This is a genomic window from Mucilaginibacter sp. P25 (genome assembly GCF_050859465.1).
Classification (GTDB): Bacteria; Bacteroidota; Bacteroidia; order Sphingobacteriales; family Sphingobacteriaceae; genus Mucilaginibacter; species Mucilaginibacter gossypii.
This window is the reverse complement of sequence record NZ_CP193937.1, coordinates 3848053-4309425: the sequence shown is the minus strand read 5'-3', so window position 1 is coordinate 4309425 and position 461373 is coordinate 3848053. Positions and strand designations below refer to the sequence as shown.

At 42.4% G+C, this 461373-nt stretch carries 428 protein-coding genes, 1 tRNA gene and 22 pseudogenes (1 of these 451 only partly in view); 201 read left to right on the top strand and 250 right to left on the bottom strand.

Annotation, left to right across the window (positions count from 1 at the left end):
- The 9 genes from ACRQ5D_RS21780 to ACRQ5D_RS21740 all read left to right on the top strand — a co-directional run.
- Positions 1–448 carry the end of a sugar phosphate isomerase/epimerase family protein gene (locus ACRQ5D_RS21780; RefSeq protein ID WP_091167685.1) on the top strand. It extends 509 nt beyond the left edge of the window, so only the last 448 of its 957 coding nucleotides appear in the window; its start codon lies beyond the left edge, outside the window; the stop codon is at positions 446–448.
- Positions 449–478: 30 nt separating this feature from the next.
- Positions 479–1309 carry a glycoside hydrolase family 5 protein gene (locus ACRQ5D_RS21775; RefSeq protein WP_431200389.1) on the top strand — a complete coding sequence of 277 codons (831 nt, stop codon included), beginning with the start codon at positions 479–481 and terminating at the stop codon, positions 1307–1309.
- A 35-nt stretch (positions 1310–1344) separates the two neighbouring features.
- On the top strand, positions 1345–1506 hold the full coding sequence (locus tag ACRQ5D_RS21770; RefSeq protein WP_431200388.1) for a hypothetical protein: 162 nt from the start codon (positions 1345–1347) through the stop codon (positions 1504–1506).
- Positions 1503–2099 carry a Gfo/Idh/MocA family protein gene (locus tag ACRQ5D_RS21765; protein ID WP_431200387.1) on the top strand — a complete coding sequence of 199 codons (597 nt, stop codon included), beginning with the start codon at positions 1503–1505 and terminating at the stop codon, positions 2097–2099. Before ACRQ5D_RS21770 ends, ACRQ5D_RS21765 begins: the two co-directional genes overlap by 4 nt.
- Positions 2072–2698 (top strand): hypothetical protein, encoded by a 627-nt coding sequence (locus tag ACRQ5D_RS21760; RefSeq protein WP_431200386.1) that lies wholly within the window; start codon positions 2072–2074, stop codon positions 2696–2698. Before ACRQ5D_RS21765 ends, ACRQ5D_RS21760 begins: the two co-directional genes overlap by 28 nt.
- 57 nt (positions 2699–2755) lie before the next feature.
- A complete protein-coding gene (locus tag ACRQ5D_RS21755) occupies positions 2756–4066 on the top strand; it encodes an MFS transporter (RefSeq protein WP_091167694.1) in 1311 nt (436 codons plus the stop codon).
- Positions 4067–4215: 149 nt separating this feature from the next.
- Positions 4216–5649 (top strand): family 16 glycoside hydrolase, encoded by a 1434-nt coding sequence (locus ACRQ5D_RS21750; protein WP_431200385.1) that lies wholly within the window; start codon positions 4216–4218, stop codon positions 5647–5649.
- A 263-nt stretch (positions 5650–5912) separates the two neighbouring features.
- Positions 5913–6365, top strand: coding sequence for a hypothetical protein (locus ACRQ5D_RS21745; protein ID WP_432326562.1), 453 nt, complete (start codon positions 5913–5915; stop codon positions 6363–6365).
- Positions 6366–6372: 7 nt separating this feature from the next.
- Entirely contained in the window at positions 6373–7278 is a 906-nt protein-coding gene (locus tag ACRQ5D_RS21740) for a hypothetical protein (RefSeq protein ID WP_143020751.1), read from the top strand.
- Between the two features lie 470 nt (positions 7279–7748).
- On the opposite strand, the gene ACRQ5D_RS21735 is transcribed toward ACRQ5D_RS21740, so the two are convergent.
- The 3 genes from ACRQ5D_RS21735 to ACRQ5D_RS21725 all read right to left on the bottom strand — a co-directional run bounded on the left by ACRQ5D_RS21735 (position 7749) and on the right by ACRQ5D_RS21725 (position 8617).
- Positions 7749–7828: transfer RNA gene (locus ACRQ5D_RS21735), tRNA-Leu, on the bottom strand.
- A 19-nt stretch (positions 7829–7847) separates the two neighbouring features.
- A complete protein-coding gene (hscB, locus tag ACRQ5D_RS21730) occupies positions 7848–8372 on the bottom strand; it encodes a Fe-S protein assembly co-chaperone HscB (protein ID WP_091167701.1) in 525 nt (174 codons plus the stop codon).
- Positions 8373–8422: 50 nt separating this feature from the next.
- Entirely contained in the window at positions 8423–8617 is a 195-nt protein-coding gene (locus ACRQ5D_RS21725; protein ID WP_091167703.1) for a hypothetical protein, read from the bottom strand.
- Positions 8618–8828: 211 nt separating this feature from the next.
- Here ACRQ5D_RS21725 and ACRQ5D_RS21720 point away from each other — a divergent pair, with 211 nt between their 5' ends.
- The gene (locus tag ACRQ5D_RS21720) at positions 8829–9119 is read left to right on the top strand and encodes a hypothetical protein (RefSeq protein WP_143020752.1); all 291 of its coding nucleotides are present in this window, start codon (positions 8829–8831) and stop codon (positions 9117–9119) included.
- Between the two features lie 80 nt (positions 9120–9199).
- Here the strand turns inward: ACRQ5D_RS21720 and ACRQ5D_RS21715 are convergent, their stop codons facing one another.
- Positions 9200–10252, bottom strand: a complete 1053-nt coding sequence (locus tag ACRQ5D_RS21715) for a carboxylesterase family protein (RefSeq protein WP_432326559.1) — start codon at positions 10250–10252, stop codon at positions 9200–9202.
- Positions 10253–10316: 64 nt separating this feature from the next.
- Positions 10317–10829 (bottom strand): carboxylesterase family protein, encoded by a 513-nt coding sequence (locus ACRQ5D_RS21710; protein ID WP_431200382.1) that lies wholly within the window; start codon positions 10827–10829, stop codon positions 10317–10319.
- A gap of 142 nt (positions 10830–10971) precedes the next feature.
- On the opposite strand from ACRQ5D_RS21710, the gene ACRQ5D_RS21705 reads away from it, so the two are divergent.
- The 13 genes from ACRQ5D_RS21705 to ACRQ5D_RS21645 all read left to right on the top strand — a co-directional run bounded on the left by ACRQ5D_RS21705 (position 10972) and on the right by ACRQ5D_RS21645 (position 24020).
- A complete protein-coding gene (locus tag ACRQ5D_RS21705) occupies positions 10972–11721 on the top strand; it encodes an NUDIX hydrolase (protein ID WP_091167709.1) in 750 nt (249 codons plus the stop codon).
- 166 nt (positions 11722–11887) lie between these two features.
- Entirely contained in the window at positions 11888–12322 is a 435-nt protein-coding gene (locus tag ACRQ5D_RS21700) for a VOC family protein (RefSeq protein ID WP_091167712.1), read from the top strand.
- A gap of 105 nt (positions 12323–12427) precedes the next feature.
- Positions 12428–12649 carry a hypothetical protein gene (locus ACRQ5D_RS21695; RefSeq protein WP_223266127.1) on the top strand — a complete coding sequence of 74 codons (222 nt, stop codon included), beginning with the start codon at positions 12428–12430 and terminating at the stop codon, positions 12647–12649.
- 64 nt (positions 12650–12713) lie between these two features.
- The gene (locus tag ACRQ5D_RS21690; RefSeq protein ID WP_091167714.1) at positions 12714–13097 is read left to right on the top strand and encodes a VOC family protein; all 384 of its coding nucleotides are present in this window, start codon (positions 12714–12716) and stop codon (positions 13095–13097) included.
- A 425-nt stretch (positions 13098–13522) separates the two neighbouring features.
- Entirely contained in the window at positions 13523–13909 is a 387-nt protein-coding gene (locus ACRQ5D_RS21685; protein WP_090525064.1) for a response regulator, read from the top strand.
- A complete protein-coding gene (locus ACRQ5D_RS21680) occupies positions 13890–14978 on the top strand; it encodes a sugar transferase (protein ID WP_091167718.1) in 1089 nt (362 codons plus the stop codon). The genes ACRQ5D_RS21685 and ACRQ5D_RS21680 overlap by 20 nt, the downstream gene beginning before the upstream one ends.
- Positions 14979–14982: 4 nt before the next feature.
- Positions 14983–15666, top strand: a complete 684-nt coding sequence (locus ACRQ5D_RS21675; protein WP_143020753.1) for a TolC family protein — start codon at positions 14983–14985, stop codon at positions 15664–15666.
- A 242-nt stretch (positions 15667–15908) separates the two neighbouring features.
- Positions 15909–17834: an exopolysaccharide transport family protein gene (locus tag ACRQ5D_RS21670; protein ID WP_431200381.1), complete on the top strand. Its 1926-nt coding sequence runs from the start codon at positions 15909–15911 to the stop codon at positions 17832–17834.
- A gap of 320 nt (positions 17835–18154) precedes the next feature.
- Complete coding sequence (locus ACRQ5D_RS21665) at positions 18155–19540, top strand: O-antigen ligase family protein (RefSeq protein ID WP_432326555.1); 1386 nt, start codon at positions 18155–18157, stop codon at positions 19538–19540.
- Positions 19541–19552: 12 nt separating this feature from the next.
- Complete coding sequence (locus tag ACRQ5D_RS21660) at positions 19553–20167, top strand: acyltransferase (RefSeq protein WP_091167725.1); 615 nt, start codon at positions 19553–19555, stop codon at positions 20165–20167.
- A gap of 10 nt (positions 20168–20177) precedes the next feature.
- Entirely contained in the window at positions 20178–21521 is a 1344-nt protein-coding gene (locus ACRQ5D_RS21655; RefSeq protein ID WP_091167727.1) for a lipopolysaccharide biosynthesis protein, read from the top strand.
- Between the two features lie 9 nt (positions 21522–21530).
- A complete protein-coding gene (locus ACRQ5D_RS21650) occupies positions 21531–22748 on the top strand; it encodes a glycosyltransferase family protein (RefSeq protein WP_091167730.1) in 1218 nt (405 codons plus the stop codon).
- 57 nt (positions 22749–22805) lie between these two features.
- Positions 22806–24020, top strand: coding sequence for a glycosyltransferase (locus ACRQ5D_RS21645; RefSeq protein ID WP_091167733.1), 1215 nt, complete (start codon positions 22806–22808; stop codon positions 24018–24020).
- Between the two features lie 140 nt (positions 24021–24160).
- Here the strand turns inward: ACRQ5D_RS21645 and ACRQ5D_RS21640 are convergent, their stop codons facing one another.
- Genes ACRQ5D_RS21640 through ACRQ5D_RS21625 form a run of 4 tightly spaced genes read right to left on the bottom strand, consistent with a single transcriptional unit; the run spans position 24161 to position 26713 of the window.
- On the bottom strand, positions 24161–24712 hold the full coding sequence (locus ACRQ5D_RS21640) for a sensor histidine kinase (protein ID WP_091167736.1): 552 nt from the start codon (positions 24710–24712) through the stop codon (positions 24161–24163).
- A 14-nt stretch (positions 24713–24726) separates the two neighbouring features.
- A complete protein-coding gene (locus ACRQ5D_RS21635; protein WP_091167740.1) occupies positions 24727–25062 on the bottom strand; it encodes an STAS domain-containing protein in 336 nt (111 codons plus the stop codon).
- On the bottom strand, positions 25063–26202 hold the full coding sequence (locus ACRQ5D_RS21630) for a SpoIIE family protein phosphatase (RefSeq protein WP_432326553.1): 1140 nt from the start codon (positions 26200–26202) through the stop codon (positions 25063–25065). It abuts the gene before it with no gap.
- A 10-nt stretch (positions 26203–26212) separates the two neighbouring features.
- Positions 26213–26713: a hypothetical protein gene (locus ACRQ5D_RS21625; protein ID WP_091167743.1), complete on the bottom strand. Its 501-nt coding sequence runs from the start codon at positions 26711–26713 to the stop codon at positions 26213–26215.
- Positions 26714–26790: 77 nt separating this feature from the next.
- On the opposite strand from ACRQ5D_RS21625, the gene ACRQ5D_RS21620 reads away from it, so the two are divergent.
- From ACRQ5D_RS21620 to ACRQ5D_RS21610, 3 genes are all read left to right on the top strand, one after another.
- Positions 26791–27393, top strand: coding sequence for a glycosyltransferase (locus ACRQ5D_RS21620; RefSeq protein ID WP_431200380.1), 603 nt, complete (start codon positions 26791–26793; stop codon positions 27391–27393).
- Between the two features lie 95 nt (positions 27394–27488).
- Positions 27489–27713, top strand: a complete 225-nt coding sequence (locus ACRQ5D_RS21615) for a hypothetical protein (protein ID WP_431200379.1) — start codon at positions 27489–27491, stop codon at positions 27711–27713.
- Positions 27710–28885 carry a glycosyltransferase family 2 protein gene (locus ACRQ5D_RS21610; RefSeq protein ID WP_091167748.1) on the top strand — a complete coding sequence of 392 codons (1176 nt, stop codon included), beginning with the start codon at positions 27710–27712 and terminating at the stop codon, positions 28883–28885. The genes ACRQ5D_RS21615 and ACRQ5D_RS21610 overlap by 4 nt, the downstream gene beginning before the upstream one ends.
- 226 nt (positions 28886–29111) lie before the next feature.
- Here the strand turns inward: ACRQ5D_RS21610 and ACRQ5D_RS21605 are convergent, their stop codons facing one another.
- Positions 29112–29837, bottom strand: coding sequence for a glycosyltransferase family 2 protein (locus tag ACRQ5D_RS21605; RefSeq protein WP_091167751.1), 726 nt, complete (start codon positions 29835–29837; stop codon positions 29112–29114).
- Between the two features lie 82 nt (positions 29838–29919).
- Here ACRQ5D_RS21605 and pbpC point away from each other — a divergent pair, with 82 nt between their 5' ends.
- The 13 genes and pseudogenes from pbpC (at position 29920) to ACRQ5D_RS21540 (ending at position 41659) form a co-directional block, all read left to right on the top strand.
- Complete coding sequence (gene pbpC, locus ACRQ5D_RS21600) at positions 29920–32124, top strand: penicillin-binding protein 1C (protein ID WP_431200377.1); 2205 nt, start codon at positions 29920–29922, stop codon at positions 32122–32124.
- Positions 32049–32309: a hypothetical protein gene (locus ACRQ5D_RS21595; protein ID WP_431200376.1), complete on the top strand. Its 261-nt coding sequence runs from the start codon at positions 32049–32051 to the stop codon at positions 32307–32309. Before pbpC ends, ACRQ5D_RS21595 begins: the two co-directional genes overlap by 76 nt.
- Before the next feature lie 99 nt (positions 32310–32408).
- Positions 32409–33116 carry a 3'-5' exonuclease gene (locus tag ACRQ5D_RS21590; protein ID WP_091167756.1) on the top strand — a complete coding sequence of 236 codons (708 nt, stop codon included), beginning with the start codon at positions 32409–32411 and terminating at the stop codon, positions 33114–33116.
- Between the two features lie 2 nt (positions 33117–33118).
- Complete coding sequence (locus tag ACRQ5D_RS21585; RefSeq protein ID WP_431200375.1) at positions 33119–34291, top strand: ATP-binding cassette domain-containing protein; 1173 nt, start codon at positions 33119–33121, stop codon at positions 34289–34291.
- Complete coding sequence (locus ACRQ5D_RS21580; RefSeq protein ID WP_432326549.1) at positions 34288–34815, top strand: ATP-binding cassette domain-containing protein; 528 nt, start codon at positions 34288–34290, stop codon at positions 34813–34815. Before ACRQ5D_RS21585 ends, ACRQ5D_RS21580 begins: the two co-directional genes overlap by 4 nt.
- Positions 34816–34888: 73 nt before the next feature.
- Positions 34889–35128, top strand: coding sequence for a hypothetical protein (locus ACRQ5D_RS21575; RefSeq protein WP_091167762.1), 240 nt, complete (start codon positions 34889–34891; stop codon positions 35126–35128).
- Positions 35110–35490, top strand: coding sequence for a type II toxin-antitoxin system VapC family toxin (locus tag ACRQ5D_RS21570; protein ID WP_176844451.1), 381 nt, complete (start codon positions 35110–35112; stop codon positions 35488–35490). Before ACRQ5D_RS21575 ends, ACRQ5D_RS21570 begins: the two co-directional genes overlap by 19 nt.
- Positions 35491–35573: 83 nt before the next feature.
- Positions 35574–37711 (top strand): annotated as a pseudogene (gene rnr / locus ACRQ5D_RS21565) (ribonuclease R).
- A gap of 89 nt (positions 37712–37800) precedes the next feature.
- A complete protein-coding gene (locus tag ACRQ5D_RS21560) occupies positions 37801–38775 on the top strand; it encodes a polyprenyl synthetase family protein (protein ID WP_091167769.1) in 975 nt (324 codons plus the stop codon).
- Positions 38776–38788: 13 nt separating this feature from the next.
- Positions 38789–39178 (top strand): TonB family protein, encoded by a 390-nt coding sequence (locus tag ACRQ5D_RS21555; protein WP_091167771.1) that lies wholly within the window; start codon positions 38789–38791, stop codon positions 39176–39178.
- 36 nt (positions 39179–39214) lie between these two features.
- The gene (locus ACRQ5D_RS21550) at positions 39215–39610 is read left to right on the top strand and encodes an energy transducer TonB (RefSeq protein WP_091167774.1); all 396 of its coding nucleotides are present in this window, start codon (positions 39215–39217) and stop codon (positions 39608–39610) included.
- Between the two features lie 6 nt (positions 39611–39616).
- Positions 39617–41209 carry a M1 family metallopeptidase gene (locus tag ACRQ5D_RS21545; protein ID WP_091167777.1) on the top strand — a complete coding sequence of 531 codons (1593 nt, stop codon included), beginning with the start codon at positions 39617–39619 and terminating at the stop codon, positions 41207–41209.
- Positions 41210–41230: 21 nt separating this feature from the next.
- On the top strand, positions 41231–41659 hold the full coding sequence (locus ACRQ5D_RS21540) for an energy transducer TonB (protein WP_091167780.1): 429 nt from the start codon (positions 41231–41233) through the stop codon (positions 41657–41659).
- A gap of 76 nt (positions 41660–41735) precedes the next feature.
- Here ACRQ5D_RS21540 and rpmA read toward each other — a convergent pair whose 3' ends face one another.
- The 4 genes from rpmA to ACRQ5D_RS21520 form a co-directional block, all read right to left on the bottom strand.
- The gene (gene rpmA, locus ACRQ5D_RS21535) at positions 41736–42158 is read right to left on the bottom strand and encodes a 50S ribosomal protein L27 (protein ID WP_091167783.1); all 423 of its coding nucleotides are present in this window, start codon (positions 42156–42158) and stop codon (positions 41736–41738) included.
- A gap of 49 nt (positions 42159–42207) precedes the next feature.
- Positions 42208–42516 carry a 50S ribosomal protein L21 gene (rplU, locus tag ACRQ5D_RS21530; protein ID WP_090467954.1) on the bottom strand — a complete coding sequence of 103 codons (309 nt, stop codon included), beginning with the start codon at positions 42514–42516 and terminating at the stop codon, positions 42208–42210.
- 104 nt (positions 42517–42620) lie between these two features.
- The gene (locus tag ACRQ5D_RS21525) at positions 42621–43097 is read right to left on the bottom strand and encodes a hypothetical protein (RefSeq protein ID WP_431200371.1); all 477 of its coding nucleotides are present in this window, start codon (positions 43095–43097) and stop codon (positions 42621–42623) included.
- Positions 43098–43504: 407 nt separating this feature from the next.
- Positions 43505–44869, bottom strand: a complete 1365-nt coding sequence (locus ACRQ5D_RS21520) for a dicarboxylate/amino acid:cation symporter (protein ID WP_432329830.1) — start codon at positions 44867–44869, stop codon at positions 43505–43507.
- 361 nt (positions 44870–45230) lie between these two features.
- Here ACRQ5D_RS21520 and ACRQ5D_RS21515 point away from each other — a divergent pair, with 361 nt between their 5' ends.
- The 4 genes and pseudogenes from ACRQ5D_RS21515 (at position 45231) to ACRQ5D_RS21500 (ending at position 47384) form a co-directional block, all read left to right on the top strand.
- Complete coding sequence (locus ACRQ5D_RS21515; protein WP_432326544.1) at positions 45231–45692, top strand: hypothetical protein; 462 nt, start codon at positions 45231–45233, stop codon at positions 45690–45692.
- 41 nt (positions 45693–45733) lie between these two features.
- Positions 45734–46231, top strand: a pseudogene (locus ACRQ5D_RS21510) (RNA polymerase sigma factor).
- On the top strand, positions 46218–46808 hold the full coding sequence (locus ACRQ5D_RS21505; protein ID WP_090525003.1) for a hypothetical protein: 591 nt from the start codon (positions 46218–46220) through the stop codon (positions 46806–46808). Before ACRQ5D_RS21510 ends, ACRQ5D_RS21505 begins: the two are co-directional and overlap by 14 nt.
- A gap of 144 nt (positions 46809–46952) precedes the next feature.
- Positions 46953–47384 (top strand): GNAT family N-acetyltransferase, encoded by a 432-nt coding sequence (locus ACRQ5D_RS21500; RefSeq protein ID WP_432326542.1) that lies wholly within the window; start codon positions 46953–46955, stop codon positions 47382–47384.
- Positions 47385–47437: 53 nt separating this feature from the next.
- Here ACRQ5D_RS21500 and ACRQ5D_RS21495 read toward each other — a convergent pair whose 3' ends face one another.
- The 11 genes and pseudogenes from ACRQ5D_RS21495 to ACRQ5D_RS21445 all read right to left on the bottom strand — a co-directional run bounded on the left by ACRQ5D_RS21495 (position 47438) and on the right by ACRQ5D_RS21445 (position 64312).
- Positions 47438–48352 (bottom strand): hypothetical protein, encoded by a 915-nt coding sequence (locus tag ACRQ5D_RS21495; protein WP_432326540.1) that lies wholly within the window; start codon positions 48350–48352, stop codon positions 47438–47440.
- Positions 48349–48753 (bottom strand): hypothetical protein, encoded by a 405-nt coding sequence (locus ACRQ5D_RS21490; protein ID WP_432326538.1) that lies wholly within the window; start codon positions 48751–48753, stop codon positions 48349–48351. The genes ACRQ5D_RS21495 and ACRQ5D_RS21490 overlap by 4 nt, the downstream gene beginning before the upstream one ends.
- On the bottom strand, positions 48750–49793 hold the full coding sequence (locus ACRQ5D_RS21485; protein ID WP_432326536.1) for a hypothetical protein: 1044 nt from the start codon (positions 49791–49793) through the stop codon (positions 48750–48752). Before ACRQ5D_RS21485 ends, ACRQ5D_RS21490 begins: the two co-directional genes overlap by 4 nt.
- A 22-nt stretch (positions 49794–49815) precedes the next feature.
- Positions 49816–53421 (bottom strand): BamA/TamA family outer membrane protein, encoded by a 3606-nt coding sequence (locus ACRQ5D_RS21480; RefSeq protein WP_091167802.1) that lies wholly within the window; start codon positions 53419–53421, stop codon positions 49816–49818.
- A gap of 51 nt (positions 53422–53472) precedes the next feature.
- Positions 53473–54369 carry an SdiA-regulated domain-containing protein gene (locus tag ACRQ5D_RS21475; RefSeq protein ID WP_256337417.1) on the bottom strand — a complete coding sequence of 299 codons (897 nt, stop codon included), beginning with the start codon at positions 54367–54369 and terminating at the stop codon, positions 53473–53475.
- On the bottom strand, positions 54356–55603 hold the full coding sequence (gene ppk1 / locus ACRQ5D_RS21470; RefSeq protein ID WP_432326535.1) for a polyphosphate kinase 1: 1248 nt from the start codon (positions 55601–55603) through the stop codon (positions 54356–54358). The genes ACRQ5D_RS21475 and ppk1 overlap by 14 nt, the downstream gene beginning before the upstream one ends.
- Positions 55528–56400 carry a hypothetical protein gene (locus ACRQ5D_RS21465; RefSeq protein WP_432326533.1) on the bottom strand — a complete coding sequence of 291 codons (873 nt, stop codon included), beginning with the start codon at positions 56398–56400 and terminating at the stop codon, positions 55528–55530. The genes ppk1 and ACRQ5D_RS21465 overlap by 76 nt, the downstream gene beginning before the upstream one ends.
- 36 nt (positions 56401–56436) lie before the next feature.
- Entirely contained in the window at positions 56437–57678 is a 1242-nt protein-coding gene (locus tag ACRQ5D_RS21460; protein WP_091167807.1) for a Pycsar system effector family protein, read from the bottom strand.
- Between the two features lie 277 nt (positions 57679–57955).
- Positions 57956–60517: a DUF3857 domain-containing protein gene (locus tag ACRQ5D_RS21455; protein WP_091167810.1), complete on the bottom strand. Its 2562-nt coding sequence runs from the start codon at positions 60515–60517 to the stop codon at positions 57956–57958.
- Between the two features lie 228 nt (positions 60518–60745).
- A pseudogene (locus tag ACRQ5D_RS21450) lies at positions 60746–61036 on the bottom strand (endonuclease domain-containing protein); the annotation flags it as partial.
- A gap of 252 nt (positions 61037–61288) precedes the next feature.
- Entirely contained in the window at positions 61289–64312 is a 3024-nt protein-coding gene (locus ACRQ5D_RS21445; protein WP_091167815.1) for a DUF2723 domain-containing protein, read from the bottom strand.
- Positions 64313–64670: 358 nt separating this feature from the next.
- Between ACRQ5D_RS21445 and ACRQ5D_RS21440 the strand changes: the two genes are divergently transcribed.
- Entirely contained in the window at positions 64671–66299 is a 1629-nt protein-coding gene (locus ACRQ5D_RS21440; protein WP_256337418.1) for a gliding motility protein RemB, read from the top strand.
- On the opposite strand, the gene ACRQ5D_RS21435 is transcribed toward ACRQ5D_RS21440, so the two are convergent.
- Entirely contained in the window at positions 66296–66514 is a 219-nt protein-coding gene (locus tag ACRQ5D_RS21435) for a hypothetical protein (RefSeq protein WP_432326530.1), read from the bottom strand. The two genes, ACRQ5D_RS21440 and ACRQ5D_RS21435, sit on opposite strands and share 4 nt — an antisense overlap.
- A gap of 8 nt (positions 66515–66522) precedes the next feature.
- Positions 66523–66825, bottom strand: a complete 303-nt coding sequence (locus ACRQ5D_RS21430) for a hypothetical protein (protein WP_091167818.1) — start codon at positions 66823–66825, stop codon at positions 66523–66525.
- 127 nt (positions 66826–66952) lie between these two features.
- On the opposite strand from ACRQ5D_RS21430, the gene ACRQ5D_RS21425 reads away from it, so the two are divergent.
- Genes ACRQ5D_RS21425 through ACRQ5D_RS21415 form a run of 3 tightly spaced genes read left to right on the top strand, consistent with a single transcriptional unit; the run spans position 66953 to position 68766 of the window.
- On the top strand, positions 66953–68008 hold the full coding sequence (locus ACRQ5D_RS21425; protein WP_091167821.1) for a winged helix DNA-binding domain-containing protein: 1056 nt from the start codon (positions 66953–66955) through the stop codon (positions 68006–68008).
- 45 nt (positions 68009–68053) lie between these two features.
- Positions 68054–68458: a DNA-formamidopyrimidine glycosylase family protein gene (locus ACRQ5D_RS21420; protein ID WP_432326528.1), complete on the top strand. Its 405-nt coding sequence runs from the start codon at positions 68054–68056 to the stop codon at positions 68456–68458.
- Complete coding sequence (locus ACRQ5D_RS21415; RefSeq protein ID WP_432326526.1) at positions 68455–68766, top strand: hypothetical protein; 312 nt, start codon at positions 68455–68457, stop codon at positions 68764–68766. The genes ACRQ5D_RS21420 and ACRQ5D_RS21415 overlap by 4 nt, the downstream gene beginning before the upstream one ends.
- Positions 68767–68925: 159 nt before the next feature.
- Here ACRQ5D_RS21415 and ACRQ5D_RS21410 read toward each other — a convergent pair whose 3' ends face one another.
- The 4 genes from ACRQ5D_RS21410 to ACRQ5D_RS21395 all read right to left on the bottom strand — a co-directional run bounded on the left by ACRQ5D_RS21410 (position 68926) and on the right by ACRQ5D_RS21395 (position 71979).
- Positions 68926–69507 (bottom strand): hypothetical protein, encoded by a 582-nt coding sequence (locus tag ACRQ5D_RS21410; protein WP_091167825.1) that lies wholly within the window; start codon positions 69505–69507, stop codon positions 68926–68928.
- Between the two features lie 129 nt (positions 69508–69636).
- Entirely contained in the window at positions 69637–70053 is a 417-nt protein-coding gene (locus ACRQ5D_RS21405; protein ID WP_432326524.1) for a hypothetical protein, read from the bottom strand.
- A complete protein-coding gene (locus tag ACRQ5D_RS21400) occupies positions 70044–71177 on the bottom strand; it encodes an MFS transporter (protein ID WP_432326522.1) in 1134 nt (377 codons plus the stop codon). The genes ACRQ5D_RS21405 and ACRQ5D_RS21400 overlap by 10 nt, the downstream gene beginning before the upstream one ends.
- 103 nt (positions 71178–71280) lie before the next feature.
- Positions 71281–71979 carry a hypothetical protein gene (locus ACRQ5D_RS21395; RefSeq protein ID WP_091167829.1) on the bottom strand — a complete coding sequence of 233 codons (699 nt, stop codon included), beginning with the start codon at positions 71977–71979 and terminating at the stop codon, positions 71281–71283.
- A gap of 175 nt (positions 71980–72154) precedes the next feature.
- On the opposite strand from ACRQ5D_RS21395, the gene ACRQ5D_RS21390 reads away from it, so the two are divergent.
- Entirely contained in the window at positions 72155–73387 is a 1233-nt protein-coding gene (locus tag ACRQ5D_RS21390; protein ID WP_091167831.1) for an alpha/beta hydrolase-fold protein, read from the top strand.
- Between the two features lie 14 nt (positions 73388–73401).
- On the opposite strand, the gene ACRQ5D_RS21385 is transcribed toward ACRQ5D_RS21390, so the two are convergent.
- From ACRQ5D_RS21385 to ACRQ5D_RS21375, 3 genes are all read right to left on the bottom strand, one after another.
- Positions 73402–73773: a DUF779 domain-containing protein gene (locus ACRQ5D_RS21385; RefSeq protein WP_090524975.1), complete on the bottom strand. Its 372-nt coding sequence runs from the start codon at positions 73771–73773 to the stop codon at positions 73402–73404.
- A 113-nt stretch (positions 73774–73886) separates the two neighbouring features.
- Positions 73887–74609, bottom strand: coding sequence for an aldehyde dehydrogenase family protein (locus ACRQ5D_RS21380; protein WP_432329828.1), 723 nt, complete (start codon positions 74607–74609; stop codon positions 73887–73889).
- The gene (locus ACRQ5D_RS21375) at positions 74582–75388 is read right to left on the bottom strand and encodes an aldehyde dehydrogenase family protein (RefSeq protein ID WP_431200356.1); all 807 of its coding nucleotides are present in this window, start codon (positions 75386–75388) and stop codon (positions 74582–74584) included. Before ACRQ5D_RS21375 ends, ACRQ5D_RS21380 begins: the two co-directional genes overlap by 28 nt.
- Positions 75389–75542: 154 nt before the next feature.
- Here ACRQ5D_RS21375 and ACRQ5D_RS21370 point away from each other — a divergent pair, with 154 nt between their 5' ends.
- Positions 75543–76475 (top strand): AraC family transcriptional regulator, encoded by a 933-nt coding sequence (locus tag ACRQ5D_RS21370; RefSeq protein ID WP_432326519.1) that lies wholly within the window; start codon positions 75543–75545, stop codon positions 76473–76475.
- A 105-nt stretch (positions 76476–76580) separates the two neighbouring features.
- Here ACRQ5D_RS21370 and ACRQ5D_RS21365 read toward each other — a convergent pair whose 3' ends face one another.
- Positions 76581–77228: a redoxin domain-containing protein gene (locus tag ACRQ5D_RS21365; RefSeq protein WP_091167836.1), complete on the bottom strand. Its 648-nt coding sequence runs from the start codon at positions 77226–77228 to the stop codon at positions 76581–76583.
- Positions 77229–77867: 639 nt separating this feature from the next.
- Between ACRQ5D_RS21365 and ACRQ5D_RS21360 the strand changes: the two genes are divergently transcribed.
- From ACRQ5D_RS21360 to ACRQ5D_RS21315, 10 genes are all read left to right on the top strand, one after another.
- On the top strand, positions 77868–78368 hold the full coding sequence (locus ACRQ5D_RS21360) for a hypothetical protein (protein WP_432326516.1): 501 nt from the start codon (positions 77868–77870) through the stop codon (positions 78366–78368).
- An 8-nt stretch (positions 78369–78376) separates the two neighbouring features.
- Positions 78377–79402, top strand: coding sequence for a L,D-transpeptidase family protein (locus ACRQ5D_RS21355; protein ID WP_431200354.1), 1026 nt, complete (start codon positions 78377–78379; stop codon positions 79400–79402).
- Positions 79403–79766: 364 nt separating this feature from the next.
- A complete protein-coding gene (locus ACRQ5D_RS21350; protein ID WP_432326514.1) occupies positions 79767–80216 on the top strand; it encodes a carboxypeptidase-like regulatory domain-containing protein in 450 nt (149 codons plus the stop codon).
- An 8-nt stretch (positions 80217–80224) separates the two neighbouring features.
- Positions 80225–80704, top strand: coding sequence for a TonB-dependent receptor plug domain-containing protein (locus ACRQ5D_RS21345; protein ID WP_432329826.1), 480 nt, complete (start codon positions 80225–80227; stop codon positions 80702–80704).
- Positions 80705–80796: 92 nt separating this feature from the next.
- A complete protein-coding gene (locus ACRQ5D_RS21340) occupies positions 80797–82932 on the top strand; it encodes a hypothetical protein (protein ID WP_431200352.1) in 2136 nt (711 codons plus the stop codon).
- A 5-nt stretch (positions 82933–82937) separates the two neighbouring features.
- Positions 82938–84554 carry a SusD/RagB family nutrient-binding outer membrane lipoprotein gene (locus tag ACRQ5D_RS21335; RefSeq protein ID WP_091167840.1) on the top strand — a complete coding sequence of 539 codons (1617 nt, stop codon included), beginning with the start codon at positions 82938–82940 and terminating at the stop codon, positions 84552–84554.
- Between the two features lie 327 nt (positions 84555–84881).
- The gene (locus ACRQ5D_RS21330; protein ID WP_432326512.1) at positions 84882–87779 is read left to right on the top strand and encodes a VCBS repeat-containing protein; all 2898 of its coding nucleotides are present in this window, start codon (positions 84882–84884) and stop codon (positions 87777–87779) included.
- Positions 87780–87837: 58 nt separating this feature from the next.
- Positions 87838–88032 (top strand): hypothetical protein, encoded by a 195-nt coding sequence (locus tag ACRQ5D_RS21325; protein ID WP_432326510.1) that lies wholly within the window; start codon positions 87838–87840, stop codon positions 88030–88032.
- Between the two features lie 179 nt (positions 88033–88211).
- Complete coding sequence (locus ACRQ5D_RS21320) at positions 88212–88928, top strand: hypothetical protein (RefSeq protein WP_432326508.1); 717 nt, start codon at positions 88212–88214, stop codon at positions 88926–88928.
- Positions 88925–89422, top strand: a complete 498-nt coding sequence (locus ACRQ5D_RS21315) for a vanadium-dependent haloperoxidase (RefSeq protein ID WP_432326506.1) — start codon at positions 88925–88927, stop codon at positions 89420–89422. The genes ACRQ5D_RS21320 and ACRQ5D_RS21315 overlap by 4 nt, the downstream gene beginning before the upstream one ends.
- Before the next feature lie 102 nt (positions 89423–89524).
- On the opposite strand, the gene ACRQ5D_RS21310 is transcribed toward ACRQ5D_RS21315, so the two are convergent.
- The 5 genes from ACRQ5D_RS21310 to ACRQ5D_RS21290 all read right to left on the bottom strand — a co-directional run bounded on the left by ACRQ5D_RS21310 (position 89525) and on the right by ACRQ5D_RS21290 (position 92865).
- Positions 89525–90106, bottom strand: coding sequence for a TMEM175 family protein (locus ACRQ5D_RS21310; protein ID WP_091167849.1), 582 nt, complete (start codon positions 90104–90106; stop codon positions 89525–89527).
- Positions 90107–90121: 15 nt separating this feature from the next.
- Positions 90122–91330 (bottom strand): glycoside hydrolase family 88 protein, encoded by a 1209-nt coding sequence (locus ACRQ5D_RS21305; RefSeq protein WP_091167851.1) that lies wholly within the window; start codon positions 91328–91330, stop codon positions 90122–90124.
- A 217-nt stretch (positions 91331–91547) separates the two neighbouring features.
- Entirely contained in the window at positions 91548–91943 is a 396-nt protein-coding gene (locus ACRQ5D_RS21300; RefSeq protein ID WP_091167854.1) for a hypothetical protein, read from the bottom strand.
- A 99-nt stretch (positions 91944–92042) separates the two neighbouring features.
- Entirely contained in the window at positions 92043–92195 is a 153-nt protein-coding gene (locus ACRQ5D_RS21295; RefSeq protein WP_176844454.1) for a hypothetical protein, read from the bottom strand.
- A gap of 19 nt (positions 92196–92214) precedes the next feature.
- Positions 92215–92865, bottom strand: coding sequence for a hypothetical protein (locus ACRQ5D_RS21290; protein ID WP_143020755.1), 651 nt, complete (start codon positions 92863–92865; stop codon positions 92215–92217).
- 133 nt (positions 92866–92998) lie between these two features.
- Between ACRQ5D_RS21290 and ACRQ5D_RS21285 the strand changes: the two genes are divergently transcribed.
- The gene (locus tag ACRQ5D_RS21285) at positions 92999–94279 is read left to right on the top strand and encodes a hypothetical protein (protein WP_091167859.1); all 1281 of its coding nucleotides are present in this window, start codon (positions 92999–93001) and stop codon (positions 94277–94279) included.
- A gap of 93 nt (positions 94280–94372) precedes the next feature.
- Here ACRQ5D_RS21285 and ACRQ5D_RS21280 read toward each other — a convergent pair whose 3' ends face one another.
- The 6 genes from ACRQ5D_RS21280 to ACRQ5D_RS21255 all read right to left on the bottom strand — a co-directional run bounded on the left by ACRQ5D_RS21280 (position 94373) and on the right by ACRQ5D_RS21255 (position 100606).
- Positions 94373–94819: a hypothetical protein gene (locus tag ACRQ5D_RS21280; protein WP_091167862.1), complete on the bottom strand. Its 447-nt coding sequence runs from the start codon at positions 94817–94819 to the stop codon at positions 94373–94375.
- A gap of 9 nt (positions 94820–94828) precedes the next feature.
- A complete protein-coding gene (locus ACRQ5D_RS21275) occupies positions 94829–97039 on the bottom strand; it encodes a PQQ-binding-like beta-propeller repeat protein (protein ID WP_091167866.1) in 2211 nt (736 codons plus the stop codon).
- Between the two features lie 223 nt (positions 97040–97262).
- Positions 97263–97832, bottom strand: a complete 570-nt coding sequence (locus ACRQ5D_RS21270; protein WP_431200348.1) for a hypothetical protein — start codon at positions 97830–97832, stop codon at positions 97263–97265.
- Between the two features lie 26 nt (positions 97833–97858).
- Positions 97859–98572: a hypothetical protein gene (locus ACRQ5D_RS21265; RefSeq protein WP_431200347.1), complete on the bottom strand. Its 714-nt coding sequence runs from the start codon at positions 98570–98572 to the stop codon at positions 97859–97861.
- A gap of 94 nt (positions 98573–98666) precedes the next feature.
- The gene (locus ACRQ5D_RS21260; RefSeq protein WP_091167872.1) at positions 98667–99962 is read right to left on the bottom strand and encodes a hypothetical protein; all 1296 of its coding nucleotides are present in this window, start codon (positions 99960–99962) and stop codon (positions 98667–98669) included.
- Positions 99959–100606, bottom strand: coding sequence for an RNA polymerase sigma factor (locus ACRQ5D_RS21255; RefSeq protein ID WP_091167875.1), 648 nt, complete (start codon positions 100604–100606; stop codon positions 99959–99961). Before ACRQ5D_RS21255 ends, ACRQ5D_RS21260 begins: the two co-directional genes overlap by 4 nt.
- Positions 100607–101192: 586 nt before the next feature.
- Between ACRQ5D_RS21255 and ACRQ5D_RS21250 the strand changes: the two genes are divergently transcribed.
- Positions 101193–101996 carry a glycosyltransferase family 2 protein gene (locus tag ACRQ5D_RS21250; protein WP_091167877.1) on the top strand — a complete coding sequence of 268 codons (804 nt, stop codon included), beginning with the start codon at positions 101193–101195 and terminating at the stop codon, positions 101994–101996.
- Positions 101997–102087: 91 nt separating this feature from the next.
- Here ACRQ5D_RS21250 and ACRQ5D_RS21245 read toward each other — a convergent pair whose 3' ends face one another.
- The 4 genes from ACRQ5D_RS21245 to ACRQ5D_RS21230 are packed head-to-tail and all read right to left on the bottom strand — an operon-like array spanning position 102088 to position 104658.
- Positions 102088–102549 (bottom strand): glycosyltransferase family 4 protein, encoded by a 462-nt coding sequence (locus ACRQ5D_RS21245; RefSeq protein ID WP_432329824.1) that lies wholly within the window; start codon positions 102547–102549, stop codon positions 102088–102090.
- Positions 102550–102569: 20 nt separating this feature from the next.
- Positions 102570–103292, bottom strand: a complete 723-nt coding sequence (locus tag ACRQ5D_RS21240; protein WP_432326501.1) for a glycosyltransferase — start codon at positions 103290–103292, stop codon at positions 102570–102572.
- Positions 103289–104392, bottom strand: coding sequence for a polysaccharide biosynthesis C-terminal domain-containing protein (locus ACRQ5D_RS21235; protein WP_432326499.1), 1104 nt, complete (start codon positions 104390–104392; stop codon positions 103289–103291). Before ACRQ5D_RS21235 ends, ACRQ5D_RS21240 begins: the two co-directional genes overlap by 4 nt.
- A gap of 32 nt (positions 104393–104424) precedes the next feature.
- Entirely contained in the window at positions 104425–104658 is a 234-nt protein-coding gene (locus ACRQ5D_RS21230) for a hypothetical protein (RefSeq protein WP_432326498.1), read from the bottom strand.
- 244 nt (positions 104659–104902) lie between these two features.
- On the opposite strand from ACRQ5D_RS21230, the gene ACRQ5D_RS21225 reads away from it, so the two are divergent.
- The 10 genes from ACRQ5D_RS21225 to ACRQ5D_RS21180 all read left to right on the top strand — a co-directional run bounded on the left by ACRQ5D_RS21225 (position 104903) and on the right by ACRQ5D_RS21180 (position 112120).
- On the top strand, positions 104903–105292 hold the full coding sequence (locus ACRQ5D_RS21225; protein WP_432326496.1) for a hypothetical protein: 390 nt from the start codon (positions 104903–104905) through the stop codon (positions 105290–105292).
- 35 nt (positions 105293–105327) lie between these two features.
- A complete protein-coding gene (locus ACRQ5D_RS21220; RefSeq protein ID WP_432326494.1) occupies positions 105328–106590 on the top strand; it encodes a hypothetical protein in 1263 nt (420 codons plus the stop codon).
- On the top strand, positions 106583–107602 hold the full coding sequence (locus ACRQ5D_RS21215) for a glycosyltransferase (RefSeq protein WP_091167888.1): 1020 nt from the start codon (positions 106583–106585) through the stop codon (positions 107600–107602). Before ACRQ5D_RS21220 ends, ACRQ5D_RS21215 begins: the two co-directional genes overlap by 8 nt.
- A complete protein-coding gene (locus ACRQ5D_RS21210; protein WP_432326492.1) occupies positions 107592–108170 on the top strand; it encodes a glycosyltransferase in 579 nt (192 codons plus the stop codon). Before ACRQ5D_RS21215 ends, ACRQ5D_RS21210 begins: the two co-directional genes overlap by 11 nt.
- A complete protein-coding gene (locus tag ACRQ5D_RS21205; RefSeq protein ID WP_432329822.1) occupies positions 108125–108793 on the top strand; it encodes a glycosyltransferase in 669 nt (222 codons plus the stop codon). The genes ACRQ5D_RS21210 and ACRQ5D_RS21205 overlap by 46 nt, the downstream gene beginning before the upstream one ends.
- A 180-nt stretch (positions 108794–108973) precedes the next feature.
- Entirely contained in the window at positions 108974–109447 is a 474-nt protein-coding gene (locus ACRQ5D_RS21200; protein ID WP_432326491.1) for a DUF1972 domain-containing protein, read from the top strand.
- Positions 109411–109854, top strand: a complete 444-nt coding sequence (locus ACRQ5D_RS21195) for a hypothetical protein (protein WP_432326489.1) — start codon at positions 109411–109413, stop codon at positions 109852–109854. The genes ACRQ5D_RS21200 and ACRQ5D_RS21195 overlap by 37 nt, the downstream gene beginning before the upstream one ends.
- A complete protein-coding gene (locus ACRQ5D_RS21190) occupies positions 109832–110044 on the top strand; it encodes a hypothetical protein (RefSeq protein WP_432326487.1) in 213 nt (70 codons plus the stop codon). The genes ACRQ5D_RS21195 and ACRQ5D_RS21190 overlap by 23 nt, the downstream gene beginning before the upstream one ends.
- 5 nt (positions 110045–110049) lie before the next feature.
- Complete coding sequence (locus tag ACRQ5D_RS21185; protein ID WP_432326485.1) at positions 110050–111096, top strand: O-antigen ligase family protein; 1047 nt, start codon at positions 110050–110052, stop codon at positions 111094–111096.
- A gap of 61 nt (positions 111097–111157) precedes the next feature.
- The gene (locus tag ACRQ5D_RS21180; RefSeq protein ID WP_143020756.1) at positions 111158–112120 is read left to right on the top strand and encodes a nucleotidyltransferase domain-containing protein; all 963 of its coding nucleotides are present in this window, start codon (positions 111158–111160) and stop codon (positions 112118–112120) included.
- 114 nt (positions 112121–112234) lie between these two features.
- Here ACRQ5D_RS21180 and ACRQ5D_RS21175 read toward each other — a convergent pair whose 3' ends face one another.
- From ACRQ5D_RS21175 to ACRQ5D_RS21150, 6 genes are all read right to left on the bottom strand, one after another.
- The gene (locus ACRQ5D_RS21175) at positions 112235–113056 is read right to left on the bottom strand and encodes a class I SAM-dependent methyltransferase (RefSeq protein ID WP_091167902.1); all 822 of its coding nucleotides are present in this window, start codon (positions 113054–113056) and stop codon (positions 112235–112237) included.
- The gene (locus ACRQ5D_RS21170; RefSeq protein WP_091167906.1) at positions 113053–114516 is read right to left on the bottom strand and encodes a B12-binding domain-containing radical SAM protein; all 1464 of its coding nucleotides are present in this window, start codon (positions 114514–114516) and stop codon (positions 113053–113055) included. Before ACRQ5D_RS21170 ends, ACRQ5D_RS21175 begins: the two co-directional genes overlap by 4 nt.
- Positions 114517–114609: 93 nt before the next feature.
- Positions 114610–115203, bottom strand: coding sequence for an SPASM domain-containing protein (locus ACRQ5D_RS21165; protein WP_432326483.1), 594 nt, complete (start codon positions 115201–115203; stop codon positions 114610–114612).
- A gap of 97 nt (positions 115204–115300) precedes the next feature.
- Complete coding sequence (locus tag ACRQ5D_RS21160) at positions 115301–115654, bottom strand: radical SAM protein (RefSeq protein WP_432326481.1); 354 nt, start codon at positions 115652–115654, stop codon at positions 115301–115303.
- 9 nt (positions 115655–115663) lie between these two features.
- The gene (locus ACRQ5D_RS21155; RefSeq protein WP_432326479.1) at positions 115664–116791 is read right to left on the bottom strand and encodes a B12-binding domain-containing radical SAM protein; all 1128 of its coding nucleotides are present in this window, start codon (positions 116789–116791) and stop codon (positions 115664–115666) included.
- Entirely contained in the window at positions 116788–117165 is a 378-nt protein-coding gene (locus ACRQ5D_RS21150) for a hypothetical protein (protein WP_432326477.1), read from the bottom strand. Before ACRQ5D_RS21150 ends, ACRQ5D_RS21155 begins: the two co-directional genes overlap by 4 nt.
- A gap of 311 nt (positions 117166–117476) precedes the next feature.
- Between ACRQ5D_RS21150 and ACRQ5D_RS21145 the strand changes: the two genes are divergently transcribed.
- The 4 genes from ACRQ5D_RS21145 (at position 117477) to ACRQ5D_RS21130 (ending at position 120617) form a co-directional block, all read left to right on the top strand.
- Complete coding sequence (locus tag ACRQ5D_RS21145) at positions 117477–118229, top strand: class I SAM-dependent methyltransferase (protein ID WP_091167915.1); 753 nt, start codon at positions 117477–117479, stop codon at positions 118227–118229.
- Complete coding sequence (locus ACRQ5D_RS21140) at positions 118216–118584, top strand: hypothetical protein (RefSeq protein WP_432326475.1); 369 nt, start codon at positions 118216–118218, stop codon at positions 118582–118584. Before ACRQ5D_RS21145 ends, ACRQ5D_RS21140 begins: the two co-directional genes overlap by 14 nt.
- A gap of 94 nt (positions 118585–118678) precedes the next feature.
- Complete coding sequence (locus tag ACRQ5D_RS21135) at positions 118679–119371, top strand: amidohydrolase family protein (protein ID WP_431200836.1); 693 nt, start codon at positions 118679–118681, stop codon at positions 119369–119371.
- Between the two features lie 145 nt (positions 119372–119516).
- Entirely contained in the window at positions 119517–120617 is a 1101-nt protein-coding gene (locus tag ACRQ5D_RS21130; protein ID WP_091167920.1) for a glycosyltransferase family 4 protein, read from the top strand.
- Positions 120618–120653: 36 nt separating this feature from the next.
- Here the strand turns inward: ACRQ5D_RS21130 and ACRQ5D_RS21125 are convergent, their stop codons facing one another.
- A complete protein-coding gene (locus tag ACRQ5D_RS21125; RefSeq protein ID WP_091167923.1) occupies positions 120654–121715 on the bottom strand; it encodes a glycosyltransferase family 1 protein in 1062 nt (353 codons plus the stop codon).
- Complete coding sequence (locus ACRQ5D_RS21120) at positions 121708–123072, bottom strand: ATP-binding cassette domain-containing protein (RefSeq protein ID WP_432326473.1); 1365 nt, start codon at positions 123070–123072, stop codon at positions 121708–121710. The genes ACRQ5D_RS21125 and ACRQ5D_RS21120 overlap by 8 nt, the downstream gene beginning before the upstream one ends.
- Before the next feature lie 522 nt (positions 123073–123594).
- Between ACRQ5D_RS21120 and ACRQ5D_RS21115 the strand changes: the two genes are divergently transcribed.
- The 3 genes from ACRQ5D_RS21115 (at position 123595) to ACRQ5D_RS21105 (ending at position 126469) form a co-directional block, all read left to right on the top strand.
- Complete coding sequence (locus ACRQ5D_RS21115) at positions 123595–124986, top strand: sensor histidine kinase (protein WP_091167929.1); 1392 nt, start codon at positions 123595–123597, stop codon at positions 124984–124986.
- Between the two features lie 62 nt (positions 124987–125048).
- Positions 125049–125426, top strand: coding sequence for a response regulator (locus tag ACRQ5D_RS21110; protein ID WP_091167932.1), 378 nt, complete (start codon positions 125049–125051; stop codon positions 125424–125426).
- The gene (locus ACRQ5D_RS21105) at positions 125426–126469 is read left to right on the top strand and encodes an adenylate/guanylate cyclase domain-containing protein (RefSeq protein WP_176844457.1); all 1044 of its coding nucleotides are present in this window, start codon (positions 125426–125428) and stop codon (positions 126467–126469) included. Before ACRQ5D_RS21110 ends, ACRQ5D_RS21105 begins: the two co-directional genes overlap by 1 nt.
- Positions 126470–126667: 198 nt before the next feature.
- Here the strand turns inward: ACRQ5D_RS21105 and ACRQ5D_RS21100 are convergent, their stop codons facing one another.
- The 4 genes from ACRQ5D_RS21100 to ACRQ5D_RS21085 all read right to left on the bottom strand — a co-directional run bounded on the left by ACRQ5D_RS21100 (position 126668) and on the right by ACRQ5D_RS21085 (position 128906).
- On the bottom strand, positions 126668–127231 hold the full coding sequence (locus ACRQ5D_RS21100; protein ID WP_432326470.1) for a hypothetical protein: 564 nt from the start codon (positions 127229–127231) through the stop codon (positions 126668–126670).
- A 207-nt stretch (positions 127232–127438) separates the two neighbouring features.
- A complete protein-coding gene (locus ACRQ5D_RS21095) occupies positions 127439–128317 on the bottom strand; it encodes a YitT family protein (protein ID WP_091167940.1) in 879 nt (292 codons plus the stop codon).
- 12 nt (positions 128318–128329) lie between these two features.
- Entirely contained in the window at positions 128330–128755 is a 426-nt protein-coding gene (locus ACRQ5D_RS21090) for an HD domain-containing protein (RefSeq protein ID WP_432326468.1), read from the bottom strand.
- Positions 128721–128906 (bottom strand): hypothetical protein, encoded by a 186-nt coding sequence (locus ACRQ5D_RS21085; RefSeq protein ID WP_432326466.1) that lies wholly within the window; start codon positions 128904–128906, stop codon positions 128721–128723. The genes ACRQ5D_RS21090 and ACRQ5D_RS21085 overlap by 35 nt, the downstream gene beginning before the upstream one ends.
- A gap of 169 nt (positions 128907–129075) precedes the next feature.
- Here ACRQ5D_RS21085 and ACRQ5D_RS21080 point away from each other — a divergent pair.
- Both ACRQ5D_RS21080 and ACRQ5D_RS21075 read left to right on the top strand, forming a co-directional pair.
- A pseudogene (locus tag ACRQ5D_RS21080) lies at positions 129076–130214 on the top strand (dicarboxylate/amino acid:cation symporter).
- Positions 130199–130978, top strand: a complete 780-nt coding sequence (locus ACRQ5D_RS21075) for a trimeric intracellular cation channel family protein (RefSeq protein WP_432326464.1) — start codon at positions 130199–130201, stop codon at positions 130976–130978. The pseudogene ACRQ5D_RS21080 and the gene ACRQ5D_RS21075 overlap by 16 nt, the downstream one beginning before the upstream one ends.
- A 191-nt stretch (positions 130979–131169) precedes the next feature.
- Here ACRQ5D_RS21075 and ACRQ5D_RS21070 read toward each other — a convergent pair whose 3' ends face one another.
- The 8 genes from ACRQ5D_RS21070 to ACRQ5D_RS21035 form a co-directional block, all read right to left on the bottom strand.
- Positions 131170–133452 (bottom strand): GH92 family glycosyl hydrolase, encoded by a 2283-nt coding sequence (locus ACRQ5D_RS21070; RefSeq protein WP_091168309.1) that lies wholly within the window; start codon positions 133450–133452, stop codon positions 131170–131172.
- Positions 133453–133554: 102 nt separating this feature from the next.
- Entirely contained in the window at positions 133555–135057 is a 1503-nt protein-coding gene (locus tag ACRQ5D_RS21065) for a RagB/SusD family nutrient uptake outer membrane protein (protein WP_091167949.1), read from the bottom strand.
- Between the two features lie 25 nt (positions 135058–135082).
- The gene (locus tag ACRQ5D_RS21060; RefSeq protein WP_432326462.1) at positions 135083–137779 is read right to left on the bottom strand and encodes a SusC/RagA family TonB-linked outer membrane protein; all 2697 of its coding nucleotides are present in this window, start codon (positions 137777–137779) and stop codon (positions 135083–135085) included.
- 20 nt (positions 137780–137799) lie between these two features.
- Positions 137800–138276, bottom strand: coding sequence for a carboxypeptidase-like regulatory domain-containing protein (locus ACRQ5D_RS21055; protein ID WP_432326460.1), 477 nt, complete (start codon positions 138274–138276; stop codon positions 137800–137802).
- Between the two features lie 477 nt (positions 138277–138753).
- Positions 138754–139590 carry a FecR family protein gene (locus ACRQ5D_RS21050; protein WP_431200324.1) on the bottom strand — a complete coding sequence of 279 codons (837 nt, stop codon included), beginning with the start codon at positions 139588–139590 and terminating at the stop codon, positions 138754–138756.
- Entirely contained in the window at positions 139559–139945 is a 387-nt protein-coding gene (locus ACRQ5D_RS21045; RefSeq protein WP_431200323.1) for a hypothetical protein, read from the bottom strand. Before ACRQ5D_RS21045 ends, ACRQ5D_RS21050 begins: the two co-directional genes overlap by 32 nt.
- A 92-nt stretch (positions 139946–140037) precedes the next feature.
- On the bottom strand, positions 140038–140640 hold the full coding sequence (locus tag ACRQ5D_RS21040) for an RNA polymerase sigma factor (protein WP_091167958.1): 603 nt from the start codon (positions 140638–140640) through the stop codon (positions 140038–140040).
- Positions 140641–140847: 207 nt separating this feature from the next.
- Entirely contained in the window at positions 140848–141861 is a 1014-nt protein-coding gene (locus tag ACRQ5D_RS21035; protein WP_176844458.1) for a threonine aldolase family protein, read from the bottom strand.
- A 49-nt stretch (positions 141862–141910) separates the two neighbouring features.
- Between ACRQ5D_RS21035 and ACRQ5D_RS21030 the strand changes: the two genes are divergently transcribed.
- The gene (locus tag ACRQ5D_RS21030; protein ID WP_432326458.1) at positions 141911–142627 is read left to right on the top strand and encodes a hypothetical protein; all 717 of its coding nucleotides are present in this window, start codon (positions 141911–141913) and stop codon (positions 142625–142627) included.
- 294 nt (positions 142628–142921) lie between these two features.
- Entirely contained in the window at positions 142922–143503 is a 582-nt protein-coding gene (locus ACRQ5D_RS21025) for a fasciclin domain-containing protein (RefSeq protein ID WP_176844459.1), read from the top strand.
- Between the two features lie 65 nt (positions 143504–143568).
- On the opposite strand, the gene ACRQ5D_RS21020 is transcribed toward ACRQ5D_RS21025, so the two are convergent.
- The 6 genes from ACRQ5D_RS21020 to ACRQ5D_RS20995 form a co-directional block, all read right to left on the bottom strand.
- Entirely contained in the window at positions 143569–144111 is a 543-nt protein-coding gene (locus ACRQ5D_RS21020; protein WP_176844460.1) for a GNAT family N-acetyltransferase, read from the bottom strand.
- Between the two features lie 7 nt (positions 144112–144118).
- Positions 144119–144604 (bottom strand): hypothetical protein, encoded by a 486-nt coding sequence (locus ACRQ5D_RS21015; RefSeq protein WP_091167969.1) that lies wholly within the window; start codon positions 144602–144604, stop codon positions 144119–144121.
- A 260-nt stretch (positions 144605–144864) separates the two neighbouring features.
- On the bottom strand, positions 144865–145773 hold the full coding sequence (locus ACRQ5D_RS21010; RefSeq protein ID WP_091167972.1) for an alpha/beta hydrolase: 909 nt from the start codon (positions 145771–145773) through the stop codon (positions 144865–144867).
- 47 nt (positions 145774–145820) lie between these two features.
- The gene (locus ACRQ5D_RS21005) at positions 145821–146273 is read right to left on the bottom strand and encodes a DoxX family protein (RefSeq protein ID WP_091167975.1); all 453 of its coding nucleotides are present in this window, start codon (positions 146271–146273) and stop codon (positions 145821–145823) included.
- A 28-nt stretch (positions 146274–146301) separates the two neighbouring features.
- Positions 146302–146784, bottom strand: a complete 483-nt coding sequence (locus ACRQ5D_RS21000) for an NADH-quinone oxidoreductase subunit B (RefSeq protein ID WP_091167978.1) — start codon at positions 146782–146784, stop codon at positions 146302–146304.
- Entirely contained in the window at positions 146777–147400 is a 624-nt protein-coding gene (locus tag ACRQ5D_RS20995) for an NADH-quinone oxidoreductase subunit A (protein ID WP_091167980.1), read from the bottom strand. The genes ACRQ5D_RS21000 and ACRQ5D_RS20995 overlap by 8 nt, the downstream gene beginning before the upstream one ends.
- Between ACRQ5D_RS20995 and ACRQ5D_RS20990 the strand changes: the two genes are divergently transcribed.
- Positions 147399–148613 carry an NAD(P)/FAD-dependent oxidoreductase gene (locus ACRQ5D_RS20990; RefSeq protein ID WP_091167983.1) on the top strand — a complete coding sequence of 405 codons (1215 nt, stop codon included), beginning with the start codon at positions 147399–147401 and terminating at the stop codon, positions 148611–148613. The genes ACRQ5D_RS20995 and ACRQ5D_RS20990 overlap by 2 nt on opposite strands.
- 489 nt (positions 148614–149102) lie before the next feature.
- Here ACRQ5D_RS20990 and ACRQ5D_RS20985 read toward each other — a convergent pair whose 3' ends face one another.
- Together ACRQ5D_RS20985 and ACRQ5D_RS20980 are read right to left on the bottom strand one after the other, a co-directional pair.
- Positions 149103–149336 carry a hypothetical protein gene (locus ACRQ5D_RS20985; protein ID WP_431200321.1) on the bottom strand — a complete coding sequence of 78 codons (234 nt, stop codon included), beginning with the start codon at positions 149334–149336 and terminating at the stop codon, positions 149103–149105.
- 4 nt (positions 149337–149340) lie between these two features.
- Positions 149341–149985 (bottom strand): glycosyltransferase family 2 protein, encoded by a 645-nt coding sequence (locus ACRQ5D_RS20980; protein WP_431200320.1) that lies wholly within the window; start codon positions 149983–149985, stop codon positions 149341–149343.
- A 194-nt stretch (positions 149986–150179) separates the two neighbouring features.
- Between ACRQ5D_RS20980 and ACRQ5D_RS20975 the strand changes: the two genes are divergently transcribed.
- The 3 genes and pseudogenes from ACRQ5D_RS20975 to purE all read left to right on the top strand — a co-directional run bounded on the left by ACRQ5D_RS20975 (position 150180) and on the right by purE (position 152386).
- Positions 150180–150569, top strand: coding sequence for a hypothetical protein (locus tag ACRQ5D_RS20975; protein WP_090524856.1), 390 nt, complete (start codon positions 150180–150182; stop codon positions 150567–150569).
- A gap of 65 nt (positions 150570–150634) precedes the next feature.
- Entirely contained in the window at positions 150635–151774 is a 1140-nt protein-coding gene (locus tag ACRQ5D_RS20970) for a 5-(carboxyamino)imidazole ribonucleotide synthase (protein ID WP_091167991.1), read from the top strand.
- Between the two features lie 113 nt (positions 151775–151887).
- Positions 151888–152386 (top strand): annotated as a pseudogene (gene purE / locus ACRQ5D_RS20965) (5-(carboxyamino)imidazole ribonucleotide mutase).
- Between the two features lie 133 nt (positions 152387–152519).
- Here purE and ACRQ5D_RS20960 read toward each other — a convergent pair.
- Positions 152520–153025: pseudogene (locus tag ACRQ5D_RS20960) on the bottom strand (YqgE/AlgH family protein).
- 165 nt (positions 153026–153190) lie between these two features.
- Here ACRQ5D_RS20960 and pdxH point away from each other — a divergent pair.
- From pdxH to ACRQ5D_RS20945, 3 genes are all read left to right on the top strand, one after another.
- Positions 153191–153838 carry a pyridoxamine 5'-phosphate oxidase gene (gene pdxH, locus ACRQ5D_RS20955; protein WP_091167996.1) on the top strand — a complete coding sequence of 216 codons (648 nt, stop codon included), beginning with the start codon at positions 153191–153193 and terminating at the stop codon, positions 153836–153838.
- The gene (locus ACRQ5D_RS20950; RefSeq protein ID WP_091167998.1) at positions 153835–154332 is read left to right on the top strand and encodes an NADH-quinone oxidoreductase subunit C; all 498 of its coding nucleotides are present in this window, start codon (positions 153835–153837) and stop codon (positions 154330–154332) included. The genes pdxH and ACRQ5D_RS20950 overlap by 4 nt, the downstream gene beginning before the upstream one ends.
- A 190-nt stretch (positions 154333–154522) precedes the next feature.
- Positions 154523–155719 (top strand): NADH-quinone oxidoreductase subunit D, encoded by a 1197-nt coding sequence (locus tag ACRQ5D_RS20945; protein ID WP_432329820.1) that lies wholly within the window; start codon positions 154523–154525, stop codon positions 155717–155719.
- A 169-nt stretch (positions 155720–155888) separates the two neighbouring features.
- On the opposite strand, the gene ACRQ5D_RS20940 is transcribed toward ACRQ5D_RS20945, so the two are convergent.
- Both ACRQ5D_RS20940 and ACRQ5D_RS20935 read right to left on the bottom strand, forming a co-directional pair.
- A complete protein-coding gene (locus ACRQ5D_RS20940) occupies positions 155889–156989 on the bottom strand; it encodes a S1C family serine protease (RefSeq protein WP_091168003.1) in 1101 nt (366 codons plus the stop codon).
- 12 nt (positions 156990–157001) lie between these two features.
- A complete protein-coding gene (locus ACRQ5D_RS20935; protein ID WP_091168005.1) occupies positions 157002–157571 on the bottom strand; it encodes an RNA polymerase sigma factor in 570 nt (189 codons plus the stop codon).
- A 328-nt stretch (positions 157572–157899) separates the two neighbouring features.
- Between ACRQ5D_RS20935 and ACRQ5D_RS20930 the strand changes: the two genes are divergently transcribed.
- The 3 genes from ACRQ5D_RS20930 to ACRQ5D_RS20920 all read left to right on the top strand — a co-directional run bounded on the left by ACRQ5D_RS20930 (position 157900) and on the right by ACRQ5D_RS20920 (position 159040).
- Entirely contained in the window at positions 157900–158103 is a 204-nt protein-coding gene (locus ACRQ5D_RS20930; protein ID WP_091168007.1) for a hypothetical protein, read from the top strand.
- 177 nt (positions 158104–158280) lie between these two features.
- On the top strand, positions 158281–158487 hold the full coding sequence (locus tag ACRQ5D_RS20925) for a hypothetical protein (protein ID WP_090526183.1): 207 nt from the start codon (positions 158281–158283) through the stop codon (positions 158485–158487).
- Positions 158488–158596: 109 nt separating this feature from the next.
- The gene (locus ACRQ5D_RS20920; protein ID WP_091168009.1) at positions 158597–159040 is read left to right on the top strand and encodes a hypothetical protein; all 444 of its coding nucleotides are present in this window, start codon (positions 158597–158599) and stop codon (positions 159038–159040) included.
- A 78-nt stretch (positions 159041–159118) separates the two neighbouring features.
- On the opposite strand, the gene ACRQ5D_RS20915 is transcribed toward ACRQ5D_RS20920, so the two are convergent.
- Together ACRQ5D_RS20915 and ACRQ5D_RS20910 are read right to left on the bottom strand one after the other, a co-directional pair.
- Positions 159119–159574: a PA2169 family four-helix-bundle protein gene (locus ACRQ5D_RS20915; RefSeq protein WP_091168011.1), complete on the bottom strand. Its 456-nt coding sequence runs from the start codon at positions 159572–159574 to the stop codon at positions 159119–159121.
- 82 nt (positions 159575–159656) lie between these two features.
- The gene (locus tag ACRQ5D_RS20910; protein WP_176844461.1) at positions 159657–159824 is read right to left on the bottom strand and encodes a hypothetical protein; all 168 of its coding nucleotides are present in this window, start codon (positions 159822–159824) and stop codon (positions 159657–159659) included.
- Positions 159825–160239: 415 nt separating this feature from the next.
- On the opposite strand from ACRQ5D_RS20910, the gene ACRQ5D_RS20905 reads away from it, so the two are divergent.
- The 6 genes and pseudogenes from ACRQ5D_RS20905 to ACRQ5D_RS20880 all read left to right on the top strand — a co-directional run bounded on the left by ACRQ5D_RS20905 (position 160240) and on the right by ACRQ5D_RS20880 (position 165488).
- Positions 160240–160464: a hypothetical protein gene (locus ACRQ5D_RS20905; RefSeq protein WP_090524834.1), complete on the top strand. Its 225-nt coding sequence runs from the start codon at positions 160240–160242 to the stop codon at positions 160462–160464.
- A gap of 97 nt (positions 160465–160561) precedes the next feature.
- On the top strand, positions 160562–162061 hold the full coding sequence (locus ACRQ5D_RS20900) for an ATP-binding cassette domain-containing protein (protein ID WP_432326451.1): 1500 nt from the start codon (positions 160562–160564) through the stop codon (positions 162059–162061).
- Between the two features lie 146 nt (positions 162062–162207).
- Complete coding sequence (gene mqnC / locus ACRQ5D_RS20895; RefSeq protein ID WP_176624050.1) at positions 162208–163332, top strand: cyclic dehypoxanthinyl futalosine synthase; 1125 nt, start codon at positions 162208–162210, stop codon at positions 163330–163332.
- A gap of 64 nt (positions 163333–163396) precedes the next feature.
- Positions 163397–163948, top strand: a complete 552-nt coding sequence (gene scpB / locus ACRQ5D_RS20890) for an SMC-Scp complex subunit ScpB (protein WP_176624048.1) — start codon at positions 163397–163399, stop codon at positions 163946–163948.
- A gap of 140 nt (positions 163949–164088) precedes the next feature.
- Positions 164089–164283, top strand: a complete 195-nt coding sequence (locus ACRQ5D_RS20885) for a hypothetical protein (RefSeq protein WP_090524826.1) — start codon at positions 164089–164091, stop codon at positions 164281–164283.
- An 84-nt stretch (positions 164284–164367) separates the two neighbouring features.
- Positions 164368–165488 (top strand): annotated as a pseudogene (locus ACRQ5D_RS20880) (GNAT family N-acetyltransferase).
- Between the two features lie 23 nt (positions 165489–165511).
- On the opposite strand, the gene ACRQ5D_RS20875 reads toward ACRQ5D_RS20880, so the two are convergent.
- Positions 165512–165832 carry a helix-turn-helix domain-containing protein gene (locus ACRQ5D_RS20875; RefSeq protein ID WP_431200834.1) on the bottom strand — a complete coding sequence of 107 codons (321 nt, stop codon included), beginning with the start codon at positions 165830–165832 and terminating at the stop codon, positions 165512–165514.
- Between the two features lie 330 nt (positions 165833–166162).
- Here ACRQ5D_RS20875 and ACRQ5D_RS20870 point away from each other — a divergent pair.
- Positions 166163–166569, top strand: a pseudogene (locus ACRQ5D_RS20870) (Rrf2 family transcriptional regulator).
- Positions 166570–166622: 53 nt separating this feature from the next.
- Complete coding sequence (locus ACRQ5D_RS20865; RefSeq protein WP_354482127.1) at positions 166623–167264, top strand: NAD(P)-dependent oxidoreductase; 642 nt, start codon at positions 166623–166625, stop codon at positions 167262–167264.
- Positions 167265–167349: 85 nt separating this feature from the next.
- On the opposite strand, the gene prmA is transcribed toward ACRQ5D_RS20865, so the two are convergent.
- From prmA to ACRQ5D_RS20840, 5 genes are all read right to left on the bottom strand, one after another.
- Positions 167350–168186, bottom strand: a complete 837-nt coding sequence (prmA, locus tag ACRQ5D_RS20860) for a 50S ribosomal protein L11 methyltransferase (protein ID WP_354482124.1) — start codon at positions 168184–168186, stop codon at positions 167350–167352.
- A gap of 55 nt (positions 168187–168241) precedes the next feature.
- Positions 168242–168712 (bottom strand): hypothetical protein, encoded by a 471-nt coding sequence (locus tag ACRQ5D_RS20855; RefSeq protein WP_090524816.1) that lies wholly within the window; start codon positions 168710–168712, stop codon positions 168242–168244.
- 120 nt (positions 168713–168832) lie between these two features.
- The gene (gene tpiA, locus ACRQ5D_RS20850; RefSeq protein WP_090524814.1) at positions 168833–169597 is read right to left on the bottom strand and encodes a triose-phosphate isomerase; all 765 of its coding nucleotides are present in this window, start codon (positions 169595–169597) and stop codon (positions 168833–168835) included.
- 116 nt (positions 169598–169713) lie between these two features.
- The gene (locus ACRQ5D_RS20845) at positions 169714–170898 is read right to left on the bottom strand and encodes a GlmU family protein (RefSeq protein WP_354482121.1); all 1185 of its coding nucleotides are present in this window, start codon (positions 170896–170898) and stop codon (positions 169714–169716) included.
- Between the two features lie 64 nt (positions 170899–170962).
- Entirely contained in the window at positions 170963–171211 is a 249-nt protein-coding gene (locus tag ACRQ5D_RS20840) for a type B 50S ribosomal protein L31 (protein ID WP_090524811.1), read from the bottom strand.
- Positions 171212–171453: 242 nt separating this feature from the next.
- Between ACRQ5D_RS20840 and ACRQ5D_RS20835 the strand changes: the two genes are divergently transcribed.
- The gene (locus ACRQ5D_RS20835) at positions 171454–172563 is read left to right on the top strand and encodes an NHL repeat-containing protein (protein ID WP_432326447.1); all 1110 of its coding nucleotides are present in this window, start codon (positions 171454–171456) and stop codon (positions 172561–172563) included.
- A 13-nt stretch (positions 172564–172576) separates the two neighbouring features.
- Here ACRQ5D_RS20835 and mce read toward each other — a convergent pair whose 3' ends face one another.
- A complete protein-coding gene (mce, locus tag ACRQ5D_RS20830; protein ID WP_432326445.1) occupies positions 172577–172975 on the bottom strand; it encodes a methylmalonyl-CoA epimerase in 399 nt (132 codons plus the stop codon).
- A gap of 110 nt (positions 172976–173085) precedes the next feature.
- Between mce and ACRQ5D_RS20825 the strand changes: the two genes are divergently transcribed.
- The 3 genes and pseudogenes from ACRQ5D_RS20825 to ACRQ5D_RS20815 all read left to right on the top strand — a co-directional run bounded on the left by ACRQ5D_RS20825 (position 173086) and on the right by ACRQ5D_RS20815 (position 175281).
- Positions 173086–174297 carry an IscS subfamily cysteine desulfurase gene (locus tag ACRQ5D_RS20825; protein WP_432326444.1) on the top strand — a complete coding sequence of 404 codons (1212 nt, stop codon included), beginning with the start codon at positions 173086–173088 and terminating at the stop codon, positions 174295–174297.
- A gap of 110 nt (positions 174298–174407) precedes the next feature.
- Entirely contained in the window at positions 174408–174821 is a 414-nt protein-coding gene (gene iscU, locus ACRQ5D_RS20820; RefSeq protein WP_076378185.1) for a Fe-S cluster assembly scaffold IscU, read from the top strand.
- Positions 174822–174955: 134 nt separating this feature from the next.
- A pseudogene (locus ACRQ5D_RS20815) lies at positions 174956–175281 on the top strand (HesB/IscA family protein).
- Between the two features lie 122 nt (positions 175282–175403).
- Here the strand turns inward: ACRQ5D_RS20815 and ACRQ5D_RS20810 are convergent.
- Both ACRQ5D_RS20810 and ACRQ5D_RS20805 read right to left on the bottom strand, forming a co-directional pair.
- Entirely contained in the window at positions 175404–176234 is an 831-nt protein-coding gene (locus ACRQ5D_RS20810; RefSeq protein ID WP_091168050.1) for a nuclear transport factor 2 family protein, read from the bottom strand.
- 270 nt (positions 176235–176504) lie between these two features.
- The gene (locus tag ACRQ5D_RS20805; protein ID WP_091168053.1) at positions 176505–177101 is read right to left on the bottom strand and encodes a short chain dehydrogenase; all 597 of its coding nucleotides are present in this window, start codon (positions 177099–177101) and stop codon (positions 176505–176507) included.
- A gap of 143 nt (positions 177102–177244) precedes the next feature.
- Between ACRQ5D_RS20805 and ACRQ5D_RS20800 the strand changes: the two genes are divergently transcribed.
- The 3 genes from ACRQ5D_RS20800 to ACRQ5D_RS20790 all read left to right on the top strand — a co-directional run bounded on the left by ACRQ5D_RS20800 (position 177245) and on the right by ACRQ5D_RS20790 (position 180555).
- Entirely contained in the window at positions 177245–179206 is a 1962-nt protein-coding gene (locus tag ACRQ5D_RS20800) for an AMP-dependent synthetase/ligase (protein ID WP_432326440.1), read from the top strand.
- Positions 179207–179351: 145 nt separating this feature from the next.
- Positions 179352–180377, top strand: coding sequence for a DUF763 domain-containing protein (locus ACRQ5D_RS20795; RefSeq protein WP_431200312.1), 1026 nt, complete (start codon positions 179352–179354; stop codon positions 180375–180377).
- Complete coding sequence (locus ACRQ5D_RS20790; RefSeq protein ID WP_431200311.1) at positions 180361–180555, top strand: hypothetical protein; 195 nt, start codon at positions 180361–180363, stop codon at positions 180553–180555. The genes ACRQ5D_RS20795 and ACRQ5D_RS20790 overlap by 17 nt, the downstream gene beginning before the upstream one ends.
- Here the strand turns inward: ACRQ5D_RS20790 and ACRQ5D_RS20785 are convergent.
- Positions 180547–181080, bottom strand: coding sequence for a DUF4142 domain-containing protein (locus tag ACRQ5D_RS20785; protein WP_091168061.1), 534 nt, complete (start codon positions 181078–181080; stop codon positions 180547–180549). The genes ACRQ5D_RS20790 and ACRQ5D_RS20785 overlap by 9 nt on opposite strands.
- Before the next feature lie 443 nt (positions 181081–181523).
- On the opposite strand from ACRQ5D_RS20785, the gene ACRQ5D_RS20780 reads away from it, so the two are divergent.
- From ACRQ5D_RS20780 to ACRQ5D_RS20755, 6 genes and pseudogenes are all read left to right on the top strand, one after another.
- Positions 181524–182168 (top strand): response regulator, encoded by a 645-nt coding sequence (locus ACRQ5D_RS20780; protein WP_091168066.1) that lies wholly within the window; start codon positions 181524–181526, stop codon positions 182166–182168.
- 95 nt (positions 182169–182263) lie between these two features.
- Positions 182264–184174, top strand: coding sequence for an AAA domain-containing protein (locus tag ACRQ5D_RS20775; protein WP_091168070.1), 1911 nt, complete (start codon positions 182264–182266; stop codon positions 184172–184174).
- Between the two features lie 87 nt (positions 184175–184261).
- Positions 184262–185608: pseudogene (locus ACRQ5D_RS20770) on the top strand (beta-N-acetylhexosaminidase); the annotation flags it as partial.
- A 28-nt stretch (positions 185609–185636) separates the two neighbouring features.
- Positions 185637–185735 (top strand): annotated as a pseudogene (locus ACRQ5D_RS20765) (hypothetical protein); the annotation flags it as partial.
- 15 nt (positions 185736–185750) lie between these two features.
- The gene (locus tag ACRQ5D_RS20760) at positions 185751–186590 is read left to right on the top strand and encodes a PA14 domain-containing protein (protein WP_431200832.1); all 840 of its coding nucleotides are present in this window, start codon (positions 185751–185753) and stop codon (positions 186588–186590) included.
- A 3-nt stretch (positions 186591–186593) separates the two neighbouring features.
- Positions 186594–187631: an Atu2307/SP_0267 family LLM class monooxygenase gene (locus ACRQ5D_RS20755; RefSeq protein ID WP_091168073.1), complete on the top strand. Its 1038-nt coding sequence runs from the start codon at positions 186594–186596 to the stop codon at positions 187629–187631.
- Here ACRQ5D_RS20755 and ACRQ5D_RS20750 read toward each other — a convergent pair.
- From ACRQ5D_RS20750 to ACRQ5D_RS20740, 3 genes are all read right to left on the bottom strand, one after another.
- A complete protein-coding gene (locus ACRQ5D_RS20750) occupies positions 187628–188413 on the bottom strand; it encodes an alpha/beta fold hydrolase (protein WP_256337420.1) in 786 nt (261 codons plus the stop codon). The genes ACRQ5D_RS20755 and ACRQ5D_RS20750 overlap by 4 nt on opposite strands.
- A 99-nt stretch (positions 188414–188512) precedes the next feature.
- Entirely contained in the window at positions 188513–189436 is a 924-nt protein-coding gene (locus ACRQ5D_RS20745; protein ID WP_431200310.1) for a glycoside hydrolase family 9 protein, read from the bottom strand.
- Positions 189415–190287 (bottom strand): cellulase N-terminal Ig-like domain-containing protein, encoded by an 873-nt coding sequence (locus ACRQ5D_RS20740; RefSeq protein WP_431200309.1) that lies wholly within the window; start codon positions 190285–190287, stop codon positions 189415–189417. The genes ACRQ5D_RS20745 and ACRQ5D_RS20740 overlap by 22 nt, the downstream gene beginning before the upstream one ends.
- 334 nt (positions 190288–190621) lie before the next feature.
- Here ACRQ5D_RS20740 and ACRQ5D_RS20735 point away from each other — a divergent pair, with 334 nt between their 5' ends.
- The gene (locus tag ACRQ5D_RS20735) at positions 190622–190963 is read left to right on the top strand and encodes a hypothetical protein (protein ID WP_091168082.1); all 342 of its coding nucleotides are present in this window, start codon (positions 190622–190624) and stop codon (positions 190961–190963) included.
- A 41-nt stretch (positions 190964–191004) separates the two neighbouring features.
- Here ACRQ5D_RS20735 and ACRQ5D_RS20730 read toward each other — a convergent pair whose 3' ends face one another.
- Together ACRQ5D_RS20730 and ACRQ5D_RS20725 are read right to left on the bottom strand one after the other, a co-directional pair.
- Positions 191005–192306 carry a beta-N-acetylhexosaminidase gene (locus tag ACRQ5D_RS20730; protein ID WP_431200308.1) on the bottom strand — a complete coding sequence of 434 codons (1302 nt, stop codon included), beginning with the start codon at positions 192304–192306 and terminating at the stop codon, positions 191005–191007.
- Positions 192293–192796 carry a glycoside hydrolase family 20 zincin-like fold domain-containing protein gene (locus ACRQ5D_RS20725; protein WP_432326436.1) on the bottom strand — a complete coding sequence of 168 codons (504 nt, stop codon included), beginning with the start codon at positions 192794–192796 and terminating at the stop codon, positions 192293–192295. Before ACRQ5D_RS20725 ends, ACRQ5D_RS20730 begins: the two co-directional genes overlap by 14 nt.
- A gap of 323 nt (positions 192797–193119) precedes the next feature.
- Here ACRQ5D_RS20725 and ACRQ5D_RS20720 point away from each other — a divergent pair, with 323 nt between their 5' ends.
- Positions 193120–194697 (top strand): hypothetical protein, encoded by a 1578-nt coding sequence (locus ACRQ5D_RS20720; RefSeq protein WP_091168089.1) that lies wholly within the window; start codon positions 193120–193122, stop codon positions 194695–194697.
- Between the two features lie 65 nt (positions 194698–194762).
- On the opposite strand, the gene ACRQ5D_RS20715 is transcribed toward ACRQ5D_RS20720, so the two are convergent.
- The 7 genes from ACRQ5D_RS20715 to ACRQ5D_RS20685 all read right to left on the bottom strand — a co-directional run bounded on the left by ACRQ5D_RS20715 (position 194763) and on the right by ACRQ5D_RS20685 (position 203789).
- The gene (locus ACRQ5D_RS20715; RefSeq protein ID WP_091168093.1) at positions 194763–196175 is read right to left on the bottom strand and encodes an efflux transporter outer membrane subunit; all 1413 of its coding nucleotides are present in this window, start codon (positions 196173–196175) and stop codon (positions 194763–194765) included.
- 68 nt (positions 196176–196243) lie between these two features.
- Positions 196244–199444, bottom strand: coding sequence for an efflux RND transporter permease subunit (locus ACRQ5D_RS20710; protein WP_091168095.1), 3201 nt, complete (start codon positions 199442–199444; stop codon positions 196244–196246).
- A gap of 24 nt (positions 199445–199468) precedes the next feature.
- Positions 199469–200614, bottom strand: coding sequence for an efflux RND transporter periplasmic adaptor subunit (locus ACRQ5D_RS20705; RefSeq protein ID WP_091168324.1), 1146 nt, complete (start codon positions 200612–200614; stop codon positions 199469–199471).
- 417 nt (positions 200615–201031) lie between these two features.
- The gene (locus ACRQ5D_RS20700; protein ID WP_091168098.1) at positions 201032–201634 is read right to left on the bottom strand and encodes a TetR/AcrR family transcriptional regulator; all 603 of its coding nucleotides are present in this window, start codon (positions 201632–201634) and stop codon (positions 201032–201034) included.
- A gap of 141 nt (positions 201635–201775) precedes the next feature.
- Positions 201776–202291, bottom strand: a complete 516-nt coding sequence (locus tag ACRQ5D_RS20695; RefSeq protein ID WP_091168101.1) for a DinB family protein — start codon at positions 202289–202291, stop codon at positions 201776–201778.
- Positions 202292–202386: 95 nt separating this feature from the next.
- Positions 202387–203547, bottom strand: coding sequence for an MFS transporter (locus tag ACRQ5D_RS20690; RefSeq protein ID WP_091168104.1), 1161 nt, complete (start codon positions 203545–203547; stop codon positions 202387–202389).
- A gap of 71 nt (positions 203548–203618) precedes the next feature.
- On the bottom strand, positions 203619–203789 hold the full coding sequence (locus tag ACRQ5D_RS20685; protein WP_167516166.1) for a hypothetical protein: 171 nt from the start codon (positions 203787–203789) through the stop codon (positions 203619–203621).
- 242 nt (positions 203790–204031) lie between these two features.
- On the opposite strand from ACRQ5D_RS20685, the gene ACRQ5D_RS20680 reads away from it, so the two are divergent.
- The gene (locus ACRQ5D_RS20680; RefSeq protein ID WP_091168108.1) at positions 204032–205198 is read left to right on the top strand and encodes a putative sensor domain DACNV-containing protein; all 1167 of its coding nucleotides are present in this window, start codon (positions 204032–204034) and stop codon (positions 205196–205198) included.
- 175 nt (positions 205199–205373) lie between these two features.
- Here ACRQ5D_RS20680 and ACRQ5D_RS20675 read toward each other — a convergent pair whose 3' ends face one another.
- From ACRQ5D_RS20675 to ACRQ5D_RS20630, 10 genes are all read right to left on the bottom strand, one after another.
- A complete protein-coding gene (locus ACRQ5D_RS20675; protein WP_091168111.1) occupies positions 205374–205646 on the bottom strand; it encodes a hypothetical protein in 273 nt (90 codons plus the stop codon).
- 155 nt (positions 205647–205801) lie between these two features.
- The gene (pnp, locus tag ACRQ5D_RS20670; RefSeq protein WP_091168327.1) at positions 205802–207934 is read right to left on the bottom strand and encodes a polyribonucleotide nucleotidyltransferase; all 2133 of its coding nucleotides are present in this window, start codon (positions 207932–207934) and stop codon (positions 205802–205804) included.
- 127 nt (positions 207935–208061) lie between these two features.
- Positions 208062–208340, bottom strand: coding sequence for a 30S ribosomal protein S15 (rpsO, locus tag ACRQ5D_RS20665; protein WP_090524765.1), 279 nt, complete (start codon positions 208338–208340; stop codon positions 208062–208064).
- A 300-nt stretch (positions 208341–208640) separates the two neighbouring features.
- Positions 208641–209597 carry an adenylyltransferase/cytidyltransferase family protein gene (locus ACRQ5D_RS20660; protein WP_091168116.1) on the bottom strand — a complete coding sequence of 319 codons (957 nt, stop codon included), beginning with the start codon at positions 209595–209597 and terminating at the stop codon, positions 208641–208643.
- 39 nt (positions 209598–209636) lie between these two features.
- Positions 209637–211142 carry a S41 family peptidase gene (locus tag ACRQ5D_RS20655; protein WP_431200305.1) on the bottom strand — a complete coding sequence of 502 codons (1506 nt, stop codon included), beginning with the start codon at positions 211140–211142 and terminating at the stop codon, positions 209637–209639.
- Entirely contained in the window at positions 211118–211870 is a 753-nt protein-coding gene (locus ACRQ5D_RS20650; protein ID WP_431200304.1) for a hypothetical protein, read from the bottom strand. Before ACRQ5D_RS20650 ends, ACRQ5D_RS20655 begins: the two co-directional genes overlap by 25 nt.
- A 118-nt stretch (positions 211871–211988) precedes the next feature.
- Complete coding sequence (locus tag ACRQ5D_RS20645; RefSeq protein WP_091168123.1) at positions 211989–213791, bottom strand: M61 family metallopeptidase; 1803 nt, start codon at positions 213789–213791, stop codon at positions 211989–211991.
- 164 nt (positions 213792–213955) lie between these two features.
- A complete protein-coding gene (locus ACRQ5D_RS20640; protein WP_091168126.1) occupies positions 213956–214240 on the bottom strand; it encodes a glycoside hydrolase family 2 protein in 285 nt (94 codons plus the stop codon).
- A gap of 63 nt (positions 214241–214303) precedes the next feature.
- Positions 214304–215158: an ROK family protein gene (locus tag ACRQ5D_RS20635; RefSeq protein ID WP_091168129.1), complete on the bottom strand. Its 855-nt coding sequence runs from the start codon at positions 215156–215158 to the stop codon at positions 214304–214306.
- A gap of 7 nt (positions 215159–215165) precedes the next feature.
- Positions 215166–215477: a sugar MFS transporter gene (locus tag ACRQ5D_RS20630; RefSeq protein ID WP_143020759.1), complete on the bottom strand. Its 312-nt coding sequence runs from the start codon at positions 215475–215477 to the stop codon at positions 215166–215168.
- A 230-nt stretch (positions 215478–215707) separates the two neighbouring features.
- Between ACRQ5D_RS20630 and ACRQ5D_RS20625 the strand changes: the two genes are divergently transcribed.
- The 4 genes from ACRQ5D_RS20625 to ACRQ5D_RS20610 are packed head-to-tail and all read left to right on the top strand — an operon-like array spanning position 215708 to position 218043.
- Positions 215708–216238 carry an AI-2E family transporter gene (locus ACRQ5D_RS20625; protein ID WP_432326431.1) on the top strand — a complete coding sequence of 177 codons (531 nt, stop codon included), beginning with the start codon at positions 215708–215710 and terminating at the stop codon, positions 216236–216238.
- 7 nt (positions 216239–216245) lie between these two features.
- Positions 216246–216746, top strand: a complete 501-nt coding sequence (locus tag ACRQ5D_RS20620; RefSeq protein ID WP_431200831.1) for an AI-2E family transporter — start codon at positions 216246–216248, stop codon at positions 216744–216746.
- Between the two features lie 5 nt (positions 216747–216751).
- The gene (locus ACRQ5D_RS20615; RefSeq protein ID WP_091168141.1) at positions 216752–217684 is read left to right on the top strand and encodes a cation diffusion facilitator family transporter; all 933 of its coding nucleotides are present in this window, start codon (positions 216752–216754) and stop codon (positions 217682–217684) included.
- A gap of 35 nt (positions 217685–217719) precedes the next feature.
- The gene (locus ACRQ5D_RS20610) at positions 217720–218043 is read left to right on the top strand and encodes a hypothetical protein (protein ID WP_091168146.1); all 324 of its coding nucleotides are present in this window, start codon (positions 217720–217722) and stop codon (positions 218041–218043) included.
- A 106-nt stretch (positions 218044–218149) separates the two neighbouring features.
- Here ACRQ5D_RS20610 and ACRQ5D_RS20605 read toward each other — a convergent pair whose 3' ends face one another.
- The 11 genes and pseudogenes from ACRQ5D_RS20605 to ACRQ5D_RS20555 form a co-directional block, all read right to left on the bottom strand.
- Complete coding sequence (locus ACRQ5D_RS20605) at positions 218150–219271, bottom strand: XrtY-associated glycosyltransferase XYAG1 (protein ID WP_091168149.1); 1122 nt, start codon at positions 219269–219271, stop codon at positions 218150–218152.
- A 247-nt stretch (positions 219272–219518) separates the two neighbouring features.
- Positions 219519–220079, bottom strand: a complete 561-nt coding sequence (locus ACRQ5D_RS20600) for an inorganic diphosphatase (RefSeq protein WP_091168153.1) — start codon at positions 220077–220079, stop codon at positions 219519–219521.
- Positions 220080–220395: 316 nt separating this feature from the next.
- A pseudogene (locus ACRQ5D_RS20595) lies at positions 220396–221741 on the bottom strand (glycoside hydrolase domain-containing protein).
- Complete coding sequence (locus tag ACRQ5D_RS20590) at positions 221719–223380, bottom strand: glycoside hydrolase domain-containing protein (protein ID WP_432326429.1); 1662 nt, start codon at positions 223378–223380, stop codon at positions 221719–221721. The pseudogene ACRQ5D_RS20595 and the gene ACRQ5D_RS20590 overlap by 23 nt, the downstream one beginning before the upstream one ends.
- Positions 223381–223568: 188 nt before the next feature.
- A complete protein-coding gene (locus ACRQ5D_RS20585) occupies positions 223569–224021 on the bottom strand; it encodes a c-type cytochrome (RefSeq protein ID WP_431200830.1) in 453 nt (150 codons plus the stop codon).
- Positions 223934–224584: a c-type cytochrome gene (locus ACRQ5D_RS20580; RefSeq protein ID WP_431200302.1), complete on the bottom strand. Its 651-nt coding sequence runs from the start codon at positions 224582–224584 to the stop codon at positions 223934–223936. The genes ACRQ5D_RS20585 and ACRQ5D_RS20580 overlap by 88 nt, the downstream gene beginning before the upstream one ends.
- 10 nt (positions 224585–224594) lie before the next feature.
- Complete coding sequence (locus tag ACRQ5D_RS20575) at positions 224595–226013, bottom strand: aryl-sulfate sulfotransferase (protein ID WP_091168160.1); 1419 nt, start codon at positions 226011–226013, stop codon at positions 224595–224597.
- Positions 226014–226083: 70 nt separating this feature from the next.
- On the bottom strand, positions 226084–227604 hold the full coding sequence (locus ACRQ5D_RS20570) for a RagB/SusD family nutrient uptake outer membrane protein (RefSeq protein WP_091168163.1): 1521 nt from the start codon (positions 227602–227604) through the stop codon (positions 226084–226086).
- A gap of 41 nt (positions 227605–227645) precedes the next feature.
- Complete coding sequence (locus tag ACRQ5D_RS20565) at positions 227646–230711, bottom strand: SusC/RagA family TonB-linked outer membrane protein (RefSeq protein WP_432326426.1); 3066 nt, start codon at positions 230709–230711, stop codon at positions 227646–227648.
- Positions 230712–231296: 585 nt separating this feature from the next.
- Entirely contained in the window at positions 231297–232646 is a 1350-nt protein-coding gene (locus ACRQ5D_RS20560; protein ID WP_091168170.1) for a Gfo/Idh/MocA family protein, read from the bottom strand.
- A 24-nt stretch (positions 232647–232670) separates the two neighbouring features.
- A complete protein-coding gene (locus ACRQ5D_RS20555) occupies positions 232671–233984 on the bottom strand; it encodes a DUF3472 domain-containing protein (RefSeq protein ID WP_176844463.1) in 1314 nt (437 codons plus the stop codon).
- A gap of 416 nt (positions 233985–234400) precedes the next feature.
- On the opposite strand from ACRQ5D_RS20555, the gene ACRQ5D_RS20550 reads away from it, so the two are divergent.
- The 5 genes from ACRQ5D_RS20550 (at position 234401) to ACRQ5D_RS20530 (ending at position 239342) form a co-directional block, all read left to right on the top strand.
- Positions 234401–234745, top strand: a complete 345-nt coding sequence (locus ACRQ5D_RS20550) for a LacI family DNA-binding transcriptional regulator (protein ID WP_432326424.1) — start codon at positions 234401–234403, stop codon at positions 234743–234745.
- A complete protein-coding gene (locus ACRQ5D_RS20545; RefSeq protein WP_432326423.1) occupies positions 234688–235425 on the top strand; it encodes a substrate-binding domain-containing protein in 738 nt (245 codons plus the stop codon). The genes ACRQ5D_RS20550 and ACRQ5D_RS20545 overlap by 58 nt, the downstream gene beginning before the upstream one ends.
- Positions 235426–235507: 82 nt before the next feature.
- Positions 235508–236593 carry a phosphotransferase enzyme family protein gene (locus ACRQ5D_RS20540; protein WP_091168178.1) on the top strand — a complete coding sequence of 362 codons (1086 nt, stop codon included), beginning with the start codon at positions 235508–235510 and terminating at the stop codon, positions 236591–236593.
- Between the two features lie 126 nt (positions 236594–236719).
- Positions 236720–238579, top strand: coding sequence for a DNA topoisomerase III (gene topB, locus ACRQ5D_RS20535; protein WP_091168181.1), 1860 nt, complete (start codon positions 236720–236722; stop codon positions 238577–238579).
- Between the two features lie 151 nt (positions 238580–238730).
- Positions 238731–239342 carry a hypothetical protein gene (locus ACRQ5D_RS20530; protein WP_091168183.1) on the top strand — a complete coding sequence of 204 codons (612 nt, stop codon included), beginning with the start codon at positions 238731–238733 and terminating at the stop codon, positions 239340–239342.
- A gap of 66 nt (positions 239343–239408) precedes the next feature.
- Here ACRQ5D_RS20530 and xth read toward each other — a convergent pair whose 3' ends face one another.
- Complete coding sequence (gene xth, locus ACRQ5D_RS20525) at positions 239409–240188, bottom strand: exodeoxyribonuclease III (RefSeq protein WP_091168186.1); 780 nt, start codon at positions 240186–240188, stop codon at positions 239409–239411.
- Positions 240189–240298: 110 nt separating this feature from the next.
- The gene (locus ACRQ5D_RS20520) at positions 240299–240490 is read right to left on the bottom strand and encodes a hypothetical protein (RefSeq protein ID WP_143020760.1); all 192 of its coding nucleotides are present in this window, start codon (positions 240488–240490) and stop codon (positions 240299–240301) included.
- Between the two features lie 123 nt (positions 240491–240613).
- Between ACRQ5D_RS20520 and ACRQ5D_RS20515 the strand changes: the two genes are divergently transcribed.
- The 9 genes from ACRQ5D_RS20515 (at position 240614) to ACRQ5D_RS20475 (ending at position 247927) form a co-directional block, all read left to right on the top strand.
- Positions 240614–241462, top strand: coding sequence for an ABC transporter ATP-binding protein (locus tag ACRQ5D_RS20515; RefSeq protein ID WP_091168190.1), 849 nt, complete (start codon positions 240614–240616; stop codon positions 241460–241462).
- Positions 241463–241588: 126 nt separating this feature from the next.
- Positions 241589–242224 carry a hypothetical protein gene (locus tag ACRQ5D_RS20510; protein WP_431200298.1) on the top strand — a complete coding sequence of 212 codons (636 nt, stop codon included), beginning with the start codon at positions 241589–241591 and terminating at the stop codon, positions 242222–242224.
- A gap of 11 nt (positions 242225–242235) precedes the next feature.
- On the top strand, positions 242236–242643 hold the full coding sequence (locus ACRQ5D_RS20505; RefSeq protein WP_091168198.1) for a GntR family transcriptional regulator: 408 nt from the start codon (positions 242236–242238) through the stop codon (positions 242641–242643).
- Positions 242627–243364 carry a hypothetical protein gene (locus ACRQ5D_RS20500; RefSeq protein ID WP_091168200.1) on the top strand — a complete coding sequence of 246 codons (738 nt, stop codon included), beginning with the start codon at positions 242627–242629 and terminating at the stop codon, positions 243362–243364. The genes ACRQ5D_RS20505 and ACRQ5D_RS20500 overlap by 17 nt, the downstream gene beginning before the upstream one ends.
- Positions 243365–243381: 17 nt before the next feature.
- The gene (locus ACRQ5D_RS20495; RefSeq protein ID WP_431200297.1) at positions 243382–243564 is read left to right on the top strand and encodes an ATP-binding cassette domain-containing protein; all 183 of its coding nucleotides are present in this window, start codon (positions 243382–243384) and stop codon (positions 243562–243564) included.
- A 14-nt stretch (positions 243565–243578) separates the two neighbouring features.
- Positions 243579–244268 (top strand): ATP-binding cassette domain-containing protein, encoded by a 690-nt coding sequence (locus ACRQ5D_RS20490; protein WP_432326419.1) that lies wholly within the window; start codon positions 243579–243581, stop codon positions 244266–244268.
- 91 nt (positions 244269–244359) lie between these two features.
- A complete protein-coding gene (locus ACRQ5D_RS20485; protein WP_431200294.1) occupies positions 244360–245931 on the top strand; it encodes an ABC transporter permease in 1572 nt (523 codons plus the stop codon).
- A gap of 29 nt (positions 245932–245960) precedes the next feature.
- Entirely contained in the window at positions 245961–246650 is a 690-nt protein-coding gene (locus ACRQ5D_RS20480; RefSeq protein ID WP_432326417.1) for a hypothetical protein, read from the top strand.
- 32 nt (positions 246651–246682) lie between these two features.
- Positions 246683–247927: a hypothetical protein gene (locus tag ACRQ5D_RS20475; protein ID WP_431200292.1), complete on the top strand. Its 1245-nt coding sequence runs from the start codon at positions 246683–246685 to the stop codon at positions 247925–247927.
- Positions 247928–248300: 373 nt separating this feature from the next.
- Here the strand turns inward: ACRQ5D_RS20475 and ACRQ5D_RS20470 are convergent, their stop codons facing one another.
- From ACRQ5D_RS20470 to ACRQ5D_RS20445, 6 genes are all read right to left on the bottom strand, one after another.
- Positions 248301–249902, bottom strand: a complete 1602-nt coding sequence (locus ACRQ5D_RS20470) for an alpha-L-fucosidase (protein WP_432326415.1) — start codon at positions 249900–249902, stop codon at positions 248301–248303.
- Positions 249903–250003: 101 nt separating this feature from the next.
- Entirely contained in the window at positions 250004–251536 is a 1533-nt protein-coding gene (locus tag ACRQ5D_RS20465; RefSeq protein ID WP_431200290.1) for a SusD/RagB family nutrient-binding outer membrane lipoprotein, read from the bottom strand.
- Positions 251537–251554: 18 nt separating this feature from the next.
- Entirely contained in the window at positions 251555–254275 is a 2721-nt protein-coding gene (locus ACRQ5D_RS20460; RefSeq protein ID WP_431200289.1) for a SusC/RagA family TonB-linked outer membrane protein, read from the bottom strand.
- Positions 254272–255003 carry a carboxypeptidase-like regulatory domain-containing protein gene (locus tag ACRQ5D_RS20455; protein WP_431200288.1) on the bottom strand — a complete coding sequence of 244 codons (732 nt, stop codon included), beginning with the start codon at positions 255001–255003 and terminating at the stop codon, positions 254272–254274. The genes ACRQ5D_RS20460 and ACRQ5D_RS20455 overlap by 4 nt, the downstream gene beginning before the upstream one ends.
- A gap of 11 nt (positions 255004–255014) precedes the next feature.
- Positions 255015–256049 carry a FecR family protein gene (locus ACRQ5D_RS20450; protein WP_091168214.1) on the bottom strand — a complete coding sequence of 345 codons (1035 nt, stop codon included), beginning with the start codon at positions 256047–256049 and terminating at the stop codon, positions 255015–255017.
- A gap of 78 nt (positions 256050–256127) precedes the next feature.
- A complete protein-coding gene (locus ACRQ5D_RS20445; protein ID WP_091168218.1) occupies positions 256128–256748 on the bottom strand; it encodes an RNA polymerase sigma factor in 621 nt (206 codons plus the stop codon).
- A 257-nt stretch (positions 256749–257005) separates the two neighbouring features.
- On the opposite strand from ACRQ5D_RS20445, the gene ACRQ5D_RS20440 reads away from it, so the two are divergent.
- Entirely contained in the window at positions 257006–258034 is a 1029-nt protein-coding gene (locus tag ACRQ5D_RS20440) for a LacI family DNA-binding transcriptional regulator (protein WP_091168222.1), read from the top strand.
- Positions 258035–258217: 183 nt separating this feature from the next.
- Here ACRQ5D_RS20440 and ACRQ5D_RS20435 read toward each other — a convergent pair whose 3' ends face one another.
- Together ACRQ5D_RS20435 and ACRQ5D_RS20430 are read right to left on the bottom strand one after the other, a co-directional pair.
- On the bottom strand, positions 258218–258688 hold the full coding sequence (locus ACRQ5D_RS20435) for a DeoR/GlpR family DNA-binding transcription regulator (protein ID WP_431200828.1): 471 nt from the start codon (positions 258686–258688) through the stop codon (positions 258218–258220).
- Positions 258689–258714: 26 nt separating this feature from the next.
- Positions 258715–258981 (bottom strand): DeoR family transcriptional regulator, encoded by a 267-nt coding sequence (locus ACRQ5D_RS20430; RefSeq protein ID WP_431200287.1) that lies wholly within the window; start codon positions 258979–258981, stop codon positions 258715–258717.
- A 152-nt stretch (positions 258982–259133) separates the two neighbouring features.
- Between ACRQ5D_RS20430 and ACRQ5D_RS20425 the strand changes: the two genes are divergently transcribed.
- The 3 genes from ACRQ5D_RS20425 to ACRQ5D_RS20415 are packed head-to-tail and all read left to right on the top strand — an operon-like array spanning position 259134 to position 263039.
- Positions 259134–260714 (top strand): glycerol-3-phosphate dehydrogenase/oxidase, encoded by a 1581-nt coding sequence (locus tag ACRQ5D_RS20425; protein WP_091168230.1) that lies wholly within the window; start codon positions 259134–259136, stop codon positions 260712–260714.
- A 54-nt stretch (positions 260715–260768) separates the two neighbouring features.
- Positions 260769–262283 carry a glycerol kinase GlpK gene (gene glpK, locus ACRQ5D_RS20420; RefSeq protein ID WP_091168233.1) on the top strand — a complete coding sequence of 505 codons (1515 nt, stop codon included), beginning with the start codon at positions 260769–260771 and terminating at the stop codon, positions 262281–262283.
- Between the two features lie 24 nt (positions 262284–262307).
- On the top strand, positions 262308–263039 hold the full coding sequence (locus ACRQ5D_RS20415) for an MIP/aquaporin family protein (protein WP_091168235.1): 732 nt from the start codon (positions 262308–262310) through the stop codon (positions 263037–263039).
- 92 nt (positions 263040–263131) lie between these two features.
- Here ACRQ5D_RS20415 and ACRQ5D_RS20410 read toward each other — a convergent pair whose 3' ends face one another.
- The 5 genes from ACRQ5D_RS20410 to ACRQ5D_RS20390 form a co-directional block, all read right to left on the bottom strand.
- Complete coding sequence (locus tag ACRQ5D_RS20410) at positions 263132–264931, bottom strand: alkaline phosphatase (protein WP_431200285.1); 1800 nt, start codon at positions 264929–264931, stop codon at positions 263132–263134.
- 93 nt (positions 264932–265024) lie between these two features.
- The gene (locus ACRQ5D_RS20405; protein ID WP_091168240.1) at positions 265025–266539 is read right to left on the bottom strand and encodes a RagB/SusD family nutrient uptake outer membrane protein; all 1515 of its coding nucleotides are present in this window, start codon (positions 266537–266539) and stop codon (positions 265025–265027) included.
- A gap of 33 nt (positions 266540–266572) precedes the next feature.
- Entirely contained in the window at positions 266573–269926 is a 3354-nt protein-coding gene (locus tag ACRQ5D_RS20400; RefSeq protein ID WP_091168243.1) for a SusC/RagA family TonB-linked outer membrane protein, read from the bottom strand.
- A 110-nt stretch (positions 269927–270036) separates the two neighbouring features.
- Complete coding sequence (locus ACRQ5D_RS20395) at positions 270037–270975, bottom strand: FecR family protein (RefSeq protein WP_129568816.1); 939 nt, start codon at positions 270973–270975, stop codon at positions 270037–270039.
- Positions 270972–271631, bottom strand: coding sequence for an RNA polymerase sigma factor (locus tag ACRQ5D_RS20390; RefSeq protein ID WP_431200284.1), 660 nt, complete (start codon positions 271629–271631; stop codon positions 270972–270974). The genes ACRQ5D_RS20395 and ACRQ5D_RS20390 overlap by 4 nt, the downstream gene beginning before the upstream one ends.
- 184 nt (positions 271632–271815) lie before the next feature.
- Between ACRQ5D_RS20390 and ACRQ5D_RS20385 the strand changes: the two genes are divergently transcribed.
- A complete protein-coding gene (locus tag ACRQ5D_RS20385) occupies positions 271816–272469 on the top strand; it encodes a FadR/GntR family transcriptional regulator (protein WP_091168256.1) in 654 nt (217 codons plus the stop codon).
- 56 nt (positions 272470–272525) lie between these two features.
- Positions 272526–273757, top strand: a pseudogene (locus ACRQ5D_RS20380) (MFS transporter).
- A gap of 126 nt (positions 273758–273883) precedes the next feature.
- Here ACRQ5D_RS20380 and ACRQ5D_RS20375 read toward each other — a convergent pair.
- The 10 genes from ACRQ5D_RS20375 to ACRQ5D_RS20330 all read right to left on the bottom strand — a co-directional run bounded on the left by ACRQ5D_RS20375 (position 273884) and on the right by ACRQ5D_RS20330 (position 289076).
- Positions 273884–274654 carry a 3-keto-disaccharide hydrolase gene (locus ACRQ5D_RS20375; RefSeq protein ID WP_091168262.1) on the bottom strand — a complete coding sequence of 257 codons (771 nt, stop codon included), beginning with the start codon at positions 274652–274654 and terminating at the stop codon, positions 273884–273886.
- 129 nt (positions 274655–274783) lie between these two features.
- A complete protein-coding gene (locus ACRQ5D_RS20370) occupies positions 274784–275026 on the bottom strand; it encodes a c-type cytochrome (protein WP_432326408.1) in 243 nt (80 codons plus the stop codon).
- A gap of 23 nt (positions 275027–275049) precedes the next feature.
- Positions 275050–276747, bottom strand: coding sequence for a hypothetical protein (locus tag ACRQ5D_RS20365; RefSeq protein WP_432326407.1), 1698 nt, complete (start codon positions 276745–276747; stop codon positions 275050–275052).
- A 12-nt stretch (positions 276748–276759) separates the two neighbouring features.
- Positions 276760–278595, bottom strand: coding sequence for a family 16 glycoside hydrolase (locus tag ACRQ5D_RS20360; RefSeq protein WP_091168264.1), 1836 nt, complete (start codon positions 278593–278595; stop codon positions 276760–276762).
- Positions 278596–278738: 143 nt separating this feature from the next.
- Positions 278739–282308 (bottom strand): VCBS repeat-containing protein, encoded by a 3570-nt coding sequence (locus ACRQ5D_RS20355; protein ID WP_091168267.1) that lies wholly within the window; start codon positions 282306–282308, stop codon positions 278739–278741.
- A gap of 97 nt (positions 282309–282405) precedes the next feature.
- Positions 282406–284145 carry a RagB/SusD family nutrient uptake outer membrane protein gene (locus tag ACRQ5D_RS20350; RefSeq protein WP_091168271.1) on the bottom strand — a complete coding sequence of 580 codons (1740 nt, stop codon included), beginning with the start codon at positions 284143–284145 and terminating at the stop codon, positions 282406–282408.
- Positions 284146–284171: 26 nt separating this feature from the next.
- Positions 284172–285587, bottom strand: coding sequence for a SusC/RagA family TonB-linked outer membrane protein (locus ACRQ5D_RS20345; protein WP_432326404.1), 1416 nt, complete (start codon positions 285585–285587; stop codon positions 284172–284174).
- Complete coding sequence (locus tag ACRQ5D_RS20340) at positions 285565–286836, bottom strand: TonB-dependent receptor plug domain-containing protein (RefSeq protein ID WP_432326402.1); 1272 nt, start codon at positions 286834–286836, stop codon at positions 285565–285567. The genes ACRQ5D_RS20345 and ACRQ5D_RS20340 overlap by 23 nt, the downstream gene beginning before the upstream one ends.
- A gap of 5 nt (positions 286837–286841) precedes the next feature.
- Complete coding sequence (locus tag ACRQ5D_RS20335) at positions 286842–287372, bottom strand: carboxypeptidase-like regulatory domain-containing protein (protein ID WP_431200281.1); 531 nt, start codon at positions 287370–287372, stop codon at positions 286842–286844.
- A 417-nt stretch (positions 287373–287789) separates the two neighbouring features.
- Complete coding sequence (locus tag ACRQ5D_RS20330; protein WP_432326400.1) at positions 287790–289076, bottom strand: esterase-like activity of phytase family protein; 1287 nt, start codon at positions 289074–289076, stop codon at positions 287790–287792.
- Between the two features lie 206 nt (positions 289077–289282).
- On the opposite strand from ACRQ5D_RS20330, the gene ACRQ5D_RS20325 reads away from it, so the two are divergent.
- Together ACRQ5D_RS20325 and ACRQ5D_RS20320 are read left to right on the top strand one after the other, a co-directional pair.
- Entirely contained in the window at positions 289283–290845 is a 1563-nt protein-coding gene (locus ACRQ5D_RS20325; protein WP_256337423.1) for a M20/M25/M40 family metallo-hydrolase, read from the top strand.
- A 7-nt stretch (positions 290846–290852) separates the two neighbouring features.
- The gene (locus ACRQ5D_RS20320) at positions 290853–291950 is read left to right on the top strand and encodes an alginate lyase family protein (RefSeq protein ID WP_091168276.1); all 1098 of its coding nucleotides are present in this window, start codon (positions 290853–290855) and stop codon (positions 291948–291950) included.
- A gap of 47 nt (positions 291951–291997) precedes the next feature.
- Here ACRQ5D_RS20320 and ACRQ5D_RS20315 read toward each other — a convergent pair whose 3' ends face one another.
- The 3 genes from ACRQ5D_RS20315 to msrA all read right to left on the bottom strand — a co-directional run bounded on the left by ACRQ5D_RS20315 (position 291998) and on the right by msrA (position 294300).
- Positions 291998–293029 (bottom strand): class I fructose-bisphosphate aldolase, encoded by a 1032-nt coding sequence (locus tag ACRQ5D_RS20315; RefSeq protein ID WP_091168277.1) that lies wholly within the window; start codon positions 293027–293029, stop codon positions 291998–292000.
- Between the two features lie 145 nt (positions 293030–293174).
- The gene (gene msrB, locus ACRQ5D_RS20310; protein WP_432326398.1) at positions 293175–293549 is read right to left on the bottom strand and encodes a peptide-methionine (R)-S-oxide reductase MsrB; all 375 of its coding nucleotides are present in this window, start codon (positions 293547–293549) and stop codon (positions 293175–293177) included.
- 142 nt (positions 293550–293691) lie between these two features.
- On the bottom strand, positions 293692–294300 hold the full coding sequence (msrA, locus tag ACRQ5D_RS20305; protein WP_090526174.1) for a peptide-methionine (S)-S-oxide reductase MsrA: 609 nt from the start codon (positions 294298–294300) through the stop codon (positions 293692–293694).
- A gap of 207 nt (positions 294301–294507) precedes the next feature.
- Between msrA and ACRQ5D_RS20300 the strand changes: the two genes are divergently transcribed.
- The 3 genes from ACRQ5D_RS20300 to ACRQ5D_RS20290 all read left to right on the top strand — a co-directional run bounded on the left by ACRQ5D_RS20300 (position 294508) and on the right by ACRQ5D_RS20290 (position 296501).
- Positions 294508–295014 carry a hypothetical protein gene (locus ACRQ5D_RS20300; RefSeq protein ID WP_091168283.1) on the top strand — a complete coding sequence of 169 codons (507 nt, stop codon included), beginning with the start codon at positions 294508–294510 and terminating at the stop codon, positions 295012–295014.
- A 288-nt stretch (positions 295015–295302) separates the two neighbouring features.
- On the top strand, positions 295303–295611 hold the full coding sequence (locus ACRQ5D_RS20295; RefSeq protein ID WP_143020740.1) for a transposase: 309 nt from the start codon (positions 295303–295305) through the stop codon (positions 295609–295611).
- Between the two features lie 5 nt (positions 295612–295616).
- Positions 295617–296501: an IS3 family transposase gene (locus tag ACRQ5D_RS20290; protein ID WP_431198369.1), complete on the top strand. Its 885-nt coding sequence runs from the start codon at positions 295617–295619 to the stop codon at positions 296499–296501.
- A gap of 270 nt (positions 296502–296771) precedes the next feature.
- On the opposite strand, the pseudogene ligD reads toward ACRQ5D_RS20290, so the two are convergent.
- The 4 genes and pseudogenes from ligD to ACRQ5D_RS20270 all read right to left on the bottom strand — a co-directional run bounded on the left by ligD (position 296772) and on the right by ACRQ5D_RS20270 (position 302147).
- Positions 296772–299495, bottom strand: a pseudogene (gene ligD, locus ACRQ5D_RS20285) (DNA ligase D).
- A 7-nt stretch (positions 299496–299502) separates the two neighbouring features.
- On the bottom strand, positions 299503–299679 hold the full coding sequence (locus tag ACRQ5D_RS20280; RefSeq protein WP_091175355.1) for a DUF3606 domain-containing protein: 177 nt from the start codon (positions 299677–299679) through the stop codon (positions 299503–299505).
- 496 nt (positions 299680–300175) lie between these two features.
- A complete protein-coding gene (locus ACRQ5D_RS20275) occupies positions 300176–301471 on the bottom strand; it encodes a sugar MFS transporter (protein ID WP_091175357.1) in 1296 nt (431 codons plus the stop codon).
- Between the two features lie 31 nt (positions 301472–301502).
- The gene (locus tag ACRQ5D_RS20270) at positions 301503–302147 is read right to left on the bottom strand and encodes a carbohydrate-binding family 9-like protein (RefSeq protein ID WP_176844579.1); all 645 of its coding nucleotides are present in this window, start codon (positions 302145–302147) and stop codon (positions 301503–301505) included.
- Positions 302148–302399: 252 nt separating this feature from the next.
- Between ACRQ5D_RS20270 and ACRQ5D_RS20265 the strand changes: the two genes are divergently transcribed.
- On the top strand, positions 302400–303743 hold the full coding sequence (locus tag ACRQ5D_RS20265; protein ID WP_091175361.1) for an FAD-binding protein: 1344 nt from the start codon (positions 302400–302402) through the stop codon (positions 303741–303743).
- Positions 303744–303831: 88 nt separating this feature from the next.
- Here the strand turns inward: ACRQ5D_RS20265 and ACRQ5D_RS20260 are convergent, their stop codons facing one another.
- From ACRQ5D_RS20260 to ACRQ5D_RS20230, 7 genes and pseudogenes are all read right to left on the bottom strand, one after another.
- Complete coding sequence (locus tag ACRQ5D_RS20260; protein ID WP_091175364.1) at positions 303832–304242, bottom strand: RNA recognition motif domain-containing protein; 411 nt, start codon at positions 304240–304242, stop codon at positions 303832–303834.
- A 465-nt stretch (positions 304243–304707) separates the two neighbouring features.
- Positions 304708–305532, bottom strand: a complete 825-nt coding sequence (locus ACRQ5D_RS20255) for a DUF4097 family beta strand repeat-containing protein (protein WP_091175366.1) — start codon at positions 305530–305532, stop codon at positions 304708–304710.
- Positions 305533–305543: 11 nt separating this feature from the next.
- Positions 305544–306008: a hypothetical protein gene (locus ACRQ5D_RS20250; RefSeq protein WP_432326393.1), complete on the bottom strand. Its 465-nt coding sequence runs from the start codon at positions 306006–306008 to the stop codon at positions 305544–305546.
- A 32-nt stretch (positions 306009–306040) separates the two neighbouring features.
- The gene (locus ACRQ5D_RS20245) at positions 306041–306406 is read right to left on the bottom strand and encodes a hypothetical protein (RefSeq protein ID WP_432326391.1); all 366 of its coding nucleotides are present in this window, start codon (positions 306404–306406) and stop codon (positions 306041–306043) included.
- A gap of 14 nt (positions 306407–306420) precedes the next feature.
- On the bottom strand, positions 306421–306708 hold the full coding sequence (locus ACRQ5D_RS20240) for a HEAT repeat domain-containing protein (RefSeq protein WP_431200274.1): 288 nt from the start codon (positions 306706–306708) through the stop codon (positions 306421–306423).
- 35 nt (positions 306709–306743) lie between these two features.
- A complete protein-coding gene (locus ACRQ5D_RS20235; protein ID WP_432326389.1) occupies positions 306744–307235 on the bottom strand; it encodes an anti-sigma factor family protein in 492 nt (163 codons plus the stop codon).
- A gap of 11 nt (positions 307236–307246) precedes the next feature.
- Positions 307247–307680, bottom strand: a pseudogene (locus tag ACRQ5D_RS20230) (RNA polymerase sigma factor).
- A 294-nt stretch (positions 307681–307974) separates the two neighbouring features.
- Here ACRQ5D_RS20230 and ACRQ5D_RS20225 point away from each other — a divergent pair.
- Positions 307975–308337 carry a nuclear transport factor 2 family protein gene (locus ACRQ5D_RS20225; RefSeq protein ID WP_091175378.1) on the top strand — a complete coding sequence of 121 codons (363 nt, stop codon included), beginning with the start codon at positions 307975–307977 and terminating at the stop codon, positions 308335–308337.
- A gap of 83 nt (positions 308338–308420) precedes the next feature.
- On the opposite strand, the gene uxuA is transcribed toward ACRQ5D_RS20225, so the two are convergent.
- The 34 genes and pseudogenes from uxuA to ACRQ5D_RS20055 form a co-directional block, all read right to left on the bottom strand.
- Entirely contained in the window at positions 308421–309614 is a 1194-nt protein-coding gene (uxuA, locus tag ACRQ5D_RS20220) for a mannonate dehydratase (RefSeq protein WP_256337561.1), read from the bottom strand.
- 873 nt (positions 309615–310487) lie between these two features.
- The gene (locus ACRQ5D_RS20215) at positions 310488–312158 is read right to left on the bottom strand and encodes a hypothetical protein (protein WP_091175383.1); all 1671 of its coding nucleotides are present in this window, start codon (positions 312156–312158) and stop codon (positions 310488–310490) included.
- Positions 312159–312526: 368 nt separating this feature from the next.
- A complete protein-coding gene (locus ACRQ5D_RS20210; RefSeq protein ID WP_432329817.1) occupies positions 312527–312694 on the bottom strand; it encodes an ATP-binding protein in 168 nt (55 codons plus the stop codon).
- Complete coding sequence (locus ACRQ5D_RS20205) at positions 312625–313824, bottom strand: sensor histidine kinase (protein ID WP_432326387.1); 1200 nt, start codon at positions 313822–313824, stop codon at positions 312625–312627. The genes ACRQ5D_RS20210 and ACRQ5D_RS20205 overlap by 70 nt, the downstream gene beginning before the upstream one ends.
- Entirely contained in the window at positions 313808–315181 is a 1374-nt protein-coding gene (locus ACRQ5D_RS20200; protein WP_091175388.1) for a sigma-54-dependent transcriptional regulator, read from the bottom strand. The genes ACRQ5D_RS20205 and ACRQ5D_RS20200 overlap by 17 nt, the downstream gene beginning before the upstream one ends.
- 21 nt (positions 315182–315202) lie before the next feature.
- A complete protein-coding gene (locus ACRQ5D_RS20195) occupies positions 315203–316387 on the bottom strand; it encodes an ABC transporter permease (RefSeq protein WP_091175390.1) in 1185 nt (394 codons plus the stop codon).
- A gap of 28 nt (positions 316388–316415) precedes the next feature.
- The gene (locus tag ACRQ5D_RS20190; RefSeq protein WP_091175392.1) at positions 316416–317639 is read right to left on the bottom strand and encodes an ABC transporter permease; all 1224 of its coding nucleotides are present in this window, start codon (positions 317637–317639) and stop codon (positions 316416–316418) included.
- A 24-nt stretch (positions 317640–317663) separates the two neighbouring features.
- Positions 317664–318329 (bottom strand): ABC transporter ATP-binding protein, encoded by a 666-nt coding sequence (locus ACRQ5D_RS20185; RefSeq protein ID WP_091175395.1) that lies wholly within the window; start codon positions 318327–318329, stop codon positions 317664–317666.
- A gap of 79 nt (positions 318330–318408) precedes the next feature.
- Positions 318409–319866, bottom strand: coding sequence for a TolC family protein (locus ACRQ5D_RS20180; protein ID WP_091175398.1), 1458 nt, complete (start codon positions 319864–319866; stop codon positions 318409–318411).
- Positions 319867–320152: 286 nt separating this feature from the next.
- Positions 320153–320791 (bottom strand): efflux RND transporter periplasmic adaptor subunit, encoded by a 639-nt coding sequence (locus ACRQ5D_RS20175; protein ID WP_431200264.1) that lies wholly within the window; start codon positions 320789–320791, stop codon positions 320153–320155.
- Positions 320761–321399 carry a hypothetical protein gene (locus ACRQ5D_RS20170; RefSeq protein ID WP_431200263.1) on the bottom strand — a complete coding sequence of 213 codons (639 nt, stop codon included), beginning with the start codon at positions 321397–321399 and terminating at the stop codon, positions 320761–320763. The genes ACRQ5D_RS20175 and ACRQ5D_RS20170 overlap by 31 nt, the downstream gene beginning before the upstream one ends.
- Positions 321400–321780: 381 nt before the next feature.
- On the bottom strand, positions 321781–322563 hold the full coding sequence (locus ACRQ5D_RS20165; RefSeq protein ID WP_143020893.1) for an NIPSNAP family protein: 783 nt from the start codon (positions 322561–322563) through the stop codon (positions 321781–321783).
- 32 nt (positions 322564–322595) lie between these two features.
- Positions 322596–324734, bottom strand: a complete 2139-nt coding sequence (locus ACRQ5D_RS20160; protein ID WP_431200262.1) for a response regulator — start codon at positions 324732–324734, stop codon at positions 322596–322598.
- 14 nt (positions 324735–324748) lie between these two features.
- A complete protein-coding gene (locus tag ACRQ5D_RS20155; protein WP_432326382.1) occupies positions 324749–326785 on the bottom strand; it encodes a ligand-binding sensor domain-containing protein in 2037 nt (678 codons plus the stop codon).
- Positions 326786–327097: 312 nt separating this feature from the next.
- Positions 327098–327868, bottom strand: coding sequence for a 3-keto-disaccharide hydrolase (locus ACRQ5D_RS20150; protein WP_091175406.1), 771 nt, complete (start codon positions 327866–327868; stop codon positions 327098–327100).
- A gap of 18 nt (positions 327869–327886) precedes the next feature.
- Positions 327887–328762, bottom strand: a complete 876-nt coding sequence (locus ACRQ5D_RS20145; protein ID WP_091175408.1) for a sugar phosphate isomerase/epimerase family protein — start codon at positions 328760–328762, stop codon at positions 327887–327889.
- 50 nt (positions 328763–328812) lie between these two features.
- The gene (locus ACRQ5D_RS20140; RefSeq protein WP_091175411.1) at positions 328813–329706 is read right to left on the bottom strand and encodes a hydroxypyruvate isomerase family protein; all 894 of its coding nucleotides are present in this window, start codon (positions 329704–329706) and stop codon (positions 328813–328815) included.
- 2 nt (positions 329707–329708) lie between these two features.
- A pseudogene (locus ACRQ5D_RS20135) lies at positions 329709–330466 on the bottom strand (MFS transporter).
- Entirely contained in the window at positions 330454–330957 is a 504-nt protein-coding gene (locus ACRQ5D_RS20130; RefSeq protein ID WP_432326379.1) for an MFS transporter, read from the bottom strand. The pseudogene ACRQ5D_RS20135 and the gene ACRQ5D_RS20130 overlap by 13 nt, the downstream one beginning before the upstream one ends.
- 37 nt (positions 330958–330994) lie before the next feature.
- A complete protein-coding gene (locus ACRQ5D_RS20125) occupies positions 330995–331438 on the bottom strand; it encodes a c-type cytochrome (RefSeq protein ID WP_091175416.1) in 444 nt (147 codons plus the stop codon).
- Between the two features lie 141 nt (positions 331439–331579).
- Positions 331580–332887 carry an MFS transporter gene (locus ACRQ5D_RS20120; protein WP_091175419.1) on the bottom strand — a complete coding sequence of 436 codons (1308 nt, stop codon included), beginning with the start codon at positions 332885–332887 and terminating at the stop codon, positions 331580–331582.
- 438 nt (positions 332888–333325) lie between these two features.
- Complete coding sequence (locus tag ACRQ5D_RS20115; RefSeq protein ID WP_091175421.1) at positions 333326–334378, bottom strand: sugar phosphate isomerase/epimerase family protein; 1053 nt, start codon at positions 334376–334378, stop codon at positions 333326–333328.
- Positions 334379–334404: 26 nt separating this feature from the next.
- Positions 334405–334557: a hypothetical protein gene (locus ACRQ5D_RS20110; RefSeq protein WP_431200261.1), complete on the bottom strand. Its 153-nt coding sequence runs from the start codon at positions 334555–334557 to the stop codon at positions 334405–334407.
- Positions 334554–335555 (bottom strand): Gfo/Idh/MocA family protein, encoded by a 1002-nt coding sequence (locus ACRQ5D_RS20105; protein WP_431200260.1) that lies wholly within the window; start codon positions 335553–335555, stop codon positions 334554–334556. Before ACRQ5D_RS20105 ends, ACRQ5D_RS20110 begins: the two co-directional genes overlap by 4 nt.
- Before the next feature lie 149 nt (positions 335556–335704).
- The gene (locus ACRQ5D_RS20100; RefSeq protein WP_091175423.1) at positions 335705–336271 is read right to left on the bottom strand and encodes a gluconate 2-dehydrogenase subunit 3 family protein; all 567 of its coding nucleotides are present in this window, start codon (positions 336269–336271) and stop codon (positions 335705–335707) included.
- A 111-nt stretch (positions 336272–336382) separates the two neighbouring features.
- Entirely contained in the window at positions 336383–337810 is a 1428-nt protein-coding gene (locus ACRQ5D_RS20095; protein ID WP_091175426.1) for a Gfo/Idh/MocA family protein, read from the bottom strand.
- 36 nt (positions 337811–337846) lie between these two features.
- Entirely contained in the window at positions 337847–339526 is a 1680-nt protein-coding gene (locus tag ACRQ5D_RS20090; protein WP_090524591.1) for a GMC oxidoreductase, read from the bottom strand.
- A 270-nt stretch (positions 339527–339796) separates the two neighbouring features.
- Positions 339797–341511 (bottom strand): annotated as a pseudogene (locus ACRQ5D_RS20085) (GMC oxidoreductase).
- Positions 341512–341514: 3 nt separating this feature from the next.
- A complete protein-coding gene (locus tag ACRQ5D_RS20080) occupies positions 341515–342126 on the bottom strand; it encodes a gluconate 2-dehydrogenase subunit 3 family protein (protein ID WP_091175430.1) in 612 nt (203 codons plus the stop codon).
- A gap of 180 nt (positions 342127–342306) precedes the next feature.
- On the bottom strand, positions 342307–343221 hold the full coding sequence (locus ACRQ5D_RS20075; RefSeq protein WP_091175478.1) for a TIM barrel protein: 915 nt from the start codon (positions 343219–343221) through the stop codon (positions 342307–342309).
- 16 nt (positions 343222–343237) lie between these two features.
- Complete coding sequence (locus tag ACRQ5D_RS20070; RefSeq protein WP_091175432.1) at positions 343238–344767, bottom strand: TolB family protein; 1530 nt, start codon at positions 344765–344767, stop codon at positions 343238–343240.
- Between the two features lie 570 nt (positions 344768–345337).
- On the bottom strand, positions 345338–346243 hold the full coding sequence (locus ACRQ5D_RS20065) for a fatty acid desaturase (protein WP_431200258.1): 906 nt from the start codon (positions 346241–346243) through the stop codon (positions 345338–345340).
- A gap of 422 nt (positions 346244–346665) precedes the next feature.
- Positions 346666–348570 carry a tetratricopeptide repeat-containing sensor histidine kinase gene (locus ACRQ5D_RS20060; RefSeq protein WP_091175438.1) on the bottom strand — a complete coding sequence of 635 codons (1905 nt, stop codon included), beginning with the start codon at positions 348568–348570 and terminating at the stop codon, positions 346666–346668.
- 52 nt (positions 348571–348622) lie between these two features.
- Positions 348623–349189 carry an acyl-CoA thioesterase gene (locus ACRQ5D_RS20055; RefSeq protein ID WP_090524579.1) on the bottom strand — a complete coding sequence of 189 codons (567 nt, stop codon included), beginning with the start codon at positions 349187–349189 and terminating at the stop codon, positions 348623–348625.
- Between the two features lie 115 nt (positions 349190–349304).
- On the opposite strand from ACRQ5D_RS20055, the gene ACRQ5D_RS20050 reads away from it, so the two are divergent.
- The 3 genes from ACRQ5D_RS20050 to ACRQ5D_RS20040 all read left to right on the top strand — a co-directional run bounded on the left by ACRQ5D_RS20050 (position 349305) and on the right by ACRQ5D_RS20040 (position 352912).
- Positions 349305–351776 (top strand): TonB-dependent receptor domain-containing protein, encoded by a 2472-nt coding sequence (locus ACRQ5D_RS20050; RefSeq protein WP_432326373.1) that lies wholly within the window; start codon positions 349305–349307, stop codon positions 351774–351776.
- A complete protein-coding gene (locus tag ACRQ5D_RS20045; RefSeq protein ID WP_432326371.1) occupies positions 351758–352105 on the top strand; it encodes a hypothetical protein in 348 nt (115 codons plus the stop codon). Before ACRQ5D_RS20050 ends, ACRQ5D_RS20045 begins: the two co-directional genes overlap by 19 nt.
- A 69-nt stretch (positions 352106–352174) precedes the next feature.
- Positions 352175–352912: a hypothetical protein gene (locus ACRQ5D_RS20040; RefSeq protein WP_432326369.1), complete on the top strand. Its 738-nt coding sequence runs from the start codon at positions 352175–352177 to the stop codon at positions 352910–352912.
- Positions 352913–353028: 116 nt separating this feature from the next.
- On the opposite strand, the gene ACRQ5D_RS20035 is transcribed toward ACRQ5D_RS20040, so the two are convergent.
- The 3 genes from ACRQ5D_RS20035 to ACRQ5D_RS20025 are packed head-to-tail and all read right to left on the bottom strand — an operon-like array spanning position 353029 to position 355565.
- Complete coding sequence (locus ACRQ5D_RS20035) at positions 353029–353532, bottom strand: FKBP-type peptidyl-prolyl cis-trans isomerase (RefSeq protein ID WP_091175447.1); 504 nt, start codon at positions 353530–353532, stop codon at positions 353029–353031.
- A 12-nt stretch (positions 353533–353544) separates the two neighbouring features.
- A complete protein-coding gene (locus ACRQ5D_RS20030; protein ID WP_432326367.1) occupies positions 353545–354783 on the bottom strand; it encodes a thioredoxin domain-containing protein in 1239 nt (412 codons plus the stop codon).
- The gene (locus tag ACRQ5D_RS20025) at positions 354666–355565 is read right to left on the bottom strand and encodes a thioredoxin domain-containing protein (RefSeq protein ID WP_432326366.1); all 900 of its coding nucleotides are present in this window, start codon (positions 355563–355565) and stop codon (positions 354666–354668) included. Before ACRQ5D_RS20025 ends, ACRQ5D_RS20030 begins: the two co-directional genes overlap by 118 nt.
- Before the next feature lie 268 nt (positions 355566–355833).
- Between ACRQ5D_RS20025 and ACRQ5D_RS20020 the strand changes: the two genes are divergently transcribed.
- Both ACRQ5D_RS20020 and ACRQ5D_RS20015 read left to right on the top strand, forming a co-directional pair.
- Positions 355834–357798 carry a M1 family metallopeptidase gene (locus ACRQ5D_RS20020; RefSeq protein WP_091175452.1) on the top strand — a complete coding sequence of 655 codons (1965 nt, stop codon included), beginning with the start codon at positions 355834–355836 and terminating at the stop codon, positions 357796–357798.
- Positions 357799–358164: 366 nt separating this feature from the next.
- Positions 358165–358524, top strand: a complete 360-nt coding sequence (locus tag ACRQ5D_RS20015; protein WP_167516173.1) for a response regulator — start codon at positions 358165–358167, stop codon at positions 358522–358524.
- 10 nt (positions 358525–358534) lie between these two features.
- Here ACRQ5D_RS20015 and ACRQ5D_RS20010 read toward each other — a convergent pair whose 3' ends face one another.
- Entirely contained in the window at positions 358535–359041 is a 507-nt protein-coding gene (locus tag ACRQ5D_RS20010) for a hypothetical protein (RefSeq protein ID WP_091175457.1), read from the bottom strand.
- 164 nt (positions 359042–359205) lie between these two features.
- Between ACRQ5D_RS20010 and ACRQ5D_RS20005 the strand changes: the two are divergent.
- From ACRQ5D_RS20005 to ACRQ5D_RS19995, 3 genes and pseudogenes are all read left to right on the top strand, one after another.
- Positions 359206–361490 (top strand): annotated as a pseudogene (locus tag ACRQ5D_RS20005) (ATP-dependent helicase).
- Positions 361491–361655: 165 nt separating this feature from the next.
- On the top strand, positions 361656–361934 hold the full coding sequence (locus ACRQ5D_RS20000) for a helix-turn-helix domain-containing protein (RefSeq protein WP_431200254.1): 279 nt from the start codon (positions 361656–361658) through the stop codon (positions 361932–361934).
- 309 nt (positions 361935–362243) lie between these two features.
- Entirely contained in the window at positions 362244–362543 is a 300-nt protein-coding gene (locus ACRQ5D_RS19995; RefSeq protein ID WP_143020896.1) for a hypothetical protein, read from the top strand.
- Positions 362544–362567: 24 nt separating this feature from the next.
- On the opposite strand, the gene ACRQ5D_RS19990 is transcribed toward ACRQ5D_RS19995, so the two are convergent.
- Positions 362568–363998, bottom strand: coding sequence for a tetratricopeptide repeat protein (locus ACRQ5D_RS19990; RefSeq protein ID WP_091175469.1), 1431 nt, complete (start codon positions 363996–363998; stop codon positions 362568–362570).
- A gap of 778 nt (positions 363999–364776) precedes the next feature.
- Between ACRQ5D_RS19990 and ACRQ5D_RS19985 the strand changes: the two genes are divergently transcribed.
- From ACRQ5D_RS19985 to ACRQ5D_RS19960, 6 genes are all read left to right on the top strand, one after another.
- Positions 364777–364920, top strand: a complete 144-nt coding sequence (locus ACRQ5D_RS19985) for a hypothetical protein (RefSeq protein ID WP_167516175.1) — start codon at positions 364777–364779, stop codon at positions 364918–364920.
- Between the two features lie 35 nt (positions 364921–364955).
- The gene (locus ACRQ5D_RS19980; protein ID WP_176844580.1) at positions 364956–365108 is read left to right on the top strand and encodes a hypothetical protein; all 153 of its coding nucleotides are present in this window, start codon (positions 364956–364958) and stop codon (positions 365106–365108) included.
- 70 nt (positions 365109–365178) lie between these two features.
- Positions 365179–366318: a hypothetical protein gene (locus ACRQ5D_RS19975; RefSeq protein ID WP_431200251.1), complete on the top strand. Its 1140-nt coding sequence runs from the start codon at positions 365179–365181 to the stop codon at positions 366316–366318.
- A 60-nt stretch (positions 366319–366378) separates the two neighbouring features.
- Positions 366379–366546 carry a hypothetical protein gene (locus ACRQ5D_RS19970; protein WP_167516178.1) on the top strand — a complete coding sequence of 56 codons (168 nt, stop codon included), beginning with the start codon at positions 366379–366381 and terminating at the stop codon, positions 366544–366546.
- A gap of 121 nt (positions 366547–366667) precedes the next feature.
- Positions 366668–368038, top strand: coding sequence for a dipeptidase (locus ACRQ5D_RS19965; RefSeq protein WP_091176368.1), 1371 nt, complete (start codon positions 366668–366670; stop codon positions 368036–368038).
- Positions 368039–368141: 103 nt separating this feature from the next.
- Positions 368142–368279 carry a hypothetical protein gene (locus tag ACRQ5D_RS19960; protein WP_167516179.1) on the top strand — a complete coding sequence of 46 codons (138 nt, stop codon included), beginning with the start codon at positions 368142–368144 and terminating at the stop codon, positions 368277–368279.
- 62 nt (positions 368280–368341) lie between these two features.
- Here the strand turns inward: ACRQ5D_RS19960 and ACRQ5D_RS19955 are convergent, their stop codons facing one another.
- The gene (locus tag ACRQ5D_RS19955) at positions 368342–368797 is read right to left on the bottom strand and encodes a GNAT family N-acetyltransferase (protein WP_091176371.1); all 456 of its coding nucleotides are present in this window, start codon (positions 368795–368797) and stop codon (positions 368342–368344) included.
- Positions 368798–368802: 5 nt separating this feature from the next.
- Positions 368803–369900, bottom strand: a complete 1098-nt coding sequence (locus tag ACRQ5D_RS19950; protein ID WP_091176411.1) for a mandelate racemase/muconate lactonizing enzyme family protein — start codon at positions 369898–369900, stop codon at positions 368803–368805.
- 206 nt (positions 369901–370106) lie between these two features.
- On the opposite strand from ACRQ5D_RS19950, the pseudogene ACRQ5D_RS19945 reads away from it, so the two are divergent.
- From ACRQ5D_RS19945 to ACRQ5D_RS19925, 5 genes and pseudogenes are all read left to right on the top strand, one after another.
- A pseudogene (locus ACRQ5D_RS19945) lies at positions 370107–370826 on the top strand (DUF4290 domain-containing protein); the annotation flags it as partial.
- 223 nt (positions 370827–371049) lie between these two features.
- Complete coding sequence (murA, locus tag ACRQ5D_RS19940) at positions 371050–372357, top strand: UDP-N-acetylglucosamine 1-carboxyvinyltransferase (RefSeq protein ID WP_090524545.1); 1308 nt, start codon at positions 371050–371052, stop codon at positions 372355–372357.
- Positions 372358–372528: 171 nt separating this feature from the next.
- Entirely contained in the window at positions 372529–373404 is an 876-nt protein-coding gene (locus ACRQ5D_RS19935; protein WP_432326359.1) for an ArnT family glycosyltransferase, read from the top strand.
- Positions 373391–374089: a hypothetical protein gene (locus tag ACRQ5D_RS19930; protein ID WP_431200248.1), complete on the top strand. Its 699-nt coding sequence runs from the start codon at positions 373391–373393 to the stop codon at positions 374087–374089. Before ACRQ5D_RS19935 ends, ACRQ5D_RS19930 begins: the two co-directional genes overlap by 14 nt.
- Before the next feature lie 108 nt (positions 374090–374197).
- A complete protein-coding gene (locus tag ACRQ5D_RS19925) occupies positions 374198–375319 on the top strand; it encodes a DUF6438 domain-containing protein (RefSeq protein WP_091176379.1) in 1122 nt (373 codons plus the stop codon).
- A gap of 68 nt (positions 375320–375387) precedes the next feature.
- On the opposite strand, the gene ACRQ5D_RS19920 is transcribed toward ACRQ5D_RS19925, so the two are convergent.
- Complete coding sequence (locus ACRQ5D_RS19920) at positions 375388–376749, bottom strand: cystathionine beta-synthase (protein ID WP_091176382.1); 1362 nt, start codon at positions 376747–376749, stop codon at positions 375388–375390.
- A gap of 170 nt (positions 376750–376919) precedes the next feature.
- On the opposite strand from ACRQ5D_RS19920, the gene ACRQ5D_RS19915 reads away from it, so the two are divergent.
- Positions 376920–382817, top strand: a complete 5898-nt coding sequence (locus tag ACRQ5D_RS19915; protein ID WP_091176384.1) for a carboxypeptidase-like regulatory domain-containing protein — start codon at positions 376920–376922, stop codon at positions 382815–382817.
- 90 nt (positions 382818–382907) lie between these two features.
- On the opposite strand, the gene ACRQ5D_RS19910 is transcribed toward ACRQ5D_RS19915, so the two are convergent.
- The 14 genes and pseudogenes from ACRQ5D_RS19910 to ACRQ5D_RS19845 form a co-directional block, all read right to left on the bottom strand.
- The gene (locus ACRQ5D_RS19910; RefSeq protein ID WP_091176387.1) at positions 382908–383765 is read right to left on the bottom strand and encodes an AMP nucleosidase; all 858 of its coding nucleotides are present in this window, start codon (positions 383763–383765) and stop codon (positions 382908–382910) included.
- A 91-nt stretch (positions 383766–383856) separates the two neighbouring features.
- A pseudogene (gene clpX, locus ACRQ5D_RS19905) lies at positions 383857–385094 on the bottom strand (ATP-dependent Clp protease ATP-binding subunit ClpX).
- Positions 385095–385263: 169 nt separating this feature from the next.
- Positions 385264–385992 (bottom strand): ATP-dependent Clp protease proteolytic subunit, encoded by a 729-nt coding sequence (locus ACRQ5D_RS19900; RefSeq protein ID WP_090524532.1) that lies wholly within the window; start codon positions 385990–385992, stop codon positions 385264–385266.
- A 346-nt stretch (positions 385993–386338) separates the two neighbouring features.
- On the bottom strand, positions 386339–387697 hold the full coding sequence (gene tig / locus ACRQ5D_RS19895; protein ID WP_091176391.1) for a trigger factor: 1359 nt from the start codon (positions 387695–387697) through the stop codon (positions 386339–386341).
- 470 nt (positions 387698–388167) lie between these two features.
- On the bottom strand, positions 388168–389151 hold the full coding sequence (locus tag ACRQ5D_RS19890; RefSeq protein WP_091176395.1) for a c-type cytochrome: 984 nt from the start codon (positions 389149–389151) through the stop codon (positions 388168–388170).
- An 89-nt stretch (positions 389152–389240) separates the two neighbouring features.
- Positions 389241–389963, bottom strand: coding sequence for a head GIN domain-containing protein (locus tag ACRQ5D_RS19885; protein WP_091176397.1), 723 nt, complete (start codon positions 389961–389963; stop codon positions 389241–389243).
- Between the two features lie 116 nt (positions 389964–390079).
- Positions 390080–390688 (bottom strand): GIN domain-containing protein, encoded by a 609-nt coding sequence (locus ACRQ5D_RS19880; RefSeq protein WP_091176400.1) that lies wholly within the window; start codon positions 390686–390688, stop codon positions 390080–390082.
- A 449-nt stretch (positions 390689–391137) separates the two neighbouring features.
- The gene (locus ACRQ5D_RS19875; RefSeq protein ID WP_432326355.1) at positions 391138–391494 is read right to left on the bottom strand and encodes an SRPBCC domain-containing protein; all 357 of its coding nucleotides are present in this window, start codon (positions 391492–391494) and stop codon (positions 391138–391140) included.
- Positions 391475–391816, bottom strand: coding sequence for an ArsR/SmtB family transcription factor (locus ACRQ5D_RS19870; protein ID WP_090524524.1), 342 nt, complete (start codon positions 391814–391816; stop codon positions 391475–391477). The genes ACRQ5D_RS19875 and ACRQ5D_RS19870 overlap by 20 nt, the downstream gene beginning before the upstream one ends.
- Positions 391817–391967: 151 nt before the next feature.
- Positions 391968–392687, bottom strand: coding sequence for an SDR family oxidoreductase (locus ACRQ5D_RS19865; RefSeq protein ID WP_432329815.1), 720 nt, complete (start codon positions 392685–392687; stop codon positions 391968–391970).
- 61 nt (positions 392688–392748) lie between these two features.
- Positions 392749–393603: an oxidoreductase gene (locus ACRQ5D_RS19860; RefSeq protein WP_091176405.1), complete on the bottom strand. Its 855-nt coding sequence runs from the start codon at positions 393601–393603 to the stop codon at positions 392749–392751.
- 141 nt (positions 393604–393744) lie between these two features.
- Positions 393745–394335: a TetR/AcrR family transcriptional regulator gene (locus ACRQ5D_RS19855; RefSeq protein WP_091176408.1), complete on the bottom strand. Its 591-nt coding sequence runs from the start codon at positions 394333–394335 to the stop codon at positions 393745–393747.
- Positions 394336–394563: 228 nt separating this feature from the next.
- Positions 394564–395862 carry an IS110 family transposase gene (locus tag ACRQ5D_RS19850; protein WP_431199432.1) on the bottom strand — a complete coding sequence of 433 codons (1299 nt, stop codon included), beginning with the start codon at positions 395860–395862 and terminating at the stop codon, positions 394564–394566.
- Between the two features lie 369 nt (positions 395863–396231).
- Entirely contained in the window at positions 396232–396831 is a 600-nt protein-coding gene (locus ACRQ5D_RS19845) for a GIN domain-containing protein (RefSeq protein WP_091176637.1), read from the bottom strand.
- A 267-nt stretch (positions 396832–397098) separates the two neighbouring features.
- Between ACRQ5D_RS19845 and ACRQ5D_RS19840 the strand changes: the two genes are divergently transcribed.
- Positions 397099–398355 carry an IS4 family transposase gene (locus ACRQ5D_RS19840; RefSeq protein ID WP_431199200.1) on the top strand — a complete coding sequence of 419 codons (1257 nt, stop codon included), beginning with the start codon at positions 397099–397101 and terminating at the stop codon, positions 398353–398355.
- Between the two features lie 185 nt (positions 398356–398540).
- Here the strand turns inward: ACRQ5D_RS19840 and ACRQ5D_RS19835 are convergent, their stop codons facing one another.
- Positions 398541–400436, bottom strand: coding sequence for a RecQ family ATP-dependent DNA helicase (locus ACRQ5D_RS19835; RefSeq protein WP_091171572.1), 1896 nt, complete (start codon positions 400434–400436; stop codon positions 398541–398543).
- Between the two features lie 253 nt (positions 400437–400689).
- On the bottom strand, positions 400690–401826 hold the full coding sequence (locus ACRQ5D_RS19830; RefSeq protein WP_176844521.1) for an alpha/beta hydrolase: 1137 nt from the start codon (positions 401824–401826) through the stop codon (positions 400690–400692).
- Positions 401827–402175: 349 nt separating this feature from the next.
- Between ACRQ5D_RS19830 and ACRQ5D_RS19825 the strand changes: the two genes are divergently transcribed.
- From ACRQ5D_RS19825 to ACRQ5D_RS19810, 4 genes are read left to right on the top strand one after another with little or no spacing between them, the layout of a single operon-like run.
- Positions 402176–405199 carry a SusC/RagA family TonB-linked outer membrane protein gene (locus ACRQ5D_RS19825; RefSeq protein WP_432326351.1) on the top strand — a complete coding sequence of 1008 codons (3024 nt, stop codon included), beginning with the start codon at positions 402176–402178 and terminating at the stop codon, positions 405197–405199.
- A 32-nt stretch (positions 405200–405231) separates the two neighbouring features.
- Positions 405232–405666, top strand: coding sequence for a hypothetical protein (locus ACRQ5D_RS19820; RefSeq protein ID WP_432326350.1), 435 nt, complete (start codon positions 405232–405234; stop codon positions 405664–405666).
- A 46-nt stretch (positions 405667–405712) separates the two neighbouring features.
- Complete coding sequence (locus ACRQ5D_RS19815; protein WP_432326348.1) at positions 405713–406822, top strand: RagB/SusD family nutrient uptake outer membrane protein; 1110 nt, start codon at positions 405713–405715, stop codon at positions 406820–406822.
- A gap of 58 nt (positions 406823–406880) precedes the next feature.
- On the top strand, positions 406881–407909 hold the full coding sequence (locus ACRQ5D_RS19810) for a SusE domain-containing protein (protein WP_176844520.1): 1029 nt from the start codon (positions 406881–406883) through the stop codon (positions 407907–407909).
- 344 nt (positions 407910–408253) lie between these two features.
- Here ACRQ5D_RS19810 and ACRQ5D_RS19805 read toward each other — a convergent pair.
- A pseudogene (locus ACRQ5D_RS19805) lies at positions 408254–409539 on the bottom strand (citrate synthase).
- A 387-nt stretch (positions 409540–409926) separates the two neighbouring features.
- Here ACRQ5D_RS19805 and ACRQ5D_RS19800 point away from each other — a divergent pair.
- Positions 409927–412125, top strand: a complete 2199-nt coding sequence (locus tag ACRQ5D_RS19800) for a PAS domain S-box protein (RefSeq protein WP_431200246.1) — start codon at positions 409927–409929, stop codon at positions 412123–412125.
- Between the two features lie 8 nt (positions 412126–412133).
- Complete coding sequence (locus ACRQ5D_RS19795) at positions 412134–412952, top strand: response regulator (protein ID WP_431200245.1); 819 nt, start codon at positions 412134–412136, stop codon at positions 412950–412952.
- Positions 412953–413394: 442 nt separating this feature from the next.
- Here ACRQ5D_RS19795 and ACRQ5D_RS19790 read toward each other — a convergent pair whose 3' ends face one another.
- Genes ACRQ5D_RS19790 through ACRQ5D_RS19780 form a run of 3 tightly spaced genes read right to left on the bottom strand, consistent with a single transcriptional unit; the run spans position 413395 to position 415122 of the window.
- Complete coding sequence (locus tag ACRQ5D_RS19790) at positions 413395–413868, bottom strand: DUF3347 domain-containing protein (RefSeq protein WP_431200244.1); 474 nt, start codon at positions 413866–413868, stop codon at positions 413395–413397.
- Between the two features lie 7 nt (positions 413869–413875).
- Complete coding sequence (locus ACRQ5D_RS19785; RefSeq protein ID WP_431200243.1) at positions 413876–414358, bottom strand: ABC transporter permease; 483 nt, start codon at positions 414356–414358, stop codon at positions 413876–413878.
- Positions 414337–415122, bottom strand: a complete 786-nt coding sequence (locus ACRQ5D_RS19780; protein ID WP_431200242.1) for an ABC transporter permease — start codon at positions 415120–415122, stop codon at positions 414337–414339. Before ACRQ5D_RS19780 ends, ACRQ5D_RS19785 begins: the two co-directional genes overlap by 22 nt.
- A 261-nt stretch (positions 415123–415383) precedes the next feature.
- Here ACRQ5D_RS19780 and queA point away from each other — a divergent pair, with 261 nt between their 5' ends.
- Positions 415384–416433, top strand: a complete 1050-nt coding sequence (queA, locus tag ACRQ5D_RS19775; RefSeq protein ID WP_090524496.1) for a tRNA preQ1(34) S-adenosylmethionine ribosyltransferase-isomerase QueA — start codon at positions 415384–415386, stop codon at positions 416431–416433.
- Between the two features lie 150 nt (positions 416434–416583).
- Positions 416584–417312, top strand: a complete 729-nt coding sequence (locus ACRQ5D_RS19770) for a 2-C-methyl-D-erythritol 4-phosphate cytidylyltransferase (protein WP_091171545.1) — start codon at positions 416584–416586, stop codon at positions 417310–417312.
- 41 nt (positions 417313–417353) lie between these two features.
- Here ACRQ5D_RS19770 and ACRQ5D_RS19765 read toward each other — a convergent pair whose 3' ends face one another.
- The 3 genes from ACRQ5D_RS19765 to ACRQ5D_RS19755 form a co-directional block, all read right to left on the bottom strand.
- The gene (locus ACRQ5D_RS19765; protein ID WP_110585189.1) at positions 417354–417503 is read right to left on the bottom strand and encodes a lmo0937 family membrane protein; all 150 of its coding nucleotides are present in this window, start codon (positions 417501–417503) and stop codon (positions 417354–417356) included.
- Positions 417504–417613: 110 nt separating this feature from the next.
- Entirely contained in the window at positions 417614–417835 is a 222-nt protein-coding gene (locus tag ACRQ5D_RS19760) for a DUF2795 domain-containing protein (protein WP_002996718.1), read from the bottom strand.
- A gap of 93 nt (positions 417836–417928) precedes the next feature.
- Positions 417929–418477 (bottom strand): cob(I)yrinic acid a,c-diamide adenosyltransferase, encoded by a 549-nt coding sequence (locus ACRQ5D_RS19755; protein ID WP_091171542.1) that lies wholly within the window; start codon positions 418475–418477, stop codon positions 417929–417931.
- A 241-nt stretch (positions 418478–418718) separates the two neighbouring features.
- Here ACRQ5D_RS19755 and ACRQ5D_RS19750 point away from each other — a divergent pair, with 241 nt between their 5' ends.
- From ACRQ5D_RS19750 to ACRQ5D_RS19735, 4 genes are all read left to right on the top strand, one after another.
- Positions 418719–418850 (top strand): hypothetical protein, encoded by a 132-nt coding sequence (locus ACRQ5D_RS19750; protein WP_431200241.1) that lies wholly within the window; start codon positions 418719–418721, stop codon positions 418848–418850.
- Between the two features lie 2 nt (positions 418851–418852).
- Positions 418853–419725, top strand: coding sequence for a chitinase (locus ACRQ5D_RS19745; RefSeq protein WP_431200240.1), 873 nt, complete (start codon positions 418853–418855; stop codon positions 419723–419725).
- Positions 419726–419797: 72 nt separating this feature from the next.
- A complete protein-coding gene (locus tag ACRQ5D_RS19740) occupies positions 419798–420421 on the top strand; it encodes a hypothetical protein (RefSeq protein ID WP_091171536.1) in 624 nt (207 codons plus the stop codon).
- Positions 420422–420468: 47 nt separating this feature from the next.
- Positions 420469–420876, top strand: a complete 408-nt coding sequence (locus ACRQ5D_RS19735) for a hypothetical protein (protein WP_432326338.1) — start codon at positions 420469–420471, stop codon at positions 420874–420876.
- A 92-nt stretch (positions 420877–420968) separates the two neighbouring features.
- Here ACRQ5D_RS19735 and ACRQ5D_RS19730 read toward each other — a convergent pair whose 3' ends face one another.
- The 5 genes from ACRQ5D_RS19730 to ACRQ5D_RS19710 all read right to left on the bottom strand — a co-directional run bounded on the left by ACRQ5D_RS19730 (position 420969) and on the right by ACRQ5D_RS19710 (position 425649).
- The gene (locus tag ACRQ5D_RS19730) at positions 420969–422618 is read right to left on the bottom strand and encodes a serine hydrolase domain-containing protein (RefSeq protein ID WP_432326336.1); all 1650 of its coding nucleotides are present in this window, start codon (positions 422616–422618) and stop codon (positions 420969–420971) included.
- Between the two features lie 58 nt (positions 422619–422676).
- On the bottom strand, positions 422677–423492 hold the full coding sequence (locus ACRQ5D_RS19725) for a helix-turn-helix domain-containing protein (protein ID WP_432326334.1): 816 nt from the start codon (positions 423490–423492) through the stop codon (positions 422677–422679).
- Positions 423493–423546: 54 nt separating this feature from the next.
- Entirely contained in the window at positions 423547–424287 is a 741-nt protein-coding gene (locus ACRQ5D_RS19720) for an ABC transporter ATP-binding protein (RefSeq protein WP_091171524.1), read from the bottom strand.
- Positions 424288–424466: 179 nt separating this feature from the next.
- The gene (gene gatC / locus ACRQ5D_RS19715; protein ID WP_311086267.1) at positions 424467–424853 is read right to left on the bottom strand and encodes an Asp-tRNA(Asn)/Glu-tRNA(Gln) amidotransferase subunit GatC; all 387 of its coding nucleotides are present in this window, start codon (positions 424851–424853) and stop codon (positions 424467–424469) included.
- A gap of 40 nt (positions 424854–424893) precedes the next feature.
- The gene (locus ACRQ5D_RS19710) at positions 424894–425649 is read right to left on the bottom strand and encodes a lysophospholipid acyltransferase family protein (protein WP_432326331.1); all 756 of its coding nucleotides are present in this window, start codon (positions 425647–425649) and stop codon (positions 424894–424896) included.
- Positions 425650–425686: 37 nt separating this feature from the next.
- Here ACRQ5D_RS19710 and trpS point away from each other — a divergent pair, with 37 nt between their 5' ends.
- From trpS to ACRQ5D_RS19685, 5 genes are all read left to right on the top strand, one after another.
- A complete protein-coding gene (gene trpS, locus ACRQ5D_RS19705) occupies positions 425687–426682 on the top strand; it encodes a tryptophan--tRNA ligase (protein ID WP_129567516.1) in 996 nt (331 codons plus the stop codon).
- Positions 426683–426789: 107 nt separating this feature from the next.
- Complete coding sequence (locus tag ACRQ5D_RS19700) at positions 426790–427404, top strand: deoxynucleoside kinase (RefSeq protein ID WP_091171513.1); 615 nt, start codon at positions 426790–426792, stop codon at positions 427402–427404.
- A gap of 14 nt (positions 427405–427418) precedes the next feature.
- On the top strand, positions 427419–428093 hold the full coding sequence (locus ACRQ5D_RS19695) for a hypothetical protein (RefSeq protein ID WP_091171510.1): 675 nt from the start codon (positions 427419–427421) through the stop codon (positions 428091–428093).
- Positions 428090–428824 (top strand): 3-deoxy-manno-octulosonate cytidylyltransferase, encoded by a 735-nt coding sequence (kdsB, locus tag ACRQ5D_RS19690; protein ID WP_432326329.1) that lies wholly within the window; start codon positions 428090–428092, stop codon positions 428822–428824. Before ACRQ5D_RS19695 ends, kdsB begins: the two co-directional genes overlap by 4 nt.
- 250 nt (positions 428825–429074) lie before the next feature.
- Positions 429075–429338 carry an FIST N-terminal domain-containing protein gene (locus tag ACRQ5D_RS19685; RefSeq protein ID WP_432326327.1) on the top strand — a complete coding sequence of 88 codons (264 nt, stop codon included), beginning with the start codon at positions 429075–429077 and terminating at the stop codon, positions 429336–429338.
- Positions 429339–429425: 87 nt separating this feature from the next.
- Here the strand turns inward: ACRQ5D_RS19685 and ACRQ5D_RS19680 are convergent, their stop codons facing one another.
- On the bottom strand, positions 429426–429569 hold the full coding sequence (locus tag ACRQ5D_RS19680; RefSeq protein WP_176844519.1) for a hypothetical protein: 144 nt from the start codon (positions 429567–429569) through the stop codon (positions 429426–429428).
- 154 nt (positions 429570–429723) lie between these two features.
- On the opposite strand from ACRQ5D_RS19680, the pseudogene ACRQ5D_RS19675 reads away from it, so the two are divergent.
- From ACRQ5D_RS19675 to ACRQ5D_RS19655, 5 genes and pseudogenes are all read left to right on the top strand, one after another.
- A pseudogene (locus ACRQ5D_RS19675) lies at positions 429724–431333 on the top strand (CTP synthase).
- 22 nt (positions 431334–431355) lie between these two features.
- Positions 431356–433206: a membrane protein insertase YidC gene (gene yidC, locus ACRQ5D_RS19670; protein ID WP_091171497.1), complete on the top strand. Its 1851-nt coding sequence runs from the start codon at positions 431356–431358 to the stop codon at positions 433204–433206.
- Between the two features lie 225 nt (positions 433207–433431).
- Positions 433432–434796 (top strand): exonuclease domain-containing protein, encoded by a 1365-nt coding sequence (locus ACRQ5D_RS19665; protein ID WP_091171493.1) that lies wholly within the window; start codon positions 433432–433434, stop codon positions 434794–434796.
- On the top strand, positions 434796–435404 hold the full coding sequence (locus ACRQ5D_RS19660; protein ID WP_091171489.1) for a transposase: 609 nt from the start codon (positions 434796–434798) through the stop codon (positions 435402–435404). The genes ACRQ5D_RS19665 and ACRQ5D_RS19660 overlap by 1 nt, the downstream gene beginning before the upstream one ends.
- 176 nt (positions 435405–435580) lie before the next feature.
- Positions 435581–436117 (top strand): pyridoxamine 5'-phosphate oxidase family protein, encoded by a 537-nt coding sequence (locus ACRQ5D_RS19655; RefSeq protein ID WP_091171485.1) that lies wholly within the window; start codon positions 435581–435583, stop codon positions 436115–436117.
- Between the two features lie 335 nt (positions 436118–436452).
- Here ACRQ5D_RS19655 and ACRQ5D_RS19650 read toward each other — a convergent pair whose 3' ends face one another.
- Entirely contained in the window at positions 436453–438345 is a 1893-nt protein-coding gene (locus tag ACRQ5D_RS19650; protein WP_218134479.1) for an alpha/beta hydrolase family protein, read from the bottom strand.
- A gap of 234 nt (positions 438346–438579) precedes the next feature.
- Here ACRQ5D_RS19650 and ACRQ5D_RS19645 point away from each other — a divergent pair, with 234 nt between their 5' ends.
- Entirely contained in the window at positions 438580–438951 is a 372-nt protein-coding gene (locus tag ACRQ5D_RS19645) for a hypothetical protein (RefSeq protein WP_091171479.1), read from the top strand.
- Positions 438952–438968: 17 nt separating this feature from the next.
- Here ACRQ5D_RS19645 and ACRQ5D_RS19640 read toward each other — a convergent pair whose 3' ends face one another.
- Complete coding sequence (locus ACRQ5D_RS19640) at positions 438969–440942, bottom strand: alpha/beta hydrolase family protein (protein ID WP_091171594.1); 1974 nt, start codon at positions 440940–440942, stop codon at positions 438969–438971.
- Positions 440943–441171: 229 nt separating this feature from the next.
- Here ACRQ5D_RS19640 and ACRQ5D_RS19635 point away from each other — a divergent pair, with 229 nt between their 5' ends.
- The 7 genes from ACRQ5D_RS19635 to ACRQ5D_RS19605 all read left to right on the top strand — a co-directional run bounded on the left by ACRQ5D_RS19635 (position 441172) and on the right by ACRQ5D_RS19605 (position 446362).
- Complete coding sequence (locus ACRQ5D_RS19635; protein WP_432326323.1) at positions 441172–442035, top strand: sialidase family protein; 864 nt, start codon at positions 441172–441174, stop codon at positions 442033–442035.
- A 5-nt stretch (positions 442036–442040) separates the two neighbouring features.
- Positions 442041–442325 (top strand): hypothetical protein, encoded by a 285-nt coding sequence (locus tag ACRQ5D_RS19630; protein ID WP_432326321.1) that lies wholly within the window; start codon positions 442041–442043, stop codon positions 442323–442325.
- A gap of 135 nt (positions 442326–442460) precedes the next feature.
- Positions 442461–443120, top strand: coding sequence for a hypothetical protein (locus ACRQ5D_RS19625; protein WP_091171475.1), 660 nt, complete (start codon positions 442461–442463; stop codon positions 443118–443120).
- A gap of 54 nt (positions 443121–443174) precedes the next feature.
- The gene (locus tag ACRQ5D_RS19620; protein ID WP_091171473.1) at positions 443175–444095 is read left to right on the top strand and encodes an ABC transporter ATP-binding protein; all 921 of its coding nucleotides are present in this window, start codon (positions 443175–443177) and stop codon (positions 444093–444095) included.
- Complete coding sequence (locus ACRQ5D_RS19615) at positions 444088–444480, top strand: ABC transporter permease (protein WP_432326319.1); 393 nt, start codon at positions 444088–444090, stop codon at positions 444478–444480. Before ACRQ5D_RS19620 ends, ACRQ5D_RS19615 begins: the two co-directional genes overlap by 8 nt.
- Complete coding sequence (locus tag ACRQ5D_RS19610) at positions 444453–445340, top strand: ABC transporter permease (protein ID WP_432326317.1); 888 nt, start codon at positions 444453–444455, stop codon at positions 445338–445340. The genes ACRQ5D_RS19615 and ACRQ5D_RS19610 overlap by 28 nt, the downstream gene beginning before the upstream one ends.
- A gap of 95 nt (positions 445341–445435) precedes the next feature.
- Complete coding sequence (locus ACRQ5D_RS19605; protein ID WP_091171468.1) at positions 445436–446362, top strand: hypothetical protein; 927 nt, start codon at positions 445436–445438, stop codon at positions 446360–446362.
- On the opposite strand, the gene ACRQ5D_RS19600 is transcribed toward ACRQ5D_RS19605, so the two are convergent.
- From ACRQ5D_RS19600 to ACRQ5D_RS19580, 5 genes are read right to left on the bottom strand one after another with little or no spacing between them, the layout of a single operon-like run.
- Entirely contained in the window at positions 446359–446622 is a 264-nt protein-coding gene (locus ACRQ5D_RS19600; protein ID WP_091171466.1) for a hypothetical protein, read from the bottom strand. The two genes, ACRQ5D_RS19605 and ACRQ5D_RS19600, sit on opposite strands and share 4 nt — an antisense overlap.
- 19 nt (positions 446623–446641) lie before the next feature.
- Positions 446642–446920, bottom strand: coding sequence for a hypothetical protein (locus ACRQ5D_RS19595; RefSeq protein WP_091171461.1), 279 nt, complete (start codon positions 446918–446920; stop codon positions 446642–446644).
- Complete coding sequence (locus ACRQ5D_RS19590) at positions 446917–448314, bottom strand: radical SAM protein (RefSeq protein ID WP_091171458.1); 1398 nt, start codon at positions 448312–448314, stop codon at positions 446917–446919. Before ACRQ5D_RS19590 ends, ACRQ5D_RS19595 begins: the two co-directional genes overlap by 4 nt.
- A complete protein-coding gene (locus tag ACRQ5D_RS19585; protein WP_091171455.1) occupies positions 448307–449059 on the bottom strand; it encodes a prolipoprotein diacylglyceryl transferase in 753 nt (250 codons plus the stop codon). The genes ACRQ5D_RS19590 and ACRQ5D_RS19585 overlap by 8 nt, the downstream gene beginning before the upstream one ends.
- 22 nt (positions 449060–449081) lie before the next feature.
- Positions 449082–449789: a carboxypeptidase-like regulatory domain-containing protein gene (locus ACRQ5D_RS19580; RefSeq protein ID WP_091171451.1), complete on the bottom strand. Its 708-nt coding sequence runs from the start codon at positions 449787–449789 to the stop codon at positions 449082–449084.
- Between the two features lie 160 nt (positions 449790–449949).
- Between ACRQ5D_RS19580 and ACRQ5D_RS19575 the strand changes: the two genes are divergently transcribed.
- The 3 genes from ACRQ5D_RS19575 to ACRQ5D_RS19565 all read left to right on the top strand — a co-directional run bounded on the left by ACRQ5D_RS19575 (position 449950) and on the right by ACRQ5D_RS19565 (position 457260).
- Positions 449950–451935, top strand: coding sequence for a M1 family metallopeptidase (locus ACRQ5D_RS19575; RefSeq protein ID WP_256337486.1), 1986 nt, complete (start codon positions 449950–449952; stop codon positions 451933–451935).
- Positions 451936–452617: 682 nt separating this feature from the next.
- Positions 452618–454741, top strand: a complete 2124-nt coding sequence (locus ACRQ5D_RS19570; protein ID WP_432326313.1) for a hypothetical protein — start codon at positions 452618–452620, stop codon at positions 454739–454741.
- Between the two features lie 233 nt (positions 454742–454974).
- A complete protein-coding gene (locus tag ACRQ5D_RS19565) occupies positions 454975–457260 on the top strand; it encodes a T9SS type A sorting domain-containing protein (protein WP_432326312.1) in 2286 nt (761 codons plus the stop codon).
- 264 nt (positions 457261–457524) lie between these two features.
- On the opposite strand, the gene ACRQ5D_RS19560 is transcribed toward ACRQ5D_RS19565, so the two are convergent.
- The 7 genes from ACRQ5D_RS19560 to ACRQ5D_RS19530 all read right to left on the bottom strand — a co-directional run bounded on the left by ACRQ5D_RS19560 (position 457525) and on the right by ACRQ5D_RS19530 (position 461321).
- Positions 457525–458190, bottom strand: a complete 666-nt coding sequence (locus ACRQ5D_RS19560) for a DUF4136 domain-containing protein (RefSeq protein WP_091171439.1) — start codon at positions 458188–458190, stop codon at positions 457525–457527.
- Between the two features lie 233 nt (positions 458191–458423).
- Entirely contained in the window at positions 458424–458822 is a 399-nt protein-coding gene (locus ACRQ5D_RS19555) for a Maf family protein (RefSeq protein WP_432326310.1), read from the bottom strand.
- Positions 458800–458997 (bottom strand): Maf family protein, encoded by a 198-nt coding sequence (locus ACRQ5D_RS19550; RefSeq protein ID WP_432326308.1) that lies wholly within the window; start codon positions 458995–458997, stop codon positions 458800–458802. The genes ACRQ5D_RS19555 and ACRQ5D_RS19550 overlap by 23 nt, the downstream gene beginning before the upstream one ends.
- Before the next feature lie 185 nt (positions 458998–459182).
- On the bottom strand, positions 459183–459704 hold the full coding sequence (locus tag ACRQ5D_RS19545; protein WP_090524424.1) for a KdsC family phosphatase: 522 nt from the start codon (positions 459702–459704) through the stop codon (positions 459183–459185).
- Between the two features lie 149 nt (positions 459705–459853).
- Positions 459854–460096, bottom strand: coding sequence for a Fe-S cluster assembly protein IscX (gene iscX, locus ACRQ5D_RS19540; RefSeq protein ID WP_091171429.1), 243 nt, complete (start codon positions 460094–460096; stop codon positions 459854–459856).
- A 90-nt stretch (positions 460097–460186) separates the two neighbouring features.
- Positions 460187–460519, bottom strand: coding sequence for a 2Fe-2S iron-sulfur cluster-binding protein (locus tag ACRQ5D_RS19535; protein ID WP_090524420.1), 333 nt, complete (start codon positions 460517–460519; stop codon positions 460187–460189).
- Between the two features lie 19 nt (positions 460520–460538).
- Positions 460539–461321 carry a Rossmann-like and DUF2520 domain-containing protein gene (locus ACRQ5D_RS19530; protein WP_091171426.1) on the bottom strand — a complete coding sequence of 261 codons (783 nt, stop codon included), beginning with the start codon at positions 461319–461321 and terminating at the stop codon, positions 460539–460541.
- Between the last annotated feature and the right edge of the window lie 52 nt (positions 461322–461373).

The window sequence follows — 461373 nt, the reverse complement described above, 5'->3', positions numbered from 1 at the left end:
ATGGGGAGAAGTTGCCGGATGGATGATAGATTGCTATAAACAATGCGCTACCTATGCCCAACGTTATGGTGTAAAAATTGGCATCCAAAATCACGGAGATATGTTGCAAACAGCCGATCAATGTCTTTACGTGTTAAAAGCTGTTGATTCTAAATGGGTAGGATTAATTGTGGATACAGGCAATTTTAAAACAGAAGATCCCTATGAAGATATTTCAAAGGTCGTGCCATTCGCTATTAACTGGCAGATAAAAGAAAGCCCGTTCGGTATAGGAGGCACAGTACCTACTGATTACTTAAAACTTATCAAAATCATCAAAGCTGGCGGCTACACCGGTTATCTTCCTGTCGAAACCTTATTAGTCCGGGGCAGACCCTACGACCCATTTGAATCTGTCCCAGAAATGCTAAACAAACTGCAAGCTGCAATTAAACAAGTTTACAATTAAATACGCTGGAACTTTGACCGAATACTTTAAATGAAAAAAATCAACAACCTAAGTCAGTTGCTGCTGGCATTACTGTTTATTGCCACTGGAAGCAAGACTATATATGCCCAGCAAACCGTAAATTATAGCGATGCATTTGCACAAAATGCAAAAATGGGCCGAGGCGTAAATATAATCGGATATGACCCCTTATGGAAAGATGCCACTAAAGCCCGAATGAAAGACAAACATTTCAAACAGATAAAAAATGCTGGATTTGATAATGTCAGGATAGTCATTAGCCCATTTAAATTTTCTCTGCACGATTCAACTTTTACCATTAACCCCGATTTCTTTAAAAAGTTGGATTGGGCTGTAAAAGAGTCTTTAAGAAACAATCTAATGACTATAGTTGATTTTCATGAGCACAATGCAATGGGAAAAGATCCATTGGGTACCAAATCAATGTTTTTATCCATGTGGAAACAAATTGCAGACCACTACAAAGATTATCCTCATGATGTCCTGTTTGAAATTGCTAACGAGCCGAACATGAAGCCCGAACTGTGGAATAAAATTTATAGTGAAGCCTACGATATTATACGTAAGTCTAATCCCTACAGAACGTTGCTTGTCGGAACGGTTTATGGTAACCAGATCAAATATCTAAATAATTTGACTTTACCTGAAAGAGATAGCAATATCATTGTTGCTATCCACTATTATAGTCCTATTCAATTCACTCATCAGGGTGCTCCATGGTCCTTAAAAAACAAAGACTTAAGCGGCATCACATGGACTGGAACCAACGAACAAAAACAAGCGGTGACGGATGATTTTGACATGGCAAATCAGTGGGCTAAAAAAATAACCGTCCAATAACGCTGGGCGAGTTTGGAGCTTATGAAAAAGCCGATATGGCTTCACGCGCGAAATGGACCAATTATGTAGCGAGACAAGCAGAAATCAGAAACTGGAGCTGGAGTTACTGGCAATTTGATTCCGACTTTATTCTTTATGATCTGGATAATGATGAATGGGTACAACCAATTAAAAATGCCCTGATACCTGCGAAATGATTGATCATAGCAATAAAATTGTCAAAGTTGGAATTGTAGGTTCCGGATTTGCGGCAGACTTTCATTACAACGTTATAAAACGAGTTTACTGCGCAAATTTGCAAATAGCAGGTGCGTTTTCCACAAACAGTTTAAGGCTGAAGGCATTTACAACGGCACGAGGGATTAAAAGCCTTCCTACACTGGACTCACTAATTGAAATCTGTGATGTATTACATATCTGCACGCCTCCTTCAACTCATGAAGAGTTGGTCATAAATGTTTTAAAGAAAGGCAAGCATGCAATTGTAGAGAAACCGTTTACCGGATATTTTGGAGACGGCTCTGACAACTTTAATGGAGATCTTTTTAGCCGTAATGATGGATTAACATTGGCCTTAAACAGCATTGAAAATATGCTATCGGCAGAGCAGGCGAGCAAGGGTAAAATTATGTACGCCGAAAATTGGATATATGCGCCTGCTATACAAAAGGAAAAAGAGCTCATCGAAAAAACAGGTGCACAAATACCGTGGATACAAGCACAACAATCCCACTCAGGATCACATTCTTTAGCTTACGGGAAGTGGAAATTATCGGGGGAGGCTCTTTAATAGGCAAGGGAAGCCATCCGTTGGCCGCATCGATTTATTTAAAAAAGATAGAAGGTATAAAAAGAAACGGAAGACCAATTCGCCCTAAAGAAGTTTCAGCCAGGACGCATGCCATTACCCGAATGCCCAGTTTTAAAAATGAAGGGTATTTGAAAGACATGTATGAAGATGTAGAAGATTACGCAATCGTTCACCTGGTATTTGACGACGGAACTATTGCCGATATAACTGCCTGTGAGTTGTTACACGGTGGTGTGAAAAACTATGTTGAAGTACATGCAAATAACCATCGTACGATATGCAATATTGCGCCTAATAATGCCATGCAAACCTATAACCCTTCAGATTCAAACTTCGCCGATATTTATGTGGTCGAAAAAACCAGAACAAAACAAGGCTGGTCTTTCATTTCGCCGGACGAAGCCTGGTTCAACGGATATCAACAGGAAATGGAAGCATTTTATCAAACTGTGATATCCGGAGAACCCATAGAAAGCGATAGCCAATTGGCCGCCGACGTAATTACGACTATTTATACTGCTTATTTATCCGCTGAGTTGCAAGGAAAATCGGTGCCTATTTCATTAACAAGGCGGTAGAACATGATTTAAAATAACACTACCTGACAGCATACATGCAGTGATCGCTAAATTGAAATGAAAAAAGAAGAATATCACACCGAGAAGTCAGTAAAACAATACCGATGGACCATCCTTTGCCTGGTGTTTTTTGCAACAACTATTAATTATCTTGACCGGCAGGTAATCAGCCTGCTAAAAGACGACTACTTAGAACCACTTTTCGGATGGAATGAATCAGACTATGCCAATATAGTAATTGCATTTCAAATCACCTATGCCCTGGGGATGTTGGGCTCTGGTTTTATTATTGATAAAATAGGTACAAAGCGAGGCTATGCATTAGCTCTTTTTATTTGGAGCATTGCTTCAATCGCACACGCTTTTGTCAAATCCACTTTCGGATTTTTAATAACCCGATCCGCGCTTGGGTTTAGTGAGGCGGGAAATTTCCCTGCTGCTATAAAAACGGTAGCAGAATGGTTCCCCAAGAAAGAAAGGGCATTAGCCACAGGTATTTTTAATTCCGGTACGAATGTAGGTGCAATATTTGCCCCTCTTTGTGTGCCATTTATTGCCATTAAATTTGGATGGGAATGGACGTTTATCCTAACGGGCGCCATTGGAATTATTTGGTTAATTTTTTGGTTCGTTTTTTACCAAACCCCTCAACAACACAAAAAAATATCCAAAGATGAATTCCAATATATTACTAACGATGAAAATATTAACATCGCCGAAACACAAAAAACCAAATGGATAAGCTTATTATTTTATAAACAAACCTGGGCATTCGCGGCGTTAAAGTTTTTTACCGACCCTGTCTGGTGGTTTATATTGTTCTGGCTTCCTTCTTTCCTAAACAGGCAATATGGAATGACCAAACTGAACCTGGCATTGCCAATTGCAGTGGTATATACCATGGCCATGTTTGGAAGCATCATAGGAGGCTGGTTGTCAGGCCACCTCATCAAGCTCGGCTGGCCGGTATACAAAGCACGTAGACTAGCTTTACTCATATTTGCACTTTGTGCCTTACCTATGTTGGCGGCGCAATGGCTAGGCACTTTCAATTATTGGAACGCTGTGGCAATTATTGGCCTGACGGCTTCAGCTCATCAGGCTTGGTCGGCCAATATTTTTACAACTGTATCTGATATGTTTCCCAAAAAAGCAATTGCATCAGTTGTGGGCATCGGCGGTACGGTTGGTGCCGTTGGAGGGGTACTAATTTCTAAACTTGCTGGATTTTTACTTACCTACTACAGTAACCTCGGGAAAATAGAAGTAGGCTACTACATCATGTTTATCATATGTTCAATGGCCTATATTATTGCTTGGATAATTTTTAGTTTGTTGGCTCCTAAGATGCCTAAAGCAGAGATATAGCTTAATTTAAAAGCAAACCTCGTAAACCAATAATAAATGAAAAAAATAAAGTTAACCCTATTTCTAATCGGTGGTTTTTTTATGATTTATGTTAATGCAGCCGCACAAGACAATCAAATCACAAAACAGGAAAAAAAGACGGCTGGAAATTGCTATTTGACGGGAAATCAACTAAGGGCTGGAAAGGAGCATTTCTTGATCAGTTTCCCAATAAGGGCTGGGTTATTGAAAATGGATTATTAGAAGTAGAAGCTACAAATGGCGCAGAATCCGCAAATGGTGGTGATATTGTAACGATTAAGGAGTATGATAATTTTGAATTGAAAATTGATTTTAAATTAACTAAGGGTGCCAACAGTGGGGTAAAATATTTTGTTGAGCCGCAACAGCCAATTCCCGGTACATCGAGATCTGCTATTGGCCTGGAGTATCAGTTATTGGATGATGCCACCCACCCGGACGCTAAACTAGGCAAAAACGGAAACAGAACTATTGCCTCATTATATGATTTAATTCCTGCAATTGATAACAAACCAGTCAAACCGATTGGCGAATGGAACACCTTAGAAATAATATCTAACGGAACTAATGTGCAGCATTGGTTAAACGGGGTGCTAGTGTTAAGTTACGATCGAACTAGCGATATGTTTAGATCTCTGATTGAAGAAAGCAAGTATAAAGATATACCTGATTTTGGGATCAATAAAAAAGGCCGCATACTTCTTCAGGATCATGGCTTCAAAACTTATTTTAAAAACATAAAAATAAAGGAGAAAAAGTACAACGAAACACCCATACAGGGAAAAACATTAAAAGAAACACCAGGAATAGTATCTTATACCTACCGTAATAGCTTCCAGAGAAATTTCGAAGCAACACTTGATACGATAAAAGCTTTAGGATTCACTAATATTGAGTTCTCCAACCTCTTCGGAAAAAGTCCTGCCGCTATTAAAAAAATGTTAGACGAAAGAGGTATGAGGTGTACATCGTTTGGCGTTAACTATGAAGATTTGACTAACAAAACAAGTGAGGTTGGACAAAATGCGGTAATATTAGGAGCTTCATTTGTACGGATGGCGTGGATTCCGCATGAAAAAACAAACCTGACAATAGATGTTGCCCAAAAAGCGGTACGTGATTTCAATATTGCAGGTAAAATACTGAAAGAAAAATTTGGATTAACTTTTTGCTATCACAACCATGGTTTTGATATGCAATGCTATGGAGCAAACACATATTTCGACTATTTTATGGCAAACACAAGACCAGAATTTGTCAGCTTTGAGTTAGATATATTATGGGCATTCCATGCCGGAAAAAACCCCATTGACTTATTAAAAAAATACGGAGAGAGGTTTAAGCTAATGCATGTTAAAGATTTAAGGAAAGGTGTTATAGGAAATCTTACAGGTACGACACCGGTAGCAAATGATGTCGCACTCGGCTCCGGTCAAATAAACATCGCAGAAATAATAAAGGCAGCACAAAAATCAGGAATAAAATATTTTTATATAGAAGATGAAAGTAATGTAGTAAAACAGCAGGTCCCTGTGAGTTTAGCGGTACTAAAGTCGTTGTAAAAATTAGACGCATAATTAAAATCGTGACCATCTAATAGACGGGTTTAAAATAAACTTTGTCAAAGCGTAAATAATTAACTTTAACCGTAATAGCATCTGACAATATATAAAATTATGTTGAACCGTTTTTAAACAGCCTCTAAGAAGAAAATCTGTTCTTAATTGAAAAGAAACCCAAAATCTAATAATACCAAAGCTTAACGTCAATATAAGTTTTTTTTACAACATAATTTATTTATATTTAATGACTTAAACTCGCAATTATGAAAAAAACCAGGTCTCTTTTAACTTTACTTTTGTTGGCCGGAACAGCTGCAGGCCAAACTTCGGCGGTATCGGTATTGCAAAATGAACTGGTCAAATCGTTGCAATCAGAGGGAATTCTGTTAAAGGACCAGCAAAAGAGCTGTACCGGTGATTGCAGACCTGCGTGTCCCTGGAAAAATGACCGTCAGCGTACCAAGGCGATCCAACAGGATTCACAATTAATGAACTATCTGGTCGGGCACTTTAACCCGCCGACATCTCGTCGACGGGCAAAATGTCCTGCCAAATTTCAGTTACTCGAACTAAAGCCTTACCCGTATAGGCAGATACCTGATCAGAAATGGAGACCTAAGCGTCATCAATACCCAAAACCCACAATTGGGAATTTGGAATATCAATCAGATCAGTATCCCATCACCCGTGGAAGGGGCAAGTACGTATCTGCTTAACTACAGTATGAACAACCTATTCACCAACAAGGGGACTGCCAGTATAAGCTCGAGCTTTCAGAGTTACATCAGCGGCAAACTGCAAGACGAAACCAATGTTTCCAGAGATCAGAAAATGTCATTGACTGTCGCCGCCGGCGTTTTTGAAAACCAATTAGCGACAATCTATCAGAACGCCCGCGACGGAAGCATCAATGGCGCACAGTTCGGATCATTGTATGATCTATGGCTCACATACGCAAACGGTAAAGCGCAGGCCGGTGACCAGATCATATCCAATTTTACAGGCATTTGCTTCTATTCAACACAGGGCCTGGATAATTCATCAGGCAATACCTTTACCGCGTCCGTCAACGGAAGCGGTACTTTCCCATTCCTGAGCTACGGTTTGATCGACAATACGAACTGGACAAAAACAGACGAGCTTAGCACATCTAGCCGAAACTATCACGTTTACTTTTTCAAGCAGCCCAACTTCATTAATATTCTGACAAAAGACGAGATATTAAAGGCATGGAGCCAGGTAACAACCCTTCCCGATCCTGTAACTATTAGTTCATCGACCATTCTTCCTAACAAAAAGCTTATCGTACAGATCAAGTTTGGCCCTGTTGCGAAAGGATCATTTTCGAATATCAAATTAGATACGGCTTACAGTTTCCTGCATTTGAAAAGTACAAGGTTCATCAAAAACATCGTGCTGGATAACGATCCCAAGGATGTGGTCAATAATGGTGACGGTTTTTATACATTTAATATAGAGGTTACAAGAAATGAGGACTTCATTGCAAGCAACAGCAGTTCCGTATCCAAAACGATCTCCAATACCTTTCCCATCAGGTTATACTTTGACAACCCGTTAAATAATAAGTACTTGGAAAACGTTTATACAAATATTCAGCTACAAACGTGATGTGACTATTGGCGATATGCAAAATTTTGAAATTGAGCGCAAACGACTGATTACCGAAATTTCCGATCAGAATAATACTTTAACTAAACTTAGAACAATGCTTTTATCTGAAGATATTGACTTACAAGATTATAAAATCATGAAGTCTCAGAGTGAAGAAAAAATTGTAAGACTCGAGGCAGAATTAAAAGAAGTTAAGGCAAAAAGTTTAGCACAAAATGATTTAAGTCCTATCGTTGACGAAGCATTGATTAGACTAAAATGCCTCGTAAATTTGTACAAGGGAGGCAGCGTGGAAGAAAAAAGGTTTATCATCGGTTCGATCTATCCCGAAAAAATGATAATTCTTGAAAATTCAGGTCGAACCGGAGAGGTGAACTTCGCGGCACAACTTATGTTCCAGATAAACAGCGGGTTACATAAGAAAAAAACCGGAGTTAGAACTAAAATTAGAACTAACTCCGGCTCGGTACCCAGCGCCGGAGTCGAACCGGCACGGTTTCCCACAGGTGTTTGAGACCAGCGCGTCTACCAATTCCGCCAGCTGGGCATGTTGTAAGTGTCTTTCCTTACAAGCGGGCTGCAAATGTAGATAAACTCTCCTTGATTCGCAACAGATATTTTTGTTTATAGTAAATATTTGCAATTTCTATCCGGCGGCTTTCCTTCGCAGTATCGTCCAACTGTTCATAATCTTTGGTCAGCTTCTCCAGCTCTTCATTCATATCCCCTTCAATAGCAAGTGTTTCTGCGGTTATGGCAGCCAGGTGCGTTGCATCATCAACTTCCATAAGCCGCTCATTGATATCCATCATTTCCATTAAAAAATCTGCAGGCAATTGTGGTTTTGCCCCTTCAGATACCAGGTCGTGCAGTTTTAAAATGTATTCTAAACGTTTTGCCGGGTCGCCAAGCGCGTGGTAAGCCTTGTTATTTAGGGTAGATAACTCCAGGATCTCCTGCTGCCTGGTTTCATCCTCATTGGCATAAAAATCGGGATGGTAAAGCTTGCTCAGCTCGTAAAACTTTTTCTTAAGTAGCGCCTGGTCAACCTTAAAAGATTCAGGGATACCGTAAAATTCAAAATAGTTCATAGGGCAAAGATAACTATTAACAAGTTATCCATGCCGATATCAACTTCATGTTAAAATAAGTTATCTGCTATGCATTGGTCGGTTTCGGCTTTTTCTACCAATTCTGTTTTGGAGTGCGTATCAACAAACAGCTTTCTGTCTTTAGTTAAAGTGGGCGCTACGCCCAATGAACCTATCCCGGCAGTGGCCAACATCATAAACAATAAAAGCCCGCAAAGCCTCGTGAACTTTTTAAGTTTTTTCATTTCGATTTCAGAAAATAAATTACAGGCATTACCCTCTTTGGGGTTTGTACCTAAATAATTAAAATGGAAATGATTACCACATCGGATAATCAGTAAGGAAGGATTATCCTATAAGGGACTATCGGCATCGCCTAAATCCGGCTTGAAAGCTTGGTTAAAAAGAGCGCGTTTAACGAGCCTGCCGGGTATAAACAATTTAGAAGTTTTTTTAATGCTGATATCGGCTTCCAGGCTATGCAAAAAGCTTAACGCGGGCAGACTAATATCCCCGGAAATTAAAGTTGAACAATTATTCCGCTTAGCCGTTTTAACAGCAGCTTTATATGATAATGATTTTGAGACCCTGTTTACAAAACCGGCAACCAAAGTTGTATCGGGAAGAGCTGCCTTATTTGTGGTTTGGATAGTAAGCCCCGAAAAAGTAAAAAAGCAAAGCATTACCATAGCTGTTAACAACCATTTGGATAACACGCTTTTTACCGGGCTAAATATCATTATATAAATGTAATGATATTGATCTACAAAAAAGCCCCTGCGCAAATTCGCAGGAGCCAGCCCATTTGTCTGAAAAAATCTTATTTCTTATTTCATGTAATCTTTATCCAAAAACAGGTAGCGCGCCCGGTTAACCTCCGGCATCTCCTCGCTTTTAACGTCAATATTCATAAATTTAACATGATTGTTATCCTTAATTGCCGACCATTTTGGCAAGCCTGCGCCGTTAGGGTTGGCAGTTTTTATAAAGTTGGCAAAGTAGTTTTCCATGGTTTCGGATACTTTGAAATCATCGGGTGTCCAGGCATAGGTTTTGTTCCCGGCCAGGTTCCCCATGGCATATTCAATTTCTGAAGCATGGGCAGCACCCACAGGTGGCGGCATTTTCGGGGCCGGTTTTGCGGCATCGCCCTTAACCACACCGCCGGCAAGCCCCGGGGTGGCATTCCCCATAGAAGCTACCATGGCCGGGCGAACCCGTGAAAACAGGTAACGATAAACCGGCTTCCCTCCGGTTTGTACCTGTAAGTCGGCCCATTTCCAGGTGCTGTATACGATAAACCGGTCGCTCGACAAGTCGGTTGCAACTTTGATCACTTCCCCGTCATTAGCAGCCGGGTATAGTTTCAATGCTTCCTCTGCCCTGTCACCATATAATTGTTTGAGCGTTTTGGTATAATTTTCAAGCGTTGGCGCATCGCCGCGCATCATGAACTGGAATGGTACTTCGGCCGAGTTCCAGCCCACTAACAAAGGAACTTTAGCCTGTTGGCCCGCCATAAAGATCTCAGGCAACGATTTTGGCAGCAAGTAATTATCAATAGTGGCCGACATTGGCGGCGTACCAGGTTTAAAAGCATCGTTCAACAATTGTTCGGCGGGTATAGCCCGGAGATCGGCCAGGGTATTGGCTTTCTCGTTAGCAGCAAACCTAAGGCCGTTTTGTTCAGCGTCAGCCAATGGTATAGGGAAAAGTGTTGGTTTGATACCCGCGCCACTCTCGCCGATAGCACCCGCGATCAGGTCTTTTGATAAAGGTGAAGCCATTTGTACCGATACGGAGATAGACCCTGCCGATTCACCCGCAATGGTAACACGTTTGGGATCGCCGCCAAAGGCAGCTATATTTTTTGTACCCACAGCAAGGCCAGGTGCTGATCAAGGTACCCATAGTTACCCGACGAATGGTTAGGTGATTCTTTAGTTAATTCGGGATGCGAAAAAAACCAAATACACCAAGCCTGTAATTTACGGTTAGCGCTACGATGCCTTTTTTAGCCATGCTTTCGCCATCATAGCGCGACTCAGAACCATCACCGGCCATTAAGCCCCCGCCGTAAAAATAAACCAATACAGGCAACTTCTCTTTGGCTGATTTTGCCGGCGTCCATACGTTTAGGTATAAACAATCTTCGTTCATACCTGATGAACGAAAGCCCATATCACCAAAAATGGGCTTCTGCATGGGGTTATGGCCAAAATGATCGGCCTTTAATGTACCCTCCCAGTTTTTGGCGGGCTGAGGCTCCTTCCAGCGCAAATCGCCCACGGGCGGCTGTGCAAACGGAATACCTTTAAAACTTAATACGTTTGATGCTTCGCGAGTACCCTCAAGCGCGCCGTTCTCAATGGCGGTTTTGTTTGCCGATAGCTGCGCCATTACCTTTACCGAGGCAACTTGTGCAAGCAACAGCATTACTAAAATTGGTTTCTTCATTACTGGTATTTGGTTAGTCTGGTTTAATTGATGGAGATTTTTTGAATTCGATCCTTATTGTATCAATTTGTTACAATAATAAATTATTTTTCGATAGCTATCAATTTTTTTATTTACTTGTGCCTTTGTTTTGTTACGATACATGAATAAAGAGTTTCACCAACTGGAAAATAACATCGCGGGCGAGGGTTTTCTACCAGGTCTTGCTGTAGATACAGTTATTTTTGGTTTTCATGACAACCAGTTAAAGGTATTGCTGCTGGCTTATAAAAATACCGGGCTATATGCGCTTCCCGGCGGCTTTATTCATGATAATGAGGATGTGAACGAAGCGGCGCGGCGGGTACTTCAAAGCCGAACAGCCTTAACCAACATTTACCTGGAACAGTTTTATGTTTTTGGCAATTACAGCCGGTATGATCCCGGACCGCTTAAGGCCATTATGCAGGCCCGTGGCTATAACCCGCCCGCTGATCACTGGTTATTAAAGCGTTTTATTTCGGTGGGATACTATGCGCTGGTTGATTTTACCAGGGCTATCCCAACACCCGATGAGATATCTGATAGCTGCGACTGGTACAGCCTGAATGAACTGCCTGCGCTGATGCAGGACCATCAGCAAATTATCAATAAAGCACTGGAAACCCTGCAGAACGAGCTTGACCAAAAGCTGATAGGTTTTAACCTCATGACCGAGGAATTTACCATGGGCGACCTGCAATCGCTCTACGAAACCATTCTTAACAAAAAGCTGATCCGCGCTGCTTTTCAGCGTAAAATGCTGGGGCTGGGTATTTTGGAGCGCGTGGCAAAAAAATGGACTGGCGGCGCGCATAAGGCACCATACCTGTATAAATTTGTTTCGAACAGGTTGCCGGCGGATAATAGCTAAAACCGGCAACACCTTCTTTATTGATCTATTTGTGTGTTTTTGTGATGAAACAATGTCGCAATTAACCCCTTAACATGTCTTGATACCCCCTCCTATGTTAGGGTACAAGACTTAATTTTACTTTCACAAAATCACTCAATTATAAATCTATAAAAACAATGACATCATGTTAGCTATTAATCCTTATTTAAACTTTAACGGTAATACCGAAGAAGCTTTTAATCACTACAAGTCAGTATTTGGCGGTGAGTTTGCAATGGTTATGCGTTTTAAAGACTCACCTGCGGCAGCCAATACGCCCGAAAAACACCAGGATAAGCTTATGCATATTGCACTACCCCTTGCTAATGGCAGCATGCTCATGGGTACGGATGCAATTGGTGAAGGAGGTATGCCATTCGTAACTATGGGTAATAACTTCTCGCTCACCATAAGTGCCGAATCAAGAGAGGAGGCAGACAAACTGTATAGTGGTTTAGCCGAAGGCGGTAATGCTGTTTCGCCTATGCATGATGAGTTTTGGGGCGATTATTTTGGCTGGCTTACCGACAGGTTTGGCATAAACTGGATGATCACACACAATCCTAACGCCACCAAATAATAATTTATTGATTTTTTAGGGTCGGATGAACCAATCACCGTCCCTAAAAAATCAAACATTTCTATTGTTCAACCAAAGGTTTTAGGTACACACCAAAACAGGCTTATGATAGTAGAAGTTTTTAAAACCAATGTAAATAAACGCCGCCAGGCTAATATGCTTTTGAATGCCATTCATAGCACGTTTGGCAACCATAAAGCCAATTTCGATCTTGATGATTGTGACCGGATTTTGCGGGTGCAGTGCGATAGCGGCACATTATGCGCTCACTCGCTCATCAATTTTTTAAATGAGTTAGGTTTCCGGGCCGAAGTTTTGGAAGGCTAAACTCACTTTTACAAAACAAATTATTAAAAAGCAAGGTAGTATCAATAACATAAAGTCAACTATCATGTTAAAAGACAGCAAAGCATTCAGCGGATTTTCGGTAGATGATACAGCTAAAGCGAGGGCGTTTTATGCTGATGTACTCGGGTTAGATGTAAGTGATGTACCCGCAATGCAAGGCTTACTTAACCTTAATATTACAGGGAGCACCCCCATATTAATATATACTAAACCCAACCATACCCCGGCTACCTTCACCATTTTAAATTTCCCGGTTGATGATGTGGAAAAAACAGTTGATGAACTCAGCGCGCGCGGCGTTAAGTTTGAGATTTATAACCAGGAGAATTTTAAGACAAACAAAAAAGGCCTTTTTCTTAATGGGGGTCCAAAAATAGCCTGGTTTAAAGACCCTGCCGGAAATTTTTTATCCGTGATAGAAAAGTAGCGCTATAAATACCTATACCCGGTATAAAATTAAATCCCATTTTGGGGAATTACAGCTACCCGCCGTGGGAATAAATTCCTCGACGGTTATTAACTTTCCGTTAATATCGCAATTTTTCACAACCATTTTATATATTAACCGTATAAAAGCCTACTAAGCCTTTAATTTCGGCTGTTTTTTTATTTGAGGAATGTTTTTTGCATGCAATTGCAGTGAAAAACAAAACGCGTTAATTGTAAGGCTATTTATTTTATACTTAGCTGTTAGTTAAAAACGGCTAATAAACCATTTTCTTTTCATTAATAACATTTATTAAATTTATATTTTTTTACATATCAGCATTTACAATAAATAATAATAACATACAACAAACTGATTAATAAAACATTTGCTTCTCTTTTATAAATAACCCCCATTAATTAAGTATGAAAAGAACGCTACTTATAGTTGATGATGACTTGAGTATCCTAAAACTACTCAACTTCATTCTGTCAAAAGAATATGATATTGTAGTTAAAAATAATGGCATCGAAGCTTTTAGCTGGCTCGAAGACGGCAATATGCCCGAATTGATTATATCCGACCTCCAAATGCCTTATTTTGACGGCCAGTCTTTTATTAAGAACGTAAAGATTAGTGGCTTTTATCGTGAAATACCTGTTATATTGCTATCGGCCGCCCATGATCTTGATGCCCAGGTAAGCAACATGCCCTTTAAGGTTGATGCTTACATTCACAAGCCGTTTAACCCAACTGCATTAAAAACAGCTATTAATCAAGTTTTACAAGTTTATGAATCACCAAACATCTGATTGGAACGAAAGTTCAGGTTCTAATATCAGGATAGCCTATGCCGGCACCGAGTTTAAGGAAATGATTTCGGCTGGACTAAATGAAGGCTTTAAAATTGCTTACAACAACTCTATTGACCAGTTGAATGATTATTTAGGCGAGCAATCTATTTTATCCGTTCCTGATATTATTTTGGTTGAAGTTGATACTGAGGGCAAATGGATTAAAATGGTTGAAGAAGTTAAACAAAGCTTTCTTCTTAGTGGTTTAATTATTGTACTTCTTTCATCACAAAATGATAAAACTCTAAGGCAAAAAGCCATTAAATTAAAGGTTCATGATTTTTATGGCGAACCGTTTGCCATAAGTGACCTGCGCGAAAGGCTTAACTTTTTGGTGCGCTTTAAACTGATAAAGCCCAAATTGCTTGAGCTTTCAAAAGTAGTTGATACGACTTATAAAATGCCGGCAGGTAAGCGCCTTATCGATCTGGTAATTTCGGGCGGTATGATGTTTGTATTATCGCCTGTTATGCTAATAGTTGCTATTTTAATTAAGCTGGATTCAAAAGGACCTGTATTTTACAAAAGCAAACGCGTAGGTACTGGCTATAAAGTATTTGATTTTTATAAATTCAGATCGATGCGTACCGATGCCGACCAACTGCTGGCAAAGTTATCTGCCGAAAACAATCAATATGCCGCCGAAGGGGGCGAAAATAAAGTTGCCTTTGTGAAAATCAAGAATGATCCGCGTATTACTAAGCTGGGCAATTTCTTACGCAATTCAAGTCTTGATGAATTACCGCAATTATTCAATATACTACGGGGCGATATGTCGGTAGTTGGTAACAGGCCATTGCCTTTATATGAGGCCGAGATGCTTACCTCTAACGAATGGTCGATGCGTTTTCTTGGTCCTGCCGGTTTAACGGGCCTATGGCAGATCAGCAAACGCGGAAAGGAAGACATGTCTGAACGTGAAAGGAAAAAATTAGATAATTTTTATGCCCAGAAATATTCTATTTGGTTAGATTTAAAAATTATTGCAGGTACAGTACCCGCATTATTCCAAAAAGAAAAAGTATAACTATATGCCCCTGAAACTGAAGCCCATTTATATTTTTATAATTGCTCTTTTATTTACCACCCGCGCACATGCGCAGCAAACTTCATTTGTAAGTGACATTAACTATCCTTTTCTTGAAAAACTTATAGCAACTGCTAAAAAAAACTACCCCGAAGTAAAATCCCGTCAAAGCCAGGTAAATGCAGCCAAAGCCGTTTATAACTCCGCCGTGTTTTCATGGCTCGATGGTTTAACTGCATCTTACATTTATAGTCCGCAAACATCTATCAACATTTCGCAGCCAACCATATTTAAAGGTTATCAAATAAGCCTTTCGCTAAATTTAGGACACCTGTTTTCGAGGCCGGGAGTTATCAGGCAAACGAAAGAAATCTACAAAGCGGCAGAATTTCAACAGGCCGAGTATATGTTAAGCCTTGAAGCCCAGGTAAAACGCTATTACTTTTCATATCTGGCAGCACAGGCCGAACTAAGGCTGAGGGCAAATGCCGTAATTGATGCCGAAAGTGCTGTTAAGCAATTAAAATACGCGTTTCAAAAAGGCGAAACAACTTTTCAGATCTATAATGAACAGCTTACCACCTTATACAGCCAAAACGCCTTTAAAGTACAAGCTGAATTATCGACATTTACAGCCAAGACCAATCTTGAAGAATTATTGGGTACTAAATTAGAAGACGTTAAGTAAAAGATGGAGATAGGCAATTTTTTCAATCTGCTAAAGAAATACAGAACTGTACTGATAATAATACCGCTTGTAGCAGTAATCACTTCTTTTTCCTGGTAAAAAACTTACCTGATAATTACCAGTCGCACGCGGAAATAGCCACCGGCATAGTTGACGCGTCCAGCCATCTTCTTGATCAAGATCCGACGACGAACGTACAAGAGCAACAAGTTTATCGCGAATTCAGTAACCTCATGGCGATCATGAAGCTAAAGAAACTTATTGACCAGGTTTCTTATTCGCTCATGATCCATGACTTGAGCGATCCCTATCCCTTTCGTAAACAAAGTAAGGAATTACTTGAATTGCGGCCTTATGAAAAGGATAACGTATTAGCGATTTTTAAAAAGAAATTTGCTACCCTCCAGCCGTTATCTGTTTATGATAAAAACGAGAACTCACTTATTGGGTTGCTCAGGTCAATGAAATACGATGAGCGTAACATAGTAAAAGACCTGCTAATTTACCGTGAAGAAAGCAGTGATTTTATTTCTGTAAGTTTTAATTCAGAAAACCCTCAGCTTTCGGCGTTTGTAGTAAATACATTATGCAAACAGTTTATAGACTATTATACCCAAAGCGTAAAGCAAAATGAATCAAATGCAGTAAACTTTTTATCAAATCTGTTAGATACCAAACGTAAGGCGCTGAGTGAAAAAACCAGCGAATTACAGCAATATAAAATTCAAAACGGTGTATTGAACCTGGATGAGCAGTCCAAAGCGATTTTTAGCCAGATCATGACTTACAGTGACAGAAAATTGCAGGCCGAAAAGGATGTAATATCCAATCAGGGCGCCATTGATGCTATCGTCCAAAAGTTCTCACCCGATGAAAGGAAATATGTTGAATCGATAACCAACAAATACAACCAGGCTATCATTTCCACTCAGGACCAATTGCATATACTGGAAGATCAATATGTACGCAGCGGGTTTAATAATAAGTATAAAGAATCTCTTGATTCGTTACAGCAACAGCTCTCAAATCAGATCAACTTAACATCTGATAAATACATTACCAATCCGCTTGTGAGCAAAGAGGATCAGGTTAAACAAAAGCTTGGTCTTGAGATTTCTCGCGATCTGGCTAAATACAGCGTTAAATCAATAAATGATGAGCTCACAAATCTTAATGCTAAATTCTCCCGCCTGGTTCCGTTTGATGCGAAAGTAAAAACCCTTTATTTTGATATTGATATTGCAGGTAAAGAATACCTGGATGTATTGAACAAATACAATGAAACTAACCTGCGTTCAAGCATTTCAATAAAACTGGTCCAGATTGAGATGGCCCAGCCTGATGTAGCCCAGCCTTCAAAAAAAATGCTGCTTATTATATTAAGCGGCATGGGCAGTTTATTTGCCTGTCTCTTTTGGCTGTTCGTATTATTTTACATCGATGATACCATTAAAAGCCCTACCGAACTGGTTAATAAAACCCAGCTACCGTTATTAGGCTATCTGAACAAGATCAGCGGTGAAAATCTCGATCTGCGCAAACTGTGGGATGTGGAGCACCGTGAAAAAATGAAGACCTTTAAAGAGTTGTTGCGCTCTATACGGTTTGAAATTGATCAGGAATTAAAAGGTGAAAAAATTTTAGCCATAACAAGCATCGAGCCTGGCGAAGGTAAAACACTGCTGGCGATAAGCCTGGCATACTCTTACTCCATGATCAATAAAAGAGTGCTGTTAATTGACGGTAACTTCAATAACGCCACGATAAGTAATACCGCTCAGCCGCAAGTATACCTTGAAGATTATTTTAAAAACAGCCAATTTGGCAAATCCGAACTCAGCAGCTCAAACACTACTGTTTTAGGCAACCGCGGAGGTGACGTAACCCTGCTTGAAATTGGCAGCGAAGCCTTTGTTAAGAGCAAATTTGACGAGCTGCGGACTAAATACGATATAGTAATCATTGATACTGCCCCGCTTACCGCGCTTAATAAATCCAAAGAATGGTTATTATTTGCAAATAAAACAATAGCTGTATTTGAAGCCAACAGGAAAATAAATAATATTCAGAAACAGCACATAACCTATTTGAAAGGGCTTGAAAACAAGTTTGCCGGCTGGGTACTCAATAAAACCGAATACGATCAGAAAAAAGAAAAACACTCTTAATTAAACGAAGCACGCAACCCTGGTTCATATACTTAATGTTACTTAAAATGAGAATTGACCCTCCCAAACCCCAAAAGGATCCATTTGAAGATTTAAGTCCGCTTCAAAAAAACACGCAAAGCGGCTATAGTATTTGCATTTATCAGTGTATTTGTGTGGGCTGTGAAGATCTTGTTCCTGTAAATTTATAAAAAGAGTTACTAATTCATGCGCAATGAACCAACAGGTAATACTGAAATTAAGCAAAACTTTTGGAAAGCGCTTTTGATTCAAAAGTTTTCGCATCCGTTTGCCCTGTTTTTTTGGTTATTACCTCACTTGTGATAAGTTTTTTAACCTATAAGCTTGGATTTATAGGCGTAGGTGCTGTTTTTGTGATGACAATGGGTTTACCCATTGTATTTGCCATTACCGTTTATCCCGAATTCGGCATTTGCGCGCTTATCACAGGTGCATTTTTCATCAGTTACATTGCTGAATTTTTACCAAGCGGAGTACCTATCGGTACGTTGATGGATGTAACCACCTATCTGCTTATCTTTGGTTTTTTTATAAAACAGCGCACTGAACAAAACTGGACCTATTTTAAAAATCCTATAAGCTACATGATACTGGTGTGGCTGGCCTACAATATGTTTGAATTTGTAAACCCTGCGGCCGCGTCACGGCTGGCCTGGATTTATACCGTTCGGACTGTGGGTTTCATTATGCTGATGTACTTTGTTTTTGTTTACCAGATCCGCACGGTAAAGTTCATAAAAACGCTTTTAAAACTTTGGATATTGCTGGATATACTGGCGGGAATCTCTGCTTTTCAACAAGAAAACATTGGCTTTTTTCCATTCGAGCGCCGATCCCTGTATTCCGATCCGCTCCGTGTAAGTTTGTTGTTCATCAACGGGCATATGCGTAAATTTGCCATCTTCTCGGACCCTGTAACATTTTCATACAACATGGTTATAGGCGCATTGCTCTGCATTGTACTCATTATGGGCAAATTACCTGTCAAACGCAAAGCATTACTGGGCTTTATCGCCGCTTTCTTTTTATATGTTATGCTTTATTCCGGTACAAGGGCCGCCTATGTATTGGTACCGGGAGCGCTTTCTATGCTGGCCGTTTTAAACTTCAACAAACGGGTTTTATTTTTCACGCTTGTGGCAGGAGGTATGCTCGGCATTTTGATAGTAATGCCAACCTCCAACCCATTGATCAAGCGGTTTCAAACAGCTTTTAACCCATCCGATGACGCATCTTACAACGTTCGTGCTGAAAATCAAAAGAGGATCAAGCCTTATATCCTTTCCCACCCTATTGGCGGCGGCTTAGGTTCTGTAGGCGTTTGGGGCCGTAAGTTTTCACCAAACTCCATGTTAGCCAAATTCCCTCCGGACAGCGGTTATGTGCGCGTAGCTGTTGAAATGGGCTGGATTGGGCTCATCCTATTTTGTACGCTGTTTTTTGTGGTGCTTAAAACGGGAATAAACTTTTACTTCAGTATCAAAAATCCCGAACTTAAAAACTACTGCCTGGCTATGTTGCTAATCTTGTTCGCGTTCAATATTGGTAACTTTCCGCAGCAGGCTATCGTTCAATACCCATCAAACATCCTGTTCTACCTGGCCATATCCATCCTTGTAGTATGCAAGCGCCTTGACAACCAGGAGCAGGAGCAATTAAAAAAAACAGTACAGGGACAATACTAATTAATTAAGCAGATGTCATTTGTATCATCCATAAAATCAAATCCCAAATTAAAAAAATTAGTCCACTGGATGCTTATTCCGCCCGGACAGTCGAGGCCAAGGCTTTGGGTTAGGCTGATACTTAACCGCTTTTTCCATCACCGGGGTAAAAACAGTGTAGTAAGGTTTAATGCACGGATGGACCTTTTTCCGTTCAACAAGTTTTCACTTGGCGCAAAAAGTATTGTGGAAGACTTCGCTGTGATCAATAACGGCGTTGGCGATGTATTTATCGGGGAAGGATCAGGCGTTGGCATCAGTACGGTAATAATTGGCCCGGTTAAAATAGGCAATTTCAGCATGACAGCGCAGCATGTTGTAATATCCGGCCTTAATCATGGCTATCAGGACGTAAGTATGCCGCCACGCCATCAAAAAGTAACCACCCAACAAATTACTATTGATGATAATGTTTGGATAGGTGCTAATTGTGTGGTAACCGCCGGTGTAACCATTGGTAAACATTCGGTTATTGGGGCTGGCAGTGTGGTTACGAGGGATATCCCGCCTTATTCGGTAGCAGTTGGCAACCCCGCCAAAGTAATAAAACAATATAATTTTACAACACAATTGTGGGAGAAAGCGTAAAACATGATACATGAGTTTATTTAAAAAATTAATAAACAAACACACGCTTTCACTGGCAACCAACGCCGTATTGCCGGTTTTGGGAATGGTGATACTATCACTGCTGGCCCGCCGCTTAAGTAAACCCGCCTTTGGCAACTATGTGTTTTTCCAGATTGTATTTACGCTGGCCGATACCTTTCGTACGGGTTTTCTGCAAACATCGGTCATAAAATTTTATTCAGGCTCTACACCCGAAAAAATGAAAAACATATCAGGCTCTGCCTGGTACCTGGGTTTTATGGTCACCTGCGCATTTGCCGTCGTAAATCTCCTGATCTATCTTATTTACACAAATCCGGATGCTGATATAGGTATTACGCTTAAATGGTTTAGCTTCATTTATTTCTGCACACTCCCCTCGGCAGTGAGCCTTTGGACGCTCCAGGCCGAAGAACGCTTTGATAAAATGTTCACGCTGCAATTAATGAACCAGGGAGGTTTTCTGGCGCTGGTGGTTGGCGTTGCCGTTGCAGGCAAATCAAATTTTGAAACAACTATATATTGTTACTTTACAGCTAACCTGTTAAGCAGCGTTATTTGCATTACTACAGGCTGGGCTAAGGTAAAAACCATAGCACACAAAAACTGGGCTACAATAAAACAAATGGCCCATTTTGGTAAATACAGTGTAGGCACATCTATAAGTTCATACCTGCTCAGGAGCTCTGATACATTTATCGTAAAGCCTATGTTCAGCCCCGATCTGTTGGCTGTTTATTACATTCCGCAACGGCTTATGGAGATTTTTGAAATCCCGCTAAGGGCTTTCATTTCTACTGCATTGCCGGTAATGTCGGCGGCTGTACAGCGGGGCGATCAAAAATATGTCACCTATATCATGAAAAAATATGCGGGCATGCTTACCATAGCGCTTACCCCTATCGCTGTTATCTGTTTCGTTGCTGCCGACCTTATTATCGGGCTGCTATTTGGCGCTAAATACCAGCATTCTGATGCAGGCAATATCTTTAGGATTTTTATGTGTTACGTAATGCTGCTGCCTATCGACAGGTTTTTCGGTATAACGCTTGATATCATCAACAAACCCCATCTTAACATGATCAAAGTGTTCCTGATGCTAACTGTTAACATAATAGGCGATTTTACGGGAATTCTCATTTTCCACAACTTGTATGCGGTAGCAGTTGCTTCTATCTTTACCTTTGCTACCGGTGCTATATTTGGTTACTGGGCATTAAAAAAACATCTTCAGTTTAAAATATCCGACATCTTTGTTTTAGGCTACATCGAATTAAAAGAGTTTATAGGTGTTGTGATGGGCAAAATAAAAGGAAAACGACTAACTGAATAAGCAATTTATATGGAGCTTAAAAACCGGCATATCGTAATATTTTCGCAAATGCAGTTTGATAGCCGCCTCGAATCAACAAACTATACTATGGCCAAACATTTGGCCATAGATAACTACGTGTATTATGTTGACAGGCCCTATACCTGGAAAGATTATATCCAGTTTAAAAATACGCCGGGCTATAAGGCACGCAAACCGCACTTCTTTTCTCCTCAAAATAGTTTTATCCAAACAGAGATCCCTAATTTAAAGATCATTATTACGCCTCCGGTACCGTCGATTAATTCGTTGCCCGAAGGAGCTGTCTATCGGCTGGCCGTGAAAGTGAACGAACGAATTGTAGCGGCCAGGCTCAATAAGATTATTAAGAGCCTTAAAATAAAGGACTACATCTTTATCAACTCCTATGCGTTTTACTATCCAAGCTTGCATCGGTTGTTAAAATTGAAACCGTTATTAAAAGTTTATCATTGCGTTGATCCACTTATTGAGGAATACCAAATTCGTCACGGCCTTATATCCGAAGATATATTGGTGAAAGATATGGATCTGGTGATCAGCACCAGTAAAGAGTTACGCAATGCAAAAGCAAAACTTAACCCTAACTCTTACTTCGTACCAAATGCAGCCGACATCGGCCATAGTCAAAAAGCGCTGGATCCGGCGTTGCCTGTAGCAGATATCCTTTCTGATATCCCTAAACCGATAATCGGCTATTTCGGCAATATTGAGCGGCGTATTGATTATAATTTGTTAACGCAGCTACTCGAACAAAATCCCGATAAAAACTTTGTATTTGTAGGGCCGGTTGGTAAAGATTATGAAAACAACCCCGCTTTTAATGCGCCTAATATTTTCAAAAAAGGAGCAGTACCCTATGAGCAGTTGCCTGCCGTGCTTAAGGGATTTGATGTTGCTATTATCCCCTTCAAAAAAGATGACGTAAGCAGTTCCATTTTTCCGCTTAAGTTATTTGAATACCTGGGCTCGGGCCGGCCGGTAGTGATCACCGATTTTAACGAAGATTTAGAAGAGTTTACCGGCGACAGCGTATATATCTGCAAAAATGTTGATGAATTTTCTGCTGCCCTTAATTTATCGTTAAACGACACTCCTTTTTTACAACAAAAAAGATTAAAAATAGCCGCACAAAATACATGGGAGCACCGTATAACAGAGATCAAAAGTTTGCTGGCAACAAATTTGAACAATAAACGGAAAAGTTAATTTTTAATAATACAACCTGCTGCTAATTAATACAAACAGGGTTTAGCAATAAAACACATGGAAATCATTAAATTCATAGCATCCCTAATCGCCATTTTGCTGTTTATATACCTTGGTGTATATAGCCTGTACCTGTTTGTATTTTCGGTACTCGGAAAATTAATCCCCATCAAACAGCCGGCCACAGCCACTGCGCTCAGTAAATTTATAGTTTATATCTGCGCTTATAAAGAAGATGAAATTATTCTAAACTCGGCGGCGGCGGCACTAACTATCGATTACCCTGAAGATATGTTCACGGTTTGTGTGATAGCCGACTCCATGAAACCTGAAACCATTGTTAAATTAAAGCAGATGCCTTTGCAGGTAGTAGAGGTGGTTTTTGAAACCAGCACCAAATCAAAAGCGCTGAACAAAGCCATTGAAAACACGGCGGTTGGATTTGATGCCGCGGTTGTTTTTGACATTGATAACATTGCCGCGCCCGATTACCTATACCAGATCAACAACTATTTACAAGCAGGTCACCGGGTGGTGCAGGGCCATAGGGTAGCAAAAAACTCAAACACGCAGGTAGCAATACTTGATGCTGTAAGCGAAGAAGTTAACAATCATATTTTCAGAAAATCGCAGCAGTTGTTTAATTTTTCGGCAGCCATTATAGGTTCGGGTATGGCCTTGGAGTACAACCTGTTTGTAAATGTAATGTCGCGTATTGATGCCGTAGGCGGGTTTGACAAGGAAATGGGCTTATTATTGACCCGTGATAAGATCCATGTTGCTTATGCAGAAAAAGCGTATATCTACGATGAAAAAGTGAGTAATCCCGCAGTGTTTGAAAAGCAGCGTAAGCGCTGGCTTTCGGCTCAGTTTAACTTGCTTAAAAAGTATGGAGCTACCGCGCCGGCCCAATTTTTCCGCGGCAATTTTGACTACGTGAATGAGATTTATCAGATGGCTATCCTGCCGCGCGTATTAATGCTTGGCCTGATGCCTTTTATGCTATTGATCTCTTTTTTCACTCCGGGCATAGGCCCGCACTGGCATTTGTGGCTCGGGGCAACAGTGGCTTGTTACCTTGGTATCGTAGTTGCCATACCAACATCGTTTTATAATAGAAAACTTTTAGAAGCCATGCTTAAACTGCCGCTTATATTTTTCACCATGTTTTTACTGCTGTTTAAGTTAAAAGGGGCAAACAAAAAGTTTATTCATACGCCGCACGATAATGCTCCTACAGAACCGGTAAACGAACAGACAGCTGTGAAATAGCGAAAACGAGAGTGATAATTAATTGCCCAATAATATAATTACTTTGCCGAAAGTTGTTTCCCTGGTGGTTGTAATTCGGCTACTTATATAACATCCCCTTGACCCATTAACAAAGGCCTTCAGAAATTATGCAATGATGCCTAACGCTGTTTAAGTTCAATTATCGAAGTAAATGTATTTACGCCTGTATCAGGTTTATGTTTGTAGTTAAACGCATCGCTGGCACGTGCGATGATCATCAGGCCATAATGTTCATTTAACCCCATAATGGTTTCCTTGTTAACATACCGTACATCAAGGTCTTCGGTAAAAAACTCTAATTGGTTACTGTTTTTCACCCGTCCTTTTAATGTACCGAAGTCATCACCATAGATGGCAATTTCATTTGGGGTAAATTTGCTGTGCGTTAACGGCCAGGTTAACAATGCCTGCCTGGTATTAATTTGCAGCGGCCTTCCCTTATCCTGTTTACTTATATATAATTTGTTATTTTTCAGATCAATCCCGATCCTGGTAACATCATCCCCCATGTGCTTGAGCGAGTTGGTAAGCAGTTCAATCAGGATGGTTTTTATCCTGAAGCCGGCGTCGTCATCAACTATATCTTTTGCCATGTTTTGGATATAGTTAATGATCTGGACAGTTAAAGGATAAATACCTTCGGTTTCATTGTTAAAAACAAATTTTTTCAAGGTAGTAAATTCGTTTATGCCCCGGTTAAAGCCTCCTGTGTATTTGTATAGATCCTGAACACCTTATCAAGCCGCACCAATTGAAACAATGACCTGATATCATTATTTAAGCCAACTACGGCAATGTCTCCCCCGCTGTTCATGGCCAGTTTAAGAGCCGATACCAATGCGCCCAAAAAAGAACTGTCAACATATATTACCTGTTCAAAGTTTACAATAACATACTTATTTCCTTTATTGATCAGGCTCATCAGTTCCGACTTAAATTGTTCAGCATTTCCCAAATTCGCCTCTTTAAGCAGGATATCCGCAATTAATGCATTATTAAGCAGATGTGTTTGTAATATCATTTAGCTGTTTTTTTGAATAAATATTAAACTGCAGTCATCAATTTGTTCTCTCGCTTTTTCGTTCAAAAAGCCATCGTGTTTTAAGGTTGCAAATGAATTGGTTTTACCAAGATATTTTTCAATCTCATCAATAAAACTGTTCAGATCGGTTTTCTTTCCTGCCGGTGTCTCTTTATCTATCAATCCATCTGTTATCATGATCAACTGATCACCAGGCTGCATGGTAAATAAATGTTCATCAAAGCCGCCCTCTTTACTAATCCCCAGCAACAAGCCTGATGAGTTAATCCTGTTAAGTTTATTTTCCCTGGAGCTAAAATACAACAGCGGCAAGTCGCCCGCGCCGGTATAACTTAGCGTTTCATTCTCCGGATCGATCCTGACAAGTGAAAGTGTCGACAGCACGTCGCTCACAACCGGGTCATGGTAAATTACCGAGTTGATTTTTTGCATGATACTTTTGGTTGATACGTCCCCTTCCGAAACACATATCCTTACAGCTGCCCTTATATAGCTCAGATAGCCGAATGAAAAAAACCATGCTCCCCATTTTTTGCCCATCACATCGCCCAGGATAATAAAAGTATACCTGTTATTTATAGTTAGCACATCAATAAAATCTCCGCCCGGGTAATTCTCAAACGATTTATGCCAGAAATCTATTTCAAAGCCATTAATACGGGGTATTTCCTGCGGAACGGAATACAAATTTAAGGCTATTGCGGCGCTGCTCAGCTCCCTGATCGTGTGTTCGTGGCGTTCGCGGATGCTGTTCAAAAAATTATTGATCTTTGAGATAATGACCACAATGGGTGTATCCTTATCAATGTAGTCAATAGCATCAAGACTGATCCCCGCTATCATGTGAGCGTGATCGGTAACCGATGTTAAAAACATAAAGGGGATATTTTTATACTCAGGTACAGTCATTAAATGCTGCCTGAATGCAAAACCATCTGTACCGGGCATTTGATAATCAGACAAAATCAAATCGGGGATCTCATTTTCAAGCACCGTCATAGCTTCCTTTACATTACCTGCCTTGCGGCTAATAAAACCCTCTTTTTCCAAAGCCTGGCCTATAACCATCAAAATCAGCGGGCTATCATCAACCAGGAGTATTTTTGGACGTTTCGGCATATTAGTGAGTTCAGGCGTTAATTTTTCGGAGTAGGGCATTTATAAACAAATATACACCCGATAATACTATTAACACCGATATAACATCCATTAAAGTTATACCGTCGTCCTTTGAAAAATAAAAAATGGTAAACATTTCAAAATATGGCGGTGCAGGCATGATGATCATGGCTAAACCAAGTATGATCATGGTAACCGCAATCGCTACCAAAACTATATGTTTTATTCTTTCATGCAGCAGGTATTTCTTCGATTCCCGGCTATCAACCTGGTGTTGGGTAAGTAAAAATTCCAGGTTTGTTACCATATCAAGCCGGCTTTGCTCCTGATCTAACCCGCTAAAGGCATCAAATTTTTGCTGGTTCGAATTACTTTCAATAGCATTATTAATTTTTTGCTGTATGGCTTTAACAAGTTCTTTATCAACATTCCCCTTTTTCAGCAATTGTATAAGCTCATCTGCTTTTATGGTAAGCAGTGACTCATCATTATTTGGTTGGTTATTATTCAAAGGAATATAGTGATATAATTGGTTAACTTTTACTAATATTAGCCGTAAAAAGCAATATCGATAATAACCCCTTTTAGATGAAAAAAGTTTCTGTTGTTACTGTAAGTTTTAATCAGCCATCCGTTACCGAGGAAATGTTATTATCAATTAAAAATACAAGTACTTATAGTAATATAGAAATAATTGTTGTTGATAATGCAAGTAAGATAGATCCGGTTCCAGGCTGGAGAATAAAATTCCCCGAAATAATATTTATCCGCTCAGATGTTAACCTTGGTTTTGCCGGTGGAAATAACCTCGGGCTTACGGTAGCAACCGGCGATTATATTTTTATGGTGAACAATGATACCGAGTTTACCCCGGGTTTAGTTGAAAAACTGGTTGAGGTAATGGATAGTAACACCGCCGTAGGAATGCTGTCGCCCAAGATCAAGTATTTCAGTGATAAACAATTAATACAATATGCGGGCTACACACCTATGAACTATTACACCTGCCGAAATAGCGTGATAGGCTTAAAGCAAAAGGACGAAGGTCAGTTTGATAATATAACTGCGCCTACAGCCTACTGCCACGGAGCAGCCATGATGATCAGGAAAGAAGCTATTGAAAAGGCGGGCATGATGAGCGAAAACTTTTTCTTTACTATGAAGAGGTTGACTGGTGCGAACACATCATAAGAGCAGGTTTTAAAGCCTGGGTTTGTACCGATGCGCTTATTTACCATAAAGAATCTGTTTCGGTAGGCAAAAAAAGCAAACTAAAAGAATACTTCATGAACCGGAACAGGATCCTTTTTATCCGCCGGAATGCCCCGCCGCTTAAAAAAGTATTATTTTATTTTTATTTTCTGCTGATTGTGGTACCCCGTAACCTGGTTAACTACGTCAAAGAAAAACAATACGACTTTATTCCGATGCTTTTTAAAGCAGTATGGTGGAATTTTACCCACTCAAAAAACAGCAGCAATTTAGGATACCCCATTAACACCATAACATGAAAATAATTTTAGCCATAAGCCTTTTTATTGTTTTTTACACTTTTGCCGGGTATGGGATTTTTCTGTACCTGATCATCAGGATCAAAAGGGCTTTTAAAGGCCGGAAAGCTCTTCCTTCAGAAAACCTGGATGAACTTCCTACCTGTACTTTGGTGATAGCCGCTTACAACGAAGAATATTTTATTGAGCAAAAGATCAGCAACAGCCTCCTGCTTAATTATCCCGAAGGAAAACTAAAACTGCTTTTCGTAACCGACGGGTCATCGGATAAAACACCCGCTATTGTTGCCAGGTACCCGCAGATACAATTGCTGCACCAGCCACAGCGCGCCGGCAAAATAGCCGCGGTACATCGTGCCATGAACTATGTTGATACAGACGCGGTTGTATTTACCGATGCCAATACATTTTTAAATAAAGATGCATTGATCAAGATCTGCAGGCATTACAGCGATGCAACAGTTGGCGCCGTTGCGGGCGAAAAACGGGTACATATTGATGAGAACGCAGATGCCAGTGCGGCTGGTGAAGGGTTCTACTGGAAATATGAATCGGCCCTGAAAAAATGGGATTCGGAACTATATTCGGTTGTGGGTGCGGCAGGCGAACTGTTTAGTGTGCGCCGCTCACTATATCAGCCTGTTGAAGCGGATACTGTGCTTGACGATTTTATGATCTCGATGCTGATAGCTGCTAAAGGCTACCGCATTGTTTATGAACCTGAAGCATACGCTACCGAAACGGCGTCGGAAAATGTGTCGGAAGAGTTAAAACGAAAAGTGAGGATAGCTGCCGGCGGAATGCAATCTATTTTAAGGCTAAAAAAATTATTCAATCCTTTCCCCTACCCAATTTTATCGTTTCAGTATATCAGTCACCGGGTTTTAAGATGGACCATTACACCGTTCCTGCTTATATTATCGTTTATTTTAAACGTTGTGCTGGCTCTTAAACCTGGAGAAACAGCTATGCAAGGATTATTATTGGCGCAGATATTGTTTTATTTGCTGGCCTTGCTTGGGCTGATAATGGAAAAGCGGCAGCTCCGTATAAAAGTTCTTTTCATTCCCTATTATTTTTGTGTTATGAACTATGCAGTGCTGGCGGGCATTATCCGCTATTTTAGTACCAAGCAAAGCGCGGTTTGGGAAAAAGTACAACGGAAGCAGTAAAACATTGATTTTAGTTTTGATGACAACTATTTTTTGAATGTCAAACATTTTAGAACCTGTTTAACACGTTGATTTGTATATTGAGACGCGTCACATTGCATCTACTGTGTGCAATTTAAAATGGATTGGGCCACTCTAAAAAACGGCTTTCGTCATTCAAGTTCTTGCTGATAATTTCAGTGAAGAAGAAATACGGTTTATGAAAGCTACTGCTATAGAAAAACTCTTACTTTGATTTAAACAATCCATATTTAAGGATGCAGTAAATAGCCCTAACCCCATCCTTCCATCCTATCTTTTTGCCTTCCTCATAAGTACGGCCATAATAGGAAATGCCTACCTCATAGATCCTGATGCGGTGTACCCTCGAGATTTTTTGGGTAACCTCGGGCTCAAAGCCAAAACGCTTTTCAGTGAGCTTTATGGATTGGATAACTTTGGTATTGAACAGTTTATAACATGTTTCCATATCAGTAAGGTTAAGATTGGAAAACATGTTTGAAGCAAAAGTAAGCCATCTGTTGCCAATGGTATGCCAAAAAAACAGGATACGGTGAGGGTTGCTTCCCATAAACCTGGAACCATAAACCACATCAGCAAAACCCGCTACTACGGGCTTTAACAGATCGTTGTATTCAGCCGGATCATATTCAAGGTCGGCATCCTGGATGATCAGGTAATCGCCTGTAGCTTTTGCTATACCTGTATGTAAAGCTGCTCCCTTACCTTTGTTTACTTCGTGCTTAAAGTATTGAATGTTAACTTCGGGGTTGGCAAGTTTATATTTATAAATAGCTGCTTCTGTATCATCCTTTGAGCAATCATTTACAATGATCACTTCTTTTTCAATATAGTTGATAAGGTTTACCTCTTTAATTTTATCCAAAATTAAATGGATGGTTTTACCTTCGTTGTAAGCCGGAATAATAATTGATAATTTTTGTATCGTCATTTATTGTATTATTGCCTGGTAGATTTTTGCCACAATTATAGTTGTATAAACCTGAACTGGCTTAATATTTTTATATTTAGTAATGCAATTTGCGCTAAAACGAGCTAAAAGTTATTTAAAAAAGCCTAAAGTTATAGTATCACTTTTCTTTTTGTTTGTTTTAACCCTGATATTTTGGTTTTGTTTGCCCAATCCTTTATTTAATAGTCCCACCTCCTACGTAATTGACGATGATCGGGGCCAGTTACTCGGTGCATCCATAGCAAATGATGGCCAATGGCGCTTTCCTTATAATCCCACAGTACCTGAAAAATTCAAACAATGTATTATCACTTTTGAGGATAAACGCTTTGAGCACCACCCCGGCTTTGATATTGTTGCTTTTAGCCGGGCCATCAAGCAAAACCTGAGCTCGAAAAAGGTAAGCAGCGGCGGCAGTACCCTTACTATGCAGGTGATCAGGCTGGCTACCAGGCATAAACGCAATATCTGGAATAAACTGAAAGAGATTTTCATGGCAATGCGCCTTGAAATATCCCATAGCAAAAGCGAAATTTTAGCGTTATATACCAGTAACGCCCCCTTCGGCACCAATGTCATTGGGTTGGATGCTGCCTCCTGGCGATATTTTGGCCGCAGCCCGGATAAACTTTCCTGGGGCGAAATGGCGGCTATGGCTGTTTTGCCTAACTCGCCATCCCTGGTACACCCTGGCAGGAACAGGGCCATACTGCTCCGCAAACGGAATTCATTATTGGATAAATTGCATAAGGCAGGTATCATTGATAGTACAACTACAGCCCTCGCCCGGCTCGAGCCTGTGCCCGACAGACCGGTGGCCCTTCCTCAACTTGCTCCACACCTGCTGCAACGTTTTAAAACCGATCATCAGGCTAAGCCAGAGGGAGATACCCGCATTACAAGCAGCATCAAGTCGTCGCTTCAGCAACAGGTAAACGATATCCTGGAGCAGCATCATAGTTTACTAAAGGCTAACGACATCAACAATATTGCCGCCATTGTACTTGATGTTGAAACAGGTGCAACACTTGCATATGCCGGTAACATATCCCACCGGGAGGACCCGCAAATGGAGAGCGATGTTGATGTGATAGATGCCCCGCGAAGCCCCGGAAGTACCCTGAAGCCGCTGTTATACGCGGCAATGTTGCACGACGGACTGATATTGCCCAATAGCCTGATGCCCGACGTACCTACCATGATCGCGGGTTACCATCCGGAAAACTTCGATCTGGGTTATGATGGTGCTGTCCCCGCATCACGCGCCTTATCCCGTTCGCTGAATGTACCGGCGGTTAAAATGCTGCAGCAATACAAATATGAGCGTTTTTATGATTTTTTGCATAAAGCAGGCATCACCACTTTAACCAAACCTGCCGATCACTATGGACTGTCGTTAATATTGGGCGGGGGTGAAAACACACTTTGGGAATTAAGCGGCGCTTATGCCGATATGGCGCGCGTACTTAATCATTACAACAAAAACAATGGCAAGTATGATCCTGCTGATTTTCATAATCCTGTTTATGAAAAGAAGGCTACAGCCAAACCTGAACTTGAAAAGTCTGGGTTATTGGATGCGGCTTCTGTTTATTACACTTTCCAAGCCATGGAGGAAGTGATGCGGCCGGGCGAGGAAATGCTATGGCAGCAATTTAGCTCGAGCCAGCGGGTGGCCTGGAAAACCGGTACAAGCTTTGGCTTTCGCGATGGATGGGCAATTGGGGTTACTCCTAAATATGTTGTTGGCGTTTGGGTTGGCAATACCGATGGCGAGGGCCGGCCGGGCTTAACGGGCATTAACACAGCTGCACCTGCCCTGTTTGAAATCTTCAGGCTATTGCCCGTATCGCGCGATTGGTTTGAAATGCCAATGGGCGAAATGGTGAAAATAAATGTGTGCAAACAAAGCGGCTACCGGGCCGGGCAATACTGCCAGGATGCAGATGAGCAATATGTACCCAAAAGCGGCCTGAAAGCCCCTGTTTGTCCTTACCATCAATTGGTGCATTTATCTGCCGATGCCAAATGGCAGGTAAACGGTAATTGTGAGCCGCCGGATAACATCCTCAATAAAAGCTGGTTTGTGTTGCCGCCATCTATGGAATATTATTACAAAGCCAGAAACTATCAATATCATGTACTCCTCCCTTTCGCCCGGATTGTATCCAGGCCGACAATGGAAATACAATGGAAGTCATCTACCCTAAAAACGGTGCTAAAATATACGTGCCCCTTGAAGCAGACGGCACCCGTGGCCGCATGATTTGCAACGCAGCACACCGCCAGCCAGGTATGAAGATTTTTTGGCACCTGGATGATCAGTACGTTGGCGAGACCAAAGATTTTCACCAGGTGGCTTTAAACCCACCTCCGGGCAGACATATTCTTACGTTGGTTGATGGCAACGGCAATACTATCAGCATAGCGTTTGAAGTATTGAAGAAATAAAAAACACAACTTATCGATTTTAATTTTTCTGTAAACTAAATGTCCGCAGCAACCATCTACTAACTTTATCATTATATTGGCTCAATAATTTTTAACCGGATGCTTGAACAGTACGATCTGCATAATTTATTGGTAATTGATATCGAAACGGTGCCGCAGTACAGCACCCACGAACAACTGCCCGAAAATCTGCAGGTTTTATGGGAACTAAAAACCCGGCATCAACGCAAAGATGAACCTGCTGACATTCATTATGAGCGCGCCGGCATCTGGGCCGAGTTTGGTAAAATAGTTTGCATTTCGGCCGGGATCTTTATTGCCGGGAAAAACATTGGCTTGAGGGTAAAATCTTTTGCATCACATGATGAAAAAGAATTGCTTACCAAATTCTGCAACCTGTTGGTCAGTCAACCGCCCAACCTTATTTTATGTGCTCATAATGGCAAGGAATTTGACTTCCCGTACCTCTGCCGCCGTTTACTGGTAAACGGCATATCAATTCCGCCGCAGCTGCAAATAGCGGGTAAAAAGCCCTGGGAGATTGTCCATTTAGATACCATGGAATTATGGAAGTTTGGCGATCACAAACATTACACTTCCTTAAACCTGCTTACCACAATTTTTAATATCCCAACCTCAAAAGACGATATAGATGGCAGCGATGTAGGCCGCGTATACTGGAATGAAAACCAGTTGGAGCGCATTTGCGCTTATTGCCAAAAAGATGTGATAGCTACAGCACAACTATTAAGACGTTACCGCGGCGAAGAACTGATAGCAGACGAATTTATAACCATTGTAGGCTAATAATGCTTAAAGTCAGTGATCTGTCGGTTAGTTTTAAGAATGGTAAAAACCAGTTCACAGCGGTAAAGGGAATTTCTTTTACACTTAACAAAGGTGAAACCATTGGCATTGTCGGCGAATCCGGCTCGGGCAAATCTGTTACCTCCCTTGCCCTGATGCGTTTGCTTAATGAAGATCAGGCCCTAATAGATGGCTCTGTGCTTTTAAATGGTGTATGCCTGTGTAAATTATCGGAAGATGAAATGCGGCGTGTGCGCGGCAACCAGGTAGCCATGATTTTCCAGGAGCCAATGACCTCGCTTAACCCGGTACTTACTTGTGGCTTTCAGCTTACGGAAGCTATCAGGTTGCATTTGGGATCAAGTAAAGCGGAGGCTAAACAAAAAACCATTGAGCTGTTTAAAGAAGTACAATTACCGCGGCCCGAAGCCATATTCAACAGCTATCCTCACCAGATTTCGGGCGGACAAAAACAACGGGTAATGATAGCGATGGCTTTGGCCTGCAACCCGGAGATTTTGATTGCCGATGAGCCCACCACTGCACTTGACGTTACCGTGCAAAAAACAATCATTGAGCTGCTGCACAAGCTTAAAGCTGAAAGGCATATGAGCCTGATCTTTATATCGCATGATTTGGGTGTGATCAAAGAGATTGCCGACCGGGTTTTGGTGATGTACAAAGGCGAAATTATAGAGGAAGCCGCGGTAAAAGATCTATTCGCAAATCCCCGGCACCCTTATACTAAAGGATTGCTGGCCTGCCGTCCTTCCCCGCAGCAGCATTTGAAAAAACTCCCTGTTGTGGCCGATTTTCTGGATGGGGCCAGGCCCGCAGTAACTATAGAAAGCATCAGGGAATTATATCATTACCCGGACACCGAAATCGCCGAAAGAAAGCGTAAACTATATGAACAGCAGCCTTTGTTAAGGGCAGATAAATTAAATACCTGGTTCCCTACAGATACGGGGCTTTTCAAACGAAAAGATCATGTTGTAAAAGCAGTGAACAATGTAAGCTTTGATGTATACCCAGGCGAAACCTTAGGCCTCGTCGGCGAATCAGGCTGTGGAAAAACCACTTTGGGGCGAAGTATTTTAAGGTTGATAGAACCTACTTCGGGGAAGGTCTCTTTTGATGGTACTGATCTTCGTGAACTTAAAAAAATGAGTTGAGGCAGATCAGAAAAGATATCCAGATCATTTTTCAGGATCCATACTCATCATTAAATCCTAAGCTTACCGTTGGCCAATCACTTATGGAGCCATTGCAGGTACATCAGTTTTACAGCAATGATACAACCCGCAAACGAAAAGTGCTGGAACTACTTGAACGGGTTAACCTGCTGCCCGCGCACTTTGACCGTTATCCGCATGAGTTTTCGGGTGGACAACGGCAGCGGATTGTTATTGCCCGGGCTTTGGCGCTCCAGCCTAGATTTATCATTTGCGATGAATCAGTTTCCGCGCTTGATGTATCGGTTCAGGCCCAAGTATTAAACCTCATTCGCGAACTTCAGGACGAACTTAAATTGACCTATATCTTTATTTCGCATGATTTGGCCGTGATTAAACATATCTCCGACCGGATGATGGTGATGAACAAAGGCGAGATAGTGGAAACCGGCTATCCCGACGATATTTATTATCGCCCAAAAGAAGAATACACCAAAAGGCTGATTGCTTCAATACCGGGTTGATCAGGCTGCATAAATATCCAATCTAAATGTTTAAATTTGTTAAAAGCACTTTTTTTATTTAACCATTAAAAAAATGATACGCACGAAAGTGACACCGGAACAACAGGATATTTCTATTCATATTCCACAGGACTATGTAGGGAAACAGATAGAAGTGCTTTTGTATGCTGTGGATGAGTTACAGGAAGAAAAACAGATAGAAGGCAAAAAGCCATCTGATTTTAGAGGCAAGCTAAAATTATCCGATGAACAATACATCGATTTCCAAAATCACGTAAAAAACATCAGAGACGAGTGGAAGAGGGATATTTAATTGACACAAACGCAATTATCGATTATCTCGAAAGCAAATTACCAGAAAAATCAAACCAGCTTTTAGATAATACAAATTTTCAGCTTTCCGTAATTTCGCGCATTGAACTTTTAGCCTGGCCCAAAGCTACTGATAGCCAATTAAAACTTTTAACCGATTTTATAAATATATCACACATATTTGATTTCAATGAGCCAGTGATTCTAAAATCAATTGAAATCAGAAAAAATTATCGTGTAAAACTCCCCGATGCAATAATTGCAGCGACAGCGATAGTCAACAAGCTGACTTTAATAACAAGGAACATCAGCGATTTTTCAAAAATTTCGGATTTAAAATTACTTGATCCATATCGCTCGTAGGCACTCTTGATGTCTATTTAAGCATTTGAATACCATCATTCCCACACCCCAAAATTCTGTATCTTTGATGCAAATACTATTCTATGTCTAAACGCAAGAAAAACAACTCTTCTATACACCAGGTACTTACCCAAATGGTACTTGATATATTTGAACAAAACGGCAATACGCCACTCAACTATAAACAGGTTTCTGCTAAATTAAACGTCCGTGACCCCGAATCGCGCGAGATCATCTACGACATCTTAAAAGACGAGGTTAAAAAATCGGTATTAAAAGAAATCGCTCCGGGCAAATTCCAGCTGCTTGAACTTAAAACCTTTATTGAAGGCGTAGTTGACCTCACCAACGATGGTTCGGCCTTTATCGTTACCGATGACGAGTTTGAAAGCGATATTTTCATCGCTCCGCGTAAGCTTCGCACCGCTCTTAACGGCGACCGTGTGAAAGTTTATGTATACGCCAAAAGTAAAGGCAAGCACAAAGAAGGCGAGGTTATCGAAATTCTGCAGCGTGCCAAAATGGAGTTTACGGGCATTGTTAAACTCTCAGAACGATACGCGTTTTTTATTCCTGATGATCGTAAGATGATGCACGATATTTTCATCCCCATTAGCGAGCTTAACGGGGCTAAAAATGGCATCAAAGCTGTAGCCGAAATCACCGACTGGCCAACAGAAGCTAAAAACCCTATCGGAAGGATCAAACATATCTTAGGAGCCCAAGGTGAAAACGATACGGAGATGAACGCCATCCTGGCCGAATATGGTTTTCCGCTATCATTTCCTGCCGAGGTTGAGCATGATGCTGAAGAAATTCCGGACGTGATCACGCCCGAAGAAATTGCCAAACGCCGTGATTTCCGAAACATCACAACCTTCACCATCGACCCATTTGACGCCAAAGACTTTGACGATGCCCTGTCCTATCGCGTGCTGGATAATGGCAACTACGAAGTTGGTGTTCACATTGCGGATGTATCGCATTACATTACCCCTGATTCAGCTTTGGATAAAGAGGCTTTAGACAGGGCTACCTCTGTTTACCTTGTGGACAGGGTTATCCCGATGCTGCCCGAAAGATTATCAAACGGTCTTTGCTCGCTCAGGCCAAAAGAAGAAAAGCTTTGTTTTTCTGCAGTGTTCGAAATGGATGAAAATGCCAATATCATTACCGAATGGTACGGTAAAACCATCATCTACTCCGACAGACGCTTTACCTATGAAGAAGTACAGGAAGTAATAGAGACGGGAAAAGGTGATTTTAAGGAAGAAATATTCAAGCTCAACGCACTGGCTTATAAGCTTCGCGACCGTAAATTTAAAAACGGCGCTATCAGTTTCGAAACTACCGAAGTTAAGTTTAAACTGGATGAAAACGGCAAACCAACAGGCGTTTATGTAAAAGAGCGCAAAGACGCCCATAAACTAATCGAAGATTTTATGTTGCTGGCTAATCGCAAAGTGGCCGAGCGGGTGAGCAAAATGGGCAAAGGCAAACACAAATACACTTTTGTTTATCGTGTGCATGATTCGCCCAAGCCCGATGCGCTGGCCAATTTTGCCCAGTTTGCAGCCAGGTTTGGTTATAAAATCAATACAAAATCTGACAAGGAAACAGCAAAATCCCTCAATTACCTGATGGAAGACGTAGAGGGAAAAAAGAACAGAACGTGCTAACCCATCTGGCTATCCGCTCCATGGCCAAAGCTATTTACACTACCAAAAGCAGTGCTCACTACGGTTTGGCTTTTGATCATTATACGCACTTCACCTCGCCAATTCGCCGTTATCCTGATGTCATGGTACACCGGTTGCTGTTTCATTATTTAAATGGCGGACAATCGGCCAATGCCGAGTTTTATGAAAAGCTCTGTTCGCACAGTTCTTTAATGGAGAAAAAAGCAGCCGATGCAGAGCGTTCTTCAGTAAAATACAAACAAGCTGAGTATCTTCGCGACCAGGTTGGTAATACCTTTATGGGCATCATATCGGGGGTTACCGAATGGGGTATGTATGTAGAAATCATTGAAAACAAATGCGAGGGTATGATCCGCCTGCGCGATATCTCGGACGATTTTTATACTTTGGACGAGAAAAATTACGCCATCATCGGTCAGCGTAAAAAGAAAATTTACCAACTGGGCGATGAAGTAAAGATTAAGGTAAAACAGGTTGATCTGACCAAAAAACAGATAGACTTTATATTGGTACAAGAATAATGAACCGTGATTCGCCTGATTTTAGGATTTCCTGATATTTATAATCAAGTCGATCCTAAAATCAAGAAAATCAGGGTTCCCGTAAACAAATGAAACAACTTACAGAGTTACAGTTACTAATAAATGATGCAGTAGGCAAACTAAGCTATCCCGCTTACCCGGCCGATCTGTATGAACCGATAAGCTATATTTTATCTATTGGCGGAAAACGTATGCGCCCTGCCCTGCTCCTGCTGGCCTGTGACCTTTTTGGCGGCGACGTTGACAAGGCTATTGAACCCGCACTGGCTATAGAGGTATTCCATAATTTCACGCTGATGCATGATGATATTATGGATAAAGCCCCGCTCCGCCGTGGCAAAGCAACTGTGCATGAAAAATGGAACGCCAATGTCGCTATCCTCTCCGGCGATGCCATGATGGTAGAAGCCAACCGCCTGATGATGAAGGTTGATGACAGCATTTTGCGTAATGTACTTGACGTTTTTAACGATACTGCGACCGGCGTGTGCGAAGGCCAGCAAATTGATATGAGCTTTGAACAGCGTAACAATGTAAGTATTGAAGAATATATCAACATGATCCGTCTTAAAACGGCGGTGCTGTTAGGTGGTACATTAAAAATCGGCTCCATCATTGGCGGTGCAGCTTTAACCGACGCAGACCTGATCGATGCTTTTGGCGTAAACCTGGGCATAGCGTTTCAGCTACAGGACGACATACTGGATGTTTATGGCGATCCTGAAAAGTTTGGCAAGCAGGTTGGCGGCGATATCATCTCCAATAAAAAAACATTTTTGCTAATCAGGGCCCTTGAACTGACAAAAGGCAGCCAGGCACAAACGCTAAACCAATGGCTAAGTGCAGCTGAATTTGACACTGCAGAAAAGGTTAAAGCTATAACCAACATTTACAACGAACTTGATATCAGGCAGCATGCTGAAAAAGCGATGCAAACCTATGCCGATAGAGCTTTCGTAGCCCTCGACGCTATTAATCTGCCCGAAGATCATAAACAATACCTGCGAGATTTTGCAGACGGCTTGCTGGTGAGGGAGAATTGATTTATATTTAAGGATGAAGAAATTTTCACCCATCCTTATCATTTTAATGGTTTCATTAAGCGCTAAGGCGCAAAAACTTACGCCTCCGCATTTCCGTGGTGGCGATAAGGCATTTCATGAATTTTTAGATCAAAACTTAAAATGGCCAAAGGAGGTAAGCGGAGGAGAAGGCATTGTTACCATAAGCTTTTTTGTTGAAAATGACGGCCGTTTAACCGACTTGAAAGTTGTTAAAGGCATGAGTGAACCTTTTAATAAAGAAGCTTTACGGGTAATTTCTTTATCAAAAAAATGGATCCCGGCCATGCGCGACGGGCATTTTATTAAATCAAAATATTCCGTCCCCATACAATTTTATACCGTGCAGGATGTGCAAGTTTTAGATAGCGCAAAAGCTAATTGACCAATCATCATAAATTTCACCAAGGAACAAAGGTCGATGAAGAGAATCCTGTCCGCTGCGATGTTCATAATGGGAGCCCTAGCAACAAAAGCTCAAACAACTGATACAACAAAGGCTAAAGACCCCGTATTTACATCAGTTGAGCAAGTTCCTGTATTTCCGGGTGGCCTCCAGAAGCTTGCCATACTCATTCATGAAAATTTTAAATATCCTAAAGGAGATACAATTGAAGGCCGGGTATATGTTGTGTTTGTGGTAGAAAAAGATGGAAGTCTTAGCGATTTAAAAATTGCCAAAAGTTTATCCAAGGCTACAGATACGGAAGCGCTACGGCTTATAAAAATGACTTCCCCCTGGCAACCAGGCATGAGAGGGGGCCAGCCCGTAAGGGTTCAATATGCCTTACCCATTAACTTTAAACGCAGCCATTAATATTCTATGAAAAAAGCCATACTAATTTCAACTATATTCCTTTTTGCCGGATATGTTCGTGCCCAAACCCTCACCTCAGGCGGAAAGCTTAAACCCGAGCAGGCCATTATGGATGTTCGGCATTATACAATCTCTCTTGTTGTGGATCCGGAGCAAAAAACCATTAATGGTTTTACTACCATTGATGTAATCATGGCGAAACCAACCAGGGTTTTATTGTTTGACCTGTTAGATTCTTTAACTATCAGCAAGGTTTTAGTAAATGGCAAACAGGAAGCATTTGAATACAAGAATAACCTCATTACCATTAATACAGCCAAAGAGCTACCTGCCGGTAAAGCAAGCGTAAAAGTAATATATGGTGGCAAACCCCATGTTGCCCGTAGGCCACCATGGGATGATGGTTTTATCTGGACCCGCGATTCAACCGGGCACCAGTGGATGGCTATCACTGCCGAAGGCACTGGCGGCAAACTGTATTTCCCATGTAAAGACCATCCATCCGACGAGCCGAACGATGGCGTAGATATGTTTATCACTGTTCCTAAAAACCTCGTAGTTGCCGGGCCTGGATTATTAAAAGGCGTAAGCAAGCAAAAGGGAACAGCGACATTTCATTGGCAAACCAAATACACCATTAACAATTACAGTATATTATTCAATGCAGGTGATTATACCGTGGTAACCCGTCCGTATACTACTGTAGATGGGCATAATGTACCCATCCAGTTTTATGTATTAAAAGAGCATGCCTCTAAGGCCGAGCACCATCTTGATATCTTTGTAAAAACAATTAAAGAGCAGGAGAAATATTTTGGTGAATATCCCTGGGTAAAAGAAAAGATAGGCATAGTTGAAACTCCTCATCTGGGCATGGAGCATCAAACCATGAATGCTTACGGTGCCAAATTTAAATACACCAAAGTTGGGGGCGAAGATTACGATGGCCTGATGCACCACGAATTTGGTCACGAATGGTGGGGAAACAAAGTAACCGCCAAAGACTGGGCCGATTACTGGATCCATGAAGGCATCTGTACTTACGGCGATGCGCTGTATGTAAGGGAATTTGAAGGCGAGAAAGCTTATATCAAGTTCTTCCAAAACTCGGCACTCTCATTCGGCAATAAAATTCCGATTGTTATCGGGAAAGATATTGACGAAGAATCGGCTTATAATGGAGATATCTATGGTAAAGCTGCTTTCTTTATGCATACGCTCAGGTATATTATGGGCGATAGCACTTTCTTCCCTACCCTTAAAAGTTTTGTTACCGACCCACGTTATACTTACAGCAATTTGGCCAATACCGATGATGTGATGCAATATTTTAGCAAGGCTGCGGGTAAGGACTTGAAACCGCTATTTGATCTATACATCTACTCAATCAATAAACTTGAAGTACATGTAAAAGCTCAGCGAGGCGATAAATACCAGGTTCAGTTGTTAAATATAGATATGCCCTTGCCTGTTGACATTACAACTGACGGTGTTACCAAACGTTATACACTTGATAAAAAAGGCATCACCGTAACCAGCAAAACCATGCCGGTTATCGATCCTGATACTTACTATTTAAAGAAACTGATCATCGAATAAATAAAGTACTACTATCTTAAGATGAAACATGTCCTACTTATCGCATTTCTATTTGTAATGTTATTACCCGCCGTTAAAGCGCAGACAGCGAAGATAGACACCTCAGTTTATACCGAGGTTGAGCAACTTCCGGAATTTCCTGGTGGTGTTGAAAAATTTAAAGAGTATATATCGAATACTATAAAAAAATCCCCACTTAAAGACCTGCCTTCAGGATTGGTCATTATTACCTTCATTATAGAAAATAATGGCAGTATAACCAATACCCATGTAACCAAAGGGTTAACTTCTGAAACTGATTCGCTTGCCATCGACATAATAAAAAGAGGCCCTAAATGGAAACCGGCTCAGCAAAGCAGCAAAACCGTACGTTGCCTATACTCTGTACCTGTATTGTTTGGAAAAGGTAACGATATACCAGCCGTTGTAAAAAAGATAAAAGAGCGATAATCGGAAATATCTGCAAAACAAAAAATCCCGATCAAAACTGACCGGGATTTTTTATATCCTAATACTTGTTAACTGATTATTCAGCTACAGTTTCTTCAGCAGCATCAGCAGCTTCTTCTTTTTTAGCTTTTGGTGCAGCAGCTTTCTTTGCTTTTGGAGCTTCTTCAGCAGCAGGAGCTTCAACAGCTACAGCTTCTTTTTTAGCTTTTGGTGCAGATGCAGCTACTTCTTCAACTTCAGCAGCTTCAAACGGAACTACTGATACGTATGAACGATTATCAGCTTTCTTTTTGAAAACTACGATACCTTCAGCCAGTGCAAATAAAGTATGATCTTTACCAAGACCAACGTTTAAACCTGGATTGTGTTTGGTACCACGCTGACGAACGATGATATTACCTGCGATTGCTGGTTGACCACCGAAAATTTTGATACCTAAGCGTTTGCTATGCGACTCACGACCGTTTCTTGAGCTACCGGCCCCTTTCTTATGTGCCATTTTTTATTTCTTTTATGGAATTGCAGAACAACTCCGGTTCAACCTTTAATTATAATGTAATACCGGTGATCTCAATTTTGGTAAATTGCTGACGGTGACCGTTTTTCTTTTTGTAACCTTTTCTTCTTTTCTTTTTGAAGATAATTACTTTATCACCTTTTAAATGTGACACGATCTTAGCCGATACTTTAGCACCTTTCAAATCAGAACCTAATTTGAATTTACCTTCGTTTTCTGCTAACAATACACTGTCAAATTCAATACTAGCGCCTTCATCGCCTTGTAACCTGTGTACAAAGATCTGCTGGTCTTTTGCAACTTTAAATTGCTGTCCTGCTATACTTACTATTGCGTACATGTTTGTTAAATATTGTTTTAAATTTCGAGGTGCAAATATAGGGATTGATTATTTAATAAACAACATCCCGATATTTTATTTTTTACCACGATTCTCTACATCAGTTAGTTTTTTTGAATCTCGGCTATCAACCTTTGATTAGCGTCAATCAGTTTAGGATTGCCAAAATAATCGGTATCAAAGATCACACGCTTGGTTTTTTCTTTGTATTTGAACTCAATAATGTACCGAACAGCTTTTCCATCAGCAACTTTCGACGTATCACCCGTTTCCTTCGACGGAAAATCCCAGAAACCCAGGTCGGCAGCTTTACGGTGCAGGTATAACAGGTCATCTTTAGTTAAACGCAAATGCTCTTTAACCAACGAATCGCGCCTGTCAAGGTATTGGAACATACCTGTACGTGAATCGTATTTATTTACAAGGCTATCCTTATGACCATACTGAAAACTGATCGATTCGAAATCAACGAAGCGGTATGGCGCATTCTTAATCATCATGCCATAATAATACACGCAGTACAGTATAAACGGCACCACAACAGTCATGATCAGAAATACTTTTTTTAAACGGGGAGACATATATAATTATTGAGTTATTGAATTAGTGAATTATTGTTTTTTCATCATGTAATTGCGAGGTACGAAGCAATCACGAACTATACAGAGCGATTCTATATCAGAGACTATCAACAGCTATAATTTATAGGTGTTAATGAACTGCATTCGGTCGGCTGTCTTCGTTTCTTATAATGCCATAATTATAAATTGATTATTAATGCTTTTTTCTATCTACAAACTTGGGCGTTGCCTGCGGCCCGGGCTTTCCGTTACAAGTCCTCACCTTTCCTGCCCGCAATCCCAGCCCGCGCTGTGGGCTTTTCACTACAATCCCTAACGCGGCCATACGCGCCAGCTCTAAAATATATTTTCCCATCATCACTGCTTTTTGGGATTTACCCTATAGTTCTTCGCAATGACGGCATACTTTATTCTCTTATTATTTGAGTACCTACCTCTTCTCCTTCCCACTTGCTCACAACGGCTGTTGCCATTGCATTGCCTAATACGTTTGTGGCCGAACGTCCCATATCCAACAACGGATCGATACCTATTAGCAAAAACAAGCCGGCTTCGGGGATATTAAACATAGCCAACGTACCTGCTATAACCACGAGCGAAGCCCTTGGCACACCCGCCACACCTTTACTGGTAAGCATCAGCACCAATAACATGGATAACTGGTGCCCGAATGAAAGATGAATATCATATGATTGCGCCAGAAACAATGATGCAAAGGTCATGTACATCATGGAGCCATCCAAATTAAATGAATACCCCAATGGCAATACAAAGCTTACTATTTTATTACTGCAGCCAAAGCGCTCCAGCTCTTCCAGCACCTTTGGATAGGCCGCTTCGCTCGTTGAAGTACTAAATGCGATCAGCATGGCGTCTTTAATTCTGTTAATAAGTCTGAATACCGGCTTTCTCAATACAATATACCCGGCCAATATAATTACCGACCAAAGTACGATGAGCGAAAAATAAAACTCGCTGATAAAAATACCGTACGTTGATAGTACGCCTATTCCCTGCTTGGCCACTACGGCGGTTATGGCACCAAATATGGCTAAAGGGGCCATTTTCATTACATAACCGGTAATCTTCATGATCACATGTGCAAAGGCATCCATTGCTTTGACCACTATTTTGCCTTGTTCGCCTATCGCTGCTGTCGCTACGCCAAAAAATAAAGAGAACACAACAATCTGTAATATTTCGTTATTGGCCATCGCCTCAATAAAGCTCTTAGGGAAAACGTGACCGACAAACTCGGTTAATGATAATGCAGATTTCTTGATACCGGTACTTAAATGACTATCCGGAAGCGGCAGGTGCATGGTTTTGCCCGGTTCAAACAGGTTAACCAATAACATGCCTAATAATAAAGACACCAGCGTAGCGCTGATAAACCAAAGCATGGTTTTGCCACCAATCCGGCCCACAGCTTTGATATCCCCTACCTTGGCTACGCCTACCACCAGGGTGGTAAATACCAACGGGGCCACAATCATTTTTATAAGATTGAGGAAGATCTTGCTCAGGATATTATAAAGTTCAAGTTTATCTTCCCGCGCATCGGTAGCCTGGCTTTGCAGTTTAACCTGGGTAATTCTTTGTAACTTAAGATCTTTGTAGGCCGCAACCGTAGTATCGGGTAATGCTTCAATATTTTTATCAATAGCTTTAATTGCAGTCCCGGCGGTACTGAGCTGTTTATTCAAATCGGCAAAAACGTAGGTATTATAAATATAACCGGCTATCACACCCAATACCAGTGCGATAAAAATGAAGAGCGTCAGTCTGCTTTTTTCATTTAATTTAATAAGCCTGCAAAACTACAAAATTTACGCGCTGTTTAAACAGGTGTGGGAATATTCTATTTTCCATTTAAATCAGATGAGAAAATAAAATCGTTGCACTCAGCAAACGCTATTTCAGTTTCTTCACTAATTTTGCGTACTACAATTAATTACACCATTATAATTGGAACCCCTTCGTGTAATTCGTTCTAATTGAATCAAGCTTAAAAGGCAATTCGTGAAAAATATTTAAACAATTAGTATTTTACCCGCTTATTTACAACATGAGTATCACAGCTTACGGATTACAGCATATAAAAAGGAAATTCAGCACCTGCACAACGAGCAATTGGCCGAATTAATGCTGCGCTTGGCACGGTACAAAAAAGAAAACAAGGAGCTGTTGGCCTACCTGCTTTTTGAAGCCCATGATGAAGCCGCTTTTATTGAAAAAGTAAAAGCCGAAGCGGGTTTCATGTTCAGCCAGTTATCATCGCTGAGTTACAACGCAGCAAAGGGTATGCGCAAAATATTGAGGTTGCTGAGCAAGTACACCAAGTTTATGACATCAAAAGGTGCTGAGATTGATTTACTGATCAATTTTTGCGAAAATTACCTTGAATATGCCGACCGGCGCACCTCATACAAACCCTTAAGGCTGATATTGATAAGGCAGGTTGAAAAGATCCGTGGTTTAATTAACAAGCTTCATGAAGACTTACAATTTGACTACCAGGATAGTTACAATAAATTAATAAGCGATGCAGAAAGCAAGCTTGGCTGGTTTAAAAAGAATGATCACTTGTTGTAACATATAAAGTTTAACATCGTCTAAATATAAAATTAACTGAAGTGGCCAACAAAGAAGCAGCATTCAAGCAGATATATGAAGCTAATTCTAAAAAGATATTCCATCTGTGCTATGGTTATACCGGCGATGACGATGCCGCCAATGACCTGCTACAGGAAACTTTTTAAAGGTTTGGCAAAATTTAGAGAAATTCCGTAACCAGGCCATGATATCAACCTGGATTTACCGCATTGCTGTAAATACCTGCTTAACCTATTTGCGCTCGGAAAAACGCCAGGCCAAAGACAGAACTAACCCCACAATTAGCGGAAACAAAACGAGAAGAACTATCGGATAAAAACGAGCAGGTAGCTTTGCTCTATAAATGTATTTCAAAACTGGAAGAATCAGAAAGGATTATTATAACTATGGTACTTGATGAGGTGCCATACCCCGAAATTGCTGAAATTTCGGGTATATCAGAAGGGAACCTGAGGGTGAAAATTTATCGTATAAAACAAAAATTAACGGAGTTATATAACCAGTATGAAAGACTTTGATCATTTGATGTCGGTTTGGCAGGGACAGCCAAAACCAGATCAGCTTTCGGTGGATGAGGTGCTGAAGCAGGTAAAGAAGGGAATAAGGAGTATAACCCAAAAGTTATACTGGAGTATTGTGGCCATGGTTGTAACTGTCGCATTCGCTTTTGTCGTCACTTTTTTCCTGGCATTTAAATCTGCAGTTACTACTATCGGAATCCTCATCGTACTGGTAACCATGTTGATGTATCTTTCATTAATGGTACGTCATTACCACATTTTGAGTAAGCGCGATGCAACACTCAACCCTGCCGAATATCTTGACAGCCTTAAGGCATATCAAAAAAACCGCAGCAAAGTTATAGGTTGGTTTTATTATACCTATATATTGTTGCTCAGCGCAGGCTTGGCCATGTATTTTATCGAAGTACTTGAACATTCATCCCTCACTTTTAAAATAGTAACATATACATCAATCGGGATCTGGTTTTTGTTCACTACGTTTTACCTTAAACCCCGGATGTTTAAGAACGAGGAAGAAAAGCTAAACCTTATGATTGACAGATTAGTGAGGTTGAAAGAACAATTTGATTAAAGGATTAGTTTTTTAGATTTGCCTGATGGCTATTTCCGAAACTGTAACAATTCAAAAATTAACTTTAGCTGATGCCGACGTATTATTGGAGCTAAGCAAAAAAACTTTTTTGATTTCTTTGCTCATTTAAATAAACCAGAAGATATGGAGGCTTATGCATCTGTAGCCTTCACGCCGCAAAAAATACAAGCAGAGCTCAGTAACCCAAACTCTCATTTTTTCTTCGCGATGCTGGATGGTGAAATAACCGGCTATCTCAAGCTAAACTATTGCCACGCCCAAACAGAATTTCAGGATCCTGCTGCAGTTGAAATTGAGCGCATTTATGTTTTGGCCGAATATCACGGCAAAAAGATAGGCCACCAATTTATTGATTTCACCTTAAAAGCAGCTACGGATAAACACCTGCAATACGTTTGGCTTGGTGTTTGGGAACACAACCTAAAAGCAATTGCTTTTTATGAAAAACATGGCTTTGAAGTATTCAGCAGCCATGAATTTGTCCTGGGAAGCGATAAGCAAACCGATTTATTAATGAGGAAAGCGATCTTATCAAGCTCAAAGCCGAAAGCCTAAGGCCGAAAGCTTTTTTGCTTTATTGATTTCTTTTCGCTTTAAGCCTTAGGCTTTTAGCTATTTAATAACGGCAATTGATAATTAACTCCAACCCTTAACGCTTTTAAGCCTGTAACGCCCTGTAACTCTTCCAGTTCAAGATATTCCAGGTCATCAAGCAAGTAACCCTGTCCTTGCAGGTACCTGATGTACTCGTCATATTCAGCAGCTTCTGTTGGGTTAAAATATACCATGGCTATTTTGCCAGGCTGGGTAAGGCGTTCAAAAGTTCCTGCTATTAAAACTTTATCAATCCGCTTTTTTACCACCTCGTAACGGATATTATAGGCCCCCTCAACGTCAAAACGCCTTTCATCGTTTCTGAAACTGATATCTATAGCGTTTGAGTGAATAAATATCAAGTGCGTGGTTTGCAAAGGACGTGAAAGCTGATCGCCAAGGTCGTTTGTCATCCGGGCTATTTCGGCCATTGACCGTAACTGCCACAAACGGATATTTTTAAGGTACAGCATATCGAAAACGCGTTGCGGCGCTATCGATTGCCCTATGTAAATATCATATTCCACCCCATCTGTACGGAATTTTTCAAAATAACAGGGAAATGATTCCTGCACTTCTGTCTGAGCCTGCTCCAGGTATTGGTTGATAGAAGTATTTATAAGCTGCATGGAGGTTTCCAGCTTACGCCTGTTTTCAAACGAAGCGCCGGTTTCCTCATTCATGGCATTAAAATACCTGTCAATAGTTTCCCTTTCGGCAGGGTAATTATTTCTGAAATGCTCCAGGAAAGGATTAATCTCGTTATGAAGGAAAGTATCCAGCATCAATTCATCATTGGTAGTAATATAACCGCTGATGCGTTCGAGCCACTCTTCGCATTTAGATACCAACTTGCCGGTAAGGCTTAAATGAATATTTTCATTTAAAACCTGGAGCGTTTCAATAAGTATGGTGAGCAGATTTTTCAAATCCTCCTGCAGGGCGCTGTTGCGTTCAACTGTGGAATTGCGGATATCGACAGCCCCGAACAAAGGGTAAACATGGCTGAATGATACTGTTTCAATTTCGGGGCTCTTTTTCTTCTTTCTTTTTCCTTAAGATAATTCCAGGCCACTTCATTAAACTTCCATTGAACCGACGGTTGCAACGAGGTAAATTTATTTTTGATAACACTTGAAATGCGGGCCTCAAACTGATCGATGCTGTTTTGCAGCAATTGGGCAATCAGCGGGATAGTAGCCTGTAATTTCGAGAGCAGTTTTTCGTAAAAAACAATCTCTTTATATGAAAATACTTCCATGATGCCTACATTTTTCTTATTGTAGTACACCGGGAAAATTCCGTAAGATTTAATGCCGGCTTGTTTCAAAACCTGCAAAAGGGGAATTTACCTATTTTTTCGTTGGTAATGGAATTGAAAAAGATAGGCCTCGGGTTTTGGTTGTAATCATCAATGATGGCGTCAAACGTTTCTTCCGCAAGGTTAAAATCTTTAGCGGCCTTAAGCAGGATACTTCTGGAGCATTCGTCGTTATCAAAAATAGGCTCATTATTGATAGTTAAAAAAGGCATCAACCCAAACTCAATGCCCGGGCTTTCGGCAAGGGATTTTAGCGAGCTGATGATGTGCGCATATTGCTCCTCCTCATTTGCCGAATGGTTAACAAGCTCAGTACGAATATTTTCGAGCGCATGGGTTAGCGTTACATCAGTTAATGTAATTATCGAAAACCCCTTAAATTTAAAAATATTGAGCGGTATTACCTTTTCAATAAGCTCAAGGCTGGTATGCGAATGTAAATACGGTTCAATAGTATCAAAACTAAGTTCAGGCAGTTCGCCATTCAATTCAATCTCCACGAAACGGGCATCAGTCTGGATATTAAAATACCTTGAAAGACCGGTTTCAGGATCTTCGTATGAAAACAGCAATTCATTCTTAATTGCCGACGAAAAGCCATACATCCGCTCAAGAATCAGGTTATAAATGAACCGCTTTTGCCTATCACTGAACATTTCGTTCTTGGATACATTCAACGCATATAAATTAGAATGATGACTTGAATGGAAATCATAAAAAGCCTCAGTACTGAAAAATATCTTATCAGGTACCGGTGTACTTAGCGCCCAGTGAAATTCCTTTTCGTTAGCTATTGGCGGTGTCAGTATGGAGTAAATGAGCTCCAGCATTTCCCGGTACTTTTCGGCGTCCGTGGGCCGCATATCCAGGTCAATACATATATCATGCTCAAAACGTTCCAAAACATAGCGATAAAACTCGCTTTTGAGCGTCTTTTCGGTAGCAATCCGTTCTTTTAAATGCTCCACGAACGGGTTAAATGTCAGGCATGTTTCAACCTGACAAATGGTGCATTCGTTTTTGCTTATATTGAGTACTTCTGTGTGCATTTTTATAACAGTTTTACCCTCTTTAAAATCTGAAACTTGTTGAAAGATAAGGGTACCATCCTTCTTCAGAGTAACCTGCAATTATCTTGATAACCGCGAGTCTTGCCGGTGCTACGTAAAAGCCTGCGCCGGTGCCGTTATGCCATTTATCTGAACTTTGCCCGTTTTCCCAAACACGGCCTATATCATAAAATCCTAAAACCCCTATTTGTCCTGGAACTATATAACTGGCAAAATCAGTTAATTTTATCCTCAACTCCAGGTTATTATAAAAACTATGCTGGCCGGCAAACCTGTATAACCTGTAGCCTAATAAGTTATCCTGCCCGCCTAAAAACAACGACTGATAAAAAGCGGTTTTTCCGATGGTAATGCCGCCGCCCACCCTATCGGCCAAAACAATGGTGCTTTTGGCATTCAGGCTTTTGTACAAAGCAGCCTGTGGCATAAGCTGGGCAAAACTTGTAGAGTTATTATTTAAGCCATTAAACTCCTGAAGTTTAATATTTACAAAACTTCCCCAGGCCGGAAGCACCTTATCGTTGCGCTTATCACTGGTAAAGTTAACAACAATACCGGCATGCATTTTTGTTTTGTCAAAGGTATAACTGTCGGGCGCGTTTGTGAGTAACGGATATGTAATAAATCGGCCGATATTGTCATCAACATCTAATTTATAGTACTGAAAAGCAGGGCCTACCGTTACAGAAGTGCCCGATTCATTGCGCCACCTAAAGGCTGGGCTAAAGGTAAAATTATCAAAGCGGGTACGGTAATATTTGCGATAATCGCCTACTTTAACAAATGGTGTTTCATTGCCACGGCCAAAAAAATTGATATTATCCGGAAAGTCAAGCTGGGCATCCATCAAAAAGTCGGCTTTGCCAAAAGCGTGGATCCACTCGCCGTTATATTTAATCTTAAAAGCCTTTGTAGTGAACGAGTGACTGGCAAACACTGTTTGCACATCGTTGTAAGGCAGTTTTTGAAAACCCTCCTGGTGAGTATATTTAAAACCTGCTCCAAGCAATACGCCCTCATCCGGGTTGTAAGAGATATTAGCCAGCGGCGCTATCACATTCATCAGGTTAACCCTTAAGTACGATGTATTAGCGCTATCCTTACTTATGTGTTTGTTAACCCTTGATTCATCGCCAGTTATAGTCAGCTTTTTGCCACGGTCATAAAGCTGTACCGTGTTAAGCGATTTTACAATATTGTAAGTTTTGGTGCCTGTGCTATCAATAAACCGCAGCTTAATTGGCGATGTGGCATTATCAAGCACTACTTTATCATCACCGCCGCTTACATAAATGCGGAGCTCTTTGGTAATATCAGGATGATAATTCTGGTTCATGAGCGTATCCTTAATCTCACCATCTTTATTGATCTTATTGATGATCACGTTGAGGCTGCCATTAGGCTCATCTTCCACCGTTACCAGCTCATTTTTATTTGAAGTATGGATATCAACTATTTTATTGATGAATTTGTAGTAATACTCCATTTCGGCCGGGATATTGGCTCGACGCTCCTTCAGTTGTTTCAGCAATACATCATGTCTTAATTTGTACGATGATTCGGGCAGACGCCTTAAACCGGCTTCCAGTACCTCATCAGTTTCTGCCGCAACAAAATCTTTTACAATTTTTGTCCATTGTTCATGACTGTATTGTACCGATGGCCATCGTTGCATGAACATGGTTTTCCATAAGGAATATTTTACGCTGTAGATCTCACCGCTAAAGCCCTGCAGGTTCGGCGCAATCCATGGCTGCGCTGCTATGGTTGGCAATACTCCCTGGTTGGTGTAAAAAACCTGATCGCGGTCGCGCGGAACGGCAGTATAAAATTTACCTTTCCCTTTATCCTCATCGCGCCAGCGCCACTGGTCACCATGCCTGTCCCAGTCGCCGATGAGCAAATCGAGCAGGCGGGCGCGTAAAAACTCCTCGCTGTCTACGGTATTATCATTGTCCTCCAGCATTTTACCAATCATCTTCACGGTATTGTCTGATTTGCCGCCTGGTTCGCGTTCTTCAAGCAAACAAACTTTATTGGCAAAAATATTAGCATATTGCCCTAAAACCGGATCAGCCGATACCACACCGATTATCGGGTTGGCATGGGGAACGCGAGCGGCGGTGGCCAGCGGTGGTACTATTAACGCCGAAAACGGATGCTGGGCGCTCATGGCATCATTAACCCAATCTTTGGCAAAGGTTTCCTGGAATTCATCGGGCAGGATCTTTTCAGGTTGTTTCTCCACACTACGCAGCACCCATTCCTTCCCATCCTTATCAATTAAACGAAGCGAATGTGTCTGGAAACCACCGCCAATGCTTTCAGCCTTTAATCCGCCATGAATTTCCGACAGCCTGATCACAGGAAGTTTGGTTTCGGCAGCCCACTCTTTGCGGTAGTTTTCACCAAACCAGCGGCGGTGAAAATTGCTTACGCTGTCATATTTGGGGTGCACCCTAACCATGATGCTATCTGCCTTGATAGGCGTATGCAGCATATCCGGAATATTTTTCACCGATGTATAAGGTTGTGTATAAGTAAACACCTGCTTAACTCCTTTATCACTGTCGATGTAATAGGTAAAGCGCATCCGTTTATCTATTAACAGATCGGCAGTTACATAGCCTTGAGTAGCATCAGCAAAAAGGGAGTATTTACCTTTAATAGCATAGGTTTGCTTGGCACCTGCGCCGCTAACCACCTGCAACTGTCTGCTTTTGATGAATTGCAGCCCATGCTCATGACCCGCCACATGGATAAGGTTTGGAAAACTGCCAAAAACAGCATCAACCTTTCTGATCATGTCTTTATACAAGGGATGCCCCAAATCTTCGGGGTTTGAAAATGCAGAGCGTAAAAACGGGTAAAGCGAACCGATAACAGGCAACGGTACCCAAAGGTCTTTATTGGCTACGGTAAGCGGGAAAATATGATCTTTAAGCGAAAAATATCCACCATGTGTACCATAACTCTGGAATGGATGATGCGATGCCAGGATGATAACCTTATCTTTGTTTCGCTCAAATATCAGCTTGATCTTATCGGCAATGTCATCTTTGTTTTTGCAATCGCACTCGGCGCCGGGGTTACTTTTATTGAATGGATATAGCCACCATTCGCTATCGAATGCTATTACTGTAAGATCCTTTGTCAGGTTAATCTCAACTGGATCAGGGCAGCCATTTTCAGGCACCATTTTAAGCAGTTTATCACCCTGCTGATTAAGGTACTCCCACTGTCGTTTTATTTTGGCTAAACCAAGCGGGCCCATTTTATCCCAGTCATGATTACCGGGTATAAAGTACACAGGCGCACCGGCAGCCCGCATAGGCTGGTATTGCGATTGCAGGATCTTTTGGGTTTCGGCTTCTTCCGGGCTACCAGGCAATCCTATCCCCCGTGGATAAATATTATCTCCCAGATAAAATACCGAAGTTTTATTTTTAAGCACATTGGCTGCCGCATGTTTTAAAACGGCACTTTGCTGCATGTCTATTTCGCCGGCGTCGCCAATTAAAATCATCCTGTACTGTACCGAATCCTGGGCCTGTGTTTTTAGCGTGCCCAATAGTAAAACAAACAACAAGGGTAGTTTTTTAATCATGAGGTTTGGTTGAGATGTATGTAGTATTTGCACTATTTGTGCTTCAAAGCACTATTTCTTAAAGCTGAATTTCAATATATTGCCAGCACTTAACTGATCGCCCTCGTTTGAGATATACAGGTTGCGCTGGTTATCAAATGCCATACCTTCGGGCTGTCCGAATATGGTAACACTTAAAGGATAAACATTTTTCACTTTCCAGTTAGCATCGGCAACTACCAGCATTTTATTTACCGACGAAAGGATATACCACTCATTGGTAAATGTATTTTTTGCTATTGCCGAAGGGCGAAACGGTACACGCTTTTTATCAGCCAACCGCTCAATTTCCCTAACATCTATTGCAAAACTGCCGGTCTGTTTCAGGGTACCGTCTGCCTGGATTTTCAAAATATAGCCGGTGCTGCTTTGGGATGTTTTTTCATCAGCACAATGCTTGCACAACACATAAACCAAACCGTTTTTTTCATCGGCACACATAGCTTCAAACTCACCTTCGGGTAACTGGCCTTCAGTTTTTTGTACGTTGGTTACTTCTTTAGTCCTAACCTGGTTAAACGGAAAAGTAAATAACGTACCATCGCTTTTTAGCATGATCACCTGTTCACGGCAAATGGCCACATCCTCATAGTCACCGCTTTTGCCAAACTTGGTATAGTTAGCTTTTTTATCGCCCAGTTTCAGGTTAAACAAAAAGCCTTCTTCGTCCTGCTCGGCATAAACCGAATCATTTTTACCATTGTGAAAGGCAAAACCTGAGATTTCGGTGAGATCTTCGGGCATTTTATATTTAACAGGATTATTAAGGTCGTATCCCGTCGGACTGGCAGGGATTGCCTTTTCTTTATTTTTACAAGAGATGATCAAAAAAACTACGGCCACGGCAAGCATGCCGGCTACATAAAGGGTCATTGCTCGTTTAGCACCTTGTTTTTTAAACCCCGTCATATTTTTTTTGCTGTAAAAGTTCATAAATGGCCCGCTGCGATTGTACCGGCGGTTCAGTTTTATCAACCCTTATGTTTTGCAATTGTTCATTTAATTTTACAGCCTGCACATTATCGGCCAGTTGAATATCAAGCATGGCAATTACCTCGTTCCTGATGCGCTCATCATAAACCGGAAAACACACCTCGATACGGCGGTAAATATTACGGTTCATCCAATCGGCCGAGCCCATGAAAACCTCCTGGTCACCGCTGTTATGAAATATAAAAATACGTCCGTGCTCCAGGTAACGATCAACTATACGTCTTATGGTGATGTTTTCGCTCATACCCGGCACCCCGGGTATAAGGCAGCAAATGCTACGTACAATCATCCTGATCTTCACCCCTGCCTGCGACGCTTCGTAGAGTTTGCCAATCAGCACCCGCTCTTCCAGGTTATTGAGTTTTATGGTGATCCCCGCCGGCTTCCCTTTACGGGCCTGCTCAATTTCCCTGTCTATAAGCTCAATAAACTTTGATTGCAAATTAAATTGAGCCACCAGCAGGTGTTCAAAATCAATATCATATCCCTCGGCCGATTTTGCTTTTTTAGCAAGGTAGATAAACAGCAGGTCCATTTCTCGCAGCAATTGCGGATTGGCCGTCATCATTATATGATCTGTATAAAAGGCAGCAGTACTTTCGTTAAAATTACCGGTTGCTAAAAGTCCGGCATATTTAACACGGCCATCAACAAAGCGCTTTACAAGCCCTACTTTGGCATGTACCTTTATAGCTTTATCGCTGTAAATTATATCGGCACCGGCCGCCTTTAGCTTTTTAGCCCATTTGATATTGTTGGCTTCATCAAACCGGGCCTTGAGCTCAACCAACACGCGCACCTTTTTACCACTCTGAGCAGCGCTGATCAGTGCATTTACAATCCGCGAATCGCTGGCTACGCGGTAAAGCGTTACAGAAATTTCCTCAACACTTTCATCGATAGCTGCCTCATTAAAAAACCGGAGAATAGAGTTATAGGATTGATAAGGTGCGTGAAAAATACAATCACCTTTATCAATGTAATCAAATATAGATTCGTCCGCGCTGATCTGCCTGTTCGCCAATGGCGGCCATTTAGTATATTTTAAAGATGGGATACCTACCGGCAAACCCATTAAATCTTTAAGGTTATGGTAAAAGCCGCCTTCAACAACACTTGATCCCAGTACACCCAGTTTATCTTCAACCAAATGCAATATGCGCAACGGAATCCCTGGCTGGTGCAAAAGCGTGTTGCCAAACCCAGGTCACGTTTTAGCAATTGTTTTTCAATCTGCTCCTGAACGTCGCCATCATAGTCATCTTTAAGCTCAAGCTCAGCATCGCGGGTTATTTTGAAGCTGTAACAGCCTTTTATTTCTTCGGTTTTAAAGATCTTGTCCAGATTATACCGCACAATATCATCCAGGAAAATGATGTATTGTTTACCTCCTTCATTAACACTAAAAAACCGCGGTAACTGGTTTGAGGGAATGTTGAGGATCACTGACCTTTCCTTCTTCTTATCCAAACCAAGGTTCACTAAAAAGTATAGCCGGTTATTTTCGGGGAAGAATTGTTTTTTACCGCCTACCAGGTCAATAGGTTGCAAAAAGGCAAGTACCTGGCTGTAAAAATAGTCGCTCACTCTATCTGCTATAGAAGCCGGAATAGGCTCATTGAACAGCAGGTTTACATTATTTTCTTTTAACAACGGAATAAGCCTGCCTGTAAAAACCTTCCCAAAGCGATTTTGCTGAGCTTCTACCAGTTGCTGGGCTTTATATAGTACATCCTCGCTTTCATCGACTTTATTAAGCAGGTTAAGCTTGTGCAGTGCCATTACCACCGGCATCCGCACGCGATAAAATTCGTCGAGGTTGGATGAAAATATAGCAAGAAAATTTACCCTTTCCATTACGGGGAGTTCTTCGCTTTCGGCCTCCATCAATATGCGTTCATTGAAAAGTAACCAGCTCAGGTCCCTGTCGAAAAATGAGTATTCCATAGGTGCAGATTTTGTTTTTGGCAGTACCCCGACCGCCTACAATAACGAAGATATAATGAATGCTACTACCGATACAATAAGGCCAAACATGAATATATTGTACGATGCCCTGAGCAGCCTGTATTTTTTGCCAAGCACAACACCCTGCGAATAATTATCACGGATTAAGCTACCGTAAAGAAACTCCCGGTCTTCCATCATTTTCTCCATACCATCGCTGTAATCCTGGTATGACATGCGGTAGAAGTTACCGAAGAACAACAGGTTAACTGTTTTCTTATTGATATCCTCGGGGGTAAACAAACCCGGTGGGATTGACGGACGGGTTGAAAGTATGGAGAAGATCATAGTAGCCAAACTAACCGACAAGAGCATAAACGTTGGGATCAACAAATTAGAATGCTCATCAAGTTTACGCAGCACCAAACTGATAATTGCCGAAAGAATGATGGAGTTAACCGTGATCATGATATGGGCCTTATTATCGGCCATATCACTTAAACGCTGATGATTGCTGGAGCTGATCCTGAACATGGTTTCGATCCCGCGATCTGGCCTGTCATTCTTATGTTTTTTACCGCCGTGATCGTCATCGTGGTCTTTATCCTTTTCTTTTTCAACGGTAATAATGGCTTCACGATCTGTTTCTGTAGTGATCATGGCCGGGGTTTCTTTTACTTCAACATCAGCTTGTTTTTCAATTAGCTTTTGAAGATTTCTTTGTTTCTGATCGTTAAGCAGCAGGCGACAGTAATCTGTATAATACTCATGCCCCTGTAAAAACTCGATGTTGTAGCTGCGCCATTCGTCCTTATCAATATCATGTTTCTTGATGGCTTCCATCTCTTTGCGTAACAGCTTATTTTTATCGCGGAAATCATCTGTACCTAAATGAAACAAATCTGCATCGCAAATGATCTGTTGCAATAAGTCGGCAGGGTTTTGCGGCATTTTAGTAGCTAAAATACAGCCGGATACTTTATCAATAACAGGCTGCTCAACTTTATGCTGTTTAAGGAAATGTGTAGCCAGCGCAACACTTTTTGATTCGTGATCCTTTTTATCAGTAAAATATCCGGTATCGTGAAACCAGGATGCAGAGATCACCACAAAAAAATCTTCATCACTTAACTGGTAGTGGTTGGCTATCTGGGTGGCCGCTGCAACAACATCTTTAGTATGCCTCAGGTTATGATAAATTAAATCGGGATCATGATGTACGTCAAAATAGGATATAGCGTACTGTTTTACCTGTTCTAACAGCGGTTGAAATTTCATCGTAGTTTTTGTTGTTAAAAGTAAATCAATTTTTTTAAAATGCCTATTTGCAGCTATGCCGGGGGAGAACATCATTTATCGGGCATTGTTTGCGCAAAAGACAAGAAAATGGTTGCCTTTATATTTACAAAACGCATACCATCCCAATATACTATTGATTTTCAACATCATAAATTCAACCAATCTCAATCATATGGCGATATTTCGTGGAATGTCAAAAATTTCTGTCAATTAAAAACAAAAACCAATTATAAATGGCCCTTAACTACCCGACAATTTAAGATACTGGTTCTTCGGCAACTCCGGGCCTCTCGTAACTATAATTATAAGGCGGATATGGCACAATGAAAGTTTCCTGCACACGCGACGATTTTTTGAAATAAGGGATCCAGATGGCCGCTGTAACTATTGATCGTAAAAATGGACTAAGTGCTGTTTCTGCAAGTTTACTGCTGATACTGGCAGCCAAAATATAATCCGTCAGGAAAAAAACGAAGCCAAAAGCAAAATAACCGGTAATACATACAGGCAGTATATCGCGCCTATTTAACAGCAACACCAGGCAAAAAAGGGCGTAAACCATTAATGTAATATTACCAATTGCCTCTATAACAACCAGCGACCTGAAATTAAACTCATGTTGGTTGCCATGGTACACATTCCAGGTGTGGAGGCTAAAATAATCGCCTGTAACCATATTTGAACCTGTCACCAAAGCTGTAGCGGCTAAGCCTATTGCGATTAATATAAGCCACCCTCCTATCGGCACAAAGGTCGATCCGTAAGCAAACACAATCCCCGGCGTTTCTCTTTGATAAAACCATACACCCAATAAAACAAGACCAACCGTCAAAAGCAATACAACCAAAACTAATGTACTATTTGTAGTTGATGGCTTAGCAACTCCCTGCGGCGTATAAGAAAAACTGTAGCCCAAGCTGGTATTATTAAGTTTTTTAATATCTCCCTTAAACTCATCGAGTTTGTTTACAGGCACATAGTCACTCAAAAAGGATAGCTTGTAGTTAAGCGATAAAGTATCGCCAGCAGCAGTGAAATCCGATTCATAGTGATAGTAGTCCCGCTTAATGGAATCATGATCTTCATTAATATTCCAGCCGCCTGGCAAAACCACCTTAATAGCATAACTGGCATCGTAAGGGTAGGTAAGAGATACCGGCGTTTTTATGCGACCGGTTATTGAGGGAAACTGGTTGTAAATAAAATTGGCAAACAGATCGGCGGTAAGTTTGTCGCTGGTAGAATCTTTCTTAAAGAAGTCGGCTATTTTATAAGTTTCTATGGTAGTAAGCTTATTGGCTTTCAAATCATCCTTTACGATAATCGAATCCTTAACTTCTATTTTATTATAGATCTTTGCATAATAATCGAGATAGCTCTTTTCTGTTTCGGCCATCCCCGATGACTCCAGTTTACCCCGCATATAATCAGCTTCATCGCCGGTGTAGGTGGTTTTTACGGTGAAGAGTACCGGTGATTTTCCATCCCTTACTGTGTAAACATCCTCTCCGATAACTTTACCGCCTTTTGATGGCGGAATAGTGGTGAGTGCGTCGCTTCCTGGCTTCAATACCAATCCTTTGTCATAACGCGGAAAGTAAATATCCGTGCTCTCACCGCCCTGGTTATCCATAGTGGCGTCAACCCAAACCTGTTTTCCGTTTACGTTGGCAGTTACCACGGCATGGTTAAAAGCATATGCTGTAGGTATGTATTGCTCAACATGTCCGTTCATATCGGCATTCACCAAAACCATCGAAGCGTCAATCCCTCCTGCCTTCAGCATCGATACCAGCAACAATGACTTATCCTTGCAATCGCCATAACGTTGTTTAAATACTTTTTCGGGGTTATTTGCGCGGTGCGAATACTCGCCTATTTCAATGCCCATGTAACGCACTTCCTGCTGCACCGTACGTACTGCTTCCCTGAAATATTTTTCCTTGTTATTACCTGCATCCTTTTTTAGCGTCGCAATCCGCTCGCCAAGCTCACCCTTGATATTTACTGCCGGCGGGTTTATACTTAAGGCCCAATTAACAACTTCGGGCCAGCTTGCAAACTCACTTACCTGGATAAAACCGCGTTCGTTATACCACGATGGCTGACTATCATCATCGTGCGCCGGCGGTACCTGGAAACCTTCATACTCGTAACGTTTTAAGCCGTTCGCTTCGCTAATGACAGGCTTAGGTACCGTATTAAAAGTTTTAAAGTTCAGCTTGCGCTGAGATGATGCAATAATAGCCGTATAATGATGTGCAATGGGCGTATACCACTGAACATACATATTTGAACAAAATTTACCGTTCAATATAGGGTTACGGCCCGTAATGGTATATGAATATTCAATCCGGTCGCCTTTACGGATATCATCCAAAATACATAAGGCAGAAAAACTTCCCTGGTAAATAAAATTAGAAAGATCCTGCTCATCGGCCAATACCTTAAAGGCCGAAGTTTTTAAGCGGTTTAATGGTTTACCATCGCGCCAAACGGTGATATCATGAAAGTCGAGCCGCTCATAAGCAGGATCAAAACTAACAGAGATCTGCGATGCATTCTGAATGCCGGTTTCGGATACTATTTCGCGGATAATATGATTATAGTCGGCCTGTTTTTCAACCTGCACCTGCTCTTCGATAAGCGCATAATAAAAACCGCGTTCAATAGCACGCGAGGAAGGTTTTTGATTATAAGGCTTTAACACACTAAGCCATGTTGGCCTGCCCGAAATATGCACCGATGGTGTATCGCCAAAAGCAGTCCCGCTGCACCAAAACAACATCACCAAACAAAGGAAAAACGTAAAACGCATTTTAAAAGCTTTTGTATACAGGCTCTGAAAATAAAGAAATTCAGATCAATTTAATGTAACTATTTTAATATTTAACTGTGGGGTTATATGGGATAATAAACGTATTAAACGGCAGGGTGACTGCGCGAAGGATTGACTCACCCCGGCGTTGCTCCGCTCGCCACCCCTCTCTACGCTTCGCGTATAGAGGGGATTTAAAGACTCTCAGGACTTCATGGTTTTATGGGATTAATGCAGGTGTAAAACGATCTTATTCAACACTTCATTTATGTTGCTTATTATTTCATCGTTTTCAAAACGCAGTATTTCTAATCCTAAATCAGATAACACTTTATAGCGATTTTTGTCATATTCTTTTTTATACAAATGGATTGCCCCATCTGCTTCGATAACTAATTTTGCTTCATGACAATAGAAATCGAGGATATAGTATAAACTTTTTCCAAAATATGATTGTACACAAAGAGGGTGTTGCCTAAGGAATTTTTTGCCGGCTAACTTTCTGTTTCTTAATTCAAACCAAAGCTTTTTTCAGTTACAGTTTCCCGCTGTCTTAATTCTCTGCAAAAATCAATAATACTGCTCATTTTGATAAGGTGATAGGATGAGTAAAGATATTACTTAAATTCAAAATTAAAATTTCTCGTCCCCTCTTTACGCTTGCGTAGAGAGGGGTGACAAGCGCAGCGATGTCGGGGTGAGTAAACTATTAAACCAACAAAGCCACCCCGAAACCGGGATGGCTTTGCCAATAAATATTATCAAGAATTACTATTGCCCTCCGCCTAATACAGCACGGAATTTTGATTCGTAAGCCTTTAACTGGTTTTCAAATTTGGTAGCAAGAGCGGTTTGATGGTTGTCTTTGGTAAACTGCAACAGTCCGTTCAACACTTGCATGCCTATTTGTACATCGCGCCCGTTAATGCTATTAACATCCTGGCTTAGCAGGTAGGCATTATAATCCAACTGATCGGTAAGGTAATTGTCGATATTGCCTGCCAATTTGTTACCCAACACCACGTCATGAAGCTGATAAGCCAATTGGGTTAAATACAATTTGCGACCGGCAACATCTACATACGGGTAAATATCAGGCAGCTCAGCATCATATTTCTGAACTACTTTTAACGCTTTATCGTTTTTACCTTCCTGAACAAGGTTTTGAGCCAAGTCAAGGAATGTAGTTACCATAACGGGGTAAAACATCGAGGTCGACTCATGATCAAGGTATTTGGCGGTTTTAAACTTGCCGAATTTAAACTTGTTCATCACGTTATCATACATTACATCAGTATTGGTTTTGCTCAACTGATCATGTAAAGCTGTATCCGGTTTAAACGGTATTAGGTGATAAGTAAAGCCCTCTTTGTAAAGGTAAGGCTGTAAACCTATCAGGTTTTCGTTACCAATGGTAGTAGTAAAGCAGATAGGGCGCTTCCAGTGGTTATGCGCCAAAATATCAAACATGGCCAAATTCTCTTTGGTTACATAGTTTGATGTATACTTCCATTCCATGGCGGTTGCCAGCTTATCTTTCTGATCGGCTTTTACTACGCCGTTGGCAACTACCTCATCAGGGTTAACCGTAACTTTCAGATTTTTGGTCGGCAGGTAGTTGCCATAGTCGCCGCTTTGATATTGTACCTGCGTAGCCTTATCATCAGAAGTAATAAAATCAAACACTTCTTTAATATCCTGATATCCAGGTAGTTTCTGATCGTTAAAATAAATAACGTCCCTCACCCCTTCTTTATATTTATCAAAAGGCATAGTGATAGGAAGCGGCTCAGAACTGTTCATCTTTTTCTGCATCTGGCGGATATACCAGTCGCCGGTAAACAGGCTTAAGTTTACAATGCGCACATCCGGGCGGATACCTTCAACTTCCTGATCGTACCACAATGAGTACGTATCATTATCGCCATAAGTAAACAAAATAGCATTTGGCGGGCATGAAATAAGATAGTTGTAGGCCATATCATGCGGCGTCATTTTGGTTGAGCGGTCATGATCTTTCCACTCTTTGGCTGCTAAAAGTACCGGGCAAACCAAAAGGCCTATAACGGTTGAACCGATAGCGGCCATTTTAGCGTCGATATATTTGCGGCCAAATTCAGCAATAGCAATTACGCCGAGCCCTATCCATATGGCAAAGGCATAAAACGAGCCTACGTATGAGTAATCACGCTCGCGCGGCTGCACTGATGCCTGGTTTACATATAACACAATGGCCAAACCAGTGAAGAAAAATAGCAAGCCAACAATCAACGCATCTTTACTGCGGCGGTTAACGTGGAAAAACAAACCTATTAAACCAATTATTAATGGCAGGGCGTATAGCGGAGTATAAGTAGTAGCCGCAGTTACTGATTTTGGTAAATGTTTGCCACCGTCAAACAAACCGGTTGTCCAGTTGCCGTCAATACCTTCGGTGCTGGTTTGTCCGTCAGCATCGTTATAACGGCCAACAAAGTTCCAGAAAAAGTAACGCCAGTACATCTGGTACATTTGCCAGCTAAACATCCATTTCAGGTTATCGCCCATAGTTGGGGCCTGCCCTTCAGGGATCCTCAGCCATTGTTTGTAAAACTGCACATCGTTAGCGTCGGTGCTGTACATACGTGGCAATGCTGTGGTATGGTCATAAACATAATCTGTTTTACGACCTGCATTTTCATATTTGGTTTTGCCTTTGCGGTAAATGATACTCCCCTGTTTTTGATCGGTAACCTGCGAATCATACATAGGGCCGGTTAGCAAAGGTACTTCACCGTACTGGATACGGTTAAGGTAACCGTAAAGCGTAAAAGCGTTATCTGGATGTGAGTTATTTAAATTAGTATTAGCAGTTGCACGAATAGGGATATAAGCGAATGAGCCATATCCAAAGTATATAAATGCAACGCAAAGTAAAGCCAGGTTTAATACAGGTTTCTTTTTGCGGATACTGTACATGATCCCCAATACCAGGGCAACAACTATCAGCAGGATGAAAAAGAAAGCTCCGGTACCAAAGCCCATTCCTAAGGAATTGACAAAGAAAAGGTCGAAATAAGCCGCAAACTTAATGGTATATCCCCTGATGCCATATTGTACCAGGCCAAGAATCACTACCCCTGCCAAAAAAGTAAGGATGCTATTGCCAACGGTAATATTTTTGGTTCGGCGGAAATAGTAAACCATTGCGATGGCCGGTATAGTCAACAGGTTTAACAGGTGGATCCCTATGGATAAACCGATAACATACGCTATAAAAACAATCCATTTATCAGCACCGGGTTCATCTGCATGCTCATCCCATTTAAGAATTGCCCAAAATACAATAGCAGTACATAGTGATGACAGGGCAAATACAATGGTTTCGACAGCCGAAAACCAAAACGTATCGGTATACGTGAAGGCCAGGGCACCAACAAGGCCGGCCCCCATAATTACATATAATTTATAACCGTCGATAGCCTCATCACGTTTTTCAACCATCAGTTTTTTGGCAAAAGCAGTAATTGTCCAAAATAAAAACATAATAGTTGCACCGCTGGCCAATGCCGACCCCATATTAGTAAAGAAAGGCACTTTAGTGTTATCGCCAAATGACAATAACGACAAAACCTTGCCTATCATGGCAAAAACCGGGTAACCAGGCTGGTGGGCTACCTGTAAACGGTAGGCACATGAAATAAATTCGCCGCAATCCCAAAAGCTTACAGACGGCTCCAATGTTAAAATATAGGTTATTGAGGCTATAACGAAACAAAGCCAGCCTAACAGGTTATTGATTTTTTTGTACTGCATTTAATAATATCAATTGATTTAATAGCGCGGCAAATATCATGATTTTTATAACTTATTAAAAAAACACCTGCACGTGACAAAATTTAACATTAATTAACTTTTTGAAGTACTTGGATTAAAGAAATTTTATTTACCAATCTCCACGAACAGGCATATTTCAATCTATTTATTTAATAACTATAAACCTGCTTTATTGAATAATTAATTCAATGATTATGACCGGTTAACCAAGTATCAATGTCCAAATCAATTTGCATAATTTTAATATATCAGAAACAACCTGCGGGGCATGTATGTATATATCCTTATTTACCAATGAAATTTTTAACTTAGAACAATTAATACTTATTTTGTTGTAATGCAAAAACTCTACTCCTTAAGTTTTCGAAAAACACTTATCATAGCCATAATTGCCTTATTCACATCACAGTTAGGCAAGGCACAATCAGTTTATTTACCTAATTCATACCAGTTGTACCAAAAGTTCAATTCGGATATTTATTCTATAAAAAGCTCGGTTCATACTTCACTACGGCCTTTTTTAATTGATAGCACCATTCTGCATACCTATGATTCGGTAATGAATGTTGGTGTTAAAGACCGCAAAACCTGGGGCGGGCGTAAATTATTTAATGAACACCTTTTTGACGTAAAAGCAAAAGAATATACCTTTTATGCCGACTATATTACTGATCTGCAAGCCGGCAGGGATTTCACTAACAGCAATTCGACCAACTTAAATGTACGTGGCTATCAAATTGGGGGAACAGTGGGCAGCAAATTTTCATTTTACACAAGCGGTTTTGAAAATTCGGCCAAGTTTGTATCGTATTATAACAACTATGTCAATACCAATGGTTTTATACCCGGCCAGGCATATGCCAGGAAGTATACAGGCCAACCGCGCAACTCACAAGATTGGTCGTACGTAACTGCAATACTCTCCTATTCAGTAACAAAAAAACTAAATATTACTTTAGGCGAGGATAAAATGTTTATTGGTGACGGGTACCGGTCGGTGCTCTTATCTGACTTTGCAGCCAATATGCCGCTTCTCAGGCTTACAGCGGACCTTGGCCCTGTACGTTATATGGTAGCGTGGGCCTATATTGAAGACCTCAATAATGTTGCACAAAAATTTGACAGTTTTGGAAGTAACCGCCGCAAATGGGCTTTATTCCATTATATTGACTGGAATATAACCAAACGCGCCTCATTCGGTATGTTTAACGCCCTGATAGCTCCCGAAGCTGATAACCAAGGTAATCGGGCAGGCTTTGACGCCAATTTTGTGAACCCAATTTTATTTGCAAGCTCGCTGGGTCCGGGTGGTTATCAAAAGGACAATGTGTTTTTAGGTTTTAATGCCAAATACAAGATCTTTGATAAAGCTGCGCTGTACGGACAGATCATGTTCGACAGGTTCAAGGGCAGCGATTTCTTTTCGGGCAACAGTACCGATAACACCAACGGCTGGCAACTGGGTATCCGTGGCGCAGATATTTTTAAAGTTAAAAGGTTAAACTATCTATTTGAATATAACACTGTTAAGCCATACACTTACAGTAACCAGCAGTCATTAAGCAGTTATTCGTTTTACGGCGATCCTCTGGCCCATCCTTACGGAGCAAACTTCAGGGAGCTTTTGGGCATTTTGAATTATTCGGTTGGCCGGTTTGATTTCCAGGGGCAACTTAATTATGCCAAATATGGACTTGATGCCACAAAGGCTGAAAATAACGGCAAAATAATTATCAAGCCTTTTATACCTTCGGCAAATACTACAACTACCATAGGCCAGGGTATAAGTACACAGCTTTATTATGGTGAAGGAACTGTTGCTTACATACTTAACCCAAAGTATAATTTACGCCTGGAACTTGGCGCATTGTACCGCCAGGAAAAAAACGATCAGAAAGATTCAAAAAACACCATGATCACCTTCGGAATAAGAAGCTCATTCAGAAATTTATATCACGATTTTTAATCGATAAAAAGCCTTACGAAGTTTAAAACCTTTGTAAGGCTATAAACCAGAGAATCTTTACTCCCTTTTCTTTTTCTTGAGCCTACAGATACCCCGACGGCTACACCAATTGCTATACCCACAGCAAGGCTATGCAAAGCCAAACCAATAGCTGTGCCAACCACCAGCCCACCGGCAAAATAATTAAGATCTATCCTGTTCAAAATCGATATCAAAATTTAATTTACCAGTATTTTCTAACGGTGTACAAAAACACTTCATCTTCCTCATGTATCAAATTGAACTTGTCACTGCCAGCCATTTTTGATATAGTATCACCAACCTTAGCAACCTCATCGAAGTTGGCCGTTGTGCTTAATGAAACAGGAATGATACGAAATTCTTCGCTATTAACGGAAATCATAACATAGTCTCTGTAGCGATAAACAGATTCCAGCTTACCGTTAATTTCGGCATCGTGAAACTGATTATACTTTGTTACCCGTGCAACTACACAAACAATGATAACAGCAGTTATACAGCACAAAAGAAATAGTTTTTCATTTATTATAAAAGAAAGCCCAAATTACAAAAGAAACTTTTTATTTCTACCCTACTGACAAACTGCTGTCATAACCATATATTTATTTTGAACAGCATTCAAAAGCATCAATATGACCAAGCCTGATATTGCCAGCCTGCGGGTTTATAACCAGCATCTTAATCACGATAAATTTAAAAAACCTGAAGATGTGGTTGGATATATGTGCGCCATGCAGGCGCAGGAATACACGCATGCAAAATGGGCAATTGGTTTACGGATGTTATCACCTGCGGATAAAATGGTAGAAAAGGCTATAACAACCGGAACTATATTGCGCACCCATGTACTAAGACCAACCTGGCATTTTGTATTACCTCAGGATATCCGCTGGATGCTTAGCCTTACTGCTCCAAGAATCAACGCAGGCAATGCCGCCATGTATAAAAAACAGGAGGTTACCGATGCAATTTTTAATAAAAGCTTTGACGTATTTACAAAAGCCCTGCAGGGCGGCAAACAGCTAACCCGTACAGAAATTGCCGCTGCGCTAAATCAGGCAAACATAGCTACCGACGATTTCAGGCTTACCATATTATTAATGAAAGCGGAACTGGAGCAATTAATTTGCAGCGGGGCAAGGCAGGGCAAACAGTTCACCTATGCTCTGCTCGACGAACGGGCACCTGTAACACCAGCCATATCTCGTGACGAAGCGGTAACCAGACTGGTTTTGCGGTATTTTAAAAGTCACGGCCCCGCTACCGTAAATGATTTTGTACATTGGAGCGGCCTTACCGTTGCTGATGCTAAAACCGGGATTGAAATAAACAAAACCCTGCTAAGTAATATCACCATTGGCGGAGTTATGTATTGGATGGGGGCCGATCGGGATTTTGGTGCCGCGAAAAAATCCGGAGCCTATCTCCTGCCAGTTTACGATGAGTTAATTATAGCTTATAAAAATCGCGATGCCATGATACCGGCCGGGTTTCGGGATAAAATGGGGGCTATTACTTTTTTCCCAACTATAATGGTCAATAACCAGGTGGTTGGCAACTGGAGCCGGAATATGGGCAAAAAGAATATTGATATTGAGCTCAAACCATTTAACAAACTCAATAAGGCTCAAAACCAGTCTATTGAAAGCGCCATACAACGTTTTAAAAAGTTTAATGGTATCGGATAACAAACATTAACTACATCAACAAGTTACTTATAAAAACAAGATATTATGCCCGAACTACCCGATCTGCAGGCTTTTAGCCATAACCTGCAAAAAATACTTGCAGGTAAAACCGTTAAAAAAATAGAAGTACCTAACGCTAAAAAACTAAATGTTAGCGTACACGAATTAAACGAGGTATTAAGCGGGCAAAAGCTCGAAAAAGTATATCGCGAAGGGAAGGAACTGCATATTAAATTTAGCAAGGGCAATGTACTGGGTCTGCACCTAATGTTGCACGGTAAACTGTTTTTGTTCGATACCAAGAACGACAACAAGTACAGCATCATCGAGCTGCACTTTGATGATGGCAGCGGATTAGTACTTACCGATTTCCAGGGGATAGCGATGCCTACCCTCAACCCCGAAAAAAGGACGTACCCGACGCGCTTGATGCCGATGCCGAGTATTTGAGAAAGCGCCTGGCAAAAACAAAAACCAATATTAAAACTGTTCTGCTTGATCAAAAGATTATGAGAGGCGTCGGCAATGCGTACGCCGATGAGATTTTATGGCACGCCCGCATTTCTCCGTTCTCCGTAAGCAGTAAAATACCGGAGGCCAAACTGAAAGACCTGGTTAAGGCAATAAAATCGGTATTGGAAGATGCAGAAAAAATATCCTTAAATCAAACCCCGACATCATTAACGGTGAAGTTCGTGATTTCATGGATATTCACAATTCAAAGAAAAAACACAGCCCAACAGGCGCCGCGATCATAATTAACGAAGCATCGCGGAAAACATATTATACTGACGAGCAGGAATTGTTCGAGTAAATCTCGCAGGGTTTAAAGAAGAGTATTTAGCGTATTTTGCTGCGCTCGTTTAATGAGCGCAATGCTCAAAAGGCTCCCCTTTAGAGAAGATTTAGAGGGGCATCTACTTCAACTTTTTCACCAGTACATTAAAATCAACACCAACAATCGGAATCTTCTTCCAGGGTTGGGTTTCACCATCCTTATGGAAGGTACCGCCGTTAAATAAGCCGCAGGCAAATCCAACGTTGGAGTTGGTTTTGGTTGTCAAAAATTCAATAGAAACCACAATATCACCGGCCACTTTAACATTGTACGGCGATAAGTCGACGGTGGTTAATTGATGGTTTTCCACATTGTCGTATTTTTTAATGTAGCCTTTTATTTCGTCTTTAACCAAATTAGCTTCATTTGGAAACTTCCCGGCCATTTGGTAAACATTTACTTTAAAAGGGATGCTATCGCTTGACCGGTTTTGAGTATGAAAGTGCAGCGTAAGTAATTGTACCTGTTTTTTACCAGCATTCATTTCAATACCAACCTGCGCACCTTTAACAGCATCAAAGGTATTATTGGATGAGCCGCTTCGGGGTTTGTTGCCTATCGTTTTGGTTTTATCCTGGGCGGATACGCTAACGGCAACGAAGCATAAAAAACATAAGGCAACGAGTTTTGCAAAATTTCGGGAGAATATCGATTTGAACATAACAATAAGTTTTGGATGAATTTATAAGGTAGACGATGGCGATAAACAAATGGTTGCAACCTCGATCTGAAAATTTTTCATAGCGGATCCCTGTAGAGATTCATCACACGCCTCTGCAATCAGGCAACGTCATTCCTTCTTAACAGCACTGTTCCTGATAAAAACAGCCGACATCAGGGCGCCCAAAAAACCCAGGCCGGCGCAGATCCGCATAATATTGCCATAAGCCGAAATAAATCCATTGTGATACGCAATCTCGACTGCCTTTTTGTTGGATCCGTCGATACCGGCGGGCACTTTAGCATTACCTAAGTTGGCCGATTGTTCCATAACTGTCTTTTTATCTTTTTCTTTAAGGGATAACTTCTTCAACTCCCCCTGCATCGCTCCCGAAAAAAATAAAACCGCCAGGGCACCAAAAATGGCATTGGCAAAAACATTGGCAATCCGGGTCATAGCATTATTAATGCCCGACGCTGTACCCGAAAAATGATCACTTACCGATCCCATTACCGTTGCCGTAAGCGGCGCTACTGTTAATGACATGCCGAAGCCAAAAACAAGCACACCGGGAAAAAGCTTGTCCAATAATCGGAAGGGCCTGCAGTTTGTTTAATGAACGACAATATCAGTAACCCGGCTCCCGCCAAAGCCGGACCGATTATGAGCAATAAACGCGGGCCTTTTTTATCGGCAATAGCTCCTGCATAACGCGCAATGGAGATCATGAGCACAGTGAAAGGTAAAAATGTTAACCCAGATTGCAACTGGCTATACCCCTGCACCTGCACCATGTTTAGTGACATGAACAGCATACCGCCACCCAAACCCGCGTACAGAAAAAATGTAAGCAGGTTTATCCCGCTAAAGGTTTTATTACTAAACAGGTTTAGCGGCATCATGGGATGTTTGCTTGTACCTTCTATCCAAATAAAAACAATGAGCAATAATAAGCCCAGGGCTAATGATCCATAAACCTGCCAGCTATTAAAACCAACCGCCGGCATCCGCAGAAAACCAAATGTTAGCAAAGCAAGCCCTGATGCAATAGAAATAGCCCCGGGAAAATCAATGGTTTGATCGGTATTATCATCCTTACTTTCGGCAACCTTGCGCCACAGGATGAGTAAAGCTACTATCCCTATGGGTATATTAATAAAGAATATGTACCGCCATAAACCGGCATCGGCTAAGGCGCCACCCAATACCGGGCCGCCCACTGTAACTACCGTGGTAATGGCCGACCATGTTCCGATAGCCTTGCCCCTTTCTTTTGCATCGATGGATGATGAAATAAGCGAAAGGCTCCCCGGAATCATCAGTGCTCCTCCTATACCCTGTATGATCCGAAAAACAATGAGATAAAAAACACCTGGTGAAAGCCCGCAAAGGGCTGATCCGGTTATAAAAATAAAGATCCCTATCATGAAGACCTTCTTCCGCCCCAGTTTATCGCCAAGCGAGCCGCCTATTAAAATAAGCGAGGCAAGCATCAACAGGTAAGCGTTCAGGATCCAAAAGAGATCAGCTCCTTTGGCATCAAGGCTTTGTTGTAATGCCGGCAGCACCACATTAAGTGCTGTACCATCAATAAATGCCATGGCCGAAGCCAGTATAGCCGAAACCATGATCCATTTGCCTGCCGGGCTGCCCAATGAAACTGTAGCCATATTTTATAAGGTTGTAATTGAAAGGTTTATTACAAAGTTGCAGTAAATGATCGGATTAAACTGAGCCTAAAAAAACAATTTAAAGTGTTGCAAAAAAATATGACTATCGCCTGAAAACACCGATGTTTTCCGGGCAAAGCAGGATCAGCAAAAATATTGCAGCAAAATCAAGTGGTAAAACTTCCGACTCATTTACTGCCGAAAATAGCATTATCAAAATGGTTAATATAATTATTGCGATAACATGGTTGCGGTGCGGGATAGGAATTCCGATTCTATCAATAAAGCGTTTAGCCCTAAAATTACTCCGATATATAAACGGCAATATCAAAAAGTAAAAAGCACTTGCGGCTATCAAAATCCAATAGAGCACAATTTTTCCGGTCTCATTAATTTTAATTATTCCATTTGCATTTGCCCCCAACATTGCGGTGTTGGATTTAAAAAGCGAATGGGTTGACAGATGAAAAAGGTCAGGTAAACTGCTCATTTTTTCGGTGATGAAAAACAGGCTTGCTATCCCGGTTAAAATTAAAACCACACAAAACTGGATGCTGCGGTAGCGCGAAAGCCTTACAATATATACTGCCGACACTATAAAAATTACAAGTAACAACAATACCGTGAAGTATCCTATAAAACCGCCATAGCGATTGTATATCATCTCAAAATATCCTTTATCAATAAAGAAGAGTATGATAGCCCCTATATTGAACACGATCATTAATCCGAAGATCAACGTCTCAAACTTTGTTAAGCCGTTCTTTTTACGGGCAGTATTATAGGTATTGAGCACGGCCATGATTTTATGAATGATTGTAACAACTAACAAAAACTTGCCAAAACATGTTTTCAGTCCTTCTTTAAAACGAAAACAAGCTCCAAATTATTTCCGTCACACCAACGACAACATTCGTCACATTTAATTCTGAAGGTCATATTGTTGCTGTACCATTGAATCATAAATCAACAGCCACATGAAAAAGCTTATCCTGATACTGATTCATCTCACCATTGCATACCTGTTGAAGGCGCAGCCGCTGCAGCAACCTATAGTTTTGGGCAGGGTGGATACCATTTATTCCAACATCCTGAAAGAGAAACGACCACTTTGGGTTTATACGCCAGGATATGATACCAACTACTTTTCAAAACCGGAATTTCCGGTTTTGTACGTTTTAGATGCCGATGATCATTTCATGTCGCTGGTTACTATGATCAAAGAACTTAGCGCAACTGCAGGCAATACGGTGCTGCCGCAAATGATTATAGTTGGTATTTTGAATACATCCGGACACCGTACACGAGACCTTACGCCTACCAGCAGCGCTATGTACAAGTCATCAGGTGGAGGGGAAAACTTTGCCGCCTTTATGGAAAAAGAACTAATTCCATATATCGACAAAGCATATCCAACTGCTCCCTATCGCACCATGATCGGTCATTCGTTGGGAGGATTAACGGTGATCCATTTATTATTAAAACATACACATGTTTTTAATGCCTATGTAGCTATAGATCCGAGCATGTTTTATGACAACGATAATTTACTTAAACAAGCAACCATTATCCTTAAACAAAAGAATTTTGGCGGTAAAAAGCTTTTCCTCGGTTTTGCCAATACGATGAATGCGGGAATGGATACTATACAAGTAAAAAAGGACACGGCCGAAATATCACATCATATCCGGTCGATCATGAAACTGGCTGATGATCTTTCTGTCAATAAAACCAACAATCTGCAATGGGCTAAAAAATATTATCCCGATGACGATCATAATTCAGTTTCGTTCAATGCTGAATATGATGCCTTACGGTTTATTTTCAAAAACAACCGCTTTCCGCGAAACCAGCCTTATAACCAATATTTTGATAAACAGTATAATGCCGTGCAGCTAAGACAAATGATAGATACCCATTACAAAATGATGTCCGCTGAAATGGGTTACACCGTACGCCCTCCCGAGCCGGAGATGAATGGCATAGGCTACGCGTTTTTGCAACAAAAAGATTATGAAAAAGCGGCTATGTTCTTCCAGGTCAACATAGATAATTACCCGAAAAACTTCAACGTTTATGACAGTATGGGCGATTGCTTTTTAGCCCGTGGGGATAAAGCAAATGCCGAAAAGTATTTTAAGAAAGCTTTATCAATAAAGTATACCAAAGAGATCATGGATAAGCTGGATAAGGTGCAGGCAGAGAAGTAAGAGATTTGGAGGGGCTAATCTATAAAACTCACCGGTTCCAAATCTTTCAACTCGTCTTCAGTAAACAACCTTGAATGGATCATGAACCTAAAACCCGTCGGTATTTCTATTGAAAAACTTGAACCACGGCCTTTGGTAATATCGAGCTGAAGCTGGGTATGCTGCCAGTATTCAAACTGGTCCCTACTCATCCAAAATTCACAGTCATCCACCTCTCCTATTTTAACATCGCTGCCGCCGAGTTTAAACTCGCCTTTTTCAAAGCACATAGGCGATGAGCCATCGCAGCAACCACCGCTTTGATGGAACATCAGGTCGCCAAAGCGGGATTTGAGTTCGGCTATCAGCTTTGAAGCTTCGGGGGTTATGGTTACTCTTTTGATCATGTCTTCAAATTTCGCGCGAAGCTGCAGATAAGTAAAGGAATATTCAAACACATAAAGACTTACGAAGTTTCAGAAACCTCGCAAGTCTGGGGAACGGGGGATTAAAGCCGGGATTAAAAAAATCCCAGCTTGTTCTTATTATATGAGATCAGCATGTTTTTTGTTTGACGGTAGTGACCAAGCATCATTTTATGATTTTCGCGACCAAAACCTGATTTTTTATAGCCGCCGAACGGCGCATGTGCAGGATATGCGTGGTAATTATTTACCCAAACCCTGCCGGCCAGTATTGCGCGGGGCACCTGGTAAAGCTCGTGCGCATCGCGGGTCCACACACCGGCACCCAATCCGTAAAGTGTGTCATTGGCTATCGCGATAGCTTCTTCAGTAGTTTTGAACGTAGTTACACAAGCCACCGGACCAAAGATCTCCTCCTGGAAAATGCGCATCTTGTTATTGCCCTTAAATAACGTAGGCTGGATATAATAACCGCCTTCCAGCTCACCATCAAGCTTTTTAACCTCGCCGCCACAAAGTACCTCTACTCCCTCTTCTTTACCAATTTTCAGGTACGACTGGATTTTTTCGTACTGGTCGTTAGATGCCTGTGCGCCCATCATTGTGGTGCCATCTAAGGGGTTACCCATAATGATAGCATTAGTGCGTTCTATCACCTTCGACATAAATTTATCGTAGATGTTTTCATGCACCAGGATCCTCGACGGGCAGGTGCAAACCTCGCCCTGGTTAAGGGCAAATAATACTGCGCCTTCAACAGCTTTGTCAAAAAACTCATCATCGGCATCGGCTACCGATTCAAAAAAATATTTGGTGATTTTCCGCCCAGCTCCATCGTAACCGGGATGAGGTTTTCAGATGCGTACTGCATAATCAAGCGGCCGGTTGTGGTTTCGCCTGTAAAGGAAACTTTGGCAACCCTTGGCGATGAAGCCAGTGGCTTACCTGCCTCCGGACCAAAACCGGTGATAATGTTCAAAACACCAGGCGGCAAAATATCCTGGATCAATTCCATTAATACCATGATGGATGTTGGTGTTTGCTCGGCTGGCTTCACCACGCAACAATTACCGGCAGCAAGCGCAGGCGCAATTTTCCAGGTAGCCATCAACAGCGGAAAATTCCAGGGGATGATCTGTCCTACCACACCTAATGGTTCATTTAAACAAATACTTACGGTATATTCATCATGCTCGGAAATCCCGCCTTCTTCCGCACGGATAACACCGGCGAAATAACGAAAATGATCAATCACCAGCGGCAAGTCGGCAGCGCGACATTCACGAATGGCCTTTCCGTTATCGATGCATTCTACAACGGCCAAAAACTCCAGGTTGGCTTCAATAACATCGGCTATTTTATTTAACAGCGATGCCCTGTGTGCGGCTGAAGTTTTGCCCCATGCCGGGAATGCGGCATGAGCGGCATCCAGAGCCAGTTCAACATCTTCCTTTCCTGATCGTGCAGCCTTGGTGAATACTTTGCCGTCGATAGGCGAAACGTTATCAAAATATTCGCCTTTAACCGGCGGAACAAATTTGCCGCCGATAAAATTGTCGTATTTATCCTTGAAGGATGGTTTAGAAACAGCGCTCATAATTTTTATGGTTTTTTGGTAACACTAATGTAGAGCAACCTCGCTGTAAGGCATTTGCATTATGCTCTCAAAAGGTAGCACAATGGTCGCATTTTTTGCACCCACTTGTTAATCATGATAAGTATACCTAATTTGGTATAAATTATAAATGGCTATGAATAACAAAACCCTGTTATCTCCACTAAGCCTCTCACACGGAAAAGAACTGAATACCCTGGTTGAAAACCGCAGGGCTTACACCATGAACCATTGCGAACTCAACGTTTTTGAAACTTTTGAGCGCAGCGAGCTGGTGCCCTTAACTTTTAGCGACCTGGTAATAACAAGCATGTTGCGCGGCAAAAAGGTGATGCACTTGTTTGATAAACCGGGGTTTGATTACCTCCCCGGCGAAACCGTTATAGTGCCGCCAAATATTACCATGAAAATTGATTTCCCGGAGGCTACTATCAACCAGCCATCACAGTGCACAGCTTTGGCTATTAACCACCAGGAAATTACCAATACGCTTGATTTCTTAAATGAGAATTACCCAAGGGAAGATAAGCGGGTTTGGCAGCTGAACTATAACCAGTTCCACTTTTTTAATAATTATGAGCTGGCCCAGCTCATTAATAAACTCATCCGCATCAGTACCGGCGATGCCCTGACCAAGGATGTGCTTGCCAACCTCACTTTAAAAGAATTGCTAATCCGCATTATGCAGATGCAAAACATTAACGAGATCAGCGATAACCTGCATGAGCTATCAAGCAGTAGCCGATTTGCCTACGTACTGGAATACATTAGGGTGCATTTAAGCAATAAGCTTAATATTGATGCATTGAGCCAAATGGCCTTCATGAGCAAAGCAAGCTTTTTCCGGGCGTTCAGGCACGAGTTGGGGATTTCGCCGGTTGATTATATCATTAAAGAGCGCCTGCAATTAGCCAAGCAGCTCATGAACAATCCGCATAACAGTATCTCTGAAGCTTGTTTTAAAGCCGGGTTCAATAACCTTAACTACTTTAGCCGCGCATTTAAAAAGATAGAGGGCATTACGCCAAGTTATTATAAGGCCAAGCTACGGGATGGGCACCTGAATTAACAGACTAATAAAAATATTGTTCGGAAAGTAAGAAGCAATCTTATACGTGCACTTAGTAAACACTTATAAGATTGCTGTTGTGTAAGGCGCTTAACCTTCTGGTGTTTATGCCGATCTGCGGCTATTACTGATCAATGCTGATTCATAAACAGTGCTGATGATGTCTTCGGCAGAAAAAGTGCCCAGGAAATCCCAGTCGATATGGCTGTAGATAACCTGTTTTGATGGTTCAATAATAATATAGGTGGCCAATAACGGCGCGTTTTCGTCAATGCCCGAAAACCTGTCCCACACAGGGTAATCCTCAGAATACACCCTGAATTGCTGTGCTATTTCTTTATCGGCATCGTGATAAAAATTAAGGGTGAGACTTTGTTCCCACGCCCATTTTTCAAGATCTTCGGTACGTTCGTCACTAATGATAAGCAGGTTGCCGCCGCTTGCCTTAACCTCATGCTGCAAATTATTCAGTTGTTTAAGCTGCGCCAGACCTTGCTGCCCCCAATGACGCGAATAAAAAGAAATAACCAGCGGCTTATTTAATAAATTCCTTTGCGAAATAGGGCCATGTGTTTCGGCGCCATTGTAAAATTGCTGCCAGCGGCTATAATCGTTATTTAACTTAAATTCAGGGACCAAATTGCCCGCTTTTACAGGATGTAATGATTTCAGCTTACGAAACTTAAGATCGGGTTCGGCAACAACTTCAAGCAGATCGAAAAAAGGATATTTATTATTATTTGTGGTTTGCATTTTAAAATAGATTTATGATGTTATGGATAGTGTTTTAAGGTAATTGTAGTTGAGCTTTATTGTTCAACAACAACGGCATAATCCATAAATTACCCGGTAACGCATGAGCAAGCCCGACGGGATGGCGCTGCTTAATTGTTTATTGCTGGATGTGTTCATAAAAATATATTAATTGAGGTCAGTAAATTTAAAGGTGCGTAACAGCTTATCTGAGGTGGAGAGAATTTTAACAACAGCAACATATAGGCATGTACATTTCGCCCCGGTTTTGAGCTGATGTGTATTTATTACTGCTGATTAAACTGTTGCCCGTCATCTGTTTTTGAATGTTACATAACAAATATACTATAATATCTATAAACTTAGTAGAAGTTATTGAAAAATATTTATCAATCCTTCTTATCCTCAAAATACCTTGTCTCTTATTTGGCATTTTATATCGGCTAACATTCAATGCCCTTCCCTTTCTAAAAACAAAACCTTGTAATTTGCGTTCCGTATAACTAATAAATTAGCTATGCAGAACAGGTTGAAACCGCAATATATTATCGTATTTGTTTTAAGTGTTTTAGTCCTTTCCAACTGCAAAAACAACAGCAAAAAACATTACAATTATATAGCTGACTCCTAAAAAAGAAAATGGCTAAAGAGTGGACAAAAACCATTCCTGGCAACTTTAGTGATCAAACCGAAGTTGTATTTGACAGTACCCGCATCGTCACATTTCTTCAAAAGCACCCCGCTTTGGTTCCCTATGAGCAGGATCTGCGGAGTTTTTACCGTAAGCGTAAATTTGCCTATGCATGGTACGAAAAAGGCACCTTAATTGAACAGGCTGGTAACCTGAACGACAGGCTGATGAACCTGCAAAATGAAGGCATATATAAAGGTACCCCCTATCAAAAAGATTTAGACTCCCTGATATTTGATAATCATTCAAAAACAAGAGTCAAAAAGCCTGATATTGGCACCGAGTTAATGCTCACTGCCCAGTATTTCGCGTTTTCAAAACTGGCTTTCCGGGGCATGAGCGATTCGGTCAGCCGTTCGGTAAACTGGTTCCTGCCGCGTAAAAAGATAGCATATGATGATTATCTTGATACACTCTTAAAAAAACTTCGAAACAAACCCCTGCTATAAGCGAGCCGGTGTACCGCCAGTACGACTTGCTAAAAAGTTTCCTGGCCAAATACCGCCAGCTTGATGCCCATGAGAACTGGGAGCCAATTATTATCAGCAAAAAACTCAAACTCGGCGACTCGTCGGCTGTAGTTGCCAACATAAAAGCCCGCCTATATAAACTGGAAGATTTTAAAGGCGATACGCTCAACAATAAATTTGATGACGAGTTCAAAGCAGCCATAACCCAATTCCAGCTCAGGCACGGCCTTGGCGCCGATGGCTTACCAGGTCCCGGAACCATGGCCGAAATGAATGTACCGCTCAAGTCACGGATCAAACAGATCATTGTAAACATGGAGCGCTGCCGCTGGCTACCGGTAAGTTTAACTACCGACTACCTCGCTGTGAATATCCCCGAATTTAAACTGCACGTTTACCATGCCGATAGCTTATTATGGAGCTGCAATGTGGTGGTGGGGGAAAAAGTACATCAAACAGTAATATTTTACGGCGAAATGCAGTACGTGGTATTCAGTCCTTACTGGAACCTGCCCGAAAGTATTGTGCGCAATGAAGTTTTGCCGGCCATGAGCAGCAACCCAAATTATCTTAACGAGCATAATATGGTCATTACCGGCCGGGAAAACGGGCTTCCGGTAATTCAGCAAAAGCCCGGACCTGCAAACTCTTTGGGGCTGGTAAAATTCCTGTTCCCTAATAGTTACAGTATCTATTTGCACGATACGCCTTCAAGGTCGTTGTTTGGCGAATCGTCCCGGGCGTTTAGCCACGGCTGTATCCGCGTTGGCGAACCGGTAAAACTGGCTTCATTTCTTTTAAAATACGACAGCACCTGGACAACCTCCCGCATTAATAAAGCCATGCATCTCGGTAAACAACAGCAGGTTACACTCAAACAAAAGATGCCTGTATTTATAGCCTATTTTACCGCCTTCACCGACAGGAATAACCGGCTCAATTTCCGCAAAGATATTTATGACCGCGACGAGCAGCTTGCATCCATGATCATGTCAGGCAGCGGGCAATACTAATCCACTTCTTACCAATCTCTTTTTCTTCATACAGCAGTTTAAAGTACCGGTAATTAATAATTGCAAAATATTTTTCATGGGTTTGTAGGCAATCGCTAAAATTTAATTGTCCTCACTTTAAATCACTAAAGTGCATCCCTACAAAGGATAGTTTTCCTTTAGCACAGTGATCATTAACCAAACTATATGACATTATTAATAAACCCAGGAAAACTGATGCCTATGTAAAAAAAGCTTACTCTCCCCACTACAGGCAATAATTACCCGGAGGGAATTACTGCCTCGAAAAAGATTTTTGAATGTTTATAACTGCGTTGTGCTTCCAGGGCGCTTCGCTATTAACTCCCTTTAAATTCAATAAAATATGAAATTTTTCAAACACCCGGTGGGTGTACAGAGGCCATGGGTATCAAAATCCCTCAACCTGTGTAAATTTGCCCTTGCAGGTATGGTGCTCTTGAATATGCAGGCTTCGGCTGCTGAAGCGCCAAAAGCAAATGCCAAATCAAACTATAATTTTAACTTAAACTTCGCTAAACTTACCGGTAAGGTTGTTGACGAAAAAGGCGAACCCCTTGTAGGCGTAAGCATCAGGATCAAAGGCACCACTACAGGTACACAAACCGATGCCAGCGGTAATTTTACGCTTGATGTTCAGCCAAACACTGTGTTGATTTTGAGCTATATCGGTTATGGCACTAAAGAAGTTGCGGTGGGAGGTAAATCAACTATTACCATTACTTTAACCTCAAACAACAATTTGAACGAAGTTGTGGTAACTGCCTTAGGTATTAAAAAGAAGAGAAAAAATTAGGCTACGCCATTACAACTGTAAAAGGCGACCTGCTTGATAAAGCGAAAGAAAGCAACGTAGCCTACTCATTAGAAGGCCGCGTGGCAGGTCTGAGCATCAGCGGTGTAAGTGGCGGTCCGGGTTCTTCAGCCCGTATCTTATTACGCGGTGTAACGAGCGGTACAGCTGGCGGCCCGTTATTCGTAATCAACGGTGTACCGATGGACAACACCCAGCGCGGTTCATCCGGCGAATGGGGTGGCGCTGATTATGGCGACGGTATCAGCAACATTAACCCTGATGATGTTGAAACCATTACGGTATTAAAAGGCCAGTCAGCATCCGCTCTTTACGGTACCCGTGCTACAAATGGTGTAATTTTGATCACCACCAAAGGCGGCAAAAAAATTCGGGTTTTGGTGTTGAATTCAATACCAACTACCAAGCCGACAAGGTTAACAACACTACCGATTTCCAAACCACATATGGTCAGGGTCAGCGTGGTGTAAAGCCTCAAAATGCATCCGACGCACAAGCGTCAACTCGTTTAGCATGGGGTTCAAAACTTGATGGTTCACAAACCATACAGTTTGACGGCAAAATGTATCCATATTCCGCGGTAAACAATAATCTGCAAAACTTCTACCGCACAGGCAATACTTATACTAATACAGTAGCGTTTGACGGCGGTAATGAAACAGGAGCTTTCAGGTTATCAGTTTCGGATATGAATGCAGGTTCGATAGTACCTAACAGCAAACTCGACAGGAAAACTTTCAACTTAAACGCCAACCAAAACGTAACCGACAAACTGAACATCGGTATCGTGGCCAACTACCTGGTTGAAAACTCTACAAACCGTCCAAGCCTTTCTGACGGTCCGGGTAACCCGAACAACATCTGGTTTATCGCCCCTAACTTAAACCAATCTATCCTAAACCCTGGCTACGGTGCTAATGGTTATGAGCAGGTTTGGACAGACGACCCATATGTAACCAACCCTTACTTTGCTGCCAACAAGTTTATCAATAACACCGGCCGTAAAAGGTTAATTACAGCATTAACCGCCCGCTACAACTTCACCAGCTGGATTTACGCGCAGGCCCGTTTAGGTTATGACAACATTAACGATAGCCGCTTTAAAGTAACCCCTACCGGTACCGCGTACTACTCGGGGTTAATGGGCGGCCTGGACGAGCAATCAACCACGCAAACATCCGAATTAAACATCGACGGTTTAATTGGTGTTAAACACGACATTGTTAAAGACCTGTTAAGTTTCGACGTAACCGCAGGTGCTGCAACCCGTAAAAACCAATACGAATATACCAGCCTTAGCGGCGGTCCGTTCACGCTGCCGTTTTTCTATAGCATCAACAACGTAGGCAGCAAAAACTCAAGTTATGGCTTCAGCAAATCAGAAGTGCATTCGGCTTACTACAACGCTGATTTTGCGATTAAAAACTTCCTGACCATTGGTACCAGCGGCCGTTATGATGCATACTCAACGCTTAATGCCGGTAACCGAGGTATATTCACTCCATCGGTATCGGGCGCCTTCATTTTCTCCGAGTTGACACATATACCGAATATTGATTTAGGTAAAATCAGGTTATCATACGCTAAAACAAGTGGTGAGCTAAAAGACGCTTATGGCACTTCGGCTTATTACAGCCTGGGTAACAATATTAATGGTATAACTATCGGTAATTACTCATCTGATCTTTATAACACAGGTTTAAAACCATATACCCTTTCGGAAATTGAGATCGGTACCGAGTTAAAAATGTTTAACGGTCGGTTAAATTTTGATTTTGACTATTTTGCCCGTAAAACTAAAAACGAGATCCTGCGTAGCGGACTTGACATAGCATCAGGTTATACCACCCGTTTAATCGGTTCTCAGTCATTCCAAAATCGCGGCGTGGAGTTAGAGGTTAAAGGTACACCAATCCAAACTTCATCATTCTCCTGGACTCCATCGTTTAACTTTACTTATGTTAAAAACAAGGTGCTAAAAACCGATGAATTCGGCACTACGCAAAATTTAGGCACCTATCGTCCGTTAAATGCTAACCTTGCTTACGTAGTTGGTTTACCTGGCCCGCAAATTATGGCTAACGATTACAAACGCGACGCAAGCGGTAATATTATTTTCGATTCAAGCGGTTATCCTGAGTACACCGATCGTAAAGCAATGGGTACAACAGTGCCTAAAATTTACGGCGGTTTAAACAACGATTTCAGCTACAAACATATTAATCTTTCGTTTTTGGTTGACTACCGTTTTGGTAATAAAATTCTTTCGGCAACAAACGCTTACAGCATCTACCGTGGTTTAAACAAAATCACACTTGATGGCCGTGAAGGAGGTGTAGTAGGCAAAGGTGTTACTGAAGCAGGTACGCCAAACACCAAAAATGTTGAAGCGCAGGATTACTACCAAAATGGTTTATATAAAGTATCGGCTCTTAACGTGTTAAGCGGCGACTTTATTAAACTACGCCAGGTAACATTGGGTTATACCTTTACAAGCGGCATATTGAAAGGTTCACCGTTTAACGGTATTACCGTATCAGCAGTAGGTCGTAACCTTTGGACCATCCTGAAACATTCAGACAATATCGATCCTGAATCAGGCTTCTCAAACAATATCAACTATGCAGGCATCGAAGGTACCAGCTTACCGGCAACCCGCACATTCGGTATTAATGTTAACTTTAAATTTAGAAAATAACAGAGATGAAAAAGAAACTTATATATAGTGGTCTTTGTATTGCAGCGTCGCTTTTTGCCGGCTGTACCAAAGATTTCACCAAAATAAATACCGACCCTAATAAAACGTCGGCCGAAGTGTTCAATCCAAACTTTCTTTTAGCGCAGGCTGAACTTAATTATTCACAAACGGGCTACTCGCAGTTACTTTTTCAAAGTATGTGGTCGCAATCATTAGCTTCAACGTTCGGCTATTATGGTAACGGCGATAAATACACGCAAAGCGGATCATTTAACGATTATGTTGGCCGTGTGTATAGTGAGGGCTATGGCGCTGAAACTTACGCACAGGAAATGAAAAACCTTACAGCGAGCAATGCAGCGTATTCAAATCTGAATAAAATAGGCACTATTATGAAGGTGCTTATCCTGCAACGCGTTACCGATACTTATGGTGATGTTCCTTACTCAGAAGCAGGCATGGCAAAACAGGGTATCTTTTTCCCTAAGTTTGATAAGCAGCAGGATATATATACCGCTATGCTTGCAGATCTTGACGCGGCAGTAAGCGGTCTTGATGCTGCAAAAGATAAACCGACTTCTGATCTGATCTACGGTGGCGATATTGCCAAATGGAAACGGTTTGGTTACTCTTTAATGCTGCGTGTTGCTATGCGTTTAACTAAAGTTGATGCCGCTACCGCGCAAAAATATGCTGAAAAAGCTTATGCCGGTGGTACCATGGCCAGCGTTGATGATAACGCCAAAGTAAAAACAGATAACGCGAATGGTTACAGCAATTCTATCGTTAATGCTTTATTAACTACCGATGATTTCCGTGAAGTACGCTGGTCAAAAACTTTGATCGATTACATGAAATCAACTACCGATCCGCGAGTTAGCGCAATTGCTGAAATCACTACGGGTAACGGTAAAGCAGCTAACGAAAACGAATCGCTTGCTGGTGATAATACCTACAGTAAACAGTTAGGTATGCCGAATGGCTATGATCTTAACGGCGGAGCCACTGATATATCAAAAGCACCGGGTTACCCAGGCGCAACTCCGGCTGTAAGCGCTACAGATGCTCCGGCACCACTTGGCAAATATTCAAGACCAAGGCTCCAAGTTTATTACACCTCATCCGGAAGCATTAACCCTGTTGATAAAAGCACCATCAACATGCTGTTAACTTATGGCGAAACCGAGTTGTTACTTGCCGAAGCTTCGACCAGGAACTGGAATACAGGTAACGCTGCTACGCATTATGCTAATGCTCTTGCTGCTAACATGAAATCGGTCGCGCAAATCAATTCGGCCGCTACGGTAGATGCTGCCGCCATCACAGCTTATGTTGCTACACACCCATTGGTTAGTGCTACCGCACTCCAGCAAATTAACATGGAGTACTGGGTTGAAACTTCAACCTTGTTCATGTTTAACGAAAACTGGACAAACTGGAGAAGATCAGGTTTCCCTGTATTAACACCTGTTGTTTACTCAGCTCAGTTTGATACTCAAATTCCGCGTCGCGTTATTTACCCAATTAACTTGTCATCAACAAACCCTAAAGGTTTAGCAAGCGGAGTTCAATCATTATCTGGTGGTGATAAATTTTCATCACGTGTATGGTGGGATAAATAATACCCCTATATAATTCATTTTAAAAACAAGGCTATGGCTTCATAGCCTTGTTTTTTGGTTTTTACAACAAAAAGGATTAATAATCCGGTGGCAATTATCAATACAAATAAGTAAATTTAAATCTCCCTGCGACCCGGAAAAAATAAAATCTGTTGATAATGTGTTGTTCTTCTCCCCTCGTTAATTTTAAACTTAAAAGGTTAAACACTTTTACATTTTGTACTGTTGCGTTGTTTACATTACAAAGTATGCGCGGTAATGCGCAGCAGCCGCTTTTTAAGCTGCTTACCCCCGACGAAACCAGTGTTAAATTCCGCAATGACCTGATTGAGGACAGAAAAGCTCAATGTGCTCTCCTATGAGTACCTGTACAATGGCGGTGGTGTTGCCGTTGGCGATATCAACAATGACGGTCTCGAAGACCTATTTTTTACCAGCAACCTTGGTCAAAATAAACTGTACCTCAACTTAGGGAACCTGAAATTTAAAGATATTACCCAGCAAGCCGGCAGCGGCCTCGCGGGCAGGCCCGGCGACTGGAAAACCGGCGTTACCATGGCCGATGTTAACGGCGACGGCCTTCTAGATATTTATGTATGTTACTCCGGCCTTGGTGATAATGCCAAACGCCGCAACCAGCTTTTCATCAACAAAGGCAACAGCAAATTTGTTGAAATGGCCAAACAATACGGCCTTGATGATCCGGGCTACAGTACCCAGGCTGTATTTTTTGACTATAATAATGATGGCAAGCTGGATATGTTCCTGCTTAACCATAACGTTAAAAAAATCAGCAACCTTGAATTTGCGCAAGCCAAAGCCGAAACCGACGAACTGGCCAGCAATAAACTTTTTGAAAACCAGGATGGTCATTTTGTTGATGTATCCAAAAAAGCGGGCATCATTCAAAATCCCCTCACCTTTGGCCTTGGCGTTGCCATAGCTGATATGAACAAAGATGGATTACAGGATATTTATGTAACCAACGATTACAACGAACCCGACTACCTTTACATAAACAACGGAAACGGCACTTTTACCGAGGATAGTAAAAAGTGCTTCAAACATTTGTCACAATTTTCAATGGGGGTTGATATAGCTGATATCAATAATGACGGCCTTCCTGATATGATGACACTTGACATGCTGCCGCCTGATAACCGGCGTCAAAAGCTGTTGCAACTACAGGAAAACTACGAATCGTTTGAGCTGATGCTGAACCAGAACCTGTACAAACAATATATGCGCAACATGCTGCAGGTTAATAATGGCGATGGTACTTTCAGCGAAATCGGTCAGCTGGCAGGTATTTCCAATACAGACTGGAGCTGGTGCCCGCTAATTGCCGACTTTGACAACGACGGCTACAAGGATATCTTCATCTCCAACGGTTACTTCCGCGATTATACCAACAAGGATTTTTTACGGTACTGGGGCGATTATAAGCTAAAAAAAGCTATGAACCGCGAACCATTCCTGCTCATGGACCTGGTTAAAGCTATGCCCTCTACTACCCTGTCAAACTATATTTTCCAAAATAATCATAACCTTACCTTCACCGATAAAAAACAAGATTGGGGGATCAATAAAGGTGGCATTTCCAGCGGCTCTGTTTATGCCGACCTTGATAACGACGGCGATCTTGACCTGGTTACCAATAATATCAACAGCGAGGCTTCCATATTACAAAACATGACCATGGAAACCGGTAAAAAGAGCTACCTGGCCGTAAACCTTAAACAACCGGAAGGAAATACAAACGCCATAGGTTCAAAAGTATTTGTATATAGCGGTAAGCAAGTACAGTACCAGGAGGTTAACCCTAACAGGGGATATCTTTCGTGCGTATCCACAGTTTTAAATTTTGGATTGGGTGACCAGCAGCAGGCAGATTCAGTACGGATCATCTGGCCCGATCAAACATCGCAATTGCTTAGCAATGTTAAAGCAAATCAACGCTTAAACATTACCTATAAAACAGGCAATCCTATATTTAAAACCAATGGAAAAGCCATTACCAAATCTGTTTTTTGTTTAGCTAAACCGACTATTGATTATACTCATACCGAAAATAGCATCAACGATTTTAAACGCCAGCCTTTGATGCTGTTCATGAGCTCAAAAACAGGACCGGTAATAGCCAAAGCTGATGTAAACAAAGATGGTCTTGAGGACCTATTTATTGCCGGTGATCAGAATACACCGAGCAAAATATTTATTCAAAAAGCAGGCGGCAATTATGCCGTTCAGGAGATATCGGACGTTAACAAAGAAAACACATCAGCAGCGGCGTTTTTTGACGCCAATGGCGATGGTTTCCCCGATCTGTATATAGCCAAAGGCGGCTATTCACTATTAGAACCCGGCGCTAATGAGCTGCAGGACAAGCTTTATCTAAACGATGGTAAAGGCAATTTCAGCTTTTCAAGCACCTCCCTCCCGATATTAACAGCCAGCAGTAAATCATGTGTACGCCCTTGTGATTATAACAACGACGGAAAAATTGACCTGTTTGTCGGATCAAACGTTACACCGGGTTCTTATCCATCTGCACCAAAAAGCTACCTGCTTACCAATACGGGCGGTGGTCATTTTGAAATTACCGATGCACCATTTACAGGCATAGGTATGATCAAAGATGCGCAATGGGCCGACTTGAATGGCGATGGCCGTAAAGACCTGATAGTATGCGGCGAATTTATGTCCATCATGGTATTTACCAACACCAAAGCTGGTTTTGTTGATGAAACAGTCAAATACTTTGACCATCCCGTTAGCGGTTTCTGGAACACGCTAGCCATTACCGATGTGGATAGCGATGGCAAGCCTGATATTATTGCTGGCAACCTTGGCGAAAACACACAGATCCATGCCAGCCAAACAGAGCCTGCCGAAATGTATTTTGCCGATTTTGACGGCAACGGCTCAATCGATCCGTTTTTTAACTTTTATATACAGGGTGTAAGCTACCCCTTTGTGAGCCGCGACGAACTGAACGACCAGATTTACCCGATGCGTAAAAGGTTCGCTTCATATAAAGCTTATTGCGATGCTACCATGAAAGATATTTTCACGCCCGAAGAGCTTACTAAAGCCACTAAACTTACAGCTAATGAAGTTGAAACATGCCTGTTCATGAACCGTGGTGGAAAGTTTGTAAAAGCTGAGCTGCCGTTGCAGGCCCAATATCTCGTCGGTATCAGAGATCCTCACCGGCGATTTTAATCATGACGGTAAAACAGACTTCCTGCTGCTGGGCAACCATTCAGATAACCGCCTGAAATTGGGAAGCTTTGATGCAAATTATGGCTGCCTGCTTACCGGCGACGGGAAGGGTAATTTCACATACCAAAGCCAACCGGTTGCAGGGCTATCAGTAAACGGTGACGTAAAATCGGCCACAGAAATAAAAATAAACGGCGCAAATTATGTAATGATAGGTGCATCGGGCCAGGCGTTACAGTTTTATAAGTACTGAATCTTGAGTACCTATTGACTTAAGGCTTGGGACTCGAAACAAAAATTAAAACAGATGATCCAAAAAATATCCATATTGTTTTTAGCGCTTATAAGCACACCAGCTTATGCGCAAAAGAATAAAAAAACATTCTTCCGTACCTGCATATCGATCAGGCTGTAAATGCTATTTCGGCGGTTATGATCCATGATGTTGTAAACCCGCCCGCTGCTTCCCGTTATTATGCCTATGTAACCCTGGGTGCTTATAATTTGGTTAGCCTAAACAATAAACAGATAATACCGGTTGGCAATTTTATCAAAAGTTACACACAGGATAACCAGATCAGCATCCCGGCTGATAAATATGATTATCGCATAGCCGCTATGTATTGTATACTGGAAACGGGAAAGCAGATGCTCCCATCGGGTTTTATGCTGCAGGATGATGAGGCTAAATATGTAGCCCTTCTTAAAGAGAACGGCGTAACCGAAGATGTGATCAAACAATCAATAGCAGCTGCCACCGAAATGACTGGCAAGGTTATTAATTATTCCAAATCAGATAATTACAACAAACTGAGCGGTCGGCTCAGGTACTCACCTATAAAAGGAGGTAAAAACTGGTTCCCAACCCCTCCAATGTACATGGAGGCCGTTGAGCCTAACTGGAAAACCATTCGGCCTATGTTTATCGACTCCTCTAACCAGTTTGTGCCTATAAGGCCCGCCGTATTCAGCACTGACAGCACCAGCGACTTTTACAAGGAAGCATATGCAGTTTACAAGGTATCCAAAAATCTATCGACTGAACAAATCATGATTGCCAACTTCTGGGATTGCAACCCTTTTGCTGTCACCACATCAGGGCACATGATGATCGGTTTTAAAAAATCAGTCCGGGTGGGCACTGGATGAACATTGTCGGTATTGCCGTAAAAAAAGCCGGGCTTAGTTTTGATAAATCTATACAGGTGGCAACACTGGTTGCCATGACCGAAATGGATGCTTTTATCAGTTGCTGGGACGAAAAATATCGCAGTAACGGCATCCGTCCCGAAACCTATATTAACAAATACATTGATATTAAATGGGTACCCATGTTGCAAACCCCGCCATTCCCGGAATATCCAAGCGGCCATGCCGTGTTGTCAAATTCGTCGGCTGGAGTATTAAGTTATCTGTTGGGTGATAACTTTGCTTACACAGATGATTCGGAAATCCCCTATGGTGTTGGCCCCCGCGACTTCAAATCATTTAAGCAGGCGGCTGAAGAAGCTTCTTTGTCCCGCTTTTATGGTGGTATTCATTTTAATGATGCCATTGTTAACGGAAATCAGCAGGGGCGCGATGTGGCAGCAGCGGTTGTTAAAAAATTAAAAGTGGCCGGAATAAACTATTTGGGTAAATAAAGCATAGTTAAAAGTGAACTGCTTTTTAACTATGCGCACCAAGTAAGCAAGGTTACTGTACTTTTTATCATACCGGGATCCCGATCTTAATTCAGGAAACCGTTAAGATTCGAGGAGTCGTTCAAAACGTTTATCGGGTATGAACCAGGTCCCGGCTACCACTACATAAATTACCACGCTGATAACAGGATTTAACCATGTACATAAAATAGCAACCGCGTATAGCGCCACAGAAATTTTCCCCTTAAAATCATTGCCGAAGGCTTTTGTTATTAACGAGTCTTCACCGTGATGTTTAATGAGCATTAACGCCAGGATGCGATAGGCAATACCATTCATGATGAGCACCACACCATAAAAGAAAACCGGCCATTGGGTGAGGTGGGTCTCTCCCATCCAGCCGGTTACAAAAGGTATCAACGATAGCCAGAATAACAGGTGTAGGTTGGCCCACAATATTTTACCATTTACAGAGCGTACCGCCTGCAAGGTATGGTGATGATTGTTCCAGTAAATACCTACATATACAAAACTGAGCAGATAGCTTAAAAAAACCGGGATAAGTGGCTTCAAAGCTTCCAGGGTTTCGCCATGCGGAACCTTCATTTCCAACACCATAATGGTAATAATGATGGCTATTACGCCATCACTAAATGCTTCTAACCTGCCTTTACCTAACGCCATGGGCTAAATATAGCATTATTTGGCAAAAGCCTTATAACGCTGCATAGCCTCAACAAAGTAGTAATCGGCATAAGTTAAAGGTACGTCAACTTCGGTACCTGCCGGGAAATGGCCCACGCTGTGTTTCAAAATAAAACCTCCGTTGCTGTTCAAATCAGCTTTATATGCCGGTGCAGATAAGTTTTTGATAATAGTTTGAGCTGTATTAAAATACTCCTGACCATCCTTTTTATCAACGTAACGGCAAAGCTCTAACAAGGCAGAGGCCATAACTGATGCCGCAGAAGCATCGCGAAGCGCGTTAGGGATGTTTGGTGCGTTATAATCCCAGTAAGGTATTTTATCGGCGGGCAAGTTTGGATTGGTCAATATAAAATGCGCTATATTTTTTGCCTGCTCAAGGTATTTTTTGTCTTTAGTTTCGCGGTACATAACTGTATAGCCGTATAGCCCCCAGGATTGTCCCCTTGCCCATGCCGACTCGTTAGCAAAGCCTTGCGCGGTTTTCTTTTCCTTTACCGCTCCTGTTTGTTCATCGTAATTAATTACGTGGTACGAACTAAAATCCGGGCGGAAGTGGTTTTTCATAGTGGTATTGGCATGGGTAACCGCTATTTTATAAAAACTCGAGTCGCCGGTTGCCTTGGTAGCGTAAAACAACAGTTCCAGGTTCATCATATTGTCAATGATCACCAGAAAATCATTAGCCTTTGAATTCCATGAACGGATACAGCCAACCGTTGGGTTAAACCTTGTTGAAAGTGATTTGGCACTATTAATCAGAATTTCTTTATACTCAGGTTTCGGCTCAAGATGGTTTGCTGTACCGAAGCTGCAATACATCATAAAGCCGAGGTCATGCGTCCCTTTATTATATTGTTCTTTTTCGAGGCCTTTCAAGTTTTCATTAGCCTGGTTAAGCAGCTCAGCATCTTTAGTTTGCTGATATAGATTTAGTAATGTACCTGAATAAAAACCACTGCACCACCAGCTGCTATTGCTTGTTTCAAACTTATCGGTAGTAGGGTGGTACGTTTTAGGGAACTGCTCCGGTCCAAATTGTTTGGCCATGTACTTATATTGTATGCCCGCATCAGCAAAGTTTTTTTTGATGGTTGCCAATACATCCTTTTGAGGTTTAAAGCTATTTTGCGAAAAAGAATTGAGGCTTAGCGCTAATAAACATGCAGTAATTGCTGATTTGTACAGGTGTTTAAATTTCATAGACTATAAGTAACTGGTTAAAGTGCTTATGCAGGGCACATTTCAAGTTATAAAAGTGCAGATTTTGGTTCAATAAAAACAAGCACCGGACAGCCATTTGACTATATATTTCTACTACATCGATGTAGTTAGGGCGATTTTTTGCAGTTGAAGACTTGCGAAATTTAAAAACCTCGCAAGGCCGGACAGAGAACGCACAAATCCCTCACCATAGTTCTTAGTTAAAAGCCGTTACAACAAGATTCTTGTAAGCACCTTTGGGGCAGTTTCCATGCCAATAACCTACCTCACCGCTTTTCAATGACGGATCAAGCGGGGTGTACACCATAGCCGGCTTCGGGGCATTATCCGCATAAACCTCCATTTTGCTGCCCCGAACCACCACTTTAACATGAAACCATTTATTTTGCGGGATTATGGCTTTAGGCTGGTATTTTGTTGCCTCATAGTCCCACCAGTTAAACTCGGCCTTTTTTTCGGGCATGTACTGGATGGCGTTAATGGTACCAGATGCCCCCGGCCTGAAATAAACTGTTTCATAATGATGGGCATCCCGGATATGAAAAGCCAAACCAACAAAACCTCCTTTGGGATTTACACAAGCTACATCCATTTCAATAATACCGTCCTTAAAATTTAAACCCGGTTTATACGCTAAACTGGCCGATTTGTAGTCGCCGATTTTCCGTTTGATGAGCAGCGCTTTTTGTCCCTAAAAAGTGCCCAACTCATAGTCAAGCGTATCGTTTTTAGGAATGATCCATTGTTTAGGGTTTATAACGGAAAGGTTGTATACCTGGTGCTTTTGTTGTGCCCGTGTTTCCACGGCAGCGAACAGTGTTAACATTAAGACAAATTTTTTCATGATGATGGTTAGTTTATACTTATTGAGTAATAACAAGGTTGGCAAAATCGCCCGGCAACCCGGACGACCAAAGGCCAACGAGCCCGCTTTGCCGGTTATTCAGTTTTTTTACAGTAAGCGATGGTTGATGGGAATGGTCAACATACACAACAATATTATCTGCATTAACTACAATGCGTGCATGAAACCAGGCCTCCGCCAGCGGAAAAGGATTTACTGCATTTTCATAAACCAGCGGATGTTCCTTACGGAGTTTATCCCAGGGAAAATCCGGCTCGCTGATGTATTGTACCGTATGCTTGCGGCGAAGCGTATCCGTGGTTTGGAAATTAAAAGGGCGGAAATAGATAACATCATTGGTTGTAGTATCAACCCCGTGAAAAGCTATACCCAAAAAGCTTTCCTGAAAAACATCTCTGCCCCGTAAATCGATATCGATAGTGCCTGTCTTAAAATTCACATCTTTAAGCCATAAAATACCATCTAATGTTAGGCCTTGTTTATTGCCATCGGTAAGTTCTTTAACAGTTTGGCGGGTGTAGGCTTTCACCATTTTATTTTCCTTCAGCAATTGGTTAATATCATATGTAACTCTTTTTTGCTGACTGTAACAAAAGCCGCCGCCAAGCGTCATGCTTAGTATGGCAAACAATAAAATCTTGTTGTTCATGGGTTTTGATTTTAACTTTAATCAAAACTTGCAAATTGTCATTACAATAAAGCACGGGCGGCATTTCAAGTTAAGTTCAAGTTTGTTCAAAGCGTTTTAGGGATTTTTAAACCACATTATTACTTGTAGATCAATGGAAAAGGAAAAACAATTGCTTTTGTTATGCCGGCAGCTTATTGAGCGAACCTTAAATTGGGGTGATAGTGATATTTGGGGTAATGATGACTTTGAGCAGCTAAGCCAGCAGATCTTTGATAAAACGCGGGTACAGCTCAGTGTATCAACTCTGAAAAGGATCTGGGGTAAGGTGCGCTACGAAAGCTTCCCTAACGCAGCAACGCTGAACGCCCTTGCTTGTTTCCTTGACTACACCAGCTGGCGCGATTTCAGGCAGCGCCACCAGGTTAACGGCGTAATTGAGCAACCGGTTAAAATAAATGATTCAGATACCGCAGTTTTGGTTCCGCTTTCAAAACCCGGTTTACGCTATATATGGTTTGGCAGCGCATTACTGCTGGTATTGGGCGCATTGTTTTTCATGAGCAGCAAGCGCAATAAACCTATTGATCCCGGCTCAATAAAATTCACCAGCAGGAAAGTTTCTGACGATTTGCCTAACTCGGTTGTATTTAATTACGACGCCTCAGCATTTCATTCTGATAGCGTTTTTATTCAGCAATCATGGGACCCTAATCGCCGCGAACAGGTATCCGGTGACGGCAAACAGTATACCTCTATTTATTATGACCCAGGCTATTTTATAGCTAAGCTCATCGTAGACAAACATGTGCGAAAGGAAACATCGGTATTTATTAAAACCAAGGGCTGGAAAGGCATCATCGATCACCAGCCCATACCTGTTTATCTTTCACGGGAAGAAATTAAAGGGCAGGGCTTTATGGGAATTACCGCTGATGTAATGGAGCAAAAGTTAGGTACTTCTGTTTTTAACAATACCAGGGTAAAGTTTGCCAACATTCGCGAATTTCCGGGAATTAATGCAGATAATTTCACCATGGATTGCACCCTGCGCAATATTTCAACACCCGGTCAATCGGCCTGCGCCAAAGCCGACCTCACCATTTTAGGCAACGGCACCGCCATTGTGATCCCCATATTAAACAAAGGATGCATCGCCAATATGGGCATTTTAACCGGTGAAGAATGGGTTGATGGAAAAAACCATGACCTGAGTGCCTTTGGCACAGATATGTCGCAATTTCAAAACCTGCGTTGTACTGTAAAAGACCACTACCTGAAGATATATCTTAACAACAAACAGATCTTTGAATTTAAACAGGCTCACACCATGGGCCGTATTGTAGGCATCCGTTTTGAATTTGAAGGGCCAGGGGAGGTTAAGCAATATAAATTGGAAACGCCGGGAGGAGCGGTTTATGAGGAGAAGTTTTAGGAAAGGCCGCTCGCGACCGTCAACAAAAAGACCTTAAACAACGTCATTGTTTCATACCTTATAATGACGTTGTTTTAATGTGGGCGATTATTCCTAATTTACCGAATTATCCTCTACCTTAATATCATATCCCTGTACAAGCAAATCACTCACACTTTTGGTAAAAGGCTTAACAAATTGCTCAATCTTAGCATAAACCTGCTGAACGGCACCTTCATTTTGTGGGTCAAAAACAAGCTCATCCAAATTACTGATCGCCTTATTATCACCATGATGTACATCGGCGATTAAAAAGATGCCATTTGTATCGCTCTTATGATCGGGATGGTTAGGTTCTGTTTGAGCGTTAATAGCAAACACCAGTCCATAATCATCATCAGAGATATTTTTTAAAACAGTGATCTCCAATACAAGGCAAAAAGCGCCATTATCGCTGTAACATTGCTGCGTATACTGGCATTTGATCAGATCCTGAAAATCACTTTCGGCCTTTAAGCGTATCTGCTCGTACAAATCAAAAACTGCTTCAAATAAATCCATAAAGAGGTGTTAGTCGGTTAATCCAAAACAAACATAACTATCTCCCGACTTACTTCCAATTTTTCCGCCGCCACAGGCAATAACTACGTACTGTTTACCATCAATTGAATAAGTTGCAGGGGTAGCGTAACCTGCCGCCGGCAAATCGGCTTCCCAAACCACTTTGCCGGTACGTTTATCAAACGCACGGATCTTTTCATCTTTGGTTGCAGCGATAAATACCAGGCCACCTTTGGTAACCACCGGACCACCATAATTTTCCGTGCCGGTTACAGGGATTCCTTTTTTGGTTAACTCAGGATACTCACCCAGCGGCACTTTCCAAAGCAACTTGCCCGATGTGAGGTCGATAGCATTGAGCGTACCCCATGGCGGTTTTATACCGGGATAGCCATCTTTATCTAAAAAACGATTATAACCATTCATGGCATAAGGGACTTCATCAACCATTTTCCTTTCCGCCTCCGAGCTGGCGACGCGATTGCCGGTTGGCTCTTTGGCTACTTCTTTCGCCGCCTTAGTTGCAGGAATCTTGAGCAGGAAAGCAAGCAGGTTCTTTTTATCTGCGGGCGAAATCTGTTTAAAAGAAGGCATCATGTTGCGGCCGGCAGCAATAATACCGCTCACCTGATCGGCAGTATACTTTTTGCCGATGTTTACCAACGATGGATAGGATGCTCCATTACCCTTCAGTTCGGCGCCGTGACAGCCAATGCAATTCGTATTATACACTACGTGTCCTAATGCCTGCGGTGAATGATCGTTAGTGTTGGTTTTAGGTACATCGATCATTACCTGTGCCCATGGCATTTCAGAGCAGTTTACGTATAGTATCTTGCTTTCAGGATCAACAGCAGCTCCACCCCACTCGCCCCCACCATCAAAACCGGGGAAGATCCAGCCTCCCTCCTTGCTTGGCGGGGTGAACATGATCCGGTTTTTAACCTGGTTATATTTTGACAGCATTTCCCTGTGCACTTCGGGCGTACGGTCGGTAACATCTTCGGGATTAAACATTTGCCGGGCGAAAGGTTGCGGCAAAGTTGGGATGGGTTGCGTAGGCCAAACTTCTTCGCCGGGCAGGGTTTTGGTTGGCACAGGTTTTTCCACTATTGGGAATATAGGTTTACCATTCGTTCTGTCGAACATAAATACATAACCATGCTTGGTGATTTGTGTTACGGCATCTATCTTTTTACCGTCTTTAACAATGGTTACAAGGTTTGGATTGGCGGGCAGGTCGCGGTCCCACAGGTCGTGATGCACAAATTGGTAATACCATTTCAGCTTACCTGTAGCTGCATCAAGTGCCAGCAACGAATTGGCAAACAGGTTTTGCCCTTTCCTGAACCCGCCATAAAAGTCGCCACCTACCGAGCCGGTGGGAATATACACGATCCCCCGCTTTTCATCCAAAGCCATCCCTGCCCAATTATTAGCCCCGCCAAATTTTTTGTAAGCCGCTGTATCTTTCCAGGTATTGTACCCCACTTCGCCGGGATGCGGTATGGTGTGGAAGATCCATTTTAACTTTCCTGTCCGGGCATCGTAAGCACGCACGTGCCCAGGAGCCGCATCAGCTGATTCGGATACGCGGTCACCAACAATCAACACATCTTTATAAACCACGCCGGGCGTAGTTCCCGCGACAAATGATTTGGTATCCCTGTCTAAATTCTTAGTAAGGTCGAGATATCCACCCTTGCCAAATGAGCGCACCGGAGTGCCGTTTTCGGCGTCAATAGCCCAGGTTTTAGCTCCCACGCTGTAGAAAATCCTTTTTTCGCCGCCATTATCATTTTGCCAGTATATTACTCCACGGCTCACTTTATAGTAAGCCATAGGGTCGCCATTATTAGTAGTATCATCCTTAGCGGGGTCAAACAGCCATTTTTGCAGGCCTGTAACAGCATTTAACGCAAACAGCTTCAATTTAGGACTGGTACCATACAAAATACCATCAACCATAATAGGATTGCATTGATTTTGGCTGAGATTGGCAGTATCCTTATCGCCTGTGCCAAAAGTCCACATCACTTTTAGTTTGTTTACATTATTTAAAGTAATTTCATCATTGGATGAATACCGTACCCCTTCTTTTGAACCCGCATAGGCAGGCCAACCACTATAGTTATTGTTTTGATTGCCTTGCTGATTTTTACAGGACGTATAAATGCCTGCCGCAAAGCACAGGGCTATCAAATACCGGGTGTTAATCATTTATAATGTAAAATTTGGCGTTAATTGGGTCCCGACGCATTTCAGTATACATGGCGCGGCGCGTGTTAGCAACAGTGCTCTCTAAATGTATGAATAAAAATTATTTTACAAATATTCATCCGTTGCCTGCGTATATCATTTCGTCCATAAAAAATGCCATAGCTAATAAAGCCATGGCATTACAAGATGTATCACAAGAATCCTCTACAGGGAATCCTTACTTTTATTTCTTCACTAAACTAACAGGTGCAACCTCCTGGCTCAACAGTTTTCCAAACAGCTCCCAGCGTTTTGCGGGAGCTTTTGTGGTGCCTCCGTTTGATTCAATGTAGTTTTTCACCAAATCCTGGCCGTAATTATAATTGATAACATAACTACGATATTTTTTGATAAAGCTGATTGATTTTTGAGCAGTCTCATCGTTCATAAGGCAATACTTTCTAAGGTACGACAATGCTTTATCCTGGCTCATGGTATTATTGATCAAGCCTCTTGCTGCCTCGTTGCGGGCATAGTTTAAAGTGCCTTTTATAGCAAGGGCCTTGAAATACAGGTCGGCACCGGCGGTATCCAAACCGGCCAGCGGCAGCAATACGTTTTTCGCAAACTTTATTTTATCATCACCGGGAAAAGCTACTTCAATACCGTAATTGGCACTGCCCTCGGCAATCAGCGATTGCGGACTGAACAACGGGTATAGAGAAATTTCAACCCAACCTTTATCATGGTAAAGGTTTTTCTCCAGCAACATATTGTATACATGGTGTCCGGGATAACTTTCATGACTGCCCACATCGATGGCACGGTCAATAAAAATCTTCAGATCGGTATTGATCTGTACGGTGCTCTTATACCCCCTTTATACCAGTTATAACCCGACCATGGCTTATTAGTTACATATTCCAGCGTAAATGTTTCGCCGGCAGGCAGTTGGTAATGGGCAATTGTGCGCTTGCGGGCTTCGGCAATAGCCGCTTTTATAACAGGGTCTAATTTATCTTTTGGTATAATAAACTTATTGGCCAGCTTTTGAAACCTGTCGTTCACGTTTCCTTTACCCGGTAAAATGCTGTCGAGCAGGGCTATCTGCCCCTTAAAAAAATCATCGGTATAAACCGGGGCAGCTACACCAAATAACTCGCGCGATTCTTCATCAAAAGGCCTTTCCTCTCCCGAAAAAATACGGATCCGGCGACTGAAAGCAACCAACTGATCGGCCATCCAATTAGCGCGGATCTTATTGGTATCAATTTTCGAAGTATTGGCGATGGTGCGCAGGTCATTCATCAGGCTGTTTGCCGACGCCAGCAGACTATCCTTAGGGAAAGTTTTCAGTGGCTCCGATTTTGGCTTCAATGAATCCGGCCCATAATAAGCATCTACAAAGTCGCCGTCGTATTGCCCTATTGCAAGGCCAAGCTTTACATATTCAACAGCAAGGCTATTGAGCTTTTTATTTTCGAGCTGCTGTGCCGGGCCATGCCCACATGAAAACAGTAATAACAAAGGGGCAAAAAACAGTAGTTTTTTCATGGCGATTGATCTTGTACGGTAAATGTGGCGCAAGATAATAATTCCATTTAGTATAAGAGGAATGCTAGCCTTACCGTAAGGGTTGTACAAAAGCTTAGGGTTTGCTGAACGAATTAAGATTATACGTTACCCCCACCGCTACACCCGTAGACTGCAGTTTAATATCAGAATATCCAACTCCTGAAATTGGCACTTTCATATATGGCTGAACACTTACACCAACTTTTGAATTTATTTTATGTTCATAGGTTGCATTTATATTGATAATGCTCAATAAATACCCCTTACTGTTTGGTACGGTATAATTTTGAGGCCAAGCAGCACTGTTAGCACCATCGGCATAATTATAAGTATACTTTTCATGCAACATCAGATAGGACGATAAACCAGTGCCTACCGATAATTTATTGCGAAAATTGCCATATACCTGATAGGCTATATTAACCGGAATATCAAGCATTTTACAGTCTGCCGTTACATCCGTTGGCTCATTTTTAAACACATATGCAGTGCGATAATTGGCAAAGCTTGTATTGTAAGGTTTTGATGAATACACAACACCACTTGTAATTGTTAACTTTTTAGTGGCACCAAATGAAAGCAGCAAACCATAATTGCTGCCAACCTTGCCCTGGAACGAATTTGTACCATTAACATCAGAAGAAGCCAAGGCCGTGATAGCCCATTGCGGCCGGTAACCAAAGCTCTGTTTAATTATTTTTTTATTGGATTTCGTTGCAGGTGCTTGAATAGGTTGTCTTTCAATATTTGTTTTAAAATCAGGAACAGCTAAAGGAGAATATTGTATATCAAGTGATAACGCTCTATTTACCAGTAAATTTGAAATGGTACCATTATTATTAGCCGGCTCAGCACCTGCCATCAGGGCGCGATCGTGTTGCATAATGGTATCCCGGCCGCTGATTCCCTTTTTGTTTGCACCGCGAATATTACGGTGGAAGCTGGCGACAGATGGTGTTAAGCTTATCTGGCCTGTGTGAGCATGATTGCCTGTATTGCTGTTGGCAGCTATGTTGCTGTTCCCGGCTGGCCGGGTTGTTAATAAACTGTCTGTTGGTGGTTGCGGCGTACTCCCGCCACTGGTTCCGGGATTTGTTTTAGGCGCAGCGGGCTTAACCTTAGCCTGTTGTTGCCCAGCTGTATTATCATCCTTTACATTAGGTTTAAAAAACCACCATCCTAAAAACAGCAGTAACATCGCTGCTATTCCGCTTGCAATTGGCAACCAGTAAACAATTCCACGACGTTTCTTGCCTTTGTCAAGCATTTGCTCAAGCGCATTCCAGTCATCCTCGTTAAACGCGCGATGATTTGCCGGGTCTTCCAGTCCCTTCTTAAAAATGTTATCTAAATCTTCTTCGCTTTTCATCCTCTGATACCATTATTAAAAAAGGTTGTCCTTACATCTATACCTATGCCATTATAGGCCACAATTGGGTTAATATCCATACCCCTGTTGTAATTTGTTTTATTAGCAGTTTCCTCTGCTTTTAATATCATTTGTTTTAGTTTTTGACGCGCTTTGTGCAGGTTTGACTTTGATGTGCCCGAATTAATATTTAGCATTTCCCCTATCTCTTCATGCGAATAACCGTCAATCGCAAAAAGGTTAAAAACCGTACGATAAGCCTGCGGCAACTGCTGTACCATAGCCAGCAGGTCTTCATAATTTAAATTTTTATCTGTCAGGTCTCCCTCACTCACATTTTCTGCCTTCTCCAAATCCTCGGTATAGGCCATTTTTAAATTGGCACGATAATAATCAATAGAAACATTCATCATAATACGTCCAATCCATGCTTTAAACGGCCTTGAAGTATCAAACCTGTCTATATGGGTAAATACTTTCATAAAACCCTGGTTCATAACTTCTGCAGCTTCATCACGGTTACCTGCATAACGGAGACAAATGCCCATAGAAAATCCATAAAACGCCTTATAGAGCATTTTCTGACTTTTCCTGTCCTGCTTTACGCAGCCATTGATCAGTTGATGTAACTCTTCTTCGCCCATACGGGGGTTATAAACTCAGAATCAAACACATAAATTTAACCTTATCTACGCACATCACGGCAACTATTATTAAAAGGTTGCCCGTTGTGCAAAATAATTTAAATTTTTCTCACAATTGGATAAAATCATGCACACTTTTCTCACCTACGGAAATCATTTATACAAAATATGCACAAGCTAACACAGCCTCAATAAAATCTTTGCAAATAATTATATTTTTGCCAATGAGGCAACCTGTACGTGTATTTATAGCGTAATACCATGTAAACCCCGCCTGCTTTAAAGGCCTTTTATGAGAATCGACATAAACCCAAACTTCCCTGTAAAAAATTGTAAAACCTGCGGGACACGTCCGATAATTGAACAAGCAAAAGATCGCTGGATTATCCTGTGCCCCAATCCGAATTGTCGAAATGCCATTTCTGACAAGCTGATTAATATAACAGAATGGAATAAGCAAAATCCATAATGTTTTTTCGCCGGTTTATTTATCTTAAGGCAACCATCCCCGGAACATGCACGATATATATTATAAAAGGGCATAACAAGCCCTTAATAATTTATATACTAATAATACTACTGCTGCATGGTACCGGTGTCTGTTGTGATCATTACTAAAAACGAAGCTGCCTTAATTGAAGATTGTATAAAAATGGCTTCTTTAATTACCGATGATATTGTTGTGATTGATAATGACAGTACCGATGGCACGCCGCTTATTGCCTCCCGTTATGGCTGCAGGGTGTTTCAAAAAAGCTGGAGCGGATATGGAGCAAACAAAAATAAAGGGGTAGCCCAGGCCCGCTACAACTGGATCTTAAGTATTGATGCTGATGAGGTACTTGATTTGGAGCTTATTAAATCGCTCCATAATTTAACCTTTGACAAACCGAATGTTGTTTACGATATCAAATTCAAATCATACTTTGGCAAAAAGCTGATCCGTTTTGGTAATTGGGGAAATGATCATCACGTGCGTTTGTTTAATCGTTCATTGGTAAAATGGGGCGAAACCGAGGTACACGAAACCTTGCTTTTGCCTTCCGATGCCGAGATCAAAAGCATAGCGGGTTATATCCAACACCACTCTGTAACCGATATTGACGACTTTAAGCGTAAAGCTATTCTTTATGCACAGCTAAGCGCAGCCAAATATTACAAAGCCGGTAAAAAGGCAACGTTTATCAAGCTATATTTCTCGCCCGCTTTTGGCTTTTTACGCAATTACATTATCAGGCTTGGTTTTTTAGATGGAGCTGAAGGATTGGCTATAGCGCGTGTTATTTATAAAAACACACGCCTTAAATACGCTTATCTGAAACAATATAAAGAGTTGTCTCAAACGCGAAACACCTATCGTAACGAGTTGGCTATAGAGCAGATTAACTGACCAAGGTATGGTATGGTATCGTATAGTTGGCAGTCTGAAGTCAAAACTAAATAGGACTTTTGAGCTGAGGCTAAGTACTATCGACTTAAAACTATTTGTCCAGCACCTGTTGGTAAAACTTCAACGTTTGCCTGGCCAATATATCGATATCAAAACATTGTTTTACCTTTTCATTGCCAGCTAAAGCAAGGCGCAGGCGTTTTTCAGGCTCATTGAGCAATGTAACTATTGCCGATGCTAATTCCTCAATATTGTCTGGATCTATCAGCAGCCCGTTAACGCCATCATCAATAAGTTCGGTGCCGGATGTTCGGTTTGAATTGATCACCGCTGTTCCACATGCCATGGCCTCTAACGGCGCAAGTGCAAAAGCTTCGGCATATGATGGGAATACCGCCACTGCCGAATTACTTAAACAGGCATAAAGTTCATCCCTCCCCACATGCCCTTTAAACACAACACTGCTTTTTGCATCCTTCTGCAAGCAGGCGATTACTTTACTTACCGGGCCTTTCCCCAGTATCAGTAACCGGGCATCAGGGACCTGTTTTATAACTATATTCCAGGCCTCCGCTAACTGAAAAATCCCTTTTTTTGTACAAGGCTCCCCGTAAAAACCACCTGCTTCGCACCGGACATGTCGCTGCTTCCAATGACGATATTTGTATCTATACCATTATACAACACCGTGATGGATTTGTTATACGACAGGTAATCAGCACTTTTTTCTGCGGTATAGGCGCTTGCACTGCTAACAGCCGCTGCGCGGTTTAAAATATCCTGCTCCATTTTCAAAATATGCGGTGCTACCGGTATCCCTGCCTCAGCATTAAAGTAGGTAATGGAACCATTAAATTTAACAACTACGGGAACAGGTAATGTGGGAAACGGCACATATGATTTACAAAACCTGATATAATCATTATAATCGGGCATTTCAATAATGTTGATCTGCTCATCGGCTATCATATGTTCCAGCTTTTTTTGATAAGCCGCAATGCTTCTTTTTATATCCCGTTGCGTAATACCTGTATCCAGTAATATCCTGTTAAGCATCCGTACCCCGGCAGACCGCTGATTTTCAAACCACTTATCATCAATACTCCAGCGATATCTCAAAACTTTTACACCTTCATCCTCAAATTCATCCGCGCCTCCGTATCCGCGGCTATACAACCCGGCAACAATTACCTTATGCCCCAGCTTTACCATTTGCCGTGCAATGAGCCGCACATAGGTTCCAATACCGCCATGCGGTCCGGGAGGATATTCATCGCACAGATATAAAATGTTCATTGCGCTAAAAACTGTTTACTGTTTTGAATATTGCGACTGCTCAATTGGTTTGACATTAAAGCTACTAACAGATAAAAAACTATCCCCAATAAAAGCCTGAACAAGAAATGTATGTTTATTGAAGCTGTGATAAACCAGCCAGCCAAAGCAGCAGGGAACAGTATCACAAATGGCCTTAAGCTGATATGCATGATATTTTTATTCACTAACCTGTAATAGAGCACCGCCTGTAATATATTGGTAATTAAAAATGCCATAGCCGAACCAATACCATTCAGTAGCGGGATCAATATCAGGTTAAGCGCAATATTTGTTGTAGCACAGATTACGGTAACAGATGATACAGCCTTGTACTTTTTAACGCTAAAACTTAACGACCAAAGCAGGTTTATGAAAAACTGCAGGGGTATACACAATGATAGGATCAAAAATTCGGTAGCATTGGCCGCGCCATATTTGTCGCCAGTTATCATCCCCACTACAGGTGTCCAAAGTATATTAAGGACAAGTGGTAAGAGCATAGCCAACAGCAACTCGACTGTATTAAAGGAATTTACCTGCTCCTGCAATTGGCTAGATGGCTTTAAGGCCATCAGCCTTGACAGGCGCGGTAAAATAACAGGAGCTATAATAAGCATTGGCAACCGCGAAAGCTCATAAGCCCGGTATGCGAAACTATAATCGGCCAACACGGTTTTGCTCGCCATAAAACCCAGCAATAGCCAGTCCATCCGCGACAAGCTCATATCAAATATTACCGATACGTACTGCGCCGTGGCCTCTTTAAGCAACTTTTTATAAGCCCGAAATTGAAATTTAAAACTGAAATCTGTTTTCGTGATAACATAAATGAGAAGGGCCAGCAATTCGGCACCGGCTGTGCCTATCATTACCATTACTATAGAGCGAACTTGTAATTGGTGTATAGTAATAAGATAAAATGCGCCACAAACCCTTAAGCTGTTACTTATAACGGCAATTATGCCATAGGGTGTAAATTTTTCCTTTGCGTTTAGAAACTGCTTTAGCGGAATACCCAGGAAAAGCAGGCCCTGGGCTATAAAAAACCATGGCAGCGCCCGGTAAATATTGTCGTGCAATATTAAACTTAATAATAACAGTACACCCAGGGTTACAAAAAAGTAGTGAGCGAATGGAACAAAAATGCAGCCGCCGCCCAATCCGACCGTTGTGAGGCTGCTATACGCCTAATCACTACCTGCTCCAGTCCAAACCCCAGTATGGTGGTAACAAATATCGATAAGGCATTCATCCAGCTAATGGCCCCAAAACTGTCCTTACTCAGGTAAACAGAAATAATATAAAAAAAGATACTGCCAAGCACCTGCAAGGCAAGTGCCTGCAAACCTGACGAAAAAACCTGATGAACGCTTTACTCCTGAACAACGACGTATATGTTTATACTCTTATACTATTGTTTTTATCGGCCGGTTGCCTGTAACATTTTAATATCCCGGTTAAATATCTGCATATATCAGCACATTAACGAGGCAACCATTCCATTTTTTGGCACGTAACCTATTTAAACAAAACAATTGCGACAAGGCCGGCAAAACCGGGAAATGAACATCAATAAATACAAGGGAATAATGACAATCAGTTTGCCGGGTTTTGATATTAAGAGGTGGAAAACTTATGCCGATTGGCGGCTGCTGATCTTCCTGCTGCTGTTTATCAACGTGCGGATCCCATTTAAGATAGTTGCGTTGATTTTTGTTTACATTAGCCAGTTTAACTTTCAATTTGGCTTTAAGCTGCGCAATTCAAGGATCCCGTTATTCTATCTGCTGGTTTTCCCTATAGCTATTGCCGCAGCAGTCATCAACCAAAATTTTTCCAACCTGTATTATATACCTGTTTTTGGCTGGGCTTTGATATGCTGGGCGCTGGCCCTGCTGGCGGTTCACCAGGTTAAGCTGATGGTTGATAAAACAGATGCCGAAACCATTTACCGTACACTGATCATTTTTTTATCATAAACGCAGCTTTCTCGGCGGGTAACCTAACGCATATTATGTGGATCACTAAAAGCATTAACCCCTATGCTTTTATGGGAATGCATCAGCGCTATTATATCAATACCGGCGATAATGTAATGGGCATAAGCTTTGACATTTCATCAACCAATGCTGTTATCTGTGCTTTCGGTGTGTTTTACTTCATTTATAAGAATAGCTTGCCCATGATGATCGTGTGCATGAGTACGCTGGCACTTACCTACAGTAACCTCATCAGCATTTTGGTACTGCTGATTCTCGCTTTCATTTTTGTTTATAAAACCACGCGCAATCAAAAAAGCATGATAGTAGTGGCATTGCTGCTTTATGTAATCTCCCTCGTCAAAATATCGCCGCAAAATGAAAAGTATATTAACGAAGTGACTAAAAGTACGCTGCGGGAAAATCGTATTGAAAAACAGGGCCATGCAGCAGTGCAGGCAACAACTGCCAATCCCGGAGGGCGATTCATAACCAGGGATGAACAAAGAAGGAGATTTGCACAAAACTATCTGGATAGCCTAAGCAGGATAAAGGCTGAACAGGAAAAACCAAGCGCACTTGATAAAAAGATCAAAAGCTTGCCGCTTACCGATGACGGCAGGCTATACATCCCGGCACCAAACACACACTTTGCGGAATTTTATAACACCGGCGAAATGACACCCGACAGACAACAGCTTATCGACTGTATAGCTGCTCACAGGGCTCAGCTATCGCTTTGCCGGCTTGAGCCCTTCAATCCTGCATTGCCTGGAAAGATTACCGGTGCAATACAAACCTTTAATTACCTTACCAGCCACCCTTTACAAAGTATAGTGGGCTTAGCTCCCGGAAATTTTTCATCCAAAATAGCTTTCAGGGCGGTTGGTGCCGGTATAAGGGGCAATTATCCCCCAAAATACATCTATATCAACCCAGCATTTATGCACAATCATTTAGACCTGTACCTGAGCTTTTTCAGCAAGGATGCAGGTTTCCGTTCGGTACGCAATAACCCCTACTCCACTTACGATCAAATGCTTAGTGAATACGGTATCCTCGGGTTGCTTGCCCTGCTTATATTTTACATTGGCTTTTTTGCCCGGCATTATAAAAAGCTTAGTTACGGTTTGCCCATATTAATAATGGTAACGGGCATATTTTTTCTTGATTATTGGTTTGAGCAACTCTCGGTACTGGTAATTTTTGAATTGATGTTACTCCTCAATATAAAAGAAACTACTACACCCCATTTAAAAACAAAAACTACAGTGCAGGAGGAACTTGCGTATGCATAGTCCTCAAATTACTGTTTTAATGCCTGCTTATAATGCCGGTAAATATATTCGCGAAGCCATTACATCGGTACTTGAACAATCGTTTGCTGATTTTGAATTGCTGATTGTAAATGATGGCTCAACTGATGACACGGCAGATATTATTAACTCATTTAACGATGAGCGTATAGTGGTTTTGGGCCAGGAAAACAAAGGTGTAGCTGCGGCCCTCAATAAGGGTTTACGCCACGCGCGGGCGCCTTATATAGCCCGTTTCGATGCCGACGATGTATGTTATCCTTACCGCCTGCAGGTGCAGTATGATTTCATCACATCTCATCCCTATTATAGCATTATTGGTTCGGGAGTTGACTATACCGATGTTAACGGCGATCTGATATTTACCTGGCAACCTGACGCCCTGAGCCATAACCAGATAAGGCAGCTCAGTTACAGGATTTGTCCCTTCATTCACTCCAGTGTATTTTATAAGCGTGATACCGTTTTAAATGCCGGTGGCTACAATGAGCTGGCCTACACTTTTGAAGATCATTTTTTGTGGGCAGGTATTCTTAAACACGAAAAAGCTTTTAACCTTAATCAACCGCTCATTAAGGTGAGGCTCAATGCCGAATCCGTTACCATTGATGAAAAATGGCGTACAGGTAAATTCAGGCAGATCAAGTACAATGCCCTGCGCAAGGGGAGCATTACTGAAGCCGAAGGAAGGCAGTTGTCTGAGATCGGCATTAAACAGTTATCTCCACGCATCAAAAAAGGAGCTTATTATGCCCTGCTCGGCAAAAAATACCTGTGGAATAATTATCAGCCGGAAAAGGCAAGGGAAAACCTGCTGAAAACACTTTCTATCAGCCCGCTGCATCTCAAAAATTATTTTTTGCTGCTGATGTCATTTCTGCCCGAGCGTATGCTGATGAGTTTATATCAATTAGGTAAACGCAATTTCCGTTTAGCCGAAGCCGAGCTGCCAACCGCTGTTTTAAATCAAAACGAATTGAATTATGGCAGCTAAAAAGATAAAACTGTTTGTTGATGCCCACTCCTTTGATAAAGAATTTCAAGGAGCGCAAACTTTTATACGCGAATTATACAACCACCTGCTGGCCCACCGCCCGGACATAGATATTTACATCGGCGCCCACGATACCGATAATATCCGCAGATTGTTCCCGCTGCTGCCGCCGCAAAACATATTGCCTTATAAAAACAGGGGAATCAACATCCTGCGCTTTGTATTTGATATACCGGCCTACATCAAAAAATACAGGTTTGATTTTGCACATTTTCAATACGTCAGCCCTAAAAAAATGGCGGGCTGCAGGTACATAGTAACCATGCATGATATGCTGTTTAATGATTTCAGGAAGGATTTCCCCATCCTGTTCAGCTTAACGCGCAATTACCTTTTTGGTCGCAGTATTAAAAATGCCGACATCAAAACCACTGTATCCGACTATTCAAAAGAACGGATCTGTAATTATTACCAAATCCCCGCTGACGAAGTGCATATTATCCAAAACGGGGTAAATAACTCATTACTGCAATACCAGTCATCAAAAAAAAGGCAGAAGATTGGGTAGCAGAAAAATTCGGCATAAGAAATTTCATCCTGTACACCAGCCGCATTGAACCCCGCAAAAACCACCTTTTGTTACTGCAAAAATATTTGAAACTGAAGCTATACGAAAAAGGCATTAGCCTGGTGTTCATTGGTAAAGCATCCATAAAAACTCCGGGCTTAGCCAAGCTCATCAAGAGCCTTACGCCTGAGCAAGAGCGGTTTTTCAGGTGGATACCGCGGGCAGAACAAGCGGATCTGGCAGCTTTTTACCGGGCCTGCAGGTTGTTTGTATATCCCTCAAAAGCCGAAGGCTTTGGGATCCCGCCGCTTGAAGCAGCCATTTGTGGGACGCCGGTACTATGCTCTTCAGAAACAGCCATGAAAAACTTTGGCTTTTTTGCGCCATATACTTTTAACCCGGCCAATCATACGGATTTTGAGCAAAAGCTATTACTTGCCGCACAGCAACCACCCGGCGATGCCTTCACCAGCCAGGTAGCGCGACATGTTGAACAGCAATACCACTGGCAAAAAAGCAGCACCATATTTTACAACTTGTTACAAGCAAATTTTCATTGTCATGAAACTAAAAATAGCGATCTTAGGCACGAGGGGCATCCCGAACTACTATGGCGGGTTTGAGCATATTTCCGAATATGTATCGGCCGGTTTGGTAAAAAAGGGCACTCAGTTACCGTTTATAACTCCCACAACCACCCTTATGAAGCCGATACCTGGAACGGCGTTAACATTGTACATTGTTACGATCCGGAGTATCTGATAGGCACTGCCGGGCAGTTTGCCTATGATTTTAACTGCCTTATGGATGCCCGTAAACGTAAGTTTGATGTGGTACTGCTTATGGGCTACACCAGCAGCTCGGTTTGGGGCCACCTTTACCCGCCCAACAGCGTTATCATTACCAATATGGATGGATTGGAGTGGAAACGCTCCAAATACTCAAAGCCTGTACAACAATTTTTGAAGTACGCGGAAAAGCTGGCCGTGAAACATAGCCAGTATTATATTTCCGACTCAAGGATAATTAGGTCATATCTTAAGGATAAGTACGAGGTCGACAGCCGTTATATCCCTTATGGAGCCGATCTGTTTTCAGACCAGGAGCGAGAGCAGTTTGATAAAAGCGAGGTGCTTAAAGAAGATTATTTTTTGCTGATGGCCCGCATGGAGCCCGAAAACAACATCGAAACTATTTTAGAAGGCTTTAACAACAGTTCATCAAAAAAAGCTTTATGGTTTTGGGAGATACCAGTAACCGCTTTGGCAAATTCATAACCCACAGGTTTAAAAACGATGATCGCATCCAGTTTAAGGGCGCTAATTTTGACAATTCGGTTGTGCGTGCCCTACAGAACAACAGCTACCTGTATTTCCACGGGCATAGCGTGGGAGGTACTAATCCGTCCCTGCTTGAAGCCATGGCCAGCGAAGCCCTGATTGCGGCCCATAATAACCCTTTCAATAAATCGGTACTCAATTCAGATGCTTTTTATTTTGATAATGCTAACGAGGTACGCCATTTGGTTGAGAATGTACAGCGCAAGGATACCGAACGCGAAATGGTGAAAAACAATCTTCATAAGATACAATACCAGTTTAACTGGGAGGTAGTGATTAACGATTACGAAGATTTTATACTGGAATGCTATCAGCAACAACATGGAAAAGTTATTAAGGCCTGATGATGCTTTAAACAACAGGATAAGCTATTACCTGCTGATGCTGTTATTGCTGAGCCTGCCCTTTAACCTGTTTTACAGCCACCTGTTTTTAATAGGCCTGGCCCTGCATACTACTATCCAAATTCGCAAAACAACTATAAAGCCGCTATTAACAAGGGCTAACTTTGCTTTGGCTGCTGTTTTTTTGTAACGCTTTTGAGCATTATTTACACCACCAATAAGCCCCAGGCTTTTACAGAGTTAGGCAGGCAGGTTACTATTTTGCTTATCCCGTTAATCTTTTGTTTTAACCCGCTCGATTTAAAAAAATACCGGCATAATTTTTTATTCGTATTTTCATTAGGCTGTACCATCACTATCACTTATCTTTTTTTACAGGCACTTTTTACCATAAAATATTATCATCTGCCTTTAAAAGCATTGGCTTCTTCTGCGTTCACAAACCACAATTTTTCGGAACCACTGGCGATCCATGCCACATTTTTTTCCATGCAGATAGCCATAGCGCTGGTTTATCTGCTGTATATTTTGGTAAGGGAACCGGTAAAGACCCGTAAATTTTTCTGGCTTACTTGCTGTGGCATTTTAGCAATGGGCATTCTGCAGCTTAGTTCAAAATCGATATTTATAGCTTTGCTGCTTATTATAAATATCGCGCTGCCCTTATTTATACTAAAAGGGCGAAACCGCTTCAGGTTTATGGCCATTAGCACAGCATTATTTATAGTGGTGATGGCAGGCATTTATACCCGGGATACTTTTAAAGAACGTTATGTAACCGAGCTAAAAAAAGACCTAAGTCAGTCAACCGATGCCGAGCTTACTGATCCGCGATTAGCGCGCTGGAACGTGGCCATTAGTGTGGGAGCACATTCGCCTGTTATAGGTCATGGCGCAGGCACTGAAATTGGTTTGCTCAAAGACCCATTTTTTGACCATCAATTTTACCGCTCGTACCTGGCCGGGTTAAACGCACATAACCAGTTTATCAGCTTTTTTATTAAATCGGGGGTCGTTGGGTTGATGGTTTACCTGTGCGTGCTGGCATTTGGCATCAGGGCAGCCGTTACAAAACGCGACCTATTGCTCATGGCTTTTATGGTTATTATAACCGTCGTTTCCTTTTCAGAAAACTTTTTAGATGTGGATAAAGGCATCTTTTTTTACAGTGTATTTTTCTCACTACTAATATTTTCTGCAAGCTCAGAAACAACAGCTACCCACGCTAAAAATATTGTGTAATTAGTTTATTAACAGGCAACCAAAGCTGCAAGGGGTACGTCATCATTATATATACAAAGACGTGAAAAGTACAGTCATCTTAGTTGAACAAAACAATAAACGATTGTTAAATATCCGGAATAATATTTTAGCTACCCTTGCCTATTTTGACATGTGGGACTACCCGTTAACCTACGGCGAAATATTACTGTTTTTAGAAAACAAGTATGGCCGGCATGATTTCACTGAAGCGCTTGATCAACTTATCGTCAATAAGCTGGTATTTCATTTCGATAGGTTTTATTCGCTCAAAAACGATTATATGATAGCGGTGAGGCGTAATAAAGGAAACAAAAAAGCTGCCGGGCTAATCAATAAAGCTAAAGAAATAGGCGCGTTCCTGATCCGGTTTCCTTACGTTCGTGGTATAGGCATTTCAGGTTCTTTGTCCAAAAACTTTGCCGATGACAATTCGGACATTGATTTTTTTATCATTACCGAACGCAACAGGCTCTGGCTTGCACGTACGTTTATGCATATGTTCAAAAAACTTACCTTTTTAGTTGGTAAGCAGCACAACTACTGCATGAACTATTATATTGACGAAGCCCAACTGCAGATAGTTGAAAAGAACATTTATACAGCAATTGAAGTAGCAACTATTATCCCATTAGAGGGTGACCTTACCTTTGAAAGCTTTTATAAATCTAATGCATGGACCTCCGGTTTCCTGCCTAACAAATGTATGCGCCTCGCTACTGCTAAACCATTAAAAAAGCGGTGGTATAAAACATTTACAGAAAGCCTGTTCAATAATCCATTCGGCGATTGGCTGGATAATGTATTGATGAAAATCACCTCCGGGCGATGGAACAAGAAAACTGAAATGAAGAAATTGAATATGCGGGGTACGGTAATGAGCATGGCCGCAAGCAAACATTTTGCCAAGCCCTCTCCCGAAAACTTTCAAATTAAACTGATAGAAAAATACCAGATTAAAGTTTCCATGCTGTTACAACAATTTGAAGAGCGGATGGCGCAGTAAAACTACTCCTTATCGTCATACCGAATTTATTTCTGCTCTAAAATGCTGAGTCTAAAATTTGCATGAGACAGTTGTTCTATAGTTTCCGCAAAAAGTTCGGGGCAACTTTATCAATTACCTTTTCCTCAGCGAAATAATATAATAATCGCCCACGTACTTAAACGGCCAGGTGGCCTTCAACCTATTCTCCCAACGGGCAAGTGTTTTATAGGCACGCGGATGTTTTTCGGCAAAGCCTTCAATATATGATGGCGGTACGATGGTACACAAGCCCTCAACATCCAATACTTTAAAGTCGGATTTTAAACGTTTTTTAATGTAGGATGGGTTGTAATAGAAACAATCAAAGTATACACCTTCAACATGCGCCTTGCGGCCATTACTGCTAAAAAACCGGCGAAAAGCAGTTTTAAATTTCCCTTTAAATACCAGTAAAGTTTCCCAAAGGCAGAATTTAGGCAGCACCACCAGGGTCACTGCGCCGCCGGGGTTTAGCAGCCCGGCAAATGAGCTCAATACGTTTTCCAGTTCGCCAATACAATTGAGGCCTGCAAAGTTGGAAAAGATCAGATCATAAGGGCCTTTGTTGTTTAGCTGTTCAAGCTGCGTATATGAACAAAGCTCATTGCTTACTGCATGCTGCATATCATACTTTACCACCTTTTCGCGTAGTTGCTGCTGCATCCCTTTTGAAATATCAGTAGCATGTACTTTAAATCCTTTTTGTGCAAAAAACAGTGCATCTTCACCGGTACCACTATTCAGTTCAAGGATGTTGCTTCCAGGCTTCAGGTATTGCAGGATATGATCACGCACGCGTTTGCGCTTGTACGCAATTATCGTGTCGCCTGAGTACAATTCATCAAAAACTACCGACTGGTTGCTAAATGCAGCCTCGGCAAATTGTTCGTTTATACTTGATGCGGTGCCGGTCATATTGCCTTTTCAAATTTCTCCAGTTTCAGCTTTTCAAGATAGGTAAGCGGTGCATAATAAAAAACCGATAATGCTTTCCTGATATTTTTTACCGAGCTCCCGAACGGATCTTTCAGCAGTTTTTGGAAGCTGTTTTTAGCCAGGTGCTTGTGATAGTTGCGGTGGACGTATTTATGCAATTGCTTGTAGTAAAAAGGCGGATAGGTATTTTTAAACATCAGCGCCATCTCGTCGGAGTCTGTCCAGTTGGTTTTCTTTTTCAACTCGGTTTTAACGCGTTCGTAAAAACCGGTACCCGGCAGCGGATACGATACCGAAATACCAATTTCAAATGGCAGCAACCGGTTAATCATATCTATGGTAAGCGTAATATCATCCCGCGTTTCTTCGGGATAACCGAACTGGATAAAGAACGATGGCTTAATACCATGCGCTTTCATGAGGTGCGTAGCCGTATGTATCTGATCGATAGTGATCCCCTTATCCATGGCGTCCAGTACCTTCTGCGATCCGCTCTCGGCCCCTATCCATACATTCTCACAACCGGCTGCGGCCAGGGCTGCTACGGCTTCTTTCTCGGCCAACAAATCGGCCCGCGACTGAATCTTGAAACGGATCTTAATTCCCTCCTGTGTCAGCAGCTTGGCAAATTCCTTTACCCAACCGGGTTTCAATCCAAAAATATCATCGCAAAACCAGATATGATCCATCTGGTACAGCTCCTTAAGCATTTTAAGCTCATTAACAATATACTGCGGACTGTGAGAATTATACCGGTTGCCATAAATAGGCTTGGCACACCAGTTACACTTGAATGGACAACCGCGGGTAGTTACCACATTAATTGAAAAACAACCCGCATTCTTCATCCACATATCCCGGTAGGTATCCATATTCACCAAATCCCAGGCGGGCATGGGCAAACTATCCAGTTCCTTCATTACCGCGCGGCCGGGTGTTTTAATGATTTCGCTGCCGTTCGTGTAAGCTAATCCTTTTATCTCAAAATGATCAGTATTGCCACTTCGGATATGTTCAATTAGTTCTATCAGCGTTTGTTCGGCTTCACCCAATATCACAAAATCAGCTCCTTCGGCAAGATATGCTGCATACCGATCGGTTGAATCTGAGCTGGAAACGATAACTGTACAACCACGTTCCTTAGCCAGCTTGCACATTTTAAATGCAGCTTCGCGCATATTAGTGAGGCACATTTTGGTCAGGTAGTTGAACCCATCATCATAAACCACAAAAAAATCCGGTTTATTCAACTCAATAGCGGCTATCACCTCGTCAGGATTGCTCACAAACATGGTATCAAACAGACTTACCCGGTAACCCTGCTCCCGCATCAGCGCAGCAGCGTATATAGTACCCAGTGGCGCATAAGGTTGCCCTATGCCCCATTGCTTTGGGTCGAACCGTAAAAAGTAAGAATGTGTAAACAGTATATTGTTCATGGTGTTTTAGCCTGTTTCTAAATCCAGGAAAATTTCCTATACCCTCCCAGGGGAAGAAATCGCACATTTCCGCGCTTCATTGCCTTTTTATTATCAATCCAACCTCGCCAGCGGCGATAAATTAAGCGAGCACACACATTTAACACAGGTAGGGTCATTAGCCATATCCAGTGTTTTGCGAAAATTGATCGCCTCTTTGCTGTTCAAAATATCATTTAATGAATTATCCCTGATGTTACCTATCGCCTCATGAAAAAAGCAAGGCCTTACCGCGCCATCAGCCTCAATCACTGCCGATACCCATGGTGCATTACACTTTTTAAACGGGAATGCATTATGGCCATAAAAAGCAGCATAATAACCATAAATATCCCGGATCCTAGCCGGAGATTCGGCAATGAACCTGTTGGCAAAATCGCTTTTATTAGCCAGCACCTGGTTTGTCATTTCCTGAAATTCGGCAAGTTCATTTTCAGTCGGTAATATCTCATGTTGCCGAGGCTCGGCCCATGCTGTTTGGCGGTTAAAGGCATGGCTGCTAACATCAGCCGGTAAAAAACTTACCTGGTCTATCTCCATTTGCCTTGCTGCTTCAATAATAGCCGGCCAGTTCCTGTAATTTAGCCGATGGACCACTGTACGAGCTGTTATGCGGTATTTTGGTTCAATAGATTTAATGAATTTCACCCCTCCCGGAGTTTATTGAATGCGCCAGGTACATTCCGGATAGCGTCATGTAAAAGCTCATCGCCATCTAAAGAAACAATGAGGTCGTCAACCCATCTTAAAATATCGAACGCGTTTTTTTGATAGACAAACCTGTCGACAGCAGCGTAACCTTGATCTTTTCAGCACGCAAAATCTCGCATAGCCTGAAAAAATTGGCATTCAGCAATGCCTCCCCGCCCGACATCAATACCTGCTTTGTACCGAATTTTCGTAAAGCACTTAACAGATCGGTCACGTCGGCTTCGGTAAGCTGCTTCAGGTTTTTATTATCCTTCCAGATATCGCACATAACGCAACGGCAGTTGCAGGCACTGTGCGGCATCAAAATCACGATGGGTAGCGCAGCGATGCGGTGCGTTTGCAATGTGCGGAAACGCTGAAAGGTATGATATAATGATTGGCCTGTCATCTGCATAAATTAAAATCCCTGTATTTCGGGCTGCCTGTAACGCCAAACCTTTTGTAGCAACTTTATTTCATAAGGATAATGGTACATGCTCGCCTTATAACGCATGGTTGCTACCAGTTTAATGGCCATACGTTTAATCATATTGAGCCTGATATCAGTTACCGTTGGATACACCCCGTTCAGCACTGTTTCAAAATTTCTGATCTTATCAATCATCTCCGGCGTGAGCCATGGCGTGAGCGGATTTTTACGAAGATCAAAGGCTTCCCATGCCGGGCTGATCCAGTCCTCCAGCGTTTCGGGGAAACGGAAGCCGCTTTTCATTACCTGCTTAAACAATTCCGACCCTTCGGTAGGCACAGGACTGTAGGTATAAATTACGATCTCGGTTTTACGGTTAACAGCCTTTACCTTTTTTATAAAGTCTATTTCAAAATCAATTTGCGACTGAACCTGTTCCTGAGTTGGCGCCGGAGTGCCTAATACAAAAGAATATTCGGGTATGATATCAAACTTTTTAAGGCGTTCGGCAAACTCAATGATCTGGTCGCCTGTTTGCGTGCCGCCCTTATCCATCTGCTCTAAAATGGTGTTGTTACCACTTTCGGCTCCGAAAAAGATGATCTTACATCCTGATTCGCGGATTGCGGCAAGGGATGAATCTTTAAATTTCGACATGGTATCGATGCGGGCCATACCCCACCAAGTCATGTTTTCGGGTTTGATTAAACGGGCAAACTCAACAGCGCGCTTTTCTGATACAAAAAAATTGTTATCATGAAACTCAATGGCATCTGCACCCCATTTATCTTTAATATATTTTACATCCTTATAAACATTCCGGGCCGATTTTGCCTTCCATCTTGCCTCATATATTGGCACTACAGCACAAAAGGAGCAGGTGAAGGGGCAACCGATGCTGGAGTGATAAGCCATCGTTTTTTCGCCCAGGTAAGTTTTACCCAAAAACTTGGTGATGGGATAAAAAGTATTCAGCTTATCATATGGCAAGGCCGGTAGGCTGTCCTGATCTAAAAGGTCTTCCTTAGCGGTTTTGATGATCTTGCCATCGGTTGCTTTATAGATGAGGTTGCGGATAAACTCATAAGGTTCGTTTTTCTCCAGGGCATCAATCAAGGCGGGGAAAGCGTGATCACCAGGCCCGTTGATAATAAAGTCGACATAACCGGAATATAAAACCGCGTTAGGTTGATTTGATGGGAAATACCCCCCCAGATCATTTTGGTATTGGGATATCTTTGCTTTATAATTTTTGCCGCAGTAATAGCCTGCTTTAACTGCGGACCGGGCATAACTGTAAACCCAAAGTATTTAAACTCGCCGGTGCTTAAATAGCTATCTATCTTAACCATCGGGTCATGCTCACAATTGCCGTCAACAATTACCCAATCATATTTTCCATCAACCGAGGCCGCTATATTTAGTATCGAATTAGGTATGCGATACTTGTTATTTGCACTGCGCGGGTTAAATAATAATATCTTGTTCATCTGTTAGTATCAATACTTTGCTTTCAATCCCCCGGCAATGGGTTTATCTTTTAGTTTAAGCAACCTGTAAAGCACCCCTGCCATTACAAAGTCTGCACACAAAATAAAACCCACTGCCATACCCAATCACAAATGAGGGGGATTGCCCATTCAACAATTAATCTGAGCTTCTACATTATCACTTTCACACTAATAAATACGCCCTGGCTTTCACACAGGTTGCCTGCCTTTATAAATAAAATAGCTGGCAACCATTATTATTTAACAGCCGTATCTGCTGATATAAGGTTTAATTAAATACCCCCGGAACCGTGATCCAAACTGTAAAAAATTATATTAAGCAGCGCTTTTTCCCGCCCGATATCATAGAGAAAAACTCGGTGGATGCCTACGATATCTGGGCCGAGCATTATGATGCGCAGCCAGGTAACCTCATGCTCGATTTGGATGAAGTTTTGTTTCCCCGCCTGGTTACGGATACAGTTATCGCCGGTAAAAACGTGGCCGATATTGGCTGCGGTACCGGCAGACATTGGGAAAAGATGTTTGCGCTAAATCCAGGGCGGTTAACAGGCTTTGACACATCGGGCGGAATGCTGTCCCGTTTACAGCAAAAGTTTCCATCGGCAAATATTTACCGAATTACCGATGACCTGTTCGGTGACATGCCATCGGGGAGTTTTGACACCATAGTTTCAACCCTTACCGTTGCGCACATCAAAAATATTGAAGTTGCCTTGCAGGCCTGGATGCGGATCCTGAAACCGACCGGCGACATCATTATTACCGATTTCCATCCGCAGACATTGGCAAACGGCGGCAAGCGGACATTTAAACATGGCAGTAGTTTTATAGCGGTCGAAAACTATGTACACCCAGTAAATACCATTAAAGATCTGTTGCTGAACAACGGTTTTAAGCTAATTGCCGAAGAAGAAATTAAAATAGATGAAACCATGAAGCATTATTATGCCAATAAAAACGCGCTTCATGTTTATGATAAATATAAAGGCTTCCCCATTATTTACGGGTTGCACTTGACGAGAACTGATGGTACTGAATAACGTGATGATACCGGGAAACGATGCCGTGGTGAGCATAAGTATAAGCGAGGGTAAAATAAAACAGGTTTCCCCCTCACATACTGATGACCGCGAACAGCTGACCTTTGTGAATGCCATTGCTTTTCCGGGCCTGATCAACTCGCATGACCATCTTGATTTTAATCTTTTTCCGCAGCTTGGCAATAAAACCTATGAAAGTTATACTGAATGGGGAAAACACATTCACCGCGCTTACGCCGTTGAGATTGCATCTGTGCTAAAAATCCCTATTGCCCTGCGCGAACGCTGGGGTGTTTATAAAAACCTGCTTTGCGGCGTTACCACAGTGGTAAACCACGGGGAAAAACTACCATAAATGATCCTCTCATCACCATATTTGACAATTGCCAGAGTATCCACTCCGTCCGGTTTGAAAAAACTGGAAGAAACGGCTCAATAACCCGCTTAAAATAAATAAACCGGCCGTCATCCATATAGGCGAGGGCACAAACGATATCGCCCATACCGAAATAGATGAACTAATTAAATGGAATATCCTTAAGCGTAAACTCATCGGGATCCATGGAGTAGCTATGGATCCTCAACAAGCCAAACATTTCGAAGCCCTGGTTTGGTGCCCCGAATCAAACTATTTCCTGCTTAATAAAACAGCGGCCATTGATGAGCTAAAAAGCAAAACAACGATTTTATTTGGCACAGATAGCACACTTACCGGGCATTGGGACATCTGGCATCACATTCGCCTTGCGCGTAAAACCCAAATGCTTAATGATGATGAATTGTACAACTCTCTTACTTCATCCCCTGCCCAAACCTGGAAACTAAATAGTGGCAGCATTACCAGCGGATTTGACGCCGATATTGTAATAGCCAAAGCAAAAGGCAAAGTTGGTTTGCAGGCTTTTTATAATATAACACCCAATGATATTTTACTGGTGATGCATAAGGGCGTGATTTTGCTGTTTGATGAATCGCTTTATCACCAGCTTACGGGTATAATTACCCAAAATTACAGCAAGGTCTTTACCGGCAACCATTTCAAATACGTGATGGGCGATATCCCTGGTTTAATAGCCGAAATAAAACGATACAAGCCGGATGCCTGTTTTCCCATACCTCACCCAGCCCTGCCTGCCGCATGAATATCATCAAAAAAATATGGTCAAAATCGAAATCCAAAGCGGTTTATTTAAGCGGTGGTGGATGCCACGTTTTGGGGTTGGATAAAGACCTTGATACCTCTAAATAAAAATAGCATTTGCTTTTGCCACCATTAATACTTTTTAAATGAGATACGTTTTAGCCAGTTATGTGTACACCAAAGAGTTTAACCAGCCACAGGCCTGGTTAAAGCGCATTAACATGTATACCGGCATATTAGATGCCCTGGCCAAAAGCAACGAGGTGATCAGCATTGAACAAATCAATTACGAAGGTGAACTGACACAAAACGGGGTTAACTACCATTTCAGAAGATACCCAAAAGCGGCGCTCAAATATTTTCCGTGGGCTTTGCATTTGTATATTAAAAGCCTTAAATCCGATGTGGTAATAGTACATGGTTTGCATTTCCCCTTGCAGGTTATCCAGCTACGCCTTATGCTTGGCCGCAAAGTAAAGGTCATTGTACAAAATCATGCTGAAAAACCTTTTACCGGTTTAAAAAAACTACTTCAGCGGGCAGCCGACCGGTTGGTTAACGCCAACTTGTTTGCATCGCATGATATGGGTATGGAATGGATTGCCGCCGGCAACCTCAAATCGCCCGGTAAAATACATGAGGTAATGGAAGTTTCCTCTGTTTTTTATCCTATAAGCCGCTTGGAAGCCAACTCTCAAACAGGTGCACAAGGCAACCCGGTGTTTTTATGGGTAGGCCGTTTAAACGAAAATAAAGATCCGTTAAACGTGGTGAAAGCCTTTTTGAAATTCGCCGAAAGTTCGCCCGGGGCAAAGCTCTTTATGATCTATCACACCGAAGAGTTACTGCCGAAGATCAACGATTTATTAAACTCATCACCAAATATAGAAGCCATTGAATTAATTGGCGAAGTACCACACGCCGATTTATTGTACTGGTACAACAGTGCCGATTTCATTCTCTCCGGCTCACATTATGAAGGCAGCGGCACCGCTATTTGCGAAGCCATGTCATGCGGATGCGTGCCGGTGGTTACAGACATCCTTTCGTTCAGGATGATCACTAACAACGGTGAATGCGGCGTATTGTATGAACCGGGAAATGAACCTGCATTACTTGATGTGCTCCTGCAAACTACACAAATGAATGTTGCAGAAAAGCGGAGATTATCCATTGAATATTATAAGCAAAACTTATCGTTTGAGGCTATTGCAGAGAGGATCGAGAGCATAGTGCAAAGCCTTTGAATGCTTGCTCTTACAATCACCAGCTGCGGATAAAACCTACCGCTCAAACAACCCCATCATCTTCCTCACATTATCCCTGATGTCATAAACCAATACATTTTTCTTCCCCGAATCCGGTTCATCCAAAATACAACGGATAGTTTGCCCGGCTTCTTCCATATTATTTACAATAAACCAGTTGGTAATATCATTATCCATCGGCTTAACAAAACTTACCACTTCGGCTGCCGCATACAGAGCTTCAAGGCAAACGGCGCCGAAGCCTTCATATTCCGAAGGATGAAATAACACTCTCGAGCGCTGCATCATTTTAAGCACTTCGTGATGCGGTAGTTCGCCTGCAAGGGTTACGTTACTTTCAAGTTGCTTTGATTTAATTCGTTTTATTAACTTTTCCTTTTCAGGGCCGTCGCCGCATATTACCGTTTTTATATCCGGGTAATACTGCTTCAGCATGGCAACAGTTTCTATAAACAGGTGAAACCGTTTCAAGGAAATAAGTGACCCTGCCCCTAAAATATGAATGTCTTTTCCGGCAGATAAATCACCAAATAATGAAATATCTATTCCCACAGGGATAACATTCAGTGGTTTTACATTGTAGTTTTTGGTGAACTCCCGCACAATAAAATCCGACAGCGCTATCAGCTCCTCTCCTTTGGGCTTTATCCACTTAGCATATTTGTTCCCCCTTTTTGCATCCTGCCCCAGCATCCAGCAGTGGTGCTTAATATTTTTTATCCGGGCAAAATAATGACCAACAAAGGCACATTCGCCAAGCCAAAAGCTTAACAAGCCCATTATTTGGTATTGTTTGTTTAAATTCCCTAAAGCTCGCCATACTTTTAGCCAGGTATTCAGCCTGAATAGTTTACCACGGCTTCTTCCTCCAAAACTGATCACCCGTATACCATGCCAATCATATTCGGCAGCGAAAAAGGGATATTGAAAACTTAGCACAATGATATGCAGTTCCGGATTTTCGGCCTTCAACGCCCGTACAAAAACCCGTTGAGGCGGTAAGCAGGTAGTATCGGCTTCGTTTTCGGGGAAACCGGGGCTCAGGATAAGCAATGCTTTTTTACGGTTATCATCCATTGGGCGAGATCACTTTATTACAGATAGCCAGGCTGTCCTTGTTATGGGTAATCAGGATGATCATTTTCCCCTGCCGGGCCAGTTGCCTCAATTTGGTTAACAATTCATTTTCCGCATCTGTATCCATTTCACTGAACGGCTCATCTAAAATTAACAGATCGTGATTATGATAAAGCGCCCGGGCCAGCATGATCCTTTGGCGCTGACCGCCGCTGATGTTCTTGCCGTTTTCGGTAATAACTTTAGCTGTGCCTTCTGGGTAATCCGCAACCAGCTTATTTAATCCGCAAAACTCCAGTACACTGGTTAACTTTTGCTCATCGGCAGTTTTATCGTCAAGTATGATGTTTTTCAGGATAGTATCATATATAAAAAACGGTTGTTGTTTAACCAGGGAAATGTTTTTACGGTAAAGCCGGCGCATTGGCGCGGCAGCAATTATATTGTTGATATAAATGCCCCCTTCGGCCGGCTCCAAAAAACCGGTTAACAGGTTAATGATAGTAGTTTTCCCCCTGCCTGAATTCCCCGAAATGCCCATAATATCACCGGGAGTTATCTCAAGGTAAAGCTCATCCAAAACAGTTTTGTCCGGATAACTGAAACTTACTTTTTCAAGTTTCAATGACCAAATCTGTTCGTCAACAACCTCATTAACCTGTGGTTTATCATCTTCTTCAATGATCAAATCGGCCAGGATAAATTCATAGGTCTTCATTTGCCCGCTGCTGTTCAGTATTTTTACAATACCTGGGATGATCTTATATGCTGCCGCCACAAAAATGCCGATGGTCAGGATACTAACCACCGGAGTATCGCCCGTTAATTTGTTTACAGCGATGAGAATAAAAAAACCCAGAACGGCAAATACTTCCATCAACCGTGAAGGCAGGTTTTGCCAGGTTTGCTGTGAAGCTATATTTTGATTAAGCTGCTGTTGGCAGCTAAAAAACCGGCGACTAAAGAAATCATTTTTTTGATAAATATTGCTCTCCACGTAACCTGATAAGGATTCGTTTAAATGCTGAAGCGTTTTTTCGCTCACAGTTTTGATCTGTGCCCTGATAAATTTTAGCCTGGTTTTAATGAACCAGCCCAAAGCCGCGACAGGTGGCAGCAGCAACACAAACAACAAAACAAACAAGGCCGGGTGATAGAACATAATAGCCCCAATAGTAAAAAGGATCAATACCGTTTGAGATACTATTTGCTGAAAATTGGTGAGGATGTAATGACTAAATTCAATCGGCTGCTGGCTGATTCGCCGGATATGGATAGATGAATCAACGTGTATAAACTGGTCAAAATCTGCATCAAGGTAATTCCTGATATTACGTTCGGACAGCCTTGAAGCCACCTTGTAAAAAAATGCTGCTGCGCATTTTGCGCAAAGAAACCAATACAGTTTTTTACTGCAAAAAGCACCAGGAAAATACCGATGAGCCACAATGATTTATTATTGGTAAAGCCGACCGGTAAAAAACTATAATTATTTCCCGGCTCTCGCTGTGTATAAAAATTAACTATCAACAGCAGCAAGCCTAAAAAAGCAACATCCAACAGGGCGATAACAATATCGACAATAATTGACCTGATGAGCCTCCGCTTTTCAGATCGATCAAGTATGAGCAGAATACTTTTTAAAATTTGCTTCAAGAGGATGATAAAACAATAAAACCAGGTTCATCACTGGTTTCATTGTTAACTACGTTTTACACACCTTTAAGGTTGCTTTATAAAGGGGGATAAAATGCCCGACAAGCAATCAAAATAAATTGTTTAAGCTGTTACTTTTGATAAATTACAGGCATAGTTTAATAATCTCTATAAAATTGTTAAATTTCGGCTTCGCATTTATAAAAGAAGTAAAACAACCTTCATGAGTTTAGAACCTTTCCTTGCCGTATTTGTGATCACCCAATTCAGGAGGCACCTGAAGAACGACGGGCTGCTAACCAAATGGAACAAATACCTTAACATAGGCTATTATATTGCTATTGCCATATTTGTGTTTGGTGTAAGTTTTGACCACGGCGAGAGGCTGACTATGATACTCTCCCATTTGTTTTTCTTAGGGGTTGTCATATCACCCTATTATATCGAAGACCTGAAATCAGGCAAACAACTTGCTTTTGCATTGATTCCTTATGCAATTGCCGGTTTAATAAAAGACTTATTGGAAAAATGGTTCCCTAATTTTTACGACAATCACGATAACCTGATACAAAGCCTGGTAATGTTTTCGCTTATCTGGGCATTTTCGCTTTGGCTTATCAGTCGCAAACAAACCAAAGCACTTGAAAATGAGCGCAAACAACGCTTTGCCGAGCAGGAGCAAAACCGCATGATGGCCGCTATGAAGGTAAACCTTGAAAGCGAAGTTCGTGAGCGCACAGCCGAACTTACCCGCCAAACAGAAGAATTACAGCAGACCCTGTCCGAGCTTAAGAGCACCCAGGCGCAGCTGATCCAATCGGAAAAAATGGCCTCACTGGGTGAACTCACTGCCGGTATTGCACATGAAATTCAAAACCCGCTGAACTTTGTGAACAACTTTAGCGAGGTAAGCATTGAACTGCTTGAGGAACTAAAGGACGAAGTACTTGACAAACTGCCCGACGATGTGAAGGAAGATGCGGGCGATATTATTAACGACATTACCCAAAACCTGAGCAAAATAAACCAGCATGGCAAACGTGCCGATGCCATCGTAAAAGGCATGCTGCAGCATTCGCGTGCTACAACTGGTAAAAAGGAGCCCACTGATATCAACGCCCTTGCCGATGAATACCTGCGACTAAGCTATCACGGTCTGCGTGCCAAGGATAAATCATTTAATGCAGGCATGAAAACCAGTTTTGATCCTGATCTGGGTAAAATAGAAGCTATTCCGCAGGATTTGGGCCGCGTACTGCTTAACCTGTTTAACAATTCGTTTTACTCGGTAACCGAAAAGAAACGGATTTTGGGAGAAGGGTACGAACCAACCGTAACAGTTAATACCAAAAAGGTAAAATCGCCATCGGGTGCTAATATGGTGCAAATTACGGTGGAAGATAATGGCACTGGAATTCCGCAAAAAGTGCTGGATAAAATTTACCAGCCCTTTTTTACCACCAAGCCTACCGGGCAGGGCACCGGGCTTGGTCTTTCCATGAGCTATGATATTATCACCAAAGGGCACGGTGGCGAACTGAACGTTGAAACCGCCGAGGGCCAGTTTGCACGGTTTGTAATTTGCATACCTGTTGGTAATGTTGCCCAAAGTTAAACACGGGTAATTTTTGCGTTTTATCAAAATAACACCACACAAAAATATAACTTTGAAGTACTATGAAAATACTTGTTGTTGATGACGAGGCGGATGTTCAACCCTTGTTTTTACAACGTTTCAGAAAAGAGATTAAAAGCGGCGAAGTAGAGTTCAACTTTGCACTATCGGGAGAAGAGGCTCTTCATTTTTTAGAAGATCATCATTCGCAGGTGATCCTGATCTTATCTGACATTAATATGCCGGGCATGAGTGGTTTGGAGCTATTACGTAACATAAGGCGCAACTATGAAAAACCACCACCGGTGGTAATGATGATCACCGCTTATGGCGATGACGAAAACTACAAACAATCAATGGAGCTTGGTGCCGACGACTTTTTAACCAAGCCGCTTGATTTTAGCAACTTAAAAGACAAACTTAAACACTTAGAACAATAATGGCCAAGATACTGGTAGTAGATGACGAGCAGGACCTGGAATTACTGATCAGGCAAAAATTCAGGAAAAAGATACGGGAAGGTGTGTATGAATTTGTATTTGCCCAAAATGGTTTTGAAGCGTTAACTCAACTGGCCTCCCACCCCGATATTGATGTAGTTTTAAGCGACATCAATATGCCTGAAATGGATGGACTAACCCTGCTTACCAAACTGCCCGATGCTAATCCTATATTAAAAGCAGTGATGGTTTCTGCATATAGCGATATGGATAATATCCGCACGGCCATGAACCGCGGCGCATTTGATTTTGTTTGTAAGCCGGTAAACTTCGAAGATCTTGACATTACTATTGAGAAAACTTTACAACACGTTATCGAACTTAAGAAAACCATGCAGGCCATTAAGGAGAACAATATCCTGCGGATGTATGTGGATGAAAATGTACTTAACTTCATGACCCATAAGGAGTTTGAGAACAGCCTTTTGAGTAATGAAACTATCGAGGCAACTGTGCTATTTATTGATATCTGCGGCTTTACCGCCATAACCGAGCATGTTGCCGCCAATACGGTTGTAGGTATGATCAATAAGTACTTTGATGTAATGGTACAGGAGATCATTGCCCAAAACGGTCATATTGATAAGTTTATGGGTGATGCCGTAATGGCCGTTTTCCGCGGTGAATATCACCTTGACCGCGCTATTGACGCAGCCCTCGCTGTTCGCGATAAAATGCACGAGGCCGATGAAATCCAGGCGGGTGATAAAACTTTTAAGCCTTCTGTTTCAATTGGCATTAATTCGGGTGAGATGATTTCGGGTAATATCGGTTCGGCCACCTTAAAACGATTGGATTATACTGTAATAGGCGATGCTGTTAACCTGGCTCAGCGCCTGCAAACAGTAGCACAAGCCAACCAGATCATCGTTAGTGCCGATGTATATGAACAGGCTAAAGGATCTTTCGCCCTCAATAAAATTGGTGAGGTAAGCCTCAAGAACAAGTTAAAACCGGTGGAGATTTACGAGGTTGTTGATTAATTAAAAAATAGCTACCGCGGGTTTAGTGTAACCCGTGGTGTAGCATCATTGAAGTTTCCAACTTCACCCATCATTTTTGCCATAGATTACAAACGCAGGTCCGGATTAAGCACGCATAACCGTTAAAAGTTTGCAGGTTTGCTACGCTTCACTGCAATTTTGGTATAAACTCGCTTCAAGGACTTTCTGTTAGCAGCGTCATTCAATTCTGTCGGCCACTGCAAAAGCTTTTGTAATCAATTCTGCCCATTCCGATGATTCATGTAACATTTCATTGATCCTATCACCGACGGAGTATATATCCTGATTGGTTATTATATGCAATTTGATGTGCCCCGGAAGAAGCGTATCGGCATCCCTTCTTCTCATTCTCGCAAAATGATATTGGGCCGCCACAACAGCTTCAATAGCTGCAGAACGTAAATCCACAGCCTTGTTATCACCAACATTTTTGCGGGCATTGGCGGTGTTAAACGCCCAAACCTTGCCATCAGAGAATGCAACAACAGCCTGTAGTACTGCATAAGTATGCATTTCTAATATCAGAGCAAAAGCGGTTTCTTCTTCATTGGGCGCCTCTATACCTAAGTCTTCGAATTTCAGCGCAAATATCTCATCTCTCAACTCCAGGTATCTTTCATAACGGTAGTCGGCTATTTCTTCACCCGTCTTACGGTAGCACCTTTTTTGGTAATACAGATAAAGCAATCTTCCGAAATAGAAAAGTACCAGGCCTCCAAAATACCAATATTCCTCTTTCATTTTGCAGTTTAGGTTGTTGTAAGATACGTGCCTTGCTGTTGTTGTTTTTTTCAACGACCACTTAAAATGGTTTTACGATTGCATCGCCCGTTCATTATAAATTCAAATCCTGCTTATGTACTCATTACAAATGAGCGCCAGCCCCCTCATCAGCAGCAACAGTTAAGAAAAACTTAAGACTTAGAACCCAAGACTTAGAACTTCCAATTAATGATCTCTCACCTTTTTCTTCAACACCCCGCCCGCGGCTTCTTTGATGCTGTTTGTAAAAACAAAGGCCTTAGGGTCAATACTATGAACCAGGTTTTTTAATCTGCGAACTTCCAAACGGGTTACTACAGTGAAGATGATATCAACCGGTTGATGAACGTCAAAACTCTCCTTCATAAAGCCACGCTCACCTTTGTAAATGGTGATCCCGCGACCGAGTTCCATCACAAGCCGTTCTTTAATTATTTCGCTTTGACCAGAGATGATATTTACCGCCGTATATTCTTCCAAACCATCAATAACAAAAGTGATGGTGCGCGATGCCGTATAATAGGTTAAAATGGAGTACAACGCCGTAGGCAAACCCAACTCAACTGCGGCTATCAGGAAGATGATAATATTAATACCTAAAATAATCTCACTGATGGTAAAACTGCTGCGTTTTAATGTGTATAAAGCTAATATCTCGATACCATCCAATGCGCAGCCTCCTCTTATCGATAACCCCACACCCAGGCCCATAAACACGCCACCAAAAATAGACACCAATAGCTTGTCCTGGGTTATAACTGGGTACTCTATAAACTGCAGGCACAGGCCAAGTCCAATTACACAGGCAAGCGTTTTTAGCGCAAATGATTTATTAACCTGGAACATCCCCATAATAATAAAAGGGATGTTGGCTATAATTATTACATAGGCTATGTTGAAATGATAAAGCTCATGAATTAGCAATGAGATACCGGTTACCCCGCCATCAAAAAAGCTGTTGGGTACTAAAAAGCCTTTAAGTGCAAAACCGCAAAATAAAATGCCGATAATTACTGTGACTACGTCTTTTAAAATTTCTTCAATTTTCAAACCCGGTTGTGTCATTAATAGCAGTATTTAAATTTTTTTTGTGATAATTTTCAAATGCTCGTTTTTACCTTCAGCCCTGAGCCTGAGCGCCGTTTGGGTGAAGTAATGATGGCTTTGCAGGAATTTCACCTGCTGCCTGTCCCACTCCAATTCCGATTCAAGGTGATCTGTAATTACGAGTTCCGAAAATAACCTTTTGCTAAGGATAAAAAAATCATTTCGGCCCAAATAATCTAAATCAGCATCACAAATTATCTGGCCTAAATGATTGTGAGGGTTTTGCGGCATTTTGGTTGCCATAATAATATCGCAAACCTGCTCAATTTCATCACTTGTATAACCAAAATCAGGCAGATGTTGCCTCGCATTTTTGCATGAACCAGCCTCATGATTGACTTGCCCGAACAAAAAACCTGAATCATGATAGTAAGCGGCCGTAAGTAATAGCTCCAATCTCGTCTCCGATTATCCCCTCACCCGCCGCAATTTGTTTTGCAGCAGTATAAACATCAAGCGCATGATCAGCATTATGGTAATGAAAATGTTTGGGGAGCTCTTTCTTTATTTTGTCGAGGATAAAGCCCCCGGCTTGTTCTACCTGCATTCAGTATTTATAATGGCGCTAATATATTAATTTAAGAAATATACGAATACACACAAGGACGCATAATTGCGTCTCCCTCGTACAGGTCATCATTGCATGATCGAAATAAATATTTAAAGCGGCAATTGTCTCTACAATAAAACAGAGCTTAAACAATTATCTTAGCACAATGAACAGCTGGTTTAAAAACTATAAAGGCATTATCTTATTACTAACAGGCATTATTATTGGCAGTATCGCCGGGGCAGTTTTAGGGAATAAAGTTGAAGTGATTAAACCTATTGGTGATATTTTTCTAAACCTGTTGTTCACTGCCGTTGTGCCGCTGGTTTTCTTTGCCATAGCATCGGCTATTGCAGCATTGGATAGTTCGCAAAAACTGGGCAAATTATTAGGCGTTACTTCTCTGGTATTTGTGTCGACTGTTTTAGTAGCTGCTATGGTTACCATTATAGCTATTTGGATCTTCCCTATCCATCAGCACCTTGTTGCCAGCCCCATAACTGAAGCTATCACCAAAAAACCATTCGGCGATCAGTTAACAAGCCTTTTTACTACCAGTGAGTTTTACCAGCTGTTATCCCGCAAAAGCATGCTGGCCATGATCATTTTTGCCGTGATCACCGGCTTTGCTACACTGCATGCAGGCGAAAAAGGCAAAGCATTTGCAGCTTTTTTACATAGCGGCAATGAGGTGTTCAAAAATATATTCAGCCTCATTATGAGGATTGGCCCAATTGGTTTGGGTGCTTATTTTGCTTACCAGGTTGGTGTGTTCGGTCCACAGTTGTTTGGCGGTTACGCGCGTTCTATGGCTTTATATTACGGCGTTGGTGCGTTTTATTATTTGGCGATATTTAGCATGTACGCCTTTATTGCCGGCGGCATTGGTGCAGTTAAGCGATACTGGAAAAACAACATTATCCCATCAGCTACAGCAGTAGGTACGTGCAGCAGCATCGCCACCATCCCGGCAAATTTGGATGCCGCAAAAAAATGGGAATCTCTGATGCTATTGCCAATATTACCATTCCGCTTGGTGGCACTTTGCACAAAGATGGTTCAAGCATTTCGTCAATAGTAAAAATGGCTGTAGTTTTCGCGCTGTTTGGTAAAAGCTTTGACAACGCTGAAACTATAATCATAGCCCTTGCTATGACAGTTTTAGTGAGCCTGGTTGAAGGTGGCATTCCTAACGGCGGTTATATTGGCGAGCTACTTTTTATTTCGGCCTATGGTTTCCCGCCCGAAGCGCTCCCCCGGCTATTATTATTGGTACACTGGTTGACCCAATGGCCACATTGTTAAATGCAACCGGCGATACGGCTGCTGCCATGCTGGTGGCCCGTTTTACGGAAGGAAAAGACTGGATGAAACCGCCCCCGCTAAGGGAGAACTATAGCATATTCAATAAAGGTTTATTATATTGGCGTATAAATAAACCCTTCACTACCTGTATGCTTCACATTCTCTACATTATAGCCATAATTGCGGAAGCAATGACAGCCGCATTGTCCGCCGGGCGAAGAGATATGGATTGGGTTGGTGTTTGTATCATAGCCTGGGTTACAGCTTTAGGCGGCGGCACCGTTCGCAACATATTGTTTAATCATTACCCCATGAGCTGGGTTGAACACCCCGAATATTTAGTGATTACCGCAGCGGCAGCAATATTGGCCGCCATCATCGCACGCCTCATGACCAAAATGAAAACGCTGTTTCTTTACCTGGATGCTTTAGGATTGGTAGTATTTACTATTATAGGCTGCCAGATAGCGGAACAAATTGATCTGCCCTGGCTTATCATTTTGCTAAGCGGTATGATAACCGGTTGTGCGGGAGGCGTGCTGCGCGATGTGCTATGCAATGAGGTACCGTTGTTGTTCCGTAAAGAAGTTTATGCCAGCGCATCAATAGTTACCGGGGCATGCTATTTAAGCCTCGAACATTTGGGTGCTCCCAATAGCGCGACAATTGTAATAGCTTGTATTATTGGCCTCGCATTACGCCTGCTCTCTATCAGGTACAACTGGCAAATGCCCAAGTTTGTATATCGTGAAGAATGGCATTAATTCTTGATTTCGGAATTGGGATTTTCGATTTCGGATTAGTTATTAATTATACCTCCAAAGCTGAAACCATGGTTCACCACGGGCCGAAAGCCCACGCTAATTAGGCAGTGGCCGTTAACAGGAAAGGCGAGGTAAATCCTCGCCTTTCCTGTTTTAAATCTAAAAACGTCATTGTAATGACGAAATGTTTATTATTTCTCTGTACTCAACGAATACGGAACATCACTAACCTTCACACCTCTTATTTTATTAGGCTTAGGTGCCATATTAAAGTTAAGCACAGCTCCTTTTTTAAGTTCCGAATGGCTTAACCAGGTTAAATCATATGGCTTACCGTTAACGTTTAACATATTGATGTATTTATTAGCAGGGCTGTTGTTAGCTGCGTTAATCACTACGGTTTTACCATTCTCAAGGTTTAGCGTAATTTTCTTGAACAGTGGTGTACCCAAAACGTACTGATCACTGGCCGGAGTTACCGGGTAAAAGCCCATAGCCGAGAACACATACCATGCCGATGTTTGGCCATTGTCCTCATCGCCACAATAACCATCCGGAGTAGCTTTGTATAACTTCTCCATAGCATCACGCACATGGAACTGGGTTTTCCATGGTTCACCTGCATAATTGTACAAGTAAATCATATGTTGAATAGGCTGGTTGCCGTGGGCGTATTGCCCCATATTCATGATCTGCATTTCTCGGATCTCATGAATGGTTTCGCCGTAATAGCTATCGTCAAACACCGGTGGCATGCTAAATACCGAATCCAGCTTGGTAATAAATTTCTGACGTCCGCCCATTAAATCAATCAGGCCCTGCATATCCTGGAAAACGCTCCAACTGTAATGCCAGCTGTTACCTTCGGTAAACGCATCACCCCATTTAAACGGACTGAATGGTTTTTCAAAAGTACCATCCTGGTTTTTACCACGCATCAGTTTTGTTTCCGGATCGAACAGGTTTTTATAGTTCATGGCACGTTTTTTATAAATGCCAATCTCTGATTCGGGTTTGCCCAGTGCCTTGCCTAATTTATAAATCGCAAAATCATCATATGCATACTCTAAAGTACGGGCTGCGTTTTCATTAATCTTAACATCATAAGGCACATAGCCTAATTTATTATAGTACTCCACTCCCTCTCTGCCGGTAGCCTGCGGACCGGCATTATTTGCGCCGTGCACCAAAGCTTCCCACAAAGTACTGATATCATACCCGCGTAAACCTTTTAAATAAGTTTCAGAAACTACCGAAGCCGAATTATTACCGATCATCACCGCCGAATAACCCGGGCTCGACCACTCAGGCAACCAGCCACCTTCTTTATAATCATTGATGAGGCCTTCCTGCATTTCTTTATTGATGGATGGATAAACCAGGTTCAGGAAGGGATATAGCGCCCGGAAGGTATCCCAAAAGCCGGTACCGGCAAATTTATAACCCGGGAATACTTTACCTGTTGATGCGCTATAGTGTACAATCTTGTTGTCCTTATCTATCTCATACAATTTGTTCGGGAAAAATACCATGCGGTAAAAGCATGAGTAAAAGGTACGCATCTGATCAACAGAGCCGCCTTCAACCTGCAGGTGGTTTAGGGTTTTGTTCCAAACAGCTTTTGCCTTTTGACAAGTTACATCAAAGCTGTCTTTACCCTGCTCACGCTCCAGGTTCAACTCGGCCTGTTCAATGCTGATGAATGATGAAGCTACGCGCAAATGAACCTTTTCGCCTTGCGTAGTTTTAAAACCTATCAGAGCGCTTGCATGTTCAGCTTTTAGCTCCAGGCCATCAGTTTGCGTAGTATCGCTGAAAGTATGTGCATAGGTGATTGGCTTATCCACATAAATAACAAAATAGTTTTTAAAGTTTTTAAGCGGGCCGCGCGCATATTTGGTTGAATAGCCTACAATCTTCTTTTGATCGGGCATGATCTTTACGTATGAGCCTTTGTTCAGTGCGTCAATAACGATAAAGGAGCTATCAGTTTTAGGATAAGTAAACCTGAACTGTGCCGAACGCTCAGTTGGAGTAATTTCGGTAGTCACATCATGATCGGCCAGGTAAACGCTGTAATAGTATGGCTTAGCGGTTTCAGCTTTGTGCGAGAACCAGCTTGCCCTTTTATTTTGGCCTACTACTGCATGTTTGGTAACCGGCATAATGGCAAACTGTCCGTAGTCGTTCATCCACGGTGATGGCTGGTGGGTTTGTTTAAAACCGCGGATCTTGTGCGCATCGTAAGTATACGCCCATCCGTCGCCCATAACACCGGTTTGCGGTGTCCAGAAATTCATCCCCCAGGGAAGGGCAATAGCGGGATAAGTGTTACCATTTGAAAGGTCGTAGTGCGAGTCGGTACCCATCAACGGATTGATGTATTCAACAGGATCGGTAACCTTATTTACCTGCTGAGCAAAAGTACCGGATGCCAACAACACTGATGCGATAAGTACCAGGGCTTTTTTCATTGTTTTAATATTTGATTTTTGATGAAACGTTTTACCAGCCGTAAATATAAAAGACTGGCTTGATATAGCCAGTCTTTTAAGTGTATTATTTGCATTATACAATTACCAACCCGGATTTTGGGTTAATTTACTGTTAGTGCTGATTTCACGCTGTGGTATCGGCCACAGGTAATATTGAGTTTTAAAGGTTACACCCTGCTCTGTTTGCGAAGCGGTAGGATCGGCAAAGGTGTTTGATTGCGGCAAGTAGGCCATATGGGTACGCTGCATATCAAAGTATGCCTTATTTTCATAAGCAAGCTCATGGTAGCGTTCTCTCCAGATTGCCTGGCGGAAGGTATCTTTGGTTAAATTACTCAATGGCGCAAGTTTAGCGCGTGCACGGATAGCATTAACAGCGGCATAAGCTTCAGCAGTTGGCCCGCTTACCTCATTAGTTGCTTCGGCATAGATCAACTGAGCTTCGGGCAAACGCAATAAAGTCCAGTTCTCATCACTTCGACCGCTTTGAGCAGCACTTTCAACATGGAAATATTTATAAAGTGCATGTTCGCCAAACTGGATGATGTTGCCTGGGTTACCATATTGAGGATAGCTTGAGAAATAAAACTGGCGTTCCTGTGTACGCAGGTCGCCCGCCTCGTAACTTGCCACAAACTGATTGGTAGGGATCATAGCGCCAAGGTGGTCTCCATATGCACCAACCAACAGGTTAAACGGAATAGTTAACTGAGGAATGGCATTAGTTTGAGTACCCACCAGGTAATTGATCTGGAATATTAATTCCTGCTGATTTTTGTGCGCATTATCATGCAGGAATGCATAATCAGAAAACAGAGAGTACCAACCTAAAACAGGCTCAATTTCTGATGCTGCCTTGGCATAGTTTTCAGTTTGTTTTAGCGGGAAGCCTGCTGTTGTCAAGTAAACGCTGGCCAATAAAGTTTTAACAGCCCCCAACGAAACGCGACCGCTTGCATCAGTATTCGGCATGCCTGATGCTTCGGCTGCCTGTAAATCGCTGATGATTTGTTTATAAACATCGGCCACAGGTGTACGTGAAGGATACAGATCAGGGCTGCTCACTGTTTGCGACGCGGTAATCAGCGGAACATCGCCATATAAACGCACCAGGTGGTAGTAATAAAATGCCCTGAAAAAGTAAGCTTCACCTATCAGTTTCTTTTTTAATCCATCATCCATTGGTGATATACCAGGGATCTTTTCAATGGCAAGATTTGCATTGGCGATACCCTTGTAGCAGTTGTACCACACTGTTTCAAAACCAGGATTAACTGCATCGGTACGCTGATGGATCACATTACCATTGTTTACGCTCTGTCCTAACGAAGTGGCATGACCGGCAAACAACTCCAATGTAATAAAAGGGCTTTCACCATAAGCATCTCCGTTTTGAAAAAAATACATTACGTTGTACAAACCGTTTACAAAGGTTAAAGCCTGGTTTGAGCTGACAAAATAATTATCCTTAACAAAGTTGCTCTTATTTTTTTCATCAAGATATTTTTTGCAACCACTGCCTGTAGCAGCAGCAAGGATAAGTAACAGACCACCTACCCGGTATTTTTTAAAGTTAAATTTCATAATATGATGTTTTAACATTTTTTAATTAAAGACTAACATTAACACCTAACAGGAAAGTACGTGGTTTTGGATAATCATAAAACTGGATACCCTGGGTGAAGTTGCTTGAGGCATTGTATGTTGATACCTCTGGATCATAACCCGTGTATTTGGTTATCAGGAACAGGTTTTGTGCCTGCGCATAAACCCTTAAACGGCTTAACTTTAACTTTTTAAGAATATTGTCGTTAAAAGTATAACCAAGTGTTACTGCCCTGCCGCGAATAAAATTACCGCTTTCAACTTTGGTTGAATAAATTTCGGTTTGATAACGCACATAAGCGGGCCTACTTTCGGCAATGCTGGTATTTTGGTTAGTCGGTGTCCAGGCGTTAAGTACGGTAGCGTAGCTGTTTGCCTGACCAGTGCGGTCCTGGCCCGAGTGGCGGGTAAGGTTCATGATCTGATTACCGTAATTAAATTGCAGATCAACACCCAGGTCAACGTTTTTGTAGCGGAAGTTGTTGCTGAAAGTACCATAACCATCAGGTATTGATTTACCTAATACCACTTTATCGTCAGCGCTAACTTTGCCATCGCCATTGGTATCCTGTATCTTTAGGTCGCCTGGTAACAAGCCATATTTAGCAGCTTCGGTCGCCTCAGCAGTTCCCCAGGTTCCAAGCACTTTGTAACCATAAAAACTACCGGCCGGAAGACCGACCCGCATCAGGTTAAATTGCGAAAGGAAGGTTGGAGCAAGGAAGATATCATCATTAGATGCACCTAACTGCAAGATTTTGTTTTTTAGGAAAGAAATATTAAATGTAGAATTCCAGGTGAAATCCTGCGTTTTTATAGGAGTAGCATTGATCGTGAACTCAAGACCTTTGTTTTGCAGCTTACCTATATTTTTATATACGGTTTGAAAACCGCTTGTTTCTGGCAGTGGTGCATTTAAAAGCAATGCTTTTGTCTTTTTCAGATAAGCATCTGCTTCAATGTTTAAACGATTATTAAACAAGCCTAATGAAAAGCCTAAATCATACTCCGCGGTTTTTTCCCACTGCAGATCCTCATTACCTATCGAGGTTTGCGTAGTACCTACCGCACTGTTGCCACCAAAGGCGTAGCCAACTGTATTAATATTTGCGAGTGAACGATATTCACCAATTTCGGAGTTACCGGTTAACCCGTAGCTCAGTCTCAATTTCAGATCTGATATAGTTTTATTATCCTTTAAGAAATCTTCCTGAGATACGCGCCATGCAAACGCCGCAGAAGGAAAAAAGCCGTACTTTTTGTTGGTACCAAAGCGTGAGGAGCCGTCTTCACGCCCCGTTAAAGTTAACAGGTATTTCTCGTTGTAGTTATAGTTCAATCTGGCAAAAAACGACTGCATTTGCCATGCATCATAATCAGACTCTGGTTTATTGGGTACAATACCGGCAGATAAGTTATAATACTCATAAAAATCGTCAGACAATGTACCCGTTGATCCTTTTAAACGAAGTTGCTGATAGTTTTGACGTTCGGCACCTGCAACAAGGTTTATAGTATGTACCTTGTTAAAGGTTTTGTTGTAGGTGAAATAGTTTTGCCATTGCCAAAACGTCCTGTTAAACTCCTCTATCGAGGCCGAGCTATAGCTTTGTCCTGCAACAGGGCCGCCAACAAGCCCGCTTTGAGAAGCCGGGTTATAATTAGCAGATGTAGTTACTCCCAAAACGCTGCGAAATTCAAGACCTGGCAACAGGTTTAAATTTAAATAACCATTACCGCTGAAGATACGGTTGCGGGTAAGAGATTGAATTTCGTTAGCTTGTGCTACCGGGTTATCACCGCCTTCAAGGTTAGGATAATCAGTACGTTTACCATAGGTTCCGTCAGGGTATCTAACAGGAATAAAAGGCACCATCTCAATCAACATACGCGGAATGTTGTTGCCGCCTGTACCCTGATCCTGGTTACGGCCATCCTGGTAGTTGTAGTTTAATGTAGCACCAACCTTTACCCATGGTTTTATCTGGTTATCAACCGTTAAACGCACATTATAACGTTTCAGATAGCTGTTAAGGATAATACCTTCATCATCGGCATAGTTCAGGAATAAACCATAGTTTATATTTTCGGCGCCGCCGGTGAACGCAACGTTGTGGTTTTGGCTTACCGAAGTACGGGTTGTAGCCTTTTGCCAGTCAACGTCATATAATGGATTTAAATTTTGATCGAACAGTTTACCGATAAGTGCTGTTCTTTGCGTTACAGGGTTACGGTTGGTATAGTCGCCCGCAGCCCAGCCGGTAGGGTCATATTTTTTGATATTAGCATAAGAAACGTCCTCAATCTGCATAAACTGTTTTGAGTTAAGAACAGGTATCTCCTTAAACATATGATTTACGGCCATATAGGCATCGTACGAAATAGTACCGCCTTTTTTACCTCTTTTAGTGGTAACCAAAATTACGCCGTTTGCACCGCGTGTACCATAAATAGCGGTTGATGATGCGTCTTTCAGTACGTCGATAGTTTCAATGTCATTGGGGTTAATGGCGTTACCACCCTCTGTCCAAACCACGCCATCCACAACATATAACGGATCGGTATTGGTATTGATAGAGCTGTAACCACGGATACGGATCTTGGTTGCACCGCCGGGTGCACCTGAGTTACTTGATACGTTTACGCCGGCAATTTTACCAGACAATTCCTGCTCAAGATTGGTTTGCGGGCGCTCCTGCAATTGTTTTGCACCTACGCTGCCTACCGAACCGGTAAGGTCGACCTTTTTGCGGTACCGTAACCAACCACAACTACCTCGCTCAATGCTTTTGGTTCTTCTGCCAATACAACATCAATCTGGCTCCTGCCTCCAATAGGCACATTTTGGGTTGTATATCCTATAAATGTAAACACCAGTGTTCCGTTGGCATCTGGCGCGTTGACGGTATATTTACCATTAATATCAGTTTGTACACCAACATTGGTACCTTTAACCTTAACAGTAACACCAGGGATAGGGCCTTTGGCATCGCTTACCGTACCCGTTACTTTAATTGGGGCAACAGCTACCTGGGATACAACAGGCTCATCCTTCTTTTTAACAACAATGGTCTGATCAAAAATTTTGTAGGTAAGCGGCTGATCTTTAAAGCATTGATCAAGCGCACTCTCTATAGTTACGTTTGCAACTTCAATGTTGATTGCTCCGGCCTTTGATACATCCTGCTTATCATACATGAAATGATAGCCTGTTTGTTTTTCAATGGAGCGGAGTACTTTTTCAACGGTAGTGTTTTTTGGTGCAAAGTAACTATCTGGCTATAACTTTTGGCGCTCACATTGGTAAGGGCCGCAATTATAATAAAGGCAGTTAGCTTCATGGCCAATATAAATTTGCGTAATTGAGGCCATGCCAAAGGCGTAGCCTTAGAATTAAAATTCATAAGTTTGTAGAGTTTGGGTTAAACATTAACTTTCAATTCATCGATTGTACTTTTTTGGGGCCCAGATGTTTATGCCGGGAAAGTACTGCGAATACTTCCCGGTTTTTTTATGGTAACTTTTGAGATTACATGCATGTTTAAACGCATGATAAACCGTTTTACCAATGAGGCTCCTGTACCGTGGCTAACTTATCTCAGGTATTTCTTCCATCATAGGGTTGTTTAAATTGTTAACAATTGGTTGCTTAATATAGTAGGTATAATAATTATGCTATTGTTGTATGGTAATGCGCTTATCTTCAATTTTAAATTTTACCCCGGCATAGCCAAGCATGCTCATTAATTCGGATGCTTTTACATTTCGGGAGATTCGGCCTGTAAATTCGCGCTGTGGTATTTTGCCTTCGTAGGCTACCTTAACATCATACCAACGGGCAGCCTGCCTCATAATGGCATCTATCCCCGCATCCCTAAATTGAAAGATGCCGTCTTTCCAGGCTATCTCATCATCTACATCAACATCGTTAAGTACCTTTAACTTGCCCGCTTTATTGAGTACAGCCTGCTGTCCGGGTTTTAAAATGCCGATTGCAGTGCCGTTACTTATTTTTACTGATCCTTCTAATAAAGTGGTTTTCATTTCGGCCTCGTCATTATAGGCCATGATATTGAAATGCGTACCTAAAACCTCAACTGTAGTGTTATCGGATTTAACCCTGAAAGGCATCTGCGGATTTTTGGCAACCTCAAAGTAAGCTTCGCCGGTGATGGTGACCTCACGCGTTTTGCCCGTAAACCTGGTTGGAAAGCTTAATGATGATGCCGAATTTAAACAAACCTTGCTCCCATCCGGCAAAACTAACTGGTATTGACCGCCACGCGGAGTTGAAACAGTATTTATTACCGGAGCATCAACATTAGTACCGGTTTCGTAAACCAGCTGACCGTTGCGGGTTTTATTGATTTTGGTAGTACCCTGTTGCGCCAGCAGGCCGTTTTGCGCACTGTCAAGCGTAATAGTTTTGCCATTGGCCAATGTTAAAATTGCTTTGTTACCACCGGGCAAAGCATCATTTTTAGGATGAATTTTGGCAATATTTTTTTGCAATAACCTGCTTTTTTTGATAGCTATAAATGTAAGCGCCGAACCCAACAAGTAATAAAAATGAAGCGGCGACCCCTAACCTTCTCCACGGGAGATTATTATTCTTTACCGGTGCAGCAACAGATTGTTCGGGATTAGTCCTTAAAATCTGCATGAGCATATCCTCGCTCTTTGAGCGGTCAAAAAGCGGCCCATGATCGTCAAGCTTATCCCAGGCATGATGTATGAGCGATGCAAGCTCCGCATCGGTTGCCGATGAGTTGATGATCTCAAATAATTCATCGCGCTCGGCTGGCGTAGCAGTGCCATTATAATAAGTATTAAACAAATAATCAAGCCGGGCGTAAAGTTCGCTCATAGTAAATGTTTTTCAGTATAACTGTATAATTGGCTACAGTGAGTTGGGGCAGATCTCATATACATGACACCTGTGAGATTAAAAAAGGGGTATTACTTTTTGAAAAAAATAAAAAAATGAATCAGCGCCATTACTAACGCTATCGCCTCCATATGTTCATGCACATAATCCTTTATGGATGAGGTGGCAATTTGAAGGTATTTCTTGACGGTTTCGCGGGATAGCTCGAGCTCATCGGCAATCTCATGATACTTTAAGCGGTTATGCCTGCTCATAAGGTAAACTTTTTGCTGCTGAGGCGGCAACTGATCAATGGCCTCATCAATCAAATTATAATAATGATCTGTTTCCTGAACTTCGGCATTAAAAGGCACAATGCGGGTTTCTTCCAACTTTTTAAGCTGCATCTGCTCGCGGGCAACTTTTCGCAAACAATTTAAAGCATGGTTTTTTGAAATTACAAACAGGTAAGCTTTGAAATTATCAACCCCCGTAAGCGTTTCGCGGGTCATCCAGATCTTCATAAACACATCCTGTACAACCTCTTCAGCCAGTTCAGCAGAATGGGTTATACGCAAGATATGAACGCCTAAACGCTGGTGATAAACAGAAAACAATTGACGAAAAGCAAACTCATTACCCTGAGCCACTTGCAAAAGCAGTTCCTTCTCATTTGATTGAGTAAATTCAAACATAGGCTAATGTATGGTTGCCGCAAATATTATAAAATTCGCAGTATTTGCAGCATTAATAATTATATCGATGAAACCAACGTATAACTGTAAAGAAATTAAAAATGTTTGAAAAAATATAAAACGGTCACATTCTCAAAGTTTTTTAACTATTATGTATGTATTAAATAAATGTCAATCAGTACAATGGTGTTGGCAAGCCATCTAAATTTACAACCCCTTTAATACCCCTATTGTATATTCCACCTGTTCGGCATGTACATCTAAATGAGTTACAAAGCGGATCCGGTTTTTACCTGTATCGCTTGCCCTGATGCCTTTGTCTGCAAGTTTGGCAAGCACCGCAGCAGCCGGTTCAACCGTATCAAATAAAACAATATTGGTTTCAACCGGAATTACATTGCTTACCCATGGCAATCGGCCCAGTTCCTCACCCAGAATCCGTGCATGGGCATGGTCTATCTTCAGGCGTTCAACATGATGGTCAAGCGCGTAGATCCCAGCGGCAGCTAAAAACCCCGCCTGGCGCATACCGCCACCCAATACCTTGCGGATACGACGGGCATATTTAATAGTTTCTTTGTCGGCTAATAAGACAGAGCCTACAGGTGCACCCAATCCTTTTGACAGGCAAACCGAAATTCCATTAAAATATCTGCCATACTCAACCGCAGCGTCACCGGTATGCGTAAGTGCGTTAAAGATCCGGGCACCATCAAGGTGAAGCTTTAAACCTTTCTCGCGGCACAAATCGGCAATGGGCTTGATATGTTCAAGCGTATAACAACTACCACCACCCTTGTTAACTGTATTTTCGAGCACCACCAAACTGGTATGCGGGTAATGGATGTTTTCAGCATTGATCTCCGGCTCTATCATTTCGGATGTAAGGATGCCCCGGTAACCATTCAACAATCGGGTTGATACTGCCGAATTAAAAGCAATGCCCCCGCCCTCGTACCTGTAAACATGCGCGGTTTGATCGGCAATGAGCTCATCAAGCGGTTGAGTAAAACATTTAATCGCTATCTGGTTGGTCATAGTGCCCGATGGGCAAAAGATAGCCGCCTCCATACCAAACATAGCGGCAGCTTTAGCTTCAAGGGCATTTATAGTTTCGTCTTCGCCAAAAACGTCATCCCCTACTTTGGCGCTCCACATGGCTTCGAGCATGCCGGGCGTTGGTTTGGTTACGGTATCGCTTCGGAAATCAACAGTGATCATATTAAAAAGTTAAAATTTGCGTTCTTTGTATCAGAATTCAGAACTCGTTATGCGCTCAATTTTAATCATTTTATTTTTCATGCTGTGTTTTGTATCAGCAAAATCGCAAAAATGGCAACAGGGTAGCTTTACTGATGTAAAGGGCAACCGCGAAACCGGGCTGATCCGCGCTAATCCTTCAGGAAAAGGGCCAATAAAAGGTGAAGGTTTCATTGAGTTTAAGGAAAACGAAAAAACTAATCCATATAAATTAAGCGCCAGCGATTTAAGATCGTATGTTATTGGTCAGGACAGCTTTGTTGTGGCGCATGCTCCGGCAAACGAATCGTGGACCAAAGAAGAAACCGACTTTGTAAAAGTAGTGCTTGATGAGCCGGTGAAGCTATTTATGGCTAAGGGAGGTAAAGGCGGGGGAGGCAGTGGCTTTGGTATTACACCGGGGATATCAGCAGGCTACGGAAGCGGTGGTTACGGCGGCGGAATTGGCGGCGGCATCGGCATTAACCTTGGCGGCGGCGGTGGCCGGGGCGGAAGTTCAAAAACAACCTATTATTATGGTGAAACCACTGCAGGTATGAAACGCCTCACCGATGAAAATTTTGAAGATATTATGAGCGATATCATGGGAGATGAACCCGACCTTGTTGATCAGATCCATGAGCATAAATACAATCTTAAGAGTATCGATAAGCTCATTGCAAAATTTGACGAGATTGCAAAAAGCCCGGCAATAAATCTCTTTATCAAGCGGCAAACGGATAGATGACTACCTGATACATCCGGGTGGTCGTTTCTGTTTATAGGGACGCATAATTTACTTTTCCCCAAACGCTTATTCTCAAATCTTGCGTCTCAAATCTGCTACCTCCCACTCTTTTTTCTCCCCTGAACATCACGTGTTTAACCACAAATGTCAATAAATTAAAAACCATTTAGCATAATTAAAAGTTATTAAACTATAGTAATTCACCAAATAAATAACTTTTAATTAATTTATATCGACATCAACGGCTACTCATTACATTTTAATTCACTAATAAAAACAGAAAGAAAGATGAACATGAAAAAGTCAGTTTTAATAGCCGTTGCTTCATTAGCTATTGGTTTTTTATCAAACAAGGCAATAGCCCAAACACAGGATACAACCAAAAAGGACACTACTAAAGCAACTGCTGCTCCTGCAACATCAACAGCTGCCGCATCAGGCGATGTGGTTGGTGTGATGTCGACCTCAACTAACTACGCGCCAATGGCGCTTGCAATAAAATCAGCTCAGCTTGAGCCAACATTGCAGGCAGCCGGCCCGTTCACCATATTTGCCCCCAATGATGTAGCTTTCAGTAAATTGCCAAAAGCACAATTTGATGCCCTAATGAAAGATCCGGCTAAATTTGCTCCGATACTGAAGTATCACGTGGTAGCAGGTAAATACACTAAAACCGATATCATTAAGGCCTTAGGTACAGGCAAAGGCAAAGCCGACCTGAAAACCATCGACGGGCAAACATTGCATTTATCTGTAAATGATAAAAGCAATTTGCAGATCACCGATGCCAAAGGCAATGCAGTGTTGGTTACCGCATTTGACACCGAGGCCAGCAATGGTGTTGTACATGGCATTAATGGCATCATGATGCCTTAATCATAAAATACTTAGTTTAATTTTAAATCCATGAAAAACCCGGTCTCAATAACCGGGTTTTTCATTTAAGACGACCTTGTTAAATAATCGGCTTTAGTTAATCTAAAATCAAAATATTTACTTTTAGTCTTCTCGTCTGTAAAGTCTCCGGTAAGTGAAAAACCTGTCTTTTTTAACAGCCTTACCGAGCTTTCGTTCCCCTGTTTCGGACAAGCGGTTATCAATTCAAAATATTGATCATTAAAACCAAAAGCCAACACTGCAGAAATGGCTTCCTGCATAATACTCTGTCCATGGTAATCCGGATGAAGTTCATAGCCTATTTCGGCCTTTTTATTAGTTGGCTCAAGGTTCCAGTAACAAATAGATCCAATCAGCTCCTCTTTATCTTTTAAGGTTATCCCCCAGTAAAAGCCTTCGCCCCCACTTACTATTGCTTTTATCTTATTAATAAATGATAATGCCTGATCAATGGTGGTATCATTTGGCCGGTCCAGATATTTGTTCACTTCAGCATTAGAGCGGATAGCCAGGATCTGAGCGGCATCAGAATCAAGCAGCCCGCGTAAGCGCAAACGATCAGTAGTGAGCAAAGGTAATTCAGACATATGCATGTTATTCAATTTTTTTATTTTCCCTGTCGGCAATGAAAACCACGGGCAAACCAATACAGATCACCAGCGTAAGCATCCCAATGAGGATAGTAGTTACAGGTATATGGTACCCTGGCTTCGTCGTTATTTTACTGAGGGGTATTACACCTAAATTCATGATCAACCATGCCGCGATGCCGTATACAACTGCCACAAAGTACTTGTTGCGTAATCCGTTATAAAAGAATGGATACAGCAGAAAAAATACCGCGCTGAATAGAAAAGCGATCACATAATGAAAAATAACCCCGGCAACTATAATTTCGGCCCCGCCTGCAAAAGCCGCCGGTCCGAAGGCCCCGCTGGCAATAAACTTAAAAATAACACCAGGGTTTACTTTATAGTTCAGGATCATGGCTGCAAGTCCATCAAGCGTACCCGTTATAAACCCGGCGAACAGGATATTGACAAGTTTACTTTTCTTTTTCGGGTTTTCTTTTTTTAACATGGCAGAAGTTACAGAAGCGTAAATTTATGCTTTTAGGACGCTGTTTAAAAAAGAACAGAAAGTTTTTTGTAGAGGCGCATAATTGCGTCTCCCGGAAGACAAGCCGATTTAAAGGCTCCTGATCCTGTCGGAAATTGCATGTGGAAGACTCAATTATACGTCTCTACATTTAAAAACAATCAAATTTAAATAGCGTTTAAGACGCAATAAATTATATATGAAATACATTTTTAACCAATTGGATTCCAGCAATCAGATTATCACTTCAGATATTCATCCATAAAATAAAACACTCTTTTCCTGATCTCTTCGGCATCAAACATTACCCCGTAATGAGGCGCGTTGGGTACAATAATAAGTTCATTTTTAACACCGACAAGTTTAAGGTATGAACTTAGCAAAACCGATTGGGTGTAATTGACCGATTCATCCTTTTCGCCCTGAACAATGAGAAATGGCGGGTCGTTTTTATCAACATAGGTAACCGGGCTGGCTATATTGGCCAGATCGGGCCGCTCAATAGCATAAGCGCCAAGCAGCAGGTTAACCGGGCTCTTAGGATCATTAACATCGGTACCTTTAAGCGACAGGAAATTTGACGGACCGTAAAAGTCAAGCGCCAGTTTTATTTTAAAATGAGGTTTGTTTCCGTTGGGATAAAACTCCTTAATATTATTGTTATTGGATAAAGCAAGTAACGATGCCAGATGCCCTCCGGCCGAAAAACCTATCACCCCAAACTTATCTTTGTTAAGCTTATATTTTGATGCGTTTTGATAAAGAAACTCAATAGCCTGGTTACAATCCTGAATCTGCGCAGGAAATGGCGCGGTAGTACTCCAGCGGTAATCGATAGAGGCCACAGCATATCCGTTATCAATAAAACCCTGCACGGTTTTCTGCATATAGCCCATATCGGCATATTTATCATTCAGCATCCATGCACCACCGTGGATCCAGATAATAACCGAATAGCTTTCTTTGACTACCGGAGGCAGATAAACATCTAATAAGTGTTTTTTTAAGGTATCACCGGCATAATTAACATCACCATACAATATGGTGCCTTTTGGGAAAAATGGCTGTTTAGGACTTGATGTTTGTGCACAGACCGATATAGATAGGGTGCTAATCGTAACGATCAGCAGATTTTGGATTATCTTTTTCATAATTGGTTAATTGTTTAAAGATAATCCATATCCTTAAAAATCAACAACTAAATCCCAATCGAAAAATATAATATCCAGGCAATAAACAGTATTTGCAACGGAATGCGAAACCACAGGTAACCGGTACCGCTGCCATCATAAGTAGCTTTTTCTAAATCCACATGCTTCATGGCTGCATTGATATTAGCAGGCAGCATGACCACAAACAGAACAAGCAAGATAATCCCTGCTATATGCCTTGTAGCGTTAACCACCAGCAAAGCGCCGAGAACTATTTCCATTATCCCGGTTAAATAAACTAACGCTCCTTTAAACGGGATAAATGCAGGCATCATCATAACCATCCCTTTGGTAAACATAAAATGCCCCAATGAGGTAAACCAAAGCATCAGCATCATAGCTATGTTACCACTGAGCATGATATTCCAATCATCAACAAAAAGCCGGGAAATAACGGTCGTGAGGATAAAACCTATGATGAGAACGAGCAGGACTTTCATAAGGATTAACTAAAGTAAATATCGAATATCAGGCTTTTATCAATTGTTCGCCTTCTATCTTTTTTTGCAATTCCAATATAGCGCCAATTAAGGCTTCTGGCCTTGGCGGGCATCCTTGTACATAAACATCAACAGGAATTACCCTGTCAACTCCTTTTACCACGTGGTAGCCATGCTGCCAGTACGGACCGCCGCAGTTGGAGCATGAGCCCATCGAAATCACGTATTTAGGATCTGGCATTTGTTCGTAAAGGCGTTTAATACGTTCGGCCATTTTAAAGGTAACGGTACCTGCAATAATGATTACATCGGCCTGCCGGGCAGATGGACGCGGGAAAACACCAAAGCGGTCGAGGTCATAGGTTGAGGCCATGGAGCCCATCATTTCAATAGCGCAACAGGCTATACCAAAACTAAGCGGCCATAATGAAGATAAACGTGCCCAGTTAAGCAGGTCGTTCATTTTGGTTATCACTACACCACCATTCTCACTGGTTATATCGTTATTCATTTGCAGGCTTTTTAAAGGCGGGTTTAAACATAGGTTTGCGTGCGGGCTCAGTTGGCGGAGTGGTAGTAGCAGCGGCAGATGGAGTGGCAGCAGCAGTTGCAGTTACTACAGTATCAGCATTGAAAGCTTTTACCGTAAACCTGCTTTGCTCCTGATTTAACTGCTCATACAAGGTTGGCGGGATATGCACATCGGTATGCGGTACAACAGGGGTCGGTTTTATCCAATCCAGGTCGCCTTTGCGCCAAACGTATATTAAACCTACAATCAGGATACCTAAAAACACAAACATCTCAGCCAATGAAAGCCATCCCCAGCGCACATCCTGCGCAGCAATCTCATGGCTGCCAAATACCGTTGCCCATGGAAAAATAAAAACCATCTCCACATCAAACAACAGGAAAACTAAAGCTATAACATAAAAGCGGGGATTAAAGGGCAACCAGGCATTGCCTGTTGGTTCTTCACCACATTCGTACGAGCTAAGTTTTTCGGCGTTAGGATTATTGGGGGCTAAAAGTCTGTTGATAAAAAATATCACACACACCATTATTATCCCCGTAATAATAAAGATGAGTATCTTTCCAAATTCTGATATTTGCGAAACATCCGTCATGAGTACAAATTTAGTAAAACAAACAGATTTTGACGCTATAATAATTGGTGGAGGCGCATGCGGCCTCATGTGTGCCGTACAGGCCGGCTTTTTAGGCAAGCGGGTACTGGTACTTGAAAAAAACGACCGCGTTGGCGCCAAGATCCTTATTAGCGGCGGCGGGCGTTGTAACTATACCAACCTTTACGCTACAGATCAGCAATTTATATCGCAAAATCCACACTTCTGTAAATCAGCCTTTTCACAATGGACAGTTGATGATACCATCAGCTTTTTTGAAACTTATGGCATTACCGGCAAAGAAAAAACATTAGGTCAGCTTTTCCCGGTAAGCGACAAAGCAAAGGATGTAGTTGAGGTTTTCACGAACCTGTGCGACGACCTTGGCCAGGAGATCTGGGTAAATGCCGAAGTTAAAATGGTAGAAAAAACTGACGATGGTTTTACAGTTCGGGCCGAAGTTAACGGCAAACAGGAATATATAAGCGCTGCCAGTGTAGTGATGGCTGCCGGCGGTTTGCCCATCCCCAAAATGGGCGCTACCGATTTCGGACTCCGAACGGCGCGCAATTTTGGTTTAAAAGTTACCGACACCGCCCCTGCCCTGGTGCCCCTTACAATTACCGGCAAAGACCAGCCCTGGTATGAGCAATTATCAGGCAATAGCATTTTTTGTAGGGTTTGGAACGATAGGGCAAGCTTTGAAGAAAATATCCTGTTTACCCACTGGGGCCTCAGCGGACCAGCCATATTACAAATCTCCTCCTATTGGAAACCAGGAGAATCCATTAACATCGATCTCCTGCCCAATCAAAATATTGCCGGCCTGATCCAACAGGAAAAGGAAACCAACGGCAAAAAAATGCTGCTTGCATACATCGCATCTTTATATACCCGCAAGTTTGCCGAAGCGTTGAGCGACAAACTCCCCGCCGAAAAAAACATGGCATCGCTCACCAAAACCGACATTGAAAACATCAGCACCCTCATTCATGATTTTAAGGTAAAACCTGCCGGCGATAAAGGTTATGACAAGGCCGAAGTAATGCGCGGCGGTGTATCTACAGATGAGCTTTCGTCAAAAACACTGGAAGCTAAGAAAGTCCCCGGGCTGTTTTTTGGCGGCGAATGTGTGGATGTTACAGGATGGCTTGGGGGCTATAATTTTCAATGGGCCTGGGCAAGCGGCTTTGTGATAGCGCAAAACATATGACCGTTGACTTTTTTGCGATTACGCTGATTTCGTTGATGCTATTTTACCAGCTAACCTGCCACTATCATTCATTTGCCGACGTTCGGTGATGCCGGGAAATCCTCCTTTGCAATTGTAACAAATCGGGTGTCCCAATTTTTTGATTCTCCAAAAAAATAAAAAAAAGCCCGGCGTTCTTTTTTAAAAAAGAGGACTGTTCCATTTTTTGAGAGTGAAAACGCGGAACGCTTTAAAAATGAAACACATTGATTATCAAATACATAATATTTTACACGAAACACTGTTAAATATCTAATTATCAACAATTAAAACTTTAAGGAGTAAGCGCTTCTGGTTTCACATACGGGCTAAAACACCCTTTTTATTTTGCCATTTTTTAAGCCTTTTTGGATTTTTTTGATATTGACCGCGCCGGTTAGAAATAGCGCTGACAAAATAGCGCCACCAAAGTTATGAGTGTAAATACCTATTTTTAATAGCGTTTTTTAACTACCGCTCCACTATCTTATAATTCCTGTACTCACCAACGCGCCAGCCCGTAAGGTCTTCAATCTTTTGCAGTGCCTTACGGCGGAAGTCCATACCAGCCCTTAGTTTTTTGGAGTCAAAATCGATATTCCAGTTAGTAGCTGTTATTCGTTTTTGCATGGTTGCCGGATGCGTGCCGGTAAAGCGGATCAAGCGATCTGCATTGCCATAATCAAACTCATAGGTTTCGGGCAAGTGTTCAGCAAACCAGGTTCTCGTCGTGATAAAATTTATTAAAGTTACGCACCTTATGGGTTAACCCTTGTGGTGGCTTTGCCCAGCCGTAATGATATATATAGGCATCAATAAGCTTTACGTTGATTTTACGATCATCAAGCCTGAATCCCTGAGCATCACGATATGAATGGATACCCTTAATATTTTTGAGCAACCGGATTTCGCGGCGGTACCAGCGCCTTGAATGCCCGTAATAGTCATATGAGCCATAAAAATGCAGGTATTTAAACAGTAAGCCTTCAATGTTGGGTTTATTTAAAGCTTCATGCATTTCCTTTTTGATAAGCGGATGATATTTTTCATGCACCGCTTCGTCGCCCTGGATATAGAAACACCAGTCGGCATCGGGCGATATAGCTGCAAAAGCCTTATCTGTTTCGGCAGCGAAAACCTTTCCGCCTTCCCTTAATGATTCATCCCAAACCGAATCAATGATTTTTATAACCGGCGAGTTGATGCCCTCGATCAATCCCCGGGTACCATCATCGGAGTTACCTACTACTACAATAAATTCATCGCAAAGCGGTAATATGGATGTAATGGCCTCAACAATGGGATAATCATTACGTACAGCGTTCTTGATAAAGGTAAAACCGGATACTTTCATATGCGGCGTAAAGATAATAACAGAATCAAGACTTCAGGATACAAGATTCAAGACATCGCTTCCCAAGATCAACAGATTGCAGGTATCTTCAATTTGTGACATTGGGATTAGTGCATTTTGCATCCCGATGCGTTACTTTGCAAATAATAAAATTACTGCGCAGTTTGCGGTAATCCATATCAATAAATATCACTATGAAGGCACTCGCCAGGCAACTTTTCAAAACTTTTCTTTTTTCGGTAATCATATCTATAGTAGCAAGTGCGGTTTATTACTCGCTGCAGCATAAAGGCGTAAGCCAGGACCTAAACGGGATACTCCCCTCATTGTCCGAAAGCGTGGCTTTACTCAACATCTTTATTTTAATAATGACCCTGCCCATGTTGTTTTTAGCCAACCCGGCGTATTACAACAATCTGTCTATAAGGCTGGTGCTTTATTTTTCGGGCTCTGTTGTATTTGTCATTACCGCCTTCCGTTTACAGCTAAACCCCGAAAACAAAACGCTTTACTTTATTACGGCCATTAGTTTTATCATAGTACACAGCGTTTTCTATTATCTAATGACCAAAAAACGACGTTGAACCATTGTTGTTTAAAGCATTTATAGGCTTTTTGAAAGATTTAGGCTAAACTTGCATCTTCAAATATGAAAGCATTTTACGGAGATTTAAAACTGGGTATTTTAGGCGGCGGACAGTTAGGACGTATGCTGATACAGCAAGCCATAAACTATAATGTTACTGTTAAAATTCTTGATCCGGACCGCGAAGCGCCTTGCCGCAAACTGTGTGACGAGTTTACCGTAGGCTCATTGGGTGATTATGAAACCGTTTATAACTTTGGTAAAACTGTCGACCTGCTTACCATTGAAATAGAGAAGGTTAACGTTGACGCCCTTGAACAGCTTGAAAAAGAGGGTGTACTGGTTTATCCGCAATCCCGCATTATCAGGCTGATTCAAGATAAAGGTTTGCAGAAGCAATTTTTCAAGGAAAACGATATCCCTACTGCCGATTTCCAGATCATATCATCACCCCAACAGCTACAACAAAGTTTAATCCCGTTTCCTTATATCCAGAAACTACGTAAGGATGGCTATGACGGCAAAGGCGTATACAAAGTAATTGATGAAAGTTACCTTGCCGGCGCTTTTAAAGAGCCGAGCCTGATTGAGCAATGGATAGATTTTGAAAAAGAGATTGCTGTAATTGTTGCCCGTAATGAAAACGGCGAGATCAGCACGTTCCCGATGGTTGAAATGGAGTTCAACCCTAAAGCCAACCTCGTGGAGTTTTTGATCGCTCCCTCTACCCTTCCATTCGCCATCCAACAAAAAGCAGAACAAATAGCTAAAAAGATTGCCGATAGTCTTAAAATTGTTGGCTTGCTGGCGGTTGAAATGTTTTTAGATAAGCAAGGCCGCATCCTGGTGAATGAGCTTGCCCCGCGCCCGCATAACAGTGGTCACCAAACTATTGAAGGCAATGTGATATCACAATTTGAGCAGCATTTGAGGGCGATATTTAATCAGCCTTTGGGCGATACCTCCTGCCTTAATAATGCCATTATGGTAAACGTTTTAGGTGAAGCCGGTTATGAAGGACCAGCTATTTACCAGGGCATCGAAAAAGTATTGAAAGTACCGGGTGTGTATATTCACCTTTATGGTAAAGCTTTAACTAAACCATTTAGGAAGATGGGGCACGTTACTATTGTAGATGCCGATAGAGAAAAGGCGATTGAAAAGGCAAGATTTGTGCAGAAAACACTGAAAGTAATTAGTTAATAAAGAAATAGCCACACGTCATTGCGAGGCACGAAGCAATCCCAAACTATACAGGGCGAACCTGCTAATCGGGGATTGCTTCGTGCCTCGCAATGACGCTTACAAACATAACCATGAGTAATCCAAAAGTCGCCATTATAATGGGCAGCAAATCCGATTTAAATGTAATGCAGGATGCTGCTGATGTTTTAGCCGAATTAGGCGTTGAATACGAAATAACCGTGGTATCGGCCCACCGCACACCCGATCGTATGTTCAGCTATGCACGCGCCGCTGCCGACAGGGGCATTAAAGTGATCATTGCCGGAGCAGGCGGCGCCGCCCACCTGCCGGGCATGGTAGCCTCATTAACCCATTTGCCAGTGATTGGAGTACCGGTAAAATCAAGCAACTCTATTGACGGCTGGGATTCCATCCTATCTATACTACAAATGCCAAACGGTATCCCGGTAGCCACTGTAGCTTTAAATGCAGCCAAAAACGCGGGCATCCTCGCAGCACAGATCCTGTCAACAGGAGACGAGATACCTGGTAAAAAACCTTATCGACTTTAAAGAAAACCTTAAAAAGAAAGTTGAGGAGTCGGCAAGGGAAATGGAAGATAGTGATTAGAGGTTGGAGATTAGAGATTAGTTAGCTTAAGATTATACAAGTTAAATGAGAAAAGGCCGTAGTAAATTATGGCCTTTTCTCATTTCTAAATATTATAGTCTAACCTCTAATCTCCAACCTCTAATCACTCACCTTAATTCAACGCCGGATTTTCCGGAAAATTAGCAATGTGGGCATACCGCTGGCCAAGACTGATCACCACCTTGCGCCATAGATTTTGTTCATCGAGGGTAAATAGTGTTTCTATATCAAACTTATTAGTCACAATCCAGCTGTCTTCTTTTATTTCTTCATCAAGTTGCTGAGGCGTCCAGCCCGAATATCCTGCAAAAAATTTAATTTCTTCGGTGCTTAACTGGTAATTGGATATTAAATATTTCACCTGCTCAAAATCGCCGCCCCAGTAAAGGCCATTTGCTATTTCAATGCCGCCTTCTATTTTGTCAGGCGCGCAATGGATAAAATGCAGTGTATTTTTGGCTACCGGCCCCCCTCGTAAACAGGCATTTCGGAGTATGATACATCAGGCAGTACATCGCCCAATAAATATTCGCTTTGATGGTTCAGGATAAAGCCCATAGCTCCTTCTTCAGAGTATTCTGTTAAAATTATTACGGACCTTCTGAAATTCGGATCCATCATAAACGGTTCCGAAATGAGTAAATGGCCTGCCGCGGCCGCAATAGGACTAAGCATAAAGTTTAGCGTTTAAATACATAACAAGCATAGCAAAAATATGTTCAATTATGAATAATGATTTACATCATTATATACGGTTTAATTAATTTGTAAGTTTGCATCAAAATGAATCAGCAGGAAATACAAAATTTAAGGCAGGACTATAGTGCCTCTACCCTATCAGAAAACAGCACTAAGGGCGATCCTATTAAACAGTTTGAACAATGGTTTAACGAAGCTTTGGAGGCAAAATTGCATGAACCCAACGCCATGACGCTGTCAACTGCCACCGTAACCGGCAAGCCTTCGGCACGTATTGTACTTTTAAAAGGCTTTCATGCAGGCGGTTTTATATTCTTCACCAACTACTTAAGCCGCAAAGGCAAAGAGATAGCCAAAAACCCCCAGGGCGCGTTAACATTTTTTTGGGGAGGCCTTGAGCGCCAGGTGCGTATTGAAGGCACTATTGAAAAAGTAAGCAAAGAAGAGTCTGAAAAATATTTCCATTCACGCCCTAAAGGCAGCCAGGTTGGCGCAATAGTATCTCCACAAAGCCAGGAAATTGAAAGCCGCGATGCATTGGAGCAAAAGTGGAACGCACTGGAGGCCGAATATGCTGATAAAGAAGTACCTAAACCATCGTATTGGGGTGGATATATCTTAAACCCGCAATTGGTGGAGTTTTGGCAAGGCCGGCCAAGCCGCATGCACGACCGCATCCTGTATAAAAAAACTGATAAAAAAATCTGGAAAAAAGTACGCCTTGCACCATGAGTTTTGATGATATTAAAAACCTGCTCACCGAAAAACTTGGTGATACGGTAATTACCGGCGAAGAAACAGGCGGTCTGCAACCCGCCTTGTTAATTAACCCTGATGATATTACAGCCGTATGCCTGGAGTTGCGGAACAATCCTAAAACTTATTTCGATTTTTTGTCGAGCCTGAGCGGTGTGCATTATAATGACGAAGCAAACCGCTATGGTGTGGTTTATCACCTGGCATCAATCCCTTATAAAACACAACTTACTTTAAAAATAAGCAAAGCCCATCCAAAAGAAAGTACTGAACTGCCCGAATTTAAAAGCATAACCTCTGTTTACCGCACTGCCGACTGGCATGAGCGCGAAACATATGACATGCTGGGGATTTACTTTGAAGGCCACCCCGATCTTCGCCGGATTTTGCTGCCCGACGATTGGGAAGGTTTCCCTTTACGGAAAGATTACCAGAACGCCGAATTTTATAAAGGCATCAGGATAGATTAACCTCAAATAAGCTTTCCTGGTGTTAACGGAGCGAAATGAGCCAAAGGCAGGCTATTAAATAACAGCTTTGTTTACTTCATTTTTACAGCGAAAGTAGCCCATAAATAAAAAAAGCTGATTTTTGGTATCCGGCAATATGCCCCAAGCAATATATGACCGGATATAAATTTAACCGGATATAAAATTGGTCATTACAAACCCCAAATACGAAGAAGCACTCCTCAGGTATAATAAAAAGATAGCCGCGGCCAGCGTTGAGGATATGGTACTTAATGTAGGTCCGCAACATCCCTCAACGCACGGGGTTTTGCGCCTGGAATTAATTACCGATGGCGAGATAGTAAAAGAGGTGATCCCCCATATCGGCTACCTGCACCGCTGCTTTGAAAAACATGCCGAATCATTAACCTACCAACAAACCATCCCTTTTACCGACAGGATGGATTACCTGGCTTCGATGAACAACAGCCACGCCTTTGTAATGGGTGTTGAACGGATGATGGGTATTGACAAGGATATCCCTAAACGTGTTGAATACATCCGCGTGCTGGTTTGCGAGCTAAACCGCATAGCATCGCACCTGATAGCCATTGGCACTTACGGCATTGATATAGGCGCCTTTACCCCCTTCCTGTGGTGTTTCAGGGACAGGGAGCATATTATGGGGATGCTGGAGTGGGCATCGGGCTCACGTATGCTATACAATTACATTTGGGTAGGCGGTTTATTTTACGACTTGCCGGTTGGTTTTGAAGAACGCTGCCGGGATTTTGTGGAGTATTTTAAACCTAAAATGGTTGAGCTAAACCAGTTGCTTACCGACAACCAGGTATTTATTTCGCGCACAGCCAATGTGGGCGTTTTGCCGCTTGATGTAGCTATTAACTATGGCTGCTCGGGCCCAATGTTGCGCGCATCGGGCTTAAAATGGGATTTGCGGCGGATTGATAATTATTCGGCCTACCCCGAAATTGATTTTGAAATCCCGATTGGGCAGGGGCTGATGGGCAAAGTTGGCGATTGCTGGGACAGGTACAAGGTACGCGTTGATGAAATTGAACAATCACTAAGAATAATTGAACAATGCCTTGACCGTTTGCAAAAAGAGTTAAAGCGCACGCCTGATTTTGATCCCCGTGCTAAGATGCCCCGCAAAACCATTCCCAAAGCACAGGATTATTATGTACGCTGCGAAGGCGCCAAAGGCGAGCTTGGCTTTTATTTTATTACCGACGGCAAATCGGAGATCCCAACCCGTGTAAAATCCCGCGGGCCAAGCTTTAATAATCTTTCGGTACTGCCCGAGCTATCCAAGGGTGTATTAATTGCCGATTTGATAGCAATTGTAGGTTCTATCGACTTTGTTTTAGGCGAGGTGGACAGGTAGAGCCGTCTGAACTCGAATTAAACGAATTGTAAGAATTTAATGAATTTGCTAAGCTTTCTGTTAATTCTTCAAATTCTATAAATTCGAGTTCAGACAAACAAAAAAAGAGACCCCTCGCGGCGTCTCCTTTCATTTTAATATATTAATTTTTATTGGAATGGGCTAATGATTACTGGTTATACACTTTAACCATAAACACGTAGTTTTTGAGCTTGCTGCTCTGTTGAGTACGGCTTAATCCAGCTAACTTATTCTTTGTATTAAGATTAAGCGTTTTCGACAACGAATCGGTTGGAATATTTTGTATCGCCTTTAACAGGTAAGTTGATTTTTTAGCAAAATATGCACCTGCAACCTGGGTTTGACGTGCTGTAATTACACCTATCACGTTTCCTTTTTCATCAAGTAAGGGTCCGCCTGAATTACCGGGGTTTACCGGAACAGAAATTACATATTCGGTAGTATCGCCCGAATAATTTGCTGCCGAAGCTAAATAACCTCCTCCATAAACCATATTATCGGCCGGGTACCCGAGTGTGTATACGCTCTCTCCAAGATCGCCTTCCGCCCTTTTAACGTTATATGGTATAGGGCCAAGGTTTTTAAATGATGGATCATTGATCTGTAAAATAGCCAGGTCATACTGTGGTTCGGTATAAATAACCTTAGCATGAAATGATTCGCCCGCGGCATTCTGCACATAAACCGAATCGGCATTTTTGATCACATGGTAATCTGTAGCCAGGTAACCATTTGATGTAAGCGCAAAACCGGTGCCCCTGAAATTTGCAGGCGGCGTAGTTGCTTTAGGCCTTACAGGCGTACGGCCGCCCGCATTAACATTAATATGTTTAACCTTATCATTAATAGTTTTGATTTGGCCTTTCAATTCTTCGTACTTCGATCTCTCGTTACTTAATTTGCCTGTAACAATTAATACGCTCAATACGGCAAATATCATAACCGAAGCCGCCACCGATATTTTTGAATGGTGATTACGCCACAGACGTACAATCCATACCGGGTGGATCATCACTTCTTCTTTCAAAGCATGAACATCAATTTCATTATGAATGGCGTTTAAGCGATTCTCAAGCTCAAGGCGTTCGCCATATTGCTTCAGTAAGCCTATAAACTTAGCATGCTCGGTAACTTTACTTTCAACAGCCGCGTCGTTTTTGCGAAGCAGCTCAAATTGAACACGTTCTTCGGCGGTCATGCTACCGTCGAGATACCGTTCAATAAATTCTGTTAGTTGGTTATCACTCATCTCTTGATCTCCTTATTTCTGCTGAAAAAATAGTTTCTTCAGCCTTTGCAGGCATTTGTACTTCTGCGTTTTGGCATTATCCGCATTGGTGTAACCAAACCGCTCACAAATCTCCTGCATCGATCTGTTTTTTATATAAAAATCTTCCATAATGGTTTTACAGGGTTCGCCTAATAACTGGAGCGCACTCTCCATTTTACCAAACTGGATGTCCCTGTCGTTATGGTTATCAATTTCTTCTTCAACGGGTAAGTGTTCTTCAAAGTCCCTGATGTCACCACCATATCGGTTCATTTGGCTTAACCTTTTAAGCCAAAGCCGCCGGCAAACTGAGTATATATATGTTTTAAGCTTACTGTTTAGCTCAAAATCACCGGCTTTAATTTTATTGTAAAGAACGATAATGGCTTCCTGGTAAATATCCTTCGCGTCATCCTCATCGCCATTGTTGTTGATGATCAACTGTAATATCATCGGAAAATAGGTTGTATAGAGCCTCTTCAGCACTACCTCCGAGTTATTAAGTATCCCAAGAACTATTTCACTATCTGTTGGAGCCGAAGCTTTTAAGTCTTTATTCACTCTTAATACTATTTAGGTCAAATTGTAACCCACTATTATCAAAAAAATCAAACTAAAATAAATTAATAACATTGGCATTACATTTCATTACCTGTAACAATTGTGTAATGCATTAATTTACCGTTAATACCGGCGGGTAAACAAGGTAACCCCAATGTTAAAAACTATGCAGGCAAATCTGCAATAAAAAAACCGCTTGCAAAAACCGATACGTAAACTATAAACCCTATGGAATTTACAAAGTTTAATTTTTATGGGTTACCTTTTCCATTAATGCGTATTAAGTAACAAACGATCACAAAACGTTAACATTTTAAAAATTAAGAAAATGAAAAACACATTTAAATTAGCATTCGTAGCATTAGTTCTGGCAGCTTCTTTTTCAGCTTGTGGCGGTGACGCTAAAAAAACTGATGGCGATACTACTAAAACAACTGTAGTTGACTCAACTAAAGTTGTTACTGACTCTACTAAAACTGACACTACTAAAGTTGTTGCTGATACTACTAAAAAAGACACCACCAAGAAATAATTATTTCTGATAAGATAGAAAGTAGTTAAATATCATTTTTAATCTTTTTCTATTGATTTTTTAGTTATCCATCAATAAAAAAGGTGACTTGTAATTTTTTTCAAAATTATGGGTTACCTTTTTTTATTTCTGGTATTAAGCTGTAAACTATTAAATCACTTATTAAAAAAATTAAACATGAAAAATTTCAAATTAGGCTTTTTAGCTTTAGCTATCGCTGTTTCTTTCGCTGCTTGTAAAGGTTCTTCATCATCTTCTGCTGCTGATTCAACTAAAGCTGATTCTTCTAAAATGGCTGCTGATACTACTAAAGCTGACACTTCTAAAATGGCTGCTGATACTACTAAAGCTGACACCACTAAAAAAGACACTACTAAAAAGTAATTTAACTTTTTATGTAAAAAAACGTCCCCGGAAAACCGGGGGCGTTTTTTTTACCCAAAACCGCCAAACAATTTCTATTGGTATTGCTTAATGTGATACATAATAAAATATGAAATATTCTGAATGGAAAACGCTTAGTGCCGATGAGCGTCAAAATATTGGCTGGCACCGTCATCCGCATATACGCACTGCAACCCTTTTTGCCATAGTTTTTGCGATAACATTTATTATAGTAGTGCTTGGCATAAGTAAAAACAGCACAATTCATCTTAACCGCAAACCAACTGCAAAGGAAGCTTTTACCATGGCGAAATTATTTGTAAAGGAAAAGCTGAAACAACCTCAAAAAGCTGTTTTTCCTAACAATAGTTTTAAATCGGTTATTGATACAACAACTAATAGCTACGAGGTACAATCAACGGTAAAAATTGAGAACGATAGGGGCAAAATGGAACAATCGGCCTGGGAAGTTAAAATGTTGTATACGGATGGTGACTGGGCCGAGAAAAATAGCTGGCAAGTTAAAAAAATAGACATTATTCCTCAGCCATAAAACCAACCGCTTAACAGTAATCATAAAAAAGGAGCAGTTATAAAACTGCCCCCGGTGGTTAATTAGTTATCAATAAATTTAGTGAACAGTATCACGCAGGGCTTTAATCTCGTCATGAGCATCAAGCAGCTCACTTTCCTGCTGGCTGATTGTTTCGCGCAGGTAGGCCGGTAAATTTTCGTCTTCAAGCGCGGTACGGTATGCTTTTAAAATGGCATCTTCGCCAAATTCGCATTCCTCCAGCACGTTGTGGGTATCATGTCCGGTAAATGCGGCTTTAACGTCAAGCCAGGCCCTGTGTATTTTGCCGCTGGTGGTTGTACCGGTTTCAATGTCATTTCCAAAAGCGCTAACCTCTGTACCCAAAGCAAGCCTGTAACCCTGGCTTTGGCCAATAAACCGTGTGAAAAGCGATTTTAGTTCGGCATCGCTATCCTTCAAATCCTTTGAGGCGCGTTGATAGCCCTCAATCCTGTCATTGTTGATCTGTATCAGATCATTTAAAATCTCTACAGTTGCTTGTGTATTTTCCATGATTAGATGTTTTTATATAATATCAACCCCTTTAAAATTAAATTGTTTAATTAATTATATAAAAAATAATCCAAAATGAAAATTAGCTTTTCCCCCTAAATAAAGAGATCACCCAAATAACAATAGCGATAACAACTATTACAGCTATGATACCGGTTACTGCTCCGGCCTTAAAAATATCGCCTATAACCGAGCATCCGCTCATCGTTAATAAGGCGAAAGTGAATAATAAAAGGTGTGAGTTTTTCATGGTTAATGTTTAAATAGATAAAAGTATGATGGTTGGTTAGTTCCCCGGTTACTATCGATAAAAGGAATGCAATAATCAGGCCTTTTTAACATCAGGCTAACTGGAGGGAACCAATTTAAATAGCGGTATATTTTAGCTAATTAATTGTATAGGTATGTATACAATGATGCCTGCAGATAATAAATAAGCGGTCGCTTTTAACCGGAATTTAATAGCCGAAATAATTTCTAAATAATCCTCAAATTTTAAAACCAAACACTACCATTAATCGTTCATAACATAATTAGTTATAAACCAATTAAACATATCAATAATTTAAAGATTATAGAAGGTTACATGTTTACACCGGCTGCCTACAGCAGGTTTGTTGCGTTTAGCATAAAATAATTTATTAACAATTTATCTCCAACCAACTATGATAATACCGGTACAACCAAACATTCAATGTGAAAACTGCATTAAATGCGGTAACAGGCCTCATGTTGAACAGCATAAAAAATATTGGGTACTTACGTGCCCTAACAAGAGCTGCAAAAACTTTGTAAAAGCGCTCACTATCGACTTTGCCACCTGGAACCGGCTCAACAAAAAGGCCAATGAAATACCGGCTACAACTGAAACCTTAAAACGCACGGCTTAATTACAGGAGAAGGATAGCAAGCGCCATAAATCCACAAAAATTTTTTATGGCTTTAACTCAGATGAGTACATTTACACGCTACTCTACTGGTTAAGCTATGACAAATGCACTTCTATCAATAAATAAAGCAACTGTACGTTTTTTAAATACGACATTATTTACCGGCTTAAGCTTTAGTATAAAAAAAGGCGAAAGCTGGGCTCTTATCGGCGAAAGCGGATCGGGGAAAAGTGCCCTGCTACAAACCATAGCCGGGCGTTTTAATATCACAGGGGGTGAAATAGATTATCATTTCTGGAATGAGTACTCCAAATTTTTCAAGGCCGGTGATATTGCCACGCCACATAAGCTTATAGCCCTGGTTGAGCCTAAACATCATTTCCGCAATCTTTCAAACACTACTGATTTCTACTACCAGCAACGCTATAATTCATCCGATTCGGAAGATGCGCTTACCGTTATAGACTATCTTAATACGATACCGCACTTTCCCGGCACCGATACATCCTGGACATTTGAAAGAGTAGTTTCATTATTACGGCTCGAACCACTGCTCAATAAACAGATCATTAAACTATCAAACGGCGAAACCAAACGCCTGATGCTGGCAGCCGCCCTGCTTAAAAATCCGGTACTATTAATGCTGGACAGCCCCCTAACCGGCCTTGATATAAAAACCCGCGAAGAATTTAATGGCATTATTGAGCAAATCATGGCATCAGGTATTAACATCATAATAGCCACCTCTATCCATGAAATCCCAACAGCTATTACCCATGTCGCCGTGTTAAGCAAAGGGGCTATTATCCACGAAAGCCTAAAACAGGATTTTAAAGCAGAACTTTTTGAGCAGGACAAAAGCGATACAATTGATACCAATGAATTGAATGCCTTACTCAACATCGATAAAAACCCTGCCACTTACAAGCACATTGTAAAAATGGATAAGGTACACATTAAGTATGGCGATAAGGTGGTGCTGGATGATGTAAACTGGCAGATTAACCCTGGAGAACATTGGGCTTTGCTGGGTCCTAACGGGGCAGGCAAATCAACGTTGCTAAGCTTAATCAACGGAGATAACCCGCAGGCTTATGCTAACAACATTATTTTATTTGATAAAAAACGCGGGACAGGCGAAAGCATCTGGGATATCAAAAAAATCGGCTTCGTATCGCCCGAACTGCATCAGTACTTCCCTACTGATAATAGCTGTTTGCAGGTAATCGAGTCGGGCTATTACGACACCCTCGGCTTATTCAGGCCAAGCAATAAAGACCGTGCAGAGGTTGCTTTACGATGGATGAAGGCTTTGGAAATTGAAAAGTACGCGCGTGTATTGCTCAAAAACATCCCGGCAAGTGCACAACGCCTCTGTCTGCTTGCCCGGGCGCTCATTAAAAACCCGGCACTGCTTATTTTTGATGAACCCTGCCAGGGAATGGACGATCATCAGCAACTCCACTTTAAAAACCTGGTTGATACCATTTGCAGCCTGGGCAATGTTACACTTATTTATGTTACCCACTATCAGCATGAAATACCCAACAGTGTTGATAAAGTTTTGAGGTTGGATAAGGGAAAGGTAGTTTCTTGAGGCTAAAGGCTAAAGGCTAAAGGCTAAAGGCTAAAGGCTAAAGGAGAATGCTTTAGATGAACGACTGTTTTGCACCGTTACATTTTTTTGTCAATTATTTAACAGCGCTCAAAATCAAATTACCAACTTGCGTATATTTGCGTGATATGAATACAGCCGATCTGTTGCAGCGCGCGTTGCGGTTTGATTTTTTAACGCTTGAAGAAGGCGTTTACCTGTATAACAACGCCTCTACTGCCGAGTTGATGTACACAGCCAACGAACTTCGTAAAATACAGGTTCCGCATGGTAAGGTTACCTGGCAAATTGACCGTAATGTTAACACTACCAACGTTTGTATAGCCAATTGCAAGTTTTGTAATTTCTTTCGCCGTCCTGGTCATGAGGAAAGTTATATTACTGATATTGAAACTTATAAAAAGAAGATCGAGGAAACATTTCGGTACGGCGGCGATCAACTGCTGTTACAGGGCGGGCATCACCCCGATCTGGGGCTGAAATTTTATACCGACCTGTTTCGCGAACTGAAACAGCTTTATCCGAAATTAAAACTGCATTCATTAGGTCCGCCGGAAATTGCGCACGTTGCTAAATTAGAGGGCATGCCGCATATCGAGGTATTAAGAGCGATGAAGGAAGCAGGCCTGGATTCATTACCAGGTGCCGGTGCCGAGATTCTTAATGATCGCGTACGCCGCCTGATATCAAAAGGCAAATGCGGCGGTAAGGAATGGCTCGATGTAATGCGTGCCGCTCACCAGCTTAACCTGCCAACATCAGCTACGATGATGTTTGGCCACATTGAAACTATTGAAGAGCGCTTTGAACATTTGGTTTGGATCCGCGAGGTACAGGCCGAAAAACCCGAAGGCAACTATGGTTTTATAGCATTTATCCCCTGGCCTTTTCAGGATGACGGTACTCTTTTACGTAAAGTACGCGGTATCACCAATAATGTTACCGGCGATGAATATATCCGCATGATTGCCTTGAGCCGCATTATGCTGCCCAACGTTAAAAATATCCAGGCTTCATGGCTTACCGTGGGTAAACAGGTTGCCCAAATTTGCTTGCACGCCGGTGCTAACGATTTTGGATCGATCATGATTGAAGAAAACGTGGTATCCGCAGCCGGTGCACCTCACAGATTTACCGCTAAAGGCATCCAGGAATCCATAAAAGAAGCCGGCTTTGAGCCCCAGCTTCGTACCCAGCGATACGAGTGGCGCGAAATTCCCGTTGAAATTGAAGAACAGGTTATAAATTATTAAGCCCTTAATAGCAGTAGCAGTGAAAAAATAACTGCAACTAAACTGCAACTGCCACTGACTAAAAATGGAACAATACATAGAGGCCCTAATTTTTGCATCAGAGCAGGCAATCCGGTTGGAGGAGATCATGTATTGCCTCCAGGCTGCTTTTGAGCGCGATTTTGATACACAAGAAGTAACCGATGCCATAGGCAGGATCCACGAAAAATACCAGCATCATAGCTTGGCTATTGAGCTGGTTAAAATTGGCAATGGTTATCAATTTCTCACTAAAAAGGAATATCATGCTGTTATTAACCTTTTGCAGCTGCAACGGTCAAAGAAAAAACTAAGCCAGGCCGCTTTGGAAACCCTGGCTATCATCGCCTACAAACAACCCGTAACTAAGCCCGATATAGAACAGATCAGGGGTGTAAACTGCGACTATTCGATCCAAAAGTTACTCGAAAAAGAGCTAATAGCTATAATTGGCAAATCAGAAGGGCTCGGAAAACCTATCCTTTATGGTACAAGTGCTTTGTTTATGGACTATTTTGGCATTAACAGTATTGAGGAATTACCTCAACTTAAGGACTTTACAAACAATACCGCTACCATTGGCGAGCAATCAGAATAATTTTAATTTCTGTTTTAAAAAAAACCATTTTTCATTATTTTTACTATTGAATCAATAGGGTAAAAGATTTTAGAAACGCTTTTCTTTATCTGATTTTAATTATTATTATTGACAAAGTTTAATTTATAAAATCCATTACAATGGGAGCGCCAAAGAAACCGAACACTAAAAAGATCGAAAACTCAGATAATGATCCTGATGATGATGATGAGTTTGACCCAAAAGTGAAAAAGAAGGTAGTTGATGACGATGATGATGATTTTGACGGACCATTAGATGATGATCTGGGCAGGGGTTACGAGTCATTCGATGACGACGACGAAGACGACTATTAATTCTTTTTAATACATAACATTTACAAAGCATTCAGACTATGCCTCTGGATGCTTTTTTTATTATCTACCGGTAGCGTACAATAAATGAAAGTAACAGAAGTAAAGGACAAAGCAACAAAAAAGGCTTTTTTAGATGTGGCTCGCATCATTTATAAAGATGACGATAACTGGGTTTGCCCGCTTGATAATGATATTGAAGCTGTATTTAACCCGGCAAAAAACAACTTTCATCAACATGGTAAATGTACCCGTTGGATCCTGACAGATGACAATGACCATCTAATTGGCCGGGTTGCTGCTTTTATTAATGAAAAAAAGGCATACAATTACGAGCAGCCAACCGGCGGCATGGGTTTTTTGAGTGTACCGATAACAAAGAAGCTGCCTTTCTTTTATTTGATACCGCGAGAAACTGGCTTAGGGAAAACGGCATGAAAGCCATGGACGGCCCCATCAACTTTGGCGAAAACGACAACTTTTGGGGCTTGCTGGTTGAAGGCTTCACTCCTCCCTCTTATGGAATGAACTATAATCATCCGTATTACCAGGCCTTTTTTGATGAGTACGGCTTTAAAACCCAGTACGCGCAGATCACTAACCATGTTGACGCTCATAAACCTTTCCCCGAGCGGTTTACCAAAATAGCTAATTGGGTAGCAAAAAAGCCCGGATACGATTTCAGGCACTTTGAAATAAAAAAAATAGAAAAATTCGCAGCTGATTTTATTGAGGTTTATAACGATGGATGGAAAGATTTTGAAAACTTTGTTCCTATCACATACGATACGATCATGGAAAGCTTCGAAAAAATGAAGCCCCTGATGGACGAAAAATTGATCTGGTTTGCCTATGTAGATGATGAACCAGCATCTTTTATGATCATTTTACCCGATGCCAACCAGATGCTTAAACCGCTAAACGGCAAACTGGACCTGATAGGTAAACTTAAATTTTTATACTACCGCTGGAAAGGGGTATCCCGCATGCGGGCTATTGTGATGGGCACGAAACAAAAGTACCAGAAGCACGGCCTCGAATCGGCGATGTTTATAAAATTAAAGGAATATGTATTGCCTCTCAAGCGTTATGATGAGCTTGAACTATCCTGGGTAGGCGATTTTAACGACAAAATGATAGCCATCCATGAAGCAGTTGGTGCTACATTTGGCAAAAAGCATTTAACAATGCGTTACATTTTTGATTAGCCCGGTCAAACCGGGCCACAAAATTATGCGGTTACTTTTGAATGTCGAAGTTCTTCAAATAGCTCAATTACTTTTTTCTGCAAATCGATTACTTCAGTTTCACGGTCCATTAAGCGTTTGTTAACGGTTTCCAGCTCGTTAACAAATTTCTGATCCTGTTCGGTATCATTAAATGTAAGCAACTGAACTACTGACATTTCAAACAGGTTTGCTATTTGCTCAAGCCTTGATAAATTAATATCTGTGATCCCTGTTTCAATCTTTGAGAAAGCAGGAATTGAAATATCCAATCTCTTTGCAACATCCTCCTGGCTCCACCCCTTTTGATGACGTAATAATCTGATTTTTTTCCGAGAGTTTTCATTTGGTTAAATTAATAGTGTAGGTTTCGCAAAAGTTAATTACTTTACAATAATATTTATTATCACGCTAATTATCAACTAATTTGCGTAATTTTTTATTTTAAAGTGTAGTTAATTGTTGCGATTGGCAAATCCCATAAATTAAAGCAAATAAATCATTCTAAAACATACCTGCTACACGGTATTTTTTTCGAGTAATTTAGGTCTGGATTTTCATCCCATTGTAATTTAGTGCGCAAAAAAGCGCAAAAAATTCTTCTTTTTAAAATTAAAATTTCATTTTTGTACTGTAATATTTTTTATTACAGATAAATGAACGGACAATTTCAAATAGCAACCCATGTATTAACCCTGCTTTGCAAACAGCCGGGCGAGCTATTATCGTCTGACTATGTTGCCGGCAGCATGAACGTAAACCCTGTTCTGGTACGTAAAGAAATGCGCAAATTACGCGCCTGTGGGCTTATTGAAAGCAAGGAAGGTAAAACCGGCGGTTATAGCCTGGCTCTCCCCCGCAAAAAATATCCCTTGCCGATGTTTATAAAGCTGTAAAACTGCCGCCGGCTTTAGGCCAGGCTAAAAATAAGCCCAACCCTGCCTGCCCTGTCGGTAAGCAAATTGGAGCTCACCTTGATCATTTGGCCGATGAGGTTGAAGCAGCCATTATCAAAAAACTAAGCACCATAAGCATTTTTGATTTTGTAAATCAATTTGATTAAAAAAATTTAAAACAAACTGTAACAAATTTAATTACAATATAAAAGCAAAAACAATGAAAATCGCATTAATTGGAGCCACAGGTTTTGTAGGCAAAGCCGTTTTAAACGAAGCATTACAACGTGGATACGAGGTAACTGCCATAGCCCGTAACCCGAAAACAGATATTGAAAACCCTAAATTGACACTCAAAACCGCCGATGTATATAACGTTGATGAGTTAACCGAAACATTGAAAGGACATGATGCTGTTGTAAACTCATTTAACGCCGGCTGGGCTAATCCTAACCTGTACAATGATTTTATTAAAGGGTCAGAGGCTATACAACAGGCCACTAAACAAGCTGGTATAAGCCGCCTGTTGGTTGTAGGCGGTGCAGGCAGTCTTTTTATTGCTCCTGGCGTACAATTAGTTGACAGCCCTCAATTCCCTGCCGAATGGAAAACAGGCGCCACAGCGGCCCGCGATTACCTGAACATCATCAAAAAAGAAGAAGATTTAGACTGGACCTTCCTGAGCCCGGCTATACACCTGCATCCCGGCACCCGTACAGGTGTATACCGCACCGGTACGGATGAGCCAGTGTTTAATGATAAGCACGAACACGAAATTTCAGTTGAAGATTTGGCAGTTGCTATATTGGACGAACTGGAAAACAAGCAGTTTGTGAAAAGAAGGTTTACTGTGGGGTATTAGCCCCTCTAAATCTCCCCTAAAGGGGGAGACTTTTAAAAGCGTTCTTCTTAAGCCCTCTCCCTTTAGGGGAGGGTTTGGGTGGGGTTTACTTTATAAACTTAGCAGCTACCCATTCTTTATCTTTTTTATGGGTAATGTATTTCAGGCCGTACTTGCGGGCTTCGTCGGTAATGATATCCAGGTCGGGCGATTCATAGAAACCACTGAAGTAAATCTCGCCATCGGTCTTTAATACTTCAGCATAACGCGGCATCTGGTCGATAAGAATATTCCGGTTGATGTTGGCCAGGATGGTATCATATTGCTCATCCGGGATAACTTCTTTTGACCCGCAAAGTGGTTTGATATTGCCCACATTATTCAAAGCCGAATTTTCGATAGTGCTTTCATAACAAACCGGGTCGTAATCAATAGCGGTGATATCGTCGGCACCCAGTTTGGCTGCCATAATAGCAAGGATCCCCGTACCGCAGCCCATGTCAAGCACTTTTTTACCGGCAAATTCATTTTCAAGCATCAGCCCCAGCATCATAGCTGTGGTTTGATGATGCCCGGTGCCAAATGCCATTTTAGGGTCTATCACTATCTCGTATTGAAACTCGGGTTTAGGTTCATGAAAGGTTGCCCGTACATAAATCTTATCCCCTATCTCTATAGGTTCAAAATTACTTTCCCACACCTCGTTCCAATTTTTCTGCGGAATGAGCGTTATCTCGTAACTAAAAGTGAACAGGTCTTTATAAGGCAATAATTGCTCATCAAGCGCCTGCTGGTCAAAAATATCTTCGGGAATATAAGCTTTAAAGCCAAGCTCAAGCTCTTCAAAAGTATCAAAACCTATCTCACCCAAAGCATTTATCAGCAGGTCCTGCTGGTAATCTTCGGTAGTGATGGTAGTAAAAAACAGTTCGTAGTAATTCATTTTGATTTTTTTCGTTGTTAACCTACACCAGAAATCCGGTCGGCCGGCAGAGAATTTAAGCTGCAACTGCAGGTTCAACCGGCTCGCTATCTGCGCTTGTCCTCTTCCTGTCGAGTAAATACAGTACAATAAAGTTAACAATCCAGTAAACAGCTTGTATTTCGGTCATATACCACCAAAAACTAAACAGGGGGCTATATCCATCTTCCGGCAACCATATAATATAGCTTAGGGCCCCGGCAAATAATATACAAACCAGGGCAATGCAGGCTCCGGCAATAAAGCGCGCCGAAGCTCCTTTATGTTTAACCCAATTCCAAAGCGGTATGATGATCAGGTACTGTGTGAGAATTCCATCTGCAAGCAATAAGGGCCAAAAAAGGCTGAAGTAGGCCATGAGGCTATACAGGTTACCGTTACCAATTTCGCCAATGCGCATAGGGTGATCGGGCATATTGAGATATACAACCGCCCAAAATACGCCAAAGTCGACCAAAACGGGTAAAAGAACTTTTAAAAGCTTCATGCTTCTGTTAGATTTGAGACGTGAGATATGAGATTTGAGAGTTTATTTTCATAAACAGCTCAAACCCGCTTTGGTTTGGGCCTTGTCTCAGATCTCATATCTAAAATCTCATATCTAATATTAATTAAACGTTTTAACAATATCCGTAAAATCGCGCGATTTCAAAGAAGCACCGCCGATAAGGCCACCATCAATATCAGGCTGGGCAAACAGTTCGGCAGCATTGGTTGGGTTGCAGCTACCGCCGTATAAAATGGTAGTAGCATCAGCAACTTCCTGGCTATACTTAGCGGCAATTTCTTTACGGATGAACTCGTGAATTTCCTGAGCTTGTGCTGATGTAGCAGTTACACCTGTACCAATAGCCCAAACCGGTTCGTAAGCGATAACCAATTTGGCAAAAGCTTCAGCATCAAGGTGAAAGATGCCATCTACCAACTGAGTTTTGATCACATCAAAATGTGTATTGGCTTCACGCTCCTGCAAAGTTTCGCCAATGCAGAAGATAGGGCGAAGATCATTTTTTAAAGCAGTATCCGTTTTTTTGGCAAGCAAAGCATTGGTTTCGCCAAAATACTGGCGGCGTTCTGAGTGGCCAAGGATCACATAAGCGGCACCGGTAGATTTAATCATCTTAGCAGAGATCTCACCTGTATAAGCACCTTTTTCTTCCTGGTGGGCATTTTGTGCGCCAACAGCAATTTTGCTATAACCTTTTGATAATTGCACCAGGCTATGAATGTGGATGAACGGACTGCAGATCACTGCTTCCTGCGTGCCGGTAGCCTCATCTTTTACCATGTTGATGATCTCTGAAAATAAAGCTAAACCTTCATTGTAATCAAGGTTCATTTTCCAGTTTCCGGCAACGATTTTCTTTCTCATGATTTTATTTTTTTATTTATTTAGTGAATGGTTGATTGGGTTGATTAGGTGAGTAGTTGCAAAGTTCAATTAAATGGTGATATTACCCCACTCACCTAATCAACCACTCACAAAAATCAAAACTGCCTATACTTCTCCGTCAGTTCAAATATGGCTGTTAATAAATTTTGTTCGGTTTCATCGAAATCGCGGTGATCGCGGCGGTCGAATACTTTCTGAGCGGTTTCAAACATTTTATTGATCAAATAAACTTCGAAGCCCTGCGCGCCTCCCCATGAAAAGTCGGGCACAAAGTTACGCGGAAAACCTGCTCCAAAAACATTGGCCCCTACCCCCACTACCGTACCGGTATTAAACATGGTATTGATCCCGCTTTTTGCATGATCGGCCATGATGAGGCCACAGAATTGAAGGCCCGTTTTACGGAAACGTTGTGTACTGTAATCCCAAAGTTTTACTTCTGCATAGTTATTCTTCAGGTTGGAATTATTTGTATCAGCGCCGATATTACACCATTCGCCTAAAACCGAGTTGCCAAGGTAGCCTTCGTGGCCTTTTGACGAATACCCCCAAATCACCGAATTATTTATTTCGCCCCCAACCCGGCAATACGGCCCAACGGTGGTAGCACCATAAATCTTAGTCCCCATTTTCACCTGCGAATGTTCGCAAATGGCAAATGGCCCGCGGATATGGGTACCTTCCCAAATTTCGGTATTAGCCGAAAGGTAAATCGGTCCGTTAGTCGTGTTAAATGTCGAACATTCGGCAACAGCACCTTCTTCAGCAAAAAAATCATCACCTATAATAACGTTGGTTGAACTGATAGCCGCGCTTGTTCGTCCTTTAGTAAGTAGTTGAAAATCTTTACGAAGCTCAATGTCGTTCTTCCTGAAAATATCTTCAGGGTATTTGATCGATACAAAAAGGCTATAATAGCTTGCCACATCGCCAAAATCAGCATTAACATCAAAGCTTTCCGCATCCGCGGCATTAAGTTTAACGGCTATTAGCTGGTCGTTGTATTTAAGCGCCTGCCCGGTTTGCAGTTTATCAATTGCTTCAACCAGGTTTTCATCCGGACATACAGCGCCATTGATAAAAACGTTTTCAGCTTCAATATTTACCGGGAACTTAATCTTTAGGTAATCAAGCGTTTGAAAAGAATAAGCGCTTTTTAAATGCCTGGCCCATTTTTCGGCAATGGTGAGCATCCCGATACGAAGATCGGCAACCGGCCGGGTATAGGTAAGCGGTAACAGCGTATGGTGTGCGTTATCGTCAAAAAGGATAATTGCCATGGCGCAAAAATAAAAAAAGTCCCGACTGCAAAGCCGGGACTTGTAAATATTAATTAAACAAAAATTACTTTTTGTTGTAACGTGAGCGGAATTTGTCAATACGACCTGCAGTATCAACCAGTTTCATTTTACCGGTGTAGAACGGGTGCGAAGTGTGAGAAATCTCTAATTTAACCAATGGATATTCGTTACCATCTTCCCATTTAACGGTTTCGCGGGTATCGATGCAAGATTTAGTGATAAAAGAATAGTCGTTTGACATATCTTTAAATACAACTAACCTATAGTTTGATGGATGCAGATCTTTTTTCATTATATTATATAAACTTACCTTCTGTACTTTACTTAAAAGAGGTGCAAATGTAATAATAAAAGTGAAAACTGGAAAAGCAAATTAAAAATAAAATCAACCAGATACGATGCCTACCAATTTACTTTTAAATTTATATTTGGGGAAACAGTCTCCCGGCACTATTTGATAGCTTTTTAACGATAGCTACAATAAAACCGGCTGTTTGTTGTTTTAATAATCAAACTTGAACCATATCCACAAACATGAATAATAAAAGATTTATTCCCGCTTTATTACTTATTGGAATTTCAACTTCTGTAGCATTATTTAGCTGCAGTAAAGATAAACCAGCCCCAGCCACGGATGACAACCCCAAATTAGAAAATCTTCCGGGACATACTTATACCCTTGCAGGTAATGGCACGTATGGATATGTTGATGGCCTAAGAGCAAATGCAGCACTCAATAACCCTAATGGTGTAGCGGTAGACGCTGCCGGCAATTTGTATGTTACCGACCAGGGCAACAATGCTATCCGCAAAATTACGTCCGAAGGCATTGTAACTACGCTGGCTGGCGGGACGGGGGACGGACTGGTTAACGGCCCCGCCAAATCGGCAAAATTTGATAATCCCATAGGTATTGCGCTCGACTCGAAAGGAAATATTTTTGTTGCCGATTTTGGTAACAACGTAATTAGAAAAATAGCAACCGACGGCACTGTGAGTACATTTGCAGGTTCGGGAGTAATAGGCTTTAACGATGGAAAAGGCCCGTTAGCAACCTTTAATGGCCCGGCGGGAATAGCAATTGACCACGCCGACAACCTGTATATAACAGATAATCATAACATTATCAGAAAAATTACGCCATCACAGGATGTTACAACATTTGCAGGCAATGTGCATTCGGGCCCCGGTTTTGCAGACGGAACCGGTTCAGAAGCTAATTTTCGGTTACCGGAAGGCTTAGCTATTGACGGTGCTGATAATATTTATGTAGCCGATTATAGTAATAATATGATCAGGAAAATAACCCCCGCCGCGGTAGTAACAACAGTTGCCGGCAAGCTTGCACCCGGAACCGACAACGGCGCTTCAACATCGGCAACCTTCAACGGGCCTCTGGGTGTAGCTGTAGATAAAAACGGAAACATATATGTAACCGATAACCTAAGCTTGATTAGAAAAATAGCGGTAAGTGGCGAGGTAACTACGTTTGCAGGCACAAAAGAAAGGGGCTTTTATGATGGTGCAAACTTACAGGCTAAATTTAACGATCCCCATGGCATAGCGGTAGATGCCAGCGGTAACATATATGTTGGCGACGAACAAAATGCCAGGATCAGGAAAATTATCCCACCTGCAAAATAATATCGATTAAAGTTTAAATTTCCTGGCACAGTTCTATTAGCACCCCATTAGCACTTTTGGGGTGCACAAAGCAAACCAGTTTATTATCCGCGCCTTGCTTAGGCTTATCATTTAACAAAACAAAACCCTCATTTTTAAGGCGTTTCATTTCAGCTTCAATATCATCTACCTCAAAAGCTATATGATGAATCCCCTCGCCTTTTTTAGCTATAAACTTAGTAATGGCGCTATCATCATTAAGGGCCTCGAGCAGTTCAATTTTGTTCGGCCCGCTTTGCAGAAAGGCGGTAACCACATGTTCGCTCTCTACAGTTTCGGTTTTATATACAGGTGTATTCAGCAATTTGGAGTAGATTTCCCCTGCTAACTTAACACTGTTAACTGCAATGCCAATGTGCTCCACTTTGTTCATGTCCAAATATTGTAAATTATTGGTCAGCTTTGGTTATTTGCGAAGGAATTTAGCTGAATTTCAATAAAAACTTGCGTATCTTTGTTTTGTTAATATATTTCAAAAGGACTATGAATATCCCAATTTATTTAGATAACAATGCAACTACACCGATGGACCCAAGGGTACTGGAGGCTATGTTACCATATTTTAACGAAAAATTTGGTAATGCAGCAAGCCGTAACCACGCGTTTGGCTGGGTTGCAGAGGAGGCGGTTGATTACGCACGCGAACAGGTAGCCAAATTGATAGGCGCATCTGAAAAAGAGATCATCTTTACCTCTGGTGCTACAGAATCAGATAACCTTGCTATTAAAGGGGTGTTTGAAATGTACAAAGATAAAGGTAACCACATCATAACTACTGTTACAGAGCATAAAGCTGTACTTGATGCCTGCAAACACGTTGAAAAACTGGGCGGCAAAGTAACTTATTTGCCAGTTAAAGAAGATGGTCTTGTTGATCTTGCAGTTTTAGAAGCGGCAATGACGCCTGAAACCATCCTGGTATCGATTATGTATGGCAACAATGAAATTGGCGTTATTCAGCCAATTAAAGAAATTTCGGCTATTGCCCACAAACACGGTGCATTATTTATGACCGATGCCGTACAGGCTGTTGGTAAGATCCCTGTTGACGTTAATGCTGATGGTATTGATCTTTTGGCTTTATCAGCACACAAAATATACGGCCCTAAAGGTGTTGGTGCATTATATGTACGCCGTAAAGGACCAAGGGTTAAAGTTACAGCCCAAATGGACGGTGGCGGTCACGAGCGCGGTATGCGTTCAGGTACCCTTAACGTACCGGGTATCGTTGGCTTAGGTAAAGCCTGCGAACTTTGCGGCCAGGAAATGGAAAGCGAGGCAAAACGCCTTTCAGCTTTACGCGATAAATTGCAATCAGCTTTAACCGTGTTGGAAGAAAGCTATATAAACGGTAACGTTGAACACCGCTTACCACATGTTGCCAACATTTCGTTTAAATATGTTGAAGGTGAAGGCTTGATGATGGCCATGAAAGATCTGGCTGTATCATCAGGTTCGGCTTGTACTTCTGCTTCATTGGAGCCATCATACGTATTGAAAAGCTTAGGCCTGTCTGATGACCTGGCACACTCTTCTATCCGTTTTGGCTTAGGTCGTTTCACTACCGAAGAAGAAGTTGATTACGCAATTGAAGTAACCAAAAAAGCGGTTACCCACCTGCGCGACCTTTCACCACTTTGGGAAATGTTTAAAGAAGGTATCGACCTTAACTCAATTGAGTGGGCAGAACATTAATTTAATTTCGGATTTGGGATTTTCGGTTTCGGATTGACCATTTGCGAATTGACATACAAGAGTTTAAGAGACTCAAAACTTATAACTTACTACTTAAGAACTTTAAAAAAATGGCATATTCAGATAAAGTAATCGATCACTACACTAACCCCCGCAATGTGGGTACTTTGGATAAAAGCAGCCACAAAGTAGGTACCGGTTTAGTTGGTGCACCTGAGTGCGGCGACGTAATGCGCCTACAGATCCAGGTTGATGATAACAATGTTATCACCGATGCAAAATTTAAAACTTTCGGTTGCGGTTCTGCAATCGCTTCTTCATCATTAGCTACTGAGTGGCTTAAAGGCAAAAGCATCGACGATGCTATGAAAATCGACAACATGGACATCGTTGAAGAACTTGCCCTTCCACCGGTAAAAATCCACTGTTCAGTTTTGGCAGAGGATGCTATCAAAGCAGCGATCAATGATTTCCGCGTTAAAAACGGCTTAGCGCCAATTGAAAGCGAAAAAGTACATCACTAAAAAGACTTTAAGATGCAGGAGGCAAGAAAACAAGACTTTCCCTTCTTTGTATCTTAAATCTTCATAGCATGGTACGCAAGAGACGAGTGAAAAATCTTGGCTCTTGAATCTATCAATCTTGACTCTTTTAAAAAATGGTAACTGTAACTGATAAAGCAAAAAGCAAAATAGAACACCTGATGCAGGATGCAGGGCTTGATGCCTCTTATTTCCTGCGTGTATCTGTTCAGGGCGGTGGGTGCTCTGGTTTATCATACAATCTTGATTTTGATAACGAAGAGAAAAAGGCGATCAGTTTTTTGAAGACCAGGGAATCCGCATGGCGCTTGATATGAAATCATTCCTGTACCTCGCCGGTACCGAACTTGATTTTTCTGACGGTCTTAACGGTAAAGGCTTCAATTTTCACAACCCTAACGCCAGCCGTACCTGCGGTTGCGGCGAAAGTTTTTCGGTATAAAAATTAACCTTAAAATATAAAAAGAGGCGCGATGAGCGCCTCTTTTTGTTTTACTAAAGCTGCAAAGCTGCCGCGGGCTTCCAGCCCGTGTTTTAACATGAGCCAGCTTTCAGCTGAATTCACTAAAACATATCCTCTACTTTAACATCATCGGGTACAACCTGTTCCACACTCCAGTGTTCTGCAATTTTACCCTTAGCCACCCTGAATATCTCATAAAACACAAACGTTTTGCCGCTCCTGTTAAACTGCGATTGGGTTACCACGAAATCCCCTTCAGCAATGAGCCTATGAATTTTAACAGATCGATCAGGCTCAGCAAGATAATCAGCCAATCCCAAACCTGATGCAATTACAGAAGCAGCATGCTCAATGTAAGCAGCATCAATAAACAGATTATCAGATTGTTTATTTACAACCGATTTATAAAACTGCTCAACAACAGATCTGCTACTTTCTGTGGAGGCATTATGATCAATTTCAGTTATTCCATTAGTAGCAGTGACTGTTTTCCCGCTTTCATCGGGCAAAGGCTGGATAGCATCCCAGTGCTCTGTTAACATACCGTCCTTTAACTTAAAAAGGTCGATCACAGCCATCCGCTTCCCCATAAATGAAACATCAAGATGGGTAACTACTAAGTCGCCATCCTGTATCGCTCTTACAATTGGCGACTTTGCATCTTCGGGCGGTGGTGGTAAAGTTTTCAGATAATTGACCATTTCTGTTATGCCTGCCCTCCCCTGCTTAACGGTAGGGTTATGTTGTTTATAATCTTCGGCTATAAATTCTGGGATCAGCTCAGCTTTACGTTGCCCCACTATTTGTTTATAAAAGGACAGCACTTTTTGTTTATTGGTTATGGTATCCATACAGGTATGAGATTTTGCATCCAGGGCAATGCACGTAAAAATGCAGCAAATGCCCAAAGTAAATACTTGAGTAATTTTCATTACCGTTAAATAAAATTGATTTGAAATTTTTAGACAATACTAAACACTACCGCAAAAAGCAGCGCGTTACCAAACCTGTATCAACAGGCCGGGGCCTTAGGCGACCCTTGTTTTATATGTAGAGATAGTAATTATGCAGTGAAGATAGGGAAAGTTTGGAAAATAAAATAATGTCATTGCGAGCGCAGCTTGGCAATCGCATGCTATATAGGGTGGCTATACTTCCGTGCGATTGCTTCGTTCCTCGCAATGACATGTAGTTTGTTTTTATCAAAACACCTTGATCACCTGTCCTGTAATGGCCCCAAGTACGCTTTTAACGTAAGCGTTGGCTACCTTATCCATAGCAACGGGCTCGTGGCCGGGGAAGTATTCAAAGTAACCAGGTGAATCCTCAACAACACCCGGACTTACCGCGTTGATCCGCACACCATTTTGTAATTCAATGGCCGCACTTATTACAAAGGAATTTAGCCCACCGTTAATGGTACCCAAATTCACGCCGTTTACAACCGGATCTTCCGATAGGATACCTGAGGTAAGCGTAAATGAGCCCTTATGATTAATATAATGCTGGCCTATCAGTACAAGATTTATCTGCCCAAGTAGCTTGCTTTCAATTCCTTTTTTGAAATCGGCAGGGGTTGTACTCGCCAGTGGGCCAAAATGCCCCGATCCTGTAGTACTCACCAACGCATCAAACGGGCCAACCTTTTCATAAAATCTTTCAATTGATTCGGGTGAAGTAATATCCAATTGAAAATCACCACTTTTTGAGCCTGCAGTAATAATCTCGTTTTTGCCTTGCAATGCTTCGGTAACTTTTTTGCCAATAGTGCCCGAAGCACCGATAATAATTATCTTCATAGTATATGTTTTTATCCAAGTTAGTAAGCTTAACGTAAATCAGCATCATCACAAAGTAAAACACGTTCAGTTGTCAAATACCCGTATCAATGCTTGTTTTTATAAAAATAGATTTAGATTTGTTCCAATATCCGATTATATAAATGAGTAAAAATACCGAGCTTTCAACTGTTCCAAGTTTCATTCGCAATACCGTTGCCAAAATTCATCCTTTAGATCATACTTTCCTGCTCCATAAAGTTAAAGATACCTGGGTAGAAATCAGCTACGGTGAAGCCTTAGAAAAAATAGACGCGATTTCGGCCTGGTTCCTGCACATCGGTATCAGGAAGGGCGACAGGCTCTCGCTCATCATTGAAAATGGCCCCAATTACGTTTATTATGATCAGGCCCTGCAACAGATTGGTGCTGTTAACACCTCTATATACCCCACCCTCACCGAAAACGAGATAGAATATATCCTAAATGATTCGGGGGCTCGTACTATCATCTGTGGCAACCCTTTCCTGTTCAGGAAAGTTTTAAAAGTGGCAAACAACTGTCCGGAATTAATCCGCCTGATCCCGGCGTTTGATGATTTTGAAAAATTCAGCGATAAGGTAAGCTTAAATGCAGGCGTAATTGGTTTTGACCAGGTAATTGCCGAAGGCAGCAAATTGCTGGAGCAATATCGCCATGCCATTAATGCCGCACGTGAAGCTATCTTAACAACTGATACTTCATGCCTCATTTATACTTCGGGGACTACAGGGGTACCTAAAGGCGTGGTACTAACTCACCATAACCTCACGCAAAACGCTATCAATAGTTTAATTCAGATTCCGTTTGTTGAAAAAACTGATAGATTTTTATCATTCCTGCCGCTATCGCATGTATTTGAGCGCACCATTTACCATATAGCTATTTACCGGGGATCACAAATAGCTTTCGCCCAAAGTTTGGAGCTGCTGGCCAAAAACATGGGCGAGGTTAAACCTACTATACTTTGCTGCGTGCCGCGGTTACTGGAACGTATCCACGACAAAGCGATCAAAAGCGGCACATCGACAGGCGGCTTTAAAACTAAGATCTTTCTTTGGGCATTTGAGATCGGTAAAAAAGTACGCCTGGTACAGGAGGCCGGTAAGTCACCGGGCGTAATCCTGAAGGCACAACACGGCATTGCCGAGAAACTGGTATTCAGCAAGATCAAGGAAAAAACCGGCGGACGGCTGAAATTCATGGTTTCAGGAGGTGGAGCATTGCCTAAAAACATCGGTGAATTTTTTGGCGACCTGGGCATTGTAATCTTAGAAGGTTTTGGCTTAACCGAAACATCCCCCGTAATGGCGGTTACAGAGCGCCATAGGGTAATTTATGGCACCGTTGGTCGTATTATTCCCGGTATTGAAGTGGCTATCCAGAATGTGGATACCAAACATATCTACAGCATCCAAACTCATGATAACTTTAAAGAAGATACCCTTACCGAAGAAGGCGAGATCATTGTTCGCGGGCATTGCGTAATGAAAGGCTACTGGAACAAGCCCGAAGAAACCGCCACCGTTATTGATTCGCACGGCTGGTTCCATACCGGCGATATCGGCAGGTTTTTCCGCGGTAACCTTCAAATTACTGACCGTCTCAAAAATATGCTGGTGAATGCCTATGGTAAAAATATCTACCCTACTCCGGTAGAGAACACCTACCTCAAAAGCCCTAAAATTGAACAGGTGTTTTTAGTGGGCGATAAACGCGAATACATTGCCGCCATTATTGTGCCGGCACGCGAGACCCTGCAGGAAACTTTCAACCTTCAAAATGATTTCTTTGAACGTTCTGAAGTATTCATTGATGATAAAGAAATAATTGACTGGATAGGCGCCGACATCAGGAAATACAGCAATGAGCTGGCTAAGTTTGAACGCATCAAATCATTCAAGATAAAACGTAACCCTTTCAGCATGGATGATGGCGAAATCACCCCTACGATGAAAGCCAAACGTAAGGTCATCGAAAAAAATACGCCGCCGATATTGACGAACTGTATGTTGGGGAGACGGAGGAAGATTAGTTTTTGGGGATTACACCGATTAATTTTTGATTTCACCGATTTGAAAATCTGATTAGATTATTTTTGATTAATAACTTAAATGCCGTAGACTCAAATCTGCGGCATTTTTGTATCTATCAATCCGAAACTCATCAAACAATCGGTGTAATCTCAAAAAAACAATCGGTGTAATCCCCAAAAATACTAAATTTGTTAGCATGAAGCGATCAGGCAGTGCTGACTTACCTTTACATTATGGCTATGTACCGCAATGGCTTGCCGAGCGCATGGCTAAACTTGGCCTTGCTGTGGTGGAAACCATTGTGATGGACTATGGCAAAGATGAAGTGCTTCGCCGGCTAAGCGATCCTTTCTGGTTTCAGAGTTTGGGAGCTGTTATGGGGATGGACTGGCATTCCTCGGGCATAACCACTTCTGTAATGGGAGCTTTAAAAAGGTCAATCAACCCGCATAGCCGCGAATTGGGCATTTATATCTGCGGCGGTAAAGGAAAACATTCTACTCAAACACCTGCCGAACTGGTCAAGGTTGGCCAAACCACCGGACTTGATGCAAATTACCTGGTAAAATGCAGCAAGCTGAGCGCCAAAGTTGATAATACCGCCATACAAGATGGCTTCCAGCTTTACACGCATAATTTTATTTTAAGCGATACCGGCAAATGGGCCGTGGTGCAGCAAGGCATGAGCGATGTAAGCCGTACGGCCCGCAGATACCACTGGCATTCCGAACAGTTAAGCTCATTTGTTAACGACCCGCACACTTTTATCTATGGTAAAAACAGCGGCTATATCCTTAACATGACAGATAAGGGAGCGGATGGTTCGCGCAATGGTGTTATGCAGATTGCCGCCGAAAACCCGGGCATCATGCTCAACGAGATCAGTAAACTGGTGATGCCCAGCCATCATGAAGTACATGCCAAAGATGTCGACCTAAAACGCCTTGGTGCCGTACTTTGGCTGGCACACGAAAAACAACCCAAAGATTTTGAAGAACTGCTATTGCTGCAAGGCTTAGGGCCCCGCACCTTACAGTCGCTGGCCCTGGTAAGTGAAGTGATCCATGGCACACCATCCCGGTTTAAAGACCCGGCGAGGTTTTCTTTTGCACATGGCGGCAAAGATGGCGCCCCATTCCCGGTGCCTACCAAAGTTTATGACGAGAACCTTAAGCACCCTGCAAACGGCTATTCAAAAAGCAAAAATGGGCAACAGCGATAAAAATGAAGCTATCAAACGCCTTTCCCAAATAGCCGAAAGGGCTGAAAAAGATTTCACGCCCAATGCCAACTTTGATAAAGTTATTGAAAAGGAACGCAACGACTCGTGGAAATATGGGGGCCGTACCGTTTTTGGCAAAGCCAAACCACCTGTCGAGCAGCAATTAAAGTTATTTTAATGTACTGCTAATCAGCTTTGCAGTATCTAAATGAGCTTGTAAACCAGGTAACATTTTATTTGCAAAATCGGCAAGGCTTGTATTTCTCCGGTCTTTTCCTGCTGTTTTGTATAAAGCTATTTGTTCAGTATGATCGTTTATAACCAATTGGATATAGGCCTTGTCAAACGCGCTGGCGCGTTTTGTATCCAAATCATTAATAATTTGATGATGCATAGGGCTAATAACAACCGAATCGGCAATAAAATTATCGGTCCTTAATTTTTTAAAATCATCTGCCAGCATGGTATGGTCATCAATCATGAGCTTGGCAAACTGAATAACGCGCTGATTTTTTGAATTGGCGATTGCCAAACCAGATGCTTTTACAGAGGCGAGAGTTGATTCTTCCCCGCTTTTAATAAACAATAAACCGTTATCATCAACCAGGGCCTTGTTATAATTATTGGCATGCCGATTACTTTGGCATGATTGTGCCATCACTAAAGCGAACAGGAATAATAAAAAGCTGGTTAATCGGCTCATGTTGATAGTTTAGTGTTTCAATATAACAAAAAAAGTCGCTGTGGTTTTTTATCCTTATTCCATCTAAATTCAGCATCTAACCATCGTTTAAAACAGCTTGTTCGCAGGTATTAAAATTAATATTTTACAGCCGATGGCGGCCTCAAAAAGAAACGGATTGTCAGTTTAAACATACACATGGCTTATAAAAAACACACTTGTATTTATAGTTAATCTTTTTTATATTTAAATTAATTCGCTTAACAGCTGCGGTTATAAAAATGTTAAAATGCAACTATTTTAGCCCATGAATATAATCAGCTCAGCATTAGGGAATTGAATTTTATAACCCTTAACAATCCTGACAAAATAGAAGCCGCTTTGTAAATATTTAACTACAAACCAACAAGGGGCATCAATGTTGAGGCAATTTAAAATGAACTACTAAACAAAACCTTTACACTATGGCCAGCACCGAAAAAATCACCTGTTATTGCTTTAATAAAGATTGCGCAAACTCCATATATAACGATGCCACCTGCTTATCAATACAAGTACCACTTGAGGTTGCGTTATCACGTACCTTGAATTGTATTGAATGCGGTACTGAACTTTTGTCTCCGTTACTTATCGAAATCAAAAAAGATATCCTCAATCTTATTAAAGACGATCAGCACCGTTCGGTCGCTATCATTGACGATGACATTATTTTTCATGAAACGGTTAAAATCATATTGAAAGATAATTGGTTAAATGCAAGTTTTTATATGGATCCGGAACCTGTTTACAAAGCATTATATAACAACCGGGATAAACATGCAGAAATACCCAACATTATTTTTCTTGACCTCGATATGCCGGTAATGGATGGGTGGGAATTTTTAAAGTTATTCAATAACATTTACAGCTCATTAGTAAAACCTGTTTCGGTTTATATTATTTCAAACTCTGTTGACCCTGCCGATCAGAAACGGGCTAAAGCATATCCCTTTGTCAAAAGCTTTATTTCAAAACCATTAACAAGGCATTTTTTGGGTAAGATAAACGAAGAGCTTTCAAGGAATACAATTGCTCTTGAAACAAAACCGGCACCTAACTGGCAGCAATAATTTGTTAATCAGGATATGAAAAAGGGGACATTCAAGTCCTCTTTTGTGTTTTATGTGATTATACAAAAGCCAGGCTTAAGCTTTACCTTTGCAAAATGGACTATTTTAAAAAACTGCTCAGCTTATTGCAAACTGAGCAGGACGAAGACCGCCAGGCTTACCTCAAACTAACTGAAACATCTTCAGCTGCCGAACGCCGGGCAGCAGGGCTTACATGGTACCCCATAGCCATAAAAGGCACGGAAATAGGACGCGGCGATTACCTTACGGTTGAGGTGGAACGGCCTTCTCACCAAGACCTTAGTCACCAGTTCAGGTTCGGCGCTTCAGCTGCATTGTTCTCCAACCATGATCCTAAAACCGATCGTGTAAACGGCACGGTATCATACCAAGGCGGTAACCGCCTAAAATTAACTTTGAACACCGACGAGCTGCCCGACTGGACCAGGAGCGGCAAACTCGGCATCGACCTGCTGTTTGATGATAACAGTTATGACGAGATGCAGAAGGCGCTCAAACTATCTGCCAGGCTTGTTGATGATCATAAAGAAGGCCATCTCACCCGGGTGTTAACCGGGCAAAGTACGCCGGCTTTTATCCCCGAAACAATTCATTACCCGCTTAATGGTTTAAACGCTTCACAACAGCAGGCTGTTCAAAAAATAATTGAGGCACGGGAGCTTGCAATAGTTCACGGCCCTCCGGGCACCGGTAAAACAACCACGCTTGTACAGGCTATCAAGGCACTTATCAGGCAAAACAAACAACAGATCCTTGTTGTAGCGCCAAGTAATACAGCGGTTGATTTGCTAAGCGAAAAGTTAAGTAATGAAGGTTTAAATGTACTCCGCATTGGCAATCCGGCAAGGGTATCTGAAAAGTTAATGGCTTTAACTTTAGATAGCAGGATAAGTGCCCATAGCGATATGAAGGAGATTAAAAAGCTTAAAAAGCAGGCTTCAGAGTACAAGAACATGGCGCACAAATACAAGCGCAATTTTGGCAAAGCCGAACGTGATCAGCGCAAAGCACTTTTTGATGCAGCTCACCAGCTCATTAAAGAAGTGGATAAAACCGAACAATTTATTACGGAGGACCTGATTGGTAAAGCGCAGATAATTACGGCAACCCTTGTAGGCGCTAACCATTATACCATCCGCAATTTAAAATTCCATACGGTAGTTATCGACGAAGCCGGTCAGGCGCTTGAGCCCGCCTGCTGGATCCCGATATCGAAGGCGCAAAAAGTGATCTTTGCCGGCGATCATTTGCAGCTCCCGCCTACCATCAAATCGCAACAGGCAAGTAAGGATGGCCTTAGCACTACCCTGCTTGAGAAATGCATTGTCCTCCACCCCGAATCCGCGATATTGCTCGAAGAACAATACCGTATGAATGAAGCCATTATGGGATTTTCATCCAAAGAGTTTTATGACAACAGGTTAAAGGCGCACTCCACCGTTGCCCATCAGCTGTTAATTCCCGGCGATTTGCCTGTAAGCTTTGTCGATACCGCGGGCTGTGGTTACGATGAAAAACAGGAAGGCACCAGCACGGCGAATCCTGAAGAGGCTGCATTCCTGTTTAAACATCTGCATAAGCTGGTTGGTGAGCTTAAGGAACATTATCCGTCGGAAAACTTCCCAACCGTTGCAGTTATATCTCCTTACAAGGAACAGATCAGGATTTTAAACCAATTGTTATTGGATTCGACAGAGTTGATGGTTTACGCAGATAAAATTGCCGTGAACACGATTGATAGTTTCCAGGGGCAGGAACGCGACGTGGTTTACATCAGCCTCACACGCAGCAATACCAACGGAGAGATAGGCTTCCTGAACGATATCCGCCGCATGAACGTGGCCATGACCCGCGCCCGCAAAAAACTGGTAATGATCGGCGACAGCTCAACACTTGCGTATGCTCCCTTTTATGGAGATATGATCAGTTATACGGAACAGCTAAACGGCTATCAAAGCGCATGGGATTACGCAGGCTACGATTAAACGTCAATTGTTTGTTACATAAGCTTTAGCATCATTACAGCATAGGATAATGGTTAAATTTATCCTTTCATCATTATCCACGCCTGTATGAATTTTAAAGCACACTATTTAACAAAACTCATCACGCTCGCAAGCTTTTTTATCTTTTTAGGGCAAACAAACAAAGTATCGGCCCAGGTCACTACCGATGATCCGCATTTGGGCATTATCCCTGCCCCTGCTTCCATTACCAAAAATAGCGGCACGTTTACATTTAGCCAGCTTACAGCAATCAAGGCTGATAATCCGAAAGATAAAGCTGTTTTATGGCTAAAAAGCTATCTGCAGGATACCCGGCGCCTGAATATTAAAATAACTAAATACAATTCAAAGCTTAAAGCCGCAAAAAGCAGGGGGCTGATCTTAACTGCAAAGGGAGCCAATAAATTACCCGCGGAAGGTTATAAACTAACCATCACCCCTCGTAATATCATCATAGTTGGTAAGGATGCAGGCCTGTTTTACGGTATCCAAACCTTACTGCAACTTTTCCCGGTTGAAAACGCAGCCGTTTACAAATTGCCTTGCGCGGTAATTGAAGATTCGCCGCGCTTTGGATACCGGGGAATGATGCTGGATGTATCGCGTCATTTCTTCACCATTCCGCAGGTAAAAAAGGTGATCGAACTTATCGCTTCTTACAAACTCAATACCTTTCACTGGCATTTGGTTGATGGCCAGGGATGGCGTATCGAAATCAAAAAATATCCTAAACTTACGCAGGTGGGTGCATTCCGTCAGCAAACCATGTTTGGCAGCAACCGCGACTGGCTCGATTCGCTTAGCTACGGCGGCTATTATACCCAGGATCAAATTAAAGAGGTAGTAAAATTCGCGGCCGACAGGTATATCAACGTTATCCCCGAAATTGAAATGCCTGCCCATTCCGAAGCTGCCTTACGTGCTTACCCTGAGTTTAAATGTGATACAGTAGTTGGACAAAAAGCCCCGCGCGATATCAATAATTTGTACTGCCCTACCGAACAAACGTTTACCTTTTTACAGGATGTGCTTACAGAAGTGATGGCTTTATTCCCAAGTAAATACATTCACATAGGCGGTGATGAGGCAGGTAAAGAACCATGGAAACAATCGGCATTTTGCCAGGCTTTGATGAAAGAAAAAGGCTTGAAAGATGAAAAAGAACTGCAAAGCTATTTTATCCAAAGGATAGAAAAATTCATCAATTCCAAAGGCCGCAGCATTATAGGCTGGGATGAGATATTAGAAGGCGGCCTCGCCCCTAACGCCACCGTGATGAGCTGGCAGGGCGAGGAAGGCGGCATTAACGCTGCCCATCAAAAACATAATGTGATCATGACACCGCAAACCACCGGTAATTACTTTGATCATTATCAAAGCAGTTCGCCGCAGGAGCCGGTATCATTTGGCCGTTATGCTACTTTAGAAGAAACATACAATTATGATCCGGTTTCAAAGCAGCTTACTCCCGACGAGACAGAAATATGTAATAGGCACCCAGGGCAACTTGTGGACAGAGTATGTGCCTACCGTAGCCAAACTTCAATACCAGATCATGCCGAGAGTATTCGCCCTTTCAGAAGTAGCCTGGAGCAAGCCGGAGAACAAGGACTATACAAATTTTTCCGAAGTAAGGCTGGCCAAACACTTTGCAAAGCTTGATGCCATCAATTATAACTACCGTGTTCCCACTGCGCTGACAACAATTGATACCATGGTAGTAGGCCCTCATTTTGTTTACACGCTAAAATCGGTGGTACCCGGCGCTAAGATTTATTATACATTAAACGGCCGTGACCCGTTGGATACCGATTTGCAGTATGAGGGGCCTATCACGTTCTCCATTCCGCAAAACGAAAAACGGGAATTGAGGACAAGGGTAATTACACCATCCGGGCGCAGGAGTATCGCCACCCGCACTTTGATGTACAATAAAGCGCCACTACCTCCGGTAACCTACACGGCCAATAAACAGGGGCTTAAATACAAGTGGACAAAAAATACATTCACCTCACCCGATCAGCTTAGTTATACAGCACCTCAAGATTCGGCTGTCAGCAATAAACTGGATGCTGAAGCTTTGAAAAAAGACAACCCGAATTTTGGTGTAGTTTATGACGGTTACGTGAATATATTGGCCGATGGTACTTATAACTTTACCCTTGCAAATTATGCCGCCAGCCAGTTATTTATTGATGGTGAACAACTAACAGAAGCCGAATATGCGCTGCCACTGGCGAAAGGTTTTCATCAATTAAAGGTAAAGTATATATACAACGCACCGCCTCCCCCAACCGGCAGGTACAGGCAACGTGCAGCACCACTTAAAGTATATGTTACCGCACCCGGAAGTTTTGAAAAGAAGGAGCTTAACGCAGCCGATCTTTATTATTGATACATGGAATTAGGTATAAGCACCTTTGGTGAAATCCATCCCGATGGGACGAGCGGCAACGCCGTAAATGCCCATAAGCGGGTTGAGGAGTTATTGGAAGAAGTAAAGCTGGCCGATGAGGTGGGTTTAGATGTTTATGCCTTCGGCGAACACCATCGGCCCGATTTTGTGATCTCGGCACCCGAAATATTGATATCAGCAGCAGCAGCTATTACCAAAAACATCCGGCTGTCAAGCTCGGTTACCGTATTAAGTTCGGTCGACCCTGTTCGTACATTTCAAAATTTCGCCACTGCCGATCTGGTATCTGGCGGTCGCGTGGAGATGATAGCCGGTCGGGGTTCCTTTATTGAATCTTTCCCGCTTTTTGGTTTCGACCTGGATGATTACGATGCATTATTTACAGAAAAACTCGAAATGTTTTTGCAGATTAACAAGCAGGAAATTGTTTCGTGGCAGGGTAATTTCAGGGCACCAATCAGGAACCAGGGCGTATATCCTCGTCCGCTGCAACAGGAAATTCCGGTTTGGATTGGCGTTGGCGGAACCCCTGCCTCAGCAAAACGGGCAGGAGCACTTAACCTCCCTATGATCATCGCTATTTTGGGCAGCGCGCCAAAACATTTTGTACCCTTTGTTGAGCTTTATCGCGAGTCGGCAGCCAAAGCCGGGCACGATGTAAGCAAGCTCCAATTGGCCATCAGTTCGCAATTTTATATTGCAGGGACCTCGCAACAGGCTGCCGACGAGTTTTATCCAAGCTACGAAGCCCTCATGACCCGTGTTGGCAAAGACAGGGGCTGGTCGCCCATGACAAGGGAACAATTTGAATATCTTCGCGATTTTGGGCCATTGGTAGTAGGCGATCCGCAACAAGCCATCGACAAGATCATGCAACAATATGAGCTTTTCGGTAACACCCGTTTCGTAGCCCAGTTAGTTACGGGCTTTACCAAGCACAAGGATATTTTAAAAGCAATTGAACTTTACGGCACCAGGGTTGCACCTGTTGTACGTAAAGAAACTAAGGCAAAAGTTTAAGCTTTTGCCTTAGTTAAAAACTCTTCAATGATAGTTACCGCCGGGTAGTTCCCATCTTCACGAACCTCACTAATCTCACCTATATAATCGCCATGGCCTGCGGGCAAAATACAAAGTTGGGCATCGGGAAGCATGCGGTATAGCTCAAGCGTATGCTCAGGCCTGATCACGTCTTTATCCCCGGCAATAACTAATGCGGGCATGGTGATAGAACGGATAGCCTCATCACTCCAATCCTGAAAACCCTGCATCCTATGAAGGTCCCGCTTATGCATTATTTCTAAAGCGGCCTGGTCATTGTTTATGGCGAGGAAAGCGTCCTGCAAAGGTTTGGGCATACTGTCAAGGGTTGCGTTCTTCATAAAATCCCAAAACCAGTCATCAAAACCACTGCGTTTATAGAACGAAGAAGCAATCACTATTTTATGAACCAATTGTGGATGCCTGATGGCTACCTGCATGGCGGTATTACCTCCGTTGCTAAAACCCATAATATCGGCCTGTTTTATGTCCAAATGCTTAAGCAAAGCGGCTACGTCATCTGCATCTTGTTCAAATGAGGTAGGTACACCTCTATCGGGCGTACGGCCATGCGCCTGCAGATCAACCCCTATAACCTGGTGATTTTGTGCAAACGCAGATAATATCCTGCCAAAAGTAACGCCGATATCTGAACCGCCGCCATGGATCAATACCAGCGGGAAACCCTCGCCGTGAATTTCATAATACATTTTAAGGCCGTTAACAACGGCATAGTTACCCCCAATATTTGTTTGTGTCATATCCATAGGTTTTTAATTCAATACAAACTTAGCAGTATGAAGATAAGGCACCGGGTATTAAATATGACAATTTGAGGTATAAAAAATGACAGCTCCGAATTATTGCTGGACAGCCATAGCGGTAACGGCCTGCAAATACCAGGCGGCATGAGGCAACCATTGTTCTGTCCATCGCCATTCGTTGCCGTTGTCTTTTATTTTAAAATCGATACCGCTGCCGTCGGAATTTTCCTTTTTACCGGTAATTCCGTTAGAAATCCCACCCTTGCCCGATCCATGGCCGAAATTTGAACTCATATAAGGCACATTGTTTTTACCATACTGATACATAAAGCACATTTGGTAAGGGTTACAACCCAGTATCCAGGCTATCTGGTGCGATGCATACTCTGCCAGTTCTCTTTTTATGCCCCAGCCACCTTTTTCGGGATATACTAACCGTCCCCCTACCAATGCCGCCGCAGCCAGCGAACCCAGGCGGGCATTTTCTCCCTGCCACCACCAGCCGGTTTCATTTTCATGCGGGATAAAAAAGCCATCTTTTACCGCACCTCTAAACTTAAAAGATTGGCGGGCATAGCCAAACGGATTATCCACATTAGCGGTTACCTTCAGGTTATAATCCAGTGCTTTTTTTATGGTTGATAACGCACCAGAACGCTCATCAGCTTCTTGCTCCTTATCCAGGTACCTGCATAAAGCGATAACGGGTAAGCCGGCATCAGCTGCGTGCCAGAAAGGCCTGTCGCCATCATCAGCAATAAAATACCCTTCGGGGCTCATTCGCTTGTTCAAATTTAGCGCACGTTTTCGGGCTTCATCACGATAAAGGGAACTATCGGTAGCAATCCACAATTCGGTAGCAGCCATCAGGGCACAATAATCATCAATAATATTTTCCTTGCCATCGTCATCATATCTGGTATTGTTTGCCAGCAAGTGCGCGAAAGCCCGTTTGGCAGCGGCAAGATATTCCGCCGACTTAAAGTCACCGTCTTTTTTCAGTTGCGAGATCCGTGCCAACGATGCAATAGCGATCCCCCTCCTTCCCGAAAAGCAGCCTGGTACTCATCTGTAGTAACGCTGTTTGCTTTTAGCCCTACAACACGCCTGGCTTTAGGGTCTTTATTAAAATAGCTGAATACGATCATGTAAAAATAATCGTCTTTTGACAGGGCGCGCATCATGTAATCAGCACCCCAGAGTGCTTCGTTCACCATACCGTCATATACGTTTAGCTTATTTAACAAACCCAGCGCGGTTTGCACCGTATTGATCATTGACCAGGTTACCAACGGTATTTGCTGGGGCGACATAAAATTAGCATAAGCTAAGTGCGAAAAGTATTTGCTTACATCGCCCGACGCATCGCACCAGCCGCCACGCAGGTCGACTGTTTTATCGCTGCCATAAAGTTGAACGGCTGCGTCGGCCTGCAGCTCCGTTGGTGTGTTAGCCCGCTGCTTATTATAATAACTCAATACCGATGGGATGGTAGTTACTGCCAATGCGTTTCCCTTAATCTGAAACCAATCAGATTGAGAACTAAAATCTTTGGCACCAATGTAAACTCTGTATTTCCCTTCCGCTGTAAATTCCGAAAAATCGGCCTGGTAAAAATATCCGTCCTTGTCCCATTCCTCAACCTTTAACGGACCATTTAACGGAGCAATATATACAGCATTACCATTTGAGTTTTGCAACGCGAAAAGTATACCCGGCACAAGTTTGGTATCGCAACGCACAACAACAGTTTTTGCTCCCCGGGCATCATACCCCACCTGGTTCATGTAAAAAACAGGATCCGCTTTGCACAGACAGCAAAACAGCGAAAAAAAGGCTGACAGGATAATTTGGCGAACAAATGAATTCATGTAAATGAAGTTTAATGATCAATGCAATTTACAGTATTTATAAACCGACAGTTAGTAACCCTGGCCTAAAAATCGGCAACCATCCCCCTAATTTACCACTACAATTTATCCAACAACTCTTTATAATTTAATTGGGGTATTAAAACAAACTATAACATGCTGCCTGTTTACCCATTTTATTTAGGTAACTTTGAAACTTATAAAAATTGGCCGTTACATTAAGCTGATTTATTGAAAACTATTAATGCCGGGAGGTGTAACAATCTCTTTAACCCGATAACCGAAGCCCTTGTATAAATACTTTACGAGGGCTTTCGCTTTTACAAACACTATTATGGACGAAAGAAATTATTTAAGCACGTGGCAAAAGTACATGCCTGTAATACGCCTGCACTTGAAAAGAAGTCTGCAGGACGAGCAGCAGTTTAAGTTAAATATAACTGATTTTGAAGCGGCCGGCAGCAGGGGAAAATCCGGTTATACCTTTAATATCAATATCGAAAACGGCAAGGTCACCAACAACATCAGCGGATCGGCAGTGGCGCGCGATTTGTACGAACTCCTTAAAGCCGATGAAGCTGTTAAAGCGATTTTAAAGGACAAAAATGTAAAGATAAGCGTTGGCAAATCGTTTGTCCTTAGTATTAAAACTACGCACTTATCTTCATACAGATAATAACATCCGGAAGTAATTTCAAAAGGGAAATAACCTAGAGGTTATTTCCTTTTTTTATGAGATGATTTTTTGCTTTTACCTGAAGAAGAAGATTTTTTTGAAGATGATGACTTCTTAGAGGAAGAATGCTTTGATGAAGAAGAATGTTTTGACGAATGAGAGGTTCTTTTTGAAGACTTTCCATGTCTTCTCCTCGGGCGGTAACCTTCATCTTCTATATTCTGATCTGCCGGTCTCTCCATTTTCCTGATCTTCGGACCAAAATCAATAGCCTCATCATGGAAAAACTTATCAAAAGGATTAAAATAATAGATATTAGCTGCATCGTAGATTTTGATACTTGCTTTTAAACGGTTATTGAAAGCTTCTTCGTCCTTAAGCTCAGGGGCTGTCCATCCAGCTTCGGCCAAACCTGCTATACGCGGAAACAGCATAAAATCAAGGCGCTTTTCAGAGCCGATCATTTCAGTCCAGATATTGGCTTGTACACCTATGATCTGTTTTGATTGCAGGTCTTCGTTATTCTGCATCTGCCTTTCAGGGAAACCATAAACACTGCCCACAGTATTATACACACCTTTCCACCTGCGGCCCGAGATATGGTCAGCATCCTGCACAAAATCAAAATACATAGGCAGGCGCGGACAAAGCACTACCTGGTAGCCTTTTTGAACGGCTAAATGCAGTTGGCCCGGTAAATTTTGTCTCCACCAAAAAATAATGGTTTTATCAGCCGGCAGGTTTGTTCCGGTTGCTTCATCCCAGGCCAATACTTTATTACCTGCATTTATGGCGGTGTCGGCTACGCGCTTAAAGAAATAACGCTCCAGCTCGCCTACATCGGCAAAATTATTTTTCTGCATAAACCCGGCTATTGAAGGGTTAAGCGACCAGGCCTTAACACCCAAGGCCACTTCATCGCCTCCCAAATGGATCATTTTAGAAGGAAAAAGCGTGCTGGTTTCCTTAATGATGTTACCAAGAAACTGGTAGGTACTATCGATTGCAGGATTAAAAGTAAAATTAGGATAGCCTTCAACACTGCCGCCGCTAAACTGCGGATACGCTTTGTTAGCTGCGGTAGCATGGCCGGGCATATCAATTTCGGGGATCACGGTTATAAACCTTTCCGCAGCATAAGCAATGATCTCTTTGATCTGGGTTTGGGTATAATATTGAGGATCGGCTATCGAATCACTGTAATTACCGATACCGCCAATCAGTGTCAGTTTAGGATATTTCTTTATCTCCAAACGCCAGCCCTGGGCATCGGTTAAATGCCAGTGAAACTTATTTAGCTTATAGTAAGCCATCCAGTCAAGGATTTGCTTAACTTTTTCCATCCCGAAAAAATGGCGGGATCTCGTCAAGCATTAGCCCCCGCCATTGATAGCGCGGCGTATCGGTAATGGTTAAAGACGCTAAGCTGATGGTTTCGCCCCGGGGCTGGTCTTTGATCATTTGCAGCAAGGAAATCATCCCATAAAACACCCCGTCACGGTTTGACGAAGAAATGGTAATTTCATTGGCAACAATTTTTAAGGAATATGCCCCCGCGGCGGGATCGCCATTGGTTAACAACAAATGAATAACACTACCTGCATCTTTATTATCAACGGCAAGCGTAAAACCTGCCGACTGGCTTACCTGTTTTTGGAAGTAACGGGCTATTGGCAACAACGAAGCATCATTTACACCAACGGTACTGTGATTACTGAATGTAAACTGCCCTGTACCATTAACAACAGACTTGGGCTGCGGGATTATATTGACATTTTGCGCCCGTACGTATCCGGAAAACAAAATAAATACAAGTACGATCTTAAATTTCATTTAAAAACAACTCAAATAGTTTGGGGCTGCTATGATATGAATTTTCTTTGAAAAACCCGGTAATTTGTTTGTAACAAAGTGTTTAACTGCTGCAACCGGGCAGGTTGTTATCCGTAAGGTCATGAAATCACCTGTCAATGCACTCAGGGAGTTGTATAAATTGTTTCACAATTTTTGAGATACGATTGTGAGTTTAGCTATAACAACATGTAAAGCGTTACTAAAATTACCACAGCGCGAAGAACAATCACAAAACGAGCGTTCTGGATAAATTGCAAATTACTAAATTACAGCAATTTACATCAGCACAAGTATTGCATCCTATGAACCAGGCTCGCATCAAAGGAGCGGGAAGGAATATTTCTGGCCTGTTATTCCGCAACAGATATTTCGTGATTGCTTCGGTAGTAATTGTTGTTTTAGCAACTTCAGTTTATTTACTTTTTTCATCCCCTAAATACAAAGTGAGCGTAGAGTTGGATGCTTCCGATGATTGGGAACTATTAACGACAGCAATTAACGAGTTGCGCTCTGAAACCACGATAAAAAAAGCGGTCAATGCATTGGGGCTCCAGGTAAGTTATTATCATAAGGGAACTTTTACAACAAAAGAGATTTATGGCAATTCATTACCCATTAAGCTTATACCCGGAAAGAGCAACTTCTATACTTCTGCTGTTGAAATCACCATCAATTTAATTAATGGCGGCGTTTGCAGGATTGATCAGGATAATGTACTCACAGATGTACCTTTATACCACCCGGTTAAGTACGGATCTCTAAGTTACACCATAATAAAAGGGCCAGCTTTTAAATCAATACAACTACCGCTGATAGTAAAACTCACTCGCTCTGCCGATTTAACTGAACAATTTAGCAAAAGTATGCGTGCGAAAATTTTGAACGATAGCAGTTTTGAATTGAGCATAAACACGGATAATGCTCAAAAGGGGCATGATTTTTTGAATAAACTTGTAGAAATAATTAATGCCCAATATGCTAAACCTGTTTCACCCACTAAACCGGCTGTTATTGATACCACGTTACTTCTTAAATTAAACGATAGCATAGCTTATTATAAAGCGGTGGCAGATAAGTATCACGAACAGCAAGCCATACTGAACAACATTAAAAAGCCCAGACAAATGCCGAAGCGGAGAGCTGTTCCGGTACTGGTGACGGCGAAAACGGCACTGACGGAAAAAGAAAGAGCCGGCCTAAATGCACTTACTGCTGTTAAAGCATACGCCTTGAAACCTAATGACGCTTTTGTTATCATACCGGATAATCATCAGGTTAGCGATTACCGTATCGAAGCACTCATACAAGATTTTAATAAAGCGCAACTCAATAAACAGCGGGTAATGCAGGATTCGGACAATGCTGATGCAAGCGTTTACGCTTTCAAACTCGAACTTAATTCAATAAAAGAAGCACTTGTTAACGGCATAACGGTAAAAGAACAAAAAATCAGAAATGCTCATCAAATTAAAGATGTCCGCCAACTTAAGTACGTTGATCAACCAAAAGATGTTGAGCAACCTCAAGATAGTGTGCAACCAAAAGATGTCGATCACCCAAAAGATTCAAAATCAATAGCATCATTTTTATCGCTGCAATTGAATGATTCTATCGCCCAAATAAAAGCTTTAATTGAAAACAAGCAACAACAGTATAACAGGCTGTTACATGGCTCAGGCGGGCAAGCCCCCGGGCCAAGGCTCATTATAAGTGAAACGTGGCATGCGAAGGAATCAATGCTCTCCAAATCATTATTAGTATATTTTTTTGCTTTACTGACAGGTTTGCTGCTGCCTGTTTTATTGTTGATTATAAATGAATATATAACATCAGCTAAAAAAAGCCGGTGCAATAAAACGCAGGGAAAGGCATATCCCTAACATGGAAAACGGCCGATCAGGATCTCTGATCAGCCGTTTTCCATTTTCACGGGGGTGGATAACGCTTATTTCCAGCCGCCGCCTAATGAGCGGTAAAGCTCAGCGTTGGCACTAAGTTGAGCCATTTTAATAGATGCTAATTCAAGCTCACCTTGCAATACATTACCTTGCGCAGTAATCACCTCAAGATAGGTAGCAAGCCCGTTTTTAAACAACATGCTCGCATTGCTTGTAGCTTGTTGCAATGTTTTAACACGGTTTGCAGCGATAGTTTGTTGTTCTTTAAGCTTTTGGAGCCTTACCAAAGCGTCAGATACTTCGCCAACCGCATTTAATACAGATTGACGGAATTGGATCACTGTTTTTTCGCGGTCAACTTTGGCAACTTCATATTGGGTACGCAGTTGTTTATGTTGTAACAACGGTTGCGCTATACCACCTGCTACTGTACCAAATAATGAAGCAGGGATGTTAAACCAGTTGCTTGATTTAAATGAGTTTAAACCACCCTGACCGGTTATAGTTAATGAAGGGTAAAGCTGGGCTTTAGCGATACCAACCCTCGCGTTAGCTATATTTAAAGCCAACTCCGAACTGCGTACATCTGGCCTGCGGCTCACCATTGCTGATGGTACACCTGCCGAAAGTGTTTCGGGGAAAGTAATATCATTAAGTTTAGCGCTACGTTCAATAGCGTCAGGTAACCTACCTGCCAATATGCTCAAGCCATTCTCCTGAACATTGATATCGCGTTCAAACTGAGGAACCAATTGCGCGGCAGCTTCTAACTGGGCCTGTGCCTGCTGAACACCTAACAGAGTAACCTGACCGGCATCGTATTGCAATTTGATGATGCGCAATGTACTGTCATTCAGTTTTACGTTTTTCTTAGCTATTTCCAGTTGCTCGTCAAGCATCAGCAAGTTATAGTAACCTTGTGATACACTTGATACGATGTTGGTTTGGATAGCCCTTTTAGCTTCATTAGTTTGCAGGTACAGGGCCAAAGCTTCACGGTTTTGACTGCGGATTTTACCCCAGATATCAGCTTCCCATGACAGCGCCAGGTTAGCATTATAATCTTCGACATGTTTAGTACCAATATTGTATTGTTTGATACTTAAACCGGTAACACTGTTATCAGACGGGCGGTTGGTGCTTGCAGTAACGTTTAAGCCAAGAGTAGGAACATAATTCCACTTAACTTGTTTAAACTGCAATTGTGCAGCCTCGATATTTTTTACGGCCACCTGCATATCGTAATTTTTAACGATAGCACTGTCAATCAGCTTTTGAAGAGCAGCATCGGTAAAAAAGTTTTTCCATTGCAAGTCAGCAATGCTGCTGGTATCGCCGGTGGTAACAGCGTTCCTGAAGGTTTCAGGTTGCGCGTCCTTTGGCGTAGCAACATCTTTTGAAACTTTACAGCCGGCAAGCACCACCAGTGCTAAAGCCAAACTGCCTATTATATTTTTCATTGTTATATCTTTTTTAAACTATCACGGATTTTAACGGCCGTGATAGTTTTAGTTGATGTTTTGATTGATTAAGCTGAATATTCGTTTTCTAAAACTACAGCATCTTTACCATGGTCGCCGGCAGCGGCAAGCGGCTTAGGTTTGCCACTAATGCGTTCCTGCAAGCCCTGGAATATCACGTATAGTACAGGTATAATAAATAAACCTAACAATACGCCTGAAACCATCCCGCCTGCTGCACCAATACTGATAGAGTGGTTACCCTGTGCAGATGGGCCGGTAGCGATACTCATCGGGAATAAACCGAATACGAAGGCCATGGAGGTCATGATGATTGGACGGATACGGAGCTGAGCAGCTTCGATAGCCGACTGAACCAGCCCATGCCCTGCCCTTCGCCGTTGCACCGCGAACTCTACGATCAGGATGGCGTTCTTGGCCAGCAAGCCGATGAGCATGATCAGCGCAACCTGTACATAGATGTTGTTTTCGATACCGGTTAAGCCTAACACAATGAATACCCCGAATAAACCTGTAGGTATTGAAAGTATTACCGCCAATGGCAGGATATAACTTTCATACTGCGCAGACAGCAGGAAGTATACAAACACCAAACACAACAGGAAGATCACAGTCGACTGACCACTTGAAGAAATCTCCTCGCGGGTTTGGCCAGTAAACTCATAGGCAAAACCTTGCGGCAGTTGCTCCTTAGCAGTTTCCTCAATCGCTTTAATGGCATCACCAGAGCTGTAGCCAGGTTTAGGGATAGCATTAATTTCGATAGAGTTGAAGAGGTTATAACGTGAAGCAGTTTCTGAACCATACACACGGGTTAATTTAACCAGGGTATTGATCGGCACATTTTCGCCCGATTTGTTTTTAACAAACACACGGTCAATTGCCGATGGATCTGTCCTGTCTGCAATATCTGCCTGAACAACCACACGGTAGTATTTACCAAAGCGGTTAAAGTCTGATGCCTGTGCGGTACCAAAGTAAGCCTGCATGGTTGACAGGATGTCTTTAACACTTACACCCAACTGGTTGGCTTTTTCGTCATCAACTTCTAATTGTAACTGAGGGTAATCAGCTTTGTATGAAGTAAAGGCGAAAGCAACCGCTGGTTTCTGCATCAGTTTCATGATAAAGTTATTGGCAACACCGCTAAATTTATCCAACCTGCCGTTGGTTTTATCCTGCAGCATTACGTCAAGCGCTTCCACGTTGCTGAAACCAGGAACGGTTGGGAAACTGAACACGAAGAACGTACCACCTGGTATGCCTGCTAATTTGCCCCTAACAATATTCTGGATAGCATCAATATTTTTAACTTCTCCCCTTTCTTCAGTAGGCTTCAACAACAGGAAGATAACACCTGCTGACGGGCTGCTGGATTGTGTTAAGAAGTTAAAACCAGAAAGCGCGGTAACAAATCGTGCTGACGGCAGTGTTTTCAACTGATCCTCAGCCAGTTTAAAGGTTTTGTTAGTTCCTGCTAATGAAGTACCTGATGGTGTATTTACTGCTATCGCCACAAAGCCCTGGTCCTCGGTAGGAATAAAGCCTGTTTTGGTTTTGTTTACCATGTAAACTGTAGCAACAACTACTAAGGCAAGGCCGGCCATACTGATCCATTTATTACGGATCAGAACTTTCAAGCCGCCAACATACCTGTTGGTCATATAATTGAAGCCACCATTGAAGCCCGCGTAAAATTTCTCTACAAAGCTTTTCTTAGGTGCGTCATGACCATTTTCGCTATGTTTATTCTTTAAAAACAAGGCTGCCAGGGCAGGACTTAAGGTTAAAGCGTTAACAGCTGATATAATAATAGATATAGCCATGGTTAAGGCAAACTGGCGATAGAAGATACCTGTTGAGCCCGTCATGAAGCTCACCGGTAAAAACACCGCCGCCATAACCAGCGTAATGGATATAATAGCACCCGTAATTTCGTGCATGGCCTCCGTAGTTGCAGCCTTAGGGGTTAGGCTTGGGTCATGCTCCATTTTGGCATGCACCGCCTCCACTACCACAATGGCGTCATCCACCACAATACCGATGGCCAATACCAACGCGAACAGCGTTAACAAGTTAACTGAGAAACCGAAAAGGTTCATAAAGAAGAACGTACCGATAATAGCAACCGGAACCGCTATCGCCGGGATCAACGTTGACCTGAAATCCTGTAGAAAGACGAATACCACGATAAACACAAGGATGAAGGCCTCAACCAAGGTATGCTCAACCTGGTTGATAGACTCATCAAGGTCGGTTTTAGTACGATAGAATTGGTTGTATTTAATCCCGACAGGGAAATCTTTAGATAATTTCACCATCAGGTTGTCGATAGCGATCTGGATTTCGTTGGCATTTGAACCTGACAATTGGATAATACCGATGATAATACCATCGTGGCCATTCAGGTTACTAACACTATTGTATGAATAAGCACCCAGTTCAACACGTGCTACGTCTTTTAAACGCAATACAGAGCCATCTGCATTAGCACGGATGGCGATGTTCTGGTACTCCTCTGGTTTGGTAAGTTTACCTTTATATTTAATTACATACTCAAATGCTTCGTTACTGCGCTCACCAAATTTACCTGGTGCTGCTTCAAGGTTTTTGTCCTGTATAGCGGCTGTAACCTCGGCAGGAGTAACATTGTAAGCTGCCATTTGGGTAGGATTTAGCCAAACACGCATTGAATAATCCTTAATACCACCAAAGATACTGGCAGAACCTACACCCGGAATACGTTTAATTTCCGGAACGATATTGATCTGTGCGTAGTTGGCCACAAAGGTTTGATCGTATTTTTTAGGATCCTCAGAGTAGATGGCCATAGCACCGATAAAGCTGTTTTGCTGTTTGGTAGTTGTAATACCGTATTGCAAAACCTCGGCTGGTAATTGGCTTGAAGCCTGTGAAACACGGTTTTGAACGTTTACCGCTGCCTGATCGGGGTTAGTACCCTGTTTAAAGTAAACGGTAATACCCAATGTACCGTCATTACTGGCGGTAGAGGTCATATAGGTCATATTTTCCACACCGTTAATCGCTTCTTCTAACGAAGGCGTAACGGAACGTAAAATAGTTTCGGCATTGGCACCCGGATACACAGCCGATACCAATACTGACGGAGGGGCAATATTAGGAAACCGCTCTAAGGGCAGTTTTGTTAAACCAAGCACACCTACTATCACCAGCAATATGGAGATAACAGTTGAGAGTACCGGTCTTTCTATAAATTTCTGAAACATGACTTTAAAGTTTAAGTGTATGTATTATTTCTTAACTACAGCGGCTACTTTATCTGCAGCCTTTTGAGGCTGGATAACCATACCTTCCTGTAGTTTATCAATGCCCTCTAACACGATCTGGTCGCCGGCTTTAATAGCTTCTTTATCTTTAACCAGGTAATGATCACCTGATTTACCAATTATGTCGATAGGTTGTTTTTTCACTTTGCTGCTATCGCCAACTACAAATACAAATACTTTATCCTGCATTTCGATAGTTGAAGCTTCCGGAACAATCAAAGCATCTTTATGGCTCAGGCTTAAACGGATCTTGCCGGTATTACCAGAGCGTAAAAGACCGTCGGGGTTTGAGAAATTTGCCCTTAAAGTGATAGCGCCGGTGTTTTTATCAAACTGGCCGTCTACAATATCAATTTTACCTTGTTTAGCATATTCTGTATTATCAGCTAACAATAATGATACTGATGGTACATTTTTCAATTTATCTTTCAGGCTGGCACCTGGATATTGTTCTTTAAAGGCAACAAAATCTTTTTCGCCCAATGAAAAGTAAACGTGTACATCATGAACATCTGATAATTGAGTTAGTGGAGCAACATCCGCAGGAGCAACAAGGCTACCTTGTTTCTTAGCAAGCAGACCGATATAACCGCTTACAGGAGCTTTTATTAAGGTATAACCTAAATTGATCTGCGCGGTAGCTACGTTAGCTTTAGCCGATTCGATATTGGCTTTCGCTACATCAGCTGCTGCCTTAGCTGTTTTTAGCTGGTAGTCAGAAACTACTTTATTAGCTACAAGCGGAGTTAGTTTTTCAACTTCCAGTTGCGCATTTACATGTGCTGCTTCGGCGGCATGTAAGCTTGCCAATGCATTATTTAAAGCTGCACGGTATGGTTGTTCATTAATTTTAAATATTGGCTGACCGGCAGATACGAAAGCGCCTTCGTCAACAAATACTTTATCTAAAGTACCGCTTACCTGTGGCCTGATCTCTACGTTAACGGCGCCTTCAATTGAAGCGGGATATTCCTGGTAAGTAGTTTCGGTACCTGATACTATAGAAGCAACCGGTAAAGCCGGTGGTGGAGGTGCTGTTGGAGCCTGCGGTGCAGATGAACATCCATATAATGTTAAAGCTGCAACTGCTGCTAAAAGGAGTGTTTTCATGAGTGATGATTTTAAGAGTGGTGAATGAATAGGATTAGAAAAAGCCGTTGGGCTTGTGATATATGATGATTTGATTGTTTTCATTGTTTTACTATTGCCGATCATTTTCAATTGAGATGCCAGTTACATACTTAGCTGACTATCAACTATTTATATTTATAATATTTAATTTCCAATGCCTTATATCGTTATTTTCACGATTTTTCATGACGATATACCGAAACGATGTACGCTAATTACAGCAAGTACATAAATTAGATGTTACAACACCGTTAAATCGTTTAACACTGTTAAATAGACTGCGTGGGTTGTGAGTGAGCTTTTTCATTGTATTAAGAGTTTGTTTTAAAAAGTGCTTAACAATTACCTAACACTGTAAGGTAATTTAACAGTGTAGTTTTCAAGTCACAGAAAGAATTAATCTTTCATCGACCTGATGATACCGCCTATGGTATCTTTTAAAACCTGGCGGTTAACTTCGTCAGAGAATCCCCTGCTCAGTAAGTTGATGGACACCAAACCGTGTACGACCGACCAAAACGTATAGTACTTGGTGCAGATCATTTCGTCATTGATATCTTTTATATCCATCAGTTGCATAATAGCCTCGCTAACCATAGTAGTAGGGAGCTGGGCTTCGGGCATTGATTTTACCATCTCGCAGCAACAGTTCATCTGTACGCCAAACATAACCTGGTAAAGTTCCTTATTTTCAAAAGCAAAGTTCCAGTAAGCAAGCCACATGGCTTCCAGCTGCTTTTCGGGCAGGCGGTGCTTTTCTTTGGCTTCCTCCATGTCTTTTGCTAATATCAAATAGCCTTTGCGGGTAAGTTCCATTAATATAGCATCCTTATTTGCAAAGTATTCATATATAATGGGTGCGGTGTATTCAATTACATCGGCAATCTTCCGCATGCTTAAAGCCTGCCAGCCTTCATGCTTAACTATGTGGAGCGCGGCATCCAGGATATTAACCCGGGTTTCTTCTTTTAAGCGCTGGATTCGTTCTTTACTTGCCATTTTGATCACACTATTAAATCATTTAACAGTGTTAAGCAAAAGTATAACGGTTTTCAGGATTATTTACCATCCCTTTGTAAAAAACGTTTCATCCAATTGTCATGGATTAAACCTTTTGAGTCAAATCCGGTCGGCAAACGCTTATTTCTTTACCAGGTAAACCAATTGCCCAATATGATAGCCCTGGTGTATAGTACGATTAATCAGGATATTTAATCTGTTACGGTGCGGCTCTTTTGCAAAATCATCTGCTGAAATGGCGCTATGCGGCTTAAACCATTCTTCGGGCTGCATAGCATTCATCCTTTCGGTTAAAACCTCATTTACTTTAGCCCAATATTGTTTAAGCTCAGCCAGTGACGGTTTCTCCAACCCAGAATTTTCAGGACTTTTAACAAAAATTTGATCCAGCTGGGGATAGAGCCTTTCGCCCAAACCTAAATAGGTAAACATTCCGTCGCTAACAGCAGTAAGATGGCCCAGCAGGTAAATACCGCTGTTTCGGCCGGGAGCAGTTTCGGCAGCAAGAGCTTCGTCAGTTAACTTATCGAGTAAACCGTTTAGGCGACTGTTTTGCAGTTCCCAGTTGGAGACTACCATTTTGATAAATAATTCTGTTGACGGCTGTATGCTGGTTTCGGTAATGTTTGTGCTCATTTGTTGCAGATGTTATATCAAACCAGTGGATTTGATGACACAATTATAAGCTAAAACGGGGCTGGCGTAAATACTAAGCAGCTTATATGACAAAACTATGATACCACAGGCTCATCTTCAATTTTACGCACCAGCCATATCATCATGGCAGCAAAGGCGGCAACAACAAAAAAAGCTATTTGCAGGTTTGCTGCCTGAGCAATAAAACCAACTATTGGTGGTACTATAACAAAACCCAGGTAACCAACTGTTGATATGGCGGCCAGTGCCTGGCTGCTGTTCATTGTTTTTGATTTACCGGCCATGCTAAAAATCAGCGGCACTATACATGACACCCCCATGCCTATCATGGCGTAGCCCAAATAAACGGTTAAAGTATATGGTAAAAACACAGATACCAGCAAACCGGCCAAAACCAGCGAGCTGCTATAAGTTAACACCTTTTTTATACCAATGGCCGATACTACCCTATCGCCCGCGAAGCGGCCAATGGTCATGGTAACCATGTAAACTACAAAGCCGGCCTCAGCGAATGATTTGGTGGCATGGACTACCTTTTCAAAATAAACACCGCTCCAATCGTACAGCGTGTTTTCGCAGGCCATAGAGGCGAAACATATTAAAGAAAATTTAAGCAAGTGTTTATCGGGCATGGAAAACACCGATTTATTGGGTGTTTCGGCAGGCTGATAATCATATGTTGAGGGATAAAATATTACCGAGAGGATCAGCATTGCAATTCCTACTGCTAATAAATGATATGACGGCTCTACGTTAAATAATACCATTAAATAGCCGACAGCAGCGCCGCCAAAACCGGCCAGGCTCCAGATGCCGTGGAATGTTACCATGATCGATTTATCATACAAAGCCTGGATCCCCACGGCCTGCGAGTTCATGGATAAACCTAATATATTACGGGTTGAGCCAACAAAAAATAAAACTACTATCAGTTGCCACATATAAGCTGCAAAACCGGGCAGGCAAAGCACCAGACTAAAGGCCAGTGCACCTATCAGCATCATTATACGGCTGCTGAAATGCTTGATCATTTTAGCCGTTAAAGGCATGGTAAGCATCAGGCCAACAGGCATAGCAAACAGCACAACCCCCAACTGGGCTTCGTTTAAATTAAGCTGATGTTTTATGGATGGAATACGCGAGGCCCATGAAGAATACCCGAAGCCCGAAACAAAGAAGAAGACACTGTTGGCAATCCGCATTTTTGATTTGCCCGCAGCCGTTAGCTGATCCATACTTAATAATTACACGCAAATTTAGCTATAATTTATAAGGACGGTTGCCGTTATCTGCAATTAAATACAGCTTACATACATGGCTGAAGTTCGCCGCAAGGCTGATTATTTTGAGCCGCTTTATGAAAAACTTTATTGAAACCTTGTTGTACGTAAGTTAACCCGAGGTTTAAAAGGGCTGATACCTGCAGTGGTGTGGTATCCGGCAGGGTGAGTGATATGAGGTGTGATATGAGTTTCATGATTACATTATCGTTTCAGGCTGCAAAATTGCTACAATAGTTTCAAAAAAATTCACCTGGATCAACAACTGACTTTAGGAAGATAATTGATAATGAGTATGATAAACGGTTGACAAACAGCCTCATTTAATCCTCCCCCTTTGGAAAAGGGTTTGGGATGAGGCCGGCTCATCTAATTGCAATATTGATGCGTTAGTTTGTTAGCATGTTTTTTTAGCTTTACTTTTGAGATAAGTATTTAAATGAAAGACACCACCAAAACTTTGAGTTCAGGACCTACATATAAAGCAGCCGGTAAAGTAGCAACCATTATTGAAAGGCATTTCAGGCATTTTCATGCCAAGGCGCTTGCCGATAATAATGAGATAGACCTTGCTCCTACCCCCAGCTGCACCACTATCGAATCACTCATCGATATCTCATTTTGGGCAAGCTTGCGACGGGAAGAGGGATTTTCACCAAAATTCACACTTGCTTTTTTGCCGCCCGAAGCTGCCGGTCAGCCGTTGTTGTTTGGTGGAAAAATTAAACTCGCGCCTAATATCCTCACCAAATTTGCCTCGGCAGTACAACAGCCGGGCATTCATTTAGGCATCTGGATAGAAGATGATGAACTATACATCTGGGGAACTACCCTGGCTATTCCGGCTTACTGTTTTGTGCTGGAAGTAATTGAACCCGGATTATTGGTGATCAAACATCGCCGTGTAGAGGGTTTTGGCAAATTTGTAAACATAGCCATATTAAAAGGCGACGATATCAAAGTTGTTGACGAGCACGGCTCCAGCATTTCTGATTGCCCTAATGTACTTTCGGCCATGCTTGATTTTACTTTGCCGTCTCTATGGAATGATCCGGTAAACGTATTAGTTCAGCTGGCTACCTCCATGCAAGCCCATAAACGTGGCGGCATATTATTAGTTGTGCCCTCCGGAAATGAAGAATGGCGCGAATCTATCATTACCCCGATCTCCTATCCTGTCGATCCTCCGTTCTCAGGTCTTACCGATTTGATGATTCACGAAGGCATCGACCGTTACCACACCTCATGGCAGGAAAAAATGCGCCGCGCGGTTGATACCATAGGCGGATTAACCTCGATAGACGGCGCAACGCTGATAAATGATAAACATGAGTTGCTGGCTTTCGGTGCCAAAATAGGTCGTGCAGCAAAAAGCTCACCTGTCGAAGAGATCGTAGTGACCGAGCCTATTGTCGGTTGCTCAACCCGGGTGATCCACCCGGCGCAAAACGGCGGTACAAGGCATTTAGCGGCGGCACAGTTTGTTTTTGATCAAAAGGACGCCTTAGCACTGGTAGCTTCGCAGGATGGCCGGTTTACAGTATTTGCATGGTCGCCGGTTGTGGGGATGGTGCATGCGCACCAGATTGATATATTGTTGCTGTAGCCCCCGGCCCCCTAAAGGGGGAGATAGAAAGGTATCTCGCAATAATTTTCGTAAATTAAAACAAACAGATAAACATCTTTAGTTAATGATTTAATCTCCTCCTGGATTCCTAATCCTTAATCTCCAGTCACTAATCTATGTCCCTAACCTCCCCCTTTAGGGGGCTGGGGAGCGTTTAATCGCAGTTCAACAATAAATCGTAATATTTCCGCATCAGTACGGTATCGTAATTAACCAGCGACTGATAAGCTTCTGAAACCAGCTCATTGAGGATAGATGATCCAAGCTGACCGCCTCCATTGGGAATGGAGTCATAATAAACAATAATTTCTTTAACCCTTATTATTTCGTAGAGCAACTGCTGAACCAAATCAATTTGAGTACCCGTCTGCATTCCAGCCGAATTCTTGCTCAGAAAATCTAAAGGATCGTTAGTAGCAGGGGTCATTTTTTTATCAAACAGGATCGGAATTATGGTTTTATCAACTACGTATTAACAGTTAATAAGTTTAAACATCCGCTTTTTGTTTTAAAAAAATAAAAAAAATTAAAACAAAATAGCAAAACCCTCATAAAGAGGGTTTTGCTACTGTATAAAAATACTTAATTATTTTGCTTTGGTTCAGGCTTAGGTAGCAGAACCTTGCGCGATAGCTTTAGTTTACCTTGCTTATCTACGTCAAGCAGTTTAACCCTTACTTCGTCGCCTATCTGGAAGATGCCATCCATCGTTTCAATACGGCGGTGATCAATTTCAGATATGTGCAGCAAACCATCTTTACCTGGCATAATTTCAACAAACGCACCGAAAGGCATAATTGATTTTACTTTACCTTCGTAAATCTCGCCAACTTCTGGTTTTGAAGCGATAGCGCGGATGCGACCCAACGCTGCGTCGATAGAAGCCTTGTTATCGGCAAATACCTGAACGATACCCTGGTTGTCTTTTTCTTCGATAGAGATGGTAGCACCAGTTTCGCGTTGCATTTCCTGGATGATCTTACCACCGGGCCCGATAACTGCACCAATAAATTCTTTATCAATTTTAATGGTAACGATACGCGGAGCGTGTGGTTTGTAGTCGGCACGTGCCTCGGTAATGGTTTTAGCCATTTCGCCAAGAATATGTAAACGGCCATCTTTAGCCTGGTTTAACGCGTTGGTTAATACTTCGTATGAAAGGCCGTTGATCTTCAAGTCCATCTGTACAGCAACGATACCGTTTTTAGTACCGGTTACTTTAAAGTCCATATCACCTAAGTGGTCTTCATCACCAAGGATATCAGAAAGGATAGCATATTTGGTACCCATTTCGTTGGTGATCAAACCCATCGCGATACCTGATACAGGCTCTTTAATTTTAACACCTGCATCCATAAGCGCCAGTGTACCGGCACAAACTGTAGCCATTGAAGAAGAACCGTTTGATTCCAAAATATCAGAAACTACACGGATAGTGTAAGGGTTTTCATCTTCAGATGGCAATACCTGTTTCAATGAACGCATAGCCAGGTTACCGTGCCCAATTTCACGACGGCCGGCACCCCTGTTAGGCCTAACTTCGCCGGTTGAAAAACCAGGGAAATTGTAGTGTAACAGGAATTTCTGGTAACCGTTAATGAACGCACCGTCAATCATTTGCTCGTCATCCTTAGCACCTAAGGTAACGGTAGTTAATGACTGGGTTTCGCCGCGGGTAAATATCGCCGAACCGTGAGCCGATGGCAAATAGCCAACTTCGCTCCATATCGGGCGGATCTGTGTAGTAGTACGACCATCTAAACGTTTGCCTTCGTCTAACACAAGGTTACGGATAGCATCATATTCCACATCGTGGTAATATTTTTTAGCAAGGCCTTTAGTAATATCATCTATCTCACCTAAGGTTTCGATATAGGCGTCACGCACTTCTTTAAACTTAGCACTCCGCTCTTCTTTTGCAGATGCAGCAGAAGCAATGGCGTAAACCTGATCATAAGTAGCAGCGTAGATAGCTTTTTTCAAGTCCTCATTGCTATGCTCATGGCTATAAACACGTTTTTCGGTTTTACCAACTTCAATGGTCAGTTCTTTTTGAGCTAAACATTGCAGTTTAATAGCAGTATGGGCAAATTTGATGGCTTCAACCAATTCAGCTTCCTGAATTTCTTTTGATTCGCCCTCAACCATGTTGATATCATGCTCGCTACCTGCAACAATAAATTCTAAAGTTGCATTTTCAAGCTGGCTTAAAGTAGGGTTAATTACTAACTGCCCGTCAATTTTAGCAACACGTACCTCAGAGATTGGACCGTTAAAAGGTATATCAGATACAGATAAAGCTGCAGATGCTGCCAAACCGGCCAATGCATCGGGCATAATATCTTTATCGGCAGATATTAAAGAGATCATCACTTGTGTATCAGCGTGATAATCTTCAGGGAATAATGGACGTAAAGCACGGTCAACCAAACGGGAGATCAAAACCTCATAGTCTGATAAACGGGCCTCGCGGCGTAAAAAACCACCCGGGATACGGCCTGTTGCAGCGTATTTTTCCTGGTAGTCAACAGATAAAGGCAAGAAGTCAACTCCTTCTTTAGCTTCAGGCGATGATACAACAGTAGCCAATAACATGGTGTCACCCATTTTTATCACTACCGAACCATCCGCTTGTTTGGCCAGTTTACCTGTTTCGATCTCAATGGTGCGTCCGTCGCCCAGATCAATAACTTTTTTAATTACGTTTAAACTCATCTTTTTTTGTTTGTGATGCACTTTTCATCTTCGGGAGCGCATCGGATTTTATGTGTGTAAATATATGTTGCAAAAGTAAAAAAGCCATCCTAAAATGGGGATGGCTTTTAAATAAAAAAGGAGAGAATTACTTAATGATATCCCTTAGCTGTAAAGCTTTGATGATAGCACGGTACCTTTCAATGTCTTTATTATACAGGTAAGCAAGTAACGCACGACGTTTACCTACTAATTTTTGTAGCGATAATTGAGTTGAAAAATCCTTTTTGTTTTTTTTCAAATGCCCTGTTAAGTGAGCAATACGAGTAGTAAATAATGCTACCTGACCTTCGGCCGAACCTGTGTCAGCTGCTGATTTACCGTGTTTTGCAAAGATCTCTGCCTTTGCTTCTTTACCTAAATACATTACTTGAATAATATTAAAGCGTTAACTATTTTATTAATTGTGGGTGCAAAGATAGTGATTAATTATGCAAAAGCAAGGGGTGGGTTGATTTGTTTTTTGGATTAGGTGAGTGGTTGATTGAGTTGGATTAAGTGAGTGGTTGTTATTGTCGGAACTCGAATTTATGGAGTTAAGGGAATTTATAGAATTTGCAATTACTCTGTCTATTCTTTAAATTCCATAAAGTGGGGCTCAGACGTAATAAATTCGAAATTGAAAATCCCAACTCCGAAATCAATTTATACTACCACCAGCCAACTATCAAAATAACAAATACTCTCCTGCTTTACCATACTTCTCCAGTTGCCTGATACCTGTACTTGAGATGTGTTCAAATTCCATATCACAAAAAATGGCCGTTACACTGATGTTTTTGCCGCCTAACTCTTGAAGATAGCGGTATTGGTTCAGTTCGTACTGTAAATCCGATCCATTTCGTAATCCCCGGATAATAGTAACGTCATACCCCAAACCATCTACAAATTCGGTGAGTAATCCTTCGTAAGTTTCAGTTTGCCTGTATCTTAATATTTCCGGCAATTCGTATGTGGCTTTATCTTTACCTGGGTTAACACCACGGGCTATAATCACCTTATCAAAAATTCGCTCGGCCTTTTGGAGTATATTATAATGCCCTTTGTGGAATGGATTAAAGCTCCCCGGATATACTGCTATACGGGGTTTAAAGTTTTCTACATGGGCTATTAAATAATCCAGGGCCGGGTTATCAACACTTTGTTGCAGGCTTGTTAATACCTCTACTCTTTTTTCTTTATAGATTTTGTGATCTACAAACTGAAATTCCTTAAATATTTGCTGCTCATAAATCAGCAGTTTGTCAAATGGCTGTTTTAAGATATTAAGATCGGCTGCACTGAAAATCTCTGACAATGCCGAGCCCGGCTTGTGATGTTTGGTATCGAGGATAATATCTGTTACAAGAGCTTTGAGCGCTCCATCCCCCGTAAACGTTTCGTTAAAATATCTCGCCGAATCCTCTTCGTTTGTGCCGGATCTCGGATCGTAAATGATATCATGGAAAATTGTAGCCAGCAATAATACATCATTATCACTGTAGCCCCGGTTCTCTAATTGTTGCCATACATCGTCCAGATGCTCAAGGGTGTGGTAAAACCGATGGGGCTCCCGGTAGCGGTCTAACACAATTTTGTCAACGCCAATTTTGGTTAACCGGGCTGTTTGTTCTGCAATTTTCATAGTATTAAGCTTGCTCTGCAATTTAGAAAAACTTAATTACTACTCCATGATCAATGCCTTTGCTTTTTCAAGCGGCTCGTCAACTCCAGCTTTGATACCTTTAATAGTAGGTTTTACTATAACATCAATTTTCACACCCTTTCGCTGGGTTTGAGTTCCATCCGGGTATAATACCCCTATTCCCGAAAACAGGGAACTTATACCGCCCGGCAAAATAATCTGCGATACATTGCCATCAGCTCCTGCCGTGGTACTACCTATAACCTTAACATTGGGTGAACTTTGAAAAGCCATAGTAGTGTACTCTGCCTGGCTCTGTGATTGTTCATTTACTATCACCACAACTTTACCCTGGTAAGAATCATCAGGCTTAATATTAAGCGGTGGTGTTTCCACAAATAAACCCGACTTATTAATACTTCCATTAGTAAACTTAACAAATGGAGTCGTGCCTGATTTAACGTACGCTCCAAAGGTAAAGGGCATAAATTCCGAAGGATAACAACGCATATCAATAATAATACCCCTTGTATTCTTAAACATCTCCCGGATAGCAGGCAGATTTGCATTGTGGTATTTTGCCGGATATAGATAGCCTATCTGCTCATTGATTAAATAATAACCAGGATCTTTAACACTAAGATTGCTGCTACCCATTAAGCCGTTTTTTGAAACGAGTACTCCTTCCACAACCGCATTTAATTGATTTCCATCGCGCTGCATGGTAAATTCAAAATGTGGATTATTACTCCTCAGTAAATAGTTGCCCGGCATATCCCTTAACTGAGTTGCGTAATTAGACGCCGCAGTTATAGGCAGATATTTTTTGATCAGTTCATCTATAGCAATGCCATTAATAGCAGTTATCACATCCCCTATCCTGAACTTTTCTTTAACAGCAAGTGAATCAGACTCAAAACTGGTTATCACCAGTTTATTCTCCACAAAACCGGCCTTAAATGATGGCCTGTATTTACCGCGATAGGCTTCCAGCTCAGCGTTTCCGCTCCAAATATTAGCGTGCGTATCATGAATACTACTGATAAGCTTGAGCGTTGTGAGTATATATTCTGTTGAATTTTTGTCGTTCACAAACTGGGGGATAAACTCAGGCAGGCTTTGATTCCAATCTTTTCCTATCAAATGCTTGTAAGGAAAAAAGTATTGTACCATATTCCAATATTTAAACAGGCACAGCAAGCGGTAACCTGCATCAGGATATTTCATTTGGTAATATCCATTTTCGTGGTCAAATAAGGGGTTACCTACGCCCTCTGCCATGCTTACATAATAACTTTCAGTGATTTTATGATTATTTAAAATAAAGCGGAGCTTATCAGTGAGTGATTTATTGAGCACCGAATGATCAAATAGATTTCCGTAATCGGGCGTGGGCTTAACCGCATTATTTATATCGGGTTTGCAATTATCACAAGCATTCACTTCACCAAACTTATCGGTCCACTGCTCAAGCAGCTGGTTTAATTCGCTATTATTCCGGGCTTTTATAACAGCGGGCATTACCCTAAAAAGCTCAGCATCCATATTATAACCCCCTTTGCAACAGCGGGGTGGTGATATTTCAAAAAACCCCAAACCTGGCCAAGCAATCTTAAGCTATTGATTGTTTGTGGGTTAAGCGTAATGGTATTAATCCCCGAGCCATTTTTAAAAGCAGTATCCAAATCAGCCTTAACCCTGATTATCGCTTTAGGCACAGCATTTTCAATGGGTTTACCATCAATAAATAATTGCAGACCATCAATCCAAATTTTCCCTTTACCTACCAGAAGTGCACCGCCAACTACATTAATCGTCTTTTGGCTATTGTATGGCAATTTGATACTATATTGTTTCCAGCCATTTGTACCATGGATATTTTGGCGTTGCATATTATCAAAAGCAGAAGTACCGTCAATCCGAAGCCACAAACCCGCGAAGCCAGAGCCTACACCTTCCGTTTTCAGATACCCTTTTAGTTCAATCTCACTCCCTTCAAATCTTTTTGGAATAACAAAGCTGATAATACCATACCCGGCGGTATCTACCTCTGAGGCGATTGACAGTGCATATTTACCGTGCTGCGCAGCAATGCTATCTACTGCATATTTATAATCACGACCGTCAGAATGAGTCCAGCCTTCAGGATACTTATTTACCTGATTTATTTTTTCAAAGTCGCCATTTAATAAATCTTGTTGATTTTGGCCATTTGATTTATTACAGCTAAACAAGGATGTTATGAAGCACGAAAGCAGCAGGGCATTTTTCATTGATTTGGATAGGTTAAGTTTATAATGAAACCAAAACGCTATTTTTTATGATTTAATATACAGTAAATCATAAAAAATAGCGTGTACCTGATCTTACAAAAAAATCCGGGATAAGTAGCTATTTTCCTTCCGTCCAGCTTTTAAAAATAGCAGCTTGCAATTTATCGGGGCCTGGCAAGGGTGTAATTTTAAATGTCTTTTCCCTCAGCCTACCCAAAACAATGGTTACATCTTTCTTTTCGCCGTTCTTTAACAAACCCAACGTTAAACTATCTCCAGTATTTTTTGTTTCGAAGGCCTTGTAAAGTACATCTTTTGTTGCAGGAGCGCCATCAACCGTAAGTATAACCGTGCGCCCCCTGATACCTTTATCCCAGGCGGGGGATTTATAGGCAACTGTATTGATCCTGAGCGTATCGCCCTGCTGCCGCACGTTAAGGCCAGCCCATGATTCCGATACCACTTTAGTAGCAGTATCAACAGCGAGTCCTCCGTAAGCGAAATATTTTGGATAATCAGGCGGCTTAACGGTCGATGCATATTCAAATACCTCTGTTAACGGCACACCCGCCATTTTCTCGCACTCATTCCTGAACTCCTGCTCTGTAAAGCCGCGATTTAGCTTTTTGTAATATTTGTAATAAAGCAATCGCATTACGTCGTCAAGCGTTTTTTTATTTTGTGTTACATGGCGGATGTTGAAATCAAGCATCAAGCCCAAAATCGGCCCTTTATCGTAGTATGAAATGGTTTTATTAAAATCATCGCCCTGCCTGCCGTTTGGCCCGTCATCCCATGTGTTATAACTGGCTTCTGTTGCCGATTGATACAAATGGCCGGGTTCATTTTCATAGTTACGCAGGTTATTCTGAAAATCGCCAAACATATCCTCGTTATTCATTAAACCCGCATGCCTGGTGATCATGTACTCGTAATAAACTGTAAATCCTTCGGATACCCAAAGCATATTAGTGTGGTTCTCCTTTGAGTAATCAAACGGGCCGAGCTCAACCGGCCTGATGCGTTTAACATTGTAATGGTGAAAATACTCATGCGCTATAAAGTTGTACAGCTTTTTACGGGCTTCGGGAGTATTAAACCCTTCACCTCCGCTAAAACTTAACGAGGTTGAGTTTAAGTGTTCGATACCGCCGCCGCCAGCGCCTATCGATAGAAATGTATAGTGTGTATAGGGGATTTCGCCTATGATGTTGCTGCCCGTCACTACTATCTTTTTCAGGTCGTCCATAAACGCCTGCCTGTCAAAAGCAGGCAACTTATAACCGATAAAGTTGTGTGGTTTATTCTGCACGCTGAAAGGTGGCAAAACTTCCAGCTCGCCCATTAAAAAAGGGCTGTCATAAAGCACATCAAAATCGGCGGCTTTGTAAACATGATATTGTCCCTTCAGGGTATCCAGCCCGGTTGCTACCAGATCGCTCCATTTGCTGTAAGGCTTCATTTGGATGGTGACTGGATGGCGTAATTCCTGGTCGAGGTACATGAACAGGCCTCCGGGGGTAATGTAGCCTCTTGTTTCGTCAAGATAAACGTTGCCTACAAACGGCACAACCGCTTTAACATCGTACGAGATCTTTACATCGCCGGCCGAAGGGTTAATAACTTTCCAGGTATCCTTAGTGGGCTTATCAAATTTAAGCGAATTGCCTTTTGCATCGGCAACAGTAAAATTTTGTACAGCTCCGGCAAAATTGATTAGTTGGTAATAGCCCGGCGTCCAAACGCACATCTTAAAATCAAGCGTTTTGAGGTGGGTTTTATTGGTCAACTCAACATGATACAAATGGTCGGCCGCCTTTTCCATCGACACCGAATATTGCATATTAACAGGTTGCTGGGCCCAAACACCGGCACAAAAAAACAGGCAAAATGATAGGGTTAAATTAGATAGTAATTTCATTATCTGCTTGGGTTTTGCCGAATATAATAAACAGCGATTTATTTATTTCACCAATCACCGGAAATTAGCCCAAAAAACACCTGTATTTATCCCCCGGAGATAAATTTCACCAAATGTTTTAGCCAAAGAAACACAGGTTATACTCAGCTTATTTCCCGGGTAAACTACTCCTTCGGCAGCCCATCTTCAAACCCACAATCGCCATTGCTCTCAGCTATATCCAGGTTCCAGGCCGGGGTTGGGAAATAGGGCGTTGTATCATCGGCATTTTTAGTGCTATAGGTGCACTTAATCACCCTGCTTTCGCCCGGTGCCAGTGAGATATAATTATCGCTGAAGATCACCGGTAAAATATCGTCACCACCTTGCTCTTTTAAAGCGCGCAGATGTACAAAAAACGCAATTGCAATACCGGTATTTTGATTATTACTCCCGTCGCCCCTGCACAAATACCCTTGTACTGAGCAGGACTATTACCGACATTAACAATATTTTTTTATGACAGATTAACTTCACTTCTGATAGTCGTAATACAAAGCAGCCGCACCTATGATACCGCTGTTTTCCAGTTCCGAGATCTCGATTTTTATATGTTCAAGCGTTTTTGAATAGGCAAAGGTTTTCACCTGCTGCCACATGGTGTCTTTAAAATACTCAAAGGCCTGGCTTACCGATCCGCCTAAAATAATCAGTTCGGGATCATAAGCATACATGATCATTTTCACGGCATTCCCTACATGGTTTCCTAATTCGGCATACAGCTCCAATGCCATCTCTTTGCCGGCCTGCGCATCTTTAAATACCTGTACGCCATTCAATCCGTACACATTGCCAAAGAATGAGCCGCTGCAATAATACTCAAGGACGTTATCGATATAGGGAAAAAGACCTATCTCCCCGGCGCCGCAATTGTGGCCTGCGTACAGTTTTCCATTGGTGATAATGCCAGTGCCAAGCCCGGTGCCCAGGGTTACGCCAACCATGCTATCGGCACCTTTACCCTTTCCAAAATATAACTCACCTACGGCAAAACAATTTGCGTCATTATTTACATATACAGGAATGTTGTATCGCTCCTGCATCAGTTTTTTCAGGTGTACTTCCTTCCATGAGGGAATATATTGCACATCATAAACAATACCTTCGGCTACATCAACCACGCTGGGCACGCCTATGCCTATGGCGCTGGCCTTATCGTTTTGCAGCAGGACATCAACAACAGCATAAATATCGTTCAGCACATCTTCTACACTGCCTTCGCTTTTTATCCGTTGCGATATGATATAACCGATGGTGTTATTATTAACCACCGCGCCGCGGATATTGGTAGCTCCCAGATCAATACCTATAACTTTTATATTGCTCATTTATTTATTATGCTTTATTATCAAAAATAGTTTTGTTGGTAACCAGCGGCTTAGCCCAAAAGCCGATACTAAGCATGTAGCCGAATGTAATGTACAGCAAAAACATCCCCTGCCTTAAGCCAAACAAGCTGCCCAAGCCACCTATCAGGAGCTTAACCATTGCGCCACCAATAATACCGTCACCCGGGATCCCGGCAAATGAACCGTGATCTTCAGCTATCGACCTCAACGCCAGCGAGAATATAATGAGATATATTACCGACATAAAGAAGCCAACTATTGAAAATGAATACAATGAGATGTAGTAGTTTTTCTTCATCAACTGAAGGGCTATGGTTTTTGGTTCGGTATGAACCTAAATATCGTTAAAAAATCCTTTGGAGGAATAATTTTACAACAGCTTGTTTAAGTTCTCACACTTTCATTTTAAAATATTTCAAAAAGAAAGTGTAACAATCAGTATCAATCTCTTTCATAATATCTTGTTAACTTAATTCAATCAAAACATTTAGAGTACATGAATGTGTTAATGGAACAAATACCTGCTATATGACCCCAAAAAAAGAGAAAGAGCTTACTTATATCGAAAAAGTATGGCACACTGTTGCTATTGTTGCCTTATTGGTTGTAGTAATACTGATAGCCCGGGTGGCTTTTAACGTACTGCTCATGGTACTTTCAGGCGCACTGATCGCGACTTATTTTCACGGCCTTGGCGACCTGATAGAGCGCAACACCAAAATGCCCAGGCGGTATGCCATGATCATTTCTGTAGTTGGTTCATTTTTAATTGTGGCGGGCTTGTTTTATTTGATGGGCACAACCATACAGCACCAGATAGCTTTACTTAAAGATACACTCCCGCATACGGTTAATAATTTTAAGGCTAAACTGGCTTCAAACCCAACGGGGCAGCAAATACTTGATTATTTTTCGGGCGATAATGACCCCGATAAAGTTGTGGTTACGGTACAACACTTTTTTAGTACCAGCTTTGGCGTGTTGGGGGATATTTATATCATCCTGTTCCTGAGTATTTTTTTACCACCAATCCCGATGTTTACAAAAACGGCATTTTAATGCTGCTATCAGATCAAAAAAACCATTGGGACAGGATATTATCGACAGGATCAGTCTTTCATTAAAAGGTTGGATTAAAGGGATGCTGCTCTCTATGGTATTATTGGGCTTGCTGCTTACCATGGGCTTAAGCATTATGGGAATTCCGGCAGCATTGATATTAGCCTTATTTGCAGGCATGTTAAAGATCATCCCTAACCTGGGTTCGGTTATAGCCATGATACCGGGTGTATTACTTGCACTCACCATGGGCACAAATACAGCTATCATAGTGGCGCTCATTTATATAATATCGCAAACCGTGGTGAGCAATATCGTAGTGCCTATAGTACAAAACCGTATGATCAACCTGCCTCCCGCGCTTACCATCATCAGCCAGGTGGTTATGGGAACGCTTTCGGGGGTACTGGGTATCATATTGGCAGTTCCTATTGTGGCCATCATTGTGATTTTGGTTGATGAATTGTATGTTAAAAAACTTGGCGATGCCGAGGTAATAGCGCATTAAGGAATATGCCCTCATCAAAAAAATCGATATATAGTGCACTTATTGCCAACCTGCTCATAGCAATAACCAAATTTATAGCGGGCGTTATAGGCCGAAGCGGATCTATGATCTCCGAAGGGATTCACTCGGTAGTGGATACTGCTAACGAATTGCTACTATTGCTTGGTCTGCACCGGGCACGCAAAGAACCCGATAAAACCCACCCTTTTGGCTACGGTAAGGAGCTGTATTTCTGGTCGTTCATTGTATCTATCATGATATTTGGCCTGGGCGGAGGATTATCCATTTACCAGGGCATATTACATATCCGCGAACCCAAACCCCTTGGCGATCCTACTATGAGTTATATAGTTTTGGGATTATCCGTCATATTTGAAGGCTCATCGCTCATCATCGCCCTGAAAGAATTTAACGCCATAAGGGGCGATCAAACCTGGTGGGACGCCGTAGTTAAAAGCAAAGACCCATCAAACTTTTTAGTGATGTTTGAGGATAGTGCAGCCGTTGCAGGCCTTTTTATTGTTGGCATTTGCATGTTCCTGAACCATCGTTACAACATTCCTGTGCTTGACGGTATAGCATCATTATTGGTTGGTTTAATTTTGGTTGGTGTTTCGGCCATATTAGCCCGCGAAAGCAGGAGTTTGCTTATGGGCGAGGGTATTTCGTCTGAATCGAAGACTAAGATAAGCACACTCGTTGAACAGGACAATGCTGTTTTAAAGGTGATGCACATGCTGTCAACTTATCAATCGCCCGATGAAATTATTTTGATGCTGATAGTAGCTTTTAAAGATGATCTGAATACCGAACAAATCAACGAAGCTATAGGCCGGATCCGGGATTGTATTAAGCAGGAGTTTAGTTTGGTGCGCTTTGTGTTGGTACAACCCGAAACATTTTCGGCAGAAATTACTGAAACAGGCAGCGTACTTTAATTGTATATTAGCTATTGATAACAAATACCTATCTCATGGAAGAACAAAAATTTCATTACGCAACGGTAACCGAAGCTATAACCAAATTAAAAGAACAGGGCTATACCCATGAATTTAGCCTGGAAGGTGACCATCTTAAAGCAGGCGCGGAAAACTTCCCGGTAAAAGAATTTGAAATAGTGGACCTATACCGCTACGAAGGCCCCTCCGACCCTGCCGATGAGGCTATTGTTTACGCCCTTGCTTCAGCGGAAGGTGTTAAAGGTACGCTGGTAACGGGCTACGGGATCTCGACAGATGAGGCTACTATCGAAACGCTAAAGAATTTACATTATAAGTATCAGAAGGGCCGGCAATAGTCTGGCCCTTTAATAGTACCAACTTCACTTCCAACGCACATTTCGGCCTTAGCTTTAAAGGAAGGCAGCCATCCGGGATAGCAAACTGACTGAAAGAAAAAAGGAATTATTTTAAATACTCTTCGTAATACTTTGTTATCAGCACCTGCTCATGAAATGTCGTTCGGATAATTTCGCGGCCATGCTTACGGATGTGATCTAATTTTTGCTTTGCAAGGTGAGCTTCGTTCAGCTTTTCGACAATGTCGACTGTATCTAATGTACAAACCCAACCCAGGTTATTTTCACCAACAAAATCGGAAAGACCTACATTTTCGGAAACTAAAACAGCAGTACCCATATGCAGCGATTCAACCACCACATTCGCGAAGTTTTCATTAAAGGAGGTGAGGACACACAGATCAGACTGGTTAAGCCGTTCAAATTTCTCATCCCGGTTCACCCAGCCTATCCAGTCAATTTTTGAAGCTATATTTAACTCAACTGCAAGTTGTTTCAATTGCTGTATATATGCTTCCTCGCCATCGCCGGCAATAACAAGTTTCAGGTTAAAAGAGAGCTTGCTTATAGCAATAAATAGTTTTTCAAGTCCTTTTTTATGATGAATGCGCGACATAAAAATAATCCTGAAGCACTCATTATAGGGTTCCTTTATTTCGATATCAGGTAATGATAAAATATTGGGTAATACAAAGCCCTGCCAGCCCGGAATCAACTTCCTGCACTCCATATATTCAGATTGGGCGGTAGCGTGCAGCACGCATTTCTTTAAAATTTTACGACCACCTAATTTATGGATCAATTTTTTGTAGCTGTTGTTCCCGCTTTCAAATACGTACCCGCTTAGCATGCCGCGGGGCGCCAAAATAACCTTGGCTTTACTGAACAAGGCGATCCGTGCAGCAATTACGTTTAAAATACTCCACCACGAATGAATATGGATCACATCATAGTGGTTGGCAGTTTTAACAAGCCTGCGCCATAATGCCGGACTAACGTGCGTATGATCACCGGTGATCCGTTTAAAATAAATCACATTAACCCCTTCAACATTCGTTTTAGCTCCGGGTATTACATCCAGTTCGGTTTTACCATTAGCGGTAGTGGTAAAAACGTCAACAACATGCCCATTAGCTGCTAATCCCTCGCAAAGCCGCGATACAGATTCAGTTGGACCTCCGTAGCCGTAAGCGGGTTTATAAGCAGGTATAATGTGCAGTATTTTCATAAAACATCATTAGCAATATGAGAATGCAAATATGCATCCCGCGGAGGGGTTATTTAGCCTGCTGCAATTTTAAACCTAAAATTATCGAGGTATAAACGGAGCAGGCAAATCCTGGACGAAACCAAAAGTACTAACTCCCAAAGATTAACTACGCCCCCGGCAGCACGAAGTAAAAATAAAAAATGTTTAACGCCGCAACTCAATTAAAAGAAGCAGGGTTAAACATTTTTTGCCAGATCTTAATATTTTAACCGGCAACTTTGGTTTGGACGGGTTTAAAATTAACATCGTATAATACCATACTATCTTCTATCACCTGATGGCCGTAACTTACCCCCATCCAGCGTTCAACAGTTACATTTTTACCTTCCAAAACCTTGTAATCTTTAAAGAAACACTCTATCTCTTTAATTGTATGAGGTGGCAGTTCGCTTAAATCATTTATATAATTAACCGACATATCATTATTAGCAACGGCAATGATTTTGTCATCCTGTTCGCCATTGTCAACCATATGCATTACCCCTATCACCTTAGCTTCGATGACAGACAGCGGAAAAACATCAACCGAGCATAAAACTAAAATATCAAGCGGATCCTGATCATCACAATAGGTTTGAGGGATAAATCCATAATTGGCCGGATACATTACTGAAGAAAAAAGCACGCGGTCTAATTTTAAAAGTCCGGATTCTTTATCAATCTCATATTTAGCCTTTGAGCCCTTGGGAATTTCAATAACTGCGTTTACAACATAGGGAATTTTAGGCCCGGTTGAAACTTCATGCCATGGATGCTGTGTATTCATTGGTAGTAATTCAATATTTTGGTTATTTTTTTATGAAAGTACCAACAATTTACCGATTCAATTAAAACATTTTCATTTTATTTCAATCTACTTTATTACTCAAATGCTTCAAAAATCTAATTACCGTTCAGTTTCAAGGGTTTACGGCTTTTATTAAAACGCAGGCGGCATATATGCTCTTGGTACATACCTCAACTACAAACTAACATAATAAACCAGTAATAAATAAACCACAAGAGCCGGCTGGCGGGTTTAAATCAGTGATCTACCCATGCAAAAGCATGTAGTGATAAACCATTTTTATGCATTAACCGTTCTATTTGACAATCAACAACCAGCCTTTACCTTTTTCAACCGGAATCCTGTCGTTTAAGCCAAATGTTTTGCCAGGCTGATAACTTTTTATCTCAGGAGCAGTGATAGTTGCTTTGGCCGGGTCAATGCCTAAATTTTTCCAATCGATATTTAATTGAAAATCGGTATCAGCATCTTCCCAGCTGGCAACTGCTACCATGGCAGCACCATCTTTTTTGTAAACAGTTGCTATCACTTTGGCTTTATCGGTTTTCACCGGGTTATCATCAACCCAATAACCAATCATTTTTGTGCCTTTCATTCCAAAATTATCCCAGGCTTTCCAGATCGGGCGCGGATCGGCACCATCGCTCCACGGCATACGGTTAGTCATGCCGTAAACCATGCCACGCCATTTATTACCGCCGCCTTGCAGCATCTCGCCCATTAAACCAAACGGGATCCCACTCACTTCAGTCAGGAAGAAATCAGGATCATTTTTTTCATAGTCAAAATATTCACCAAACCATAAACGGTTCAGGTAAGGGAAATGCTCCATGTACAGGTTGGCACTGTTGTTAAAACCGTCGCTTTTATTGTACTGGTTAGCAGAGTGCAAGTCAATAATACCCGGGTGACCATCTTTGGTTAATACACGTTTGATACGTTTCATCGTAACTCGGTCAAAAGCCACATCATCCAGGTAAATACCGTCGATACCGACGTTTTGGGTTAACCAGTTCATGCCTTCCACGTAGTAATTATGCCAACGGTTCATGCCGCTGTTGATGATGGCTGCGTCTTTAATCTCAGGCACAAACCAGGCTGCTATATAATCATCCCCCACGTGCTCCTGCAACCAGCTGAAACCGCCGCCCTTGCCCGGCGAATAAATTTCATGCCCCAAACTACGCAATGCGAAAGTTTCATAAGCATGGTTTGATAACTCCCGGATAGTGTTATAGATCTTCACCTTTAACCCGGCCGCATGGGCCGAGTCATCATAGGCCTTCATTTTTTGCCATGCAATAAACGGGTAGTTAATAGTTGGATTTATTGCCGTTGCGTGGTGAATATTGACAAGCGTTGCTCCCGCTTTTTTATAGTATCAATAGGTTTGTATGAGTGATAAAATCTTGTAGCCCACTGAAAATCGGTATTGATGGTATGGAAAGGCGTTATCAGCAGCGTGAAGTTGTAATAAAGTTCATCACCTTTTTTCAGGTCGCGCTCGCCGCTGTAATTATTGGCCAATACCGCTTTACCGTCAAATGCCACTTTAATACCACCTTTGTTATCGTTACCCCATGAAGTTGGTAACAACAAAGGCTTTTGCAAATAGAAATTAGTATTCAGCGGACGAGACATATTTCTCATCCCTTAACGAATACTGCAAACCGCCGTTCACATTGCCTATCCAGGCTCCATCCTGATTTTTATAGGCTACATCCCATTTCCATTCAAAGTTTTCGGGGCGATAGCCGCCTTTTTGTCCCAGGCCCATCATATATTTTGCAAAATCCTTTTTAAAAGGGATGTGCATGGTAACATCTTTCAGACTAACATCCTGCAGGGCTTTTACTTTTACGGTGTAAGCCATAAAGCCATCAAACTCCAGCGAGGCCGTTACGTCCATTTGTAAACTATCATTGGCGCTTATTGCAATCCACTGAACTGTTCCTGCTTCTTTTTTGGTGAACTGTACGCCCTGGCTTTTCAGGTTTATCTTTTTTCCGGCGGCGTTGATAAAATGAAAGTGAATACCCTCGGTAAGCAGGTTATTGGGTGTTGCCGCGTACTCCGTCATCTCCGGGGTGAAATAAGTCTGGATCTGTTTTGGAAAACCATCTTTATTCACTTCCACCTTGCGGCCTAACAAGCTTATGGTATTGCCGCTAATTTCAAGTGGTGTATACGGCGCAATGACCGTATTTTGTTGTGCCATGGTTGAGTTTAACCAGCCCAGGCGGGTCATTTTATAAGGCTCGCTTACACCGCCATCTTTTGAAATTTTGCTATTTACTTTAACCGACAGAGCAATTGTTTTTGCCGGCTTACCGTTAATGCTGACAGTAGCCTTACCGGTATAAACCGAAGGTAATACGGCAGCAGGTACATCAACCCCGCACCATAAGGCCTGGATATCACCTTTGGCCACGTTCACAACCTTGGTAAGCGGCTTAGCATCATAAGTGGTACCGCCGGTATTAATGCAAAACAATGCTGAAGCCGGAATAACCTTACCGGTGACTGATTTAAGGTCACTGAATGTTACCTGTACATTTTCGATATCCTTCAAGGCGTAAATACCCTGTTGAAATGCAAAGTTTTCGCCGCGGGCAGCTTCACCTGTATATTTATTTTGCGGACCAAGTTCAATCCAGCGTTGTGGCAAATCTTTGGTCATGCGGATAGAGTTCATCCTATCTTCAGGGAAAACCAAAAATGCTTCGGATTTGTGCTTGCTCAGCAATGCTTCAGTTTCTGCGTTGGTAGCAATCACCTCCATTGGGTAAAAACTGTTAAAAGCATCTATCGACTGAAATTCTTTCACCGAGGCCAACGGGGCCTGCTTACCGTTTACGGCACTAAGCCACTCGGCCGAAGCTGTATTTTCGGGTTTAAGGTAAACACCTTTAGGATAGTTTGAGCGTCCCTCATTTTTATAAGGCATGTAATACACAAAGTAAGTGCCCTTACCCGATGTTGGCTCAAAATACAGTTCGCCGCTTTCACGGTTTACTGCGCCGATTTTTACATTAGTTATTTTTTGCTTGGTTTTAGCATCTTCAATAATGATCCGCTTGTTTTCGGGCTCATTATCCCTGCGTCTCCAATTAATTACTGCTTTAGCCACTTTACCTGTACCATTAAAGGTTAACACTACACGATGGTTACCTAATGAATCGGCCAGCCAGCATTTATCGCAATTGGTATAAGGTACTTTTTGTGCCGAAGCAGCAAAGCCCGATAAAAGGAAAGTGATAGCTAAAAATTGTTTTTTCATGAAATAAATTTAGTCAGTCTTTTTATAATGTTGTTTCAGAAATTATAATTCCTAAAACCGCCGCCGCTCGGCTCCGCCGAGTGGCAACTATTTCACGGCCTCCGGCCGCAGTGTCAAGCAGGCCAGAGGCCTGGAGATAGCGGTCACTCGGCTGGAGCCGAGCGACCGCATTTGTTATTTATTACTGATCAAATAGCCGGAGTAATCCCTTGCCCTTCCCAATAATCAATGATCGGTTTGTACGGCCCGTATTTATGCTGTTCTTCTGAGAAAGGATCTTTAAAAGGCCCTTTATCATAATCAATCGCTTTTTCTTCGTAATGCGGATAATCAACCTCCTTTGTGGTTTTAGGCAGCGGACGTTTGTGCTTTTTATCGTCATTAACAAAAGCAGCGATATCAAGCGCTTCAGCATCGGTTAAGAAAGGTTTACCTTCGGCTGTTTTATCATAAGGCATATTGCCCTTTAACCATTGCGCTAATTTAACCACGCGGTGCATACTTGAACCGGGACGATATGCCAACAATCCCCATACCGGCGGATATTCATAGGTTACCTTATCAAAACGCATTTTACCTTCACCATTTTTAGCATGGCAGCGCTCACAATTTTGAGCATATAAAACCTCCCCCTGTCTGATGATGCAGCTACATTTGGGAGCTCAACTTCCATATTTTTTAAACCTTTAGTAGTTTTTGACACATTTGACGAATCACTCAAAAACTTGAGGTAAGCCATTATCGAGATCATTTCTTTTCCATCCAAAGGTAAAGGTTTACCCAGGTTAGGGCGCATTACACAATTGTTGATGCGTTCGGCCAAAGATAAAATCCTTCCCTCTCTTGCCCTGTATTGTGGATAATCACGAAACGATCTTATCAAGTTAAAGGCATACGGCCTGGTGCCTGCATCGCGATGGCAGTTGGTACAGTTCATTTTATTGCCGGTATAGTGTCCGTTAATACCTTCGGGGCCGATATAATATGCGGTATGCAGCATTAGTTCGCGGCCATAACGCACCGCATCGCCGTATTTACCGCCGGGCATTTTGGAGGTATCCACAGCAACCAGGTTATTCACAGCCGCTGAATCAGCTTTATTTGCCTCTTCGGCTTTGCTCCCGCTACATGACACTAACTGGGCAACACTCGCCAAAGCGACTAACAACATCAGCAAAGCTATATATTGATATTTCTTTTTCATTTTTAATGATCTATGGTTTTAAATATGGATCAAGCTGTTCGTATTTTATAAAACCTGCACGGTAAGTTGGCACCGATGTTTCCATCGTCCATTGCAGCACACCTTTATTATTTGCCAGCACCACAATGTGCCTTTTGGAGCAACATACCAATGTGGTTGTATCATTGATCATATAGGCACTGCCCATACGTCCGTTAAAAATTTCTTTAGGTAGTTTAATGTGCATGGCAATGGTCGAAGTTTGATTTTTCTCATCAATTTTCATTGCATACACGCCTGACTGGTGTTTCTCTACCCCGTTATCAAAAAACATCAAGTTGCCCTGTTTATTGACATGAGCTGCGTGGGCCTGGGTAAAGTTGCAATCGGCAGGCATGGCTATGGTACCGCCTTTACCAAACTTGTAGATAACCTTACCATCGCGCGAGTTAATTTTCCAGATCTGCCCGTTGTTGTAGAACGACATCAGGTAATTGCCGTCTGTATCATAGCTGAGACTGTTGGCATGCATCCAGTCTTTTTTGGTTTTCAGGATTTTAGGATCTTTCAGCGGATCCATTACATCAAACACACTCCATTTATAAAGCTGTTTGCCGGTTTTATCCATCACCATAATACCATCGCCATTAACCGTATCCTGTTTGCTCCCTCCAACTGATGTAAGGTCGATAATTCTGTTATCAACGAAAATGGTAACCAGTTGCCCTTTATCATTCTTCAGGATTTCGTGATGAATGGTTTGCTTGAAATCGCCTTGCCCTTTGGTGAGGTGTAGTAGCGTATCGCCAAGCATATTGACCTCCAGTATCTCGCTGCCGTAACTGGTAGGTTCGTCATTTCGGCCTAAAATAGAGAGCAGGGTTTTATCCTTTGTAAAATTGATCACCTTAAAACCCAACCTGTCAATCATGTGGTACCACCTGATTTGCCCTTTTGCATCAACCAAAAACGCCACCCCTGGTGCATAACGTTTATTGATAAGCATCAATCCATCATTAAACTGCGAAGGCAAAGTAGCTTTCGCGGCAATTTTTGCGTTGAACTGTTCCTGTAAAAACAACGGTAGCTGGTGCGATTTGAAGGTATGAGGTTTACCGACAACCGTATCCCCACCGTCAACAGTTACAATATGGTATGAGTAAGTAGTGTCGGGCAAAATATTGCAAAGTACAAGCTTATATGATGTGCCGTTACTGGTAGTAGTCGACCGGTATTTAACCGGCTGCTTGCCTTCTATCCAATACTCGGCATACAGATCAACAGGCTTGCTGGTCATAACATTAAGCTTAATTTTTAGCTCATTGTTATTATACAGGCTTATGTGAATTTCTTTTACCAAGTTTCCGCCCGAACAACCGCAGATGATCGAAACCAACAAACCTCCCGCTAAAACCTTAAACCAATCTTTCATCACTAAAATTTGTAACATCGGTTAAATAATAAAGAATATACAACCCATTGAAGGCTGTATACTCTTTACTAATATTTGAATTGTGTGCTTATTGTTGTCTGCCCGCATTATTCAGCTTAGGGTTAATATTAACCTGGTTAAGCGGATATGGGAAATATTCATCGCGCGGCAATTGAACAGTGTTGGTTTGGCCAATACGTTTCAGATAAGCGTTCACGATCACATCATATTTTCCAAAGCGTTTCAAATCGGCCCTTCTTTTGCCTTCGTAATATAGTTCCCAGCCACGTTCCTGTAACAATGCATCGCGGAAAGTTGCCTGGGTCAAATTAGCCTGCACCAATAATTTGGCATGTGAGCGGCCTTTAACCTGGTTTACTAATGAAACAGCCTCTGCGGTTGGACCATTCAATTCGTTTAAAGCTTCGGCGCGGCTTAACAATACATCGGCGTAACGCAAAACATCAACACTATGGCCATCGTAGTAGGTGTTGGCACCATTAGGATCTGCATATTTCATGGTTGCAACGTCCGGCATATACAATACACCATCCGGCGCTGTCGCACCTAATGAAGGAGCTTGTTTATGAGTTAAACCATCAACGCCCTGGTATTGGGTAAAGAACATTTTTTTACGATCGTCTTCATCGCCATAGCTGTTGTAAAAATCCCAGGTTACAGCGTAGTACTGCCACCTGTCGGTTAAAACCGGATGGCTCAACGGACCAAAGTGGTTCAATAATTCGGTGCCATTAACGTTAGCATCGCTTAATACCGAGAAGATATTTTCAGCACACCAGGTGTTTGATTCTTTAAACAAACCCTCATAAGTTGGATATAACTGGTAAATACCCAAATCCATTACCTGTTTTGTAAGGTCGGCCGCTTTTTGCCATTGGTGCTCACGCAGATAAACCTTAGCCAGCAGGAACATCGCCGCACCTTTGGTGGCCCGGCCAACATCGTTAGTTGTGTAGATATCACTTTTAGTGTAATCTTTAGGCAATACATTGACCGCATTTTGCAGATCGCTGATCATTAACGCGTCAACATCCGCAACAGAGCTTGGCGCGGTTTGAGCTTTGTAATCGGGATTGGCTACATCCTTTTCCGTATTCAGGATCACCGGGCCCCAGGCATCTGTAAGATCGGAGTAAGCTATAGCACGTAAGAATTTCATCTCAGCCAAAAACTGATTTTTCTGAGCATCTGTGATACTTTTCATCGCTGAAATATTATAGATAGCGTTGTTTGCGTTGGCCACCAATTTATAGATCTGCCTATAATCTTCAGCTATCAAACCGTTGGCCGAGTTCCATTGTACCAGTGATAATTGTCCCGGGTCGCCGGCGTAGCTGCAGTGGCCCACATCGGTGGTTAAGTCGGTAAGGGCGAAGTGCCTTACCGTCCAATAATCAAAATTGTCACCAACCGCCGGACCTTTTAAGCGGGCATAAACCGCGTTCACGGCTGCAATAGCATCTGATTTGGTTAAAAATGCATTTTGACTTGTTAAGCTGCTGTATATTTTAGGCTCGAGATTGGTTTTATTACACGAAAACTGTGTAACTACCGCGGCTGCTAAGAGTAGAATATTATATTTTTTCATTTTGACTAAAATTTTGTTGATCCCCTAAATGGATAATTTCATTAATGGATAGATGCTTTAATACCGAATGTTATGGTTCTGAATGCCGGGAACGAGTTAAAGTCTAAGCCGCCGCCGGTAGCACCAGAATGTACGTTAACTTCCGGGTCGGTACCTTTATAGCCCGTAATTGTCCATAAGTTTTGCGCTTCTGCATAAACCCTTATTCCCTGTAAAATTTTTAGGTGCTGAAACAACGATGCAGGGAAATTATAAGCCAGCGTAAGCGACTTTAAACGTACATAAGATGCATTTTCAACAAAACGTGAGTTTACGTAGCTACCATAAGTACTTAGATAATAACCTTCGCGCGGGATTGGGGTATTTTCGTTTTTGCCGACTACAAACCTGTTCAATGCAGCAGCACCTGTGGTTGACTCTAATACCATGGCGTTCATGTTATACAGGTAATAGTCAAATGCGCCCTGAAAAAATATACCCAGATCGATGCCTTTATAATGAAAATCGTTACCAAAACCGGCCATGTAATGCGGGTTAGAGTTGCCCAGGTAGGTGCGGTCGGCCGGGGTAATTACACCATCGCCATTAACGTCTTTATATTTAGGATCGCCTGCTTTTGAGTTTGGCTGAGGTGCATATTTTTCACCGGTTTTCACTACCCCTTCGTAAACATACCCATACAACTCACCTAATTCAATGCCAGGTACAACCCTTGTAAATTCCTGCCCCGAAACAGTACCGCTTGGGTTTGCAGTGTTGGTACTGATCACGGTTACTCCCGGACCTAAATCCAATGCCTTTTGCTTATTGTAGGCAAAAGTAACCGTGCTGTTCCACGACAAATCTTTACCACGCACATTGTTGGTATTTACCGAAAGCTCGATACCACGGTTTTGGATTGCGCCACCGTTTACATACTGATTACTGAACCCCCATTGCTGACCTATGGGGATCTGAATTAACAGGTCGGTTGTTTTTTTACTGTAATAGTCGATACTTGCATTAATACGGCCATTGGCGAAACCCATATCCAAACCAACATCAAACTGCCTGGTGCTTTCCCATTTTAGGTTAGGATTAGCCAATGTTTTTGGTTCTATCCCTGTTTGAAGATTACCGGTTTCATTCAGTACTACACCGTAAGGTCCAAATGTTGAAAGATATAAACTCGCAGGGATACGGTCATTACCAGTAACACCGTAACTAACACGTGCTTTTAAGTTTGAGAAGGTATTCAGATCTTTTATAAAATCATCATCGGTAAGTTTATAAGCTACTGCACCTGCGGGGAAAAACCTGAACGCTTGTTTGAGCCGAAGTTTGACGAGACGATCGTCACGATAAGAGAACGAGGCTAATAATTTATCCCTATATGCATAATTAAACCTTGTAAAATACGAGGTTAACATAGCCTCTGCCTTACTGCTGCCATAACCATTTACCAATGATCCGGCACCAAGGTTGTAGTACAAGAACGCATCGGTTGAGAAGCCTTTAGCACCGGCACTTAGTCCTTCGGTAACATCTTTTTGATTTGATGTACCTAATAAAACAGTGAAGTCATGATCCTTAGCGATGTTGAACTTATAGGTAAAGTAATTTTCAACTATCCATCTGAAAGCCGATGATGTTTGCTCACTGGCAACACCGCCCTGCTTAGCACCTGCGATGGTAGTAGTAGGCAGGTACTGGCCTGCTGTAGTTTGAGTGTATTCGGTACCGGCCGTAAGATGATAAGTTAAGCCGTTAATAATTTTATAATCTAACCCAATATTGGCATTTATCAATTTATTGCCACTGTTGTTTGTTGGTTCCAAAAGGCCGGCCAAAGCGTTGGTCTTTGTGCCCTGGGTAACGTAGTAATTATAAGTACCATCAGCATTATAAGGCTTTACATTAGGTGGTGCTGTCAATAAACTAAATAATGGCGCAGTTATGTCTCCAGAGTACGATTGCAATGTCGAACTTGAGCTGGCACCATAAAAATTAGCGCTGATCTTCAGGTTTTCATTCATTGTTTTCTCAGCACCTATCCTTGCAGTATATCTTTCAAAACCGGTATGCTGCAACACACCAACCTGTTTAATATGATTACCAGCAACATATATCTTTGAATTCTGATCACCTGAACTTAAACTGATGCTTTGATTTTGAACTGTTGCGTTGCGGGTTGCAAGCTTTAACCAATTGGTGTTGGCCACCTGGAAACTTGACGGGTATGGTTGTGGCTTACCATCTTCAATAGCTGTAGCGTTTTGGATATCGGTGTACTGCTGCCCGGTTAACAGGTCCGGCTTATACCTTAGATATTGTGTACCTCCTGATATATCCGCATCTAAAGAAACCTTGCCGTTTTTTCCTTTTTTGGTGGTGATCAAAACAACGCCGTTACCTCCCCTTGCTCCATAAATAGCTGTTGCAGAGGCATCCTTTAATACCTGGATATCTTCGACGTCGTTAGGGTTAACCTGGTTGCCATTATCGCTGATAAAACCGTCAACTACATATAAAGGAGAGGTAGAAGTATTGATAGAGTTACCACCCCTTACAGTGATATTAATCCCTGAGCCCGGTGCAAAACTGGTTTGTTGCACCTGAACACCGGCAGCTTTACCCTGAATGGCCTGCCCGATATTAGTAGTTGTACCACCAAGTGTAAGGTCATCACTTTTTATTGAACTAACCGATCCTGTTATATTTCCTTTTTTAACTGTACCGTAACCTACTACCACTACTTCGTTCAGTTTATTAAGGTCCTCCTGTAAAGTGATAGTAATGTCTGAGGAACCGCTAATTGATACTTCCTGTGGTTTATACCCTACATAAGAAACAACCAACACTGTTGAACTGCCCTTTAATGTAATTTTAAACTTACCATTGACATCAGTTGTGGTAGTATTTTTGACGCCTTTTTGAATAACGGTAGCGCCAATTACCGGGCCGTCTTTATCTTTTACGCTACCGCTGATTGTTGTTTGCGCGTTGGCAAGTACTGGCAATAATAGTAGCAGGCAACAGCATATCAATTTAAAAAGGCCATTGATCTGCCTTCCTAAATAAATGTGTTTGCTGAAGCCCCGATCGGGGTTTGAGTAAATTTTAATCATACGTGGTGGTGTTAGTATTAATTAATTGTTAGCTTTTTAATGTGATTTAGCTCTGTTTTTGAACATTGGAAATTAGAGATAGCGGATTTTGAAAGCAAAAATTCGCCCCTCCAAACACAGCGCAAACGTTTGTTTTGGGCAAAATCGGACCTACGCAAACGTTTGACTCAAAGTATTTTGCGGTGATAAAAATTGATTCTTGAAGGTTTTTGTGGTATTGAGCAGATCGCAACCGGGATGATTCAGGCGCCAATTTTATGGATTCTGCGTATTTGAGGACTAAGCTTGAATAATTTGATTATGAGTGGATTGGAATAAGATCTACAAACACAACCCCACTGTGGTATCAGCCGCCACCCAGCTCCAGCTATAGGCGTTAACTTAGACGGCAAAGGGGGTTAACAGGGTTAACAGATTTTTATTATTTAAACTTAAAAACCTAAAAATCAATAGCATAAACAAAGCATAGGGTTACACTAAAAGCCACTGCTTACCTGTAGCAGGGGTAGCTATACTACTTTAAAAAGTAAAGCCCGGCTTTTGGGCCGGGCTAAACATAAAACATGCAAAAAATATAAACGGTAATTAAAAGCCGCTATCATCAAGCGCGAAGGTATTCTTCCGCTCTTTCCATTTACCTTTGGTAAAATCAGGAAATGCCACGCTTGCGTTACCTTCTTTCAATGATTTTGTTGACAAGGGCGTAATTACACTCATGGTAACAGAATCATAAACATCTATAGGAGTTTGGCGTTTTTGCTTAACCGACTCTACGAAAGCATTAAACACAAACCAGTCCATACCACCGTGGCCGGCACCCTCGGCAAACTTTTCGTATTTTTTCCAAAGCGGATGGTCATATTTATCAAACCATTCCTTTGCCGGATCCCATGAATCATCTTCTTTTGATTTATGATCAATATAAACGCTTTTGTTTACATCCATCCATAAACCTTTAGTGCCCTGCACCCTGAAACCTAATGAATAAGGGCGTGGCAGGTGCGTATCATGGCTCAGTAACACCGTTTCACCATTGGCACAATTGATCATCGTAGTGGTAACATCGCCGTTTTTGTAATGGATCTTAGCATTCGGGTGACCGGGCGATAATTCTTCTACATAGGCAGCTAAACCCTTTGCCTTGGTGCTGAACGATACCAGGTTGGTAAAGCGGTTACCTGCATTAATATTAGCATAATGCATACATGGACCGGCGCCGTGGGTTGGGTAAATATCACCATCCACATCGATATTAAACTGCGTACGCCATTGAGCTTCGCTAAGGGCTTTGGGGCCATACTCAACGCCTCCGCCATAATATTGCTTACCGTTATTGAACAATACACCTCTTAAATTATGCTGATATCCGCCTTCCAAATGGATGATTTCGCCAAACAGGTCCTGGCGCACCATATTTAAGGCAGCCATCACATCACGACGATAGCAAACGTTTTCGAGCGTCATGTACGGGATACCTGTTTTTTCTGAAGTGTTAACGATATCCCAGTGATCTTCAACCGTAAGACCGGCAATTACCTCACAACCAACATACTTTCCGGCTTTCATAGCGTCAATAGCCTGTGGGTGGTGAAATTGCCATGGGGTAGCAATAATTACCGCATCGATATCTTTATGATCAAGCAATTTTTTGTAGGCATCCAGTCCGCCAGTGTATTCCTTTACGGGTGCATGGCCTTTTTTGGCGATGTATTCGCGGCAAATTTTCAGCGAGCTTTCCTGCGTATCGCAAATAGCTACGATCTCCACATCATCGCGAAGCAAACCTTCGGCAATATGGCTCATGCCACGGGCACCTACGCCTATGTAACCTAAACGGACTTTTGCAGGTGCCGATGCAAACAGCCTTCCTGACGGTAAAATGCTAAAACCTGCCGCTGCAATTGCGCTGGTTTTCAAAAATTGTCTTCTTTCCATATATAATATTGAGGTTTTTGGGGCTTATTTATTGGGTAATTTTTCAAAGTCAATTACAGGCTTCTTTCCTGTTGGTTTACGATCATAAGGGGTTTTGAGCTGGATATAATTATCAAAGAAACCTCCGTTTTGCAGAAAGAACTTATCACCTTCTTTTCCTCCGGCATAATCTTTACGATAATTAGCATTGGCTGTAGCATCACCAGTATATATGGCATGTGTAAGTTCCAGCCAGTTATTATCGCTATCCCCTATCCACTGGTTGGTAAAATACGCTTTGCGGATCTTATCGCCGTTGTCAGGTTCAAAATTCTCAACAAACGAATACAAATGCGTTAAGTAAGTAGCCTTTTGCGGGCGGGTAAAGCTGGCTATCAGAAACCATTTATCTGCAGCTACATCTTTAAAGTACGCAGTATAAGTGGTTGTATGCCTGGCATTATCAGGCTCGGCGCTAAGCAAAAAAGCGTAAGCTTGCCCGGCTTTCCAGGGGAAGCGCATATAGCTTTGTCCGCCCGAGCCTTCGTTGCCAAATTCGCCGATGTGTACATTACTGCCGCTTTTTACCAGTTTAATACGCATACTATCGGGAATACTTTTCGGATCCTCGGTATTAAAAGGACTCCACACAGAAAATAGCACACGGCGTTCGGTTGCCGAATTTACCTGCATACCAAAGTATCCCTCGCCAAAACCATCGGCCATAAAATAGGAGCCGATCACATCCTGTCCTTTGGGTACTATGATCTCATTATAAAACCATTTTACTTTATTCTCCTTATCGGCCGCAACAGGATAGCGTAAATGTACAGAAGGCCCCCTTCTGCCAAAATGATATGAGCTGCCTTTTGCAACATATGAAATATCATTATCCGGCTTTTGCAAAGTAACTACAAGGTCAGATACATCTGCATAAACAGTCCCGGTTTTACTGATGCCTTTTAAACTGATCTTTACATAACCCGGCCGACTGATGTGAACCTTCCCAAAACTGACAGTATCAAACCTGGTATTGCTTATTTTTTTGACGATCGCATTTTTTCCTACCGATAACAGCAGCGTACTGTTCCCCTGCGGCGCCCGTACCACCAGCGCAAGCTCAAGGTACTGTGCAACACTAACCCTGAAATAAATATTACAGGTTGATTTTATGCTTCTCAGGCCAATCAACCCTTCATCGGTTATGGTATCCGGCGCGTTTACCCAGGCATTACCGCCAAACGGGATAACGTGACGCAGCTTTGAAGCATCAATATGTACCGTCTGCGCAATGGCAGCTCTATTTCCTATGAAAATAAACAATATTGAAAGACAAATTATAGCGGTTTTCTTCATCATTGGGTTATAACACAAGTATCGTTTCATAAATGTACTCGCATTAGTGGCTTTAAGAAAAAATAAATGTTTCAATTTCAACGCAAACGTTTGAAAAATGGGCATAATTATCCCTTAACTGGCATTAATTGAAAAACAAATATTTATCAAACATTATGGGGTAACGACTTCGGCTTCTAAAATTGAAGGTAAATATGCCTGCTAAGCGATTATTTCTTTGTTGCAGATAAGCGGGGCTCTCTAAATAAAATTAAAGGGTACTGTATGCCTCCGCTAATGTTCAAATCTCCACTATACTTACCTGCCAACTTATGCAAACTGATGATTTAGCTACGCAAACGTTTGCAATGCAGTTAATACAAGCTATTTCATAATAATCGCTTAACTTTAACTATAAAAACAACATTAGCCCGTAATTAATGCAAACAAAGCCAACTACTATAAAAGAGATAGCGCAAATATTAGGCATCTCGGTTTCTACAGTTTCAAGGGCCTTGCATGATCATCCGAGCATAGGACTAACCACAAGGGCAAAAGTTAAAAAGCTGGCCGGCGAGTTAAACTATGAGCCTAACCAAACCGCTATTTTTTTGCAAAAGGGCAAAACGCTCACCATCGGAGTTATTTTACCCGAACTTTCGGAGGCTTTTTTCTCCTCGGCCATAAGCGCTATTGAAGATACTGCCTATAAAAAAATTATACCGTATTGCTGGCACAATCACATGATGATGAGCAAAAGGAAAAACAGCTGGTTGAAAAAATGAAAAACCACCGGGTTGATGGCCTGCTTGTATCGGTAGGGAAAAATACCTCCTCGTACCAGCATTTTGAAAACTTAAAAAAATACAATATCCCGGTAGTCTATTTCGACAGGATCCCGGCCATACCCAACATCCATTATGTAGCCTGCAATATGGAAATCGGTACTATTGAGGCAGTGAGTTACCTGCTAAAAAAAGGTCACCGGGCAATAGGCATGATCAACGGGCCGCAAACCATGGTTGCTACCGGCGAGCGTAAAGAGGGATATATCAAAGCGATGACCAAAAACAGGCTTAAGTACGACCCTTCGCTTATAGTTTCGTGCGATTTGACCGAAGAAGGCACAAAAAAGGCATTAGATGAACTGCTGGCCAGCAAACGTAAACCAACCGCCATAGTAACCTTTAATGATTATGTAGCACTTTTTGCTATTAAACACGCCAGTAAATTAAACATCAAAATAAACAAGGACCTTGAATTTGTAAGCTATGCCAATTTACCGCTAATCAATTATATGGAGAATATTCCCGCCGCTTCTGTTGAACAATTCCCATATTTACAGGGGCAAAAAGCAACTGATATTTTGATGGACCTGCTGCATCACCAGGGTACCGGCGGCAATGAACCAAGTGCCTTTTACAAGGTGATTATTGAATCGCAACTGGTTGAAAACAAAAAATAAACCTAAACAAAAAACACTCAAACGTTTGCGCATGGCTATCGTTTATGAAATTAGCTATGTTTGATGAGTTAACGTCTATAATATGTTTGATGATATCCTAATAAATTTTGGATTAAACGTTTCTGAATACCATATCCGGCCCTTTGGCTCGGGTTTAATAAACTATACTTATAAAATAAGTGGTGCTAACCATTCCTATATTCTTCAGCAAATCAACGTTGCCGTTTTTAAAAGGCCCGATCATATCGACAGCAACCTTGTACTAATCAAAGAATATTTTGATAAACACAATCCAGGTTATTTATTTGTAGCCCCGTTAAAGAATCAAAAAGGGAAATCGATCATTCAAGCCGCCGACGGTAAGTTTTACCGGCTTTTTCCATTTATTGAAGGATCGCATACAGTAAACTTTTTGCAGGATACAAAGGAAGCCTATAGCGCTGCGGTGCAGTTTGGCCGGTTTACCCGTTTGTTAAATCATTTTGACATCAGCAAACTCGAATACACACTTACGGATTTTCATAATCTAAAATTACGGGTTGCACAGTTTGAACAGGCTTTAAAAACAGCCGAACCCCGAAAACTGGAACAGGCTGCTAAGGAAGTAAAAGCTGCTGATGATCATATCAACATATTGCATACCTATAACCTGTTTACAACTAATAACGAAATCCCGCTCCGGGTGATCCACCACGATACCAAAATAAATAACGTACTGTTCGACAAAGACCAAAACGCGCTATGTATTGTTGACCTTGATACAGTAATGCCCGGCTATTATTTAAGCGATGTTGGCGACATGATGCGCACCTATTTATCGCCCGCCAACGAAGAGGAAAAAGATCTGGATAAAATTATCATCAGGACAGATTTTTTCAGAGCGATATATAAAGGTTATATGAGCGAAATGAGCAACATCCTTACTGAAACTGAAAAACAGTATTTCACCTTTTCGGGCAAATTAATGATCTATATGCAGGGCCTCCGTTTTTTAACCGATTTTTTAAATAATGATATTTACTATGGTACCCAATATGAAGGGCATAATTTGATCAGGGCTAAAAACCAGTTTAAACTACTTGAAGGTTACATCAATGCCGAACCTGTATTTGCAGAAATAATTGCCGGTGTAGATAAAGAATTACTGACCACCGCCAACGGCATTTAACAGGTCATTCAATCTGTTGGGCCGCACAATGTTACCAACAAACCTTGCACAGGCCTCGCTAAATTCATACTTTCGACGCCCGTATTAGCAGCACCGGCCTAAACCGGGACACGGGAAACAACATTTATGAAAGTTATTATAGCCGAAAAACCATCTGTAGCCAGGGAAATTGCCAAAGTTTTTGGGGCAACTATAAAGAAAGACGGTTATATTGAAGGCAAGGGTTTCACCTTTACCTGGGCTTTCGGTCACCTGCTGCAGCTTGCCGCCCCGCAGGAGTATGGTTATTACGGCTGGAGCGTTCAGCACCTGCCTATGCTGCCTCAAAAGTTTAAGCTTTCCATTCGCAAGGTTAAAACCAAGGATGGTTTGGTGGATGATCCATCAGTAAAAAAACAGCTGGATACCATTCAAAAACTATTTGACGAAGCCACTGAGATCATTGTAGCAACGGATGCCGGGCGCGAAGGGGAACTCATCTTTCGCTATATTTACTATTACTTAAAATGCAAAAAGCCTTTTAAAAGGCTCTGGATCTCATCGCAAACTGATGAGGCTATCAAAGAGGGCTTCCGTAACCTGAAGCCCGGCAGCGATTATGATACACTGTTCAATTCGGCCCATTGCCGTTCCCAGTCGGACTGGCTGGTGGGTATGAACGCCACGCAGGCGCTTAGTCTTTCTTCGGGCATTCGCGGCGCTGTGCTTTCCTTAGGCAGAGTGCAAACCCCTACCCTTGCCATGATCTGTTCTCGGTACCTCGAAAACAAAAACTTCGTACCCGAAACCTTTTACCAGGTAAGTATCCATCCTGATAAAGACGGACAGGTATTTAAAGCGATATCTGCCGAAAATTATAAAACAAAAGAAGAAGCACAGGCCGTACTTGACAAGGTACAGGATGTTGAAGGCGGCTTTCCGCAGGGCGGCCATATTTTACAGGTGGAAGCCAAGCCGCGCAAAGAGCCACCTCCACTATTGCATGACTTGAGCAGCCTACAGCAGGAAGCCAACAAACGCAAAGGCTATACTGCTGATCAAACCCTTACCATTCTCCAAAACCTTTACGAAAACAAACTGGTTACCTATCCCCGTACCGGCAGCCGCTATATCGGCGACGATGTTTTTGCAGGCGTGCCTGCATTAATTGAAAAACTGGAACAACATCCGCTGTTTGGCAAACAAGCCATTGCGTTGGGCAGCGCTACGCTTAACAAACGAAGCGTAAATGCAAAAAAGGTAACAGATCACCATGCCGTGCTTACCACCGGCGAGAACCCGCACCAGCTTTCGCCCGATCAGCAGGCCGTTTATGATATGGTGGCCGGGCGTATGCTCGAAGCATTTCACCAGGATTGTATTAAGGAGGTTACCAAAATTGTGGTACAATCGGGCGCTAAATTCAACGCCAGCGGAACGGTGATCCATACTGCCGGCTGGCGTTCTGTATTTAACGACAAGGAAGACGACAAAAAGGACGAAGAGAACGCAACGCTGCCTAAAGTAACACAAGGCGAAAACCTCCCGATAACAGCCAAAGCCCTGCTCGAAAAGCAAACCAAACCCCGGCCACTATACAACGAAGCCACCCTGCTTAAAGCATTGGAAACAGCAGGCAAAGAGATTGACGACGAAGAGCTGCGTTATGCCATGAAAGACAGCGGCCTCGGTACGCCGGCAACAAGGGCAGCCATCATCGAAACCCTGCTTAAACGCAATTATATTATCAGGGAAAAGAAAAACCTGGTGCCCACAACTACCGGCATTGCCGTTTATGAGGTGGTAAAAAATCAGCAGATAGCCCAGGCCGAACTTACCGGAACATGGGAAAAACGTTTGGAAGAGATCCGCTCCGGAGCTTCGGTTACCGAATTCCAGAACGAGATCAAAACCTATACACGAGCCATCACTTCCGAATTACTGGCGCAGGGAAAATCATTGAAAATCCCGGCTGTGGAAGCAGTCGGGAGCAAAGTTACAGCATAAAGGATGGCGACATAAATAGCGCTATCGATAAGGATAACAGGACCTTAACTGCAACTACTCCGGCGCTGGTTAAAACGTTAAGTGTCGATTTTACTTTGGTAATACGATAAATTTGATATTTGTATGCATAAAAGCTTACATTCATTGCATTATGGATCTAATCACGCTTATTGTAATTACCATTATAGTTTTTATTATAGCATTTGCGGCTTTCAGGTTATTTGATGTTAAGAAGAAAAAGAAGAAACTTGAATTGGAGCGATCAGCAAGGATTTTACCGCTTTATAAAAAGGCGGAAGCGGCTGCAGGTTTAACCGCCGAAGATGTTTTGCCCTTTGCCAAAAACCTGCTTACCCGCTACGACACCTTTTTGTATTTAAAAGAACTTGAGGAATTACACTTGTTCCCGGAGGCATACCTTACGCTTATTAAAGGAGCGGAAAGCTCACTGGCCCAATGGCTGGAGTTCCCTACCGAATTGGATGCCTGCCCCGACGAAATTGAACATATTAAACGGGTTACCATTGATTTTGACGGCAGAAACAATTTTATCCACTACGAGGTGTTTAAATACTGTGTAAACCCACCCCACTGGGCTGCTAAAAACGGGTGGATGCTTGGCGTTGTCGGTCCGTTTTTTGACGATAGCAAACCTTATGATTTCCCCGGGGCTACTTTTAGCAGGGTAAACAGTACCATTGATAAAGTAACTCCGGAAGAAGAGGCCAAATGGGTGCACGAAAACATTGGTATGCGGAGGTAAGCGCAACAAGTTTTTGAACCAGACTTACGAAGTTTTAAAAACTTCGTAAGTCTTCAATTCTTAAACTCATTCATCATCCTTCAGTTCAATCCAAACCGGTGCGTGATCGCTTGTTTTTTCCCAGCCTCGTACATCCCGGTTTACACCTGCAGCTAAAAGACGTTTTTCCAGGTGAGGGCTCAGTAAAAAATGATCGATCCGTAAACCGGCGTTACGGCCGTAGGCATCGCGGAAATAATCGAAAAAGGTATAAATCACTTCGGTAGGATAAATTTTGCGGATAGCATCCGTCCAGCCCTGTTGTACCAGTGTTTTAAAGGCTTCGCGTGTTTCAGGGCGAAAGAGCGCATCATTTACCCATCGCTCCGGTTTATAAACGTCGAGCTCGGTAGGCATAACGTTATAATCGCCGGTTAATACAACAGGTTTATCGGCTGCAAGTAAACCGGCTGCGTGAATTTTAAGGCGTTCAAACCAGCCTAATTTATAATCAAATTTAGGACCGGGGGCCGGGTTTCCGTTGGGCAGGTACAGGCAGCCAATGGTAATACCATCAACAAGTGCTTCAATATAACGGCTATGCTCATCTTCCGGATCACCGGGAAGTGCCCGGCATACCTCAGTAATTTCCCGGTCTTTTGCCAGTATCGCAACGCCGTTCCAGCTTTTTTGGCCATGCCAGATGGCTTTATAACCTGCATCAAGTATAGCCTGCTCCGGAAAGTTTTCCTGTGGAGCTTTAAGTTCCTGTAGGCAGGCAACGTCAGGGGATGTTTCCTTTAACCAGCGGAGCAAAACAGGCAGGCGCCCATTTACACCATTTACGTTATACGTAGCTATTTTCATGATGCAATTTAAATAGTTTAGGTTATATCATGCATGTTCCAAAATATTAAAAGCACGGCCACCCATCGCAAGCAATTAGTTGCGATGGCTCATGAACAGTAAAGATCCCCTTACTTTTCAAACTCATCCGGGTCTACTTCAGGCTGGCTTGGCTCTGGATCGGGGATTTCATTCGGGATATTTTCCGGCGCTTCTTCGGGCATTTCCGGCTCTCCGGGGTCAGTAGGCTGCCTGATCTCCGGCCGCTCCGGGTTTACCGGCATTTCATCTGGCTCGTTTGGCATGGTTCTCTTCTTTGACATATCTTAATAACTGCTAAGGGAATGATTGGTTTTCAGAAAGATCTTTCTTAACCAAAATATCGCTTGCATTTTAAAAATGTTTAATTACATTTGCAGTGTACTACAACACTAATACACTATAAAATGATTCAAATAAGTAATTTGAATTTTAGCTATAACAGCAGGAAGCCGTTGTTCAAAAATCTGAACCTTTCGTTAAAGGCCGGCCACATTTATGGGCTGCTGGGTAAAAATGGTGCAGGGAAATCAACCCTGTTGAAAAATATCGCCGGTCTGGCTTTTCCGCAATCGGGGCACTGCCTTATTAACGGAACAAAAAGCTCAAAGCGACTGGTATCCACTTTACAAGACCTTTATTTTATTGCCGAAGAAGTTCACGTACCGGCACTAACTCCCGGCCAGTTTTTGGCCCGGACGGCAAGCTTCTACCCTGCCTTCAGCATTACCGACTTTTACAGTTATCTGAAAATATTGGATATTGATCCGGATCTGTTAATGACCAGAATGTCATACGGACAGCAAAAAAAGATGATCATCGCTTTCGGGCTGGCTACCAATACCAGTGTACTGATACTTGATGAACCCACCAACGGGCTTGATATTCCTTCAAAGGTTCAGTTCAGAAAATTGATAGCATCTGTTTTGAATGATGAGCGCTGCATTATTATTTCAACCCACCAGGTGAGGGATTTGGACAGTCTTATTGATACCGTGTTGATTTTGGACGATCACCGCATCGTAATTGAGAACTCGATAGATGAGCTTACTGAAAAGCTGTTCTTCGGTATTTTTAAAGAACTTACCGGGATGAATGTGCTGTACGAAGAAGAAACCCTCGTGGGCAAATACGCTATTGTACAAAACACCACCGGCAAGTACGGAAAAATGGACCTTGAGTTATTATTTAACGCAGCAACAACCAATAGCAGCAAATTACTAAACGCACTAAAACCAAGCACAAATCATGAATAATCACTTCAGTTTAAAGCGCTTTGGCCTGTTGTTTATGAAGCACACTGTTGAGCATTACCGCGCCTATTTGATGTCGGCAGCGGTTTTGGCGGGGGATTTTTACTTGGCGGTTCGTTTGTGTTTTATATGATCCCGGGCCCGGTAGATGCCGGCTTTCAGATGGCTATGTTCGGGGTACTCATGATTATCGCTGGGCCATTATTTACAAGCACTGTTTTTACTGATCTGGGCGATAAGCGCCGGGCAGTTCCAATGTTAACCCTGCCTGCATCACAACTCGAGAAGTTTATGGTCGGCTGGGTTTATTCGTATGTTATATTCCTTTTGGTGTATACAGGCGTTTTTTACCTGGTATTATTTATCCTGATCAATCTCAAACCCTGGCCCGGGCATCAAATTGAAATACTCTCCCTGTTTCAGGATAAATTTGTACTGGTGATGATATTGTTTTCCTTGCTGCATGCCGTCACGATATATGGAGCAATCCGGTTCGAAAAATTACACTTTATAAAAACAGGTTTCAGTTTCTTTATTTTTTATGCCCTGCTAATCCTTGTGAATACAGTGTTCGTAAGATTTATTGTTGGCAGGCCAATCAAACCGGTAACGCCTTTTTCATTTCTCAATTTCCAGGATGGTATGAACTTTTACTCCATTGGTTTAAATGCGCAGCAATCTGCCTGGGCTTTTATTGTGGTTCCCATTATATCGCTGTTGATCTGGATAGCGGCATATTTTAGGTTTAAGGAGAAACAGGCTTAAAAAAGACGATAATGGAATTTAAAGATAACGAAGCGATATACCTCCAGATAGCAGCTTTTGTGAGCGATCAGATCCTGATGGGCAAATGGCCCGGCGGGCAAAAGATCCCATCAGTACGTGATATGGCGATTGAGCTGGAAGTAAACCCAAATACGGTTATGCGATCGTACGAATTTTTGCAGGGGCTCGAAATTATTTATAACAAACGCGGCCTCGGTTTATTTGTGGCTGATGACGGCTTTGACAAAGTAAAAGCTTATCGCAAAGAAAACTTTGTGCGTCAGAACCTACCCGAACTTTTTAAAAACATGTACCTGTTAGGTATATCGATAGATGAGATCAGCCTGCAATATCAACATTTCCAGGCGCAACAAAATAATGAATTAAACCAGGCAAGCAACGATGAAAACAAGCAATAAATTCTTACTTACCGCGGTATTGTTACTGATAGTTTCGGTTGGGATCCATGACTTTCAGCTAAAAGCAGAATATTTTAAAGGTGAGTATAAAAACCCCTATAATGGCTTTAACAACCTAAATTTCAGGAACTTCAAGGTTATTGAGCTTGGTTCATCAACGGCTATCAATATTATGCTGGTTCAAGGGCCATTCAAAGTACTTGCTGATCCTAACGCCATGGAGTTCATGAAAATTGAACAACGGCACGATTCGCTCTTTATTCGTGCCGCGTTTAAAGATAACTTTCATAATGTACAAGCCCCAAACGTTCTGTATATATCCATGCCGCAATTAAATGCGTTTTATGCCGATGCAAAATATAAAGCAGGCGACACTCAAATTGTCGATACCACTGCCGCACCAGACTTCAAATGGCGCGCTACTACCATCGGTGGTTTCAACGGGGATCAGCTCAATATTATCCAGGACCATGCCTCCACCGTCTTACTAAAAAACAACAAGTTTAACATAGTAAACGCCATTATCGGTAAAAGCAACAATAGTGCTTCAAATCTATCTATTGAAGCAGGCAACCAATTCAATAAAACCAACCTCGATATCCGGAATAAAAGCCGCTTATGGATCAAGGACGATAGCCTCAGCAACATAACCTATAAACTTGCCGACAGCGCTAAACTAATCCTGAACGGAAATACAAGGATGATCCGTAATAATAAATAACCAAAACTTAGCAAATCATGAAATTAGTAATCAACTCGCTATCAAAAACCTATGCCAACGGCGTACATGCTTTAAAAGATGTTTCGCTGACCCTGAATAATGGCATGTTTGGCCTGCTTGGCCCAAACGGCGCCGGTAAATCATCACTGATGCGTACCATAGCCACCCTACAGGAGGCCGATAAAGGCAGCATTTTTTAGATGAGCTGGATGTATTGAAAAACAAAACCGAAGTAAGGCAGCTACTCGGGTACCTGCCACAGGAGTTTGGTGTTTACCCCAAAATATCGGCCGAACGAATGCTCGACCATATTGCCCAGCTCAAAGGGGTTGGCAACAACGCCGAACGCAAAGACCTTGTGCTTCAATTACTGGAAAACGTAAACCTTTATAAAGACCGGAAAAAGCACCTTGGCACCTACTCCGGCGGTATGAAACAGCGTTTTGGAATAGCACAGGCATTAATCGGTAACCCTAAACTTATTATTGTTGACGAACCCACAGCGGGCCTTGACCCGGCTGAGCGAAACCGTTTTTACAACTTGCTTAGTCGTCTGGGTGAAAATACCATCGTAATCCTGTCGACCCATATTGTTGAGGATGTAAGTACGCTTTGCGCCAATTTTGCCATTATTTGCCAGGGCGAGGTTTTATACGCAGGTGACCCGGAAAGCGCGGTAAATGAACTGAACGGAAAAATTTACAGCAAGGTGATCACCCAATCAGAACTGGGCTTTTACAAAGATGATTACCAGGTGATATCAACGCAGCTTAAAACCGGCAAACTCCATATCCGCATTATAAACGAAGCCGACCCCGGCAATGGTTTTATCAGCAGCACGCCAAACCTGGAAGATGTGTACTTCAGCAACATCGCCACACGTATAGATGTAGATACTATTTAAAACTACTATAAACCAATAGTTTATGTTTCTTAAAATATTTCTGTTCGAGATCCGGAATCGGGTCCGCAGGCCAGCCGTTTACCTTTATTTTTTGGCAGCACTGATATTTACAGTGTTCACTTTTTCAACAGGCTCGTTACCATTAGGCGAAAAAGAGCACATCAACGCGCCTTATGTACTTGCGTTGTGGTGTTCGGGCATCACCATGATGATGACGCTTGTGAGTTCATCAATTATGGGCACTGCCTTATACCGCGACATTGAATACAACACAAAAGATTATTACCTAACCTACCCTATCACCAAAGCAGGCTATTTCTGGGGCCGTTACCTGGGCTCGTTCGTTTTCATGGTCCTGATCTCAACAGCGGTTATCATTGGCGCCTTCATAGGCACCAAACTGGGCCCTGCTATGGGATGGACGGATGCAAAGCAATACGGCCCCAATAGCCTCATTTACTATCTGCACCCGTTTTTCACAATCGGGCTGCCTAACGTTTTGTTCACCTCTTCATTGTTTTTTGGACTTGTAGCCATCACCCGCAATGTAAAGGTTATTTACTTTGGCGGTATCCTGCTGTTCCTTTTTTACTTCATCGCGTTGTTTTTCCTTAACCACATTAACAACCCCACGGTAATAAACCTCAGCGATCCCTTTGGGCTTAACGGTATCAGGATGCAAACCAGTTCTTCAAGCACCATTGAGCAAAATACTACCTTATTCCCGGTTACCGGTACGTTTATGCTCAACCGTGTATTATGGGGCGGTATTGGGATAGTTATTGTGCTTTTCACTTATTTCAGGTTTAGCTTTGAGCGTTTCTTTAGCGGCAGGCGTGATAAGGCTGCTATTGACGAGGCAGGCACAAAAACTAAAACCCAGGTAACTATTAAACCAGTTGTTAGCTTTACAGGCAAATACAACAGGAATACCTTATACAACCTGGTAAAAGTTGAATTGCTGAATATTATCCGCGATAACTACTTCTGGATCATATTAATCGCTGGCAGCTTATTCCTCGGTTTTGTATTCTGGCTTGGCGATAACAGGAATGGCGTACCTGATTTTCCGCGTACGGTTACCTTGCTCGCAATCTTTAATGAAGCTTTTCCATTCTTTATTTTCTTCATCCTGATATTTTATACCGGCGAAACCCTGCACCGCGACAGGACTACCCGCTATGCATTTATCAATGATTCCCTCCCGCCTCCAAACTGGATCCTGAACGGATCGAAGCTAATCACCTTATTGCTTATTGGCACCGGCTTATCCATCCTACCCATATTAACCGGGGTTATCGTTCAATTATTAAAGGGTTATCACACATTGAATCTATCAGTGTACTTTCTCTACATAGCCTACATATTGCTGCCCGCTTTGCTGCAGATGGTTGTTTTTTGCTATGTTGTGCACGTTGTTATCAACAACAAATTTGCAGCCCATGGCATAGGCGTGTTTTTATGGGTGATTGTTTTCTTTTTGCGCAAAACCGGCACTTTTGATTATAATCTGCTGCTGTACTCGTACACCCCATCTTCGGGAATATCTGATATGACCGGCATAGGGCATATGGCAGCGCCCATTAGCTGGTTCAACCTGTACTGGATGCTATTTGCGGGTTTGCTGATCATTGTTTCGGGATTATTTTATTACCGGGGGTAACCTCATCTTTTAAAGAGCGATTACGTTTATTGCCCCAGCGTTTTAACAGCAGCACAGCTTTGATCACCGTAATAGTGACTATAGCTTTTTTAGCTGTTGGTGGGTGGAATTATTATAACGTAAGTTTTTTAAACAGCTACCTTATCAAAAGCGAAAACACAGCCAGGGCAGTGATGTATGAAAAAACCTTGAAAAAATATGAGCACCTTCCCCTGCCTAAAGTAACCAGCATAAAAATGCAGGTAGAGCTTTACCCGGATAAACAACAGGTAGCCACACACGCATGGGTAACCATCACCAATAAAAATAAAGCTGCCATATTACAGATACTGCTCGACGGCGATGAGCTCACCAATTATTCGCTTAAAACCAATGGCACATTAGTTCCGTTTACTACCCCGCTTCTTTATCCCCGTGGATTTTTCAACTGGTTCAGGCCGAAAACTGACACTGCCGAATTTCGGTTATACAAGTTCATAAAACCGCTAATGCCGGGCGATTCATTAACGTTAGAGATCAACTCAGAAATAGTTCATAAAGGATTTACCAATGGCATGTATGCTGCGGCTCTCATTAACAACGGCACATTTTTTAACGGTGGATTGCCGGGCCTTGGGTATGATGAAGATGATGAGCTAAGCAGCCCTTACGAACGCAAAAAAGCAGGTTTGCCCGAAAAAAGGAAGAGGAAACGCAGCAAAATGATCCCGAGGGCATAAGCACCTTAAAAGCAGGAAGAGCTGCTGACCTTTTGAAACTGGATGTAACTGTTAGCACCCTGGCCGATCAAACCGCTATCGTACCCGGCCGGCTCGTAAAACAATGGCAGCAAAACGGTCGTAATTACTTTCACTATGTGCAGGATAAACCGGGTATGTACATGCCGTTGGGCATTATATCAGAGAGACTCGCCGTAAAAAAAGCGACCGTTCAACTGGACCATACCATAAATATCGAGGTATATTATAATCCTGAACACAGCACCAATATCGACAGGTATATTGCGGCTTATAAAGATGGCTTAACTTATTACAGCAAGGTTTATGGTGCCTATCCGTTTAATGATATCCGACTGGTGGAGACGTCTGTTTACGGTCCGCAGGATGCCTCCATGACAACGCTGGACACTTACGCAGAATACTTTGGATGGAATGCCGATTTCAGGGATCCTAACAGTTTTGATTATTGTTACGCCAATACAACCAGACTGTTATCACAACAATGGTGGCGTTTTCAAACAGCACCAAACAGCACTGTTGGCAGCCTGGTGATCCCCGAAGGCCTTTCAAACTACGATCAGCTGGTAATGTCAGAACATAAATATGGCAAGGATAACATGCGCTATATTGTTTTAGATCAGTTATGGTATTACCTTTTTATCAGGAGGCACCTTAATGAAAACGAACATCCTTTAATAAAAGCCAACAATTGGTTTTTATGGGGAGGCAAGGCAAGCGTGGCACTGTATGGCCTGCGCGACCTGATTGGTGAAGACAGCCTGAACGTAGCCCTGCGCGAATTTAAAAAGACCTATACTTTTAAAAAAGATGGCCCGTTTGCCGGTGCCAATAACCTTTACCAATGTCTCCAAAAGCATGTACCCGATTCGCTGCAGTACTACCTTACCGATACCTGGCAAAAGATCACACTATATGATAACAGGGTGGTTGAAGCAAGCAGTCAATCCACAGGTAATAAAAATGAATATAAAGTTACGTTGAAGCTTGATATTGATAAAGTTTGGAAAGACGCCAAAAACAACGATATCCCGGCCATAAACATGAACGATTATATTGATATCGGAATCTTCGGCAAGCAGGTTCAAGGTGCCGGTAACCGCATGGTGAGTAACACCTTATACCTTAAAAAGTATAAGCTTAAACACGGGTTACAGCAATTTAGTGTTATTGTTAAGGGTAAGCCTGCCTCTGTAGGAATTGATCCCTTCAGTAAACTCATTGACAGAAATCCTAACGATAATATTAAAGACCTTTAAAACTAAAACGGGGTTACGCAAAACATAACCCCGTTTTTCATGATCTTGAAAGCTGTTAAAAAACATTAATTGCCGTTGGTTTTAACCAACGGTAAAAGACAAAAAAGTTCTGGCTTTAGCCCAATTATACACGCGGGTTTGGGCTGAAGCCCTCTTATCACTACTCATTATTCCGTTGGTTAAAACCAACGGCAATGAAGTTTTATCTACCTATAAACGATAGTTTTTGAATGTAGAGACGCATAATTGCGTCTCACGCTTGCAATTTACCGCAGTTGAGACGCTTTTGAAATCGCCTTGTCCTTCGGAAGACGCAATTATGCGTCTCTACAAAAATTCTTTCTTCCATTTTCAAACAGCATCTCACCAAATATTACTGCTTAAATAATTTGTTCTCCCCTTCTATTTCAACATTAGCCTGTTCAACTACGGCCTTGTATTCGTAATCGGCTTTTAGTGGGAGTATTGCTTCAAATGTGCCATCAGTCTTAATATTTACCCAGGTGCCGGCTGTCCACTTACCTGCATATAAAGTTTCTACCTGCCCATGGTAAGGGCGATAATCAAACCTCGCCCTTTTTGCCGAAATACTTTTGTAATTCAGAATTTTACCTTTTAAAACTGCACCGGCCTTTGTTTTTGAACTTGCTCCTGTTTCAACAATGGCGGCTTCTTTAAAAACAGGGGCAACATTTTCCAGTTTAATCACTACAGGATTAGGCCAGCGGTGATCATCATAAATACGCTGAGCCTTTACAACAGATACTTCAAGCCCCCTATCGGTTTGCTTATACCTGCAGCTTACATCATCGGTTTTATATTCAATCACCTTACTATTTTGCCCTAATACACTAACCTGAGTTTTAATAGTGGCGATGGCCGAACGGATCAGAAAAATTTTGCGGGCCCCCTCCTTCCAGCCGGCAGCGTTTGTAACAATAGCGTAAAGTGTATGCCCGTTTTTAGCGGTAAACCAGGTGTCGCCCTCCTTGCTAATCACCCAGCTTCGCACGCTATCAATACATTCACGGTTAACAAAATACCATGCCGACATTTCCCTTAGCCGCTCTTCCTGCTCAATGGGCAAAGCGCCATCTGGCTTCGGGCCAACGTTTAGCAACAGCGATCCACCTTTGGCCCTTGCCTCAATCAGCAATCCTATCAGTTGATTGCCCGATTTATACCGTTCATTAGTTGGCTGATATCCCCAGGCCGTGCCCATAGTGATGCATGACAACCATGGTTCGTTGATCATAGCGCCGGGCATGATCTGCTCAGGCGTTTTAATGGCCCCTCGGGTTATCAGCAAATCGGGCTGCAATTTCCAACAGGTTTGCTTTACCACTTCTTTCGGATCGCCGTCAATAAAAAGTACATCTATTTTACCGTAATTGGTCATCAGCTCTTCGCATTGCTTCCGGGTGTATTCGTCATATTCATGGCGGGTTTGTGCATCCATCTTAACATCGGTACGACTAATAGGGATATGATGGTCACGGACAAAGTTAAAATCCTCGGGCGAAAAATAAAATCCTACCTGCAATCCCGCCTCGCGAGTGGCATTCACAAATTCCTTTAACAGGTCTTTTTTGTATGGTGTATGGGTTATGTTAAACCCAGTGGTTTTGGTATCCCACATACAAAAACCCGAGTGATGCTTGGTGGTGAATACGATGTATTTCATGCCCGCCAGTTTTGCCAGCGTTGCTATCTGGTGCGGATCGAACTTCGAGGGATCAAAAGTTTTGGGCAGCTCATTAAAATAACGGTTTACGTAATCGTCACTTGCCCCAACCAGCGAGTGACTGATCACCACACCCAGCTGGCTATCCATACTAAAATGTATAAACAAACCCAACCCTGTATTTTTAAGCCATAGCTCGCGTTCGGGCTTGTTCAGGTTATAATTACTGGCGTTATCATCTTTAACCAGATCATTTTGTGCTGACGCAGTTTGGATTCCACACAGTACCAAGAGAAAAAAAGGTATTTCTTATACATCAAAAAGCCGTTTAAAAAAATCAGGGAAGGCCCCACGCCCTCCCCGATACAACATCAATTAATCAAACTTAAACACTATTGTTTATCCCACCATATCCTGGTTAAAAAATCATCCGAACCTTGCCGTGCAAGGGCAGCAGCGTATGATGCCGCGTTAAGGTTTTGCTCGCCAACTGGATACAACATCCGCCTGAATATTTTACCGCCTGTAGCATTGCCAACGTAATTATTAGGTACAAGTGCGGGGTAGCCCGTACGCCTGTAGCTTGCAAAAACCTCCTGCGCATCAGGAAATATACCAACCCAAAACTGGGTATAGATCTGCTCCATTTTTTGATCAAGCGTGCCAGCTGTATTGAACGGGTGCGCATTGATGTATGAGTTGATCTGGGTAGTTGTTATAGTACCTGCGCTGCCTGCAATGATGCTCCATTGGCGCATAGAAGCAGCAATACCATTTTGGTATAATGACTCGGCGGTAGCGGTTGTATACCATCCCCTTGCCGCAGCTTCAGATAACAGGAAGTAGCTTTCGGCAGCTGTAAAAACCAATCGCGGAGAATTTAGCAGCAATAGGGTTTTAGGATTTGGTTCCGAATAGGTCACAAAATCCGCAGGTTTGGCATTCAATCCTGATGACATACCTTTTTGAATAGCCGAGGTTGTATCAGCCACACCACCGTTCCATACTACAGATACCACAGCCAAACGCGGGTCCTTATTGGCTTTCAGATAATTAATAAACACATCCTGGTATTTACCGCCTTCAGTGTTAGTGCTGCCGTTACCTGCTATGTAGTCATTATTATAAAGGTCAAGCGCCAAAGGGTTTTTGTTGATATCCTGACCTGCGCCCACATACACTACTTTGGCCACATCTGCATCATCCGTAATAACGCCGCCGGCTATTGCTTTTGTGGCCCAGCTTTGAGCCTGGGCAATATCAACTTTGGTCATGCGCATGGCACACCTGAGCATGAGTGAATAGGCAAACTTTTTCCATTTTACGGTATTGCCACCGTAAATTAAATCAGCCGAACCAAAGGTTGCTTTGGTTGCATCAAGGCTTTGGGCTGCCTGGTCAAGCTCTTTCAATAAATCGGCATAGATGTCTTTTTGTGCATCGTAAGCAGGCTTATATATAGCCTGGTTATAACCCTGTGCAGCTTGCGAATATGGGATATCACCATACAAGTCGGTAAGTCTGCTAAAGCAATATACTTTCCAGATCCTCGCTTCGGCCTGCAGGTTTACGAGCGAAGCATCGGTGCCAATGGCCTTTAAAACCTCAACTAATTCGTTGATTTCATTTGGGTAAGCATTAGTGAAAGCTGCTGCCGACTGCGGGCTCTGGCTCAACACATATTTTGAACCGAAGCCGGCCACATCATTAAAGCTGGTAGTGTACTGCATAGTACCCAGCAACAAATCAAGCATGCGGGCCGTGCCATCATACTGGGCTTTGGTAAAAATGTATTGTGGTACCGCCTTTGATGAGGCATCCGGGTTAACATTAAGCGTATCAAAATTTTTGGTACACGATTGCGTGGTGATAATGCCGAGAATTACCAGGGAACAATAAATATATTTGGTTAAATGTCTTTTCATCGTTTTCAATTTAAAGTATTAAAACTTAACAGCCAGGTTTACACCAAGTGAGCGGGTACGTGGTAAACCGATAGACTCGAAGCCCTGTGCATTACTGTTGGTAAAACTTTGCTCCGGATCAAAATTGTCTGTTTGCTTATAAATAGTCCAAAGGTTTCGGGCCACAAAGGAGATGCTGGCCGACTGGATCTTAACTTTGTTTAAAAGACTTGTTGGAAGCGCGTATGACAGGATAACCTGGCGAAGTTTAACAAAGCTGCCATCGTGTAAAAACAAGTCGGAATACGTTTTATAATTATCATAGTATGATCTTAACCCGCTCACCGGCACCGTACGGGTATAAGGCGCGCCGGTTTGATCAACACCGTTCAATACTAAGCCGTTTTCGCGACCCGGCAACGTTGATTTCATCAAGCCCAAACGGGTGGCGTAAACCTCCATAACCGAAAACACCTTGTTACCAAATTTGCCATCAACCAGGAAGTTTAACGAGAACCGTTTATACCTGAATTCGTTGGTTAAACCCATGGTAAGCGGGGCAACGCTTTTACCCAATTGCTGTAGTGGGGTTTGTACCGGTAAGCCCGTGGTAGCGTTAAACACTACATTACCATTAGCATCCTTTTGCATACGGGTACCCACGATCATACCAAAGGATTTACCTTCAATATTATCTAAAATACCCCAGTTGCCTACCGAAGTAGCCAGCTGAATAGTATTAAGGCCTGGCGCCAGTTTAACTACTTTGTTATCATTATAGGCTACGTTATAGCTTGTAGTCCAGGTAAAGCTGCTTGTTTTTACAGGTGTACCGTTCAATAATACCTCAATACCTCTATTACTTACCTCGCCAACGTTCAGGATTACGTTATTGTAGCCCGATGTTGAAGAAATAGCTGTATTTACGATATCATTAGTAGTTTTACGATCATACAAGGTAACGTCCAAACCTAAACGGCTCTTAAGCATCTGCAACTCAAAGCCGCCTTCAAACGTTGTTGACGTGTATGGTTTAAGATTGCTATTAGTAATGTTATTGCTGGTTACATTTTGCAGTGGCTGCCCCGCGCTTGGTACGTTACTGTAAGTAAGGTTGATAACATATGGATCGGGAGCGCCGCCACCTACCTGCGCCCATGAACCGCGCAGTTTAGCAAGGTTAAAAAACTCAGGGAGTTTAACCGCGTCAGACAGGATAAAACTGCCGCCTACGCTTGGATAAAATATGCTGTTGCTTTTCGGGCTCAGTGTTGAAAACCAATCCTTCCTCCCTGTGAATGATAAGAAGAACAAACTCTTGTAATCAAAATCGGCCGAACCAAAAACCGAATTGGTTACAATTTTGGCATTATATGGTGTAGTTGATGAAACCGCAAGATTGGTGAAGCTGTAAAAATATGGAATGGTAAATTGCGAACCATTAAGCGTTAGCTGATTGGTTGTGTATTTACGGCTGTTTACGCCACCCAGAACATTTACATTTAAATCACTGATGATCTTTGTTTTATAACTAACGGTCGCTAATTCATTAGTTTCAGATACATCTGATTTGATACCGGCGTACTGGCCATTAGGGATATATAATGTACCTGTTGGCAATATGTTGGTATAATTATAGTTAAAAAAGTCGCGGCTGATGGTGGCTTTGAAAGTAAGGTTTTTTACGGGAGAGTAAATAACCGACCCCTGGCCAATAAAACGGTTCTTCACATCATCTTCCTTGTATTTATTAATCACAAAATATCCGTTTGACGCAATGGATGCGTCATTCCAGATCTGCTCGTTGCCCAAAGCATCGTAACCCGGCTTAAGCCAGCGTACATCAACGGTATTGGCAACCTCAAGCGGTGTCCAGTTGGGGTTACCCAATGCATCGCCTGCGCCGGTACGATTATGGCCAGTTTCAACGTTGTACTGGGCCAACGCTTCAATAGATAGCTTGTCGCTCAGTTTACCGTTCAGGGCAAGGTTAAAAGTTTTACGATCATAGGTTGTACCCGGTAAAATACCTTTACTATTCAGATCGGCAGCCGAAAATCTGTAGGTGAAAGCCTCATTACCACCTAAAAATGCAAGGCTGTTGGTATAAGTGCTTCCTGTTTGATAGTAATTTCTAAGGTTATTTTTCTGTGCAACATAAGGATGGGTAAGCCCGTCGACAGCTACATAATCGGTTGAGCCGTCAATTTTTGAACCCCACGAGCGTCTTCCGCTTGCCTGTGCTGCAGCCAGGGTAGTTGGCTTTACACCGCCGTCGCCCTGCCCGTATTCGTACTGGTAATCTGGGAATACAGCCACATTATCGTAGGTGGCCGTCGAGTTAAATTCTACGCCCACACCTTTTTGTATGCGGCCTTTTTTTGTTGTAATTAAAATAACGCCATTTGCTGCACGCGAGCCATAAAGCGCCGCAGCCGTACCGCCTTTAAGTACACTTATCGACTCAATATCGTCGGGATTTATTGCAGCTATACCATCGCCGCGGTCAACATTGTTGGTAATACCATTAACCGTAGCAGGGCCACCGGGTACGCTGTTATCAATCGGCATACCGTTCACCACATATAACGGCTGGTTATCACCTGCAAGGCCACCGTTACCCCTGATCACCACGCGGCTTGAACCACCCGGACCGGTTGATAAGCCCGCCGCGTTAACACCGGCTACTTTACCGGTAAGCGCGTTGGCTACGTTATTTTCACGGGCCTGAGTAAATTCGGTACCCTTAACCTCAGTCACCGAATAGCCCAATGATTTTTTTGCTTGCTGATACCAAGGGCAGTAACCACAACCTCATTAAGAGCTTTGTTATTTTGCACCAGTTTAATTTGCAAAGGCGACACCGGATCGCTTACAGGCACTTCTTCCTGGTTATATCCTACATAGGCAACCACCAGGGTTAAAGGCTTGCCCGCATATTTATCAGGCACCACCAGTTTGAAACTACCCGTAACATCTGTAATTGCGCCTACCTTGTTATCTATTTTTAAATAAACCGATGCGCCAACAACCGGCTGACCATCGCCTGCATCCACTACCTTACCTGTTAATGTAACTGCTGCAACAGATACGTTGTTCAGGGTAAGGTCCTTCACTGTAAAAATCGAGATTTGGTTATCATTTATCTTGCGATATGTTAACTGGAAGGCCGATAATAATTGTTTCAAATTATCGTCAAGCGTAAACTGACTGATATTACTTGTTAAATTGGTGGGCACAAACTTGTTATCAAGCAAACCTTCCTGGTAAGCTATCTGAACATTGAATTGTTTTTTCAGGTTTTCAAGTGCGTCTTTCAAAAGCACCTTACTTTCGGTAACCTGCGATATCGGGTAACTAAAGTTTCGTGCATGTAACCTGTTGTTATTGGTCAATGACATTTGAGCGTAACCATACGCCGACTGGCCGAGCAAAACCATCAGGAAACAGCAACATCTTAAAAAATTGGATGAGTCGAGTTTTTGCATAAGTTATTCGTTTAGGGGTTTAATTTTGTTATAGTAATATTTTTGTCTGTTCGGGTAATTTTCACCGGGAGTGTGGTAGCTATAGTTTCAATCAGTTCCTCAACACTGGGAACGTTGATCTCGCCCTCTATTTTGAGATTGGCTAAATCCGGGTTTAAAAAATCTACATGATAGCCGTAATCATCGGTCATGATCTCGCTGATCTGCGCAAGGGAGGCATCATTAAATAAAAGCTGGTGCTTTGTCCATTTGGTAATTTTTTCAGGAACCGGCAGGATCATACGGGTAAGGGTTTTTCTATAAGCATGTTGTACATAATCGCCCGGTTTCATAATAAGCGATAGTTTTCCGGATGCTGCATCAACATAGTCAAGCCTGATCTTTCCCTGTACTAATCCTACATTAGTTTTATTGTGCCTGCTTCTTACATTAAAAGTTGTACCCAACACCTCAATATCCATATCAGAGCAATGCACTATAAATCTTTCAGTAGGTTTGATATTGCGGGGATCTTTATTGATATGTTTTACATTGAATAGCCCCTCTCCACTTATCCAAACCTCCCTCGATTTTTCATCCCAGTTACCGGAGTAAGTTAACTTTGAATTACCATTAAGCACCACGGTTGAGCCATCGGGTAATGTAACAGTGCGCAGCTCACCAAAAGTGGTATCAATTTCGTTTTGTCTGCCTTTGACGAGCCATAAGGAAATGCCGATAGACGACACCAGCAATAACATTGCAGCGATACGGAGGAACCTGCTTAGTGTGAATATCTTTGGCTTAGCCTGGTCTATTTGCAGTGTTGATTCAATCCTGAGCCAAACTTTTGATTGATTAGCCTCATTGGTAAAAACATCCTGTTTACGGTATGCTTTAATAATTTTTGAAGCTTCGGCTATTATTTCTTTCTGCTGCGGATATTCTGCTGCAACTTGCTGCCAAAAAACAGTGTCGTTATGTGAGGGGTTAATCACAAAACGGAGAAAATCATCGTCCTCTAAAAAATCCGGCAGGGTATAATTACTGTATTTGGCTATCTGCATTGTTTATAAGGTGTTATTTACTCCTTATAGACAGCACCCTGCCCCAATTATCCCTACAAACTGAAAAAAAATTATTTTTTAATAATTGTTTATGCAGAAGCACGAATACAAGGCTAAAACAATAGCCAATTTTGAAGTTTTTAGCACATCCTGAAGGTTATCAAAAGCTTTATAGATCAGTTTATAGGCCGAACTAATGTTTATTTCCATAATATCGGCAATTTCATCATAACCTAAACCCTCATAAAAACGCAGGTATATAATTTCCTGCTGCCGTGCCGGCAAAGCTTTTACATGAAATTTAATTTTCTTCTGCAATTCCTGTTCTTCCTCATCGGCCATGAGCTGCTGGTCGAATGAAATTTCAAAGGGAAAGTTATGTTCAGCTTCATCTTCAAGGTCAACAAAGCGCGATTTTGATTGCAGCTTGCGGAAAATAATACTGCGCAATGATTTGAATAGGTAGTTTTTTACTGAAGCTGGATTGCCAAGCCCGGCCCTGTTTGTCCAAAGCCTGATAAAAAGATCATGTATGGCATCTTCAATTACGTTAACGTCCCTGGTAAATTTGTGCCCGTAATTATTGAGGATTTTAAAATACTGGTTATACAGTTGCGTGTAGGCATCCCAATTGCCTTCTTTAAAAGCAAGCCAGACAGCAGTATTATGATCGTCATGAACAATTTGTTCGTGAGACATAGCTTAACCAGGGGATAAAACGTTTTACAATTGAAATCAGGTACAATGTAATAATTATAACAATAAATTTACACCTAATTAAAAATCAATAATACAATTAAATTGATATAAAATTGCTTTTGCCGGAATTGAAGAAGTTATCGCCAAAAAGTCACACCCTTTTGACAATGGTAAACACTCAAATATTTCAATTTTTAAAATAACTTAGCCCATATCAATATTGCCTGATATTTAAAAACCGATTGCCACGCTAAATTATGTTTGAATCAGTTACTATTAAGGATATTGCCAAGGCTTTGGGTGTGTCAACATCAACGGTATCAAGGGCGCTGAACGGAAGCTACGAAATAGGTACCGAAACCAAAAAGCTTGTCCTTGAGTACGCTGAAAAAATTAACTATCGGCCCAACCCTATCGCTTTAAGCCTTAAAGAGCAAAAAAGCCACTCCATAGGCGTGGTGGTTTGCGAGGTGGCAAATGATTATTTTTCGCAGGCTATTAATGGCATCGAATCTATTGCTTATAACCGTGGATACCATGTTATCATTACCCAAACGCATGAGTCATTTGACAGGGAAAGTGCCAATGTAAAACACCTGCTCTCAAGGCATGTGGATGGATTGCTGGTGTCACTATCAGCCCAAACAACTGATACTTCCCAATATAAATACCTGCTGGATAAGGGTTTTCCTATTGTATTTTTTGACAGGGCGGCGCCTGACCTGAACACTCACAAAGTGATAGCCAATAATTTTCAGGGATCATTTAACGGCACCGAAGCTTTGATCAATTCGGGTTTTAGCAAAATAGCACACCTCACCAATTCAAATAATCTGCTTATAAGCCATGAGCGCTTTGAAGGCTATAACGCTGCACTTGATAAACACGGTATCGAGTTTAGGCCCGAATACCTTAAACATTGCAACCATGGCGGCATGATCCACGATGAAGTGGAGCTCGTGCTGAAAGAATTGCTGGCATTGGACGATAAGCCGGAGGCTATTTTTAGTGGCAGCGACAGGCTCACCATCAGCAGTATATCGATATTAAAAAAATGGGGCTTAAAAGTTCCGGGAGATATCGCGATAGCAGGCTTTACCAATTCGGATGTTGTTGACCTGTTCGACCCACCATTAACTGTTGTACGTCAGCCTGCCTTTCAGATTGGACAAATGGCTACGGAGATGCTTATTAAAACCATAGAAAGCAAATGGCCGGTTGAAGAGTTTACTACCGAAAAGGTGGAAACGCAATTGATTGTGCGGTCGTCGTCGGTGAGGTATTGAGAAGATGAAGAACAACTTAAAATGTTGATGTTTAAACCCCATGTCATTGCGAGGAGCGGCGCGGGCAAAAGCATCTGGGGCGACGTGGCAATCTCGTAGCTACTCAAATCGGATATGCATTGGCTACAAGATTGCTGCGCTCGCAATGATATCCTTTCCAACACAAAGACAAAGCTTAACCATTTATACAACCGTTACCTTCACCCCCTTTTCTTCCAGCATATTGAGCATTGCCGGGCTTATACCGCTATCAGTAATAATTTCATTGATTTGATCAAGCGCACAGATTTTGGCCAGGCCCCGCTTACCAAATTTGGTGCTATCGGCCAACACAATGGTAGTTTGAGCAGCATTGATCATTTTTTGATTGAGCCTGGCTTCGGATAAATTTGTGGTAGTCAATCCTATGTCAGGATCGATACCATCTACTCCTAAAAACAATACGCCACATAACATATCATCCAGCATCAGTTCGGCATAATTACCGGTTACCGATGAGGAGGTGTTTCGCATTTGCCCGCCCAATTGAACAATATCAACCTGCGGATGCTGCAAAAGTTCAAGCGCTACCGGCAAAGCTGCGGTGACTACCGTAAGATGCTTATTGGGCTGCATGGCACGGGCAAGGGCAAGCATTGTAGTACCGGAGGCTATGATAACTGAATCATTGGTATCTATCCTTATCGCTGCTTCTGCGGCAATTTTTCTTTTTCGGGGCCGTTCAGTTTCTCCTTCTCGGCCACCGGCCTGTCATTAGCATAAGGGTTTGTTTTACTTGCACCACCATGCGTTCTGAAAAGCAGGTTTTTATCTTCCAAAAGTTTCAGGTCCTTTCGGATAGTAACTTCCGAAACACTTAACTGGGTACTCAGATCCTGTACATTCACAAAGCCGTCGGTATCAACTTTTTGCAGGATAAACTTATGCCGGTCTGTGTTTTTACTCATAATCGCTAAATTAAACAGAAAAATTGACTGTAATGTTTTGCAAAGCTCACTGTGCTCCGTGTTAGTCAAATGTAACCAAATAAAATTATTTTCAATTTCGTTTAGTTTTATTTTATTTCGATTTTATATATTTGAATAAATATCGAAATAAAATGAACTCATTTACCAGAGAGGCCAATCTCAACCATCTTAATGATACCGAAAAGATCTGGGACCTGATTATTATAGGAGGTGGGGCTACCGGACTTGGCGCGGCTGTAGATGCAGCTTCGCGTGGCTTCTCTATATTATTACTTGAACAGGCCGATTTTGCCAAAGGAACCTCGAGTCGTGCTACTAAACTGGTTCATGGCGGCGTACGCTATTTAGCACAAGGCGATATAGGCCTGGTACGTGAAGCCTTGCGCGAACGGGGACTATTATTGAACAACGCTCCACATCTTGTAAAAAACGAAAGTTTCATTATCCCCAATTACTCCTGGTGGGACGGTGTTTTTTATACTATCGGCCTCAGCCTTTATGATTTGCTCGCCGGTAAACTAAGCTTTGGCAGAGCAAAGCATATTTCAAAAAAAGACACCATTAAACGTTTGCCCGGCATACAGGAAAAAGGACTTCACGGAGGCGTTATTTATCATGACGGGCAATTTGACGATTCTCGGCTGGCAATTAACCTGGCGCAAACCGCCATTGAACAGAGCGCAACCCTGCTCAATTACTTTAAAGTAACCGGATTAATCAAAGATACTACTAATAAAATCATAGGCGTAAAAGCCACTGATACAGAGACTGGCGCCGGGTATCAATTAAAAGCCAAAACGGTGATCAATGCTACCGGCGTATTTGTTGATGACGTACTAAAAATGGATACGCCGGAGAAAAAACCGATGGTTAGGCCAAGCCAGGGTGTGCACCTTGTACTCGACCGTTCATTTTTACCGGCAGAAGATGCCCTAATGATTCCCAAAACAGAAGACGGACGTGTGCTTTTCGCTGTCCCGTGGCACGAGAAACTATTGATTGGCACTACGGATACCCCTATTAACTCGCACAGCCTGGAGCCGGTAGCGCTGGATGAAGAAGTAGACTTTATATTAAGAACAGCCGGTAAATACCTCACCAAAGCCCCAACCCGTGCAGATGTACTAAGCGTTTTTGCAGGCTTAAGGCCACTTGCCGCCCCACAGGATGGAGCCTCAAAAACAAAAGAAATTTCGCGGAGCCATAAACTGATTGTTTCCGCATCAGGTTTAATTACTATAACCGGCGGTAAGTGGACTACCTACCGCAAAATGGCAGAAGATATTGTTGATAAAACAATTGAGGTTGGCGGACTAAATAATATACCGTGTAAAACTGCCTCCTTATCTATCCATGGCAGTCGCCCCAATCCCGACCGCACAAACCCAATGTTTGTTTATGGTGCCGATATTGAAAACGTTTTGGCTTTGTACAAAGAGAATCCGAACTGGAAAAACCTTGTTCATGCCGAATGTAGCTACACTAAGGGCGAAGTGATCTGGTCGGTAAGAAATGAAATGGCGCGCACCGTTGAAGATATACTGGCCCGCCGTACCCGTGTGCTTTTTTTAGATGCCCGTTTAGCTATTGAAATGGCTCCCGAAGTAGCACACCTCATGGCCGGCGAATTGGGGAAAGATGCTGAATGGGAGACGGCACAGGTTAAAGCATTTAACGAAACAGCAAAAAATTATATACTAACACCACATTAAAATAAAATTTAATGTGATATTCAACAAATAAACCAAGGTAAACCAAACCAAATTATGCAGGAATACATTTTAGCGCTCGACCAGGGTACTACCAGCTCACGGGCCATAATTTTTGATCATGCAGGCAAAATTATTGCTTCGGCACAAAAAGAATTTAAGCAGTATTTTCCCAAACCCGGCTGGGTTGAGCATGACCCTAACGAGATTTGGGCTGGGCAGATAGCAGTAGCCGTGGAGGCCATCGCGAAAGCAGGCCTGGGTGGCGGCAATATCAAAGCTATAGGCATAACTAACCAACGCGAAACCACCATAGTATGGAACCGCAAAACCGGCGACCCCATCCACAATGCCATTGTTTGGCAGGACAGGCGCACTGCTGCCTTTTGCGATGAGCTAAAACAAAACGGTCATAGCGAAATGATCCGCGATAAAACCGGCCTGGTAATCGATGCTTATTTTTCCGGCTCAAAAGTTAAATGGATCCTGGATAATGTGGAAGGTGCAAGAGCGCAGGCAGAAGCCGGCGAACTGGCCTTTGGAACGGTTGACAGCTGGCTCATCTGGCAGTTAACCCGCAGCGAAGTACACGCCACCGATGTAACCAATGCCGGCCGTACCATGCTGTTCAATATCCGCACCCAACAGTGGGACGAGGAGTTGTTACAACTGTTCAACATCCCAAAAAGTATCTTGCCCGAAGTAAAACAGTCAAGCGAGCTGTACGGACAAACCGCCAATAATCTGTTTGCGCAACGGATCCCGATAGCAGGCATAGCAGGAGATCAGCATGCGGCTTTATTCGGGCAAATGTGTATTGATAAAGCCATGGTTAAAAATACTTATGGCACCGGCTGTTTTATGCTGATGAATATCGGGCACGAGTTTATCAAATCAAAAAACAACCTGCTTACCACCATCGCCTGGAAAATAAACGGCGAGATCACCTACGCCTTTGAGGGCAGCATTTTTATAGGAGGCGCAGTTGTTCAGTGGCTGCGCGATGGGCTGGGCATTATCAAAACGTCGGCAGATGTTGAAAAGCTGGCTACCTCAGTAAAAGATACCGCGGGCGTTTACTTTGTACCCGCGTTTGCAGGTTTGGGCGCTCCCTACTGGGACCCGGAAGTTCGGGGGGCTATAGTTGGTTTAACCAGGGGTGCTACAGCAGCCCACATTTCAAGGGCCGCATTATCATCAATAGCCTACCAAACCATGGATGTGCTTAAAGCGATGGAAGCTGATGCAGGCATGGAGATAAAAGAACTACGTGTAGATGGCGGCGCAACAGCCAATAACCTGCTGATGCAGTTTCAATCAGACGTATTAAACTGTAAAGTGATCCGGCCCGAGGTTACCGAAACTACAGCACTTGGTGTAGCCTATATGGCCGGACTGGCTGTAGGATATTGGAAAGATATAGCCGAAATTCAGCACTTGTGGGCCGCCGAAGCGGAATTTACTCCGGCTGACGATCTTGATGAAGTCAAATCGGGCATTGCGGGTTGGAAACGTGCGGTAAGCACGGCTCAATGCTGGTCAAATTCCGGGCATCCTGTAACAGTTATTTAATATCCATCTTTTAAATATTTTAACATGTCTCCATTTGTAGCCGAGCTGATAGGCACCATGCTCCTGATATTGTTGGGTGATGGTGTAGTGGCCAACGTAGTTTTAAAAGATACCAAGGGAAATAACAGCGGATGGATAGTAATTACCACTGCCTGGGGATTAGCCGTTTTTGTAGGGGTAGTTGTTGCCGGTCCGTATAGCGGCGCGCACCTTAACCCTGCTGTAACCATAGCCCTCGCCATTGCGGGTAAGTTTGCCTGGGCAAACGTTGTGCCCTACATTATCGCACAGTTTGCGGGCGCTTGTATCGGTGCATTTTTAGTTTGGATCATGTATTACGATCATTTTAAACGCACAAATGATCCGGCTTCTATTTTGGCCGTATTTTGCACCGGGCCAGCCGTACGTAATTACATATCAAACATTGCCAGCGAAATAATTGGTGCTTTTGTATTGCTCTTCACCATTTTCTACATAGCCGGTGCCGAAATCACGCCCGCTAAAACCCCTATTGGCCTGGGCTCAGTAGGCGCTATCCCGGTAGCATTACTGGTTTGGGTAATCGGTTTGTCATTAGGAGGCACTACCGGCTATGCTATCAACCCGGCCCGTGATCTTGGGCCGCGCTTTATGCATATGCTATTACCGATAAAAGGCAAAGGAACGAGCGATTGGGCTTATGCATGGATCCCGATTATCGGCCCATTGGTTGGGGCTTCCATTGCTGCTGTATTGTATCTTTCAATTAAGCTATAAATATCATCAAAACAGCATTAGCCTAACGAAGTTTTAAAGGCTTCGTTAGGCTTTAAAAGCTCTGTTAAGCTACGGCAGCTATCAATGTGCTACTACTGCAACAACGACTTAATCTTGTTAAAGATCTCGGTATTGCTGTAAACTCCTCTGAAATCCAGCGAATGCGGGCCGTAGCTAAATACCGGAACCGGGGTACCGGTATGATCATTGGTGCTAAAATCGCCCCATACGTAACCATCGTTGATACTGCCGTCAAGCAGGGTTAAGCCGCCTGTTTCATGATCGGCAGTTACAATTACCAGGGTTTCGCCATCTTCGTCGGCAAATTTCAGAGCATCGCCAACAACACGGTCAAAGTCGCTATTTTCGGTGATCACCTGTTTTAAGTTGTTAGCGTGACCGCCATGGTCAATCTGCGAACCCTCAATCATCATAAAGAAACCATTAGGGGCATTTTTGAACGTTTGGGTTACTTTATTGAATGCCAGCGGCAGATAATTCCCCCTACCCTCCATTTTCGGGCGGGTTACGCTATCATCCATCAAACCCAGGATTTTCGGGGCCGAGCTATTCAAAAACTCATCAAAGTTGCGGATCACCGTGTATCCCCTCTTCTTCATTTTATCAACCGGGCTTTCGCCATTAACCGGCCAGATAAAATCTTTATATGACGAGCCTAAGAAAATATCAATAGGTGATGACGTAATTTGATTAGCGATAGCAGTAGAATGGCTTCGCTCCGAATCATGCGCGTAGAACGCAGCCGGAGTTGCATCTGTAAGCTCGCAGGCAACAATATCAGCAGTCTTTTTACCTGCTGCCGCGCTGTAGTCAGCTAATGATTTCAACGGTTTACCTGAGGGATCAACACCTACTGCCCTGTCGTTAGTTTTTTGGCCTGATGCAAAAGCGGTGGCTCCTGCAGCCGAATCAGTGATATAAGCATCGGCAGAATTAGTTACTGAAAAGCCAATGTTGAGCATCTGGAAAATATTCAACTGGCCGCGGTTGGCGGTATAGGTTGAATAGATCTGCGATAAGCCCATGCCATCGCCGATACACAAAATGATGTTTTTTACTTTCTTAACCGTACCGTCCGATTTATACGTTGGCTTATAAATGCCATACTCTTGTGGCGCGGTGTACTCACTTGCTGGCTTCTTGTTCAGAAAATCGCCAAGCTCTTCTATTTTATCGGTGCCAATTACATCAACACCTAAACGGATCAGCGCCAGCCAACTGCTTTTGGTATCAGGAGTTTCCCAAAAACGGACCTTTTTACCGGAGTTATGTACGCTATCGATCCCTGCTTTTATCCTCGAGATCTCTTCGTTATTCAATACACCTTTACCATTCCAGTGCATATATTTACCAAACGGAAAGCTTACCATGCCAATCTTTTTCCATTGCGCCGGAGTAAAACCGTTCATATGGTCAACATCAAAAGAGATCCAGGCCGGATAATTGGTCATCTCTGCCGCAGGGGGCACTGCTCCTGTCAACACTATCGATAACCTCCCCGGGTGACCTTCATAATCAAAATATTGTTCTAACGGTTTCAGTTCTTTGATCACCAAGGGCAATACCGCCTTATGATCTTCCTTAATTTCGATGAGCAGCCTTAAATGGCGCTGCGGATCTCGTTTAAATTTTTCAATCAGCGGATCGATGTACAAGATTTTCAACGACCGTTTAGCGTCAATCTCTTTTTTATCATGAGCCACCATCAGCTGCCCATTAACTGCATAACAGTCGGCCTCGATAGAACCGAAACCTTTTTCATAGGCCCGGTAAAAAGGGATGTTGTTTTTGTAATCGTTATGGGAGTGCGCGTCGGCTACGGTGTAGTTTTTAACCTGCGCATTGGCCGTGAGGCCGGCGTTTGCCAGCAACGCTGCCAGCGTAATTAGGGTAGTACTTTTTTCATTTGGTATAGATATAGCAAAACCGGGCTGTGCCCGGTTTTGTAAGTTTCAATATGTCAATTACCAGCCGGCATTCTGTTTCAGCTGGCCCTGGCTTATCTGGATATCTTTTGGCGGAATTGGCCAAACGTTATCCCTCGCCGGGTCAAAGTTACGAGCTTTCCACACAACTAAGCCATCCGAACCGTGTAACGGTTTTGCGTAAATTGCCTGTGCATCGCCCCAGCGTACCAGGTCAAAGTTACGATCACTCCACTCACCAGCCAATTCAACGCGGCGTTCGTGTTTGAGGTTTGCCATTGTGGCATTAGTAATCGGGGGCAATCCTGCACGTACACGCACCTGGTTAAGCGCGGCATCACCGTTTTTACCCTGCATGATCTGCGCTTCGGCTTTAATCAGCAAGATCTCGGCATAACGCAATAATGGCACGTTTAAATCTGTAGATGGTTCATCGCCGTTAGGGCTTACGTGAATACCACCTGCATAGCTAAACGGTTCCATATATTTATTAAACTGGTAGCCGGTTAAGCTGTTGCTTTTACCACCAATTGGGTAAGTATAAGTTTGACCGAAATACTGGAAGCTATCGCCTTTTTGCAGGATAGTAGCCGGAAGCCTTTTATCGCCTGCTTCAAACTCATCAACCAATTCTTTGGTTGGCTGATAATAACCGAAGCCGTTATATAAACCCCAGCCTTTGTTCTCCAACATAGCACCAGGCAAAATGCTCTGACCATTCAGGTTACTTGCAACCGACCAGATATACTCAGAGCTATAGTTATTAGCGATCTTGAACACATCCGCATAATTACTTAGCAAAGCATGTTTTCCGCTAAGGATAACCGAGTCGGCATATTTTTCGGCATTAGCGTAATCCTTAGCATGCAGGTAAGTTTTAGCCAAATAAGCATAAGCAGCAGTTTTATGAGCGCGGCCTTTATCGGCAGCAGCCAGTTTATCGAAATAAGGCAATAAAGAAGCTGCCTTTTTCAAATCAGCCTCGATATAAGCGTAGTTATCTTTAACTGAGGGCAATTGCGCCGGGAACGCTAATGGATTAGCGCGATTTTGCAAAGGAGCACCTTGTTTGTCCGATCCGTACAGATCGGCAATTTCCAGGTGCATTACAGCATGAATAAAGTAAGCCTGGCCCAAAATAAAGTTTTTGGTAGCTGCGTCCATGTTGATGTTCGGCACGTTGTTGATGACGTCATTAGCACGTTTCATCACTACAAAATGCAGTTGCCATGGAGCGTAAATACTGCTTTCGTTGCCGGTACAGATAAAGTTTTTGATATTTTCCCTATCGGCAGATGTACGGCCAACAACCATGTCATCGCTGGCATTAATGAACCAAAAGAAACCGCGACCGTAAAGATCTTCGCTGTTACTTTGTTTCTCATACAAACCATTGGCCGCTGCCTGGGCATCGGCAGCAGTTTTCCAGAAGTTTGTACTGGTTGGCGTACCGGTTGGTTTAATATTATCTAAAGTGCCTTTTTTACAGCTTTGGGCCAGTGCAATAACCATTGCACCCATTAAGCCTTTGCTAATTATATTTTTGAATTTCATCTCTATATCTTCTTAATTGTGGTTCCTGATTAATTATAAGCCTACGTTAACACCTATTAAAATAATCCTTGCCTGTGGGTACAAGCCTAAATCAACGCCGTTTTGGTTGATACCAACTTCGGGGTCAAGACCTCTGTATTTGGTAAATGTGGCCAGGTTTTGCGCGTTGGCAAAAATGCGGGCGCTGCGTACACCAATTTTAGTCATCAGCGCTTTTGGCAGTGTGTAACCAAGCGTTACGTTTTTGATACGCATGTATGAACCGTTCTCAACATAAAAGTCAGATACGTTACCAAAGTTGCCGTTTGCATCACTTGCAGATAAGCGCGGGATATTGGTGTTTGTATGGGTTGGTGTCCAGGCATTTTTAGCGTCGGCCAGCAGGTTATAGTTTTGGATAGATGCATTTAAACCTGTGTATTTAACAGCATTGAAAAGTTTATTACCTGCGACACCTTGCAAAAATACGCTCATATCAAACGGGCCATAGTTAAAGTTTGCCGTAAAACCATAGCTAATTTTAGGGAAAGGTGTACCCAGGTAAGTTTTGTCGGCCTCGGTTATTTTACCGTCATTATTAAGGTCCTGGAATTTGATATCGCCTGGTTTTGCATTTGGTTGAATAAGCGTACCCGAGGATCCTTTATAATTATTTACCTCATCCTGCGATTGGAATAAGCCCGCGGTTTTGTATCCAAAGAACGAATACAAAGAATACCCCTGTTGTAACCACACAGGCACCAGGTTATCTCTTACTGTTGGACCAGAAAGGATGGTTTGCTGACCTGGAAGTATGTTATCAATTTTATTTTTGATGTATGATCCGTTAGCTGCTAAATTATAATGGAATTCACCAACGCTACCCTGGTATTTAACTGCTAACTCAATACCTTTATTGGTGATCTGACCACCGTTAACAAACGGAGGGTTTGACACGCCATAAACAGCTGCAACCGGTGGCTGGAACAGGAAACGGGTATTTCTTTTCTGAAACACATCAGCAGTAACATTGATCTTACCGTTCATCAGGCCTAAATCAACACCAATATCGGTTTGTGTAGCTTTTTCCCATTTAAGATTAAGGTTAGCCAAGCCATCAACAGCCGAACCTGTAATAGCTGTAGCCGGGCTACCTAAATAACCGGCAGTTTTGGTTAACGAAACTGAAGTTGGGAAGCTTGGTAAACCTGCAAGGTTACCCGACTGACCGTAACTTGCCCTTAACTTAGCAAATGATACCAGAGCATCGGTAGGAAAAAATGATTCCTTGCTAATTAACCAACCAGCCGATACGCCAGGATAAACTTCAGCACGGTTGCTGCTTGATAATAATGAGGTAGCATCACGACGGATGATACCGTTGACAAAGTATTTACCGGCATAATCATAACCGATCCTGCCCAGGTATGAGATCAAAGCAGATTCGTTCTTGTTGCCTTGTAGCGGTACGCCTGTTGGGTTAAGACTACCGTTGATGATATAACGATAAGCAGGATCTTCGCTCAGGTAGTTATCTGTGTTAACGCTAAAAAACTCCTGGGTATCATTCTGATAAGTATAACCTGCCAAAGCACTTACGTGATGATTACAAAAAGTCCTGTCGAAGTTTAAAGTTTGCTCGGCCAGGATAGTGCGTGTATTGTTTTGCTCCTGGAAAAGGAAGTTATCAAAAAACTTTTTACCGGGCTCCAATACCCTTGTGCTAAAGTTTTTAATGGTTTCAGAGTTCTTAGTAACCCCCAGATTTGAGCGAAATTTTAAACCTTTAATCAGGTTAATTTCAACATAAGGGTTGACATTAAAGCTATTTACAGCATCGCTGTTGTCCAAACGTTTTAAATAAGCAACCGGGTTAATTACGTCACCATATGAACCTGCATATTGGGCGGGCACACCACCAAAGCTGCCATCGGCATTATAGATAGAAGCGTTTGGAGGGTAAAATATAGCTGATAAAATAGCACCGGTGTAAGCACTTGTAGTATTGGCACCTTGTCCGTTGTTATATGAATAAGAGAAACTTTCGCCAATCTTTAACCAGTTGTTGATCTGATGATCAGAGTTTACACGAAAGTTGTAGCGAATAGCATTGGTATTTAACAGGATCGCATCATTTTTACGATAGCCTCCTGAAATATAAAAGGTAGATTTTTCGCTGCCGCCACTGATATTCAAGTTATAATCCTGTATGTAACCTGTTCTGAACAAGGCATCTGTCCAGTTGGTACGGGTTACGCGCGAATCAGGGTTTATAGTACCATCAAATGCAGGTAAGCGGGTTTTGCCTGCGTTATCATAAGCAGTATTTATAGCATCTGCATAATCGGCAGCGTTTAAGGCCTGTAATATTTTCAAGGCGTTTTGTACGCCGCCTTTTGCGGTAATGTCAAGATTGGTTTTACCTTGTTTACCGCGTTTGGTAGTGATCAAAATTACACCACCAGCAGCCTTGGCACCATAGATGGCAGCATATGAATCTTTCAATACGTCGATAGATTCGATGTCCGAAGGATCGATGGGGCCGCCGTTATAAATGGTACCGTCAACAACCATCAGCGGACCTTCATTATTGAAAGAGCTTTGACCGCGTAACCTGATGCTTGGGCCCGAAGTTGGGTCACCACCTTCGTTCAAAACTGTAACACCGGCAATTTGTCCCTGCAGCATTTCAGTCACCGAACCTACCGAACGATCTTTAACATTACTAACTTTTAATGAACCTACCGAACCGGTTACGTCGGTATTTTTTTGTGTGCCATAACCTACCACTACTACGGCGTTCAAACCGGTAACGTCAGCTTCTAAAGTAATGCTAAGCGGAAATTGACCGGCGGCAACTTCGCGGCTCTTGTAGCCGATAAAACTGAATACCAGCACCTCGCCCTTTTCAACAGTAATTTTAAAATTACCATTAACGTCGGTTGAAGTGGCGGCAGTTGAAGTTTTGCTGCGTACAGCCACGCCGGCCAGCGGACCGTCCTTATCGTTCACTGTTCCGGTCACCGTAATTTTTTCGGGTGCACGTACCACCTTTTTGTGCGAGATAATAATAGTGCCGTATTTTTCGCGGTACTCCAATTGTGTATTGGCAGTTAAAGCGTTAAGCACATCTTTTAATGGTTTGTTAACAAATGAATTTGCCTTTACTTTTACCGCGGCCACATCATCCATCTTGTAGTTAAATGCAACGGTATTTACCGCTTTTTTGAGTTTCTCGAGCGAGGCATCCATGGTTTCATCGGCAAACTTTACGGTTACCGGCTGATCCATCAGCGACACACTACGCTCGGCGAAGGCGCGTGAGGGCAATACTGCCGTCAGGGTTGTTACCAGCAATAAAATTGCTGAGATTAATCTTCTTGAAATCCGGGTTAAAGATTTTTCCATACATTTGTTTTTAAAGTGATTAGTAACTGCCTGTTGGCTTTTAGTTTTGGCAGCTACACTTAATTGAGCCAGTGCCTGTTGGAGCAGGCATTGGTTTTCCTTTTATATTGTTATCTAATATTTACAGTATCTCCGTTTAACTTATACTTTCGGCCGTCAATAAACTGGAGTATATCCAGCACCTGTCTGATATTCAACTTATTTGAAAACCTAACCGAGTAATGCTGCTGCGCCAATCGTTTTTCATTGTATTTAAAATTCACGTTATAGCGGTTTTGCAGATAAATGGTAATTTCCTTAAATGACGCATTATCCAGTATCAACTCCTCATGCATCCAGCTCAGCGAATGATCAGCCGTTAGTTCCTGGCGCGTAAAGCTTTCATGTTGTTTGTTATAGGTTAACTGCTGCCTGGGTGTGTAAAAACCCAATGTATGGCGCTGATCATGCACCTCTACCTTCCCGCTATTCACATAAACCTGTATGTCGGGCAGCTCCTTATAAAATTTGATATTGAACGATGTACCAAGTACTTGAGTAATAACTTTTGCGGCATGCACCATAAATGGCCGCTTCACATCATGTTTCACGTCAAAAAACGCCTCGCCATTTATCAGCGTTACTTCTCTTTTCGTATCGCCAAAACTAACCGGGAACTTTAACGATGTGCCTGCATTTAACTGAACGGTTGAGCTATCTGGCAGCATTACCTGTTTCATGCTGCCCTTAGGGGCAGTGATTACCTGGTAAGCAATTTGCTCATTTTTATGAGTAGCTAATTTTGAATAGAACAGTCCGGCACATACAGCTACCAAAACAGCCGCAGCTACTTTTAACCAGGTGGTATTTAGCCTGCGGACTTTACCTTTATCTATAGTTTGTTTTTCTATACGTTCCCAAAGCGGCTGCTTAAGGGCTTTAACATTGTCGCCGGTTTTGGCGTCCATGTCAAGGTTATGCATCAGTTGTTGTAAAAGCTGCAATTCCTCGTCGGTACATTTGCCAGCGTTAAACTTATTGAGTAGTTTTTCTATTTCTCTTTGATTCACCTAACAGGGGCTTTATACCTGATAAGTGACCCGAGACGGAGGAGTGTACTATAACTTTTTGAAAAAATTATCAACAGCAAAAATCTGCTGTAATTATCAAAGGGGATGACATCGTAATACTTCTGAACAGATTTCTTCAACCTGCTTAAAGCATTACTAATTTGGTTGCGCACGGTTTGGTGCGATAAGCCTAAAAATTCGGCTATTTGCGGGCCGGTCATATCCTGCTCGCGGCTGCACAAATACACCTGGCGCATCTTTTCGGGCATATCCGCAATTTCCTGGTCTATCAACAAGTGCAATTCGGCAAGGGAAAGTTTTTGGTCGGTACTGTGTTCATAAGTTTCCTGTATTTCGGAAACATCATCTAACGGGCGAGGTTTGATGCTTTGCTTTTTGTACCACTTATAGCTCATGTAGTTAACAGAAACCATGAGGTAGGCTTCAAGCGCACCATTTACCTGGATGGTATTACGATTTTTCCATATGGAAAGGAACAGCTCCTGTACCATGTCCATCGCTTCATCCTCGTTTTGGGTTTTCTTTAACGCGAAGGCAATCAACCTATCCGCATAACGCTCATAAATTTCCCGGAATGCACCATCGTTACCGCCCTGCAGTTCAAGTAGAAGTTGTGCATCCGAATATTGTTTCACAAGGGGTATTTTTATCGCATCAAAGTAACGGCACTAATGTTAAGCTAAATTTAAATATATATTAATGCTTTAGAAAACACAGGCTAATAATTGGCACTATTTTTTAAAAATAGATTTTGCCCCCAAAATAACTTTTATTTCTCAAACAAACCTATACCTTTGTAATTCATCTGATGATTTACAAATGAGCAAAATTATTAAAAGATCGCTGGCACAAGAGATAGCAGAAAAACTGAAAGAACAGATAAGCAGCGGCCATTACCGGGTAAACGACAAGCTGCCTACCGAACCCGCACTCATGGCCGAGTTTGGCGTTGGCCGCTCTAGCATCCGCGAAGCAACTAAAAGCCTGGTACATTTGGGCCTGCTCAGAATCCAGCAGGGTGCTGGGACTTTTGTGGAACGCACAGCCAGTAATCCTGAGCCTATGGAAGCCCGTTTAAAACGTGCCCGCTCTCAGGACCTTGATGAGGTAAGACAATTACTGGAGATGAAAATAGCTGAAAAAGCTGCTATAAACCGCTCGCAAAAACATATTTTTAACATGAAAAGCCATTTGGAAACCCGGAACAGAACTGCCGAAGCCGGGCTATTGGAAGAGTGTATTGACGCTGATGTTAAATTTCACATCGCTATTGCCGAAGCATCAAAAAACGAGATCCTGAGCGATCTATATAAAACGGCAGCCGTACATTTAAAAAAATGGTTCACTGAAATCCACCCTGATACGCGCATTTTTATCGAAACCCAGCACCTTCACGAAAAGCTCCTGAAAAACATTCTCGATTGCGATTCGAAACAGGCCTGGAATACAGCTATGGAAATTCATCAATATTAAAAAATTTCGCAAAATTCATCTGATGATATAATGTTTTATAGTTTAACCTGTCGCTAATGGAATCTACATCGCCAACAACTATTATCCCCGAACCTAAAAAATTGGTTCAGCAAACAGTGTATTCAATTTTGTTTACAATAAGCCTTGCACACTTTATCAATGATATGCTACAGTCGGTTATACCGTCTATCTATCCGCTTATCAAGCAACGGTTTAGTCTTAATTTTACTCAAATAGGGCTAATCACCTTCACCTATCAAATTACTGCTTCTATTTTGCAGCCATTTGTAGGTCTTTATACCGATAAAAAACCTAAACCATATTCATTGGCAATTGGCATGGGTTTCACTCTATCCGGATTGATGCTTGCCTCTTTTGCCGGCAACTTTTATATTATGCTGATGGCCGTAAGTCTTATTGGTATTGGCTCATCCATATTTCACCCGGAGTCATCCCGGGTGGCACATTTAGCATCGGGAGGAAAAAAGGACTGGCTCAATCTATTTTTCAGCTGGGTGGTAATGCCGGCAGCGCTATTGGCCCCCTGCTTGCAGCTCTTATCGTGATCCCTTACGGACAATCAAACGTGATCTGGTTTTGCCTTATCGCCTTCGCCGGAATTTTGGTATTGCTCCGCATAGCTAAATGGTATGCCGAACGCCTCAGTTTTAATGCAAAAAACAAAAATGCTAAAGAAACCGTTCAGTTGAATATCTCCAAAAGGAGGGTAATATTCTCCCTGGGTATATTGCTGGTGCTTATATTCTCCAAATATTTTTACCTGGCCAGCATCACCAGCTATTATACTTTCTTCCTGATCAATAAGTTCCACTTAAGCATTCAGCAATCACAAATTTATTTATTCATGTTTTTAGGATCAGTAGCAGCCGGAACATTATTCGGCGGGCCACTGGGCGACCGCTTTGGCCGTAAATACATCATCTGGATTTCGATATTGGGTGTGGCGCCCTTTACCATGCTCCTACCCTACGTGTCATTGTTTTGGACCGGTGTTTTATCTGTGTTTATAGGCCTGATCCTTTCATCAGCATTTTCGGCCATCTTAGTTTACGCAACTGAGTTGGTACCAGGAAAAGTCGGATTGATAGCGGGTTTGTTCTTCGGCCTTGCCTTTGGAATGGGCGGTTTAGGCTCCGCAGTGTTGGGTAAAGTTGCAGATATGACCAGTATCAACTATGTATTTAAGATCTGTGCGTATTTACCGTTGATAGGTATTTTCACTGGTTTGCTGCCAAATATTGAAGGGAAGAGGGCGGTGAAGGGTTAAACAAAACAACATAGGCTAATTCAATGCGTCATTGCTAGGAACGAAGCAATCCCCGATTAGCAGAGCAGCTATGCAAGTCTCTCTGTACAGTTTGGGATTGCTTCGTACCGCGCAATAACCTTCCTCTTATAATTCCCTTACCCAAATATTACGATAACTGATAGGCTCACTTTTATCACCATGAGCTTGCAGCTTAATTGGCGAAGCACCATGTTTACGATATTCGGGTTTGCCGATATACGGGGTATCTCCTATTAATGAGGTATTGTTTTGAACCAGCACACCATTATGAATTGCGGTAGCGCGAGCCGCTGATTTTAATGAACCATCCTCATTAAAACGGGGTGCTGTCCAGATTACGTCATAGGTTTGCCACTCGCCGGGTTTGCGGCAAGCGTTTGCCAGGGGGATGGCTTGTTTGTATAAACTGCCCACCTGCCCGTTCACATAGGTTTTATTATTATAGTTATCAAGCACCTGCAACTCATAACCACCGGCTCCCCATGGCAGGGCTGCCAGGAAAATGCCGCTGTTACCGCGTGCTTGTCCGCTGCCGGTTATGTTTGATGGGATGCGATATTCGATATGCAACTGAAAATCCATGAATTTTCGTTTAGTTTGGATATCGCCTGCCGTTTTATCTACCGTAATAATTTTATCATCCACCTTCCATTTATGACTTGATGTACTGTCGTTGGTGGCTACCCATTCATCGAGGTTTTTGCCATCAAACAAAATGATGGCATCAGAAGGTGCATCTCCCAGAGTTTTACCAGGGGTAACCACAGCCGGCACCGGCGACCAGATCTCGGTATCCTCCGGCTTAGCATTTTGCTGCGCGAATATTGTTAAAGAACAGCCTGCTAATAAAGCAGTAAAAATAAGTTTGCGTTTCATTTTAAAACAATTGATCAGGGTTAAATAATCAGATAACTATTCGTGTTTAGCTGAAAGCCTAAAGCAAAAGGCTGAAAACTTTTAATACTGGGTCTTTAGCTTTTTGCTTTAAGCATTCGGCTTTCAGCTTTACTTAGCCAGCGATTTGATCCATAAAGCTATCTTACGGGCATCTTCCTTAGTAACCTGTGGCATAGGTGGCATAGGCGTTGAATAATCGGGCCAGTGCTCGGGTTTCGGGCTACGGATCAGCTGGATCAATTCGGCCACGCTGTATTTGCGTTTAGCTACATCCACGTAAGCCGGGCCAACTTGTCTTTTTGTAGCGTTATGGCACGAAAGACAGGTATTTTTCAGCAGGATCGGCTGCACCTCGGCATAAGTAGGAACCGTGTTTAATCCTGCTGCAGATTTTGCCGTAGCAGCTTTTTTGCCGGCGAGGCCTTTTTCAGATCGGCCGCAGCTGCAGCTTTGGCAGAGTTTATCGTGCTTACCTCCGTCATAGAAAGTTTTTGCCCTTCGGGGATATTATTCAACGTATAATAAGCCGTTGGATGAACTAAATTGAAATAGTTTTCCTTATCGCGGATACCTGCAAGCGTAATGGTGTGGATATAATATTTACGCAGGTTATTCACAATCAATCGCGCTTTTAAACCATCTGCAGATACCTTCACACCTGCTATCGGGCATTTTTCGGTATTTACCGGCGGACTGCCATATACGCCATGGTATTTATAGATATAGCTTTCTACAGAGTATGAAGCTATATCTTCAGCTACTTTCTTATCAACCGGCTTGGTAAACTCTATCTCAAAACCATCGGGCATTGCACGGATAGCACGCATCTCAAACGGAACTTTATTGTTCCATACCAATCGCTGCAATCCCATAGTGGCTTCCCCTGCAGATCCCCAGCCACGGTTGGTTTCGCCTGCAGCCAATGAACCATCAGGTAACCAGGCCAGCCTTACTATGCCTGACTGGAAACCGCTTCTGAAAGCCCAGGCCGCGCCCTGGTATTCGCCGTTAACCTTCTCTAAAAACACCCTGTCAACCATACTTTGGCCCTGGTCGCAGATCAGTAATTGCCCGGCAAAAGGGCCGAATGCGCCTTCCGGGATTTTAACAATTTCGGAGTTGGAGATTCCTAAGATCCCATGCGGTAACCAAACCGCGGGCAGCTGTAACTCAGGGATCTCTTTTTTAGCCTCAAACTCCGTTTTAAATTTTTCATTAACAATATCCTGCGGCTTTACAGGTTGGCCGTTTTTATCAAATTCTATCCTCGGGTTGTTTTTGGCAAAGAATTGCTCGGAAGTGAGTTTTAGCGGCGAGTTAGGCAAACCCGTCCAAACCAGGCTTGAAGGATGCCCCATAAAAGCCCCTTTTTTGATCGGCATGATACTACCTGAACCAACCCAGTCACCCTGGTTATCTGAATACCAAAGTTCGCCATCAATCATACTGATACCGCAAGGCGAACGCAAGCCTGCCGCCCATGGCGTAACAGTGCCATCTTCCTTAATATTTAAAGCCCAGCCCCGGTAAGGCACAAAGCTTTTCGGGTGCCACCAATCGGGCGGGAAGCCGAGGTTCAAAGTCACAAAGAATGAGCCATCGGGCGCTATTTTAGGCCCGAAGCTATACTCATGATAATTTCCTGATAACGGCCATGCATAAATGGTTTCAAAAACATCGGCCTTACCATCCATATTCGTATCAACCAGCTTGGTCAATTCGCCGCGCTGAACAACGTACAACGCACCGTCTTTCCAGGCGGCACCCAGCACCTCATGCAAGCCAGAAGCAAACTTGCGGAAAAAAGGATGCTGACCGGTTGGATTTTCGACCATAAATATATCTCCGCGACGAGTGGTTACTGCCAGCGTACCATTAGGCAGCGTGCACAAACCGCCAACTTCAAGGATAGTACCCTCAGGCGCGGGCACTTTCATGATCTTAAAAAAGTCATCTTCTTTAGGCGATTCGGCCTGGGCAAAGGTATTTTTGATATCGCTCAACAGCGCGATAATTATAAGCGTAAATAAAAACGTGCCCTTGTTTATCATTTGTTTTAAAGTATTGTTCATGATCAAGGCAGCTTAAAAAATGATAGAATAGGTTAATTTCTTTTGAATAGGAATGATGAGCTCCTGCTTCCCTCCCGCATCCCGAACGATAGGTTTGGCGCCCGCTGCATCATCAATACGGATATAGTAGGATTTATCGTCAATGACATATAATCCATTGCCAAGTGTTTCGATATTGCCGGATGCCAGGTGATAAAACAGGCCGTCTACTGCATTGGCAAGTGTTACTTCCCGGTGAATGCCCTGGCCTTTATCCATCACACTGCTGGCATCATTTACCGAAGTACCATAAATATTGTACTTAAATGCCGGAACATCGTCGGCATTCAAAACATAGCCTTTTGGCCTGTACCCTGTACCTGCAGTATCCAAAGCCCAGGCGGCATTTGCATCGCTCAGCTTTTCGATAGCAGGGACAGGTTTGCCAAGGTATTGTACAGAACCAGCCGGGCGCGATGAGCCATCGCCCCTGTCATGCCACATGGGTGTGGCATCTAAGAAACCACCACGCCAGATCTCTACAATCATTCCTTTATCCAAATCGTAAGTGTAATGCAACAGTTCAGGGCTGCCTACATTTACACCATGGGTAACCCTGATACCTCCCGGTAAATCAGAAAAGCTCCGTAATACAGTATTTGAAGTTGCATTGATCAAAATAGGATCAACAGGATCATTGTTGCTTACATTGGCATCGCTCAATAAATACTCGCGGATGCCCGGGCCTGATGCCGTAAGCCCTAAAGCCGGCCTGACCCAATCGACAGTTTTTGAGTAGAGTAATTCAAACGGATGATCGCCGGGTTGTAACTGGGCCTTGCCCTCGCCCCTGTTTTCGGCTAACATAACCGCATCAACCCCGTCAATACGCAATTTGCCTTTACCACCCGGTACATTTAGTTTAAAAACATATTCACCAGCTTCTTTAATTTGAATACTGCCAGTATAACGGATTAGGAAATTATTGGTAAGCTTACCCTGATTTGATGATAATACAGGCGAAGTTCCTTCTGATTCGGGTTTTAGTTTCTTATAACTATCTCCCTCAATAACCCCATCTTTATAAACCCCGTATTTCAGGTTTGAAAGTGTAGGGTGAGGCTTGTCAAAACTGGTTATCCTGATATTCCTGAAAGCTACCGGGCCATGATCGCCCTGCAAACGCAGCGGACCGGTGGTGGCCTCCTTGTTGTCAAAAGCTCCGCGGGTTGGCCCGGCAAGCTCAACATTATCCTGGATCAAAACACCATTGAGCCAAACGTAAAGGACCTTGGCATTGCTGATCTTTTGGCCGCTGACATCAAAGCGCGGTGCCTGGAACGAAATTTTCATGTGCTGCCATAAACCCGGCGCACGGCTGGCATTTTGCCGTGGCGCATGGCCATCATAACCTTGCTGCCCTTCGGGCTTGCTACCGTCCCAGCGCTCATAAATACCACCATTATCTCCCGATTTCGGGTTTACCGTTCCCCAGCTATCTAAAAGCTGAATTTCATAACGCCCCTGCAAATAAATACCCGAATTGGAACCTTTGGCCATCATATAATCAAGCTCCAGGTCGGCATCGCCATAAGCAGATTTGGTAAACAGGTCTTTTGCGCCCTTTTTGCCGGGTAGGTTTACCAAAATCCCGCTACCATCTTTAAGGGTTAAAACTTCATCCTGCGCAATATCAGCCTGTGCGCCGGCTGCTACTTTCCAATTGGATGATGGATTATCAAAAAAAGAAAGATCATTAAGAGGTACCGTGTTTTGCGCCCTGAGTTGCTGGCAACCCAGCAGGCAAACACATGCTATCCAAAACTTTTTTCTGCCGAAGAGTTTAGGAGATTGATTAAAGCAATGCATTGATTTTTAATTATAATATGGTTTATTGGCTAAAGCGCATAACAATGCGGCCTTATATTAGCAACGCAAGATAATTAATTTACGCAATCGATTACGAATATTTTAATCATTTTCCGGTGTAATTTCAACCAGGGGCAAAACACCTAATTTACAAGCCTTTGATTACCCTTGTCATCAAAAACGGTAACGCTTAATATTTTGTCATTAAGCTGTATAAACCTTGCCGACTGCGACAAAAAAGATGAGCCAAAATAAAATTCCTGCCTTGAGGTATTGCCGTTCTTGTATTTAATCAGTGCATAAACATCATTGGCCTTGACTGGGATAGTTTTTGTTTTATTTTCTGATCTGAAAACTTTTAAAACATCTTTATGCTGACTGGCGGCCAATATTACCTGCCCATTTTTATCGCGGAACTTAACCAGGGCCTTACCATCCCCCGGAATATAAATACCGCTTTGCATAATACTTAATGGCTTAAAGTTGCCTTTGCCGTCACCTTTCAGCATTAAACCGTTAAGCGCGTCATAACGCCCGATAGTAGCATCACTGCCATAATCGTTGCCATTAATAACTACGTCGAGGTTTCCATCCCCGTCAAAATCGCCGGTTTCCATACCGTTTAATACCGATACCTGGGCTTCAACAGGCAGCGGGATAGCTGTAAATTTACCATTGCCATCATTCCTTAAAAAACATGATTGTAAGGTATTAGCTTTCAGCCTCAACGCCCCGCTCCTCTGTTCGGGTGAAAGCACCTCGTCCATAGTTGCCAAAGCGTACGAGCGATAATTGGTAAACTTTTTTCTCATGCTGATCATTTGCTTCAGCATATCATCGCGACCGTACATTGGGTACTCCTTTTTGTCCCCGTTTTGATCGGGCTGAAAAATAGAAGGAATCGCGCTGTAGATGCCACTCTTATCAAATTCTTTAGCTGTAATGTAAACAGGATACTGGTCACTGGCTTTGATGAGGCTATTCTCGCCCAAATTCCCGACAATATAATCCGTGCGGCCGGTATGCCTGAAATCTCCGGCCACCAATGAGTTCCACCACCCCAGCTTATTGCCCAGGCCGGATTGAACTGTGGTATTAACAAACTTACCATGTTCATTTTTAAGGAATGTTACCGGCATCCACTCGCCGGCCATGACCAGGTCGGGCCAGCCGTCGTTATCATAATCGGTAAACAGGGCATCGCAAATCATGCCTATGTTTTTCAAAGCCGGGGCTACCTGTGCTGTAACATCCGTAAATTTTGCGTGCCCATTTTCACTATCGTTCCGCAAAATAAAACTCGAAACCGGGTTGGGGTATTTCCATGGCTCAACTCTTCCTGATACAAACAGGTCGGGCTTACCATCTTTATTATAATCACAAGCCCGTACGCAAAGTTTGCTGGTGAGGTTTGAAGGCAAAGCATCCGTTGTAAGCGTAAAATTGCCTTTGCCATCATTGATATAAAGCCTGTCCTGGTATTCAGGGCCATTTGCTGCAAATTCGTAACCTCCACTGGCTGCATATAAATCGAGCTTGCCATCACCATTAGCATCAAAAAGCAACAAACCTTCATCTTGAAAATTATGGAGAGGATTAATATCGCCTGCTAACAGGTTACGGCGGTTAAATTTGCCATCGGGCATCTGGAAAAAAACCTGCGCCTGATCGTAAGCGGTGCCCCCAATGATCAAATCATCAAAACCATTGCCGTCGATATCGCCCACGGCTAAAGCCGGATTATACTCAGAAAGTTTATGCGGCAGTAGTTTCTGGATATTAAAATCAAGAAAACCGCTTCCCTTGTTGGTATAATGGATCCCTATGGAATCTGTTATTTCTTTAAATAAAGCATTCGCGGCTATTTGCGGCTGAACCAGGGAATAAGGGTCATTAGCGTTTTTTATATCAACCTTTATTAACTGATCTGCTTTTAGCTTTGTCAGCTTTTCTCTTTTGCCATTCGGCCATTTGATCAAGACCGAATCTATTGTGTTAATTTTACCCAGACCGAAATGCGCCATACTTTGTACCGATGAAATATATCCCCGGTAGGGATCATTTTCATATACCTGTGTCTTATCCTTATCGTAAAATATCTCGGCCGTAGCACCTAAACCATTAATATTTTGCTTATCACCTTTAAAGCTAATTTGCAGGTAGTGGGTTTTATCAAGCTTATTTTTATCATCACGCGATGTATTGCGGTAAACAAATGCTTCGTCATTGATATTATTAACAACCATATCCATGGCGCCATCGTTATCCAAATCGACATATACAGCCCCGTTTGAAAAAGTAGGCAGGCTTAAGCCCCAATCCTTACTCACATCGGTAAAGGTGAGGTTGCCGTTATTCGCAAAAGCATAGTTATGCAGCTTAATTTCGGGGATTTGATCCAAAACTTTTTGCTTGGAAGTAACGGCATAGGCCTGCTCGCGGTAAGTCATAAAGTCGTGGTCAGACACATCCTTAGGGAAGCCGTTGGTTACGATCATGTCCCGATAGCCGTCATTATTAAAATCGGTGATCAGCGGTGTCCAGCTCCAGTCGGTTTGGGCAATGCCACTTAAAAAGCCTATTTCGCTAAAAGCAGGGGCGCCCATAGCACCATTCTGCCCTAAACGCGGCCCCTGGTTTAATTGCAGGGTATTGCGTACATACTGGTACTGGGTACCATAAATATCAAAGTTTTGATAAGTTTGGTAACTATTGGGACCGAGGATCATCTTTTTGCGATAGTTGTCCTCCGGATCCATGTCCAGTTCAACAACATCCGGCAAGCCATCGTTATTGATATCGATAACATCCTGCCCCATAGCGTTGTAGGATGTGTGTTTAAAATATTCTTTGGTACGATTGGTAAAGGTACCATCATGGTTGTTGATGTAAAGGACGTTGTTTGATATAAAATCATCCGATACGTAAATGTCTTTCCACCCGTCGTTGTTAAAATCGACCGTTGTGGCTGCATGGCCATAACCATCCAGGTTAATACCTGCCTGTGCGGATACATCATGAAACACGCCATGATGTAATTTTCCATCCCAATCGTTACGGTACAACCTGCCCCGGCTATGATTTGCCGTATAATTTGAATTACCGAATAAATTAGGATTGTAACTTGCCGTGGCGCTGTTTACTGTAAGGTACATATCCAAGTCGCCATCGTTGTCATAGTCAAAAAAGCTTGCCATGGTTGATTGTGCGCCAGCTTCCAGACCATATTCTGAAGCCTCATCTTTAAAATGAGGAATACCATCGTTGCCTTTCCCCTGGTTAACGTATAGTATATTCCGCCTTTTCAGCGAGTCTTTGGCAATGGTATTGCAAATGTAAAGGTCCGGTAAACCATCATTGTTGATATCAACTACCGCAACACCTCTTCCCCATCGGCCCGCGCCATTTACACCCGCGGCATCGGTAATATCATCAAACTTAAAATCACCTTTATTAAGATATAGCTTGCTTGCCACCATATTACCTGTAAAGTATAAATCGGGCAGACCATCGCCATTAAAATCGCCAACCCCTACGCCGCCGCCATTGTAAATATTCACCAGGTCTAACGGGTTTATCGAATCGTTTTCGATGATCTCATTTTTAAAATGAATGCCCGAATGAGATGATGAAACCTGCTGAAAAAGTGAAGTTTTTTTACAGGAGAATAAGGCAGACGAACATAGTATAGCGATGGGTAAAATTTTCTTCATCAATTAGGAGATCGGTTTATTCTTTAAAGATAATAATTAACACAAAAAGGCTTTCTCCCCGCGGGAGAAGCCTTTTCTGTTAAATGATAACAATATACTAATTACCGTATGCCGGATTTTGAGTTAAATTAGGGTTTAGCCCACGCTCAAGCTGCGGAATAGGATAAAGATCACGGCCAACAGGAAGTGATGTATTATACAAGCCATGAAGCTTTAAACCATTGTCTGCATCAAGCTTTGCATCTGCAGTGTTGGGGTTAGCAATCATGTTGGTATTGTTGTCAACTGTACCGTAAGCTTTTTTAATGAATTCGGCAGCTACACCAGCCCTGCGCAGGTTATAAAACACAGAATATTCACCCGAAAGTTCATGCCTGTACTCGCTGTAAACCATTTGCAGTGGGTCTGTGATTGGGCTTGAAGCCGAACCGTCATAATTTGCACCATCCTGCATTACAGCCGGCGCAGTGCCGCCCCACGCACGGTCTCTTACCTTTTTAATCGTGGCCAGGCCACCTGCTGCGTCACCTGTACGGATCTGGCACTCGGCTTTATCAAGCAATACTTCGGCATAACGTAACAGTATTTGATTTTGAGCGCCAAAAATTGTTGAATTGCCGGAGTTAGCATCAAGGTTGGGGTCGCGCCACATTTTAGCACAGTAGAAACCGGTACGTAAACCATCACCGTCAGAACCATACCATGGATTGGCATGTGTACCACAGGTATTGATGATCTTACCGTCATCCCCAGTGTATTTAGCTTTTACCTTAGGATCGGAGCTCGCAAAACCTGCTACTACTAAAGGATAAACTTTAATGCCGCCCCGACCTATAATTCCCGGACTAATGTTCTCATCGCCGGGGCCAATCACTGTTGCCAGTTTACGTTTGTCACCAGCCTGGTATGAATAATATAATCCCGGATTGGCATAATCATAACCGAAGTTTGAAACCTCCTCCGGCCAGCTAAAATCCGAAATCCAGGCTACTTCATTACCTGCACCCCAACTTTGGGTACCTGCTACTGTGAACTGCACCTCAAATATCGACTCAGCATTATTTTGATGGTTGTATTCATTTACATCTATAAAATTAGGCATCAGTGAAAAATGCCCATCCAACTGGTTAAAGTTTGCCAATGCACCGGCGTAATCTTTATTCCACATTTGCGCGGCACCTTCATAAGCTAAAGCAGCACCTTTTGTTGCCCTTCCAAGTTCAGAAGCCGGCAAATCTTCCCTCCATGGTAATAAAGTTGCAGCCTGCTTGGTGTCGGCAATTACCTGTGCAAATACTTGTTCTTGTGTACTTCTTGCGGTTAAACCATCAGTTACTGATTTAAGCTCCAGTGGCACACCGCCAAAACTACCCGCCAGATAGTAATAGGTCATTCCGCGTAAAAAGTAGGCTTCACCAAGCAATCGGTTAGCTAAACTTTCGTCAAGAATCCCTTTGGCTTTCATTTCGGGAATGATTTCAATTGCAGAGTTAGCCCGTGATATACCCACATAAGCACGTTGCCAAAAAGTCCTGATCGGGCCAAAATCTGTAGTTATTGCGTAGTAATTATAAAAGCGGTCATTTCCCCAGTTAAAAAAATCATGGGTTTGAAAGTTAGCATAATACCAGATCGACTTTTTTAGCAGGTCGGCATTTTGATAGGTATCATAAATTGAGTTTACAAGCGCTATACCGTCAGCTGCTTTATTAAAATAAGCATCTTTAGCGAGCTGTGTATAGCTTGTTTGGTCAAGAAAATTCTTTTTACAGCTCAATGGAACCATAAGTGTGGCACCGAGAGCAATTAGTGTGATATATTTTTTATTGATTTTCATTTCTTTACTGTTTTATCGCTGCCCAATTAGAAAGTTACATTTAAACCAAGTGTATAAAACTTAGATGAAGGGTAATTACCCGCATCAATACCAGATGCCGTTGCACTTCCATTAGCTGTGCCAATTTCAGGATCCAGTCCTTTATACCCGGTTATAGTAAACAAATTCTGGGTGGAAAAGTAAATTCTCACTTTTGATAGGGTCAACTTTTTGGTGACGTCAGACGGTAATGTATAACCCAGGGTAAGGTTCCTTAAACGGAGATAGCTACCATCTTCAACATACACACTTGATGGTACGTTATTTGCGCTGGTATCATCATTATATGTAAGCCTTGCGTAACGATTTGATGGATTACTCGGGGTCCAGTGATTAACATAATAATCGTAACCTACGTTTTCAACACCAACAAAGCCGGGGGCCTGAAAGCTTTCAAGGGTCCTTTGCTGATAATTCAGGATCTTATTTCCGTAAGAGCCATAGAAATATGCGTTAAGATCAAATGCCTTATAAGCAAAATCGAGGTTTAAACCACCATAAAATTTAGGGATCGGACTACCGAGGCTTGTCCTGTCTGAAGGGGTAACCTGTCCGTCACCGTTGTTGTCGGCATAATAACGATCCCCTGGTTGGGTAACGCTTTTCCAGTAATATGGGTTACTTGGAAATTTAGCTGCAGCGGCCGTATTTAAAGCGTTGATTTGTGCCTGCGACTGGAATATACCTAATGATTTATAACCAAAAAACTCACCTACAGCCTGCCCGATATTGGTTTCGCTGAATTGCCCCCAGCCATTACCGTTAAGACCAGTAACCGTGGTAAGGTTATCAATAAAGGTTAGGCTTTTATTAAGGCTAACTAATTTATTTTTAACCGTAGTAAAAGTCAAGCCCACACCATACCTGAAATCATTTACCGTGTGGTTGTAGTTTACGGCAAACTCAAAACCTTTGTTATTAATTTCACCAACATTTTGTGCCAGGTTTTGGCTAAAGCCAGTTTGTGACGATACAGGAAGGTTTAACAAAAAGTCTTTCGATCTCCTGTTATAATAATCAACTGTAAAAGTAAGCGCGCCATTCAGGAAGGCAGCATCCATACCAATGTCAGTTTGGTAATCAGTCTCCCATCTGAGGTCGGGGTTGGCAGGTTGTGTTGGTGCCAAGCCGGGTTGATAAACCTCTCCTGACGAACCATTTTTACCAAATGGGTAACCCACGTTTGTGCCGGTAGTAGCTGCACCACCTGATGAATATAAGGCATTATATTGAAATAATGGAATAGAGCCCTGATTACCAACTTCGCCATACCCTCCTCTGAACTTCAGATCAGACAGCCATGCAACGTTTTTCAGGAATGATTCTTCTTTAGCTTTCCAGGCTACGGAACCCGAAGGGAATACACCATATTGATGCCCGTTAGCAAATTTCGACAGAACCATCGCGCCTAACGGTACCTGTTACAATATATTTGTCATTGTATTTATAGATTAACCGTCCAAATTGTGAAGCAAAAGTTGTTGTATATTGGCTGCCTGTAACAACAAGATCGTTAACCTGCGCCAGATCCCGAAGGGCATTATTGATCAATTTATCTCCGGTACCTGTCATATACCGGTAGGTATTTGATTGTGCTGAAACACCACCAACAAAGTTAATAGCGTGCTTTCCGAAGGTTTTATCATACGATATGGTATTTTCCCATAACCACTCAAAAGTGTTATTAGCGCTTTGCGAATAAACAGAATTTTGGTTAGCTCCGCTTAAACCATATTGCTCCTGCCAGCGAAGGTCTTCCGGTTGAAAGAAGTAACCCGAATAGTCACTTACGTTTAGGCCCGCATTGGTTTTGATCTTAAGTCCGTCTATAATAGTAGCCTCTAATGAGCTACTTGCCAAAAGGTAATTATTTAGGTTTTTATAATCGTTTTTTTCAATAGCATATAATGGATTGTTCCAGCTTTTTGTGTAAATATTGATCGGGTTATAAAAACCATAGTTCCTATTTTTGTCTTTTATCTGGTTGGTTAACTTATTACCACCATCGAGCGTAGGGATAAGCTCTGTTAATTGCTGCAATGATCCTGAACCAAATGGATTATTTTGATCCTGCCTTGAATACTTAGCACTGGTAGATGATTTAAGCCATTTACTTACGGTATAATCAATATTCATACCCAGGTTTAACCGCTTAAAATATGAACCTAAAACAATCCCCTTTTGGTCATAATAACCAGCTGAAAAGGCAGATTGAATTTTTTCGTTGCCTCCGCGTATACCAAGGTTGTAGCTCTGTTTTGCCCCCTGGCGATAAATTGCATCCTGCCAGTCGACACTGGTTAATGCCGAAGGATTTGCCCATTCAGGCAATTCTGTAAAATTACCCTCAGATGCGTGATCTTCATTGGCCAGGGTTGCCCATTGCTGCGCGTTAAGAACTTTATACTTTTTGGGTTTTGATTGCAATGAACCATAGGCATCTAACGATACCTGCACCCCACCATCCTTCCGACCTTTTTTTGTAGTAATGATAACAACGCCGTTTGCTGCCCTAACACCATAAATAGCTGTTGCCGAAGCATCTTTCAACACATCAATATTAGCTATATCGTTAGGATTAACGTTATTTAAGCCTCCGCTGATCGGGTAACCATCAACCACATATAGAGGCTCATTACCATTTGTAGCCAAACTACCTACCCCCTGATCAATACACTCACACTACTACCGGGTGCGCCATCATTGTTAGTAACCTGTACACCCGCTGCCCTGCCTTGCAAAGCCTGGTCAACGCTGGTCACAGGCACTTTACCTACCTGATCGGCGTTGATTGAACTAATAGCCCCCGTTAAATCTTTACGCTTAGTAGTACCATAACCCACAACAACTACCTCGGTCAGTGTTTTATTATCGGGCACTAACGATACGTTAATAACCGATCTGCCGTTTATGGCAACTTCCTGGTTTAAGAAGCCAACAAAGCTAAAAACAAGTGTTTCATTGTTACCGGCGGTTATTGAGTAGGTACCATCGGCCTTTGAACCCGCAGCCTGCGTGCTCCCTTTTATCTTAACGGTAACACCCGGCAAAGGTAGTCCGTTGTCCGAACCGGTGATCTTACCGGTAATCAATTTACTTTGGGCTTGCCCCGACAGGCTTATCAACACAAATGATAAACTTGTACAGATTAAGGCCACAACTTTTTTGATACGTAGTTTTCCTCTCATACGTTTTACTTTAATTTGTTAAAATTGGTTTAAAGCACATGATCACTTCTTAACAGTTGTCGCCAAAGAGATTATATGCTAAGTAAAAGTAGCCAGAGGTAACAATCGATTATAATACGATATGAGTGGTTTTTTGTATTATTTTAACATAACCCAAAAATATAAATTTAAAATTTCAAATAACTAATTATCAATTAGTTAAAGATTAAAAACAAAACCGAAAGTCAATATATTATCGCCATCGTGATAAAATAATACATATCAATGTTAAAATTAAATCACCGAATAAATGTTATTTTAACAATAAAATTGATTTTGATTTTAAAACATTAACCTAACGTTGTGCAGGTTGTATAAACAAAAATGCCTACCAGTTAACACCGGAAGGCATTGATCATTTTTAACTTTTTAAATCCCCTATTTTAGCTTCACAAAATAAATCCTGTTCCTGTCAACCGAATTGGTAGCCGGTAAAATTTTTGCAGCAAAACCGTTTTTACCATTATCAATAACACCGAAGTCATCATCGTTAGATATGGCAAGGATATTACCCAGTAGTAAAGTCAAACCTTCGGCTTTATCATGAGGGTAAACAGTTGGCAAATCTTTTAGCAAATCAAGCACCTGGGTTTTGGTAACCGGGGTAATACCAGCGGCCTGTAAACCGGCTAAATCATTAAGCTCTTCAACAGTTTTTGTGTTATATAATTTGCCGTTGGCGCCGTTTGCGGGGTCGGAGATATCGGTAGCATTGCTGATATCTATTTTAAATACTTTTTTGAACTTAGCGGCATCGGTAGGCGCACCTCCGAACTTACCATCGCGTTCAATAGTTAAGAATGTAGTGGCATTAACGGCGGTTATGTCACTAACGCCTGTTAATGAAGTATTATCCATAAGGTAAGCATACTGTTTTGTATTGCCCGTTGCAATATCAAAGGTAAGGATGCGCAATACAGTTGAATTAGCAACCTTTGCTTTAGATGGGTTATACATTGGCGATTGCATCATGCCAACCAGTGTTTTGCCATCGGGTGTGATGGCTAACCCTTCCATACCGCGGTTAGCCCTGCGGGTAGCAAATACAGCAGGAATTTTACGGCCGCCGGTGCCTGATCCGTAAGGGTTAATGCGTTCGATGGTTTTGCCGCTGGCATCAAAGTGTACTATATGCGGACCGTATTCGTCACTTACCCAAAAAGTACCGTCGGATGCCAGAACCAAACCTTCCGAATCAATACCATCAGCACTTGGAGATAACTGATTTCCGCTCAGATCAAATGGAATTTCGCCCGAAGCTCCCATTCCGGCGGGGTTTGGTAAACCATTTAATTTCACGCCGTTGGCATTTTTTAACTCTATGGTTTGTTCCAGCACCAGTTTATCATCTTTTAACCTGAATTTACCTATCTGCGGATCAAAATCCGGTTTACCGATGATGATGGAATTGGCTGTCTGCCCGGCCACGTTTGAGCCGCGGTCGGTAAGCAGGTAAAATACATCTTTGTGGTTTGGATCTGCTGCCACTGCGGATCCAAAGCCGCCGTTATAAACCTTTACGCCGTCGGCAGTGGTGAAAAGGATAGCCGGGTTTTGCGCCTCGGCCATATCAGGATAGCTGAAAGGATTTATCTTATTATCATTATGGCAGGAAGAAAGGATCGCCGCGGATAACGCGATGACGCTAAGTAATTGTTTTTTCATTTGATAAGTGATCGATTAGTTTTACAAAGGAATCGGCCATATATAAATCTATTGTTAATTCTATAACAATAATTTAACCTACAAGCACAAACTCTATTAAATCTGAACATATAAACAACTCAACATTTTGCAATATTTATGTTACTTACCAATATCATTTAAGATAAAACGTATTACCTCATCCGCTTTTTCATATTTTTAACCTTATGAAACATATTTACCATTATACCTGCAACAACCTTTGGAACAAGGCAAGGCCTTTTGTTTTGGGCATGCTGCTTTGCAGCGGCATAGCTTCGGCACAATCAACTAACCCGGTTATCAACAGCATCATGACCGAAGAAACCACCAATTCGCAACTGGAAAAACTGGCGCATGAGCTGTTTGATGGTATCGGCCCCCGTTTGGTTGGTACGCCGCAAATGAAACAGGCAAACGACTGGGCAGTTGCTAAATACAAAAGCTGGGACATCCAGGCTAAAAACGAAAAATGGGGCGAATGGCGCGGCTGGGAACGCGGGATCTCGCATATTGATATGGTATCGCCAAGGGCAAAATCATTAGAAGGCACGCAACTGGCCTGGAGCCCGGGCATGGACAAAAAGACCACTACTGCCGAGGTAATTATCCTACCGGATGTGGCCGATTCGGTAGCCTTTCAACAATGGCTCCCCAATGTAAAGGGTAAATTTGTAATGATCTCCATGCTCCAGCCAACCGGCAGGCCCGATTATAACTGGCAGGAGTTTGCCCTGAAGGAATCATTTGATAAAATGAAAGCCGAACGCACCGCCCAAACCGATGCATGGAAAAAACGCATCAGCAAAACCGGGTTTACCAATAAAACTTTGCCCGTGGCGTTGGAAAATGCTGGCGCAGCAGGTATTCTGACCAATAACTGGTCGGCCGGATTTGGGGTTGATAAGATCTTTGCTGCCTATACCAAAATCGTGCCTACGGTTGATATTGCATTGGAAGATTATGGCATGCTTTACCGCCTGAGTGAATCGGGCAACAAACCGGTGATTAGTATTCATTGCGAATCAAAAGAATTAGGTGTAGTGCCAACCTTTAATACCATTGCCGAAATCAAAGGCACCGAAAAACCCAATGAGTATGTAATGCTGAGCGCGCACTTTGATTCGTGGGATGGCGGTACGGGTGCTACCGATAACGGTACAGGTACTTTGACCATGATGGAAGCTATGCGCCTGCTGAAAAAATTCTATCCACACCCAAAACGTACCATATTAGTAGGCCATTGGGGCAGCGAAGAGGAAGGCCTGAACGGCTCACGCGCTTTTGTTGAGGACCATCCCGAAATTGTTAGTAATCTGCAAGCTTTGTTTAACCAGGATAATGGCACCGGCCGCGTGGTAAACCTTACCGGGCAGGGTTTTGTGGAAGCTAAGGATTATTTAAGCAGATGGCTTGCCGCTGTACCTGATACGATCAAAAACCGGATCAAAACCGTATTTCCTGGTCAGCCAGGCGGTGGCGGGTCTGATTTTGCATCGTTTGTAGCTGTTGGCGCGCCCGGCTTTTCTTTGGGTTCGCTTAACTGGTCGTACGGATCATATACATGGCACACCAACCGCGATACTTATGATAAAGTTGTTTTCGACGATCTGAAAAACAATGCCATTTTAGCTGCAATCATGGCTTACATGGCCAGCGAAGACCCGCAAAAAACCGTTAACACCAAAACCGAAGGCATTAAATGGCCTGCACAGGTTAAAGCAACGCGCCGCGGCGGATTGGATAAGTAGGCTGAAGATGAGATATAATAAAACGGCCTTATTTACATTCCTGTTGCTGCTCTTAAGCTTTAGTTTGCAAGCACAGGAAAACAATAAAACCAAATTTGTGCATCCTGGTATTTTAAATACCAGGGGCAGTTTGGACCTCATCAGCACACAACTAAAGGCCGGTGATACAATGCGTATAGCAGCCTATCAAAAAGTGCTGGATTTTATTAAAGATCATGAGTACCCGGCATCATTCCCATCCACCATCGTTGTAGGTTCAAATGGGGCTACATCACCGTCAAAAACGCAGATCAGAAAAGATTGCGAACTGGTTTACGCTCTCGCACTGGCCTGGGCTGCTACCGGTAACGCTGATTATGCAAAAAAGGCAATTGGTTTACTGAATGGCTGGGCATATGCATTTAAAGACTATGGTCTGCTTGAAGGAAAAACCACCCCCAACCAGCCCGATCTGGAAGCATCATGGACAACACCAAGTTTTGTGGCTGCTGCCGAAATCATCAGATATTATAAGGTGCAGGGTAAATCTGCCGGATGGGCTGTTGCTGATATTGAACAGTTCAGTAAATATCTTATCAATGTAAAAGATAATTACATCAACAAGATCCCCGATTATAAAAACAACTGGGATGCCTCTGCAGGATATGCAAAAATGGCCATCGGTGTGTTTTTAGATCAGGATTCCGTTTATCGTGCCGGGCACGATTTGTTGGTAAAAGAATTGTCAAATATCATTCAACCGGATGGTACCCTACCCGAGCTTTGCGTACGTAAAGACTGCGTGCATTATCAATATTCGTTAACAGCTTACGCATATGCTGCTGCTATTGCCAAAATACAGGGAGATAATAGTTTATGGAAGATCGGCAATAAAAACATCAGTCTTGGATATGATTTTATGCGGAAAGCCTATGAGCAGAAAACCGGCTGCGATTACTGCAACTTAAACAGCCGGATTTTCCCGGGCGTTGAGGTTGCCTATGGTCATTATAATACTGATAACCTAAATTATCTGAGAGGCTTACAGGCGCCGCTTGGCGTGCCTGTTGATAATACGTTTTTAGGATTTACCACCTATACCCATTACAAAGTTAAGGGACTATAAAAACAAGCCAACAAAAACGCCGCCCGAAAAAAGGCGGCGTTTTTGTTTTATGCTACTGGATGCTTCTCCAGCTCCGGTGTATATTTGCCATCACGGGCTACTGTATTAATATGGGCACGTTCATATAACAGCTTTTGTGCCTCTTCAATATTTTCATCTTTACCGCCCCATTTTTCCAGTGCAGGTTGCTGCACAGCCCTTGAATATGAAAAAGTTAATGCCCAGGGCATTTTATCTTTAAAGCGTACATGCATAGCGTTTAACCGCTCGGATGCCAGTTCGGGAGATTGTCCGCCAGAAAGGAACGCGATACCGGGCACAGCGGCAGGCACGCAGCGTAAAAAACAATTGATGGTAGCATCGGCCACCACATCAGCACTATCCTGTTGGGCAGCTTTAATACCAGGCACTATCATATTGGGCTTTAATATCATACCCTCAAAATTTACCCTTTGCTGGTACAACTGGTTAAATACAGCATGCAAAACCTCATTAGTTACTTCAGCACAAGTTTGAAGCGAGTGATCTCCATCCATTAAAACTTCGGGCTCCACAATAGGCACAATACCTGCCTCCTGGCAAATAATCGCGTAGCGGGCCAACAGAAAAGCATTGGCTTTGATGCTTCCACTTGTTGGAGTATTTTCACCTATGGTTATAACCGCCCGCCATTTGGCAAAACGAGCGCCCATTTTATAATATTCGGCCAGGCGTTCAGGCAAACCGTCCAATCCTTCAGTTATTTTTTCACCAGGGAAACCATCCATGTCCCTTGCACTTTCATCCACTTTGATACCGGGGATAATTCCTTTTTCTTTCAGGATATCAACAAACAGTTTACCATCCGGGGTGCTTTGCCTTATGGTTTCATCAAACAAAATGGCCCCGCTAATGGCTTCTTCCAGCTTCGGCGTGTTCACGATCAGGTCGCGGTATTTGCGGCGGTATTCTTCCGTTTGCGGGATATTCAGCGCTTTAAAACGTTTGTTACAGGTATTAGTACTTTCGTCCATTGCCAAAAGGCCTTTATTACCGGCCATAAGCTGTTTTGCGATATATTTCAGGCTTTGCAGTTCCATAAGTGATTGCTTGATTATTGGTGAATAACACAAGTTAATTCATACTTGTTTCAAGCGGCAAAGAGAATATTGCAGGTTTACTTGTGGATGACTTTAGCAGGTAAATTGATGTAACGAACCGGTCGTTAATAATTGTCACGCCAGCTTACAGTCCAAATCCTTCAGGTACAAAATCAAGAGAAACGGAGTTCATACAAAACCTTTTATGTGTTGGCGGCGGACCATCATCAAATATATGCCCCAGGTGCGAATCACAGCGGGCGCAGATCACCTCGGTACGCTGCATGCCGTACGAGTTATCCTCTTTATAAATTACACTTTTTTTGCGCACGGGTTCGTAAAAACTCGGCCAGCCGCAGTCGCTTGCAAATTTGGCATCTGAGCGAAAAAGTTTGTTGCCGCATACCGCGCAGTAATAAGTGCCTTTAGTATCCTTGTTCCAGTATTTACCGGTAAATGCGCGTTCGGTTTCCTGTTCTCTTGCAGTGGCGTACAAAGCAGGCGGCAGGATTTTTTCCACTCGGCGTTCGATACATTTAAATGCCGGGTATCGGTATTGGAGTAATAAGGATTATTTTCGTGCCCCTTTATTGTCTTTGCCTGCTGTGCAAACATTCCCGTTGTAAAAAACAACAGCGCTGCTATCATAAATACCGCTTTCATTATTGCTTCAGTTTATCTTTAAATACTTTTTTAAACTTCTCCAGTTCGGGCTGGATCACATATTTACAGTATGGTTGGCTGCCATTCTGGTTAAAATAGTTTTGATGATAGTCTTCGGCCTTGTAAAAAGCTTTGTATGGCACCACTTGTGTCACTATCGGATCTTTATAGGCTTTTTCGGCGTTCAGCTTCGTGATGTAATATTGGGCCTTTTGCTTTTGCCGGGCATTATGATAAAATATAGCCGACCGGTATTGTGTGCCTACATCATTACCCTGCCTGTTTAATTGCGTTGGGTCATGCGCCACAAAAAATGCAGCCAGCAACTCGTCATAGGTAATTTTTGCTGGGTCGTAGATGATATTGCAAGCTTCTGCATGACCGGTTGTACCAGTGCAAACCAACTCGTAGGATGGGTTGGCCACATGCCCGCCGGAAAATCCGGAGATCACTTTTTCAACCCCTTTTAATTGCTGAAATTTAGCTTCGGTGCACCAGAAGCACCCTGTAGCAAAAGTAGCGGTATCTAACACTTTTTTAGGGGCAGATGCCGAAACAGAAAAACAAGCCGTTAACAGTACAGCTATGAAACAAGTTATTTTTTTCATGTATAACATATAGGTTTTATACGATGCGTATTTGCAGTAACTAACGTAAAAAACACGGGGAGCGTTGAGCAAAATTACCATATTAATGCTTTGTGATAGTTGTTTGACAAAACATGCTGTTTTACTTCGAAAGAATAATGGAAATTTAAAACATTTTGAGATTTTGCTAATTGTATCAATATCAATTAACCAATTAAAATTTCCGTCATGAAACATGCATTCATTTTTGGGACTACCATATTTTTGTGCGAGCAAAATACGCTTACTTATAGCGATGGGCTTAGTAATATTGAGTTTTTGAGGATCCTTTCATTTTATAATGAGCAAAAGGGCAAAGTGCTTACCATCGAGGCCAATATTAACGCTCCTAACGGCGAAACGATCAGGATAAGTGCTAATACCAATGAAAACGGCGCTGATATACGCCTTGATGTAACTAAAGGCCGTGTTAAGATATTTCAACCCGGACACGCGGAGCCTGTACTGGATGTGTATCAGTTCGATCCGCATGAATACAGCGGTTTATCAAGCCATGTGCTGAATGAGATCCACGCGCAGCATCCTGACCGTGTACTAACCATTAAAGGAAATTTCTTTGTTGGCGGAGCGCATTTCCTGATAGAGAACGAAAAGATGTTCATAGATAATAATGGCTATGCCAACGGTGTAGTGAATGCGCATAATGGGATAATACTATCGGCTGCTGTGGCGTGAAACAGCATTGAATTTAACCGATTGTCGCCCTGAGTAGGGTTTATTTGCGCACAAATGATCGCATTGCAGATGACTTTTTTGTATCTGATAATCAGCATATTGCCAACTTGTCAATGGCAGCGATAGCACAAGATCTTCTTCGATAAGCAAAACTGCTATACAGGGCGAAGAAGATGCTTCGTTCCCACCCATGACAACTTAAAACGGGTGTCATGGGTAGCCCGTCGAAGCATGGCGTGAGATGCATCGGTAAAGCCGGACAGTCGAGATGCTTAACTTAGCAAATCAATGGACAAGAAAAAGTCAAGCCGCCGTGTTTACGATGCGGATTTTAGGTCGGATGTATTGAAGATGGTTTTTAGTGGTCGTTCGGTTGTGGACGTGGCCGCTTCGTTGGGGATCAGGGAGAATTTGATCCACAAATGGAAAAGCCGTTATAAAGAAACAACGGGATCATCGGCGCTGAAATCGCCAGGGTCAGAAACGCCGATTGTATCGGTAGAAGAATATGAACGAATGAAGGTACGTCTGCGAGAAGTGGAGCAGGAAAGGGATATCTTAAAAAAAGCATTGGGCATTTTCAGCCGGACAACTTAAAGCAGGTGTACGCTTTTATTTTATCACAGGAGCTGTTTTTTCCGGTGATAAGGATGTGTGATGTATTATCGGTGAGCAGGAGCTGTTACTATGCCTATCGTAAGCAGGATGAGCAGGCTGAATGCTCAGTTCAAAAGAAGATCGAAGCGCAGGTAGTTGAAGCCTTCCGGTTACATAAACACCGTTATGGTATCCGTAGGTTAGTCCCGGAGTTGTCAGACCAGGGATTAAAGATAGGTCATTACCGGGTACGGCGTATCTTACATCAAAATGGATTGAAAGCGATTCAACCCAGATCATTTGTGCCCCGGACAACAGATAGCCGACATCCATATCCAATCAGCCCCAACCGGTTGAAAGACAGGTTACCGCCATCAGGGATAGACCAGATATGGGTTGGCGATATCACCTATATCCCGCTAAGAGAAGGATCCTGGTGCTATCTGGCGGTATGGATGGATCTGTTTTCCCGCAGAGTGATCGGGTGGCAGTTGTTGCACCACATGAAAGAGGCCCTTGTACTGGAGGCGTTTCAGAAGGCCTATAGCAATCGTAAAGCTGATAAGGGGTTGATCGTTCATTCAGATCGTGGCGGACAATATGCAGGGAATATATTCCGCCGATGGCTTGCCAGGTGTCATGTACTACAAAGCATGAGCGATGCGGACAATCCGTATGACAATGCTTTTATGGAATCGTACTTCTCCCGGTTTAAAGCCGAGCTATTGCAGGACGGCTCTTTTGAAAATATAGAAAATGCCCGCAGCGAGATATTTGAATATATTGAAATGTACTATAACCCTATCCGAAGACATTCAGCCTTAGGCTATATCAGCCCGATGGCGTTTGAGCGAAAGGCAAGTTATCCACAAAAAGCGGAGGCCCGATAAAAAGAAAAAAGAAGCAAAAAAAGAAAAACGTGTTGAAATATGGAAAACTCTCCGAGTTTCCCACATTTCAACACCACAAACAAACAACAAGTTATTTATTTTTACTTTTATAAATCATGACAGATCAACTGTCCGGATAAACCATCACACCCCAGCGGGCAGGCCTCTGCGCACGGGTCTTCGACAGGCTCAGACTGACAGGCCATCTTTTGTCATTTCACCTTCAGAGGCCTCCGGGTTTAAACACTCAGCATCACAATCTATTAAATTCTACTCAAACACACTCTTCGCCTTCTTAATAGTTTTTTCCAGGTCGATGCCTTTTGCCAGTACACCTTTAAAAAGGTCGCCGGTTTCTTTAAGGCGGTCGATGGAATTAAAAATGGTAAAATCTTTCATGGTGAGCCCAGGTTTCACTTCGTCCCAATGCAGGGGCATAGAAACAGTAGCGCCCGGTTTAGGTCTTAAGGAATACGGCCCCGCTACGGTAGCTCCCGGACGGTTCTGCAGAAAATCAAGGTACATTTTACCATTTCGCTTGGCTACCATACGTTCCAAACTTGTATAATCGGGAATTTGCTTATGAACAATGCCCACCACGAGCCGCGCAAACATCTGTGACTGATCATAATCATACTTCGCGCCCAACGGGATATAAATATGCATCCCTGTTGATCCCGATGTTTTACAGTATGAAGGTACATCTATAGCGTCAAGCACTTTTTTACCTCCAAAGCGGCCGCAATAACCTGGTCGAACGTATTTTTATCCGGATCGAGGTCGATCACGCAGTAATCAGGATTATCCGGCGATTGTACCCGGCTAAACCAGGGGTTCATTTCAATACATCCCAGTGATGCCATCCATAGTAAATAAGATTCATCAGAACCTACCAGATATTCTTTATGTTCCCCTTCGCTGGTGGTGTAAGGGAAAGTTTTAGTAATCCAATCGGGTGCTTTACCTTTCACATCCTTTTGGTAAAAACTTGGCCCATGAATGCCATTAGGAAACCTGTTGAGCGACATAGGCCTATCCTTTAAATAAGGTAAAATATATTCAGCGACCTGGTAATAGTAGTTGAACATATCCCGCTTGGTTACACCATCTTCGGGCCAGTAAACTTTGCTCAGGTGTGTAAATTTGAGCTCATGTCCGCAAATTTTGCGTACCTGGGTTTCATCTTTAGGATTAAGAAGGGTTTTCCGGTCAGTATTTTTCACGGGCTTAATGGCTTTAGCGTGTGTATCATTATCAGCTCCTTCGGCTTCCTCAACGGTTTCGGCGGTATGTTTCGGAGTTTCCAGTACAACATCTTTTGTTTTTTTATCGCTACGCATCCCTTTAAAAGAGGCTTGCCTGAACACTCCATCATTGGTCACTTCAGCAAATGCCACCTCGCAAACCAATTCGGGTTTAAGCCAGGTGGGTTTGGCCCCTAATCGCTGCGGCCTGAACCTTGACGGCTTATCCACATCAGGCTCCACTTCAAACGGACTTTTATCGGTAATAAGCGGCTTAAACTGTTCCATCATTTCTTTCTGCAGTTTATCAGAAAAGCCTGTACCCACTTTACCGGCATACTGTAGTTTACCCTTATCATCATATAAAGCAAGCACCAGCGCGCTGAACGATTTGGAAGTGCCCGCATTTTTGGTAAAGCCGGCAATGATCACTTCCTGCCTGCGTTGCACTTTTATTTTAAGCCACTCTTTTGAGCGAAGATCGGAAGTATAAACACTGCTGGCTTTTTTAGCGATGATACCTTCCAGTCCAATCCTTTCGGCGGCGTTAAAAAATTCGATCCCACCTGTATCAAAAACTTTGCTTTGACGGATGCGGTCATCATTGGTGGGAAGAACCGCACTTAAGATAGCCTGGCGTTGTTTAAGGGGCAATCCCATCAGGTTTTTACCCTCATACCAAAGGATATCGAAAACATAATAAACCAAATTGCCATCGGCCTCGCTCCGCCAGTTTTGCAGCGCTCCAAAATCGGAAACACCTTTATCATTCAATACCAGGATCTCGCCATCAATTACAGCATTGATCTGCCAGTCTTTCAGTAATTTATTAATTGGATAATATTTATCAAAAGGAAGATTATTACGGGAGATCAGCTCCGCTCCTTTCTTGTCGATCACGGCAATGGCCCTGTAGCCATCCCATTTAACCTCGTAAAGCCAATCGGGGTCATCAAAAGGCTCGTCTACAAGGGTGGCCTTCATTGGCTTTATCTTAGTTGGCGCTTTTGATTCAGGTGCTTTTTTTAGTAGTTGTTCAACATCAAAATCCTCCGTATCATTAGTGTCCACTTTCTTTTCCAGTTGTTCAACGGGTTCGTTCAGGACTTTTTTTACCTGTTTTTTCAGGCTTTTCTACATCCTCTTCATGCCCGTGCTGCCAAACCTTTTCGCTGGTTTTTTCCATATTTTCAATGGTTTTTCCAGAAAGAATAGATTTATCTTTTTTGGTAATATCTTTAACCGACGCAAATTGATCATTGTGCTTAATGAGCAGCCAGCCGTTTTCGCCCATACCATGAGTTTTAACAAGGGCATATTCACCCTCCAGCTTCTCGCCATGCAGTTTGATCTTTACCGACCCTGCCTCGAGTTGTTTAAGCAGGTGTTTTTCCTGGGCTTTTTTGCCTTTGATCTCTTCAATGGGCTCATAAGTACCCTCATCCCAAACTATAACGGTACCGCCGCCATACTCACCTTTGGGGATCAGGCCTTCAAAATTCCGGTAGTCAAATGGATGATCCTCAACCATCATAGCAAGGCGCTTGACCTTAGGATCGGTTGAGGGGCCTTTGGGTATGGCCCAGCTTTTAAGTACACCATCCATTTCAAGCCTGAAATCATAGTGTAAACGCGAAGCATCATGCTTTTGGATCACAAACATCAGGTGGTCTTTGTCCTTGCTCCTCCCCGCTTTGGGCTCACGGGTTTTGCTAAAATCGCGTTTTTCTGCATACTTTTCCAGGCTCATAGTGGTGCTATTTGTTGTTCAAAAATTTGGCTACCGCGACGGCTGAATTCCCAACGGCACGTACCGCTGTTTTTAACCTTTCCGGGCGAACTCCAAATTTGTTTGCCCAATACTCAACCTCATAATTTTCGCTGGTATTGATGATGCTGTTGTCATGCAATCCCGCTTTGTTCCCGTTGTTCATGATTAGTTTTATGATTGATATATTAACAGATCGGCCAATTAAAGGTTTGATTATTAATTAATAAATTATTGTACTAAAATTTATTAATCAGCAGATGGTTACTCCCACCCATCACTTTGGTCGGCGTAGTTTGGCATCATCATGTAAACCAGTACAGCAAGGCAGGCAAGCAATACCAAGCGGGTTACCCAGAATATAAACGTTTCCATAGTTATTTTTTTAGATATTTTAATTTGGTTTGCTGTGTAAAACTTAAGCATACCGCGTGCCATTTTACAACTATTTAAATACCAACAGGTTACATCAATACCACTAATTAAAATTCACCATATTTCGAGTATCGACGATTGTTTAACGATTATTAGTGATAAACACCCGCCCTTTTATTGATGCTACAAACAGTTTTTAAATCGCATTCAGGACAGTTTCAAACAACAAAGCCTGAGAAGTTTCGCTTCCCAGGCTTTTAGATAAAACGCTTAAAAGAATGTTACGATCAGGCTTTTATGTTTTGCCTGCCGGCCTTATGCCCTATTGTAGAATAAAAAAGGATAAACAGGTAAATAGGAATAAGCAAAATATAGGCAGACTGCGCCGAAAACTTTTCCGAAAAATAACCATAGAGCGGGGGCAAAACAGCGCCACCTGCAATGCCCATAACCAATAATGAAGATGCTATTTTAGTAAAGCGGCCTAAACCGGCCAATGCCAGCGGCCATATAGCAGGCCACATTAACGAATTGGCCAAACCAAGCAATGCAATACAAAATACCGATGCGTAGCCGTGGGTTAACAATGTTGCAATGGTTAAAATGAGACCCAAAATTGCCGAAGCTACCAACGCTTTTTGTTGTGTGATAAGTTTCGGGATACAGAAAACACCAACCAGGTAACCAACGATCATGGAGATCAAAGTACATGATGTAAAAAATTTAGCTGTTGATAATGGGATATGTTGAGAAGTGCCGTAAAGTGAAATTGAATCGCCGGCAATAACTTCGGCACCTACATAAACAAACAGGGTTGCTACGCCAAGCATCAAATGCGGAAACTGTACAATACTTGTTTTATTGGTATTTGCGGCAGCTACGGTTTCGTCTTCATGCTCGGTGTTGATCTCGGGTAATGATGAAAAATAAATAAGGATGGCCAGCAAAATCAAAACTACCACCATGATACTGTAGGGCATAATCACCCTTGATGCCAGCTCATTTAACTCCAGTGCTTTTTCTGTTGCACTTAAAGTTTTAAGCTTTTCGGTTATCGAATCAATATTGGCGAGTACTACAGTACCCAAAATAACAGGTGCTAAAGCGCCGGCGATCTTGTTACAGATCCCCATGATACTGATCCGCCGGGCAGCAGTTTCGGCAGGCCCCAAAATAGTGATATAGGGGTTTGAAGCGGTTTGCAGCACGGTTAGCCCAGTGCCCTGAACAAACAAGCCAATTAAAAATATCCCGTAAGTACGGGTCATTGCAGCGGGGATAAATATCAATGCACCTATTGCCATTACAAACAAGCCTATGGCCATCCCGTTTTTAAATCCAAACTTTTTGATGGTTTTTCCGGCGGGAATACCCATAACAACGTAAGCAATATAAAAAGCTGTAGTTACAAAATATGCTTCCTTGGTAGTCAGCTCGCACGCTATTTTTAAGTAGGGAATGAGTGTTCCGTTCATCCAGGTTACAAAACCAAAAATGAAAAATAAAGCACCGATAATTACAATTGGGTTTATCGCTGATCTTTTTACCGGCGATTCGATTACTGAACTTGTTGCCTGGGCCATAGTATATTATTTTATTTAGAGGTATTTTATTTTAAATGAATTTTACCGTACCAAAAAACTGCGACAAATGAAAATCAGGTACGGGGCTATCTATGTTGCTCCAGCTTATAAAATGCGGTTCGGGCAGGTCATCGCCGCATTTAAAAAAGTTTGCCCGGCTGGTTATGCCATTCAATGTTTGAATATCATGATAAATAAAAACATCAAAAGGAACCAGCAACGTTAACTCCCATTTATTAAAACTGGCTAAATCTTCAGCCCAATTTATCTTACTTAATACTTTTATGCCACTCACCGTATCATTAGGTACAGCCAGCCTTCCATTGCGGTCTTTACCAAAGCCAACCAATGCAGTCCCGAGGGCATTAAATTCCAGGTTGTAGTAATTTTGGTCATCGGCAAAACTTATAAAAAACTCCACGCAGCTATCTTTATAAACCGGATCATTTACAGCTTTATAAGTTACCTGTGTATATTGTTCCTCTACAAAATATTTTAGGGCTACACCGTTTTTGACATGAGCTATTGAAAAATTAACTGATGGAAAATATTGGGTATCGCTCCATAAAAGATTATCGATAGCGTACTTTTCTCCTTTTTCGAGTAAAACCGATAGCTCATCAAGGTTATTTTCATTGTAAGTACCCGGAATAAAGGGGGCGTAAACTTCCTTCACTGTTATTTTATAAAATGTTTAGTTTCAAATTATCAAAAGCGCATTCCAAATCAATGATTCATGCAGAATTAACAGGCTAATGTTAATTTTTCTACCAAAATAAACAAAAAGTTTATAAATTTTTTAATAATCTAAATTTACTTATTAAAAAAATATAAAAACTTTTCAATCCTCGTGCTTACCGGAGAACCACCTGCAATTTCTCTTTCAGTTCTACTTTATAATTAGCTACCTTGTACTAACCAATTTGTTATGAAAAGAAAAACTTTCATTCGATTAAGTACTACCTTGATGGCGTCTCCCTTATTATCATCATTCGAATCATTCGCGCAACAACCCCGCCTGCAAAACTGGTCGGGTAATTTAACTTACAGCACAGGCAATGTATTTTACCCAAAATCGGTTGAAGAGGTACAGCAGCTCATTAATAAGTACGATAAAATAAAAGCATTGGGCACCAGGCATTGCTTTAATAATATCGCAGACAGTAAAGATAACCTGCTCTCCACGCGCGACCTGAACAAAGTGGTATCCATCGACAAGCAAAATCATACAGTTACGGTTGAAGGAGGTATAAAATACGGCGAGCTTGCCCCGCATCTCGATAAAGAGGGCTTTGCGCTGCATAACCTCGCCTCGTTGCCCCATATATCAGTAGCCGGCTCAATTACAACGGCAACACATGGCTCGGGCGTAAAAAACGGTAACCTATCAAGCGCAGTAGTGGGGCTGGAAATTGTTAAAGCCGATGGCAGTATCGTTCATCTTTCAAAAGCAAAAGATGCGATAAAGCTAAATGCGGCCGTGGTTGGGCTTGGAGCATTGGGTGTAATCACCAAAGTTACCCTGCAAATACAACCAACTTACATGATGAAACAGCATGTATTTACAGGCTTGCCTATGAGCGAGCTAAAGCAGCATTTTGAAAAAATTGTTTCGGCCGGGTATAGTGTTAGCCTGTTTACCGACTGGCAAAGTGACGATATTAACGAAGTTTGGATAAAAAGCCGGATGGGTACCGATAAAGACGAAAACCTGAAGGAATTTTACGGAGCAAAAGCAGCTACAAAAAACCTGCACCCAATTATAGGGCTCTCTGCCGAAAACTGCACCGATCAAATGGGCGTTCCGGGGCCATGGTATGAGCGGTTGCCGCATTTTAAAATGGGCTTTACACCAAGCAGCGGAAAGGAGCTACAATCAGAGTTTTTTGTGCCTTTTGATCATGCCGTTGAAGCTATCGAAGCAGTGGCGCGATTAGGGAAGCAGATTGGCCCTCATCTTTTCATCACCGAGATCCGCACCATTGCCGCCGATGACCTGTGGATGAGCCCTGCCCATAATCAAAAATCGGTGGCTATCCATTTTACCTGGAAACAGGAAACAGAAGCTGTGTTGAAATTGCTCCCTCAAATTGAACAGGAGCTTTCTCCGTTTAAAGCAAAACCACACTGGGGTAAAATCTTTACCATCCCTGCTAAAACATTAGCAGCACGTTACGAAAAGATGGATGCTTTTAAAGCTCTGGTAGCCGAATACGATCCGCATGGAAAATTCAGAAACCAATTTTTAGCAAACGAGCTTTATACTTCCTGAAATCAATGGGCTAAGGCTGCAGCTAATTAAAAAATCAATTTATTAGCTTTTAGCCTTATGCTTTTTGCTTTAAGCTTTTCGAAAAAACTTATGGCTGCTGCCTGCGCGGGCGTTTTGCTCTTACCGGGGCCGCAGCCTCCTGCTGTTCATAGCGGTTATTTTCGCGCGGAAAGCGGGGCTTATTGTAACCTTGTGGTTTTACCTTGTTAAAACCGGGCTTAGGTTTTGAAAATTGCTGCTTTTGTTGCGGCTGGTGCTTTTGTTCTGCTATCCTCACGCTTATCTCACGCTCATCGATAGTAGCACCATTCATAGCGTCAATTGCCCGTTGAGCGCCTGCCTCATCAGTCATTTCTAAAAAACCATAACCTTTACTAATGCCGCTGTCTTTATCGGTAATTATCCGCACGGTGCTTACCGTGCCATAAGCACTGAACAGTTCAACAAGTTCAATTTCTTCCATGTCCCGCGGAAAACCCACGATAAAAAGCTTAATCATACTCTACCAAGTAATTGCAATAGGTAACCAGTCAGCAAATATAGTGCACAAAAATGGTTTAGCCTATTGCTTAACCACCTGTTAAAGGCTTATTTACAAAAAAAGCGTTCCGGATATTATCCCGGAACGCTTTTTCACACTAATTGTGTAGTAAATCGCTTTGGATTATTTCCATTCAAACCTCTTTAGCGTCTTAAATATTATCTCAACTCATAATCAATCCCTTGCCCTTTATTTAGCTACTTAAGCTGCATATATATACACGAGCATTATCACTGTGGATCGATGCTATTCAAAGGATTGATATAGTATCGGTATCGCTCGAGAATTCACGGCTTGATTTTTTCTTTTACCGTTGCTGTTAACACCTCGCACTATTGGTTAACTGGTGAAAATTGCTGATAAAATTACCCATAGTTCCTCAATATTGTAATGCCTGGTTAAAACTTATTAAACGCTGCTTAATTATTTTGCCTTGCGGATATAAAGACTGCCGAAGGTGGTTTTCATCAATAATTCGGGACCGCCGCCGGCTATTTTCCCGTAAACCCAATCCTCCATTTTCAGGCTGTACATTCCTTTTTCACCGGTATTTTTGGTAACAACCGGTTTGCGCTGCTCGGTAACCACATCAAAATCGGTGAATATATCACCCTGATCTGATTTTAACTTTACATTGGCCTTAAGGCTTGCCGGGAACGTAACATCAACCTTGCCGTTGAGCGTTGAAAATGCCATGGCCGCTTTTGCATCAATGCTTTTAAAGCTAACCTCAACATTGCCATTAACCGTATTGGCCACAACAGATCCTGATATATTATTTAGTTTGATATAGCCATTAACATTCCGTATTTCCAGGTCGCCGCTCAGATTGCTGGCATTGATGTTACCATTATTTACAGTGGACAATTTAACGCTGGTACTATTCATGGGTACTTTAATAGTCAAATTAGTAGTTTTATTAGGGCTGCCATGAACGTTTACCTGGTTATTGTTTTCCTGGGCTTGTACATCCAGGTTGCTCCCGGCCGATAAACGCCTCATTCCGCCCGGTGCCGGTTCCTTTTCACGGTGTTTTCTTTCTTCAGCCTGGGCATCAATAATAATATCCTTACCCTCATAACCTGTTATGGTTATTGAACCATTAATCAGTCCAACTTCCAGTTTATATGGCTTTCCCGGATCACTTAACGGCACAACTAACTGCCCTTTTTCACCGTCCTGCGCCCAAAGCCTCGTGCTTAACAGCGCAGTTAGTAGTAATATACCTGTAAATCTTATCGTTTTCATGTTGTTATTTTTTATTGTTGTTTTTTGATATAAATATTGCCGTTAAGTGTTTCAAACTTAAATAGCTTTCCGCCTGCCCCTATACGTACGCCATTATTTTTACTAAGCTTGTAAGTAGTGCTGCTGCCGCTTTTTGATTCAGTTTTACTTACTCTTGCAGGCAAAATCTCTGCATCCGGAAAATCGGTATAAAACTGTCCGTTCATACTTTTAAATTCAAGATCAGCTGCCAGGTTAGCCGGGTAAGTTACTTCAAGCTTACCATTAAGTGTATAATAGCTTGAAGCATCGGGTGGCACCGAGAGGTAAGTTACATTAAGCGGCCCGTTAATGGTATGTGCGCTGGTTGTACCTTTGGCATTGGCAATGGTTATGCCGCCGTTTACATTGTTTACTTTTAATGCCCCATATACATCATTAACTTCAATGTTACCATCGTTTACGGTTGATACGCACAGGTTTATACCATAGGGCACTTTAACAGTATACTCTAATTTTACCGTATAATCTATATGATGACGATCCTCTCGGTTCCAGTTGCGGCGTGGGCGGGTATCGTAGGGTTCGGCCGTGTAAGCGATAATACTATCAGCCTTTTGATCAAATCCCAGTTTAACTTCTTTTTACCGGTTTCTACATCACCAGCGCTTTTGCCCCGGATGGTTTCATCTACCTCAATTGATACCTGGTTGCCTGAATATCCCTGCACGGTTATAGAGCCCCAAATATTGTAAATGGCCAGCGTAGTGCCCGAAGCCGCTCCCTGCAAAGTGAATTGCTTACTGATATGCTCTTTATAATCCTGGGCATGGGCCGAAATTTGGGCAAGGCAAAGCCCCAGACCTGCTAAAACAGGTAATAGTGATCTTTTCATGATTTGGTTTATTTTTAAATAAGTTGGGTTATCGTTTGTTTGATTTTATCGCGAACGCCATTATCAAGGCCTTTTTGTTTCAGTAGTTCTTTAAATGATTTTACTGATCGTTTTTCCTGCAGTTTCAGCATGACATCAGCAATGGCCAGTTGCATCAGCGGCGAATCCTGCTCAACTATTGATTTGATGAGGCCTTCCCTTACTTCCGGGTAACCGGTAAGGTGTGTCAGCGCATCAAGCGTGCTCAGGCGTACATTTACATTGGGGTCGTTGTTCAGCGTAGCCAGTAAAGCATCTATCACCTGCTTATCTGCATGCTTGATCTCGCTGGTATAGCTTACCCCCTGATCCGCTCGGAGGCTGATGGATTTTCAAGCAGGGCCAGCATCATGGTTTGTTTAAGCTCATGCACCTGCGAGCTTAGGGCTTTCAGTTGTTTATCCTGGTCATCACTTTTGCTTTTACCGAAAAACAGGTAGCCTGCGCCGACTAAAATCACAACCATTGCCAGGTTATAGGCCATGGGCCAGCGTGGCTGCCACTCCCAGATCCGGCTTACCTGGTATTTAATATCAGCCCACAAACTCCTTTGCTCTTTTACAGATTCCTTGTAGGTATCCAGCATGGCATAAAACTTCACGCCCATATTGGCCGATGGTTCGGGCGTTTCGATTTGGCCCATTGCATCCCACATTTGCTGAAGTCCCTGCAGCTCTTCGCGACAATTGGCACAGCCTGCAATATGTCGCTCTAAAGCCCCACTTTCTTCAGGACTTAACTCTTTGTTTATCCAACCGGTAAACAGTTCCTCATATAGCTCACATTTCATCTTATACTGTTTTATCGTTCCATTTTTACATAAATACTTTTAAGCTCCTGCATGGCCCGGTGGATGCGCACTTTTACTGTGCCTTCGGTCATGCCCAGTATTTCGGCTATCTCCTGGCATTTTAGTTCCTGGAAACGGCTCAGGGCCAAAATCTCGCGCTGGCTTTCACTTAACTTTTCCATGGCACGATGTAGCTCAGCCTTAGCTTGCTTTTTTCAAATTGTTCATCCGGCACCAGGCCCCCTGCCATGGTTTCAGCCGCTTCCACGCCCTCGTGTTGTACCTGCTGTTTGTTTTTGCGCCAGTGATCTTTTAAAACATTGCGGGCGATAGAGTACATCCAGTGGATATATTCGCCGGTGCCGGTAAACGTGTGCCGGTATTTGAGCATTTTGTAAAAAACCTGCTGTACCATGTCCTCACTTAGTTCGCGCTGGTAGGTCATGTGGAACAGAAAGCCATACAACTGCCGATTGTAGCGTTCAAAGAGCATACCCATCCTGTCAAGGTCGCCGGCTTTCACCTTTAGCATAATGGCATTGTCTGTAAGCGTATTCAATCAGTTTGTAATTATGTAATATACCTTAAGTACTTCAGCGGCGTAAAATGGTTACAGAAAATTTTTATTTTTTTGGAGGATGCAATTGGCGATCAAACTTAACAGAAATTTAAACCAAACAGGCAATTGGTTTGAAGTGTAATTAACTAACTTTATAATAACAATTAAAACCATAACATCATGACCACCACCGAAGTAGCAGCAAAATTAGTTCAGTATTGCCGCGAAGGCAATCATACCCAGGCTATTGATGAGCTTTATGCAGATAATATTGTGAGCCGGGAGCCAAAAGGTTCGCCAATGGAGCTTACTGAAGGTAAAGAGGCAGTTAAAGGCAAAACAGAATATTGGTATGCCTCGGTTCAGGAGATTCACAGCGGCGAGGTATCTGACCCGATTGTTACCGGTAATTTTTTCGCGGTAACCATGGATATGGATGTTACCTATAAAGAAGGTGGCCGTATGCCAATGAATGAAATTGCGGTTTATGAAGTGAAAGACGGAAAAATTATAGCCGAGCAGTTTTTTTATAATATGGGCTAAGCGCACCTAACCAATAATAAATGACAAAGGCCTTCGCTCTCCGCAAAGGCCTTTTGTTTTTATCTTCGGAGCAATAAAGATCACTATTCCATTGAGCGGATAATACCCAGCTCAAGCCCTCTTAATTCGGCAAGGCCACGCAGCCTGCCAATGGCCGAATAACCGGGATTAGTTTTCTTTTTAAGGTCATCAAGCATCTGGTGACCATGATCGGGGCGCATAGGGATACTTAATTTACGTTGTTTCATTACCTGCACCAACTCTTTTACCACAGCGTACATATCCACATCGCCTTCCAGGTGGTTATCCTCATAAAAATCGCCAAACTCATTGCGGCGGGTGCTGCGCAGGTGGATGAAGTTGATCCTGTCGCCAAATTGTTTTACCATGGCTGGCAGGTCATTATCCGATCTTACTCCGTATGAACCTGTGCAAAAGCATAAACCATTGTTTAATGAAGGTACAGCCTCAATAAGCGCGTTGATATGTTCGGCGGTGCTCACTACCCTTGGTAGGCCTAAAATGGCATATGGAGGATCGTCCGGGTGGATAACCATTTTTATATTATTGGCATCGGCAACCGGGATAACCTGCTGCAGGAAAAAGATCAGGTTTTGCCTCAGCCTTTCCGCATCAATGCCGTCATAGGCAGCAAGGGCGTCCCTGAATTTATCCAGCGTAAAGCTTTCTTCGCTACCGGGCAGGCCGGCTATTATATTGCGCTGAAGTAGTTGCTTGTCATCATCGCTCATGCCACCAAAACGGGCTTTGGCACGGGCAAGTTCATCGGCGGTATACTCCTGTTCGGCCCCTTCTCTTTTGAGCATAAATACGTCGAAAGCTATAAATGCAGCATTTTCAAAGCGGAGGGCCTTTGAGCCGTCTTCAACTGTAAAAGCGAGATCGGTACGCGTCCAATCCAGTACAGGCATAAAGTTATAGGTAACGATATGGATCCCGCAGGCGGCCAGGTTTTGCAGGCTTTGTTTATAGTTTTCGATGTATTGCAGGTAGTCTCCGGTTTGGGTTTTGATGGCTTCATGAACGGGTACGCTTTCAACTACGTCCCAGGTAAGCCCGGCAGCTTCAATGATCGCCTTGCGCTCGTTAATGGCCTCAATTGTCCATACCTGGCCATTGGGTACCTGGTGCAGGGCGCTTACTACGCCTGTACATCCCGCCTGCCTGATATCGGCCAAACTTACAGGATCATTAGGGCCATACCAACGCATCGTGTTGATCATACTGAAGGCATTGCTTGTATTGGTATCACTCATTTTATATAGTAGTAGATTTAATATTCAAAAACAGGGTGTTCAATTTTAGAAAGGTTGAACACTTCAAAAAAAGCCAATATTGATAATCAAGCACTTAAGTGTTCAAAATATTACAGCAAAATAACTAAAGCACTAATAATCAACAAAATAACATTTAATAACTTATTTCATTGAACACCTGATTTTTAAAAATTGAACACTGACACAGCCATGTCAGTAAACACATATCAAGCTGCAATTATCACGCGCCAATAATCGTTATATTTTTTTAATAGCCTAACAGGTAATTACAAATAATTTTGTGTGCTGGTTGAGCTTTGAGCAATCTCACATTCAATCCTTTCATTATGCAGCGCGATCCTTACGGCAGGTAAAAGAAATTATTGTTATCAAACTTGCATCGTCGCGCTCTTGGCCGCGCGGGGCCAGGTACTTTTGTCTTGATACAAAAGTACCCAAAAATCAAGTCAGCAGGGAGGCTTCTTTGCGCTCACCCACTCCACAGCCCGTCGCGCCGGCCTTTGCCCTGCAAAACGGGCAGAACCACGGGCTGCAATTATTTTGCCCCGCTACGCTCGCGCTTTCCCAATGCTTCTGCAAAAACTTGCTATGCCCCTTCCTGCGCTCAAGGCCACTATTGTTCTGCCCGCTTTCACCCGAAGCTTACCTGCTGACGGAAAAGTGCTTTTTTCAACGGCCCATGTTGAGCCAATCGAAGCATGGTGCGCAAGGCCTTTGCGCGCGACCCTTCGACTGGCTGCCATTGACAAGTGTACAATATACTGATTATCAGACGCAAAAAAATGTCATCTGCAATGCGATCATTTGTGAACAAATAAACCCCTACTCAGGGTGACAAGCCCCTCTCTTGGTTTACGCCCAATCAAAATCAACCACCCTGCCATTCAGTTTCCATTTGGTTGGCAACATGGTTTCCATCCAATCTAATGGCTGGCCCTGTGGCTGTACTTTGGCGGCTTGTGCGAAAGCCGTTTTTACTGCTTTCTTTTGATCTTCGCCCATGGCTTCGGGCTGACCGGAGATGAACAGCGGCGCGCCACTTTCGGCTAATAATTGCAGCCACTGCTTGTTCCTTTTCCATTCAATATCTTTAGTAAGACCTACGCAATCGCCATCTACTGCATAAAAGGCATTGTGCTGCGGCAGGCGGAAAGCGAGCGTGTTAACGCCCATTTTACGGGTACGCGCCCATTCATGACCACTGGTATCATCGCCGATACGGCAAAGTTCAAACACCCCGGCCGACAGGTGGCTCATCGTATTACAACCAATCACATAAATGCCATCACCCGCGGCTTCACGGATGGAGCGGTACAGGTGCAGGATGATTTCGGCGTTGGTTTTTGTCCTGTCGTTAAAATGCCAGCCCGGCGAAGTAAAGCTGTCCTTCATATCAAAACCCCAGCGGCCTGCTATGTCATAAGTGGTAAAATCATGCTTTACCATTTCGTATCCCCATTGCTTGTACACATCAAAATTATGTTTAATACGGGCTATATTTTCGGGGATGGTTGGATCGAGTACCGGATTTTTCGGGTCATCCCTGCCGGGGACCTTTGGCGCCAGTAAGCTGGTCTTCTCATCATGCTTAGCACAAAGCGGACGCATCCACAGGCCGGGGCGCATACCCAATTTTTTGATCTCATCACCCAGCGCATGCATATCCTTAAACTTATCGTTTGGCTTTGAAAAGTCATCGTTCCAGCCGCCGTCACCGGGTAATAACGGCGAATAAGTGGCCCAACCGGCATCTATAACCGAAAAAGGTTTATTACTATGATCGGTAACCAGTTCGGCCATCATAGCGGTGGTTTTTTTGATCAGTTCGGCCGAGTTGTTTCCGTAAGCAAAGTACCAGTCGTTAATCCCGTATACCGGTTGCTTTGGAATGCGCGGCTTTTCGCACATCATTTTACAAAAGCGATGGGTTGCAGCAAAAGTATTCTCTCCTGTTTTAGCATTGGTGGTTATAACATCCGCAGCATGCAGTTGCCTGTCGCCCAGCAGCACCCCCACACCACCCGAAGTTGTATCCAGGGTAAGTTCAATGCTGTCATTATTTACGCCCCACCAGCAAATACTATTAGCACCGGTTTTTACCCCGAAGCAGGCCGTTTGCTTATCATCATGAATAATTACATACCACGGATTTTTAATGCCTGCAGCTATAGTTTTCCATTGCAGGTCGCCATAAGAACGTTCCCAATGATCGCCCAGGAACTTGGCTGATGCAGCAGTATTGTGTTTCCACTTTAATCTTATCGCGTTTAATTCCTGTTTTGGCGATGAAACGAATACGCCAAGTGCATTGCCATTAGTTTTCAAGCTTACGCTTATTTCTTTATTAGCGTAGTGAGATCCGTTTGACGCAGTAAGCTTAACCCAATCGGTACCGGATTGAGCCCAAACCTCATCAGGGGCGTTCATCATCGCGGCTCCGTTCAGGGCCGAATAAGTAAGCTTGCTAAAAAGCATTGCAGCGCCCGTGGCTGCAGAAATTTTGATAAAATGCCGTCTTTGCATAGTAGATGTAATTGCAGTGATTATCTGTTAAGGTAACATTTAAATTGGTTTACAACGTTACTAAAAGGATTAAGCAAAAACTAATACAATGTTGAATTTTTATTGAAGTTACCCAACCAACTCATCTTGACTGCTTTTTCAACGGCGGCCGGAGGCCGCTTGATAGTTGCCGCTCGGCTGGGGCCGAGCGGCGGCGAAATGCAATTGGATTTTTGGGTAGAGACGCATAGTTGCGTCTCTCATAGGACAAGCGGCTTTCCTCGTCGTTTTTTACTTGCCGTAATTTGCATTAGGGAGACGCAATTATGCGTCTCTACAATTAAAACAATTGAATTTAAACAGTTTATCTGTGAAACATAAAGGCCGAATCAAAAATAAACCACAAACTCCGTTTGCCTTTCAGCCACCGTTTTTAACGAAAACTCAAAGCCATGGTTCAGCATGATTTCACGTACCAGGGTTAAGCCTATCCCCTGCCCGTCTTTTTTGGTGCTGAAGAAGGGAGTAAACAGGTTGGCATTTTGTTCGGCTGAGATACCTTTGCCGGTATCAGTGATAACGAGCTTTTTTCTTTGAGGTTGATGGTAAAGGTTACTGATCCCTGGTCATCAATAGCTTCAATAGCGTTTTTTACAATGTTAATGAATGCCTGCTCCAGTTGTTGTTCATCAGCCATAATATTAACCGGTTCTTCGGGTAAATGAAGGACTAATGCCACATTTTTTTCTTTGGCACGGATATTCATCAGCTTTACTACCGATGCTAAGAGCTTTTGCAATACAACCGGTTGTTTGTTGGCCGGCGGCAGTTTCACCAAATCGGCAAAATTGCGCATGAATAAGTTAAGGTTTTGGTTCCTATCCATTGCAACCTGCAAGGCATCTTTTATCGGATCGAAATCATGACCGGCCCAAAGCTGATCGGTTTTCATGGCCGATTGCATGATGGAATTAACCGGGCCTATGGTATTATTAACTTCATGTGCCATCATCCTGATCACTTTACCATAAACCTTCTTCTCAGCTGCCAGGATCTCAGCGGTCAAATCCTCCAGCATAATAAAATGGCGCGAAAATCCCCGGTCGATAAAATGCGATTTTTGGAGTTTGAATGAATTGATCCCATCCAGCTTAACCACTATGGTTTCACCCGATTTAAGGGCTTTGATCTGTGCGAAGAGCGGGTGTTTCAATTCTCCTATCAGTTCACCTATCAGGTCTTTTGCGCTCATGTTCAGCGCCTGCAGCGCCTTAGGGTTTACCTGTTGCACACGGTCATCAAAATCAAGGATGATGATACCTGTTGGCGAAGTGTGGATGAGCTTTTCTAAAAAGAAATGCTGCTGTTCCTGTCGTGTCCGTTCGGTTCTTAGCTCGTCCATCATTTGGTTATAAACATCAATCAGCGCGTCAACCTCGTGCTTGCCGGTTGAAAGGAATTTCACATTAAAATCTTTATCTTTAATAGCCTCAACGCCCTGCATCAGCATTTTTAGTGGCTGAATGAGCTGCCGGTAAAGCTGCACGGCAATTACCGAAGAGATGATCACAACCACCTCCGATATGATAAAATAGATCTTGTTATCGTTGAAAATAAAATAAGTAAGCACCAGGGTTAGCAGGTGCAGGATCACTACGAATAAAATGTATTTAGTCCTCAGCTTCATCGTACGGGATCTGGTATTTCTCGAGCCGCCGGTACAGGGCGCTGCGCGTAAGCCCTAAAGCAGCGGCGGCCTTGCTTATCTTGTTTTTATGATGATCTAAAGCCCGTTTTATCATCTCTACTTCAACCTCTTCTAAAGTTAAAGTACCCACCCCCGGCAACTGGATATTTCCTTTTTTAACTGGTGATAATTCCAATTGCGACCGGAAGTCATCGATACTCAGTTCATCCCTGCGGCTCACCAAAATGGAGCGCTCCACCAGGTTTTTCAACTGCCGTATATTGCCCGGTAAAGGCAACTGCTGTAACCACTTCATAGCCGATGGTGCTACCGACAAATTGGGCCGGTTATAGATCTGCTTCAAGTTATTAATAAAAAAGCTAACCAGCAATGGAATATCCTTCGGCCGCTCGCGCAGGGCGGGCAGGTAAACAGTGATCAGGTTGATTCGGTACAGCAAATCCTCGCGAAAAGTACCCCGGGCCACCATCTCGTTAAGGTTTTTATTTGTGGCGCAAACCACACGCGTATCAACGGTTTTGGTGCGACTGCTGCCCAATACTTCATAGGTGCGGTCCTGCAATACGCGGAGCAGCTTTACCTGGCTGCCGGCATCCAGGTCGCCTATTTCATCTAAAAAAATGGTGCCTTTATTTGCCATTTCAAAGCGGCCTATCCTGTCAAACCGTGCATCAGTAAACGCTCCGCGGATATGGCCGAACATTTCGCTTTCAAACAACGATGTTGAGATGCCCCCAAGGTTTACTTTAATAAACGGCTTATTACGACGCAGGCTATTTTGGTGAATGGCCTCGGCTATCAGCTCTTTACCTGTGCCGCTTTCGCCCATGATCAGCACCGATGCATCGGTCGAGGCTACCCGGCCAATGGTTTCCAGGATATCGAGCATCCGGGGATCTTCGCCTACAATATTTTCAAAGTTGTAGGTTTTATCCAGTTGCTTACGGGTATGGTGCTCGGTCTTTTTATCCTGCAGATCGAGCAGGGTTTTAACTGATTGAATAAGGTACTCGTTATTCCACGGCTTATTGATGAAATCATTGGCGCCCAGTTTCATACCTTTAACTGCCAATTCAATGCTCCCCCAGCCGGTGATCAGGATCACGGGGATAGCGCTGTTAAAAGCTTTGATCTTTGCAAGCAGTTCCATTCCCTCCTGCCCTGATGTATCTATCGAAAAATTAAGATCTAAAATGACCAACTCAGGAGCCTTTTTCTTAATGATCTTAAGGGCTTCGGCAGGCTCATCGGTACCTGCAGCATCATACCCCTCGCTTTTTAGCAGCAGGATCAGCGAGGTGCGTACGGCAATATCATCATCAATAACCAATATCATAACAAGCGGTCAATATCGTAATTATTCTTCGTGTAAAGCAACAGCCGGGTAAATAGCCGCGGCCTGTTTGCCGGGGTAAAGCGAACAAATGAGCACCAGCAGGTAAACAAACAAAACAGATATTAATATCCCTTCGATATAAACAATTGCAGGCAAATCAAAAACGTTTAGCAATGGAAACTGGGCCGCGAAAAAGGTCCCGATAATAAGGGCCAGCGTTGCCAGGATCATAGATTCGGACACTAATTGGGCTGATACCGCGCCACCTGTAGCACCAATGGCCCGGCGTAAACCTATCTCTCCCCTGCGCTTATTAATATTATACCACAATACGCCAAACAGGCCCAGCGCCACGTTAATCACCAGGAATGTGCTCACGATAGCCAATATGATCATAGGCACCAAAGCAAAGTAGTTAGCATCGGTTCGTTTACTGGCAAGGTGTTCAATTTCGATATTGGCATTTTTCATATCGTTGGCCATTGTTTTGTACAATTTACCTTCAAAGGCAGCATCGGCACCATGATCAACCTTTACCAGGATCTTATCGAGCCATCGGAATGAGCCTGTATCCGTTCTGAAATACATACCCGGCCCTGGGTTTAAATAATCCCCATTCTTTTTAATAGTTTGAATTACCCCGACTACCTTAAACTTGTTTTTATCATCATCGTTGCCTAAAAGTTTCCCAACAGCAGGTTCTTTACCAAACGTAGCTTCCTTTAAAGCAGCATCAATAATGATACTTTTGTTTTTGCCAACCACATCTTCCTTATCAAACCAGCGCCCTTCCAATAAAGTAACATTCATTACTTTTTGATAGTAATCTTCAACAGTAAAATTATTAAGATGTTGAACGTGCTTACCCCTGAAAGTCAACCCGCTTTCGTTTGTTCGTGATGAAAACGGAATATTGCCGCTAACAAAAGTGATTTCTTTTATATGGGGTAATGATTTTATTGTTTTGCGAAGCGTTTCGTAATAAAGATTAAGTGAATCCACATTTTTGGTTTGGTATGAATTGTTATAATTAATAACCCATACATCCTGGTAATCAAAACCCATGGGCTTTTTGTAATTGTTATAGTAATACATCATAAGTGTAAATACCGCAAACAATACCAGGAAGGATACCAGCATCTCGGTAATGAGCAGAAAGTTCTGCTTCTTTTTATTCCAGATGAGTTTAAATAAATGCTTGAACATAATATTTTGATTTAAAAGTAAATGACCATTAAGCTTTTAATGCCGTAACCACGTTCAGTTTTGACATGCGCCAGGCCGGATAAACACCTGATAGTAGACCAAAAACAAGACAAACCAGCAAGCCTATAAATAAAACCGTAAAGTTGATGCTTAGCTCAAGATTGGCTATAAGATTAGCGTTATTGATCGCAGAAAGCACAATCAGCGATAGAACAATCCCAATTAAGCCGCCCAATAAAGTAAGTATCAGGTTTTCGACAATAAACTGGTAAACCAATGTTTTTGACGAGGCACCAAAAGCCTTCCGTACGCCAATTTCTGACGAACGTTCCATAATACGGGTGATATTGATGTTAACCAGGTTAAGTGTTGGCAGCAGGGTAAATATGAATACAAATATGCTTATGGCCGTGACTACTATGAATACGCCAGAATGTTCTTCGTTTCCGGTATCAACATAACTCCTGAAAAAAGTGTTGGCATGGCTGTAAAGGTGTTTAAATTCCTTTCGCTCAACAGGCACCCGTTTTATAATATTCTCATATTCGGCCTTCATTTTGGGGACATCCCCTGGCGAGTTGGCAAGCAAAATGCCCAGATAACCGCCCAGATAACCTTTGCTTTTATAATCTTCTTTTGATACGGTATACGGCAGGTAGATATCGCTGTAAAGCATGTAATTAGTTACCGGTACGTTCTTAACAACACCAATTACCCTGTAATTCACGTTATCTGCCTCAATGTACTTACCTACCACCTGTGTTACATCGCCAAAGTATTGCCGTTTCATATCTTCTGATATGATAGCTACACGATCTGCATTGCTTACCTGCTGCTTATTAAACGGTTTCCCTTCTGTAAAATCGTAATCCAGCACATCCCAGTAATCGGCATTGGTGTATTTGAAGTTTACAGCTATCTTTTTATTGTTGACATAGGTATTGGTTCCCTTAAACATAGATGATATGGCAACCTTTACAGGGGTTTTCATCATGCTCGTATAATGGCTTAAAAAATAATAAGATAAGGTACTCGACATCATATTATTATCCCCCGACTCCTGGATCCGGGTAATATACAATGACCTGTCACGCTTTTTATCCGGGTAGTTATCACCAATTACCTTATCAATAAAAGCTGTTAAAACTATCAGGATGGTAAGCGTAAAACTAATCCCGAACAAGCTGATAAACGTAAAAAACTTACGGCGCTTGAGTACCGCTATGGCTATTTTAAAATAATTTTTTAGCATAACTTTAATTTTAAAACCGGTTAATTATTGAACTTGTGCACCATCAAATAAGCGCACCAGCCTGTGGGTTTTATGCGCCATATTTTCATCGTGCGTAACCATTACTATGGTAGTGCCATCATTACGGTTAAGGTTAAGGAGGATCTCCATAATTTCATTGCCCATAGCACTATCGAGGTTGCCGGTAGGCTCGTCGGCTAAAATAATTTCGGGTTTGCCTACAATAGCCCTTGCTATGGCCACACGCTGCCGCTGACCACCAGACAGTTGTGTAGGAAAATGTTTTAAACGGTTAGCAAGCCCTACCTTTTCCAGTGCTTCGGCAGCCAGTTCACGGCGTTGTTTGGCGGTAGTATCGCGATAAAGTAAGGGCAGCTCCACGTTATCAAGCACCTGCAGATCGTTAATAAGATGATAGCTTTGAAAAATAAAACCCAGCTTTTTATTCCGGAAAGCTGCCAGTTGCTTATCATTCATACCTTCTGTTTTTTGATCGTCAATCCTGATCTGTCCTTTTGAGGGCGCGTCAAGCAGGCCCATGATGTTAAGCAGGGTGCTTTTGCCGCAGCCCGAGGGGCCCATGATGGATAAAAATTCGCCTTTGGCAATATCAAGGCTTACGCTGTTCAGGGCCAGGGTTTCTACGGTATCGGTGCGGTACACCTTTTCAATGTTTTGTAAACGTATCATGAGTGAATAATTATTGAGTTAGTGAATTAGTGATTTTTATCGTTTATGTGTTTAGGGTTTTGTTAAATAAATTATTGATTTAGTTATAGGTGATTTTTTTGTTTGTTTCAAAATCATAGAGCGAAAGGTAACGCAACTGGTAGTAAGCTCCCCAAAAATCACGGAGGGCGGCTACATAATCGCGCTGGGCCTGGTCGTTTTCGCGGAAGGCAATGCCAAGGTCGGTAATGCTCAGGTCGCCTAAAACATAGCGTTCACGTGCTATCTGGTATTTTTCGGCGGCTATGCTATCGGCCTGCGCGGTATAAACCAGTTGCTCTTTCATTACATTAAAAAGCGATACCTGGGTTACTATCTGCTGTTTAAAAGTTTGTTTATCCTGCTCAACAGCATACTCGGTAAACTGCTGGTTGGCTAAAGCCGTTTTAGCACGGGACTTGGATCTGCCCCAATCCAGTATCGGTATAGAAAGCTGTACCTGCAGCAATTGCTGGTTTTGAGGGTTCTTGTATACATCAGGAATATTGGTAGCTGTATTTGAAAAGCCCAGGCTGGCGGTAAGCGTGGCGGTTAAACCATTTTGCCCTTTGGCTTTAGCCACATCGCGCTTTGCTTCTGCAATACGGCGTGAAAAAGCGATTGCATCCGAGCGGTTGGCGTAAGCTTCGGCCAGCACTTTATCTGATGATACGGTCATCTGGCTAATATTTTTCGGTACTACCAGTACTATCCGCTCACTCCCCTCCTGCCCCGTAAAACTGCGCAGGTTCAGTGTTGCAATCTCCATATCGCGCCTGGCTGTACCAACGGCTTTCTGCGCGTTGATCTTTTCCAGCTGTAGTTGCAGGATCTCGTTTTTTGATACCTTTCCTAACTCGTACTTGAGGTTGGCTACCTTTAAGATCCCCTGGGTATTAGTCAAGTTGGTTTCGGCAATCTTCAGGTTTACCTGGGCCAGCAGCAGGTCGAAAAAGTACCCTTCCACGTCAACAGCTATCTTTTCCTGGGCTTCAATATAAACCTGTTTGCTTTCATTAAACTTTAAAGGCTCAATTTTTTTATCCCATTTAAGGCTGTTGAACTGAAACAGCGGCTGTGAATAATTTATACCGTAAGGGATACCGTTATACAATACATTATGCCTGTCAAAATCATCAAACCGCTGTAATTGTGTGGTGCCATAAATAGTACCGCCGGTAGCTGTAATACTTTGGCTAAAGTTAAGCTGTAATGATGAGTTATCGTTATGAATAGGCTGGAAAAGTATAGTACCGTCAGGCTGCTGCACCTGCGAAAATGTTTTAGTATATCCAGGTAAAGTACCGCTTAATGCCAGCTGCGGCTGGTAGTTTGATTTGTAGGTGCGGTATTCCCAATATTTGGTTTCGCGTACAGTAGCAGCCTGCTTGGCGGCTATTGAATTGGCTTTGGCCATGTCAACCACCTGCTGCAGCGTTAGCCGCAGGGTATCGGTGCCAGCGTGTGCTAACGCCACTGAGCTTGTGGTTAATAATAGTATGATGTATATAAATTTCATGATGCCCGATTCTATTTTTTAACCGTTTTTAATCTGTTATGGTTACCCCGCCGTTGTTGGTGTTGTCAGCAACAACCGTTTGGGGAATTTTTTAATTCCCTCCCTTGGGAGGGGTGTGTAGACATGCGTAGTGGCAGGGAGGGGTTTATCCGCCATTTAAACGAATTGTTTGTCCACGAAACCCCTCCCTACACCCTCCCAGGGGAGGGAATCGCACAGCCCTCGCTTTTTTTGTTTCTTCCAAGGGCCTGCCGTGATAACACCGTTGTGTCACAAGCTCCTGTTTCTAATTTTTCACCGTTACTTCCTTCGAATTTTTATATTCGCTCATATCCGATGTGATTATCACATCACCAGGCTTTACGCCGCTCTGTATCTCCACATAGTCAAAATTGGTGAGACCAATGTGTACCGTGCGGCGTTCGGCTTTACCATTGTTCAGTACAAAAATGTCCTGAACAGAAGGGCCTTTAAATGCCGGGCCGTTAGCCACGCGCATAATTTTATTATGTGTAGCCGTCACCAAAAAAACGTCGACTTTCATATTGGGCCGGAGCAATTTGCTGGCCCGGTCATCCAGCTGCACATCAAACGAAATGATGCTGTTTTGTACCGATGGGGATATATTGCTTACATGCCCCCTTAGCTGGGCATCATTGATCCGCACAATAACCGGCAAGCCGCTATGCAGCTGATCGGCAGAGTTATCAGAAATACTGCCCTGGATCCTGAAACTGCCCAGATCGGCAATCCGTGCCAGGGTTTCACCTTCGTGAATGTTGGCGCCAATATTTTTGTTTACGTAGGTGATCACTCCTGCCCGTGTTGCCACCACATTGGCCAGGTCAAGTTTACGTTGTAATTCTTTCAAATCGTTTTGCTGGATATCTGCCGCTATTTCAGCTTCTTTAATCTCCAGCTGCATGGTTTGCTGCTTGCTTTTGATCTCGTTTTCCAGCTGTTTTTTTCAAGCTGTGCAACTTTGAGGTTCAGCTCGGCCTGTTCAATATTTTCGCGGGTACCGCCGCCGGCTTTATACAGGCGTTTGGCATTTTCAACGGCATCGGCAAGGTTGCTGATGTGGAGTTGTTTAATATCATTATTGGATTGAATGTCGTAGAAGCTTTTGTTCAGATCAAGCTTGAGTTTGCTGATCTCGGTGCGTTTGGTTTCGAGCTGAAACTTTTGTTTTTCAAAATCGGTTTGGGTAGCCGATTTATCCAGCGTTAATATCGATTGGCCGGCTTTGACCTTATTACCCGCATCCATCAGCGCACTCTTGATAGATGCATTTATCGGGCTGGTGATGATCTCTTCAAACTCAGGCAAAACCTCGCCAGTGGCGTTTATGGTATTTTCGATATTGCCGATTTCAACTTTGGCGGTTGTAATTTCGGCCCTGGTAATGGTTGATTTAATATATCCGCGCAAAAGCATTACGGCAAGCACCAGAACAGCTATGCTGATAATGATGACTACCGCGCTTTTTTTGCGTTTGGCAGCTGTAACTTCAAGTGTAATTTCCTTATCCATTGTGATAAATTTGGATAAGGTTTTGCAAGAGCTATACCAATATTAAAACATTAAATATCAATAAGTTACATGTTTTTAATTTTGAAAAAGTGATCGATATCGGACAAAATATTCAATACCGACCGTTGATTGATTTTTGATTGCGTTGATGGCGCTGATTTATTTTTATACCGTTGAGTTGTTGTTCATGTCCCCTCAGGGTCTCTCGCAGAGGACCCTGAGGTATACGCCATGCTTATTTGCCGTCCTGGATAATCAATCCGGTAGATATTTAAATTGCGGTGCCCCTCAGGGTCCTCTGCGAGAGACCCTGAGGGGACGAAGATGCTGCAAACCTTTTGCACCTCTGGTGCAAGTCCATAAGTTGAACCTGCCGGCAACCTAAAAATCAGAATAATCTGCCGGGCGCAGAAAGATAATATCAGCATGGGAAACGTTATGCTGATACTCAGCTTTAGCCGAAAGCGTTTTCCAGTAAGCATCTTTACCAAAAGTGTCCCAATGCTTGTCCCGGTCTTCTTTACTGTTAAAAGTGGTCATGTACATTAAATTAGGCATATGACTGCCCGCAATAACCTCCGAATAAAAAACGGCATTAAAACCAAGCCGTTTAAACAGGCCTATTTCATCGCCCACATTAAACATGGTTACCTTATTGACATTGTATTTTTCGGTAGGACTTTCATAACTACGCAATTCATAAACCCTATCGGCTTTTTTAGCGGTCAAATTAGGCACCGCTGTTGAAGGCATGCCCGGAAAAGCCTGTAGTATAATTGTTTCAAAACGGGTATAAGGCTGATCATTATAAGCGGCGTCAATGTAATCCTTTCCATCCGCAAGATATGCGGCATCGGCCTGTAACTTTTGATCGATACCCATTAACTTGTCCCATGATTGAAAGGGTGTAAATACATATAACAGCTTCGCGGTATCTGCCTGGCTTACAGGCTTAAACACACCGACATTCTTAATGCCGGCCCGGTGCAGCGCAGGTATGTAGGCCTGTTCTAAATACTTTTCAATGGTATTTTCCTGCGCCTGGGTTTTGTAATGGTATATTTTAAGCTGATAATAATTACGCGCCGGTGCATTTGCCAATGCCACTGCAGCGATAAATAAACAGGCAAAAAAAGCGATAGATGATTTTACAAAAGGTTTCATAACTGCGTTATATTTTCGAAGTAAATATAATGTCAATTCATTAAACCTGCATTATGTCCGTTTATATATTTACCCCATTTTTCAAGCATTTCCATTAAGTCAGAAAGTTTCATGGGCTTGCTCAGATAATCATTCATCCCGGCGTCAATACATGCCTGCTTATCTTCAGGCATTGCGTTTGCGGTCATGGCAATAATTACTGGTTGGTCCTGCATGTTACTGCGGATAAAGCGCGTTGCTTCCAAACCATCCATATCGGGCATTTGTACATCCATCAAAATAAGGTTGTAATGTTTTGTTACCATAGCATTTAACGCAGCATGACCATTTTCGGCAATATCGGCGCTATAGCCCATTTTACTTAACATATGCATAGCAAGCTTCTGATTTATTAAGTTGTCCTCGGCTATCAGAATGCTCATGGGGTAATTTTTAGCAAAATCTTTAGAAAACGCTGTTTGCACCTGGTGGTACTCAGTTTTAATACCGCTGCCGGCTTTTAACTGCTCAACTATATGCTTATGTAACAGATTATGCTTTGTAGGCTTAGTTAACACCGCGTTAAATACATTGTCTTCCCGCTTGCTTTGTTCGCTGCCTATCGAGCTTAATAATACAATAGGCATTTCAGGAAATTTCCGTTTTACTTCTTTAGCCAGCTGCAGGCCATCCATTTCGGGCATGCTCATATCTGTTATCAGCAGGTCAACATGCTCATGCTGATCGTTAAGCACTTTTAACGCCTCAGTTGCCGATGCCACAACTACAGGATCATATTTCCACTGCCTCAGCTGCGTGTCAATTATATCGCGGTTGGTAGCATTGTCATCAACAAATAAAATACGCTTGTTTTCAAGCTCGGTAAGGTTAAGGTAAACGTAATTTCGTTTTACCTTTTGCCCCACTTTTGATTTTATGGTGAACGAGAAAGTAGTCCCCCTGCCTATTTCACTTTGTACGCTGATTTCGCCGCCCATTAGCTTAACCAGTTTTTCGCTTATAGCCAAGCCTAAACCAGTGCCGCCATATTTACGGGTTGTACTTGAATCAACCTGCGAAAACGGCTTAAACAAACGCTCCAGTTTATCCTCGGCAATGCCGATGCCTGTATCCCTTATTTTAAAGATCAATTCCAGGTCGTCATCTTTTTGCTCTTTTACCCCTACCAGTATAAAAACTTCGCCCTGGGTTGTGAATTTCACCGCATTGCCTACCAGGTTAATCAGGATCTGTCGAAGACGTATCGAATCGGAAATAATTTGAACCGGCACATTATGTTCAACCTGGTAAACCAAATCAAGGTTTAACCGCGAAGCTTTTTCGGCAAAAACATCCAAAACGCCTTCTATGCAATCGCGCAGGTCAAAATCCTCTTCATCAAGCTCCATATTGCCCGATTCAATTTTAGAAAAATCAAGAATGTCATTAATAACCGTTAACAGGGCATCGCCGCAATTTTTTATGGTTTCGGTATACTCCTCCTGCTCGCTGGTAAGCCGGGTACTGGCCAGCAATGTTGCCATGCCGATAACACCGTTCATAGGTGTCCGGATTTCATGGCTCATGGTAGCAAGGAAAATACTCTTGGCTTTATTGGCGCTTTCGGCTTCTTCACGCGCTTTTTCTGATGCCTCACGGGCCAGGCGTTCATTCGCTGTCATTTTTACCAAGCTTTCGGTACGTTCTTTTACCTGGCGTTCCAGTACGGTTTTCTGTGCCTTCAAAAATTTAACCCGGTATTTAAAAATAAAGTATACCAAACCAATTATGGTTACCGCGGCAATTAATTTAAACCACCAGGTTAACCAAAACGGCGGCACAATAGTAATTTTTAATCCCGCTGAAGGTGGCGACCATAACCCTGATGTATTCTGATACTTTAACTTAAAAGTATACTCGCCCGGCGGCAAATTGGTATATGAAGCAGTATTCCGGCTTCCCACATTGTTCCAGTCTGTGTCGAAGTTTTCGAGTATGTAACTGTACTTCTTTTTATCAGATGAAGAGTAATCAAGCGCCGCATACTGTAATGTAATTACAGATTGAGTATAGGATAATTTAATTGATTTGGTATCACTTATATCTTGTTTTAAGGGTGATGGGTCATCCTTGCCGCGGGCAATTTTAACTGTTTTATTGAACAATTGAAAATTGGTGATAACCAGGGGCATAAAGGCGGATGGTTTTAAGATCTGTCCGGGTGTAAAGGAATTAAAACCGTTAATTCCCCCAAAAAGATCCTGCCGTCCTTAGTTTGCAGGGCCGAATGTGATTTAAATTCTTCATCCTGTAAACCATCTTCAATAGTATAGTTTTTAAAGGTGTTCTTAACCGGATCGTAGTTGGATAAACCATTATTGGTACTAACCCATATGGTGCCCAGCTTATCTTCGCGCACAGCATAAATGACATCGCTTGGTAAGCCATTTTTGGTCGTAAACGCCGTAAAATGTTTGGTAACCGGGTTAAATAGATTAAGCCCCGAAAGTGTACTGATCCAGATGCGGCCCTTACTATCCTCAAACAAATCGGGGACACTGTTATTGCTGATACTGTTACGCCTCTCGTCGTGCTGAAACCGGGTGAAGGTACCTGTTTTCCTATCCATCAAATTGAGGCCGGCATCAAAAGTGCCAACCCAAAAATTGCCGTTATGATCCTCAAGCAGGGAATATACCCTATCGCTGCTGATACTTTTAGGATCATTAGGATCATAATTAAAAGCCGAAAATGTGCCCGACTTTTCGTCATACAAATCGAGTCCGCCGTTATAGGTACCTACCCAGATGCGGTTGTCGCGGGTTTGGGTAAGGGCATAAACATTGTTATTACTTAAGCTGCCGTGCTTTGCCACGTCATGTTTAAAACCGGTAAAACTGCCGGTGCGGGGATTAAACCGGCACAAACCATCAGCCCAGGTGCCTATCCAAAAGTCACCTTTAAAATCCTGGATGATGTTCAATACATAATTTCCGGTCAGGCTATTGGCATTAGCCGGATCATTCACATAATGTTTAACGGTACCATCCTTATTAAACACATTAACACCGCCCCCGTCGGTGCCTACCCAAATATTACTATCCTGATCTTCATGCAGGCACAGTACAAAATTATTGGCCAGGCTGTTTGGCGATGAGCTATGCCTGAAATGCGAAAAACTTTCGGTACTGCGCTTATACAGGTTAATGCCGCCACTAAATGCCCCAAGCCACATATTCCCCATCCTATCCCGGCAAATACTGTAAATGGAATTACCATTCATACTGCCCCTGTCAATATCATCATGCTTGTAGGCTGTTATTTTTCCGGTTACAGGGTTCAGGATATTAACGCCATTATTTTCGGTACCTACCCACAAATTACCGTTCAGGTCCATGTTTAATGCCAAAACACTATAGCCTGAGTTAGAGCCGGAATCTTTTTTATTCTCAAGGTAATGTTTAAATGTGCCTTTTCCCGGGTCAAATAAATTAAGCCCGCCATCTTCCGTCCCTATCCATAACCTGCCCTCAATATCTTCGTATATAGCAATTACATAGCCTCCTGAAATACTGGCGTTTACCCCCGGCTGGCTTTGATATCGTGTAAAAGTTTCCTTCTTTCTGTCAAACAGATTAAGACCGTGGCTCAGGGTACCAACCCATAAACGGTGCTTGGAGTCTTCCTTTAACGCGGTTACATCATCGTCACTTAATGACGACAGGTCGGCCTCGTTGTGTTTATAATGAGTAAATTTATTTTGGTAGATATCAAACCGGTCGAGCCCGCCTTTTTGGCTGCCTATCCATAAAATACCATCATGATCAAATATCAGCCTGTTTACAAAATTGCTTGAGATGCTGTTTGAATTGGCGCTGTCATGAAAGTAATGTATAAACTTACCTGTTTTGCGGTCGAGCTTATTTAAGCCAAAAAGGGTGGCCAGCCATATGTTGCCCTCTTTGTCTTCGGCGATATCTGATATCAGGTTACTGCTTAATGAATTATCATCCTGGATACTGTGCTTATATATCACAAAGCTATATCCGTCATACCGGTTAAGGCCGTCGCGGGTACCTATCCACATAAAACCCCGGCTATCCTGAATTATGGTACTCACATTAATTTGTGATAAGCCCTCCCGGGTGCCGATATGCTCAAACTTAAGGTTCCTATCTTGCGCAAACCCATTTCGGGTAATCAACAAGGCAACCACAACAAACAAATATTTATAGATATTCAAAATAACAGGCGGTGTTGAGTTTTAATTTTCGTGAAAATCCGTTCCTTAAAAAGAGAAACAGAATGGTTTATAGTTAACTTATACGGCTATAATATTTATAAGTTTAATGTAGACAAAAAAAAGCAATGATATAAAAACTGAAAGCGGAATACACAAAAACCAAAGCTAACAGACTGATTAGTAAATAGACTATATAAATAGCGACAGCGTTTAGCAACCGTAGGTTCTACCTTTAGAATATTAAATACCATAAAAAAAGCCTCCCGGCATTACCGGGAGGCTTATCATATTTTCAAAAATTAGTAGCGTTGCTTACAGCTCTCTTACCCAAATATTGCGGAAGCTAAGCGGTTCGCTCTTATCGCCATGGGCCTGTAACTTAATTGGCGACGGGCCATGTTTTTTGCCTTCGTACGATGGTTTGCCGATGTATTGAGTAGGACCAAGCAGCTCAAAATTATTTTCAACAAGCACACCATTGAAAAATACGGTAGCCCTTGCTGCCGATTTCAATGAACCGTCTTCGTTAAATACAGGAGCGGTCCAAATTACATCATAAACATTCCACTCGCCGGGTTTACGACCAGGGTTTGCCAGTGGGATCACTTGCTTATACAAGCTGCCTGCCATGCCGTTAACATAAGTTTTATTTTCGTACGAATCTAAAACCTGTAGCTCATAACCTGCGTCACCTTTACCTATCGAAGCTAAGAACACGCCGCTGTTGCCGCGGGCCTGCCCGCTGCCTGTAATGTTTGCAGGTACTTTCCACTCAATGTGCAGTTGGTAGTTGCCAAAGCTTTTTTTAGTTTCTATGTTACCGGTAGCTTTATTTACGGTAAGTACATCTCCTTTTACCAGCCATTTAGCAGGGGTTTTATCTTCAACAGAAACCCACTCGTCAAGGCCTTTACCGTTAAACAAAATAATTGCGTCTGAAGGGGCATCGCCTAAATTTTTGCCCGGTGTAACTACCTTAGGTACCGGTTCCCAAATCTCGGTGTCTTCAGGTTTGGCACTTTGCGCGTTTGCCATGAAGCAGCTGCCTGCTAAAAGGGCGGTTAGTATTAATGGATATTTCATCTCTCTAAAATAATTGGTTTAAACGTGAAGCGTATTTTTAAGGTATGAAGCGCTTTTTGCAATGCTCACATACGGGTCGATATTGGTATAGTTTTCCTGCTCAACAATAAAGTGCTTAATGCCTGCAAGCTTAGCTTTACCCAATATGGTTTTAAAGTCGATATCACCGTTACCTATTTCAGTATTCAGTTCGGCATTGGTTTTATCCCTGTCTTTAACATGCACAAAAGCGAACCGGCCGGGGTGTTTTTCAAAAATCTCAACCGGGTTTTTACCGGCACGCACTACCCAGTAAATATCCATTTCCATGGCTACCAGTTTAGGATCGGTATTGGCAAGCACCACATCGTAAAAAGTAGTGTCACCAACCGGTGCCCACTCAAAGTTGTGGTTATGGTAACCTAATTTTAAGCCCGATGCTTTCAGGATCTCGGCAATCTTGTTCATTTTCTCGGCCACACCTTTACAATCATCAACAGTTTTAATAAAGTTGTGGTTTAAAGCCGGGATAATAATATGTGACTGACCAATGGTATTGGCAACTTCAATGTAAGCGTTCAGGTCATCAGTTTTACCTGAGCCTAAATACTCGTCAAGGCCATAGTGACCGCTTGGAGTTGTTAGTCCGTTATCTTTTAAAAGCTGACTAAATTCTTTACCTTTTAATCCCCAATAACCGGTTTCTTTGTTAAAACCAAAGGTTTCAACTTCGTTATAACCGGCTTTTGCTACTTGTGCAATAACACCTTTTACATCTTTGGGTAACTGATCGCGCAGGCTATACAATTGCAGGCCCACTTTATTTGAAGCTTTCGCCGATACCAATTTCGGCGCAAGCATTGCGCCTGCGGCCATTAATCCGGCTTGTGCTAAAAATGTTCTTCTGGTTGTCATGTATTTGTTTTATTAGTTTAGCTTTTTAGAGTGATAAGGTGATGTAAGGTTTAAACATCACAAATATGCACCGCCTTTTTAAGCGAAGCTATTTTGTCTTTCTGTTTCGGGATGAACTCCTGGGCTACAAAGCCTTTATGCCCTACCTCCACAATGGCACGCATAATGGCCGGGTAGTAAAGTTCCTGGGTTTCATCAATCTCGTTACGGCCGGGAACACCGCCGGTATGGTAATGAGCGATGTACTGATGATTAGCGCGGATATTGCGGATCACATCGCCTTCGTCAATCTGCATATGATAGATATCATACAGCAATTTAAAGTTTTCTGAACCAAGCCTGCGGCAAAGTTCGGCGCCCCACTCTACCCTGTCGCACTGGTAATCTTTGTGATCAATTTTGCTGTTCAGCAGTTCCATTACCAATATTACGTTGTGTTTTTCGGCAAGGGCAACCATAGGTTTCAAGCCTTCAACGCAATTATTCCAGCCTTCCTCATCGGTTTTACCGCGACGGCTGCCGCTAAAGCAGATCAGGTTTTTATAACCCGCCTCTGCCACCAGCGGGATCATTTTGGTATAATTTTCATGCAGTTTGGCATGAAACTGTTTATCACCAAAACCATCGGTAAGGTTGATCTCGGCACCATTGCACATAGATGAGAACAAGCCGTATTTTTTTAGTGTAGGCCAGTCTGAAGGGCCAACCAGATCGATCCCTTTTATGCCGATGTCCTTAGCAGCGGCACAAAGTTGATCTATCGTAAAATCGCCGTAACACCAGCGGCATACAGCATGGTTAATATTGCCTTTGAGCTTATCATCAGCCTGCATATGTTTTTCAGTTTCGATGGTAAATGAAGATAATACACCCGACGCGCCAATTGCCGCCGTGCCCGCGATCATGCTTTTGATAGCCGACCGCCTGTTTTGATTTGATGCCATAATTATATTTCGGTTTGTGCTGATGGTTCCTGAATATCCAAACCTGGTTTTGTGGCCATGCTTGTTTTATCTTTAAATAAAGCGAGGAATAATATCAATACCACAGCGGCAATACCTGCAGGTATAAGCCAAATGGTTTGCCAGTTATGTGATGTATCGGATACTTTCCAATGATCAACAATAGGGCCTGAAATGTACGAGCCTATAAGCATACCTACGCCATAAGTAGCTAAGGTAATAAAGCCCTGGGCCGCGCTTTTAAAACGCTCGCCCGCTAAATTATCGGTATAGATCTGACCGGTTACAAAGAAGAAATCGTAACAGATACCATGCATTACTATACCCGCAATAAGCATCCAGTAGCTTGAACCTGCGTCGCCGTAGGCAAAGAATATATACCGCAGTACCCAGGCCAGCATACCAATAGCCAGCATTTTTTTACACCGAACCGCACAAAAAACAAAGGCATCGCTGCCATGAACGCCAGCTCGGATACCTGCCCCATTGCCTGTACACCGGCAGCGGCTTTAACGCCCACTTCATTTAAAAAAGGGTTGGTAAAGTTGTAGTAAAACGCCAAGGGCACACATATGGCTACCGACGCCAAAAAGAAAATTAAATACGACCTGTTTTTTAACAAGCTGATTGAATCTAAGCCAATGATATCGCCAAATGTAGTTTTTTGGCCCCTTTTTACCGGAGGGGTATCAGGTAAGGTAAAGCTTAATAAACCTAATATCAACGACGCTATTGATGCCATTTTGAAGGTGAGCACAAGCGTTCCGCTTTTTCCCATCCTAATAAGCCGATAACAATACCTGCAATGATCCACCCTGCTGTTCCGAACACCCTGATTAAAGGAAACTCTTTACTTGGGTTTTGCATCTGCTTAAATGAAACCGAATTTACCAGTGCCAGTGTTGGCATGTAAATGATCATGTAAAACAGGATATTAGGGTAAAACTTATCAAAATCAGCTATGGTAGTTGCATAATAAAGTGAGGCCGCGCCCAACAGGTGCAGTACACCCAGAATCCTTTGTGCCGAAAAATACTTATCAGCAATAAGTCCGATAACAAAAGGGGCTATAATAGCACCTAACGATTGCGTTGCGTAAGCACCCGCATTTTGTGTGCCGGTAGCCTTTAACGTAACTGTTAAATAAGTGCCCATTGTTACAAACCACGCTCCCCAGATAAAGAACTCCAGGAACATCATTGTTGAAAGTTTTACCCTAATTCCGATATTCATAATTATATTTTAAAGCCAGACTAACTTATCCTTCTCGTTATTTTTTTAATGATAAAATATATTTAACGATTTCTTTGGCATCGCTTTCAGGCAATGAAGGGTGTGGGGTCATGGCTATGTTGCCCCAGTTGCCGCTACCGCCGGCGATGATCTTTTTAGCCAACATTTCGATATTAGCATCTGAAGCTTCGTATTTACCTGCTATATCCTGAAATGCAGGGCCAATAACTTTGGTGTCAACTTTATGACAGGTGCTGCAATCTAACGTTGCAATTAATTTTTCGCCGGCTGATGAACCTGCAGAACCACCTGCCGGTTCGGTGCCGGTTTTTGCTACTACAGTATCAGCATTGGCATCGGCAGCTTTAGCTGATTGGTTTGTACCGTTAGTGCTATCGCTACCACCGGTGTTTTTTGATGAATTTCCGCCACAGGCAGCAAACGCTGCGCTGATACAAAGAATAACGAATACTTTTTTCATAAAGATTAATTGTGGTTTATGATGATAACCTAACAGAAAATCTGTTCATTAACAATGCCCCTGCTGTTTTTCATCATGTAATTTTAATTGGGTTGGTTAATCAGGCGAAAATTACAACTTTTTATCATAATTAAAGCCTCATTAAACCGATATAGCGCCTAATGAAGCGGTTTTTTTACGTGAGCGCATATAAATTACCAATCCTATAAATGCAACGATTAATGCAATCGGGATAATCAGGGTAGTATTTAATACTTCAGGACCTGCCGCCGACCGTGCTGCATCAAACGCTTTAGCCATATCCGAGCCCGCCGGCGCCGACCGATAAGCGTCCAGACTGGCACCCGCCGGTAATTTTGAAGCCATGATTTTATCGTAAAAACCGCCCATAAACATCATATAAATAGATACCCCGAACATACCGGCCCCGCCCATCAGGTTTAAACCTACGGCACCTGTACGCGGCAGGTTTTCGGCCACAAAGCCTATCATGCAAGGCCAGAAGAAAGCTACACCAAGACCAAAAACTACCGCTGCAAAATAGATAGCATCACCATGCAGGTGTACCATCAAATAAATGCCCAAAGCTGATAATACGGCCGAGATCAACAGTACCCCCTGTGGTGCCAAACGGTGAACTATCGGGCTTGCAAACGCGCGGCCCAATACCTGTACCGAGGCAACAAAAGTTAAAATAAGGATGGCGTTGTCCGTAACTGTTTTGAATAAAACGTCAGTCCACTGGTTGGTGAATAATTCGGTAATAGCTGTTCCGAACATACAAATGATCATGAACAGGAACAACGGGTTGACCAATGCCTTATACATATCCTCGGTACTTATACCGGCAGATACACGCTCGGTAACCGGGAAATCCAACTTCGAGAACAGGTAACCATAAGCAATGGTAGGGATCAGCATCAATGCTATCTCAATCTGCGAGATCCAGTACGGTTTAGGTGATACACCGTGAGCCAAAGTGGTATCCAGTCCGAACACGATGAGCGTACCGATCACGATGCCCGCCGGAAACCAGAGGTGAAAGTGATTAAGCTTTGTAGTTTTATTATCTGTATATAGCGAAGCTACAAGCGGGTTACATGAAGCTTCAACCGTACCATTAGCAATACCAATCATTAAGGTAGAAAGAAACAGCGTCCAGTAGCCATTGGCAAAAATGGTAAGCAGGATCCCCACCAGGTGAAACACGAAAGCTGACACCAGCAGCTTTTTCATACCGATGATATCGACAATAAAGCCGCCTACAATGATAGCCAGCGGAAAGCCCCAGAAAGCAGTTGCTGCAATGGTGCCCAGTTGCGAAGCGTTCAAATGAAATCTTACGCCCTGGTCATTCAAAATCCCGGCACGGATACCGAATGATAATGACGTTACCAGCAACGACAGGCAGCTTGCCCTGAATAGCTGTGTACGGTTAATAGTTTGCATTTTAAATTATTTAAGGTTATTTGATAATTGGTTAATTGGCTGTATCAAAATGCTTTTTGCCGAAATTATTTCAGCTGTATGTTTCCTTTTAGTAAAATCCCATGTTTTACCGATGGGCTATTTTATGATTAAATAAAGTCATTATCGCGAGCGCAGGCCTGTTATCCTTAGCCTGTCGAAGGGTCGCGCGTAAAGGCCTCCCACCATGCTTCGGCAGGCTCAGCATGACACTCGTTTTTGATCTGGCATTTGTAGATCCAGACTTACGAAGTTTTAAATCATGTCGTCATGCTGAACTTGCTTCAGCATCCCACTTGCCAGGCAGCCATGCTAAGCACTCGCATACCTATCTTGTGGGGTGCCGAAACAAGTTCGGCATGACGTTTTTTACGATTTTATAATTCCGAAATCAAAAATCCCAATTCCGAAATCAAAAAATTATATCCCTAACGTTTTCCTGTTGAAAGCGTCATCAGAACCCGATGCGGCGAAATCATCAAAAGCTCGTTCGGTTACACGGATAATATGATCTTTAATGAATTGGGCACCTTCCCTTGCACCGTCTTCAGGATGTTTGAGCGCACATTCCCATTCAAGCACCGCCCATCCTTTGTAATCATATTGTGTTAATTTACTGAATATCGATTTAAAATCTACCTGACCATCACCCAATGAGCGGAAACGGCCTGCGCGGTTAACCCAGTTCTGGTAACCACCGTAAACACCCTGACGACCTGTTGGATTAAACTCGGCATCCTTAACATGGAACATTTTAATGCGCTCATGGTATAGGTCGATATATTCCAGGTAATCCAGGCACTGTAATACAAAGTGCGAAGGATCATACAGTAAGTTAGCACGTTTGTGGCCTTTTACATGATCAAGGAACATCTCGTAAGTGATACCATCATGCAGGTCTTCACCCGGGTGAATCTCGTAGCAAAGGTCGATGCCGTTTTCCTCGTAAACATCCAGTATCGGCGTCCAGCGTTTGGCCAGTTCGCCAAAAGCAGTCTCAACAATCCCGGCAGGGCGTTGAGGCCACGGATATACCATTGGCCAAAGCAGGGCACCACTAAAAGTTACCGATGCATTTAAACCTAAATTTTTTGATGCCTGTGCAGCATATTTCAATTGCTGTATAGCCCATTTTTGCCTTTCGGCCGGGTTACCGCGTAAATGCTCGGGTGCGAAACCGTCGAACAGATCGTCATAAACCGGATTTACCGCTACCAGCTGGCCTTGAAGGTGGGTTGATAGCTCAGTTATTTCTAACCCTGCGGCGTTAACTATACCTTTAATTTCATCAGCATAAGTTTTGCTTTCGGCGGCTTTTTGCAGGTCGATAAAACGGGTATCGTTTGTTGGCAGCTGCACACCTTTGTAGCCTAAACCCGCTGCCCACTGGCAAATAGATTCAAGGCTGTTAAATGGTGCCGCGTCTCCTATAAACTGTGCTATAAATATGGCAGGTCCTTTTATAGTAGTCATGTTGTTTGTTTTAAATAGATGGTGGATTAAATAGTGAAATCAGTCCATTTGGCATCTGATTTACCTGATGCTATCACATTTTCAATAAAAGCCATTCCCCGAACGCCTTCTTCGATACCCGGAAAATCAAGTTCTTCGGGAGTGGCCTGCTTACCTTCCAAACCGGCTTTAACTGTCAAAGCAAAATTACGGTACAGGTTGGCGAATGCCTCCAGATAACCTTCGGGGTGACCGGCAGGCGTACGTGTATTATGCTGCGCGAATGAGCTGGTATACCCCCGCCGGTGCGCCAGGTTTCGGCAGGCTTATCGGTATACATTACAGTTAATGAGTTAGCATCGCTCTGGTGCCATTCCAAACCGCCTTTTTCACCATAAACCCTGATCTTCACATTATTTTCTTCGCCAGCCGCAATTTGGGTAGCTGTGAGCACGCCGCTTGCACCGTTGTTAAATTTTAACAACGCCGCGCCATCATCATCCAGCTTGCGGCCTTCAACTACAATGTTGATATCGGCACAAATTTTAGTAACCTGTAAGCCGGTAACGTATTCGGCAAGGTTAAAGGCATGTGTACCTATATCACCCATGGCACCGGCAATCCCGCTTTTACCCGGATCGGTACGCCAGGAGGCTTGTTTGTTATCTTCTCCTTCTAAAAAACTGCTCAACCACCCCTGCGGATACTCAACATAAACCTTCCGTATTGTACCTATGGCGCCTGCTTTAATCAATTGCTTAGCTTCCTTAACCATTGGGTAGCCTGTGTAAGTATGTGTAAGGCAAAATAGTTTGCCAGATGTACTAACTACTTTTTCCAGTTCCTTAGCTTCCTCAAGCGAAAAGGTCATGGGTTTATCAAGCACCACATGAAAACCGTTTTCGAGCGCCATTTTGGTTGGGGCAAAATGCACATGGTTAGGCGTTACAATGCTGATCACCTGCACACGTTCGTTCTCGGGCAGTTGCTTTTCTTTTTCAATAAGTTCCTGGTATGAGCTATATGAGCGGCTTGCCGGTAAGCCAAGCAAAAGGCCGCTGGCCTGCGATTTTTCGGCATTACTGCTAAAAGCGCCGCAAACCAGTTCATACTCACCATCAATACGGGCAGCTATGCGGTGTACGGCACCAATAAAGGCACCTTGTCCGCCGCCTATCATTCCTAATCTTAATTTCATTTGTTTTTGTTGGGGTTGATGTTTTTGATGATTAAACGCTTCTCAATCGATTGTATACATCAAAAACAGCATTATTACATAATGCTGTTTTTGATAGCAATTCAAATTTTGTAAAAATCAAAGGTATAATCAATTGATATTGCAATTTTTTAGGTTGCCCAGGCTTTATCACCTTTTTTGTATGGCAGGTTACCGTCATATTTACCAGGAACGGCTATATAACGTAATGCCTGTGTGGCACCCGGTTTTGAAGTGAAGAAACCCAGCAGGGTTAATTCCTTCAGCATCCTGAAATAATGGTTAGGATCTTCGGGCTTTTTGGTTTTGGTATAGTCTTTTTGTTCTTTGTCAAGCGCAGTTAATAGTTCGGTACGCTGCTCCGGAGTGGCCTCCAAAAACTTTTTACCAAATTTTTTGTCGCTTGCATCATTCAGGTCTTTAAGGCCTTTGGTGAAAATTTTCTGATCATCGGCAGTATAGCAATCCTGTACCATTACGGTCATAAATTTGCCAATTTCGGCAGCTTTAGCCCCAGGGGTTGAGGTTGCAGGCAAAATGGTTTCGCCAATTTCATCCATCAGGGCTACATCATCCTGTGTAAAAAGGTCGTTTACTTTCGGCGAAGATGATTTACATCCGGAGATGAAGAACTCGGCGCCGATGATGGTACCGCCAAGGATCAAACCTACCCTGCCTATCGCTTCTCTTCTATTCATGTTTAATTATTGATTTACTGAATTAGTTGGGTTAGTGAATTAGTGTTTACCAGACTTACGAAGTTTTAAAAACTTCGTAAGTCTTTCCCCAACTAATCACGTATTCCTAAATTACGCTTTTAACACGAAACCTTCGCGGTAATCGCGTTTTATATATTGGTTAACAGCATCAAAGTTGGTAACTTTCATAGCCTGGTTATCCCAAACCAATTTTACTCTGCCGCCATTTAGCTCATGACCGCGAACCGCAAGGTTAGCCATCAATAGCGCCTCAGTAAGCGGACCAGCCTTATCAAACGATGAGCTTAACTCTGTTTTACCATAACCTGCTATACATCCTTCAACCCACTGTGCGTAGTGGCCGTTAGCGCCGCCCGGTACACGTGCCCATTTCTGCGGAGCTTTAGCGCTTTTGGTAAGCGATTTCGGCAATAATGTTGCTGCATCAGAATAGGTGCTTGCATACATTTTACCTTTTGTACCGATAAACAATGTACCGTTACCTTCTTCACCGCCAAAATCTTCGCTCGCTAATAATTCAGCAGGCCTTTCTGGTTGGATACCACCGTCCATCCAGTGCAGTGTAACATCACCTTTGGTTTTATCGGTTTTAGGGAATGTTAACGTGATGTGGCTTGATGGAGGGCAGCTTTCAGGGAAGTGGCCTTCTTTAAACTCATCTACATAAACACTGCCAACACTGGCCTGTACATCCTTAGCATACTGAATACCCAACACGCGGAAAGGAGCTTCAACCAGGTGACAGCCCATATCGCCAAGGGCGCCGGTACCGTAATCCCACCAGCCGCGCCAGTTAAATGGTACCAGTTTATCAACATAATCTTTTTTAGGTGCTGTACCCAGCCACAGGTCCCAATCCAACTCTTTAGGGATATTTGGTTGGGGCGGTGGCCATGCAATGCCTTGCGGCCAAACGGGGCGGTTTGTCCAGCAGTAAACTGTGTGCACATCGCCAATCAGGTCGGCATCATACCATTCCGACATTAGGCGTGTACCATCATTTGATGCACCCTGGTTACCCATTTGTGTAACCACTTTATACTTTTTGGCAGCCTCTGTTAGTAAACGGGCTTCCCAAATATCGTGCGTTAGCGGCTTTTGAACATAAACGTGTTTGTTCAGCTGCATAGCATTGTAGGTAATAATAGCGTGGTTGTGATCGGGTGTTGAAACCGATACCGCGTCAAAATGCTTGTGTTCTTTGTCAAACATTTCGCGCCAGTCCTTATAATACTTTGCCTTAGGAAAATCGCTGCGTGATCTTGCTGCTCTGCGGTCGTCAACATCGCACAGGAAGGCGATCTCGGCCTTGCCGCTTTTGTAAAAATTAGCAATATCGCTTTGCCCTTTACCACCGGCACCTACGCCGGCAATCAATAACTTGTCGCTTGGAGCTATAAAACCTTTACCGCCCAAAACATGGCGCGGAACTATCATAAAACCAGCGGCCGCTATGGCGCTGCTTTTAATAAATTGCCGTCTCGACGGGTTTGGGGTTTTGTCCTTTTCTTCAGTCATAGGTGTTTTTATTAGGTTGTTTTTATGTGATGTTGGTTAAATTTCACCTTTTTTAAGGATCTCAACAGCATGGTTGGCTGCACGTGCGGTTAATGCCATATACGTGAGCGACGGGTTTTGGCATGCAGCCGAAGTCATACATGAGCCATCGGTAACAAATACGTTCTTAGCATCCCAAACCTGGTTCCACTCGTTCAATACTGAAGTTTTTGGATCACGGCCCATACGTGCGGTACCCATTTCGTGAATACCACGGCCAAGGAACGGATTAGTGCTTGAAGTTTGTACATCTTTAGCGCCAATAGCTTCCAGCATTTCTTTGCCGTCTTTTTCCATATCGATACGCATTTTCAGCTCATTCGCTTTCAATTCGGCATCAATGGCAACAACAGGCAAGCCCCATTTATCTTTTTTGGTTTTGTCGATGGTAACCTTGTTTTCGTGATAAGGCAATGTTTCGCCAAAAGCGCCCATACCTATATGCCATGAACCTGGCTCGGTCAATGCATCCTTAAACGCACCGCCAATGTTCAATTCGGCAATGTCACGGCTCCAGCCTTCGCGGCTTGCCGAGCCCTGGTAACCGAAACCACGGATGTAATCACGTTTTTCGCCGTTAAGGTTACGGTAGCGCGGGATATAAAAACCATTTGCACGGCGACCGAAATAATATTTATCCTCATAACCTTCGATCCTGCCATAAGCGCTAACATTAAGGTGGTGGTCCATCAGGTTGTGGCCAAGCTCGCCGCTGCTGCTGCCTAAGCCACCTTCCCAAACGTCGGTTGCTGAGTTCATCAGGATCCAGGCCGAGTTAATGGTTGATGCGTTTACGAATACGATCTTAGCGAAGTATTCATAAGTTTTATTGGTTTCAGCATCCAATACCTCAACGCCTTTGGCTTTTTTGGTATCCTTATCGTACAATATTTTGGTAACTATAGACCAAGGGCGAACGGTTAAATTACCGGTAGCCATAGCCGCAGGCAATGTAGCCGATTGTGTGCTGAAATAAGCACCGAACGGACAGCCCAACCAGCATTTGTTACGGTATTGACAGTTGGTACGGTTGTTATGCGGTACAGTGATATTAGCCGTACGACCGATGATCATGTGACGCGCTTCTTTATAAAATTCTTTCAAGCGTTTTGAAACGTCTTTTTCAACCACGTTCATTTCCATAGGCGGCATAAAATCGCCATCAGGAAGGATAGGTAAACCATCTTTATTACCGGAGATCCCGGCAAACTGCTCAGCGTAGCTATACCACGGAGCGATGTCTTTGTAGCGGATAGGCCAGTCGACAGCAATGCCATCCTTTAAGTTGGCTTCAAAATCAACATCAGCCCAGCGGTACGATTGGCGTCCCCACATCAGTGAGCGGCCTCCTACGTGGTAACCACGGAACCAGTCAAAACGTTTAATTTCTGTATAAGGACTATCTTTATCACTTGCCCAATAGTCAAGGTTGGTTTCATTTAACGGATAGTCGCGTTTAAGAACCGGGTAATCATCAATCATTTTCTGGGTACGGCCGCCTCTGTGCGGAAATTCCCATGGATCTTTGGTTGCGTTTACGTAATCTTTAATGTGCTCAATATTACGGCCACGCTCAAGCATGATGGTTTTCAAACCCTTTTGTGTTAGTTCCTTGGCAGCCCACCCGCCTGAAATTCCTGAGCCAATGACTATTGCGTCATAAGTGTTTGCAGACATACGAATAATATGATTAGTTAAATTTGTTTAGTACTTGGTTGTGTCGTTAAATGTATGAATAAAATTCATTTTCCAAATATTACATTGTGTTTTTTTTACACGAAGCCTTTAGTTGTAGTAGCACTGGTAGTAAGTTTTAGTAGCAGTAGCACTGGCAGTTGCAGTTAGTTTCCCCTACATATTTGCTGTTTTCTACAACTTTTACTTTTAAATAGCTGCTACTTTTAACTGCAACTGCTACTATTTAAATAACCGCCACTCAAAACTACACTATATATTCCCCTTCTTCATCTCGCTCATGGCATAATCGGCGGCCCTTGCCGTAAAGGCCATATAAGTTAGTGACGGATTTTGGCACGAGGTTGATGTCATGCTGGCGCCGTCGGTAACAAATACGTTTTTAACGCTATGCACCTGGTTCCATTTGTTTAATATCGATGTTTTAGGATCATTCCCCATACGGGCACCGCCCATTTCATGAATATCAAGCCCCGGTGCTCGTTTATCGGTACTTGCTTTAATGTTAGTAAAGCCCGCGCTGGTGAACATCTCAGTTAACTGCTCCACATAATCCTTCTTCATCTTCTCGTCGTTATCGTCGTAATCAATGTTCATCTTTAATAACGGCACACCCCAGGCATCTTTTTGCTTGTCATCAAGACTTACAAAATTGCTTTCCTTCGGGATGGTTTCGCCCATCATGTGCGAGCCTACACGCCACGGGCCAAGCTCTTTGTTAGCCAGGTTATCTTTCAGACTGCTACCTACGCCGTCCCAACTACGCTGCGGGGATCTGTAAGCGCCAAAGCCTGAAGCATAACCGCGTAAAAAGTCGGTTTCTTGTTTGTACACATTCCTGAACCTTGGGATATACCCCCGCCGGCAGGGTTACGGCCATCTGTAGTCCATTCCTTTGCACCATCATACTCGGCTCCAATATGGGCCGAATAATTATGGAAAGCTACATATTTACCCAGCACACCGCTATCATTGCCCAAACCATTAGGGAAGCGGTGTGATTTAGAATTAAGCAATATCAGGTTGGTATTTAACGCCGCTGCATTGACAAATATTACTTTGGCGTAGTAGTCGATAGCTTCTTTGGTATTGGTATCAATAACCCGCACACCGGTAGCTTTACCCAGCTTATCATCATATATAATAGATTCCACTACCGAAAATGGCCTTAATGTGGCGTGACCAGATTTTAAAGCCCAGGGGATAGTGGTAGCGTTAGCGCTGAAATAGCCACCAAAGGGGCAGCCACGCTCACAGATCGTTCTCCTTTGGCATTGTACCCTGCCCTGATCAAGGTGGATTTGATTAGGGGTTGACAGGTGGGCGCAACGAGCGCTGATCACATGTCGGTTTTTATACTTACTTTTTACGTGATCTCTGAAATATTCTTCAACAGCATTTAATGGGAATGCGGGTAGGAACTCACCATCCGGCAATTCGGCAATGCCATCACGGTTACCCGAAATGCCGGCGAATTTCTCTACATAACTATACCATGGTGCAATATCTTTGTAACGGATAGGCCAGTCTACCGCGAAACCATCGCGGGCGGGGCCTTCAAAATCAAAATCGCTCCAACGCTGGGTTTGGCGCGCCCAAAGCAGGGATTTACCGCCAACCTGGTATCCGCGGATCCAGTCGAAGGGTTTATCCTGAATGTATGGGTGCTCTGCATCTTTAACAAAAAAATGCGCGGCGCTTTCTCCAAAAGCATAACAGCGGTTTACAATAGGATTGGCTTCCTGTACAGCCATCGGCAATTCGCCCCGGTGTTCAAACTCCCAGGGGTACATATTGGTAGTCGGGTAATCCTTAATGTGCTTCACATCGCGGCCACGCTCCAGTATCAATGTTTTTAACCCTTTATCTGCAAACTCTTTAGCAGCCCATCCCCCGCTCATGCCCGAACCAATTACTATCGCGTCGAAAGTGCGTTCTTTAACGCTGTCGATATTTAAATTAGCCATTACTTATACTGCTTGCTTTTGTTTGTAAGGGAAATGCGCATTGTACCTGCCCGGCACAAGCTCATATACCACCTCTTTAGTCATAAAATATTTTGAATTGGTATAACCGTTTATGGTTTGCCTTTTTACTATGCTGTAAAACTTCTTAAGCTCGGGCGAATACTTGCCTGCAGGAGGAGTGGCAGGTGCAGCATCTTTTTTATCACTGTTTTTTCTGGCCGCCTCTTCTTCCGCTTTACCTTCTTTTTCTATATCCAGCAAAAATACTTCGCGGGTTTTAGTATCAAGCTGGTCAAACGTTTTACTATATAATTTTTGAGATTGATCTGCGAAATGGCCCATGCCAGTTACAAATGCCTGCTGATCTTCCTTTTTATAGCAGTCATCCACCATCTTCAACACAAATAAATGCAGCTGCAGGTCTTTGGCACCCGGCGTTGTTGTTTTAGGTATAATAGTTTCTGCTACATTGCCTATCAACTGTTCCTGATCGGCAGTGATATCAATATTTTTGAGTGCAACCTTCGACTTTGCTTTATCCTGCGAACAGGCCGGGAGCAATGCAGCCCCTCCTATTATTAAAGCCAGGTTTTTAATGACGGTACGCCGGTCCATTGTTTAAACTAAATTGTTTTAGCTAAGCCCATTTATCTGCCACAAAACTTTCAACTTACTGAACAGGTAACGAGAAAGGCTTAATATGATTTATAATGTGTTCCCAAACTTAATAATTACAATTCAAAATAAAAGGCTGTAAAAATTAAATCTTCACGGGTGTAAGTTAGTCTTATACTATTAATAGCCCCATTTTTTCATGATTTGTAAATCAATTTTTACACAATCGATTGGGTCTTTGCCCTGGTATGCTTCCTGCTCAATAATGAACAACGAGGTGCCGCCTTTTTTTGCCCCAGCCTTTACAATATCCCTAACAGGCAGGATCCCCGCGCCTAAAATAGTACTCTCAGTATCATCGCCACCATGAGGCGGTACTTTAATTTCGTCCTTTACGTGCATGGACTGGAAACGGCCGGGATATTTATTGATAAACTCCAACGCCCTGCCACCAGTAGTGTACATGTTGCCGATATCTATTTGCTGGGCCACCAAAGCCGGATCGGTATTTTGGATGATATAATCATAAAGGGTAATATCCCCTACTTTGGTACTGATCTCAAAGTTGTGGTTATGGTAGCCAAACATCATGGATGATTGCTTGCAAAGCTCACCGCATTTGTTAAACTGCTCCATAGTGCGTTTCAGGGCATCGGTATCTGTACGTACCTTTTCATCAAGCCAGGGGCTTATCACAAACTTTTGCCCCATAGTGGCCGCGTCTTCAACAGTATACTTCCAGGCATCGGTAAAATCATTTTTGGCTGCATCCCAGTGCTGAGGTGTCATTACGGTATGGCCGCTTGGCATTTTAAGGTCAAGATCGGCCAGGATCTTTTTAAATTCTTTGGCGGTATAGCCGTAAAATTTTCTGTCGATGTAATTTGCATGCTCCACATGTGCATAACCTGCATCAGCTATCTTTTTAAGCGTTCCCTGCGGATCGGCCTTCATGGCATCGCGTACACTATAAAGCTGCACCCCTACCCGTTTAAGCTTACTATCCGTAGCGGCAAATAAACTATCAGGAAGTAGTGCCGCCCCGGCTACTGCCATTGCGCCGGTTTTTAAAAATGATCTGCGTGATGTATACATGGTTATATGTTTAAGGTTATTTTGCAATAGGAAATACAGGAAACAATAAATCAGAATTACTTACAAATGCCAGGTGCTTGCTATCCGGCGCCCATGACGGGGTATTGATAGTACCCTGACCGCCGTATAAATAAGCTACCACTTTTGAAGGGCCTCCGCCTACCGGCATCAGCCTTAAATAGACATGCTTATAAAAAGGATGGTCGCCGGGGGATACTTCGTTTTTCAGGAAGGTAATATAAACTATCCATTTACCATCCGGCGAAATATGCGGGAACCAGTTGTTATAATCATCATTAGTAAGCTGGGTTTGTTCACTACCATCGGCTTTCATGCGCCAAACCTGCATCAGGCCGCTGCGCACCGAATTAAAGTAGATGTATTTTCCATCGGGCGAATATTCGGGGCCATCATCCAAACCGGGCGTGTTGGTAAGGCGCTCTTCGGGACCACCAGCGGCGGGGATGCGGTAAACGTCAAATTCCTTATTGCGCTCACCGCAAAAAACGATGTACTTTTTATCAGGCGACCAGCCATGCATATAACTTGCGCCGTGCCCGGTTTGGGTTACCCGTGTAGCCTCGCCACCGGCCGAAGAAACTGTGTATCCTATTGATGGGCCACCATCGCCGCTGCTGATAGCCAGCATTTTGCCATCGAAGGAAAGCACATGGTCGTTATTATTATTTTTAGCGATGCCGGTATTGAGTACCGTTGGTGTATGCGATTTAAGATCGAATTTATACAATGAGCCTTCGCTGTTATAAATGAGTGATTTGCCATCAAGCGTCCAGTTTGGTGCCTGAAGTGATTTTGGTGATTGATAAACCACCGTGGCATTCTGACTTTCAAGGTCAAGCAACTCAATGGCGCTGCCTAAATATTGTTTATAAGGAATCAATGAGGCCGGTGCGGGTGTAACTATACGTACGTTATTGAATACAGCTTTCTCGGTAACATCCGCATTGTGCGAGCAGATGAAAATGCCTACATAAACGTCGTCGCCCAGGTCAAGACCGGTTACTTCCTCGCTCACAAAGAGATCGCCTTTGCGGGCTACCGACATGGTATAGGTATTACCTTTGCGTTCCAACTGGATCACATCGGCCGCAGTGATGGATGCCTTCTTTTCTTCGGTAATGCCGCTTACCGTTTTACGGTATTGCAACGAGGTTAAGCCATCTCCATGCACAACGGCATTGATATGTTTTGAATTTGAATCAAGCGTGGTGCGAACCATTAGTCCAACCTTGCGATGCGCTTCAAAACCTTTGCCTATAAATGCGGCGTTGGTGCGAAGAATGAAATCGCCTTTCATTTTCTTCCACACAAAGTGAAAATCATCATGCGTAGCCCAGATATTCTGGCCCGAACCAATAAGCGTATATTGCTGTAATTTAGCGTCATATACACCGCTGCCCTGATGCTTGACCGTACCAACATCGGTTTGGCCTTCAAATATTCCTACGTCCTGAGCACTAACCCGGGCAGAAAACAAGGCAATGCAAGCTATGCATAACACAACATTTAATATTTTACAGCGCATTGGTTTGGTGTTTAGTGTACACTATAATCGGTTCACTAAGGTATATAATCAATTCGCTATTAAGATAGTACTATTTTAACAATTCTCCACATTTTTGATATATAGCCAGATTTTTACAAAGTGTAATTTTAACACGGAGAGGAGGTTAAAACAGGACGCTGTTGTTATTGGTATTGTCACATTGCCGTTGTTGGTGTTGTCACCAACAACCACCAGATAGGTTAACGCGTCGGATGACATAGAGCGGAGATCACCAGTTGAATTGCACAGCGCATAGTTGTTGGTGACAACACCAACAACGGCAAAAGTTTTTCAATTCCCTCCCCTGGGAGGGGTGTGGTAGGAAATGTGTAATGGCAGGGAGGGGTTCATCTGCTATTTCCGGTATAGGCAAAGCGATGAAACCCCTCCCTACACCCTCCCAGGGGAGGGAATCGCACAATCCAACGCCTTTTCTTCTTTCCACAAGATGACGATGACAATACTAACAGCAGCCAAAGTGGCGGCAAACCAAACAAAAAGGCCACAGCACTTATCTTGCTATGGCCTTTTAATGTATTTAATAACAGCTTATTCCGCCGCTACCAATATTTCAGCAACTGGTATAGCCGCTGGCGATACTACCGGTCCCGGCGTACAATATTCCTTCAAAAAATCAGCTTTTGAATCGCGGTATGAGCTTACAGCTCCCAGCATACTCATCATTTTAATATAACACCAGGCCAAATCAAACTGATATGGCTTAAAGCCAGAGCGGGCGCTTTTAGGATATAAATGGTGGTTGTTATGCCACTCACCTGCTACATAACCCGGCCACAACTGATTGATTGACATATCCTCGCGGTTATGGTCGATACCTTCACGGCGCATATCTTTTCCTTTTCCATGACCTTCGTAGTTAAATGTACGTACACCAACTGCCCAAATGCCGGCAGAGCCAAATACAGCACAAGCTAATGCCGGTCCGCCTAAAAGGTAGAAAGCTGTAAACCAAAAGCCCCAGTTCAGTATAATACCAATTATGGTTCGGGTTGGATTAGCCAGGGTGCCCCATTTTTGATACTGCTTGTAAGTATTTGTATTTACCCCCGTGTGTTTCATCAGGTTAACACATTTTTTGTAAGTGACTTCGTCCATGTTTCGTGCTATGGGCTGATGATTAACATCTGCTAAAAAGCAATACATAAAACCACCTTGTGCATTGTAAGGATCGCCCGGCTGATCAGATAAAGCGTGGTGCACATGGTGCGATACTGCGTAGATTTCTTCAGGGATGATCTTCAATGTAAGGTTCTGGGTAAAAAAACGCCAGAATTTATTTTTAAAGGTGTAAGCTCCGTGAGTGCAATACCGGTGGTGCCAGATTGTACCATGGGTGCCCATAATAATCATACTGTATACGAAGGCAACAATAAGCCCGGTGATACTGAAATATTTAAAGATGAACAGCCCCAGGAACGGCACTAAAGCCAGCACCAGCGACCAGCTTAAAAACGAAAGCCAGTTTTTTTATCCCTGAATACATTTAGCCGTTTAAAAAATTCTTTTACAATTTGTGTGTTAGTAGGTTTTGAGAGGTTGCCAAGCCCATCTGTCCAACCATATGCAGGTGGTTCGAGCACAGTGTTTAAAAATGCCATTAAGTGTTTGGGAGATTAGTTTAAAATTGTCGGAGAATTGTTATAAATTGTCACAATATAGTAAAAAGTACCTACTGCTTATACGTAACAACGGGATAAATAGATTTAAATTACCCAACAAATGATTAAAACTTTTTCAAAATAATTAAATTTCTTTATAAGAAATTATAAAAGTTAATATCAGCTACATATTACTTAATAAGCATTAATCGTATAGCAGACCATTAATTTAAAATAGGAATAATTTTTGAGGAAAGTTTAATCCGTTACCAAGGGAAGACTAAAACTGAAGGTACTGCCCCTGTTCAATTCTGAATTTACCCAAAGCCTGCCGCCGTTAAACTCAATAAGCTCCTTGCATAAAAACAAACCAATGCCGGTGCCTTTCTCGCCGGAAGTACCTGTTGCTGTATATTTCGTATTAAGGCTAAATAACTTGCCAAGTTTTTCTGCAGGAATACCGTTGCCGGTATCGTTAACACTGATCACCACCATACCTTCATCAACGGTGCTTAGCAAACTAATAATACCGTAATTGCCCGTAAACTTAATAGCATTACTAACCAGGTTACTTAAAACTACTTTTACATGCCTTTCATCGGCCTGTACACACATCCCGGGTAAAGCCATGTTTTCAAACCTGATATTTTTTTGCTGAAAAAGGTAACTAAAAATCCTCCCGATTTCATTGCCAATTAAATAAATATCGACTGCTGATGCTTCAAGATTAACGCCTTTGATTTGGCTGCCCGCCCATTCAAGCAGGTTTGAAAGGGTTAATTCGGCACCCTGTACTACCGGCTCTATTTCCTTCATCAGGTCCTGAACTTCATCATCGCTTAAAACACGGGTGTTGTATAAACGTAATATAGAATTCAGATTAGCAAGCGGTGTACGCAGGTCATGCCCTATTACAGCCAGTAACTTATCTTTAAGATTATTAATATTTGCCAGGTTTGCCGATTGGTCTTCTATCAGTTCTTTTTGAATTAATAAGGCTTTATGCTGCTTGCGCATCCGGTTATTTAAAACCCGCTTTTGTTTATAAAGGTAATAGGTAACCGACAAAGCCAATATTACAACCAGCAATGAAATAAGCAGTGTAATGATTATAACCTTTTGCAAATGAATTTTTTCGCGGTATTGCCCTGCCTTTTCCTCAACCGCGGCAATAGCATTAAGACGGCTGTTGAGCTCAAAATAACTCTGTATGAGCTCGGTACTTTTACGCTTATTGGCAGCGCTAACGCTATCGAGCGCCTGGGTGTACTTTTTCTGATAGACTAACGACTGTACCATATCATGCTTTTGCTCAAAGCTGTAGGCCATGGTTTTATAAGCCGACGAAATGCCATCCATAACACCGATGCTATCGGATAAATCCGCGCCTTTTTTTGCAAGGTCAACGGCTTTGTCAAACTGGTTTAACGAATTGTAAATAACAGCACGTTCAATAAATGAGATAGCCCTTAAACGCTTATTATTAACAATATAACTCATTTGCAGGGCAGTGTCTGAATAAGCGACCGCCTGTTGATACTGCCCTTTTAACCGATAAGCATTAGCCAGCCGGCTATATAATATACATATCGCGGGCTGGTCATTTACCGTACGGCTAAGCTGCATGGCAAGTTTGGCAAGAGCAATGCCTTTATCATATTGTTTAAGCCTGGCGTAAACAAATGAACGCTCGTTATAAACTTCGGCAAGCATTTTAGGATCATGACCGGCAAACCGGGCCGCGATGTCTAAATTTTTTATAGCCTTGCTATAGTTTTGCAAATCTGTATAAGCCCTGCCGATAGAACTATAACAGTGGGCCAGTAACAGCGGCTTGTTTTTGGGCAGATAATTTAAAGCCGAATTAAAATAAAACAAACTGATAGGATAGTATGACTGCGACCAGTACACATGCCCTAAATTTAAAAAAGCGGCGCCCGTACCTTCATTATATTTTATTTTTTCCGAAAGCAGCAAGGCATGTTCAGCACTTACCCTTGCCTCGTAGGGAGCACTAACATAGGTTTCCTCAACCAATTTGTTAAGGCTGTCGATGGTTTTGATTAGTGACGGCGATTTTTCCGGCTCAATTCCGCTTGTTTTTTGCGCATAAACAGTACTATGCATTAATAACAGCAATAATAAACCAAGGGGCCTTGTCATTCGCTAACAGTTTCAGACTGCAATCTAACAATAAACTTAATATAGGCAATAGCTATCCGGCAACAATGCACCGCTCGCCCTGCAGCAGTTCAATACAATTCTCGTAGTTATCGGGCATTTGAATTTGTTCAACCTCTTTCATATAACTCTGCTTAATCTCTTTACGGCGGCGGGCTTCAATAAAACGCCTTACCTGTTCCCGGTTTTCCAAAACCAGGCCGGGCACTTTGGCCGGCTTGTTAAAATCATCTTTAGCTACCATAGTAAAATAGCTGGTGTTGGTATGTTTTACCGAATGGTTTTTGATATTTTCAGATATCACCCGGATCCCTACCACCAGCGAAGTATTGCCTACATAGTTTACCGATGCCATGAGCGATACCAGTTCCCCTACTTCCACGGGCTGCAAAAAATCCACAGTGTCGATAGATGCTGTTACACAATAATTACCGGCGTGTTTGGCGGCACATACATAGGCTACTTTGTCCATGAGCGAAAGCAAGATCCCTCCATGGATCTTTCCGCCAAAATTGGAATACGAAGGGATCATCAGTTCGGTAATGGTGGCCTGCGAAAATGCCACGCTTTTATAGCCGTCTATATCGGGTAAGGGGTTCATAATATATGGTAATATAGTATAAGGTTAAGCACTAAAATACAATATATGCAACATTAGTATTACATAGGGTTAAATAGTTAAACCTTCGTTAAACTTTAATGGTCAATAACCTAAATTGACCCTAAACTATGAAAAAACACTTACTGCTCGCGTTTATCGGTATTCTTTTTTATCAACTGCCTATGCCCAGCAAGCCCGCGAAGTGCGTGGTACGGTAGTTGACAGCGTGGGCGCCGTACCCGGAATTACGGTAAAACTGATATCCGACAAAGACAGCGTAGTGGTAGCAACCAGCACTGCCGGGGCATTTTATTTCCCCGCCGTTGCCTCCAAAAACTTTAAACTCACCATCAGCGGTATCGGTTACCAGCCCTTTACCCGCCGTTACGTAATGGATAACGATACCAAACCCATTAACCTCGACCCCATCAAAGTAAAGGTACAAACCAATATGCTAAATACGGTAGTTGTTTCGGCAGTGATCCCTATCACGATTAAGGAGGATACCGTAGAATATAAGGCCAGCGCCTATAAGGTACGGGAAGGATCGCCGGTGGAAGACTTACTTAAAAAACTGCCCGGCGTAAGTGTTGATAAAGACGGCAATGTAACCGCGCATGGCAAACAGGTTACCAAGGTGCGGGTTAATGGTAAGGATTATTTTACCGGCGATGTACAAACCGCCACCCAGAACCTGCCTGCCGATATTGTGGAAAACATACAGGTGATTGACGATTACGGCGACCAGGCCAACCTTACCGGCATCAAAACCGGCGACCCGGACAAGATCCTGAACATCACCATACAAAAGGGAAAAAGTAAAGGTAATTTTGGCCAGGGCAGCGTTGGCGTTGGTAATGACGACCGGTATCAGGCCCGTCTTTCGGCCAATTCATTTTATGATGCAAGGCAACTGGCAGTTATAGGCACCTGGAATAACAATAACACCAATAGCTTCAACCTTGGCAGCAGCGGTGGCGGCGGCGGTCGGGCCGGACGAGGAGGTGGCGGAGGCGGCAGCAGCGCGGGCGGGGTGAGTACCGCCAATGGTATTACTACCAACCGCTCCATAGGTACCAATTACCGCGATGACTGGAGCAAAAAAGTTACCGTGTATGGCAGCTATAGTTTTGCCGATAAAGACAGGGATATTAACAGCACAACCTTGCAGCAAAACCTTTATCAATCGGGTAATATCATCAATATGGACAACAGTACTAACCATAACCATGGTATCAACCACCGTTTTGATTTCAATATCGAGTACAAAATTGATACGTCTAACTATATCAAAATAAACCCGGGCTTTTCATACGCCACTGCCGAAAACATGAGTACCGATACCTTCAGCAATACCCGTAACCAAAGTTTAGTTACCGGCAATGAGCTGGCTCTCACCAATAATTCATCACAAACAGGCAGTCTTAATGTACTTTATAACCACAAGTTCCATAAAAAGGGACGGAATTTCAGCGTCAATGCCAATGTAAGCTATTCTAAAAACGATCAGGAACTGAATGATAAATATACTACCCGGCAGGATACCGTGGTAACGCCATTGTTTCAGCAGATCAACTCTGATAATCAATCGCAAAGGGTAAGCCTGCATTTTTCATACATCGAACCTGTTGGCAAAACAACTTACCTCGAAAGCAATTACAGTTATAATTATTCAAATACCGATAATAACCGCTACAACTACCGGGTTGATCCTGTAACAGGCAATCAAACCTACGTTGATTCATTGAGTACGTTGTATAACTACCAGTTCATCACCAACCGCATCGGGTTAAACCTTCGCGGGATACAACCTAAATATAATTATACGCTGGGCCTGGCTGTTCAGCCTTCAAAACTTGACGGGGAATCGCACAATTTTCATACCTCCACATCTACCTTTAATATCATCCCTACGGCAAGATTTATCTATAACTTTTCAAAAAACCATTCATTCTCGTTCAACTATAGCGGCTCAAATGCCCAGCCATCATTTAGCCAGCTGCAACTTCAGCCCGATTATTCAAACCCCCAAAACAGGGTTTATGGCAACCCTGACCTGAAACCCGAATTCACCAACAGCTTTAATGTGCGTTATAACCAGTTTGATATTGCCAGCGGCAATTCACTGTTCGCCAGTTTATCATTTGCCGAAACCCAGGATAAAATAGTCACCAATTCGGCCCCTGTTACCGATAGCACCCAAAGCACAAAAGGCAACAATACCATACAGGCAACCCGCTATATTAACACCAACGGTTTTTATAATGTAAATGGCAACTATTCATTTTCAAAACCATTCGCCGAACGCAAGTACACCGTATCCTTAAACGGCGGCGCAAGCTACAACAACAACATTTCATATATTGAAAATCAGCGTAATGAGGGTAAAAACTGGGTACTTAACCAGGGCGTTAAGCTAAGGGTTGATCTTGACAGCATTATGGACAGCGAGATCAGCGCTAATTACAGCATTAATACTACCCGTTATAGCCTGCCGTCCTCATTAAATACCGATGCCCAAACCTGGACATTAGGGCTCGACGGCCGCAATTATTTTTTTACAGTTGGGTGCTTGGTTACAGTTTAACTCAAACCATCAATCACGGTTTCAGCAGTACCGTAAAAGCGAACCCCACCCTGCTGAGCAGCTACCTGGAATACCAGTTTTTAAACAAGCATATAGCCTCGCTTAGGTTCCAGGCTTTTGATATTTTTGACCAGAACAAAGGTATAACCCGCACCGCCGTAGGTAACCAAATCATTGATACACGCACCAACCGGCTGGGCAGATACTTTATGCTGAGCTTTACGCTCCGGCTTCAAAAATTTACCGGCAGTCGTCCGCAAGGCGGGCGTAATGGCGGCGGCAAGGGCTTTGGTGGCTTTGGCGGCGGTCGGCGTGGAGGCAGGGGATAATTTGTATCCTGCTTTTTTTGGAGATACGTGAGCCGCTGTTATATATTTACAACAATCTATATTCCTGCATTGAGAAAGCTTATTTTAACCTTTATATCGATACTATTTATCGGCAGCACATTTGCGCAAACCAAGGATGCTGCCGCTGCAAAAACTGCCCCGGAAACCGTTGTTGTAAAACATCGCCTCACCGATTCGGTAGTTGAACGGTTTAACGTGCTTAAAACGAACAGAGGCATAAGGCAGGGGCTATACCAGGCCCTTTATCAAAAAAACTATGCCCTGGCCAGCGGTTACTATGATAATGATAAACGGACCGGCGTTTGGCACTTTTTCGACAACCGCGGACACCTGGTACAAAATTTCGACTACAGGACCAACCAGATCACCTATGAAGCACCTGAAGACAGTACTTCAAACCTGCAGTATTTTGTTGATGTAAAACTTAATGATTCGGCCAAAACAACCAAACCACTTAAAGTAGGCGGCAGATTTTTTGGCTACCTCCCCTATCTGAACTTATTTAAGCTTCCGCCCGATTTAATGAACCTTAACCCTAATGTATCATTTGGAGCGGTAGAGCTATTGATTAGCCCATTGGGGAGGCTTGCATCATTTAAAGTGCATGTGTACAGCGGCTCGTTCAAGAAAACATTCAATATGAGCATTGACGTACCCGACCCTGCCGATAAAATCTTTGTACCGGCTACTGTAAACGGCGAAGCAGTTGGTTGCCGTGTGCTTATTAAGTGCGCATTCAGAAACGACGGGGGCTGGAATTCTATTAAGCAGGCAAGCCCCCTCTAAATCTCCCCGGACGGGAACACTTTAATAGCAACAAAATAAAAAGGTTCATTTAGCATTATGCTAAATGAACCTTTTTATTTAAAGCCCTCTCCCTTTAGGGGAGGGTTGGGTGGGGCTTAGTGAGCGTGATGACCATCCGGGCCGTGAGCGTGGCCGTGTGATAATTCTTCGGGAGTTGCAGGGCGTACGTTAAGGATATTACCTTTAAAGTGCAGTTCCTGACCAGCCATTGGGTGGTTAAGGTCAACAATAACAGCATCTTCGGCAATTGAAACTACCATAGCCTGGAAACGGTGGCCCTGGTTATCCTGTAAAGGCAAAATGCTGCCAATTTCAGGGATTTCAGTGCCCTGAAACATTTCTTTTGGCAGGTTGGCTACTGCTTCTTCATCATATACGCCGTAAGCATCTTCGGGAGATAAGCGAAACTCGTACGCATCACCTGTTGAAAGTGTGCTCAGGTTATCTTCAAATTTAGGCAGCATTTGTCCTGCACCAAATAAAAAGGTTAACGGTTGTTCCTGGGTGGTACTTTCTACCAAAGTTTCGGTACCTGTGTTTTCGCGGTCTACGTACAAATCGTAGGTTAATGATACTACGTGCTGAGGTGCAATCTTCATTGTAAATTGTTTTTAGTTGTAAAATCTGGCTTCAACTTCTTTTATGGCATCGGCCGGGTTATGAGCAGGTAATCCGCAGGTTTTATCTTTACAAATGAAAATTTGCGTTGATGCACCAAACTTATCCTGCAGCAAAGGTAAACTTCCTGTATTACCGCCCAACATAATTTTATTGGGGATGTAATTATTTTCCATTTCCTTTCTGAAAGTTTCCGCTCCGGCACCTGTTATCGCAATTTCATTTATTCCAAACACCTCATCCAGCAAAAGCATCACCCAGTTTGAATAGGCCGAACCATACTTTGCCAGCTGTGGCATCACATTGCGTAACAACTGCGCCGAAACTTCAATGTAACTTTCGTTATCAAAAAGCAAGCCTAACTTTTTAAGCACCCGTGCCATAACCGAATTAGAGGCAGGTATCACCCCATCCATAATTTCAGATTTGCGGGCAATCAGCTGTTCATCATCATCGGCCGTAAAAAAGAAAATGCCCTTTGCTTCATCATAATAGTGGGCTATGGCTGTATCTGCAAGGCTTTTGGCCTGCTGCAGCCAATGCTCATTAAAAGTAACCTCATATAAGGCAATGAGCCCATCGACGATATTGGCATAATCATCTAAAAATGCCACAGGTTTATCCGGTGACGATGTGGCGCAGTAAACACGTGATAACCTGCCATTTTGGCCAAGCAGGTTATTTAAAATAAACCCGGCATTGTTCAGCGCAAGCTCAAGGTACTCCGGCTTATTAAACGTGCGGTAAGCATCGCTCAGGCCTTTCAGCATAAGGCCATTCCACGATGCCAGGATCTTGTTATCCAATCCCGGCCGTACGCGTACGCCGCGGGCATCAAATACTTTTTGACGGGATGCAGCTATTTTGGCAAGCAATTCATGGACAGGCAGCCCTAATTTTGCGGCCAGATCTTCATCGCTGTCCTTCCGGAACAATACGTTCGATTCCTCCTCTTCCCAGTTGCCATTCTCCGTAATATTGTAGTAGATACTGAACAAACCGGCTTCAACGCCTAAAATCTCTTCAATCTCATTTTTGGTAAAAATATAGAACTTGCCTTCCTTTCCTTCACTATCCGCGTCAAGCGCCGAATAAAATCCATACTCAGGCGACATCAACTCACTTGTACTGAAAGTGATGATCTCATCAACAATTTGTTTGTACAATTCATCTGGCTGCCAGGTGTAAGCTTCGGCATACAGGCTAATAAGCTGGGCGTTATCATACAGCATTTTTTCAAAATGTGGTACATGCCAGCGCCCATCAACCGAATAGCGTGCAAATCCACCGCCAACATGATCATAAATCCCCCGAAAGCCGTTTTATGCAAAGTAAGTTTCACTTGCTCCGCTATTTCATCATCTTTCATTAAATAGCCATAGCGCATTAAAGCCTGCCAGTTATTTGGCATCGGGAATTTGGGCGCGTTGCCGGTGCCACCCTCCTGCTTATCAAAATATCGTTTCCAATTATTTACAATGGCTTGCAAATCGGTCTTACTGTATTGCGCCTGCGCCACCACAAATTCTATCGACTCATATTTTTGAATCCCTTCGGTAAGGCGAACCGCGTAGTCTTCGGCCTCTTCGGGCTTTTGTTTGTAGAAATCGGCCAGGTTAAAGAGCAGCGACGTCCAATCGTTTTTACGGAAGTAGGTCCCACCGTAAATAGGCCTTTGATCGGGCAGGCAAATACAATTAAGCGGCCAGCCGCCCCTGCCGCTCATGAGTTGTACGGCGCTCATATAAATCTGGTCAACATCGGGGCGTTCTTCCCTATCCACCTTAATACAAACAAAATATTCGTTCATTACGGCGGCTACAGCTTCATCTTCAAAGCTTTCGTGCTCCATAACATGGCACCAGTGGCAGGCCGAGTAGCCGATGCTTACCAAAATGAGCTTATTTTCGGCTTTGGCTTTATCAAGGGCTTCTTTGCCCCAGGGGTACCAGTTTACCGGGTTATTGGCATGTTGTAATAAATAGGGCGATGTGGAATTGACCAGGCGATTCATATAGCTGTGTGTTTGCTGCAAAAATGCAGATATAATTGCACCTGTAAGTTAAATGGAATTTATTTAGAAAAGTTTTAGCCTCACCCTGCCCTCTCCAAAGGAGAGGGTGTAAAAACTTTGATACTTCACCACTGATTTCAAAGTCCTCTCCTTTGGAGAGGATTTAGCTGAGGTTAAAAATCACTTATCCAACCCTTTCGACATCTAAAAATTATCAAACTCACAAATTATTTCCCTTTATTTGCCCCCTTGTTATCAAAAATTTAAGATGAACTGTTTAAAACTGAATTATTTATTATGCGCCGTGGCGCTGATGCCGTTAACGCGACCGGCATCGGCCCAAACTACCGACACCACAAAATACAACCACCAGGACCTTTTTGGCCCAATTACATGGCCCGTTACCAGTGGCGGTACACGCTCGGCTGCAGGCAAGCCCTCACCAAATTACTGGCAAAACCGCGCTGATTACCAGATCAAAGCTTCCCTTAATGAAGGTAAGGACACTACCATAACCGGCGAAGTAACCATTACCTACACCAACAACAGCCCTGATAAGTTGGATTATCTGTGGCTGCAACTGGATCAAAACCTGTTTAAACCAGATTCGCGCGGAGCGGCGGTAACGCCATACACCGGCGACAGGTTTGACGTTCGTGGATTTAGTCGCGGTGGTTATCATATCGCTTCTGTTGAGATTACCTATAAAGGCGAAACCTACAAGGTTGATCCTATCATTACCGATGCACGGATGCAATTACGCCTTAATGCCCCAATGGATGGCAAAGGCGAAAAAATAGAGATCAAGGTTAATTATGATTTTGCAATCCCATTTTATGGCGCCGACCGTATGGGCCGCAAAAAATTTAAACAAGGCTATGTTTACGAAATTGCCCAATGGTACCCACGCATGTGCGTTTATGACGATGTAGAAGGCTGGAACACCCTGCCCTACATGGGACTGGGCGAGTTTTATTGCGAGTATGGCGATTTTGACTATTATATCACTGCTCCCGCCAACAAAATAGTAGTTGGCTCGGGCGATTTGCAAAACCCCGAAGATGTACTTACCCCGGCACAACAAAAAAGGCTGGCAGAAGCCCGCAACAGCGATAAAACGGTAACTATTATTAGTGCAGGTGAAGTTGGCAAAGGCTCAACCCGCCCGTTTAAAGGTACGCTTACCTGGCACTTTAAAATGCAGAATACCCGCGATATTGCCTGGGGCGCTTCTGACGCTTTTATCTGGGACGCGGCAAGGGTTAATTTCCCATCGGGCCGCAAGGGTATTGCCATGTCGGCCTACCCGGTTGAAAGTTCGGGCAATGACGGCTGGGGCCGCTCAACCGAGTACCTGAAAAACAGCATGGAGATCTATTCAAACCTATATTTTGAATACCCATGGAATTCGGCTGTTAACGTATCGGGCGTGGCATTAGGCATGGAATATCCGGGCGCTATCTTCTGCCTCAGCAACCTGAAAAAAGGACAGCTTTGGGGTGATGTTACCCATGAGATAGGCCATAACTGGTTCCCGATGATTGTGGGCTCAAACGAGCGCAAATACATGTGGCAGGACGAAGGTTTTAACACCTTTATTAATGAGTATGCTACCGAACAATTTAATAAAGGCGAATATGTTGAGAAAAGTGGCTCGGCGCAAAATGTACTGGCCGGCTACCGCAACAGTAAAGACCCGCTCATGACCGCTCCTGAAGCCATAGGGCTCAATGATTACGGTCAGTATTATACCAAAACCGCGTTAGGTTTGGATATATTACGCAACGTAGTGCTTGGCCCCGAGCGCTTTGACTATGCCTTTCGCGAATATGTTAAAAACTGGGCGTTTAAGCACCCGCTTCCGTACGATCTTTTCAGGGCCATGAATGATGCCACAGGCGAAGATCTGAACTGGTTCTGGAAATCATGGTTCTTCACCACCTGGAAGCTTGACCAGGCCATTACTTCGGTAAGCTATATCAAAGGTAACCCGGCCGAAGGTGCGCTGATCACACTTACCAATAACGAAAAAATGGCTATGCCGGTTGATCTTAAAATTGTTCAGGCCAACGGCAAAACCGAAACTATTCACCTGCCGGTAAACATCTGGCAGCGTGACGGCGTTTGGAAATTTAAATACCCCTCAACATCGGCTATTAAAAGCATGGAAATAGACCCTGACCGTCAACTACCTGACGTTGACCTGAAAAACAACGTTTACAGGGGAGAGTAATTTCGATTTGGGATTTGGGAATTTCGATTTCGGATTTGTGAGGAGATTAGAGATTAGAGATTAGAGATTAGAGATTAGAGGAAACTTCAAAAAGCGATGGGTATTTGGGCTCATCGCTTTTTTTACGATTCTGTTTGCTTAACTGTGAGTTGTTTTTATCGCGGTCAGTATAAAATTATACAACTTTTACAAAACAATAAAATACCCTTAAAAAAACATTATATCTACCTATTAATAAGCAATATACCTATTAATACAGCCCCATATCAATTTCAATTAAACACTGGAAATATTTTTAATTATAAAACATTTTGTTTATTTTTAATATTAAAAGTTAATAGCTAAATTACTATTAGCATGTTACCTATGGCAAGAAATATACTCATAATTGAAGATGACGCCGAAATTTTACGGGTACTTGAAACAGTACTCACCTTTCATGATTTTGAGGTTACCGGTCTTGACCGTACTGATGATATTATTGGTGCTGTAAAAGCGTACAACCCCGATCTGGTATTAACCGACTATATGCTGCCCGGCCTCAACGGCGGCCGCATTTGCCAGCTTATTAAAGGCAACGAAGATACCCGGCACATCCCGGTGATCCTGATTTCGGCCTACCATGAACAGGCAATTGCCCTGGTTAATTTTGGATATGATGCCTTTGTACCCAAGCCTTTTGATATAAATAAGCTGGTAAAAACCATTAACAGGTTTTTGAATTGATGGAAGGAAGTTAGATAAGATCTATCCCATTAGAGATTATTTTAAAGCCTTCTTGTTTCCATTGCTTCATTATCATCCCGAGGTTATGCGATTTTTTTACCGAGCTTATGACAAACTTTTGCTTGATGAGTTCCCCATTCATCTTGGTTATCATAATTTTGTTACGGGAGCCATCACTTCTTGACCTTTTACTCCAACCAGCGTAGTTATAACAGTTTATTTCAATCATCTTCAAATCGTTAAGCATAAAAATATCCTCTCTCAAGCTCACACCGTCTTCCTGAAGAAGCAACTCCCCGTCTTTAATATAAGTTGGCATGTTTTTCCACATAGAATGAACTAAAAAACCCGCCAAGCCGACAAATAAACAAATGCTGACAACGATATCTTCAAACAGATTGAAGTTATCACCATCAAATAAAATTAAAACCAGTGCAGCTATCATTAAAACAGCAGGCACCTGCATTAGCTTATAAATAAACGGGCGATGGGTGTAAGTATCAAAGATTTCAGTCATTTTAAGATATATCGGCGCAATTTTAAATAATAAAATGTTGATAGCTATTATAAATCATTTTTACTGTCGCGATTATAAAATCAAAAATCCGAAATCCACAAAACCACTTCCCCTTTCGCCCCAAAACCTTAATTTCGCTGGCTCATAGCAAAGAGGAAAAGATTTTGGATTACTTACAGGGATTAAACCCCGAACAAAGGGCAGCGGTTGAACAAACCGAGGGGCCGGTGATGATTATTGCCGGTGCCGGATCGGGCAAAACACGTGTTATTACCTATCGCGTGGCACATTTGATACGCAAAGGTGTTGATTCATTTAACATACTGGTGTTAACCTTTACCAACAAGGCCGCCCGTGAAATGCGCGAGCGTATCACCCACGTTGTTGGTACCGAAGCTAAAAATATTTGGATGGGTACCTTCCACTCGGTGTTTGCGAAAATATTACGGGTTGAGGCCGAAAAAATCGGTTATCCAAGCAACTTTACCATTTACGATACCGACGATAGCAAGAGCGTTTTAAGGGCCATTTTAAAAGAAATGAACCTTGATGATAAGCTGTACAATGTAAACTTTGTACTTAACCGCATCTCGGCATCAAAAAATAACCTGATCTCGTGGCAGGAATACAACAAGAACGAGCAGATCCAGGCCGACGACTTTTCGAGCGGCCGCGGGCAAATGGGTAAGATCTATGAGATGTATGCCACCCGCTGCTACCGCGCCGGTGCCATGGATTTTGACGATTTGCTGTATAAAACCAACGAGCTCCTGAAACTGCACCCCGACGTGCTCAATAAATACCAGCACAAGTTTAAATACCTTATGGTTGATGAGTATCAGGATACCAACTTTTCGCAGTACCTGATTGTTAAAAAGCTTGCCGCTGTTAACGAAAACCTTTGCGTTGTAGGTGATGACGCCCAAAGTATCTATGCTTTCCGCGGTGCCAACATTCAAAACATCTTAAACTTTGAGAAGGATTACCCCGATCTGAAGGTGTTTAAGCTGGAGCAAAATTATCGCTCAACTCAAAACATTGTGAATGTAGCCAACAGCATCATCCGCAATAATAAAGATCAGCTTAAAAAGAATGTATTCTCCGAAAAAGAGTCGGGCGATAAGATTAAAGTTATGCGGGCCTTCAGCGATAACGAGGAAGGCAAAATAGTAGCCGAAGCTATTATGCAAGACCGCAGCTCAAACGGGCTTAATTGGTCGGCATTTGCTATCCTTTACCGCACCAATGCGCAGTCGCGTTCTATGGAGGAGGCTTTACGCAAACTGGGCATCCCATATAAAATATATGGTGGTTTGTCGTTTTATCAGCGTAAGGAAATTAAGGACCTGATAGCTTATTTCAGGCTCACCTTTAACCCTAATGATGAAGAAGCGTTAAAACGCGTTATCAATTATCCTAAACGCGGTATTGGCGACACCTCGGTTGATAAGATCATTGTAGCTGCCGATCAGCATGGTATACCCCCTGGGAAGTTATTGTTGAGCCGGGCAAGTACCTTGAAGGTAAAATATCAGGGGCAGTGTCCACTTTTGCTACCATGATCCAAAGCTTCCAGGTGCTTACCAAAACCAAGTCTGCCTATGAGTCGGCTTTGTATATCGCGCAGCATTCGGGCTTATTGAAGGACCTTTATGAAGATAAATCGGTAGAGGGGCTTAACCGTTACGAAAATATCCAGGAGCTTTTAAACGGGATCAAAGAGTTTTCAGAGCGCGAGGATATTGAAGAAAAAGGCCTTGATGTTTTCATGCAGGATGTGGCCCTGTTAACTAACGATGATAATGACAAAAACAAAGATGCCGATACGGTATCGCTCATGACCATCCACTCGTCAAAAGGCCTTGAGTTTCCGCAGGTTTATGTTGTAGGACTGGAAGAAAACCTTTTCCCTTCGCAGATGTCGCTTAACTCACGCAGCGATCTTGAAGAAGAGCGCCGCCTGTTTTACGTAGCCGTTACCCGTGCCGAAAGTAAGCTCCATATCAGTTACGCCACCTCGCGTTTTAAGTTTGGAACACTGATTAATTGCGAGCCAAGCCGTTTTTTGGACGAAATTGATGCAAAATATCTTGAGCTCGACTACACCGCCAAACCCGCTTCGGGTAATAATCCATTTTTTGATGATGAGCGTAAAGCATGGAGCAGAGATAAGCAGCCCGACACATTTTCGCGACCAAAACCGGCAGCTGCAGCACCGGTAAAAACCACTTCGATACTGGCCAAGGCGCATGTACCTTCGGCCAATTTCAAACCTTCTGATACATCCGGTTTACAAGTGGGTATGGAGGTTGAACACGAACGTTTTGGCTTTGGTAAAGTACTCGCTCTTGAGGGTAATAAGCCCGATATAAAAGCCACAATCTTCTTTAAGGAAATTGGCCAAAAGCAGTTGCTATTAAAATTTGCGAAACTTTACATAGTTCAGTAAACTTAAACCAAGAGTTAAAATCCCTACTTTGAGGAAATGATTCCCCAAGCTCCGCCACAGTCCATCATTAAATCGCCTTAATAACACTAATTTAAAGGTAATTTAATGATGGCATACCATTTGGATTGTATAAGTATCCCCTTTCCCTAATTAATATTAATTGATATGAGCGATACTATTAAAAAGCAAACAAACAAATCCGTTGGTAAAAACATCCGGGTATTACGCCATCAGCATGGATGGAGCCAGGAAGATGTGGCTAACCGTTTGGGCATCTCTATTCCTGCGTTTTCAAAAATTGAAACTGGAGTAACTGATATAAACCTGTCGCGTCTTGAACAAATTGCCAATATTTTTGATGTAAACGTTGTGAACATACTGGCCCTCGATGCTGAAGAAACTGACATGAAGCCGTCGAGTTTAAGCCTTGCACAAAAAAACTGATAGATCGCGAATCAGAAATCGCCAATTTACAGCGTAAGGTAATATTACTTTATGAAGAGCTGCGTAATAAGGCCGGTGTAGCTATCTAAAGGTGTGCAGTAAACATTACAATTTACCGATAGTGTACATTGTTTGCGTCGCATCAGTGTCCTGTCCTATTCACTACATTGCATAGTAGTTAACAATATTTAGCAAAAGGAAATTTGAATAAAAAAGCCTCCCGTTGTATGGGCTAATTTATCCGTAATGAGCGTTTTATAGCCATTTTGGAGTAATAATTGTGGCATGCAGGTTACTAAAGCAAACTGTATGTCAAATTATCTTATTTCCATATCAAAAAACGAAACCTCGAGCGACGGTGTCATCCATGATCCCAAAAGTAAGCTAAAAGTTAAGGCGTTTGATTTGCTGCGGGCACGTTTTAAACCAAGCCAAGGCGAAGTAAGGTTTTTTGTAACTGCCGGCGATGAGACAACATTGGCCTTTGAAACACAGGGCTATAATAAACACAGACAGCTGCTGGTTTTGCAAATGATATCGTGGTATTGTATTTACCTTGGGCTTATAGAAGCACAGATCCACTCCAGCCTGCCTGTACACTTTAGTTAAACCCGGAGGAAGAACCAGGCGCAGCTAAACTCTTGGTGGATTATGCAGCATGTCGCTCATTTCGATGATCTTTTCATCAATTTCGGATACGCATTTATCCATCATATCCAAACATTCGGCCTGGTCAACCAAGCCTTCTTTTTCAAGGTTGATCAAACCGCGTAACGTAGCTATAGGCCCCCTAATTTGATGTGACAGGTATGACGAATGCTCAGAAAGCTTTTTATTTTTTAACTGCAGATCCTTGGTACGTTCATCAATAATCTCTTCAAGATGATGATTGATCCTATCAAGGTTATCTTTTTGCCGGGATACCTCACCGTTTAGCAATGTAAGCTGTGCATTGGTTTTGGCTTTACGTTTTACATTGCTGATCAGCAAACCAATTACCACAAGCATCAAACCGGCAACTACCGTTACCGCCCAAAATTTCGACCGGTCGTAAGCTTGCCGTTCTGCAATTCTTTCGTTTTCTTTCAGTTGTTCTTCCTGCCTGCGTTTGGCCTCAACCAGGTTCATTTGCGCCGATACGTTGGTTTTATAGGTAACACTATCCTGGGTATATATTTCCCTTAGTAAATTTACCGCACGGGCATAATTCTTTTTATTATATTCCAGTTCGTATGTAGTGTATTTATAATCGTAGTCAAGCTTAGGGTCCTTAACCAACTGTGTATAGGCGGTTCCTTCCTGCACCATCTTTTCCGCATTTTTAAAATCGCCTTTGGTCATGTAAAGCGCTGCCAGCGTAAGGTCAACACTGGCTACTGACTCGTTCAGGTCACGTGCTTTTGCACCGGTATTAGCCTCCAGCAGTAAACCCAGGGCCTTATCGTAATCCTTAAGTTTAAAATAAATAACACCACGGTTTTGCAAACATTGGATCAGGTTTACCGAGTCCCTCAGTTTTTGAAATATGGGAAAGCTTTTATCATAAAACTTAAGCGCCATATACAGGTTATTTTTACGCGTGTAAACGTTACCTATATTTAAATACAATGAGCCTACCAATTTGGTATCATTTATTTTTTGTGCTATCTCCAGCGATCGGTTAAGATAGGTAAGGGAGCGTTCGTAGTCGTGGTCACGAAACAGGATCCCGATATTATTATAAACTTTAGCCTCGCCCCTGAGGTTATTGTTGCGGGTAAAATATGAAAGGGAGTTCAGATAGTTTTCAATAGCCTTTTCAGGCTGATCAAGGTAGTATTTACCAATACCTATAACACGGTAAGCTTCTGCGATACCATTAATATAATTGAGTTTGACAGACAGCTTCAGCGCCCTGGTGGCATCTTCAACGGTTTGCTCCGGATTTGTAAGCCTATTTGAATAAGCGCTGGTATTCAGGCTTATTACCTCATTAGTATCTTTCGCAGCAACATCAATTATATCATTCGCGTATACCGACAGCGATAATAAAAAGAATAATATAAATGTGCCGATTTTTTTCATTGAAACACTTTTACGTTCTGTTGGGGTGAAAGTTATAAAATAATGCTGAATTATATTTAATGTTAAGAATAAAAAACATTGTGGAAAATTATTTTCATATGTTTTTTACTCCTATTAAAAACATATCTATATTTGCATTGTTAAATATCTGAAAAACAATATATTAAATACAAAAAAGCCCTATACAATATCACTTCAAATAAATTACAGGCAATTACAATAATATTGCAAAATATATCCTGAGATTTACAATATAATTATAGTTTGTATATCAAATAAATGAAATAATGTGAAAATCGTGCAATAAATTGTATACCATACCGGTAATTAATCCAGATGATATTACATCTAAAATTAGTAATTTAACCCCATAATTAACAGTATAAAAATACGAAACAGAGAATCTTTTTTAAAATTTTAGCAAAACAGAGTTTTTAAAAAACAGAGAGTAAAATCAGACTTTTAAAATATTTGTGATAAGCTTTAAATAAGCTTGACGGATTTTAATAAATATTATATATCGTATTAATTTAAAAAATAGAATATTAAATACAATAATTAATCAATATGAAAAAAACAGTGTTTTTTGTACTCTTTACCATAGGCGCCGGAGTACTCTCATCGTCATCAGTTTTGTCATCATCGGCAAAAAAGACGTACAGCCAACAGCTGTCAATTTCAACAAAACGCCGGCAGGTTTTAAACGCGACCTGGGAAGCGCCGACTGAAATCCAATTAAATCATACAGGAAGTTCCACATCGATAATATAACACGATCATGAAAAAGATAATCACCATCGCTTTAGCAATTCTGTTCACCGGGGCCATTTCATCCTGCAAAAAGGAAAGACCAAAAGCTGAGTTTGCTAACCTTCACTTATTCGCAACCGGTTACAAAAGAGACCTGGGAAGTGCTGACTGATTTATCCATTCAAGATCAATAAAACATAAAACAACATGAAAAAATTCATCCTCATAGCAACAGTAGCCCTTAGTGCAGGTGCATTATCATCAGCTACAAACAAAAATGACAACAAAACCAAAATGGTGATTGCACCAGTAAACTCGCTGACAACCGGTTTTAAAAGAGACTTAGGCAGCGCCGACTAAAAAACAAACAATAACGAACAAGAGATTTAATAAACAAAAAATATTTACGTACCCCCACATTAAAAACATCATGAAAAATTTAACACTAATAGCGACTTTAGCATTAAGCACCATATTATCGACCGCCACATTTGCAAATGCCGCTAACGGCCCTCAACCAAAACGTGACTTAGGTTCTGCTGATGCTCGTGGCCCTCAGCCAAAAAGAGATTTAGGTTCTGCTGATTTCGCCCGTGGCCCTCAACCAAAAAGAGATTTAGGTTCCGCTGATTTCGCCCGTGGCCCTCAACCAAAAAGAGATTTAGGTTCCGCTGATTTCGCCCGTGGTCCTCAACCAAAAAGAGATTTAGGTTCTGCTGATTTCGCCTTCGGTCCTCAGCCAAAACGCGACTTAGGTTCTGCTGATTTCGCTTTCGGTCCTCAGCCAAAACGCGACTTAGGTTCTGCTGATTTCGCTTTCGGTCCTCAGCCAAAACGCGACTTAGGTTCTGCTGATTTCGCCTTCGGTCCTCAGCCAAAACGCGACTTAGGTTCTGCTGATTTCGCCTTCGGCCCTCAGCCAAAACGCGACTTAGGTTCTGCTGATTTCGCTTTCGGTCCTCAGCCAAAACGCGACTTAGGTTCTGCTGATTTCGCTTTCGGTCCTCAGCCAAAACGCGACTTAGGTTCTGCTGATTTCGCCTTCGGTCCTCAGCCGAAACGTGACTTAGGTTCTGCTGATTTCGCCTTCGGTCCTCAGCCAAAACGCGACTTAGGCTCTGCTGATTTTGCTATGTCTGGTCCTGGTCCAAAAAGAGATTTAGGCTCTGCTGATTTCGCTATGTCTGGTCCTGGTCCAAAAAGAGATTTAGGTTCTGCTGATTTTGCTATGTCTGGCCCTGGTCCAAAAAGAGATTTAGGTTCTGCTGATTTTGCTATGTCTGGCCCTGGTCCAAAAAGAGATTTAGGTTCTGCTGATTTTGCTATGTCTGGTCCTGGTCCAAAAAGAGATTTAGGCTCTGCTGACTTCGCTATGTCTGGCCCTGGTCCAAAAAGAGATTTAGGTTCTGCTGATTTCGCTATGTCTGGTCCTGGTCCAAAAAGAGATTTAGGTTCTGCTGACTTCGCTATGTCTGGTCCTGGTCCAAAAAGAGATTTAGGTTCTGCTGACTTCGCTATGTCTGGCCCTGGTCCAAAAAGAGATTTAGGCTCTGCTGATTTTATGGCATAATCCACAACTCTTCCATTATAAAATCATATGTTATAAACTAAAATTTGAATAGTTAACAACATGAAAAAATTCATCATTGCAGCAGCGGTTTTAATAGCTACAGGCCTTACCGCTGTATCATTAACTCATAAAGCGCCTAAACAAGAAGCTAAAATAAAAGTCGAGAAAGTTGAGTTTGCCACTAAGACTGCAAATACACCAAAATCAGATCTGGGTTCGGCAGATTGATAATCAATTAGGGAATTATTGAATTGGTGAATTACGGTTTTCGCGATTAATTTTATTCACCAATAAACTAATGAACGAGTGAACCAATGAACTAACTATATTTGCTGCAAACAATAATATTATGCAGCACATAAAGCAATATGTTGAGCAAAACAAACAGCGTTTACTTGATGAGTTATTTGACCTGTTACGTTTGGCATCGGTTAGTGCCGATCCAAAATACAAACCCGAAGTATTAAAAACTGCCGACTATGTGGCAGCAAAGCTCCGCGATGCCGGAGCCGATAATGTTGAAATATGCCAAACCGCCGGCTACCCTATTGTGTACGGCGAAAAGATCATAGATGCTTCCAAACCTACAGTATTGGTTTATGGGCACTACGACGTACAACCGCCAGATCCGTTGGAACTGTGGAAAACACCGCCATTCGAACCAACTGTTCGGGATGGAAAAATATATGCCCGCGGCGCCTGCGATGACAAAGGACAGTTTTACATGCATGTAAAAGCCTTTGAGCTGCTGATGCAAACCGGTACCCTGCCATGCAATATTAAGTTTATGATTGAAGGGGAAGAAGAAGTAGGTTCATCCAACCTGGGCATCTTTGTGAAAGCCAACAAGGAAAAGTTGAAAGCCGATGTGGTGCTGATCTCCGATACATCGATGATCAGCATGGAGCACCCTTCGCTTGAAACCGGCTTACGTGGCCTCTCCTACCTTGAAGTAGAAGTAACCGGCCCAAACCGCGACCTGCATTCGGGTGTTTACGGCGGCGCCGTAGCTAACCCTATCACCATACTGGCCCAAATGATTGCCAGCCTGCATGATGAAAACAATCATATCACCATTCCCGGTTTTTATAATGATGTAGTACCTTTGAGCGAAGCAGAACGCAAAGCCCTTAACAGCGCGCCTTATGATGAAGCCGGGTACAAACAAGACCTTGATGTAGCCGAGCTTTGGGGCGAAAAGGGCTACAGTACTTTTGAACGTACAGGCACCCGTCCTACCGTCGAGCTAAACGGCATTTGGGGCGGCTATATAGGCGAAGGCGCCAAAACGGTGTTACCTTCAAAAGCCAATGCCAAAATATCTATGCGTTTAGTGCCCAACCAAACGTCAGATGCTATAACCAAACTGTTTACCGACCATTTTTTAAGTATTGCACCTCCCTATGTTAAGGTTAAGGTAACTCCACATCATGGCGGCGAACCGGCTGTAACCCCAACCGACAGTGTGGCTTACCGTGCTGCTCAAAAAGCCATTGCCGAATCATTTGGCAAAGAGCCCATCCCTACCCGTGGCGGCGGCAGTATCCCAATTGTTGCTTTGTTTGAAGCCGAGCTTGGTTTAAAAACTGTATTGATGGGCTTCGGGCTTGATAGCGATGCCCTGCACTCGCCCAATGAGAAATATGATATTTACAATTATTATAAAGGCATAGAAACCATTCCGTTGTTTCACAAATACTTTGCGGAGTTATCAAACTAATGTCATGAAGCTTTAATTTGCGCGATAACGACAGTTATTTTTTGATTTAGGTAAAACAAATAATATATTTATGATATTATCTAACTATACAAAAATCAAAACCATGGCAACTAAAGAATTGGACAAAGAAAAGACCGATGCATCTAAGCAGTTGCGCGATCTAAAATCATCGAAACAGGACAAAACAAAAACAGCTAAGGCTTTAAGCGAAAATAAAATGAAGCGAAAGCCTCTGCTATAAGATATTTATAACACCCCACGAGCCGGCAAGGGAAACTTACCGGCTCGTTTTATATAATTCCATTACAGTCTTATCCGCATTTCGATCATACGTTTTTTAAATCCTGCCTTTTCATAGGCTTTAATGGCTCCAATATTATCATTATATACCTCGAGCCTTATTTCGGTCAACCCCTGCTCAACTGTCCATTTCTTCAATTCTTCTATTATGGCCTGGTTTACTCCCATACCCCGGTATGCAGGCAGCACATACATAAAACCCAGGTAAGCATATTTTTCAAAGTCATAGTACACGTCCGGGTTCTTTTTAATTCGGGCATATCCGCTGCCCGCTATCTCCCCGTCAATTTCGGCTACCAAAACCTGCACATCTGTTGAGGTTATGAAGGCCTCCAAATCATAATAACTGATAGGATCGGGTTTGAGTGTGCTATCAAAAGGGCGTTCGGCAGTAATTATACCCTGCTCAAATTGAAGCAATACGGGCAGGTCTTCAATGGTAGCTTTTCTGATCAGCATATTCGTTAAATAGTAAATCGTTCGCAATCGGCCAAAAATGCTTCATCGGCATCGGCGCCTATGCCTGGCGCGTCGTCGATGGTTAAATGATATCCATCATATATGGCCCCGCCAACACACGGGTCAACCAAATGCCCCAGTTTACAGGTATCCATGTCATAAAACCGGATATTGGGGCTGGCATATACAAAGTGTAATTTAGCGCTTAATGCTATCCGGCTTTCCAGCATCCCTCCCATCATACAGGGTATCCCGTATGAAGCAGCAACGTCATGAATCCTTTTAGCCTCATAAATACCGCCCGACTTGGCCATTTTAATATTGATATAATGGCAGGCCCCGGCGTTGATTTGTTTGCGGGCATCATGGTGGTTGTATACGCTTTCGTCGGCCATGATCTTAACGGGTGATAACTGCATCAACTCGGGTACCCGGTCGTCATACCAGGTACGTATAGGTTGCTCGCAAAACTCAATATCATATTGCGCAATTGACTGCAGTGCAAAAACCGCTTCGTTAAAAGTCCAGCCCTGGTTGGCATCAATACGGATTTTCATACCCGGGCCAACAGCTTCCCGGATCTGTTTGATGCGCTCTACATCTTCCACTGCATTTTTGCCCAGCTTCACCTTTAATATATTAGCACCGGAGGCCTTAAAATCAAGCGCTTTTAAAGCCATGGTATGATGTCCGGCGATCCCTATTGTAATATCTGATTCAACAATACGTTTTTCGCCGCCCAAAAACTGGTATAATGGCAGGCCTGCATTTTTTGCCGCTATATCAAACAGGGCGTTATCAAAAGCGCTTTTTATAGTGGTATTACCGGCAGTAAAACTGTGAAGTTCGCCAAGCCGGGCTTCGATATCAAGCGCATCCTTGCCTTTCCATAAGCGGGCAAACTCACGCGCCATAATCAGGCAGGTATCCTGTGTTTCGCCAACAATCATCGGGAAAGCCGAGCATTCCCCTACACCGTAAAAACCGGCATCGGTATGCACACGGATAAAAACATTTTGGGCGTGAGATAATGTTCCGGTAGCAATGGTAAACGGCTCCATCGGGATGCTGAAGCGGTAGATCTCTGTGTGCGTGATGGTAATTTGCTGATTTTCCAAATTGTAGATGTTTAAAAGCTAAAATAAAACAAATATTTGCAACAATTAACCAACGTAATTTGCGTATTATAAGTATTAGTTTATATTTGCACTACTTCAATACAAGTAACAATTCAATTTTAGCCTCTTTTGCCCTTCCAATCAGGGAAATTTGCCTGGCTAACTTTCAACTTTCTTAAAAAATTATTACCATGGCTAAAGAAAACACGCCTGCAAATTTTGATTATAACTCAACCAGGAATAAACTGATCCTGTCTGAATATGGCCGTAACGTACAAAATATGGTTAAATATATTGTAGCGCTGCCAACCAAAGAAGAACGCAACCGCTACGCACAGGTAGTTATTGACCTGATGGGCTTTTTAAACCCCCACCTGCGCGATGTGGCCGATTTTAAACATAAACTGTGGGACCACCTGCACATCATTTCTGATTACCAGATTGATGTGGATTCACCGTACCCCAAGCCATCGCCTGATGCTGTGCATATTAAACCAGCACCGTTAAACTATCCTCATCAGCGTATCAAATACAAGCACTATGGCAAAACCATTGAGCTGATGATTGAAAAGGCCAAGGCCATTGAGGAGCCTGAACGTAAGCGCCACATGATCCAGGCGATAGCTAACTTTATGAAAATGGCCTATGTACAATGGAACAAAGACTCGGTGAGCGATGAAAGCATCCTGTCAGATCTATATGCTTTATCGGGCGGTACGTTGAAACTGGAAGAGAACATCAACCTTAACCGCGTTGATTTCCGCCCTAATAACTTTCAGCAAAACAATACCAATAATAACAACCGCGGCCGCAACAATAACCAAAACAATCAAAACCGTGGCGGCGGTAATGGCGGCAGGCAAAACAATAATCAAAACCGCAACAACAACCAAAACCGCAACCGTAACAACGGCGGCGCAAAAATATTAACCCCACCCAACCCTCCCCTTCAGGGGAGGGCTTTTGCTTTTCTTCTGCTTTCCCTCTTTCATAAAAGTATCTTTTGGTACAGGATATTTAGCAAGGTTTTTCCATTAATTTTCTAATCTTTGCCGCATATAAATTATTTGACAAAACCGATCATAGCTTTTACAGTTTATCATTGGTGATCTTATCAATTATCCGAAACTCCGCATGACTAACGCATTTGTAATAAATGGCGGCAAACCGCTAAAAGGTGAAATAACCCCTCAGGGTGCAAAAAACGAAGCTTTACAGGTTATATCTGCCGTATTGCTTACTGAAGAAAAAGTAACCATCAGCAACATCCCCGATATTAAGGATGTAAACAAACTGATAGAGCTGCTTGGCGATATGGGCGTTATTGTTGAACGTATTAACGAGCATACTTACACCTTTGAGGCCAAAGACATCAACCAGGATTTTTTCTTGTCTGAAGCTTTTAAATCAAAGGGTGGCGGCTTACGTGGTTCTATCATGATAGTTGGCCCCTTGCTGGCACGTTTTGGCAAAGCATCAATCCCTAAACCAGGTGGCGATAAAATCGGTCGCCGCAGGTTGGATACCCACTTCCTGGGTTTCGAGAAACTGGGGGCCCAATTTAATTACAATCCCGAAAATGGTTTCTTTAATGTAGATGCCTCCAACCTGCAAGGTACTTATATCCTGCTGGACGAAGCTTCTGTAACAGGAACGGCCAACGTGGTAATGGCCGCGGTATTAGCCAAAGGCACTACTACTATTTACAACGCCGCCTGCGAGCCTTACCTGCAGCAGCTTTGTAAAATGCTGAGCCGTATGGGTGCTAAGATCAGCGGTATTGGCTCAAACCTGCTAACGATTGAAGGTGTTGAAAAATTAGGCGGTACAGAGCACCGATTATTGCCCGACATGATCGAGATCGGTTCATTTATCGGCCTTGCAGCCATGACGGGATCTGAGATTACCATTAAAGATGTTCAATACAAAGAATTGGGCATGATCCCCGACGTTTTCAGGCGTTTAGGTATTAAACTGGAGCTTAGAGGTGATGATATCTTTATCCCGGCCCAGGAACATTACGAAATAGAGACTTTTATCGACGGCAGTATCATGACCATTGCCGATGCACCATGGCCTGGCTTTACTCCCGACTTATTAAGCATTGTGCTGGTTGTAGCTATCCAGGCAAAAGGTTCGGTACTGATCCATCAAAAAATGTTTGAGAGCCGCTTATTCTTCGTGGATAAACTGTTGGATATGGGCGCGCAGATCATTCTTTGCGATCCGCACCGTGCAACCGTTATTGGCCTGGATAACCAGGTTAAACTGCGCGGCATTTCCATGACCTCGCCAGATATCCGTGCCGGGGTTTCATTGCTGATCGCCGCACTTTCGGCACAAGGCCAGTCAACCATTTACAATATTGAACAAATTGAACGTGGCTATCAGCATATTGATACCAGGCTTAAAGCTTTGGGCGCTGATATAACGAGAATATAAGCAGAAAGCTTAAGGCCGAAGGCTTAAAGCTCAAAACATAAGGACAAGCAAAAGCTTTAAGCCTTATGCTTTGAGCTTTTTGCTTTATGAGGCTTTCTGCTTTATAAATATATTTTTATAGCTTTATGCTTTCAGCCTTCGGCCTTTAGCTCAAAACCCATTATATTAACAATGCCTTACAAAAACCGGAAATCTACCTACGTTTATTTTGTACTGATATTTGTATTTATTAAAGTTGTTCTTAATCTTTTCGCGATATCGCATTTTGGTTTTCACAGGGATGAGTTTTTGCACCTTGTATTGGCCGATCATCTGGATTGGGGATACAAGGAAGTACCGCCGTTTATAGCCATCCTGGCAAAAATCTCTGTAACTTGTTTTGGCAACTCCGTTTTCGCGGCACGATTGTTCCCTACCCTGTTTGGAGGACTTATTGTGCTGCTTACCGGACTCATCGTCATTGAATTTGGCGGAAAGAAGTTTGCTATAACCCTTGCCTGTTTGTCGCTCATTTTTGCGCCTGCCTTTGCAGCAAGTGACTATCTTTTTCAGCCAGTAGTATTCGATCAGTTTTGGTGGGTATTAACGGTTTGGCTGCTCGTAAAATACCTCAACACTACCGATGTAAGGTACCTATACTGGCTTGGCGCAGCCGTTGGCTTTGGCGTACTTACTAAGTACACCATGCTGTTTTTCGCGGCTTCACTTGTTATTGGTATCCTTATCAGCAAGCAGCGTAAATTACTGTTCAATAAGCATATTCTTGGTGCTGCCTTCATAACAATAGTTATCGTACTGCCTAACCTCATCTGGCAAATAACACATCACATGCCTGTATTTACGCATATGAAAACCCTGCGTGAGCAGCAGTTGGATTACATTACCCCAACCGACTTTATTAAACAACAATTACTGGTCAATGGCGTAGCTTTATTTGTATGGCTTAACGGACTGGCGTTCCTGATATTTTCATTCAGGCTACGTAATTTCCAGTTTCTGGCATTGGCTTACGCGCTCATCTTCTTTTTTACTGATGATGGATGGTAAAAGCTATTACATATTTGGCGCCTACCCTATGCTGTTTGCGGCAGGGGCTTTCGGTTTCGAACGTTTATTAAAAACGAGTGGGTATGTTTTGCGTACTGCGACAATTATTTTATTTACTTTACCAAACCTTGTTTTATTCCCGATAGTACTGCCTATACTCCCGCTATCGCAAACGCTGGCATTCTTCAGGTTTGCCGATAAACATCTCCCGCCTGCTCGCTTTGCCATGACCTGGGAAGACGGTAAAAAACACGCCACCACCCAGGATTATGCCGACATGCTGGGCTGGGATGATATGGCAGCATTGGTTGATAAAGCTTACAAAAGCCTTAATGCCAACGATCAGAAACAAACTTTAGTTTATGCCGATAACTACGGTGAAGCCGGCGCCATCCATCATTATGGTAAGCAATACGGTTATCCCGATGTAATATCACTGAACAGCAGCTTTACCCTTTGGGCACCCGATAGCCTCAAATGCAAATACATGATTTATGTAGATGAAAACGGCGGAAAAAATATTAAGGAATTTGTGGAAGGGAAAATGATAGGCAGTTTTACCAAAGTTGGAGAGGTAACCAATCCGCTTGCAAGAGAGAAGGGTACGGCTGTGTTTATCATTACACCAAATTACCGGTTAAATCAAAGGTATAGCCCGGAATTGGCGAAGAAGAGGTTGGAGTAGTGAGGTGAAAGGCAAAGGGCTAAAGGCAAAAGGCTTATCTTTTAAAAGTCAGGTAATAAATCGCTTTTCTCAAACGTTTTAACGCAGTCAAATTAAACCTGCCATAACATGAAATATGTTCTATCATTATTTTTGCTGCTCCTCATCTTATCGTGCAATGATATACGCCAGCAAAATGAAAAGAACATTTTAGGCAATTGGATTAAAGTTAAAAATCCGGCCACAGCAAATAGAAATATTGTTCTTGAAGTTCCGTATTTTGATAATGCAGGCTTTAACTTTTATAAAAATGGCACTTTTGAAAATAAAACCAGTTATTTAAGGCGAACAGACAGTACCACAATAAACCTTGGAGGTGGTTCAAAATACAGGATCGACGCTGATAGTCTGTACTTGTTAAATCCTAACGGCAATAAATGGGAGGCCCACCTATTAACCAAATTAACTCCTGACACCTTGCAATTTGATTTATGGAATAATAAGCTTGCTACCTTTAAGCATTACAAACCCGGAAACCATAAAAATCCCACCTTCGAAAAAATCGTTTTATCTACATCCGGATGTTATGGATCGTGTCCGATCATGAGCATTATATTGAATGATGATGGGACTATATTATTTAAAGGATTGGAATATACCGGTAAAAAAGGCTTGTTTGAAGGTAAAATCACGAAAGAAAAGTTCCAACAACTACAAGCAAATTTTTCCAAAGCTGATATCGCTTCACTAAAGGATAGGTATAACGTATCTCGGTCAGATGATGAGACAATAAGCACCACATTCATACAAAATGGGAAAATTTACAAAACCATTGATGACTATGGTAGATCTGCCCCTTTTGAGTTTACCTGGGCGTATATCCCTGTACGCTACCTTTATCAGCAATTGAGCTTAACAAAGATGCCCATACCACCATTTATTAGTTCAAGATTTAAAAAAATAAGGGGCTCAAGTTTTAGAAAAGGTAAAAAGATTGCAGAATTAACTGAATCAGAAGCTTTTTTATTATCTGACTACCTGCGTAATGGAAAGGTTACTGATATTACTTTTGCTCAGCGGTTTAACCTTGTCATCGAATATAGTGACTTGCCACGAGATACCATTAAAACCAATGGTCGGTTTTTCACATTCAAAATAAAAGATAAATTTCAAACTGTTGATATCGGATTCAACTTTTATGACGTAAATCAGCAGCAATGGAAATGGCGTAAAATTTATGACTACGATTAGTCGTGAAAGATAAAAGGTGCTATGCGATGGGCATAGCACCTTTTATCTTTCACGTTTAACCTCACCTGCTAAGCTGATATAGCGTTTATAATATCATACTGGGTAATAATCTCGATTTTACCCTCCCCGTCTTCAACAAGCACAGCAATATTATCTTTATTGATCATCGCCGAGATCCTGTCTATCGAAGTATTCAGATCAACAAAGGGGAACGGAGCTGTGGTAATGTTTTTGATCGGCTGCGATTTGATTGAAGGGTTTTCGATCAGCGAATCAAGGATATCACTCTCGGTGATCTTCCCAATTACCATACCTTTTTGCGTAACCGGGATTTGAGAGATATTGAGCGATTTAATAGTATTAATAGCCTCAAGCACGCTCTTTTCGCAATCAATGGTAATGATTTCCTGTACATCTTTTTTGCTGATGATATCGCGGGCGGTAAGTTTCTCGTCTTTCAGGAAACCACGGTCGCGCAGCCAGTCGTCATTATACATTTTTCCAAGATAGCGGGTGCCATGGTCCGGGAAGATGATCACCACCACATCGCCCTCTTTAAACTTATCCTTCATCTGCAGCAAACCAGCCACGGCTGAGCCTGTTGAGTTACCGGAAAAGATCCCCTCCTTACGGGCAATTTCGCGGGTCATGAGGGCGGCATCCTTATCGGTCACCTTTTCAAAGTGATCTATCAGGCTAAAATCAACGTTTTGTGGCAGGAAATCTTCGCCAATACCTTCGGTGATATATGGATAGATCTCGTTTTTATCAAAAACACCTGTTTCCTTGTATTTTTTAAATACCGAACCATAAGTATCAATACCTAAAATCTGTATGGCAGGGTTCTTCTCTTTCAGATAACGGGCAATACCTGATATAGTACCACCAGTACCAACACCTGCAATAAGGTGGGTGATCTTGCCTTCAGTCTGCTCCCAAATTTCGGGACCAGTACTTTCATAGTGCGCCTGCGAGTTGCTCAGGTTATCATACTGATTGGGCTTCCATGAGTTAGGGACTTCCCGCTCCAGGCGTGACGATACCGAATAGTATGACCTTGGATCTTCAGGTTCCACGTTAGTAGGGCAAACAATTACCTCGGCCCCAAAGGCGCGCAAAGCATCAAACTTTTCTTTTGACTGTTTATCGGTACTGGTAAAAATACATTTATAGCCTTTGATAACGGCCGCGATAGCCAGTCCCATACCGGTATTGCCCGATGTGCCTTCAATAATGGTACCGCCGGGTTTAAGCTTACCGCTTTTTTCGGCGTCTTCAATCATTTTAAGGGCCATACGGTCTTTAATGGAGTTGCCGGGATTGGTTGTCTCTATCTTGGCTAAAACAGTAGCTGGAATGTCTTTTGCTACTTTATTCAGTTTTACCAGCGGCGTATTGCCAATGGTATCGAGTATGTTGTTGTACCACATAATTTAAATCTCTACTAACCCGGTATATAAAGCAGGGTTACGCCTCAAAAATAAGTTTCTTAAATGATATTTCTTTTATGGAAAAGTAAATAGATCTGCATCCTATAAACACACAAGCATAAATGTAATAAATTCAAACCGGTGGTAATTACCACAAAACATACCTAAACATGCAGGCAACACTAAAAAGATCGTTATTATTTTTTAGTTTCTTAAGTTTTTGTATAACTGCCGCATTTGGGCAAAAGCCGCTTACCCCAAGCCGGCAAAGCAGTTATTATACTTATATATATAAAATAACGGCCGGCGATGTGTTTAAATTTTACCGCTACCCGCGTAAAAAACCTGACGAGCAAATATTACACAACCCCATTGACTCGTTTAAAACAAACGATAAATGGAACAATACCCTCCTTCTCGGCAACTATTTGAAAGTAGTGGCCAAAAAGAACGTGCTAAGCTATTCGCTTATCGAAAACCGCTCGGCCAATTTAAAACTGCTGGCTAATAACTATGACCTCCGCTTTATTTTGGTTGACCAGGCAGGCAAAGCTATTAACAACGCTTTAGTGCAGTTTGACAATCATACCGTTACTTATGATTCAAAGGCCGGCTTGTATATAGCTAATCCTTCAAAAAGGGATACCATACTAAAAGTTGATTACGCGGGCGTTACCAACTATTACGTTATAAAAAAACAGCAGCGCTCATCTTATTATCATTACAATCCGTATCGCAATATGAGCTTTTTTAAAGCTGCCTGGAAACGCTTTAAAAACCTGTTTAAGGGACACGATAAATATTACAGCCGCCAGCCCGCAGATAATTATGAAGGCTTCATTGTATTTAACAAGGCCATTTATAAACCACACGATACGGTAAAATTCAAGGCGATCATCTTAAATAAAAAAACAAAACAACCTGTAACCACAGCTCAGCTTTTAGTACGGCTCAAAGAACGGTATGAGGATGACGGTAAGATCATAGGCAAAGTAAACAGTTACCGCGAAGGAGCTTATGAATATAGCTTTGCTCTTACTGATAGCCTCGACCTTTCACTTGATGAAGATTATACCATCTCGCTCGAAGATCAGTCAAGCGAAAAGTACAAACTTGACGATTATAAAGGCGATGACGATCAGGGCTTTTTAGCCAAACGCAAGGTTTTTTTGACGGGCCGGTTTAAATATGAAGAATACGAGCTTAAATCAATAACCTTCAGCACCAGGATTGATAAAGAAAAACACGGGCCCGGAAATCCGGCTACATTATATTTAAAAGCAGTTGACGAAAATAACCTGCCGGTTACGGATGGCAGGGTTACTGTTACATTCAATACCCGTGGCACCGGTATGCGCAGGCAAAACTACACTTTTGTGCCCGACCAGCTTTGGACACACCAACTACAGCTTGACCCGGTTGGTGAAACCAGGCTAATTATCCCCGATTCTATTTTCCCGAAGGCAGATATTACTTACACCATTAATTCAGAATTTCTGAACAGTAATAACGAACAGCAATCGGCCAATAACGATATGAGTTACCGGTACAGCCGGTTTAGTATTACCGCCAAGTTAAACGGTGATACACTAATAAGTACCGCCTTTGATAATGGAAAGGCCGTAAATGCTATGGCTACCATCAGCGCCCTTAACGCAAAGTATGATACCATAACCAGGGTCAGGGTAATGCTCCCGGCAAAAACCATCATCAATCCTTATGCCGATAGTTACAATATCGAAACAGACAGCGCCTATGCCGACCTCGACCTAAAAGATAATAACGCCGGCATCTCGCTATCGGGCTACCGCACCGCCGATTCGGTGTTTGTAAAGGTTGACAACCCGCGGCACCTGCATTTTTGGTATTCGGTATTTGGCGGCAACAAATTAATTGATGCAGGGCAGGCCAATAACCTGTTTTATGTACGTGCTTATAATGATCAAAACCTCCTAAACTTTCAGGTGCATTATATCTGGGCGGGTGAAAGCAAAACCGAAGCCACCGATATCATGTACCGCGATAAGTTGCTGACCATCAACGCTCGTCAGCCAGTGTCGGTTTATCCCGGGCAGCAAGCTAAAACCGACATCGTGGTTACCGATGCCAAAGGCCAGCCCGTAGCCAATGCTGATTTAACGGCCTGGTCAATGACGAGTAAGTTTGCCGACTACAAGGCGCCGTATGTGCCATACCTTGACAAAGGTTTTCCGTATCGCAAGCAAAAAATGGGTTTTAATACCGGCAATATAAATGGCGATGGTTCATTACAGCTCAACTGGAAGCGCTGGAGTAAAGAAATGGGGCTTGACAGTATTGCCTACTACCAGTTTACTCACCCCGAAAAAATTTACCGGGTTGAAGAAGATGCTAAAGACTCGCTAACCCAGGTAGCGCCTTTTGTGATTAAAAACGGCGATGTATTGCCCGTACACATCCTTTATATTGATGACCGGCCGGTGTACTTTGACCAAACACAACAGCTTAAACGCTACAGTTTCGCGGTATCGCCGGGCAGGCACATGTTCCGGTTCAGGACCAGCCATCAAAACATTTGGGTAGATAGTGTAGATGTACAAAAATCGAAAAAGCTGATCTTCAGCATTAATGCTGATAATGCGCACTCAACAAAGGTTTTGGATACATTGAGTACCTATGAAAGCGACTTCATCAACCGTTACCTGATTACCGTTATCAATAATTTTGGCTGGAAGATGGCCCTCCTTACCCAAAACGAAAAGGTATTCATGATCAATCCCGACCCGAACTATGGTTACCGGAACAACAGCGTACTCATAGGTCCTTCGGTCGAAAACTTTGCCAATTTAGATGTACAGGGCAGTGGTTCGCGATATTTTGTTACCGAACCAGGCTATTCTTTTCAGTTTGAGCCCGGTCTTATCAAACAAAAAAGCATCGCTGCTGCCTATCCCTTCAATCCCATACTATCTTCATACCACGGCCCTGCCGATGATTATACACAGCAGGTACTTACCCAACCTGAGGCCGAAAGTATCTGGCAGCAATATCTTGACCTGCGCAGCAACACGCAATCACTTTTTGTAAACCCCGTTATTACGGGCGAAACAGGTAAACTAAGTATGAGCATCGATCAACCTAAGGGCAAAAAACTGCTGGTTAAAAACCTGATCGTTTATAAATATGATGACCCGGACTTTTTATTGATCTATCCCGGCAATACCACATACATTAATAACCTAAACGCCGGCAGGTACAGGCTTTTATTTTTACTTAAGGGCGATAGTTATGATATTAAAGAAAATGTAACCATAAAAACAGGCGGCACTAATTTTTACAACTTTACGGTGTTGCCCACGCATGTTAAAGATTCGGTAGGTGTTCGGATCAGCAACATTATCAATAACAGGACGGGCAGCTATAATCACGGTGACCGCGAAATAGAAAACGATGCCCTGAAAATAAAAGAGGCCTTTAATGATAAATATCTTGATACCGGTACTTTCGGCGACATGATGAGCGGAACAATTATCGCCAGCGATGATAAATTAGCTGTGCCCGGTGTAACCATAAAGGTAAAAGGTTCATCAACAGGCACACTCACGGATTTAGCCGGGCGCTTTAAATTAAAAGTTCCCAAAACCGGCAAGCTCATTATAAGCTTTATAGGCTACGACACGCAGGAGCTAAACATACAACCCGGGGCAACTGTCAGGATAACCTTAAAACCAAGCTCAAAATTATTGCAGGAGGTTATGGTTATTGGATATGGTGCGGTAAAAAGAAGTGAGACCACGGGCGCGTTGGCAATGGTATCTTCCTTAGAGGGGAGGGTTGCCGGTCTGAATATAAACGATGGCGGGCCCGGAGGCGGTATCAATATTATGATTAGAGGAATGGCATCATTACCGTCGGCCCAGCCGCTGATTGTGGTGGATGGCGAAATTGTTGATAAGCTATCTGACGTAAATAAAGATGACATTGCAGAAATTAGTGTATTGAAAGACGCCGCTGCCACGGCAATATACGGTGCCCGGGGCTCAAATGGCGTCATCGTGATCAGAACCAAAGCTAAACCCGGTTTGGCCGGAAGCAAAGGGGCCGACAGCACACAAACCGGCAGCACGCAAACCATGCGTAAAAACTTTTCAGACTACGCCTACTGGCAGCCTAAACTCAGTACCGACGAGCATGGCAAAGCCAGCTTTATGGTTACTTACCCTGATGATATCACCAACTGGCGAACGTTTATCATCGGCATTACCGGCAATAGGCAAACCGGCTTTACCGAAAGCAGCATCAAATCATATAAACCTTTAAGCGCCAATTTCATTGCGCCGCAATTTGCCATAGCCGGCGATGAAATGAACCTGATTGGCAAGGTGATGAACTATAATAATACCTCCGCAAAGCTTACCCGTATTTTTAAATACAACGGACAAACCCTGAAACAGGAGGAACTGGAAGTTAAAAACTCCAAAATTGACACACTTACTATTACTGCTGCTGCCGCTGCTTCTATCGCTCCTACCGACAGCCTCACTTTTGAGTATACCATTAAACGGGATAACGGCTATTTTGACGGCGAGCAGCGCAGTATCCCGGTGATGCCCCAGGGGGTTAAAGAAACCAAAGGAGTTTTTGAAGCACTTGACCGCGATACCACAGTGAACATGAAATTTGATCCGGCTTTGGGCCCTGTTACTTTCCGGGCAGAGGCTTCTGTATTGCCCGCGTTGACTGAAGAAACCCGCAAGCTGAGGGAGTACAAGTATCTATGCAATGAGCAGCTGGCTTCAAAATTGAAAGGCCTGCTCATGGAACGGCGCATTAAAAAGTTTTTGGGCGAAGAGTTTAAATACGAGAGAAATATAAAAGACGTAATTAAAAAACTACAGGAAAACCGCAAAAGTAACGGCACCTGGGGCTGGTGGAAGGATAGTAACGAAGAACTCTGGATCAGTCTGCATGTAGTAGAAGCGCTTGTAGATGCCCAAAAAGAGGGCTACGCTGTTGAACTGGATAAACAAAAATTAACCGACTATCTCGTCTTTCAGCTTGAAAGTTACAAACGCAGGGACAAAATACTTTGCCTTCAGTTACTTCATAAACTGGGAGCGAAAGTTGATTACCAGAAGTATGTAACAGGCATTGAAAAAGAGCAGGCTAAGGATCAAAAAACCTTCGACTACAAATTGTCAGGGTATGATAAGTTAAGAATGATGTTATTACGGCAGGAATCTGCCCTACCCATAAAAATGGACAGTTTAATCAACACAAGCAAACATACTATGTTCGGTAACTTATATTGGGGCGAAGACGGTTATCGCTTTTTTGACAATTCGGTACAGTTGAGTGTATTAGCCTACCGCATTATCAAAAACGAAGGCAGGCATCCCGAGCTACTAACCAAGATCCGCGGCTACTTCCTTGAACAACGCCGGCTTGGTGACTGGCGTAATACTTATGAATCGGCGCTGATACTGGAAACTATTCTGCCAGATCTGTTGACAGAAAATAAACAGGTCAAACCATCGCAGATCACGCTTACAGGCACAGATACAAAAACGATCGACAAATTCCCTTATTCGACAACGCTAACTGATAAAACGATCAGTATCAGCAAAACCGGCAGTCTTCCTGTGTACATTACCGGCTACCAGCAGTTCTGGAACAGCAAGCCCGAAAAAGTGAGTAAAGATTTTACAGTAAATACCTGGTTTGAGCGTAAGGAAAAAACAATAACCACCCTGAAAGGCGGTGAACCTGTATTATTAAAAGCAGAAGTAACAGCCCGCGGCGATGCTGATTTTGTGATGATAGAGATCCCGATACCTGCCGGATGCTCGTACGAAAGCAAGGAGCAGCAATGGGACAATAATGAAGTACACCGCGAATATTTTAAGGAGAAGGTAAGTATATTTTGCCGCAGTCTTAAACAGGGCAAATATACATTCACCGTAAACCTCATCCCCCGTTACAACGGCAAATACACCCTAAATCCGGCCAAAGCCGAACTGATGTATTTCCCGGTATTTTACGGCAGAGAGGGGATGAAACAGATTGTCATTGGTTCATTTGTTCATTAGTTCATTGGTATGCTTGGCTCATTGGTATCTGGTTCATTTGTTTAGCGCTTGCTAAGACAAATGAACTAATGAACCAGTGAACTAATGAACTTAAAACTTCAAATGCTTAACCGTTAACCCGTTATTGATCAACTGCTTTAACGATTCGATACCGATATGCAGGTGTGTTTCAACAAATTGCTCGGTTACTGATGAATCGCTTTCGGCGGTTTTAACACCTTCGGGGATCATCGGCTGATCTGATACCAGCAGCAGCGCACCTGTAGGGATCTTATTGGCGAAGCCGGTTGTAAAGATGGTTGCAGTCTCCATATCAACAGCCATGGCACGCAGATCTTTAAGGTACTTTTTAAATACTTTATCATGTTCCCAAACGCGGCGGTTAGTGGTATAGCAGGTACCGGTCCAGTAATCGCGTGAGTAATCACGAATGGTAGTTGAGATAGCCTTTTGCAACGCGAATGCCGGCAAAGCAGGCACTTCGGGAGGTAAATAATCGTTGGATGTACCTTCGCCACGAATGGCGGCTATCGGCAGGATCAGGTCGCCTACGTTGTTCTTTTTCTTAAGGCCTCCGCATTTACCCAAAAATATGACAGCTTTAGGGTGAATGGCCGTGAGCAGGTCCATAACAGTAGCCGCCACCGAACTGCCCATACCAAAGTTAATAATAGTAATACCGTTTGCTGTAACGCTTTGCATTGGCTTTTCAAGCCCCATAATAGGCGCGTTATCATTCCATTGCGAAAACAGCTGGATATACTTTGAAAAATTGGTAAGGATAATATACTCGCCAAATGCTTCAAGAGGCCTGCCGGTATAGCGCGGCAGCCAGTTAGCTACAATTGCTTCTTTTGTTTTTAATCCTGATTTTACGGGCGATTGCACTTCTTTCACCGGCGGTGGTAAGGCATCTCCGTCCTTTTTAATGTTTAATTCTTCGTTCATATGATTTCTTTTTATACAGCAAACCCCGGCATGATAACCAGGGCGCGCTTTATTTTTTAATAAATATAAGTGTTTGCTTATATACTGTGCGTTAAGCTACTTTTAACTTTTTCAGATCAGATTTTTCAAACTTCTCGCGTGCGTAATCCAAAGTTACGTTCAAACGTTTCACATCTTTTTTGGATGGAAACTCGAACATAGCATCGATCATGATAGCTTCGCATATTGAGCGTAACCCCTCGCGCCAAGTTTAAATTCCATTGCTTTATCTACAATAAACTCCAATACTTCGTCTTCAAAATCAAGCTTTACACCTTCATATTCAAACAGTTTTTTGTACTGTTTCAATAATGAGTTTTTAGGCTCGGTAAGGATATTGTGCAATGCTTCTCTATCAAGCGGGTTGAGGTAGGTAAGCACCGGCAAACGGCCTATCAACTCAGGGATTAAACCAAATGATTTCAAATCCTGCGGTGTAATATACTTATAGAAGTTTTTAGTATCAATATCACCCTCATCGTGCTTAAACTTGTAACCAACAGTTTGGGTACGCAGTCGATTGGCGATCTTTCTTTCAATACCGTCAAATGCTCCACCGCAAATGAAAAGGATGTTACTGGTATTTACCGTGATCATTTTCTGATCCGGGTGTTTACGGCCCCCCTGTGGTGGTACGTTAACCATGGTACCTTCTAATATTTTCAATAGCGCTTGTTGTACGCCCTCTCCGGATACGTCGCGGGTGATAGAAGCATTATCGCTTTTACGGGCTATCTTATCAACCTCATCAATGTAAACAATACCTTTTTCGGCAAGGGTTACATCATAATCGGCCGATTGCAGTAAGCGGGTCAGGATGCTTTCAACGTCCTCCCCTACATAACCGGCTTCGGTTAGCACGGTAGCATCACAAATGCAAAATGGAACGTTAAGTACTTTGGCGAGTGTTTTGGCAAGCAGGGTTTTGCCCGTACCTGTTTCACCTACCATGATGATGTTTGATTTTTCAATCTCAACCTCATCTTTATCAATACGCTGATTTAAGCGTTTATAATGATTATATACAGCTACCGAAAGTATCTTTTTGGCGTCATCCTGCCCAATAACATACTGATCAAGATGTGCCTTCATTTCTGATGGCTTAAGCAAGGCCGGCGCCAGAGGCGATGACTTCACTTTACGTACCTTCAACTCCTCAGCCAATATTTCATTGGCCTGGTTCACACATTTATCACAAATGTGTGCATCAAGTCCTGCTATTAACATCAGGGAATCCTGTTTACCGGCACCGCAAAATGAACACCTGATCTCTTTGCTGTTTTTATTCATCTGATTTATCTTCTTACTCAAAGTTAAAAAATTAGTGGCAAAAAAAATCCTGCCCGTAAGTCGGGAAAGTGAGCAAGTCCGGAAGCAGCTCAGCTTCCGGACTTTAATAACTTTTTAACATTCCAAACATCCAGACTTTCCGATTTATCGGAATCCGGACTTTCAAGAATTATTTCCCTTTGTTACCTCTTAAAATCTCGTCAACCATACCAAATTCTTTGGCTTCTTCTGCAATCATCCAGTAGTCACGGTCAGATGCATCCCAAACTTTTTGGTAAGGTGCACCGCTGTGATCGGCAATGATCTGGTACAGTTCTTTTTTCAATTTAGTGATCTCCTGATAAGTGATCTCTATATCCGACTGCTGGCCCTGAGCACCGCCTGATGGCTGGTGGATCATCACCCTTGCATGCGGAAGCGCTGCCCTTTTACCTTCAGTACCGGCTACTAACAACACGGCAGCCATTGACGCCGCCATACCTGTACAGATGGTAGCCACGTCATTTGATATAAACTGCATAGTGTCATAGATACCTAAACCTGCATAAACCGAACCGCCTGGTGAGTTAATGTAGATCTGGATATCGCGTTTAGCATCAGCCGATTGTAAGAATAGCAACTGAGCTTGGATAATGTTTGCAATATTATCATAAATAGCATCGCCCAGGAAAATGATACGGTCCATCATCAAACGTGAAAACACGTCCATGGCCTGTACATTAAGCTGGCGTTCTTCAAGGATGTATGGTGTCATACCGGTTGGTACGGTAGTGATACCACCTGTTGGCATATTGCCTCTTTCAACACCTGCAATATATTTGTCTACATAAAGGCTGTTAATACGGTGATGCTTAACAGCATATTTTCTGAATTCGTTTTTATCGATATTACTGCTCATGGTTTTTGTTTGTTGTTCGTTAGGAAATGCGGGCGTCTTACCCGCGATAAATATAGTTTTTAGTTCAATAGATTTTTTGCAAGATAGTTTTTATTACGTAATTTTTTGATGAGGCCTACGTGACTAAACCTGATTTTTTTGGTCAAAACTAACAGTAGAGTCGGCAGGAAGATGTTGGTGAAAATACCAACATCGGGCAGATACTCTCTTATGTCATTGCGAGCGTAGCGACGAAGCAATGACATATAATCTTAACGACACATAAAACACCAAAAGCAACCTTTTGAGTTGCTTTTGGTGAATATGCTATAAAATCTATCCCTTTTCAGGGCGATTGAAAAACTGCTTACTGTGCTGCGGTAACCAATGCACTGAAATCAGTGTAAAGGATATCCTGCTTATCTAAAGTGATCACATTTTTGATATAATCAAATACCTTTAATGCTTTTACCTCTTCAAATATCTTGTTAGCGTTGTCTTTGTTTTGCAGGTACTGAACAGTGTACTGGCCTAATTGATCCTCAGGGATAGCAGTCGGGCTGTACATCCTGAACTGCTGATCTAAACGGATCTTAGCTAATTCAAACACATCTTCATATTTAATTTCGATTGTGTTATCAGTAATGATCTTGTTTTCAATCAAAGTCCATTTCAGGTTTTGAGCAAAATCGTTGTAACCGCCTTCTAATTCCTCGTCGCTCAGTTTTTCGTTAGTTGCTTTTAACCAACGTTTCAGGAACTCATCAGGAAGGGCGAAATCAACTTTAGCGATAGCCAGTTTGTACATGTCGTCCTGCAATTTGCGGTCGGCATCCTGAACCATCATGCTTTCAAGTTCTTCAGTAATTTTAGCTGTGAACTCCTCTTCGGTAGTTACAGTACCTTCACCAAATAATTTGTCAAAGAACTCCTGGTTAAGATCACTTTCCTCTAAACGGTTAACGTTTTTAACAGTTAATTGGAAATCGCCTCTTAAATCAGCTGCATCGTCTTCTTCAATTTTCAATAAACCGGCAATTTTAGCTGCGTCGTTATCAAAAGCTTTACGAATATCGAATGTTAACACATCGCCTTTTTTCAAACCGATCAGTGAAGCTTTGATTGCTTCATCCTTGATCTGATCTAAACGTACAGACGCTGTATTGGTTATTCCACCCTCAAAAACACTACCATCGGCCGAAAGTTGAACCAATTCGCTGTAAAGAACGTCATCATCTGCCGATACGTCAGGATTTGTCATTTTGCCATAGCTGCGGCGGATATTTTTGATCCTTGAAGCCAGCGTTTCGTCATCAACTTTGATTACGTATTGGGTTAATTTATCTTTTGATGAAAAGTCGATGCTGAACTCAGGAGCTAAACCTAATTCATAGCTAAACTCAAAGTTATCGGCAAAATCCCAGTTGTATTCTTTGTTATCATCTGCAGCAGGCAATGGCTGACCCAATACAGCCAGTTTTTGCTCGTCGATATAGTTATTTAAAGTATCTTGTAACAGGTTGTTGATCTCATCAACAAGGATGCTTTTGCCGTACATTTTTTTGATGTGCGATGCAGGCACCATGCCCGGGCGAAAACCAGGAATTTTTGCTTTTTTAGCGTTTTCCTTTATAGCTTTTTCAACACGTGGCTGGTAATCTTCAGGGTTGATGTTAATTTTAACAACTGCGTTCAGGTCATTAATTTTTTCCTGTGTAATATTCATCTTTTTACCGGGTATTTAATTTAATCCTTTGAAATATAGCCTAAAACCTAATCCGTGCTATACAAAATTCGAGGCGCAAAAGTATGAATTTATTTTTAATTAGCGCTTGATTTTATATTGTTTTCAAGGAAAATGAAGCAGCTTTTAAAAGGGTTTAACGGCAGGGCAACATAATAATAGCATATAAATTTGTCTGAACCTGTGTTTGTGTGAACCCGAATTAAACCATTTTTTAAAATTGATTGAAAACAAGCGAACTTGCCTATCATTTCTGGTACATTCTTTAATTCAATAAATTCGGATTCAGACCATAATATGGGCGTTGCCTGCGGCCCGGGATCACGCTGCAAATACTCGCCCAGGCCCACGCGCGTAGGCCTACACAACGCCGTGGGCTTTCCGCTGCAATCCCTAACACTGCTAACCGCACTACCCATCAAACCGGGCGTTAAACCCAACCAACCCCCAATCTATTTCCCATTCCTTTCAAATTTTACAACGTGGTTACTGATGGGCTTTATTGTTTTCAAATAAGCGTAAATTGCTTCCAGATCGGACACTTTCATGCTGCCATATCTCCACCACGGCATAATGGTTTGAAATTCGCCCGGTTTTACCGGTGCCGGCTGCATTTTACCATTGACAAATTGAGTAAAGCGACTTACAAATTGCTCTTTTGTCCAGCTACCAATGCCTGTTTCCTTATCGGGCGTAATATTAGCTGAAAACACTTTGCTTCCACCGGGTACTATATAACCTTGTCCGCCGGCAAAAGCCATAGCCTCGTTCAATTTACCTTTATCTGATTGCGTGTGGCATTCTTTACAGGCCGCGGCGTTAAGCAAATAGGCTCCATATTTAACAGTGTCTTCCGGATTTGGGATATTACCCAACGCAGCTTTTTGCGGCATGGTATGCACAATAACATTCAGCGGAAAATCGAGCTGATGACCCGGATAATTTTTGCCGCTCGGTTTTAAGGTGCGTATATAGGCTATAATGGAATAAAGGTCTTCCCTGTCCATTTTTGCGTAATAAGGCCATGGCATTATCGGAAATATAGCCGACCCATCTTTTTTAACACCAGTGGTCATTGCCCTGAAGATTTCGCCATCAGTCCAGTTACTTAGGTTTAAAGGAGTAATATTAGGCGAATAAACCGTGCCGGGGAAACCTGCTGAAGCATCAAATTTTTCACCGCCGGCACCGGAAACTGTAGAATCTGAAGGGCCTGCAAATTTATCCCAACTGCGGATAGAATGACAATCCAGACAAACCGTTACATTATTGGCCAGATACTTGCCGCGGGCAATGCGTTGTGGCGTGGCATCAACTTTAATAGCTTCGGGTTGGCCCACATTAGGCAATGCCAGGGTTATGTAAGAGACGCCGGCAACAGCAACAAGAACAAGCGCTATAATTGTATAGGCCGTCCATTTTAAAAACTTTTTCATTCAAATTTTTACTAGTGATAGGTTGTAAAATCAAAAAAGCCGCGAATTAGTTATATCCCCGGCCTCTCCGTTAATTATTATAAGGTCGATCAGTCAACTTTTTTGATAGATGAAGCACCCGATTTATCGTTATTCACGGTAGATGGGGAACCTTTATACTCAATTTCGGAAGCACCACTGGTATGCACATTCAGTGTTTTAAGCACATTGATCTTACAATGTCCAATGCCCGATGTTTCAATATCATAGTCACCAACAACAAAATCAAAGGCGTCTACTTTACCGGCTCCGCTCAGGTCAATTTTGTGCGATGCAGCCTGGCCTGTAAGGTGTACTTCTGTGGCGCCACTGCCATCGGTTGAAACATTGGCCGCGTTAAGGTCAAGCGTAACTTTAGTAGCACCTGAAAGATCAAGCTTGAAATCTTTAGCGTTGACCTTGCCATTAGAATTAACTTCAACCGCACCCGAAGCTTTAATTTCTTCAAGGTTTTTCACGCCGATGTTAATAACCATATCACCAGGATCGCAGAAATTCTTTTTTGATTTAATATGTAATACACCACCTTCAACCGAAGTTGAAATATATTTGATCAGGTTATCGTCGGCTTTGATATCGATAGTTAACGAACTATCCTGTTTCAGGTGTACTTTAAAAGCGCCCGAGATCTCAACTTTTTTAAAATCTTCGGCCTTGCGCTTTTCCGTAGTTTGATTTCCTGAGCCGTGCACACATCTATAATTGCATGATGATAATATGCCGGTAGCTACAAAAGCACTTACTATAGTGAAGGTAAAAAGGTATTTTTTCATGGTTTTGATGTTATGACGCCGGTTGGCAGTTTAGTGTTACATCAAAATTAAAAAAAGCTATCACATTTTAGATGATAGCTTTTGAATATATGATGGACTTTTGTAAAAGTAAGATATTAAAGACCTGCAAATTCGTTTTCAACGGTGTATTTAGCAGGAGCGTTGGTTACCTTATCTGTAAAGTTTACGGCTGCAAATGCGTTATTATTTACAAATGATTCGCGGGTATGGTTCAGAGTGTAAACATCGGCAGTACCGGTAAACTCGGCTTTAGCTTTGTCATTAACGTTTACTGTTGCAGCATAAGTATCAACATTTAATTTAGCAGATGCATTGTCATAAAGATTAACGTTAAGCTCAAGGGCTGCAAGTTTTCCGAATGATTTAACTTCGGCATTGTCATAAGCATTGATAGCTTTAAGATCATTTGCAGTTACCCAAACTACCAGTTTTTCGTTTTTGTACGAGGTGATACGTAAGGTACCGTTGTTGTTTTGTACCAATGCGCTTTCTGAGTAATATTGGTTATAAACTTTAACATTGTCGTTATCGCCGGCAGATACATATACTTCAACGTTACCGCGAACTTCGATCTTATTGATCTTGCTTACGTTGTTTAAAACTACGGCTGCGCCGTTATCTTTTTTGGTTGCTGCGTTAGCTGCAGTTGATACTCCAAGTGCTAAAACTAAAGAGGTTGCGATTGTTAATATTGTAGTTTTCATGATAATTAATATTTTGATTGTCAATTATTTGTGTTTCTATTTCATTTAATACACAGATAAGACGCCCCCATTTTTAAAACGTTACAGGCATTTCGGGCTAATTAGATGTACACCGGGTTTTAGTCGGCGAACAGCGGAATTACATCGGTAAACAGCGGAAGAATTTTTGTGCGCAGATATGCAGATTTCAGATGTGCAGATGAAAAATGATGACGGCAATGCTATTAATGCCATTCGAAACCCTCTTTAATTGGGGCTGCTATAAACGCAAAAAGCGTTATTGTTCAATAACGCTTTATACATTAACAAAAGAAGATATCTATGTCACCTCCGATAGAGTTTATCCCTTCCTCACACCTTTTAAATACAGGTTCAGCTTTTCGATGTTTTGCTTTAAGCCTTCATCAGCTTTAAATGTTTTTACTACCTGTACAAACTGCTCATGCGTTTCAAAAAGCATGTGCCAGCTCAAAAAGGTTTGCTCTCCCCGTTCTGTCAAACTCAATGGTTGCAACAAACTTCGGACTGCTGACATGCTCGTATACTATCTTTTTAAGTGGAATAACTTCTTTAAATACACTCTTATTTTTATAATCTGTCCCATCGGGGCCATGCATCACCAAATCCCACTCTCCTCCAGGTTTAATTTCCATTTTACTAATGGTATTAGTGAAGCCGTTGGGCCCCCACCACTGGGCAATATGTTCGGGTTGGGTCCAAACTTCCCATACCAGCTCAACCGGGGCATCTAAAGTTCTGGTTAAGCGCAGTTCACGATCTGCAGTGCTACTTTGATTGTTTTCCATTTCTTTCATTTTTTAGGTTTACTACATATTTCTCAAGATTATCCAATTTATTTTCCCAGTGCTGGCGATATTGATCAACCCAAACTGATATTTCGCCAAGCTGATCAAGCCGGGCTTCGCAGACCCTATCGCGGCCCTGCTGTTTAACGTTTATCAAACCGCAATCGGCCAGGATCTGGATATGCAGTGAAATTGCCTGCCGTGTAACATCAAAGTTTGCAGCTATCGCATTCACGTTATGCGGCTGTGCAGCAATCATATTGATAATCGCTCTTCGGGTGGGGTCGGCTATCGCCTGGTAAACATCTCGTCTGGCTTTCATAATTACGCAAGTAAGCACTTGCAAATATAAATGCAAGCATTTGCTTGCGCAAGTATTTTTTGAAAATAGTTTTATTCAATAAAAAACAAAAAACGTCGCCACCCTATTAAAGGTAACGACGCTCCAGAAAACAATTTGAGGTCAGTTCAATTTACCATGGCAGTTCTTCCCCCAGGTGAATAAAACGGCCGTTAGGGCCATCTTCGCCAATAAGTGCCAGTTCAACACTGGTTTTGGCGCCGTCAGGAACAGTCATGGGTGCATGTTCAACGCTACCCAGTTCTGTTTGTACCCAACCCGGATGGGCCGAGTTTACTTTAATTTTAGTGCCTTTCAACTCGTCGGCCAAAAGAACGGTAAACACATTCAGAGCTGTTTTTGATGCAGCGTATGATAAACGTTTAAAATCAGCTATCGGACTACCTTCAGTTGCATGCAATGTCAATGAACCTAAAATGCTTGAAAGATTAACTATACGACCGGCATCGCTCTTTTTAAGCAGCCGAAGTAACTCGTTAGTAAGGTATACAATGCTAAACAGGTTGGTATTAAAGATATATTCAAATTCATCGGCGGTTGTAGCAACGGTCTTTTTAACAAAAAGATCATCTTCTTTAGGACCGACACCGGCGTTATTTACCAAGATATCCAGTTTGCCAAATTGTTTTTCGATGTAAGCAGCAACTGCTTTTCTTTCACCGGCATTGGTAACATCCAGTTGAACGCCGTATGCTTCAATCCCTTGTTCGGTTAATTGGGTCGCAGTTTCTTTGGCAGCGCTTAGTTTACGGGCAGCCACTATAACGGCCACACCTTTTTCTCCTAATTGTTTGGCGGTTTCAAAACCTATACCGCGATTTGCGCCTGTAATTAAGGCTATTTTTTTATTGACATGATATTTTTATTTATTGTTGAGTGAATGGTGTGATTAATTAGTTTGCTGCAACATGATCATGGTCGGTACCGGTTGATACTTCAATCCATTGATCAATTTCTTCGCTTGTTTTTTCAGCATTGGCTTTATACATGCCTACAGCATCTTTACCAATAGGTAGGTGCAGCGGAGGGTTTTCATTATGAGCGATATCAACTACCACCCTGGCTAGTTTTCTTGGATCGCCAGGTTGATTACCATGTAGCTGATTTGCTCCTGCCCTCATTGGGCCAACAGTAGCAGCGTAATCATCAATGACGTTTTTTGCGGCGCTGTATGATTCGGCACTCAAGAACTCGGTGCTAAACAAACCCGGTTCCACCACAGTTACTTTAATATTAAGCGGTGCAAGCTCAACGGCAAGGCCTTTTGAAATTCCCTCAACCGCAAATTTTGTAGAACCATATAAAGCCCAGCCAGGTATGGCATCAAAGCCAAACAGGGAAGAAACATTGATGATATGACCTGATCTTTGGGCGCGCAGATGAGGTAACACAGCACGCACTACGTTAAGCAGGCCAAATACATTGGTTTCGTACTGTGCCTTTACTTCGGCATCTGTAGCTTCTTCAATGGCAGTCACAATGCCGTAACCTGCATTATTGATTACCACATCTATTTTACCAAAACGGAGCAAACCTTCGGCAACTGCAGCCTTAACCTGTGCTTCATTGGTTACATCCATAGTAACAACCAATAGGTTAGGATTATCATTTAATGAGGTGGCAAGCTGATCGGCTTTGCTGCGCACGGTTGCTATTACTTTATCACCTGCGGCCAATGCTGTTTTTGCTATCTCTAAACCAAAGCCTTTTGAAGCGCCGGTTACTAATATTACTTTTTGAGTTTTCATGATGTTGTTTGTTTTATTGTGCTTTATTTTTTAGACTTTTTAGTCGTTTTTGTCATTAAAAAAACCCGTTCCCGGTTATTGTATTTATCTTCATTGCCTCTGATTAAAAACGACCAAAAAGTCTGTTATCAATCAAAAAAATTATTTCAACTCGTATTCTTTTAATTCGGTTTTAAGCATGCGTACAAGGCTGTTCATATATCTACTGCTTCCGGTAACCCTTGATACCAGCATCCCGCCTTCCAGCAGTGCAAACATTTTGAGTGCATAATCTGCGGCGTTTATTTCAGGGGATATTTCGCCATCAGCAACGCCTTTATTGATGATCTCAACAAAGTCCTTCTGCCCTGCCTCAATCATTGCTTTAAGTCTCTGTTTAAGGACAGGATTATTATCATCGGCCTCAACACCAAAATTAAGTATCGGACAGCCACCTTCTATGTATGAATCTATCGGGTCTTTATATATATCAATAAAGGCATGGATTTTCTTAATGGCTGTTTTTTCTTTAGCCATAACAGTGTTTACTTTGTCGCTCAATTTATCGAGCAGATAATTAACCATTACGCTGGCAATTTCGTCCTTGCTTTCAAAGTGACCATAAAGCCCACCTTTAGCCATTTTTGTTGCCGCCAAAATATCATCAATGGTAGTACCGGCTATACCTTTTTCATTAAAGATCGGCGCTGCCGTCTCGATAATGAATTGCCTGGTTCTTTCTGCTTTGCCCATTGTTGTTTTTGTTTAACGAATCAAAATTCGACTAAAAAGTCTAAAATAGAAATTATATTTTGTTTGATGACATTAGGATGAAGGAAGGGTTTGTAAATGTTTAAATCCGCGGACCCTGAAGGTAAAATTACATTATGAATAACAGGCCTGTGACCCTGAGCTTGTCGGAGGGTCGCGCGCAGAGGCCTCGCCCACCATGCTTCGAGGACCTACCCATGACATAATAATTTAAGCAGGTACAAGTTCCCTATTTAATTCAAAGGCGAGTTTTTCTAATCGCCTTTGTTTCTGTTCCTTAATGATATTTTCATAGGCTTGCAGCCCTTTTTCCACAAAGTCGGCTCCTTTTACAATTAAACGCCAGTATTGAGCGGCCAGTTTTCTGGCCGTTGCTTTAATAGCTATTGCCGGACCTTTTCTGCCTCTTAATCTTCTTGCAAATGAACCCCAGCCGATATACTTGCTGTTCAATAATCCATGGGCCATTTGTTTGAATATTTGCCCAACGGCCGGTTTACCCTTACTTTTACTTTTGTTCTTTTTCCCTGAACGGTCCTGGCCGGGAGATAAACCAAGCCAGCTTGTGAAATGTTTTTCACTTGGCCATCGGCTAAGATCCGAACCCACCTCTGTGTATAACTGTAACCAGTTGTAATCTGTAATACCCGGAAGTTTAGTTGCATCCTTACCATCAAATATTTTTAACAGATGATCTCCCAGGTTGTTGATATGAGGTTTGTTGTGACGGATCGCCTTGCGTTTTCCTTCGCTTATTCCCGGCGGCAGGTTCTTATCCCTGTTGATCCGTTGTAAAACACTATCAATCTGGCTGTCGCATTCCATTATCTGGCCTTGATAAAAACCATAAGCCTTATAGGCCTGACCTAATGAAAAAAGCCCTTGCGCTGTATAATGACCTTGCAGGGCTTTCAATAGCTCTTCCCCTTTATTCTCCCTGATCTTTTTATGGCAAAGTGAAAACAACTTATCAGGATCTCGCTCGCCTTGCAGTATCGCATCGATTAACGCCATCCCGCTTACTCCATGGACCTGGCTTAATACCTCCGGCAAACGGATATTCATTTCTATCAGGGCCTTCTGCATGTGTTGCACATGCATGGCCGCACTCCGAAGATGATCTTCACGAAGGCGCTGATAACTACGCAATTCTTTGATATGACCTTCGGATACATAACAGCGGTTCAGCAAGCCATAACTATGCAATTGCTGTATCCACTGACAATCTTTTACATCTGTTTTCCTGCCTGGTAACTGGCGGGTCTGTCTTCCGTCAACAAGCCACACATCCAATCCCCCATCTAAAAGAATATCGTAAAGTACATACCAGTATACTCCTGTGGCTTCCATTGCCACTGTACTTACCTTATGCTCCAATAAATAGTTCTTAAGTGATACCAGATCACTGGTGAAAGTCTCAAACGAACGAACCGGCTGGCCTTCAAGACCCACAAATACCTTGCGGGCTCCAATATCTATACCTGCCGCATGAAAATGCATCTTTTCCATACTTATAACGCTTTTTAAACCGTGCCCGAAGGAGTTTAAAGAAAAGACAGGCTACCCATCGGACAAATCACCCACACAAGGGATCGTACCATACCTTCAGACTCTTGCTTCGGAACCATACTCAGCAACAGGCAATAAGCACTATAACTCGGTCGGCCACACTGCACGGTTCAGCAAATCTATGTCATTTCACCTTCAGAGGCCACGGATTTAAACACTCAGAATGACAGTCGTTTTTAGTTTATGATCTGGCGCTCATTTGCGACGGGTGCGTAACCTGGGTTTGCGTTTACAACGCAACTGACAACAAAAAAAGCCGCCCCTTTCAAGGCGGCTACACTTTATATAATTGACTCAAAAAAATGGCTGTTATAAAGTTGCAAATTGATCAACCGCTGGCTTGGTTTCTTTATTCAAAGTTTCGGTAGCGTGAGTGTATGCAAGGCCGTTGCTGTTCACATTTGAAGTTGCGTTACGGATTAAGCTATACTCATTGGTGTTACCTTTAAGCTCGGCTTTGGCATTACCGCTTAGGGTGATGCTGGCGCTATAAGTATCCAGGTTAAGATTGGCAGATGCATTGTTGTTTAATTTAACATCAAGCTCGATGCCTGAAAGACTGCCGAATGATTTAATATCGGCATTATCATAAGCGTTAATGGCGCTCAATTGGTTTGCAGTTACCCAAACTACCAATTTTTCGGCTTTATATGATGAGATGCGCAATACGCCTTTTTGTGACTGAACCAGAGCGTTTTCAGAATAGTAGCGGTTGTAAACTTTTACCTGGTCGGCCGGGCCGCTTGATATATAAAGTTCAACATTGCCGTAAACTTCAATTTTGTTGATTTTGCTGATGTCGGTTAAAATGATGCCTGCATCAGTTTTAGCATTATTTGCAGATGCGATGTTTGCGAAGCCAAGTACCATAAACAGTACGGTAGCGATGGCGGTCAATGTAGTTTTCATGGTATTAATATTTTGATTGTCAAGTGATTATTATTTTATTTCATTGAATACATACATATGACGATCTCAAATAAAAAACGTTACAGCAGGTTTGGCCTAATTAGCTGTAGGGCAGGTTTTTGTCGGTAAAGGGGTGATTTTTCCCGGTGAAATGGGGGAGAAAATTTGAGGGGTAAATTCCAACAGGTCGTACCGAACTTGTTTCACTGTTGTCCGGTAAAGATTTTTTAGGGAAAAAGGAAGGGATAGCCGAAAGACTACCCCTTTGTGTTGATATTTGAGTTACCACACTTAAATACACAACATGAGCAAAAGTACTTTTTTACCGGACAGCCGGTCCTGAATCAGTTATTAGGTTTAATAGATCGTAATAATGTTCGATCATTAGCAAGACGTGGGGATCACGATCTCTACTACCGTTACTTTGATACCTATACACATCTTGTAACGATGCTTTACTGCGTTTTTAACAGATGCACCAGCAGCAGAGAAGTAATCAGCGGCATGAAAGCAAGCCTGCATAAGCTTCATCATATCGGTATAAGTAAATGTCCGGCCAGAAGCACCTTATGTGATGCTAATGCCCAGCGTAGCTTTGAAGTATTCGCCCGTATTTATGATAACCTGTATAGGCGACACAAGCAGCTTTTACCGGACAGCCGATTAAAGATCGACCCTAAGCTATTCATTGCCGATTCTTCAACAATTACCTTATTTCAGCAAATATTGAAAGCCCCAAGCCCGGGAAAGGCCAACGGTAAGAGAAAAGGCGGGATCAAAGTTCATACGCTCATTAAGGCAGCAGATGATGTACCGCTGAAAATTAGCTTCACGGCAGCCAGCGCTAACGATATGCCCTTCCTTAAAGAGATCAAACTCGAACCAGGTTCCTTTATCGTTTTCGATAAAGGTTACGTAGACTATTCTGAATATCAAAGAATGACAAATGAAGGCGTATTCTTTGTCACCAGGCAGAAAAAAGATGCCAAATACTCAACAATGTGGCTGAATGAGCTTAGCGAACAAAGCAAGGCACACGGTGTCATCGAAGATAAACTACTCCTCCAGGGCACACGTACTCAAAAAGAGGGTATCCAGTTGGAGATTCGCCTGGTTACTTTCTTTGACAAAGAAACCGAAAGGACATTTGAGTTTTTAACCAATAATTTCTCGTTACCACCTGAAGCTATTGCCGATCTTTATAAGAAACGATGGCTTATTGAAATACTATTTAAGCGGGTAAAGCAAAATTTCCCGCTTAAATACTTCCTGGGGGATAATGAGAATGCAATCAAAATACAGATATGGTGCGCTTTTATTGCCGATCTTCTAATCAAAATTGTCCAGGTACAACTCAAAAGACAATGGTCTTTCTCTAATCTGAGTTCTATTATAAGACTCCATCTGATGAGTTATATCCACCTATTTAACTTTCTGAACGATCCGGAGAAACTGTCCGTCATGTCAACAAATCACTCACGGCAACTAAAATTGGGGGGCTTGGACATCCGCTTTAAAACCTAAATCCTTCTTTTTATATCATAATGCAGTCTTTTTATAACAATAACAAACTTTACCGGACAACAGTGAACTTGTTTCGGCACCTCACGTGCTACATTTACGCGCGCCGATCAAAGATGTAGACTTCTCTTGTGGGATCATGAAACAAGTTCAGGACGACAGTGGAGCATAAAATGCTTATTATTTGATCAACTTAAATAATAAGCCTCACCGTCGGTCTTAATCTTCCCTGCATCGAGCAGCAGGCGTACGGCCTCCATTTTTTCTTTTTCGGTACCGATGTTGATCCCGGTTATCAGTCCGCCGATATCGGGGTTGCTAATACTAAGCAATTGTACTATTTCGGTGGTGATGTTGTCGAAAATTTCGTCTTGATTTACCCTGCGTTTTTCCTCAAGGCAAACATCGCAGATCCCACATTTACGACCATTTGGCTCATCAAAATAAGCCAGCAACATCTGGCTCCGGCAGCGTTTATGAATGGCGTAGGCAAAAACAGCTTCCATTTTTTGACGGTACACTTCTTTGCGCTGCTCAATATATTTCCTGTCGATAGTGAGGTGACTGCCCTGTATCCGTGGTTTTAAATAGGTAACCTGGGGCTTATCTGTTTGCTGCATATAGCTTATCAGGCCGTATTGCTGCAACTGTAACATCCCCTCAATAACCTGCTGAACGCTTAAACCTGTTCGCCTTGCGATATCAAACTCCTTGATACGTACATAATTTTCAAACGCGCCACCGTATGAGCGCAGCAGGGTTTTGATAAACGGGTCCCAGCCGGCGTTCTGGATCTGGAAGTTGTATAGTTGTTCGTTAACTACCTCAAACTGAAAACGCGAGGGCAAAAATACGCTTTCGTTAAAAGCCAGGTATTCATCACGCTCTAAAAACTTAAGGGCGTTGAGTGTTTTAATAGCATCGAGTTTAAAGCGGCTACAAAATTCGCCAAGGTCGAGATCAAAGCTTAAACCCTCGCCGGCCTCATAAGCCACCTGGTAATAATTGGCCAGGTTGTGGTATACCTGCTTAATTTCCTCAACCGATGGAAAATTAAGCTCATACATCTTTTCCTGTTTAAGCTTATCGGCAGGGTTATATAGCAGCACGCCAAAGGCTTTATTACCATCGCGCCCGCCCCGGCCGGCTTCCTGGTAATAGGCTTCCAAACTTTCCGGGATATCCTTGTGGATCACAAACCGTACATCCGGCTTATCTATCCCCATACCAAAAGCATTGGTAGCTACAATCACCCGTACCCGGTTATTTTTCCAGGCCTCCTGCTTTTCGGCGCGCTGGTCAACAGTCAGGCCTGCGTTGTAATAATCGGCCCGTATACCGTTATCCGTCAGGAACTTTGCTATCTCAAAAGTTTCCTTCCTGCTCCGTACATATACAATGCCGCTTCCCTTAACACCGCGTACGATATTGAGCATTTTACGGAACTTATCTTCTTCATGCTGCACCACATAACGGATATTGCGTCGTTCAAAACTTTGCTGGTAAACTACCGGGTTTTTGAATTTTAGCTTTTCCTGAATATCGGCCTTAACATCGGCGGTAGCTGTTGCTGTAAGCGCAAGCACGGGCACGTTGGGATGCAGCTCCCGCAGATCGGCAATATGCAGGTACGGCGGCCTGAAATCGTAACCCCATTGCGAAATACAATGCGCCTCGTCCACCGCGAAAAGGTTTACTTTCATGTACTTCACCCGCTCGCGCACCAATTCGCTCAGCAGGCGCTCGGGCGACAGGTACAGGAACTTTACCGAACCATAAATGCAATTATCCAGCGCCAGGTCTATCTCACGGCGACCCATTCCCGATACTATGGATATCGCGTTGATGCCTTTGGCCCGCAGGTTTTCAACCTGGTCTTTCATGAGCGCAATAAGCGGCGACACCACTATACAGATCCCCTCTTTAGCCAACGCCGGCACCTGGAAACAAACTGATTTACCGCCACCGGTAGGTAACAGCGCCAAAGTATCATTTCCTAATAAAACAGACTGGATGATCTCGGCCTGCATGGGCCTGAAAGTATCATGGTTCCAGTATTGTTTTAATATTTCTTCGATGGTCATGGGTAAACGCTGACCTCAAAACTATTAAATTTAAGGGAAATTTGGGCGGGTTATGGATAGAACGTTAAGGTCGGAATCAGAATTTATAGAATTAAGGATTTACAGATGCAAAGAAAATTCGAAATCGAACATCTGAAATCCCAAATTATCATTGTGGGCGTTACCTTCGGTCCGCGCTATCCGCTCATACTGCGCAGGCCTTAGCCGCTTGGCCGGTATCCGCTACTATAGCTAACGCAAAACAGGTAGTTAATTAAAACTCCATCAACCATTTATAAAACCCAGGCCAGTCGCCGTTCCATTGCTTTTCATTGTGGGTTGCACCTTTGATTATCGTGACCGGCGCATTTTCGGGTTTTACCCCTCTTGATTTCAGCAAATCAGCCATCTTTTGCATGTCAGCAACCATGCTCTCACTTTCGGCATCACCGCAAACAAAATAAAATCGGCTCATTTTATTTATTGTAGCCTGTTGCGCCTGGTCATAAATCTGCGGCGCGATCCAGAACGCGGGCGAAAATACTCCTGCATTTCCAAACACCCCGGGATATTTAAGTGCCGCATACATCGAGATAAGTCCGCCCATGGAGCTGCCCGCAATGGTTGTGTGCGCGGCATCAGTTTGGGTACGGTAATGAGCATCAATATATGGCTTAAGCTCTTTAATCAAAAATTGAACATAATCGTCTCCCCTGCCTTCACCATATTTTGAATTATACGGGTCATACTCGGTTATGCGGTACTCGCCTCCATGATCGATACCTACTATAATACTTTCCTGCCGTACTGGTATTTTATCCATCATTTCATCAATGCCCCATTCGCCATAGCTTGAGGTGTAATCGTCAAAAAGGTTTTGACCGTCGTGCATGTAAATTACCGGGTATTTCTTTTTGCCTGCATCGTACCCGGCCGGCAGATAGATCCAAACCCTCCGCTGCCTGCCTAATTGCGGCATCTGAAATTTTTCGCTGATCAAATGTACCCTCGCTGTAGCGGTATGTTTCTTTTCGGGTACGCCAAAGTTATCCTGCCAGGCTTCAATGTCCAGCTTAATAGTTGTATCTGCGGTTATTTTTAGGTTGCGGTTATCAATGGGCTTGCCAGCAACATCGCATTCAACGGAGTTCCAACTGCCACGGGTCACTTTAAAATGCACGATACCAACCGGCAGTTCTTTGTTCAACACATAATTCCCGGCCGGGGTTTTGAGCAGTTCCCAGTTTTTATCAGCAGGATTCCAGCCGTTAAAATCGCCCGCCAGGAACAGGTGTTCAGACGAGCTTTTCAGGGTTGCTATTTTGCCGGTAAAAAAGGAGATTTTCACCTGGCTAAAAAGCAAAAAATTTTGTCCAAAAAGCAAAAACGCGCAGAAAATTATTTTTTTCATTATCATAAAAAGCTAAAAACCGGGAACGTTGCCGGGAACGTTCCCGGAAATAGGTTGCATAAAAGTAAAATCACCTATTGTGTACACCTGACACTTACTTATTTCACAAATATGCGTTTAAATCTAAATTTCGCATAAAAACAATAATTTTTCCCACTATTTTAATAAATTTCAGTATTTCTTTAAAGTTAAAGAAGCCTTAATTAAACGCTTTAAAATTATCTTTTATATAAAATTTGCAATTGATATTTGTAAATGTAAATTAGTCGCATGCTGTTTCGGCCACAATAATAAACCAATTATAGACGGCAAAATAAGCCTTTTTTTATTCATAAAAATCAATAAGTAAATGAGAAAAAATTACTCAAAAAAGTATGTTCTTCTTTGTGCTTTCCTGATGATGTCATTCATGGCGTTTTCACAAACCGGGAGTATTAAAGGAAAGGTATCTGACGAAACCAACCAGCCCCTCCCCGGTGCTACGGTTACCGTCGATGGTACCACTATTGGTTCAACTACCGACGCTAATGGTAACTATGCCATTAACAATGTTAAAGCCGGTACTTACACCCTAAGCGTAAAATTTATCGGTTATATTACCATCAAAAAAACAGTAACCGTTAACGGTGCTACGGTCGAAAACTTCAGCCTCGCTCCCGAAAGCAAAAGCCTTAACGAGGTAGTAGTTATAGGTTACGGTACCCAGCGTAAAAAAGATCTTTCAGGCGCAATCACCAATGTAACCGCTAAAGATTTTCAAAAAGGCGTTATTACTACCCCCGAGCAATTAATTGCCGGTAAGGTTGCAGGTGTATCCGTAATATCAAACAGCGGCGCGCCTGGTGCAGGTAGCAAGATCCGTATTCGCGGTGGTGCTTCCTTGTCTGCCAGCAACGACCCGCTTATTGTTATTGATGGCGTGCCGTTGGATAACGCCCGCAACGCCGACGGTACTTCAAAAATATCCGGTGTTGCCGACCCTTTAAGTCTAATAAATCCTAATGACATCGAGTCGTTTTCAGTATTAAAAGATGCATCAGCTACCGCCATTTATGGTAATAGGGCATCAAACGGCGTAATTTTGATTACAACTAAAAAAGGTAAAAAGGGAAAACCAACTGTCGATTTCAGTTCGCAATTTTCCGTATCCAAATTAGGCAAGGAAGTTAGTGTTTTAACCGCCGATCAATTGCGTGATTATGTTAAAGCTAATGGCACAACCGCTCAACAAGCTTTATTGGGTACAGCAAATACCGACTGGCAAAAGCAAATATATCAAACCGCACAAACCACCGATAATAACATCAGTGTATCTGGCGCTACCAAGGTATTACCATACCGTGTTTCGGCAGGGTACCTTAACCAGGAAGGTATTTTAAAAACCGGCTCATTAAGGCGTTTTACTGGTGCTATTAATTTAAGCCCAAGCTTTTTTACTGATCACCTGAAAGTTAATTTAAACGTTAAAGGCGCAAATGTAAAGCAAAGGTTTGCCAATCAGGACGCTATTGGCTCGGCAGTTAGCTTTAATCCTACCCTTCCGGTATATTCGGGCAATAACCGTTTTGGCGGATACTATGAGTGGCTTGACCCATCTTCGGTTAACGGCCTTAAATCACTCGCGCCTTTAAACCCGCTTGGTTTATTGGAACAACGCGATGATAAAAGTAATGTTTACCGCAGCATCGGCAACTTAACCTTAGATTATAAATTCCATTTCCTTCCTGAGCTGCATGCTAACGTGAACCTTGGTTATGACGTATCAAACGGTCGTGGCACTGTGTTTGTAAACGATAGCGCTGCATCTGGCTATAAAAGATATAAAGATGCCGCCGGGGTTTTCCATGGCGGTACAAACACTCAATACAAACAATTGCAGTCAAATAAAATATTTGAAGGCTATCTGAGCTATGCTAAAGATATAAAAGACATTAAAAGCCATATCGATGCGGTAGCAGGTTATTCATACCAGGATTTCAAAACTACAACTTACAATTTTCCTGATGTGACTGCCGATGGTACAATTGTATCAAAACCAGTTTATCCTTTCGATAAACCCGAAAACCGGCTGATATCAGTTTATGGCCGTGTAAATTATATTTATGACGATAAATACATTTTAACAGGTACAGTAAGAAGAGACGGATCATCAAAGTTTGCACCAGACAGAAGATATGGTACCTTTCCATCCGCGGCCTTTGCATGGAAAATGATCCAGGAAGATTTTCTTAAAGGATCAAAAGTTTTATCTGACCTGAAATTGCGCTTAGGTTATGGCAAAACAGGCCAGCAGGATATCGGCGAGAATTATAGCTATATATCATATTACAACCTCAGCAACAATACTGCTCAGTACCAGTTAGGCGATAAGTTTTATAACTTGTACCGCCCGGGTGGCTATTATCCTAACAGAACCTGGGAAGAAACCACATCCGCCAACGTTGGTTTTGACTTTGGCTTTGCCGACAACCGTATTACCGGTACTATTGATTATTACCACAGGAAAACTTCTAACCTGCTCAACAGGATCTCCCAGCCTGCAGGTTCAAACTTCTCAAACGAGATTGTTGCTAACATTGGCGATGCAACCAGCAGCGGTGTTGAATTTAATATCAATGCTGATATAATCAGGAGTACCGATCTCACCTGGAGTGTTGGCCTTAACGCTACTTATAACCAAAACAAAATCACCAAACTTACTATAGCACCAGATCCAAGCTATGCAGGTAGCCCTACCGGCGGCATTTCTGGCGGAACCGGTCAAAACATCCAGATCAACTCAGTAAACTATCCACGCTATTCATTTTATGTGTACCAGCAGGTTTATGGCCCGGACGGCAGGCCTCTTGATGGCGTATTTGTTGACAGAAACAAAGATGGGGTGATCAATGACCAGGACCTGTACCATTATAAAAGCCCTGATCCTAAAGGCTACTTTGGTTTAACATCAAATGTAAACTACAAAAAATGGTCGGCAGGTTTTACTGCACGGGCGAGTGTAGGAAACTACGCATATAACAACGTGTTTTCAAGCACTGGCACCCAAAGAAGCATCATTAACCCTATCGGTGTTATAAACAATGGATCAACCAATGTACTGCAAAGCGGTTTGACCGGAAACAGTGATAAAAATGTGCTGTCAGATTACTATATCCAAAACGCTTCATTTATCCGTATGGACAATATAAACGTAGGTTACAATTTTGGTAAAGTATTCAAAAATACCGGAAACTTAAGATTAAGCGCTAACGTGCAAAATGTGTTTGTAATTACTAAATATAAAGGTGTTGACCCTGAAATAGGAACAGGTATCGATAACAACCTGTATCCGCGGCCACGTACCTATGTTTTAGGGCTTAATTTATCACTATAACCTTATAGCTGATCATTTTAAAAGAAATCAACATGAAAAGAAATTCAATAAAACTTATAATAATCGGCGGCCTGATAGCCGCAGGTTCAGTATCATGCAATAAAAAGCTTGACCTGATCCCTACAAACGACCTGACATCGGCACAGGTTTATAATTCTCCGGAAGGTTACAAACAGGCATTTGCTAAAGTATATGCCGCATATGCATTAACAGGCAATTCAGGTCCTGCTGGTAATGGCGATGTTCAGGGTATTGATGAAGGAACATCCGATTTTTATCGTTTAATGTGGTGTGCAGAAGAACTACCCACTGATGAAGCCGTAGTTGGGTGGGGCGACCCCGGTCTGCCCGACTTTCACAATATGTCCTGGTCATCAAGCAACTTGTTCCTGAAAGGCATTTATTACAGAGCAGTTTACCAGATAACGCTGGCTAACGATTTTATCTCGTCAGTCAACAGATGCTAACCTGAGCAGCAGGGGCATTTCAAGAGCTAATGCCACCAATATAAAAATGTATGCTGCTGAGGCACGTTTCTTAAGAGCTTATCAGTATTCGGTATTAATGGACCTTTTTGCAAATCCTCCGTTTGTTACCGAAAATGATGCCCTTGGATCAACCTTACCAAAACAAATAACCCGCAAAGACCTATTTAATTATATTGAAAGTGAACTCAAAGCGATTGACGGAACTTTAGCAAAACCCCGGGCCAACGAATATGGTCGTGCCGACCAGGCTGCCGAGTGGGCATTGCTGGCCAGGATTTACCTGAATGCCGAAGTTTATACTGGCACTGCACGTTATACTGACGCTATCACTTACTCAAAGAAAGTTATTGAAAACGGCGGTTACAAATTGATCAGTGATTATACTAAACTGATGCGCGCCGACAATAACGTAAATACAGATGAGTTTATCTTAACCATTAACTACGATGGCTTGCGCACGCAAAGCTACGGCGGTGCTACCTTTATGACCCACGCGCCTGTTGGTGGCTCAATGCCGGCGGCTGATTATGGTATTAGCGGCGGATGGGCTGGTTTGCGTACCACCAAAGCTTTGGTAAACCTGTTTCCAAATGGTGCTTCAAGTGCCGATAAACGTGCCCAGTTTTATACCAACGGGCAAAACCTTGAAATTTCAGATATCAGCACCTTTACAGATGGATATGCTATTTCAAAATTCAAAAACGTGAAAATAGCGGATGGCAAACCGGGTTCAAGCCTTGATTATGCAGATATGGACCTTCCCATTTTCAGGCTTGCAGAACAATACTTAATATATGCCGAAGCAACAACAAGGGGCGGCACAGGCGGCGATATGGGCCTTGCTGTAAGTTATATCAATAAGCTGCGTGAAAGAGCCTATGGCAATGCAAGCGGCAATGTAACCAGCATCACAACAGACCAGATCCTCGATGAAAGGGGCCGCGAACTGTATTGGGAAGGCTTCCGCCGTACCGACCTGATCAGGTACAAAAAGTTTGTTGAATCCAGCTACCTGTGGCCTTTTAAAGGCGGCTCGAAAGATGGCAAAGGTGTTGAAAGCTACCGCACCATTTATCCATTACCAACAAGTGATGTTGCAGCCAACCCTAATCTGAAACAAAATACAGGATATTAAAATATACCGGGAGATGTTCACAAGCATCTCCCGCAAAACCATAAAACCTAAAAAGGATATGAAAAAAATATTTACCACGCTCCTGGCAATTGGCGGTATCGCGCTGCTGATGCTGGCATCATGTAAAAAAGATGAAGTAAAGGTTGTAGCAAACGTGGGCAAAGTAGGCGCTTTAACATCAACAACAACCGCCCCTGAACTTTCAAAGCCCAACGCTAATAATGATGCTATTACCTTTAGCTGGGCCGCAACCCCGGTAACTGGTTACAATGCCCCTATCACCTATACTATACAGTTAGATGTAAAAGGCAATAGTTTTAAAAACGCAAGAGAAGTAAGCACCGATAAGCTTACCCAAACGCTTAAAGTGGGTGTGCTTAACGATATGTTAACAGCATTGAAGCTATCTTATGACAACCCATCGCAAGTTGAGGTGCGCATTAAATCATCAGCGGCTCCAAACCTGGCTGCTACCTACTCAAACGTTATTACATTAACTGTATTACCATACCAAGGTACAGGCTATATTTATGTTCCCGGTGCTTACCAGGGATGGGACCCCAAAACTGCCGATAGTCTTACTTCGCCAAATAATGACGGTGTGTATGATGGTTATATCGGTTTCCCTGCAGGTAAGCTTGAATTTAAACTTACTCCTAAAAAGGTATGGGACGTTGCATACGGAGATGCAGGCAGCGGAAAAATAAGTACTACCGGCGGTAACCTTTCAGTACCTGCCGCAGGATACTATGCATTGCATGCTGTTATTGATCAAAACGATAAAACAAAAGGCACATTTACTGCTACCCCTGTGTTCTGGAGCATTATCGGCGATGCTACCCCCGGCGGCTGGAGTACCGATACAGATATGCTTTATGATGCCACCACCAAAACCTGGAGCGTTACAGTTGCTTTAATTGCCGGCAAGGATATGAAATTCAGGTTTAATCACAGCTGGGATTTAAACTTAGGCGGAACGCCAGCGGCGCTTACACCAGGCGGAGGTAATTATACCATAACAACCGCCGGTACGTACAAAATAGTACTAGATACTAAGGCCAACACCTTTACTATTATTAAGCTTTAAGCTTAACCACTTCAGTTGATTGATTTATTTATATGGCCCCGCACGGTGAAAACCTGCGGGGTTTCTTATCTGAACCTTGATTTGCCTGATTTTAGGATTATAGGATGATTGAAAATACGGTGATTTCAACGTTTTAAAGATAACCTGATTAACCACGAATATTAACATGGCTCTTCTTTTGATAAGATCAATCCCCCAAAAGCATATGATATCAAGGAAATTCTCAAATCCTAAAAATCAAGGTTAAGACAGAAAAAAGCGATGAGGTCATCCCCCATCGCCTTTTTATTTAAGTAATTTTTTCTTCTATGACCTATGATCCATCAACTATGAACCATATAAATTTACCGGTTTGCTATCTCCACATACTCTTTAGAGGTGGCACCAACGTAAATCTGGCGCGGACGACCGATAGGTTCTTTGTTTTCTTTCATTTCTTTCCACTGAGCTATCCATCCTGGTAAACGGCCAAGCGCAAACAGTACAGTGAACATATCTGTAGGGAAGCCTAAGGCGCGGTAAATGATACCGGAGTAAAAATCAACGTTAGGATAAAGTTTACGCTCAACAAAGTAAGGATCTTTCAGGGCAACTTCTTCCAGTTTTTTCGCTATTTCCAATACCTCATCGTTGATGCCCAGTTTTTCTAAAATATCATCACATGCCTTTTTGATGATCCTTGCACGCGGATCAAAGTTTTTATAAACACGGTGACCAAAACCCATTAAACGGAAAGGATCGTTTTTGTCTTTAGCCTTAGCAATCCATTTATCAGTATCACCACCATCTTCTTTGATCTTCTCCAGCATTTCAATTACAGCCTGGTTGGCGCCGCCATGTAATGGTCCCCAAAGCGCTGAAATACCTGCAGATACCGAAGCATAAATATTGGAATCAGACGAACCTACTATACGAACGGTAGAAGCAGAACAGTTTTGCTCATGATCGGCATGTAAAATTAACAGCTTGTTCATAGCATCAATAACCACCGGATCGATCTCCACCTCCTCTGTACGCTGACCAAAAGTCATGTGCAGGAAGTTGGTAACGTAATCGTATTTATTTTGGGGATATATAACAGGGTGCCCTAACGATTTTTTATAGATCCACGAGACCACGGTAGCCATTTTAGCAAGCATTTTAATAATGCTTTGGTTAAGTTCTTCGGTGGTTTGGGATGGCTTTAATGATTCGGGATAAAAAGCCGATAATGCAGATACCAATGACGACAACTGCCCCATCGGGTGCGATTTTGACGGAAAACCATCAAAAAACTTTTTCATGTCCTCATGCACCAAAGTATGGCGGCTTAGCTCGTACTGGAAAGATTTTAGCTTTTCGGCAGATGGCAGCTCGCCATAGATCAGCAAATAAGCAACTTCAATAAATGATGATTTTTCGGCTAACTGCTCAATTGGATAACCACGATATTTAAGTATTCCTTGCTCGCCATCTAAAAAGTAATGGCGCTTTTGGTAGCGCCTGTATTTTTGTACCCGATGTCAAGTGTTACATAACCGGTTTGATCGCGAAGCTTAGAAATATCGATTGCCTTTTCACCTTCAGTGCCCTCAATTACCGGGAGCTCAAATGTTTTATCACCAATTTTTAGTTGTGCTGTTTCCGCCATAGAAATTTGTATCTGCAACAAATGTAAATAAATCTGCGTATTAATAACCGCTAATATAATTTACTGTTTGTAAAAATTTTCGGCCAAATTTATTATTTTACAACCTGTATTTGTGCTTATAGACGTTAATAATTGATTAAAAAATTACTGCAAAACATGTCGTTAAAAGGTAACTCATTGGTAATGATCCAAAACCAAGCTACCGTTTACCGCCTTTTACTCATAGGCTTATTTATTGCAAGTCCCTCGTTACACTATCTTTGCTTCCACAATTCTTACGATCCGTTTTGGCTAAGGGCGATAAACTGTTTTTTTTGTGCTATAACGCTATTTTTTTCTTTCGGTAACAATAAAATTTTTTACAAAGCGGGGATTTTTGCAACCGTTTTGTCTTTCCTGGTCATAAACAACTGCATTTTACTTGCCAAAAACGGGTTTGAACATGTGTACCTGTTTAGCGCAATAACCATTTTTATTGCCCTAACCCTTTTTTGCAAAAAAAGCAGGGAATTCATAATTATCTGCGAAGCTAACCTTGCGGCTATTATAACCGCCTATTTTACCGCACCCAGGCTTGCCATTTCGCCCGCAGTGCTGATAGTGCTTATTTTGGTTTTCACTGTAATAGCCTATGTCTCATTTTTAGTGGTGATGGCTTATCAATACCAGTTAAAAAATGCTGTTAATAACGTAATGAAGCTTAACCAAAGCCTTATAGTTAATGATGCCAAGCTGCGTGAAAGTCGTAATCATCTCAACGCGCTCATTAACTCGTTAAATGACATCATTTTTGAGTTTGATGAAAACAAAACCTGTATTAACGTATGGTTTAATGAAATGACCGAGCGCGTAGTTGATCCGCGGATAGCGATTGGCAAAACGCTCGATAAGGTAGTGGGCCCGCAAAAAGCCGAGAAGTATGACAGGGCTTTAAACTATGTAATAGAAAACCGCAAACCCATATCAATAGAGTTTTTATCAGACTACGAAAGCGGACATTCCTTTACAGCTAACTTTACCCCCGTATTTGATAAAACAACAGGTTATACCGGCCGGATCTCGGCTTCAGTAGTGGATATAACCGAACAAAAGAAATATGAACGGGCCCTTAAAGAAAACGAAGATCAGTTACTGGAAGCTCAAAACATTGCTAAAATAGGCAACTGGTGGTATGACCACGAGAGTAAGGAAACATTTTGGTCGGCCAACCTCAATGACCTGCTCGGGATTGAAGATATCCCCACAGGCATGAACCACTTTCAATATTATATAAGCCTGGTACATCCTGACGACAGGGAGAACGTTTTTGAATACCTTGCATCCATCCGCACAACAACACAAAACCAACTTGAGCATAAATTTATCACACCGGCGGGCAACTTAAAATATATCAGGATCCAACGCGGCGAAAAGAAATTACTGTCAGACACAGTTACACGCACATTTGGCATTATCCAGGATATTACCGAGGCCCGCCTTGCCGATAAAGCGGTTAAACTAAGCCAGCTTGAACTGATGGAAGCCCAGGCCATTGCTAAAATAGGCAACTGGAAATATGACGTCGCGTCGCGTCGCCTGTCCTGGTCGGAAGAGTTGAACGGCATTTATGAACTTAACCAGGATACCTCTTCATGCCAGCGCTGTTTTATAAAGTTGCTGCTTAAGCATGTACATCCTAACGACAGGTTTATTGTCAGGAGCTTATTGCGTAACGAGTTAAGCAACATGGATTCATCCTATGAATACCGCATCATAACTACTGGCGGCAATATCAAACACCTGAGCATTATAGCGGGCAAACGTCTGTATAATGACGACGGAAGTGTGCGTAAAATTATAGGTACCCTGCAGGATATTACGGAACGCAAGCAGGCTGAGCTTGATTTCAGAAACGTTGAAAGCAAATACCGGCGGGTATTAGAAACTGTTAATATGATAGCAATAACGGTTAACGACAGTGGCATTGTTACCTTTTGCAACAAATACCTGGCAAACCTGGTAGGATATAGTCAAGCCGAGATCATTGGCATGAATTGGATGGACAATTTTATTCCCGATGATCTGAAAGATTTTTTAAAGAACTGGTTTATAAATGACAGTTTTTTACCGCATTACATTAACCCTATTATTTGCCGTAACGGCGAGCAACGGATAATAAGCTGGCAAAATACGGTTTTTTATGACGAAAACGGCGTTTTTAAGGAGACCACAGCGCTTGGCGAAGACATAACAGACCAGGAGAAAGCGCGGCAGGACCTGATCTGGGCTAAAGAAATGGCCGAAAAGTCGTCTAAGTTCAAGTCGGAATTTTTATCCATCATGAGCCATGAGATCCGTACGCCGATGAACGCGGTTATTGGCACAACCAACCTGTTACTTGACGAAAACCCAAGGCCCGACCAGGTGGAATACCTCAATACGCTCAAGTTTTCGGGCGAAAACCTGCTGGCCATTATCAATGACATTTTAGATTATAATAAGATTGAGGCTGGCAAACTGCAACTAAATAACTCACGGTTCAACATTCACCAGCTAATCCATAAAATAAAGCAATCTTTTGAGCCGAAGGCGGCCGAAAAAAACTAAGACTTGAATTGATAGCAGATGATACCATTCCCGGAGATTTAATTGGTGATGCGATGCGACTGAGTCAGATACTTAATAATCTGATCAGTAATGCCATTAAATTTACACATACAGGTAAGGTTATTATCCGGTTGGATAAGGATGTGATAACCCCAAACACCGTTAATATTAAATTTGCGGTTGCCGATACAGGTATAGGCATTTCGCCCGAAAGCTTCAACATTGTTTTTGATCCTTTTATGCAGGACCAACAGGTAATTGATAATGACTATGGAGGTACCGGTTTAGGCCTCGCTATTACCAAACGGCTGGTTGAGCTGCATAAAGGTACAATTGCAGTATCAAGCGAACTGGGTAAGGGTACCACATTTAGTTTTGCTATAAATTTCGCCCTCGCCCCCGAAACCACCGCTCTGAAACAGGGTGCTGTTACGGCTAATGCTCCAACCAACAATTTACAGGGCATGAATATTTTAGTTGTTGACGACAACAAAATGAACCTGATGATAGCCGGCAAATTTTTAAGACGCTGGAATGCCCACGTTCACGAAGCATTAAACGGGCAAATAGCTGTTGACCTGGCTAATCAAAATTCTTATGACCTTATTATTATGGACCTGCAAATGCCAGTTATGAACGGCTTTGAAGCAACGGCGGTGATTAAACAAAAACAGCCCGATTTGCCCATCATAGCCCTAACGGCCGACGCCATGCCCGAAACCTACCAACAAGCGCTGGAAGCGGGCATGTGTGATTATCTGACTAAACCTTTTGTTCCTGAAGTACTGTACAGCAAATTGGTAAAACATATCAGGCAATCAGTGTAACTTCGGATTTCGGATGTTCGATTTTGGATCGAGGCGAAAGGTAAAAGCCTAAAGGCTAAAGGTTTAAAAACCTCCGCTAGTCGAAGTCCCCGCTATTCGAAGCCTATGCCTTCGAATAAACTATACCCGGAGTTTGTAACTCCAGCCCTGCACACTAATGAAATCATGTCACAATAACCTATGTACGTGGTTGCAAACTACATACATAAATCCTCCGTAGACGAAGTCTACGGGCAGCGAAGCAATCAGTATACAAATCGCTTTAAAATATCATAAAATCCTTCAATCATGAAAATCCTGGTTCAAAATAAAAAAGCGATAGGGATCGCCTATCGCTTTAAATATGATCAACGAAATCAACGTAATCAGTGAGATCAACGATCTTAGTTAATCTGTTCTTTCACCGTTCCGCACTCTTTCATATGTTCCGGAAAATAGGGATTTACAATTGGTTTTGTTGACGAAAGCCAGTACCCCCTTTTCCGCCATCGGCCATTGGGCAAAAATCAACATAAATTGGCGCCGACTTGAATTTCGCACCTTTTACCAAAGCGATAACATCTTTACTTAATACCAAAAACGCTTCACGCTGGGCTTTGATATCTGCTGCATTGCTTATCTGGTGCGCCACAGCAGCTGTTTCGCTGCAACCTTTTATACCCGAAAGCTTACCTTCCAAAGCTGTAGCGGCTGTTTTTATGCCGGTGGGGTCCGATTTAATAAACTCATCTTTTAAAGCGATATAAGCCTTAAAAACATCACTGGTGTTACCTGTATCTGCAACCTGGGTTTCCGCTTCAGGCTTTGCAGCAACTGTCGTATCCACTTTAGCAGTATCCTGTTGTTTGGCAGGCTGATTACATGCAGCGGCAACGGCTAAAGCCGCTAAAAAACAAAATCCTTTAATTATTTTCATATTACAATTAGTTTGTACGGATAGCTTCTACCGGGTCTAGCCTCGAGGCCGAATACGCGGGAATAATGCCAGCTATCACCCCTATTATAATTGAATAGCTTAAACCCCGTGTAACGTTAGCGGCATCAAGTATTACCTGTACATCTAAAGCGGCCTTTACGGCAAACGTGGCCAGATATACAAAAAACAACCCGATGATCCCGCCCACAAAACAAAGCAAAACCGATTCAATTAAAAACTGCAATAATATGAAATAGTTTTTAGCCCCTAATGATTTTTGTATCCCTATGATATTGGTGCGTTCCTTTACCGATACGAACATGATATTAGCGATACCAAAACCACCAACTAAAATGGAGAACCCGCCAATGATAGCACCGGCGATGTTGACCACTTTAAAAAGATCGTCGAGCTGCTGGGTGATCATGGTTGTACGGTTTAACGAAAAATTATCATCGGCACCGGGCCTCAGCCTCCTGATAGAACGCATAAGCCCTTTAATTTCACTTTCAACATCATCGGTCGGGATTCCTTTTTTCCGCGCACAATAATTGAAGGACCATATTTTGAACTCTGTATATCAATTAAGTTGCGGGCAAAGTTAAGGGGCAACAGCACCTCCTTATCTGTAGATATACCAAGCATATCCTTACCCTGTTTTGAAAACACGCCTACAATGGTCACATACCGCCCCATAACCTTGATCTGCTTACCTACGGCGTCGCCATCGGGGAAAAGGGCCTGGGCTATATCATAACCGATATCGGTTATAGGCGCCCCGGTTTTTGATTCCATTTCGGTAAAGTAACGACCGCTCTCAAGGTCAAAATTCCAGGTTTTGTCATGATCCTGCGATGCAGCGTCTACCTGGGCACCTTCAACCGTGTTGCTTTTATACTTTATGGTGCGGTTATCAATATTTATTTCGTATGATAATGCCTCGGCTGTTGTGATACGGCGCGAAAGTTCGTTAAAATCGCGAAGGTCAGATTCAGGCCTTTGCAGGTATTTCCACCATGGGAAATCGCTACCACCTACCCAGGGCCACTTTTGCACATATATACTGTTATTACCCAACTTATTAACACTATTTTGCAGATTATTACGCAGGGTATCAACTGCCGATTGTACAGCTATGATAGTAAATATACCAATAGTTACCCCAAGCAATGACAGCAACGTACGTGTTTTATTCTGCCGCAGGGCATCGCCGGCAAACAAAAAACTTTCCCTTAAAAGTTTTAAAAAAAGCATATAACTTATTTTGATCTTACTTGTTAATCAATCCTAATTGCACGGTTAAAGCGTGGAGGTAATACATAATATAACGGGCGCTTTTATTACTGATATGTTAAGCCGCCTGCTAATATTTTTTTAGACAACAGTACATGATTTAAGTTACAGCATTTTGCAATTAATATAATGGTAGTGTAATTAAACTGCTTCTTAAAAAAATCTGTTAAATTAACAAAAAAATTCGTACATTTGCGCCCTTGAAAATTCATAAAAACAAGCATGAAATTATCTCAATTTAAATTCAACTTACCTGAATCCCTTATCGCCCATACACCCTCTGCCACCCGCGATGAATCACGTTTAATGGTTTTACACAAAGACTCGGGCAAAATTGAGCATAAAATATTTAAAGACGTGCTGGATTATTTTGATGATAAGGATGTAATGATCCTTAATAATACTAAAGTTTTCCCTGCCCGTTTATATGGCAACAAAGAAAAAACCGGTGCTACCATCGAAGTATTTTTGCTACGCGAATTGAATAAAGAACTGCGTTTATGGGATGTACTGGTTGACCCAGCCCGTAAAATACGTGTAGGCAATAAATTATATTTTGGCGATGACGATTTGCTGATTGCAGAAGTTGTTGACAACACCACTTCACGCGGCCGTACTATCCGCTTTTTGTTTGACGGTACAGACGAAGAATTCCGTCGTAACGTTGAAATTTTAGGCGAAACACCACTGCCTAAATACATTAAACGCAAAGCTACTGCAGAAGATAAAGAGCGTTACCAAACCATTTTCGCTAAACATGAAGGCGCCGTTGCTGCTCCTACTGCCGGTTTACACTTCAGCCGTGAGCTTATGAAACGCCTTGAATTAAAAGGTGTTGATTTTGCGGAAGTTACTTTGCACGTTGGTTTAGGTACCTTCCGCCCGGTTGAGGTTGAGGATTTAACCAAACACAAAATGGATTCGGAGCAATTTATCATTGAGCAAAAACAAGCTGATATTGTAAACCGCGGCATTGAACGCAAAGCACGCATCTGTGCAGTTGGCACAACTTCAATGCGTGCCATTGAATCGGCTGTATCGGCAAACAAAACCCTGAAAGCTGCTAACGACTGGACCAGCAAATTCATTTTCCCGCCGTATGATTTCAGCATCGCTAACTCAATGATCACCAACTTCCATACACCTGAGTCAACACTATTGATGATGATTTCGGCATTCGGCGGTTACGAGCACGTAATGAATGCATACGAAATTGCCGTAAAAGAAAAATATCGTTTTTACAGCTACGGTGATGCGATGCTGATCATCTAATCTTTTTGGATTTGAGATATAAGATTTGAGATATGAGACCATGGTTTCATATCTCATTTTTTTGTAGTTTATTAGATCTGAGACATTCTATTTGTTTTCAGATCTAATTTTTTTGCGGCCAATTTTGTTAGATATTAGTTAACTTAAATTATGACAACGTCCAATCTCACATCTCATATCTCACATCTCACATCTCAAAACAAAAACTACGTTATCATAGTAGCAGGAGGTTCGGGCAGTCGAATGCAATCGGCGGTCCCTAAACAATTTTTACTACTTCACGGCAAACCCATATTAATGCATACCATTGAAGCCTTTGAGCAATCAGAGGCGAAACCAGCCATTATACTGGTTTTACCAGCAGCTTATCATACTTACTGGCAGCAATTGATTCAGGAATATTCATTTACCATTCCCCATCAGTTGATTACGGGCGGAGAAACCCGTTTTCATTCGGTTAAGAACGGGCTTAACCTGATTACCGATCGGGAAGCCCTTGTTGCTGTACAGGATGCCGTACGGCCGCTTACTTCACCCTACATTATTGATGAAGCTTACCAATGCGCCGCTAAGCATGGCACAGCGGTAGTGGCCGTTAAAAGCCGCGATTCGATACGTCAGGTAAAAGAAAGCCGCTCGGTAAGCCTGGTCAGAGATGAGATTTACCTGGTGCAAACCCCGCAAACTTTCAGGGCTTCACTATTAAGAAAAGCTTATGAACAACCATTTGATACCAGGTTTACAGATGACGCAAGCGTTGTTGAGCAATATGGCGCCGAAATAAAACTTACCGAAGGCGATCACAGCAACATCAAGATCACCTTCCCCGAAGATATCGCTATTGCCGAACTGCTTTTAAGCAAAAAGCCACAGCTATAAAGTCTGCGGCTTTTTCGATTTGCAATACAAGGTTAAATTTGTTATGCCCGTCTGATTACACCTAAAAGTACAGCTATGATAGCTATTACCAATAGTATGTGAATCAAACCACCCCCAAATGGGTGTATAAATGCTCCAAACAGCCATCCTATAACCAGAATAACAGCGATAATGTACAATAAACCTCTCATTTTGTTATGTTTTTAGTAGTTAAGTAAATGTGTAATTACCTATACCAAAACCATTCCAAAATTAGCGGTTAATAAAAAAACCCTCATTGCTAAGGGTTTCATTATCGTGTTTAGTACTCGTCTTCATTAAAGAAGAAGTCGTCTTTAGTCGGATAATCCGGCCAGATCTCTTCTATGTTTTCGTACGGTTCGCCATCGTCTTCAAGTGCCTGAAGGTTTTCGATAACCTCAACAGGAGCGCCTGAACGGATAGCATAATCAATTAATTCATCTTTAGTTGCGGGCCATGGTGCATCTTCCAGGTGCGATGCCAGTTCAAGTGTCCAATACATCGTTTTTATTTATATTTATAATTATCAGTAAAATTTACTTTTTCGCAAAAGTATAACATTTTCAAATTGAATATCAATATTTTTTTCAATTTTTCAAACCCGTGGTATCCACTGATTTTCAGCTATTTTATTAGCATTAGCAATTTTGCGAGCCAAAGTGAACAGGTAATCACTCAACCTGTTCAGATAAATATTCACTTTTTCATCAACTGTACTTTCTTCGGCAAGCTGAACGGTTATCCTCTCGGCACGGCGGCAAACACATCTTGCAATATGGCAAAATGAAATCACATTACTGCCACCAGGTAAAATAAAATGTTTAAGCGCCGGCAGGCTTTCATTCATGGTATCCATTTCTGCTTCCAGCATTTCCACATCACTCATGTTAAGGTCCGGAATAATCATCCTTGACCGCTCAGGGTCGGCTGCCAGTGAAGAGCCAATTGTAAACAACCTGTCCTGTATCTGCTTCAATACCTCCTTATCATGTGCATCAATATCCTGATCACCAATAAGCCCGATGTACGAGTTAAGCTCATCAACCGTACCATAGCTTTCAATGCGGATATGATGCTTGGGCACGCGTGTACCGCCAATTAATGAGGTAAACCCTTTATCGCCCGTTTTAGTATATATTTTCATACTTAATTTAACAAATAAGCTGCCAACAATCAGGTTACAAAAAAGCTAACTCTGATTATCAGGCAATTAAAACCAAGCCCGATAAATCTTTTTTTCATGATTGGTGTTATTTCAAATCTATCATCTTAAATTTTGTATTTCATAACACTTTAGCATATTTTTTGCCAATAAAGTGTAATTTTTAATATGTTAGCTTAAACTTGCATCCGTGATATCATCAAACATACTTAGCGTGAAACTCATGAAACCGATCATATTATCATCAAAGCTGCTCTCCTTATCTCTTATCATCCTGCTTTCAACCGGGTTTAGCTGCGGCGACAACAGCAATACCAAAACCCCCACTCAAAAAAAGCTGCCCCAGCCAGGGTAAGTATGGCCAGTTTGCTAAGCGAAAAACAATTTAATGATCTTTTTCCGCAACGCGATAAATTTTATACGTATGCTGCCTTTATCAAAGCAGCCGATGAGCTTGGCATGATCAGCGTAAAAGTAACCCGCAGGGCAACATCCGTTTACCAGTTGATACGTACCGATAAAAAAACAGGAAAGAAGGCCGTTGTACGCCAGGATGTTGATTGGAACGAAGAATGGGCCAAAGCCAAGCCAGATAGCACCTACACTATTGACTATGGCAATTTCTGCACCGAATACAGTGCTGATGTAAATAAAAAGGAACTCGCCGCCTTTTTTGCGCACATTGCGCACGAAACCCGTCATGGCATAAATGCTACATATACCGATGGCCTCATGCTGATCCATGAAAGCAATACCAGTTTGCCTTACATTGCCGAAAATGATGAATACCCTCCCGTTGCCGGTAAAAAATACTATGGTCGCGGGCCGATGCAATTGAGCTATAACGGCAATTACGGCTATGCTTCAGATTGCATATTAGGCGATGATAAAATATTGCTCCAAAATCCCGAGATGGTAGAAACCGACCCGGTGATGGCTTTTAAAACCGCCATCTATTTCTGGATGACGCCTCAAACCCACAAACCATCGGCGCATGCTGTAATGACAGGCAAATGGCAACCCAATGCAGAAGATAAAGCCGCAGGCCGCACGCCAGGTTTTGGTATGACCATTAATATTGTGAACGGCGAAGTAGAATGCAACAAGGGCGAAAATATGTATAATATGAACGACAGGATTGGCTTTTACCAGTTTTTCCTGAAGAAATTAGGTATTACCGATGCCAATTGCGCTTGTTCATGCGGTAAAATGAAGCCTTATCATTATTAACGGCAGTATTTTTGAATTTCAAAGCAAAAAAGTTATTATTGTATTAGCATTTACAACACTAAACTTTAACATTTGGAATCCGCCATTGAAAACGCCGGTTTGTATCCCCCGGCAACCGACCAGTTCGGTGATATCCTGGCCAGCCTGAAAAACAGATTCAGGATTGAACAAACCGGGCATATTGATTTTCATTTAGAGCAGTTTAGCATTTTCAAAGACTATCTCGACATTAGTGTAAAGGAATCATACGCTATAAAAAATAAAAATAACGATAGCTATATGCTATTCACCGAATGCCAGTCAAAACATAACGGGCATCATCACGGCAAGGCTGTAACCTCCGCACCATATCAAACCTGGGCACTGGCTTATTTAAAGCATGATTTTGGCCGGGTGCTCATCAGGCGCGAAACATTGGTTGACAAGATCATTGAACTGATCCACCCGGTTGAGCTTGATTTTGCCGAAGACAAGGCCTTTAGTGACACTTTTTATATGCTGGTAAGCGACCGCCAAAAAGCAATTACCGGGGCCGATCGTAATTTCCGCAACGTGGTAATGGATATCAGGCTGGATGATTTTGTAATAGAAATTGTTGAGCATACCCTCATTATCGGTAATACCCACGCCATATCTGCAGAAAAAGCTATGCACCTGGCAGAGTTTGTTTCGAGGTTGTGTACCACCTGCGATTGAGCAAGTAAGGCTATTAGCCCTGCTTTACCTATATTAAACCATACCATATGAGCCTATTCGCACTAATTTTGGCTTTCGCTGTTAACACCCATGCTCATTTCAAACCCGATACGGTTGATTATTGGCATGTTAAATACAACGATAAAACAATAGCTGAATATACCGATTTTGATAAAAAGCCAATTGTGATCAAAAAGCAACGTATAAAAGATGCAGATATATTAACTGTTGAATATGGTAATGACACACCTTGCCATGAGGGCGATAAAGGATTGTATATTTTAAGTAACGATAAAAAACGGATCGCAATAACTTCAGTCAAAACAAACCAACCACTAAAAGTCTACTTAAATTACATCATAGCTACAAAAGCGTATTATCATCTAAAAAATCTTGATATCTATTACTTCGATTGCAGACGGGATAATTTGATATTTCGATTAAAAATTGAATAACCGTAAAAGGTAAAGACGCATCACGTGCGTCTAACTGTGTTAAAATTTTGATTTGCATATTCGGAGACGCATGTTATGCACCTCTACAGCAATCATTTTAATACCGCCGGTAAAATATAATCCTTCATCATTTTATCAACCTGCGGATGCGCGTAGGGCGTGTTGTAGGCCTCGACGGTTATAATAACCACCAGCGGCTCATCGGTAAAAACAAAGATCTTGTTGCCGCCATTGCCTGAGCAATAGTAAGTTTCGTAAGCTTTGTTGTTTACCGTATAGGTTTTGTTCCAGAACAGGTAACCGTAAAAGCCCTCACCTACCACATCTTTTGGTAACGTAAGGTGTTTGGTAAATGATTCCTTAACCCAGTTTTGCGAAATTACCTGTTTGCCATTCCAAACACCGCCATTTTTATACAATTGCCCGAATTTGGCATAATCAAGCGAGCGCATTTGCAGGCCGCCCGCGGTATTGGGTACACTCTGCGGTGTGTATTGCCAGCGATAATTACTGATGCCCAATGGCTTGAACAGCTTTTCGGCCGAATATTTATCAAGCCCGCCGGGCACTGATTTATTCAGGATATCGCCCAATGCCACCACGCCGGCTGTAAAATAATTCCATTGTTTACCTGCCCTTTTATTGCTGTCTGTTTTAAGGCTGAGGGTAAATTTCACCCAATCATCGGTGGGGTACATATTTTCTTCGTTCCCCGGCGAATCACTTTGGTTGTCATCCGCGTCAAAAACAGAGCTCATGGTAAGCAGGCTTTTTAGTGTTACATTTTCTTTTTGAGGCGAGTAGTTACTGAACTTTTTAAGGTCATAAAACTCCTTTAAGGTTTGATCAACGCTTTTGATATAGCCATCATGAACTGCTATCCCCATCACGGCCGAAGCAAATGTTTTACCAACCGAACGGGGATTGTGCAATGAATCGCGCGCGCTGCCGTTAAAATACTCCTCAATTAGCAACTTGCCGTTCTTGATCACTACCACGCTGGTGATCTGTTTAAACCTGTTGCCGGCAATAAGGGCATTCATCTCCATGACCTTCTTTTTATCAAAATCATCTTTTGATACCTGCCAGCCGCTGCCGGGCTTTATGGGTTGCAATTCGGCATCTTTTAGATCAATTGCCGGTACGATAAACCTAATCTCTCCCTGTGCTATTAGCTCACCTACTTTCAAATCAGGGACAGTAATATAAGGCCGAACTTCAATTTTAAGCTGGTGAGCACCTGTAGTAAGCCCATCTTCCCCGCCATGGGCCATAAACCGTCCCCACAAAAAGCGTCCCCATGAATCTTCTCCCCGGCTACTGACGAGCGGAACAAAAATAGTGGTCTTTGTATTTTTTGCGATGGGCAAATTGGCCCCTTTATGCAGGTTTTCCTGGTAAACCTGCCTGCCATCTACATAAAAAACAAATTGAAAATTTCCCCCGTTCAATTGTTCAATACTTAACGACGGCGCTAAGCTATGCTGGTAATTGGTTAATGAATTGGCCAGCAAAAGCCGCATGTACAAATTATTGGCAGGTTTAGCCTCATAGCTTGTTAACAGATCGGTTTGTTCCAGTTTTTCAAGCGGGATAGTATCCGCCTCAAAAACAACCTTACCCATATTGGCTTTTTGAAGGGCGGAAGTTATCGGTTCAGGTTCGATGATATTGCCCACCTGCGCGAATGTTTTACAGGCGGTTGTAAGTATAATGGAGATTATGAGTAAATAACGTTTCATTTTAATTGTTTAGATGTTACAAATCTGCCTCTATCAACATTTTTAAAATAGAACAGAATTAACATGGCTTTAATAAAAACTTACGATATGCCGACGGATTACTGCCGCCAAACTGTTTGAAGCAACGTAAAAAATGGCTTTGATCCGCAAATCCGCAGGTAAAGGCGATATCTGTTAAGGATAACCCGCCATCTGCCAATAAAGCGAACGATTTTTCAACCCTGAGCTTGCGGATATATTCGCCCATAGTACAATTGAAATACCTGGAAAAATCACGGGATAAATGAACCGGGTGGAGCTGTAATAGCCCGGAAAGTTCGGCAAGCGTATGCTTCCGGGCAGGATCATCGGCCAGCAATATTTTCAGCTTGCCAACCCATGCAGGAACTTGTCGTGACATGCCGGAGTTATTTACCTGCATTTTATTGAGCGCTTGCAGCAATAGCATTTCTACAGTCATTGCGGTCAGCTCGTCACAAATCTTTGATTCTTTAAAGATCCGGTATAAAATAAATTTCACATCCGGGTCCTGAATGGCAAAGCTGCCTTCCAGTTTATCCTGTTTCAAGTCCAGGTTATCGAACCAGCGCTTTTGCAATTCAATATGAAAGCCGCGGGTAAAGCCTTTGGGCTTGATGTTATAGTGCGGATCATGCCAGTTATGAAACAGCAGAGTGCCTGCCGGGCAATGATAAACTTCCTTTTTATTGCCTTCAATAACATTACCGGCCAATATAAAAGTGAAGTAGGCATTTTCATGGTAATGCCAGTCCACCTTATCAAGGGTATATTCGGTATCAGTTATGGTGATACCCTGTAAATGCGTTGTATGATTGGTTTGTCCGTAGAAGCTGCCTGTTTGTAGTTGTTTCACGGCGAAGATTATTGAGTTAATAAACGCTATAACTCCCCCTTTAGGAGCCGGGGGCTACACCTCCTCTACCCTGCGGTCAACCGTTTGCACGTTGGTATTAACGTAATCGTTCTCTATCAAACCATCGCGCATACGTACTATGCGGTGGGCATGCAGGGCAATGTCCTCCTCATGCGTTACCAGGATAATGGTGTTACCTTTAGCGTGGATATCTTCGATAAGGCCCATGATCTCGATGGATGTTTTGGTATCAAGGTTACCTGTTGGCTCATCGGCCAGTATAATGGATGGATTATTGATCAGCGCCCTTGCCACGGCAACACGCTGCCTTTGTCCGCCCGAAAGTTCATTGGGTTTATGATCCATACGGTGACCAAGACCAACATTTTTCAATGCATTGCCGGCACGTTCCTTACGTTTTTCTTTATTAACGCCGGCGTAGATTAGTGGAAGCGCCACATTATCCAAAGCAGTATTACGGGGCAGCAGGTTAAATGTCTGGAACACGAAACCAATTTCCGAGTTACGTACTTCGGCAAGTTGACTATCGGTCATGTGGCTTACATCTATTCCGTTAAGGATGTACTGCCCTTTGGTTGGGGTATCCAAACAGCCCAAAATATTCATGAGGGTTGATTTACCGGAGCCGGAAGGGCCCATCAAAGCTACAAATTCGCCTTTGTTAATAGTAAGCGAAACTGATTTAAGTGCGTGGATCACCTCGGCACCTATTACATATTTACGCCCGATATCTTTTATGGTTATTAACGGCTTGGCAGTATTTATTGGCTCCATGAATTATTTTTTGTTTGGACTGCACTGAGGTGCCGAATGTTACAGTGGTTTTTATTTTTAGTGGTCGGTAGTCCGTAAGTCCGATGTCCGCAAGTTTTTAGTCTAACTTACTACCGTCTTAACTTTCGGACTTCTCCGACTTACCGACTTTCGGACTTTCCCGACTTTCGGACAAAAAACTATTTCTCAATCACCTTGGCCACCAAAAAGTAGTCTTCGTCATGCTTAGGGGCATTTTCCAAAGCTTCTTCGTGGGTAATTTGTTGTTTAACTACGTCCTCTCGCAGCACGTTGGCACCAGTGGTCATATAAACCAGTGGTTCAACACCCGTGGTATCCACCTCGTTCAATTTGGCCATAAAATCAAGGATCTTGCTCATATCCTTCATCGTATCCTGTACTTCGCTTTCAGTAAGTTCAAGGCGGGCCAGGTGGGCTACTTTTTCAACGGTTTCTTTATCAATGGTCATGCCTGTTGTTTTTTGTTTTATAATAGCGTGATCCTCATCGCGCAGTGCGCCGGCATTATCCATGCTTAACTGGGCCGCTTCAATGGGTTTATGCACAAATATATTACAAATTCCCGGTCTGCTGTCATATTATTGACTAAGCCAGGGTAGAAACAGCGCCTTCAAACATTAAATCATTGTTCATAATCTCAAATACCTCATCCCGTAAAGCATCGGCATCGTCAATACTCAGGTGTGCCGTTTCAATAGGCTTATGAACCTTAAATTTAGAGATTCCTGGCCTGCTGCCGTGCTTAATGCCGGTGTCCCAAAGTATTTGCCAGGTATTAGCCGATGATACCGGGATGACAGGTATTTTCAGCTCGATAGCCAGCCTGAAAGGGCCATTTTTAAACGGGCAAAGCTGCGGAGGATAATAATCCGAAATTCCGCCTTCGGGGAAAATGATAAGAGAAACGCCCTCCTGTAATTTCTCGGATGCTTTTTTAAACGCCCTAAACGATGACATTTTACTATCACGGTTAACAGAAATATCCACCGTACGAAAAAACAGACCGGTTACCAGGCCATTTTCCAGCTCATGTTTGCCCATAAAACAGCAATTGCTTTTAACCAGGATACACATAGCCGAAATATCAAGGTTTGAGGTGTGATTAGGACAAATGATATAAGGCCTGCTCCAGTCAATCGGTTGTTCATATTCAAAACGGTAAAATATGCCTGCAAAAGCAGAACTCACTAATCCCCAAAGCCTTCTGAATGAATTGAGCGTATGATAGCGTTCGGGTTTACGCGAAAAATAATAGAAAAAAGGCCATAATATAACGTAGCCCAGGGCCACGCTCACAATGTAAAGATATACGTGTACTTTTCTCAATATCATTTTCATCATTACCAAAAATAGAAAAATTCCTTACTTTCGCCACACTATGGAGACTGTTGTTAGTGGCATCCGTTCAACCGGAAACTTACACTTAGGAAATTATTACGGAGCGTTGCAAAACTTTATAAAAATGCAGGATGAATACAACTGCTTTTTCTTTATTGCCGACCTCCACTCGTTAACTACACACCCTACGCCTGCCAACTTACATGGCAACGTAAAACAGGTGCTGATAGAATATTTAGCCGCGGGCATCGACCCGGAAAAGGCTACCATATACGTACAATCGGATGTTCCGGAGGTTACCGAATTATATCTGTACCTGAACATGAACGCCTATTTGGGCGAACTGGAACGAGCAACATCATTTAAAGACAAGGTGCGCGCCAATCCCGAAAATGTGAACGCCGGCCTGCTTACCTATCCGGTTTTAATGGCGGCGGATATTATTATCCACAAAGCTACTAAAGTGCCTGTAGGTAAAGATCAGGAGCAGCACCTTGAAATGGCCCGCACTTTTGGTAACCGTTTCAACAGGCTTTATAACCATGATTATTTCCCCGAGCCTTTTGCCTTTAGCTTTGGCGAAAGTTTGGTAAAAATTCCGGGATTAGATGGCAAGGGAAAAATGGGCAAATCAGAAGGCGAAGGCAATGCTATATTTTTGGGCGATACACCCGAAGCCATCCGCAAAAAAGTAATGCGCGCGGTAACCGATAGCGGCCCTACTGTTGAAAACCAGCAAAAACCACAGGAGATCCAAAACCTGTTCGATTTAATGAAGGTTGTTTCAACCCCCGATACACTTGCCCACTTTGACGAGCTTTATAACAAAATGGCTATCCGTTACGGCGATTTAAAGAAGCAGCTTGCCGAAGATATGGTACTGGCAACAGCCCCTATCCGCGACAGGATCAACGCCATTGCCAACGACGCCGATTACCTGCGTAAAGTAGCCGAAATGGGTGCCGAAAAGGCCCGTGAAAGCGCGTCAAGAACGATAAGGGAAGTTAGAGAGATCATCGGCTTCAGGAAATTTTGATCAGGATTTTCAGAATTCAAGAATTGTCAGAATTTAGGCTAAAACTTTTTTAATTCTGACAATTCTGTAAATTAGGAAAATTCTGATTCAGACATCAACTAAAATATATGCACTTAGCTATTGTAGGAAATATAGGCGCCGGAAAGACCACCCTTACCGAGATGCTGACCAAAAATTACGGATGGGACCCTTTGTATGAAGCTGTAGATAACAACCCCTATTTAGAGGATTTTTACAGCGACATGAAACGCTGGAGCTTTAACCTTCAGATCTACTTCCTGAATAGCCGTTACCGCCAGATCATCGATATCCAAAAAAGCGGGCGTAATATTATACAGGACCGCACCATTTACGAGGATGCCTATATTTTTGCCGAAAACCTGCATGATATGGGCCTGATGACTACCCGCGATTACGAAAACTACGAATCAATTTTTCAAAATATCACCGAGTTTATTAAACCGCCCGATCTGCTGGTTTACCTTAAAGCATCTGTACCTACCCTGGTAAGCAATATTCAGCGCCGCGGCCGTGAGTATGAAATAGGTATCCGTTTAGATTATCTTTCCAAACTGAACGAAAAGTATGATAAATGGATCAACAACTATAAATTAGGCAAACTGTTGATCCTTGATAAGGATAATCTGGATTTTGCTAACAATACCGAGGACATGGCTACCATTGTGAACCTGATTGAAAGGGAGATTAACGGGTTGTTTTAATAGTTTAATAGGGTATGAAGAAGTTTTTGATCTTCGCTTTATTATCTATTCTTTTATTCTCCTGCGAACATAGTTCAGAAAAACAAGTAAATATCAGCACATGGCATCTGCTCAGTTTGAATGGTTTCAAACTATGGTTGCCTCCTAACTGGCATTTTCAACAGGAACAAGGCATAGACTCTTTTGTAGGTAGAATTATTGCTCCAACCGATACTCTTTCTTTCGAAATCAGTTCGATGGGGTACGCTAATAACCCATTACTATCAGAACAGGAGTATATAAAAACTAACGATTGGCAACGCGGATGTGATTTTTGCGATAGAGAACGTACATATAGTGACGCCCCCAATATAAAAGTCAAAATCTCAATACATAAACCTACAGCTAAGCAAAAAAGCAAATTTCCTAAGGCTGACTACATCGCAAATATGCTTACTAAGGACAGCACAGTGTATATTCCGATAGAAATCCCTGCAGAGATAAAAGATCACAACTTTAATGAAGAGTCGAAACAAGATTTTATTATAAAAACAATCTGGCCAAAAAATCCTTCAAAAGGAATTACTGGTATTTATTATCAAAGTAAATCATCAACTTTAAACTTCCAACTGTCAGGCCGTAATTTATCAAAGCAGGATCAGGAATTAGCTTTGCAAATGTTTAAAACCATTGTAATAAAAATCAAATGAAAATCTTAGGCATTATCCCAGCCCGTTACGCGTCATCCCGTTTTCCCGGTAAACCATTGGTTGATATCGGCGGTAAAACTATGATCCAACGTGTATATGAGCAGGCAAAAAAATGCCGGAGCCTGAGTGAGGTTATCGTGGCTACCGATGACGACCGGATCTTTAACCACGTAAACGGTTTTGGCGGCGTTGCGGTGATGACAGGTGCCAACCACCAAAGCGGTACCGACCGTTGTGCCGAAGTTGCCCGCCTGCACCCCGGGTATGATGTGATCATCAATATCCAGGGCGATGAGCCTTTTATTGATCCTGAGCAGATCACCAAATTAACAGCCTGCTTTAACGATCCTGATACCCAACTGGCCACTCTTGTAAAAAGGATCCTGACCGAGCAGGAACTGCATAATACCAATTCGCCCAAGGTGGTGATCAATAAACTATCTGAAGCCATTTATTTTTCACGCGCTACCCTGCCCCATGTCCGTGGCCAGGAGCCCGAAAACTGGCTCGAATTTCATGTTTTTTATAAACACATAGGCATTTACGGCTATCGTGCCGATGTATTGCAACTGATCACCAAACTTCCCGTATCCCCGCTTGAAAAAGCCGAAAGCCTGGAGCAGCTTCGCTGGATAGATAATGGCTACCGCATTAAAGTGGCCGAAACCGAGCTGGAAACCCACGCAGTTGATGTGCCTGAAGACCTGGAGAAACTGAAGTTTGATATATAGTTTCTGATTCAACCCTCCCAATAGATTAACACTTCCTGTACTGATAACCTTGTTATTCTTAATCCGTATAAGATTAAGCGTACTGTATTAAAGGCCAATTTAAACTATTAAAACACAATTCCAGTATTTATAATTAATGAATTTTCTATAAACAACAAACTGTTTAATACTTTCATATTTTAAGCAATTTTTGCTTCTTAATTTATTAACTTCATCTGTGGCATCACCACATTATTAACCTAAAATCATCATGAAGATAAGGCAGCATCATTTGGTAAACAAGGGCTGGGTAAATTACTTTTCCAGTCCTGAATTTAGTGCTGAAAAATGCCAGTTGGTTCTTGCTTTCGGTGCACCGAAGTTAATTACCGATCCCGAAATTTATGATTATCTTAAAAAGAGCTATCCTAATGCTAATGTTGTTTTTGCCTCCACAGCTGGGGAAATTATGGGCAGTGATGTGTATGACGACAGCATTGTTGTAACCGCGGTTGAGTTGGAAAAATCATTATAGTCTGTACTGCTACCCATGTAAACAAACAGGCCAACAGTGCCGAAACAGCAGCTTTTTGGAGGCACAGCTCGAGAAAAAAGGCTGAAATTACGTATTCATTATATCAGATGGTAACCGGGCAGCGTCACCGGCCAAACCACCCGTTACGGGAACCTTACCAGGATTATCGCCGTTAAAGCCGTCAACCAGTTCACTTCCGTTTATAAAAGTATCCGCTTCAAAAACGCGCATAATACACTCTGTAAAAACCAATTACAAACAAAAGACATTTACAGTTCCATTTTTTAAAAACAGATACGGCGAAGCGTGAAAATTTTCTTACTTTTGTATCCCGTACAGAAACAATTGGCCGTGGTATAAAAGCCCGGTCATTTTCAAAAAAATCATGACTAAATATATTTTTGTTACGGGCGGTGTTACCTCATCGTTAGGAAAAGGTATAATCTCTGCTTCTTTAGCCAAACTCCTTCAATCGCGCGGTTACCGCGTAACCATCCAAAAGTTTGATCCTTACATCAATATTGATCCGGGAACACTTAACCCTTATGAGCACGGCGAATGCTATGTAACCGAAGACGGTGCAGAAACCGATCTTGACCTTGGCCACTACGAGCGTTTTCTGAACACTCCTACGTCAAAGGCCAACAACATCACTACCGGCCGCATTTATCAAAATGTAATTAATAAAGAACGTGAAGGGGCTTTTTAGGAAAAACTGTACAGGTAGTGCCCCACATTACCGATGAAATAAAAAGAAACTTCCGCATATTGGGCGAAAGCGGCGATTACGATATCGTGATCACCGAGCTTGGCGGTACTGTAGGCGATATTGAATCATTACCATATATTGAGGCTGTAAGGCAATTCCGCTGGGAAATTGGATCGGCTAACTCTCTGGTTATCCATCTTACACTGGTACCATTCCTTGCAGCAGCAGGCGAATTAAAAACCAAACCTACGCAGCACTCGGTAAAAATGTTATTAGAGTATGGTATCCAGCCCGATATCCTGGTTTGCCGTACCGAACACCACCTTACCAACGATATCCGCAAAAAGATAGCGCTGTTTTGTAACGTGAATATCAATGCTGTTATTGAGTCGATTGACGCACCAAGTATTTACGATGTACCCCTGTTAATGCTGAAAGAACAGCTTGACAAAACCGTATTGACCAAATTAAAACTTCCGCACAAAAATGAGCCAAACCTTGAAAACTGGAAGGAGTTTCTTGGTCGCCTCAAAAACCCAACTGCTGACGTGCGCATTGCGCTGGTTGGTAAATATGTGGAGTTGCCGGATGCTTATAAATCTATTACCGAAGCCTTTATCCATGCGGGCGCTAAACAGGAATGTAAAGTGCGGGTTGAATATATCCCTTCGGAACAGCTTACGCCCGAAAACGCTGTTGAAAAATTAAAAGGTATGCATGGCGTACTGGTTGCCCCAGGATTTGGCGAGCGTGGTTTTGAAGGCAAGATCCAGGCTATCCGCCATGTGCGCGAAAATAATATCCCTTTCTTTGGTATTTGTTTAGGTATGCAATGTGCGGTAGTTGAGTTTGGCCGTAACGTATTAGGTTTTGAGGGTGCCAACAGTACCGAAATGAATCCCGAAACCCCTTACCCGGTTATCGGCATGATGGAAGATCAGAAAAACATCACCAACAAAGGCGGTACCATGCGTTTAGGCGCTTATCCCTGCGATATTAAAAAAGGCACTAAAGCAGCGGCTATTTACGGAAAAAACCACATTTCGGAAAGGCACCGTCACCGTTATGAGTTTAATAACGAGTATCTTAAGCAATATGAGGCCGCCGGCCTTACCCCATCCGGCATAAATCCTGACAATGGCCTGGTGGAGATTGTTGAGTTAAAAAACCACCCGTTTTTTGTTGGTTCGCAATTTCACCCCGAATTAAAATCAACAGTTGCTAATCCACACCCACTTTTTATTAACTTTGTCGCCGCTTCGCTGGCTTATGCCCGCAAAAAATAAGTAATTGTACGATAATTAGATAATGGATAAAAATACGTTTACAGGATTATTCCTGATCATGGCGATCATTGCCGGCTCGATATACTTTTTAAAGCCATCAGAAGCCGACCTTAAAAAAGAGCGCGAGGTACAGCACCAGGATTCGCTGAAAAAAGCTGGTGCCGCTGTAGCTGCCGCTGCTGCTAAAACCACAGCTAAGTTTGATACCGCCAAAACAGCCAAAGTTGACTCGGCCTTGTTAAAAATGCCTTTCGGCGCCGCATCTGTTGGTAAAGAAGAGTTTGTTACCATTGGTAATAAAGAGTTGCTTATTAAATTAAGCACCCACGGAGGCAAAGTAGCTTCCGTTGAGTTAAAAAACTACAAAACTTTTGATAAGAAGCCCCTGGTGCTTTTCAGTGGTGACAATAACCAATTTGGATTGAAGTTTGCCGCCGGTGTTGCCAATATCAATACCAACAATTACTATTTTACCCCAAGTGCAAAAGAACTTAACATAGCCGAAAAAGATTCAGGTTCGGTTACTATGCGTTTGAGCTATAGCCCCACCCAATATATTGATTATGTATACAGTTTAAAAGGTGATGGTTTTAAACTTGGGCTAACCATTAAGCCTACCGGTCTTGACGGCGTTATTGCCAACAGCAGCACCATTAACCTTAACTGGGCCACCAGCCTGCGCAAACAGGAAAAAGACATCAAAATGGAGCGTCAGTATTCAACGGTGTACTATTATAATACCGATGGGGATGCTGATTACCTAAGCGAAGGCAAAAACGATCAAAAAAGCATCAGCGATAAAAAAATGGCCTGGGTTGCTTTTAAACAGCACTTCTTTTCAAATGTGCTGATAGCTAAAGGCGGCATTACCAAAACAGATGTTGCTGTTGCTACTGATTTTAACGATACCACCGATGTAAAACAAATGAAAGCCGACCTGTCGCTTACCCGCGGCACAGATGGTTCTTTACCCTTGGAGTTTTACTTTGGACCCAACCGTTTTAATACGCTTAAAGACCAGGGGCATGACCTTGATAAACTGGTTAACCTTGGCTGGGGACCATTAAAATACATCAACCGTTTCGCGGTATTGCCGGTATTTAACTTCCTTAACAAGTTTAACTGGAACTATGGTCTGATCATCCTGGTATTGACTGTATTGCTTAAGCTGGTATTATCACCTCTTACTTACAAGTCATACCTTTCAATGGCCAAAATGCGTGTGCTGAAGCCCGAAATGGATGAAATTAAAGCTAAAGTTGGTGAGGATAACCCTACGTTGTTACAACAGGAGTACCTAAAGCTGTACAAAAAGGCAGGTGTTAACCCATTGGGCGGCTGTTTACCATTGCTGATCCAGATGCCTATAGTTATTGCGTTCTTCCGCTTTTTCCCAAGTTTATTTGAGCTAAGGGGCGAAAGTTTCCTGTGGATGCATGATCTTTCAACTTATGATTCGGTTATTAAATTCGCTCCGATAGCTTTCCTTGGCGGCGTTAACCACATTAGTTTAATGTGTTTACTGATGACCATTTCAACGTTGATCTATACTTATTTCAACAACCAGATCTCCGGTGCTACAGGGCAAATGAAATACATTGGTTACATCACTCCTTTGGTATTCCTGTTCACGCTTAACAGCTACCCTGCCGGTTTGAACTATTATTACTTTTTGGCCAACATGTTCACCTTTTTACAGCAATACCTGATCAAATTCATGGTTGATGATAAAAAGATCCATGCCCAGATCCAGGAAAACAAAAAGAAACCTGAAGATAACTCTAAGAAGAAAAAATCGGGCTTTGGTGCCAAAATGGAAGAAATGATGCGTCAGCAACAACAGATCCAGGCTAATAAGAATAAGAAGTCTTAAGTTTTTAGTCTTTAGTCTTTAGTCGGAAGTCCGCAGTCGGAAAGTCCGAAAGATATTTAAGCCCCTGGGAAAGTTTCTCAGGGGCTTTTCTTTTGCCTTTCTGTTTTTATAAGCTGGGCGATCCTTTTTAAACAAAAAACTTTCCGACTGCGGACTTTCCGACTTCCCGACTTTTTTAAACTCAACTAAAATAATTAGCAAATTTTGTATTACATTTGAAATATCATGTATGCAATTGTCGATATAGAAACCACCGGGGGGCATGCAAGTGCTAATGGTATTACCGAGATTGCCATATGCATACATGATGGCAAAAAGGTTGTGAAGCGCTTCGAAACGCTTGTGAACCCGCAGCGTGAAATCCCTATTTATATCAGTGCGCTAACCGGCATTACCAATGAGATGGTGCAGAACGCTCCTCCTTTTGAAGATGTAGCTGCAGATATTTATCACCTTATTCACGGTAAGATCTTTGTTGCCCATAATGTAAACTTCGATTTTTCTTTTGTAAGATATCACCTTGCTGCTGCGGGATATGATTTGCAAACCAATAAGCTGTGCACGGTAAGGCTTGGTCGCAAGATACTGCCCGGTTTACCATCATATAGCCTTGGCCGGTTATGCAAACATTTAGGTATTGATAACCAAAGTCGCCACAGGGCTATGGGGGATGCAGAAGCTACTGCTGAGTTATTTACCTTGCTGCTGAACAGCGACACGGAGAACCATATCAAACAATCCCTTAAGCAAGGTTCAAAGGATCAGGTGTTGCCGCCTAACCTATCTAAAAAGGATATAGACCAGTTGCCTTATACACCAGGTGTATATTATTTTCATGATCAAAAAGGCAAGGTAATATATGTAGGTAAAGCCAAAAACGTTAAAAAACGCGTAAGCAGCCATTTCACTGGCAATAACCCAGGCTTTCAACGCCAGGAATTTTTACGTAATATTTACCAGATCAGCTATCAGCTTTGCGGTACCGAGCTTATAGCCTTTGTACTGGAAGCTATTGAAATTAAACGCCTGTGGCCTAAATACAACCGTTCGTTGAAACGCTTTGAAAACGCTTTTTGTCTTTATGCTTTTGAAGATCAGCGTGGCTATATTCGCCTGGCGGTTGATAAATACCGTAAATACAGCGACCCGATATATACCTGCAATTCTCTGCTTGATGGCTATAACCTGCTCAACAAACTGATAGAAGGTTTTGACCTTTGCCCTAAGCTTTGTTTTATACAAAAAAACAATGAGCCATGTACCGGTACAGCCGGGAGTGCATGCGCGTGTGAAGGTGTTGAAACTCCGGAAAGTTATAATGAGAAGGTAAACAATGCCATTGATCAGCTTAAACAAGCCTTGCCAACTTACGCTATCCGGGATGAAGGCCGTACCGGCGATGAACATAGTTGTATCCTGGTAGAAAAAGGTCAGTTTTATGGTATGGGTTATATCTCCCATTATTTTGACGCGGATAACGTACAGCAACTCAAAAGCCATCTTACACCCTACCCGGGGAATGATTACATCAAAAATATTGTAGCTACTTACGCTTCCAAATATCCCGATAGGATGGTGGTATTTGGGTAATGCTTGATATTAACTTACGAAGTTTTAAAAACTTCGTAAGTTTGGTTGACCGATTGACAAATCTACAAGTGAAAATAAGCGACAACACCTACTATCACATTTACAACCGGGGTAATAATAAAGAACCTATCTTTTTCGAAAACGATAATTACATTTTCTTTCTGAACCAATTCAAGAAACACGTTTTACCCTTTTGCGAAGTATATGCTTATTGCCTGATGCCAAACCACTTTCACTTTTTTATCATGGTAAACGATCAGCAGTCGTTTGAAACTGGTATCAAAAACTTTTTTATCTCTTATTCAAAAGCAATCAATAAAAAATATAATAGAGTTGGCAGCTTATTTCAAGGTAGATACAAAGCTTCAGAAATTGATTCTGATAGTTACTATACAAGGATTATCACTTACATACATCAAAATCCAGTGATCGCCAATCTTGTAACAGACATCAGCGATTATAAATACTCATCTTACCCAGCTTATTTATCAGCAAAAAAAACTGTATTGAACAAACATGATGTATTAGAATGGTTTGGAGGTTTGGAACATTTCATAAATGATCACAAAATCTCTGTTGATGAGCGTGATATACCTTATGTAAAATAGCACGATGCTTTTCTTGGTGCACTGTAAAACTTACGAAGTTTTGAAAACTTCGTAAGTTAAATCCACCCAAAACACCATCACTTATAAATAAATAATTATCCATTAAGTTAAAACACCGCACACAATTGAGTTTTTGATTGGTTACTCTTATAACATTTACCAACAAAACTTAAAACATGGATAGTATCAATCAACAACAGCCGGAAGATAACATGCAAGACCTTAACGGTCAGGAGGCATTGGCTAAAATCAAGGAACTTGCCGAAAGTGCTAAAAGCTGCTTTTTTGTAAGTAACATTAAAACAGGTGTACCTGCTTCCGTGCGACCAATGTCTGCGCAGAAAATTGATGAGGAAGGTAATTTCTGGTTTCTAAGCGCTAATGACAGCCACAAAAACGACGAGCTGGCTAAAGACCCATTTGTTCACCTGCTTTTCCAGGGATCAGGATATTCTGATTTTTTAAATCTCTACGGAATTGCAACTATCACCGAAGACAAGGAAAAGATCAAAGAACTATGGGAACCCACATTAAAAGTATGGTTTACCGAAGGTATTGACGATCCGCGCATCAGCGTTATTAAAGTTGAACCTACCGAGGGCTATTACTGGGATAATAAGCATGGTAATGCCATCGCATTTGTAAAACGGCTCGCCGGTGCTGCTATTGGTAAAACCATTGATGATTCGGTTGAAGGAAAGCTTACTGTCTGAAATCAGAATTTTCAGAATTATTGAATTACAGAATAAAAGACGAGGTTGTATCATAAATCAAATTGACGCCCCTTGGTGTTGTATTACCTTTGAATTGAAGTTTAGCCGATCATATTTATACAAAAAGGGGGTTAACACATTTTTGGCCTAAAAACACTTAATTATTTGATTATAAATAGTTTAAGTAAAAATTACCACTAAATTATGTTAACCCTGTTAACCCCCTTTTTGTCAGTAGAGCCGACCCAAAACTATATATAGCTTGAGTATCCGAATAAGTCAAAAAAAGGCCGTATCACGATTATTTATGATACAGCCTCGTTAAATGCGCTTTATCAAAAAGCTCCTCCTTTAGGGGGCTGGGGGGATAAATATTTGTCAAACCATTCAATATATCGCTGCAGCCTGTCAACCTGGTAACTGGGTACAGTGATACCGTGATATTGGCCGGGATAAAGTACCAACTGAGTAGGTACCCCTTGTGACCGTAGCGCTTCATACATTTGCTCCCCTCCTCCCGTTGGCACATTAAAATCTTTTAGGCCAGACATGAATTGCGTTGGGGTTTTTATCTTATCAGCATGGAAAAACGGATACGATAATTTGATGTATTTATCAGCATTTTTCCATGGTGCGCCAAGTTCATTATCATATTGTACAATCCATTGATCCGATCCATAAATGGCTAATTGCAACGCACTGCCTGCTCCGCTCGACGCCGCCTTAAAGCGGGGGTCGGTTGCTATAGTATAATTGGTAAGAATGCCGCCGTAGCTCCAACCTCCAATTCCGAGGCGGTCTTTATCTGCTATGCCAAGTTTAACTAATTCATCTACCGCACCAAGCAGGTCTTTCACTTCTTTATTGCCCCAATCGGCATAAATAGCTTTAGTGTATTCAATCCCTCTGCCAGTGCTGCCGCGGTAATTTACAGCGGCAACGGCATAGCCGGCGCAGGCCAGTGTTTGCCTGATCTCGTCAAACTCAAACTCGTCCTGATCTGTAGGGCCGCCATGAATGTAAAGGATAAATGGCATTTTTTTAGTCACCACGCTATCGGGCGTATACAAAATACCCGAAACCAGTGTACCATCGCTGCTAAACGACTGGAAGCCCTTTACATAAGCCAGCTTAACCTCGCTCAGCCATTTTTCCTGGTGAAAAGTTAAGCGCCGGATCCTGCCATTTTCAATAGCCACCAATTCGTTGGGTATGTATGGTGTAGTCATTTTGCCTACCCATATACCCAAGGAATGACCGATGATATCAGAAAAACTGCATTCGTTACCTTTATAAACCAATATTGATTTACGGGTAAGCAAGTTATATCTGTTGATATAACGGATCCTGTCGCTGCTTACCAAGTATTCAAGGTCTTTACCATCCTTGCTCCATGCAATATTGCTGACAGGCCTATCCAGTTGGTCAGTTAATGAACGGTTGTTTTTTCCGTCGGCATCCATCAGGTACAAAACATCGTGCTGATAAATAAAATAATCAGCATCGCTTGTGGAGCGCAGGTAAGCTATGCGCTTGCCATCCGGGCTCCACATCGGGTTAATATCATGGCCGGTAAATGTTGTTAATTGGTTAGGCTCGGCTCCCGCTTTAGCTGCAATCGTAAAAATATCTGTATTTTCATTCCGGTCAGGATCAATAGTATGGTTACTTACATAGGCAATAGTTTTCCCGTCCGGGCTCCATTGCGGCGAGCTATCATCCATGTTGCCGCTGGTAAGGGTGTCAAGCTTTTTTGAACCCACATCATACAGGTATAAATGCGAATGCAAATGCTGCAGATATCCTTCAATATCCTGTTTAAAATGATAACGGTCTATCCTTATCGGTGGTGTAGTTTTCGGTGCCTCTTTTCCTTTGTTTTCAGGGTCTTTGATAATTAATGCCAGCTTCTTATTATCTGGCGACCATACATATTCTTTTATCTCGCCTTTAATGTCGGTGAGTTTATGCCCTTCTCCGCCACGCCTGTCCATCATCCAAACCTGGCCACCATTTTTTGAATCCTTTTCAGACAGGTAGGAGATAAACTTACCATCCGGCGTCCATTTTGGGGTAGATGCGGGCTCATCACCATAAGTAAGCTGAATGGATTGCTTACCATCGAAGCTTTGCATCCATAGGTGCGATACGCGTTTATCTTTTGCGGTGTCTACCTCAGATAGCTCATAAACCAGCCATTTGCCATCGGGTGATAGCTGAGGGGCCATCAGCGTTGGCTGTTTATAAAGATCAGTGGGCTTAAGCGGCTTTTTTGTTGTTTGAGCAGAAACAACGTTAAAGATTAAAACCGCTATAATTAAAAGTACGTTTTTATGCATAGGATTGCAATTGACCGGAAAATTACTAATTAAACCACCCAATATTATCACAAGGTTTTTATTATTGCATTGTTTTGAAAAAACGACGTTCCATTATTTGTATTACCCATTAAAATCAGCATCATGCATAATGACTATCAGAAATTAAGCAAAAAAGACAAAAAGATCGTCAGAGCACTAATTGATAAAGGCATTGCCGAGGATTTTAAACGCGGGATGCAACATTTCGATCAGCTTATTCAGCAATTAAAAAGCAGCCCTGAAACACCACAGGAACAATATTATAAATTATACAACGAGGTTCGGGACTTCGACAAACAAATATCCAGAATGTATGATCGCCTTACCGGTTCACATTTTCTTAACATCCTGGCAAATCAGATACTGCAAACACTCATTGATGAAGCTGAACTTGACGAATTATCACCGGAAGCCAAAGATCAGATCACTTCAGACGTAAGATTTATGAGATCAATGCAATCCATCAATTCTTGAACTACTTCCCGTTAACCCTACTTTTTCAAATACTTGTCATACCAGTCAACGTAGCGCTGCAGCCGGTCAACCTGGTAACTTGGCTTGGTAAGACCGTGAAATTGATTAGGATATAATATCAATTCGGTTGGAATACCTTGAGATCTCAACGCCTCATACATCTGCTCGCTGCCGATGGTCGGCACATTAAAATCTTTCAGGCCAGACATGAACATGACCGGCGTTTTTATTTTATCGGCATGAAAAAACGGGTAAGAGATCTGGATCCATTTATCGGCATTTTTCCAGGGTGTGCCTATCTCATTTTCGTATTGCAATACATATTGGTCACTGCCATAAACCGAAAGCTGTAACGCGCTGCCGGCACCACTGGCCGCGGCCTTAAAACGGGTATCAGATGCTATGGTATAATCTGTAAGGATGCCACCGTAACTCCACCCGCCTATGCCCAGCTTATCGGGATTTGCTATACCTAACTTTTCTAGTTGGTCAACCGCGCCAAGCAAATCTTTAACTTCTTTATTACCCCAATCGGCATAAATGGCTTTACAATAATCAAGGCCCCGGCCGTTACTTCCCCGGTAATTTACCGCTGCTACCGCATAACCGGCGGCAGCCAATGTTTGCCTTGTAGCATCAAACCCAAATTCATCCTGCCCTACCGGCCCGCCGTGAATAAACAGGATGAGTGGATATTTTTTATTAGGAACACTATCGGGCGTAAAAACAATACCTGATACCTTGGTACCGTCAACACTTGTTGACTCAAAGCCTTTTGCGTATGCCAATTGCACTGTATTTAACCATTCCTCATGATGAAATGTAAGCCGGCGCAGCTTTTTATCTTCTAAGGCAAATAATTCGGCAGGTGTGTAAGGATCTGTTTTTTGTACTATCCAATTGCCCGAAAGATTGGTAGCTATATCGTTAAAAACATAATCGCCCTTGTTTATTGTAGTGATCTTTCCGCTGTTGATATTGATATTGGCCAGATAACGGGCACGGTCGTCCGTTACAATAAATACAATGTTCTTGCTGTCTTTAGCCCAGGTTTGTGCCCCGGCCGGACGATCAAGCTGAAGCGTGAGCGGTTTATTATTTTGGCCAACCACATCCATAATGCAAACCACGCTCTGATCATACATCATGTAATCGGCATCACTGGTTGAACGGAGATAGGAAATTAATCTGCCATCAGGGCTCCATTGAGGGTTGCCGTCCCTACCCTTCCATGTGGTAAGCTGAAGCATGCTGGCGCCGGAGCGGGCATCAATAGTAAAAATATCAGTATTTTGATTCCTGTCGGGATCGGCACTGCGATTGCTTACAAACGCAATTGTTTTGCTATCCGGCGACCATACCGGCGAGCTTTCGTCTTTATCGCCCCGGGTTAAGGTGTCAAGCTTTTTAGTGGCAACATCAATTAAATAAAGGTGGCTATGCAAGTGCTGAAGATACCCTACTATATCCTGTTTAAAATGATAACGGTCAATAACTATGGGCTTTGGAGTTTTAGGTTCCTCTTTACCTTTGTTTTCCGGGTCGCCTATAACCATTACCAGGCGCTTGCCATCCGGGCTCCAGGCATAGTCGCTCAGATCGCCTTTAATGTTGGTTAGCTTAGCACCCTCACCACCGCGGCGGTCGATCAACCAAACTTGTGAGCCCGTTTTTGAATCGCGCGAGGATAGGAACGACAAATATTTACCGTCCGGGCTCCAGCGCGGGGATGAGGCTGCTTCATCACCATGAGTTAGCTGGATAGATTCTTTACCATCAAAACTCTGCATCCACAAATGGGACACGCGGCGGTCTTTAGCCGTATCAACATCCGATACACTATAAGCAACCCATTTGCCATCGGGCGATAATTGCGGATCACTTACCGTTGGAATCCGATAGACATCGGCAGGTTTCAAAGGCTTTTTTTGTTGGGCAGATACATTAAAGACAGCAGAAAGCGTGAGTATAAGGAATAAGGCTCGCTTCATAAATGATGTATTTTGATAGAGCCCGTAATTTAGTAAAAGAACCTTGATTTTTAGGATAAAAGGGATTGCCATGATTTTATTACAAAAGATTGGCATATTTATTAATGACTGTGGCTTCAGAATAACGGATGCTACATTTTATTAGCACTACTCCCGCGGGAACCTGGCTTTAATTTGGCAAATTTCAACTCCGCTTTTACTAACCGGATAATTTGTGTTAATTAGGATCATGTCTGCAAAACTCAAGCTTCTTTTTGTTATCTGTCTTTTTTCATCCGTTCTTAATACCCACGCACAAACCCCGGCCATTCGCAACAATTATCAAACCGAAGCTGGAGTGCCGAGGCTAAACATTGAACGATCAATGATCTACTCGCCGGATAAAGAGTGGCTTTACAACCATCACGCATCTATTATCCATTTCAAAGACCGCTTTGTGGCAATATGGAGCAATGGAATGGTTGATGAGGATTCACCGGGGCAAAGGGTAGTTTATGCAACTTCTAAAGATTTTAAACACTGGTCGCCGTTGAAAACATTAGCCAGTCCGGGTAAAATCAACGATACGCTCACAGTACTCACTGCCGCCGGGCTTTATCAGTATAAAGGAACCTTGGTAGCCTACTACGGCGATTACGACAAACACCGCAATAGCACCCATTTATGGGCTAAGACCAGCACCGACGGCGAACATTGGAGCGGGCCGCTTGATATGCATTTGCCTGTTGTACCAAACCATGGACCTGAAGTTACCAATAGCGGGAGGCTGATCATCAGCGGTAATTTCACTTTTCCTTATACAGATGATCCCCACGGACTTTCGGGCTGGAAGCTAAGCAGTTTTTATCCCGATTCTCTTTACAAACAGGATAACCCAGCTATGTTTTATGCACCCGCTGCAAAATCAGGGTTGCCGCCGCTTTGCGAAGGATCGTTTTTCCAAACGGACGACAACATTTTACACATGCTGCTCAGGGTAACCGGTAAAGGCTGGAAAGGTCATTTATGGCTCACCGAAAGCAACGACAATGGCAAAAGCTGGTCGCGGCCGGTTGAGGCCCCTTTTCGGATAATGACAGCAAGTTTCACTTAGGTAGGTTGCCGGATAAACGCTTTTATTATGTGGGCATCCCCGATACCCTGCACCATTATGACCGTAATCCGCTGGTGCTCTCGTTGTCAAAAAATGGAAAAAGCTTCGACAAAAACTATATTATTGCCAATGAATTGTATCACCTTAAAAAAGAAGGCTTATGGAAAGGCGGGCAATATGGTTACCCACACACCATTGTTTATAATGGCTACATGTACATAATCATTTCGAGGCAAAAGGAAGCAATTGAAACGCTCAGGTTTAGTTTAAAAGCAACTGAAATAAATTAACTAATCAGGCTATTAAGTAAGCAGCATAATTTGTTTCAAAACAATCACGCCGTTTTTTTTATTTCAATAAACAGCCATGCCTTATTATTATCTTTAAGCCAATTGTAATATTTATTAATTCAACCTATCCTGCTCATGAAACCTACACGCGATACCGCTTACCTCACTATTGCTGCATGCGTTATTAGTATGTTAGCTCTGATACTCCTGTACGCCATGCAAACCATTTCATTCACGGTACCGGATGTAGTAAGACCTACGCTTTCGTTTGCACCTGTCATTTGTTTTGCCTGGTTAATGATATTTGTGATAGGTGTTTTAAAATATACCAACGAAAAACCTTTTATAGTTAACGTGTTCATCATTTATATGATTTATAGCGTTATATCGGGCTTAGTTAATACAGCCATCGGCATTTTTCAAATTACCAGAGAATCATTAATTATATTTTACCAGATCCATGGAGCTATTAACATGATGGTAATAATATGTATTGTGATTATGGCCGCCTTATTACGTAATACGGTATTCAAGTTACCACTGCTGCTTTTTACCTTAAGTGAGCTATTTATTATTGTATTTTACATGGTTGTACCGATGGTGCTTCCCCTTATCGGAACTTCCAGCTATATTCTCTATATCCGCTACATCGGGCTCGTGTATCTGATTGTTCCGACAACCGGAATTTATATTGCAGTAACCGCTTTAAATGCGCTTAATAGCCAACAATTGGAAAAGCCATTTTATGACATTGAAAAGCCCAATTGGCCACCATATGATAAACCCAACCTGTAACTTTTTCTGCTTAACCTGATCTAACAGAAAAAACAGATACATAAACCTTAATAAATGCTAAGCATCCGCAATATTGTTAAACAATACGCCGGTCACCGTGCACTAAGTGATGTAAGTTTGGAAGTTGAAAGCGGGCAGATTTTTGGTCTGCTTGGCCCTAACGGCGCCGGTAAAACTTCGCTTATCCGTATTGTGAACCAAATTACTGCTCCCGATTCGGGCGAAATCTATTTTAACGGCGAAAAACTCAACCAGTCGCACATTGAACGTATAGGTTACCTGCCCGAGGAACGTGGCCTGTATAAAAAGATGGAGATAGGTGAGCAAATGATCTATCTGGCCCGTTTAAAAGGGTTAAGCCGTGCTGAAGCCCAAAAGCGTCTTAAATTTTGGTTTGAGAAGCTGGAGATGGAAACCTGGTGGAAAAAGAAAATAGAAGAACTGTCAAAAGGTATGCAGCAAAAGGCGCAGTTTGTAGCAACCGTACTGCATGAGCCCGATTTGATCATACTGGATGAACCTTTCAGCGGATTTGACCCAGTGAATGCAGAACTCATTAAAGACGAGATATTAGAATTGAACGAAAAAGGTGCAACTATACTCTTTTCTACCCACCGCATGGAATCAGTAGAGGAACTTTGTGACGCTATAGCGCTCATTCATAAATCGCATAAGATACTGGATGGTAAGGTTAAACACATCCGCAACTCGTATCGCAATGAAACCTATTTTGTTGAATATACCGGCGAACAGATAGCATTTGACGGCAACCAGCCATTTGAACTGGTTAGCGAAACCCATGCCGATGATGGCAGTCATACCATCAAGATAAAGCTTACGCGCGAGAATAATTCAAACGATGTTTTGCAGTACCTTATCCCAAAAGCAAGGGTAAATATGTTACAGGAGGTAATACCCAGCATGCATGAAATTTTCATTGAAAAAGTTAACCTAAACTCAGCCGGCCATGAATAAAGTATTACTCATTATACAGCGCGAATACCTGACACGGGTACGCAAAAAATCATTCATCATCATGATATTCGTGGTGCCGTTGCTGATATTGGTTATGGGCATTGTGGTAAAGATGGTTGCAGATAGCAGCGATAAACTATCATCGTTGCAAACAGTTAACGTGATTGATAAAAGCGGTGATTTCGCTAATAGGTTTCATGATGCCAATAATGTAAAATTTACCTATGCGCTCACCGATCTTAAATCATCCAAACAACTGCTAAAGGATAGCGAGGGTATCTCTATTTTGTATATCCCTGTAAATTACACACAAAAAGATTCGGTACAGATCTTTTCAAAAAGAAGGCCTCTATACCCTTGTCTGAAGAAATTGAAAAGCAGATGAGCGATATAGCCTTTTCAAACAACCTCATCAGGCATCATATTGATACAGCACTTTTAAAAAGCATAAAGCGAACCAACATCTCGGTTAGTGCCATTGAAATTTCAGATAAAGGCGATAAGAATGCTAATATCGGCGCCAATATTTTAATTGGTATAGCTTGTGCTATCATTATTTATATTTCGCTGTTTATATATGGCGGACAGGTAATGCGCGGCGTTATTGAAGAAAAAACAAACCGTATTATAGAGGTGGTGATATCTTCAGTAAAACCATTTCAATTAATGCTCGGCAAGATCATCGGTGTGGGCCTGGTTGGCTTAACTCAGTTTAGTGCCTGGATAATTTTATCCATTATATCTACCAAAATCGCCGGACATTCTTTTAACTCGCCTACCAGTCCTATGGTAAATGCGCTTGCAGTATTACAAACTATACCATTTGGGTATATCATGGGCTGCTTTATATTTTACTTTTTAAGCGGCTATCTGTTGTACGCAGCGCTGTTTGCAGCTGTTGGCTCGGCAGTTGACAGCGAAACGGAAACCCAGCAATTCATGTTTCCTATTACCCTGCCCTTACTGTTCACTTATTTTTTAGCTGTATCAGTATTGTTCCGCGCGCCGGATAGCCCGCTGGCAGTATGGCTGTCCATGATTCCTTTTACTGCACCTGTAGCCATGATGGTACGGATCCCGTTTGATCCACCGGGATGGCAGGTAGCAGTATCCATGTGTATGATGGTAGTAGGCTTTTTATTTACCACTTATGTGGCCGCACGGATCTATCGGGTAGGTGTATTAATGTACGGTAAAAAAGCAAGCTATAAAGAACTGGCCAAGTGGTTTTTTTATAAAGAATAATTTTTATTTCGGACATCGGATGTTCGATTTCGGATTTACTGAATAAAATCCCCGGGAATAGTTAAACAATTTCGGGGATTATTTATTTTAGCCGTATGAGTAAACGCGTTGCAGTAATGGATTTAGGTACCAATACCTTCCATTTATTGATTGCCGAAGGGGACATCCATAACTATCATGAAATTGTACATATTACTGAAGCTGTTAAGTTAGGAGAGGGAGGCATTAACAAGGGGTATATTTTGTCTGATGCTTTTCAGCGCGGCATAAATACCATGCAACACTTTCAGAAACTTATACAGGCCAATAATGTTGACGGTGTTAGGGCGATAGCAACTTCGGCCTTGCGGAGCGCATCAAACGGCAAAGATTTCATCAAAGAAGTTAAGGCCAAAACAGGCATTGGTATTGAAATTATTGATGGCGAACAGGAAGCCGGTTTTATTTATAATGGTGTAAAGTTAAGCGGTTGCTTATCGGCCAAAAACTCCCTGATCATGGATATTGGCGGAGGCAGCGTTGAATTTATTTTGGGCAACGCCGATAAGATCCTGTGGAAACAAAGTTTTGAAGTTGGCGCGGCACGCCTTATGGACCAGTTCCACCGTACCGATCCTATTCCGCCGGCATCTATCGAGGCTATGAATTTATATCTTGAGGATACACTGAATGATTTGTTCATTGCCACTACAGGCATTGAAATTGACACCCTTGTTGGCTCGTCGGGCTCATTTGAAACTTTTGCAGGATTGATTGAAACAGAAAAGGCCCAGCCCTTTGATTTAAAGAGTATTCAGCATTATGATTTTGATGAGGAAGAACTGTTAACCATCACCAATAAACTCATCCTCTCGAGCCATAAAGAACGTTTGGGTAATCCGGGGATTATCCCGGTACGGGTTGATATGATTGTAGCTGCATCGTTAGTTACCCGTTTCATTATGCATGCGCTGGATATTCATAAGGTGAGTATGTGTACCAATTCGTTAAAAGAAGGGGTTTTGGCGGGGATGTTAACCTAAATGGAGAAAACAACCCAGCATGACGAAAAACCGATCAGCAGAACAACAAGCGCACTAAACAAAAATTCTTTTCTCAAAGCAAAAATTGCCAATATTAGGCACAGTACTACGTGCAAAAAAATAAAAATCGCTTCAGCTAATATAATAAGCTCCTCATTAGCAACCCATCTGAAATATATGGTATAAGCTACCAATATCGATAGATTGATACCTACAACTATCATTTTTTTGCTGCCAGGGTCTTTCTTCTGCGTTTCCATTATAGCAACTTGTGAGATACTAAATCCTTATCATTGCAACACACGTTGAAAAACCAATTACTAAAACCAGTAAGCCGCCTAAAAACCAACTCCACTTACGGAAATACAATGAAAGTATAATACAAACAATCACCTGGGCAACCATTAGCAGCCCAGCTATTACACCGCCATCGGTCAGCAGACTAAGCAAGGTATAACCAACAAATACTGCCAGGTTAATTCCGACTATCTTGATTCCACCTTGGGGCTTGTTGCCAGGAAGCTGATTGGGTGGTTGTAATTGTTCTTCCTCTGTCATACCAAAATTTCTCCTCTTAATTGTTCAAGATATTCCCGCTTATCGTCCCTGTAAAAAATGTTCATGGTTTCAAAAGGGATGATCTGCATGTCTTTATTTACGATGTGCACACATGATTTTTTGATAGCCCGAACATCAAAATTCTGCGCATCTATAAATTGCATAATGATCACCCTGAACAGGTTATCATAGCTTAAACTTGGCGCGTCAATTTCAGGCAGGCAGCATAACAACGAGTGCAGGTGTTCTTTAGCTTTATCAACCGAATTACCTGTGCTGAACATATTAAGCAGATGGCCCTTCAGGCGTTCATCGTTTTCATAAACAATGGTATTTTTTGAGTTATCCAACAGGTCATCCGGGTTTATCATCCGGGTCAGCGGAATCACTTCGCCTCCAAGCTTAAGGGCATAACCCATCACCAGGGCATCCGGGTTACAAGGTACCGGGATCAGGTCGTTTTTATTGAATACACTGGTTTGTTCAAGTATCGCGTTACGTACTTCGGTTAGGGTGTAACGGTCGGTTTGTTCATTAAAATTCTCTAACCTGCCGGCCTGTTGCGTAGGCTGAAAAGTTACGCCGCGAACACAGGGTTGCTGCAACGCGTATTCAATAATTGCACCTAATTCATCGGTATTTAAACCTTTTTGCAAAGTGACTACCAACGTTGTGGACAGATTATACTTATTGAGATTTTCAATAGCCTTCTGCCTTACTTCGCGCAAATCCTCACCGCGCAACTGCTCAAGTGCCTCTTTTTTGAAAGAATCAAATTGCAGGTAAATCTCAAAATCGGGCATGTATGTGGCCAGCCGCTTTACAAAATTTTCATCTTTAGCTATGCGGATGCCGTTGGTGTTTACCATTAAATGCTTAATAGGCTTTTTCTTGGCAATATCCAGGATCTCAAAAAACTGCGGGTGCACCGTAGGTTCTCCCCCGCTGATCTGCACCACATCGGGCTGACCTTCATTTGCCACTACAACATCCAGCATTTGTTCTATTTCGGTCAAAGTGCGGTGCCTGCCGTAGGTGGGCGATGACATGGCATAGCAGGTAGGGCAGCTTAAATTACACCTGTCGGTTACTTCAACAACGGTAAGGCACGAGTGCTGCTCATGATCCTGGCACAAGCCGCAATCATAAGGGCAACCATAATGCATTTTGGCATTGAACTTAAGCGGCATCTCACTTCGCTTTGCATAGTTGCGACAGTTTTTATAATATTCCACATCTGTGGCAATCAGCACCTTTTCAAAACCATGCCGGCGGCAGTTTTTAAGCATGTAAACCTTATTATCCTCAAAAACAATCTTGGCATCAACCCGTCGTAAACAGGTGGAGCAAATGCTTAACGTAAAATCATAGTATATATACGGGCGTTCAGGCATGGTTTGCAAACAGCTTTTTAGGATATAAAAATACTTTATAATAATACAAAATACCGGCGAGAGAAACTAACTGAATTACCGATAAACCAAAACCAAAAAAGTAATCGGGCTTAATAAATTCAACCAGTAGCCTGAAAACAAGGTAACTTGCCATGAATACTTTAAATCGCGCGCCATCGGCAAAACGATAATTTTGTTCAATGAGTTTGAGTACAACCCAAAGCATTCCCCAAAATACAATTTCATATAAATTAGTAGGATGTCGGTGGATGCCGTCACCAAAATCAATAGCCCAGGGCAGGTTGGAGGCTATGCCATAAGTCCCATCTTCCAGCCCGGCCAAAAAACACCCGGTACGGCCAATAACCATAGCCAGGATCAACGGATAAACCATCAAATCGCCAGATGACGCGGTTACCCCCAATTGTTTTTTGGTAAGCTCAACACCTATCAATCCACCAAGCATCCCACCCACTATGGTTTTATTGCCCATAATATAGATGATATTGAAATGCGAGAACAGCAAAGGTGGGTTCTCAAAGATCCCTACAAGGTGCGAGCCAATAAATGCGCCTGCCGCTGCACCGATAAATATGATAAGTCGATGTTCGGTACTGATCTTATCGGCAGTATGTTTCCGCAACCAGGCATAATACTGATAACCTAAAAAGTACGACAGTGTCTCGCAAATAAAATGTACGGGAATTGATGAATTGCCTAAAGGTAGATTTACAGGAAAATGCAAGTTTAGCTTTTATAATAAAGCCCTAAAATATGTTTTTTATTTTATGCCACAGGCGATGAATAAAAGAATGACGCACAAATACACCTCCTACCACAACAAATTGTTCAGTTAGCGGTTCCGGCTCTAATTCTATTTTTATTTGCGACCTGTCAGCTATGTCGGCAAGCCTTATTTCCTGTGTCTTAAAACCGATAAAGCCAACAACAAGGGTATCTGTCTCCGAAAGTTCCAAAAACTTAAATTCGCCATCAACATCAGTGCTTGCACTTTCACCGTTTTTACAATGGACTGTAGCGCCGGGAATCGGAACATTAGTCCCTTTTTCGGTTACAAGGCCTTTTACTAATATTTGAACACCGGTAGGGACAGGTATGAGCAAGTTGCTTTTACGTTGAAACTCTCCTTGCTCAAGGTTGTGCCTGGTTTTGGCTTCAGCTTTTTCAAGTTGGGTTAAGCTTATTATTGCTGCTGTCAGGATACCAATCCATGATAAGGATCGCTTTTTATTTGCGCCAATACCCGCATTAATTTCAATCAGCTGCATTTGGCCAAATCTGCCGCAAACATTATCCTTTGCCGAAAGAAGTTTAATGATCTCGTCATTGCTCATTACCGTAAAATCGATAACCATTTTGCAGCAGTGATAACAATAACGACCGCTGTTAGCGGGCACCATCTGTGACCATTGCTCGTGGCAGGGTTTAGGTATGCTGATTTGTTGAATAGACATTATACCGACGTTTTAATTGATAAATATATTAATTCATCCGGGTGATTAAGCAGTTTATTACAATGATGCTACCAGGCATAAAATTCCATAATTATTTAAAACTTTTTTAACAAACTGTTTTCCGGCCATCCTTTGTATATTGGGTGCTTAAATGCACACCATGAAATTAAAATTTATCGACATTGGTTTACTGTCGATTTTAGCACTCAGCGCATCGGCGCAAAAAGGGAAACTCAATCCAAACGATACTTCATCAAACTACAACCCGTCGGCGGCTTTCTCGCCTATGTTTTATACCGAAAAAGGTAACGATTTCCATTCGGCTAATGGCGCACCCGGTCCAAGGTATTGGCAAAACCGGGCAGACTATAATCTGAAAGTTGCCCTGGATACCGTTAAGAAAACAATCAGCGGTACGGTGGTGATCAACTATACCAATAACAGCCCGGATGCATTGCCTTACCTTTGGCTGCAGCTTGATCAAAATACTTATAAACAGGATGCCCGCTCTAACTTCTTCACAGACCATACCCCCGGTGTAGATCAGCATACCAGCGGTTACCAGATAGAATCCGTTTCGGTTGATAATGGCGATGTAGTTAAACCCGTACCATTTGTAATTACAGATGCCCGCATGCAGGTACGCCTTGCACACCCGCTGCAAAAGGGGGCAATAAAACTGCGTATTAATTATCATTACACCATTCCCGGTGCCTTTGGAGGCCGTACTGATTATTGCGATACCAAAAATGGCAAGATCTACGAAATTGCACAGTGGTTTCCGCGCATGTGTGTTTATGACGACAGTCACGGCTGGGATACCCTACCATTTCTGGGCAGCGGTGAGTTTTATTTAGATTATGGCGATATAGATTATTCGGTAACCGTGCCATGGGATATGATCGTAGCGGGATCGGGCGAATTGCTTAACCCTAAAGAGGTATTGACGGCTAAACAAATAGTCCGCTTAGACCAAGCCCGCAACAGTGATAAAACCATCATGATCCGTGATTTGGCCGAGGTTAATGATCCTGCCAGTCGCCCGGTTAACAAGGGTACCCTCACCTGGCATTTCAAAATGCTCAACACCCGCGATGTTGCCTTTGGTGCATCAAAAGCTTACATATGGGATGCAGCAAGGGTTAACCTGCCTGGCGGTAAAAAATCATTAGCAATGAGCGTTTACCCGGCCGAAAGCTATGGCAACGATGCCTGGGGCCGGGCTACCGAATATCTCAAAAAATCAATTGAATACTTTTCGGAAAAGTGGTTTGTATATCCTTACCCGGTTGCTATTAACGAAGCTGGTATTGCCGGCGGCATGGAATACCCGGGTATTGTGTTTGACGACATCACCGATAAAGGCAGCGTGCTTTACTGGGTAACCGCGCATGAGATAGGCCATAACTGGTTCCCGATGATTGTGGGATCAAATGAGCGCCGCTATGGCTGGATGGATGAAGGCCTTAACACCTTTATCGATATATATGCTTCCGATGCCTTTAATAAAGGTGAATATGCCCCTAAACGCGATAGTGAATACGCTCCCGGCGGCGGCAACCCCGCCGATGAAATTATCCCATCATTGCTTGATCCGCAATCGCCAAGTATTATGACGGCTCCTGATGCCATCCCCGAAAAATACCGCCATCCGCTTACCTACTATAAGCCGGCATTTGGCCTGGTATTGCTGCGCGAGCAAATTTTAGGGAAAGACAGGTTTGACTACGCCTTTAAAAACTACATTAACCAGTGGGCTTACAAACACCCACAACCTGATGATTTTTTCCGTTCGATAGAGAATGGGGCGGGCGAAGACCTTTCCTGGTTTTGGAAGGGCTGGTTTTACAATAACTGGCTGGTTGATATAGCGCTTATCGACGCGAAATATGCAGGTAAAGATGCATCCAAAGGTATCACCATCAAAGCGGTAAACAAAGAGCAGTTGCCCATGCCGTTTACTGTTGAGGTAAAATTTAAAGACGGCGGCAAAAAACGCTTTTACCTGCCGGTTGAAACCTGGCTGCAATCCGGGCAAATCACTTATACACTGCCTACTAAACAGGAAGCTGAATCGGTAAGCATTGATCCCGACAACGCCCTGCCTGATCTTAACCGCGGCAATAACAGCCAAAAGGTTAAATAAAGCATATAATGCCAGGTGTTCAATTTTTAAAGTGGAACACCTGGCGTATTTTCTTAAATAAACAAATACTGATTATCAGATACTTGCATTTTACACAAAACACAAACTGAACACATATACATTGACAATCAGAATATTACAATTCCGCACCACAAAAAGTTGAACACCCGCTTTTTAAAAATTGAACACTTATCCAACGTCGCTCTGAAACCCCCATGTAACATATAGTCATCGTTACATTAACCGGCATTCGGTTGACAAAAGTCAATGGTGATGATTATTACGGGACATATTACCCCAATCAAACCTGAACAGTTTATTACCGGAAACAAAAATCCTCACTCCTAACAGGAATATTTTTAAATATTTATCGTTACCCGGTGATTAATTAGCTCTTACTGTAAGTTAACAGCCTGCTTATTGATTAAAAGCATAGTAGAAAATATTCCCCAAAATGTGTAAACAATAATCAATAATTAATTTCTCTAAATTTTCCATTTTTTCAATAAAAAACATCACAACCGATGCCATTGGCAACACAACCGCATATTTGAGTTGAAATTTGTACTTTAATCCGGTTTTATTGAACCAGCATCATTATTGATATTACTTGCCCGAAACCCTATTAAATTTGAAATCACAATTACGCTGCGTTTTATTTACCGGATATCTGCTATGCCTGATGAGCGCAGTTGCGGCCCAGGAAACCAGCGATAACCTTACCTACTATTACAATAACTTTGAAACTTCCTCTGCCGGTAATATAACATCATTAGGAGCAACCGGGGTTGGTAATGCCGCCCGCACAAGTTCGTCGGTTACCATAGATGCATCAACTACAAGTCCTTTAAACGGCTCGGTAAGCCTGCGATCCGCGGTACCTGCAACCAACGCCATAAGCGCTATCAGGTGGGATTTTGTCGGAAGCGGCACATCAGGGAGCGTAGATCTTACTCAGAATGATTTTGAGTGGAATTTCATTTATAAAAATAATAGTGCAACCGGCCCGGATGACCCCGATGCGATGGCTGTAGGTAATAATTCATGGCGCTATTGGCTTATTGCCAACGGGTATACAGCCAATACCATGCAGGGCATTTATATAACCCATACCGGTACAACACTCAGTTTAAGGTATAGGTATGACTCAAATACCGGGACGGGCCGTTACAATGAGCTGCTCAATGCCACCATGGCCAACGACCAGCAAACCTACATGATCAAAGTGCAACGGTTGAAAGACGGTCGTTGGGCAATATTTAAAGATGTTTTTGTAACCGGCATGACCACAGCCAAAACCCTTGTTGCTTCAAGTACAAGTACAACTGGTAGCGGGTTCAGCAGCTATTATTATTCCTATCTTGAATCAACATGTACTACTGCCGGCAGATTTCAATGGGATAATTTTGATATGTACACCCGTGTACTCCAATTTACCACAACAGACGCAAACGGAACGGCAAATAATGTTACACAGCCGCCTTACTACGCCGGCGAAAGCGTAATCCTTTACGGGTTAAAAATAATATCAAGAGGCAATTTCGTTATCAACCAATTGGTACTGAACACGTCAGGCTCCGGGTTCGAGGCATATTTCAATGGTTCAGGAAGTCTCTACCGTTCAGATGATTCCTATTACTCCACATCAACAGACGCACTGATAAGTTCAGTAACTTACACCGGCAACGCTATACAAGATTATAGTGTGGGCGACCTTATCTCAAGCTCGGGCAATACAGATGGATCTTACTCTGTCCCCGGTTATTATTTTTATACAGGTACAGTAAAAAGCCAGCTAAACTATGGCAGCAGCCCTACAGGCACTATTACCGTCACCAGTATTAACACCCTTACGGGGAATGGAAACAGCTCAGCCATTACTTATACAGGCCCATCCTCAAATGGTAATACTATAACTTTTGATGATGCCATTGACTGGACAGGCGCATATGACAGCAACTGGAATGATACCCGTAACTGGAGCCCAGCAACTATTCCTACTACAAGCTATGCGGCACGCATAGGCGTTGTTTCATTTTATAACCAGCCCACCGTTCAAAGCAGTGTGCCTAATGTTGCTTTCCTGATATTAGGCCCCTTAAAAAGTACAATGAGCGGAACCCCATCTATTATATTAACCATCAAAGATACCTACTCCCTTACGGTTACCGGCGCCATCACGCAAAATCACAACAGTAGTGCCGGCGGCGTGACAACAACCATTACCGGTACAGGTACTGGTACATTAAACTGTAGCTCATTTGTAGTTGGCGATAATACCACTCCTCCTACGCCTACAAGAAGCGTCAGCCCAACATCCAATACAACCATAATAAATACAACGGTTCCGGTATTCAATATCACCAATTCGTTAAGTTTAAACACTACCTCCTCGGCATTGGGAACCTATACATCAGGATTACAAAATTACTCTGTTAATAACGCCACGTTCCATCTAAATTCGGGAATATTAACAATAAGTAGTATAGCTACCACAAATTCAAGCTACGTAAACATGACCAGCGGGGGTCTTACTATTACCAATGCGGCCCTCGTTGATATGGATACTGGTACCGGGGCTACTACTTTAAACTTAACAGGCAATACCCCAATAAGTGCCGCTACAGGTGGCACTATCGATTTCACCACCGGCGGCAGCGGCACCGGACTCGTTAACTACGCAGCTACTTCGGGCACGCAAACTGTACACGCCACTAATGACAGCTTTATAGGTACAACCCCTCCAACTATGATAACCTCACCTTATCAGGGGCGGCAGCCAAAACTGTCGACGGCGGCGCGCTAACCGTAAGCGGAAACTGGATCACAAGCGGGGGTGCAATAGGCCTTAACACGAACAACCCTGTTATAACTGTTACAGGAACCTGGAGCAATTCGGCAAACGTAACCCAGGGTTCTGGCAATATTAGTATTACTGGCAACACTACTAACAGCGCTGTTATTACAGGCGGGGCGGGCACACTAACCTTAAATGGCGATTACACCAACACGGGTACGTTTACGGCAGGCACCGGAACAGTGTTTTTTAGTAAAGCAGGCGCTCAATCTCTTACAGACAACAGCACCAACGGCACAAAATTTAATAATGTTACTGTTAATGGCAGCGGTATAAAAACCATGTCGGGCGCCGGTAAATTCGCGGTATCATCCTCGGGTATACTTACTATGGGCGGTACAGCTACCCTTGCTGCCGGCGGTGTTTTAACGTTAAACTCCGATGCAACAGGCTCAGCCACTGTAGATGCTATTCCTTCCGGCACAGCAATTACAGGCAATGTAAACGTACAGCGTTTTATAAGCGGCGGCAATTCATATAACCGGGGGTACAGGTTACTTTCATCACCCGTTAATACAGGTTCATCAGCCAAGGTAATCAGTATAAATTATCTTAAAAACTCATCATGGATAACCGGCACTACAGGCACAACGGGCGGCTTTGATAAATCGGGCAATCCCACAATTTATTGCTTCAGGGAAAACATAGCCTCGTCGCAAGCGTCTTTTACAGCCGGTAATTTCAGGGGCATCAACAATATCAACTCCCCGCCAACTTATATTTTTGATACCGACGGTTCACATACCATACCTGTCGGAAACGGCTTCCTTTTCTTTTTCAGGGGAGACAGGACAGCCGCCGATCTTGCAACTTCAACAACCGCAAGCTATGTACCCACCAACACCACTTTAACAACAACAGGTACATTAAACACAGGTGACATTACAGTAACCAACTGGTACAGCGGCACAACCAGCCTCTTGTTCAGCAATACTACAGGCAGCCAGGTTAACGGATATAACCTGGTTGGAAATCCTTACGCAGCCACCATCAATTGGGAAAAATTTAACCGCAGGGGCACAACAACAACCGTTTCCGCCACATCCTCAATTTACGGGGCCGGTTTCCCCTCAGAGGTATCTTCGGCTGCAACCCTATCTGCTCCGGGCAAAATATGGGTTTACAATCCAAAAACAAAGCAGTATGCCAGCTACATGCAAAAGGCCACTGCTATATCTACAGCAGATACGACTACCAATATTAACCCCGGTATTTCGAGCGATGGCTATGCAAGTAATATGATAGCCAGCGGGCAGGCGTTTTTTATACAGGCTACCTCAGCTTCGCAATCATTAACTTTCAGGGAATCGGCGAAGTCAACAACGCAACCAACGGCATCAAATCTGATAGCCTTATTAAGTGCCCCTGCTGATAAGGGGTTACAGAAACTGGCGGCCACAGCTGCCGACATGGACATATTGAAGGCTGCCGAAGCACAATTAGCAGCATCACAACAAACTTCATCATCATTGGCCGAACCGATATTAAGGCTGCAAATGATAAAGGACTCCATTAATACCGATGATATTGTTATTGCATTTAATAACGACGCGAGTACAGCGTTTGAAAATAGTAAAGATGCGGAAGACCTGGGCACCAATGGTGCACAGATAGCCTTGTCGGCCCTGTCAAGCGATAGCGTTAAAACCGTTATCCATCACCGGCCTTTCCCCAAAAAGCAACAGGAGATCATTCCCCTAACGTCTGACGCTACCTCATCCGGGCCTTATCAATTAAAACTAAGAGCACTTAGCAACGTACCTGCCATTTATGAAATATGGCTTAAGGATAACTTTACTAAAGATTCGTTGGATCTTAAACACAACAACATTTACAGCTACAATATTGATAAAAGTACCCCGGCTACTTTTGGTAAAAAACGTTTTCAGCTGATATTGCGCCAATCACCTGCATTGGGCTTGCGGCTGCTTGATTTTAATGCCGTAAAAGCAACCGGCGGGGCTAAAACAACCTGGATTGTTGAAAATGAGGCAAACTACACCACATTTACGCTGCAAAGAAGCACAGATAACGGCAAAACCTGGGAAAACCTGGATGTGATAAAATCGAACGGTTTGGGAACTTACTCTTATACTGACCCTAACCCGGCAAAAGGCTTAAATAATTACCGTGTTCAGTTAACTGATTTAAACAATGATATCAGCCTGTCAAAAGAGCTGCCATTAATGTATGCCAATACAAAAAATAACATAAGCAATAGCCTGCTTACGATATATCCAAACCCTGTAACAGAAACATTAAACCTAACCATAGGGCAAACCAACGCTTCAGCAAACTATAATATTCAGTTAACCAACAGCAGTGGTGTGATACTGAAGGCAGTAAATATCACACAGCTTTACTGGAAAAACAACGTAACCGGTTTAGTGCCGGGAACATATATTATAAGGGTTACCGATAATAAAACCAAACAGTTGATTGGCACCGGTAAATTTTTAAAACAATAACAAGCGATTTGCGCATATGAAAAAAAGTTCTTTTTAACCGCCCTTGTTTTTGCGGCTGCCACCCTAAGCTGTTTTGCCCAGTTAGATAATCCCTGTGATAATGCCGATGGCGACGCTAACTGCCCGCTTGATGGCTGGGTTATTGTTTTAGCTGTAGCCGTCCTTATTTTTACTGTAACCCATTTATACCGCAAACAAAAATCCCTCCAGGCTTAGCGCCCGAAGGGATTTTTGCATTAGTTCAATAATTGATCAGCAAATTTCTTATGCTTTTTTCATTGGCACCTGGTCTTGCTGTACCTGGTTAAGCTGTAGTTGTTCAATAATGCCGTTAACTACTTTGGGCAGTTCCTTTACAGTTTTTTGCGGGTTGTGCAGTTCGCCAACACCAAAACCACGCCATACCAGTTTGCGCGATTTGGTATCCATAATGTCAATAATCAGGGTACCTTCTTTGTAAGGCACGCGGGCATAACCGCCGCCGCCATAACCGTAACCATAAGGATATCCCCAACCCCAACCGCCATAGCCATAAAACGGACGATAGCCCCAGCCACCTCCCCAACCCCAGCCAAATCCTAAACCGAAGCCCGGGTAACCGCCATAGTAATAAGGATAAAACTCAGTTTTCATTCCCCTGCCGGTAACTGTGGTATAGCTTACCAACAGATCGGGGTTATTTTCCTGAAATTTTAACCCCTTGTTTTCCAATGCCGAAATAGCCGCGTCCTTAACCTTTTCATCAGCCACTTCCTTTTTTACAACTGCGCCGGCTTTATTGGTCATGGTTGCAGGAGGTAGCCAGGCAAATGTACGGTAAGCGGATAAATCTGTTTTGTTTCGGGCTGCGGTGTAATAGTTGTAACTGCTGCATGCAGACAAGGCAGCCACCAGCAGTAACACCAGCCCTGTATTAATAGTTTTTTTCATGACAAATTACTCCCTTTATTTAATACGTTAGACTATGCAGGAAACAAAGGTTTAAATTAAATAATTATTTATTTAATTGTACCGGAAAAAACACGCTTTATCAAAATTGACGATGTTTAGCGAAACTGTAACGACGAATAAAATGGTTTGCGAAAGGCACAAGTAATCCCCGCACAGGCAGCCGCACAATACTTGCGCCTGTATGTGGTGTGTGAGTTGCAATACCAGGAAATCTATTTGCTTAAGCTGCGCAATTGCGCATAAACCTTTTGGGTAGGTAAGCCGACAACGTTGGTATATGAGCCTTCAATCCGTTCGATGCCTATCAGGCCTATCAGCTCCTGGATGCCGTATGATCCGGCCTTATCAAGCGGCTGGTACTTATCTACATAATTACTGATCTCGGCATCAGAAAGCTTGCGGAAGAGCACTTCGGTAAGATCATAAAAATTGTTATAACGCCCTTTATATAACAAACATACACCGGTAATAACCTGGTGTACACGGCCCGATAGCATTTGCAGCATTTCGATAGCATGTGCGCGGGTTTCGGGTTTACCCAGTATCAGGCCATCAATACAAACTATAGTATCGGCAGTAAGCACAACCTCATCTCCTACCGTTCTCGTCAAATGCTTCTGCTTTTTTACGGGCTATATGTAGGGCAACCTCTGTTGGGGTAAGCCCATCGGGGAAAGACTCATCAACCTCTTTAAGCACAACCCTGAAATCAATATCCATAAGCCGGAGCAACTCCTGCCGTCTTGGCGATTTTGATGCGAGAATTACGGGTGGGATGATGTTCATATTTTTAGTTCATGGTTGATGGTTCATAGATCATGGTAGCTGCATTGATTAGTTCGTAGCAAATGGTTCATAGATCATAGTAGCAACAAAACTATTGATAACCATGATCTGCCGAGTTTATTCCATGAACCATGATCTGTAGATTATCGACTATGGGCTATGGGCTATGGACTATGGACCAAACCCTACCAGCTATACGCCTGTTTGCTCATCCATTTATCCTGAACCTTAAGCACTTTTTCAATGATATCGCGGGCACAGCCTTTGCCTCCGCCGTAGGGCGATACGTAGGCGCTAACTGCTTTGATCTCTTCAACAGCATCGGCAGGGCAAACAGGCAGGCCTGCAAGCTTCATCACTTCCAGGTCGGGAATATCATCGCCCATGTATAAAACGTTGGTGGCGATTATGCTTTTTTCTTCCAGGTAAATCTTGAACCTTTGCGATTTGGTATGTGTGCCCATATACACGTCCTGGATGCCAAGGCTGTTTAACCTGTACATGGCACTTTTTGAGCGGCTGCCCGATATGGCGCAAACATTATAACCGCATTTAACAGCTAACTGTAGCGCGTAGCCATCTTTAATATTAAAGGCGCGGCTTTGTTCGCCAGCTTCCGTTACAAAAACAGACCCGTCGGTCAAAACGCCATCCACATCAAAAATGAGGGTAGTAATATCTTTTAATTTATTCAGGAATGATTCCATGGTTATGATTACACCGATTTTGTTTCGTGATCCCACCGATTTGTTGAGGTGATTTCACCGATTTTTTGATTACAGAATGTTTGCTTTGTGCTAAACTGCTAATCGCAAATTTAAAACTGCAAACCGCCGGCTCAAAACTGCCAACTGAATTATTGATTATCCCGCCACTCGTATACCCAGGCCGATTGGATCTGCTCCAGGTGGCCTTCGTTTGATTCGGCACGGGTACCGGCAAAATTAGGCAGGCTCAATACCCATTCCAGCAGTTCGGTAAAACGGATGCGGTATATTCTTGATTCGTCAAAATCGTCACCAAACTTTTCATAAAGTTCAATGGCAATATCTTCATAATCATTCCAGTGAATTGGTAAGGCAAATTTATTATCGCTCATTTTTGTTGATTTTACGTACTACCCGGGGGTTGCGCTAATACGTTGTAAATTATACGTTTTATTTATTGTTTAAACGGATTGATGCAAATATTAGTGGCCTAAAAACTGCGACTGATCCGGCAGGGTAACTTCAATGTCGCCATCAACAATCACACACTGGCAACCCAGGCGCGAATTAATGCGCGGGTTAACAGCCCTGTCAATAAAATCCTCTTCTTTATCGGATATCTCCTGGATATTATCCATCCCCTTGTTTACATAAACATGGCATGTGCTGCATCCGCAAACACCACCGCAATTGTGCTGTAGTTCAATGCCATTCTCCAGGCATACGTCTAATACAGATTCTCCTTCGGCTATAGGTAACTCAACGCTTTCGTGCCCTTTTTCCTCGAAATTGATCTTTATTTTATAAATGTTCATTTAAGCAAAAGTAACAAAATTACTCGGGTGCGGTAACCCCTTTGTTGTTTTTGATAATACCCTGACTTAACAAACTGTAAATATCCTGTAACATAGGCATCTCGCTTAACATCTGCATGTGAGTGGCCATAGTGCCCTCATCATTGCGTACTGCAGGGCCGGTTTGTACATTGCGTGGTTCCTGTTCAAGCACTTTTTGGGCAGTTTCCAGGATCAGGGGGCGCAGCATGTTAAACTCCATTTGATTTTGCGCAAGCAGGTCTTGGGCAACCCCGTACAAATAATTGGGGAAATTACAGGCAAATACCGCGGCGAGGTGCAATATTTTGCGCCGGGCGGAGTTAACGCTATATACATTATTACTGATGGTAAATGCCAGCTGCTTTAAATCAGCAAGTATACCGTCGTCAGCACCTTCAAGACAGAGCGGGACAGATCTGAAATCAACCTCTCTTATTTTGCTAAACGTTTGCAAGGGATAAAATACACCGGCCTTTGGGGTAAAAGCCAGCAAACTGTTCAAATCGGTTGAGCCCGATGTATTTACTATTAACTTTTTATGGGCCGACAACGCTTTAACAACAGTCGTTATAGCATCGTCCTTAACCGAAACAACAAACAATCCCGTATCAGGATTAATATTGTCAAGGTTATCTATCGCTTCGGCGCTAACATGGTAGGCCAATAAAGCGGCATGCTGTATATCGCGGCTGTATACCTGCACAATACGGTGGCCTGCATTTTTAAACGCTGCTGCCATATGGGTTGCTACGTTGCCGGAGCCTATTATGGTAATGTTCATATATTCTTTACAATAGATATAATTATTTAACTAACTGTAGTATAAATATTTC

Excerpts from the sequence above, each read along its gene's own strand:
- ACRQ5D_RS19750 (WP_431200241.1), top strand. The coding sequence starts at position 418,719 with ATGAAACCGATCATATTATCATCAAAGCTGCTCTCCTTATCTCTTATC.
- ACRQ5D_RS20990 (WP_091167983.1), top strand. The coding sequence starts at position 147,399 with ATGAGTACAAATTTAGTAAAACAAACAGATTTTGACGCTATAATAATT.
- ACRQ5D_RS20145 (WP_091175408.1), bottom strand. The coding sequence starts at position 328,762 with ATGACAACCAGAAGAACATTTTTAGCACAAGCCGGATTAATGGCCGCA.
- ACRQ5D_RS19810 (WP_176844520.1), top strand. The coding sequence starts at position 406,881 with ATGAAAAAAATATTTACCACGCTCCTGGCAATTGGCGGTATCGCGCTG.
- ACRQ5D_RS19530 (WP_091171426.1), bottom strand. The coding sequence starts at position 461,321 with ATGAACATTACCATAATAGGCTCCGGCAACGTAGCAACCCATATGGCA.
- ACRQ5D_RS20615 (WP_091168141.1), top strand. The coding sequence starts at position 216,752 with ATGCCCTCATCAAAAAAATCGATATATAGTGCACTTATTGCCAACCTG.
- ACRQ5D_RS21545 (WP_091167777.1), top strand. The coding sequence starts at position 39,617 with ATGAAAAAAGCCATACTAATTTCAACTATATTCCTTTTTGCCGGATAT.
- ACRQ5D_RS21350 (WP_432326514.1), top strand. The coding sequence starts at position 79,767 with ATGAAATTTTTCAAACACCCGGTGGGTGTACAGAGGCCATGGGTATCA.
- ACRQ5D_RS20835 (WP_432326447.1), top strand. The coding sequence starts at position 171,454 with ATGAATAATAAAAGATTTATTCCCGCTTTATTACTTATTGGAATTTCA.
- ACRQ5D_RS20700 (WP_091168098.1), bottom strand. The coding sequence starts at position 201,634 with ATGGCAAGTAAAGAACGAATCCAGCGCTTAAAAGAAGAAACCCGGGTT.
- ACRQ5D_RS20015 (WP_167516173.1), top strand. The coding sequence starts at position 358,165 with ATGGCAAGAAATATACTCATAATTGAAGATGACGCCGAAATTTTACGG.
- ACRQ5D_RS20800 (WP_432326440.1), top strand. The coding sequence starts at position 177,245 with ATGAGTAAAAATACCGAGCTTTCAACTGTTCCAAGTTTCATTCGCAAT.
- ACRQ5D_RS21630 (WP_432326553.1), bottom strand. The coding sequence starts at position 26,202 with ATGCCGAAACGTCCAAAAATACTCCTGGTTGATGATAGCCCGCTGATT.
- ACRQ5D_RS21615 (WP_431200379.1), top strand. The coding sequence starts at position 27,489 with ATGAACCGGAACAGGATCCTTTTTATCCGCCGGAATGCCCCGCCGCTT.
- ACRQ5D_RS19900 (WP_090524532.1), bottom strand. The coding sequence starts at position 385,992 with ATGAGCAGTAATATCGATAAAAACGAATTCAGAAAATATGCTGTTAAG.
- ACRQ5D_RS21555 (WP_091167771.1), top strand. The coding sequence starts at position 38,789 with ATGAAGAAATTTTCACCCATCCTTATCATTTTAATGGTTTCATTAAGC.
- ACRQ5D_RS19575 (WP_256337486.1), top strand. The coding sequence starts at position 449,950 with ATGAAATTAAAATTTATCGACATTGGTTTACTGTCGATTTTAGCACTC.
- ACRQ5D_RS19835 (WP_091171572.1), bottom strand. The coding sequence starts at position 400,436 with ATGACCATCGAAGAAATATTAAAACAATACTGGAACCATGATACTTTC.
- ACRQ5D_RS19875 (WP_432326355.1), bottom strand. The coding sequence starts at position 391,494 with ATGGAAAACAATCAAAGTAGCACTGCAGATCGTGAACTGCGCTTAACC.
- ACRQ5D_RS19845 (WP_091176637.1), bottom strand. The coding sequence starts at position 396,831 with ATGAAAACTACATTGACCGCCATCGCTACCGTACTGTTTATGGTACTT.
- kdsB (WP_432326329.1), top strand. The coding sequence starts at position 428,090 with ATGAAAATCTTAGGCATTATCCCAGCCCGTTACGCGTCATCCCGTTTT.
- mqnC (WP_176624050.1), top strand. The coding sequence starts at position 162,208 with ATGAATACAGCCGATCTGTTGCAGCGCGCGTTGCGGTTTGATTTTTTA.
- ACRQ5D_RS21055 (WP_432326460.1), bottom strand. The coding sequence starts at position 138,276 with ATGTATGATAAGCAGGATGTATCAAAGGCCGGAGCAATCAACATTGAA.
- ACRQ5D_RS21130 (WP_091167920.1), top strand. The coding sequence starts at position 119,517 with ATGAGATACGTTTTAGCCAGTTATGTGTACACCAAAGAGTTTAACCAG.
- ACRQ5D_RS20330 (WP_432326400.1), bottom strand. The coding sequence starts at position 289,076 with ATGAAAAAACAATTACTTAGCGTCATCGCGTTATCCGCGGCGATCCTT.
- iscX (WP_091171429.1), bottom strand. The coding sequence starts at position 460,096 with ATGAGCGATAATAAATTTGCCTTACCAATTCACTGGAATGATTATGAA.
- ACRQ5D_RS20280 (WP_091175355.1), bottom strand. The coding sequence starts at position 299,679 with ATGAACAACGGGAACAAAGCGGGATTGCATGACAACAGCATCATCAAT.
- ACRQ5D_RS20505 (WP_091168198.1), top strand. The coding sequence starts at position 242,236 with ATGGAATTTAAAGATAACGAAGCGATATACCTCCAGATAGCAGCTTTT.
- ACRQ5D_RS19855 (WP_091176408.1), bottom strand. The coding sequence starts at position 394,335 with ATGGGCAAAGCAGAAAGAACCAGGCAATTCATTATCGAGACGGCAGCG.
- ACRQ5D_RS19955 (WP_091176371.1), bottom strand. The coding sequence starts at position 368,797 with ATGCTGATCAGAAAAGCTACCATTGAAGACCTGCCCGTATTGCTTCAA.
- xth (WP_091168186.1), bottom strand. The coding sequence starts at position 240,188 with ATGAAAATAGCTACGTATAACGTAAATGGTGTAAATGGGCGCCTGCCT.
- ACRQ5D_RS21420 (WP_432326528.1), top strand. The coding sequence starts at position 68,054 with ATGCCCGAACTACCCGATCTGCAGGCTTTTAGCCATAACCTGCAAAAA.
- ACRQ5D_RS20755 (WP_091168073.1), top strand. The coding sequence starts at position 186,594 with ATGGAATTAGGTATAAGCACCTTTGGTGAAATCCATCCCGATGGGACG.
- ACRQ5D_RS19975 (WP_431200251.1), top strand. The coding sequence starts at position 365,179 with ATGAAAAATTTAACACTAATAGCGACTTTAGCATTAAGCACCATATTA.
- ACRQ5D_RS20055 (WP_090524579.1), bottom strand. The coding sequence starts at position 349,189 with ATGAACCCCTTACCCGATATAGACGGCTATAAAAGCGTGGCATTTTCG.
- ACRQ5D_RS20325 (WP_256337423.1), top strand. The coding sequence starts at position 289,283 with ATGAAACATATTTACCATTATACCTGCAACAACCTTTGGAACAAGGCA.
- ACRQ5D_RS21265 (WP_431200347.1), bottom strand. The coding sequence starts at position 98,572 with ATGAAAAAACTACTGTTTTTTGCCCCTTTGTTATTACTGTTTTCATGT.
- ACRQ5D_RS21740 (WP_143020751.1), top strand. The coding sequence starts at position 6,373 with ATGAACAACCTATTCACCAACAAGGGGACTGCCAGTATAAGCTCGAGC.
- ACRQ5D_RS21720 (WP_143020752.1), top strand. The coding sequence starts at position 8,829 with ATGCTGATATCGGCTTCCAGGCTATGCAAAAAGCTTAACGCGGGCAGA.
- ACRQ5D_RS21770 (WP_431200388.1), top strand. The coding sequence starts at position 1,345 with ATGGCTTCACGCGCGAAATGGACCAATTATGTAGCGAGACAAGCAGAA.
- ACRQ5D_RS20750 (WP_256337420.1), bottom strand. The coding sequence starts at position 188,413 with ATGACACAAACAAATATTGGGGGTAACTATGCCGTTGTTAACGGCCTT.
- ACRQ5D_RS20170 (WP_431200263.1), bottom strand. The coding sequence starts at position 321,399 with ATGGATAAGGAAATTACACTTGAAGTTACAGCTGCCAAACGCAAAAAA.
- ACRQ5D_RS21560 (WP_091167769.1), top strand. The coding sequence starts at position 37,801 with ATGAAACAACTTACAGAGTTACAGTTACTAATAAATGATGCAGTAGGC.
- ACRQ5D_RS21300 (WP_091167854.1), bottom strand. The coding sequence starts at position 91,943 with ATGGATGTAGCTTGTGTAAATCCCAAAGGAGGTTTTGTTGGTTTGGCT.
- ACRQ5D_RS20980 (WP_431200320.1), bottom strand. The coding sequence starts at position 149,985 with ATGAAAGTATCCGGTTTTACCTTTATCAAGAACGCTGTACGTAATGAT.
- ACRQ5D_RS21670 (WP_431200381.1), top strand. The coding sequence starts at position 15,909 with ATGAAGCTAAAGAAACTTATTGACCAGGTTTCTTATTCGCTCATGATC.
- ACRQ5D_RS21590 (WP_091167756.1), top strand. The coding sequence starts at position 32,409 with ATGCTTGAACAGTACGATCTGCATAATTTATTGGTAATTGATATCGAA.
- ACRQ5D_RS20915 (WP_091168011.1), bottom strand. The coding sequence starts at position 159,574 with ATGGAAAATACACAAGCAACTGTAGAGATTTTAAATGATCTGATACAG.
- ACRQ5D_RS19625 (WP_091171475.1), top strand. The coding sequence starts at position 442,461 with ATGAAACCTACACGCGATACCGCTTACCTCACTATTGCTGCATGCGTT.
- ACRQ5D_RS19815 (WP_432326348.1), top strand. The coding sequence starts at position 405,713 with ATGTATGCTGCTGAGGCACGTTTCTTAAGAGCTTATCAGTATTCGGTA.
- ACRQ5D_RS21635 (WP_091167740.1), bottom strand. The coding sequence starts at position 25,062 with ATGATATTACAAACACATCTGCTTAATAATGCATTAATTGCGGATATC.
- ACRQ5D_RS21505 (WP_090525003.1), top strand. The coding sequence starts at position 46,218 with ATGAAAGACTTTGATCATTTGATGTCGGTTTGGCAGGGACAGCCAAAA.
- ACRQ5D_RS20445 (WP_091168218.1), bottom strand. The coding sequence starts at position 256,748 with ATGTCTCACGAACAAATTGTTCATGACGATCATAATACTGCTGTCTGG.
- ACRQ5D_RS20020 (WP_091175452.1), top strand. The coding sequence starts at position 355,834 with ATGAACTGTTTAAAACTGAATTATTTATTATGCGCCGTGGCGCTGATG.
- ACRQ5D_RS20465 (WP_431200290.1), bottom strand. The coding sequence starts at position 251,536 with ATGAAAAGACATTTAACCAAATATATTTATTGTTCCCTGGTAATTCTC.
- queA (WP_090524496.1), top strand. The coding sequence starts at position 415,384 with ATGAAATTATCTCAATTTAAATTCAACTTACCTGAATCCCTTATCGCC.
- ACRQ5D_RS21220 (WP_432326494.1), top strand. The coding sequence starts at position 105,328 with ATGTGGATCACTAAAAGCATTAACCCCTATGCTTTTATGGGAATGCAT.
- ACRQ5D_RS21105 (WP_176844457.1), top strand. The coding sequence starts at position 125,426 with ATGGCCAAGATACTGGTAGTAGATGACGAGCAGGACCTGGAATTACTG.
- ACRQ5D_RS21040 (WP_091167958.1), bottom strand. The coding sequence starts at position 140,640 with ATGTTTGAATTTACTCAATCAAATGAGAAGGAACTGCTTTTGCAAGTG.
- ACRQ5D_RS20500 (WP_091168200.1), top strand. The coding sequence starts at position 242,627 with ATGAAAACAAGCAATAAATTCTTACTTACCGCGGTATTGTTACTGATA.
- ACRQ5D_RS20365 (WP_432326407.1), bottom strand. The coding sequence starts at position 276,747 with ATGAACAATACTTTAAAACAAATGATAAACAAGGGCACGTTTTTATTT.
- pdxH (WP_091167996.1), top strand. The coding sequence starts at position 153,191 with ATGAATCAGCAGGAAATACAAAATTTAAGGCAGGACTATAGTGCCTCT.
- ACRQ5D_RS20655 (WP_431200305.1), bottom strand. The coding sequence starts at position 211,142 with ATGGATGCTGAGCTTTTTAGGGTAATGCCCGCTGTTATAAAAGCCCGG.
- ACRQ5D_RS19890 (WP_091176395.1), bottom strand. The coding sequence starts at position 389,151 with ATGAAAAAGTTTTTAAAATGGACGGCCTATACAATTATAGCGCTTGTT.
- ACRQ5D_RS21660 (WP_091167725.1), top strand. The coding sequence starts at position 19,553 with ATGTCATTTGTATCATCCATAAAATCAAATCCCAAATTAAAAAAATTA.
- ACRQ5D_RS20645 (WP_091168123.1), bottom strand. The coding sequence starts at position 213,791 with ATGAAATTACTATCTAATTTAACCCTATCATTTTGCCTGTTTTTTTGT.
- ACRQ5D_RS21440 (WP_256337418.1), top strand. The coding sequence starts at position 64,671 with ATGCAAAAACTCTACTCCTTAAGTTTTCGAAAAACACTTATCATAGCC.
- ACRQ5D_RS20000 (WP_431200254.1), top strand. The coding sequence starts at position 361,656 with ATGAGCGATACTATTAAAAAGCAAACAAACAAATCCGTTGGTAAAAAC.
- ACRQ5D_RS19535 (WP_090524420.1), bottom strand. The coding sequence starts at position 460,519 with ATGAACATTTATAAAATAAAGATCAATTTCGAGGAAAAAGGGCACGAA.
- ACRQ5D_RS21370 (WP_432326519.1), top strand. The coding sequence starts at position 75,543 with ATGAATAACAAAACCCTGTTATCTCCACTAAGCCTCTCACACGGAAAA.
- ACRQ5D_RS21035 (WP_176844458.1), bottom strand. The coding sequence starts at position 141,861 with ATGATCACTGTTGATTTCCGAAGCGATACCGTAACCAAACCAACGCCC.
- ACRQ5D_RS21275 (WP_091167866.1), bottom strand. The coding sequence starts at position 97,039 with ATGATTAACACCCGGTATTTGATAGCCCTGTGCTTTGCGGCAGGCATT.
- ACRQ5D_RS21000 (WP_091167978.1), bottom strand. The coding sequence starts at position 146,784 with ATGAATAACGATATAACCAGTGAGAATGGTGGTGTAGTGATAACCAAA.
- ACRQ5D_RS20195 (WP_091175390.1), bottom strand. The coding sequence starts at position 316,387 with ATGTTCAAGCATTTATTTAAACTCATCTGGAATAAAAAGAAGCAGAAC.
- ACRQ5D_RS20205 (WP_432326387.1), bottom strand. The coding sequence starts at position 313,824 with ATGAAGCTGAGGACTAAATACATTTTATTCGTAGTGATCCTGCACCTG.
- ACRQ5D_RS21620 (WP_431200380.1), top strand. The coding sequence starts at position 26,791 with ATGAAAAAAGTTTCTGTTGTTACTGTAAGTTTTAATCAGCCATCCGTT.
- ACRQ5D_RS21295 (WP_176844454.1), bottom strand. The coding sequence starts at position 92,195 with ATGAAAAAATTTGTCTTAATGTTAACACTGTTCGCTGCCGTGGAAACA.
- ACRQ5D_RS19970 (WP_167516178.1), top strand. The coding sequence starts at position 366,379 with ATGAAAAAATTCATCATTGCAGCAGCGGTTTTAATAGCTACAGGCCTT.
- pbpC (WP_431200377.1), top strand. The coding sequence starts at position 29,920 with ATGCAATTTGCGCTAAAACGAGCTAAAAGTTATTTAAAAAAGCCTAAA.
- ACRQ5D_RS20715 (WP_091168093.1), bottom strand. The coding sequence starts at position 196,175 with ATGAAAAATATAATAGGCAGTTTGGCTTTAGCACTGGTGGTGCTTGCC.
- ACRQ5D_RS21285 (WP_091167859.1), top strand. The coding sequence starts at position 92,999 with ATGGAAAAGGAAAAACAATTGCTTTTGTTATGCCGGCAGCTTATTGAG.
- ACRQ5D_RS21700 (WP_091167712.1), top strand. The coding sequence starts at position 11,888 with ATGTTAGCTATTAATCCTTATTTAAACTTTAACGGTAATACCGAAGAA.
- trpS (WP_129567516.1), top strand. The coding sequence starts at position 425,687 with ATGGAGACTGTTGTTAGTGGCATCCGTTCAACCGGAAACTTACACTTA.
- ACRQ5D_RS20650 (WP_431200304.1), bottom strand. The coding sequence starts at position 211,870 with ATGAAAAATGCCCTGCTGCTTTCGTGCTTCATAACATCCTTGTTTAGC.
- ACRQ5D_RS20515 (WP_091168190.1), top strand. The coding sequence starts at position 240,614 with ATGATTCAAATAAGTAATTTGAATTTTAGCTATAACAGCAGGAAGCCG.
- ACRQ5D_RS21675 (WP_143020753.1), top strand. The coding sequence starts at position 14,983 with ATGCCCCTGAAACTGAAGCCCATTTATATTTTTATAATTGCTCTTTTA.
- ACRQ5D_RS20375 (WP_091168262.1), bottom strand. The coding sequence starts at position 274,654 with ATGAAACGCAAACTTATTTTTACTGCTTTATTAGCAGGCTGTTCTTTA.
- ACRQ5D_RS21755 (WP_091167694.1), top strand. The coding sequence starts at position 2,756 with ATGAAAAAAGAAGAATATCACACCGAGAAGTCAGTAAAACAATACCGA.
- ACRQ5D_RS21425 (WP_091167821.1), top strand. The coding sequence starts at position 66,953 with ATGACCAAGCCTGATATTGCCAGCCTGCGGGTTTATAACCAGCATCTT.
- ACRQ5D_RS20115 (WP_091175421.1), bottom strand. The coding sequence starts at position 334,378 with ATGACTACTATAAAAGGACCTGCCATATTTATAGCACAGTTTATAGGA.
- ACRQ5D_RS19935 (WP_432326359.1), top strand. The coding sequence starts at position 372,529 with ATGCCTTACAAAAACCGGAAATCTACCTACGTTTATTTTGTACTGATA.
- ACRQ5D_RS19590 (WP_091171458.1), bottom strand. The coding sequence starts at position 448,314 with ATGCCTGAACGCCCGTATATATACTATGATTTTACGTTAAGCATTTGC.
- ACRQ5D_RS20865 (WP_354482127.1), top strand. The coding sequence starts at position 166,623 with ATGAAAATCGCATTAATTGGAGCCACAGGTTTTGTAGGCAAAGCCGTT.
- ACRQ5D_RS19885 (WP_091176397.1), bottom strand. The coding sequence starts at position 389,963 with ATGAAAAAATACCTTTTTACCTTCACTATAGTAAGTGCTTTTGTAGCT.
- ACRQ5D_RS19965 (WP_091176368.1), top strand. The coding sequence starts at position 366,668 with ATGCAGCACATAAAGCAATATGTTGAGCAAAACAAACAGCGTTTACTT.
- ACRQ5D_RS20125 (WP_091175416.1), bottom strand. The coding sequence starts at position 331,438 with ATGAAAAAAGTATTCGTTATTCTTTGTATCAGCGCAGCGTTTGCTGCC.
- ACRQ5D_RS20790 (WP_431200311.1), top strand. The coding sequence starts at position 180,361 with ATGGGCAACAGCGATAAAAATGAAGCTATCAAACGCCTTTCCCAAATA.
- ACRQ5D_RS21110 (WP_091167932.1), top strand. The coding sequence starts at position 125,049 with ATGAAAATACTTGTTGTTGATGACGAGGCGGATGTTCAACCCTTGTTT.
- ACRQ5D_RS20070 (WP_091175432.1), bottom strand. The coding sequence starts at position 344,767 with ATGCGCTGTAAAATATTAAATGTTGTGTTATGCATAGCTTGCATTGCC.
- ACRQ5D_RS20025 (WP_432326366.1), bottom strand. The coding sequence starts at position 355,565 with ATGAATCGCCTGGTCAATTCCACATCGCCCTATTTATTACAACATGCC.
- ACRQ5D_RS21095 (WP_091167940.1), bottom strand. The coding sequence starts at position 128,317 with ATGACACAACCGGGTTTGAAAATTGAAGAAATTTTAAAAGACGTAGTC.
- ACRQ5D_RS21685 (WP_090525064.1), top strand. The coding sequence starts at position 13,523 with ATGAAAAGAACGCTACTTATAGTTGATGATGACTTGAGTATCCTAAAA.
- ACRQ5D_RS20930 (WP_091168007.1), top strand. The coding sequence starts at position 157,900 with ATGAAAAACACATTTAAATTAGCATTCGTAGCATTAGTTCTGGCAGCT.
- ACRQ5D_RS21075 (WP_432326464.1), top strand. The coding sequence starts at position 130,199 with ATGGCCACATTGTTAAATGCAACCGGCGATACGGCTGCTGCCATGCTG.
- ACRQ5D_RS20680 (WP_091168108.1), top strand. The coding sequence starts at position 204,032 with ATGAAAGACACCACCAAAACTTTGAGTTCAGGACCTACATATAAAGCA.
- ACRQ5D_RS19870 (WP_090524524.1), bottom strand. The coding sequence starts at position 391,816 with ATGAAAGCCAGACGAGATGTTTACCAGGCGATAGCCGACCCCACCCGA.
- ACRQ5D_RS20130 (WP_432326379.1), bottom strand. The coding sequence starts at position 330,957 with ATGAATATCGGAATTAGGGTAAAACTTTCAACAATGATGTTCCTGGAG.
- ACRQ5D_RS19720 (WP_091171524.1), bottom strand. The coding sequence starts at position 424,287 with ATGGAGCCAATAAATACTGCCAAGCCGTTAATAACCATAAAAGATATC.
- ACRQ5D_RS19995 (WP_143020896.1), top strand. The coding sequence starts at position 362,244 with ATGTCAAATTATCTTATTTCCATATCAAAAAACGAAACCTCGAGCGAC.
- ACRQ5D_RS19825 (WP_432326351.1), top strand. The coding sequence starts at position 402,176 with ATGAGAAAAAATTACTCAAAAAAGTATGTTCTTCTTTGTGCTTTCCTG.
- ACRQ5D_RS20400 (WP_091168243.1), bottom strand. The coding sequence starts at position 269,926 with ATGGAAAAATCTTTAACCCGGATTTCAAGAAGATTAATCTCAGCAATT.
- ACRQ5D_RS21010 (WP_091167972.1), bottom strand. The coding sequence starts at position 145,773 with ATGAAAAAGATAATCCAAAATCTGCTGATCGTTACGATTAGCACCCTA.
- ACRQ5D_RS21320 (WP_432326508.1), top strand. The coding sequence starts at position 88,212 with ATGATCCATGATGTTGTAAACCCGCCCGCTGCTTCCCGTTATTATGCC.
- ACRQ5D_RS19930 (WP_431200248.1), top strand. The coding sequence starts at position 373,391 with ATGATGGATGGTAAAAGCTATTACATATTTGGCGCCTACCCTATGCTG.
- ACRQ5D_RS20010 (WP_091175457.1), bottom strand. The coding sequence starts at position 359,041 with ATGACTGAAATCTTTGATACTTACACCCATCGCCCGTTTATTTATAAG.
- ACRQ5D_RS21395 (WP_091167829.1), bottom strand. The coding sequence starts at position 71,979 with ATGGCCGTGCTCAATACCTATAATACTGCCCGTAAAAAGAACGGCTTA.
- ACRQ5D_RS20520 (WP_143020760.1), bottom strand. The coding sequence starts at position 240,490 with ATGTCAAAGAAGAGAACCATGCCAAACGAGCCAGATGAAATGCCGGTA.
- ACRQ5D_RS21175 (WP_091167902.1), bottom strand. The coding sequence starts at position 113,056 with ATGACCGGCACCGCATCAAGTATAAACGAACAATTTGCCGAGGCTGCA.
- ACRQ5D_RS19765 (WP_110585189.1), bottom strand. The coding sequence starts at position 417,503 with ATGAGAGGTTTATTGTACATTATCGCTGTTATTCTGGTTATAGGATGG.
- ACRQ5D_RS21190 (WP_432326487.1), top strand. The coding sequence starts at position 109,832 with ATGGAAAAGTTATTAAGGCCTGATGATGCTTTAAACAACAGGATAAGC.
- ACRQ5D_RS21445 (WP_091167815.1), bottom strand. The coding sequence starts at position 64,312 with ATGCAGTACAAAAAAATCAATAACCTGTTAGGCTGGCTTTGTTTCGTT.
- ACRQ5D_RS20335 (WP_431200281.1), bottom strand. The coding sequence starts at position 287,372 with ATGAGAGGAAAACTACGTATCAAAAAAGTTGTGGCCTTAATCTGTACA.
- ACRQ5D_RS21485 (WP_432326536.1), bottom strand. The coding sequence starts at position 49,793 with ATGCACACAGAAGTACTCAATATAAGCAAAAACGAATGCACCATTTGT.
- ACRQ5D_RS19595 (WP_091171461.1), bottom strand. The coding sequence starts at position 446,920 with ATGACAGAGGAAGAACAATTACAACCACCCAATCAGCTTCCTGGCAAC.
- ACRQ5D_RS20360 (WP_091168264.1), bottom strand. The coding sequence starts at position 278,595 with ATGCATTGCTTTAATCAATCTCCTAAACTCTTCGGCAGAAAAAAGTTT.
- ACRQ5D_RS20120 (WP_091175419.1), bottom strand. The coding sequence starts at position 332,887 with ATGCAAACTATTAACCGTACACAGCTATTCAGGGCAAGCTGCCTGTCG.
- ACRQ5D_RS20090 (WP_090524591.1), bottom strand. The coding sequence starts at position 339,526 with ATGTCTGCAAACACTTATGACGCAATAGTCATTGGCTCAGGAATTTCA.
- ACRQ5D_RS20995 (WP_091167980.1), bottom strand. The coding sequence starts at position 147,400 with ATGACGGATGTTTCGCAAATATCAGAATTTGGAAAGATACTCATCTTT.
- ACRQ5D_RS19615 (WP_432326319.1), top strand. The coding sequence starts at position 444,088 with ATGAATAAAGTATTACTCATTATACAGCGCGAATACCTGACACGGGTA.
- ACRQ5D_RS19745 (WP_431200240.1), top strand. The coding sequence starts at position 418,853 with ATGGCCAGTTTGCTAAGCGAAAAACAATTTAATGATCTTTTTCCGCAA.
- ACRQ5D_RS19785 (WP_431200243.1), bottom strand. The coding sequence starts at position 414,358 with ATGCGTTCTATCAGGAGGCTGAGGCCCGGTGCCGATGATAATTTTTCG.
- ACRQ5D_RS21280 (WP_091167862.1), bottom strand. The coding sequence starts at position 94,819 with ATGGATTTATTTGAAGCAGTTTTTGATTTGTACGAGCAGATACGCTTA.
- ACRQ5D_RS21170 (WP_091167906.1), bottom strand. The coding sequence starts at position 114,516 with ATGAACAATATACTGTTTACACATTCTTACTTTTTACGGTTCGACCCA.
- ACRQ5D_RS20510 (WP_431200298.1), top strand. The coding sequence starts at position 241,589 with ATGATCCCGGGCCCGGTAGATGCCGGCTTTCAGATGGCTATGTTCGGG.
- ACRQ5D_RS21140 (WP_432326475.1), top strand. The coding sequence starts at position 118,216 with ATGGTACTGAATAACGTGATGATACCGGGAAACGATGCCGTGGTGAGC.
- ACRQ5D_RS21465 (WP_432326533.1), bottom strand. The coding sequence starts at position 56,400 with ATGGAATACTCATTTTTCGACAGGGACCTGAGCTGGTTACTTTTCAAT.
- ACRQ5D_RS20600 (WP_091168153.1), bottom strand. The coding sequence starts at position 220,079 with ATGAATACACAGCATCCATGGCATGAAGTTTCAACCGGGCCTAAAATT.
- ACRQ5D_RS19770 (WP_091171545.1), top strand. The coding sequence starts at position 416,584 with ATGACAACGTCCAATCTCACATCTCATATCTCACATCTCACATCTCAA.
- ACRQ5D_RS21725 (WP_091167703.1), bottom strand. The coding sequence starts at position 8,617 with ATGAAAAAACTTAAAAAGTTCACGAGGCTTTGCGGGCTTTTATTGTTT.
- ACRQ5D_RS20575 (WP_091168160.1), bottom strand. The coding sequence starts at position 226,013 with ATGTTACAAATTTTAGTGATGAAAGATTGGTTTAAGGTTTTAGCGGGA.
- ACRQ5D_RS20635 (WP_091168129.1), bottom strand. The coding sequence starts at position 215,158 with ATGAGCAATATAAAAGTTATAGGTATTGATCTGGGAGCTACCAATATC.
- rpmA (WP_091167783.1), bottom strand. The coding sequence starts at position 42,158 with ATGGCACATAAGAAAGGGGCCGGTAGCTCAAGAAACGGTCGTGAGTCG.
- ACRQ5D_RS21020 (WP_176844460.1), bottom strand. The coding sequence starts at position 144,111 with ATGTCTGAATTACCTTTGCTCACTACTGATCGTTTGCGCTTACGCGGG.
- ACRQ5D_RS21365 (WP_091167836.1), bottom strand. The coding sequence starts at position 77,228 with ATGCAAACCACAAATAATAATAAATATCCTTTTTTCGATCTGCTTGAA.
- ACRQ5D_RS20695 (WP_091168101.1), bottom strand. The coding sequence starts at position 202,291 with ATGAGCACAAACATTACCGAAACCAGCATACAGCCGTCAACAGAATTA.
- ACRQ5D_RS19960 (WP_167516179.1), top strand. The coding sequence starts at position 368,142 with ATGGCAACTAAAGAATTGGACAAAGAAAAGACCGATGCATCTAAGCAG.
- ACRQ5D_RS20805 (WP_091168053.1), bottom strand. The coding sequence starts at position 177,101 with ATGAAGATAATTATTATCGGTGCTTCGGGCACTATTGGCAAAAAAGTT.
- ACRQ5D_RS19665 (WP_091171493.1), top strand. The coding sequence starts at position 433,432 with ATGTATGCAATTGTCGATATAGAAACCACCGGGGGGCATGCAAGTGCT.
- ACRQ5D_RS20845 (WP_354482121.1), bottom strand. The coding sequence starts at position 170,898 with ATGGCAATTATCCTTTTTGACGATAACGCACACCATACGCTGTTACCG.
- ACRQ5D_RS20315 (WP_091168277.1), bottom strand. The coding sequence starts at position 293,029 with ATGGAACTGCAAAGCCTGAAATATATCGCAAAACAGCTTATGGCCGGT.
- ACRQ5D_RS21015 (WP_091167969.1), bottom strand. The coding sequence starts at position 144,604 with ATGTTAAAAAAAGAAAACCCGAAAAAGAAAAGTAAACTTGTCAATATC.
- ACRQ5D_RS20255 (WP_091175366.1), bottom strand. The coding sequence starts at position 305,532 with ATGAAAACGATAAGATTTACAGGTATATTACTACTAACTGCGCTGTTA.
- ACRQ5D_RS21610 (WP_091167748.1), top strand. The coding sequence starts at position 27,710 with ATGAAAATAATTTTAGCCATAAGCCTTTTTATTGTTTTTTACACTTTT.
- ACRQ5D_RS19550 (WP_432326308.1), bottom strand. The coding sequence starts at position 458,997 with ATGAACATCATCCCACCCGTAATTCTCGCATCAAAATCGCCAAGACGG.
- ACRQ5D_RS20785 (WP_091168061.1), bottom strand. The coding sequence starts at position 181,080 with ATGAGCCGATTAACCAGCTTTTTATTATTCCTGTTCGCTTTAGTGATG.
- ACRQ5D_RS19680 (WP_176844519.1), bottom strand. The coding sequence starts at position 429,569 with ATGCGCGTTTTTGAAGCGGATACTTTTATAAACGGAAGTGAACTGGTT.
- ACRQ5D_RS21115 (WP_091167929.1), top strand. The coding sequence starts at position 123,595 with ATGAGTTTAGAACCTTTCCTTGCCGTATTTGTGATCACCCAATTCAGG.
- ACRQ5D_RS19655 (WP_091171485.1), top strand. The coding sequence starts at position 435,581 with ATGGATAGTATCAATCAACAACAGCCGGAAGATAACATGCAAGACCTT.
- ACRQ5D_RS20495 (WP_431200297.1), top strand. The coding sequence starts at position 243,382 with ATGAAATTAGTAATCAACTCGCTATCAAAAACCTATGCCAACGGCGTA.
- ACRQ5D_RS20345 (WP_432326404.1), bottom strand. The coding sequence starts at position 285,587 with ATGGTTCTGTCGAAATTTGCTAACGGGCATCAATATGGTGTATTCCCT.
- ACRQ5D_RS20350 (WP_091168271.1), bottom strand. The coding sequence starts at position 284,145 with ATGAAAATCAATAAAAAATATATCACACTAATTGCTCTCGGTGCCACA.
- ACRQ5D_RS21525 (WP_431200371.1), bottom strand. The coding sequence starts at position 43,097 with ATGTCTCCCCGTTTAAAAAAAGTATTTCTGATCATGACTGTTGTGGTG.
- ACRQ5D_RS19545 (WP_090524424.1), bottom strand. The coding sequence starts at position 459,704 with ATGGAATCATTCCTGAATAAATTAAAAGATATTACTACCCTCATTTTT.
- ACRQ5D_RS20825 (WP_432326444.1), top strand. The coding sequence starts at position 173,086 with ATGAATATCCCAATTTATTTAGATAACAATGCAACTACACCGATGGAC.
- ACRQ5D_RS20075 (WP_091175478.1), bottom strand. The coding sequence starts at position 343,221 with ATGTATACATCACGCAGATCATTTTTAAAAACCGGCGCAATGGCAGTA.
- ACRQ5D_RS20705 (WP_091168324.1), bottom strand. The coding sequence starts at position 200,614 with ATGAAAACACTCCTTTTAGCAGCAGTTGCAGCTTTAACATTATATGGA.
- ACRQ5D_RS20625 (WP_432326431.1), top strand. The coding sequence starts at position 215,708 with ATGACCCCAAAAAAAGAGAAAGAGCTTACTTATATCGAAAAAGTATGG.
- ACRQ5D_RS21745 (WP_432326562.1), top strand. The coding sequence starts at position 5,913 with ATGAAAAAAACCAGGTCTCTTTTAACTTTACTTTTGTTGGCCGGAACA.
- ACRQ5D_RS20450 (WP_091168214.1), bottom strand. The coding sequence starts at position 256,049 with ATGCAGATAGCCAAATACAGTAATTATACCCTGCCGGATTTTTTAGAG.
- ACRQ5D_RS20095 (WP_091175426.1), bottom strand. The coding sequence starts at position 337,810 with ATGACTGAAGAAAAGGACAAAACCCCAAACCCGTCGAGACGGCAATTT.
- ACRQ5D_RS21575 (WP_091167762.1), top strand. The coding sequence starts at position 34,889 with ATGATACGCACGAAAGTGACACCGGAACAACAGGATATTTCTATTCAT.
- ACRQ5D_RS19910 (WP_091176387.1), bottom strand. The coding sequence starts at position 383,765 with ATGAACGAAGAATTAAACATTAAAAAGGACGGAGATGCCTTACCACCG.
- ACRQ5D_RS19820 (WP_432326350.1), top strand. The coding sequence starts at position 405,232 with ATGAAAAGAAATTCAATAAAACTTATAATAATCGGCGGCCTGATAGCC.
- ACRQ5D_RS20910 (WP_176844461.1), bottom strand. The coding sequence starts at position 159,824 with ATGAAAAACTCACACCTTTTATTATTCACTTTCGCCTTATTAACGATG.
- ACRQ5D_RS20660 (WP_091168116.1), bottom strand. The coding sequence starts at position 209,597 with ATGAAAATTGCAGAACAAACAGCCCGGTTAACCAAAATTGGCGTTGAC.
- ACRQ5D_RS20565 (WP_432326426.1), bottom strand. The coding sequence starts at position 230,711 with ATGATTAAAATTTACTCAAACCCCGATCGGGGCTTCAGCAAACACATT.
- tpiA (WP_090524814.1), bottom strand. The coding sequence starts at position 169,597 with ATGAGAAAGAAAATCGTTGCCGGAAACTGGAAAATGAACCTTGATTAC.
- rpsO (WP_090524765.1), bottom strand. The coding sequence starts at position 208,340 with ATGTATTTAGGTAAAGAAGCAAAGGCAGAGATCTTTGCAAAACACGGT.
- ACRQ5D_RS20140 (WP_091175411.1), bottom strand. The coding sequence starts at position 329,706 with ATGGCATCAAATCAAAACAGGCGGTCGGCTATCAAAAGCATGATCGCG.
- ACRQ5D_RS20685 (WP_167516166.1), bottom strand. The coding sequence starts at position 203,789 with ATGAAACTCATATCACACCTCATATCACTCACCCTGCCGGATACCACA.
- ACRQ5D_RS21210 (WP_432326492.1), top strand. The coding sequence starts at position 107,592 with ATGGCAGCTAAAAAGATAAAACTGTTTGTTGATGCCCACTCCTTTGAT.
- ACRQ5D_RS21645 (WP_091167733.1), top strand. The coding sequence starts at position 22,806 with ATGGAAATCATTAAATTCATAGCATCCCTAATCGCCATTTTGCTGTTT.
- ACRQ5D_RS21315 (WP_432326506.1), top strand. The coding sequence starts at position 88,925 with ATGAACATTGTCGGTATTGCCGTAAAAAAAGCCGGGCTTAGTTTTGAT.
- rplU (WP_090467954.1), bottom strand. The coding sequence starts at position 42,516 with ATGTACGCAATAGTAAGTATAGCAGGACAGCAATTTAAAGTTGCAAAA.
- ACRQ5D_RS20225 (WP_091175378.1), top strand. The coding sequence starts at position 307,975 with ATGACCACCACCGAAGTAGCAGCAAAATTAGTTCAGTATTGCCGCGAA.
- ACRQ5D_RS20150 (WP_091175406.1), bottom strand. The coding sequence starts at position 327,868 with ATGAAATATCCATTAATACTAACCGCCCTTTTAGCAGGCAGCTGCTTC.
- ACRQ5D_RS19600 (WP_091171466.1), bottom strand. The coding sequence starts at position 446,622 with ATGGAAACGCAGAAGAAAGACCCTGGCAGCAAAAAAATGATAGTTGTA.
- ACRQ5D_RS20105 (WP_431200260.1), bottom strand. The coding sequence starts at position 335,555 with ATGAAATTAAGATTAGGAATGATAGGCGGCGGACAAGGTGCCTTTATT.
- ACRQ5D_RS20260 (WP_091175364.1), bottom strand. The coding sequence starts at position 304,242 with ATGATTAAGCTTTTTATCGTGGGTTTTCCGCGGGACATGGAAGAAATT.
- ACRQ5D_RS21695 (WP_223266127.1), top strand. The coding sequence starts at position 12,428 with ATGATAGTAGAAGTTTTTAAAACCAATGTAAATAAACGCCGCCAGGCT.
- ACRQ5D_RS20165 (WP_143020893.1), bottom strand. The coding sequence starts at position 322,563 with ATGAAACCTTTTGTAAAATCATCTATCGCTTTTTTTGCCTGTTTATTT.
- ACRQ5D_RS20735 (WP_091168082.1), top strand. The coding sequence starts at position 190,622 with ATGGACGAAAGAAATTATTTAAGCACGTGGCAAAAGTACATGCCTGTA.
- ACRQ5D_RS19790 (WP_431200244.1), bottom strand. The coding sequence starts at position 413,868 with ATGAAAATAATTAAAGGATTTTGTTTTTTAGCGGCTTTAGCCGTTGCC.
- ACRQ5D_RS21290 (WP_143020755.1), bottom strand. The coding sequence starts at position 92,865 with ATGAACAACAAGATTTTATTGTTTGCCATACTAAGCATGACGCTTGGC.
- ACRQ5D_RS21410 (WP_091167825.1), bottom strand. The coding sequence starts at position 69,507 with ATGTTCAAATCGATATTCTCCCGAAATTTTGCAAAACTCGTTGCCTTA.
- ACRQ5D_RS21200 (WP_432326491.1), top strand. The coding sequence starts at position 108,974 with ATGGATGCCCGTAAACGTAAGTTTGATGTGGTACTGCTTATGGGCTAC.
- yidC (WP_091171497.1), top strand. The coding sequence starts at position 431,356 with ATGGATAAAAATACGTTTACAGGATTATTCCTGATCATGGCGATCATT.
- ACRQ5D_RS20030 (WP_432326367.1), bottom strand. The coding sequence starts at position 354,783 with ATGCTGTATGATAACGCCCAGCTTATTAGCCTGTATGCCGAAGCTTAC.
- ACRQ5D_RS20235 (WP_432326389.1), bottom strand. The coding sequence starts at position 307,235 with ATGAAATGTGAGCTATATGAGGAACTGTTTACCGGTTGGATAAACAAA.
- ACRQ5D_RS19990 (WP_091175469.1), bottom strand. The coding sequence starts at position 363,998 with ATGAAAAAAATCGGCACATTTATATTATTCTTTTTATTATCGCTGTCG.
- ACRQ5D_RS21360 (WP_432326516.1), top strand. The coding sequence starts at position 77,868 with ATGGCTAAAGAGTGGACAAAAACCATTCCTGGCAACTTTAGTGATCAA.
- ACRQ5D_RS21765 (WP_431200387.1), top strand. The coding sequence starts at position 1,503 with ATGATTGATCATAGCAATAAAATTGTCAAAGTTGGAATTGTAGGTTCC.
- ACRQ5D_RS20415 (WP_091168235.1), top strand. The coding sequence starts at position 262,308 with ATGTCTCCATTTGTAGCCGAGCTGATAGGCACCATGCTCCTGATATTG.
- ACRQ5D_RS19660 (WP_091171489.1), top strand. The coding sequence starts at position 434,796 with ATGCTTGATATTAACTTACGAAGTTTTAAAAACTTCGTAAGTTTGGTT.
- tig (WP_091176391.1), bottom strand. The coding sequence starts at position 387,697 with ATGAATATTACACAGGAAAAAATTAATGACCTGAACGCAGTTGTTAAA.
- ACRQ5D_RS20355 (WP_091168267.1), bottom strand. The coding sequence starts at position 282,308 with ATGAAGAAAATTTTACCCATCGCTATACTATGTTCGTCTGCCTTATTC.
- ACRQ5D_RS20200 (WP_091175388.1), bottom strand. The coding sequence starts at position 315,181 with ATGATATTGGTTATTGATGATGATATTGCCGTACGCACCTCGCTGATC.
- ACRQ5D_RS21650 (WP_091167730.1), top strand. The coding sequence starts at position 21,531 with ATGGAGCTTAAAAACCGGCATATCGTAATATTTTCGCAAATGCAGTTT.
- glpK (WP_091168233.1), top strand. The coding sequence starts at position 260,769 with ATGCAGGAATACATTTTAGCGCTCGACCAGGGTACTACCAGCTCACGG.
- ACRQ5D_RS21605 (WP_091167751.1), bottom strand. The coding sequence starts at position 29,837 with ATGACGATACAAAAATTATCAATTATTATTCCGGCTTACAACGAAGGT.
- ACRQ5D_RS19925 (WP_091176379.1), top strand. The coding sequence starts at position 374,198 with ATGAAATATGTTCTATCATTATTTTTGCTGCTCCTCATCTTATCGTGC.
- ACRQ5D_RS20215 (WP_091175383.1), bottom strand. The coding sequence starts at position 312,158 with ATGCAAAGACGGCATTTTATCAAAATTTCTGCAGCCACGGGCGCTGCA.
- ACRQ5D_RS20190 (WP_091175392.1), bottom strand. The coding sequence starts at position 317,639 with ATGCTAAAAAATTATTTTAAAATAGCCATAGCGGTACTCAAGCGCCGT.
- ACRQ5D_RS19780 (WP_431200242.1), bottom strand. The coding sequence starts at position 415,122 with ATGCTTTTTTTAAAACTTTTAAGGGAAAGTTTTTTGTTTGCCGGCGAT.
- ACRQ5D_RS21595 (WP_431200376.1), top strand. The coding sequence starts at position 32,049 with ATGGAAGTCATCTACCCTAAAAACGGTGCTAAAATATACGTGCCCCTT.
- prmA (WP_354482124.1), bottom strand. The coding sequence starts at position 168,186 with ATGAATTACTACGAACTGTTTTTTACTACCATCACTACCGAAGATTAC.
- ACRQ5D_RS20265 (WP_091175361.1), top strand. The coding sequence starts at position 302,400 with ATGAAAAGAAAAACTTTCATTCGATTAAGTACTACCTTGATGGCGTCT.
- ACRQ5D_RS19880 (WP_091176400.1), bottom strand. The coding sequence starts at position 390,688 with ATGAAAACTACAATATTAACAATCGCAACCTCTTTAGTTTTAGCACTT.
- ACRQ5D_RS20060 (WP_091175438.1), bottom strand. The coding sequence starts at position 348,570 with ATGACAAGGCCCCTTGGTTTATTATTGCTGTTATTAATGCATAGTACT.
- ACRQ5D_RS20970 (WP_091167991.1), top strand. The coding sequence starts at position 150,635 with ATGAAAGCATTTTACGGAGATTTAAAACTGGGTATTTTAGGCGGCGGA.
- ACRQ5D_RS21480 (WP_091167802.1), bottom strand. The coding sequence starts at position 53,421 with ATGATTAAAAAACTACCCTTGTTGTTTGTTTTACTATTGGGCACGCTA.
- ACRQ5D_RS20100 (WP_091175423.1), bottom strand. The coding sequence starts at position 336,271 with ATGAATAGAAGAGAAGCGATAGGCAGGGTAGGTTTGATCCTTGGCGGT.
- ACRQ5D_RS20725 (WP_432326436.1), bottom strand. The coding sequence starts at position 192,796 with ATGAAATTTAAGATCGTACTTGTATTTATTTTGTTTTCCGGATACGTA.
- ACRQ5D_RS20175 (WP_431200264.1), bottom strand. The coding sequence starts at position 320,791 with ATGCAGCTGGAGATTAAAGAAGCTGAAATAGCGGCAGATATCCAGCAA.
- ACRQ5D_RS19650 (WP_218134479.1), bottom strand. The coding sequence starts at position 438,345 with ATGGCCCCTCAGCTATCACCCGATGGCAAATGGCTGGTTTATGAGCTA.
- scpB (WP_176624048.1), top strand. The coding sequence starts at position 163,397 with ATGGAACAATACATAGAGGCCCTAATTTTTGCATCAGAGCAGGCAATC.
- ACRQ5D_RS20160 (WP_431200262.1), bottom strand. The coding sequence starts at position 324,734 with ATGCCCCTGGTTATCACCAATTTTCAATTGTTCAATAAAACAGTTAAA.
- ACRQ5D_RS20730 (WP_431200308.1), bottom strand. The coding sequence starts at position 192,306 with ATGGAAAAAGTTAAGCAAATCCTTGACTGGATGGCTTACTATAAGCTA.
- ACRQ5D_RS20940 (WP_091168003.1), bottom strand. The coding sequence starts at position 156,989 with ATGAGTGATAACCAACTAACAGAATTTATTGAACGGTATCTCGACGGT.
- ACRQ5D_RS21540 (WP_091167780.1), top strand. The coding sequence starts at position 41,231 with ATGAAACATGTCCTACTTATCGCATTTCTATTTGTAATGTTATTACCC.
- ACRQ5D_RS21005 (WP_091167975.1), bottom strand. The coding sequence starts at position 146,273 with ATGAAAGTCCTGCTCGTTCTCATCATAGGTTTTATCCTCACGACCGTT.
- ACRQ5D_RS20570 (WP_091168163.1), bottom strand. The coding sequence starts at position 227,604 with ATGAAAAAATATAATATTCTACTCTTAGCAGCCGCGGTAGTTACACAG.
- ACRQ5D_RS21310 (WP_091167849.1), bottom strand. The coding sequence starts at position 90,106 with ATGGCGTTAGGTAAAGGCAGGTTAGAAGCATTTAGTGATGGCGTAATA.
- ACRQ5D_RS20320 (WP_091168276.1), top strand. The coding sequence starts at position 290,853 with ATGAGATATAATAAAACGGCCTTATTTACATTCCTGTTGCTGCTCTTA.
- ACRQ5D_RS20810 (WP_091168050.1), bottom strand. The coding sequence starts at position 176,234 with ATGAAAATTACTCAAGTATTTACTTTGGGCATTTGCTGCATTTTTACG.
- ACRQ5D_RS20300 (WP_091168283.1), top strand. The coding sequence starts at position 294,508 with ATGAAACATGCATTCATTTTTGGGACTACCATATTTTTGTGCGAGCAA.
- ACRQ5D_RS21500 (WP_432326542.1), top strand. The coding sequence starts at position 46,953 with ATGGAGGCTTATGCATCTGTAGCCTTCACGCCGCAAAAAATACAAGCA.
- ACRQ5D_RS19645 (WP_091171479.1), top strand. The coding sequence starts at position 438,580 with ATGCATAATGACTATCAGAAATTAAGCAAAAAAGACAAAAAGATCGTC.
- ACRQ5D_RS20775 (WP_091168070.1), top strand. The coding sequence starts at position 182,264 with ATGGACTATTTTAAAAAACTGCTCAGCTTATTGCAAACTGAGCAGGAC.
- ACRQ5D_RS20690 (WP_091168104.1), bottom strand. The coding sequence starts at position 203,547 with ATGGATCAGCTAACGGCTGCGGGCAAATCAAAAATGCGGATTGCCAAC.
- ACRQ5D_RS20780 (WP_091168066.1), top strand. The coding sequence starts at position 181,524 with ATGGCCAGCACCGAAAAAATCACCTGTTATTGCTTTAATAAAGATTGC.
- ACRQ5D_RS19860 (WP_091176405.1), bottom strand. The coding sequence starts at position 393,603 with ATGAAAACTCAAAAAGTAATATTAGTAACCGGCGCTTCAAAAGGCTTT.
- ACRQ5D_RS19735 (WP_432326338.1), top strand. The coding sequence starts at position 420,469 with ATGAGCCTATTCGCACTAATTTTGGCTTTCGCTGTTAACACCCATGCT.
- ACRQ5D_RS21150 (WP_432326477.1), bottom strand. The coding sequence starts at position 117,165 with ATGAACAAGATATTATTATTTAACCCGCGCAGTGCAAATAACAAGTAT.
- ACRQ5D_RS21460 (WP_091167807.1), bottom strand. The coding sequence starts at position 57,678 with ATGAAATTTCAACCGCTGTTAGAACAGGTAAAACAGTACGCTATATCC.
- murA (WP_090524545.1), top strand. The coding sequence starts at position 371,050 with ATGACTAACGCATTTGTAATAAATGGCGGCAAACCGCTAAAAGGTGAA.
- ACRQ5D_RS19640 (WP_091171594.1), bottom strand. The coding sequence starts at position 440,942 with ATGAAGCGAGCCTTATTCCTTATACTCACGCTTTCTGCTGTCTTTAAT.
- topB (WP_091168181.1), top strand. The coding sequence starts at position 236,720 with ATGAAAGTTATTATAGCCGAAAAACCATCTGTAGCCAGGGAAATTGCC.
- ACRQ5D_RS19710 (WP_432326331.1), bottom strand. The coding sequence starts at position 425,649 with ATGATGAAAATGATATTGAGAAAAGTACACGTATATCTTTACATTGTG.
- ACRQ5D_RS20610 (WP_091168146.1), top strand. The coding sequence starts at position 217,720 with ATGGAAGAACAAAAATTTCATTACGCAACGGTAACCGAAGCTATAACC.
- ACRQ5D_RS20440 (WP_091168222.1), top strand. The coding sequence starts at position 257,006 with ATGTTTGAATCAGTTACTATTAAGGATATTGCCAAGGCTTTGGGTGTG.
- ACRQ5D_RS20540 (WP_091168178.1), top strand. The coding sequence starts at position 235,508 with ATGTTTGATGATATCCTAATAAATTTTGGATTAAACGTTTCTGAATAC.
- ACRQ5D_RS20975 (WP_090524856.1), top strand. The coding sequence starts at position 150,180 with ATGAAGGCACTCGCCAGGCAACTTTTCAAAACTTTTCTTTTTTCGGTA.
- ACRQ5D_RS20530 (WP_091168183.1), top strand. The coding sequence starts at position 238,731 with ATGGATCTAATCACGCTTATTGTAATTACCATTATAGTTTTTATTATA.
- ACRQ5D_RS19760 (WP_002996718.1), bottom strand. The coding sequence starts at position 417,835 with ATGTATTGGACACTTGAACTGGCATCGCACCTGGAAGATGCACCATGG.
- ACRQ5D_RS20185 (WP_091175395.1), bottom strand. The coding sequence starts at position 318,329 with ATGATACGTTTACAAAACATTGAAAAGGTGTACCGCACCGATACCGTA.
- ACRQ5D_RS21335 (WP_091167840.1), top strand. The coding sequence starts at position 82,938 with ATGAAAAAGAAACTTATATATAGTGGTCTTTGTATTGCAGCGTCGCTT.
- ACRQ5D_RS20560 (WP_091168170.1), bottom strand. The coding sequence starts at position 232,646 with ATGGAAAGAAGACAATTTTTGAAAACCAGCGCAATTGCAGCGGCAGGT.
- ACRQ5D_RS21065 (WP_091167949.1), bottom strand. The coding sequence starts at position 135,057 with ATGAAATTTAACTTTAAAAAATACCGGGTAGGTGGTCTGTTACTTATC.
- ACRQ5D_RS19560 (WP_091171439.1), bottom strand. The coding sequence starts at position 458,190 with ATGAAAAAAACTATTAATACAGGGCTGGTGTTACTGCTGGTGGCTGCC.
- ACRQ5D_RS21705 (WP_091167709.1), top strand. The coding sequence starts at position 10,972 with ATGAATAAAGAGTTTCACCAACTGGAAAATAACATCGCGGGCGAGGGT.
- ACRQ5D_RS20760 (WP_431200832.1), top strand. The coding sequence starts at position 185,751 with ATGCCGAGAGTATTCGCCCTTTCAGAAGTAGCCTGGAGCAAGCCGGAG.
- ACRQ5D_RS21225 (WP_432326496.1), top strand. The coding sequence starts at position 104,903 with ATGACAATCAGTTTGCCGGGTTTTGATATTAAGAGGTGGAAAACTTAT.
- ACRQ5D_RS21775 (WP_431200389.1), top strand. The coding sequence starts at position 479 with ATGAAAAAAATCAACAACCTAAGTCAGTTGCTGCTGGCATTACTGTTT.
- ACRQ5D_RS19605 (WP_091171468.1), top strand. The coding sequence starts at position 445,436 with ATGAGTAAACGCGTTGCAGTAATGGATTTAGGTACCAATACCTTCCAT.
- ACRQ5D_RS21255 (WP_091167875.1), bottom strand. The coding sequence starts at position 100,606 with ATGGGCGAAGAAGAGTTACATCAACTGATCAATGGCTGCGTAAAGCAG.
- ACRQ5D_RS21070 (WP_091168309.1), bottom strand. The coding sequence starts at position 133,452 with ATGAAAAAAGCCCTGGTACTTATCGCATCAGTGTTGTTGGCATCCGGT.
- ACRQ5D_RS21340 (WP_431200352.1), top strand. The coding sequence starts at position 80,797 with ATGTATCCATATTCCGCGGTAAACAATAATCTGCAAAACTTCTACCGC.
- ACRQ5D_RS20920 (WP_091168009.1), top strand. The coding sequence starts at position 158,597 with ATGAAATATTCTGAATGGAAAACGCTTAGTGCCGATGAGCGTCAAAAT.
- ACRQ5D_RS20550 (WP_432326424.1), top strand. The coding sequence starts at position 234,401 with ATGCAAACAAAGCCAACTACTATAAAAGAGATAGCGCAAATATTAGGC.
- ACRQ5D_RS19700 (WP_091171513.1), top strand. The coding sequence starts at position 426,790 with ATGCACTTAGCTATTGTAGGAAATATAGGCGCCGGAAAGACCACCCTT.
- ACRQ5D_RS21030 (WP_432326458.1), top strand. The coding sequence starts at position 141,911 with ATGCGCTCAATTTTAATCATTTTATTTTTCATGCTGTGTTTTGTATCA.
- pnp (WP_091168327.1), bottom strand. The coding sequence starts at position 207,934 with ATGAGTTTAAACGTAATTAAAAAAGTTATTGATCTGGGCGACGGACGC.
- ACRQ5D_RS21260 (WP_091167872.1), bottom strand. The coding sequence starts at position 99,962 with ATGAAAAGCGAAGAAGATTTAGATAACATTTTTAAGAAGGGACTGGAA.
- ACRQ5D_RS21305 (WP_091167851.1), bottom strand. The coding sequence starts at position 91,330 with ATGAAATTTAAACACCTGTACAAATCAGCAATTACTGCATGTTTATTA.
- ACRQ5D_RS21390 (WP_091167831.1), top strand. The coding sequence starts at position 72,155 with ATGAAAAAGCTTATCCTGATACTGATTCATCTCACCATTGCATACCTG.
- ACRQ5D_RS19730 (WP_432326336.1), bottom strand. The coding sequence starts at position 422,618 with ATGAAACGTTATTTACTCATAATCTCCATTATACTTACAACCGCCTGT.
- ACRQ5D_RS20555 (WP_176844463.1), bottom strand. The coding sequence starts at position 233,984 with ATGATGAAGAAAACCGCTATAATTTGTCTTTCAATATTGTTTATTTTC.
- iscU (WP_076378185.1), top strand. The coding sequence starts at position 174,408 with ATGGCATATTCAGATAAAGTAATCGATCACTACACTAACCCCCGCAAT.
- ACRQ5D_RS19980 (WP_176844580.1), top strand. The coding sequence starts at position 364,956 with ATGAAAAAATTCATCCTCATAGCAACAGTAGCCCTTAGTGCAGGTGCA.
- ACRQ5D_RS20855 (WP_090524816.1), bottom strand. The coding sequence starts at position 168,712 with ATGAAGCTTTTAAAAGTTCTTTTACCCGTTTTGGTCGACTTTGGCGTA.
- ACRQ5D_RS20905 (WP_090524834.1), top strand. The coding sequence starts at position 160,240 with ATGATAATACCGGTACAACCAAACATTCAATGTGAAAACTGCATTAAA.
- msrA (WP_090526174.1), bottom strand. The coding sequence starts at position 294,300 with ATGAAAAAAATAACTTGTTTCATAGCTGTACTGTTAACGGCTTGTTTT.
- ACRQ5D_RS19920 (WP_091176382.1), bottom strand. The coding sequence starts at position 376,749 with ATGTGGTACAACAACATACTCGATACCATTGGCAATACGCCGCTGGTA.
- ACRQ5D_RS21405 (WP_432326524.1), bottom strand. The coding sequence starts at position 70,053 with ATGTCATTAACAGTAGCGCCGCTTACGGCAACGGTAATGGGATCGGTA.
- ACRQ5D_RS19755 (WP_091171542.1), bottom strand. The coding sequence starts at position 418,477 with ATGAAAATATATACTAAAACGGGCGATAAAGGGTTTACCTCATTAATT.
- ACRQ5D_RS19915 (WP_091176384.1), top strand. The coding sequence starts at position 376,920 with ATGCAGGCAACACTAAAAAGATCGTTATTATTTTTTAGTTTCTTAAGT.
- ACRQ5D_RS20180 (WP_091175398.1), bottom strand. The coding sequence starts at position 319,866 with ATGAAATTTATATACATCATACTATTATTAACCACAAGCTCAGTGGCG.
- ACRQ5D_RS19635 (WP_432326323.1), top strand. The coding sequence starts at position 441,172 with ATGTCTGCAAAACTCAAGCTTCTTTTTGTTATCTGTCTTTTTTCATCC.
- hscB (WP_091167701.1), bottom strand. The coding sequence starts at position 8,372 with ATGAACTATTTTGAATTTTACGGTATCCCTGAATCTTTTAAGGTTGAC.
- ACRQ5D_RS20795 (WP_431200312.1), top strand. The coding sequence starts at position 179,352 with ATGAAGCGATCAGGCAGTGCTGACTTACCTTTACATTATGGCTATGTA.
- ACRQ5D_RS20385 (WP_091168256.1), top strand. The coding sequence starts at position 271,816 with ATGAGCAAAATTATTAAAAGATCGCTGGCACAAGAGATAGCAGAAAAA.
- ACRQ5D_RS20405 (WP_091168240.1), bottom strand. The coding sequence starts at position 266,539 with ATGAAATTCAAAAATATAATTAGCAAAGGCTTAATGGGTGCAATGGTT.
- ACRQ5D_RS20590 (WP_432326429.1), bottom strand. The coding sequence starts at position 223,380 with ATGAAAAAACAATTTTTAGCTATCACTTTCCTTTTATCGGGCTTTGCT.
- ACRQ5D_RS20925 (WP_090526183.1), top strand. The coding sequence starts at position 158,281 with ATGAAAAATTTCAAATTAGGCTTTTTAGCTTTAGCTATCGCTGTTTCT.
- ACRQ5D_RS21240 (WP_432326501.1), bottom strand. The coding sequence starts at position 103,292 with ATGAACATTTTATATCTGTGCGATGAATATCCTCCCGGACCGCATGGC.
- ACRQ5D_RS20900 (WP_432326451.1), top strand. The coding sequence starts at position 160,562 with ATGACAAATGCACTTCTATCAATAAATAAAGCAACTGTACGTTTTTTA.
- ACRQ5D_RS19850 (WP_431199432.1), bottom strand. The coding sequence starts at position 395,862 with ATGGAAAAGATGCATTTTCATGCGGCAGGTATAGATATTGGAGCCCGC.
- ACRQ5D_RS21385 (WP_090524975.1), bottom strand. The coding sequence starts at position 73,773 with ATGATCAAAAGAGTAACCATAACCCCCGAAGCTTCAAAGCTGATAGCC.
- ACRQ5D_RS20080 (WP_091175430.1), bottom strand. The coding sequence starts at position 342,126 with ATGGACCGGCGTACCGTCATTAAAAACCTGGCTTTAATAATAGGAGGG.
- ACRQ5D_RS19580 (WP_091171451.1), bottom strand. The coding sequence starts at position 449,789 with ATGTCTATTCAACAAATCAGCATACCTAAACCCTGCCACGAGCAATGG.
- ACRQ5D_RS21045 (WP_431200323.1), bottom strand. The coding sequence starts at position 139,945 with ATGAGCGAACTTTACGCCCGGCTTGATTATTTGTTTAATACTTATTAT.
- ACRQ5D_RS21475 (WP_256337417.1), bottom strand. The coding sequence starts at position 54,369 with ATGACGGGGTTTAAAAAACAAGGTGCTAAACGAGCAATGACCCTTTAT.
- ACRQ5D_RS19830 (WP_176844521.1), bottom strand. The coding sequence starts at position 401,826 with ATGAAAAAAATAATTTTCTGCGCGTTTTTGCTTTTTGGACAAAATTTT.
- ACRQ5D_RS21085 (WP_432326466.1), bottom strand. The coding sequence starts at position 128,906 with ATGCAGGTAGAACAAGCCGGGGGCTTTATCCTCGACAAAATAAAGAAA.
- ACRQ5D_RS20295 (WP_143020740.1), top strand. The coding sequence starts at position 295,303 with ATGGACAAGAAAAAGTCAAGCCGCCGTGTTTACGATGCGGATTTTAGG.
- ACRQ5D_RS20275 (WP_091175357.1), bottom strand. The coding sequence starts at position 301,471 with ATGGCCCAGGCAACAAGTTCAGTAATCGAATCGCCGGTAAAAAGATCA.
- ACRQ5D_RS20425 (WP_091168230.1), top strand. The coding sequence starts at position 259,134 with ATGAACTCATTTACCAGAGAGGCCAATCTCAACCATCTTAATGATACC.
- ACRQ5D_RS21655 (WP_091167727.1), top strand. The coding sequence starts at position 20,178 with ATGAGTTTATTTAAAAAATTAATAAACAAACACACGCTTTCACTGGCA.
- ACRQ5D_RS20740 (WP_431200309.1), bottom strand. The coding sequence starts at position 190,287 with ATGAATTCATTTGTTCGCCAAATTATCCTGTCAGCCTTTTTTTCGCTG.
- ACRQ5D_RS21215 (WP_091167888.1), top strand. The coding sequence starts at position 106,583 with ATGCATAGTCCTCAAATTACTGTTTTAATGCCTGCTTATAATGCCGGT.
- ACRQ5D_RS21250 (WP_091167877.1), top strand. The coding sequence starts at position 101,193 with ATGGTACCGGTGTCTGTTGTGATCATTACTAAAAACGAAGCTGCCTTA.
- mce (WP_432326445.1), bottom strand. The coding sequence starts at position 172,975 with ATGAACAAAGTGGAGCACATTGGCATTGCAGTTAACAGTGTTAAGTTA.
- ACRQ5D_RS20950 (WP_091167998.1), top strand. The coding sequence starts at position 153,835 with ATGAGTTTTGATGATATTAAAAACCTGCTCACCGAAAAACTTGGTGAT.
- ACRQ5D_RS21680 (WP_091167718.1), top strand. The coding sequence starts at position 13,890 with ATGAATCACCAAACATCTGATTGGAACGAAAGTTCAGGTTCTAATATC.
- ACRQ5D_RS20720 (WP_091168089.1), top strand. The coding sequence starts at position 193,120 with ATGAACCAGGCTCGCATCAAAGGAGCGGGAAGGAATATTTCTGGCCTG.
- ACRQ5D_RS21710 (WP_431200382.1), bottom strand. The coding sequence starts at position 10,829 with ATGAAGAAACCAATTTTAGTAATGCTGTTGCTTGCACAAGTTGCCTCG.
- ACRQ5D_RS19695 (WP_091171510.1), top strand. The coding sequence starts at position 427,419 with ATGAAGAAGTTTTTGATCTTCGCTTTATTATCTATTCTTTTATTCTCC.
- ACRQ5D_RS21160 (WP_432326481.1), bottom strand. The coding sequence starts at position 115,654 with ATGACAGGCCAATCATTATATCATACCTTTCAGCGTTTCCGCACATTG.
- ACRQ5D_RS20430 (WP_431200287.1), bottom strand. The coding sequence starts at position 258,981 with ATGAGTAAAAACACAGACCGGCATAAGTTTATCCTGCAAAAAGTTGAT.
- ACRQ5D_RS21125 (WP_091167923.1), bottom strand. The coding sequence starts at position 121,715 with ATGGATGATAACCGTAAAAAAGCATTGCTTATCCTGAGCCCCGGTTTC.
- uxuA (WP_256337561.1), bottom strand. The coding sequence starts at position 309,614 with ATGAGTGATACCAATACAAGCAATGCCTTCAGTATGATCAACACGATG.
- ACRQ5D_RS20580 (WP_431200302.1), bottom strand. The coding sequence starts at position 224,584 with ATGAAAAAGAAATATCAATATATAGCTTTGCTGATGTTGTTAGTCGCT.
- ACRQ5D_RS20035 (WP_091175447.1), bottom strand. The coding sequence starts at position 353,532 with ATGAAGATTGCACCTCAGCACGTAGTATCATTAACCTACGATTTGTAC.
- ACRQ5D_RS21455 (WP_091167810.1), bottom strand. The coding sequence starts at position 60,517 with ATGCGTTTTACGTTTTTCCTTTGTTTGGTGATGTTGTTTTGGTGCAGC.
- ACRQ5D_RS20245 (WP_432326391.1), bottom strand. The coding sequence starts at position 306,406 with ATGAAAAGATCACTATTACCTGTTTTAGCAGGTCTGGGGCTTTGCCTT.
- ACRQ5D_RS21400 (WP_432326522.1), bottom strand. The coding sequence starts at position 71,177 with ATGGCTACAGTTTCATTGGGCAGCCCGGCAGGCAAATGGATCATGGTT.
- ACRQ5D_RS20675 (WP_091168111.1), bottom strand. The coding sequence starts at position 205,646 with ATGACCCCTGCTACTAACGATCCTTTAGATTTTCTGAGCAAGAATTCG.
- ACRQ5D_RS20455 (WP_431200288.1), bottom strand. The coding sequence starts at position 255,003 with ATGCAAAAACTCGACTCATCCAATTTTTTAAGATGTTGCTGTTTCCTG.
- ACRQ5D_RS21100 (WP_432326470.1), bottom strand. The coding sequence starts at position 127,231 with ATGAAAGAGGAATATTGGTATTTTGGAGGCCTGGTACTTTTCTATTTC.
- ACRQ5D_RS21550 (WP_091167774.1), top strand. The coding sequence starts at position 39,215 with ATGAAGAGAATCCTGTCCGCTGCGATGTTCATAATGGGAGCCCTAGCA.
- ACRQ5D_RS20630 (WP_143020759.1), bottom strand. The coding sequence starts at position 215,477 with ATGAAGAAAAACTACTACATCTCATTGTATTCATTTTCAATAGTTGGC.
- ACRQ5D_RS21375 (WP_431200356.1), bottom strand. The coding sequence starts at position 75,388 with ATGAGCGCTGTTTCTAAACCATCCTTCAAGGATAAATACGACAATTTT.
- ACRQ5D_RS21690 (WP_091167714.1), top strand. The coding sequence starts at position 12,714 with ATGTTAAAAGACAGCAAAGCATTCAGCGGATTTTCGGTAGATGATACA.
- ACRQ5D_RS19985 (WP_167516175.1), top strand. The coding sequence starts at position 364,777 with ATGAAAAAGATAATCACCATCGCTTTAGCAATTCTGTTCACCGGGGCC.
- ACRQ5D_RS20885 (WP_090524826.1), top strand. The coding sequence starts at position 164,089 with ATGGGAGCGCCAAAGAAACCGAACACTAAAAAGATCGAAAACTCAGAT.
- ACRQ5D_RS20840 (WP_090524811.1), bottom strand. The coding sequence starts at position 171,211 with ATGAAAAAAGATCTGCATCCATCAAACTATAGGTTAGTTGTATTTAAA.
- ACRQ5D_RS19685 (WP_432326327.1), top strand. The coding sequence starts at position 429,075 with ATGAAGATAAGGCAGCATCATTTGGTAAACAAGGGCTGGGTAAATTAC.
- ACRQ5D_RS19620 (WP_091171473.1), top strand. The coding sequence starts at position 443,175 with ATGCTAAGCATCCGCAATATTGTTAAACAATACGCCGGTCACCGTGCA.
- ACRQ5D_RS20605 (WP_091168149.1), bottom strand. The coding sequence starts at position 219,271 with ATGAAAATACTGCACATTATACCTGCTTATAAACCCGCTTACGGCTAC.
- ACRQ5D_RS20710 (WP_091168095.1), bottom strand. The coding sequence starts at position 199,444 with ATGTTTCAGAAATTTATAGAAAGACCGGTACTCTCAACTGTTATCTCC.
- ACRQ5D_RS21585 (WP_431200375.1), top strand. The coding sequence starts at position 33,119 with ATGCTTAAAGTCAGTGATCTGTCGGTTAGTTTTAAGAATGGTAAAAAC.
- ACRQ5D_RS21025 (WP_176844459.1), top strand. The coding sequence starts at position 142,922 with ATGAAAAAGTCAGTTTTAATAGCCGTTGCTTCATTAGCTATTGGTTTT.
- ACRQ5D_RS19570 (WP_432326313.1), top strand. The coding sequence starts at position 452,618 with ATGAGCGCAGTTGCGGCCCAGGAAACCAGCGATAACCTTACCTACTAT.